The organism is Blastococcus sp. TF02-8 (genome assembly GCF_003319175.1).
GTDB lineage: Bacteria > Actinomycetota > Actinomycetes > Mycobacteriales > Geodermatophilaceae > Blastococcus.
In genome coordinates this window covers 1-380,876 of the sequence record NZ_QOHK01000004.1, presented here as the reverse complement: position 1 = coordinate 380,876, position 380,876 = coordinate 1, and the positions used below count along the sequence as shown (strand labels likewise).

367 protein-coding genes, 8 tRNA genes, 1 rRNA gene, 1 other RNA gene, 2 pseudogenes and 1 riboswitch are annotated in these 380,876 nt (G+C 73.7%); of the genes and pseudogenes, 211 read left to right on the top strand and 168 right to left on the bottom strand.

The genetic code is table 11. The features are described 5' to 3' along the window. Window positions 1-117 (top strand): 5S ribosomal RNA (gene rrf, locus DQ237_RS11040). A gap of 265 nt (window positions 118-382) precedes the next feature. On the opposite strand, the gene DQ237_RS11035 is transcribed toward rrf, so the two are convergent. From DQ237_RS11035 to DQ237_RS11025, 3 genes are read right to left on the bottom strand one after another with little or no spacing between them, the layout of a single operon-like run. After that, window positions 383-1,078 carry a hypothetical protein gene (locus DQ237_RS11035; RefSeq protein ID WP_113800041.1) on the bottom strand — a complete coding sequence of 232 codons (696 nt, stop codon included), beginning with the start codon at window positions 1,076-1,078 and terminating at the stop codon, window positions 383-385. Next, the gene (locus DQ237_RS11030) at window positions 1,078-2,007 is read right to left on the bottom strand and encodes an ABC transporter ATP-binding protein (protein ID WP_240619571.1); all 930 of its coding nucleotides are present in this window, start codon (window positions 2,005-2,007) and stop codon (window positions 1,078-1,080) included. The genes DQ237_RS11035 and DQ237_RS11030 overlap by 1 nt, the downstream gene beginning before the upstream one ends. After that, on the bottom strand, window positions 2,004-2,363 hold the full coding sequence (locus tag DQ237_RS11025; RefSeq protein WP_113800039.1) for a GntR family transcriptional regulator: 360 nt from the start codon (window positions 2,361-2,363) through the stop codon (window positions 2,004-2,006). Before DQ237_RS11025 ends, DQ237_RS11030 begins: the two co-directional genes overlap by 4 nt. Before the next feature lie 195 nt (window positions 2,364-2,558). Here DQ237_RS11025 and DQ237_RS11020 point away from each other — a divergent pair, with 195 nt between their 5' ends. After that, window positions 2,559-2,861 (top strand): DUF4333 domain-containing protein, encoded by a 303-nt coding sequence (locus DQ237_RS11020; RefSeq protein ID WP_205730164.1) that lies wholly within the window; start codon window positions 2,559-2,561, stop codon window positions 2,859-2,861. A gap of 4 nt (window positions 2,862-2,865) precedes the next feature. Here the strand turns inward: DQ237_RS11020 and egtE are convergent, their stop codons facing one another. The 3 genes from egtE to DQ237_RS11005 all read right to left on the bottom strand — a co-directional run bounded on the left by egtE (window position 2,866) and on the right by DQ237_RS11005 (window position 5,436). Next, complete coding sequence (gene egtE / locus DQ237_RS11015; RefSeq protein WP_205730163.1) at window positions 2,866-3,981, bottom strand: ergothioneine biosynthesis PLP-dependent enzyme EgtE; 1,116 nt, start codon at window positions 3,979-3,981, stop codon at window positions 2,866-2,868. A gap of 65 nt (window positions 3,982-4,046) precedes the next feature. Further along, entirely contained in the window at window positions 4,047-4,778 is a 732-nt protein-coding gene (locus DQ237_RS11010; RefSeq protein WP_240619570.1) for an anti-sigma factor, read from the bottom strand. After that, complete coding sequence (locus DQ237_RS11005) at window positions 4,753-5,436, bottom strand: RNA polymerase sigma factor (protein ID WP_113800037.1); 684 nt, start codon at window positions 5,434-5,436, stop codon at window positions 4,753-4,755. Before DQ237_RS11005 ends, DQ237_RS11010 begins: the two co-directional genes overlap by 26 nt. Window positions 5,437-5,619: 183 nt before the next feature. Between DQ237_RS11005 and DQ237_RS11000 the strand changes: the two genes are divergently transcribed. Together DQ237_RS11000 and DQ237_RS10995 are read left to right on the top strand one after the other, a co-directional pair. Continuing rightward, on the top strand, window positions 5,620-7,548 hold the full coding sequence (locus DQ237_RS11000) for a bifunctional diguanylate cyclase/phosphodiesterase (protein WP_113800035.1): 1,929 nt from the start codon (window positions 5,620-5,622) through the stop codon (window positions 7,546-7,548). 33 nt (window positions 7,549-7,581) lie between these two features. Beyond that, window positions 7,582-8,049: a DUF309 domain-containing protein gene (locus DQ237_RS10995; RefSeq protein ID WP_113800033.1), complete on the top strand. Its 468-nt coding sequence runs from the start codon at window positions 7,582-7,584 to the stop codon at window positions 8,047-8,049. Between the two features lie 3 nt (window positions 8,050-8,052). On the opposite strand, the gene DQ237_RS10990 is transcribed toward DQ237_RS10995, so the two are convergent. Further along, the gene (locus DQ237_RS10990) at window positions 8,053-9,417 is read right to left on the bottom strand and encodes a deoxyribodipyrimidine photo-lyase (protein ID WP_205730162.1); all 1,365 of its coding nucleotides are present in this window, start codon (window positions 9,415-9,417) and stop codon (window positions 8,053-8,055) included. 131 nt (window positions 9,418-9,548) lie between these two features. Between DQ237_RS10990 and DQ237_RS10985 the strand changes: the two genes are divergently transcribed. Beyond that, window positions 9,549-10,403, top strand: coding sequence for an Fpg/Nei family DNA glycosylase (locus tag DQ237_RS10985; RefSeq protein ID WP_113800030.1), 855 nt, complete (start codon window positions 9,549-9,551; stop codon window positions 10,401-10,403). A 6-nt stretch (window positions 10,404-10,409) separates the two neighbouring features. On the opposite strand, the gene DQ237_RS20425 is transcribed toward DQ237_RS10985, so the two are convergent. From DQ237_RS20425 to DQ237_RS10970, 4 genes are all read right to left on the bottom strand, one after another. Then, on the bottom strand, window positions 10,410-10,541 hold the full coding sequence (locus tag DQ237_RS20425) for a hypothetical protein (protein WP_255411540.1): 132 nt from the start codon (window positions 10,539-10,541) through the stop codon (window positions 10,410-10,412). 125 nt (window positions 10,542-10,666) lie between these two features. Next, the gene (locus tag DQ237_RS10980; RefSeq protein WP_113800028.1) at window positions 10,667-11,869 is read right to left on the bottom strand and encodes an MBL fold metallo-hydrolase; all 1,203 of its coding nucleotides are present in this window, start codon (window positions 11,867-11,869) and stop codon (window positions 10,667-10,669) included. A 156-nt stretch (window positions 11,870-12,025) separates the two neighbouring features. Next, entirely contained in the window at window positions 12,026-14,479 is a 2,454-nt protein-coding gene (locus DQ237_RS10975; protein WP_113800026.1) for an FtsX-like permease family protein, read from the bottom strand. Between the two features lie 5 nt (window positions 14,480-14,484). Continuing rightward, the gene (locus DQ237_RS10970) at window positions 14,485-15,243 is read right to left on the bottom strand and encodes an ABC transporter ATP-binding protein (protein WP_113800024.1); all 759 of its coding nucleotides are present in this window, start codon (window positions 15,241-15,243) and stop codon (window positions 14,485-14,487) included. A gap of 169 nt (window positions 15,244-15,412) precedes the next feature. Between DQ237_RS10970 and DQ237_RS19430 the strand changes: the two genes are divergently transcribed. Beyond that, on the top strand, window positions 15,413-15,619 hold the full coding sequence (locus DQ237_RS19430; RefSeq protein ID WP_147251782.1) for a hypothetical protein: 207 nt from the start codon (window positions 15,413-15,415) through the stop codon (window positions 15,617-15,619). Between the two features lie 55 nt (window positions 15,620-15,674). On the opposite strand, the gene DQ237_RS10960 is transcribed toward DQ237_RS19430, so the two are convergent. Together DQ237_RS10960 and DQ237_RS10955 are read right to left on the bottom strand one after the other, a co-directional pair. Next, a complete protein-coding gene (locus DQ237_RS10960) occupies window positions 15,675-16,370 on the bottom strand; it encodes a response regulator transcription factor (RefSeq protein WP_113800020.1) in 696 nt (231 codons plus the stop codon). Continuing rightward, window positions 16,367-17,542 carry a sensor histidine kinase gene (locus DQ237_RS10955; protein ID WP_113800018.1) on the bottom strand — a complete coding sequence of 392 codons (1,176 nt, stop codon included), beginning with the start codon at window positions 17,540-17,542 and terminating at the stop codon, window positions 16,367-16,369. The genes DQ237_RS10960 and DQ237_RS10955 overlap by 4 nt, the downstream gene beginning before the upstream one ends. A gap of 90 nt (window positions 17,543-17,632) precedes the next feature. On the opposite strand from DQ237_RS10955, the gene DQ237_RS19725 reads away from it, so the two are divergent. Beyond that, window positions 17,633-17,773 carry a hypothetical protein gene (locus DQ237_RS19725; protein WP_166509574.1) on the top strand — a complete coding sequence of 47 codons (141 nt, stop codon included), beginning with the start codon at window positions 17,633-17,635 and terminating at the stop codon, window positions 17,771-17,773. 6 nt (window positions 17,774-17,779) lie between these two features. Here DQ237_RS19725 and DQ237_RS10950 read toward each other — a convergent pair whose 3' ends face one another. Then, the gene (locus DQ237_RS10950) at window positions 17,780-19,084 is read right to left on the bottom strand and encodes a Rieske 2Fe-2S domain-containing protein (RefSeq protein WP_113800016.1); all 1,305 of its coding nucleotides are present in this window, start codon (window positions 19,082-19,084) and stop codon (window positions 17,780-17,782) included. A 141-nt stretch (window positions 19,085-19,225) separates the two neighbouring features. On the opposite strand from DQ237_RS10950, the gene DQ237_RS10945 reads away from it, so the two are divergent. Together DQ237_RS10945 and DQ237_RS10940 are read left to right on the top strand one after the other, a co-directional pair. Then, the gene (locus DQ237_RS10945; protein WP_113800135.1) at window positions 19,226-19,621 is read left to right on the top strand and encodes a DUF485 domain-containing protein; all 396 of its coding nucleotides are present in this window, start codon (window positions 19,226-19,228) and stop codon (window positions 19,619-19,621) included. Continuing rightward, window positions 19,614-21,254 (top strand): cation acetate symporter, encoded by a 1,641-nt coding sequence (locus tag DQ237_RS10940; RefSeq protein WP_113800014.1) that lies wholly within the window; start codon window positions 19,614-19,616, stop codon window positions 21,252-21,254. The genes DQ237_RS10945 and DQ237_RS10940 overlap by 8 nt, the downstream gene beginning before the upstream one ends. Window positions 21,255-21,402: 148 nt before the next feature. Here DQ237_RS10940 and DQ237_RS10935 read toward each other — a convergent pair whose 3' ends face one another. From DQ237_RS10935 to DQ237_RS10925, 3 genes are all read right to left on the bottom strand, one after another. Beyond that, entirely contained in the window at window positions 21,403-21,639 is a 237-nt protein-coding gene (locus DQ237_RS10935; RefSeq protein WP_240619568.1) for a hypothetical protein, read from the bottom strand. A gap of 103 nt (window positions 21,640-21,742) precedes the next feature. Further along, on the bottom strand, window positions 21,743-22,603 hold the full coding sequence (locus DQ237_RS10930; RefSeq protein WP_113800012.1) for a manganese catalase family protein: 861 nt from the start codon (window positions 22,601-22,603) through the stop codon (window positions 21,743-21,745). Window positions 22,604-22,722: 119 nt separating this feature from the next. Further along, on the bottom strand, window positions 22,723-23,454 hold the full coding sequence (locus DQ237_RS10925) for a sensor histidine kinase KdpD (RefSeq protein WP_113800010.1): 732 nt from the start codon (window positions 23,452-23,454) through the stop codon (window positions 22,723-22,725). 61 nt (window positions 23,455-23,515) lie between these two features. On the opposite strand from DQ237_RS10925, the gene DQ237_RS10920 reads away from it, so the two are divergent. Together DQ237_RS10920 and DQ237_RS10915 are read left to right on the top strand one after the other, a co-directional pair. Next, window positions 23,516-24,229 carry a response regulator transcription factor gene (locus DQ237_RS10920; RefSeq protein ID WP_240619567.1) on the top strand — a complete coding sequence of 238 codons (714 nt, stop codon included), beginning with the start codon at window positions 23,516-23,518 and terminating at the stop codon, window positions 24,227-24,229. Between the two features lie 106 nt (window positions 24,230-24,335). Continuing rightward, window positions 24,336-25,436 (top strand): trans-acting enoyl reductase family protein, encoded by a 1,101-nt coding sequence (locus DQ237_RS10915; protein WP_113800008.1) that lies wholly within the window; start codon window positions 24,336-24,338, stop codon window positions 25,434-25,436. A gap of 18 nt (window positions 25,437-25,454) precedes the next feature. On the opposite strand, the gene DQ237_RS10910 is transcribed toward DQ237_RS10915, so the two are convergent. Genes DQ237_RS10910 through DQ237_RS10895 form a run of 5 tightly spaced genes read right to left on the bottom strand, consistent with a single transcriptional unit; the run spans window position 25,455 to window position 28,861 of the window. Beyond that, window positions 25,455-26,081 (bottom strand): RES family NAD+ phosphorylase, encoded by a 627-nt coding sequence (locus tag DQ237_RS10910; protein WP_113800006.1) that lies wholly within the window; start codon window positions 26,079-26,081, stop codon window positions 25,455-25,457. Beyond that, window positions 26,078-26,854: a hypothetical protein gene (locus DQ237_RS19920; RefSeq protein WP_205730161.1), complete on the bottom strand. Its 777-nt coding sequence runs from the start codon at window positions 26,852-26,854 to the stop codon at window positions 26,078-26,080. The genes DQ237_RS10910 and DQ237_RS19920 overlap by 4 nt, the downstream gene beginning before the upstream one ends. Before the next feature lie 41 nt (window positions 26,855-26,895). Then, a complete protein-coding gene (locus DQ237_RS20200) occupies window positions 26,896-27,123 on the bottom strand; it encodes a PH domain-containing protein (RefSeq protein WP_240619566.1) in 228 nt (75 codons plus the stop codon). A gap of 20 nt (window positions 27,124-27,143) precedes the next feature. Next, window positions 27,144-28,355: a PH domain-containing protein gene (locus DQ237_RS10900; protein ID WP_240619565.1), complete on the bottom strand. Its 1,212-nt coding sequence runs from the start codon at window positions 28,353-28,355 to the stop codon at window positions 27,144-27,146. Next, window positions 28,352-28,861, bottom strand: a complete 510-nt coding sequence (locus tag DQ237_RS10895) for a PH domain-containing protein (protein ID WP_113800004.1) — start codon at window positions 28,859-28,861, stop codon at window positions 28,352-28,354. Before DQ237_RS10895 ends, DQ237_RS10900 begins: the two co-directional genes overlap by 4 nt. Window positions 28,862-28,918: 57 nt before the next feature. Between DQ237_RS10895 and DQ237_RS10890 the strand changes: the two genes are divergently transcribed. Beyond that, the gene (locus DQ237_RS10890) at window positions 28,919-29,248 is read left to right on the top strand and encodes a rhodanese-like domain-containing protein (RefSeq protein ID WP_240619564.1); all 330 of its coding nucleotides are present in this window, start codon (window positions 28,919-28,921) and stop codon (window positions 29,246-29,248) included. Between the two features lie 85 nt (window positions 29,249-29,333). Here the strand turns inward: DQ237_RS10890 and DQ237_RS10885 are convergent, their stop codons facing one another. Continuing rightward, window positions 29,334-30,950 (bottom strand): long-chain fatty acid--CoA ligase, encoded by a 1,617-nt coding sequence (locus DQ237_RS10885; RefSeq protein WP_113800002.1) that lies wholly within the window; start codon window positions 30,948-30,950, stop codon window positions 29,334-29,336. Window positions 30,951-31,009: 59 nt separating this feature from the next. On the opposite strand from DQ237_RS10885, the gene DQ237_RS10880 reads away from it, so the two are divergent. Continuing rightward, window positions 31,010-31,759: a toll/interleukin-1 receptor domain-containing protein gene (locus DQ237_RS10880; RefSeq protein ID WP_113800000.1), complete on the top strand. Its 750-nt coding sequence runs from the start codon at window positions 31,010-31,012 to the stop codon at window positions 31,757-31,759. A 13-nt stretch (window positions 31,760-31,772) separates the two neighbouring features. On the opposite strand, the gene DQ237_RS10875 is transcribed toward DQ237_RS10880, so the two are convergent. After that, entirely contained in the window at window positions 31,773-32,981 is a 1,209-nt protein-coding gene (locus DQ237_RS10875) for a cytochrome P450 (RefSeq protein WP_113799998.1), read from the bottom strand. Between the two features lie 57 nt (window positions 32,982-33,038). Between DQ237_RS10875 and DQ237_RS10870 the strand changes: the two genes are divergently transcribed. Next, on the top strand, window positions 33,039-33,971 hold the full coding sequence (locus tag DQ237_RS10870; RefSeq protein WP_113799997.1) for a DUF5926 family protein: 933 nt from the start codon (window positions 33,039-33,041) through the stop codon (window positions 33,969-33,971). A gap of 69 nt (window positions 33,972-34,040) precedes the next feature. Here the strand turns inward: DQ237_RS10870 and DQ237_RS10865 are convergent, their stop codons facing one another. Then, the gene (locus DQ237_RS10865) at window positions 34,041-35,015 is read right to left on the bottom strand and encodes an excalibur calcium-binding domain-containing protein (protein WP_240619563.1); all 975 of its coding nucleotides are present in this window, start codon (window positions 35,013-35,015) and stop codon (window positions 34,041-34,043) included. A gap of 149 nt (window positions 35,016-35,164) precedes the next feature. Further along, window positions 35,165-36,388: an arginine deiminase gene (locus DQ237_RS10860; protein ID WP_113799996.1), complete on the bottom strand. Its 1,224-nt coding sequence runs from the start codon at window positions 36,386-36,388 to the stop codon at window positions 35,165-35,167. A 127-nt stretch (window positions 36,389-36,515) separates the two neighbouring features. Between DQ237_RS10860 and DQ237_RS10855 the strand changes: the two genes are divergently transcribed. After that, window positions 36,516-37,283: an SDR family oxidoreductase gene (locus DQ237_RS10855; RefSeq protein WP_113799994.1), complete on the top strand. Its 768-nt coding sequence runs from the start codon at window positions 36,516-36,518 to the stop codon at window positions 37,281-37,283. 93 nt (window positions 37,284-37,376) lie between these two features. Here DQ237_RS10855 and DQ237_RS10850 read toward each other — a convergent pair whose 3' ends face one another. Next, complete coding sequence (locus DQ237_RS10850; RefSeq protein ID WP_113799992.1) at window positions 37,377-39,038, bottom strand: FAD-binding oxidoreductase; 1,662 nt, start codon at window positions 39,036-39,038, stop codon at window positions 37,377-37,379. Between the two features lie 38 nt (window positions 39,039-39,076). Here DQ237_RS10850 and DQ237_RS10845 point away from each other — a divergent pair, with 38 nt between their 5' ends. Further along, window positions 39,077-40,591: a glycerol-3-phosphate dehydrogenase/oxidase gene (locus DQ237_RS10845; protein ID WP_113799990.1), complete on the top strand. Its 1,515-nt coding sequence runs from the start codon at window positions 39,077-39,079 to the stop codon at window positions 40,589-40,591. Between the two features lie 44 nt (window positions 40,592-40,635). After that, a complete protein-coding gene (locus tag DQ237_RS10840; protein WP_113799988.1) occupies window positions 40,636-41,430 on the top strand; it encodes a class I SAM-dependent methyltransferase in 795 nt (264 codons plus the stop codon). 9 nt (window positions 41,431-41,439) lie between these two features. Here DQ237_RS10840 and DQ237_RS10835 read toward each other — a convergent pair whose 3' ends face one another. Next, complete coding sequence (locus DQ237_RS10835) at window positions 41,440-42,189, bottom strand: MerR family transcriptional regulator (RefSeq protein ID WP_113799986.1); 750 nt, start codon at window positions 42,187-42,189, stop codon at window positions 41,440-41,442. An 85-nt stretch (window positions 42,190-42,274) separates the two neighbouring features. On the opposite strand from DQ237_RS10835, the gene DQ237_RS10830 reads away from it, so the two are divergent. After that, window positions 42,275-42,994 carry a class I SAM-dependent methyltransferase gene (locus DQ237_RS10830; RefSeq protein ID WP_166509573.1) on the top strand — a complete coding sequence of 240 codons (720 nt, stop codon included), beginning with the start codon at window positions 42,275-42,277 and terminating at the stop codon, window positions 42,992-42,994. Here DQ237_RS10830 and DQ237_RS10825 read toward each other — a convergent pair. Next, a complete protein-coding gene (locus tag DQ237_RS10825; RefSeq protein WP_113799982.1) occupies window positions 42,981-43,448 on the bottom strand; it encodes a helix-turn-helix domain-containing protein in 468 nt (155 codons plus the stop codon). The genes DQ237_RS10830 and DQ237_RS10825 overlap by 14 nt on opposite strands. Before the next feature lie 65 nt (window positions 43,449-43,513). Between DQ237_RS10825 and DQ237_RS10820 the strand changes: the two genes are divergently transcribed. After that, the gene (locus DQ237_RS10820; RefSeq protein ID WP_113799980.1) at window positions 43,514-44,044 is read left to right on the top strand and encodes a GNAT family N-acetyltransferase; all 531 of its coding nucleotides are present in this window, start codon (window positions 43,514-43,516) and stop codon (window positions 44,042-44,044) included. Here the strand turns inward: DQ237_RS10820 and DQ237_RS10815 are convergent. Next, window positions 44,037-44,630, bottom strand: coding sequence for a TMEM165/GDT1 family protein (locus tag DQ237_RS10815; protein ID WP_113799978.1), 594 nt, complete (start codon window positions 44,628-44,630; stop codon window positions 44,037-44,039). The genes DQ237_RS10820 and DQ237_RS10815 overlap by 8 nt on opposite strands. Before the next feature lie 110 nt (window positions 44,631-44,740). After that, window positions 44,741-46,189, bottom strand: a complete 1,449-nt coding sequence (locus tag DQ237_RS10810; RefSeq protein WP_113799976.1) for a sensor domain-containing diguanylate cyclase — start codon at window positions 46,187-46,189, stop codon at window positions 44,741-44,743. A 244-nt stretch (window positions 46,190-46,433) separates the two neighbouring features. On the opposite strand from DQ237_RS10810, the gene DQ237_RS10805 reads away from it, so the two are divergent. Further along, complete coding sequence (locus DQ237_RS10805; RefSeq protein WP_113799974.1) at window positions 46,434-47,525, top strand: MFS transporter; 1,092 nt, start codon at window positions 46,434-46,436, stop codon at window positions 47,523-47,525. A 7-nt stretch (window positions 47,526-47,532) separates the two neighbouring features. Here DQ237_RS10805 and DQ237_RS10800 read toward each other — a convergent pair whose 3' ends face one another. From DQ237_RS10800 to DQ237_RS10790, 3 genes are all read right to left on the bottom strand, one after another. Further along, entirely contained in the window at window positions 47,533-48,729 is a 1,197-nt protein-coding gene (locus DQ237_RS10800; protein ID WP_113799972.1) for a LarC family nickel insertion protein, read from the bottom strand. A gap of 22 nt (window positions 48,730-48,751) precedes the next feature. Next, window positions 48,752-51,481, bottom strand: a complete 2,730-nt coding sequence (locus DQ237_RS10795; RefSeq protein WP_240619561.1) for a diguanylate cyclase domain-containing protein — start codon at window positions 51,479-51,481, stop codon at window positions 48,752-48,754. A 128-nt stretch (window positions 51,482-51,609) separates the two neighbouring features. Next, entirely contained in the window at window positions 51,610-53,292 is a 1,683-nt protein-coding gene (locus DQ237_RS10790) for a GGDEF domain-containing protein (protein ID WP_113800123.1), read from the bottom strand. A 110-nt stretch (window positions 53,293-53,402) separates the two neighbouring features. Between DQ237_RS10790 and pheA the strand changes: the two genes are divergently transcribed. After that, window positions 53,403-54,350, top strand: coding sequence for a prephenate dehydratase (gene pheA / locus DQ237_RS10785; RefSeq protein WP_113799969.1), 948 nt, complete (start codon window positions 53,403-53,405; stop codon window positions 54,348-54,350). 54 nt (window positions 54,351-54,404) lie between these two features. Then, window positions 54,405-54,755, top strand: coding sequence for a hypothetical protein (locus DQ237_RS10780; protein ID WP_113799967.1), 351 nt, complete (start codon window positions 54,405-54,407; stop codon window positions 54,753-54,755). Here the strand turns inward: DQ237_RS10780 and DQ237_RS10775 are convergent, their stop codons facing one another. After that, window positions 54,756-55,634, bottom strand: a complete 879-nt coding sequence (locus tag DQ237_RS10775; RefSeq protein WP_113799965.1) for a ketopantoate reductase family protein — start codon at window positions 55,632-55,634, stop codon at window positions 54,756-54,758. A gap of 71 nt (window positions 55,635-55,705) precedes the next feature. Between DQ237_RS10775 and DQ237_RS10770 the strand changes: the two genes are divergently transcribed. Further along, window positions 55,706-56,131 (top strand): hypothetical protein, encoded by a 426-nt coding sequence (locus DQ237_RS10770; protein WP_113799963.1) that lies wholly within the window; start codon window positions 55,706-55,708, stop codon window positions 56,129-56,131. Here the strand turns inward: DQ237_RS10770 and DQ237_RS10765 are convergent, their stop codons facing one another. Next, a complete protein-coding gene (locus DQ237_RS10765; RefSeq protein WP_113799961.1) occupies window positions 56,132-58,261 on the bottom strand; it encodes an MMPL family transporter in 2,130 nt (709 codons plus the stop codon). A gap of 78 nt (window positions 58,262-58,339) precedes the next feature. On the opposite strand from DQ237_RS10765, the gene DQ237_RS10760 reads away from it, so the two are divergent. Then, window positions 58,340-58,795, top strand: a complete 456-nt coding sequence (locus tag DQ237_RS10760) for a MarR family winged helix-turn-helix transcriptional regulator (protein ID WP_240619560.1) — start codon at window positions 58,340-58,342, stop codon at window positions 58,793-58,795. 29 nt (window positions 58,796-58,824) lie between these two features. On the opposite strand, the gene DQ237_RS10755 is transcribed toward DQ237_RS10760, so the two are convergent. The 3 genes from DQ237_RS10755 to DQ237_RS10745 all read right to left on the bottom strand — a co-directional run bounded on the left by DQ237_RS10755 (window position 58,825) and on the right by DQ237_RS10745 (window position 61,016). Further along, on the bottom strand, window positions 58,825-59,160 hold the full coding sequence (locus tag DQ237_RS10755) for a co-chaperone GroES (RefSeq protein ID WP_240619559.1): 336 nt from the start codon (window positions 59,158-59,160) through the stop codon (window positions 58,825-58,827). An 81-nt stretch (window positions 59,161-59,241) separates the two neighbouring features. Then, window positions 59,242-59,589, bottom strand: a complete 348-nt coding sequence (locus tag DQ237_RS10750; protein ID WP_113799957.1) for a metallopeptidase family protein — start codon at window positions 59,587-59,589, stop codon at window positions 59,242-59,244. Continuing rightward, window positions 59,586-61,016 (bottom strand): GuaB1 family IMP dehydrogenase-related protein, encoded by a 1,431-nt coding sequence (locus DQ237_RS10745; RefSeq protein ID WP_113799955.1) that lies wholly within the window; start codon window positions 61,014-61,016, stop codon window positions 59,586-59,588. Before DQ237_RS10745 ends, DQ237_RS10750 begins: the two co-directional genes overlap by 4 nt. A 92-nt stretch (window positions 61,017-61,108) precedes the next feature. Between DQ237_RS10745 and serS the strand changes: the two genes are divergently transcribed. From serS to DQ237_RS10725, 4 genes are all read left to right on the top strand, one after another. After that, window positions 61,109-62,413, top strand: a complete 1,305-nt coding sequence (gene serS / locus DQ237_RS10740) for a serine--tRNA ligase (RefSeq protein ID WP_113799953.1) — start codon at window positions 61,109-61,111, stop codon at window positions 62,411-62,413. Continuing rightward, entirely contained in the window at window positions 62,410-63,318 is a 909-nt protein-coding gene (locus DQ237_RS10735) for an HAD family hydrolase (protein WP_113799951.1), read from the top strand. Before serS ends, DQ237_RS10735 begins: the two co-directional genes overlap by 4 nt. Further along, complete coding sequence (locus DQ237_RS10730; protein WP_113799949.1) at window positions 63,311-64,120, top strand: HAD family hydrolase; 810 nt, start codon at window positions 63,311-63,313, stop codon at window positions 64,118-64,120. The genes DQ237_RS10735 and DQ237_RS10730 overlap by 8 nt, the downstream gene beginning before the upstream one ends. Window positions 64,121-64,197: 77 nt before the next feature. Beyond that, on the top strand, window positions 64,198-65,850 hold the full coding sequence (locus DQ237_RS10725; RefSeq protein WP_113799947.1) for a methyl-accepting chemotaxis protein: 1,653 nt from the start codon (window positions 64,198-64,200) through the stop codon (window positions 65,848-65,850). 71 nt (window positions 65,851-65,921) lie between these two features. Here DQ237_RS10725 and DQ237_RS10720 read toward each other — a convergent pair whose 3' ends face one another. Both DQ237_RS10720 and DQ237_RS10715 read right to left on the bottom strand, forming a co-directional pair. Continuing rightward, the gene (locus DQ237_RS10720; RefSeq protein ID WP_113799945.1) at window positions 65,922-66,194 is read right to left on the bottom strand and encodes a DUF4190 domain-containing protein; all 273 of its coding nucleotides are present in this window, start codon (window positions 66,192-66,194) and stop codon (window positions 65,922-65,924) included. 121 nt (window positions 66,195-66,315) lie between these two features. Continuing rightward, window positions 66,316-66,861 carry a bacterial proteasome activator family protein gene (locus DQ237_RS10715; protein ID WP_113799943.1) on the bottom strand — a complete coding sequence of 182 codons (546 nt, stop codon included), beginning with the start codon at window positions 66,859-66,861 and terminating at the stop codon, window positions 66,316-66,318. 99 nt (window positions 66,862-66,960) lie between these two features. Here DQ237_RS10715 and DQ237_RS10710 point away from each other — a divergent pair, with 99 nt between their 5' ends. Next, entirely contained in the window at window positions 66,961-68,184 is a 1,224-nt protein-coding gene (locus DQ237_RS10710; RefSeq protein WP_113799941.1) for a cysteine desulfurase-like protein, read from the top strand. On the opposite strand, the gene DQ237_RS10705 is transcribed toward DQ237_RS10710, so the two are convergent. The 4 genes from DQ237_RS10705 to folP (DQ237_RS10690) form a co-directional block, all read right to left on the bottom strand. Beyond that, on the bottom strand, window positions 68,181-69,164 hold the full coding sequence (locus tag DQ237_RS10705) for an NAD(P)H-quinone oxidoreductase (RefSeq protein ID WP_113800119.1): 984 nt from the start codon (window positions 69,162-69,164) through the stop codon (window positions 68,181-68,183). The genes DQ237_RS10710 and DQ237_RS10705 overlap by 4 nt on opposite strands. Window positions 69,165-69,263: 99 nt before the next feature. Further along, window positions 69,264-70,856, bottom strand: a complete 1,593-nt coding sequence (locus tag DQ237_RS10700; protein WP_113799939.1) for a 4-coumarate--CoA ligase family protein — start codon at window positions 70,854-70,856, stop codon at window positions 69,264-69,266. 80 nt (window positions 70,857-70,936) lie between these two features. Next, the gene (locus DQ237_RS10695) at window positions 70,937-71,362 is read right to left on the bottom strand and encodes a PaaI family thioesterase (RefSeq protein WP_113799937.1); all 426 of its coding nucleotides are present in this window, start codon (window positions 71,360-71,362) and stop codon (window positions 70,937-70,939) included. Window positions 71,363-71,487: 125 nt separating this feature from the next. Beyond that, window positions 71,488-72,348: a dihydropteroate synthase gene (folP, locus tag DQ237_RS10690; RefSeq protein WP_113799935.1), complete on the bottom strand. Its 861-nt coding sequence runs from the start codon at window positions 72,346-72,348 to the stop codon at window positions 71,488-71,490. A 28-nt stretch (window positions 72,349-72,376) separates the two neighbouring features. Between folP (DQ237_RS10690) and DQ237_RS10685 the strand changes: the two genes are divergently transcribed. Beyond that, window positions 72,377-72,880, top strand: coding sequence for a MaoC family dehydratase (locus tag DQ237_RS10685; RefSeq protein ID WP_369832212.1), 504 nt, complete (start codon window positions 72,377-72,379; stop codon window positions 72,878-72,880). A 103-nt stretch (window positions 72,881-72,983) separates the two neighbouring features. On the opposite strand, the gene DQ237_RS10680 is transcribed toward DQ237_RS10685, so the two are convergent. The 4 genes from DQ237_RS10680 to DQ237_RS10665 all read right to left on the bottom strand — a co-directional run bounded on the left by DQ237_RS10680 (window position 72,984) and on the right by DQ237_RS10665 (window position 76,363). Next, window positions 72,984-74,300, bottom strand: coding sequence for a serine hydrolase (locus tag DQ237_RS10680; RefSeq protein ID WP_240619558.1), 1,317 nt, complete (start codon window positions 74,298-74,300; stop codon window positions 72,984-72,986). A gap of 100 nt (window positions 74,301-74,400) precedes the next feature. Next, window positions 74,401-74,796 carry an HU family DNA-binding protein gene (locus tag DQ237_RS10675; protein WP_255411539.1) on the bottom strand — a complete coding sequence of 132 codons (396 nt, stop codon included), beginning with the start codon at window positions 74,794-74,796 and terminating at the stop codon, window positions 74,401-74,403. Window positions 74,797-75,021: 225 nt separating this feature from the next. After that, entirely contained in the window at window positions 75,022-75,201 is a 180-nt protein-coding gene (locus DQ237_RS10670; RefSeq protein ID WP_113799933.1) for a DUF1059 domain-containing protein, read from the bottom strand. Window positions 75,202-75,265: 64 nt separating this feature from the next. Continuing rightward, on the bottom strand, window positions 75,266-76,363 hold the full coding sequence (locus DQ237_RS10665; RefSeq protein WP_113799931.1) for an EAL domain-containing protein: 1,098 nt from the start codon (window positions 76,361-76,363) through the stop codon (window positions 75,266-75,268). 165 nt (window positions 76,364-76,528) lie between these two features. On the opposite strand from DQ237_RS10665, the gene DQ237_RS10660 reads away from it, so the two are divergent. Further along, window positions 76,529-79,261, top strand: coding sequence for a SpoIIE family protein phosphatase (locus DQ237_RS10660; RefSeq protein WP_113799929.1), 2,733 nt, complete (start codon window positions 76,529-76,531; stop codon window positions 79,259-79,261). A gap of 2 nt (window positions 79,262-79,263) precedes the next feature. On the opposite strand, the gene DQ237_RS10655 is transcribed toward DQ237_RS10660, so the two are convergent. The 3 genes from DQ237_RS10655 to DQ237_RS10645 form a co-directional block, all read right to left on the bottom strand. Then, window positions 79,264-79,947, bottom strand: a complete 684-nt coding sequence (locus DQ237_RS10655; RefSeq protein ID WP_113799927.1) for a trimeric intracellular cation channel family protein — start codon at window positions 79,945-79,947, stop codon at window positions 79,264-79,266. 95 nt (window positions 79,948-80,042) lie between these two features. Next, complete coding sequence (locus DQ237_RS10650) at window positions 80,043-82,094, bottom strand: acyl-CoA dehydrogenase (protein ID WP_113799925.1); 2,052 nt, start codon at window positions 82,092-82,094, stop codon at window positions 80,043-80,045. Beyond that, on the bottom strand, window positions 82,091-82,834 hold the full coding sequence (locus tag DQ237_RS10645) for a TetR family transcriptional regulator (protein ID WP_113799923.1): 744 nt from the start codon (window positions 82,832-82,834) through the stop codon (window positions 82,091-82,093). Before DQ237_RS10645 ends, DQ237_RS10650 begins: the two co-directional genes overlap by 4 nt. Window positions 82,835-82,893: 59 nt before the next feature. Here DQ237_RS10645 and DQ237_RS10640 point away from each other — a divergent pair, with 59 nt between their 5' ends. The 13 genes from DQ237_RS10640 (at window position 82,894) to DQ237_RS19715 (ending at window position 96,060) form a co-directional block, all read left to right on the top strand. Further along, window positions 82,894-84,201 carry an acetyl-CoA C-acetyltransferase gene (locus DQ237_RS10640; protein ID WP_113799921.1) on the top strand — a complete coding sequence of 436 codons (1,308 nt, stop codon included), beginning with the start codon at window positions 82,894-82,896 and terminating at the stop codon, window positions 84,199-84,201. A 99-nt stretch (window positions 84,202-84,300) separates the two neighbouring features. After that, a complete protein-coding gene (locus DQ237_RS10635) occupies window positions 84,301-85,656 on the top strand; it encodes a 3-oxoacyl-ACP reductase (protein ID WP_113799919.1) in 1,356 nt (451 codons plus the stop codon). A 1-nt stretch (window position 85,657) separates the two neighbouring features. Continuing rightward, window positions 85,658-86,515, top strand: a complete 858-nt coding sequence (locus tag DQ237_RS10630) for a MaoC/PaaZ C-terminal domain-containing protein (RefSeq protein ID WP_113799917.1) — start codon at window positions 85,658-85,660, stop codon at window positions 86,513-86,515. Between the two features lie 14 nt (window positions 86,516-86,529). Then, window positions 86,530-87,375 carry a hypothetical protein gene (locus tag DQ237_RS10625; RefSeq protein ID WP_113799915.1) on the top strand — a complete coding sequence of 282 codons (846 nt, stop codon included), beginning with the start codon at window positions 86,530-86,532 and terminating at the stop codon, window positions 87,373-87,375. 87 nt (window positions 87,376-87,462) lie between these two features. Next, complete coding sequence (locus tag DQ237_RS10620) at window positions 87,463-88,677, top strand: acyl-CoA dehydrogenase family protein (RefSeq protein WP_113799913.1); 1,215 nt, start codon at window positions 87,463-87,465, stop codon at window positions 88,675-88,677. 127 nt (window positions 88,678-88,804) lie between these two features. Then, window positions 88,805-89,596: a class E sortase gene (locus tag DQ237_RS10615; RefSeq protein ID WP_113799911.1), complete on the top strand. Its 792-nt coding sequence runs from the start codon at window positions 88,805-88,807 to the stop codon at window positions 89,594-89,596. 9 nt (window positions 89,597-89,605) lie between these two features. After that, window positions 89,606-89,761, top strand: coding sequence for a hypothetical protein (locus DQ237_RS19720; protein ID WP_166509572.1), 156 nt, complete (start codon window positions 89,606-89,608; stop codon window positions 89,759-89,761). Between the two features lie 139 nt (window positions 89,762-89,900). Continuing rightward, entirely contained in the window at window positions 89,901-91,421 is a 1,521-nt protein-coding gene (locus DQ237_RS10610; protein ID WP_113799909.1) for an ABC transporter substrate-binding protein, read from the top strand. Next, entirely contained in the window at window positions 91,418-92,359 is a 942-nt protein-coding gene (locus DQ237_RS10605; RefSeq protein WP_113800113.1) for an ABC transporter permease, read from the top strand. Before DQ237_RS10610 ends, DQ237_RS10605 begins: the two co-directional genes overlap by 4 nt. Next, window positions 92,356-93,252 carry an ABC transporter permease gene (locus DQ237_RS10600; RefSeq protein WP_113799907.1) on the top strand — a complete coding sequence of 299 codons (897 nt, stop codon included), beginning with the start codon at window positions 92,356-92,358 and terminating at the stop codon, window positions 93,250-93,252. Before DQ237_RS10605 ends, DQ237_RS10600 begins: the two co-directional genes overlap by 4 nt. Next, a complete protein-coding gene (locus tag DQ237_RS10595; protein WP_113799905.1) occupies window positions 93,249-94,256 on the top strand; it encodes an ABC transporter ATP-binding protein in 1,008 nt (335 codons plus the stop codon). The genes DQ237_RS10600 and DQ237_RS10595 overlap by 4 nt, the downstream gene beginning before the upstream one ends. Then, window positions 94,253-95,272, top strand: coding sequence for an ABC transporter ATP-binding protein (locus DQ237_RS10590; RefSeq protein ID WP_113799903.1), 1,020 nt, complete (start codon window positions 94,253-94,255; stop codon window positions 95,270-95,272). The genes DQ237_RS10595 and DQ237_RS10590 overlap by 4 nt, the downstream gene beginning before the upstream one ends. Before the next feature lie 20 nt (window positions 95,273-95,292). Continuing rightward, window positions 95,293-96,060: a hypothetical protein gene (locus DQ237_RS19715; RefSeq protein WP_166509571.1), complete on the top strand. Its 768-nt coding sequence runs from the start codon at window positions 95,293-95,295 to the stop codon at window positions 96,058-96,060. A gap of 9 nt (window positions 96,061-96,069) precedes the next feature. On the opposite strand, the gene DQ237_RS10580 is transcribed toward DQ237_RS19715, so the two are convergent. Continuing rightward, on the bottom strand, window positions 96,070-97,293 hold the full coding sequence (locus tag DQ237_RS10580) for an MFS transporter (RefSeq protein ID WP_113800111.1): 1,224 nt from the start codon (window positions 97,291-97,293) through the stop codon (window positions 96,070-96,072). Window positions 97,294-97,460: 167 nt separating this feature from the next. Between DQ237_RS10580 and DQ237_RS10575 the strand changes: the two genes are divergently transcribed. Next, window positions 97,461-97,548 (top strand) — tRNA-Ser (locus tag DQ237_RS10575). Between the two features lie 251 nt (window positions 97,549-97,799). Beyond that, window positions 97,800-100,064, top strand: coding sequence for an immune inhibitor A domain-containing protein (locus DQ237_RS10570; RefSeq protein WP_113799901.1), 2,265 nt, complete (start codon window positions 97,800-97,802; stop codon window positions 100,062-100,064). A 66-nt stretch (window positions 100,065-100,130) separates the two neighbouring features. Here the strand turns inward: DQ237_RS10570 and DQ237_RS10565 are convergent, their stop codons facing one another. Further along, a complete protein-coding gene (locus DQ237_RS10565; RefSeq protein ID WP_166509570.1) occupies window positions 100,131-101,018 on the bottom strand; it encodes a PH domain-containing protein in 888 nt (295 codons plus the stop codon). A 386-nt stretch (window positions 101,019-101,404) separates the two neighbouring features. Between DQ237_RS10565 and DQ237_RS10560 the strand changes: the two genes are divergently transcribed. Both DQ237_RS10560 and DQ237_RS10555 read left to right on the top strand, forming a co-directional pair. Continuing rightward, entirely contained in the window at window positions 101,405-102,229 is an 825-nt protein-coding gene (locus DQ237_RS10560) for a hypothetical protein (protein WP_369832214.1), read from the top strand. Window positions 102,230-102,313: 84 nt separating this feature from the next. Further along, a complete protein-coding gene (locus DQ237_RS10555; protein WP_113799895.1) occupies window positions 102,314-103,354 on the top strand; it encodes a GGDEF domain-containing protein in 1,041 nt (346 codons plus the stop codon). Window positions 103,355-103,360: 6 nt separating this feature from the next. On the opposite strand, the gene DQ237_RS10550 is transcribed toward DQ237_RS10555, so the two are convergent. From DQ237_RS10550 to DQ237_RS10535, 4 genes are read right to left on the bottom strand one after another with little or no spacing between them, the layout of a single operon-like run. Continuing rightward, complete coding sequence (locus tag DQ237_RS10550; protein WP_113799893.1) at window positions 103,361-104,491, bottom strand: NAD(P)/FAD-dependent oxidoreductase; 1,131 nt, start codon at window positions 104,489-104,491, stop codon at window positions 103,361-103,363. A gap of 27 nt (window positions 104,492-104,518) precedes the next feature. After that, a complete protein-coding gene (locus DQ237_RS10545) occupies window positions 104,519-105,454 on the bottom strand; it encodes an alpha/beta fold hydrolase (protein ID WP_113799891.1) in 936 nt (311 codons plus the stop codon). 41 nt (window positions 105,455-105,495) lie between these two features. Then, window positions 105,496-106,059: a TIGR00730 family Rossman fold protein gene (locus DQ237_RS10540; protein ID WP_113799889.1), complete on the bottom strand. Its 564-nt coding sequence runs from the start codon at window positions 106,057-106,059 to the stop codon at window positions 105,496-105,498. 3 nt (window positions 106,060-106,062) lie between these two features. Beyond that, the gene (locus DQ237_RS10535) at window positions 106,063-106,521 is read right to left on the bottom strand and encodes a MaoC family dehydratase (protein WP_113799887.1); all 459 of its coding nucleotides are present in this window, start codon (window positions 106,519-106,521) and stop codon (window positions 106,063-106,065) included. A 164-nt stretch (window positions 106,522-106,685) separates the two neighbouring features. Between DQ237_RS10535 and DQ237_RS10530 the strand changes: the two genes are divergently transcribed. From DQ237_RS10530 to DQ237_RS10510, 5 genes are all read left to right on the top strand, one after another. Continuing rightward, a complete protein-coding gene (locus DQ237_RS10530) occupies window positions 106,686-107,162 on the top strand; it encodes an NUDIX domain-containing protein (RefSeq protein ID WP_113800109.1) in 477 nt (158 codons plus the stop codon). 77 nt (window positions 107,163-107,239) lie between these two features. Next, window positions 107,240-108,010, top strand: coding sequence for a hypothetical protein (locus DQ237_RS10525; RefSeq protein WP_113799885.1), 771 nt, complete (start codon window positions 107,240-107,242; stop codon window positions 108,008-108,010). 46 nt (window positions 108,011-108,056) lie between these two features. After that, the gene (locus DQ237_RS10520) at window positions 108,057-108,947 is read left to right on the top strand and encodes a 1,4-dihydroxy-2-naphthoyl-CoA synthase (RefSeq protein ID WP_113799883.1); all 891 of its coding nucleotides are present in this window, start codon (window positions 108,057-108,059) and stop codon (window positions 108,945-108,947) included. A 58-nt stretch (window positions 108,948-109,005) separates the two neighbouring features. Continuing rightward, complete coding sequence (locus tag DQ237_RS10515) at window positions 109,006-109,338, top strand: hypothetical protein (RefSeq protein ID WP_113799881.1); 333 nt, start codon at window positions 109,006-109,008, stop codon at window positions 109,336-109,338. Between the two features lie 124 nt (window positions 109,339-109,462). Continuing rightward, window positions 109,463-110,053 carry a TetR-like C-terminal domain-containing protein gene (locus tag DQ237_RS10510; protein ID WP_113799879.1) on the top strand — a complete coding sequence of 197 codons (591 nt, stop codon included), beginning with the start codon at window positions 109,463-109,465 and terminating at the stop codon, window positions 110,051-110,053. A gap of 19 nt (window positions 110,054-110,072) precedes the next feature. Here DQ237_RS10510 and DQ237_RS10505 read toward each other — a convergent pair whose 3' ends face one another. Next, window positions 110,073-110,777, bottom strand: a complete 705-nt coding sequence (locus tag DQ237_RS10505; RefSeq protein ID WP_113799877.1) for a TetR/AcrR family transcriptional regulator — start codon at window positions 110,775-110,777, stop codon at window positions 110,073-110,075. Between the two features lie 153 nt (window positions 110,778-110,930). On the opposite strand from DQ237_RS10505, the gene DQ237_RS10500 reads away from it, so the two are divergent. Together DQ237_RS10500 and DQ237_RS10495 are read left to right on the top strand one after the other, a co-directional pair. After that, window positions 110,931-112,046, top strand: a complete 1,116-nt coding sequence (locus tag DQ237_RS10500; RefSeq protein ID WP_113799875.1) for an NDMA-dependent alcohol dehydrogenase — start codon at window positions 110,931-110,933, stop codon at window positions 112,044-112,046. 76 nt (window positions 112,047-112,122) lie between these two features. Beyond that, a complete protein-coding gene (locus DQ237_RS10495) occupies window positions 112,123-112,791 on the top strand; it encodes an HAD family hydrolase (protein ID WP_113799873.1) in 669 nt (222 codons plus the stop codon). A 4-nt stretch (window positions 112,792-112,795) separates the two neighbouring features. Here DQ237_RS10495 and DQ237_RS10490 read toward each other — a convergent pair whose 3' ends face one another. The 4 genes from DQ237_RS10490 to DQ237_RS10475 form a co-directional block, all read right to left on the bottom strand. Then, window positions 112,796-113,614, bottom strand: coding sequence for a glycerophosphodiester phosphodiesterase family protein (locus DQ237_RS10490; protein ID WP_113799871.1), 819 nt, complete (start codon window positions 113,612-113,614; stop codon window positions 112,796-112,798). Between the two features lie 131 nt (window positions 113,615-113,745). Next, a complete protein-coding gene (locus DQ237_RS10485) occupies window positions 113,746-114,711 on the bottom strand; it encodes a glucosyl-3-phosphoglycerate synthase (protein WP_113799869.1) in 966 nt (321 codons plus the stop codon). Window positions 114,712-114,793: 82 nt separating this feature from the next. Further along, window positions 114,794-117,376: a diguanylate cyclase domain-containing protein gene (locus tag DQ237_RS10480; protein ID WP_113799867.1), complete on the bottom strand. Its 2,583-nt coding sequence runs from the start codon at window positions 117,374-117,376 to the stop codon at window positions 114,794-114,796. Beyond that, on the bottom strand, window positions 117,373-119,271 hold the full coding sequence (locus DQ237_RS10475) for a bifunctional diguanylate cyclase/phosphodiesterase (RefSeq protein WP_113799865.1): 1,899 nt from the start codon (window positions 119,269-119,271) through the stop codon (window positions 117,373-117,375). The genes DQ237_RS10480 and DQ237_RS10475 overlap by 4 nt, the downstream gene beginning before the upstream one ends. Before the next feature lie 127 nt (window positions 119,272-119,398). Here DQ237_RS10475 and DQ237_RS10470 point away from each other — a divergent pair, with 127 nt between their 5' ends. Further along, complete coding sequence (locus DQ237_RS10470) at window positions 119,399-120,184, top strand: SGNH/GDSL hydrolase family protein (protein WP_166509569.1); 786 nt, start codon at window positions 119,399-119,401, stop codon at window positions 120,182-120,184. 101 nt (window positions 120,185-120,285) lie between these two features. Here DQ237_RS10470 and DQ237_RS20195 read toward each other — a convergent pair whose 3' ends face one another. Next, window positions 120,286-120,840 (bottom strand): DUF559 domain-containing protein, encoded by a 555-nt coding sequence (locus DQ237_RS20195; protein WP_240619556.1) that lies wholly within the window; start codon window positions 120,838-120,840, stop codon window positions 120,286-120,288. Between the two features lie 515 nt (window positions 120,841-121,355). Here DQ237_RS20195 and fdh point away from each other — a divergent pair. The 3 genes and pseudogenes from fdh to nrfD all read left to right on the top strand — a co-directional run bounded on the left by fdh (window position 121,356) and on the right by nrfD (window position 126,799). Continuing rightward, window positions 121,356-124,649, top strand: a pseudogene (fdh, locus tag DQ237_RS10455) (formate dehydrogenase). A gap of 46 nt (window positions 124,650-124,695) precedes the next feature. Next, window positions 124,696-125,757, top strand: a complete 1,062-nt coding sequence (locus tag DQ237_RS10450; protein WP_113799859.1) for a 4Fe-4S dicluster domain-containing protein — start codon at window positions 124,696-124,698, stop codon at window positions 125,755-125,757. Window position 125,758: 1 nt separating this feature from the next. Next, entirely contained in the window at window positions 125,759-126,799 is a 1,041-nt protein-coding gene (gene nrfD, locus DQ237_RS10445) for an NrfD/PsrC family molybdoenzyme membrane anchor subunit (protein ID WP_113799857.1), read from the top strand. Window positions 126,800-126,861: 62 nt separating this feature from the next. On the opposite strand, the gene DQ237_RS10440 is transcribed toward nrfD, so the two are convergent. Together DQ237_RS10440 and DQ237_RS10435 are read right to left on the bottom strand one after the other, a co-directional pair. Next, window positions 126,862-127,782, bottom strand: a complete 921-nt coding sequence (locus tag DQ237_RS10440) for a DUF559 domain-containing protein (protein ID WP_113799855.1) — start codon at window positions 127,780-127,782, stop codon at window positions 126,862-126,864. A 143-nt stretch (window positions 127,783-127,925) separates the two neighbouring features. After that, the gene (locus tag DQ237_RS10435; RefSeq protein WP_113799853.1) at window positions 127,926-128,726 is read right to left on the bottom strand and encodes a hypothetical protein; all 801 of its coding nucleotides are present in this window, start codon (window positions 128,724-128,726) and stop codon (window positions 127,926-127,928) included. Window positions 128,727-128,892: 166 nt separating this feature from the next. Between DQ237_RS10435 and DQ237_RS20190 the strand changes: the two genes are divergently transcribed. The 4 genes from DQ237_RS20190 (at window position 128,893) to DQ237_RS10420 (ending at window position 132,539) form a co-directional block, all read left to right on the top strand. After that, window positions 128,893-129,018, top strand: a complete 126-nt coding sequence (locus DQ237_RS20190; RefSeq protein WP_240619555.1) for a glutamine synthetase — start codon at window positions 128,893-128,895, stop codon at window positions 129,016-129,018. A gap of 8 nt (window positions 129,019-129,026) precedes the next feature. Further along, entirely contained in the window at window positions 129,027-130,034 is a 1,008-nt protein-coding gene (locus tag DQ237_RS10430) for an alpha/beta fold hydrolase (RefSeq protein WP_113799851.1), read from the top strand. A 211-nt stretch (window positions 130,035-130,245) separates the two neighbouring features. Continuing rightward, a complete protein-coding gene (locus DQ237_RS10425) occupies window positions 130,246-131,448 on the top strand; it encodes a glycosyltransferase family 4 protein (protein ID WP_113799849.1) in 1,203 nt (400 codons plus the stop codon). Continuing rightward, window positions 131,445-132,539, top strand: a complete 1,095-nt coding sequence (locus DQ237_RS10420; protein WP_147251779.1) for a glycosyltransferase — start codon at window positions 131,445-131,447, stop codon at window positions 132,537-132,539. The genes DQ237_RS10425 and DQ237_RS10420 overlap by 4 nt, the downstream gene beginning before the upstream one ends. Here DQ237_RS10420 and DQ237_RS10415 read toward each other — a convergent pair. Continuing rightward, entirely contained in the window at window positions 132,526-133,806 is a 1,281-nt protein-coding gene (locus DQ237_RS10415; protein ID WP_113799845.1) for a glycosyltransferase family 4 protein, read from the bottom strand. The genes DQ237_RS10420 and DQ237_RS10415 overlap by 14 nt on opposite strands. Before the next feature lie 116 nt (window positions 133,807-133,922). Here DQ237_RS10415 and DQ237_RS19425 point away from each other — a divergent pair, with 116 nt between their 5' ends. The 3 genes from DQ237_RS19425 to DQ237_RS10400 all read left to right on the top strand — a co-directional run bounded on the left by DQ237_RS19425 (window position 133,923) and on the right by DQ237_RS10400 (window position 137,373). Next, window positions 133,923-134,978 carry a glycosyltransferase gene (locus tag DQ237_RS19425; RefSeq protein WP_166509568.1) on the top strand — a complete coding sequence of 352 codons (1,056 nt, stop codon included), beginning with the start codon at window positions 133,923-133,925 and terminating at the stop codon, window positions 134,976-134,978. A 281-nt stretch (window positions 134,979-135,259) separates the two neighbouring features. Next, window positions 135,260-136,318, top strand: coding sequence for a glycoside hydrolase family 99-like domain-containing protein (locus tag DQ237_RS10405; RefSeq protein ID WP_205730159.1), 1,059 nt, complete (start codon window positions 135,260-135,262; stop codon window positions 136,316-136,318). Next, window positions 136,315-137,373 (top strand): glycosyltransferase family 4 protein, encoded by a 1,059-nt coding sequence (locus DQ237_RS10400; RefSeq protein WP_113799842.1) that lies wholly within the window; start codon window positions 136,315-136,317, stop codon window positions 137,371-137,373. The genes DQ237_RS10405 and DQ237_RS10400 overlap by 4 nt, the downstream gene beginning before the upstream one ends. 105 nt (window positions 137,374-137,478) lie before the next feature. On the opposite strand, the gene DQ237_RS10395 is transcribed toward DQ237_RS10400, so the two are convergent. Beyond that, the gene (locus DQ237_RS10395) at window positions 137,479-138,501 is read right to left on the bottom strand and encodes a glycosyltransferase family 2 protein (protein WP_113799841.1); all 1,023 of its coding nucleotides are present in this window, start codon (window positions 138,499-138,501) and stop codon (window positions 137,479-137,481) included. A 94-nt stretch (window positions 138,502-138,595) separates the two neighbouring features. Next, window positions 138,596-139,618, bottom strand: a complete 1,023-nt coding sequence (locus DQ237_RS10390) for a glycosyltransferase (RefSeq protein ID WP_113799839.1) — start codon at window positions 139,616-139,618, stop codon at window positions 138,596-138,598. 216 nt (window positions 139,619-139,834) lie between these two features. On the opposite strand from DQ237_RS10390, the gene DQ237_RS10385 reads away from it, so the two are divergent. Next, window positions 139,835-141,394 (top strand): lipopolysaccharide biosynthesis protein, encoded by a 1,560-nt coding sequence (locus DQ237_RS10385; RefSeq protein ID WP_113799837.1) that lies wholly within the window; start codon window positions 139,835-139,837, stop codon window positions 141,392-141,394. Between the two features lie 19 nt (window positions 141,395-141,413). Here DQ237_RS10385 and DQ237_RS10380 read toward each other — a convergent pair whose 3' ends face one another. The 3 genes from DQ237_RS10380 to DQ237_RS10370 are packed head-to-tail and all read right to left on the bottom strand — an operon-like array spanning window position 141,414 to window position 146,016. Then, entirely contained in the window at window positions 141,414-143,291 is a 1,878-nt protein-coding gene (locus DQ237_RS10380) for a glycosyltransferase (protein WP_166509566.1), read from the bottom strand. Next, the gene (locus tag DQ237_RS10375; protein WP_113799833.1) at window positions 143,284-144,600 is read right to left on the bottom strand and encodes an O-antigen ligase; all 1,317 of its coding nucleotides are present in this window, start codon (window positions 144,598-144,600) and stop codon (window positions 143,284-143,286) included. The genes DQ237_RS10380 and DQ237_RS10375 overlap by 8 nt, the downstream gene beginning before the upstream one ends. A 3-nt stretch (window positions 144,601-144,603) precedes the next feature. Further along, window positions 144,604-146,016, bottom strand: coding sequence for a polysaccharide biosynthesis tyrosine autokinase (locus tag DQ237_RS10370; RefSeq protein ID WP_113799831.1), 1,413 nt, complete (start codon window positions 146,014-146,016; stop codon window positions 144,604-144,606). A 500-nt stretch (window positions 146,017-146,516) separates the two neighbouring features. Between DQ237_RS10370 and DQ237_RS10365 the strand changes: the two genes are divergently transcribed. The 5 genes from DQ237_RS10365 to DQ237_RS10345 all read left to right on the top strand — a co-directional run bounded on the left by DQ237_RS10365 (window position 146,517) and on the right by DQ237_RS10345 (window position 152,091). Further along, complete coding sequence (locus DQ237_RS10365; protein WP_113800105.1) at window positions 146,517-148,022, top strand: sugar transferase; 1,506 nt, start codon at window positions 146,517-146,519, stop codon at window positions 148,020-148,022. Window positions 148,023-148,191: 169 nt separating this feature from the next. Continuing rightward, a complete protein-coding gene (locus DQ237_RS10360; protein WP_113799829.1) occupies window positions 148,192-149,511 on the top strand; it encodes a UDP-glucose/GDP-mannose dehydrogenase family protein in 1,320 nt (439 codons plus the stop codon). A 164-nt stretch (window positions 149,512-149,675) separates the two neighbouring features. Next, window positions 149,676-150,665: a dTDP-glucose 4,6-dehydratase gene (gene rfbB / locus DQ237_RS10355; RefSeq protein WP_240619554.1), complete on the top strand. Its 990-nt coding sequence runs from the start codon at window positions 149,676-149,678 to the stop codon at window positions 150,663-150,665. Next, the gene (locus DQ237_RS10350; protein ID WP_205730158.1) at window positions 150,662-151,510 is read left to right on the top strand and encodes a sugar nucleotide-binding protein; all 849 of its coding nucleotides are present in this window, start codon (window positions 150,662-150,664) and stop codon (window positions 151,508-151,510) included. Before rfbB ends, DQ237_RS10350 begins: the two co-directional genes overlap by 4 nt. A gap of 167 nt (window positions 151,511-151,677) precedes the next feature. After that, a complete protein-coding gene (locus DQ237_RS10345) occupies window positions 151,678-152,091 on the top strand; it encodes a hypothetical protein (RefSeq protein WP_113799823.1) in 414 nt (137 codons plus the stop codon). 316 nt (window positions 152,092-152,407) lie between these two features. Here the strand turns inward: DQ237_RS10345 and DQ237_RS10340 are convergent, their stop codons facing one another. Further along, window positions 152,408-153,496, bottom strand: a complete 1,089-nt coding sequence (locus DQ237_RS10340) for an LCP family protein (protein WP_113799821.1) — start codon at window positions 153,494-153,496, stop codon at window positions 152,408-152,410. Window positions 153,497-153,593: 97 nt separating this feature from the next. After that, the gene (locus DQ237_RS19420) at window positions 153,594-153,785 is read right to left on the bottom strand and encodes a hypothetical protein (protein ID WP_147251777.1); all 192 of its coding nucleotides are present in this window, start codon (window positions 153,783-153,785) and stop codon (window positions 153,594-153,596) included. Window positions 153,786-153,998: 213 nt separating this feature from the next. Here DQ237_RS19420 and DQ237_RS10335 point away from each other — a divergent pair, with 213 nt between their 5' ends. Then, window positions 153,999-154,844 carry a hypothetical protein gene (locus DQ237_RS10335; RefSeq protein ID WP_240619553.1) on the top strand — a complete coding sequence of 282 codons (846 nt, stop codon included), beginning with the start codon at window positions 153,999-154,001 and terminating at the stop codon, window positions 154,842-154,844. Between the two features lie 3 nt (window positions 154,845-154,847). Here DQ237_RS10335 and DQ237_RS10330 read toward each other — a convergent pair whose 3' ends face one another. After that, window positions 154,848-156,356, bottom strand: coding sequence for a sugar transferase (locus DQ237_RS10330; protein ID WP_113799817.1), 1,509 nt, complete (start codon window positions 156,354-156,356; stop codon window positions 154,848-154,850). Window positions 156,357-156,501: 145 nt separating this feature from the next. Beyond that, the gene (locus DQ237_RS10325; RefSeq protein WP_113799815.1) at window positions 156,502-157,536 is read right to left on the bottom strand and encodes a hypothetical protein; all 1,035 of its coding nucleotides are present in this window, start codon (window positions 157,534-157,536) and stop codon (window positions 156,502-156,504) included. A 327-nt stretch (window positions 157,537-157,863) separates the two neighbouring features. Here DQ237_RS10325 and DQ237_RS10320 point away from each other — a divergent pair, with 327 nt between their 5' ends. Genes DQ237_RS10320 through DQ237_RS10310 form a run of 3 tightly spaced genes read left to right on the top strand, consistent with a single transcriptional unit; the run spans window position 157,864 to window position 160,777 of the window. Continuing rightward, window positions 157,864-158,958 carry a glycosyltransferase family 4 protein gene (locus DQ237_RS10320; protein WP_166509565.1) on the top strand — a complete coding sequence of 365 codons (1,095 nt, stop codon included), beginning with the start codon at window positions 157,864-157,866 and terminating at the stop codon, window positions 158,956-158,958. Continuing rightward, window positions 158,955-159,701, top strand: coding sequence for a polysaccharide deacetylase family protein (locus DQ237_RS10315; RefSeq protein ID WP_205730157.1), 747 nt, complete (start codon window positions 158,955-158,957; stop codon window positions 159,699-159,701). The genes DQ237_RS10320 and DQ237_RS10315 overlap by 4 nt, the downstream gene beginning before the upstream one ends. After that, window positions 159,698-160,777: a glycosyltransferase gene (locus DQ237_RS10310; protein ID WP_113799811.1), complete on the top strand. Its 1,080-nt coding sequence runs from the start codon at window positions 159,698-159,700 to the stop codon at window positions 160,775-160,777. The genes DQ237_RS10315 and DQ237_RS10310 overlap by 4 nt, the downstream gene beginning before the upstream one ends. A 1-nt stretch (window position 160,778) precedes the next feature. On the opposite strand, the gene DQ237_RS10305 is transcribed toward DQ237_RS10310, so the two are convergent. Both DQ237_RS10305 and DQ237_RS10300 read right to left on the bottom strand, forming a co-directional pair. Continuing rightward, window positions 160,779-161,531 carry a hypothetical protein gene (locus tag DQ237_RS10305; protein WP_166509564.1) on the bottom strand — a complete coding sequence of 251 codons (753 nt, stop codon included), beginning with the start codon at window positions 161,529-161,531 and terminating at the stop codon, window positions 160,779-160,781. A gap of 78 nt (window positions 161,532-161,609) precedes the next feature. Continuing rightward, window positions 161,610-162,683, bottom strand: a complete 1,074-nt coding sequence (locus DQ237_RS10300) for a hypothetical protein (protein ID WP_113799806.1) — start codon at window positions 162,681-162,683, stop codon at window positions 161,610-161,612. Between the two features lie 183 nt (window positions 162,684-162,866). Here DQ237_RS10300 and DQ237_RS10295 point away from each other — a divergent pair, with 183 nt between their 5' ends. The 3 genes from DQ237_RS10295 to DQ237_RS10285 are packed head-to-tail and all read left to right on the top strand — an operon-like array spanning window position 162,867 to window position 165,921. Beyond that, window positions 162,867-164,204 carry an O-antigen ligase gene (locus DQ237_RS10295; protein WP_166509563.1) on the top strand — a complete coding sequence of 446 codons (1,338 nt, stop codon included), beginning with the start codon at window positions 162,867-162,869 and terminating at the stop codon, window positions 164,202-164,204. After that, on the top strand, window positions 164,201-164,797 hold the full coding sequence (locus DQ237_RS10290; protein ID WP_113799803.1) for a hypothetical protein: 597 nt from the start codon (window positions 164,201-164,203) through the stop codon (window positions 164,795-164,797). The genes DQ237_RS10295 and DQ237_RS10290 overlap by 4 nt, the downstream gene beginning before the upstream one ends. Beyond that, window positions 164,794-165,921, top strand: coding sequence for a GNAT family N-acetyltransferase (locus tag DQ237_RS10285; protein ID WP_113799801.1), 1,128 nt, complete (start codon window positions 164,794-164,796; stop codon window positions 165,919-165,921). The genes DQ237_RS10290 and DQ237_RS10285 overlap by 4 nt, the downstream gene beginning before the upstream one ends. Window positions 165,922-165,942: 21 nt before the next feature. Here the strand turns inward: DQ237_RS10285 and DQ237_RS10280 are convergent, their stop codons facing one another. Genes DQ237_RS10280 through DQ237_RS10270 form a run of 3 tightly spaced genes read right to left on the bottom strand, consistent with a single transcriptional unit; the run spans window position 165,943 to window position 170,884 of the window. Beyond that, complete coding sequence (locus tag DQ237_RS10280) at window positions 165,943-167,226, bottom strand: hypothetical protein (protein WP_113799799.1); 1,284 nt, start codon at window positions 167,224-167,226, stop codon at window positions 165,943-165,945. Further along, window positions 167,223-170,150, bottom strand: coding sequence for an acetoacetate--CoA ligase (locus tag DQ237_RS10275; RefSeq protein WP_113799797.1), 2,928 nt, complete (start codon window positions 170,148-170,150; stop codon window positions 167,223-167,225). The genes DQ237_RS10280 and DQ237_RS10275 overlap by 4 nt, the downstream gene beginning before the upstream one ends. Continuing rightward, a complete protein-coding gene (locus DQ237_RS10270; protein WP_113799795.1) occupies window positions 170,147-170,884 on the bottom strand; it encodes a 4'-phosphopantetheinyl transferase superfamily protein in 738 nt (245 codons plus the stop codon). The genes DQ237_RS10275 and DQ237_RS10270 overlap by 4 nt, the downstream gene beginning before the upstream one ends. Before the next feature lie 118 nt (window positions 170,885-171,002). Between DQ237_RS10270 and DQ237_RS10265 the strand changes: the two genes are divergently transcribed. Continuing rightward, complete coding sequence (locus DQ237_RS10265; RefSeq protein WP_113799793.1) at window positions 171,003-172,124, top strand: GNAT family N-acetyltransferase; 1,122 nt, start codon at window positions 171,003-171,005, stop codon at window positions 172,122-172,124. A gap of 23 nt (window positions 172,125-172,147) precedes the next feature. Here the strand turns inward: DQ237_RS10265 and DQ237_RS10260 are convergent, their stop codons facing one another. From DQ237_RS10260 to DQ237_RS10240, 5 genes are all read right to left on the bottom strand, one after another. Beyond that, complete coding sequence (locus tag DQ237_RS10260; RefSeq protein WP_147251776.1) at window positions 172,148-172,348, bottom strand: hypothetical protein; 201 nt, start codon at window positions 172,346-172,348, stop codon at window positions 172,148-172,150. 204 nt (window positions 172,349-172,552) lie between these two features. Next, a complete protein-coding gene (locus tag DQ237_RS10255; protein WP_113799789.1) occupies window positions 172,553-173,293 on the bottom strand; it encodes a hypothetical protein in 741 nt (246 codons plus the stop codon). Between the two features lie 3 nt (window positions 173,294-173,296). Next, window positions 173,297-173,851, bottom strand: a complete 555-nt coding sequence (locus tag DQ237_RS10250; protein ID WP_113799787.1) for a hypothetical protein — start codon at window positions 173,849-173,851, stop codon at window positions 173,297-173,299. 80 nt (window positions 173,852-173,931) lie between these two features. Then, complete coding sequence (locus tag DQ237_RS10245) at window positions 173,932-174,981, bottom strand: PHP domain-containing protein (protein WP_113800101.1); 1,050 nt, start codon at window positions 174,979-174,981, stop codon at window positions 173,932-173,934. Beyond that, complete coding sequence (locus DQ237_RS10240) at window positions 174,978-175,526, bottom strand: DoxX family protein (RefSeq protein ID WP_113799785.1); 549 nt, start codon at window positions 175,524-175,526, stop codon at window positions 174,978-174,980. The genes DQ237_RS10245 and DQ237_RS10240 overlap by 4 nt, the downstream gene beginning before the upstream one ends. A gap of 125 nt (window positions 175,527-175,651) precedes the next feature. Between DQ237_RS10240 and DQ237_RS10235 the strand changes: the two genes are divergently transcribed. Further along, window positions 175,652-175,984, top strand: a complete 333-nt coding sequence (locus DQ237_RS10235; protein WP_113799783.1) for a hypothetical protein — start codon at window positions 175,652-175,654, stop codon at window positions 175,982-175,984. A gap of 18 nt (window positions 175,985-176,002) precedes the next feature. Next, complete coding sequence (locus DQ237_RS10230; RefSeq protein WP_113799781.1) at window positions 176,003-176,416, top strand: VanZ family protein; 414 nt, start codon at window positions 176,003-176,005, stop codon at window positions 176,414-176,416. Here DQ237_RS10230 and DQ237_RS10225 read toward each other — a convergent pair. Together DQ237_RS10225 and DQ237_RS10220 are read right to left on the bottom strand one after the other, a co-directional pair. Then, complete coding sequence (locus tag DQ237_RS10225; RefSeq protein WP_166509562.1) at window positions 176,395-177,828, bottom strand: bifunctional phosphatase PAP2/diacylglycerol kinase family protein; 1,434 nt, start codon at window positions 177,826-177,828, stop codon at window positions 176,395-176,397. The two genes, DQ237_RS10230 and DQ237_RS10225, sit on opposite strands and share 22 nt — an antisense overlap. 136 nt (window positions 177,829-177,964) lie before the next feature. Further along, window positions 177,965-178,180, bottom strand: coding sequence for a hypothetical protein (locus DQ237_RS10220; RefSeq protein WP_113799777.1), 216 nt, complete (start codon window positions 178,178-178,180; stop codon window positions 177,965-177,967). Between the two features lie 64 nt (window positions 178,181-178,244). Between DQ237_RS10220 and DQ237_RS10215 the strand changes: the two genes are divergently transcribed. Together DQ237_RS10215 and DQ237_RS10210 are read left to right on the top strand one after the other, a co-directional pair. Next, window positions 178,245-178,796, top strand: coding sequence for a sugar O-acetyltransferase (locus tag DQ237_RS10215; RefSeq protein WP_240619552.1), 552 nt, complete (start codon window positions 178,245-178,247; stop codon window positions 178,794-178,796). A gap of 71 nt (window positions 178,797-178,867) precedes the next feature. Beyond that, window positions 178,868-179,155, top strand: a complete 288-nt coding sequence (locus DQ237_RS10210) for a hypothetical protein (RefSeq protein ID WP_113799775.1) — start codon at window positions 178,868-178,870, stop codon at window positions 179,153-179,155. A 14-nt stretch (window positions 179,156-179,169) separates the two neighbouring features. Here DQ237_RS10210 and DQ237_RS20420 read toward each other — a convergent pair whose 3' ends face one another. Next, the gene (locus DQ237_RS20420) at window positions 179,170-179,301 is read right to left on the bottom strand and encodes a hypothetical protein (RefSeq protein WP_255411537.1); all 132 of its coding nucleotides are present in this window, start codon (window positions 179,299-179,301) and stop codon (window positions 179,170-179,172) included. A 4-nt stretch (window positions 179,302-179,305) separates the two neighbouring features. After that, window positions 179,306-179,836, bottom strand: coding sequence for a CGNR zinc finger domain-containing protein (locus tag DQ237_RS10205; protein WP_113799773.1), 531 nt, complete (start codon window positions 179,834-179,836; stop codon window positions 179,306-179,308). A 102-nt stretch (window positions 179,837-179,938) separates the two neighbouring features. On the opposite strand from DQ237_RS10205, the gene DQ237_RS10200 reads away from it, so the two are divergent. From DQ237_RS10200 to DQ237_RS10190, 3 genes are all read left to right on the top strand, one after another. Continuing rightward, window positions 179,939-181,138, top strand: a complete 1,200-nt coding sequence (locus tag DQ237_RS10200) for an MFS transporter (RefSeq protein ID WP_113799772.1) — start codon at window positions 179,939-179,941, stop codon at window positions 181,136-181,138. A 98-nt stretch (window positions 181,139-181,236) separates the two neighbouring features. Then, window positions 181,237-181,325, top strand: a tRNA-Ser gene (locus DQ237_RS10195). Window positions 181,326-181,345: 20 nt separating this feature from the next. Then, window positions 181,346-181,418 (top strand) — tRNA-Arg (locus DQ237_RS10190). A gap of 292 nt (window positions 181,419-181,710) precedes the next feature. On the opposite strand, the gene DQ237_RS10185 is transcribed toward DQ237_RS10190, so the two are convergent. Continuing rightward, entirely contained in the window at window positions 181,711-183,135 is a 1,425-nt protein-coding gene (locus DQ237_RS10185) for an amino acid permease (RefSeq protein ID WP_113799770.1), read from the bottom strand. Between the two features lie 246 nt (window positions 183,136-183,381). Here DQ237_RS10185 and DQ237_RS10180 point away from each other — a divergent pair, with 246 nt between their 5' ends. The 5 genes from DQ237_RS10180 (at window position 183,382) to DQ237_RS10160 (ending at window position 187,647) form a co-directional block, all read left to right on the top strand. Beyond that, window positions 183,382-183,627, top strand: coding sequence for a hypothetical protein (locus DQ237_RS10180; protein ID WP_147251775.1), 246 nt, complete (start codon window positions 183,382-183,384; stop codon window positions 183,625-183,627). Next, the gene (locus tag DQ237_RS10175; RefSeq protein WP_113799766.1) at window positions 183,624-184,979 is read left to right on the top strand and encodes a putative T7SS-secreted protein; all 1,356 of its coding nucleotides are present in this window, start codon (window positions 183,624-183,626) and stop codon (window positions 184,977-184,979) included. The genes DQ237_RS10180 and DQ237_RS10175 overlap by 4 nt, the downstream gene beginning before the upstream one ends. A gap of 201 nt (window positions 184,980-185,180) precedes the next feature. Further along, window positions 185,181-186,416, top strand: coding sequence for a hypothetical protein (locus DQ237_RS10170; protein ID WP_147251774.1), 1,236 nt, complete (start codon window positions 185,181-185,183; stop codon window positions 186,414-186,416). Continuing rightward, entirely contained in the window at window positions 186,413-187,012 is a 600-nt protein-coding gene (locus tag DQ237_RS10165; RefSeq protein WP_113799762.1) for a hypothetical protein, read from the top strand. Before DQ237_RS10170 ends, DQ237_RS10165 begins: the two co-directional genes overlap by 4 nt. Next, window positions 187,009-187,647, top strand: a complete 639-nt coding sequence (locus DQ237_RS10160; protein WP_113799760.1) for a hypothetical protein — start codon at window positions 187,009-187,011, stop codon at window positions 187,645-187,647. The genes DQ237_RS10165 and DQ237_RS10160 overlap by 4 nt, the downstream gene beginning before the upstream one ends. A 39-nt stretch (window positions 187,648-187,686) precedes the next feature. On the opposite strand, the gene DQ237_RS10155 is transcribed toward DQ237_RS10160, so the two are convergent. Beyond that, the gene (locus DQ237_RS10155) at window positions 187,687-188,967 is read right to left on the bottom strand and encodes an alpha-hydroxy-acid oxidizing protein (protein WP_113799758.1); all 1,281 of its coding nucleotides are present in this window, start codon (window positions 188,965-188,967) and stop codon (window positions 187,687-187,689) included. A 246-nt stretch (window positions 188,968-189,213) separates the two neighbouring features. On the opposite strand from DQ237_RS10155, the gene DQ237_RS10150 reads away from it, so the two are divergent. The 9 genes from DQ237_RS10150 to DQ237_RS10110 all read left to right on the top strand — a co-directional run bounded on the left by DQ237_RS10150 (window position 189,214) and on the right by DQ237_RS10110 (window position 198,587). Next, window positions 189,214-190,212 carry a hypothetical protein gene (locus DQ237_RS10150; protein WP_113799756.1) on the top strand — a complete coding sequence of 333 codons (999 nt, stop codon included), beginning with the start codon at window positions 189,214-189,216 and terminating at the stop codon, window positions 190,210-190,212. Window positions 190,213-190,341: 129 nt separating this feature from the next. Then, window positions 190,342-190,752: a MarR family winged helix-turn-helix transcriptional regulator gene (locus tag DQ237_RS10145; protein ID WP_240619551.1), complete on the top strand. Its 411-nt coding sequence runs from the start codon at window positions 190,342-190,344 to the stop codon at window positions 190,750-190,752. A 98-nt stretch (window positions 190,753-190,850) separates the two neighbouring features. Beyond that, on the top strand, window positions 190,851-192,341 hold the full coding sequence (locus tag DQ237_RS10140; RefSeq protein WP_113799752.1) for an HAD-IIIA family hydrolase: 1,491 nt from the start codon (window positions 190,851-190,853) through the stop codon (window positions 192,339-192,341). Continuing rightward, window positions 192,338-193,360: a glycosyltransferase family 9 protein gene (locus tag DQ237_RS10135; RefSeq protein ID WP_113800097.1), complete on the top strand. Its 1,023-nt coding sequence runs from the start codon at window positions 192,338-192,340 to the stop codon at window positions 193,358-193,360. The genes DQ237_RS10140 and DQ237_RS10135 overlap by 4 nt, the downstream gene beginning before the upstream one ends. Then, window positions 193,357-194,337 carry a glycosyltransferase gene (locus tag DQ237_RS10130; RefSeq protein ID WP_113799750.1) on the top strand — a complete coding sequence of 327 codons (981 nt, stop codon included), beginning with the start codon at window positions 193,357-193,359 and terminating at the stop codon, window positions 194,335-194,337. The genes DQ237_RS10135 and DQ237_RS10130 overlap by 4 nt, the downstream gene beginning before the upstream one ends. After that, a complete protein-coding gene (locus DQ237_RS10125; protein WP_113799748.1) occupies window positions 194,334-195,548 on the top strand; it encodes a glycosyltransferase in 1,215 nt (404 codons plus the stop codon). Before DQ237_RS10130 ends, DQ237_RS10125 begins: the two co-directional genes overlap by 4 nt. Beyond that, window positions 195,545-196,285, top strand: a complete 741-nt coding sequence (locus tag DQ237_RS10120; protein WP_240619550.1) for an SIS domain-containing protein — start codon at window positions 195,545-195,547, stop codon at window positions 196,283-196,285. The genes DQ237_RS10125 and DQ237_RS10120 overlap by 4 nt, the downstream gene beginning before the upstream one ends. Further along, a complete protein-coding gene (gene rfaE2, locus DQ237_RS10115; RefSeq protein WP_113799746.1) occupies window positions 196,282-197,640 on the top strand; it encodes a D-glycero-beta-D-manno-heptose 1-phosphate adenylyltransferase in 1,359 nt (452 codons plus the stop codon). Before DQ237_RS10120 ends, rfaE2 begins: the two co-directional genes overlap by 4 nt. Beyond that, window positions 197,640-198,587: a glycosyltransferase family 9 protein gene (locus DQ237_RS10110; protein WP_113799744.1), complete on the top strand. Its 948-nt coding sequence runs from the start codon at window positions 197,640-197,642 to the stop codon at window positions 198,585-198,587. Before rfaE2 ends, DQ237_RS10110 begins: the two co-directional genes overlap by 1 nt. Window positions 198,588-198,615: 28 nt before the next feature. Here DQ237_RS10110 and DQ237_RS10105 read toward each other — a convergent pair whose 3' ends face one another. The 7 genes from DQ237_RS10105 to DQ237_RS10075 form a co-directional block, all read right to left on the bottom strand. Beyond that, the gene (locus DQ237_RS10105; protein ID WP_240619549.1) at window positions 198,616-200,202 is read right to left on the bottom strand and encodes a substrate-binding domain-containing protein; all 1,587 of its coding nucleotides are present in this window, start codon (window positions 200,200-200,202) and stop codon (window positions 198,616-198,618) included. 158 nt (window positions 200,203-200,360) lie between these two features. Continuing rightward, window positions 200,361-201,350 carry a UDP-glucuronic acid decarboxylase family protein gene (locus DQ237_RS10100; protein ID WP_113799740.1) on the bottom strand — a complete coding sequence of 330 codons (990 nt, stop codon included), beginning with the start codon at window positions 201,348-201,350 and terminating at the stop codon, window positions 200,361-200,363. A 211-nt stretch (window positions 201,351-201,561) separates the two neighbouring features. After that, complete coding sequence (locus DQ237_RS10095; RefSeq protein ID WP_240619548.1) at window positions 201,562-202,908, bottom strand: ABC transporter substrate-binding protein; 1,347 nt, start codon at window positions 202,906-202,908, stop codon at window positions 201,562-201,564. Between the two features lie 89 nt (window positions 202,909-202,997). Next, window positions 202,998-204,176, bottom strand: coding sequence for a branched-chain amino acid ABC transporter permease (locus DQ237_RS10090; RefSeq protein ID WP_113799736.1), 1,179 nt, complete (start codon window positions 204,174-204,176; stop codon window positions 202,998-203,000). Window positions 204,177-204,178: 2 nt separating this feature from the next. Continuing rightward, window positions 204,179-205,063, bottom strand: coding sequence for a branched-chain amino acid ABC transporter permease (locus DQ237_RS10085; protein WP_113799734.1), 885 nt, complete (start codon window positions 205,061-205,063; stop codon window positions 204,179-204,181). A gap of 35 nt (window positions 205,064-205,098) precedes the next feature. Beyond that, the gene (locus DQ237_RS10080; protein WP_113799732.1) at window positions 205,099-205,863 is read right to left on the bottom strand and encodes an ABC transporter ATP-binding protein; all 765 of its coding nucleotides are present in this window, start codon (window positions 205,861-205,863) and stop codon (window positions 205,099-205,101) included. Further along, window positions 205,856-206,725: an ABC transporter ATP-binding protein gene (locus DQ237_RS10075; RefSeq protein ID WP_113799730.1), complete on the bottom strand. Its 870-nt coding sequence runs from the start codon at window positions 206,723-206,725 to the stop codon at window positions 205,856-205,858. The genes DQ237_RS10080 and DQ237_RS10075 overlap by 8 nt, the downstream gene beginning before the upstream one ends. Window positions 206,726-206,896: 171 nt before the next feature. Between DQ237_RS10075 and DQ237_RS10070 the strand changes: the two genes are divergently transcribed. Beyond that, on the top strand, window positions 206,897-208,114 hold the full coding sequence (locus DQ237_RS10070) for a CdaR family transcriptional regulator (protein ID WP_113799728.1): 1,218 nt from the start codon (window positions 206,897-206,899) through the stop codon (window positions 208,112-208,114). Between the two features lie 6 nt (window positions 208,115-208,120). Here the strand turns inward: DQ237_RS10070 and DQ237_RS10065 are convergent, their stop codons facing one another. Both DQ237_RS10065 and DQ237_RS10060 read right to left on the bottom strand, forming a co-directional pair. After that, window positions 208,121-208,354: a DUF2630 family protein gene (locus tag DQ237_RS10065; RefSeq protein ID WP_113799726.1), complete on the bottom strand. Its 234-nt coding sequence runs from the start codon at window positions 208,352-208,354 to the stop codon at window positions 208,121-208,123. Between the two features lie 44 nt (window positions 208,355-208,398). Next, window positions 208,399-209,325, bottom strand: a complete 927-nt coding sequence (locus tag DQ237_RS10060; protein WP_113799724.1) for a prephenate dehydrogenase/arogenate dehydrogenase family protein — start codon at window positions 209,323-209,325, stop codon at window positions 208,399-208,401. 11 nt (window positions 209,326-209,336) lie between these two features. Between DQ237_RS10060 and DQ237_RS10055 the strand changes: the two genes are divergently transcribed. The 5 genes from DQ237_RS10055 (at window position 209,337) to DQ237_RS10035 (ending at window position 211,703) form a co-directional block, all read left to right on the top strand. Beyond that, window positions 209,337-209,999, top strand: a complete 663-nt coding sequence (locus DQ237_RS10055) for an O-methyltransferase (RefSeq protein WP_113799722.1) — start codon at window positions 209,337-209,339, stop codon at window positions 209,997-209,999. Beyond that, the gene (locus DQ237_RS10050) at window positions 209,996-210,499 is read left to right on the top strand and encodes a tRNA adenosine deaminase-associated protein (RefSeq protein ID WP_113799720.1); all 504 of its coding nucleotides are present in this window, start codon (window positions 209,996-209,998) and stop codon (window positions 210,497-210,499) included. Before DQ237_RS10055 ends, DQ237_RS10050 begins: the two co-directional genes overlap by 4 nt. Next, the gene (locus tag DQ237_RS10045; protein WP_113799718.1) at window positions 210,496-211,143 is read left to right on the top strand and encodes an HAD family hydrolase; all 648 of its coding nucleotides are present in this window, start codon (window positions 210,496-210,498) and stop codon (window positions 211,141-211,143) included. The genes DQ237_RS10050 and DQ237_RS10045 overlap by 4 nt, the downstream gene beginning before the upstream one ends. Next, complete coding sequence (locus DQ237_RS10040; RefSeq protein WP_113799715.1) at window positions 211,140-211,604, top strand: nucleoside deaminase; 465 nt, start codon at window positions 211,140-211,142, stop codon at window positions 211,602-211,604. Before DQ237_RS10045 ends, DQ237_RS10040 begins: the two co-directional genes overlap by 4 nt. 10 nt (window positions 211,605-211,614) lie before the next feature. After that, window positions 211,615-211,703: transfer RNA gene (locus tag DQ237_RS10035), tRNA-Ser, on the top strand. 49 nt (window positions 211,704-211,752) lie between these two features. Here DQ237_RS10035 and DQ237_RS19915 read toward each other — a convergent pair. Beyond that, complete coding sequence (locus DQ237_RS19915) at window positions 211,753-213,363, bottom strand: serine/threonine-protein kinase (RefSeq protein WP_205730156.1); 1,611 nt, start codon at window positions 213,361-213,363, stop codon at window positions 211,753-211,755. A 19-nt stretch (window positions 213,364-213,382) separates the two neighbouring features. Beyond that, window positions 213,383-213,730: a hypothetical protein gene (locus tag DQ237_RS10025; protein WP_113799713.1), complete on the bottom strand. Its 348-nt coding sequence runs from the start codon at window positions 213,728-213,730 to the stop codon at window positions 213,383-213,385. A 161-nt stretch (window positions 213,731-213,891) separates the two neighbouring features. Here DQ237_RS10025 and DQ237_RS10020 point away from each other — a divergent pair. Then, window positions 213,892-213,976 (top strand) — tRNA-Ser (locus tag DQ237_RS10020). Between the two features lie 54 nt (window positions 213,977-214,030). Here DQ237_RS10020 and DQ237_RS10015 read toward each other — a convergent pair. Further along, window positions 214,031-214,951 (bottom strand): DMT family transporter, encoded by a 921-nt coding sequence (locus DQ237_RS10015; RefSeq protein ID WP_113799712.1) that lies wholly within the window; start codon window positions 214,949-214,951, stop codon window positions 214,031-214,033. Window positions 214,952-215,035: 84 nt separating this feature from the next. On the opposite strand from DQ237_RS10015, the gene ffs reads away from it, so the two are divergent. The 8 genes from ffs to DQ237_RS09975 all read left to right on the top strand — a co-directional run bounded on the left by ffs (window position 215,036) and on the right by DQ237_RS09975 (window position 224,430). After that, an RNA gene (gene ffs / locus DQ237_RS10010) (signal recognition particle sRNA small type) lies at window positions 215,036-215,131 on the top strand. A gap of 64 nt (window positions 215,132-215,195) precedes the next feature. After that, window positions 215,196-217,517, top strand: coding sequence for a DNA polymerase III subunit gamma and tau (locus DQ237_RS10005; RefSeq protein WP_113799710.1), 2,322 nt, complete (start codon window positions 215,196-215,198; stop codon window positions 217,515-217,517). A gap of 100 nt (window positions 217,518-217,617) precedes the next feature. After that, window positions 217,618-217,962: a YbaB/EbfC family nucleoid-associated protein gene (locus tag DQ237_RS10000; RefSeq protein WP_113799708.1), complete on the top strand. Its 345-nt coding sequence runs from the start codon at window positions 217,618-217,620 to the stop codon at window positions 217,960-217,962. Between the two features lie 43 nt (window positions 217,963-218,005). After that, complete coding sequence (recR, locus tag DQ237_RS09995; RefSeq protein WP_113799706.1) at window positions 218,006-218,605, top strand: recombination mediator RecR; 600 nt, start codon at window positions 218,006-218,008, stop codon at window positions 218,603-218,605. Between the two features lie 220 nt (window positions 218,606-218,825). Then, the gene (locus DQ237_RS09990; RefSeq protein ID WP_113799704.1) at window positions 218,826-220,463 is read left to right on the top strand and encodes an ABC transporter substrate-binding protein; all 1,638 of its coding nucleotides are present in this window, start codon (window positions 218,826-218,828) and stop codon (window positions 220,461-220,463) included. Window positions 220,464-220,566: 103 nt separating this feature from the next. Further along, window positions 220,567-221,673, top strand: a complete 1,107-nt coding sequence (locus DQ237_RS09985; protein WP_113799702.1) for an ABC transporter permease — start codon at window positions 220,567-220,569, stop codon at window positions 221,671-221,673. 1 nt (window position 221,674) lies between these two features. Beyond that, window positions 221,675-222,733, top strand: coding sequence for an ABC transporter permease (locus DQ237_RS09980; protein ID WP_113799700.1), 1,059 nt, complete (start codon window positions 221,675-221,677; stop codon window positions 222,731-222,733). After that, window positions 222,730-224,430, top strand: a complete 1,701-nt coding sequence (locus DQ237_RS09975) for an ABC transporter ATP-binding protein (protein ID WP_113799698.1) — start codon at window positions 222,730-222,732, stop codon at window positions 224,428-224,430. Before DQ237_RS09980 ends, DQ237_RS09975 begins: the two co-directional genes overlap by 4 nt. A 9-nt stretch (window positions 224,431-224,439) precedes the next feature. On the opposite strand, the gene DQ237_RS09970 is transcribed toward DQ237_RS09975, so the two are convergent. Further along, entirely contained in the window at window positions 224,440-224,814 is a 375-nt protein-coding gene (locus DQ237_RS09970; protein WP_113799697.1) for a Rieske (2Fe-2S) protein, read from the bottom strand. A gap of 118 nt (window positions 224,815-224,932) precedes the next feature. On the opposite strand from DQ237_RS09970, the gene DQ237_RS20515 reads away from it, so the two are divergent. Next, entirely contained in the window at window positions 224,933-226,960 is a 2,028-nt protein-coding gene (locus DQ237_RS20515) for a TPM domain-containing protein (protein ID WP_113799695.1), read from the top strand. Between the two features lie 42 nt (window positions 226,961-227,002). Here DQ237_RS20515 and DQ237_RS09960 read toward each other — a convergent pair whose 3' ends face one another. The 3 genes from DQ237_RS09960 to DQ237_RS09950 are packed head-to-tail and all read right to left on the bottom strand — an operon-like array spanning window position 227,003 to window position 229,412. Continuing rightward, window positions 227,003-227,425, bottom strand: a complete 423-nt coding sequence (locus tag DQ237_RS09960) for a PPOX class F420-dependent oxidoreductase (RefSeq protein ID WP_113799693.1) — start codon at window positions 227,423-227,425, stop codon at window positions 227,003-227,005. After that, window positions 227,422-228,390, bottom strand: coding sequence for a pirin family protein (locus DQ237_RS09955; protein WP_113799691.1), 969 nt, complete (start codon window positions 228,388-228,390; stop codon window positions 227,422-227,424). The genes DQ237_RS09960 and DQ237_RS09955 overlap by 4 nt, the downstream gene beginning before the upstream one ends. Window positions 228,391-228,398: 8 nt before the next feature. Beyond that, window positions 228,399-229,412 carry a pirin family protein gene (locus DQ237_RS09950; RefSeq protein ID WP_113799689.1) on the bottom strand — a complete coding sequence of 338 codons (1,014 nt, stop codon included), beginning with the start codon at window positions 229,410-229,412 and terminating at the stop codon, window positions 228,399-228,401. Window positions 229,413-229,552: 140 nt separating this feature from the next. On the opposite strand from DQ237_RS09950, the gene DQ237_RS09945 reads away from it, so the two are divergent. The 7 genes from DQ237_RS09945 to mnhG all read left to right on the top strand — a co-directional run bounded on the left by DQ237_RS09945 (window position 229,553) and on the right by mnhG (window position 237,854). Further along, a complete protein-coding gene (locus tag DQ237_RS09945) occupies window positions 229,553-231,370 on the top strand; it encodes an ABC-F family ATP-binding cassette domain-containing protein (RefSeq protein ID WP_113799684.1) in 1,818 nt (605 codons plus the stop codon). 141 nt (window positions 231,371-231,511) lie between these two features. Next, a complete protein-coding gene (locus DQ237_RS09940) occupies window positions 231,512-234,403 on the top strand; it encodes a Na+/H+ antiporter subunit A (RefSeq protein ID WP_113799682.1) in 2,892 nt (963 codons plus the stop codon). Further along, entirely contained in the window at window positions 234,400-234,888 is a 489-nt protein-coding gene (locus DQ237_RS09935) for a Na(+)/H(+) antiporter subunit C (protein ID WP_113799680.1), read from the top strand. The genes DQ237_RS09940 and DQ237_RS09935 overlap by 4 nt, the downstream gene beginning before the upstream one ends. After that, complete coding sequence (locus tag DQ237_RS09930; protein ID WP_205730155.1) at window positions 234,885-236,558, top strand: Na+/H+ antiporter subunit D; 1,674 nt, start codon at window positions 234,885-234,887, stop codon at window positions 236,556-236,558. The genes DQ237_RS09935 and DQ237_RS09930 overlap by 4 nt, the downstream gene beginning before the upstream one ends. Further along, complete coding sequence (locus DQ237_RS09925) at window positions 236,555-237,103, top strand: Na+/H+ antiporter subunit E (RefSeq protein ID WP_113799678.1); 549 nt, start codon at window positions 236,555-236,557, stop codon at window positions 237,101-237,103. The genes DQ237_RS09930 and DQ237_RS09925 overlap by 4 nt, the downstream gene beginning before the upstream one ends. Then, window positions 237,100-237,429, top strand: a complete 330-nt coding sequence (locus DQ237_RS09920; RefSeq protein ID WP_113799676.1) for a monovalent cation/H+ antiporter complex subunit F — start codon at window positions 237,100-237,102, stop codon at window positions 237,427-237,429. Before DQ237_RS09925 ends, DQ237_RS09920 begins: the two co-directional genes overlap by 4 nt. Next, on the top strand, window positions 237,426-237,854 hold the full coding sequence (gene mnhG / locus DQ237_RS09915) for a monovalent cation/H(+) antiporter subunit G (protein ID WP_113799674.1): 429 nt from the start codon (window positions 237,426-237,428) through the stop codon (window positions 237,852-237,854). The genes DQ237_RS09920 and mnhG overlap by 4 nt, the downstream gene beginning before the upstream one ends. Window positions 237,855-237,873: 19 nt before the next feature. On the opposite strand, the gene leuA is transcribed toward mnhG, so the two are convergent. After that, window positions 237,874-239,613 carry a 2-isopropylmalate synthase gene (gene leuA / locus DQ237_RS09910; protein ID WP_113799672.1) on the bottom strand — a complete coding sequence of 580 codons (1,740 nt, stop codon included), beginning with the start codon at window positions 239,611-239,613 and terminating at the stop codon, window positions 237,874-237,876. Between the two features lie 347 nt (window positions 239,614-239,960). Between leuA and DQ237_RS09900 the strand changes: the two genes are divergently transcribed. Then, a complete protein-coding gene (locus tag DQ237_RS09900) occupies window positions 239,961-240,536 on the top strand; it encodes a hypothetical protein (protein ID WP_147251773.1) in 576 nt (191 codons plus the stop codon). Between the two features lie 102 nt (window positions 240,537-240,638). On the opposite strand, the gene DQ237_RS09895 is transcribed toward DQ237_RS09900, so the two are convergent. Beyond that, window positions 240,639-242,231 carry a phospholipase D-like domain-containing protein gene (locus DQ237_RS09895; RefSeq protein WP_113799667.1) on the bottom strand — a complete coding sequence of 531 codons (1,593 nt, stop codon included), beginning with the start codon at window positions 242,229-242,231 and terminating at the stop codon, window positions 240,639-240,641. Between the two features lie 75 nt (window positions 242,232-242,306). On the opposite strand from DQ237_RS09895, the gene DQ237_RS09890 reads away from it, so the two are divergent. Both DQ237_RS09890 and DQ237_RS09885 read left to right on the top strand, forming a co-directional pair. Continuing rightward, window positions 242,307-243,572, top strand: a complete 1,266-nt coding sequence (locus DQ237_RS09890; RefSeq protein ID WP_113799665.1) for an aspartate kinase — start codon at window positions 242,307-242,309, stop codon at window positions 243,570-243,572. Beyond that, a complete protein-coding gene (locus DQ237_RS09885; protein WP_113799663.1) occupies window positions 243,569-244,612 on the top strand; it encodes an aspartate-semialdehyde dehydrogenase in 1,044 nt (347 codons plus the stop codon). Before DQ237_RS09890 ends, DQ237_RS09885 begins: the two co-directional genes overlap by 4 nt. A gap of 57 nt (window positions 244,613-244,669) precedes the next feature. On the opposite strand, the gene DQ237_RS09880 is transcribed toward DQ237_RS09885, so the two are convergent. The 5 genes from DQ237_RS09880 to DQ237_RS09865 form a co-directional block, all read right to left on the bottom strand. Next, window positions 244,670-246,463, bottom strand: a complete 1,794-nt coding sequence (locus DQ237_RS09880) for a prolyl oligopeptidase family serine peptidase (protein ID WP_113799661.1) — start codon at window positions 246,461-246,463, stop codon at window positions 244,670-244,672. Between the two features lie 4 nt (window positions 246,464-246,467). After that, entirely contained in the window at window positions 246,468-247,568 is a 1,101-nt protein-coding gene (locus tag DQ237_RS19910) for a hemolysin family protein (protein ID WP_205730154.1), read from the bottom strand. Then, window positions 247,565-248,908 carry a hemolysin family protein gene (locus DQ237_RS19905; RefSeq protein ID WP_205730153.1) on the bottom strand — a complete coding sequence of 448 codons (1,344 nt, stop codon included), beginning with the start codon at window positions 248,906-248,908 and terminating at the stop codon, window positions 247,565-247,567. The genes DQ237_RS19910 and DQ237_RS19905 overlap by 4 nt, the downstream gene beginning before the upstream one ends. Window positions 248,909-248,999: 91 nt before the next feature. After that, window positions 249,000-249,073: transfer RNA gene (locus tag DQ237_RS09870), tRNA-Pro, on the bottom strand. Between the two features lie 50 nt (window positions 249,074-249,123). Beyond that, on the bottom strand, window positions 249,124-250,035 hold the full coding sequence (locus DQ237_RS09865; protein ID WP_113799659.1) for a metallophosphoesterase: 912 nt from the start codon (window positions 250,033-250,035) through the stop codon (window positions 249,124-249,126). Between the two features lie 53 nt (window positions 250,036-250,088). Between DQ237_RS09865 and DQ237_RS09860 the strand changes: the two genes are divergently transcribed. Continuing rightward, window positions 250,089-250,541 (top strand): GatB/YqeY domain-containing protein, encoded by a 453-nt coding sequence (locus DQ237_RS09860; protein WP_113799657.1) that lies wholly within the window; start codon window positions 250,089-250,091, stop codon window positions 250,539-250,541. Here the strand turns inward: DQ237_RS09860 and DQ237_RS09855 are convergent, their stop codons facing one another. Genes DQ237_RS09855 through DQ237_RS09845 form a run of 3 tightly spaced genes read right to left on the bottom strand, consistent with a single transcriptional unit; the run spans window position 250,542 to window position 255,237 of the window. Then, entirely contained in the window at window positions 250,542-252,944 is a 2,403-nt protein-coding gene (locus DQ237_RS09855) for a penicillin-binding protein (protein WP_113799655.1), read from the bottom strand. It abuts the gene before it with no gap. A gap of 41 nt (window positions 252,945-252,985) precedes the next feature. After that, on the bottom strand, window positions 252,986-254,209 hold the full coding sequence (locus DQ237_RS09850) for an ArsA family ATPase (RefSeq protein WP_205730152.1): 1,224 nt from the start codon (window positions 254,207-254,209) through the stop codon (window positions 252,986-252,988). Next, window positions 254,209-255,237: an ArsA-related P-loop ATPase gene (locus tag DQ237_RS09845; RefSeq protein ID WP_113800089.1), complete on the bottom strand. Its 1,029-nt coding sequence runs from the start codon at window positions 255,235-255,237 to the stop codon at window positions 254,209-254,211. The genes DQ237_RS09850 and DQ237_RS09845 overlap by 1 nt, the downstream gene beginning before the upstream one ends. A 116-nt stretch (window positions 255,238-255,353) precedes the next feature. On the opposite strand from DQ237_RS09845, the gene DQ237_RS19710 reads away from it, so the two are divergent. Genes DQ237_RS19710 through DQ237_RS09835 form a run of 3 tightly spaced genes read left to right on the top strand, consistent with a single transcriptional unit; the run spans window position 255,354 to window position 256,809 of the window. Continuing rightward, the gene (locus tag DQ237_RS19710; protein ID WP_166509561.1) at window positions 255,354-255,524 is read left to right on the top strand and encodes a hypothetical protein; all 171 of its coding nucleotides are present in this window, start codon (window positions 255,354-255,356) and stop codon (window positions 255,522-255,524) included. After that, a complete protein-coding gene (locus DQ237_RS09840) occupies window positions 255,521-256,000 on the top strand; it encodes a RidA family protein (RefSeq protein WP_113799654.1) in 480 nt (159 codons plus the stop codon). The genes DQ237_RS19710 and DQ237_RS09840 overlap by 4 nt, the downstream gene beginning before the upstream one ends. Further along, complete coding sequence (locus DQ237_RS09835; protein WP_113799652.1) at window positions 255,997-256,809, top strand: NUDIX domain-containing protein; 813 nt, start codon at window positions 255,997-255,999, stop codon at window positions 256,807-256,809. Before DQ237_RS09840 ends, DQ237_RS09835 begins: the two co-directional genes overlap by 4 nt. Window positions 256,810-256,961: 152 nt before the next feature. Here the strand turns inward: DQ237_RS09835 and DQ237_RS09830 are convergent, their stop codons facing one another. Further along, window positions 256,962-257,636, bottom strand: a complete 675-nt coding sequence (locus DQ237_RS09830) for a Crp/Fnr family transcriptional regulator (protein ID WP_113799650.1) — start codon at window positions 257,634-257,636, stop codon at window positions 256,962-256,964. Between the two features lie 180 nt (window positions 257,637-257,816). Further along, window positions 257,817-258,056: a hypothetical protein gene (locus DQ237_RS09825; RefSeq protein ID WP_113799649.1), complete on the bottom strand. Its 240-nt coding sequence runs from the start codon at window positions 258,054-258,056 to the stop codon at window positions 257,817-257,819. A 102-nt stretch (window positions 258,057-258,158) separates the two neighbouring features. Here DQ237_RS09825 and nth point away from each other — a divergent pair, with 102 nt between their 5' ends. Genes nth through DQ237_RS09800 form a run of 5 tightly spaced genes read left to right on the top strand, consistent with a single transcriptional unit; the run spans window position 258,159 to window position 261,952 of the window. After that, window positions 258,159-258,959, top strand: a complete 801-nt coding sequence (gene nth, locus DQ237_RS09820; RefSeq protein ID WP_113799647.1) for an endonuclease III — start codon at window positions 258,159-258,161, stop codon at window positions 258,957-258,959. Beyond that, window positions 258,959-259,528, top strand: coding sequence for a TlpA disulfide reductase family protein (locus tag DQ237_RS09815; protein WP_113799645.1), 570 nt, complete (start codon window positions 258,959-258,961; stop codon window positions 259,526-259,528). The genes nth and DQ237_RS09815 overlap by 1 nt, the downstream gene beginning before the upstream one ends. Continuing rightward, window positions 259,525-260,301 carry a CoA pyrophosphatase gene (locus tag DQ237_RS09810; RefSeq protein ID WP_240619547.1) on the top strand — a complete coding sequence of 259 codons (777 nt, stop codon included), beginning with the start codon at window positions 259,525-259,527 and terminating at the stop codon, window positions 260,299-260,301. The genes DQ237_RS09815 and DQ237_RS09810 overlap by 4 nt, the downstream gene beginning before the upstream one ends. A 14-nt stretch (window positions 260,302-260,315) precedes the next feature. Then, the gene (locus DQ237_RS09805) at window positions 260,316-260,765 is read left to right on the top strand and encodes a cupredoxin domain-containing protein (protein WP_240619546.1); all 450 of its coding nucleotides are present in this window, start codon (window positions 260,316-260,318) and stop codon (window positions 260,763-260,765) included. A 5-nt stretch (window positions 260,766-260,770) separates the two neighbouring features. Next, window positions 260,771-261,952 (top strand): MarP family serine protease, encoded by a 1,182-nt coding sequence (locus tag DQ237_RS09800; protein WP_113799641.1) that lies wholly within the window; start codon window positions 260,771-260,773, stop codon window positions 261,950-261,952. A 63-nt stretch (window positions 261,953-262,015) separates the two neighbouring features. Here DQ237_RS09800 and DQ237_RS09795 read toward each other — a convergent pair whose 3' ends face one another. From DQ237_RS09795 to acs, 3 genes are all read right to left on the bottom strand, one after another. Further along, window positions 262,016-262,954, bottom strand: coding sequence for an alpha/beta fold hydrolase (locus DQ237_RS09795; protein WP_113799640.1), 939 nt, complete (start codon window positions 262,952-262,954; stop codon window positions 262,016-262,018). A gap of 4 nt (window positions 262,955-262,958) precedes the next feature. Next, window positions 262,959-263,456 (bottom strand): phage holin family protein, encoded by a 498-nt coding sequence (locus tag DQ237_RS09790; RefSeq protein ID WP_113799638.1) that lies wholly within the window; start codon window positions 263,454-263,456, stop codon window positions 262,959-262,961. Between the two features lie 106 nt (window positions 263,457-263,562). Next, complete coding sequence (gene acs / locus DQ237_RS09785) at window positions 263,563-265,527, bottom strand: acetate--CoA ligase (RefSeq protein WP_113800083.1); 1,965 nt, start codon at window positions 265,525-265,527, stop codon at window positions 263,563-263,565. Between the two features lie 119 nt (window positions 265,528-265,646). Between acs and DQ237_RS09780 the strand changes: the two genes are divergently transcribed. Both DQ237_RS09780 and ygiD read left to right on the top strand, forming a co-directional pair. After that, window positions 265,647-266,333 (top strand): (2Fe-2S)-binding protein, encoded by a 687-nt coding sequence (locus DQ237_RS09780; protein ID WP_240619545.1) that lies wholly within the window; start codon window positions 265,647-265,649, stop codon window positions 266,331-266,333. Between the two features lie 59 nt (window positions 266,334-266,392). Further along, a complete protein-coding gene (gene ygiD / locus DQ237_RS09775) occupies window positions 266,393-267,244 on the top strand; it encodes a 4,5-DOPA dioxygenase extradiol (protein WP_205730151.1) in 852 nt (283 codons plus the stop codon). A gap of 13 nt (window positions 267,245-267,257) precedes the next feature. Here ygiD and cobA read toward each other — a convergent pair whose 3' ends face one another. Next, window positions 267,258-268,490, bottom strand: coding sequence for a uroporphyrinogen-III C-methyltransferase (gene cobA / locus DQ237_RS09770; protein ID WP_113799635.1), 1,233 nt, complete (start codon window positions 268,488-268,490; stop codon window positions 267,258-267,260). Further along, complete coding sequence (gene cobC / locus DQ237_RS09765) at window positions 268,487-269,542, bottom strand: Rv2231c family pyridoxal phosphate-dependent protein CobC (protein WP_113799633.1); 1,056 nt, start codon at window positions 269,540-269,542, stop codon at window positions 268,487-268,489. Before cobC ends, cobA begins: the two co-directional genes overlap by 4 nt. Before the next feature lie 117 nt (window positions 269,543-269,659). On the opposite strand from cobC, the gene DQ237_RS09760 reads away from it, so the two are divergent. Continuing rightward, on the top strand, window positions 269,660-270,724 hold the full coding sequence (locus DQ237_RS09760; RefSeq protein ID WP_113799631.1) for an AbrB family transcriptional regulator: 1,065 nt from the start codon (window positions 269,660-269,662) through the stop codon (window positions 270,722-270,724). Between the two features lie 3 nt (window positions 270,725-270,727). Here DQ237_RS09760 and DQ237_RS09755 read toward each other — a convergent pair whose 3' ends face one another. Beyond that, window positions 270,728-271,303 carry an AAA family ATPase gene (locus tag DQ237_RS09755; RefSeq protein WP_166509560.1) on the bottom strand — a complete coding sequence of 192 codons (576 nt, stop codon included), beginning with the start codon at window positions 271,301-271,303 and terminating at the stop codon, window positions 270,728-270,730. A gap of 30 nt (window positions 271,304-271,333) precedes the next feature. On the opposite strand from DQ237_RS09755, the gene DQ237_RS09750 reads away from it, so the two are divergent. Then, window positions 271,334-271,642, top strand: a complete 309-nt coding sequence (locus tag DQ237_RS09750; protein ID WP_240619544.1) for a hypothetical protein — start codon at window positions 271,334-271,336, stop codon at window positions 271,640-271,642. Window positions 271,643-271,652: 10 nt separating this feature from the next. Here the strand turns inward: DQ237_RS09750 and DQ237_RS09745 are convergent, their stop codons facing one another. Beyond that, the gene (locus DQ237_RS09745; protein ID WP_113799627.1) at window positions 271,653-272,132 is read right to left on the bottom strand and encodes a type II toxin-antitoxin system PemK/MazF family toxin; all 480 of its coding nucleotides are present in this window, start codon (window positions 272,130-272,132) and stop codon (window positions 271,653-271,655) included. Window positions 272,133-272,326: 194 nt separating this feature from the next. Here DQ237_RS09745 and DQ237_RS09740 point away from each other — a divergent pair, with 194 nt between their 5' ends. Then, window positions 272,327-272,524, top strand: coding sequence for a hypothetical protein (locus DQ237_RS09740; protein ID WP_113799625.1), 198 nt, complete (start codon window positions 272,327-272,329; stop codon window positions 272,522-272,524). A 10-nt stretch (window positions 272,525-272,534) separates the two neighbouring features. On the opposite strand, the gene DQ237_RS09735 is transcribed toward DQ237_RS09740, so the two are convergent. Beyond that, on the bottom strand, window positions 272,535-272,960 hold the full coding sequence (locus DQ237_RS09735) for a VOC family protein (protein WP_113799623.1): 426 nt from the start codon (window positions 272,958-272,960) through the stop codon (window positions 272,535-272,537). Between the two features lie 31 nt (window positions 272,961-272,991). Continuing rightward, window positions 272,992-273,615, bottom strand: a complete 624-nt coding sequence (locus DQ237_RS09730) for an MSMEG_1061 family FMN-dependent PPOX-type flavoprotein (RefSeq protein ID WP_240619543.1) — start codon at window positions 273,613-273,615, stop codon at window positions 272,992-272,994. A gap of 40 nt (window positions 273,616-273,655) precedes the next feature. Between DQ237_RS09730 and DQ237_RS09725 the strand changes: the two genes are divergently transcribed. Continuing rightward, a complete protein-coding gene (locus tag DQ237_RS09725) occupies window positions 273,656-274,045 on the top strand; it encodes a thioesterase family protein (protein ID WP_113799621.1) in 390 nt (129 codons plus the stop codon). 7 nt (window positions 274,046-274,052) lie between these two features. Here DQ237_RS09725 and DQ237_RS09720 read toward each other — a convergent pair whose 3' ends face one another. Beyond that, the gene (locus DQ237_RS09720) at window positions 274,053-274,715 is read right to left on the bottom strand and encodes a 1-acyl-sn-glycerol-3-phosphate acyltransferase (RefSeq protein ID WP_113799619.1); all 663 of its coding nucleotides are present in this window, start codon (window positions 274,713-274,715) and stop codon (window positions 274,053-274,055) included. A gap of 97 nt (window positions 274,716-274,812) precedes the next feature. Beyond that, a complete protein-coding gene (locus DQ237_RS09715; protein ID WP_113799617.1) occupies window positions 274,813-275,151 on the bottom strand; it encodes an ANTAR domain-containing protein in 339 nt (112 codons plus the stop codon). Between the two features lie 191 nt (window positions 275,152-275,342). Between DQ237_RS09715 and def the strand changes: the two genes are divergently transcribed. Beyond that, window positions 275,343-275,900, top strand: coding sequence for a peptide deformylase (gene def / locus DQ237_RS09710; RefSeq protein WP_113799616.1), 558 nt, complete (start codon window positions 275,343-275,345; stop codon window positions 275,898-275,900). Between the two features lie 12 nt (window positions 275,901-275,912). On the opposite strand, the gene DQ237_RS09705 is transcribed toward def, so the two are convergent. Next, window positions 275,913-276,455, bottom strand: a complete 543-nt coding sequence (locus tag DQ237_RS09705; RefSeq protein ID WP_113799614.1) for a hypothetical protein — start codon at window positions 276,453-276,455, stop codon at window positions 275,913-275,915. A gap of 101 nt (window positions 276,456-276,556) precedes the next feature. Between DQ237_RS09705 and DQ237_RS09700 the strand changes: the two genes are divergently transcribed. From DQ237_RS09700 to DQ237_RS09690, 3 genes are all read left to right on the top strand, one after another. Beyond that, entirely contained in the window at window positions 276,557-277,735 is a 1,179-nt protein-coding gene (locus DQ237_RS09700; RefSeq protein WP_113799613.1) for a glucose-1-phosphate adenylyltransferase family protein, read from the top strand. Window positions 277,736-277,775: 40 nt separating this feature from the next. Continuing rightward, window positions 277,776-278,057: a tetratricopeptide repeat protein gene (locus tag DQ237_RS09695; protein WP_113799611.1), complete on the top strand. Its 282-nt coding sequence runs from the start codon at window positions 277,776-277,778 to the stop codon at window positions 278,055-278,057. A 100-nt stretch (window positions 278,058-278,157) separates the two neighbouring features. After that, entirely contained in the window at window positions 278,158-278,649 is a 492-nt protein-coding gene (locus DQ237_RS09690) for an FKBP-type peptidyl-prolyl cis-trans isomerase (protein WP_113800076.1), read from the top strand. 12 nt (window positions 278,650-278,661) lie between these two features. Here the strand turns inward: DQ237_RS09690 and DQ237_RS09685 are convergent, their stop codons facing one another. Then, complete coding sequence (locus DQ237_RS09685) at window positions 278,662-279,213, bottom strand: histidine phosphatase family protein (protein WP_113799609.1); 552 nt, start codon at window positions 279,211-279,213, stop codon at window positions 278,662-278,664. A gap of 63 nt (window positions 279,214-279,276) precedes the next feature. On the opposite strand from DQ237_RS09685, the gene DQ237_RS09680 reads away from it, so the two are divergent. Continuing rightward, window positions 279,277-280,068 carry an oxidoreductase gene (locus tag DQ237_RS09680; RefSeq protein ID WP_113799607.1) on the top strand — a complete coding sequence of 264 codons (792 nt, stop codon included), beginning with the start codon at window positions 279,277-279,279 and terminating at the stop codon, window positions 280,066-280,068. A gap of 4 nt (window positions 280,069-280,072) precedes the next feature. On the opposite strand, the gene DQ237_RS09675 is transcribed toward DQ237_RS09680, so the two are convergent. Together DQ237_RS09675 and DQ237_RS09670 are read right to left on the bottom strand one after the other, a co-directional pair. Beyond that, complete coding sequence (locus DQ237_RS09675; RefSeq protein ID WP_113799606.1) at window positions 280,073-280,333, bottom strand: hypothetical protein; 261 nt, start codon at window positions 280,331-280,333, stop codon at window positions 280,073-280,075. A gap of 17 nt (window positions 280,334-280,350) precedes the next feature. Beyond that, window positions 280,351-281,199, bottom strand: coding sequence for an HAD family phosphatase (locus DQ237_RS09670; RefSeq protein ID WP_113800074.1), 849 nt, complete (start codon window positions 281,197-281,199; stop codon window positions 280,351-280,353). 126 nt (window positions 281,200-281,325) lie between these two features. On the opposite strand from DQ237_RS09670, the gene ssd reads away from it, so the two are divergent. The 7 genes from ssd to DQ237_RS09635 all read left to right on the top strand — a co-directional run bounded on the left by ssd (window position 281,326) and on the right by DQ237_RS09635 (window position 286,229). After that, window positions 281,326-282,393 (top strand): septum site-determining protein Ssd, encoded by a 1,068-nt coding sequence (ssd, locus tag DQ237_RS09665; RefSeq protein ID WP_240619542.1) that lies wholly within the window; start codon window positions 281,326-281,328, stop codon window positions 282,391-282,393. After that, window positions 282,390-283,529: a TadA family conjugal transfer-associated ATPase gene (locus DQ237_RS09660; RefSeq protein WP_113799604.1), complete on the top strand. Its 1,140-nt coding sequence runs from the start codon at window positions 282,390-282,392 to the stop codon at window positions 283,527-283,529. The genes ssd and DQ237_RS09660 overlap by 4 nt, the downstream gene beginning before the upstream one ends. Then, window positions 283,526-284,320 (top strand): type II secretion system F family protein, encoded by a 795-nt coding sequence (locus DQ237_RS09655; protein WP_113799603.1) that lies wholly within the window; start codon window positions 283,526-283,528, stop codon window positions 284,318-284,320. Before DQ237_RS09660 ends, DQ237_RS09655 begins: the two co-directional genes overlap by 4 nt. Continuing rightward, window positions 284,317-285,045 (top strand): type II secretion system F family protein, encoded by a 729-nt coding sequence (locus DQ237_RS09650; RefSeq protein WP_113799601.1) that lies wholly within the window; start codon window positions 284,317-284,319, stop codon window positions 285,043-285,045. Before DQ237_RS09655 ends, DQ237_RS09650 begins: the two co-directional genes overlap by 4 nt. A gap of 115 nt (window positions 285,046-285,160) precedes the next feature. After that, entirely contained in the window at window positions 285,161-285,493 is a 333-nt protein-coding gene (locus DQ237_RS09645) for a DUF4244 domain-containing protein (protein ID WP_113800068.1), read from the top strand. 2 nt (window positions 285,494-285,495) lie between these two features. Next, window positions 285,496-285,882, top strand: coding sequence for a TadE family type IV pilus minor pilin (locus DQ237_RS09640; RefSeq protein ID WP_240619541.1), 387 nt, complete (start codon window positions 285,496-285,498; stop codon window positions 285,880-285,882). Next, complete coding sequence (locus DQ237_RS09635; protein WP_205730150.1) at window positions 285,879-286,229, top strand: Rv3654c family TadE-like protein; 351 nt, start codon at window positions 285,879-285,881, stop codon at window positions 286,227-286,229. The genes DQ237_RS09640 and DQ237_RS09635 overlap by 4 nt, the downstream gene beginning before the upstream one ends. Before the next feature lie 3 nt (window positions 286,230-286,232). Here DQ237_RS09635 and DQ237_RS09630 read toward each other — a convergent pair whose 3' ends face one another. Further along, window positions 286,233-288,707 carry a DEAD/DEAH box helicase gene (locus DQ237_RS09630; protein ID WP_240619540.1) on the bottom strand — a complete coding sequence of 825 codons (2,475 nt, stop codon included), beginning with the start codon at window positions 288,705-288,707 and terminating at the stop codon, window positions 286,233-286,235. A 198-nt stretch (window positions 288,708-288,905) separates the two neighbouring features. Between DQ237_RS09630 and DQ237_RS09625 the strand changes: the two genes are divergently transcribed. The 3 genes from DQ237_RS09625 (at window position 288,906) to DQ237_RS09615 (ending at window position 295,158) form a co-directional block, all read left to right on the top strand. Then, window positions 288,906-291,167: a sodium-translocating pyrophosphatase gene (locus DQ237_RS09625; RefSeq protein WP_113799598.1), complete on the top strand. Its 2,262-nt coding sequence runs from the start codon at window positions 288,906-288,908 to the stop codon at window positions 291,165-291,167. Between the two features lie 375 nt (window positions 291,168-291,542). Next, window positions 291,543-294,398 carry a type I DNA topoisomerase gene (gene topA, locus DQ237_RS09620; protein ID WP_113799596.1) on the top strand — a complete coding sequence of 952 codons (2,856 nt, stop codon included), beginning with the start codon at window positions 291,543-291,545 and terminating at the stop codon, window positions 294,396-294,398. A 4-nt stretch (window positions 294,399-294,402) separates the two neighbouring features. Continuing rightward, window positions 294,403-295,158: a class I SAM-dependent methyltransferase gene (locus tag DQ237_RS09615; RefSeq protein WP_240619539.1), complete on the top strand. Its 756-nt coding sequence runs from the start codon at window positions 294,403-294,405 to the stop codon at window positions 295,156-295,158. A gap of 13 nt (window positions 295,159-295,171) precedes the next feature. Here the strand turns inward: DQ237_RS09615 and DQ237_RS09610 are convergent, their stop codons facing one another. Then, a complete protein-coding gene (locus DQ237_RS09610) occupies window positions 295,172-295,957 on the bottom strand; it encodes a trans-aconitate 2-methyltransferase (protein WP_240619538.1) in 786 nt (261 codons plus the stop codon). A gap of 206 nt (window positions 295,958-296,163) precedes the next feature. On the opposite strand from DQ237_RS09610, the gene tmk reads away from it, so the two are divergent. The 3 genes from tmk to DQ237_RS09595 all read left to right on the top strand — a co-directional run bounded on the left by tmk (window position 296,164) and on the right by DQ237_RS09595 (window position 299,707). Then, the gene (gene tmk / locus DQ237_RS09605) at window positions 296,164-298,395 is read left to right on the top strand and encodes a dTMP kinase (protein ID WP_113800062.1); all 2,232 of its coding nucleotides are present in this window, start codon (window positions 296,164-296,166) and stop codon (window positions 298,393-298,395) included. After that, window positions 298,392-299,576 (top strand): DNA polymerase III subunit delta', encoded by a 1,185-nt coding sequence (locus tag DQ237_RS09600; RefSeq protein ID WP_113799592.1) that lies wholly within the window; start codon window positions 298,392-298,394, stop codon window positions 299,574-299,576. The genes tmk and DQ237_RS09600 overlap by 4 nt, the downstream gene beginning before the upstream one ends. Before the next feature lie 58 nt (window positions 299,577-299,634). Continuing rightward, window positions 299,635-299,707: transfer RNA gene (locus DQ237_RS09595), tRNA-Thr, on the top strand. A 184-nt stretch (window positions 299,708-299,891) separates the two neighbouring features. On the opposite strand, the gene DQ237_RS09590 is transcribed toward DQ237_RS09595, so the two are convergent. Continuing rightward, entirely contained in the window at window positions 299,892-300,386 is a 495-nt protein-coding gene (locus tag DQ237_RS09590) for an inorganic diphosphatase (protein ID WP_166509559.1), read from the bottom strand. Window positions 300,387-300,451: 65 nt separating this feature from the next. Between DQ237_RS09590 and dacB the strand changes: the two genes are divergently transcribed. The 12 genes from dacB to DQ237_RS09530 all read left to right on the top strand — a co-directional run bounded on the left by dacB (window position 300,452) and on the right by DQ237_RS09530 (window position 311,211). Then, on the top strand, window positions 300,452-301,867 hold the full coding sequence (gene dacB, locus DQ237_RS09585) for a D-alanyl-D-alanine carboxypeptidase/D-alanyl-D-alanine-endopeptidase (protein WP_113799589.1): 1,416 nt from the start codon (window positions 300,452-300,454) through the stop codon (window positions 301,865-301,867). An 87-nt stretch (window positions 301,868-301,954) separates the two neighbouring features. Then, on the top strand, window positions 301,955-303,040 hold the full coding sequence (locus DQ237_RS09580; protein WP_113799587.1) for a zinc-dependent metalloprotease: 1,086 nt from the start codon (window positions 301,955-301,957) through the stop codon (window positions 303,038-303,040). A 7-nt stretch (window positions 303,041-303,047) separates the two neighbouring features. Beyond that, window positions 303,048-304,064, top strand: coding sequence for a tRNA lysidine(34) synthetase TilS (gene tilS / locus DQ237_RS09575; protein WP_113799585.1), 1,017 nt, complete (start codon window positions 303,048-303,050; stop codon window positions 304,062-304,064). Continuing rightward, the gene (gene hpt, locus DQ237_RS09570; RefSeq protein ID WP_113799583.1) at window positions 304,061-304,651 is read left to right on the top strand and encodes a hypoxanthine phosphoribosyltransferase; all 591 of its coding nucleotides are present in this window, start codon (window positions 304,061-304,063) and stop codon (window positions 304,649-304,651) included. Before tilS ends, hpt begins: the two co-directional genes overlap by 4 nt. Before the next feature lie 200 nt (window positions 304,652-304,851). Next, window positions 304,852-306,834 (top strand): ATP-dependent zinc metalloprotease FtsH, encoded by a 1,983-nt coding sequence (ftsH, locus tag DQ237_RS09565; protein WP_113799581.1) that lies wholly within the window; start codon window positions 304,852-304,854, stop codon window positions 306,832-306,834. Further along, entirely contained in the window at window positions 306,831-307,448 is a 618-nt protein-coding gene (gene folE / locus DQ237_RS09560) for a GTP cyclohydrolase I FolE (RefSeq protein ID WP_113799579.1), read from the top strand. Before ftsH ends, folE begins: the two co-directional genes overlap by 4 nt. Before the next feature lie 5 nt (window positions 307,449-307,453). Beyond that, a complete protein-coding gene (gene folP, locus DQ237_RS09555; protein WP_240619537.1) occupies window positions 307,454-308,293 on the top strand; it encodes a dihydropteroate synthase in 840 nt (279 codons plus the stop codon). Continuing rightward, window positions 308,286-308,672, top strand: a complete 387-nt coding sequence (gene folB / locus DQ237_RS09550) for a dihydroneopterin aldolase (RefSeq protein ID WP_113799577.1) — start codon at window positions 308,286-308,288, stop codon at window positions 308,670-308,672. The genes folP (DQ237_RS09555) and folB overlap by 8 nt, the downstream gene beginning before the upstream one ends. Continuing rightward, window positions 308,669-309,175, top strand: a complete 507-nt coding sequence (gene folK / locus DQ237_RS09545; RefSeq protein WP_113799576.1) for a 2-amino-4-hydroxy-6-hydroxymethyldihydropteridine diphosphokinase — start codon at window positions 308,669-308,671, stop codon at window positions 309,173-309,175. Before folB ends, folK begins: the two co-directional genes overlap by 4 nt. 7 nt (window positions 309,176-309,182) lie before the next feature. Next, window positions 309,183-309,689: a DUF3180 domain-containing protein gene (locus tag DQ237_RS09540; protein ID WP_113799574.1), complete on the top strand. Its 507-nt coding sequence runs from the start codon at window positions 309,183-309,185 to the stop codon at window positions 309,687-309,689. Window positions 309,690-309,742: 53 nt separating this feature from the next. Continuing rightward, a complete protein-coding gene (locus DQ237_RS09535; protein ID WP_113799572.1) occupies window positions 309,743-310,666 on the top strand; it encodes a helix-turn-helix domain-containing protein in 924 nt (307 codons plus the stop codon). Continuing rightward, window positions 310,660-311,211 carry a dihydrofolate reductase family protein gene (locus DQ237_RS09530; protein ID WP_113799570.1) on the top strand — a complete coding sequence of 184 codons (552 nt, stop codon included), beginning with the start codon at window positions 310,660-310,662 and terminating at the stop codon, window positions 311,209-311,211. Before DQ237_RS09535 ends, DQ237_RS09530 begins: the two co-directional genes overlap by 7 nt. Here the strand turns inward: DQ237_RS09530 and DQ237_RS09525 are convergent. Beyond that, window positions 311,208-312,395: an ABC transporter ATP-binding protein gene (locus DQ237_RS09525; RefSeq protein WP_113799568.1), complete on the bottom strand. Its 1,188-nt coding sequence runs from the start codon at window positions 312,393-312,395 to the stop codon at window positions 311,208-311,210. The genes DQ237_RS09530 and DQ237_RS09525 overlap by 4 nt on opposite strands. 26 nt (window positions 312,396-312,421) lie before the next feature. Here DQ237_RS09525 and DQ237_RS09520 point away from each other — a divergent pair, with 26 nt between their 5' ends. From DQ237_RS09520 to DQ237_RS09510, 3 genes are all read left to right on the top strand, one after another. Continuing rightward, entirely contained in the window at window positions 312,422-313,120 is a 699-nt protein-coding gene (locus DQ237_RS09520) for an ABC transporter permease (RefSeq protein ID WP_113799566.1), read from the top strand. Beyond that, complete coding sequence (locus tag DQ237_RS09515) at window positions 313,117-313,851, top strand: ABC transporter permease (protein ID WP_113799564.1); 735 nt, start codon at window positions 313,117-313,119, stop codon at window positions 313,849-313,851. The genes DQ237_RS09520 and DQ237_RS09515 overlap by 4 nt, the downstream gene beginning before the upstream one ends. A gap of 117 nt (window positions 313,852-313,968) precedes the next feature. Beyond that, window positions 313,969-314,961 carry a glycine betaine ABC transporter substrate-binding protein gene (locus DQ237_RS09510; RefSeq protein WP_113799562.1) on the top strand — a complete coding sequence of 331 codons (993 nt, stop codon included), beginning with the start codon at window positions 313,969-313,971 and terminating at the stop codon, window positions 314,959-314,961. Between the two features lie 81 nt (window positions 314,962-315,042). On the opposite strand, the gene DQ237_RS09505 is transcribed toward DQ237_RS09510, so the two are convergent. After that, window positions 315,043-315,648 carry a DUF1684 domain-containing protein gene (locus DQ237_RS09505; protein ID WP_113800058.1) on the bottom strand — a complete coding sequence of 202 codons (606 nt, stop codon included), beginning with the start codon at window positions 315,646-315,648 and terminating at the stop codon, window positions 315,043-315,045. Window positions 315,649-315,749: 101 nt separating this feature from the next. Here DQ237_RS09505 and DQ237_RS09500 point away from each other — a divergent pair, with 101 nt between their 5' ends. Further along, window positions 315,750-317,201 (top strand): DUF6779 domain-containing protein, encoded by a 1,452-nt coding sequence (locus DQ237_RS09500; RefSeq protein WP_113799560.1) that lies wholly within the window; start codon window positions 315,750-315,752, stop codon window positions 317,199-317,201. Here the strand turns inward: DQ237_RS09500 and DQ237_RS09495 are convergent. Further along, the gene (locus DQ237_RS09495) at window positions 317,198-317,950 is read right to left on the bottom strand and encodes an SDR family oxidoreductase (RefSeq protein ID WP_113799558.1); all 753 of its coding nucleotides are present in this window, start codon (window positions 317,948-317,950) and stop codon (window positions 317,198-317,200) included. The two genes, DQ237_RS09500 and DQ237_RS09495, sit on opposite strands and share 4 nt — an antisense overlap. A 273-nt stretch (window positions 317,951-318,223) precedes the next feature. Between DQ237_RS09495 and DQ237_RS09490 the strand changes: the two genes are divergently transcribed. The 7 genes from DQ237_RS09490 to DQ237_RS09460 all read left to right on the top strand — a co-directional run bounded on the left by DQ237_RS09490 (window position 318,224) and on the right by DQ237_RS09460 (window position 326,179). Further along, a complete protein-coding gene (locus DQ237_RS09490) occupies window positions 318,224-319,162 on the top strand; it encodes a Rossmann-like and DUF2520 domain-containing protein (RefSeq protein ID WP_113799556.1) in 939 nt (312 codons plus the stop codon). Beyond that, on the top strand, window positions 319,159-320,007 hold the full coding sequence (gene panC, locus DQ237_RS09485) for a pantoate--beta-alanine ligase (RefSeq protein ID WP_113799554.1): 849 nt from the start codon (window positions 319,159-319,161) through the stop codon (window positions 320,005-320,007). The genes DQ237_RS09490 and panC overlap by 4 nt, the downstream gene beginning before the upstream one ends. After that, window positions 320,004-320,429: an aspartate 1-decarboxylase gene (gene panD, locus DQ237_RS09480; RefSeq protein ID WP_113799552.1), complete on the top strand. Its 426-nt coding sequence runs from the start codon at window positions 320,004-320,006 to the stop codon at window positions 320,427-320,429. Before panC ends, panD begins: the two co-directional genes overlap by 4 nt. After that, entirely contained in the window at window positions 320,426-321,223 is a 798-nt protein-coding gene (locus tag DQ237_RS09475) for a type III pantothenate kinase (protein WP_240619536.1), read from the top strand. Before panD ends, DQ237_RS09475 begins: the two co-directional genes overlap by 4 nt. Window positions 321,224-321,308: 85 nt before the next feature. Next, window positions 321,309-322,766 (top strand): lysine--tRNA ligase, encoded by a 1,458-nt coding sequence (gene lysS, locus DQ237_RS09470; RefSeq protein ID WP_113800054.1) that lies wholly within the window; start codon window positions 321,309-321,311, stop codon window positions 322,764-322,766. Between the two features lie 144 nt (window positions 322,767-322,910). Continuing rightward, the gene (locus tag DQ237_RS09465) at window positions 322,911-323,255 is read left to right on the top strand and encodes an Lsr2 family protein (RefSeq protein WP_113799550.1); all 345 of its coding nucleotides are present in this window, start codon (window positions 322,911-322,913) and stop codon (window positions 323,253-323,255) included. A gap of 395 nt (window positions 323,256-323,650) precedes the next feature. Beyond that, the gene (locus DQ237_RS09460) at window positions 323,651-326,179 is read left to right on the top strand and encodes an ATP-dependent Clp protease ATP-binding subunit (protein ID WP_113799548.1); all 2,529 of its coding nucleotides are present in this window, start codon (window positions 323,651-323,653) and stop codon (window positions 326,177-326,179) included. A gap of 169 nt (window positions 326,180-326,348) precedes the next feature. Here the strand turns inward: DQ237_RS09460 and DQ237_RS09455 are convergent, their stop codons facing one another. Beyond that, on the bottom strand, window positions 326,349-327,236 hold the full coding sequence (locus DQ237_RS09455) for an A/G-specific adenine glycosylase (RefSeq protein ID WP_205730149.1): 888 nt from the start codon (window positions 327,234-327,236) through the stop codon (window positions 326,349-326,351). A 77-nt stretch (window positions 327,237-327,313) separates the two neighbouring features. Between DQ237_RS09455 and DQ237_RS09450 the strand changes: the two genes are divergently transcribed. Then, complete coding sequence (locus DQ237_RS09450; RefSeq protein ID WP_113799544.1) at window positions 327,314-327,991, top strand: MucR family transcriptional regulator; 678 nt, start codon at window positions 327,314-327,316, stop codon at window positions 327,989-327,991. Window positions 327,992-328,016: 25 nt separating this feature from the next. Here the strand turns inward: DQ237_RS09450 and disA are convergent, their stop codons facing one another. The 4 genes from disA to DQ237_RS09430 form a co-directional block, all read right to left on the bottom strand. After that, window positions 328,017-329,102, bottom strand: a complete 1,086-nt coding sequence (disA, locus tag DQ237_RS09445; protein ID WP_113799542.1) for a DNA integrity scanning diadenylate cyclase DisA — start codon at window positions 329,100-329,102, stop codon at window positions 328,017-328,019. 111 nt (window positions 329,103-329,213) lie between these two features. Further along, complete coding sequence (gene radA, locus DQ237_RS09440; protein WP_113799540.1) at window positions 329,214-330,581, bottom strand: DNA repair protein RadA; 1,368 nt, start codon at window positions 330,579-330,581, stop codon at window positions 329,214-329,216. Between the two features lie 113 nt (window positions 330,582-330,694). Continuing rightward, window positions 330,695-331,396: a hypothetical protein gene (locus DQ237_RS09435; RefSeq protein ID WP_113799538.1), complete on the bottom strand. Its 702-nt coding sequence runs from the start codon at window positions 331,394-331,396 to the stop codon at window positions 330,695-330,697. Between the two features lie 136 nt (window positions 331,397-331,532). Next, window positions 331,533-332,390 carry a UbiA family prenyltransferase gene (locus DQ237_RS09430; RefSeq protein ID WP_240619533.1) on the bottom strand — a complete coding sequence of 286 codons (858 nt, stop codon included), beginning with the start codon at window positions 332,388-332,390 and terminating at the stop codon, window positions 331,533-331,535. A gap of 121 nt (window positions 332,391-332,511) precedes the next feature. Between DQ237_RS09430 and DQ237_RS09425 the strand changes: the two genes are divergently transcribed. From DQ237_RS09425 to rlmB, 5 genes are read left to right on the top strand one after another with little or no spacing between them, the layout of a single operon-like run. Beyond that, complete coding sequence (locus DQ237_RS09425) at window positions 332,512-332,994, top strand: CarD family transcriptional regulator (protein ID WP_097206868.1); 483 nt, start codon at window positions 332,512-332,514, stop codon at window positions 332,992-332,994. Between the two features lie 46 nt (window positions 332,995-333,040). Further along, window positions 333,041-333,739 carry a 2-C-methyl-D-erythritol 4-phosphate cytidylyltransferase gene (gene ispD / locus DQ237_RS09420; RefSeq protein WP_113799534.1) on the top strand — a complete coding sequence of 233 codons (699 nt, stop codon included), beginning with the start codon at window positions 333,041-333,043 and terminating at the stop codon, window positions 333,737-333,739. After that, window positions 333,736-334,257 carry a 2-C-methyl-D-erythritol 2,4-cyclodiphosphate synthase gene (gene ispF, locus DQ237_RS09415; RefSeq protein WP_113799532.1) on the top strand — a complete coding sequence of 174 codons (522 nt, stop codon included), beginning with the start codon at window positions 333,736-333,738 and terminating at the stop codon, window positions 334,255-334,257. Before ispD ends, ispF begins: the two co-directional genes overlap by 4 nt. Before the next feature lie 10 nt (window positions 334,258-334,267). Beyond that, window positions 334,268-335,668 carry a cysteine--tRNA ligase gene (gene cysS, locus DQ237_RS09410; RefSeq protein ID WP_113799530.1) on the top strand — a complete coding sequence of 467 codons (1,401 nt, stop codon included), beginning with the start codon at window positions 334,268-334,270 and terminating at the stop codon, window positions 335,666-335,668. After that, window positions 335,650-336,633, top strand: coding sequence for a 23S rRNA (guanosine(2251)-2'-O)-methyltransferase RlmB (rlmB, locus tag DQ237_RS09405; protein WP_240619532.1), 984 nt, complete (start codon window positions 335,650-335,652; stop codon window positions 336,631-336,633). The genes cysS and rlmB overlap by 19 nt, the downstream gene beginning before the upstream one ends. A gap of 88 nt (window positions 336,634-336,721) precedes the next feature. On the opposite strand, the gene DQ237_RS09400 is transcribed toward rlmB, so the two are convergent. Both DQ237_RS09400 and DQ237_RS09395 read right to left on the bottom strand, forming a co-directional pair. Beyond that, window positions 336,722-338,002 (bottom strand): DUF445 domain-containing protein, encoded by a 1,281-nt coding sequence (locus DQ237_RS09400; RefSeq protein ID WP_113799527.1) that lies wholly within the window; start codon window positions 338,000-338,002, stop codon window positions 336,722-336,724. 43 nt (window positions 338,003-338,045) lie between these two features. Then, a complete protein-coding gene (locus DQ237_RS09395) occupies window positions 338,046-339,350 on the bottom strand; it encodes a S1C family serine protease (RefSeq protein ID WP_240619531.1) in 1,305 nt (434 codons plus the stop codon). Between the two features lie 199 nt (window positions 339,351-339,549). Here DQ237_RS09395 and DQ237_RS09390 point away from each other — a divergent pair, with 199 nt between their 5' ends. Further along, window positions 339,550-340,191: a hypothetical protein gene (locus DQ237_RS09390; protein ID WP_166509558.1), complete on the top strand. Its 642-nt coding sequence runs from the start codon at window positions 339,550-339,552 to the stop codon at window positions 340,189-340,191. A gap of 109 nt (window positions 340,192-340,300) precedes the next feature. After that, window positions 340,301-340,373, top strand: a tRNA-Thr gene (locus tag DQ237_RS09385). On the opposite strand, the gene DQ237_RS09380 is transcribed toward DQ237_RS09385, so the two are convergent. Further along, on the bottom strand, window positions 340,373-340,771 hold the full coding sequence (locus DQ237_RS09380; RefSeq protein ID WP_113799521.1) for a DUF5313 family protein: 399 nt from the start codon (window positions 340,769-340,771) through the stop codon (window positions 340,373-340,375). The two genes, DQ237_RS09385 and DQ237_RS09380, sit on opposite strands and share 1 nt — an antisense overlap. Before the next feature lie 65 nt (window positions 340,772-340,836). Here DQ237_RS09380 and rarD point away from each other — a divergent pair, with 65 nt between their 5' ends. From rarD to DQ237_RS09355, 5 genes are all read left to right on the top strand, one after another. Beyond that, window positions 340,837-341,754 (top strand): EamA family transporter RarD, encoded by a 918-nt coding sequence (gene rarD, locus DQ237_RS09375; protein ID WP_113799519.1) that lies wholly within the window; start codon window positions 340,837-340,839, stop codon window positions 341,752-341,754. Window positions 341,755-341,871: 117 nt separating this feature from the next. Further along, window positions 341,872-342,210 carry a DUF3263 domain-containing protein gene (locus tag DQ237_RS09370; RefSeq protein WP_113800050.1) on the top strand — a complete coding sequence of 113 codons (339 nt, stop codon included), beginning with the start codon at window positions 341,872-341,874 and terminating at the stop codon, window positions 342,208-342,210. Between the two features lie 173 nt (window positions 342,211-342,383). After that, the gene (locus DQ237_RS09365) at window positions 342,384-343,652 is read left to right on the top strand and encodes a LytR C-terminal domain-containing protein (RefSeq protein WP_113799518.1); all 1,269 of its coding nucleotides are present in this window, start codon (window positions 342,384-342,386) and stop codon (window positions 343,650-343,652) included. A 56-nt stretch (window positions 343,653-343,708) separates the two neighbouring features. After that, window positions 343,709-346,558, top strand: coding sequence for an alpha/beta fold hydrolase (locus DQ237_RS09360; protein ID WP_113799516.1), 2,850 nt, complete (start codon window positions 343,709-343,711; stop codon window positions 346,556-346,558). Beyond that, the gene (locus DQ237_RS09355; RefSeq protein ID WP_113799514.1) at window positions 346,555-347,421 is read left to right on the top strand and encodes an ABC transporter permease; all 867 of its coding nucleotides are present in this window, start codon (window positions 346,555-346,557) and stop codon (window positions 347,419-347,421) included. Before DQ237_RS09360 ends, DQ237_RS09355 begins: the two co-directional genes overlap by 4 nt. On the opposite strand, the gene DQ237_RS09350 is transcribed toward DQ237_RS09355, so the two are convergent. Continuing rightward, window positions 347,411-347,923 carry a MarR family winged helix-turn-helix transcriptional regulator gene (locus DQ237_RS09350; protein ID WP_113799512.1) on the bottom strand — a complete coding sequence of 171 codons (513 nt, stop codon included), beginning with the start codon at window positions 347,921-347,923 and terminating at the stop codon, window positions 347,411-347,413. The genes DQ237_RS09355 and DQ237_RS09350 overlap by 11 nt on opposite strands. Before the next feature lie 53 nt (window positions 347,924-347,976). On the opposite strand from DQ237_RS09350, the gene DQ237_RS09345 reads away from it, so the two are divergent. Beyond that, a complete protein-coding gene (locus DQ237_RS09345) occupies window positions 347,977-348,822 on the top strand; it encodes an SDR family oxidoreductase (protein ID WP_113799510.1) in 846 nt (281 codons plus the stop codon). 27 nt (window positions 348,823-348,849) lie between these two features. Here the strand turns inward: DQ237_RS09345 and DQ237_RS09340 are convergent, their stop codons facing one another. Continuing rightward, the gene (locus DQ237_RS09340) at window positions 348,850-349,671 is read right to left on the bottom strand and encodes an HAD family hydrolase (RefSeq protein WP_113799508.1); all 822 of its coding nucleotides are present in this window, start codon (window positions 349,669-349,671) and stop codon (window positions 348,850-348,852) included. A 57-nt stretch (window positions 349,672-349,728) separates the two neighbouring features. After that, window positions 349,729-349,855, top strand: a riboswitch (SAM riboswitch). Between the two features lie 12 nt (window positions 349,856-349,867). Here DQ237_RS09340 and thrC point away from each other — a divergent pair. The 5 genes from thrC (at window position 349,868) to DQ237_RS09315 (ending at window position 354,901) form a co-directional block, all read left to right on the top strand. Continuing rightward, on the top strand, window positions 349,868-351,169 hold the full coding sequence (thrC, locus tag DQ237_RS09335; RefSeq protein ID WP_205730148.1) for a threonine synthase: 1,302 nt from the start codon (window positions 349,868-349,870) through the stop codon (window positions 351,167-351,169). Between the two features lie 229 nt (window positions 351,170-351,398). Then, window positions 351,399-351,599: a cold-shock protein gene (locus DQ237_RS09330; protein ID WP_089306482.1), complete on the top strand. Its 201-nt coding sequence runs from the start codon at window positions 351,399-351,401 to the stop codon at window positions 351,597-351,599. Window positions 351,600-351,628: 29 nt separating this feature from the next. Continuing rightward, window positions 351,629-352,138, top strand: coding sequence for a hypothetical protein (locus DQ237_RS09325; RefSeq protein ID WP_113799507.1), 510 nt, complete (start codon window positions 351,629-351,631; stop codon window positions 352,136-352,138). Between the two features lie 219 nt (window positions 352,139-352,357). Beyond that, window positions 352,358-353,989, top strand: a complete 1,632-nt coding sequence (gene groL / locus DQ237_RS09320) for a chaperonin GroEL (RefSeq protein WP_113799505.1) — start codon at window positions 352,358-352,360, stop codon at window positions 353,987-353,989. Window positions 353,990-354,223: 234 nt separating this feature from the next. Continuing rightward, window positions 354,224-354,901, top strand: coding sequence for a DUF72 domain-containing protein (locus tag DQ237_RS09315; RefSeq protein ID WP_240619530.1), 678 nt, complete (start codon window positions 354,224-354,226; stop codon window positions 354,899-354,901). Window positions 354,902-355,060: 159 nt separating this feature from the next. Here the strand turns inward: DQ237_RS09315 and DQ237_RS09310 are convergent, their stop codons facing one another. Together DQ237_RS09310 and DQ237_RS09305 are read right to left on the bottom strand one after the other, a co-directional pair. Beyond that, window positions 355,061-355,783: a hypothetical protein gene (locus DQ237_RS09310; protein WP_113799503.1), complete on the bottom strand. Its 723-nt coding sequence runs from the start codon at window positions 355,781-355,783 to the stop codon at window positions 355,061-355,063. Between the two features lie 97 nt (window positions 355,784-355,880). Beyond that, window positions 355,881-356,876: a Gfo/Idh/MocA family protein gene (locus DQ237_RS09305; protein WP_113799501.1), complete on the bottom strand. Its 996-nt coding sequence runs from the start codon at window positions 356,874-356,876 to the stop codon at window positions 355,881-355,883. Window positions 356,877-356,914: 38 nt separating this feature from the next. Here DQ237_RS09305 and DQ237_RS09300 point away from each other — a divergent pair, with 38 nt between their 5' ends. Further along, on the top strand, window positions 356,915-357,196 hold the full coding sequence (locus DQ237_RS09300) for a DUF4031 domain-containing protein (protein ID WP_113799499.1): 282 nt from the start codon (window positions 356,915-356,917) through the stop codon (window positions 357,194-357,196). On the opposite strand, the gene DQ237_RS09295 is transcribed toward DQ237_RS09300, so the two are convergent. Together DQ237_RS09295 and DQ237_RS09290 are read right to left on the bottom strand one after the other, a co-directional pair. Continuing rightward, window positions 357,132-357,803, bottom strand: a complete 672-nt coding sequence (locus DQ237_RS09295) for a metal-dependent phosphohydrolase (protein WP_113799497.1) — start codon at window positions 357,801-357,803, stop codon at window positions 357,132-357,134. The two genes, DQ237_RS09300 and DQ237_RS09295, sit on opposite strands and share 65 nt — an antisense overlap. After that, window positions 357,800-359,071, bottom strand: a complete 1,272-nt coding sequence (locus tag DQ237_RS09290; protein ID WP_113799495.1) for an ArgE/DapE family deacylase — start codon at window positions 359,069-359,071, stop codon at window positions 357,800-357,802. The genes DQ237_RS09295 and DQ237_RS09290 overlap by 4 nt, the downstream gene beginning before the upstream one ends. 40 nt (window positions 359,072-359,111) lie before the next feature. On the opposite strand from DQ237_RS09290, the gene DQ237_RS09285 reads away from it, so the two are divergent. Beyond that, window positions 359,112-359,849: a phospholipid scramblase-related protein gene (locus DQ237_RS09285; protein WP_240619529.1), complete on the top strand. Its 738-nt coding sequence runs from the start codon at window positions 359,112-359,114 to the stop codon at window positions 359,847-359,849. Window positions 359,850-360,104: 255 nt separating this feature from the next. On the opposite strand, the gene DQ237_RS09280 is transcribed toward DQ237_RS09285, so the two are convergent. After that, a complete protein-coding gene (locus DQ237_RS09280) occupies window positions 360,105-360,350 on the bottom strand; it encodes a DUF6458 family protein (protein ID WP_205730147.1) in 246 nt (81 codons plus the stop codon). 254 nt (window positions 360,351-360,604) lie between these two features. Here DQ237_RS09280 and DQ237_RS20415 point away from each other — a divergent pair, with 254 nt between their 5' ends. The 3 genes from DQ237_RS20415 (at window position 360,605) to DQ237_RS09270 (ending at window position 364,051) form a co-directional block, all read left to right on the top strand. Continuing rightward, window positions 360,605-360,736, top strand: a complete 132-nt coding sequence (locus tag DQ237_RS20415) for a hypothetical protein (protein ID WP_255411536.1) — start codon at window positions 360,605-360,607, stop codon at window positions 360,734-360,736. 62 nt (window positions 360,737-360,798) lie between these two features. Further along, window positions 360,799-363,795 carry a LuxR family transcriptional regulator gene (locus DQ237_RS20510; protein WP_113799491.1) on the top strand — a complete coding sequence of 999 codons (2,997 nt, stop codon included), beginning with the start codon at window positions 360,799-360,801 and terminating at the stop codon, window positions 363,793-363,795. A 4-nt stretch (window positions 363,796-363,799) separates the two neighbouring features. Further along, the gene (locus tag DQ237_RS09270; RefSeq protein ID WP_113799489.1) at window positions 363,800-364,051 is read left to right on the top strand and encodes a hypothetical protein; all 252 of its coding nucleotides are present in this window, start codon (window positions 363,800-363,802) and stop codon (window positions 364,049-364,051) included. A gap of 7 nt (window positions 364,052-364,058) precedes the next feature. Here the strand turns inward: DQ237_RS09270 and DQ237_RS09265 are convergent, their stop codons facing one another. From DQ237_RS09265 to DQ237_RS09240, 6 genes are all read right to left on the bottom strand, one after another. Continuing rightward, entirely contained in the window at window positions 364,059-365,810 is a 1,752-nt protein-coding gene (locus tag DQ237_RS09265) for a DEAD/DEAH box helicase (RefSeq protein WP_240619528.1), read from the bottom strand. Between the two features lie 246 nt (window positions 365,811-366,056). Then, window positions 366,057-367,865, bottom strand: a complete 1,809-nt coding sequence (locus tag DQ237_RS09260) for a hypothetical protein (protein ID WP_113799487.1) — start codon at window positions 367,863-367,865, stop codon at window positions 366,057-366,059. 177 nt (window positions 367,866-368,042) lie between these two features. Next, on the bottom strand, window positions 368,043-369,548 hold the full coding sequence (locus DQ237_RS09255; protein WP_147251770.1) for a DUF3592 domain-containing protein: 1,506 nt from the start codon (window positions 369,546-369,548) through the stop codon (window positions 368,043-368,045). Between the two features lie 309 nt (window positions 369,549-369,857). Continuing rightward, the gene (locus DQ237_RS09250) at window positions 369,858-371,543 is read right to left on the bottom strand and encodes a DNA repair helicase XPB (RefSeq protein WP_113799483.1); all 1,686 of its coding nucleotides are present in this window, start codon (window positions 371,541-371,543) and stop codon (window positions 369,858-369,860) included. Between the two features lie 93 nt (window positions 371,544-371,636). Then, window positions 371,637-372,086 (bottom strand): PaaI family thioesterase, encoded by a 450-nt coding sequence (locus DQ237_RS09245; RefSeq protein ID WP_205730145.1) that lies wholly within the window; start codon window positions 372,084-372,086, stop codon window positions 371,637-371,639. Continuing rightward, the gene (locus DQ237_RS09240) at window positions 372,083-374,356 is read right to left on the bottom strand and encodes a helicase C-terminal domain-containing protein (RefSeq protein ID WP_113799481.1); all 2,274 of its coding nucleotides are present in this window, start codon (window positions 374,354-374,356) and stop codon (window positions 372,083-372,085) included. The genes DQ237_RS09245 and DQ237_RS09240 overlap by 4 nt, the downstream gene beginning before the upstream one ends. A gap of 188 nt (window positions 374,357-374,544) precedes the next feature. On the opposite strand from DQ237_RS09240, the gene DQ237_RS09235 reads away from it, so the two are divergent. After that, a complete protein-coding gene (locus DQ237_RS09235) occupies window positions 374,545-374,772 on the top strand; it encodes a hypothetical protein (RefSeq protein ID WP_113799479.1) in 228 nt (75 codons plus the stop codon). 51 nt (window positions 374,773-374,823) lie between these two features. On the opposite strand, the gene DQ237_RS09230 is transcribed toward DQ237_RS09235, so the two are convergent. Together DQ237_RS09230 and DQ237_RS09225 are read right to left on the bottom strand one after the other, a co-directional pair. Continuing rightward, window positions 374,824-375,156 carry a hypothetical protein gene (locus DQ237_RS09230; RefSeq protein ID WP_113799477.1) on the bottom strand — a complete coding sequence of 111 codons (333 nt, stop codon included), beginning with the start codon at window positions 375,154-375,156 and terminating at the stop codon, window positions 374,824-374,826. A 48-nt stretch (window positions 375,157-375,204) separates the two neighbouring features. Continuing rightward, window positions 375,205-375,972 carry an endonuclease/exonuclease/phosphatase family protein gene (locus tag DQ237_RS09225; protein WP_113800042.1) on the bottom strand — a complete coding sequence of 256 codons (768 nt, stop codon included), beginning with the start codon at window positions 375,970-375,972 and terminating at the stop codon, window positions 375,205-375,207. Window positions 375,973-376,052: 80 nt separating this feature from the next. Here DQ237_RS09225 and DQ237_RS09220 point away from each other — a divergent pair, with 80 nt between their 5' ends. Beyond that, entirely contained in the window at window positions 376,053-376,619 is a 567-nt protein-coding gene (locus tag DQ237_RS09220) for a hypothetical protein (RefSeq protein ID WP_113799475.1), read from the top strand. Here DQ237_RS09220 and DQ237_RS09215 read toward each other — a convergent pair. Both DQ237_RS09215 and DQ237_RS09210 read right to left on the bottom strand, forming a co-directional pair. Beyond that, on the bottom strand, window positions 376,612-376,926 hold the full coding sequence (locus DQ237_RS09215) for a DUF202 domain-containing protein (protein WP_113799473.1): 315 nt from the start codon (window positions 376,924-376,926) through the stop codon (window positions 376,612-376,614). The genes DQ237_RS09220 and DQ237_RS09215 overlap by 8 nt on opposite strands. Beyond that, a complete protein-coding gene (locus DQ237_RS09210) occupies window positions 376,923-377,282 on the bottom strand; it encodes a YidH family protein (RefSeq protein ID WP_113799471.1) in 360 nt (119 codons plus the stop codon). The genes DQ237_RS09215 and DQ237_RS09210 overlap by 4 nt, the downstream gene beginning before the upstream one ends. Window positions 377,283-377,424: 142 nt before the next feature. Between DQ237_RS09210 and DQ237_RS20170 the strand changes: the two are divergent. After that, a pseudogene (locus DQ237_RS20170) lies at window positions 377,425-377,607 on the top strand (cold-shock protein); the annotation flags it as partial. Window positions 377,608-377,819: 212 nt separating this feature from the next. Here the strand turns inward: DQ237_RS20170 and DQ237_RS09200 are convergent. Next, window positions 377,820-378,269: a DUF2771 family protein gene (locus DQ237_RS09200; protein ID WP_240619527.1), complete on the bottom strand. Its 450-nt coding sequence runs from the start codon at window positions 378,267-378,269 to the stop codon at window positions 377,820-377,822. Then, a complete protein-coding gene (locus tag DQ237_RS09195; protein WP_113799465.1) occupies window positions 378,266-379,837 on the bottom strand; it encodes an MFS transporter in 1,572 nt (523 codons plus the stop codon). Before DQ237_RS09195 ends, DQ237_RS09200 begins: the two co-directional genes overlap by 4 nt. 104 nt (window positions 379,838-379,941) lie before the next feature. On the opposite strand from DQ237_RS09195, the gene DQ237_RS09190 reads away from it, so the two are divergent. After that, window positions 379,942-380,742, top strand: a complete 801-nt coding sequence (locus DQ237_RS09190) for a DUF3027 domain-containing protein (RefSeq protein WP_113799463.1) — start codon at window positions 379,942-379,944, stop codon at window positions 380,740-380,742. Window positions 380,743-380,876 lie beyond the last annotated feature (134 nt).

Sequence of the window (380,876 nt, the reverse complement as noted above, 5' to 3'; positions counted from 1 at the left end):
TACGGCGGCCATGGCGAGAGGGAAACGCCCGGCAACATTCCGAACCCGGAAGCTAAGCCTCTCAGCGCCGATGGTACTGCCCTGGAGACGGGGTGGGAGAGTAGGACGCCGCCGGACAACCATTGAGACGATGGGCCCCAGCCACCAGGCTGGGGCCCATCGTCGTATCCACCCCCGCCCGGGCGAAAAGTGCACGAACCGCCCGGGCAGAGAGTGCACGAACCGCCCGGGCAGAGAGTGCACGAACCGCCCGGGCAGAAAGTGCACGAACCGCCCGGGCGAAAAGTGCACAAAGCGCCCGGATGCTGTGCCGCGGGGGGCGGGGCGACGACCGCCCCCGCTTCGTCACGATGACGGAACGGGGACGGCGCAGCAGGACCGGTCAGGGGACGACGCGGCGGATCCCCGGGAACGTCGCCACCGCGAGCGCGAGGGCCAGCCCAGCCGGCAGGCCGATGGTCAGCGTGGCGACCGACTGGTCGGCGAACCAGACGATCACGCTCCCCCAGGCGTCGAGCCAGCTGATGAGGATGGCCAGCCCGCCGAAGAGCACCATGGTCGACACGACGAGGCCCCAGATGCCGGCCGGGCCGAAGCGCTGCCGCACCACCCCCATGCCGACCCCGATGGCGATGAAGGCCAGCATCGGCGCGCCCGAGGCCAGGACCTGCAGGAAGAAGCTGTCGACGTCGAACGGCCCCGGCGCCCAGTAGTTCAGCCCTGCGCCCCACCCGCCGGTGGCCCCCTCGACCGCGTCGAGCACGGCGAGGGCGAGGCCGTAGTACAGCGACTGCGCCACCGCGAACAGCGCCGTCCCGAGGTAGAACGTCCGCCGGCTGACGCTCAACCCCATCGCGAACGGCAGCAGCTGGGTCACCGACTGGACGAAGACGACGAGAACCGTGACGTAGAGCGCGAGGACGCCGCCGGTGAAGCCGCCCTCCTGCTGACCGGCGGGCGTCAGGTGCCACACGGCCACGTTGATCGCGAAGCTGATGGAGACCACCAGCCACGGGATGCCGAGACTCACCAGGGGGTTGACCAGATGCAGGCGGGCGGCCTGCAGGACGCGGGTCATCAGGAGACCTCCTCGAGGTCGGCAGGGGGCGCGGGCTGCAGGGGCGCGCGCTCGCCGGGGGTCTGCAGGCTCATCGCGACGATCAGCTGCTGCAGGTTGGTCGGTTCCACGGTGAGGCCGGTGTCGGCCGCAGCCTGGCGCGCGTCGCCGTCGGTCACGCGGACCACGGCGCGGGTGTGGCCGCCGAGCGACTCGGCGTGCAGGAGGTCGTGCCGTCGGGCGAAGGCCTGCACATGCTCGGCGGGGCCGCTGACCGTCACCGCGGAGTGCCGCAGCGACTCCGCGTCGTCGTCCAGGAGCACCCGGCCCCGGTCGATCAGGAGGACGCGCTCCAGCAGCGGCGCGATCTCCTCGATGAGGTGGGTTGAGAGGACGACGGTCCGGGGCTGCTCCGCGTAGTCGGCGATCAGCCTGTCGTAGAACAGCTGTCGGGCGACGGCGTCGAGCCCCAGGTAGGGCTCGTCGAACAGCGTGAGCGGAGCCCGGGAGGCGAGACCGATGATGATGCCGACCGCCGAGGTCATCCCGCGGGACAGCTTCTTGATGGTGCGCTTCGCAGGGAGGTCGAAGTCGCGCAGCAGCGAGCGGGCGAGGTCGGCGTCCCAGTTCGGGAACAGCATGGCGGCCGCGCTCAGTGCGTCCTGCACCCGGAAGTGATCGGGGTAGCGCTGACCCTCGCGGACGAAGCAGACGTCCTGCAGGACGCTGTCGTTCTCGTACGGCGAGGCGCCGAAGACGTGCACGCTGCCGGTCGTCGGCACGCGGTGGCCGGTGACCAGCTGCATGAGAGTGGTCTTGCCGGCGCCGTTGCGACCGAGCAGGCCGGTGATGCTGTCCCGCGCGAAGGTGGTCGAGACGCCGTCGAGGGCGGTGTGCTCGCGGAAGCGCATCGTGACGTCGTCGACGGTGACGGCTGCGGTGGCGGTCACTGGTCCTCCCAGTCGGCGATCAGGGCGGTGAGCTCGCGGGGGGAGATGCCGAGCTTCTGCGCCTCGGTCATCAGCGGACGGACGTACTGGTCGGCGAACTCGCTGCGGCGGCGCTTCAGCAGCTGCTCGCGGGCACCCGGGGCGACGAACATCCCGACTCCTCGTCTCTTGTAGAGGACCCCGTCGGCCACCAGCTGGTTGAGGCCCTTGGCGGCGGTCGCGGGGTTGATCCGGTGGAAGGCGGCCAGCTCGTTGGACGAGGGGGCCTGGCTCTCCTCGGCGAGGGAGCCGTCGACGATCGCGTTCTCGATCTGGTCCGCGACCTGCCGGAAGATGGGGCCGGCGTCCTCGTTCACGACGAGGCCCGCGGTGAGCCGGGGAGGCAGTGGTCCCCGGGTTCATTACTCATGTAATGCACCATAGGACCTGAGCCGAGCGAAGCGCAACCGGCTTCGTCCGTGAGCGACTGGCGGCACGCGGCTGGTTCGATGCCGAGACGCCTGCGTCCCCTGTCGCAACCCGTCTGGCACGCACCGCGTTACGGTGGGCCCGTGCCCGCCCGCGTCGCCGTCGTCCTCGGCGGAGCGGGGCTGCTGCTCACCGCCTGCGGCACGGACCCGGCGACTGCGGCGCAGGTGGCCGCGGAGGCGGAGCGGGTGCTCGAGCAGCGCACCGGCGTCGCCGCCGACGTGACCTGCCCGGAGGAGCTGCCCCCCGAGGCCGGCGCCGAGCTGCGCTGCGTGCTCGTACCCGACGGCGAGGCCGTGGAGTACGGCGTCACGGTCACGGTGACCGCCGTGGACGACGACGTGCTGGACCTCGACGTCCAGGTGGACGACGAGCCCTCGGGCTGACCGCTCAGAGCGCGGCGGCCAGCGCCTCGAGGTCCTCCGGCGCCGTGTCCACGTGCGGGGAGACACGCAGCACCGGCCCGGTCATCTCCCCCGGCGCGCGCTCCGGGCCGATCGCGCTCAGCACGATCCCGTGCTCGGTGAGCAGCCTGGTGCGGGTCTCGACGACGTCGACGCCGTCCGGTGGGCGCAGGGTCGTGGTCGCCGTCGGCTCGTCCACCGGCTCCACCACCCGCCAGCCGCGGACCCCGTCGAGCAGCTCCCTGGTCCGGCGCCCCAGCGCCGCCAGCCGCTCGCGCACGGCCTCGGGGCCGACGGCCAGGTGCTCGCCCGTGGCCACGACGAGACCCACGCGGCCGGCGACGTGCGCCTCTCCGGACTCGAACGCCCGCAGCGGTGGTACGTCGGCGGGCGCCGGCAGGAGGGGCACCAGCTCCGCGGCCACCCGGGGCCGCACGAACAGCATGCCGACGCCGCGAGGGCCGGCCAGCCACTTCCGGGAGGTGCCGTAGACGACGTCGGCGCCGAGGTCGACGTCCGCGTGGCCGAGGGACTGGGCTGCATCCAGGACCAGCGGCACCCCTGCGTCGCGGCACAGCTCGGCGATCTCCCGGGCCGGCTGGAGGACGCCGCGATGGCTGGCGATGTGCGTCAGGTGCACGAAGCGCGGCGGAGAGCCCGCCAGCAGCCGGCCGACCGCGTCGACGTCGGCGCGGCCGATCCCGTCGACCGGCAGCGGCTCCGGGCGCAGCCCCGCCGCCCCCAGGAGCGCGATGTTCGGTGCGTACTCCCCCGGGAGGCAGGCCACCCGCGAGCCGGCCGGCAGCTGCCACCCGGACAGGAGCGTGCGCAGCGCGGCCTGGGCGGACTCCACGAACACGACGTCCGCGGCGGCCATGCCCACCAGGCCGCCGAGCACCGAGCGCCCCTGCTGCAGGAGGTTCTCCGCGGTCGCCTCGGCGACGTAGCCGCCCAGCTCGGCCTCGTGGCGGGCGTGGTGCGCCGCCGCCTCGAGCGCCCGGTGCGTCTGGCGGCTGGCGGCGGCGCTGTCCAGGTGCCGGCCGGCCGGCCGGGGCCGGACCGAGCGCCAGTGGGCCCCCAGCTCCTCGTAGGGCAGTGTCACTCGTGCGGCCTCGTGCTGGGGCCCGCCGCGAGCGCGCGAGTGGTGGGGAGCATGGGGTCCTTCATCTAGCTGTCGAGCTGCCCACGCGCGATCGAGACCCCCGAGTGCGTGGGGTCGCCGTCCAGGGGCTCGACGGAGACGTCGACCAGCGGGTACTCGGCGAGCTCCAGCCCGGCGGGGAGCTCGAAGGTCTGCGAGCCGGGACGGAGCACGCCGAGCGGGACCATGTCGACGACGTCCGGCTCGATCAGCCAGAGCTCGTAGTACTCGTCGTCCAGGGCCGGGGCGTCCAGCTGCACCTCCAGTGCCCGGGAACCGTCGCCGCGCACCACGACCTCGGCCCGGCCCGATGCGCGCTCGTCGGTCAGCGGGTCCAGGGCGACGGTGGTCAGCTGCCGGGTGTCGTCGTCCCCGCCCCGCACGAGGGCGGTGACGCCGGCGCCGGCGACCGCGCCGGTGACCACCGCAGCGGCGACCAGCAGCACCCCGCGCCGGCGGCTGCGGCTGCGGAGCGGCAGCACCTGTGCCGTCGCCGGCTGCGCGGCCGGTACTCCTTCGGGCACGGCCGTGACTCCGGTCGCGGCAGCGATCCCGGCCCACACGGAGGCCGGTGGGGTCGCCGTGGGTCCGGGCTCGGCCAGCTCCGGGACGGCGACGGCGTCCACCGCGCGGCGCAGCGAGTCGACCTCCGTCCGGCACACGGCGCAGTCGGCCAGGTGGCGGGCGTCGTCGTCGGGCAGCGGTTCGTGCAGCGCGGCGAGGGCGAGCTGCTCAGGCGGGCAGTGCGGCACCGTCACCCTCCAATCGGCTCCTCAGGCGCTCCAGCGTGCGGCGGATGTGGGACTTCACGGTGCCCAGGGGCAATCCCGTGCGCTCGGCGATCTGGCTGTGGGTGAGATCGGCGAAGAACGCGAGCTCGATGATGCCGCGCTGGGGCTGGCCCAGGCGGTCCAGCTCGTCGAGCACGAGCATGCGGTCGGCGACCACGCTGTCGACCGACGGACCCGGCGTGCCGGTCGGCGTGGCCTGGGCCTGGGACAGGGCGGCCTCGGCCTCGCGCCGCTGCCGGTCGCGGCGGGCCCACGTGTCGGCGATCTTGTGCCGGCAGATCCCGACGAGCCAGGCCGGCAGCGGGGACTCGCCGGGCCGGAAGCGGGCGCGGCCCGTCCAGGCCGCGATGAAGGTCTGCTGCGTGACGTCCTCGGCGTCCGGGCCGGGCCCGAATGCACGCACCGCCATGCCGTGGACCTGGCCGGCCCAGCGCTGGTAGGCCCACGCCAGCGCCTGCTCGTCGCCGGCGGCGAACCGGCGACCCACCTCGGCGTCGTCGGGCGCCAGGTCCCCGAACGCGGTGTCAGCGGGCTCCCGGGCGCCGCTCCCGGCGGCCACGGAGTCCTCGAACACGACGCGAACGCTACTGGGCGGGGACGGGGGCGCGACGAGCAGCTCGCTCATGGCGTGCCGTCCTTCCTCCGGGGAACCGTCAGTCCTCCTTCGTCCGGCGGGTGGCATCCGGATGCAGCTCCGGCGAACAACGGTCCCCCGATAGGTTGAGCACGATCAAGTTTCCACGCTCGCGCGCCGATCCCTTCCTCGGACGCGAGGGTCGCGGCCCGGAAGGGGAGCCCGGTGGGTCGCATGGTGAGGTCCTGGCGCCTGCTCGCGCTGGTGCTCGTCCTCGCCGGGGTGACCGTCGGCGCGGGTGCGCTGAACCTCCAGCAGCGGGAGCGCGAACGGGCGCTCGAGCACGCGATCACCGATGCCGGCGTCGTCAGCGAGCTGCTGGTCGAGGTGGAGCTCCCGGCGGACGTCGCCGTCGTCACCGCTCTCCCCGGTGACGTGCTGGCCCGCATCGGCCGAGGGGTCGGGCATCTGCGCGAGGGCAACCGGCTGGTCGGCCTGCAGCTGTGGACCCGCGACGGCCGCCTCCTCTACAGCGACAGCTCGGACCCCGACCCGCTCTCCCCCGAGGAGCAGGCGCACCTGGCCGACGTGCTGGCCGGGAGGCCGCAGGTCGAGTTCGAGCACGACGAGGACCGCGCCGGCCCGACGGCGACCGTGCTCATCGCGCCGGTCGGCCCCGACGGCGTGCCCGTGGGACTCGTCGCCGAGATCCTGCTGCCGGAGGACGTGGTCGCCGGCCAGCTGCGCGAGGCCACCATCCGCCTCGCCCTCACCGTCGGCGCACTGCTGATCGGCGTGGTGATCCTCGGGACCACCAGTCGCCGGCGCATGCTGCGGCGGGAGCACCGGGCGCTGCACGACCCGCTCACCGGGCTGGGCAACCGGGCGCTCCTCGTCCAGCAGGACCTGCGCAAGCACACCTCGGCGCTGCTGCTCCTGGACCTCGAGGGCTTCAAGGAGGTCAACGACGCTCTCGGGCACGCCATCGGCGACGAGCTGCTGGTCGCCATCGGCGACGAGCTGCGCTCCGCCGTGCGCCCCGACGACCTCGTGGCCCGGCTCGGCGACGACGAGTTCGCCCTCCTGCTGCGCGACGTCCCCGACGGCGAAGCCGCGCTGGTGCGGGCGCGGGCGCTCCTCGCCCGGCTGGAGCGTCCCTTCGCGGTGGGCGGCGTCTCCCTCGAGGTGGGCGCGAGCATGGGCGTCGCGCTGCACCCCGAGCACGGCGACGACATGCCCTCGCTGCTCCGCCGAGCCGACATGGCCCTGCACCGGGCCCGGCACGAGGGCGGTGGCGTCCGCCTGTTCGACCCCGCCGACGACACCAACGACGCCGGCCAGCTGGAGCTCCTCGCCCAGCTGCGCGGCGCCATCGACGGCGGCGAGCTGCGACTGCACTTCCAGCCCAAGGTCGCCCTGCGAACCGGGCGCACCATGGGCTTCGAGGCGCTGGTGCGCTGGCAGCACCCCGACCGCGGCCTGCTCGGCCCGGGCGCCTTCGTCCCCGCCGCCGAACGCGCCGCCCTCATGCGGCCGCTCACCGAATGGGTGCTGCGCGAGGCGATCCGTCGCTGCGCCGGCTGGCGGGCGGAGGGGTGGGACGTCGACGTCGCCGTCAACGTGGCACCGGCGACGCTGCTCGACCCCGAGTTCCCCGCGCACGTGAACCACGTCCTCGCCGCCGAGCAGCTCCCCGGGCACGCCCTCGAGCTGGAGATGACCGAGACGGCGGCGATGGTCGATCCCCGGCGGACCGCGGAGACCCTGCGGCGGCTGCGGGCCATGGGCGTGCGCGTCTCGGTGGACGACTTCGGCGCCGGCTACACCTCGCTCTCCTACCTCAAGACACTGCCGGTGACCGCGCTGAAGATCGACCGCGGCTTCGTCACGCACCTGCTCGAGGACGGCGCCGACGAGGCGGTCACCCGCACCGTCGTGCAGCTCGCCCACGACCTCGGGCTCACCATCGTCGCCGAGGGGGTCGAGACGGCGGAGGTGCGCCAGCGACTGCTGGAGCTCGGGTGCGACGAGGCCCAGGGCTACCTCTTCGCCCGGCCGATGGACCCCGACGACGTCCCCGCGTGGCTGCGCGAGTGCGCCGCGGCCGCCCGGGCGGCGCTGCCCACCCCTCGCTCGTCGGTGGAGCGGCCGGCCCACCGCTGAGCATGCCGCCGCGCGCAGCGGCACGATGGCCGGGTGACCGACCGGGACCGCGACGCCGCGGGCAGGGCGCGCAACGCGCGTCCCCGCGACGCGCTCGGACGTCCGCTCCCCCGGGACGCCGCCGGCGAGGAGCGCGCCCCCGAGGGGATCGTCCGCGCGCCCGACGTGGCGCTGGCGGAGGCGCAGACGCTGCTGGACGCCGGCCGGCCGTTCCACGCGCACGAGGTCCTCGAGGACGCCTGGAAGACCGCCCCCGACGAGGAGCGGCAGTTGTGGCGGGGGCTGGCCCAGCTCGCGGTCGGGCTGACGCACGCGGCGCGAGGGAACGACCCGGGAGCGGCCACGCTGCTGCAGCGGGGCGCGGAGAACGTGGCGCCGTACGCCGAGCGTCGTCCGCACGGGGTGGACGTAGCGGGACTGACGGCGTGGGCGCGGCGCCTGGCCGCCTCGCCGGCGGAGGGGCGGGATCCGGTGCGTGCCGCGCCGACGCTGCGCGCGTGACGCTCAGCCGGAACGGACCCGGGCGTAGCGCTCCAGGGCGACCCGGCGCTCGTGCGCGTGGTCGACGACCGGTTCGGGATACCCGGACGGCACCCCGCCCGGGGCCGCCCACGGCTCGTGCACGTACCGCGGGTCGACGTCCCGCAGCTCCGGCAACCACCGCTTCACGTAGGCGCCGTCCGGGTCGAACTTCTTCCCCTGGGTCACGGGGTTGAAGACGCGGTAGTAGGGCGCGGCGTCGGTGCCCGTCCCGGCGACCCACTGCCAGCCGTGGTTGTTGCTCGCCAGGTCGCCGTCGACCAGGTGCTGCATGAAGTACCGGGCGCCGACGGTCCACTCCTGGTGCAGGTCCTTGACCAGGAACGACGCGACGATCATCCGCACCCGGTTGTGCACGTACGCCTCGCCCCGCAGCTGCCGCATCCCGGCGTCGACGATCGGGAAACCGGTGCGGCCGGCCTTCCACGCCTCGAGCAGCTCCTCGGCATGCGGGCCCGAGTCGTAGCCCATGGCCTGCAGCTCGGGGCGCAGGTACTCACGTGCTGACTCCGGGCGGTGCCACAGCACGTCGGCGTAGAAGTCCCGCCAGGCCAGCTCCGCGGTGTAGCGGCGCACCGACTCGGTCTGCTCGGCCGCCGCCAGATCGGCCAGCAGCGTGCGGGGATGGATGCAGCCGTACTTCAGGTAGGCCGACATGCGGCTGGTCCCGCTGCCGCCGGGAGCGTTGCGCCCCTCGGCGTACTCGAGCAGCCGCTCGTCCCGGAAGCGCTCCCAGGCAGCGTGCGCGGCGCTCTCGCCGGCCGCGGGCACCGTGGCGTCGACCTCTGCGGCGGCGGGTGGGGGTTCGGAGCGCACACCGGTCCGCCAGCGGACACGGCCCGGCGTCGGTGCCGGGGCGCGCCAGCCGTGCTGCTGCCAGGCCCGCGCGAAGGGGGAGTAGACGCGGAACGGCGTCCCGTCGGCCTTGGTCACCCGACCGGGAGTGACCGCGTAGGGCGAGCCGGTGCGCTCGAACGGCGTCCCGTCCAGCGCCCGCTCCACCGCCTCGTCGCGACGCCGGCCGTAAGGGCCGGCATCCGCGCTGACGTGCACCGACGTCGCCCCCGTCTGGCGGACCAGGTCGGGGATGACACGCGCCGGATCCCCGTGCCGCAGCACCAGAGCGCCGTCCAGGTCGGCGTCGAGAGCGGCGAGGCAGTCGAGCAGGAAGCGCCGGCGGGGTTCGCCCGAGGGGCCCCACAGCCGGTCGTCGAACACGAACACCGGGAGGACGTCGCCGTCCGGTCCGGCGGCCTCACGGGCGGCCAGCAGCGCCGGGTGGTCGCGCAGGCGCAGGTCCCGCCGAAACCAGAGCAGCGCGGTGGGCACCCGGCCGACCCTAGGCATCGGCCCACGCCCGCGCCTCCCGGGCGTTTCGTGCACGAACCTCCCGGGCGTTTCGTGCACAAACCGCCCGATGGGGGACGGCGGATCCGCCCGTCGGCAGGGATCATGGTCGGATGCCCGAGTTGCCCGAGGTGGAGGCGCTGGCGGGGTTCCTCCGCGAGAACGCCGCCGGCCGCGTGCTGGCCCGTGCCGACCTGGCCGCCGTCCAGGCGATCAAGACCTTCGACCCGCCGCTGAGCGCGCTCGCCGGCCTGGAGATCACCGGTGCCGGGCGCCACGGCAAGTTCCTCGACCTGGACGTCTCCGGGATCCACCTGGTCGTCCACCTGGCACGGGCCGGCTGGCTGCACTGGCGGGAGAACCTGCCGACCGCCCCGCCGAAGCCGGGAAAGGGGCCGCTCGCCCTGCGCGTGCACCTCGACGACGGGAACGGGTTCGACCTCACCGAGCAGGGCACCCGCAAGGGCCTGGCGGTCTACGTCGTCCGCTCGCCGGCCGAGGTGCCCGGCATCGCCCGGCTCGGACCCGACGCGCTGCTGGTCGAGCGGGAGGACTTCGCCCGCCTCCTCGCCGGCCGCAGCGGCCAGCTCAAGGGCGCCCTCACCGACCAGACGCTGATCGCGGGCATCGGCAACGCCTATTCCGACGAGATCCTGCACGCCGCGCGGCTCTCGCCGTTCAAGATGGCCGACAAGCTGAGCGAGGACGAACTGGTCCGCCTCTACGACGCGATGCGGGCGACCCTCACCGGGGCCCTGGAGCGCCAGCGCGGCCAGAAGGCGGCGACGATGAAGGGCGAGAAGCGTTCCGGGCTGCAGGTGCACGCCCGCACCGGGCTCCCGTGCCCGGTGTGCGGGGACACCGTTCGCGAGGTCAGCTTCGCCGACACCTCGCTGCAGTACTGCCCCACCTGCCAGACCGGGGGGAAACCGCTGGCCGACCGGCGGATGTCCAAGCTCCTCCGCTGAGCGGGGTCAGCGCCTGGTGGTGCCGTCCATGAGCCGGGCGGTCGAGTAGTCGGTGTCCCGGGTGTCGGCCAGCCAGCGACTCGGGTGCGGGCGGTGGATCCAACGGCGGACCCTGGAGGTGTGGGGCGTGCGGGTCATGGCGTCCTCCCGGAGGAAGTCCGTTCAGCGGCACCGTGCCGCTGCACCAAGCATCGGCGCGTACGGCCCTCTTCTCGAGTGGCAGGAATGCCGGATACCGCGTCGTTCCTGCCAGTCGGCGCAGGTCAGCCCGGGAGCAGCGAGAGCAGCCGGGTGAGCGTCCGCGCGAGGACCGAGGAGCCGACGCCCGCGTCCTGACCGTCCTGCGGTGCGGCCGAGCCGACGGCCGACCACCAGTCCTGCAGCGGCGTCGGCGCCAGCACGTCGATCCGCTCGCCCGGCCGCGGGACCACCACCTCGACGCCCCGGGGCGCGGCGGCGGCCAGCAGCCGCTGCACGGGCTCGGCCCACCGGTGGAACGCGAGGTTGAACGTGGCCCAGTGGATCGGCAGCAGGACCCGACCACCGAGGTCGCCGTGCGCCCGCACCGCCTCCTCCGGGTCCATGTGGATGGCATGCCACGCGTCGTTGTAGGCGCCGATCGGCAGCAGCGTGAGGTCGAACGGGCCCAGCCGGGCGCCGATCTCGGCGAACGCGGGGGTGTAGCCGGTGTCGCCGCCGAAGAAGACCCGGTGCTCCGGACCGGTGATCACCCAGGACGCCCACAGAGTGGTGTCGCGGTAGAAGTAGCGGCCGGAGAAGTGCCGGGCCTCGGTGCAGGTGAGGGTCAGCTCCCCGACCCGGTGCGCGTCGTCCCAGTCCAGCTCGACGATCCGCTCCTCCGGAACGCCCCACTTGCGCAGGTGCTCACCGATGCCGAGCGGAACCACCCACGGCGCGCTCTGCGTGCGCAGCAGCGTCTGCACGGTGGGCAGGTCGAGGTGGTCGTAGTGGTCGTGGGAGATGACGACGGCGTCGACCGGGGGGAGGTCCTCCAGCGCCATCGGCGGCTCGTGCAGCCGCGTCGGGCCGAAGACGGGGGACGGCGAGACGCGGTAGCCCCACACGGGGTCGAGCAGGACCCGCCGGCCGTCGACCTCCAGCAGGGCGCTGGCGTGGCCGAACCAGGTGACCGCGAGGGCCGCGGCGTCCGCCGGGATCTCGGCGCTCGCCAGCGGGATCGGTCCGCCCGGCAGGCCGACGTGCCGCTCCTCGTGCCACTGCCGGAGCAGGCCGTCGCGGGTGTTGGCCGGGGAGAGGGCCGGCGTCGGGAGCCGGTTGTGGAACTTGCCGTCGGAGAAGTGCGGGGAGCCGGCGACCACGCGGCGGAGCCGGCGGCGGTGCGCTCCGAGGGCCTTCGGCAGGCCCCAGGCGGCGGCGGTCACGAAGCCCACCGGGCCGGCGAGGACGGTGGCGACGGCGGCGCGGCGCAGAGATCGGGACGGCACGGTTCCAGTCTCCCAGGTCCGGCGCCGTCCGCCGCTGTGAACCGGACGACGCCGTCCCGCCGGGGCCGGGATGATCAGGTGACCTGGTCACACTGGGTCCTCCCTCACGGTCGACCGTGAGGGAGGACCCGGAACGATCAGGAGACCTGATCACCATTAGGCCGTGATGGCGGCCACGGGGGCGGTGCGGGCGGCGCGCCGGGCGGGCAGGACCGAGGCGAGCAGCCCCGCGGCGGTGGCGACGACGACGATCAGCCCGATCTGCAGCCACGGCACCGCGAGCACGATCGTCCCGGCGCTCCCCAGCACGGAGGCCGCCCCGATCAGCCCGTACGCCCCACCGAGCAGGACGCCGAGCACCGCGGCCACGCCCGCGACCAGCGCCGCCTCCCAGGCGAGCAACCCGCGCAGCTGCCCGCGGGTGAGCCCCAGGGCCCGCAGCAACCCGTTCTCCTGCCGCCGCTCGACCACCGACAGCGCCAGCGTGTTGCCGACACCGATCACCGCGATCACCACCGCGACGGCCAGCAGCCCGGTCACCACCAGCAGCATCAGGTCCAGGATCTCGTCCAGCTGCTGCCGGAGCGTGATCATCCCGGTGACCCGCGCCGAGGGGTCGGCCTCGGCCACCACGTCGGTCACCCGGTCCACCGCGTCGACCTGCGCCTCGGGCTCGGCATCGGCCAGCCGCAGCCACACCTGGGCGATGCCGGCCTCCGGTGCCAGCTGCTCCAGGTCGGACGCGGCCACGAGCAGCGGCATGTCCTGGTCGACGACGCGGACGGCGAGGTCGAGGGTCCGTCCCCCGTCGGCGAGCGGGAGCCGGTCCCCGGCGGTCACCCCGTAGGTCTCGGCCTGCCACTCCGGCACGAGGACCTCGCCGGGCCGCGGGAGGGCCAGCTCGGCGGTCGACCGCAGCAACGAGGTCGCCTGGTCGGCGTCGACACCGAGGACGGTCGCCGGCTGCCCGTCGGGGCCCAGGACGTCGGCGGCGCGGAGGGTGGTGCCGCCGTCCACGCCCTCCAGCCGGGACAGGGACGCCAGCAGCGAACCGGGCATCTCCCACCCCTCGACCACGACGTCGCTGGGGAACTCGGCGTCCAGCTCGCCCTGGGCGGTCGCCCGGGTCGAGGCGGCCCCGACCACGAAGGCGCTGGTCAGCGTGACGCCGATGAGCAGCGCCGTCGCCGTGGCCGCCGTCCGCCGAGGGTTGCGGAGGGCGTTGCCGGCGGCGAGCCGGGCGGGGACGCCGGTCCGTCCGGCCAGCCGCCCGGCGGCCGCGACCACCGGCGGGACGGCGCGCTGCGCGAGCAGGACGACGCCGAGGAAGCTGAGCACCCCGCCGGGCAGCGCGACCAGCAGCGAGGGCATGACCACGCCCGCCGCGAGCAGCACGACGCCCGCTCCCACCATCAGCAGGCCGAGCACGAGGCGCAGGACCCCCGGGCGGGAGCGCAGCGGGGCCGGGTCCAGCGGGCGCAGCGCCGCCAGCGGAGCTACCCGGGTGGCGGCCCGGGCCGGGGCGAGGGCGGCCAGGACGGTCACGCCGGTGCCGAGCACCAGCCCGGCGAGCACCGCGTACGGCGGGACGGACACCCCCGCGAGCGGGATCGCGGAATCCTCGCCCACCAGGGCCGAGACCCCGGCTGCCAGCCCGATGCCGACGGCGACGCCGGCGAGGGAGGAGACCAGCCCGGTCACGGCGGCCTCGCCCAGCACGCTGCGGCGAACCTGCCGCGAGGTGGCGCCGACGCAGCGCAGCAGCGCCAGCTCCCGGGTCCGCTGCGCGAGCAGCACCGCGAACGTGTTGGCGATGACCAGCCCGGCCACGACGACGGCGACCGTCGCGAAGACCAGCAGCACCGCGGCGAGCGCCGTGGCGTTGCCCATCAGCTCGGCGGCGGCGTGCTCCGCCTGTGCGGTGCCGGTCCGCACCGTCACGTCGGTGCCGCGCAACGCGGTGGCGACGTCGGTGCGCACCTGCTCGTCGGGGACGCCCGGCGCTGCGGCGATCCGCAGCTCCGTCGGATCGGTGGCGCCCCAGTCGCGGGCCTGCTGCTCGGTCACGAAGGCGCGTCCGAAGAGGCCGGCCTCCGGGTCGCCGTGCAGGTCGACGATGCCGGTGACGGTGGCCTGCGCCGTCGACTCCCGGCCCTCGGCGTCGACGAGGGTGACGGTCAGGACGTCGTTGAGAGCCGCTCGGGCGCGGTCGCTGACGGCGACCTGCCCGGGGCCGCTGGGCAACCGGCCCGCGGCGAGCTGCTGCCAGCGGAGCGCGGACGCGTCGGCGACGGACTGGACGAGCAGGAACTGCGAGCCGGTCCGGCCGGGCACGTTCGCCTGCACCGAGGTCTCCAGGGCCGGCGCGACCGCGGCCACGGAGGACAGCGCGGCGACGTCGTCGACCCGGTCGGACAGCGAGGACTCGGAGGTGACGACCGCGGCGGTGTCGACGTAGCGGGCGGCGACGGCGTCGAGCACGGTGGCGCGGGAGGTCTGCAGGAGCACGAGCGTGGCCACCACGAACGCGACCGCGATGACCACGGCCAGGGTGGAGGCGATCAGCCGCGCGGCGTGCGTGCGCAGCTGGGCGAGCAGGACGGTGCGCATGGCGGTCAGGCCCCCAGCCCGCGCAGCGCGTCGAGCACGGACTCGGCGGTGGGCTCGGTCAGCTCACCGGCGAGACGGCCGTCGGCCAGCAGCACCACGCGGTCGGCGTAGGCGGCGGCCGACGGGTCGTGGGTGACCATGACGACGGTCTGGCCGGTCTCCCGGACGCTGGAGCGCAGCAGGCCGAGCACCTCGGCGCCGGCGCGGGAGTCGAGGTTGCCGGTGGGCTCGTCGGCGAAGACGACGTCGGGGCGGGGGAGCAGGGCGCGCGCGATGGCCACCCGCTGCTGCTGGCCGCCGGAGAGCTCGTGCGGCCGGTGGCCGAGCCGCTCGCGCAGCCCCAGGCGGGCGACGACGTCGTCGAACCAGGCGGGGTCGGGGCGCTGACCGGCCAACTGCATCGGCAGCACGATGTTCTCCCGCGCGGGCAGCACCGGCAGCAGGTTGAACGCCTGGAAGACGAAACCGATCCGCTGGCGGCGCAGCGCGGTCAGCTCGTCGTCCCGCAGGGCGGTCAGCTCGGTGTCGCCCAGCCAGACGGAGCCGGCGGTCGCCGTGTCGAGGCCGGCGAGGCAGTGCATGAGCGTGGACTTGCCGGAGCCCGACGGCCCCATGATCGCGGTGAAGCCGCCGCGGGCGAACGTGACGTCGACCCCGGCGAGGGCGTGGACCGCGGTCTCACCCCGGCCGTAGGTCTTGCGGAGCCCGGCGGCGCGGACGGCCGCACCGGCGCGTGCGGCCGGCGGTTCGCCGGGGACGGTCATGACGGGGACGGGCACTGCGGACCTCCGGGGACGGGGTGTCGGGGACGACGCCCACGCTCTCGCCACGGGCCCTGCGCTCGCGTCGGAGCAGGGACCGGTCTTCCGGCACGTCGCGGTCCCCCTGCGGGTGGACCGGCTGTCATGCTCGGGACGGAGCGGGGAGGCGCGGGTGGACGGAACGGCCGTGGACGTCGAGCGCACGGCCGAGCGACAGGAGCTCCGGCGGGTCGTGGGCCTCTCCGCGATCTTCTGCGCCTGGCTGGTGGCGATGCCGGCGGCGGTCGGGTCGGCCCTCGCGTCGGACTGGCCGCTGCCCCCGGAGCTGCCGACCGCCGCGCAGGTGGCTGCGGCCCGCTCGGCGGCCTACGGCGCGTAGCTGGTCTGGATGACGGGCTCCCCGGTTCGGCCGGGATGAGCCGGCGGCCCCTGAGCTACGCGTCCCGGAGGAGGTCGGCCGGTGCCACGAGGCCCGTCCGGTAGGCCAGGACGACGGCCTGCACCCGGTCGCGCGACCCGGTCTTGGCCAGCACGCGGCCCACGTGCGTCTTCACCGTCGCCTCGCTCACGAACAAGTGCGCGGCGATCTCGCTGTTGGAGGCCCCGAGCGCCATCTGCTCGAGCACCTCGCGCTCCCGGGGGGTGAGCTCGGTCAGAGCGCGGTCGTCGCCCGGGCCGGTCGCGACCGCCGCTCCGCGGAGCATCGGGGCCACGTGCTGCAGCAGGCGGCGGGTGGAGCTGGCCGCGATGACCGAGTCGCCGGCGTGCACGGTGCGGATCGCGCCGAGCATCTCCTCGGGCGCGGCGTCCTTGAGCAGGAACCCGCTGGCGCCGGCGCCGATGGCGGCCACCACGTACTCGTCCAGGTCGAACGTGGTGAGGACGACGACCTTCGGCGGCTCGGGCAGCGCGGTGACCTGGCGGGTCGCCTCGATCCCGTCGGTGCCCGGCATGCGGACGTCCATGAGGACGACGTCGGCACGGGTGCGTGCCAGCAGCTCGACCGCCGTGCCGCCGTCGCCGGCCTCGCCCACGACGGTCAGGTCGGGCTGGGAGTCGATGACCATGCGGAACCCGGCCCGCACCATCTGCTGGTCGTCGACCAGGACCACCCGGATCGGCTCGCTCATCGGCTCGAACCGTAGGGCAGTGCGGCGTGCACGCCGAACCCGCCGCCGGGCCGCGGCCCCGCCTCCAGCCGCCCGCCGTGCAGCCAGGCCCGCTCGCGCATGCCGCGCACACCCTGACCCTGGCCGTCGGACTCCACCGCAGCGGCGCCGCGCCCGTCGTCCAGCACCGACAGCTCCAGGGCGTCGGGCCGCCACTGCAGGCGCACCCAGGCGCGCGAGGCCGGCCCGGCGTGCTTCAGCACGTTGGTGAGCGACTCCTGCACGATCCGGTAGGCGGCCAGCTGGGGGCCGGCGGGCAACGCCCGGGCATCGCCCTCGACGATCAGGTCGACGTCGAGCCCGCTGGCCCGGACGTCGTCGACCAGCACCGGGATCGCCGCCACGTCCGGTTGCGGTGCGTACTCCTCGCCGCCGCCCTCGCGGAGGACGCCGAGCAGGGCCCGCATGTCGGTGAGCGCCTGCCGGCCGGTCGCGGCGATCGCCTCCAGCGCGTCGGTGGCCGCCTGGGGGTCGGTCTTCCCGGCATAGCGCCCGCCGTCGGCCTGGGCGATGACGACCGACAGGGAGTGCGCGACGACGTCGTGCATCTCGCGGGCGATGCGCGCCCGTTCCGCCGTCGCCGCCAGCCGCATCTCCTGGTCGCGTTCCAGTTCCAGCAGCTGGGCCCGTTCCTCCAAAGCGGCCAGCCGCTGCAGCCGGGCCCGCCGCAGGTTGCCGAGCGACCAGGCCGCCACGACCGAGACCCCGATGGCCAGCGCCGTCGGGACGACCGACGAGGTGACGTCGTAGCCGAAGAAGCGCACGGCGGCCAGGACGGCGCCGAGCAGCCCGATCACGAGACCGGTCTGCGCTGCCCACCGGGGTGCGTAGGCGGCCAGCGCGTAGATCGTCATGAGGACGGCGACGTTCGCGGCGAGGAAGTCGGGGGCCGCCACCAGCTCGAGGAGGCCGGCCGCGACCACCACCGAGGCGGCCGGGACCGGCGCCCGCCGGCGCCAGGCCAGCGGGACGGTCAGCAGCGTGCCGACGACGAAGATGCTGGACTGGTGCTGCGCGTAGGCCTCCAGCGGCAGCAGGACGGCGAGGAACCAGGTCGCGCCCGCGAACGCCGCGTCGACGGCGAACGGGTGCTGCCGCGTCCACTCGGGCAGGCGGTCGAGGGGGCGGTCCACACTGCCGACCCTAGGCAGAACCGCGCCGGATCTCGTCGTCCCGCAGGGGGAGATGTGCGTCCTCCTGCGGGTGGAGGGTAGGACGGGGTCGTGACCCTTCCCGCGCCCGACGACGAGGGCGGCGACCCCGCCTGCATGCTCCGCCGCGTGTGCCCGGCCTGCGGGCGCGTCGCCGACGAGGATCCGCCGACCACGTGCCCGGCCTGTGGAGAGCAGCTGCCGGGGGAGTGATCCCGCTCAGGCGGCCGTCCGCCGGGTGCGACCTGCCACGAGGAAGTCGCAGAGCGCCTCGCGCAGCGCGACGCCCAGCCGATCGGCCGGCACGTGCACCTCGTCCCGCGGGTCCAGGGGGAGACCGGGCACGGCGAGGGTCTCCTGGGAGCGCACGTCCTCCGCGAGGATCCGGCGCTGCAGGGCGACCTGCTCGGCCATCCGGGCGGGGGTGGGGAGCGGCCGGCCCGGCCCGTCGGAGACCAGCAGGCAGGTGTAGACCCGTGTGGAGTCGAGGTCCTCGGGCTGCAGCAGGTAGAGCAGCGTCGTCGCCGCGCCGGAGTCGAGGAACTCCTGCCGCAGGCGCAGGCGGAACGGGACCCGGTAGGTGTAGGTGGTGCGGCGCCGCTGGCGCAGCGGCCGGCCTCCGGTCGCGACCTCCGGATCGAGCGGGTTCTCCACCCACTGCTCCTGCACGCTGCGGAACCCGCCCGGCTCACGCTGCAGCTCGCCGGGGTCCACCCGCGCGCGGTCGGCCGCGCCGATGGTGGCGGCGTGCACGAAGGGCCCGTGCGTCGCGTCGAGGAAGGTGTCGGCGAGCGGGCCGGCGGGCCCGGGGGAGCGCACCGGCGGCAGCCACCCCGCCACGAACCGGCGGTCGGCCAGCTCGGGTACCTCCAGCGGGGCATCGGCCGGCTCGGCGGGGGCGAGCCAGATCAGGCCGAGCCGCTCCCGCAGCCCGAACGCCGCGGGCTCCACGGCGAGCGAACCGTCGGCCGCCCGGCTGAGGTTCCACGTGCAACCGAGCAGCCGCACCTGCGACCAGCCGCCACGGCGGAGCTCCCGGCTCAGCAGGACCGGGTGCCAGGCGTGCGCGAGCGCCGGTGCGAGGTTGTCGAAGACGGGCCCGGTCGGAACCGGCGGCTCCGGGGTCGGCTCGGGGCGCGGCGTGGAGACCGGGCGGGGCGGGAGCGTCGTCGTCGGCTCCGGTGCCAGCCAGACCCAGCCGTGCCGCTCCTCCACCGCCCAGGGCCTCCGGAGGTCGGCCCGCGGCGGCGGGCAGCCGTCGTCGCCCATCGAGGGCACCTGCGTGCACCGGCCCTCGCCGTCGAACCGCCAGCCGTGGGCCGGGCACACCAGCCGACCGCCCTCGACCCGGCCCGCGGCCAGCGGCACCAGCCGGTGCGGGCACCGGGCCGGGAACGCCGTCACCTCGCCGCGGGGGGGCAGCCGGACGACGACGTAGGCCCGACCGCCGGCCCCGACGGCGACCGGCGTCGTCGTCACGTCGGCCGTGCGGGCCACCGGGAACCAGGTGAGGGAGGCGTCCATGAGGCACTGCACCAGGGCGCGGTTCCGCTCGTGTTACGGGCTGCGACCGGTCGTGGCAAACCTTGTTCCGCTCGTGACCTCGTACCCACTGGTAACCCATACAGTGACGCGGACCACACCCTGACCCCTGTGGAGGCCCGCGTGACCCCACCCCCCGACCGGCGTGCGCTGACGCCCGAGGAGTACCTCGAGGCGCAGAACTCCCCGGAGTTCGCCGAGCTGAAGAACCGGTTCCGCCGGTTCGCCTTCCCGATGACCTTCGCGTTCCTGGCCTGGTACCTGCTCTACGTCCTGCTCTCCACCTACGCGCCGGACTTCATGTCCACCGAGGTGTTCGGCAACGTCAACCTCGGGCTCCTGCTCGGCCTGGGGCAGTTCCTCTCCACCTTCGTGATCACGCACCTCTACGTCGCCCACGCCGGCCGGCGCACCGACCCCATCGCCGACGAGATGCGGGAGCGGCTCGAGCGGCACGACTTCGCGCCCGGCGCCGGGACCACGGCCCACGAGTCCACCGGAGGGGCCACCCGTGCCTGACCTGATCGCCGCCGACAGCACGATCGGCAACCCGACCATCAACATCTCGATCTTCGGGGTGTTCGTGCTGATCACCCTGGCCATCACGTTCCGGGCCAGCCGCAGCAACAAGAGCGCCGCGGACTACTACGCGGCCGGCCGCAACATCAGCGGCACGCAGAACGGCCTGGCGATCGCCGGCGACTACCTCTCGGCCGCCTCGTTCCTGGGCATCGCCGGGGCCATCGCCGTCTACGGCTACGACGGTTTCCTCTACTCGATCGGCTTCCTGGTCGCCTGGCTCGTCGCGCTCCTGCTCGTCGCCGAGCTCATGCGGAACACGGCGCGGTTCACGATGGCCGACGTCCTGGCCTTCCGGATGCGCCAGCGGCCGGTGCGCATGGCGGCCGCGCTCTCGACGCTCGTCGTCTCGCTCTTCTACCTGCTGGCCCAGATGGCCGGGGCCGGCGGACTGGTCACCCTGCTGCTCGGGGTCACCGGCGAGGCGGCGCAGGCGATCGTCGTGACGATCGTGGGCGCGCTGATGATCTTCTACGTGCTGGTCGGCGGCATGCGCGGCACCACCTACGTGCAGATCATCAAGGCCTCGCTGCTCATCGTCGGCGCGCTGGTCATGACCGTGTGGGTGCTCGGCAAGTACGGCTTCAACCTGTCCTCGCTGATCGGCGGCGCGCAGGACCTCGCCGTCGAGGGCCGGGACGTCGCCGCGCCCGGTGCCCAGTACGGCCTGACGGAGACCTCGAAGCTCGACTTCGTGTCCCTCGGCCTGGCGCTGGTGCTCGGCACGGCCGGTCTGCCGCACGTGCTGATGCGCTTCTACACCGTGCCCACGGCGAAGGACGCGCGCCGCTCGGTGGTCTGGGCCATCTGGCTGATCGGCATCTTCTACCTTTTCAGCCTGGTGATCGGCTACGGGGCCGGTGCGCTGGTCGGCCCCGAGCGGATCCTCGGGGCCCCGGGCGCGGTCAACGCGGCGGCGCCGCTCCTGGCCTTCGAGCTGGGTGGCACCGTGCTGCTGGGCATCATCGCGGGCGTCGCGTTCGCCACGATCCTCGCCGTCGTAGCAGGCCTGACCATCACCGCGTCGGCGTCGTTCGCGCACGACGTCTACGCCTCGGTGATCAAGAAGGGCCAGGTCAGCGGCAACGGCGAGGTGAAGGTCGCCCGGGTGACCGCGGTGGTCATCGGCGCGGTCGCGATCGGCCTGGGCATCCTGGCCCTGCAGGCGGGCCTGAACATCGCGTTCCTGGTGGCCCTGGCCTTCGCCATCGCGGCGTCGGCCAACCTGCCCACGATCATCTACACCCTGTTCTGGAAGAGGTTCACCACCCAGGGTGCGCTGTGGTCGATCTACGGCGGCCTGATCACCTGCCTCGTCCTGATCGCGTTCTCGCCGGTGGTCTCCGGCGGACCGCTCAACGCGACGACCGGGAAGAGCACGTCGCTGTTCCAGGACGTGGACTTCCACTGGTTCCCGCTGAACAACCCGGGCCTGGTGTCCATCCCGCTGTCGTTCCTCCTCGGCTGGTTGGGCAGCAAGCTGTCGAAGGAGAAGCCCGACCAGCTCAAGAACGCCGAGCTCGAGGTGCGGTCCCTGACCGGCATCGGCGCGGAGAAGGCCGTCGAGCACTAGGAGGACCCGAACGCCTGGGGCCCACTCCTCGTACCTCGGGGGGTGGGCCCCTGCGCGTCCGGCGGCCGCCACGGTGCAGCGGTCACCGCCGCGGTGCAGCGCGGCGGTCGTCGCGGTGACGCGGTGGTGTCGCGGTGGTGGGCCGGTCTCAGGCAGCGGCTGCGGGAGCGGCTTCAGGGGTGAGGACGACGACGTCCGCGGCCGCGACCGATCGGCGGTGCCGCAGCAGCCACCGGGCGGTGAGACCGGCGAGGACGACGATGCCGGCGATCGTGGGGCGGCCCGGGTTCGCCACGGCGACCGCGATCGCGGCGGCGTGGACCAGGGAGAGCAACGCCGCGGCGGGCGTCGGATGGGGCAGGCGCAGGGCCCGGTTCGGGTGCACGGCGGTTCGGCCTTTCGAGAGGCGTGGCCCGCCGGGCCGGTGGCTCACCCGCGGAGGGCGGCCACCGGCACGGCGACGGCACGACGAGGGAGTGGGCGAGGGCCTAGGTGAGCATGTCCTTGGCCTTCTGCAGGAGGGACTGCCCCTCCATCTGCGGCGTCGGGAACAGGCGCGGGTCGCCCGGCGGCAGGATCGGCGCGTCGGCGGTCGCCTCGATGGGCCGGGCCGAGAAGGTGCCGCGGCCATCGATCGACGGACCGGACGCCCAGCGGCCGGCGGCGGCGTCGGGACCGTCGGAGGCGTCGATGAAGACGTAGCCGAGGTCGCCGACCTCCTCCTCCAGCGGGAACGCCTCCGGGACGGGGACGCCCTCGAGGCCGTCGGCCTTGAGCTCCTCGAGCGCGGCCAGCCACTGCTGCTGGTGGTAGTGGTCGCGGGTGATGAGGAACCGGAGCATGTCCTTCACGCCCGGGTCGTCGGTCATGTTGTAGAGCCGGGCGACCTGCAGCCGGCCCTGCATCTCGGCGGTGGCGTTGTACATGAAGTCGGCGTACAGGTTGCCGCTGGCGGTCACGTAGGCACCGGTCCACGGGTTGCCCATCGAGTCCATGTACGAGGCGCCGGCGCCGTTGACGATCGGGTGCTGCGGGTTGTGCTGCCCGTAGCCGGCGGCCGCCTCCTTGGACCGGTCCGCGGCGTCCGGCTTGAGCGGGATGTGGTCCAGCAGCCGGTCGATCATCGTCACGATCATCTCGACGTGGGCGAGCTCCTCGGTGCCGATCGCGAGGAGCAGGTCCTTGTACTTGCCGGGCAGGCGGCAGTTCCAGCCCTGCAGCAGGTACTGGGTGGCGACGGTCATCTCGCCCCACTGACCACCGAGGACCTCCTGCATCTTGCGGGCGAAGTCCGGGTCGGGACCGTCGGGCTTCGCCTCGTACTGCAGGGCGTGGGTGTGCGTGAACATGCGGGCTCCCTGAGGGCGGTCGGTCGTGCTGTCGTGCCGCCGCTGCTGCGGTGACACCAGGGAGATGCCCCTGCCCGGTGGCCCGCCGGTGCCGAGCGGTGGCCCGCGGGTGCCAACGTTCAGCGGTCGGGGAGCTGCACGGTCAGCGTGAAGGAGTGGCTGTCGCCGGCCCAGAGGATGCGGCCGCCCAGTTCGCGGGCCTGCCGGCGCACCGACCACAGGCCCAGACCGTTGAGGTCCAGTGGCGGCTCGGTGCGGCTGAGGTGGCCCACCACCCGGTCGGCCGGGACGCCGGCCTGGGTCAGTGCCAGTGCCACGGAGCCGGGTGCTCGGGTCGCCCGCAGCACCACCGGCCGGCCGCCGCCGTGGCGGTGCGCGTTCTCCAGCAGGTTGGTGACGATCCGGCCGACCCGGGCGTCGGCCACCCGCACCTCCCCGGCGTCGTCGGCGATCTCGAGCGCCAGTCGGCTCCGCGGCAGCCCGGAGCAGGCGATCGCCGCCAGGAGGACGTCGCGCAGCAGCCGCGTCCCGGCCCGGGGGGCGGCCCCGGCCGTCGCGTCGGCGGTGCGCAGCATCGAGGAGAGGTGCGCGGTCTGCGCCCGGGCGAGCTCGAGGAGCTCGCCACCTCCGTCCGGCGCGCGGTCCAGGGTGCCCAGCACCGCCTCCAGGGAGGCCAGGGGGCTGCGCATGTCGTGGCAGAGGGCGCGCAGGACGGCGTCCTCCGGAGTGGGCGGTTCAGGATCGGTTCCGCCCCGCCGCGGACGCGGGAGATGCGCGCGGAGCACTCGGGCGAGATCGTTGAGCAGTCCGCGGCTGGGCTTCGACGTCGGAACGTCCGGAGCGACGGTCACGGGCACCTCCTCACGGAGACCTGGTCAGCAGCGCCGGGGCACGACGGCCGACAGGGGAGAAGTGGCGGAGATCGACGGCACGCTCGCTGCTGAACGTGGGGCGCCGGTGGACGTGGTGGTCGTGGACGACCACCCCTTGTTCACGCGGGGCCTGACCCTGCTGCTGCCGGGGCTGAGCGGCGGTCGGGTACGGGTGGTGGGGACGACGGACGACGCATCGGCGGCGGCCGCGCTGGTGCGGCGCCACCATGCCGACGTCGCGATCGTGGACCTGCACATGCCGCCGCCCGGCGGCACCAGGGCCGTCGCGGCGATCCGGCGGGCCGATCCCATGGTGCGGGTGGTGGCACTGTCCGGGCTGGCCGAGGCGGATGCCGCCATCGAGGCGCTGCGGGCCGGGGCGGCCGCGTTCCTGCCGAAGACAGCTGACCCCGAGCACCTGGTGCAGCCGCTGCTGGCGGTCCTCGACGGGTGGTCGGTCGTCCCGGAGGCCCTGCTGCGGCAGCTGCTCGCCGACGCCGCGCCGGCCGGTGACGGCATCGCCGAGCGCCTGACCGCCGACGAGCGGCGGCTGTGGCGGCTGGTCGCCGACGGCACGAGCACCGTGGACATCGCCACGACGCTGCACGTCTCGGAGCGGACGACGAAGCGGCTGGTCGCGCACCTGCTCCGGCGGCTGGACGTGACGACGCGGGTGGAGGCCGCGGCACTGGCCGGGCGCGTGGGCCTGGGCAGGGACAGCGCCGGACGGCAGGCCGGTGGCCCGGCGGGCTGAACGGCGCAGGGTCGCATCGCCGTCCCGCTACCCGGAGGGCGGACCGGCAACCTCGTGAAGGAAAGGTTCGCCTCCCCTTTTCCGGGCGGTCACTAGGGTCGGGTGCATGACCGCGCGGATCGTCCTGTTCGGAGCAACCGGCTACACCGGCGCGCGCACGGCGGAGGCGCTCGTCGCCGCCGGCGCCCGGCCCCTCCTCGCCGGGCGGAACACCGCCAAGCTGGACGCGCTCGCCGAGCGGCTGGGTGGGGTGGAGACCGCGCGCGCCGACGTCACCGACCCCGGCTCCGTCCGCGAGCTCCTCGGCCCGGGTGACGTCCTCGTCACCACGGTCGGCCCGTTCCTGCAGCTCGGCCAGGCGGCCGTGGACGCCGCCGTGGAGGCCGGCGCCGTCTACCTCGACTCCACCGGCGAGCCGCCCTTCGTGCGGCGGGTGTTCGAGGACGCCGGCCGGCGGGCTGCCGACACCGGCGCGGCGCTGGTCCCCGCCTTCGGTCTCGACTACGTGCCGGGCAACCTGGCTGCCGCCCTGGCCCTGCAGGAGGCCGGTGAACGGGCGCACCGCGTCGACGTCGCCTACAGCATGGCCGGGACGTCGGGGCAGGCGTTCTCCCGCGGCACGCTGGTCTCGCTCATGGGGGTGCTCACCGAGCCGGGCTTCGCGTTCACCGGCGGGCGGCTCACCACGGAGGGCGCCGGCCGCCGGGTGTGGGAGTTCCAGGTGGACGGCCGCACCCGCCGCGGGCTCTCCGTCGGCGGCTCCGAGCACCTGACGCTGCCCGGCCTGGCGCCGACGCTGCAGGAGGTCGGCGTGCACCTGGACTGGTTCGGGCCGCTGACCCGTCCGGCGCACGTGCTGGCCCCCGTGACCGGCCTGCTGGGCAGGCTTCCCGGCGCGCCCCGGGTCACCCAGCGGCTGGCCGACGTCGTCGGCCGCCGGGTGGGTGAGGCGCCGTCGGCGGAGACCCTGGCGAATGCGCGCACGCACACGGTCGCCGAGGTCCGCGACCGCAGCGGCTCGCTGGTCAGCCGGGTCCAGGTCGACGGGCCCGAGGCCTACGGGCTGACCGCGTCGCTGCTCGCCTGGGGTGCGACGACGGCGGCCGAGCGCGGCGTGCAGGGCTCCGGCGCTCTGGGCCCGGTCCAGGCGTTCGGGCTGCCCGAGCTCACGGCGGGCGCGGCCGGCGCGGGCCTGGTCCGGGTCTGAGCCGGCGGAGCACGGGCCCTACGGCGGACCCAGGACGGCGATGCCGGTCTCGGCGGTCAGGCGATCGAGGAGGTCGCGCCGACGGGGGAGGTGCACCGTGGACGTCACGTCGTAGCGAGCGCGGCCGACGGCGCCCTGGTCCCCTGAGCGGTCGAACAACGCCACGCAGGCGTGCTCGTGCACCAGGTCGTGTCGGGCCCAGTAGCGCACCCCCTCGTACCCGGCGGCCCGGAGCGCCGCCGCCCAACGCTGGGTGAGGGGGTAGTCCGTCGTGGTCGCGATCTCCGAGGTCACCCGGAAGCCGGCGGCCAGGTTGGACGTCAGGTCCGCGACTCGCACATCCTCGGTCAGGCGGAGCTCGGAGGCGTCCCGCTTCGCCGTCTCGTAGGCCGGCACGACCGACAGCCCGCCGTAGGTCTCCAGCAGGGTGATCACTTCGTCCTCGGCGACGTAGCACGTGCCGTCGGGAGCGGTGAAGTCGAAACGGCCCTGGCCGCTGTCCGCGAACCACCACGGTCCACGGCGGTGCCCGTGCGAGCGGAAGAGTGGGGCACCAGCGGGGTACACGGTGGCAGGAAATGCATCGCGCAGCTCGTCCGCGGGCGGTGGCTCGGGGAGGTGGACGACGGCCCGGGGTGCGGTCACGCGGCGAGTCGGTCGATCGCCTGCCCGGCCAGCGCGAGCAGCTCCTCCGGTGCGGTGCCGGCGGCGAGCAGGACCTCGCGAGGCGTGCGGTGCTCGAGCTCCACCTGGGGGGTTGTCAGCCACGAGGCCGTCGTCCAGCCCTGCGGATCGGCCTCCGCCCAGAGGCCGAGCAGCCGCTTGGCCCCCGGCAGGGGCCGTGCGGGTGTCGCGTCGTCGAACCCGGCCGCGGGGTAGAAGCGCTGCTGGCCGCTCCCGGTGAGGCGCAGCACCCGGTGCTCGCGCACGGCCTGGCTCAGGGCCTGCTTGGACCAGCCGGTGAGCTTCAGGACCTGGCTGTGGCTCAGCAACGGGCCGAGGTGCTGCTCCCAGGAGGTGCGGGCCTCCCTCCTCGCCAGGCGGGCGGTCACGAACTCCTCCACCGCATCCACGTCCTCGGGGGTGAGGAGTTCGGTGCCGTGGGCGAGGGAGCCGGTCAGGAACAGTTCCAGCTGTGGCCGGACGGGCGCCGCGCCCGCAGGGAAGGCTCGGACGAGCTGGTCGCGGATCGCCCGGTAACCGGCGCGAGTCAGGCGCTCCTCGCCGACATCTGCCAGGCGCGGGTCCGCGCGGAGCTTCGACGCGATGACCTCGGAGGGAACCTTTCGGCCCTCGAGCTGGTCGACCAGCGATTGGATGGCGAGCAGCGCGAAGGCGTACTCCGCGGAGTCCAGGTCGGAGGCCCGCAGCCCGCGCGTGGACAACTCCTCGTCCAGCGCGCGCGCCAGCTCGGTCATGGTGCGGACGGTAACAGGTCAACCGGGTCAGGTCAAGCAGGTCAACCCGCAGTGGTCGCAGGAGGTGTCAGGGCGCTCGCCCAGGGGCCGGACGCGGCCGCGGCGAAGGCGGCCACCTCGGCGGCGGCCATGTCGACGGCCGCGTAGCCCCCCGTCCCCGCGCCGACGCAGGCGGTCAGGGTGGCGAGGCCGTCCCGGCGCTGGAACCACGACTGCCGCACCTGCCAGCCGATGACGGCGCGGCGCTCGAGCACGGTCTGCTCGCGCACCAGCCAGCCGCGGCGGACGCTCAGCGACCGGGACCGGCCGTGTGCCCCAAGGCGCCGTAGAGGCTGCGGCCGAGCAGGACACCGAGTCCGGCGACCACCAGCCCGGCGACCAGCAGCTCCCAGTGGCCCAGCCGCAGGCCGAGCGCGACGCCCCCGACGACGAGGAGCGCACCCGGGACCACGGCCCGCACCACGCGCCGCCGTCGTGCCGCGGGCGGGTGGCCCGTGAGCGGGCCCGGGTCCTCGACCAGGCGGTGCGCCAGCTCCCAGGCCTGCCCTCGCGGACCCAGCGGCAGAAGCTGACCGCGACGCTCGGCGTCGGCCAGCCCCGTGACCAGAGCGGTGGCCCGGCCGGCGCCCACCAGACGCATGCCGACGCCCTCCGAGACGCTCACCCCGCGGATCCGGTCGATCTCCAGCTCGGTGTGCCGCCGGGTGAGCAGCCCGCGGACGGCGACCAGCGAGCCGCCCCGCCGCACGAGGTGGAAACCCCAGTTGACCAGCGCCGCCCCGATGACCGATCCGGCGACCAGGAGCAGCAGCGTCCCGGCGACCGCACCGGCGACCAGCACCCAGCCCGGTGGGAGGTCCAGGTCGAGCAGGTCCTCGAGCGGATGGCCGGGGAGGTCCTCGACGAGCCGGGACAGCGCCCCGACACCGGCCGCGGGCAGCGCCAGGTAGCTGCCGACCAGCGGTGCGTAGAGCAGCCAGCGGTTGTCCCAGCGGAAGAGCTCCTCCTCGGCCGGCGGTACGTCATCCTCCGCTGCCGGGACGGGTGCTCCGCGGTGGGTGAGGACGGCGCTGCGCAGCCGGTCGCCCTCGGCGCGCGGAACGCCGTCGACGACCACCTCCTCGTCCTCGCCCGCGGCGCCGGCGGCGGCGTCGATGCGCACCCGCACGAGGCCCAGTGCGCGGTGCAGCACCGGCGTCTCGATCTCGACGCCGCGGATGCGGTCGTTGGGCACCGTGCGCACGGCCCGCGCGAGCAGCCCGCGGGTGACCACGACCGCCCCCGGCCCGTCGGCGTAGGAGAACCGCCACCAGGACAGGCCCGCCCCGGCCAGCGAGAGCAGCGTGATGCCGACGGCCAGCGCGACGATCGTCGTCGTCCCGCCGCCGAAGCCGAACCCCGCCAGCGCGGGGATGAGGACCGGCACCAGCTGCCGCGCCTGGCGGAAGGTGACGGTGTGGACCAGCACGATCCGCGGGGAGGTCCGGCGGGCGGGCGTCACGTGGCCTGGTCGCGGACCAGCTCCGCGCGGCGGGCGAGGTCGTCGGCGACGCGTTGCGCCGTGCCGTGCTCGAGGTGCCAGATCCGCACGGTGCCCTGGCTGGAGGCGGTCAGGACGGCGACGGTGGCGAGCCCGAACATCTGCTGCAGCACGCCGCGGGTGACGTCGACGGTCTGGATGCGGCTGATCGGCACCAGGGTCCACGTCTGGGTCAACCAGCCGGTACGGGTGTAGGCGGTCTCGGCGGTGATCTCCCAGCGGTACACCCGGTGCTTCAACCGCGGTCGGACGCCGACGACGACCGCGGCGTGCAGGAGGCCGGCCACCGGCAGCGCCCAGCGCAGCACCGGGAATGGCCCGCCGGCCGACGCGGGCACGAGCAGCAGGAAGGTCCCGATGCCCACCCACAGCAGGGTGGTGCTGATCGCGCCCTCGGCGGTCCACAGCCGGATCGCGGCACGCGGCAGGTCCCAGGCCGGCTCGCGGACCGGGGCGGTCGTGGTCATCGCGCCCATCCTGGCAGTGGGGGCCGGGTGGGCGCGCGTGCCACGATGGACGACGTGATGCCGCAGCAGGTTCCGACCGTGTCCGCCGCCGAGCTCCCCGAGGGCGCCGTCGTCCTCGACGTCCGCGAGGACGACGAGTGGGTGCACGGCCACATCGACGGCGCGACCCACATCCCGATGGGCGAGGTCCCCGCCAAGCTCGACGAGCTGCCCGAGGCCGACCCGCTCTACGTCGTCTGCCGCGGCGGCGGACGCTCGGCGCGCGTGGCCGCGTGGCTGAACCAGAACGGCTACGACGCGGTGAACGTCGGCGGCGGCATGGGCGAGTGGGAGGCGGCCGGCCGCCCCCTGGTGAGCGAGACCGGCCAGCCCCCCTTCGTGCGCTGACAGCCGCGGGAGCATCGCAGGGAGCTGACCTCAGGGCGTTTTGTGCACTTTCCGCCCGGGCGGAAAGTGCACAAAACGCCCCTCGTCAGGACTTGAGCTGGTACTCCGCGAACTTCGAGCGCAGGTCCTTCTTCGAGAACTTGCCGACGCTGGTCTTGGGCACCTCGTCGATGAACTCGACGGCGTCGGGCATCCACCACTTGGCCACCAGCGGCTTGAGGTGGTCGAGGATCTCCTCCTCCGTCGCCTGCTCGCCCTCCTTGAGGACGACGCAGGCCAGCGGCCGCTCGTCCCACTTGGGGTGCGGGATGCCGACGACCGCGGCCTCCTTCACCTTCGGGTGGCTCAGGATCGCGTTCTCCAGGTCGACCGAGCTGATCCACTCGCCGCCGGACTTGATCAGGTCCTTGGTGCGGTCGGCGATGCGGATCGAGCCGTAGGCGTCCATCGCCGCGACGTCGCCGGTCTTCATCCAGCCGTCGGCCGTCGAGAGCTCCACGCCGGCGTCGGGGTTGTAGTAGTCCTTCGCGCACCACGGGCCGCGCACCTGCAGTTCGCCGGTGGCCTGGTCGTCCCAGGCCTGCGGCTCCAGGGTGTCGGCGTCGACGATGCGGGCCTCGACGCCCAGGAACGGGATGCCGGCGCGGGCGCGCTGGGCGGCCTTGGTCTCGTCGTCGGCGTCCTGGAAGCGCTTCGGCAGCACGCCGGAGGAGGCGACCGGGTGGGTCTCGGTCATGCCCCAGGCCTGCAGGATCGGGATGCCGACCTGCTCGCGGTAGGCCTCGCTGAGCGCCTTGGGCACGGCCGAGCCGCCGCAGCCGATGTCGCGGAGCTTGTGCGGCTTGCCGGCCAGGTGGGGGAGGACGCCCTGCCAGATGGTGGGGACGCCGGCGGTGAAGGTGACGCCCTCGTCGACGATGAGCTTGGCGATCGCCTCCGGCTGCATCATCGCGCCGGGCATGACCAGCGAGGCGCCCGCGGCGGGGGCGGCCTGCGCGATGCCCCAGGCGTTGGCGTGGAACATCGGCACGACCGGCATGGCGACGTCCTGGATCCCGAGCCCGAAGGCGTTGCGCTGCATCACGCCCATCGTGTGCAGGAACGTGGAGCGGTGGGAGTAGACGACGCCCTTCGGGTTGCCCGTCGTCCCGCTCGTGTAGCACATCGAGGCCGCCGAGTTCTCGTCCGTGACGTGGAAGTCGACCGGCTGCGCCTCGGCCAGCAGGGTCTCGTAGTCGAGCACGCGCGGGTCGTCGGGGATCTCGTTGTCACCCCCGTCGTCCATGATCACGACGTGCTTCACGGTCGTCATCGTGTCGATGAGCGGCCACAGCAGCGGCAGGACCGAGCGGTCGGCGAAGACGACCTCGTCCTCGGCGTGGTTGGCGATGTAGGTGAGCTGCTCGGGGAAGAGCCGGATGTTGAGCGTGTGCAGCACGCGACCGGTGCAGGGAGCGGCGAAGTACAGCTCCAGGTGCCGCTGACTGTTCCAGCCGAAGGTGCCGACCCGGCCGTCGGCGCTGATGCCGAGGGTGTCCAGGACACCGCCCAGCTTGCGGGTCCGCTCCGCCCACTCGGCGTACGTGGCGCGGGTGACGCCACCGGGGTTGTTGGTGACGATCGTGCCGTCGCCGTAGTGCTGTTCGACGTGCCGGAAGATCGCGTCGACGGTGAGGGGGTAGTCCTGCATCAAGCCGCGCATGGCGGCATCGTGCCAGTGACCGCCCTCACCTTCTAGCCGGGATCCCACAGGAGGCGCGAATGGTGCCCGTGATCGACGTCTTCATCAGCCATGCCTCTCCGGACAAGGAGCACTACGCCCGCCCGCTGCACGAAGCCCTGCGTCGGCGCATGGTGAGTGCGTGGATCGACGAGGCCCAGATCCAGCCCGGGGACAGCCTGGTGGAGAGCATCGGACGTGGGCTGGCGCAGGCGCGCTACGTCGTCCTCCTGCTCAGTGACGCCTTCCTCCAGAGGCAGTGGACGAGCAAGGAGCTCGGCGTGGCCCTGAACCGGCACATCGGGTCGTCCGACACGGTGGTGATCCCCGTGGCGATCGCCGACCGTGAGCGCGTCTTCGCGCGTTACCCTCTGCTCCAGGACCTGCTGTGCCCGTCCTGGGACGAGTCGGGGGCGGACGGCATAGCCGCCTCGATCTCGCGGCGACTGCGCCGCGAGCCCGATCGCTGGTGGACCCACACCTACAACGAGACCCACACCGGCGACGTCTGGGTGCGCATGCAGGGGTCTGAGACCCCCCGGGAGCCCGTCGAGGTGACCCTCATGTGGGGTCCGATCCGCTACACCGCGCTGTTCGACCTCGGCCCCGAGCCGTTGAGCCTCCGCACCCAGAAGCTGCACGCGGACGCCGAGCCCCTGTACGTGGTGGCCGACTCGCCGGTGGTCGTGACGTTCGGGGAGGGGCCGGCGCCCGACCCGGACGAACGGGTGCGTGCGATCGACGAAGGCTGGGTGCGCGTGTCGGGCGCCCCGGTGACACGGCTCCACTGAACCGGGGACACGGTCAGCGGGTGAGGACGACGGGCAGCGTCCGCAGGCCGCGGATCACGAACTCGGGCCGCCGTTCGGGCTCGCCCCCCAGCTCGATGGACGACGTCCGGTCGAGCAGCGCGCCGAAGGTCGCCTGCAGCTCGACCCGGGCCAGCGGCGCCCCGATGCAGAAGTGGATGCCGGCGCCGAAGGAGATGTGCGGGTTCTCGCTGCGCGTCACGTCGAGGGCGTCCGGGGCGGCGAAGACCGCGGGGTCGTGGTTGGCGGCCCCGAGCAGCGCGGCGATCTTCTGTCCCTCGGGGACGGTCACACCGCCGATCTCCACGTCGGCGGTGGCGGTGCGCTCGAACAGCTGCAGCGGCGGGTCGAACCGCATCAGCTCCTCGATCGCGCCCGGCAGCAGCGACCGGTCCTCGCGCAGGAGCTGCAGCTGCTCGGGATGGCGCAGCAGGGCGAGCGTGCCGTTGCCGCTCACGTTCACCGTCGCCTCGTGACCGGCGTTGAGCAGCAGGATGCAGGTGGTGACCAGCTCGTCCTCGGTGAGCCGGTCGCCGTCGGAGTCGCGCACCGACACCAGGTGGCTGAGCAGGTCCTCACCGGGGGTGGCCCGCCGCTGGGCGGCCAGCTCCCGGAGGAAGGCGACGAACTCCGCCGCAGCGCGCTCGGCGGCGTCCTCCCGCTCGCGCGGCCGGTCGTACTCGTACATCTTCACGATCGCGTTGGACCACGGGCGCAGCAGCGGACGGTCGGACTCCGGCACGCCCAGGAGCTCCGCGATCACCGCGACCGGCAGCTGCTCGGCCATGTCGGTGAGCAGGTCGACCGGCTCGCTGCCCGCGGAGCGCTCGACGAGCTGGTCGGCCAGGCGGCCCGCCAGCTCCTCGACCCAGGGGCGGAGCCGCTCCACGTGGCCGCGGGCGAAGGCGCTGGTGATCAGCCGGCGCAGCCGGGTGTGGTCCGGCGGCTCCATCTCCAGGATGGCGTTGCGGTGGATGAGGTTGAAGCTGTCGAAGCGCTCGGCCGGCTCCCTGTCCCGCCAGATGCGCCCCAGCCGGCGATCGCGCAGCACGGCGTTGGACTCCGCGTGCGTGAAGGCCAGCCACATCCCCAGCCCCTCGTGCCACCGGACCGGCGCCTCGGCACGCGCCCGCGCGAAGGCGGGATAGGGGTTCGCGACGAACTCCGGGGCGTGCAGGTCGAGCGGGTCGGGAGAGGTGGGCACGCTCCGACACTAGGACTGTGCTCCGGCCCACGGCAGGGCCCACATACGCTGGGACCCATGGCTTCCCGCAAGCGTTCGACCGCCCCCGCCGCCCCCGCTGCGGAGGGCATCAACCCCAAGGCGCCGTGCCCGTGCGGTTCGGGTCGCCGCTACAAGCACTGCCACGGCTCGGGCTACGCCCCGCCGGTCACCCGTCCGTTCGAGGGTCTGCCGGGCGAGGCCGACTGGGTGGCGCTGCGGGAGCTGGTCCCCGCCGCGACGGCGACCCTGACCACGACCGAGGGTCGTGAGGTCACCCTCGCCAGCGTGCTGCCCGGCGGTGCGCCCGGTCTCGTGCGGGCCAACGGGGAGATCCTCGTCGGCGCGCAGCTGGCGACGTCGTCGGACGACGTGAGCCGCGACCTCGGGACCGCCCTCGCCGCGGCGCTGGAGGCACCCAAGGGCGCGCCGGTCGACCCGGGCCCCATCGGTGGCGCCGGCTCCGCGGGCCCGCGCCTGCAGGAGATCCTGGATCTCTCCAAGCCGCTCGACGTCGTGGTCCACGACAGCTTCGACTTCTGGCTGGAGGGCACCGAGCCCGGCGCCGCGGCCCGGGCCGGGCTGAGCCAGGCCAACGAGGCGATCCTGCCCACCGTCCGGCTCGAGGGGCTGGAGGCCGCCTACTGGGTGCGGCCCGGCAACGAGCGTGCGCACCTGCGCTGGGTGCGGCCGGAGAAGGAGGAGCAGCTGCTCGACGCCCTCGCCCGGCTCTCCGCGGCCGAGGAGATCCTGCTCGGCGAGGGCACCCGCTACGCCGGCGCCTTCCGGGCCCACGGCCTCGTCGTCCCCGTGTGGGACCTGCCGGCCGACACCCCGGCCGCCGAGTGGATCGGGCCGGCGACGGAGTTCCAGGCCCGCCTGGAGAAGGCGCTGACGGTGACCACCCCGCTGGACGCCGACGAGCGGCGGGCGCGGGCCGGGCTGCTGTCCCGCCAGATCACCCTGCGCTGACCTCCGCACGCACGAAGGCCGCCCCCCACGTCGGTGGGGAGCGGCCTTCGTGCTGAGCGGACCGGCCCGTCAGCTCCGGCGGCGGCTGCCGGCCAGCACCGTGAGGGTGCCGAGCGCGACCAGGGCCGCGCCCCCCGCGACGAACGGGGCGGCGTCGAAACCGGTGTATGCCAGCTGCGGCGACGTTGTCGTCGTGTACGCCACCGGGGTCACGGTCTCCTGCTCGCAGCCGATGCCGTCACTGTCGCTGTCCAGGTGTGGGCCGTATCCGGGCTGGCCGGCGTACACCGGTGCTGCACCGCGGGCCCGTGCGTCGTCGCAATTGGCGTACGTGACGACGGTGGGCTGGGTGATCGGCTTGGTGGGCGGCGTCGTGGTCGGCGGCGGCTCCTCACCTCCGGGGATCTCGGAGCAGAGCAGCAGCTTCAGGAAGGCCGCGAGTGCGTCCGCAGGGTCCTCGAACTCGGGGAAGTCGGGGAAGGCGTCGGTGAACAGCGCGAGCAGCTCCTCCTGGGCGGCCTCCGGCAGCGCCAGGAAGTCCGACGGGCTGTCCATCGCGGTCAGGGTGGTCACCGGGATGTCGGGGAGGTCGGGGGGCGTGGTGAGCAGGTCCACGAGCCAGTCGACGAACTCCTCGCAGGTCGGGACGCACGGCGGTTCCGGGTCCTCGGGCACCGGGGTCAGCCCGCCCTGGGCGAGGATCGGACCGCCGTCACCCTCGGGCATGCAGCCCTCGCCGCCGCCCGGCGTCGTGGTCGGGCTCGCGGAGGTGGTGGTCGCGGTCGACGTCGACGGCGACGTCGATTCGCCCGGGAGCGTCCACGTCTCGAGCGTCTGGGAGCGGAGCTCCTCCGAGGACGTGGTCGTCGGAGCTGCAGGCGTGGTCGTCGGGGCGGGCGTCGTGCTCTCCGCCGGCTCCGTCGGGGTCAGCTCCGAGACGACGTCGTCCGTCCCCTCCCCGTCGGCGGAGGCGGTGCCCGCCCAGAGCAACAGCATGGACAGGACCACGAGCAGGGCGAGCGGTAGTCGCAGGAGCTTGGACACGGACGTCCCCCATGGGATGGGCTGCAGGGCGCGTGCAGTGCATCACTGCACGTCGGGGCCGCGAAGCCTTCTTTCGCTGCGGAACCGATCGGTCCCGTGCGCCGTGACCGACTGTGACGGATCGGTCCGCCCGGGGTAGCTCGATCCGGTCAGAGCGCTGCTCGGGAGACCGGGCAGGACATGCAGCGGGGGCCGCCGCGACCGCTGCCCAGCTCCGAGCCGGCGATGCGCACGACCTCGATCCCGGCGGCCTCGAGCGCGGCGTTGGTGACCGTGTTGCGCTCGTAGGCCACGGTCAGTCGCGGGGCGAGCGCCAGGGTGTTGTTGCCGTCGTCCCACTGCTCCCGCTCGGCGGTCACCGGGTCCAGCCCGGTGTCGATCACCCGGAGCTTGTCGATGCCCATCGCGATGGCGGCGGCCTGCAGGAAGGGTTCCGGCCCCGTGACGGCGAGGTCGGCGTCGTCCGCGATCGGGGAGCCATGGGTGGCGCGGACGGTCCAGGCGACCAGCGAGTCGGCCACCGCCGGGTACATGACCATCGCGTCGGCGTCGACCATCGTGGCGATCGTGTCCAGGTGCATGGTGGCCCGCTCCTGCGCGATGGGGACGACGAGCACCGTGTGCGCCAGGCCGCGGGCGAAGAGCCGCCGCGCCAGCCGCTCCGCACCACCGGGCGTCGTCCGCTCACCGACGCCGACGGCGACCACCCCCTCGGCCAGCAGGAGTACGTCGCCGCCCTCCAGGTGCTCCAGCTCCGCGCCGTAGAGCTGCTGGGCGTCGGCGAACCGCGGGTGGTGCGTGTAGATCGCCGCGGTGATCGTGCTCTCCCGGTGGCGAGCGGGCATGGCCAGCGAGGTCACCGCCACCTCGTCCCCGATCCACACCGACGAGTCCCGGGTGAACAGGAGGTTCGGCAGCGGGGGGACGACGAAGTCCGACCGGTCCATGAGCTGGTAGGCCAGGCCGTGGCCGCGGAGCTCGTCGTGCGCCAGCCCGGCGATGAGCGCCGAGGCGAGGTCGTCGGGGGCCAGCGAGGCGAGGTGGTCGGTGGCGTCGCGTTGCAGCGTGGCGCCCAGGCGGGGGTCGTCGACGGCGGCGCCGATCAGCTCCGTGCGCGCCGCGGGCAGGGCGAGGACCTCGGCCAGCAGCGTCGCCACGTGCAGCACCTCGACCCCCCGGTCGGTCAGGGCCTGGGCGAACGCGTCGTGCTCCTCCTGCGCGCGAGCCACCCACGGGACGCCGTCGAAGAGCAGCTGGTCGTTGTTCCGCGGGGTCAGCCGGCGCAGCTCCGGGCCGGGTCGGTGCAGGAGCACGGTGCGCAGCCGACCGACCTCGCTGGTGGCTCCGGGAGCGGGCGGCGCGGGCTGGATCATGCTCGAAGGCTGGCACAGGTTCCTGGGGCGGCGCCCGGCACGGAGTGGCGGAGGCGCCTCGTTAGGGTGCCCGAGGCGCCGATGGGGCGACCGCGCGCATCCCGCAGCAGACACCCGGAGGTACCTCGTGGACCTGTTCGACCTCACCGGCAAGGTGGCCGTCGTCACCGGGGGCACCCGGGGCATCGGCCTGATGATGGCCCGCGGTCTGCTGCAGGCGGGGGCGAAGGTCTACATCAGCTCGCGCAAGGCCGAGGCCGGGGAGGCCGCCGTCGCCGAGCTGCAGCAGTTCGGCACCGTCGTGTCGATCCCCGCCGACCTCTCCACCGAGGCCGAGTGCCTGCGGCTCGCCGAGGAGGTCGGCGGTCGCGAGGAGCAGGTGCACATCCTGGTCAACAACGCCGGCGCCACCTGGGGCGAGCCGCTGGAGACCTTCCCCGAGTCGGCCTGGGACAAGCTGCTCGACCTCAACCTGAAGTCGCCGTTCTTCCTGACCCGCGCACTGCTGCCCAGGCTGCAGGCCGCGGCGACCGCCGAGGACCCGGCGCGCGTGGTGAACGTGGGCAGCATCGACGGCCTGCACGTCAACCCGATGCCCACGTACTCGTACGCGGCGAGCAAGGCGGGGCTGCACCAGCTCACCCGCGTGCTGGCCAAGGAACTGGGGCCGCGACACATCACGGTCAACGCCGTCGCGCCCGGCCCGTTCGAGTCCAAGATGATGGCGGCCACCCTCGACGCGTTCGGGGACGAGATCGCGGCGAAGTCCCCGCTGGGCCGGATCGGCCGCCCGGACGACATGGCCGGCGTCGTCGTCTACCTGTCCTCGCGGGCGGGCTCCTACGTGACCGGCGCCGTCATCCCCGTCGACGGCGGGATCGCCACCACCTCCTGACCGCCTCCTCCCTCACGGTTCCGGGTCCTCCCTCGCGGTCGACCGTGAGGGAGGACCCGGAACGATCAGGTCACCTGATCATCACGGCAGCCGTCAGTCGGGGAGGAGGACGCCCGGGTTGCAGATGCCCTTCGGGTCCACCCGCTCCTTCACCGCCCGCAGCACCTCGACCCCCAGCGGCCCGATCTCGCGCTCCAGCCACGGCCGGTGGTCGGCGCCGACGGCGTGGTGGTGGGTGAGCGTGCCGCCGGCGGCCAGCAGCGCATCGGTCGCGGCCCGCTTCGCCGTCAGCCACTGCTGGATCGGCAGCGCGTCGTCCCGGTCGGCGAGCACGGTCAGGTAGAGCGAGGCGCCGGTCGCGTACCCGTGCGACACGTGGCTCATCACCAGTGGCTCGCGCCCGCCGCGGGTGAGCGACTCGCGCAGCGCCGTGCGGGCCGCGTCGTAGACGGTGGGCAGTGCCGACCAGGTGGCCGCCGTCTCCAGCGTCTCGACCAGCAGGCCGCCGTCCATCAGCCGGTCCCGCGTGTAGGGGGCGCCGAAGCGGTGGGCACGCCACGACTCGGCGACCCGGCGGCCCAGCCGCACCGCACCGCCGTCGCGGAGCAGGGAGGCGGCGGCGCGCTTCCGGGCGTGCACGAGGTCGGGCAGCCCCTCCCAGCCGAGCACCAGGAGGCACCCCTCGCCGTGTCCCCGCGCGCGCAGCATGCCGCGCAGCGCCTTCGCGCCCGTGCCGCCGGCCATCAGCAGGTTGGCGCGCGTCTCGTCGGAGTCGGAGAGCCGGACGACATCGGGCAGCAGGTCGTGCCGGGCCAGGTTCTGCAGCGCCGCCAGACCGGCCGGCCAGGTGCGGAACGACCACCCCTCGTAGGCGGCGACGGCGGGCTTCGGCCGCACCCGGAGCCTCAGCTCGGTGATCACGCCGAGCGTGCCCTCCGAGCCCAGCGCCAGCCCGAGCAGGTCGGGTCCGGCGGCCGTGGCCGGCGGGTGGCCCAGCTCCAGCACGCCGGACGGCGTGGCGAGGGTGAGCCCGGCGACCAGCTCGTCGAAGCGGCCGACGCCGGTGGACGCCTGGCCGGCGGACCGGGTCGCCGCGTAGCCGCCGAGGGTGGCGAACTCCCAGCTCTGCGGCAGGTGCCCGAACGTCAGCCCCTCGCGGCCGAGTGCCTCCTCGAGAGCCGGTCCGCGCATGCCGGGGCCGACCGTCACCAGGGAGGACGGGACGTCGAGCGCCTGCACCGAGGCCATCCGCCCCAGGTCCACGACGATCGTCGGCCGGTCGTCGGGGTCGACGCCGGCGAGCCCGCCCACGACGCTTGTCCCGCCCCCGAAGGGGACGACGACGATGCCCCGCTCGCTGCACAGCGTCAGCAGCGCTGCGGTCTCCTCGGTGGTCCCGGGGAGGACGACGGCGCAGGGCGCGTCGGAGGCGTCGCCCCCACGACGGCGGAGCAGGTCGAGGTAGCTCTTGCCCCCGGCGCGCCGCAGCCGGGACTCCCGGTCGGTCCGCACGTTCTCCGGCCCCAGCAGGTCGACCAGGGCATCGCGGTCCTCCTCCGGCAACCGCGAGGGCGCCAGCCGGATCTCCTCCACCGGGACCGGGGGTGTGGCGCGCGGTGTCCAGCCCACCTCACGCTCGAGGTGCCGGCGGGCGGCCTTGGTCAGCACGCCGTCGAGGCCGTCGCCGGCCTGCTCGGCGGTTCCGGTGGAGGGCGGGCCCCACCCCTGGATCGTCAGTTCCGGCTGCTCGGACACGGCTACAGTCTGCCGGTGCCGTCCGGGGAGGGAGCCAGGTGATCACGTCCCTGTCGCCCGCCCGGCGCGCCCGGGATGTCGCGGGGCTCGCCGGCGCGACGGTCGACGTCGTCGTGGTCGGCGGCGGGGTGACCGGTGCCGGGGTCGCGCTCGACGCCGCCTCGCGCGGCCTGTCGGTCGCGCTGCTGGAACGGGACGACCTGGCGGCCGGCACGAGCCGGTGGTCGTCGAAGCTGGTGCACGGCGGGCTGCGCTACCTCGCGCACGGGGAGATCGGGCTGGCCCGCGAGAGCGCTCGCGAACGGGCCGTCCTGATGGGGGCCACCGCGCCGCACCTGGTGCGCCCACTGCCCTTCCTCGTCCCGGACGCCGCCGGCCGGGACGTGTCGGCGCTGGCCGGCCTCGGTGGCCGGCTGGGCGACGCGGTGCGGTTCTCCGTCGCCGGCGGCCGCGGTTCGCTGCCCTCGACCCGCCGGGTCCGGGCCGACGACGTCGCCCGGCTGACGCCGGGCGTGCGCCCGGGAGCCGGTGGCGTCGTGTTCTGGGACGGGCAGCTGACCGACGACGCCCGGCTCGTCGTCGCGCTGGCGCGCACGGCCGCGGCGTACGGGGCGCGGGTGGTCACCGGTGCCGACGTCGTCGCGGTGGACGGCGCCGAGGTGCACGCGCGGGTCGACGGCGTGGACCTGCGGATCCGGGCCGGTGTGGTGGTCAACGCGGCTGGCGTCTGGTCGCAGCGGCTGGCGCCGCAGGTCCGGCTGGTGCCCTCGCGCGGCTCGCACCTCGTCGTCCGTGCCGACCGGCTGGGGTCACCGTCGGCGGCGCTGACGGTGCCGTTGCCGGGGTCGCGCTCGCGCTACGTCTTCGCCCTGCCCCAGCCCGGTGGCCTGGTCTACCTGGGCATCACCGACGAGCCGGTCGACGGGCCGGTGCCCGACGGCGACCCACAGCCCTCCGATGCCGAGGTGCAGCAGCTGCTGGACACCGTGAACCAGGTGCTCGCCGAGCCGCTCACCCGCGGCGACCTCGTCGGGTCCTACGCCGGGTACCGGCCGCTCGTGCTCCCGGAGGCGGCCGGCACCGGCCCCGGGGACGCCACCGCCGACCTCTCCCGCAAGCACCTGCTCCGCTGGGACGGACCGGTTCTCACCGTGGTCGGCGGGAAGCTCACCACCTACCGCGCGATGGCGGAGGAGACCGTGGACGCCGTCGTCGCGCGGCTGGGCAGGGGGGTGGCGCGGACGACGACCGCCCGGCTGCCGCTGGTCGGGGCCGCTCCACGGGTCGCGCTGGCACGCGTCGCCGCACCGGAGCGGCTGGTGAGCCGCTACGGCACCGAGGCGCCGCTGGTCGAGGCGCTCGGGCCGGCTCGGGTGGTCGCCGGGCGCCCGGAGACGGTGGGGGAGCTGCGCTTCGCCGTCCGGTACGAGGGGGCGCGGACGGTGGCCGACCTGCTGGACCGGCGGACCCGGATCGGCCTGGTGCCCGCCGACCGCGAGCGGGCGGTGGAGGTCGCCGCGCGGGTGCTGGCCGAGGACGTTCTCATTCCCTGAGAAAGTCGTTCCACACTGCGGGACGCACGCCGCAGGATCTCCCCGTGGACACCTACACGCACGGCCATGCCGAGCCGGTCCTGCAGTCCCACCGCTGGCGGACGGCGGAGAACTCCGCCGGCTACCTGCTCCCCTCGCTACGCCCGGGGCTCGACCTCCTCGATGTCGGCTGCGGCCCGGGCACCATCACCGTCGACCTGGCTTCGCGGGTGGCCCCGGGCCGGGTGCTCGGCGTGGACCTCTCGGCCGATCCGCTGAGGGAGGCGCGCGCCGGGGCCGCCCGGGCCGGGGTCGGCGTGGAGTTCCGTGTGGGCGACGTCTACGCCCTCGACCTGCCCGACGACTCGTTCGACGTCGTGCACGCCCACCAGGTGCTCCAGCACCTGACCGACCCGGTCGCGGCGCTGCGCGAGATGACCCGGGTGTGCCGGCCGGGCGGGGTGCTCGCCGTGCGCGACGTCGACTACGCCGCCACCACCTGGTTCCCCACCGACGACGGGCTGGACCGCTGGCTCGCGCTCTACGGGCGGGTGGCCCGTGCCAACGACGCCGAGCCCGACGCCGGGCGGCGGCTGCTGTCGTGGGCGCACGCCGCGGGGTTGCGAGAGGTGACCGCGTCGACGTCCGCCTGGTGCTTCGCCACCGGCGACGAGCGGGCGTGGTGGGGGAACTCCTGGGCCGGCCGTGCGACGGCGTCGTCCTTCGCGGAGCAGGCGGTCGCCTACGGCCTGGCGACGGCGGCGGACCTGGAGCAGATCGCCGACGCGTGGCGGCGCTGGCGGGACGCCGACGACGGCTGGCTCGGCATGCTGCACGGCGAACTGCTGATCCGCGTCTGAGCCACCGGTTCAGGCCTGGCGCACCGCGTTGGCCTGGACCGCCGTGCTCACGTACTGCGCCAGCCCCGGGGTGATTTCCTCGTAGTGCGCGGTGAACCGCTCGTCCTCGACGTACATCCGGCCCAGCCCGTCGTGCATCTCCGGCGAGCACTCGTAGAACCAGCGGGTGATGTGCTGCCGGTGCGCCTCGGCGACGTCCATCGCCTGTTCGGAGTCGGCGGGGACCCCGGAGCGCAGCGCCTCGGCGAACCGGCGCTCCACCTCGGCACCCTCGTCCCTGATCCGCAGCCAGTCCTCCTTGGCGTACATCCTCGTGCGGCGGCGGGACTCCGCGTACGCATCGGTCTCGCCCCAGCGCTCCTGCGTCTCCGCCTCGTACTGCGCGGGGTCGTGCTCCCCGAACACCTCGAACCGCTCCTCCGGGGTCAGTGAGATCCCCATGGCGTGCGCCTCCATCTCCTTCTCGACGGCCGCGACCATCGCCTGCGTGCGTTCCAGCCGGTCCCGCAGCAGCCGGTGCTGGCGGCGCAGGTGCTCGGCGGGATCGGCGCCCTCGGACAGCAGCGCCGCGACCTCCTCGAGGGGGAACCCGAGCTCCCGGTAGAGCAGCACCGCGTGCAACCGGTCCAGGTCGGCCGGCGAGTACTGCCGGTAGCCGGCCGCCGTGCGCCCGGACGGCGACAGCAGGCCGATCCGGTCGTAGTGGTGCAGCGTGCGCACCGTGACACCGGCCAGTGCGGCGACCTCACCCACGTTCATCGGGTTCCTCCTCCCATGACGACGACGAGCGTGCGGCCTGACGTCGCGTCAGGGTCAAGCGGCTTCTCCGCCTAGGGTCGTCCTGGTGAGCGAGGGACCGAGCGGCTGGGGTGCGCCGTTGTACGAGGCGGTGCTGGACGCGACGGCCGTCGGCGCCGGCACGCGCCTGCTCGACCTCGGCTGCGGCGTCGGTCTGCTCGCCCGTGCCGCGGCCGAGCGGGGAGCCAGGGTGACCGGGGTCGACCTCGACGCCGACGCCGTGGCGCAGGCCGCCCAGCGGGTACCCGAGGGGATCTTCCTCGCCCGCCACGCCCAGGATCCGCCGGCCGGCCCGTTCGACGTCGTCGCCGCGGTCCAGCTGCTCATGCACGTCGCCGACCCGGTGGCGGTGCTCCGGCGGGCCGGTCGGGTGGGCGAGATCGTGGCCGCCACGGTCTGGGGCCGGGACTCCGAGTGCGACCTGCGCGTGCTGCAGCAGGCGCTGGCGCCCTCGCGTCCGGTCCGGCCGGCGGCGGTGAGCGAACCGGCGCGGCTGGTGGCGATGGCCGAGCGGGCCGGGCTGCACGTCGAGTCCCTCGCCGAGGTGGTCGTCCCCGTCGACTACGCGGACGCCGACGCCCTGCTGGAGCCGCTGCTGGCGACGCCGGTGGCGCGCACGGCCGCCCGCCGGACCGATCGCGGGGAGCTGCGGGAGGGCGTCCTGGAGGCGGTCGAGCCCTTCCGTGCCGCCGACGGCGGCTACCGGCTCGAGAACGTCTTCCGGGTGCTGGTCGCCCGATCGTCGGCGGGTGTCAGCCCGCGCTGAGCGCGGCGCCCTGCGGGATCGCGCGCACCTGGCGTGCCGAGCCCACCTCGTGCCCCTCGTCGCAGCGCAGCCCCAGGTGCACCGCTGAGCCGCAGTCCCGGTGCTCCAGGGCGACCGGGGGGACGTCGCCGGTCGCGAGGTACTTGTCGCCCCACTCCATGAGCGCGATGAGCACCGGGAAGAGGTCGAGGCCCTTGGTGGTCAGCCGGTACTCGTGCCGCTGGCGCGCGCCCTCGGCCTGGTACGGCTCGCGGCGCAGGATGCCGTGCTCGACCAGGGTGGCGAGCCGGTCGGTGAGCACCGCCTTCGGCGCGCCGGTGAACCGCTGGATGTCGGCGAACCGGCGCACGCCGTGGAACGCCTCGCGGAGCACGAGCAGGCTCCACTTCTCCCCGACCACACCGAGCGTGCCCGCCACCGAGCACTGTGACCGGTCCCAGGACGCCTCGCTCATGGAGGCAGTCTAGACCGGTCTGGGTTCACTTGACGAACCTCGAGGGAGAGCTCTAGGTTCGGTTGATGAACTCAGGGGTGGTGATCCCGGTGTCGGTGCGGGCGGTGCGGCCGGAGGACGAGGTGCGCTTCCGACGGATGTGGCCCCGGTTGTCGGCCGAGACGGTGTACCGGCGGTTCCACGCCGCGGTGCGCCGGCTCCCCGACGACCTGCTCCGGTTCCTCGTCGTCGTCGACCACGATCTCCGCGAGGCCGTCGTCGCCGTCGTCGGGGACGAGGTGGTGGGAGTCGCCCGGTACGACCGCCCGCCGCTGGACCCGTCCGTGGCGGAGGTCGCCGTCGTGGTGGAGGACGGCTGGCAGGGTGCCGGGATCGGGCGCCAGCTGCTCGACGCGCTCACGGCCCTCGCAGCCGAGCGGGGCGTCACCACGCTCACCGCGAGGGTCCAGCCGGACAACGACGCGGCACTCTGGCTGGCACGGCGCCTGCTGCCCGGCGCGATCGTCACCTCCGACGGCGACGTCCTGCTGCTGGAGGCGACCCTGGTGCCGGCCGTCACCGCGGGGACCGGCCCGCTCGAGGGCGCGGTCAGGTGAGTGCGCGGACGGTCTCCACGACGGCGACGACGGCGAACACGAGGAACAGCCCGGCGGCCACCCGGCGGATCAGCGGGATGGGCAACCGGTCGGCGAGCTTCTTGCCCAGGAAGACCGCGAGGCCGGAGACCACCAGCAGCGCCGCCCAGGCCCCGATGAAGACCGACAGCGGCGCGTCGTAGCGCGCGGCCAGCCCGGCGGTGGCCAGCTGGGAGAGATCGCCCCACTCCGCGGCGAACAGCACGCCGAAGGAGATGGCCGCGACCCGCAGGAACGACGTGCCCTCGCGGTCGGGCGCGTCCTCGGCGTCCTCGGGGCCGTCCTCGGCGCTGCGCCAGAGCAGGACCGCGCCGACGACGAACAGCAGCGCCACCACCCCGCTGACCAGCGCCTCGGGCAGCAGGGAGAGCAGCGATCCGGCGGTGACGGCGATGACGACCTGCAGGCCGAACGCGGCGCCGACACCCACGAACACCGGCCAGTGCGGGTAGCGGGTGGCCAGCACGAGGCTGGCGAACAGCGTCTTGTCGGGCAGCTCCACCGGGAGCACCAGGACGAACGCGGCCAGGACGACCGACCAGATCACGACGAACTCTCCTCCGCACGGCACTGCCGGGCGGGGCTCGGGCAGGCGACTCTCTCCGCCGACCACGGTAGCGGGTGCCCCGGGGACGACCGGGGACAGGAGGCGCGCGGTCAGCCGCGCCGGGAGGCCTTCACCCGGTACATGGCGGCATCGGAGGTGGCCAGCGCCGTGTCGGCGGTGTCCCCTGCCTGGCACAGGGCCACGCCGATGCTGATGCCGACCGCGTGCTCGTCGCCGCCGGCCCGCCGCAGCGGCTGGTCGAAGGCGGCGGTGATGCGGTCGGCGATGATCTGCGCGGCCTGCTCGCTGCCCACCTCCGGGCACAGGACGACGAACTCGTCGCCGCCGATGCGGGCCACGGTGTCGCCGGGGCGGACGGCGGTGGCGAGCCGGCGCGCGGCCTCCACGAGCACCTCGTCGCCGGCGGCGTGACCCGCGGTGTCGTTGACCGGCTTGAAGCCGTCCAGGTCGCAGTAGAGAACGGCCATGGGTCGCTGGGCGCGCTCGGCGGCGGCCAGGCTCTGCCCCAGCCGGTCCAGCAGCAGGTTGCGGTTGGGCAGGCCGGTGAGCGGGTCGTGCAGGGCCGCCTCGCGCAGCGCCGCCTCCAACGCCCGCTGCTCGGTGACGTCGGTCAGGGTCACCACGGTGCCCAGCATGCCGCCCTCGGCGTCGAGCACCTGCACGCCCGAGCCGCAGACGCGGCGCAGCGGCCGGCCGGGGACGGCGATGCCCATCTCCGCCTCGTCCACGCGCCCCTCGGTGTAGACCCGGCTGAACGGGACGTCCTCGTAGGCGAGCGGGGTGCCGTGGATGTCGGTGAGACCGAACGTGCCCGGGATGTCCTCGACCGCCACCGAGGGGTCGGCATCCAGTCCGTGCCAGTCCCGCGCGGTGGCGTTGAACAGGGTGACCCGTCCCTCGGCGTCCCCGCCGATGACCCCGACCGGCAGCACCTCGAGCAGGGAGCGGGTGAACGCCGTCGACCGGGCCAGCTCGCTGTGGGCGCGGGAGATCTCCGCCCGGGCGAGCTGGCTCGCGGCGGCGAGGTCGGCCAGCTGGCGGGCCTGCTGCTCGGCGCGGACGAGGGAGGTGACAGCCACGGCCACGTCGGCCAGCCGCGCCCGGTCGTCGTCGGTGAAGGCGTGGGGCGCGTGGTCGAAGACGCACAACGCGGCGACGGTGACGTCGTCGACCACGATCGGCACGCAGCCGAACGCCCGGATGCCGCCACGTCGGCCGTCGACCCAGGGGCTCCCGGCGAACCGCGGCTCGGTCCCCAGGTCGTCGCAGGTCTGCACACCCGGACCGCGCTCCAGCAGCACGCCGACGATCGAGCCCCGGCGCGGCCAGGAGGCACCGCGGAAGCCGTGCGCGGCAAGCACCCGCATGACGGCGGTGTCCATCGTGATCACGGAGGACCGGGTCATGCCGGTGACCGCTGCCGCGACGCGGACCAGGCCCTGCAGAGCGGGGTCGGAGTCCAGCGTCGACAGGTCACCCCCGGGACGGGGCACGTCCGGACGGCCGAGCACCGCAGCGGGCTCCGCCGTGCTGGTCATCCTGGTGTCCTTCCGTCACGGCCGGGGGGGGGTCCGATCCGTTCAGTTCCGCAACGGCGCGAACGAGCACCCTATTGAGTCCTCGCGGCGCACTTCCCCCGCATGGGTAACTCCGCAGGCCGCCCCGGCGGTTCCCCCGGCCTGCAGGGGCTTTCGATGCGGCCGACGGCGCTACCGTTACCCCGTGCGCCGACATTGATCCCGTCCCGACCCGCTTCCTCGTGCGGCCCGGCCCCTCGCGCGCCTGGCCGTAGGCTGGGCTGCCCTCTCGGAGCTGGTTCCGCTCTACCCCCTCTACGCCCTGCTGTTCCTCGAGGCGGGGGTGTCCGCGGACCAGCTCTCCCTGTTGTTCGCGCTCTGGTCGCTCAGCGGTTCGGTCACCGAGATCCCGGCGGGCGTGCTGGCCGACCGCTGGTCCCGCCGCCGGGTGCTGGCCCTCTCGGGCGTGCTGCAGGCGGCGGCGTTCGCACTGTGGACCGCCGTGCCATCGGTCGCCGCGTTCGCCGTCGGCTTCCTCGTGTGGGGCGTGGCGGGTGCCTGCGCCTCCGGTACGGCGGAGGCGCTCGTGCACGACGCCCTGGACGAGCACGGCGCGGCGGAGTGCTTCGGGCGGGTCCACGGCTGGATGACGGCCGCGGAGCTGCTGGTCCAGGTGCCGACCGCGCTCCTCGCCACGGGCCTGCACGCCGCGGGCGGCTTCCCGCTGGTCGGCTGGGCGAGCGTGGGCGTCTGCCTCGGCGCCGCGGGCCTCGCGCTGCGGCTGCCCGAGGCGGAGCGCCCCACGGACGAGGAGAGCGTTCCGGCGCGCGAACTGCTGCCCGTGCTGTGCCGGCCCGCGCTCCTGGCCCCCCTCGTCGGCGTCGCCGTGATCGGCGGGCTGGACGCCATGGAGGAGTACTTCCCGGTGCTCGTCGCCGGCCAGGGTGTGCCCACCGGCGCCGTTCCACCCGCCGTGCTGGCCATCTCGCTGGCGGGTGCCGCCGGTGCGGCCCTGGGCGGCCGTCTCGCGCGCCCCGGGGCGGCGCTGCTCGCGGCGCTGCTGACGGCGGCCGGCCTGGGGCTGCTGGCCGCCCTGGCGCTCCCGGCGCCGGTCGCGGTGCCCGCACTGGCGCTCGCGTACGGCGCCTACCTGGCGGTGCTGGTCAGCGCCGAGGCCGAGCTGCAGCGCCGGGTCGCCGGCCGCTACCGCGCGACGGTGACCTCGGTGGCCGGGCTGGGCGTGGAGGCCGTCTCGTTGCTGGTCTTCGCGGCCTGGGCGGGGGGTGGTCCGAGCGGTCTGGGAGTGCTGGTCCTCGCCGCGGTCCCGGTGGTCGCCCGCTGCCTGCGGCGCTCCTGAACCCGGATCATCCCCAGAGCGGGGGCGCGTCCTCCAGGCGGGACGCCGGATCGGCCGGGTAGGCCGCCTCGGCGGCGGCCGTGGCGGCGCGGAGGACCTCCTTGACCGGCAGGTCCCGCTCGCGGGCCAGGGTGGTGACGTCGTCGAACTCGACGGCCACGTTGACGATCCGCTCGGCGGCCAGGGCCACCTTGACGCCCACCTGCCCGCCGAGCACCTCGACGGCGGCCTGCGTGCGCTCCAGCGCCACCTTGCGTGCCTCGACCACCCGCATGCCGGTGGTGGAGGTGGTCGCGAAGACCGCGGACTGCACGGCGTTGAGGACGTCGGGGCGGCAGAGCGCGGAGAGCATGTGCGCCGGCCGGCCCGGCGGCACCAGGATCGGCGTGAGCCAGGCGTCGGACGCACCGGCCGCCAGCAGCGCATCGAGGACACCGGGCCACAGCCGTGGGTCCAGGTCGTCGACGTTGGCCTCCACGACGACCGGGAGGAGTGGCGCCGGCCGGGACGGCTCCCCCAGCACCAGCCGCACCACGCCGGTCACCTCCTCGGGGTCCTCGGCCCCGGCGCCGGTGCCGACCCGCCGCGGGCGCAGCGCCGGGAGCGGGGTCCAGGCCTCGACCCGGGCGGCCAGCAGCGCCGCCGCCGTCGGGGTGCACATCTCGCCGGGCAGGGGGCCGGCGAGCACCGGCACGTCGGTGAGCAGCTCCAGCACCACCGGCTCGGGAACCGGTCGCGGGCCCGCCGACCCGCTGCCCAGGGCCACCGGCGAGGCGGTCAGCCGGTCGAGCTCGAGGTACTCCAGGCAGGCCAGCACGGCGACCGCGTCGGCCAGCGGGGCGAGCCCGCCGTCGGTGAACCGGACCTCGTCGGGCTCCACCCGCTGCACGGCCGCCTCGGCGTGGACCAGCCGCTCGACGACGGCGAGGGCGCCGGCGCGGACCGCCGACGGCAGCGCCGAGCCCTCGAGCAGTGCCCGCAGGTCGGCCCAGGACGCCGGGTCGCCGGTGGCCGGGGTGTGCACGTGCACCCGGGTGGCGCCCACGCCGTGCCGGGTCACCTGCTCCGCGACCAGCCGCACGTGTTCCACGTGCAACGCCGCGATCGCTTCCGAGGCCACGTCCAGCGGCACACCCACGTCCACCAGCGCGCCCAGCAGGGTGTCGCCGGACGCCCCGGCGGCGAGATCCAGCCAGCCGATCACGGGACCACCGCTCCTCGGCAGGTCACCGGTTCCTGCCGCTCCTCCTGGCGACCCGGGCGGCGAACACACCGGCCGAGTACCCGTTGTCGATGTTGCTCACCGTCATGCCCGGCGTGGCCGCGGTCAGCATCGTCATCAACGCGCCCAGCCCACCGAACGCGCTCGGCTGGCCGGTCGAGGTCGGGACGGCGACGACCGGCACGTCGGTCAGCGCGCCGACCACGGTGGCCAGCGAGGCCTCCATGCCGGCCACCACGACCAGGCAGTCGGTGTCGTCGAACAGCGTCCGGTCGGCCAGCAGCGAGCGGCTGCGCGCGCCCGCGACGTCGTCCAGGCGCGCGACCTCGCTGCCGGCGATCCGCGCGACGAACGCGGCCTCGGCTGCCACGGGGGCGTCGGCACCGCCACCGGAGAGCACGGTCACCCGGCCCACCGGCTCGGGCAGCGGGCCCACTGCCGCGGCGGAGGCGGCGGCGTCCATCGTCGTGCACGCGTCGTGCTCGGTCGCCAGCGCGACCAGCGTCTCGGGGGTGGCGCGCAGGACCAGCGCCGGCCGGTCGGGGTGCTCGCGCCGTGCCTCGCGGACCAGGGCGAGCACCTGCTCGGTGCTGCGGCCGGTGGCCCAGACGACGTCGGGTTCCGCGACGGCCGGCGGGGCGGTGACGACCTGCGGCGCGGCCTCGTCCACGGGCAGGGCTTCGGCCACGGGCAGGGCTTCGTCCCCCGGCCCGACGGGTTCCGGCGCCGGCACCAGCAGCGGCTCGCCCGGGCGGGCGGTGCCCAGAGGGGTGAGCAGCGGGGCGAAGCCCGGCTCCTCCTCGCGCACGGCGGTGACCGCGCGGAAGGCGTCGTCCAGGGCGGAGGGCTGCACAGCGGCGACGGTAGCCGCCGCGGGCGTCTCCTCCGGCGACCCGGTGCCCGCCTCGTCGACGTCCTCGGCGCCGCTCTCCGGCGGCGGACCGAATATCGCGTCGAGCGGGCTGCTCGCGGCGCGGGTCTGCGTGACGGCGGACAGCCGGACCACGCGGTCCCGGCCGCTGCGCTTGGCGTCGTAGAGGACGCCGTCGGCCGCCGCGAAGAGGGTCTTACGGTCGTCGCCACGCGTGGCCGAGGCGATGCCGGCGCTGATGGTGACCGGCACGTCGAGGCCGAGCTCGACCCACGGGTACCGGGCGACCGACACCCGGATGCGCTCCAGCGCCCGCTCGGCCTGCTCGGCGGTGGTCTCGGGCAGCAGGACGACGAACTCGTCGCCGGCCCAGCGGCACACCTCGTCGGTGTCCCGGACGCCGGCCACCAGCAGCTCGCCGACCGCGCGCAGCACGGCGTCACCACCGGGGTGGCCGATCGTGTCGTTGATGGCCTTGAACCGGTCGACGTCGACCACGGCCAGCGCCGGGACGTCGCCCGCGGCCAGCAGGCCGTCGAGGCGGGCCTCGGCGTAGCGACGGTTGGGCAGGTGCGTGAGCGGGTCCTCGTAGGCCTGCCGGCGCAGCTGACCGGCGGCGCGCTCGGTCTCGAGCAGGCTCTTGCGGCGGCCGAAGAGCTCCACCCAGCGGGTGCGCCGCTCGTCGACCCGGTCCAGCTCGTCGGCCAGGTAGGCCTGCAGGTAGGGCAGCGCGCGGCCCGCGTCGTTCAGGTCGGCGTGCAGGGTGCACAGCTCGCGCAGCGCGGCGCGGCGGATCCGCGGCAGCCCGTGCTCGGTGGCCAGGTCCAGCGCGACGACGAGGTGGTCATCGGCCGCGCGGCCACCACCCTGGCGCCGCAGTGCCCGGCCCAGCGCCAGCTGCGCGGAGGCCAGCCGGGCGCGGTCGCCGGCGACACCGGAGATCCGGACGGCGGCGCGCAGCGGCCCGATCGCGGCGGACTGCTCGCCCATGCCGACCAGCGCCCAGCCGTGCACGATCTGCGCGGCCACGACGCCGGTCGCGTCGGGCGGCAACTGGGCCAGCGCCCGCTCGGCCAGCTCTCGGGCCTCGGTGAAGTAGGGGCCGGCGGACTCGGGGGCGCCGTCGTCGAGCAGGCCCTCGCCGAGCTCGGCGCACAGCTCGCCGAGCCGGGTGGCGGCGACGGCGACCAGGACGTCGGGGTCGGCGCCGTCGGGCCCGAGCAGTGCCGCGTCCGCCGCGGCGGCCTGGGCCGTCTCGTGCGCCCGGCGCTGGTAGTCCAGGGCCAGCGGCATGAGCTCGAGGTCGGCGAGGACGCCGGCCAGGGTGGTCAGCGTGTCGACCAGCAGGACGCTCGGCGGCAGGGCGGGGTCCAGCAGGCTGGCGGCCTCCACGGCCTCGTCCATCGCGGCGTCGATGCGCCGGGAGAGCAGCTCGATGCGGGCGTGCCTGGCCAGCCCCGCCGCCCGCTGCAGGTCGTCGTCGGCGGCGTCGAAGGCGGCCTTCGCCGAGCGCACCAGGGCGATGGCCAGGGCCGCGCGCGAGGCCTGCTCCGAGCGGGCGTCGGCGTCGGCGGCCGTTCCGTCGAGCAGCTCGGCGACCCCCGCGTGCAGGTCGAGCGCGGGCTCGGCGGAGGAGTCGGTGGACACCGGCTCGCCGACGAGCGTGAAGCCGGCGAGGCGCAGCCGGCGCACCAGCAGCTCGGCGCGCAGCGTGTCGGCCCAGGCCCGGCCCAGGGACATCGGGGCACCGTCGGCCGCGTCGTCGTCCGGAACGGCCGCGACGTAGGGGGAGGGATCCCGGTCCACACCCGCGAGCAGCTGCTCGGCGTCGTCGAGCTGCCAGTTGCTGAGGGCGGCGGTCACCCGGTGATGCAGGGCTCCCGGTGGCACCAGCGCACTGTGCATGTCGGTACCGACGGTGTCGAGAACCGGGGAGGAAACGCGCCGTCCCCCGTCCGTCGCGCCCCTCCCGTCCCATGCGTGCGGGAAGCTCACGCGCTGGCCCCCTGGTCCGTGCCGGTCGCGGGGAGGTCGGTGGGCGGCTGCGCGCGGACCCGGTTGCGGCCGCCGCGCTTCGCGGAGAACAGGTGCAGGTCCGCGGTGTCGAACAGCGCCCGCCAGCCGACGACGGGGCTGGGCTGGCCGTCGGGCACCGCCGGGGCCGTCGCGACACCGATGCTCACGGTCACCGGATCCGACAGGGACAGGTCGCTCCAGTCGGCCTCCGCGACCGCCGAGCGCAGGCGCTCCATGACCACCAGCGCGAGCGCCTCGGTGGCCGTCGGCAGCACGACGAGGAACTCGTCGCCGGCCCAGCGGTACACCTCGTCGCCGGTGCGGCTGTGCTCGCGCAGCAGGTCCGCGACGCGGCGCAGGACGGCGTCGCCCTGGGTGTGCGACGCCTCGTCGTTGACCTCCTTGAACCGGTCGACGTCCACGACCGCCAGCGACAGCGGCTCCTCGCCGAGCCGCAGCGCCCCCAGCCGGCGCTCGGCGCTGCGCCGGTTGCCCAGCCCGGTGAGGGGGTTCTCCAGCGCGTGCCGGCGCAGCACCGCCGCCTGGCGCTCGGCCTCGCGCAGCCGGCTCCGGCGGACGAACATCTCCGCCCACAGCTCCCGGCCGCGCGCGTGGGCCCGGCCGGTGTCGGCCCGGTAGGCCTCCAACCAGTGCAGCGCCTCCGCAGGGCGGCCGAGATCGGCGTTGTCCTGCCCGAGCTCGAGCAGCGTCTGCCGGTAGCGCCTCCTGTCGCCCGTCGCGGCGAAGGCCCCGGAGGCGTCGACGAGCAGGTCGATCGCCTCCTCGGCGAGGACGACGTCGCCGTCCCGCTTGGCGACCGTGGTCAGCAGCCGGGCGAGCACCAGGTCGGTGTAGCCGCGCAGCCAGATCCCCGCGTCGCGCTGCACCGAGCGGCGGACCCGGCGCAGCGGCCCGAGCGCGTCGTCCAGGTCGCCGGTGCACATCAGGGCCCACGCCTGGACGACGTCGAGCAGGTCGGCCTCCGCCTGCGCGGGCTCCCAGTCCAGCTCCCGGGCCGTCGTGGCCTGCTCGATGGCTGCGCCGGCGAGCTCGGCGGCGCGCGCGGAGTCCCCGCGGCGGCGCAGCGTCTGGGCCAGCTCCACGTGCTGCCGGGCCGAGAGCAGCAGCAGCCGCCCGTGGTCGCCGACGTCGGGCAGGGCGGCGGCGACCTGGTGCCCGCGGGCGGCGTGCGCCACCGCGAGTTCCTCCAGGTCCAGGCCGGAGAGCGTGTGGGAGAGCCAGCGGTGGGCCTGGAGCAGCGCGCGGGAGGGCTGGCCGGTCTGCCCGTCGGTGAGCAGGCTGGCGTCGACGGCGAGCAGCATGGCGTGGTCGAGGTGGTCGGCGGTGACCTCGACGTGGGCCAGGTAGGCCATCAGCAGCGCCGTCTCCGACGAGACCGGGCAGTGGTCCAGCAGGTCGCGGGCGGCGGCGACGTCGGCGGCGGCGTCGTCCGGCTCACCGGCGAGCTGGGCGCGCCGGGCGGAGAGCGCGTGCCGCCACGCCGTCCAGGCCGGGTCCTCGCTGTCGGCCAGGACGGCGCCGTACTCCTCCAGGAGGTCCAGGAAGCGGCCGGGATCCTCGGAGTCGCTCGCGTCGAGGAGCCGCCAGAGCGCGGCCTGGAGGACGCCGGGGGCGACGCGGGCCGGGCCGGGGGTCACCTGCTCCTCCACTCGCGGGTCGGCGGCCGTTGCCGGCCGGGGCTGCCGAGGACGAGCTCCGTGCGCCGGGTGCGCACTACGGCTCGTCGTCAGCGCACTACCCTCGTCGGATGCCCGGGAAGCCACCCCGCACCTCTCCGACGCGATACGTCTACCTGGGGCCCGAGGGTACCTTCGCCGAAGCGGCCCTGAGCAGGGCGATTGCCACGACGGAGGGACCCCGCGACCCCCGCCCGAGTGTCGCCGCCGCCCTGGCCGCCGTCCGGTCGGGTGAGGCCGATGCCGCCCTGGTCCCGCTGGAGAACTCGGTCGAGGGCTCGGTGCCCGCGACGATGGACGGGCTGGCCGACGGCGACCCCCTCGTCATCACCCGCGAGGTGTTCCTCGAGGTCGCGTTCGTGCTGGCGGTGCGGCCGGGCGCCGCGATGGCCGACGTCCGCTCGGTGGCGAGCCACCCGCACGCGCTGGCCCAGACCGGCCGCCGGCTGGCGGAGCTGCTGCCCGGTGTCGCTCCTCTGCCCACGACGTCGACGGCGGCGGCCGCGGCGGCGGTGTCCGCGGGGGAGGTGGACGCCGCCGTGTGTGCGGCCATCGCCGCGCAGCGCTACGGACTGGAGTGCCTGGTCGACGACGTGGCCGACAACGCCGGCGCCGTCACCCGCTTCGTCGTCGTGGAGCGGCCCGGACCGCTGCCCGCACCCACCGGCAACGACAAGACCTCGCTGGTCGTCGTCGTCGAGGACCGCACCGGAGCGCTCCTCGACGTGCTGCGGGAGTTCGCCGTTCGCGAGATCTCGCTGACCCGCATCGAGTCGCGGCCCCTCCGGGAGCGCAAGTGGGTCTACTCCTTCTCCCTCGACTGCGAGGGCCACGTGACCGAGGGCCGGGTGGGGGAGGCGGTGGCCGCGCTGCACCGTGTGGCCGAGGACGTGCGCTTCCTCGGTTCGTACCCGCGGGCCGACGGCCGGCAGAACCGCCCGGCGCCCCCCGGAGCGGCGGACGCCGCCTTCATCGAGGCCGAGGAGTGGCTGGCCCGCCTGCGCGCGGGTGATCTGTAGGTCCGGGGTCCAGGTGCCCCCGCGGCACCGTCGTCGCCGCTACGCTCCGCCGCCGTGACCGCTCTCCCTGCCGCAGCGTCCGGCCTGCCGTACGACCGTGCCGCCCGGCGCCGGGCGGCCATCGAGCTGGGTGTGCTGCAGGGGATCTACCTGCTGTTCCTGGTGCCGTGGTTCATGGTCGTCATCGGCGGGGCGATGGCCGCCGGGAGCTCCGGTTCCCTGCTCGCCGTCCTGCTGTTCTACGTCTGGGCCGCCTATCCGGTCGTCGCCCTGGTCACGACCGGGGTCGCCTGGATGCTCTACGCGAACCGGCGCCCGGGACCGGCCCGGTGGGTGAACCGGGTGCCGCTGCTGTGGGTCGTCGTCGGCACCGCCCTCGTGGTGTGGGCGTTCCTGGCGAGCTGATCAGCCCGGTCGGACTCGCAGCTCGTCCACGATCGACCGGGTGAGCGGGACCTCGACCCCGTGCCGGTCGGCCGCGCGCAGCACCGCTCCGCCGATCGCCTCGAGCTCCGTCGGGTTGCCCTCGGCGGCGTCGCGCTGCATCGAGGAGTGCATACCGTCCGGCAGCGACCAGGCGAACTCGCGCGTGGCGGCGGGGTCGGACGCGGCCCCTTCCGCCCGGGCCACCGCGGCCACCTCGGCGATGACGGCCGCCAGCTCGTCGCCGTGCTGCTCGCGGACCGTGCCGAGCGGCGCCCGCGCGCGGGTGGTCAGCAGCGCCATCGGGGCCAGGAAGCAGAGCTTGTCCCAGAGCAGGCCGGCCTCGTCGGGGCGGACGGTGACATCGACCCCGGCGTCGGTGAGGGCGGCGGCGAGTGGTTCGGCGCCGGGCGCCAGCTGGACGGCGAGCAACTGCCCCTCGTGCCGGATCTCGCCGGGCGCGGGGCGGGACGCGAACACCCGGATGGTCCCGGCGACGACGTGCGCGGCGGCGTAGCGCTCCCGCAGGGCCGCCATGTGCTCGACGCCGTTGAGCAGCGGGACGACGACGGCGTCGCCGAGCACCTCGGCCGGAACCCGCTCCAGCGCCTCGTCGAGGGAGGTGGCCTTGGTGGTCACGAGGAGCACGTCGACCGGCCCGGCCAGCCGGTCGGCGCCGTCGACCTCGGCGGTCAGCTCGCCGAACCGGTCGCTGGTCAGCCGCAGGCCGTGCTCCTCGATGTGCCGCGCCGTCCCCGGTCGGGCCAGGCAGGTGACCGCGTGCCCTTGCCGGGCGAGGAGGACGGCGAGCAGCCCGCCGACGCCGCCGGGTCCGAGCACGGCCACGCGCAGGGAGGTCATGGCCGCATCCTCCCTCCTGGGAGGGGTGGCGGTGCTTGCCCGGGTCATGCGCGGACCCCACGCTGTGCCGCATGACGCGCTCGCGGCCGCTGCTGCTGCTGATCGGTGCCCTGGTCGGCGCCGGGATCGTGCTGGCGGCGAACGCGGTGCTCTCCTACGACGGCCGCAAGCAGATCGACCTCGCTGGCTGGGCGGAGAGCCGCGACGCCTGGGACCGGGAAATGATGCCCGGCGCCCGTTGGGCCACCGACGAGCTGTGCACCGACGACCTGCCCTGCAGCCAGGCCGTCACGTCCGACACCCTCACCATGTACCGCTTCGCCGATCACGCGGACGCCGTCGCCGCCGCCCGCCGGTTCGCGGGCGAGGCCTACAAGTCCGGCTGGATCGTGGTCAGGTTCGAGCCCGGCGCCCTGGACCGCGAGGACCGGCAGGCGTTCGTCGGCGTCCTCGACTGCATCAACGTCGGCATCACCGAGGACGGCGTGGAGTGCTGATCACCGGGCCGTTGCGTCGCTGAGCTCCTGCTCCCGGGGCTTCTCGACCGGCCCCTGCGCCAGCTTTCCCGGCCACCAGACCCGGTCGCCGATCAGGTGCACCAGCGCCGGCACCAGCAGCGACCGGACGACGAAGGTGTCGAGCAGGACGCCGAAGCCGACGAGGAAGCCCAGCTGGGTGAGGATCACCAACGGCAGCACGGTGAGCGCGCCGAAGGTGGCGGCCAGCACCAGCCCGGCGCTGGTGATGACGCCGCCGGTCACAGCCAGCGCGCGCAGCACGCCGTCCTTCGTGCCGTGTCGCTGCGACTCCTCGCGGGCGCGGGTCATCAGGAAGATGTTGTAGTCGATCCCGAGCGCCACCAGGAAGACGAAACCGATCAGCAGCACCTGCGGGTCACTGCTCGGGAAGTCGAACAGGTGGTCGAACACCAGCGCCCCGACACCGAGGGTCGAGAGCACGCTCACCGCCACGGTCGCGACCAGCAGCACCGGCGCGACCAGCGCCCGCAGCAGCAGCGCGAGCACGACGGTGATGACCAGCAGCACCAGCGGCACGATCACCGCCAGGTCGCGGGCCGCGGTCTCCTGCGTGTCCAGGTCGCTGGCGGTCGATCCGCCGACCAGTGCGTCGGGGTCGACGTCCTCGACCGCCGTCCGCAGCGCGGCGACCGTGTCCTTCGCCGCCGCGCTGTCCGGGGCGTCGGTGAGGGTGGCGTCGAGCCGGACCAGTCCGTCCACCTCGACCGGCTCACCCGGCTGCCCCGGGCGGCCCTGCCCGGTGAACGGTGCGATGTCGCTGATGCCGTCGACCCGGCCCGCGGCCTCGGCCACGGCCTCCCAGTCGCCGGCCGGGGTGATGATCACGGCCGGGGTGGCGCTGCCGGCGTCGTAGTGCCGTTCCAGCGCCGCCTGACCGGTGGCCGAGGGGGACCCGCCGCGGACGGCGTCGGTGAGACCGATGCCGCGGGCGTCGATGGTGGGGGCGAACGCGGCGAGGACCGCGAGCAGGCCGAGGCTGCCCAGCAGCACGCGGCCGGGCCGGCGGCCGACCGACGTCGCCACCCGCTCCCAGCCACGGCCGTGCGCGTGCTCGGAACCGTGCTTCGGCCGGAACGGCCAGAACGCGGCGCGGCCGAGGAGCACCAGCAGCGCGGGCAGGAAGGTGAGGGCGGCCAGCATGGCGAAGGCGATGCTGACCGCGGAGATCGGGCCCAGGCCCCGGTTGCTGCCCAGATCGGAGAAGAGCAGGCAGAGGACGCCGAGGATCACCGTGGCGCCGCTGGCGACGATCGGCTCCCACGACTGCTTCAGCGCCACGCGCATCGCGGTGAAGCGGGACTCCTCCTCGCGGAGCTCCTCGCGGTAGCGGGCGACCAGCAGCAGGCCGTAGTCGGTGGCCGCGCCGACGACGAGGATCGAGGCGATGCCCTGGCTCTGCCCGTTGACCGCGATCCAGCCCTCCTCGGCGAGGAAGTAGGCGATGGCCGTGGAGACGACCAGCGCCATGCCGGCGGTGCCGATGACCAGGAAGGGCAGGATCGGGCTGCGGTAGACGACCAGCAGGATCACCAGGACGACGCCGAACGCGGCGAGCAGCAGGACGCCGTCGATGCCGGCGAAGCCCTCGCGGAAGTCGTTGAACGCCGCGCCGGGGCCGGTGACGTGCTCGGTGGTGCCGTCGACCTGCGGGAGGGCCCTCAGCTCGTCGATGACCGCCGTCAGGTCCTCGCCCAGGTCCGGGCTGAAGGGCAGGACCACCTGCGCGGCCTCGCCGTCCTGCGAGGGGATCGGCGGCGAGGGCTCCCCGGTGAGGGCGTCGGCGGCGCGGGCGGCGCGGACTGCCTCGTCGGTGCGCTCGGCGATGTCGGCCAGCTGGCCGGCGTCCAGCGGGCCGTTCTCGCTCTCCCAGAGCAGGATCACCGGGAGGCTGCGCTCGGTGGCGAACTCCCGCTGCAGCTCGGTGACCCGCGTGGACTCCGCGCTGTCGGGGAGGAACGCCGTCGAGTCGTTCTCCTGGACCGAGCTCAGCTTGCCGCTGAACCCGCCCAGCGGGCCGGCGAGGCCCAGCCAGAGGAGGGCGACGACCGCCGGGAGGATCCAGCGGAGCGGAGAGGTGCGGCGAGGCATGATGTCCCTTGAGGGTCGAGTATCTCGATCATCGAGAGATTACTGTGGATGCGGGCTGCGGGCGAACGGAGGGGTTGCGTGTCCGACGAGACTGCGCGGGAGCTGGCACTGCTCCTTCGCCGGCTGAACGTCGAACTGGATGCAGTGACCGCCCGATTCGCTGAGCTCCACGGGCTGAACCGGACCGACGTGCGGGCCCTCGTGGCGATCATGGACGCCGCCCGACGGGGCGAGGCGCTCACCGCCGGCCGGCTGGGCGAGGCCGTGGACCTGCGCTCGGCCTCGGTCACGGCGCTGGTCGACCGGCTCGAGAAGGTCGGCCACCTGCGCCGGGTGCGCGACCCCGAGGACCGGCGCCGGGTCGGGCTGGAGATGTCGGAGTCGGCGATGGCGGCCGGCGGCGAGCACTTCGGGGGGCTCGCGCGCGATCTCGTCGCCGCGATGGAGGGCTACACCGACGACGAGCTGGCCGTCGTCCGCCGCTGGCTCGAGGACATGACCGCGGTGATCACCCGGCACAACCGCGGGAGCTGACCGTGCGGCCCCGCCGCAGGGGCCCTTCGTCAGAGGTAGAGGCCGGTCGATTTCTCGATGCGCTCGGCGGCGACGGCGTGCACGTCGCGCTCGCGGAGGATGATCAGGTCCTCGCCGTGCACCTCGACCTCGTGCTGGTCCTCGGGGGAGAAGAGCACCTGGTCGCCCACCTTCACCTGGCGCACCGACGGGCCGACGCCCTTCGCCTCGCCCCACACCAGCCGCTTGGCCACCTGCGCGGTGGCCGGGATGAGGATGCCGCCGGTCGACCGGCGTTCGCCGTCCTCCTTGCGCAGCGACACCAGGATGCGGTCGTGCAGCATCTTGATCGGCAGCTTGCCGGTGGCGGCGATGTGGTCGGGCACGTCGATCCACGCTACCGGCCGCCACCCCCTGGGCGTTTTGTGCACTATCCGCCCGGGCGGATAGTGCACAAAACGCCCCGGTCAGCCCCAGCCGAGCTCGTGGAGGCGGTCCTCCTCGATGCCGAAGTGGTGCGCGATCTCGTGGACGACGGTGATCGTGACCTCCTCGACGACCTCCTCCGCCGTCTCGCAGATGTCGCAGATCGCCTCGCGGTAGATCATGATCCGGTCGGGCAGCGCCCCGCCGTACTGCCAGCCGCGCTCGGTCAGCGCGTACCCCTCGTAGAGCCCCAGCAGGTCGGGCTCGTCGGGGTTCCGGTCCTCGACCAGGACGACGACGTTGTCCAGCAGGGCCATCAGCTCCGCCGGCACCTCGTCGAGCGCGTCGGCGACCAGCGCCTCGAAGACCGGCAGCGGGAGCGGCTTCACCAGGAGGTCGGCAGCGGGCGGCCCTCTTCGTAACCGGCGGAGCTCTGCACCCCGAGCACCGCCCGCTCGTGCAGCTCGTCGACGGTGCGCGCCCCCGCGTAGGTGCACGAGGACCGGACGCCGGCCACGATCTGGTCGATCAGGTCCTCCACGCCCGGCCGCTGCGGGTCCAGGTACATCCGGGACGACGAGATGCCCTCCTCGAACAGCCCTGCGCGGGCCCGCTCGAAGCCGCTCTGCGTCGCCGTGCGGGCCTTGACCGCCCGGGCCGAGGCCATGCCGAAGGACTCCTTGTACAGCCGGCCGGCGTCGTCGTGCACGTCACCGGCGCTCTCGTACGTGCCGGCGAACCAGGAGCCGACCATCACGTTCGCCGCGCCCGCGGCCAGGGCGAGCGCGATGTCGCGGGGGTGCCGCACGCCGCCGTCGGCCCACACGTGCTTGCCCAGCGAGCGGGCCTCGGCGGCACACTCCTCGACGGCGGAGAACTGGGGCCGGCCGACGCCGGTCATCATCCGGGTGGTGCACATCGCGCCGGGGCCCACGCCCACCTTGACGACGTCGGCGCCGGCCTCGATGAGGTCGCGGGTGCCCTGCGCGGTCACCACGTTGCCGGCGACGACGGGCGTGGAGCCGGCCACCGACCGGACCGCGCGCAACGCCTCGATCGCCTTCTCCTGGTGACCGTGCGCGGTGTCGACCACCAGCACGTCCACCCCGGAGGCGAGCAAGGCCGACGCCTTGCCCGCGACGTCGCCGTTGATGCCGACGGCGGCCGAGGTGAGCAGCTCGCCCGAGGCGTTCACCGCGGGGGTGTAGAGCGAGGAGCGCAGCGCGCCCTTCCGGGTGACGACGCCGACCAGCCGGTCGCCCTCGACCACCGGCGCTGCGCTCACCCGCTCGTCGGAGAGCACGTCGAAGATCTTGGTGAGGTCCGTGCCCGCAGGGATGGTCAGCGGCTCGCGGGTCATGACCTCCGACAGCTGGGTGAACCGGTCCACGCCCTGGCACTGCCCGTCGGTGACGACGCCGACGGGTGCGCCGTCCTCGACCACCACGACGATCCCGTGCGCGCGCTTGGTCAGCAGCGACAGCGCCTCGCCCACGGTGGAGGTGGGGGCGAGGGTGATCGGGGTGTCGTAGACCGGGTGCCGGCCCTTGATCCAGGAGACGACCTCGGAGACGACGTCGACCGGGATGTCCTGGGGCAGCACGGCCAGGCCGCCGCGGCGGGCCACGGTCTCGGCCATGCGCCGGCCGGAGATCGCGGTCATGTTGGCCACGACGATCGGGATCGTGGTGCCGACGCGGTCCGGCGTCGTCAGGTCGACCTCGAGACGGGACCCGACCGACGACCGGGCCGGGACCATGAAGACGTCGGAGTACGTCAGGTCGTGCGCCGGACGGGAACCTTCGAGGAAACGCATGCCTCCAGTGTCCCGCAGATCCGGAGGCGCCGGGAGCGCCCGGCCCGGAAGGGGGAGTCCCGCGCCTGTGCCCGGCACCTACGATCGACCGTGTGATCGACCTGCGACTCGTGCGCGAGAACCCCGACCTCGTCCGTGCCAGCCAGCGCGCCCGGGGAGCGGAGGAGTCCCTCGTCGACGAGCTGCTGGCGGCCGACGCGTCCCGCCGCGAGGTGGTCCGGCGCGCCGACGACCTGCGCGCGGAGCAGAAGACGGCGTCGCAGGCGGTCAAGAAGGCCACGCCCGAGGAGCGCCCGGCCGTCCTGGAGCGGGCCAAGGCGCTCGCCGCCGAGGTCAAGGAGGCCGAGGAGGCCCAGCGGGCCGCCGACGCCGCCCTGCGCGAGGTGCACGCGAGGATCCCGAACGTCGTCGCCGCCGAGGTGCCCCCGGGTGGTGAGGACGACGCGGTCACCATCCGCACCGTGGGCGAGGTGCCCAGCTACGACTTCGAGCCGCGCGACCACATCGAGATCGGCGAGCTGCTCGGCGCGATCGACATGGAGCGCGGCGCCAAGGTGTCGGGCTCCCGCTTCTACTTCCTGACCGGCCCGGGCGCGCTGCTGGAGTTCGCACTCGCCCAGCTGGCCATCAGCCGGGCGGTCGCCGCCGGGTTCACCCCCGTCATCGCCCCGGCGCTGGTCCGCCCGGAGGCCATGGAGGGCACCGGCTTCCTCGGCGAGCACGACGAGGAGGTCTACCGCGTCGAGCGCGACGACCTGTACCTGGTCGGGACGTCGGAGGTCGCGCTGGCCGGGATGCACGCCGGTGAGGTGCTGGACCTCTCGGCCGGCCCGAAGCGCTACGCCGGGTGGTCGTCCTGCTTCCGCCGCGAGGCCGGTTCCTACGGCAAGGACACCCGCGGCATCATCCGCGTGCACTGGTTCGACAAGGTCGAGATGTTCAGCTTCGCCCGGCCCGAGGACACCCAGGCCGAGCACCTGCGCCTGCTCGCGTGGGAGGAGGAGTTCCTCTCCGCCCTCGAGCTGCCCTACCGCGTGGTGGACATCGCCGCCGGCGACCTGGGCACCAGCGCCACCCGCAAGTACGACATCGAGGCCTGGTTCCCCACGCAGGGCACCTACCGCGAGCTGACCTCGACCTCGGACTGCACCACCTTCCAGGCCCGCCGCCTGGGCATCCGCTACCGCGACGAGGACGGGAAGACGCAGATCGCGGCCACCCTCAACGGCACCCTCTGCGCCATCGCCCGCACCATCGCCTGCCTGCTCGAGGTGCACCAGCGGGCCGACGGCTCGGTGCACGTGCCGGTGGCGCTGCGGCCCTGGCTGGGTGGCATCGAGGCGATCACCCCGGGCATGACGCTGGCGGCGCCGGTCCCGCCGCCGGTCCCCGCATGACCCGACGCCGGCCGAAGGCGCTCCAGGCCTACGGCGTCCTGCCCGGGGCCGACACCGTGGTCGAGCTCGGTGACCTCGGGCCGTGGCGGCCCAAGCTGGTGGCCACCGACCTCGACGGCACCCTGCTGGACGAGTCCGGCGAGGTGAGCCCCCGCACCCGGGCGGCCGTGACGGCCTGCTGGGACGCCGGCATCCCGCTGGTCGGGGTCACCGGTCGTGGCCCTCGGCTGCTGGAGAGCGTGCGCGACGCCCTGGGCGGTCGCGGGATCGCGGTGCTCTCGCAGGGCGGGTTCGTCGTCGACCTCGAGCGCGACGAGGTCCTCCGCGCGGTGGCGCTCCCGCGCGAGCAGGCCCTCGCGGCCGTCGAGCGGATCGAGGCGGTCGCCGGTGAGCTGCTGATGGCGGTCGAGGACGCCGCCGAGCAGGGGGAGCCGACCGGCCGGCTGCGGGTGCAGCACGGTTTCGAGTGGCCCTATCCCGAGGCCGCCCAGCTGCTCCCCCGGCACGAGGTGCTGCCGCCCGACGCCGTCCTCAAGGTCTTCCTCCGGTCCACGGAGCTCGGTCAGGACGAGCTGCTGGCCCGCGCGCGCTCGGTCCTCGACCCGGCCGAGGCCGAGGTCACCCACGCCGGCCTCGGTTTCATCGAGGTGCTGCCACCGGGGATCACCAAGGCCTCCGGACTGGCGGTCGCCCTGGAGCGCTACGGCGTCGACCTCGGCGACGTCCTCGTCTTCGGCGACATGCCCAACGACCTCCCCATGCTGACCGCCGTCGCCGGTGCGGGCGGCCGGGCGGTCGCGATGGCCAACGCGCATCCCGACGTCCGTGCGGTCGTCCACCACGTGACCAGCGGGCACCGCGCCGACGGCGTCGCCCGCTACCTGGAGGCGGTGCTCGATGTCTGACTGGGTGCCCCGCCTGATCGCCACCGACATGGACGGCACGCTGCTGCGGCGCGACGAGTCGATCAGCGCCGCCACGGTGGCCGAGCTCGAGCGCTGGCGCGAGAAGGGCGTTCCGCTGGTGCTGGCCACCGGTCGCCCGCCGCGCTGGATGCACGGGGTGCGCGACGTGCTGCGGTACGGCACCGCGGTCTGCTGCAACGGCGCGGTGCTGCTCGACCTGGAGCCGATGGAGATCATCGACGAGACGCCGCTGGAGCCCGACGCGCTGCGGTCCATCACCGCCGAGCTGCGCGCCCACCGGCCGACCATCTGGTTCGCCGTGGAGTACGGCTTCGAGTTCCGGCACGAGCCGGTGTACCGGCCGCGGTGGGACGTCGACGCCCCCGGCGTGGCCGCGGCCGGGCTCGACGAGATGACCGCCGTGCCCGTGGCCAAGCTGCTGGCCCGGCACGAGTCGATGACGCGGGACGCGTTCGTGCGGTTGGTCGAGGACGTCGTCGGTGAGCGCGGCACGGTCACCAACTCCTCGACCGACGCGCTCGCGGAGATCTCCGCACCGGGCGTCACCAAGGCCCACGGTCTGGCGAAGGTCGCCGCCCGCCACGGTGTCGGACCCGAGGACGTCGTCGTCTTCGGGGACATGCCCAACGACATCGCCGCGTTCGAGTGGGTGCGGGCCGGCGGCGGTCGCGCCGTCGCCATGGAGCACGCCCACCCTGACCTGCTCGCCGTCGCCACCGACGTCACCGGAGGGAACGACGAGGACGGCGTCGCGGCCTTTCTCACCTCGCTCGGGAGTTGACATAGGTCAACATCTGACCGGGCCTGCCGAGAAGTACCGGTAGTAGCTGGAACCGGTCCGAGGAGAGCAGGCAGTCGATGGAGCAGGCGTACGAGGCAGGTGCGCGGTCGGACGACCGCGCGGACGGGGCCGGGTCGAGCCGGTTGTCGGGCGTCGGCCTGCGCAGCCGGTTGCTCGGCGCGATCCTGGTGGTGGCGCTGAGCACGGTCGCGGTGGGTGTCTTCGGCATCAACCGGATGTCGACCCTGAGCGACCAGGCGGAGAACGTCTACGAGGAGGGCACCGTCCCGGTGGACGGGCTGCGCGAGCTGCAGGCCAACTGGTGGGCGTTCTCGGCGTTCTACGCCCGCTCGTTCATCCAGACGCTCCCCGCCGAGACCCGGCAGAGCAACCAGAAGCGGTCCACCGAGATGGTGGCCACGATGAACGACAACATCGCCGCGGTCAGCAAGATGAAGCTCTCGCCCGACGCGAAGGCCGCGTTCGGCGAGTTCGCCACCAGCATCGAGGCCTACCAGGGCCTGCTGGCGCAGCTGGTCCAGATGACGAGCACGGTGCCGCCGGCCCCGCCGGCCCAGCTGATGCCGGTCCTCCAGCAGATGACCCAGCTGGAGACCACCATCGGTGACTCGCTGCAGTCGGCCACCGACGCCGCGACCAAGGCCGCGCAGGCGACCGCCGCAGAGGCGAACGACGCCTACGAGTCCGCGCGCACCCTCACCATCGTGATCATGGCCGTCGGCCTGGCCGTCGCCGTCGTGCTCGCCGTCCTCGTCTCCCGCGGCGTGACGCGCCCGGTGCAGCGGATCCGCGAGATCCTGGGGCAGGTCGCCGACGGCGACCTGAGCGTGCGTGCCGGCAGGACCGGTGGCGCCGAGCTCGGGGAGATGGCCGCGTCGCTGGACCACACCCTCGACGCGATCGGCAACGTGCTGAACCTGGTCAACGACTCGTCCACCCGTCTGGCTGCCGCCTCGCAGCAGCTCAGCGGCGCGGCCGAGGGCATGCGGCAGAACGCCCAGGTGGCTGCCGGGCAGGCCGACGAGGTCGTGGCCTCTGCCGGTGCGGTGGCCTCCAGCGTGGACACGGTCGCGACCGGTTCGTCGCAGATGGAGTCCGCGATCCGGGAGATCTCGCAGAACGCCAGCGAGGCCAGCCGGGTGGCCAGCCAGGCCGTCGACGTCGCCGAGGACACGACGCGCACCGTCGGCAAGCTCGGTGACTCCTCGGCGGAGATCGCCACCGTCATCAAGCTGATCAACGGCATCGCCGAGCAGACCAACCTGCTGGCGCTGAACGCGACGATCGAGGCGGCGCGTGCCGGCGAGGCCGGCAAGGGCTTCGCCGTCGTCGCCTCCGAGGTCAAGGAGCTGGCGCAGGAGACCGCCCGGGCGACCGAGGACATCTCCAAGCGGGTGGAGGCCATCCAGGCCGACACGGCCGGCGCGGTGGAGGCCATCAGCCGGATCTCCACCGTCATCGGCGAGATCAACGACTTCCAGGCGACCATCGCCGCGGCGGTCGAGGAGCAGACGGCGACGACGAACGAGATGAACCGCAACGTGGCCGAGGCCGCCAGCGGCTCGCAGGACATCGCCGCCGCGATCACCGGCCTCGCCGCCGGGACCGCGGAGACCAACCAGCGGGTCGAGGAGGCGCAGCGCGCCGCTTCTGAGCTGGCCCGCATGAGCGGTGAGCTGCAGGACGCGGTGGCCCGCTTCCGCATGTAGGCGGTAGCTCCGTGCCGCGACGGCGCCGTCCCCCGATGCCGGGGGGCGGCGCCGTCGTCGTCTGCGGGGGGTCAGGTGAGCATGTTGTAGGCGACCACCATGTTGACGATCGCCCCGACGATGGCCACCGCTCCCAGGGCGATCCCGGCGGTGGTCCGGCCGCTGCGGTCGCCGTTGCGCCGTGCGACCCCGCCCAGCGCGACGCTCACGATGCCGAGGGCGAGGCCGATGATCGCGAACAGGAATGCGAAGACGACGCCGACGATGCCGGTGACGAGCGAGGCGATGGCCAGGCCGTTCTGGCCGCCCTGCACGGACGGGGTGCTCGACTGCTGAGTGGTCACGGGTCCTCCTGGGCTCGGGCCGGTCGTCCCGGCCGCAGGGCCGCTCCGTGCCCCGGCGGGACCGCGGATGATCATCGATCACCCGGTCAGGGGAACCGGTTGGTTCCGGCGAGATCGCGCGCTACAGGTACTGCCCGCCGCCGGGCCGGAAGTCCTGCTGCGGGACCGCCTGCTGGCCGCCGGGGAGCGCCTTGCGGCGCATCTCCTCCAGCTGCGCCCGCGCGGCCACCTGCTGGGCGAACAGAGCGGTCTGGATGCCGTGGAAGACACCCTCCAGCCAGCCCACCAGCTGCGCCTGGGCGATCCGCAGCTCGGCGTCCGACGGCGTCTGGTCCTCGCTGAAGGGCAGCGTGATCCGGGCCAGCTCCTCGCGCAGCTCGGGCGCCAGGCCCTGCTCCAGCTCGCGGATCGACGAGGCGTGGATGTCACGCAGCCTGTTGCGGCTGGCGTCGTCCAGCGGTGCGGCGCGGACCTCCTCCAGCAGCTGCTTGATCATCGTGCCGATCCGCATCACCTTGGCCGGCTGCTCGACCAGGTCGCCCACGCCGCCGGCGCCGTCGTCGTCGTGCTCGTCCACGGACAGGGGAACAGCGCCCAGGGGACGCCCGTCGGGCCCGACCACGACGACCTGGGACGGGCGCTCGGTGCCGTTCTCCGGTGCAGTCATGCCTCCCATCCTGCCTCGTGGCGGGGACAGCGACGTGCGGGCCGCGGCACGTGCGGTCTTCGCGCGTGACCGGCCGGCGCAGGAACTAGGGTGCGGCCCATGTCGAACGGGGCGGGGCGACTGGACGTCGCGCGCGTGCGCGGCCTCTTCCCCGCCCTCGCCGACGGGTACGTGCACGCCGACGGTCCGGCGGGCTCGCTGGTCCCGGAGGCGGTCGCGCACGCGGTCGGGACGGCGATGCGGATGCCCGTCGCCAACCGCGGTGGGGTCTTCCCCGCCTCGGGCCGCTCCGAGGCGCTGGTGACCGGCGCCCGCACCGCCGTCGCGGACCTGGTGGGCGGCCGGCCGGGTGGGGTGGTCCTCGGCGCGAACATGACCACGCTGACCTACGGCCTGGCCCGCGCGCTGGCCCGCACCTGGCGGCCCGGCGACCAGATCGTGGTGAGCCGGCTCGACCACGACGCCAACATCCGGCCGTGGGTCCAGCTGGCGGCCGCCGTCGGCGCGGAGGTGCGCTGGGCGGAGGTGGACATCGAGACCGGTGAGCTGCCGGCCTGGCAGTACGCCGACCTGATCACCTCCCGCACCCGCCTGGTCGCCGTCACCGCGGCCAGCAACGCCCTCGGCACCCGGCCCGACGTCGCCGGCATCGCGGCCCAGGCGCACGCCGTGGGGGCGCTGGTCTACGTCGACGCGGTGCACGCCGCCCCGCACGTGTTCCTCGACAAGCGATCCCTGGGCGCGGACTTCATCGCCGTCTCCGCCTACAAGTGGTGCGGCCCGCACGTCGGTGCGGTCGTGGCCGACCCGGACCTGCTGGAGTACCTGCACCCCGACAAGCTGGTCCCCTCGTCGGACAAGGTGCCGGAGCGGTTCGAGACCGGTACGCCGCCGTTCGAGCTGTTCGCGGGCGTGACCGCCGCGGTGGACCACCTGGCCTCGCTGTGCGGGGAGGCGACCGGGTCACGTCGCGACCGGCTCCGCGGCTCGATGGCGGCGGTCGTGCGCCACGAGAGCGACCTGTTCGAGTGGTTGGACCAGGCGATGCGGGTGATGCGGCACGTGCAGGTGCTCGGCAGCCCGGAGCGGTGCACCCCGACGCTGTCGTTCACCGTCGACGGCATGCGACCCCGGCAGGTGGCCGCCGAGCTGGCCCGGGCCGGCATCTGCGCGTGGGACGGCGACTACTACGCCCGCGAGCTCTTCGACGCGCTGGGGGTCAACGAGGCCGGGGGAGCGGTGCGGCTGGGCCTCATGCACTACAACACCGCCGACGAGGTCGGCCGGATCATCGACGCCGTCGCGAGCCTGCGCCCCCGCTAGCCCTCGTTGACCAGCAGCACCTTGCCGATGTGCTCGCTGGCCTCCACGACCCGGTGCGCCTCCGCGGCGCGGGCCATCGGCAGCCGACGGTCCACGATCGGCCGGATCACGCCGCGCTCGACGTCGGGCCACACGTCGTGCGTCACCGCAGCGACGATGTCAGCCTTGCCGCCGCGGCCGGTGGCGGGGCGGGACCGGAGCGCGGTCGCGTGCACCGCCGCGCGCTTGGCCAGCAGCCTGCCCAGGTCCAGCTCGGCCTTGGTGCCGCCCTGCATGCCGATGACGACCAGGCGCCCGCCGACGGTGAGGGCGTCGACGTTGCGGCCCAGGTACTTGGCGCCCATGTTGTCCAGGACGACGTCGGCCCCGCCGATCTCCTTCACCCGCGCGACGAAGTCCTCGTCGCGGTAGTTGACCAGCACGTCGGCACCCAGCTCGCGGCAGAAGTCGAGCTTGGCCTGGCTACCGGCGGTGGTGGCGACGCGGGCGCCGGCACGCTTCGCGAGCTGGATCGCCATCGTGCCGATGCCGCTGGAGCCGCCGTGGACGAGGAACGTCTCGTCGCGCTGCAGGTTCGCCAGCAGGAACACGTTGGACCAGACCGTGCAGGTCACCTCGGGCAACGCGGCGGCGGTGGCCAGCTCCACCCCGGCCGGCTTCGGCAGCAGCTGCCCGGCGGGGACGGCGACCCGTTCGGCGTAGCCGCCGCCGGACAGCAGCGCGCACACCTCGTCGCCGACCGACCAGCCGGTGACGCCCTCGCCGACCTCGCTGACGATGCCGCTGCACTCCAGGCCGAGGATCTCGCTGGCGCCCTTCGGGGGCGGGTAGAAGCCCTGGCGCTGGAGCAGGTCGGCGCGGTTCACCGCCGTCGCGACGACGTCGACGATCACCTCACCGGGCCCGCAGACCGGGTCGGGGGCCTCGCCCCAGGTCAGGGCCTCGGGTCCACCGGGCTCGGAGATCGTCACGGCACGCATGCCCACGACCCTAAGGCGACCGTCCGCTCCTCACCGCCCGCCCACGGCGGGCCCCGGGCGCGGGGCCTGCCGTGAGCGGGCGAACGGTGGGGTCCTTGGTCAGCGGGCCTTGAGGTCCTTGCGCAGGATCTTGCCGGCGGCCGACTTCGGGACCTGCTCGATGAACTCGACGAAGCGGATCTTCTTGTGCGGCGCGACCTTCTCGCTCATGTACGCCTTCACGTCGTCCTCGGTGAGCTCCGAGCCCGGCGCGCGGACCACGAACGCCTTGGGCAGCTCCTCGCCGCTCTCCTTGTCCGGGACGCCGATGACCGCGGCGTCGGCGATCTCCGGGTGGTTGATCAGCACGGCCTCGAGCTCCGCGGGGGCCACCTGGTAGCCCTTGTACTTGATCAGCTCCTTGACGCGGTCGACGACGGTGTAGGCGCCGTTCTCGTCCACGATCGCGACGTCGCCGGTGTGCAGCCAACCCTCGGCGTCCACCGTGCCCCGGGTGGCCTCCTCGTTGTTCAGGTAGCCCTTCATGACCTGCGGCCCGCGGACCCAGAGCTCACCGGACTCACCGGTGGCGGCGTCCTCCCCGGTGGAGGGGTCGATCAGGCGGCACTCGGTGTTGGGCACCGCGTAGCCGACCGATCCCTTCGGCGGCTGACCGGCCCCCTCGGGCTCGCAGCCGACGTCCGGCGTCGTGTGCGAGACCGGCGAGAGCTCGGTCATGCCGTAGCCCTGCGCGACGCTGACGCCGTCCGGGTTGCCCTTGCGGAGCCGGTCCTGGGCAGCCAGGGCCAGCTGTTCGTCGAGCGGGGCGGCGCCCGACAGGATCGAGGTCAGCGACGACAGGTCGAACTGGTCGACCAGCGGGTGCTTGGCCAGGGCCAGCAGGATGGGCGGCGCGACGAACGCGCGGGTGATCTTGTGGTCCTGGATCGCGCGGAGGAAGTCCTCGAGCTCGAAGCGCGGCAGGGTGACGACGGCGCCGCCCCAGGCCAGGCCCTGGTTCATCAGCACGGTCAGGCCGTAGATGTGGAAGAACGGCAGGACGGCGATGATCCGCTCGTCCTCGCCGAGCTGGATCAGCGGGCGGCACTGTGCCACGTTGGCCACCAGGTTGCGGTGGGTGAGCATGACGCCCTTGGGCAGCCCGGTCGTGCCGCTGGAGTAGGGCAGCGTGACCAGGTCGTTGGCCGGGTCGATGTCGACCTGCACGCTGGGGGCGTCGGCGCCCAGCAGGTCGAACAGGTTCGCCTTGCCCTCGAAGCCGTCGAGCACGATGACCTCGTCGACCGGCGTCTTCTCCACGGCGGCCTGCGCACGGTCCATGAACAGCGAGATGGTGATGAGCATCTTCGCGCCCGAGTCCTTGAGCTGGAACGCGATCTCGTCGGGCGTGTAGAGCGAGTTGATCGGGCTCATCACGCAGCCGGCGGCGGCGATGCCGTGGAAGACGACCGGGAACCACGGGGTGTTCGGGCAGAACACGGCGACGACGTCGCCCTTGCGCAGGCCGCGGGCGTGCAGGTTGGCCGCCACCCGGTCGACGTACTGGGCGAGCTGGCCGTGGGTGATCACATCGCCCTTGATGCCGTCGATCAGCGCGGGCGCGTCGGGGCGGTCCTTGCCGGCGGCGAGGACGAACTCCGGGACCGAGAGGTTCGGGATCTCGACGTCGGGATAACGGCTGGCCAGCGCCACGGGTGGGACCTCCTCGGAACGGGTGTGTGGCCGTAGTCTCACATCCACCGTGGCCCCGCTCACAAGGGGGTTCGCCCGGTTCAGCGGGGCCAGAGCACCGACTGGGTGCAGCGGAACAGTGCGATGGTCTTCCCGCTCTCGGCGTTGCTGACCACGGCGTCCCACACCTGGGTCGTGCGCCCGGCGTGCACGTTGGTCGCGGTGCAGGCGATCCGGCCCTCGCGCGCGGTGCCCAGGTGGTTGCTCTTCAGCTCGATCGTGGTGAAGCCGCTGGAGCCCTCCGGCAGCAGCGCTCGGGTGGGCAGGCCGCAGCTCGTGTCGGCCAGGGTGACCACCGTGCCGGCGTGCAGGTAGCCGTTGGGGGCCAGCAGCTCCGGGCGGATGTCGAGGTGGCTGGTGAGCAGTCCCGGCTCGTGGGTGTCGACGACGATGCCGAGCACGCCGGGGAACGTGCCCGGGAGGAGGTCGTTGAGCTCGTCGGCGGTGTGGAACCCGGTGGCGGCCATGCTCGGACGTTAGCGGGGCGCCGGGCCGGCGTCGGCGACGTCCTCCCTCACCGTTCCGGGTCCTCCCTCACGGTCGACCACGAGGTAGGACCCGTGTTGATCAGGTCACCTGATCATCACGGGCGCTACGCGAGGCCGCGGACCGTGCGCGCAGGCGGGCGGGTGCCCTGGATCGAGGCGACCATGTCCAGCGTCTGCCGGGTCGCGGCGACGTCGTGCACCCGGAACACCCGCGCGCCGAGCCAGGCGCTCACCGCCGTCGCCGCCAGGGTGCCGGTGAGCCGCCCCTCCAGCGGGACGTCGAGGGTCTCGCCGACGAAGTCCTTGTTCGACAGCGCCATGAGCACCGGCCAGCCCGTACCGACCAGCTCGCCGATGCGCCGGGTGGCCTCCAGCGAGTGCCGGGTGTTCTTGCCGAAGTCGTGGCCCGGGTCGACCATCACCCGCTCGCGGTCCACGCCCGCCGCCACAGCCGCCTCGGCCAGCGCCGTCGTCCGGGCCACGATGTCGGCGACGACGTCGTCGTAGGTCACCCGGTGCGGCCGCGTGCGGGGCGGCAGCCCGCCGGCGTGCGTGCAGACGATGCCCGCGCCGGCCTCGGCGGCGACCGCGGCGAGCTCCGGGTCCACCCCGCCCCAGGCGTCGTTGACGATGTCCGCGCCGGCAGCGAGCACCTCGCGCGCGACGGACGCCCGCCAGGTGTCGATCGAGATCGGCAGCGTCGGGTGCGCGGCACGGATCGCGGCCACCAGGTCGGCGGTGCGACGGATCTCCTCGGCGGGGGAGACCTCCTCGCCGGGCGCGGCCTTCACGCCGCCGACGTCGACCATGTCGGCGCCCTCGGCGACCACCTGGTCCACCCGCTCGACTGCCGCGGCCAGCTCGTAGGTGGCGCCGCGGTCGTAGAACGAGTCCGGCGTCCGGTTCACGATCGCCATCACCACGAACCGGCCGTCGGGCACGTCGAGAGCCCCCAGTCGCAGCAACCCGCTCCCCGTCCCATCGTGTTGTGTGGTGGAGTCAGCCAACCAGACCGTGCACGAGGAGGCAGAGCTGATGGCGCAGACGACGGCCGCGGGCGTCGAGGGGGTCCAGGGCCTGGTGGGCAAGCACCTGGGCTACAGCGACTGGGTGGAGGTCACCCAGGAGCAGGTGAACCAGTTCGCCGAGGCGACCGGTGACCACCAGTGGATCCACGTCGACCCCGAGCGCGCGAAGAAGGAGAGCCCGTTCGGCGGCCCCATCGCCCACGGCTACCTGACGCTGTCGCTGCTTCCCTCGCTGGTGCCGCAGATCGTGGAGATCAGCGGTTTCCGCATGGGCGTCAACTACGGCACGGAGAAGGTGCGTTTCCCCTCGCCGGTGCCCGTGGGCGCGCGGGTGCGCGCCGGCGCCACGATGGAGGCCGCGACCCCGTTCGAGGGGGGCGTCCAGATGAGCCTCACCGTGACCGTGGAGATCGAGGGCGGCAGCAAGCCGGCGATGGTCGCCACCGTCGTCTACCGCCGCTACCTGTAGGGCCACGGATGATCAGGTGACCTGATCGTTCTGGGTCCTCCCTCACGGTCGACCGCGAGGGAGGACCCGTGATGACCAGGTCACCTGATCATCAACGCGGCCATCAGTCGGCGATCGCCTGGTTCACCAGCTGGCGCAGGTAGTTGCGCACCGGCAGCGTGCTCGAGGGCAGCAGCTGCGTGTAGAAGGTGACCGTCAGGTCCTCGACCGGGTCCACGTAGAACGCCGTCGACGCCGCGCCGCCCCAGCCGTAGTCGCCGACGCTGGCGACGACGCCGTAGTGGGCCGGGTCCAGCACCATGGAGAACCCGAGGCCGAAGCCCACCCCGCGCAGGGGCGTCTCGGCGAACAGCGGCCGGCCGAAGGTCTCCAGGTCCTGGTTTCCGGGGATGTGGTTGCGCACCATGTGGGCGAGCGTGCGGGGGCCGAGCAGCCGGCCGCCGTCGAAGGACCCGCCGCGGCGCAGCATCTCCGCGAAGCGCAGGTAGTCGGCGGCGGTGGAGACGAGTCCTCCTCCGCTGGAGAGGAACGCCGGCTTGGTGTGCGCCGCCTGCCCCATCGCGTCCAGGAGCGCGAAGCCGGTCGGGGCGCCGCCGGGCTTCCCCGGCACGGCGGCGTAGAGCCGGGCCAGCGAGTCGACGTCGTCCTCCGGGCGCAGGCCGAAGGACGTGTCGGTCATGCCGAGCGGCGCGAAGATGCGCTCGGCGAAGAACTCGTCCAGCGGCTGCCCCGAGATCACCTCGACCAACCGGCCCAGGACATCGGTGGAGACCCCGTAGTTCCACTCGCTGCCCGGCTGGAAGACCAGCGGCACCGACGCCCACTGCCGGCAGACCTCCGCAGAGTCGGCGCCCGGCGGCGTGCCCCACTCGTGGCCCATCGCCCGGTACATCGCGTCCACCGGGTGGGCGTGGTGGAAGCCGTACGTGAGCCCGGAGGTGTGGGTGAGCAGGTGCCACACGCGGATCGGCTCGGTCTGCGGCGCGGTCACCGGCTTCATCGCCGACCCGGCCACGTACACGCGGGTCTCGGCGAACTCCGGCAGCCAGGTGGAGATCGGGTCGGTGAGCTGGAAGGCGCCCTCCTCGTACAGCATCATCGCCGCGACCGAGGTGACCGGCTTGGTCATCGAGTAGATCCGCCAGCGGGTGTCGAGCTCGACCGGCCGGCCGTTCTCGACGTCGCGGGAGCCGCCGGAGCCGACGTGCACGAGCTTCCCGTGCCGCGCCACGGTGACGAGGAACCCGGGGAGCTGCCCCTCGTCGACGTACCGGGCCAGGCGCCGGTCGATCCGGGCCAGCCGGCCGGCATCCATGCCCACCTCGGCCGGATCGGTGTCCACTCGAAGCTCCACGCGCACCTCCAGGTCCCGGAACGCCGTCCGCCGCCGGACGACGCCTCGACCGGCATCCTGGCTCACCTCGTTGTGAGCCGGGGCACAGGGGTCTCGGCGTCCGCCGGCGGCGGAGGCGGTTCGGTGCGAGGTGCCGGTCGACGACTGCCTACCGGCGCGGCGCCGATCAGACCGGGACGGAGCTCGCGGCCTTCTTCAGGTTGGAGCCCGCGGTCACCTTGACGGTGTTGGCGGCCGGGATGTCGATCGACTCGCCGGTCTGCGGGTTGCGGCCGGTGCGCGCGGAGCGCTGGGTGCGCTCGACGGTCAGGAGGCCGGAGACGGCGACCTTCTCGCCGCGGGTGATGGCGTCGACGAGCTCGTCCTGCAGCCCGGCGAGGACGGAGTCCACGGTCGAGGCGGGGACATCGGCGCGCTTGGCGATGGCGGAGACCAGTTCGGCCTTGTTCATGTGCTTCCTCTCGTAGGCGGTGGCGGTGCCATGGGTTCGGCACTCAGCCGGCTCGTTCCCTCCGGCGCGCGGGGCGTCGGAGAGGGCCCGGGTCGGCGCGCGGTAGCGCACCGCGATCGGGCGCCCGACCCCCGGAAGGGAGCCGGATCGGGAGGAACGCTGCCATGTCGCCCGGACAAAAGACCAGCGGGGGGTGCCGGGAACCGGCCCAGGAGGCCCGGGAGGTCACACCCGTCCCACCCCGCGCGGCCCCGCGGCACCCCGCACCCGACCAGCGGAAACAGGTCGGGGGGTGGTGGCCAGCAGGCCACCACCCCCCGACGGGCCGTCGAGACGTCAGATGGTGGTCATGGCCGCGCGGAAGCGGTCCAGGAGCTCCGGGGTGATCTGGTCGGCCGTGATGCCGTGCTCTGCGGCCGCGTGCGGCGCGGCCTGCGCGAAGATGCCGTCCTCGTCGGCGGCGGTGAACGTGGCGTCGCAGCCGGGGATGATGTCGCCGCAGGCGAAGCGCTTCATGGGATGGACTCCTTGTCGGTGGTGCGTCGGCGCCGGACCGCCAGGCGGCGGCCGGGGGTCTGGGTCAGCGGGGGCGACGTGCCGCCGCGGCGAGGTCCTCGAGGCGCAGCAGCCCGAGCACGTGGCCGGTGGGGTCGGTGCACACCACGGGGTCGAATCGCTGCGCCGGAGGGCGGGTGAGGGCCCGCTGCAGCGCGTCGCAGATGTCGGTGGAGGGGTGGACCCGCAGCGACACGGGGGCCTGGTAGACCTCCAGCGTCCGGGGGTCGCTCAGCAGCAGGGCCGCGGGCTCGCCGTGCGGGCCGACGAGCACCACCGGGGGAACGTCGGGGGCCTCCTCGCCGAGCACGCACTGGCGCACCGGGCGCAGCAGGCTGGCCACGCTGTCGGTGAGCCGGGCGCGCGCGACCTGGGTGCGCACCAGCTGCTCCACCTCGGGGGCCAGGGGCAGGAACTCGGGGGCGGGCCGGCCGAGCAGCCACCCCTGTGCCAGCGGGACGCCGAGTCGGCTGAAGGCGGCCAGCTCGGCGGGGGTCTCGATGCCCTCGGCCAGCAGCCAGGCGTCGATCTTGCCGGCGAACTCGCCGACCATCTCGGCCAGCGCCATCCGCACCGGGTCGGTGTCGACGTCGGCGACCAGCGAGCGGTCCAGCTTCACCATCTGGGGGCGCACGGAGGCCATCTGCTGCAGCCCGGAGTAGCCGCTGCCGGTGTCGTCGAGCGCGATGAGCGCGCCGCGCTCGCGCAGTGCCTCCGTCTGCCGGCGCAGGTAGGTCTGGTCGTCGACCGGCGTGTGCTCGGTGAGCTCGACGACGACGCGGTGCAGATCGTCGCGGGAGGCGAGAGCGCGCTGCACGGGGACGGTGCCGAGCAGGTGCGGGCTGACGTTGACGGTCAGGAAGGTGTTGGGGGGCAGCCCGTCGACGGCGGCCAGCGCCTTGTGGATGGCCAGCGCCTCGAGCTCGGGCGCGATGCCTGCCTCGGCGGCCGCGGCGAACCAGACGTCGGGGCCCGCGGCGCCGGGGAACCGCGCCAGCGCCTCGTACCCGGCCACGGCGGCGGCGGCCAGGTCGACGATCGGCTGGAAGACCAGTGACAGGTCGTCGGGACCGGCCAGCAGTGGTCGGCAGTCGGGGAGGCGGGTCTCCCGCGTGCCGATCATGGTGAGTGCATCGGTCCGCGGCGCTGGTTCCTTGACCCATTTCCCGGCTCTCACCCTCCCGGGGCACGCTGCTGCGGCCCCGCCGATCCCCGGCCGCGAGGGCGCGCGTGGAAGCATGTGCCTGCGACGGCACCCGGCCGGTCGCGAATCGGCGGAGGGAGCGCGATGTCCACGTCCGACCACGCGCCCGCCGATCCGCTGACCGATCCGCTCCGCATCGCGGCCGCCCGCCGGCTGCTCCTGGAGGTCCCCGGCCCGGCCGCGTTCGACCGGCTCTCCGCGCTGACCGCCCGCGTGCTGGGGGTCGGGCACGCGAAGGTCACGCTGTTCACCGACCACGACGTCGTCGTCGGCGGGTACGGGCTGCCGGCCGGTGTCGTGGGCGGCCCGGCGCTGCTCACCGGCGCGTTGTCGGCGATCACGGTGCGCCAGCGAGCGCCGCTGGTGATCCCCTCGGCACGGGACGACGCGCGTGTCGGGGAGCTGCCCGCCGTCACCTCGGGCGAGGTGCTCTCCTACCTCGGTGCGCCGCTCGTCGCGGCGTCCGGCCAGGTCGTGGGCGCGCTCGCGGTGTACGACCCGGCGCCGCGGGACTGGACCAGCGACGCGACCCAGTTGCTCGAGCAGCTGGCGGCCTCCGTCGTCGCCGAGCTGGAGCTCTCCGCCGCCCAGTCGGCCGTCGGCACCTCCCGCGCCTGGCTCGAGGTGGCCCTGGAGGCCAGCTCGGTCGGCATCTGGGAGCGCGACCTGCGCACCGAGACCATCCACTGGGACGACCGCTGCGCGGCGATCTTCGGGCTGGACTCCGCCGTCGACCTCAACTCCCTCGACGACGTCCTCGGCTCCCACGTCCACCCCGACGACCACGCGGCCATCGCGGAGGCGATGCGGCTCGCGGTCGAGGAGCGCGCCGACTACAGCGTGGAGTTCCGCGCGCTGCGCGAGGACGGCGTCGTCCGCTGGGTGCTGGCCCGCGGCCGCGTGGTGGCCGACGCCAGCGGGGCGCCGGCGCGGGTGCTCGGCACGGCGCTGGACATCACCGAGGCCCGCGGCCAGGCCGAGCAGCGGCTCACCGCCGTCCAGCGGGCGGCCGCGATCGCCGAGGTGGCCGCGGAGCTGGCCAACGCCGCGCGCATGCAGGACCTCGCCGAGGTCGTGCTGCGCGGCGCCCAGGTGATCGGCGCCCAGTCCAGCGGGCTGGCCATCTTCGACTCGCCGGGCGGCCCGCTGCGCCTGCACATGACCGAGAACCTGCTCGCCCGCGTGCGCGGCGGGCTGCCCGGCCTGGGCGACGGCGTGGTCCTGCCGCTGGACGACGCCCTCCCCGCGCAGCACGTCGCCCTGCACGGACGCCGCCTGCTGCTGAGCGACATGCCGGCAGCGGTGGCGCGTTTCCCCGCCCTGCAGCCCGTGGTCGAGCTGCTGGGGCTGCGCGCGGTCGCCGCGGTGCCGCTGCGCGTCGAGGGCCGGGTGCTCGGCACGTTCCTCGCCGTCTGGACCGTGGAGCACGAGTTCGTCGGCGACGACGTCGAGGTGCTCGAGGCGCTGGCCGCGCAGATCGCCCTGACCGTCTCCCGCCTCCGGGCCGACAGCCAGCGCGACGCCGCCGTCGCCGCCATGTCGGAGGCCAACCAGCGGCTGCGCCTGCTCGCCGAGGCGGGGCGGGTGCTCTCCGGGACGCTGGAGATCGACCAGCAGATCGAGCAGCTGGCCTCCCTGGTGGTGCCCGACCTGGGTGACTGGTGCTGGATCGTCGTCACCGACGAGCAGGGGCGGCTGCACGACGTCGCCACCGGCCACCGCGACCCGGAGCGCCGCGCGGAGGTCGAGGAGTACGCGCGGTTGATGCTCTCCGTGATGACCGACGAGGCCGCGGCCCGCACCGTCACCGAGACCGGTCGCCCGGTGCTCATGCCGCAGATCGACTGGGACCACGTGACGCAGGCGCTGCCCGACCCGGCGGCGCGGGAGCGGTTCGCCCGCCTGGGCGCCGGCTCCTGCGTCGTGGTCCCGCTGATGTCGCGCGGTCAGGCGCTGGGGGCGATGGGCCTGTTCACCCGCGAGGGCCGGCAGGCGCTGGGGCAGGCTGAGGTGGACACCGCCGTCGAGATCGGCCGTCGTGCCGGGCTGGCCCTGCACCAGGCGCGGTTGTACAGCCAGCAGCGCGATCTCGCGGACGCACTGCAGCGCAGCATGCTGACCGATCCGCCGCAGCCGGAGCACTGCGAGATCGTCGTCCGGTACGTGCCGGCCGCCGAGGGTGCCGAGATCGGTGGCGACTGGTACGACGCGTTCCTGCAGCGGGACGGCGCGACGGCGCTGGCCATCGGCGACGTCGTCGGGCACGACACCCGTGCCGCCGCGGCGATGGGCCAGGTGCGCGGCCTGCTGCGCGGCATCAGCTACTCCAGCGGGGGCTCCCCGGCCGAGGTCCTGTCCGAGCTCGACCGGGCGGTGCAGGGGCTGGCGCTGGACACGATGGCCACCGCGCTGGTGGCCCACCTGGAGCCCGACCCGGAGGACGACGCCGGGCGGATGCGGCTGCGCTGGGCGAACGCCGGGCACCCGCCGCCGGTGCTGCTCGCCTCCGACGGCAGCGTGGTGCTGCTGGACGGCAAGCAGGCAGACCTGCTGCTGGGCGTGGCGCCGGAGACGGTGCGCGAGGACCACGTCGCGGTGCTGGCGCCGGGCTCGACCGTGCTGCTCTACACCGACGGGCTGGTGGAGCGCCGGGACCGCGACATCGACGCCGGGACCGAGCAGCTGCTCCAGGTGCTCGGCGAGTGCGCCGGGCTGCCGCTGGACGAGCTCTGCGACCGGGTGCTGGACCAGATGTTCCTGCCCGGCGCGGAGGACGACGTCGCCGTCCTCGCCGTCCGCCTGCGCCCCGAGGCCTGAGGTCAGCCGCGCCGACGTCGGTCGAGGCGCCCGCGGGCGCGCTGGGGCAGGTCGACCGCGACCGGCGCCTCCCAGCCGCGCCACACCGACAGCACCCGCAGCACCGCCACGAGCGTGATGACCAGGCCGGCCACCGGGAGCGGGCCGAGGTCGAGCGGGCCGGCGAGCAGGGTGAGCGCGGTGGCCCCGATCAGCGCGGCGACGGCGTTGTACGGGCCGGGCTGCACGATCTCCGCGCGCTGGGCGAGCAGGACGTCGCGGAAGATCGCGCCGCCGATGGCAGTCGCGGTTCCGACGAAGACGACCGAGGCGCTGGGCAGCTCGGCCAGCTGGGCCTTCTGGGCACCGATGACGGTGAAGAACCCGAGCGTGACGGCGTCCAGGACGACGAGCAGCCCGGTGAGGCGGGAGAGCCAGCCGGAGAAGTAGAAGGTGATCATCGCGGTGATCGCGACCGTCGGCAGGTAGGCCTGGTTGGTCAGCGCCACCGGCGGACCCTCGGCGAGCAGGACGTCGCGGATCAGCCCGCCACCGAGCCCGCCGCAGACCGCCAGGAGCAGCACCCCGGAGACGGCGAAGCCCTCGCGGGCGGCCAGCAGACCGCCCGTGAGGGCGCCGATCACGATCGCCGCGAGGTCGACGGCAGCCGGCACGTGCAGCGCTTCGGCCGCCGCGAGGATCTCCACGGCTGCTCATTCTCCAGGTGGTGACGTTCTGGAACCGGCCCCGTCGCAGGGTCCCGCCGTGAGCGGAGCGAAAGGTGGGGGGCGACGGGGTCCTTTCACTGGCCCGGGGGCACGTCCACGTCGGTGGCGGTCCCGTCGGGCGTGTCCTGGCCGTTGATCACCCGGAGCTCGGCGTCGCGGGCGGCCATGGCCTCCTGGCGATCACCTTCCTCCTCGAGGATCGCCGCGGCCTTCCAGTCCGCCGGGATGGCGAACGCGTCGACCAGCGTGATCATGTGCGGGCGCAGCTCGCGCAGCAGCTGGTTCACCGTCGAGGTGAGCGTCTTCGCGCGCGCCGGCGTCAGCTGGCCGTGCTCGAGGAACCACGCCTTGTCCGCCTCGATGGTCGAGAGGGCGTACAGGTCGCACAGCTTGTCGAGCAGTTCCTTGCCGGACGGGTCGTCGACCCGGTCCACGCCGGCCACGAACGCCTCGAGCACGATCCGCTCGATGTGCGTCTGGGCCGACTTGAGCACGTGGTCCTGCACCGAGTTGAACATGTCGAACGGGGCCATGCCCTCGGTCGTCGAGTTCTTCCGCAGCCGGCGGATCGCGCCCTCGAGCGAGTGCTTCTCGCGGAACTCGAACATCTTCAGCTGCCAGCCGCGGTCGAGCATCGGGACCTCGTCGTCCCGGCCGGGGACGGCGTCGACGAGCCGCTGGATCAGCGCCCGCGCGGCGGTGCGCTCCAGCACCGTCTCGCGGACCATGTCGGCGACGAAGCCGACCCGGCCCCAGCCGTCGAGCGAGCCGAAGTTGTCGCGGTAGCCGGTCAGCAGGCCCTTGGCGACGAGCTGCAGCAGGACGGTGTTGTCGCCCTCGAACGTGGTGAAGACGTCGGTGTCGGCCTTGAGGTGGGGGAGCCGGTTCTCCTGCAGGTAGCCGGCGCCGCCGCAGGCCTCGCGGCACATCTGGATGGTCGCGGTGGCGTGCGCGGTCTGGGCCACCTTGAGCCCGGCGGCGCGTGACTCCAGCTCCCGCTGGGCCTGCTCGTCGATCTCCTGCCCGTGCACGTGCACGGCGGTCTGCACGTCGTGCATGGTGGACACGAGCTCGCCCTGCGCGAAGTGCAGCGCGTAGCTCTTGGCCAGCGCCGGCAGCAGCTTCCGCTGGTGCACGAGGTAGTCGTTGATGACGATCTCGCGGTCGTCGCCGGGGGCGGCGAACTGCCGCCGCACGTCGCCGTACCGGACGGCGATGTCGAGGGCCAGCTTGGTGGCCGACCCGGCGGAGCCGCCGACGCTCACCCGGCCGCGCACCAGGGTGCCCAGCATCGTGAAGAAGCGGCGGGTCTCGTTCTCGATGCTGGAGGTGTAGGTGCCGTCCTCGGCGACCTGGCCGTAGCGGTCGAGCAGCATCTCGCGCGGTACGGAGACGTGGTCGAAGGAGAGCCGGCCGTTGTCGACGCCGATCAGGCCGGCCTTGGGGCCGTCGTCGCCGATGGTGACGCCGGGCAGCGCGTTGCCCTGCTCGTCGCGGATCGGCACGAGCCAGGCGTGCACGCCGTGGTTCTTGCCCTGGGTGACCAGCTGGGCGAAGACGACGGCCATCCGCCCGTCCTTGGCCGCGTTGCCGATGTAGTCCTTGCGCGCGGCCTGGTGCGGGGTGTTCAGGTCGAACGTCTGCGTCTCCGGGTCGTAGGTGCACGTCGTCCGCAGCTGCTGGACGTCGGAGCCGTGACCGGTCTCGGTCATGGCGAAGCAGCCGGGCAGGTCGAAGGTCATGACGTCGCGCAGGTACTGGTCGTGGTGCTTGCGCGTGCCGAGGAGCTCCAGCGCGCCCCCGAACAGGCCCCACTGCACGCCGGCCTTGACCATGAGCGAGAGGTCGGCGAAGGCGAGCATCTCGATGGAGGTCACCGAGGCGCCGGAGTCGGCCTCGCCGCCGTACTCCTTGGGGAAGCCGAAGCCGACGCGGCCGGAGTCGGCCAGTGCCTTGGCCGCCCGGGTGACGCGCTCACGGGCCTCGGCCATGGACTCGCCGTAGACCGGCAGGAAGTCCTGGTCGCCGAGGTTTTCGCGGGCGTCCCGGCGGACGTGTGCCCACCGGCCGTCGAGCGCCTCCTGGAGGACCTTCGGGTCGACCGACGCTGGCAGGGTGCTGGTCACTGTTCCTCCTCGTTGCGGGGGGCCCCGCTGTGGGGTGGCTGGGTCACGACGCCGGACACTCCGGCCCAGGCGAGATCGGTCAGGTGTGCGGCGAGCTCGGTGCGGAGCATGAGGCGCCCGGAGCGAAGCCACCAGTCGGCGGCGGAGCGGACCAGGCCGACGAGGCCGTGACCCCAGGCGCCGGCGGCCGCGGGATCGCGGCCGGCACGTGCGAGGGCGACCGCCATGAGCGAGGCGGCCTGGTCGCCGACGAGGTCGGCCAGGGTCGCCACGGGGTCGACGGTGTCGCCGCCGGGCTGCGGGGTGACGACGAAGCGGTAGACCTCGGGATCGGCCTCCAGGAAGGCCAGGTAGGTGTCGATCGCCGCGGCGGTCATCTGCCGGGGGTCGTCGTTGCCGGCCATGGCGTCCTGCAGGCGGGGCAGGAGCCCTGCTGCGACCCGGCTGCAGACGGCGTCGTGCAGGGCCGACCGGTCGGCGAAGTGCCGGTAGACGACGGTCTTGCTGGTGCCCGCCTCGGCGGCGATCTCCTCCATGCCGACGCCGGAGCCGTGCCGGCCGACGGCGGACAGCGCGGCGTTGACCAGCTGCTCGCGCCGCGCACGGCGGTGCTCGTCCCAGCGTGAGTTCCGCCGATCGCGGGTACCGGGCGCCTTCGAGTCGCGCCGGTGCCGTTCCTGCGCGATCTTGTCGTGCGGGGCTCCGACCTGCGACGGACGTCTCACCGCCTCGGCTTTCATGTGACACAAGGTACCGCGTACCCTCGGTACCGACAACTCCACCTACCCCGGAGGTCCCCATGGCGAGCAACTCGAAGCCGGCGACCCGCAAGGCCGCCATCGTCGGCGGGAACCGCATCCCGTTCGCGCGGTCCAACTCGACCTACGCCCAGGCGTCCAACCAGGACATGCTGACCGCGACCATCGACGGGCTCGTCGCGCGGTTCGGCCTCCAGGGCAAGCAGGTCGGCGAGGTCGTGGCGGGCGCCGTGCTCAAGCACGCCCGCGACTTCAACCTGACCCGCGAGTCGGTGCTGGGCTCCAAGCTCGACCCGGCCACGCCGGCCTACGACGTCCAGCAGGCGTGCGGCACCGGCCTCGAGGCGGCGATCCTGGTCGCCAACAAGATCGCCCTCGGGCAGATCGAGTCCGGCATCGCCGGCGGCGTCGACACCACCTCCGACGCCCCGCTGGCCGTGGGCGACGACCTGCGCCGCATCCTCATCTCGCTCAACAGCGCCAAGACGCTGCAGGACCGGCTCAAGGCGATCGCGAAGATCCGTCCCGGCATGATCGCGCCGGAGATCCCGCGCAACGCCGAGCCGCGCACCGGCCTGGCCATGGGCGAGCACGCGCAGCTCACGGCGCACGAGTGGGAGATCGGCCGCGAGGAGCAGGACGAGCTCACCGTCCGCTCGCACCAGTTCATGGCCGCCGCCTACGACCAGGGCTTCTTCGACGACCTGGTGACGCCGTTCCTCGGCCTGACCCGCGACCAGAACCTCCGGCCGGACTCCTCGGCGGAGAAGCTGGCCAAGCTCAAGCCGGTCTTCGGGCGCGCCCTGCCCGAGGGCGCCGAGGCCACGATGACGGCCGGCAACTCGACCCCGCTGACCGACGGGGCGTCGGCGGTGCTGCTGGCCAGCGACGAGTGGGCCGAAGAGCAGGGCCTGCCGGTGCTCGCCCACCTGGTCGACGCGCAGACCGCGGCGGTGGACTACGTGCACGGCGGCGAGGGCCTGCTCATGGCCCCGGTCTACGCGGTGCCGAAGATGCTCGCCCGCAACGGCCTCACCCTGCAGGACTTCGACTTCTACGAGATCCACGAGGCGTTCGCCTCCACGGTCCTCGCGACGATGAAGGCCTGGGAGGACCCGGCGTACTGCAAGGAGAAGCTGGGCCTCGACGCGCCGCTGGGCTCGATCGACCGGTCCAAGCTCAACGTGCACGGCTCCTCGCTGGCCGCCGGTCACCCGTTCGCCGCGACCGGTGGGCGGATCGTCGCCTCGCTGGCCAAGACGCTGCACGCGGCCGGCCCCGGCAAGCGCGGTCTGATCTCGATCTGCGCCGCCGGCGGCCAGGGCGTCGTCGCCATCCTCGAGTCCTGACCCACCCCGGGCGTTTCGTGCACTTTTTGCCCGTCCCACCCGGACTGGCGAGGGGCACTCAGTGCACGAAACGCCCACCTCGGAAGGAAGAGACCTCCAGTGGCTGACTGGTACACGAACTTCGCGAACTCCGGCTTCGGCACCACGCTCACCAAGCAGCTGGGCCTCCCGCGCCCGGCGGTGCTGCGCCGCTACGAGCCCGGGGAGCCCCTCCTCCCGGGCCCGGTGATCATCGGCTCGGCCGGGCAGGGGCGGCTGCGCGACACCGTGGCCGCGGTCCTCCGCGACGCCGACGTGACCGTGCTGTCGCCGGTGGCCGCCGACGGCTCGAACGACGGCGAGAAGCTCGGCGCCGTCGTCCTCGACGCCACCGGCCTGACCACGCCGGCCGACCTGGCCAGCGCGCACGACTTCCTCGCCCCGGCGATCAAGCGGCTGCGCCCGAGCGGCCGGGTGCTGATCCTGGCCGACCCGCCGCAGGACGCCGACTCCCCGGCCCAGGCCGCCGCGCGCCAGGCCATCGACGGCCTGGTCCGCTCGATCGGCAAGGAGCTCCTCAACGGCTCGACGGCCAACGCGGTCTACGTGCCCGAGGGGGCCGAGGCCTCGGTCGCCAGCCCCCTGAAGTTCTTCCTCTCCGGCCGCTCGGCCTACGTCGACGGCCAGCTGCTCGCGGTCTCCCCGGCCGACGTGCCCACCGGCGAGGACGCCGCGAAGCCGCTGGCCGGCAAGGTCGCGGTCGTCACCGGCGCCGCGCGCGGCATCGGCGCGGCCATCGCCAAGGTCATGGCGCGGGACGGCGCCCACGTCGTCGCCGTGGACATCCCGGCCGCGGGGGAGAGCCTGGCGACGGTGGCGAACGAGATCGGCGGGACGGCGTTCCAGCTCGACATCACCGCCTCCGACGCGCCGCAGCGGCTCATCGAGCACCTCCGCGAGCGGCACGGCGGCGTCGACGTCATCGTGCACAACGCCGGGATCACCCGCGACAAGCTGCTGGTGAACATGGACGCCGCCCGCTGGAACTCGGTCATGGCCGTGAACCTCCAGGCGCAGCTGGACATCACGCAGGCCCTGCTCGACGACGGCGAGGTGCTGAAGCCGGGCGCCCGCGTCGTCTGCGTCTCCTCGCAGTCGGGCATCGCCGGCAACCGCGGGCAGACCAACTACGCGGCGTCCAAGGCCGGTGTCATCGGCATGGTCCGTGCGTGGGCCCCGCAGTTCGCCGAGCGGAACGCGACCATCAACGCCGTCGCGCCGGGCTTCATCGTCACCGAGATGACGGCGAAGATGCCCATCGGCACCCGCGAGGTCGGCTCCCGGATCAACTCGCTGCAGCAGGGCGGTCTGCCGGTCGACGTCGCCGAGACGATCGCCTGGCTCTCGCAGCCGGGCAGCGCGGGCGTGAACGGCCAGACCGTGCGGGTCTGCGGCCAGTCCATGCTGGGCGCCTGACATGACCCGGACCGTGCTCGACGCTCCGCCGAACATGGCGGCGCTTTTCGCCAAGGCCGCGCTCACCGCGCGCGGCCGCGGCGGGGACCTGCCCGACACCCACCTGGCCCGCACCGGCGTCACCGTGGACCCGGCGAACCTGGCCGAGTACGCCCGGGTCTGCCGGTTCCCGCTGGCGGACGCGGTGCCGGCGACCTACCCGCACATGCTCACCTTCCCGCTGCAGATGGCGCTGATGAGCGACCGCGCGTTCCCGCTGGCCCTGCCCGGGCTGGTGCACGTGCGCAACCGCATCGACGTCGTCCGGCCGGTCGCGGCGAGCGAGACCCTCGACCTGGAGGTCTGGGCGGAGCGGTTCGCCGCCCACCCCAGCGGCGCCACGGTCGACCTGTGCGCCTCGGTGCGCGCCGGCGGTGACGAGGTCTGGCGGGGGCGCTCGACGTACCTGGCCCGCGGCGCGAAGGCGCCGGACGGCGCGCCGGAGTCCGACGTCACCGTGTCCGTCGGCGACCTGGAGCGGTCGGTCGCCACCTGGCGGATCCCGGACGACGCCGGCCGCCGGTACGCCGCGGTCTCCGGCGACGTGAACCCGATCCACCTGTCGGGGCTGACGGCGAAGGCGTTCGGCTTCAAGCGGGCGATCGCGCACGGCATGTGGGTCAAGGCGCGGGTGCTGGCGGCGCTGGCGAACCGGCTGCCGGACGCGTTCACGGTGGACGTCGGCTTCCGCAAGCCGCTGTTCCTCCCCTCGACGGTCACTCTCGCCACGGCGCAGGCCGAGGGCGGGTGGGACGTCGCCGTCCGCAACCAGAAGAGCGGCACCGAGCACCTGGTCGGAACCATCCGCCCGCTGTCCTGACCGGCGCCCGGCTCGTGGGCGACCTGGGTGTGCTGGTGGCGGTGGCGGCATTCGTCGTCACCGTCCTGCAGTGGCGGGCGGCGCGCGTGGAGTCGCGCAACGGGGAGGTGCAGCTCCTCCGGGGGCTGTCGGACTCGTGGCGTGCGCTCGGGGTGGACTGGCGCCGCGCCATCGGCATCGCACGGGGTGCCGGCAGCTACTACAACCAGATGGCCTGGGCGGAGCAGTCCTCTTACCTGGCCCTGAAGCGACGGGTCGGGGTCTCGTTCTTCCTGCCCGACGAGACCCCGTGGCCCGAGGCGTCGTTCGCCGTTCGCCCCGAGGACGAGCGGCGGGTGGCGGGGATGACCGACGACGAGGCGCGCCACGAGCTCAACGTGCTCGCCGACGCGGTTCCTCGTGTCGTGCACTTCCTGGCGGAGCTGTCGGCCACGGTTCTCAGCGGCCGGGTCGGTCCCGACGTCGTGTACTACGCCTTCGGGTCGCAGCTCCTGAACGCGGCCAGCTCCATCCGCGTGATCAGCCGGGTCAGTCACTACGACTACATGCTCGTGGGCTACCACGACAAGATCGTCGCCCTGCTGGACATCCTGTGGGCACAGGCCGTCGTCGTCGACGACGTCGACCCCACCGAGATGATCGCCCACAAGCGGAGCACCCGCTCCGGTGTGCGCAACAGGCGCCGGGTCCGCCGCCTGGCGCGTCGGCACGGGAACCGGCTGACAGCGACCAGGCTGGAGGTGCTGCTCTCGCGGGCAGAAGGCGCTGGCCGGTTCCGACGCGTCCTCCTGGCGGCCACGTCCCTGCTGGCGACCGCCGAGTCCCGGCACCGACGTCGGTCACCGTCCTGGGCGGTGTAGCCCGACCTCGCGATAGCCTCGCGCGCCGGCCGGCCGCGGTCCATCGTCTCTGCACAGTGCTCCATCCGTTCTGAACAGGGAGATCCCATGCCCGTCTCGTTCGACCTCACCGAGGACCAGCTCGAGCTGCAGAAGTGGATCCACGAGTTCGCCGCGAACGTCGTGCGTCCCGCGGCGAACGAGTGGGACGAGCGGGAGGAGTTCCCGTGGCCGGTGCTCCAGGAGGCCGCCAAGATCGGCCTCTACTCCCTGGACTTCTTCGCCACCCAGTGGTTCGACGAGTCCGGGCTCGGCATCCCGATCACCATGGAGGAGCTCTTCTGGGGTGACGCCGGGATCGGGCTGGCGATCGTCGGCACCACGCTGGCCGCGGCGAGCGTGCGCGCCAACGGCACCGACGAGCAGGTCGGGCAGTGGATCCCGGCGATGTTCGGCACGGAAGCCGAGCCGAAGGTCGCGGCGTTCTGCTCCAGCGAGCCCGACGCCGGGTCCGACGTCGGCGCCATGCGCACCCGCGCGGTCTACGACGAGAAGACCGACGAGTGGGTGCTCAACGGCACCAAGACCTGGGCGACCAACGGCGGCATCGCCGACATCCACGTGGTGAACGCCGTCGTCGACCCGGAGCTCAAGGCCCGCGGGCACGCCAGCTTCGTGGTCCCGCCGGGCACGAAGGGCATCAGCCAGGGCCAGAAGTTCCTCAAGCACGGCATCCGCGCCTCGCACACCGCCGAGGTCGTGCTCGAGGACTGCCGCATCCCCGGCGACTGCCTGCTCGGCGGCAAGGAGAAGCTGGAGCAGCGCCTGGCCCGGGCGCGCGAGGGGCAGAAGAGCGGCCGCACCCAGCCCTCGATGGCGACCTTCGAGCGCACCCGGCCGGCGGTCGGCGCCCAGGCGGTGGGCGTCGCCCGCGCCGCCTACGACTACGCGCTGGAGTACGCGAAGACCCGCGAGCAGTTCGGTCGCCCGATCATCGAGAACCAGGCCATCGCCTTCATGCTCGCCGACATGAAGACCTCCATCGACGCCGCCCGCCTCCTGGTGTGGCGCGCCGCGTGGATGGCGCGCAACGGCCAGCAGTTCACCGCCGCCGAGGGGTCGATGTCCAAGCTGGTCGCCGGCGAGGCCGCCGTGCGCGTCACCGAGAAGGCGATGCAGATCCTCGGCGGCAACGGCTTCACCCGCGAGTACCCGGTCGAGCGGATGGCCCGCGACGCCAAGATCTACACGATCTTCGAGGGGACGTCGGAGATCCAGCGGCTGGTCATCGCGCGCACGATCTCCGGCGTGCACGTGCGCTGAGGGGCGGGCCGCCTCCGGGTCCCGACATCGGGGGCCGGGATGCACGTTCCGGGGCTCGGCCCCACCTAGCATGCGGACGTCGGCCGGCGGGGCTCCGGATCGGCGCCGAGACGACCGGGGGAGCGGCATGACGGGCCCGGGTGGCGATGACGACTCGTACGGCCGGCTGGGCCCCCCGGCACCGCGGACCGCTGGTGACCGGGTGCGCACGGTGGTGCGCGGGCTCGGCGAGGTGCTCATCACCGGCGGGCTGGTCCTGCTGCTGTTCGTCGTCTACGAGCTCTACGTCACCGACTACCTCACCGGTCGGAAGCAGGAGGAGCTCACCCAGGAGCTGCGGGAGGAGTGGTCGCGCCCGGCGACCGCCGATCCGCAGCTGCGCCAGGTGGAGCTCGGCGACGCCTTCGGGGTGCTGCGCATCCCGCGGCTGGGGGAGGACTACGCCCGCGTGATCCTCGAGGGCACCAGCGAGACCCAGCTCTCCCAGGGCCCCGGGCACTACGTGGGGACGGCGATGCCCGGCGAGCAGGGCAACGTGGCGCTCGCCGGTCACCGGGTGGGCAAGGGCTCGCCGTTCCTCGACCTGGACGCGATGCGCCCGGGTGATCCCGTCGTCGTCGAGACCGCCGACCAGTGGTTCGTCTACCGGGTGCTCGGCGATCCGGCGACCGGCGACCTGGACGCCGATCCCAGCGGCATCGCCGGCATGGAGATCGTGCGTCCGACCGACACCGACGTCATCTCGCCGACCCCGGACCAGGCGGCCTCGGCCGCGCCCACCGGGGCGTACCTGACCCTGACCACCTGCCACCCGCGGTTCTCCGCGCGGCAGCGGTTGATCATCCATGCCCGGCTCGACGGCGGCCCGCTCTCCAAGGCCGACCTGCCCGACGGGCCGCCGGCGCTGTACGAGGGCTGAGGAGCGGACGTGTACGCGTGGATCTGGCGGCACCTGCCGGGTGGGACGGCGCTCAAGGCGCTGCAGGCGTTCCTGCTGGTCGCGGCGGTGTGCGCGCTGCTCCTGTTCGTGGTGTTCCCGTGGGTGGAGCCGCGGCTGCCGTTCAACGACGTCACCGTCGACTGACGCGCGGGGCGGCCGGTGTGACGGAACGGTCACGGCCGCGCAACGATTCGCCGGAGTTCCGGTCTCGGGTCGCGGACCTGCGCGGACGGGGCCAGGGTCGGGGGACGGACGACGTCTCCCCAGACCCAGGAGGTCCTCGGTGCGCTCGACACGACTCCTCGCCCTCGTCGCGGCCGGCACGCTCGCACTCAGCGCCTGCTCGGGTGGTGACTCCGTCGACACCGGGGGCGGGGGTGGGGGCGACGACGTCCTGGTCGCCGCGGTCAGCGCCCAGCCCGACCAGTTCGACCCGCACGTCACGAACGCCTACGCCAGCTTCCAGGTGCTGGAGAACGTCTACGACACCCTGGTGGTCCCCAACGGCGAGGACCTCACGATGGAGCCGAGCCTGGCGACGGAGTGGACGACCAGCGACGACGACCTGGAGTGGCGGTTCACCCTCCGCGACGGCGTGACGTTCCACGACGGCAGCGAGTTCGACTCCGCCGACGTCGTCTACTCCTACAGCCGGATCATCGACGAGGACCTGAGCAACTCCTACCGGTTCGCCACCGTCGACTCGGTCGAGGCCGACGGGCCGGACACCGTCGTCATCCGGGTCACCCAGCCCACCCCGAACCTGCCGGCGCTGATCGGCTCGTTCAAGGGGATGGCGATCCTCCCGGAGGGCGCCGCCGACACGTACGACCTCACCACCGAGGCGGTGGGCACCGGCCCGTTCAAGCTGGAGAAGTCCGACGCCAGCAGCACCGTGCTGACGAAGAACGACGACTACTGGGGCGACGAGCCCAGCATCGACGGCGTCGAGTTCCGCTACATCACCGAGCCGGCGGCGGCGCTGACCGCGCTGCAGAACGGCGAGGTGCAGTGGACCGACAACATCCCGCCCCAGCAGGTCGACTCCCTCGCGGACGACGACTCCGTCGAGCTGGCCACCACGCCCAGCGTCGACTACTGGTACATGAGCATGAACTTCGCCCGGCCGCCGTTCGACAACCCGCAGGTGCGCAAGGCGATCGCCACCGCCGTCGACCGGGACGCCGTCACCCAGGCCGCGAAGTTCGACGCGGCGCAGCCGAACCAGACGGCGATCCCCGAGGACAGCTTCTTCCACAGCGACTACGCACCCTTCAAGGCCGACGAGGCGGCCGCCAAGCAGCTCATCGCCGAGTCGGGGGTGCAGACGCCGATCCGGATGGGCCTGATGGTCACCGACGAGTACCCGGAGACGGTGACCGCCGCCCAGGTGATCGCCAGCGAGCTCGAGCCGATCGGCATCCAGGTGGACGTGCAGACGACGGACTTCGCCACCTGGCTGGACCGCCAGTCCCAGGGCGACTTCGACGCCTTCATGCTGGGCTGGCTGGGCAACATCGACCCGTTCGACTTCTACCACGCCCAGCACATCACCGGCGGGGCCAGCAACTACCAGAAGTACAGCAACCCGCAGGTCGACGACCTGCTCACCCGCGCCTCGACCGAGACCGACCAGGACGCCCGCAAGGACCTCTACGACCAGGCCACCAAGCTGATCGTCGACGACGTCTCCTACCTGTACCTCTACAACCCCGACGTCGTGCAGGCCTGGGCGCCCGGGCTGACCGGCTACGAGATCCGCGCGGACAAGGCGATCAACTTCGAGGGCGTGACGCTGCCCTGACCGGATACCTGCTGCGGCGGGTCGGCCAGTCGCTGGTCGTCCTCGCCGGCGTGAGCGTCATCGTGTTCGCCCTGGTGCACCTCGTGCCGGGCGATCCGGTGCGGCTCGCCCTGGGCACCCGGTTCTCGCAGGACACCTACGACGCCCTGCGCGAGCGGTCGGGGCTGGACCGGCCGCTGGTGGAGCAGTTCGTCACCTGGTTCGGCCGGGCGCTCACCGGTGACCTGGGGGTGAGCTTCCGCAGCGGCGACACCGTCTCCTCGCTGATCGGCGAGCGGCTGCCCGCCACCCTGACGCTGGCGTTCGCCTCGATCCTGGTGGCGCTGGTCATCGCCGTCCCGCTGGGCACGCTCTCGGCGCTGCGTCCCCGCTCGGTCGTCGACCGGGTGGCCACGGTGCTCAGCCAGATCGGCATCTCGGTGCCGGACTTCTGGATGGCGATCGTGCTGATCCTGGTGTTCGCGGGCACGCTGGGCTGGCTGCCCACCGGCGGGTACGTCCCGTTGACCGAGGACCCCGGCGCCTGGCTCGCCCGCCTGGTCATGCCGGCCGTCGTCACCGGCGTCGTCTCCGGCTCGGTGATCACCCGCTTCGTCCGATCCAGCGTGCTGGAGGCGCTCGGCGCCGACCACGTGCGGACGGCGCAGGCCAAGGGCCTCCCGGCCCGGCAGGTGTTCACGTGGCACGTGCTGCGCAACGCCCTGCTGCCGCTGGTCACGGTGACCGGGGTGCAGCTGGCCTACCTGCTCTCGGGGGTGGTCGTGGTGGAGATCGTGTTCTCCTGGCCGGGGCTCGGCCAGCTCGCGCTGCAGTCGGTCGAGGCCCGCGACTACCCGGTGCTGCAGGGCGCCATCCTGCTGTTCGCCGTCGTCTTCCTCGTCATCAACCTGGTCGTCGACCTGCTCTACTCCGCCATCGACCCGCGGATCCGGCGATGACGGCCCAGCCCCTGCGCCCGGCGAAGCCACGCTGGCGGGAGACGGTCGGGCTGCTGCTGCGCAACCCGACCGCGGCCGTCGCCGCCGCGCTGCTGCTGCTGATCGTGCTCGTGGCCGTCTTCGACGAGACGCTGGCGCCGACCGGCCCCAACGAAATCGACGTCGAGGCGCGGTTGCAGCCGCCCAGCGGGCAGCACCTGTTCGGCACCGACGACCTCGGCCGCGACATCCTCAGCCGGGTGGTCCTGGGCGCCGCGGTGTCCCTGCGGGTGGGGCTCCTGGCCGTCGGGATCGCGCTGGTCGTCGGCAGCGCCATCGGCCTGCTGGCCGGCTACTACGGCCGCTGGGTCGACGACGTCCTCATGCGGTTCATGGACATGCTCTTCGCCTTCCCTGCGGTGCTCCTCGCGATCGCCGTGCTGGCGGTGCGCGGCCCGGGCTCGGGCAACACGGCGCTGGCCATCGGCATCGTCTACATCCCGATCTTCGCCCGGGTCACCCGCGCGAGCGTGCTCGGCGTGCGCGAGGAGGTGTACGTGCGGGCCTCCCGGTCGGTGGGCGCCTCGGACCTCCGGATCCTCACCCGGCACGTGCTGCCCAACGCCGCGCCACCGATCATCGTGCAGGCCTCGATCAGCCTCGCCTTCGCCGTCCTGGCCGAGGCCGCGCTCTCCTTCCTCGGGCTGGGCACGCAGCCGCCGAACCCGTCGTGGGGGCTGATGCTGGCCGAGGGGCGCGGCTACCTGCAGATCGCCTGGTGGCTGGCCTTCTTCCCGGGGATGGCGATCTTCCTGACCGTGCTCTGCTTCAACCTGCTCGGCGACGGGCTGCGCGACGTGCTGGACCCGAAGCAGCGCACGCTGATGGGCGCCGCGGGCGGGGAGGACCGGTGACCGCGCCCGTGCTGGAGGTCGAGGAGCTGCGGGTGCGGCTGCGCACGCCCCGCGGTCCGGCGCACGTCGTCAACGGGCTCTCCTACACCGTGGGGCCGGGGGAGACGGTCGCCGTCGTGGGGGAGTCGGGCAGCGGGAAGTCGGTCTCCGTGCTGGCGCTGCTGGGGCTGCTCCCGCCGCGGGTCGCGACGGTGACCGGGCGGGCGCTGCTGCAGGGCGAGGACCTGCTCACCATGAGGCCCGAGCGGCTGCGCCAGGTGCGCGGCCCCGGCGCCGGCATGGTGTTCCAGGACCCGATGACCTCCCTCAACCCGGTGCTCACCATCGGCCGCCAGCTCGTCGAGGGGATCCGCGCGCACGGCGACGTCGACAAGGCCGCGGCCCGCCGTCGCGCCGCCGACCTGCTGGGCGAGGTCGGGCTGCCGGATCCGGAACGCGCCCTGGACCGGTACCCGCACGAGCTGTCCGGCGGCATGCGGCAGCGGGTGGTCATCGCGATCGCGCTGAGCAACGAGCCGGCCCTGCTCATCGCCGACGAGGCGACGACGGCGCTCGACGTGACCGTGCAGGCGCAGATCATCGACCTGGTCGAGAAGCTGCAGGCAGACCGCGGCACCGGCGTCATCTGGATCACCCACGACCTCGGCGTCGTCGCGGGCATCGCCGACCGGGTGCTGGTCATGTACGGCGGGCGCTGCGTGGAGGACGGCACCGTCGACGACGTGCTCGAGCACCCGGCCCACCCCTACACGCGCGGCCTGCTGGGGGCGCTGCCCGACCTGGCCCGGCCGGGGCCGGACGGCGTCGTCCCCGACCTGGCCACCGTGCCCGGCACCCCGCCTCCGCCGACGGACCTGCCGGCGGGGTGCGTGTTCTGGCCGCGCTGCCCGGTGCGCGGGGACGCGCGCTGCGAGCACGAGCAGCCGCCGCTGGCCGTTCTCGGCACCGCGTCGGCGACGCTTCCGCACCGGGCGGCCACCTGGTGCACGGAGGGGAGCTCGTGAGCGACGTCCTGGTGAGCGCCCGCGGGCTCGAGGTGCACTTCCCCGGACGGCGGGGCGGCCCGGTGCTGCGCGCCGTCGACGGCGTGGACCTGGACATCCTGCGCGGCGAGACGCTCGGCCTGGTGGGGGAGTCCGGCTGCGGGAAGTCCACGCTGGGCAACGCGCTGCTCCGCCTGATCCCCTCGACCGGCGGCTCGATCTCCTTCGCCGGCACCGACGTCACGTCGCTCCGCGGGCGGGGACTGCGCGAGCTGCGCCGCCGGGCCGGGATGGTGTTCCAGGACCCGTTCGCCTCCCTCGACCCGCGGCGGACCGTCGCCCAGACGGTGAGCGAGCCGCTGGAGGTGCACGGGCTGCGGTCGGGGCGCCGGGAGCGGGCCGACCGTGTCGCCGAGCTGCTGGAGCTGGTGGGCCTGGACCCCGCCGTCGCCGGCCGCTACCCGCACGAGTTCTCCGGTGGGCAGCGCCAGCGGGTGGGCATCGCCCGCGCCCTGGCCGGCGAGCCGGACTTCCTGGTCTGCGACGAGGCGATCGCCTCGCTCGACGTCAGCGTGCAGGCGCAGGTGCTCAACCTGCTGCGCCGGCTGCAGCGGCAGCTCGGGCTCACGCTGCTGTTCATCTCGCACGATCTCTCCGCCGTCCGGCACATCTCCGACCGGATCGCGGTGATGTACCTGGGTCGGGTCGTGGAGATCGGCCCGGCCGCCGCGGTGGGCACCGACCCGCAGATGCCCTACACGCAGGCACTGCTCTCGGCCGTGCCAGTGCCGCACCCCGCGCTGGAGCGGCAGCGGAAACGGATCGTGCTGCGCGGCGACGTCCCCTCGCCGTCCGCCGTGCCGTCCGGCTGCCGGTTCCGCACCCGCTGCCCCTACGTGTTCGAGCCCTGTGACGACGTCGACCCGGCGCTGCAGCCGGTGGGGGCGCCCGGTCAGCTCGCGGCGTGCCATCTGCACGGTGTCGTGGGCACCCCGGCGACCGCTCCGGAGGGCGTCACGCCGGTGCGGAACGGGTGACCGCCACCTAGAGTCGGCGCATGGCGGCGGGCGTGGGCGGCGAGCTCACCCCCGAGCAGCGCCGCGCGATCGAGCGCCTGCAGCGGGATCCGGCCCTCCGCGCCGCGCTGCAGCGGGCCGCGGAGGTCGCGGCCACCGTCCCCCCGGGAGCGCTGGAGAACCTGGCGTCGGGCCTGGAGGTCTTCCGCCGCCGGCAGAGGGACATCGCGGCACTGGCTGCGCCCGCCCTCCGGACCATCCTCCAGCAGGTCCAGCTCGCCCAGCCCGCGCTGGAGCAGATCGCGCGGGCGCAGCAGGAAGCGGCGGAACGGCTCCGGGTCGCCGTGCTCGCCTACGCCGACATCCACGCCGCCATGGCCCGTGCGGTGGGCACCGTCGACTTCGCGACCGCGCTGGGCAGGATCGCCGAAGCCGTGTCGGTGCCGATGCCGGTCCCCACCGAGGACGGGTTGACCCAGGTCGCGGACCTCATCGAGCGTGGCGACGTCGACGAGGAGACGCTGGTCGAGGCGGAGCGGGGGCTCGCCGGTCAGGAGGAGCTGACCGAGGCCATCGACGCGGCGGCCGGCGCCCTGGCGGAGAGCCGCCCGTTCCTCTCCCGGGACCGGGCCCGGCAGATCGTCGTCTTCTGGGTCTGGCTGATGTACGGCACCGCTCTCTGGGCCGTGGCCGCGCTCACCGACCCGGTCGTGGCGGCCGTTCCCGGCGCGATCGGGCTGCCGTCCGCACCGGCGGCGGCGAAGAGGGCCGGTGAGATCCTCGTGCCGAGGAGGGACGACCCGCAGTAGCGGGCCGGGTCAGACGCGCGGGCCGACGAGTCGCGGTCGAGCGGCGGCGAGCCCGGCGACCAGCTGCACCGCCACCACGACCAGCAGGAGCACGAGCCCGGGCTCCCAGCCATCGGTCGCCTCGTGCAGCAGACCGACGCCGAGCGGGCCGGCCGCCGCCAGGAGGTAGCCGACGCTCTGCGCCGAGGCCGACAGCCGGCCGGTCTGGGCGACGTCGCGGGTGCGCTGCAGGATCAGCGTCATCGCCAGCGGGAACGAGACGCCGGTGCCGAACCCGTAGAGCAGCGCCCAGAGCAGCGGTGCGGCGCCGGGGGCGACCAGCAGGCCGGTGACCCCGGCGAGGACGGGCACGGTGCCGACGAGGATCCAGCCGGTCTGACCCGGACGGCGGGCGGCCAGTGGTGGGACGACGAGCGACGCGGGCAGTCCCAGCGCGGCGGCGAGCGCCAGGATCCCGCCGGCCGCGACGGGGGAGGTGCCGGCCCGGGCTTCGAGGATGTCGGCCAGCCAGGTGAGCATCGCGTAGAAGGCGAGCGACTGGAGGCCGAAGAAGAGGGTGACGGCGAGCGCCACGCGGTCCCGGAGCACGGCGCTGCGTGCGCCCACGGGCGCGGCCGCCGGGCGCGGCACGCCCCGCCGGGCCCGGGCCAGGGCGGCCACGGCCACCAGCGCGACCGCGACGAGCACGCCCCACAGCAGCAGCCCGGTGACCGCGCTCCCCGCGGCGTCGGCCAGCGGCTGGGCGAGCCCCGCGCCGATGCTCGCCGAGGCGGCCATCGAGGCGGTGACCAGCCCGAGGACGGCGGCGCTGCGGGCGCCGTACTCCGCGCGGGCGGCGGCGGGCAGCAGCACGTTCGCGATCGCGATGCCGCCGGTGAGCAGCACCGTGCCGATGTAGAGCCCCGGCACGCCGGCCAGCCGCACGAGGACGCCGACGCCGAGGACGGCGACGCCGAGCAGAACGGCCCGGTGCACGCCCAACCGCGTGGCCAGCGCCGGCGCGAAGGGCGAGACCAGGCCGAAGCAGACCAGCGGGAGCGCGGTGACGACGGCGAGCGCGCCGGTGGAGAGGGAGAGCTCCTCGCCCAGCTCGCCGAGCAGCGGCCCGACGGCGGCGAACGGCGCGCGCAGGCAGAGCGCCACCAGCACCAGGACGACGGCGGGCAGCACCAGGACCCAGCCGGTGCGGCGAGGGGTCGTGGCGTCCTCGTGCTGCGTCCCGGCCCCCGTCATGGCTCCATGCTGACCGGTGCCGCGGGGGGAGCCGACGGCGGGGCCGGTGATCACCACGGGCTGGGCGGGGTCTCGACGGCACCCGAGGCCCCGGTGCGCCCGGGGTGATCACGCTCGCACCGGCCCGCGTGGCGCCGCCCGGAGCAGCCACTAGCCTGGTGCCGCCAGGAGGGCTCGCCTAGTGGCCGATGGCGGCGGTCTTGAAAACCGCTAAGAGGTAACCCCTCTTCGTGGGTTCGAATCCCACGCCCTCCGCATCCGGTCCCACTGTCTGGGATGCCGCTGAAGATTTTCTGTGCGCTTCCCACCTGTTTCGCGGGGGTAAAGACCCAGGTCATCGGCCGGGTTGTCGCCCGAGAGTCGGTTTCCCTCTGTGACCGATCGGTATCGATATGTAGACACGGGTTGTGGCGCTCACCTAACGTCCGCGGCGGCCGATCGCGAGGGCCTCCGATGACCCCCCATCGGACGGCTGGTCGGCCATCCTCTGACCCAGGAGAACGTCCTTGAAGAGAGCTCTGGCCGTCGTCGCCGGCGCCGCCGTGGTCATGGCGGTCCCCGTGACGGCTTCCGCCGCGCCCCCTGCCGAGAACAACCCCGCTCCGCAGCGCGCCCACGACCTGCCCAACCCGCTCGGCGACAAGCAGCGCGAGCTGCGCCAGGCCGCCCTCGAGCAGGTGCTCAACGGCCAGGCGACGCCGACCGGCGAGAACAAGGTCGTGCAGGTCGCCAAGGGCCAGTACGTCGAGCTGGCCCAGGAGGACAGCGACGCGATCTGGACCGTGCTGGGCGAGTTCAGCGACGTCAAGCACAACAAGATCCCCGAGCCGAACCGCGCGGTGGACAACAGCACCATCTGGGCCAAGGACTTCTCCCAGGTCCACTACGCCAAGATGCTGACCGACACCACCGAGGGCATCATCTCGGTCCCGAACTTCTACGAGGAGCTCTCCTCGGGTCGGTACACCGTCACCGGGCAGGTCGAGGACTGGGTGAGCGTTCCCGGCACCGGCGCCTCCTACGGCGACAACAACACCATCGGCGACCGCGGTGCGTGGAACTTCGTCAACGACACCCTGTCCGCCTGGTACGACAAGCAGGTCAAGGCCGGCAAGACCACCGCCGAGATCGACGCCTACCTCTCCCAGTTCGACAAGTGGGACCGGTACGACTTCGACGGCGACGCCAACTTCGACGAGGCCGACGGCTACATCGACCACTTCCAGGCCGTGCACGCCGGCGAGGGCGAGGAGACCGGCGGCGGCACGCTCGGCCAGGCCGCCATCTGGTCGCACCGCTGGTACAACCAGACCAACCGCGTCGGCACCGCCGGCCCGACGGTCGACGGCAAGGCCAACAAGTACGGCGGCCAGCGCATCGGCCAGTCGAAGTACTGGGTCGGCGACTACACCGTCGAGCCCGAGAACGGCGGCGTCGGCGTCTTCGCCCACGAGTTCGGTCACGACCTGGGCCTGCCGGACCTCTACGACACCTCCGGCAACAGCGGCGGTGCCGAGAACAGCACCGGCTTCTGGAGCCTCATGAGCTCCGGCTCCTACGGCAACACCGGCCGTCCCGAGGACGGCATCGGCACCAAGCCGATGCACATGGGCGCCTGGGAGAAGCTGCAGCTGGGCTGGCTGAACTACGAGGTCGTCGCCCCGGGTGCCAAGAAGAGCACCAAGGTCGGCCCCTCCACCGCCAACACCAAGCAGGCGCAGGCCGTCATCTCCCTCCTGCCCCCCAAGGTCGTGCAGATCGACCTGGGCAAGCCGGCCGAGGGCACGGACTTCTGGTACTCGGGCAAGGGTGACAACCTGGACAACTCGATGCTCACCGCCAAGCCGGCCAACGCTCGGACGCTGACCGCGCAGGTGCGCTACGACATCGAGAAGGACTGGGACTACGCGGCCGCGGTCTACAGCACCGACGGTGGCAAGACCTTCGTCTCGATCCCGACGAACCTCTCCACGACGACCGACCCGAACGGTCAGAACATCGGGCAGGGCATCACCGGTGCCAAGGCCACCTGGACGGCGCTGACGGCGGACCTCAGCAAGGTCCCGGCCGGCGCTCTGGTCGGCTTCCGGTACTGGACCGACGGCGCGGAGGTGCACACCGGCTTCCAGGTCGACGACGTGCGGATCGACGGCACCCCGGTGACCAGCTGGACGCTGAAGGGCTTCACCACCAACACCGGTTCCACCACCGAGTCGTACTTCAACGCCTACATCGCCGAGTACCGCCAGTACCGCGGCTACGACGCGACGCTGCAGACCGGGCCGTACAACTTCGGTGACCCGTCGCGTCCCGACTGGGCCGAGCGCCTGCCCTACCAGGACGGCCTGCTCGTCACCTACTGGAACGAGCAGTACGGCGACAACAACGTCGGCACGCACCCCGGCGGCGGTCTGATCCTGCCGGTCGACGCCCACCCGGGCCTGCTCTTCGAGCCCACCAACGACACGACGGGCGACGACCAGAAGAAGGGCTACGCCTGGCGGGCGCGGGTCCAGTCCTACGACTCCACCTTCGGGCTGGAGCCGACGGACACGATCACGCTGCACGACCCGGAGAGCGGCAAGGCCGGCACCTACGGCGGCCTGCCTGCCGTGCCGACCTTCGACGACACCAAGCCGTGGTACGTGCCGGCGGGGACGAACCCGCTGGTCACCGGCTGGTCGGGGGTCGACGTGCCGAAGACCGGCACGAAGATCCGCGTCGTGAGCACCAGCGCTCAGGGCGGCTTCATGCAGATCCAGGTCAACTGACCCGGTAGCGCACCGGCGGAGGCCCGGTCCCCCTCGGGGGACCGGGCCTCCGTCGTCCGGCGGGCATCAGCCCAGGACTTTCGCCTTCTGGGCGGCGAACTCCTCCTCGGTGAGGATCCCCGCGTCGCGCAGCTCACCCAGCTTGCGCAGCTGCTCGACCAGGTCGGGCTGCGGGGCCGGGGTCGGCGGGGGAGCGGCGGGTGCGCCGAACGCCGCCCCGGCCATGCCCGGGTTGACGTGCAGGTACTGGGACTGCCGTTCGACGGTCTTCTTCTGCCGCGCCTCGCTGATCAGCGGCGACAGCAGGTCCACCACCGCGTAGGGCGACTCGATGTTGTCCAGCACGACCTGGCCGGTCGTCGTCCCCTCGACGTTGCCGCTCAGGTTGAACATGTCGGTGGTCGCCGCGTAGGAGGCGTCCTCGAGGGTGAGGACGACGTCGCCGACGTCGTTGCCCCGCTGCCAGACGGCCTGGCGGACGTCGATGTCCTTCACCGCCCACAGCGGCACGCTCTCGGTGCGCGTGCCGAGCAGCCCGCTCTCGATCCAGACCCGGTCCTTCGTGATGCGGTACCGCGCCTTGGAGATCCCCGCGGCGCTGGTCGCGGCGTTCCTGCTCTCCCCGAACCAGAGGGTGCTCGGGTCGTTGGCCCACTGCTCGGTGCGCTTGGCGTTCTGCTCGGCCAGCTTCGCCTTGCCCTGGTCGGCGAGCGCCTTGCCCTGGTCGGCCACCTGCTTGAGGCGGTCCCGCCAGCCGCCCTTGCCCGACGCCGCGGGGGCGGCTGCCGGGGGCGGTGGCGGAGGCAGGGGAGCGCCGGGCGGCGGGAGGTCCGGTGGCGGCGGGTCCTGGCCCGGCCGGCCCTGGTCGGACACGTGCTCGGTCCACGCCGAGCCGTTCCAGTAGCGCAGTTCGTGGGTCCTGCCCGGATCCGGCAGCCAGCTCGCGTCGCTCATCGGTGCGTCTCCTCCGTCGGAACCCCCCGAGCGGCGACAGGATGCCAGCGCGCGAGCCGCCGTGGGGCGGTTCGGTACGCGCCGTCGAGGGGACTGCCGATGACTGTGGAGGACACGCCGCGACATGCCGCGCGCGCCTGTCACCGACGGCGTCACCGCGGCTCCGCGGGCGCGTTTCCGCAGGTCAGCTCTCGGATTGTCGACATGACGCCGGGGTCGGGAGCGGGTCACGCACGTCACAGGTGGGCCTGCGCAACGATCCGGTGACGGGGCGGTCCGGGGTGCTCCGAAACCGGGTGGTCGGCGGCGTCGGCGGCCGTAACTTCTTCCCCACACCGCGGTACTTCCCGCCGCGGCGAGGGCACCGAGGAGTCTCCCCCGTGACCATGGGCACGTTGCTGTTGTGGCCGGCCACCGCGCTGCTGGGCTTTCTGCTGTCGACCGCGGTGGTGGTGATCCTCGGCGCCAGTTCGACCGCCCGCTACGAGTTCGAGCGGAACGGCGCACGCACGTCCGAGGCCGCGATCGCCCGCAGCATGAGCAACCACCCGGCCGGCCGTCGCGCCGCCGCGGGGGGCCCTCGGCCCAGCGCGGAGGGGCAGGGTCAGGTCGCCGTCGCCGTCCGTCCGGTGGAGGCGCCGCCGGCGCCCGCCGCGACCGCGCCGACGTGGTGGCTGGTCGGCGAGGACGCCCAGGTGCTGAGCGGGCCCTTCGACGACAAGCTCGACGCGGACTGGGCTGCGCTGGCCGCCGAGCTGCCCGCCGTCACCGTCTACGGTGCCCGGCGCGCGGACGGCACGATCGCCCCGCGCCCCTCCCCGGAGGACCGGGCCTGGCTGGCCGAGCTGGGCGACCAGCTGGACCGGCTGCCCGAGGACTGGGACGCCCTGCTGACCGACACCGACCCGCTGACCACGCTGGTCGTGGAGATCACCGCGGCCCTGGTCGAGGCGGGGCTGCCGCTGTACGACGCGAACCAGGAGACCCCGACCGGCGGCGTCTGGCTGGCGCCCGACACGGTGACCTGCGGCGTCGTGGTCAGCTGGCGCACCCACCACCGGCTCAGCGTCCAGGGGTCGCGTGGTCCGGAGGCCGACGGCGCGGTGCAGGAGCTGATGAACGGCACGATCGCCGACGTCCTGGCCCAGCTCGGCTTCGTCGTGGAGATGTTCGGCCCGGCCGGCTCCACCATGGTGACCGCCCTGCGCTGACCGGCTCCCCCGGACGGGTCAGGACAACATTCCGGAACCAGGTATTCCGCTCATGTCACGGGGGTTGCGTGCCGATGGGAGGAGGTGAGCATCCCGGCGTCGCTGCGCGCGCGTGACCCGCGCACCGCCGCACGCACGGCGGTGATCGTGCTCCTGGTCTGCACCGGGATGATGGCCCTGGTCGGGGTGATCGGGCCCTCGACCGACAGCGACGCCAGCAGTGCCGTCGTGTGGGCCTGCTGTGCCGGGCTGTCCGCGACGGCCGGCATCTTCCACTGGGTCCCCGCGCAGCGGCTGGACCGGGTCGGCGGGTTCATCGGGCTGGCCGTGATCGGCGTGACGGTCCTCTGCGCGCTCGCCGTCGAGGCCGGCGGCACGTCCACGCGGGGCCAGGCCTTCCTCGTCTTCGTCGTCCTGTACGCCGGGTTCCACCTGCGGACGGCAGGGGCGGTGCTCGTCACCGCCCAGACGATCGTGGCCGGCGGGATCATGCTGTTCACCACGCACGCCGTGGAGTCCGCCTTCACCGACTTCGTCTTCTTCGGCTGCATGCTCGGGGTGACCGGTGGGCTGCTGACCCGCTCGGTGAACGCGCAGGAACGGCTCGTCGGGGCGCTCACCCGCCAGGCCGACGTCGATGCGCTGACCGGCCTGGTCACCCGCCGCGTTCTGGACCGCGCGCTCACCACGGCGCTGGCCCGCACCGGCCCCGAGGCCGGGACGGCGCTGCTGCTCATGGACGTCGACGAGTTCAAGTCCATCAACGACGCGCACGGGCATCTCGCCGGCGACGACGCCCTGGTGCACCTCTCGAAGATCATCAAGCAGCAGACGCGCTCCAGCGATGCGGTCGTGAGCCGGATGGGCGGCGACGAGGTCGCCGTGCTGCTGAGGGACTGCACGCGCGACACCGCCGTCCGCCGCGCCGAGCAGCTCCTCGACGCCGTCCGGGGCGAGCCGCTGGTGCTGCCCGACGGCACCCTCTACGGCCTCTCCATCAGCCTCGGCGTCGCGCACGCCGACCGGTCGGGGGACGACCTGCGCACGCTGTACGCAGCGGCCGACGACGCGCTCTACGCCGCCAAGCGCGGCGGTCGCGGCCGCGTCGAGGTCGCGTTCGCCTGAGCCGGCTCAGCGCAGCCGGCGGACCGCCGCGGCCAGCGTGCGCGCCCGGAGCCGGCCGTCGGCCAGCCCGAGGTCCACGACGTCGTCGAACACCCGCTGGTCGTGGGCGGCGGCGCGGAGGACGGCGTCCATCAGGGCCGGACGGCTGCTGAGCCGGGAGGCCACCGACGAGTGCAGCAGGTGCCGTCCGAGGCGACGGCTCAGAGCGCGGCGCATCGATGCCCCCGGATCGCCGCCGGAGACGGCCGCCTCGCCCGCGAGCGCTCCCGACAGCACCGCGTAGAAGATCCCCTCGCCGGTGAGGGGGTTGATCAGCGACGCCGCGTCGCCGGCCAGCAGCACCCGCCCGTCGGGCTGCCGCGGCCGCCCGGTGCTCAGCGGCAACCGGTGCGCCCGCAGCGCCTCGACCTCGACGCCGGGGAGCAAGCGGTGCAGCCCCTCGACCAGGCCGGCACGGGTGGCCCCGCCGGAGACCAGCTCGCCGTAACCGACGTTGGCCCGCCCGTCGCCGAGCGGGAAGGACCAGGCGTAGGCCGGCCAGCGCTGCTCGGTCGTGATCAGCACCTGGACGCCGGACTGGCCGGGCGGCTCGGGCGCGTAGCCGCGGATCGCCACGGCGAGCTGGTGCGGCAGGTTGCGCTGCACCCGCAACGCCCGGCGGACCACGGACTCCGCGCCGTCGGCCGCCACGACGACGTCGGCGGTGAGTGCGCGGTCCAGCTCCACGTGGCGGCCGCGCATGCGGACGTGCCGGACCTGCCACCGGCGCAGCTCGGCGCCGGCGTCCTGTGCCGCTGCGACCAGCCGAGCGTCGAGGACGGCGCGGGGGATCACGTGGGAAGGGCGCCGGGTGGCCCGCTCCACCGTGGTGTCGCGGGGCGAGCGCAGCCGGAGCCGGGGGACGGCCGGATAGCCGGAGGTGACGAAAGCCGGGTCCAGCCCCAGCCCGGCCAGGACGTCGAGGGCCTCGGGGGCGATGCCGTCACCGCAGACCTTGTCGCGCGGGAAGTCGGCGCGGTCGAGGACGAGGACGCGCGCGTCGGGGGCGGCCCGCCGCGCGGCCAGGGCGGCCGCCGAACCGGCCGGCCCGCCCCCCACGACGACGACGTCCCAGTGCTCGGGGCGGGTGGGGTGCATGCCCGGGACGCTAGGCAGCGGCGCGGATCAGCGCCCGACGGGCCTCGGCACGCCGTCCCAGTTCTGCGCGAGCAGCCGCCGCCAGCTGTCCAGGTCGTGGTTCGCCGGCTCGGTGGTGGCGATGAAGTCGAGCAGCACGTCGCAGAACCGGCCCGGCTCGTCCAGGTGCGGCCAGTGCCCGGCGCCCTCGAAGACCTCGACCCGGGCCGAGGGCACGAGCGTGCGCACCGCCTCGGCGTGCTGGGCCGGGACGATCGGGTCGCGGCTGCCCCAGATGACCAGCATCGGCACCGAATCGGCGAGGTAGATCCGGTCCAGCGCCGTGACCGACTGCCCGCGCGCGTCCACGACGCCGCGCAGTGTGCGCAGGAAGGCCCGCCGTGCCTCGATGTCCTTGAGCCCCAGCAGGGCGTCGAGTGCCTGGGCGAGGTCGCCGAGCCGCCGCCACCCGGCCACCCGGCCCACGTTCTCCACCGCCTGCAGGCCCGCGCGCAGCGGCGGGGAGACCTCGGCGAGGGCGGTGATGACGAGCTCCGCACCCGGAAGGGTGGCGGCGCGGAGCCCGGCGGAGAGCTCCGGGCCGAGGCCACCGCTGCCCACCAGGGCGAGCCGCTCGCAGCGCTCGGGGAACTGGTAGGCGAACTGCAGCGCGATGCCGCCGCCCAGGGAGTGGCCGACGACGGTCGCGCGCTCGACGTCGAGCACGGTGAGCAGGTCGCGCATCCCGTTGGCGTAGGCGGCCAGCGAGTAGTCGCCGCGCGGCTTGTCGGAGTTGCCGTGCCCCAGGAGGTCGGGCGCGATCACGGTGTGCGTCTGCGCCAGCCGGTCGATGACCTTGGCCCAGGTCTGGCAGTTGTTCCCGATGCCGTGCAGCAGGAGGAGGACCGGTCCGCTCCCCGCGCGGATGAAGGCGCGCTTGTGCCCGTGGACGATCCGGCTGTCGGAGACCTGGCGAGAAGGCATCGCCCCAGTGCACCACGATTCGTGTTGCTGGGGGGTTACATCTACCGCGCCGTCCATTTCCGCGGCGGGTGCTCGTAGCCCTCGACGAAGGTCAGCAGCCCCGCGGCGTCCTCGACCACGCCCAGCGCCTCGAGCCGCCGGGCGTCGAGGTAGCCGTCGTCGACCATCCGGCGGAGCTGGCCGAGCAGCGGCTGCCAGAAACCGTCGACGTCGAGCAGCAGGGTGGGCTTCGCGTGCAGGCCGAGCATCCCCCACGTCCAGGCCTCGAACAGCTCCTCGAGCGTGCCGGCCGCGCCGGGCAGCGCGACGAAGGCGTCGGAGAGCTCCGCCATGCGCGCCTTGCGCTCGTGCATCGTCTGCACGACGTCGAGCCGCGGCAGGCCCGCGTGCGCGACCTCGTCGTCGACCAGGTGCTGGGGCATGACGCCGATGACCTCGCCGCCGGCGGCCAGGGCGGCGTCGGCGACCGTGCCCATCATCCCCACGTGCCCGCCGCCGTAGACGATCCCGACCCCGGCCCGGGCCAGGTCGGTCGCGAAGGCGGCGGCTGCCGCGGTGTGCGTGGGCGGACCGGCGTGCGACCCGGTGAAGACGGCGATGCGCAAGCGTCAGCCGCCGTAGTAGCGGTAGACCGGCTCGGCGATGCAGACCGGCTTGTCGCCGCCCTCGCGCTCGATGACGCAGGAGAAGGTCAGCTGCTTGCCGCCGGCGATCTCCTCGACCCCGGCCAGCGTCGCGGTCAGCCGCACCCGGGAGCCCACCGGCACCGGGGAGGGGAAGCGCACCTTGTTCAGCCCGTAGTTCACGCCCATCACCGTGTCGGTGACGAGCAGGACCTGGCCGAACAGCGGCACGAGCAGCGACAGCGTGAGGTACCCGTGCGCGATGGGGCCACCGAAGGGGCTCTCCTTGGTCGCGCGCTCGACGTCGATGTGGATCCACTGGTGGTCGCCGGTGGCGTCGGCGAAGAGGTTCACGTGCTCCTGCGTGACCTCGTACCAGTCGCTCGTGCCGAGCTCGGTGCCGATCAGCCCGTCCAGCTCGGCCATCGTCGTCGTCGTGGTCATGCGGGTCCGTCCTCCGTCGCCGTGCACCCGCCGCCGGGGTGCCCCCACGGAACTTAGTCCTGCGACAGTCCGACCCTGCTCACAGGAGTGAGCAGGGTCGGAGCTTCGGAGGGGGAGTGGTCCCGCTCCCGGCGGCGGCCGCCGGCGCAGGGTTCACTGGATGCGTGCTGAGCTCGACCGACGGCTGGACCCTGTGCGCGCAGGGGCACCGGCACTGGGGCCGCGCCGGGGCCGCCGGCCTGCTGATCCACCGGGACGGCGAGGACGGTCCCGAGCTGCTGCTGCAGCACCGGGCGACCTGGTCCCACCACGGCGGCACCTGGGGCACGCCCGGCGGCGCGCTCCACGCCGGCGAGGCACCGGAGGCCGGTGCGCTGCGCGAGGCGGGGGAGGAGCTCGGCCTCACCCCGGAGGACCTGGTGCTCGGCGAGCACTCGGTCGACGACCACGGCGGCTGGGCCTACACGACCGTGCTCGCCCGCCCGGCGCGCCCGTTCGAGGCCTCCGACCTGCGGCTGGACGGCGAGAGCGACGGCGTGGCGTGGGTGCCCCGGGCGCGCCTCGCCGACGTCGAGCTGCACCCCGGGCTCGCCGCCTCGCTGGGACGCCTGTGGCTCCTGATGCGTCCACCGATCGGATGAATACCTGACGGAGGGCTGGGCACTCTCCCTCCGATGTCCTCTCCCCGGCTCGGGGCGGGGCAGCGTCACCGCACGCCATGAAGGAGCTCGTCCTGTCCCGCCACGCCGCAGCCCCCACCGGACGTCACGGCTCCACCGGCTCCGGGGCCGGCCGCCACGGGCGCCGCACGCGCCGCAACGGCTTCCTCCTCGCGTTCGCCCTGCTCTGCGCGGGAATGGTCATCGCCGTCCCGCTGACCCTCGTGCTCCTGGGCGGCGGGTCCGGTGACGGCGGCAGTGGCGGTGGATCGTCGCGCGACTCCGAGGGGGTCTTCGGCGGCGGTTCCCCGACCAGCGGGCCGGCCGGGATCACCACGGAGGCCAACCGCACGCCGGCGCCCGGTGACACGCCCCTTGCCCCGGCCGGCGACGCCCAGTCCGGCGGCGCCGGGAGCGGCGGCGGCCAGGCCGGGGGTGGCGGCGCCTCCGGTGGTGGCGGGAGCGCCGGCGGGGGCGGAGCCACGGGCGGTGGCGGAACCACGGGCGGTGGCGGCTCCGGCTCGGGTGGCTCCGGCTCGGGCGGCTCCGGCTGGACGGCCGGCGGCGCTCCGGCGCCCGCACCGGCGCCGAGCGGCGGCGGTTCCACCGGTGGCGGCGGCACGACCAGCGGCGGCACGACGAACACCGGCGGCGGGACCCAGCAGCAGCCGCCCCCGCCGCCTCCGGAGGAGCCGAAGACGGACTCGAAGGGCCGGCCCTGCCCCTGCGAGGTCATCAACGGCGTGCTGACCAGCGTCGTCGGGGGCGTCGTCGGCGGCGTGGGTGACACGCTCGGCGGTGTCGGCGGGGTGCTCGGTGGCGGCAAGTGACCCGGCGGCGTCCGGTCGGCTGATCGGCCCCGGCTAGGTTCGGCGCATGACCGCGCGCGACGACGTCTCCGAGATCTTCGACAGCTCCGCCTGGGCGCCCGTCGAGGGCTTCGACTTCGAGGACGTCACCTACCACCGCGCCGTGGACGCCGGCGTCGTGCGGATCGCCTTCGACCGCCCTGAGGTGCGCAACGCCTTCCGCCCGCAGACGGTGGACGAGCTGATCGAGGCCCTGGAGCACGCGCGCCTGTCCACCGACGTCGGCTGCGTGATCCTCACCGGCAACGGCCCCAGCCCCCGCGACGGCGGCTGGGCGTTCTGCTCCGGCGGGGACCAGCGGGTGCGCGGGAAGTACGGCTACGAGCACGACAAGGGCCGGTCGAGCGGCCGGCTGCACATCCTCGAGGCCCAGCGGCTCATCCGCTTCATGCCCAAGGTCGTGATCTGCGTGGTGCCCGGCTGGGCCGCCGGTGGCGGGCACAGCCTGCACGTCGTCGCCGACCTGACGCTGGCCAGCGCCGAGCACGCGCGGTTCAAGCAGACCGACGCCGACGTCGGCAGCTTCGACGGGGGCTTCGGCTCGGCCTACCTCGCCCGCCAGGTCGGCCAGAAGTTCGCCCGCGAGATCTTCTTCCTGGGTGACGAGTACACCGCCGAGGACGCGCACCGCATGGGCATGGTCAACCGGGTCGTCCCGCACGCCGAGCTGGAGGCGACCGCCCTGGACTGGGGCCGGAAGATCGTGGCGAAGAGCCCGACGGCGCAGCGGATGCTGAAGTACTCGTTCAACCTCATCGACGACGGCCTGGTCGGCCAGCAGCTGTTCGCGGGGGAGACCACGCGGCTGGCCTACATGGCCGAGGAGGCCGTGGAGGGCCGGGACGCCTTCCTCGAGAAGCGCGACCCCGACTTCGGCCGGTTCCCGTGGCACGTGTGAGCCGCTGACGACTGGGGACTCCCCGGACGCCGAAGTCCACCGCTACGAGGAGAGCACCATGATCGTCGAGGTCATCACCGGCGCGGACGAGCGCCCCGAGGCGCGGGTCGTGGACGTCGACGACCTGGGCCGGCTGCACCTGGCGCTCGGCCAGGTCACCGACGAGGAGGCCGGGCAGGCGCTCGAGCGCTCGGGACTGGGCCGGCTGAAGGACGCCGAGACCGCCTTCCTCGACGCTGCGGCGCTGCGGGCCGCCGCGGAGCCGCGCGCGACCGCTGCCGACTGGGCGACCCAGTGGGACGCGATGGTCGCCGCGGCGCGGAGCAAGGGCTGGTTGTCCGACGACGGAGGCAGCATCCAGGTGCACGTGGAGAGCGCTGCGGGCGCGTGATCGGAGGGCGCGGGGCTGACCAGCGGGAACTCGTCGGCAGATATGCGGCGAAGATCGTTGTGGTCACTCCATCGAGCGGCCACTATGTCCCGGTGCAGATGACCAGCTGTGCCGGGATCGTGTCGTGACCGGCTCTCCCGGCCGCCCGCTGAGCGCCGAGTTGTCCGAGCAGCTGCTCGCCGTCGCCGTCGACATCCTGGCCGACGAGGGATGGGGTCGGCTCAACAGCGACCGGGTCGCGGCCCGCGCCCGCGCCGGCAAGGCGGGGATCTACCGCCGCTGGCCCACCATGGCCGCGATGGCCCGCGCCGCCGTCCGGCGCTTCCGCCTCGTCGTCGTCCCGGAGGACTCCGGCTCCCTGCGGGAGGACCTCCTCGGGCTCCTCCACCGCTGGACCGCGCCGCTGGACCGCGAGGAGCGTGCGATCGCCAGCCTGGTGGGCGCGGCCTGCCACGACGAGGAACTGCGGGCGGCGCTCGACGACGCCGTGGTGCGCCCCCTCCGTGAGGCCGTGCACACCCTCGCCGAGCGCGCCGGCAGCAGGGGCGAGGCGATCCGCCCGACCCGCGAGCGGCTCCTGGCGGCGATGCTGGAGGCGTTCTGGTGGCAGCGCTACCGGACGGCCGAGCCGGTGACGGCGGAGAACCTCGTCTTCGTCGTCGACGAGGTGCTCATGCCGGTGCTGCGTGGGGCCGCGGAGCCGGTTCCCGCCTGATCGGGGCTCGCGCAGGGGATCAGCCGGCGCGGCGACCCAGGGTGGGGGTCGAGGGGAGCGCCACCCCGCCGACGCGCTGCTGCATCTCGGGCAGCGTCGCCATGACGGCGTCGAAGAGCTCCTCGGCCAGTGTGCCCAGCGTGTCGGCGATCTCCTGAGGGCAGACGCCCTCGCGCACCCGGCTCCGGTTGTTCACGATCAGCGCTCGCACCGTGGCCAGCCAGGTGGCCGCGGTCAGCGTCGCTGCGGTCGCCGGGTCGCCGGGAGCCCAGGTGGTGTCGGCGGTCCACTCCTCCCGGAGCGCCCCGGCCAGCCGCAGCTCGCTGTCGTGGACCAGGTCCCGCTCCCGCGCCAGGAGCGTGGACGATGCCTCGATCGCCGCGTGGTACTCGCGATTCTCCCGGGCCGACATGGCGCCGAACCGTCGGCGCACGAGGTCGACCAGGTAGTCGCGCAGAGCGACGAGCGGATCCGTGCCGGGAGTGCGGCCGCGCACGGCGTCGGCGGGGCCGGTGACCCACGGCGTGCGCCCGTCGAAGAAGAGCTCTTCCTTGGTGGCGAAGTGGTTGAACACCGTCTGCACGGCCACGTCGGCCTCGCGGGCCACGTCGGCGATGGTGACCGCGTCGAAGCCGCGCTCGGCGAACATCCGGTGCGCGATGGCCCGGACGTGAGCCCGGGTCTGTGCCTTCTTCTGCGCGCGTCGGTCGCTGAGCTCACCCACAGTGCGAGCATAGGCACCGAGCGTTCCCGTTGGCGACAAGACTGGCCGGTCGGTATGTGACTCCGGCGTCGCCGGCAGGGGTGTGCGGACCGGTCCGGCCCACCAGGCACCATGATCCCCGCCGCCGCCCGCCACCTTCGAGGAGGACCCCCGGTGCTCACCCGAGCAGCCGTCCTGCGCCAGCCGGACACCGAGTACGAGATCGTCGAGCTGGAGGTCCGTGACCCGGGGCCGGGCGAGGTGCTCGTGGAGATGGCCTACGCCGGCCTGTGCCATTCCGACGAGCACCTGCGGCACGCCAACCCGGGCGGCCGCTACCCGATCGTGGGCGGGCACGAGGGCTCCGGCGTCGTCCAGGCCGTGGGTCCGGGCGTGACGGGCGTGGCGCCGGGCGACCACATCGTCACGAGCTTCCTGCCGGCGTGCGGGCACTGCCGGTACTGCGCGAGCGGCCGCTCGAACATCTGCGACAAGGGCGCGACCATCGCCACCGGCCTGCTGCCGGGCGGCCAGTACCCCTACCGGCTCGAGGGCGAGGAGCTCGGCGGCTTCTGCATGGTCGGCGCCTTCGCCCGGCACACGCTGCTGAGCGAGTTCTCCTGCGTGAGGATCGACCCCTGGCTGCCCCTGGACACCGCGGCGCTCACCGCCTGCAGCGTGCCCACTGGCTGGGGGTCGGCGGTCTACGCCGGCGGCACGCGGCCGGGCGACGTCGTCGTCGTGGTCGGGCTGGGCGGTGTGGGCGTGAACGCGGTGCAGGGCGCCGTGCACGCCGGTGCCATGCACGTGATCGGCGTGGACCCGGTGGCCATGAAGCGGGAGTTCGCCGAGTCGCTGGGCGCCACCCGCACCGTGGCGAGCACCGACGAGGCGGTCGACCTGGCCCGGGAGCTGTCGCGGGGCACGGGCGCGGACGTCGTCGTCGTGACCGTCGGGAAGATGTCGGCCGAGGTCTACAAGGGCGCCGCGGCGTGCCTGGGCAAGGGCGGCACGCTGGTGCTCACCGCGCTGGGCGACCGGCCCTCCGACGGTCAGGTCGCGCTCAACGGGCAGATCGCCACCGTGTTCGAGCACCGGGTGCAGGGCTCGATGTTCGGCTCGTGCAACCCGTTCACCGACATCCCGCGCCTCTTGCGCATGCACGAGGAGGGCCGGCTCGAGCTCGACCGGCTGATCACGAAGCGCTACTCGCTGGACGAGGTCAACCAGGGCTATCGCGACCAGGCCGCCGGCGAGACCGTCCGCGGCCTCCTCGTCCACGCCGACTGACCCCTCCCGGGCGGTTTGTGCACTTTCCGCCCCGGCAGAAAGTGCACAAACCGCCGGGAAGGGGCAGTGAGCGCGCATGAGCTCCCCGCGCATCGCCGTCCTCGACGTCGACGGCACCCTCGTCGACACCAACTACCAGCACGCCCTGGCTTGGTACCGGGCCTTCCGTTCGCTGGGGGAGACCTTCCCGATCTGGCGCATCCACCGGCTGATCGGCATGGGCGGTGACCAGCTGGTGTCCGCGCTCGGCGGCGACGAGGTCGAGGAGCGGATCGGCGAGGCGGCGCGCGAGCGCTGGGTCACCGAGGCCGACCCGCTGATGGAGGAGGTCGCGGTGCTCCCGGGCGCCCGCGAGCTGCTGCTGGCGCTCAAGGAGCGCGGGCACCGGGTCGTGCTGGCCAGCTCGGGCAAGCCGCACCACGTCGACCACTCGCTCGACCTGCTCGACGCGCGTGATCTCGCCGAGGCGTGGACCACCAGCGAGGACGTCGAGGCCACCAAGCCCGCGCCCGACCTCCTGCAGGTGGCGCTGAAGAAGCTCGGCGAGCCGGTGGACGCCCCGAGCTTCCTGGTCGGCGACTCGGTCTACGACGTCGAGGCCGGCAAGAACGCGGGGATGCCGTCGATCGTCGTCCGCTCCGGCGGGTTCGGCGACGACGAGCTGCGCGACGCCGGCGCCCTGGAGATCTTCGACACCCCCGGTGACATCGCCGCGGCGCTGGACCGGCTCGACCTCAGCAGCTGAGCGGTCAGCGGCCGAGCCTGCGGAGCACCTCGTCGGGCCGGTCGGTGATCATCGCGTCGACGCCGAGGTCGCGCAGGAAGTCGATGTCGTCGGGCTCGTTCGCCGTCCAGACGTGCACCTCCTTGCCGGCCGCGTGCGCCTCGGCCACGTACTCCGGAGCGTCGCGGAGCAGCGCCAGCCCGGGGCCGACCGCCGACATCGAGCCGGAGAGCAGCTCCGAGCGCACCGGCCGCAGCCGCTTGCCGATCAGCTGGACCGTCTGCACGCCGGGCGCCATCGAGCGCACCCGGCGGACGGCGAGCTGCGAGAAGCTCATCACCCGGAACGCGGGCCGGCCGCCCCACGACGCGGGCTCGTCGCCGTCGAGGAGGCCGAAGCGGCGCAGGCAGCGGACCAGCTCCTGCTCCACCCGGCGCGCGTGCCTGGTCGGGTGCTTGGTCTCGATGGCCAGGCGCACGGTGCCCGGCGTCGCGGTCACGTACTCGAGCAGCCGCTCCAGCGTGAGCACCAGCCCGTTCTCCACGTCCGGCTCGTCGGAGACGGCGAGGATCTCGTCGTCCTTCCACGCGAGCCGGCCGCGGCGGGGGCCGAACTGGAACTGCTCCAGCTCGGCCAGGCGCAGGGTGGAGACGACACCGCGCCCGTTCGACGTCCGGTGCACCCGGCGGTCGTGGACGCAGACGAGCACACCGTCGCGGGTCATGCGGACGTCGCACTCCACGGCGTCGGCACCGATGTCGACGGCGTGCCGGTAGGCGGCGAGCGTGTGCTCGGGCGCTCCTGCGGTGGCTCCGCGGTGGGCGACGACCTCGGGGGAGCTCACCGGGGGGAGCGGGAAGGGAGGAGCGGCACGGGGAGATCCTCCCCGCCGGGCGGATCGTGCACAAAACGCCCGGGCGGATAGTGCACGAAACGCCCGGGCGGAAAGTGCACAAAACGCCCCGGGGGGCGAGATCAGCCGGCGAGGCGGGCCCGGTACTCGGGGACGGTGACCATCGGCGGCCGCTCGTCGACGGCGACGCCGGTGGTCCGCGGCACGAAGCCCTCGCCGTCGTGCGAGAACCGGGTGAGCAGGCCGCTGGGGGCGCGGGTGGATGCGGCCCGCGACAGCACGGTGGCCACTACCTGGCCGGCCATCTCGCCCAGCGCCTCCACCCCCTGCGAGGTGTGCCGGCGGGTGCCGAGGTCCACCTGGGCCAGCGAGGAGAGGCCCCCGGCGCGCAGCAGGTCGACCAGCAGCCCGACCTCCACCCCGTAGGAGGAGACGAACGGCACCCGCTCGAGAGCAGTGCGACGGCCGGCGTACTCACCGCCCAGCGGCTGCACGACGCCGGCGAGCTCGGGCCACAGCGCGTTCAGCAGCGGGCGCGCGGTCAGCTCGGTGACCCGCCCCCCACCGGCCGGGACGACGGTGCCGCCGACCTCCAGCGGGCGGGTGTAGCAGCCCTTCACGTAGCGCACCTGAGGGTCGGTGAGCAGGGGGCGCAGCAGCCCGGGCACGTAGTGGGTGACCTCGCCGAGCAGGTCGGCGTCGAGGAAGACGACGAGGTCGCCGGTGGTGGCGGCGAGGGACTTCCACAGCGCCTCGCCCTTGCCGGGCCGGGAGCCGTGCCCGGGCAGCACGTCGGCGGTGGCGACCACGGTTGCACCGGCGGCCCGCGCGACGGCGGCGGTGTCGTCGGTGGAGTCGGAGTCCATCACGACCAGCTCGTCGACCAGCGGAACTCGCAGCACCCAGTGCTCGCGCAGATCTGTGACGATCCGGCCGACGGTGGCCTCCTCGTCACGCGCGGGGAGGACGACGCTGACGCGGTGACCGCCACGGCGCTTGGCGCGCAGCAGGGCGTCGATGTCCAGGTCGGCGAGCGAGGTCGCGGTGCTGGTGCGCTCCTCGAACCAGGCGCGGGCGTCGGGTCTCACGACCCCCACTGTCGTCCACCGGCCCGGTGGGTCACCAGGGCGCCCCTGCGGTGTTCACCCGTTCGTCACGGGGTGGACGCCGTCAGCGCGCGGCGGCGCGGCCCGCGGCGAGCTGGGCGGCCAGGTCCTCGACGGTGAGGTCGAAGGGCAGGGCGCGGCCGTGCACCAGGTGCATGCCGGCGGCGACGGCGGCGTCGCGCTGCTCGTCGGTGCTGAGGGCGCCGGCGATCGAGGTGAGCCCCAGGGCCTGCGTGGTGCGGGCGATGGAGCCCAGCACGGTGAGCGCACGGTCGGTGTCGTCGCGGGCGGCCAGGGCGGTCAGCTCGACGCGGACGAGGTCCAGCGGCACCCGCGCCAGCAGCGCCCAGATGCTATGGCCCATGCCGTAGCCGTCGAGGCACAGCCGCACGCCGGTGCGCCGGACCGCCTCCAGCTCGGGCACGAGGGCGGCCGAGGAGGTCATGAGCGTCTCCTCGGTGAAGGAGAGCACGAGCCGGGCCGGGTCGAGGCGGGCGTCACCGACGGCGCCGGCGACCTCGCGGGCCAGCCCCTCGGCGTTGGCGGCGCCCGGGGGCAGGCTCACCGCCACGGCGAGCGAGGGGTCCAGGTCGGTGACGGCGGCGCAGGCCTCGCGCAGCAGCCAGCGCTGCAGGTCCGGGATGCGGCCGAACCGGTCGGCGACCGACCACAGCTCCAGGCCGCGGACGACGCCGCGCTCCGGGTGCTCGTACAGCGGGGTCGCGTGCACCAGCTGGATGTTCCCGGCGGCGTCGCACGCGGCGTCCAGGCGCAGCGAGAGGGTGCCCTCGGCGAGGGCCGCCGCGAAGCTGAGGTCCTCCATGCCGTCGACGACCAGGGCGTCGTACTCGGCCAGGCGCACGCAGCCCTTGCCGGCGCGCTTGGCCTCGCGCAGGGCGGCGTCGGCGGCGCGGAAGGCGGCCTGCCCGCCGACGGTGGCCAACCCCGCGACGCCGACGCTGGCGCCCACGGCGAAGGTCTCCCCGCCGGCGCGGAACGGCAGCGCCATCACGTCGACGACGCGCTGGGCGACGTCCTCGCCGTCGGCCACGGAACCGCTGACGAGAACGGCGAACTCGTCGCCGCCGAGGCGGGCGACCAGGTCGTCGTCCCGGACGACGGTGTGCAGCCGGCGGGCGACCTCGACCAGCAGCTGGTCGCCGGACTCGTGGCCGGACACGTCGTTGACCGCCTTGAACCCGTCGAGGTCCAGGACCAGGAGGGTGCGCTCCTCGTCGGAGACGACGGCGAGCTCGCGGAAGAGCAGCACGCGGTTGGGCAGGCCGGTGAGGTGGTCGGTGTAGGCCATGCGCTCCAGCTCGCGCTCGCGCACCCGGCGGGTGGTCACGTCGCGCAGGTAGAGCACGCGCCGGGTGCCGCCGGGGCGCTCGGAGGAGGTGACCTCGAGCTCCCGCGGCTGGGCGCCGTCGACCGGGACGCGGAAGTGCAGCGCGGTGCCGTCGCCGGCGGCCTGGGCGCGGGTGCCGGTGTGCACCGCCGCGCGGTCCTCGGGGACGACGAGGTCGAGCAGCGAGACGTCGCGGTCGGTCTCGCCGTCGATGCCGAGCAGGCTCCGGGCGGCGGGGGAGGTGAAGAGCAGGACGAACCGGTCGTCGATGATCGCGATGCCGTCGGAGCTGGACTCGATGAGCTCCCGGAAGTCCTCCTCGCTGCGGACGAGGTCCTCGGTGACCCGGCTGTCCTCGCGGATGCGGAGCACGACCCGGATGCCCATGAGGGCGAGGACGGCGACGATGCCGAGCTCGGCGCCGACGGTCACCTCGGCGCCCTGCAGCACGCCGCCGAGCAGCGCGAGGGGCACGCCGAGCACCGCGGCGGCGACGAGGACGAGCCCGGCGGAGCTGATCTGCGGGGCGGCGGCACGGGCGGTGCGCTCGACCGGGCGCAGCGGGGCCCGGTGGGCGGCGATGGTGACGGCGACGAGCGCGCCGGCGACGGCGCTGTCCGAGACCGCCGTCCAGAGCCAGGACGGCGAGACGATCGCCATGGCCTCGGCGCCGGCCGCGGAGGCCTGCAGCGCGACGCCGATGAGCAGCGTGGTGGCCGCGCGGCGCATGGCCGCCGTCGACACGGTGCACATGACCCCGGCACCGCCGAGCATCACGGCGGCGTAGGCGCCGTAGGTCAGCACCAGCGAGCGCAGGTCCTCGGGGGCGTTCTCCGGGTTGACCAGCGGGGTGCGCAGGACCTCGGTGATGACCAGGATCGCGGCGACGACGACGGCGCCGTCGACGGTCAGGGCGCTCCACCGCGTGCGGATGACGCCACGGGCGAGGATCGCGCAGGTGACCAGCGGCGAGGTGGCGCCGAGCAGCAGGATGACGTCGTCGACCCCGAAGCCGTCGAACTCGGGGCCGGGGAAGGAACCGGCGAGGAACTGGGCGACGGCGAAGCCGACCGCCCCGAACGCCGGCGGCCACCACGGGCGGGCGGCGGCGCGGTCCATGCGGGCCAGGCGGCGGAAGACCATGACCGCGCAGCTGGTGGCCACGCAGCCGAGGACGAGCTCGTCCCACTGCATGCCGGTGCCGTCGGGCGCGCTGAACGGCACGGCCAGGTGCAGGCCGAGGGCGCCGAGGACGACGGTCCACCGCAGCTGGATCGGGAGGTCGCGGAGCCAGGTCACGCCGTCACCTCGGGGGCGACGGCGACCGGGAGGTCGGGAACGGTCCGCCACGCGCCGGCGGCGAGCTGCTCGACCTCCAGCGGGCGGGAGAAGGCGTAGCCCTGCACGAAGCGGTGGCCCATGTCGCTCATCAGCGCGAGCACGGCCGGGGTGGCCACGCCCTCGACGATGACCGGCAGGCCGAGGCTGGTGCCCAGCTGCAGGACGGCGCGGCACAGCGCCCGGCGCTGCGGGTCGGTCTCGACGTCGGCCAGGAAGTGCTGGTCCATCTTGAGCACGTCGACGGGCATGCCGACGAGGTAGGCCAGCGACGACCAGCCGGTGCCGAAGTCGTCGACGGCGACCCGCACGCCCAGCTCGCGCAGGGTCTCCAGGTCCCCGACGACGTGCGCGTCGAGCAGCATCGACTCGGTGATCTCGACGATCAGCCGGGAGGCGGGCAGCCCGCTGGCCTCCAGCGCGGCGACGACGTCGGTGACGAGCTCGCCGCTGCGGATCTGGCGGGCGGAGACGTTGACCGCGACCGACAGCTCGTCGTCGGTCAGGCGGGCGACGGTGTCGCAGGCCTCGAACAGCACCCAGCGCCCGAGCTCGGTGATGAGCGGGGACTCCTCGGCCAGCGGCACGAACTCCTGGGGCGAGACGTCGCCGAGCTCGGGGTGCCGCCAGCGCAGCAGCGCCTCGACGGAGGTGGTGCGGCGCATGACGACGTCGACGACGGGCTGGAACGCCAGCCGCAGCTCGCCGCGGGTCAGCGCGCCGGCCAGGTCGAGGGCCAGCGTGCTGCGGCGGTCCTGGGCGATGCGCAGGGCGTCGTCGTAGCGGTGCACGGAGCCGACGCCGGCGCTGCGAGCGCTGTAGAGGGCCAGGTCGGCGCGGCGCAGCGCCTCGCCCGGGTCGACGTCGGAGGCCAGGCCGGTGACGCCGGCGGTCGCGGTGAGCGGTCCGGCGGGGGTGGCGACGTAGCCGAGCGTGCTGATCAGGCGGGTGGCGACGACCTCGGCGTCGGAGACCGTGCCGTCGACGAGGACGACGAAGTCGCCGTCCTTGCCCCGGGCCAGCCAGTCCTCGCCGCGCAGCTCGCGGGTGAGCCGCGAGGTGAGCACGCGCAGCACCGTCTCCTCGGTGCCGGGGCGGGCGGTGGCGGCGGCGAGGCCGTCGATGGAGATGAGGGCGAGCGCGACGGGGTGGGTGTCGACCTGCCGCTGCACGGCGGCCAGCCGGCGGCTGAGCGCCGTCCGGTTGGGCAGGCCGGTGACGGGGTCGGTGAGCGAGAGCTCGAGGAGCTCGGGGTCGACACCGCGGCCGCGAGAGGTGACGTCGCGGCAGTACAGGACGAGCGCACCGACCTCGGGGTCGGTGCGCAGGTCGCGGACGGTGGCCTGGATCAGCCGCCACTGGCCGTCGCCGGTGCGGACGCGGGCGGTGCGGACGGCGAACTCGCCGCCCTCGGCGGCGGCGAGGGTGCTGAACAGCGTGCCGCGGTCGTCGGGGTGGATGGCCCGCTCGAGCGGGAGGCCGGTGAGGGTCGCGGGGTCGCAGGCCAGGAGGGTCGCGACGGCGGGGGAGGCGAAGGTGACGCGCAGCCGGTCGTCGAGGATGACGACGGGGTCGACGCTGCTGCGCACGAGGGTGCGGAAACCGGCCTGGCTGGTGCGCAGCGCCGAGACGAGCCGGTGCTGGCGGCGGCAGACGGCGCTGAGCACGGCGGTCACGGGCGCCAGACCGAGCAGCGCGACGAGCACCCGGAGCAGGGGGTGGCCGGGCAGGAGCGCGGGGACGACGGCGGCCAGCGCGATGCCGAACGCGAGCACGGCGAGGAGCCCGGTGCGCCCGCTCCGGGGCGCGACCGGGCCCGCAGCCGGGGGCTGCCCCGGATCGGGGGCGGTCGTCACACGATCGTTGTCGGGTCGCCGCCGCGCTTGCTGCAGCCGCCGTTACCGTTCTGTCACCCGTACGGGTGGCCGCCCGGAGCGTGCCGCGGACCTCGCGGAACGGGGTCGTCCGCGTAACGTGACCGCCATGCTGCAGGGCTTCGAGCGGCCGCCGTGGTGGGCGGTGGCTCTCATGGCCGTCTGCACCGCGTTCCTGGCCGTGGCGCTGCCGATCGCGATCGAGCGCGGGCGGGTCCCGCCGGAGGAGGTCGCGGCCTCCCGGACGGCGGCCGGGTCGACCGGGTCGTCCGAGTCGGCCGACCCCTCCGCGCCGGCGACGCCGTCGGGGGCCGAGGAGCAGGACGCCCGGCTGCGCGTGGCGGCCCTCGGTGACGCCTACACCGGCGGCTCGGCGATGGACTCCGGCGCCGGCCACCGCTGGTACGAGCTGCTCGCCGCCCAGCACCCGTGGGAGGTCACGCCCTACGCCGTGGGCGGCACCGGGTTCGTGACCGGCGCCGCGCAGGGGCAGGCGTTCCCCGACCGGGTGCCGGAGATCGTGGCCGCCCGCCCCGACGTCGTGGTGGTCGCCGGTGGTCACGACGACGTCGCCGCTCCCGTCGACCAGGTGGAGGCGGCGGTCCGGCGCACCCTGGGTGACCTGCGGGCGGGGCTGCCCGACGCGCGCATCGTCGTCGGGGTGTTCTGGCCGGGGCGCGCGCCGGGCCCGGCGTTCGCCGTGGACCGGGCGCTGCGCGCGGCCTCGGGGGAGGTGGGTGCGGCGTTCGTCGACCCGCTCAACGACGGGTGGTTCGACGGCGCCAACCAGTCGCTGATCGGGCGCGACGGCACCTATCCCACCGACGAGGGCCACGCGGCCCTGGCCCAGCGGATCGGCGACGCGCTGGTGGCCGCCGGGGTGCCCGCGGGCTGATCTCGGGCGCTGCCGGTGTGATCTCGGGGCGCTGCCGGTGTGATCAGCACGGGTGCAGCGGGGCCTCGGTGCCCCGCGACACCCCGCTGAGCCCGGGGTGATCACCGGCCGAGCATCGCGCGAAGGCGGGCGAGCAGCTCCTCGGGCGCGTGCAGGTCGGCAGCGGTCACGAAGACCACCCGCCACCCTGCCGCGGCCAGCCGGCTCAGCCGACGGCGGTCCCGCCGGAACTGGCCCCGCTCGGCGTGCCAGGCGCCGTCGTACTCGACGGCGATGCGGAGCTCGGGGTAGGCGAAGTCGACGCGGGCGACGAACCCGGCCTCGTCGAAGACCCGGAACTGGGCCTCGGGCGCGGGTAGGCCGGCCGCTCGCAGCAGCAGCCGCAGGCGGGTCTCCTGGGGCGAGCCGGCCAGGCCGTCGGCGAGCGCGGCCACCTCCCGGGCGAGCCTGCTGCCCCGGCACCGGGGGAGCGCCGCGACCGCGTCGCGCACCTCGACCAGGGACGTGACACCGGCGCCGACCAGGCGGTCCAGGAGCACGACGCCGTCCTCCAGCGGTCCGCGCCGCGCGAGGTCGACGGCGGTGCGCACCCGGGCGGTGCGCGGGAGGCCGCGCGGGGGACGGACGACGTCGCCGTCGAGGGTCGCCGTGCGCACGACCACCCCGGCGCGGGCTCCCACCGGGTGCCGGGCGGGAGCACCACCTCGACCGCATCGGCGTCGGTGGCGAACTGCTCGCCGGCCCACAGCACGGCGGCGGTCAGCCCGCCGAGGACGGCGCCGGGCGGGGCGACGGCGCAGACCCCGGTGGCTCGCAGGGCGTGGGTGAGAGGCAGGGCGGCATCGGCGTAGACGTCGCGCCGCAGGCGCCGCCACGCGGAGCTGCGCAGCTGGTCGGGCGTCAGCAGCCCGGCCCGGACCACCTCTGTGCCGCGGAAGGCCCGGCCCTGCAGGGGTGGCGGACGCAGCGGCGGGACGGGCACCGGGGGAGGGTGCCGCAGTCGCCGCCGACCGCGCTGTCGTCGTCCACAGGTGGTGATCAGCACGGGTGCAGCGGGGCCTCGACCGGCCGCGAGACTCCGCCCGACCCGGGGTGGTCACCGAGTTGCGGGCGATCAGGACACGCACCGCGCGTCGCCGCCGCGCCCCGGTGGCGAACGGATGGCAGAGTGCTGGATGTGAAGACCTGGCTCGACAGCTGGCCGGTGTACCGCCAGCTCACCGGTTCCGACCCGATGGGCCGTGGCAAGGCCGCCCGCAGCAAGGGGACGGAGTCCACCGTCTCGCGCACCGCCACGGCCGACCGCGTGGTCAAGAGCGTGTGCCCCTACTGCGCCGTGGGCTGCGGGCAGAAGGTGTACGTCCAGGACGAGAAGATCACGCAGATCGAGGGCGACCCCGACTCGCCGATCAGCCGCGGCCGGCTGTGCCCCAAGGGCAGCGCGAGCAAGCAGCTGGTCACCAGCCCGACCCGGGTCACCACGGTCAAGTACCGCCGTCCGTACGGGACGGAGTGGGAGGACCTGGACCTCGACACGGCGATGGAGATGATCGCCGACCGCGTCCTCGACGCCCGCCACAAGGGCTGGCAGGAGACCGACGGCGGCAAGCGCGTCAACCGCACCATGGGGATCGCCAGCCTCGGAGGGGCCACCCTCGACAACGAGGAGAACTACCTCATGAAGAAGCTGTACAGCGCGATGGGCGCTGTGCAGATCGAGAACCAGGCCCGCATATAGCACTCCGCGACGGTGCCCGGTCTGGGTGCCTCGTTCGGTCGTGGCGGTGCCACGAACTTCCTGGAAGACCTCGCGAACTCCGATGCCATCGTCATCGAGGGCTCGAACATGGCCGAGTGCCACCCGGTGGGCTTCCAGTGGGTCGGTGAGGCCAAGGCGCGCGGCGCCAAGATCATCCACATCGACCCCCGCTTCACGCGGACCAGCGCGATCGCCGACCTGCACGTGCCGCTGCGCATCGGCACGGACATCGCGTTCCTCGGTGGGCTGATCAACTACGTGCTGAGCCACGACCTGTACTTCAAGGAGTACGTCGTCGCCTACACGAACGCCGCCGCCCTGGTGGGCGAGGAGTACGTCGACTCCGAGGACCTCGACGGCCTGTTCTCCGGCTTCGACGCCGAGAACCGGCACTACGACGAGTCCAGCTGGCAGTACGAGCCGGACGACTCGCCGCACGAGGGCTCCGACCAGCCGGGCGAGGCCGCCGAGCAGAAGCGCAGCGACCAGCACCCCGACGTGAAGAAGGCCGACCGCGCCCAGGCCGCCGGCAGCGGCGGGCCGCCGATAGCGAGCAAGCCCAAGCGGGACGAGACGCTGCAGCACCCGCGGTCGGTGTTCCAGATCCTCAAGCGGCACTTCGCCCGCTACACCCCGGAGATGGTGTCCGAGGTGTGCGGCGTCGAGCCCGAGGTGTTCGAGCAGGTGGCGAAGTGGGTCACCGAGAACAGCAACCGCGACCGGACGACGGCGTGGGTGTACTCGGTGGGCTGGACGCAGCACAGCGTGGGTGCGCAGTACATCCGCACCTGCGCGATCCTGCAGACGCTGCTGGGCAACATCGGGCGCCCCGGCGGCGGGATCATGGCGCTGCGCGGGCACGCGAGCATCCAGGGCTCCACCGACGTCCCGACGCTGTTCAACCTGCTGCCCGGCTACCTGCCGATGCCGCACGCCCTCCAGCACTCGACGCTGGACGAGTACGTGGCCGACGCCGAGGGCAAGGCCGGCTTCTGGGGCAACAAGCGCGCCTACATGGTGAGCCTGCTCAAGGCCTGGTGGGGCGAGAACGCGACGGCGGAGAACGACTTCTGCTTCGACCACCTGCCCAAGATCAACGGCGACCACAGCTCCTACCGCACGATCGCCGACATGATCCAGGGCAAGGTGAAGGGCTACTTCCTGGTCGGGGAGAACCCCACGGTCGGGCACCCGAACAGCCGGATGAACCGGTTCGGCCTGGCCAACCTGGACTGGCTGGTCGTCCGCGACCTGCAGATGATCGAGTCGGCGACCTTCTGGAAGGAGGGCCCGGAGATCGAGACGGGGGAGATGTCCCCCGAGACGATCGGCACCGAGGTCTTCTTCATGCCGGCCGCGACGCACGTGGAGAAGGAAGGCACCTTCACGCAGACCCAGCGGGTGCTGCAGTGGCGGCACAAGGCGGTCGAGCCGCCGAACGACGCCCGCAGCGACCTGTGGTTCTACTTCCACCTGGGCCGCATCCTGCGCGAGCGGCTGGCCGGCTCCACCGACCCGCGGGACCGCCCGCTGCTCGACCTCACCTGGGACTACCCGGTGGAGGGCGAGACCGCCGACCCCAGCGCCCAGGCCGTGCTGCGCGAGATCAACGGCTACGGCCCCGACGGCCTGCTGTCCACCTACATGGACATGAAGGACGACGGTTCGACGACGGGTGGCTGCTGGATCTACTGCGGCGTCTACGCCGACGGCGTGAACCAGGCCGACCGGCGCAAGCCGGGCAAGGAGCAGGGCCCGGTCGCCTCGGAGTGGGGCTGGGCGTGGCCGCTCAACCGCCGGATGCTCTACAACCGCGCCTCGGCCGACCCTGACGGCAAGCCGTGGAGCGAGCGCAAGAAGTACGTGTACTGGGACGAGGCCGCCGGTGAGTGGACCGGCCTGGACGTGCCCGACTTCGAGAAGAAGAAGCGGCCGGACTACGTGCCGCCGGAGGGCGCCAGGGCGCAGGACGCGATCGCCGGCGTCGACCCGTTCGTCATGCAGGGCGACGGCAAGGCGTGGCTGTTCGCGCCCGCCGGCGTCGTCGACGGTCCGCTGCCGACGCACTACGAGCCGGCCGAGTCGGTGGTCGAGAACGGCCTGTACAAGCAGCAGGCCAACCCGACCCTGGAGATGATCGAGGGCCCGTGGAACCGGGCGAACCCCGCGCGCAGCGAGGTCTACCCGTTCCAGGTGACCACCTACCGGCTCACCGAGCACCACACCGCCGGCGGCATGAGCCGCACGCTGCCCTACCTCGCCGAGCTCCAGCCGGAGTTCTTCGTGGAGGTCAGCCCGGAGCTGGCGCAGCTGCGCGGACTGGCCAACGGCGAGTACGCGACGCTGGTCAGCGCGCGCACCGCCGTCGAGGCGAAGGTGCTGGTCACCGAGCGGGTGCGGCCGATCAAGCTGGGCGACGGCACGGTCGTCCACCAGATCGGCATGCCCTACCACTGGGCCTACAGCGGCATCTCCACCGGAGACTCCGCCAACGACCTGCTGGGCATCGTGATGGACCCGAACACCCACATCCAGGAGTCGAAGGTCAGCTCCTGCGACATCGTGCCGGGCCGCCGTCCGCGCGGGCCGGAGCTGCTCGAGTTCGTCGAGGGCTTCCGCCGTCGGGCGGGGGTGCCCTCGGGGAAGGTCGGCGTGAACGGCCGCGACCCGGTCGAGGCGGACGCCGGCGAGGGAGCGACCTACTGATGACCTGCGACCGCACGACCCACGACCGCGAGAGGAGGGCAGCGCGATGACGATCAGCTCGGCCAGTCCGGCCTTCACCGGCCGTGATCCGGAGCACCGGCTGTTCGGCCCGCTGCCCGACGTGCAGGCGGAGGCCGGCTACCAGGAGGAGCACCCCAAGCGGGTCGGCTTCTTCACCGACACGAGCGTGTGCATCGGCTGCAAGGCCTGCGAGGTGGCCTGCAAGGAGTGGAACACGCTCCCCATGGACGACTCGCACGGCACGCGCGACGCTCTGGGCCTGTCCGGCATGTCCTACGACAACACCGGCCAGCTGGGCGCGAACTCGTGGCGGCACGTGGCCTTCATCGAGCAGTCGCGCACGGTCGACCTGCCGATGCCGACCTTCGGCCGGCCCGGTGACGACCGGCAGGGCTCCGGTCCGTCGCCGGCGACCGCGGGTGACGACGTCAGCCTGGCCAACGCCCAGCAGAGCGTGCTGAACGCCGAGGCGCTGAGCGAGTTCGACCCGCAGACCGGGCAGACCGGCGCGGACAAGCAGATCCGCTGGCTGATGAGCTCCGACGTGTGCAAGCACTGCACGCACGCCGGCTGCCTCGACGTCTGCCCGACCGGGGCGCTGTTCCGCTCGGAGTTCGGCACCGTCGTCGTCCAGGGCGACATCTGCAACGGCTGTGGCTACTGCGTGGCGGCCTGCCCCTACGGCGTCATCGACCAGCGCAAGGACGACGGCCGGGTCTTCAAGTGCACGATGTGCTACGACCGGCTGACCGACGGGCTGATGCCGGCGTGCGCCACCGCGTGCCCCACGCAGTCGATCCAGTTCGGCGACCTCGACGAGCTGCAGGAGCGGGCCGACGCCCGCCTGGCGACGCTCAAGGCGCAGGGCGTGGAGACCGCGCGGCTGTACGGCCGGGACGAGAACGACGGCGTCGGGGGCGACGGCGCGTTCTTCCTGCTGCTCGACGAGCCGGAGGTCTACGGCCTGCCGCCGGACCCGGTCGTGACCACGCGGGACCTGCCGGCGATGTGGAAGGCGGCCGGCAAGGCCGCGGCGATGATGGTCGGGGTCGCGCTCACCGCGGTCCTCGGCTCGCGGAGGCGCTGACATGACCGGCGGGATCACCAGCCCCGAGGCGGGGTGGCGCCAGGCCGACCGCGGCCCGGCGACGCAGCGCACCGGGAAGAAGCGCCGGCGCGGCGGCGGTCGCGGACGCGGCGAGATCGCGATGGTCGACGACGTCGAGTTCACGTCGTACTACGGCCGGCAGATCGTGAAGACGCCGGTGTGGAAGTCGCCGGACGTGCCGCTGTACCTGTTCCTGGGTGGCGCGGCGGGTTCGTCGTCGATCCTCGCGGCGCTGGCCGACGCCACCGACCGGCCCACGCTGACCAAGGTCGGCCGGTACACCGCGGGCGGCGGCGCCATCCTGTCCGTGGTCGCGCTGGTGCACGACCTGGGCCGGCCCGAGCGCTTCCTGCACATGCTGCGGGTGTTCAAGGTGACCTCGCCGCTGTCGGTCGGCACGTACATCCTGTCGCCGTTCAGCGCGGCGGCCGGGGCGACGGCGGCGGTGGAGCTGCTGGGCTGGTTCCCCCGGCTGAAGCGCTTCGGCGGCGTGGTCTCGGCGCTGTTCGGTGGCCCGCTGGCCACCTACACCGGTGTTCTGCTGGCCAACACCGCGGTGCCGTCGTGGCACGCGGCGCACACCCAGCTGCCGTTCGTCTTCGGTGGCTCGGGCATGGCGGCCGGTGGCGGGATCTCGATGATCTTCGTACCGGTCGAGGAGGCCGGCCCGGCGCGGAAGATGGCGATCGCCGGCGCCGCGATCGAGCTGGCCGCGATGCACAAGGTCGAGAGCGACCACGGCATCCTCAGCGAGCCGTTCCACCAGGGGCGGCCGGGCAAGCTGATCCAGGCGGCGAAGACGGCGACGGCCGCGGGCGCCGGCCTGGCCGCGATCGCCGGGCGCACCCGGGTGGGCTCGGTCGCCGCGGGGGCACTGCTGGCCGCGGGCTCGCTCCTGACCCGCTTCGGCGTCTTCGAGGCCGGGATCGCGAGCACCAAGGACCCGAAGTACGTCGTCATCCCGCAGCGGGAGCGCCTCGCTTCCGGGCAGCACGACCACTCGTCGACGATCACCCGCTGACCGGGGCCTGCTGCGCCCGGCGCTGTGCAGGGATGTGCCGCTCCGGGTGCCGGTGTGGCACATCAGCGCACGCTGTCACGGGAGAAGAGTCGCTGTCGCGCGGCGTGGACGGCCAGGATCTCGCGGCGGCAGCCATCGGGTGAGCCGGTCAGGCGGGTGAAGCCGAACCGGAGCGTCTGCCAGCCGACCGTCGCGAGGAGGGCGTCGCGGCGGATGTCGCGCTCCCGCTGAGAGCGTGACCCGTGCCAGGCGGCGCCGTCCATCTCGACGGCGAGCAGGACATCGTCGTAGGCAGCGTCGAGGAGGAACGTCCGGCCCGCGACGGCAACCCGCCGCTGCTGCACGAACGGTGGCATGCCGGGTGCGCGTAGCACCTGGAGGCAGCCCCAGATCTCCAGCTCGCTCTGGCACCCCTCGGCCAGCAGGGAGACGAGTCCGGAGAGCTCGGCGCGACCGGGAAGCCGTGGTCGTGCGGCCAGCTCCCGGGCCAGGTCACCGGGGCGGCACAGCCGCATCCGGACGGCGGTGATGGCGGCCGCTCGGACGTCGGAGCGGGCGAGGCTGCCGGGCCGCCCCCACGTGTCGACGAGGGCCCTGGCGACCGAGGTGACCGCGAGACCGTCCACCCGGCGGCGGTCGGCGAAGGCGCCGGCAGCCCGGTGCAGCACGACGCCGGCCTCGCCGCGTCCGCTGCTGCCCGGCTCGACGCTGAGGTGCACCGGTCCGGCCGGGTGGTGGGCGAGCTCCCAGAGCGCCAGGGCCGTGGCGTGGCTGGCGACCGCCTCTCGGTCCTCGAGGGCCGAGGCCACGCGCGTGCGCCAGCGCGCGGCGGCGGACGGCAGCGCCAGGACTCCCGGCCGGAGGCGGATCAGGCGGCCGTCGGCGACCCAGCGGGCGACCGTGCGCCGGCTCACCCGTTCCAGCAGTGCCGGGACCGTGATCCAGCCCTCGGGTCCCAGCACCGCCGACACGTCGTGCGTCACCGGATCAGCCTGATGTCCGCCACATGCGTGCGGGCCGAGATGGCTCGATCTGTGGACGGCGAGCGGAGGCTGTGCACGGACGAGCCACGAACCGCGTTGGAGCGGCACAAGTGTGCACTCGCAACTCTGCGCGCGGCGGGGTCTCAGATGAGGCCGCTGTCGACCTTCTGCTGCCAGGCGAGCTCGTCGATGACGGCGCGCTTCTCGACGTCGTCGAAGCGCACCTTCTTCCAGCGGTCGGCCTCGGAGGCCCCGTAGGCGCCGCTGCGGTGCCACTCGCCCTTGCGGGTCAGGAACCAGGAGCGGCCGTGGTAGTCCGCACCCTCGAAGGCCCAGCCGGAGATTCGGGTGACGCCGGCGCGCCGCTTCTCGGGGTCGCGGGCGTAGGGGAGCAGGTAGAGGCAGGCGTCGGTGAACTCGGCGGCGGTGAGGCCGCGGAGCACGTGGACGGCGGAGCGGATCTCCTGCTCGGTGCGCTTTTCGTCACGGGCGTAGAGGATCCAGACGGCGTCCTCGTCGGCCAGCTCGAGCAGCTCGGTGCGCTGCCGGTGGCGCTCGGCCTCCGCCGCGGCGGCCTCGGCCTCGCGGCGCCGCTCCTCGGCGATCGCCTGGGCGCGGGAGCGCATGCGGGCGTTGGCCAGGTCGCGGTCGCAGACCCGCCAGCCCTGCCAGAGGGCGGAGTGGTCGCCGCAGACGGCGCGGGTGCACTCGGTGCACTCGCCGATCGCCGGGTCGCCGCAGCGGCAGACGGCGGCTTCGTCGTCGGCACGGGTCTGGATGTAGATGGTGCCGCAGCGCTTGGACTCCGCCGGGCCGGGAGCCGGAACGGCCGTTCCGGCCGGGCCGCCGACGAGTTCGCCGACACGGACGACGGCGTCGCAGCGCCAGTAACCCGGGAGGATCTGCGTGCGTGCGTCCGTCGCCCCACAGGTGGGACAAGGCATGGCGCGAGCGTAGGAGCGGGCCGCTGCGGGGTGGCCGTGGAACCGGAACGTGTCGCTAACGCTGCAGCACGTCCGTCACAGCCGCCCCAGTGGCGTGCGCCCGGGTCGCGGACCGCCGCGAGACGGATCAGGGCGCCTCTCCCGGAGAAGAGGCGCCCTGACGACGGTGCGGCGATCAGCGGGGCCGGTCTTCGGCGAGGCGCGGTACAACTCCTTCATCGACTACAAGCGCGCGGAGTGGCAGAGCTACCAGTCGCACGTCTCCGTCTGGGAGACGGAGCGCTACCTGTAGTTCTTCTGATGCCGCAGACGTTCGACCTCGGCAGGTTCGCGCTGGAGTCCGGCGCGAGCCTGCCGGCCCGGCTCGCCTACGAGACCCATGGGCAGCTGGCCGACGACGCCGGCAACGTGGTGCTGGTGCCGAGCTACTACACGGGGACGCACGAGAGCTACCGGCCGTGGATGGGGCCCGGGGGAGTGCTCGACACCGACAAGTTCTTCGTGGTCGTGGTGAACATGCTCGGCAACGGGGTGTCGACGTCGCCCTCGAACGCGCCGGCCGAGGTGGCCGGGCCGCGCTTTCCGCTCGTGACGGTGTGGGACCAGGTGCGGGCGCAGCGGCTGCTGCTGGACGCGTTGGGCATCCGGCGGCTGCGGCTGGTCATGGGCTGGTCGATGGGGGCCATGCAGGCCTACGAGTGGGCGGTCACCTACCCCGACGACGTCGACGCGCTGCTGCCCATCTGCGGGGCCGCGCGCTGCTCGCCGCGCAACCGAGTGTTCCTGGAGGGAGTGCGGGCCGCGCTGACCGCCGGCCCGGCCTTCCGGGCAGGGGAGTACACCTCACCGCCGGTGGCGGGGCTGGAAGCGTTCGGCCGGGTGTACGCGGGGTGGGCGTACTCCCGCGACTTCTTCCATCACGGCACTTATCGAGAGCTCGGCTACCCGACCGTGGAGGCGTTGCTGGACGGCTGGGCGGCCGACCACGCGCGGATGGACGCCAACGACCTGCTGGCGATGATGGACACCTGGCTCAGCGGGGACGTGTGCCGGGGGAGGCCCGGCGGGTACGAGGGGGCGCTGCGGAGCATCCGCGCACGCACGATCGTCGTGCCGTCGACGACCGACGCTTACTTCACCCTCGCCGACTCGGAGATCGAGGCGGCCCTGGTCCTCGGCGCGGAGCTGCGACCGCTGGAGTCCGATCTCGGCCACATCGCCGGCCGCCCTGGCATTCGAGCCACGGAGAGCCTTGGGGTGGCGACTGCTGCCGATGACGTGTTGATCAAGCACCTGTTCCCTGACTGAAACACCGAATGATTGGCAAGGCTTCGGAAGAGATTTGAGGCCTTGCGAACGTGATCGAAGGAGCAGATCCCCTCGGACTGGGAGTGACCGCTTCCTCCTTGCGGTCCATCTGGAGGGATCCCCGGACCGCGCGCACGGCGGACCACACATAGAGTTTGGCACTGTTGGCGCGCAGCGTTGCAACGACGGGGATGACGGGGGTGCGTGCCGTATGAGGGTCATGTACGTCGACCACACGGCGAAGCTCTCGGGTGGTGAGATCGCGCTGGCTCGACTTCTCCCTGCTGTCGCGCGGGACGTCACCGCACTGGTCGTCCTCGGCGAGGATGGGCCGCTCGTCACGCGTCTACGCAACCTGGGCGTCGAGGTCATCATCCTGCCTCTGTCTGCCTTCAGCCGCGATGTGCGGAAAGATTCCCTGAGCAGCCCCCTCGCCGCCCTGTCGCGGGTCTATTCGGTGCTGTCGTACAGCCTGAAGCTACGGAAGCTGATTCGCCAAAGGCGGATCGATGTCGTGCACACGAACAGCTTGAAATCCGGGTTCTACGGTTGCATCGCAGCTCGAATGGCGTGTGTACCGAGCGTGTGGCACCTCCGTGACCGATTGGCTGCCGACTACTTGCCCTGGTTTGGTCTCGTTGTGGCGAGACTGGCCATCGCGGTCCTGCCCACTCGGATCGTTTGCAACAGCTCAGCCACGATGGCGACGCTTCCCAGGGGTGCTCGAACGGGCCAGCGGCGGCGTCCGCTCGTCGTCCCGAGTCCCCTCTACGACGTTCTGGAGCCCGTACCGCCCACAGGTACATCGATTCATGGAAGCCGCGGTCCGACCAGCGGAGACGAGCCGTTCATCGTGGGCCTCGTAGGGAGATTCGCGCCGTGGAAGGGCCAGCTCGAGGCTGTTCGCGCCTTCGCAGTGGCCGACATGCCTGAAACCGCCCGATTGGTCCTTGTCGGGTCCCCGATGTTCGGGGAGGAGGAGTACGAGTCCCGTGTGCGACAGGAGGTGGCCCGCCTGGGGCTCACCGACCGCGTCGACTTCCGAGGATTCGTGGAGGACGTGTCAAGGGAGCTCATGAACGTCGACGTCCTCCTCCACGCCTCCACCGTCCCGGAGCCGCTCGGCCAGGTGATCCTGGAGGGCATGGCCGCGGGAGTGCCGGTCCTCGCCACTCGTGGGGGCGGCCCCAGCGAGATCATCTCCGAGGGGGTCAACGGAATCCTGTACACGCCGGGCGACAGTGCAGAGATCGCGCGCCAGGTGAATCGGCTCTGGCAAGACGAGGAGCTGCGGCAGCGCCTCCGCCAGGAAGGGCTGCGACGTGCCGGTGACTTCTCTCCGGAGGTGATCGCGCCGAAGGTCCTCGCGCTGTACCGAGACATGGTGGCCGAGCACGGGAGGAGTGCGGCGTGAGAGTGGTCGTGGCCCACGACTACCTGTCTCAGCGCGGCGGTGCGGAGCGGGTCGTGCTGGAGATGGCGCGGGCGTATCCGGGTGCCACGGTCCTGACTTCCATGTACGTCCCGGAACGGACGTACCCGGAGTTCCGCGACTTGACCGTTCGCAGTCTTGGCCTAGAGCGAATCCCCGCCATCCGGCGGGACCTTCGTCGGGCGCTCCCGGTGATCGGGGCTCTCTTCAGGCGCGAGGTTGTCGATGCCGATCTTCTGCTCTGCTCCAGTTCCGGATTCGCCCATCAGCTCCGCGGTCGAGGCCGCAAAGTCGTTTATTGCCACAACCCACCCCGGTGGCTGTACCAGTGGGAGGACTACGCCGTAGGTCTGGGTGCCTCCGAGCGCCTGGCCTTCCGGCTTATGCGCTCGCGTCTGCTCCGGGGTGATCAGGAGGGAGCCAGGAGCGCGTGCGGTTACATCGCCAACTCGGCGAATGTGGCCCGTCGCATCGCCAGTGCGTACGGGATCGTCGCGCCCGTGGTTCATCCACCTCGAGGACTCGGACCCGACGGCGCGTATGAGGTCGTGCCAGATGTTGCGCCGGGCTTTCTCCTGACGGTTGGCCGACCACGGGGATACAAGCGGACCGACCTGTTGAAGGAAGCCGTCGCCGGTATGCCGGAACAGACGCTCGTGACCGTAGGGGGGGGTCCGAGCGACGGCTGGCCGCCCAATGTGGTCCAGCTGACCGACGTGTCCGATGCCCAACTCCGCTGGCTCTACCGATCTGCGCGTGCGCTGCTCGCGTGTTCGCGTGAGGATTTTGGTCTGACGCCCGTCGAAGCGTTTGCATTCGGGGTTCCAGTCGGGGCGACGCGCGAGGGCGGATATCTGGAGACGTGCGTTGAGGGGCGTACGGGGCTGTGGCTGGATGCGGACTCGATGAGTGCGCTCCGTGCCTCCATCAGGAAGCTCGTCGAGCACGACTGGGACTCCGCAGCCATCACAAGACATGGCCAGCGCTGGCAGTCATCGTCCTTCGCACGGGAGTTCCGTCGAGTGGTCGACGACCTGTCGAGCGATCCCCTTGGGAGGCCTAACGCCCAGTGACGCGCATGGCCGTGTCGATGACGTGACCGGCCGCCCTTGTCCACGCTGCGTCCTTGCGCAGCACCGGTAGCGCGAACGGCCTGTCGCCACCGGCTAGCGGTGCCGTCGGCCCGAACTGCCGGACGGCCGCGCGGCGGCGGTCGGTGTCGCGGCGGGGCAGAGGCATGCGCCTGGGCCGCGAGAGCACCTCTTCGTAGAGCTGGAGTTGGCGCCTTGCGACCTCCGGCCACGTGGCCCGGCTCGCCTGGGCGAGGCCCGTGTCGCGCCGGGAGGCGTAAGCCTCCTGATCCTGCAGGATCCTGCGAATGGCGTGGGTCAGCTCGACGACGTCCCCCTCGGAGACCAGCACGGCCGCCTCGCCGCCGACGCCCGGAATGGCGCCGGAGGCATATCCGGCGACCACCGCGCCCGAGGCCTGAGCTTCGATGATGATGCGCCCGAACTGCTCGACCCAGGTCTCCGTCGTCCTGCTCGGCACCAGGACGACGTGCAGACCGCGATAGAGGCGTGCCAATGAGTCCAGGGGCTGCCAGGGATGGAACTCCACTGCCTCGGCGACGCCGAGCTCTTCGGCCAGGGCCCGGGCGGCACCGACCTCTGGCCCGTCCCCGACGATGATCAGGCGGCTCGGACGCCACGTCACGAGGTCGGCCAGGACACGAATCGCGTCACGGACGCCCTTCTCGGGAACGAGACGGCCGATGAGACCCAACCGGATCTCCGGGTCCTCGCTCGTCTGCTCGCCGGCCGTGTAGACCTCGTCCACGCCCAGTGGCAGGACCGCGATACGACCACCGAACCCCTTACCGCGGGCAACGGACGCCGCCTGGTGCGAACAGGGGTACAGCCCGCCCGCCCGCCGGTACGCCGCAGTCTCGTACTGCGCGAAGGGTGGCGGAAAGCGCTTGTCGACGTTCTGCGCGGTGTACATCGCCACCGGTAGGTCCGGGGGAGCGGCTCGGAGCCATTGCCGCGCCGCGAGGCTCACCGGCTCCTCGTGGATGTCGAGCAGATCTGGCTGGAGTCGAGCGATCAGGTCCGAGAGCCCGGCTGCGCTCGCGTAGGTGTGCCGATTGACGTCACCCGCGCGGCGCACCTCGAGCTCCACGATCGGAAAAGGCTCATCGGACAGCTCGGCTTCCGCGCCGCCGTCCGGCCAGCTCGACGGAACCACGAGCGTGACGTCGACGCCGAGAGCGGAGAGTGCCCGCTCTCGTGCGCGATGGGCCCGGTCGCGACCGGCGTGGTAGACGCGCAGGACCCGCACACCGCCTCCTCAGCAACAGGCGTCACTATAGTTCCGCGGTCCGGGTCGCCCGGTCGTCGCACGAGCAGGACGGGGGAGCCGGGGTGCCGGAGGGCCAGGTTCCGCAGCTGTCACGGGTGGCCTTGCTCAGCCTCGAGGAGTGGGACGACGTCTGGCGGCGGAACCAGCACCTGACCGCAGAGCTGGTGAGGTCCGGCGCCGTGACCCAGGTGGACTTCTTCGAGCCGCCGCTGCTCCGTGGCACGTCGAGGTCCGATCGGTCCCCCCTTCCCGGGGTACGCGCCGTCCCCCTTGCCCTCCGGCTGCCGAAGCGTGTCGGGGGGCTCGCCGAGCTGGGCCGGCGCCTGAGGCACGGCGCACTCGCGACGGCTGACGTGCTGTGGGTCAACGATCCGGCGTTGGGCGTGCACTGCCTGCGGAGAGGGCAGCCGGTGGTGTACGACGTGACCGACGACTGGCGGAGCTACGACTTCCCCGACCGGATCATCCGGCGGATCGTCCGGGCGGAGGACGTCCTGGCTCTCCGGGCCACGACGGTCGTCTGCAGCGCGGAGCTCCGGCGACGCTGGATGGAGCGGTACGGGGTCGACGCGCAGGTGATCCACAACGGGGTCGATGGGCGGGCATGGCAGGCAGCGGCACCGCACGGCTTCGAGGGGCCGGGGCCACACGTGGGTTACGTGGGCACCCAGCAACCGGAACGGCTCGACGTCGATCTGCTGCTGCGCGTGGCCCACGACGAGTCGGTGGGCAGGCTGCACCTCATCGGACCGGACGCCCTGGACGGGGAGAGCCGCGCACGCCTGAGCGCGCATCCGAAGGTGCGATCGCACGGGCCGATTCCGTCAGGAGAGGTGCCTTCCTGGACCTTGGGCCTGGACGTGCTGCTGAGCCCGCACCGGGTGTCGCCCTTCACCCTGAGCCTCGACGCCATCAAGTCCTACGAGTACCTGGCCGCCGGCCGGCCGATCGTGGCGACCCCGACCAGCGGCTTCCAGCTGCTGGCCGGGCGTCCAGGGGTGCACGTGGCGGAACCGGAGCACTTCGTCCCTGCCGTTCGCGCAGCCCTGGCCGGCGAGCGGCCACTTCCTGTCCTCGGCGAACTGGACTGGGAATCGCGCGCGAGGGACTTCGCGTGTCTGTTGTCGTCGATTCCTGCTGATATCAACTGACGCGTGGCGCGGATGGACGCTCGACGCCATTCGGCCAGCGACAGGTGAATCCGGAGGGTCCGAGGCCAGACCACGGTCGATACGCGCTCGGGCGGCTGAGCCCTGGCTGCTGGGCGGGTGCCTCGCTATCCCGAGAGCGCCCGCCGCGACATGGCTAGAGTGCCTTCCGCCGCTGCCTGAGCGGGTAACGACCTGCGTAAGGCCTACTGGAGCACGGGGTGTGTATGTCACGGGAGTCGACGCCGGGGGACATCGTCCACCCCGAGCCGAGCGTTCGGACGTTGGCGTTCTACCTTCCGCAGTTCCATCCGATCCCGGAGAACGACGCCTGGTGGGGTCCCGGATTCAGCGAGTGGACCAACACGGCAAAGGCGCGTCCACTCTTTCCGGGGCATGTCCAGCCGCACATTCCCGGAGACCTCGGGTTCTACGACCTGCGAGTCCCCGAGACCCGTCAAGCTCAGGCCGACCTGGCATCGCGGTACGGCGTCGAGGCATTCGTCTACTGGCACTACTGGTTCGGAGCGGGCAAGCGCATCCTAGAGCGGCCGTTCGAAGAGGTTCTGTCCAGCGGTGAGCCGAACCACTCGTTCTGTCTCGGGTGGGCCAACCAGACGTGGACCGGCATCTGGCACGGGGCCGACCATCGCGTCCTCGTCGAGCAGACGTACCCCGGCCCGGAGGACGACAGAGCGCATTTCGAGCACATCCTTCCCGCCCTGACCGACAAGCGGTACTTCACGGTCTACGGGCGTCCGCTCTTCTACGTCTTCCGCCCCGAGCAGCTGCCCGATCCCCGCGCGTGGGTCGATCGATGGCAGTCGATGGCGCAGAAGGCAGGCCTGCCGGGTCTGTACCTCGTCGCCGAGGTCAGCGATCTGCTCGGGCGCGGTCCGAAGTTCACCGACGTCCGGGCTGCGGGCTTCGATGCAGGTGTCTACATCCGCCTGCCCGCCGAGGTGACGCCCGCAACGGTGCTCCGCATGCGGCTGGGCCGGAAGTTGCTCCGCATGCCCGAGCGCTACCCGTATGCCCGTCAGCCGCACTCGCTGCCTGCTTCACTCCGGCGGGAAAACCTGTTCCCCTGCGTGTACCCCAATTGGGACAACACCCCGCGATCCGGGCGGCGAGGGCTGGTGGTGTCCGGTTCGAAGCCCGCGCTGTTCGAGCAACACGTCCGTGCAGCCGTCGAGCAGTTGCAAGACCGGCCGCACGAGGAGCGGCTGCTCTTCGTGAAGTCCTGGAACGAGTGGGCCGAGGGCAACTACCTGGAACCCGACCGCACGGATGGCCACGCCTACCTGGAAGCCCTGGCTCGGGCGACGAGGGGCCTCCCGTGAGCGAGACCCGGCCCCTCAAGATCGCCATGATCTCGTACTACCTACCCAGCGGGAGCAAGATCGGCGTTGGCCACCAGGTGCACGCACTCGCCAATGGGCTGGTCGAGCGAGGGCATGACGTCACTGTCTTCAGCGGCTGTGGACCCAGCGACGGCGCCCGATACACGACGGTGCAGATTCCGCTGGCGGGGGCGCTGCGCACGTTCCGCTTCGCGACAGCTCTGCGGCGGGTGGATCTCTCCGGATTCGACGTGCTGCACGCCCACGGCGACGACTACTGGCTGTGGAGGCGGAGGGTGCCCGCACACGTGCGCACCATGCACGGCAGCTGCTTCGAGGAGGCGCGGCGGATCAAAGGGGCCAAGGAGAAGCTGCGAATGGTTGCGCTCGGACTCGGCGAGGAGCTCGCCACGATCGTCGCGGACCGCACGGTCGTTGTCAGTCCCGACACCCGGCGCTGGATGCCGTGGGTGAAAACGGTCATCCCGAACGGCGTGGACGGACGACGATTCTCGCCCGGCGCCGGTCCGCTGGCGGAGCGCCCCACCATCTTGTTCGTCGGCACCTACCTGCAACGGAAGCGCGGTCGGCTCCTCATGGAGGCGTTCTCCGACGTCGTCCGGCCGGCGATCCCCGACGCTGAACTCTGGATGGTCTCAACGGACGCTCCGCCTGCTTCCGGCGTCGTGCAGTGGGGGCGGGTCGACGACGAGACCCTGGTCGACCTGTACCGGAAGGCCTGGGTCTTCTGCCTTCCCAGCCTGTACGAAGGCTTCGGCATCCCCTACGCGGAAGCGCTCGCAGCCGGCACGCCTGTCGTCGCGACGCCGAACCCGGGCTCGCGCTACGTGCTCCAAGACGGAACGTGCGGCGTCTTGGCGGAGGACTCTCAGCTCGGCAGCGCGCTATTGGGCCTCCTCAACGACCCCGGGGAGCGCGAGCGCCTTTCGCATCAGGGCGTGGAACGAAGCAGGCAGTTCGAACTACAGTCCGTCCTTGACTCTTACGAGCGTCTCTATCGGACGACTGCGGCGCGGCGCAGGCCCGCAGGTTGATCAGCCGTCTCTCGTACGGGCGGTAGAGCTTGCCGGGGCGAGACAGCTCAACGCCTGACCCATCCGGCATGTCGCGCGCAGAGTCACCGCCAACAAGTCGAGTGGTCACCTGTCGCGGTGTGCGCTCCATGCGCGGCTCAGGCGAGGGAGCCTCCTGCGGAGGCTCGCCTTCAACATGTCACGGCCAATCCGCCGCTCCGGCCACAGGACGCTCGCCATGTGTCGGGCGTAGTGGGCTGCGGGCGAGTCGCCGGCCAGTTCGCCCGATCGCAGCATCTGGTCAAAGAGATGTTCGGCGACATCGTTGTTCAGAGGTGTTCTCAACGCTGCGGGTCGGCTGACGTAATTGTCTCCGAACCTCATTGCGACGAGGGAGGACGAGTAGGCGTACCAGAACTTCGTGCTCCTCGAGGTCGCCCCTGCGTGTATGCGGTAGAGATGGGTAGGCTGGTCGATGCCAAGTATTGGCTCCACATAGGCCGCGCTTGCCATCAGCCACCAGTCGTCGATGGATCTGGCGTGCGGACTCCAGCCCCCCACCAGTCGCATATGGTCGGATCGCACGAGAAAAGAAGTCGTGGTGACCAAGGTCCCGGACATGACGTCCTCAAGACGATAGAGTTTCTCGGCCAGAGGCTTGGTCACAGATGGGACGGGCCCCCTGCAAAGGGCGGTCAGCTCCTCGCCCCGGTTCACCCATATGTCGATCATCTTCTCGACATACGGTCCGGCCCGCATGATCGTCTCGCGGTCTTCAGTGGCGGCGAAGCTGGTTGTATTCGTAAAGACGAATCCTTGACTTGACGCGCGAAGCGTGGCAACGAGGCCCTCGACGCGGGATCGGTGCCACAAGTCATCCTGGTCTAAGAATGCCAACCAGGTCCCCGAGGCATGGTAGGAGCCGCGATTCCGAGCTATTGCTACACCAGTCCGGTCCTGTCGAATTAGCTTCGCGCCGACGGGGTGTTCAACGACGAGTTCAGGACCCGCATCCGTGGACCCGTCGTCGACAACGATCACTTCGAGATCGTCGACAGTCTGCTCGGCCAGGCTGGTCAACGTGTCCTCGATGAAAGCCGCGCCCTCGTGGAGCGGAATGATTACACTCACAAGTGGCCTGATAGTCATTTAGGGTAACAACCTAAGCTCTCTCGAACAACTATGATCGGGTGTGCGGCTCTCGCCCGCGGGAAAATCTAAAGTAGTGCCGTAGCGGCGCTTGTCAATCGTTCCTCGCCAGGGACCTGAGTCGTGGGGGCAGGGCATCCCATAACGCCGTGCGCAGACCCCGCCCATACCGGTGGTAGTTGCCTCGGGAGAGCTCAGCTAGCACTTTCCCGACTGCTCTCTCGCCGGCGGCAATCGACGAGCGGGTCTCCAGGAAGCCTTCGAGCGCGAATAATTCCTGCAACTTTCGTGCATCCCATGCGCGCTCAGGGTGTGCTCGGACGCGTCGGGTCACAAGCCTGACCCGACGCATCTCGCGTGCAAGTTCAGCCTGGCGCTCCCGGCTAGTAGCCCTGCCCGGGGGGGCGGTTTCAACCATAGACATGCCAGTCACCTGTGTGGGGTGCTGTCGGTATTTCACGAGTTTCGAGGGATTCACGGCTATCGCGCCATCCAGGTGGGCGAGGACTGCGATCCAGCCATCGTGCAGGTACAAAGGTTCTGCGCCATCAAGCGAGTCGGGCAGGGGTAGGGCTACATCTAGCAGGTGTGAGCGAAAAGCCATGGTCGCGCCGGTCACGGTCCAGCCGTACAACAAGCGCCGCAGGCCTCCACCCTTGGCAAGCGCTTCTTGATCGGACGAATTGAATGCTGTGGCCTCCCACGCTCGCCGTCCCAACGGCCTGCCCTCACCGTCAATGAGCTCCGCGTCAGAGAACCAGGCGTCCACTCGCGGGTCCTCGAAGGAAGCGGCGATGGCTTCTAGCTTGGTGGGTGCCCAGATGTCGTCTTGATCCGCCAAGACGATGATGTCGCCGGTGCTCGCCGACAAAGCCTGCTCGACGTTGAGGCGCAGTCCCATGTTGCGCTTGTTGCGCAATAAACGCATCGCCACCGGAGACTCCAGGGCTAGGCGTTCTAGTGCTCGCCATGTCCCGTCCGTAGAGCCGTCGTCACTGATGACGATCTCGTAAGGCGGGCGCGTCTGGTCGAAAATGGACATGATCTGTTCGTCCAAGTAGCGACCAGCCTGATAAGTCGTCATGACCACGCTTAGCGCACCCGGTTCGCCCAGCACGCCAGCAGGCTAATGCATTCGGTCGGGCGTGTCGCCGGGTGCGTGAGGAAAGCGTCTTGCTGGCCCCGCGGTGAGGCATCAAGGCCGGCGTGGCGTACGTGCGTCCAGGAAGCAGTCGCGATCGGGCTAGGCCTGACGACCGAGCGCTCGTGTGAGCAGCGAGCGTGGTCCTGAGGCAGGTCAGGCGTCGCGTGCTCGGTCGCGTAGGTTGGCGGGGTGGACCCCGGTACCGCGAAGGCCGAAAATGCCGAGACGATCGGCGCAGGGGAGCTGCAGCATCGTGCGCTAAGGGGTTCGGTATGGACCCTGCTGCACACGGTCCTGGCTGCGCCTCTGGCCTTTGCAGTAAATGCAGTGGTCGCTCGCGTCCTGGGTCCGGTGGACTACGGCGGCCTTGCATTCCTCACACTTGCCCTAACTATCGCGACGCACGTGTCCAATGCCGGGGTTAGCGACGCGGCCCTTCAATGGGGGGCGGAGGCGGCGGTCAAGGGGGAGAGGGACGCTTCTTTCCGAATCCTTCGGAAAGCCGCCGGGTTTAGGATGTTGGTGCAGCTTCCAATCATGGTCGCTACGGTCATCGTGCTCGCGGACGGGGACTGGGTTATAGCGGCGATCCTCGTTGCGGGAGTGACACTCCCAGCGGCCTTTGGGTCGGCAGGGCTCTTGATCTTCATCGAGAACAGAACCGCGAGCGGGGCGAAACTCGCTATTCTATCGAATCTTCTTGTGCAAACCGCCGTCCTGGGCGCCGCGTTGACGAGCGAGGGACCCACGTGGGTATGGGCAGTCCGCCTGCTTGCCGGGTCAATCTTGTTGCCGCTCAACCTTCTGGCAGTCACCGCCCTCGGGCGACGCGCCTCTCTTCGGCTCGCCTTGCCGCGGGGGTTCCCGCCGGGATTCTGGCGCTTCGGATTGCTTACGATGATCGGCGGACTAGTTCACCTGCTGGTGTTCAGTCGTAGCGAGATCGTGGTTCTAGGGTGGTTCGGCGATGCCGCGGCCGTCGGTCTCTTCGCCCTCGCCTTCGGGGTGGCAGCTCAAATCACGGCGCCGGTGGACGCTTTGATGGGACCTTTAGCTCCCGCCGCAGCCGGGTTGATTTCTGCGCACCCGCACAGGGCGATTGCGGGCAGAGATCGAGCGGTAAGAGCCGCCGCATTTCTAGGGGGAGCACTACTGGCGGTCGCAACCCCACTGCTCGTAGTCGCGCTTCCGTTGCTCTACGGCTACGCATATGAAGGAGCGAGGTGGTCCTTCTTCGTCCTAGCGGCCAGCTCGTGCTTGCAGTCTGTGTGCAATCCGATCCTGATCTTTGTGTCCGCGCGCCGACAGGCGGCGCGTGGGTTGTGGCTGACAGTGGCGGCGCTGATCGTGGACGTCGTGTTGGCACTCAGCCTTATACCGCCGCTCGGGCTTGAGGGGGCGTTGGTCGCAAATGTGGGGGGGCAGGTTACTTTCCTGTGCTTGCTAGTTGTCGGCGAGGCTCGGCTGGGAGGGCAGGCGGTGAGGGAGGTGATGACGCCTATGGGGAGCTGGCTCGTTGGGCTACTGGCCGCCTTGGTCGCCACGACAGTCCCGTTGCTTCTAAGTATTGAGGTCTGGATCGCGGCTCCGATCGCAGCGGCGCTCGGAGCCGTAGTCTTCGTGATGGGAGTCAGGTATTCGCGTTTCGGGCCAGACGCTAACGACTGGGAAGCCGTCAAGCGCGTATTCCCGGCGTGCCTCGCGAGGCCTATCGATACGGCGGCGCGAATCCTCAATGCTCGGATCTGAACTGCTATTAGTTGCGCCCTCAGTGTTGCGGCGACGTATAGATCTCGTTCAGAGCAGCGACGTGCAGCTCGAGGTCGAATAGCCGCCGCTGCCGGTCTCGGAGCATGTTGCCGACCGTTCGCCGCTCGCTTTCGCCCATGGCCGCGATTTGGCGGAGCAGGCCAGCGGCAGCTTTGCTGTCTCCTGGTGTGAAGGTCCAAGCTTCGTCGCCGACCAGCTCGGGGTGAGCTCCGCCGCGGCTCAGTAGCACGGGAGTGCCGTAGGACATCGCCTCTGCGACGCTCAGTCCGAAAGGCTCTGCCGTCGCCGGGGCGAAGAGCAGGCTTGCGCGGCTCAGGAGTGCCGCCGTGTCGCTCACTTGCCCCAGGAAGCGGACGCTGTCTCGGACGCCGAGGTCCTCGCCGAGCTTCTGCAGGCCGCCTCGCTGACTGCCGGACCCTGCGATGTCCAGCCGCCATCCATCCCCGGCAATCCCACTCGCTGCCCAAGCCCTCAGAGCGACGTCCGTGGCTTTCTCCGGTTCCAAGCGGTTCAGGCACAAGACGACCCGGTCGCGAGGGGCTCTTTGCTCATCCGGCTGTGACCTGACCCCGTTGGGGATCACGACCGCTGGTTCCTGAATGGACTCCGCGACAAAAGAGCTGATGGCGATCTGCTGGTCGATCCGGAGGCGGGCTAGGCGACCCAGCGCGCGAGCGAGGAACGTGGACCCGCGAGGCCCGGCGAAATGCCGGGTCGACACGATGACGCCGTGATGCCACATAGCCGACGAGACAGCCGCGAAGTCGGCTGCAGTCATGTGGGCGTGGACGACATCCAGGCGACCGAGAGCCATGAGTTCACGCGCAGCGGCAAACACGGAGGCAGCTGGCCGGTGCTCGGCGCTTCCGAGTTCATCGGGCATGCGCTGAGGGTCACCGCCGATGACCGTGACCACCGAGCCCCGGGCTGCTTGCTCGCGTGCCACCTCGCAGACGTAGCGCTCGACGCCGGCGAAGGCGTCGGTGACCACGACGTGGGCGATCCGTCGCCCTGCCGCGCTGACGCGGACCGGCAGGTCAGCGACCGAGCGGGGGCCGCGCAGGTACAGGGCGGCGCGCGCTCGCGCGGCGGCTCCCCGGCGCCCGCGGAGCGTGAGCCCGCGGAGCAGGGCTCCGAGTACGGCTGCGGCGCGATAGGAAGCCCAGCCGGACCAGCCGAACCACTTGCGGATGTATGTCTCGGTTCCGGCGTGGAAATGGACTTCGCGGCGGCTCGGGTCGGTGCTGGTCCCAGCTCCCTCGTGAGCAGCGATCACGCTGGGAAGCTCCTCGATCCGCCATCCCGCCGCGATCGCCCGTTGTTGCCAGTCCGTCTCCTCGGCGTAGAGGAAGAACCGCTCGTCGAAACCGCCGACCTGGGCCAGTGCCTCGGCCCGCAGGAGCAGGACCGCACCGACGCAGAACTCCAGCGGTGGGACCCTCAGGCGGGTCATCCCGAGGGCCTCCCGCCACATGCGCCCTGGCGTCGGGAGCGGCCAGCGGACCTGCTGGTGCTGTCCGCTCACCGGGTCCACCAGGCCGGGGGAGAGCGCTGCGATCCGCTCGGCGCCGGGTGCGTGTAGCGCTTCATGCAAGGAGCGGAGGCCCGGAGCTGTGAGCACGGCATCCGGGTTGAGGAGAAGGATGTCCCTACCGGAAGGCGCTCGGCTGATGCCGAGGTTCACGCCCGCTGCGAAGCCCAGGTTCCCTCCGGCATCGACGTATGCGGCCGCGTGACGGCGGGCGACCGTCTCGACGGCCGGGTCGCTGGAGTTGTCCACGACGACGACCGGAGCAGCCTGCTCCAGCGCCTCCAGGCAGGTGTCGAGCTTCTCCGCTCCGTGGAACGCGACGACGACGACGGTCAGCTCAGCCATGCGGGCGGTCCAATCGGCGGTTGACGGCCATCCCCAGGAGCAGCCAAGGAAGGATCGGCGTTCCCCGGACCCAGTACACGTCGACGAACCCATGTGTGATCACGGCGGCCTGGACTGCGAGTGCGACAGCGGCATACGGGTTGACGTGTCGCCGCCGATACGCGATGAAGGCCGTTCCGACCACCAGGAGACCGAACGCGATGAGGCCTGGATAGCCGACGTCGCCGGCGGTACGGATCAGCAGGTTGTGGGGGTCCACGGTGAACGATTCCTGGCCGGGGATCCCGGTTCGGTAATTGCCTGGGCCCACGCCGAACACAGGGTGCGCATCGACCAGGTCCCAGCCCTGGTCGGCGAAGACGTCGCGGAGCTGCACGGTGTACTGGGAGGCGGTTAGGTCCCCCAGTGCCGTCCCGGTAGCGCCAGAGCTGAAATCCGTGCTCCGGGCGACGACGTCTGCGGGCAGCATGCGGTATCCGAGGAGCACGAGCGCGCCCAGCGCGAGCGCTCCAGCCAGCGTGCGGCGCCAGGTCCCCAGGCCTCGGAACACGAGCACGACGACGATGCCGACCGCTGCGCCCAGCAAGGCGCCGCGGCTCTGCGTGAAGACGAGCCCGGCGCCGAGTGGAAGCAGTGCCGCCAGCCGCCATGCCCACGAAGGTGCCAGTGCCAGGGCGACCACCAGAGCGTTGGCCAGGAACTGCCCGTCAGGGTTCTTGTTCCCGGTGAGCAACGTCCCTTGCCCGCCGGAAACGATCCACATCAGCGAGAGCACCACGGAACCGATGACCAGGACCAGGAGAGCGCTCCGTCCGGTGCGGGGCTCGAGAACCACCGCGCCGGTGACCAGAGGCACCAGGAACAGCTGGTAGGTCTGCAGGCTGTTGACCACTACAGGCAGGGAACCGTGCACGAGCATGACGGCCCCGAGCCAGACGCAGAACGCAGCGGCGCAGAGCAGGATCAGCCGGAGGTCCCGCCCGCGTTCCCGCCATGACGGAGCCAGCAAGAGACAGGCGAGCGACCCGACGAAGGAGATTGCGAGCAGGGCGTCGGAGGCCGAGAGTCGCGCAGCACCGACCGTCGTCCCGAGGGCTGTGAGCGACAGCAGCCCCGTACCGAGGATGAGCGGGACGTGCGGTCGCAGAGCGAGCACGAAAAGCAGTGGGGCGCAGGCGAGCACGTACGCGTACCGCGCGTGCTCGTGGTTCCAGAAGCCGACGAGAAATGCGAGCCCCAGCGCCGCGGCTGCGGCCGCTGCCAAGCGCAGGTCCGGCCGAGGGCCGGCCGCGGGCAGGAGCGTGGGCACGGATCAGTCGGTCCGCGAGGTGGACTCTGCATCGGGCGTCTCGCCCATCGCCGCGTTCGTGTCATCAGGGGGCGTGGTCCGCTCCCGGTGCCGACGGGGAAGGCGGCGGGGGCCCATCCGCTCCGGATCGTCCTCGCCGCCGTTCACGACGAATCCGACCATGGGCGCGTTGACCGTCCGCATCGCGTCCAGCGTCCTACGCAGTCGGTCTCCCGTGGCGGTCCCCACGCGCGCGACCAGCAGCACACCTGCCGCGTGCACGGCCAGGAACAGCGCGTCAGCCACGGGCAGCAGGGGGGGCGTGTCCAGGAGTAGGACGTCGCATTCCTTCTGAAGGTCCCGGAGAAGTTCCGGCATCCGGGCGCTGGTCAGCATCTCCACGTGGCTGTCGCTGGAAGTGCCTGCCGACAGGACGCGCAGAGTGGTCCCCTCGATGGTCTGGAGCGCCTCGGCGAGGGTCGACCGTTCGGTCAGGGCGTCGGCCAGTCCGGGGCCCAGTGTGAGCCCGAACAATTCGTGCAGGGAAGGGCGTCGGAGGTTCGCGTCCACGAGGATGACGCGCCGGCCACTGCCGGACAGCGACAGGCCCACATTGGCGACGACGGTGGAAACGCCTTCGCCGGAGGAGGCGCTGGTGACCACCAGTGAGCGTGGTGGCCCGTCCTCTCGCAGGAAGGACAGACTGGCCTGCACTGCCCGATATGCCTCAGCCCGGGGACTGGTGGGACTGGCGCGCAGGGGAAGCGTTTCCTTCGGCTCGGCCAGCGGAATGATGCCCAGCATCGGCAGGTTCAGTACGCGCGCCATGTCGTCGGGATCGTGCGAGTCCTTCTGGACCGCCTCCCGGAAGATCACGAGGCCGGTGCCGAGAGCCAGACCCAGCAGGAGCCCCATCGACAGGTACAGCGACCAGTCGGGGTTGGACGGCGTTGTGGGCAGAGCGGCCGGCGTCAGGCTCGTCAGCTGTTCGGCGCTTGCGGCCACTCCGGGGTCGATGTCGTCGAGAGCATCCGGGAGCGCGGCGAGGTAGGCGTTCGCTACCGCCTGTGCCCACTGAGGATCTCTGTCCGTGACCGTCAGCGTGAGGAAGGGGGATACGCCGTCCGCCTCGGCCGAGATTCCGTCCGGGGTGCGCTCCGGCAGGCCCGAGGCGCGAGCTGCTTCGGCGACCGCTTCGATGACGACGGGCCGCGTCACGGCGAAGCGCGACAGATCCAGGGCTCGCTGCGCTGCCGCTTGCGTGGGCACCGCGCCGTCGGAGATGGCACCTGTTGTCGCGACGAGGACGCTCGTCGTCTCGTACGCGGGTCGCTGCACGGCGGCCGCCGCCGCGGCTCCCAGGGTGGAGGCGAGGACGACCAGTGCCAACAAGCGCCATCGCCGCCGCACGATCCGGACGAAGTGCTGAAGATCCAACGAGCGCCCCTGTCCGTCGCTTCCGCTCCAACAAGTTTCCGCCGCAGGATCGGTGAAATTTCTGCCTCACCGCGCCGGACGTGTTCCAAGATCACACGCCTCCAGATTGGCGGCAGGCCAGCAGATCCGTCTAGCTGAACCAAGCCGGTGTACTGAATGCGAGGTTTGCACATCGAACACCAGCGGCTCTGCGGAACCGACATCGAGACCCCGAACTGGTGAACCCAAAGCGCGCCGGGGCCGCGCCTGCGCACCGCGGGGCCTGGTGATCTCGCTCCGGCGTTGGGGAAACGGCCGAGGTCTTCGCCGCCGGCGGCGCGCCACGCTGGAGCGACTGGCTCAACACGGAGTGTGACGTCGCATGGGTCGCCACAGCCCTTCCGTAGGCGCCGCTCGCGGACTACCGTCTTGGCCGGTTGAACGAAAAAGTTCCTGCTGATGCCGGGACTTGGCGGCACGTTCTTGGTGGTTCAGGGTGCACGGGGGTGCCCAGCTTGTCGATGATCGACGTCCGTGAAAGCGCACGGAGTCATGACCGGCCAGGGGCTCGCGGCTGGCAGGTCCATTCGTCACCGCTCCGTGGCGCTGGCACCGAGGCCCGCCGCGCCTGGCGGGGCCACTACGTCCGTCGGATCGTCCTGGGCGACGGCCTTTGCGCTGCTTTGGCCGGCCTGGCCGGGTACCTCGTCCGTTTCGGCCCAGGAGGGGAAGGGGTTGCTCGCGCCTCGCTGGCGGCTGCCTTGACCCTGCCGGTCATCTGGATCGGGTCGATGCTCGTCGCGCGCAGCTATGAAGAGCGCTTCCTCTGGGTCGGCGCAGAAGAGTTCAGACGCGTCTTCTTCGCTGCCATGATGCTGCTCGCTGCGCTCGGCACGTTCTCGTGGGCCTTCAAGCTCGACGTCGCACGAGGCTTTGTCATCCTCGCCGTTCCCCTGGCGGCGTTGCTCACGCTCGTGCACCGGTATGCACAGCGCCAAGGGCTGCATCGGGCCCGCGGCCGTGGCGAGTACTTGCAGACCACGATCCTGGTGGGGCACAGAAGTGCTGTGGCTGCGCTGGACGAGCAGCTGGATCGAGAGGCCTTCCACGGCTACCGAGTCATCGGTTGCTGCCTGCCGGTCGAGCAGTTCAGCCCGCAGGCTGATGCGTTCAACGGCCTTCCGGTGCTGGGAAACCTGTCCGACGTCGCTGAAGTCGTGTCGCGCTACGAGGTCGACACCGTCGCCGTTCTGCCCTGCCCCGAGCTGGACGGTCCTGCTCTTCGCCGACTCGGCTGGGAGCTGGAGAAGACTCGGGCGGAGCTCCTGTTGGCGCCGGCCATTACGGAGATCGTCGGCACGCGGGTGCGTATCCGACCGGTATGCGGGCTGCCGCTGATGCACATGGAGCGCCCGGAACTCACCGGCATCCGCCGAATCACGAAGGATCTGTTCGACAAGACGGCCGCGGGCATGGGCGCCATCCTCTTGCTGCCGATCCTCGTGAGCATCGGGATGGCCGTGAAGCTCACCAGTCCTGGGCCGGTGTTCTTCCGGCAGGAGCGGGTGGGCCGTGACGGCCAGACGTTCTCCATGTTGAAGTTCCGCACGATGGTTCCGGGTGCCGACCGCATGGTGGCCGCCCTGTCCGAGCAGAGCGACGGCAACGGAGTTCTCTTCAAGAAGAGGCGCGATCCTCGCGTCACACGGGTCGGCAAGGTCCTTCGGCGGTACTCCCTCGACGAGCTGCCTCAGCTGTTCAATGTGCTGAAGGGGAACATGTCACTGGTGGGCCCTCGTCCCCCGTTGCCCAGCGAGGTCGAGCGCTACGGCTTCGACATGCACCGGCGCTTCCTGGTAAAGCCTGGGCTGACTGGCCTCTGGCAGGTCAGTGGGAGATCGGACCTGTCCTGGGACGATTCGGTGCGCATCGACGTGCGCTACGTCGAGAACTGGTCACTGACCTTTGACTTCATGATCCTCTGGAAAACCATCGGCGCAGTTGTGCGCGGGTCCGGGGCCTATTGATCCCTGCTGCGAGGATCGGTGCGGCGCGGACCTCCCCCGCGCTCACGGTGCTCAAGATCCGGAAGTCGGGGTGCCCGCGAATGGCAACCCGCTAGGAAGCCGCTACGTTCTGACCTGATCAACAGCACAGGGGGCCCTGTCGTTGGTCCGATCTGGACGGGAGCGCGGCATGAAGATCTCGGTCGTCGGCTGCGGCTACCTCGGCGCGGTGCACGCCGCATCGATGGCCGAGCTGGGCCACGACGTCGTCGGCATCGATGTCGACCGGCAGAAGATCGAGGCGCTGTCGAACGCGCGCACGCCCTTCTACGAGCCCGGGTTCGAAGAGCTGCTGGCCCGCTCGCTCGCCTCGGGCCGTCTGCGCTTCTCGTCCGACTTCTCGGATGCGCGCGGCGCACAGGTCCACTTCCTCTGTGTGGGAACGCCGCAGAAGCGCGGCGAGTACGCAGCTGACCTCCGCTACGTCGAGGCCGCGACCGAGTCGCTGATCGACGTCCTGGGCCCGGGTGAGCTCGTCGCCGGCAAGTCGACCGTTCCCGTGGGCACCGCGGCGCGCCTGGCGGAGCTCGTTGCAGGAAAGGTCCCCGGCGCACTCCTGGCGTGGAACCCGGAGTTCCTCCGCGAAGGATTCGCCGTTCAGGACACCCTGCACCCCGACCGCCTCGTCTACGGCTTGGCCGCGGGCCCGGACGGCGACACCGCGCGGGCCCTGCTGGACGAGGTCTACGCGACGATCGTCGAGCGCGGCACGCCGCAGGTCGTCACCGACTACGCCACCGCCGAGATGGTCAAGACCGCGGCGAACTCCTTCCTGGCCACCAAGATCTCCTTCATCAACGCGATGGCGGAGCTGTGCGAGGCGACCGGCGCGGACGTCAAGCAACTGGCGGACGCAATCGGCTACGACGAGCGCATCGGTCGGCGATTCCTGAATGCGGGGCTGGGCTTCGGCGGCGGCTGCCTGCCCAAGGACATCCGGGCGTTCATGGCCCGAGCCGGCGAGCTCGGGGCCGACCAGGCGCTGACGTTCCTGCGCGAGGTCGACAACATCAACATGCGCCGGCGGATCCGGATGGTGGAGCTCGCACGAGAGGTGCTGGACGGCTCCCTGCTCGGCAAGCGCGTGGCGGTGCTCGGGGCGGCGTTCAAGCCCGACAGCGACGACATCCGCGATTCGCCGGCCCTCAACGTCGCGCAGCAGCTCCAGCTCCAGGGCGCCGTCGTCCGGGTGACGGACCCGGCAGCCATCGAGAACAGTCGCCGTGAGTGGCCGCACCTGGACTACGCCGCGACTCCGGAGGAGGCGGCGGAGCGCGCGGACGCCGTCCTCGTGCTGACCGAGTGGAAGCAGTACCGCGAGCTCGACCCGGTCGCCTTCGGCAAGGTGGTCGCGCAGAAGCGGGTTCTCGACGGGCGCAACGCGTTGAGCCGCACGGCCTGGACCGACGCGGGTTGGTCCTACCGTGCGCTGGGGCGCCGCGCGGGCTGACCGCACCTGCACGACGCCGCGGCTCACCCAACGAGGGGAGGAAGCGCGCAGGTCGGAGCTCTGCCAACTAGCGTCTACGGCAGGTAGACGATTCACCCCGTGACAGTGGACGCCAAGGGTCCGCTCGCCGAGGGGTCCGCCCTGGGAGTCAGTACACGATGCGCATGCTCGTCACCGGGGGTGCCGGGTTCATCGGCGCCAACTTCGTGCACCAGACGCTGCGCGACCATCCCGAGTTCGACGTGACGGTCCTCGACGCGCTCACCTACGCCGGCAACGAGGCCTCGCTCGCCCCCGTGCGGGACGACATCGAGTTCGTCCACGGCTCGGTCGCCGACGCCGACGTGGTCGACCGGCTGGTCAGCCGCAGCGATGTCGTCGTCCACTTCGCCGCCGAGTCGCACAACGACAACTCACTGCGCGACCCCTCGCCGTTCCTGCAGACGAACATCGTCGGCACCTTCACGCTGCTGGAAGCGGTGCGCAAGCACGGCGTCCGGTACCACCACATCTCCACCGACGAGGTCTACGGCGACCTGGAGCTCGACGATCCGGCCAAGTTCACGCCGGAGACGCCGTACAACCCGAGCAGCCCGTACTCCTCGACCAAGGCGGGTTCCGACCTGCTGGTGCGAGCCTGGGTGCGCTCCTTCGGCATCCACGCCACCATCTCGAACTGCTCGAACAACTACGGGCCCTACCAGCACGTCGAGAAGTTCATCCCGCGGCAGATCACCAACGTGCTCACCGGCCTGCGCCCCAAGCTCTACGGCGCGGGGGAGAACGTGCGCGACTGGATCCACGTCGAGGACCACAACTCCGCCGTGCACGCGATCCTCGACCGCGGCCGCTCCGGGGAGACCTACCTGATCGGCGCCGACGGGGAGAAGAACAACCGCGAGGTGCTCGGCCTGATCCTCGAGCTCACCGGCCAGCCCGCCGACGCCTTCGACTCCGTCACCGACCGCGCGGGGCACGACCTGCGCTACGCGATCGACGCGACCAAGCTCCGCACCGAGCTGGGCTGGACGCCGAAGTTCACCGAGTTCCGCGACGGCCTGGCGGCCACGATCGACTGGTACCGGGAGAACGAGAGCTGGTGGCGCCCGCTCAAGGACGGCGTCGAGGCGCAGTACGCGGCCCAGGGGCAGTGAACGCAGTCATCGTCGGCGCAGGCGGTCAGCTCGGCCGCGCGTTGCGGCGCGAGTTCCCGCAGGCCGTCGCGCTGGACCGGGCAGCGCTCGACGTCACCGACGCCGCGGCCGTGCGCGGCCGCGACTGGAACGGCGTCGACGTCATCCTCAACGCCGCCGCCTGGACCGCCGTCGACGCCGCCGAGGACCCGGCCAACCACGCCGCCGTCCGTGCTGCGAACGTCGAGGCGGTCGGCCACCTGGCCGCGGCCGCCGAGCAGCACGGCGCGGCGCTCGTGCACATCTCCAGCGAGTACGTCTTCGACGGCACCCACGACGGCCCGATCCCGGAGGACCTCCCGCCCTCGCCGCTGTCGGTCTACGGCCGCAGCAAGGCCGATGGCGATGCCCGCGCCACAGCGATCGAGCGCCACTGGCTCGTGCGCACCACCTGGGTCGTGGGGGAGGGCGGGAACTTCGTCCGCACCATGGCGGGTCTGGCCGACCGAGGGATCTCGCCCTCGGTCGTCGATGACCAGATCGGCCGGCTCACCTTCGCCGGCGAGCTCGCCGCCGGCATCCGGCACCTCGTCGAGACACACGCGCCCTACGGGACCTACAACCTCACCGGTGGGGGGGAGCCGGCCAGCTGGGCCGACGTCGCCGCTGCCGTGTTCGCCGCGCGCGGCCGCTCTGCCGACGACGTGACCCGCGTGAGCACCTCCGAGTACTTCGCCGGGAAGGCCGGCATCGCCCCTCGGCCGCTCAACAGCGTGCTCGACCTCGCGAAATTGCAGGCCACCGGCTTCGTGACGCCCGAATGGCGGCTCTCGCTCACCGAGTACCTGGCGCACCGCGCCATCTGACGAGTAACCGCGCTCCGCCCGGGTGCCGCCGGGAACCCCTTCGTGAAGTCGAGGCATCGCTGCTGAAGGGCTTTCTCGCGATGTGCGCCGGGCTAGCGTCCGTCATCCGCAGGCCATCCCGGCGGGTGCAGATCCGTCGCCCTGCGCGGAACCCACGGGGGTCCGGAATGTCGAGCCATCGCTTGCTCGTCGTCTGCTCATCGGCCATCGCCGTTCTCCTCGGCGCTGCGGTCCCGGCGGTGGCCGGTTCGCCGTCGCCGGCGGGGTGCACGTTCGCCAAAGGGCAGACCACCTGCGTCACGACCACCTACGCCTCGCGACTGTCCGAGCCGGTCACTGCGACGGGCCCCGCGGACGGCTCGCTGCCCGCGCAGTGGTGCCTGCTGAACTTCGGTCCCGAGTACGTCTACTACGGAACCTCACAGGCCGTCTTCTCCGTCATCGTCACGACGACGACCACGACCGTTCGCCGCGGAGGGACAGGCGGGAACGGGCCGGTCCTGTCGCGCACGTCGACGGAAGCGGTGGGGGAGCCGAGTCATGTCAGCGGGCTGCTCGACTGCTCGACCGGGCCGTTCTAGCGGATCGGCGTGGACCAGCTCCGAGTACGCGAGTTCCGGAAACGGGGTGGCTAGTTCTGTCACAATTCAGCGGTGCAGCGGCAGCGGCGCCGACGACCCCTGGGACCCGGCGACCATCGCTGTGAGCTCTGCGGCGGTGCCACCACGCTCTTCGAGTCCCGTGCGGTGCGCCAAGGAAGGGACCGTCTGAATCCTCGGTGGCGGCCGGACGTCCGCCGCTGCGCGAGGTGCGACGAGTGCGGCAGCCGGATGGAGCCTGGGTCCGAAGGAAGCTGACGGACGCGTCTCGACGCCGGCCCCTCAGCTCTCGGACGCGTCAGCGGGGGACGTCGGGAAGCGCGTCGGCCTCGAACTCCGCGGCGTTCTTGCCCAGGGTGTCGTTGCGCAGGTAGCTCCACATCCGCTCGCAGGCGGTGTTGTCGAGGTAGACCACGCTGGCCGGCCCCTCCATGCCCGTGCCCAGCACCGGCGCGGTGAAGAAGTCGATGTTCTCCGGCGTCACGTCGCGCAGCGACAGCGCCAGGGACAGCATCTCGTTGTTGCCCAGGCCGTCGTCCACGGCAACCGCGCTGGTGACGGCGCGCAGTGCGCCGTCCAGCCGGGTGGGGCTGCTGAACGTGTCGGCGCTGAAGAGCTTGCTGAACATCGACTGCAGGTACTGCTGCTGCCGCTTCACGCGGTCGAAGTCGCCGCCGGGCAGCGTCTTGCGCTCGGCCAGGTACCAGCGGGCCTGGTCGCCGTCGAGGTGGATGTTCCCCGCCTCGAAGGTGTATGGACCGTTCTTGGTCGTCGAGGCGACGTCCACATCCACCCCGCCCAGGTCGTCGGTCACCTGGATCAGGCCCTCGAAGTCGATGGCCACGTAGTGGTCGATGCGCAGCTGGGTGAGCTGCTCGACGGTCTGGATGAGCAGGGTCGGCCCGCCGAACGCGTACGAGGCGTTGATCTTGTTCAGTCCGCGGCCGGGGATGTCGACCCAGCTGTCGCGCGGGATGGAGATCAGCTGCGCGTGCTTCCGGTCGGCGGTGAACCGCACGACCATGATCGCGTCGGAGCGACCGCCGGGCAGCTCGCCGTCCTGCGGCGCGGCGCGGGTGTCGGAGCCCACGAGCAGGAAGGTGAGCGGGTCACCGCCGCCCTCGGCGGGCGTGGCCGGCGCGGGGCGCGTGTCCTCGTCCAGCCCGGCGAACACGTCGCCCACCTTGTCCACGTTGCCGGCGTAGCGGTCCACCAGGAACAGCGCGACGCCGCCGAGGACCAGCACCAGGATCAGCACGAACGCGGTGACGGCGGCCAGCGCCCGACGGCCGCCGTGCGACCGCTGCGCCGGGTCGTCGTCCCGGTCCAGGTCGTCCAGGCCGAGCGGGGTGCGGTCGTCCGCGCCGGTCTCGTCGTCGCTGTTCATGGGTCCCCCGTCTGCTGGTGCTCGCGCAGAAGGGTAGGCGCAGAACCGCAGCGTCCGGGGGCGGTGTGCCCCCTACGGGGCAGAACGCCGACCGGGGTCAGCGGGGGCCGGGCACACCCGGTCCGGCCGAGCCGGCGAACGCCTCGAGCGGGTTGGAGTCGACGACGAAGTTCATCTCGGTGACCAGCTCGGCGTCGTCGTCGGCGATGCGGACGGCGCGGCCGATGACCGTCGCCAGGAGCAGCGCGAGACCCATCCACGCCGCCGCTACGAACCACACTGCGCTCATGGCTTCTTCCTACGGGAGGACCAGACCCGGGAAGAGCCGTCAGGTCGGGCGTGCCTTGCCAAACCGGGCGGCCACTTCAGTGAGCCCCGCTTCTACCCGCGACGGACGGGGTTCAGACATGCTCCTGTGACGGATGTGACCTCACGCCGAGACGGACCGGTCAGGTTTTCCGATCCGCCTGCCGATGGAGCAGATGTGTGGTGGGTCTGGATCGTGAGTGGGCTGGCTGGCTGGCTGGTCCTCGCGACCCTGCTCGCCGTGGTGCTGGGCCGCGGTATCCGCCTCGCCGACCAGCGCACGCCCGGCGCCACCGCGTCGTTCGCGCTGCAGGCCGAGGCCGCCCCCGCCGCGCGCGTCCGCCGCCGCGCCGTGCCGCTCCCGCCCGTCGGCATCGGCCTTGCCGCCACCGCCGTCGGGCTCATGTCGATCGGCTACGTCCTCCGCCTCACCGGCGCCACCGGCGAGAGCGCCCGCCTGCTCTCCATGGACGCCCCGTTCTCCCTGCCCCGGCTCTTCGTCGCGGGGCTCTTCGCGGTCGCCGCCCTCGCCGCCGTCGCGGGCGCCGCTCGCAACGAGGGCCGCCGCACCTGGTGGCTCGCCGTCGGCCTCATCGCCGCCGGCATCGCCTCGGTCAAGGCCGGTGGCAACGTGCACGCCGACGCGATGGATGCCCTCGCCGACGCTGTCGGCCGCCCGGCCGCCCTCGCGCTCAGCGCCGTCCTCGCCCTCTCCGTCGTCGCCGTCCTCTGGGTCTTCAGCCGCGGCGAGCGCCGCGACCGGCGCCGCGTGCTCGGCAGCCTGACCGGCTACGCCGTCGCCTCCGTCGGGCTCTCCGCGCTCTCCGTGCTCGCGCCCGCGTCGCTCACCGTCACCGCCACCTTCGTGGAGGAGTCCGGCGAGGCGCTGGCCGGCGTCGCGTTCCTCGTCGCCGTCCTCGTCGGTGTCGCGCCGCGCCTGGTGCTGCCCGCCGAGTGGGCGCTGCGCCGCTCCGCCGACGCGCTCTCCCTCGAGCTCCCCGAGGCGCTGCCCGGCCGCCGCGCGGAGAACTCCGCGCCCTGACCCTCAGCGACCGGCGCCGCGCAGGACCGAGCTGAACGTACGCAGGATGATCTTCACGTCGAGCCAGAGCGACCAGTTCTCGATGTAGTAGTTGTCGAACCGGGCGCGGTCGGCGATGGAGGTGTCGCCGCGCAGGCCGTGGATCTGCGCCCATCCGGTGAGCCCCGACGGCACCCGGTGGCGTGCCTCGTAGCTCGGGTAGAGGCTGCGGAACTGGTCCACGAAGTGCGGCCGCTCCGGTCGTGGACCCACCAGGCTCATGTCGCCGCGCAGGATGTTGATCAGCTGTGGCAGCTCGTCCAGCGACGTCGCACGCAGGAAGCGGCCGACCCGGGTGACCCGCGGGTCGTCACCGATGTTCCACGTCGTGGCGGACTCCACCTCCGTGGCCGGTCGCAGCGAGCGGAACTTCAGCACCGAGAACCGGTGCCCGTCGACGCCGACCCGCTCCTGCCCGAAGAGGATGCCGGGGCCGCCGTCGAGGCGGACGGCGAGGGCGATCAGCAGCAGCGCGGGCAGGATCGCCACCAGCGCCAGGCCGGAGACCGCCACGTCCACGACCCGCTTCACCCGCCAGGCGCGCGAGCGGTAGGTGGCCCGGCGCAGGCGGACCAGGGGAAAACCCCACGCGTTGTCCATCGAGGCCTCGACCTGGTGCAGCTCGAACAGCCGCGGTACGACGAAGAGCTCGCAGCTGAAACGGTCGCAGGTACGGATGAGGCTGACCATCTCCGAGGACTTCATCGACGAGAAGGCCACCACCACGGTCCGCACCCCGCCGCGCTGCAGCATCCGCGGCAGCTCGATGGGGCCGCCCAGCACCGGAAGGCGCTGCGCGGCGCCGTGGTCCGGCGGGTCGTCGTCGAGGAAGCCGATCGGGCGCAGGCCGTACTCCGGGTGCGACTGCAGCACGTCAGCCACCTGCACGCCCACCTGACCAGCCCCGATGATCAGCGTCCGGTACGCCACCAGCCCGCGGGCCCGCAGCCGTCGGACGACGGTGTAACCGGCGCCCCGCAGCACGACGAGAGCGCCCCACGTGGCGAGGGCACCCCAGAGGAACCGCCACTCCACCGGAGCGGGGAGGCCGGACGCCGACGACCAGGAGATGTGCACGACGACGGCCAGGGCGGCGGCGACCAGCGCGCGGCCGGTCAGGGCAGGGAAGTCGTCGAGCACCGAGAGGGAGAGCCGAGACCGGTAGAGGCCGCCCAGGGCGAGCAACAACAGGAGAGTGCCGGCGAACACCAGGGTCGACCGCACCGGAACCGGCTGATCGAGCTGCCAGCTGACCGCCACCGTCGCGGCGAGGCCGAGGGCGAGAGCGCCGAGGTCGAGGGCCAGGACGAAGGGTCGCAGACCGACCCGGGTCAGCCGGCGCCATCCCGGCCGCGCCGAGGTGACGTCGATCGAGGACACCGCGGCCAGCGTCCGTGGCCGGGCCTCCGAGCTGAATGGGGGCGCGAGGCTCCCGCCGAGGGGCAGCCGTTCGACGTCGAGGTCCTGCCGCATGATGACCAGTCCTTGAGCAGTGCGCGCTCAGCGGCGCGTGGGAGATCCGGGCCGGGCAGAGAGCCGGCGGTGGGACGGCGGAGCCGTGCCCGTGCGTGCTGGGGCCAGGTGGCGGGGGGGAGCGCCACGGTGTGCCGCAGCCGGATCAGTCGGGGCGGCTACCCGGGTCGTGGGCCGCGTCGAGGACCAGTGCCCCGCACTGCAGGACGAAGCTGTCCGGCGCCTGGGCCACCGCCGTGCTCAGGGCGTCGCTGAGGACGGCGAGCTGGAGATCATGCCCCTCGTCGTGGCCGCCCGAGCCGACCTGGGGGTGGCCCGCCGGAGCGGGGCCTCCGGACCCACCGGAGGGCACCGGGGGCGCAGGGTTCGGCGGCGGGGGCGGCAGGGGCACCGGCTCGAGCGGCTGCGGCGTCTGCACCTCGGGGGCCAGGGCGGCACCGGACACGGGGCCGGCCGGCCGCAGGGGACCTGTGGTGAGCTGAGCGGACGCCCACCGGGGCGGGACGGAGGGGTCTTCAGCGGGCGGCCGAGCCGGTTCGGTGGCCGCGCCGGCGTCGCCGTCGAGGGCCGGTGCCGGCGCGACGGAGGCCGGGGCGACGGGCGCGGATGAGGAGAGGGACGTGGCGCGCTCGTCGACCGTCGTCACGGGTGCCGCGGGGAGGTCGACGGTGGGGATCGGCACCTCGACGGGAGGGTCCAGCGGCCCGGGTGTTCCGTCCGCTCCCGGTCGGCCGTCGCTGCCGGGCGCGTCAGGCACCGTGGGCGGGAGGTCGGGGAGCGCGGGCAGCCCGCCGTCCGGACCCGGGCCCGGGCACGGCGCCCCGGTGGCCAGAAGGGGTGGCGTGTCCGGGAAGGAGGCGCAGTCCGAAGACGACTGTCCCGGAGGAGAGGCCGCGGGAGGGGGCTCGGCGCTGTTGGCCGGCGCGTCCGTGCCCTGACCGTCCTGCCGCGAGGACGCGAGCCAGGACGGCAGGGCGCCCGACGTCGTCGGCTGGGCGGTCTCGGCCACCGCGGCGGTGGCGGCCCGTGCCGATCCGGCCAGCGCCGTCAGCAGGCAGAAGCCGGCGGCCAGCAGGACGAGGGTGAGCAGGAGGCGCAGCCGCCAGGTCGCGTCGGTGAGGGCGCGCGCCCCCGGGCGCGGGCAGTCGACGGGAACCCGCGCGACGGGGTCATCGTTCACTGCACGCCCCCTCTGCTCCGTTGCCCTTCCCGCGACTCCGGCCTCCGTGGACCGCAGCTGCTCGTCCCAGGGTTCGCACTGTGCCGCCCCATGGGATGTGTCATGCACGCCCGGTGAGGGGCGCACGACCGAACTCGGTACGCCGTTACGCTCCGTAGCTGCGACGACGGAAGCGGTACGGCGACGTCCCGAGCGGAGATCGTGCTGGCAACACGGTACGAGACAGAAGCGCAGGTCGGCGCGGAGCGGTGATTCGCCACCCGGTAGGGGGACCGTTCCGGGACGGGCCTTGGGCCCGGCCATGCGGGCCGTTGGATGATGCACCGCGTGACGACCACCCGGACCACCGCTCACGAGGGTGACGGTGCCCCGAGGCGCGTGCTGCACGTGGTCGAGAAGTTCAGCAGCGGCGTCGGCTCGGCGATCGCCCAGTACAGCCGCTCCCTGCCCTCGGCCGAGCACTTCCTGCTCTCCACGACGGCCGTGGACGCCGAGGGAGACCTCGCCGACCAGGCTGCGTTCGCGGGCACCTACCGCATGGCGGGCCCGGTGCCGGCCAAGATCCGGCGGATCCGCGCGGTCGCCGCGGAGCTGCGGCCGGACGTGGTCCACGCGCACTCCAGCCACGGCGGGGCCTACACCCGCCTCGCGCTGCGGCGGCGTCGTCAGCCCATCGTCTACACGCCGCACTGCTATGCCTTCGAGCGCCGTGACGTCGCCCGGCCGACGCGAGCCGCCTTCTGGGGCATCGAGGCGCTGCTCGCCCGCAACACCACGGTGTTCGCCGCCTGCGCACCGCGGGAGGAGCGGCTCTCCCGCTGGCCTGGCTCGGGTGCGCGGCGGGTGCTCGTGCCCAACGTGGCACCGGTACCGGCCCACCTCGCGCAGCGGACGCCGGGGGAGCCGCCGGTCGTCGTCGGGGGTGGCCGGATCTCACCGCAGAAGGACCCCGGCTACTTCGCGGCCGTCGTCGCCGAGCTGCGCCGGGCCCGACCCGAGCTGCGCGCCGTCTGGCTCGGCGACGGCGAGCCCGACGCGCGACGGGCCCTGGAGCGGGCCGAGGTCGAGGTCACCGGCTGGCTGCCGCGCGCCGCCGTCCTGGACCGCCTCGCCGCCGCCGACCTCTACCTGCACTCCGCGCGCTGGGAGGGGTTCCCGCTGATGGTCGCCGAGGCCGTCGCCCTGGGCGTGCCGACGCTCGTGCGACCGGTGCCCTCCTTCGACGACGTGCCCGGGGAGCTGCGACCCGCCGATCCGGTCGCCGCGGCGCTCACCTGCCTCGCGGACCCGGCGGCCAACGTCGAGCGATGGCGGGCGCTGCTCTCGGGGAACACCGTGGAGTCTCAGTCGCGGGCGCTGGCCGAGGCATACGCGGCGGCCGTCGTCCCGGACTCCCACCCGATCGGAGGCGGCAGCCGATGACCACGTCACGGCGTCCGGTGCTGCGCACCGGACCGGTCCTGATGTACCACTCGGTCAGCCCCTCGACCGGACCGGACCCCCACCTCCTGCGGGTCTCCCCGGACCGGCTGGACCAGCAGCTGCGCACGCTGCGGCGGCTCGGGCTGCGCGGGGTCTCGCTGGCCGAGCTCGTCGACGCGCACGACCGTGGGCGCTCGGGCCGGCTGGTGGGGCTGACCTTCGACGACGGGTACACGGACTTCCTCGAGCACGCCGTCCCGGTGCTGGCCCGCCACGGGATGACGGCGACCGTCTACATGGTGGCCGGTGAGCTCTCGGGCGCCAACGAGTGGGACGAGGGGCCGCGCTGGCCGCTCATGAGCGCCGACCAGCTGCGCGCGGTCGCCGCCGCAGGGCACGAGGTGGGCAGCCACACCATGACCCACCCGCGGCTCGCGGGCCTGGACCCGGCGACGCTGGAGTTCGAGCTGCGCCGCAGCCGCGAGGTGCTGGAGGAGGTGCTCGACGCCCCGGTCCGCGGCTTCTGCTACCCCTACGGCAGCTTCGACCGAGCGGCCGCAGACGCGGCACAGGGAGTGGGCTACGACCACGCCTGCGTGGTGAAGGACTACTCGGTCAGCGACCGCTTCACCCTGCCGCGGTTCTACGTCGGCCAGGCCGACGACGCCCTGCGGTTGACCGCCAAGCTCGCCTACCACCACCTGCGCCGCCGACCGCGACGGCGGGACGGCGTGACGGCGTGAAGGTCCTGCACGTCATCACCGGGCTCGCCGCCGGGGGAGCGGAGACCCAGCTGCGGCTTCTCCTGCAGCACAGCCGGCACGAGGCCTCGGTCGTCGCGCTCTACAACGCCGGCATCGTCGCCGAGCAGCTGCGCGCCGACGGCGTTCCGGTGACCGATCTGGGCATGCGCAGCAACAAGCAGGTGGGAGCGGTCCTCCGGCTCGCCCGCCTGATCCGCCGCGAACGCGTCGACGTCGTCCACGTGCACCTCTACCGGGCATCGATCTACGGCCGGCTCGCCGCGCGGCTGGCCGGCGTCCGCCGGGTCGTCGCCACCGAGCACTCGCTGCTCGACGACCAGCTCGAGGGCCGGCCGGCCACGCGCGGCGTCCGGGGGCTCTACCTGGCGGCCGAGCGACTGGGACGGGTCACCATCGCCGTCTCCGAGGCGGTCCGCGCCAATCTGCTGGCCTGGGGAGTCGCACCGGACCGGGTGCGCACGGTGCCGAACGGGCTCGACGTCGCCGCCCTCGCGTTCGACGCCTCCGCCCGTGCCGCGGTGCGGGAGGCGGTCGGCATCCCGCCGGATGCGCAGGTGGTCGGAGCGGTCGGTCGGTTGTACCCCGGCAAGCGCTTCGACGCGCTGGTCGCCGTCCTCGCTGCCGGCCTGGGCCCCGACCGGCGGCTGCTGGTCGTGGGCGAGGGGCCCGAGCGCGACCGGCTCGCCGCCCGCGCCGCCGAGCTGGGGGTCGCGCCGTGGGTGCACCTGGTGGGGGAGCGGCCGGTCGCCCCCTACCTGTCGGCGATGGACGTGCTGGTCTCGCTCTCCCGTTACGAGACCTTCGGACTCGTGGTGCCGGAGGCGCTGGCCGCGGGGCTGCCGGTCATCTACCGCCGCTGCCCCGCCCTGGAGGAGCTGGGGGAGCCAGTGCCTCGGGCGATCGCGGTCGACGACGATGCCGCCGTGCAACCTGCGCTGCAGGAGGCGCTCGCCCGGCCGGCGACGGACCGGTCCTGCCCGACGGAGCTGCATGAGCTCGACGTCCGCAGCGTGGCCGCGGTGGTCGACGAGCTCTACGAGTCCCTGCCGCGCTGACTCAGGCGCGGGCACCCCGACGACGGGCCCGGGCGGCGAGCAGCTGCGCGGCGCTCGCGCCGACCAGTGCACCGAGGACGGCGCCGGCCGCCACCAGCAGCAGTGTGGGGGGTTGGTCGGCCCTCTGCGCGGGCTGCGCGGAGGTCACCTGCTCCAGGGACCAGCCGGGCACCCGATCGGCGTCGTCCTCGTCCAGCAGGGCCTCGGCGGTCGCGTTGGCCCACGCCGCCGATCGCTCGGCGTCCCCGGTACTGGCGCGGATGGAGATGAGCGGGGCGCTGGAGGAGACCGACACCGTCAGGCCCTCGTCCAGCGCCGATCGGCTGACGCCCAGCTCGTCGGTGACCCGGTCCAGCACGGCGTCGGAGTTGCCGATCTCCACCCAGATCGACGTGAGCGGCTCCGAGACGGCTCCGTCGGTGTCCTCCGACAGCACCGCCACGAGCGCCTCGGCGGAGTACCGGGCGGGGCTGGTCAGGACGTAGGCGAGAGCCGCCCCCGCGAGCAGCAGCGCGCCCAGCAGGGGCAGCACGACCGCGGGCCAGCGGCGGCCGCGGCGGGGCGCTGCGGTGCCGGCGGCCGCGGACGACCCGGCCGGCCGCACGGCCTCGCTGCCGGGACCCGCGGTCTCCGCCGGCACGACGTCCGCGGGCACGGCGGTGGCCGGGGCTGCCTTCGTCCCCGGATCGCCGGTGCTCCGGGTCTTGCGCGCACGCTGCTGCGGCCGCGCTCCCGACCCTCCCCGCTTCGTCACCCGCACGACCTTAGGGTTCGCCCTCCGCCGAGGCTGCCCAGCGCCCCCCGAACGAAGGAACCCGCCCCCTCGATCCGGTCACCAGGACTCCGCGGCCACGTCGCGCAGTGCCGCGTCGGTGGGGGTTCCATCGATCCCGAACCCCTCACCCACCGCCGGGTTGTACGTGTACGGCGTGAAGGAGCGGACCCAGGTCCACGAGGAGGCCCGGCGCAGCGCCTCGGCCATGTAACCGGCCCGCTGCGGCTCCGGCACGGAGTACCAGGCGCCCGGAGTCGTGTCGTAGCCGAATTCGCCGATGACGACGTCGCGCCACAGGCCCTCGTCCTCGGCCACCTGCTCCCGGAGCCGCTCGACGCCGAGGAAGGTCATGTCCTTCACGCCGGTCGGCACGCGCACATCGGCCGACCCGGCGGGGAGGTTCGGGGCGAAGCCCCTGCTCTCGTCGCCGGTGTACGGGTGCACGCCGAGGTCGTCGTAGAAGAAGCGGTTGTCCGCGTTCCCGCCGCGCTCCGCGAGAGCCGCACTGAGGGCGCTCATGTAGCCGAGGTCGTTGTTGCTCAGCACCCCGCCCACGAGCCGCGCATCCGGATCGCGGTCGCGGGCGGACAGCCAGCTCGCCTTGAGCAGGTCGGCGTAGCTGCCGGGATCCGGGCCCTGCCGCCAGAACTCCTCGTTGTTCGGCTCGTTCCACACCTCGTAGCCCGCCACCCGGGTGCCGAACGCGTCGACGAACTGCGCGAACAGGCCGGCCCATCGCTCGGCGTCCTCCCCCTCGGGGGCGTACCAGCGGCCGCGGTCGTCCATCCACTCCGGCGTTCCGACGACGTGCAGGTACACGGACAGCCCGAGCTCGCCGGCGCGGGTGACGACGGGCTCGAGCGGCGCCGTGTCGCAGGGGTCCTCCGCGCACAGCCAGTGCACGTCGGCGGTCATCTGGACTCCCGTGGCCCCGGCCGCGGCCGCTCCCTCCACGGTCGCGAGCGCCGAGTCGAGCGTCTGACGCCCGCCCGTCAGCTGCCCGCCCACCGGGATGACGGGCAGGACGAGGGCGCTCGTCCCCCACGCCGCCGTGGTGCGCTCGTCGGGTCCGCCCGACGCACGCACGCCCACGACCCCGACGACGCCCAGGACCGCGACGAGGAGGGCCATGCGCCGACGGCGCCTCCGGAGCCCGGGGCGGGACGCTCCCGGCGCGGCCGTCACGGGGTGCCCGCCAGGTCGGGCATCACCCGTACCGGGGAGGACCCCGCGGCGGCCCGCGTACCAGCAGGTTCGGCTGCCATCATGCGTGTACGTCCGGCCGACCCGCGGCCGGCGGCCGAGGGGGATGACGTGAGCAGCGTGCGCGCCGTCGTCCTGCGTCCCAGCACGTGGGTGGCGGCCGCGGTCATCTCGATCGCCCTCTCGTCGTCCTCGACCGGAGCGGGACCCCTGGTCACCGTCAGCGATCTCGTCCTGGGAGTCCTGGTCTGCGTCGCGGCCCTCCAGCTCCTCAGGGGAGGCAACGCCGCCGTCGTGCGTTCGGTTCCGGCGCTGCTCTTCGGCGCGCTGGGGCTGATCAGCGTCGGACTGGCGCTGGTGGCGCCGAACTTCCCGGGCAACGTCGTCGGCGGCGTCCGATTCCTCCAGCTGTTCTGCCTCACCCCGATCGCGGTCATGGTGGCGCTCCGGTCCCGGACCGACACCCGGGTGGTGCTGGGCAGCGTCGTCGGCCTGGCCGTGGTCCAGGGGGCCGTGGGCATCGTCCAGGCCCTCACGCGGACCGGCGCCGGCATCGGCGGCCAACCGATCCGGGCCGTGGGCACCTTCGGGGCCTACAACATCGGGGCGCTGGCCGGCCTGTGCGCCCTGGGCCTGCTCATCTGCCTGGCGTGGGCCGTCGTCCTGCCGGGAGTCCGGCGGTGGTGGGCCGCGGCCGGCGCGGCATTCCTCGTGCTGCCCCTCGCTTTCTCGCTGAGCCGCAGCGCGTGGCTGGCCACCGCCGTCGCCGCGATCGTGGTGGTCAGCAGGGGACGGCCGGCCCGGATGCTCGGCATCGTCGTCGCCGGCGTCGTGCTGGGTGCCGCTGCCGTTCCCGTCGTCCTCGCCTCGCAGGGCGAGCTGGCCGATCGGCTCGACAGCCTGATCACCGCGGAGAGCGACCCCGACCAGTCCTTCGTGGACCGGCTCTCGTTGTGGCACGCCGCCGCCGGCATGGCGCTCGACCATCCCTGGACCGGAGTCGGCCCGCACGCGTTCGTCGACCACCGGGACGCCTACGCCGACCTCGCCCTGCTCGGGTCCAGCGACATCGCCCTCGGCTCGGACTTCGAGCAGGTGGCGCTGGAGTCGCCGCACAACTTCTACCTGCTGGTGGCCAGCGAGCTCGGACTCGTGGCCGCCGCCGTCTTCGTGGCGTCCTTCCTCGTCGTGCTCGGCCGCGGGCTGGTGCGATCGGCCCGGCCGCGGCAGGACGAGGCGACGGCGACCTCCCTCGCCGGCGTCGGCATGCTGGCCTTCGCGCTGGTCGGGATGCTGACCAGCGACCTGGGCGGACCGTGGTCGATCCTGCTGGCGGTGCTGCTCGGCGTAGCCGGCTGGGCGGCTGCCGACCAGGAGCTGGACGACGGGCTGCCGGCCGCCGCCACCGCCGGAGCCCGGGTGCCGGTGGCAGCGGGCAGCGCGCCGTGAGCGACGCCGTCGGGTCCGACGCCCGGCTGCCGGGCGTCCGGGTGCTGCTCCGGCGTACGTGGTGGGCGCTGCTGGCCGCAGCGATCGGCGTGGGCGCCGGTCTGGGCCTGGACGTGCTGCGTGCCCCGGTGTACGAGTCGACCGCCTACCTGGTGGTCGCCGCCGACGACGTCGGGCAGGCCGGCGACGCGGCGCGCAGCGCGCAGGCGCTGGCACGGCTGGCGACGTCGCCCGGCATCGTGAGCGGGCCGCTCCGCGTGGCCGGCCAGGTGGAGGCGGCGGAGGACCCCCGGTCGTTCGTCCTCGTGCAGGCCGCTCCGGATGCACCCGTCGTGAGCGTCACCGGCCGGGCAGCCGACGCGGCCGGGGCCCAGCGCACGGCGGCGACGGTGGTCCGGACGCTCGTCGGGCTCGACGCCGTCGAGCCCTTCGACACCGCCCTCGTGGCGGCGCCTCCGCTGCCCGAGCAGGCGACCGTGCCGGTGTGGCTCGTCCCCGCCGGGGGTGGGACCCTCGGCGCCGCCCTCGGCCTGCTGCTCGCGGCCACCGTCCCCCCGCGGCCGCGCCGTCGCAGGACCGGAGCGGCGACGTGAGCCGTGAGCCGGTCGCCTGGAGCACCACGGTGCTCCAGGACGCCGCTGCTCTCGATGCGATCGCGGTCGAGTGGGCGGCCCTGCACGCCGGGTCGCCGAACTCGACGCCGTTCCAGTCCCATGCCTGGCTGACCTCGTGGTGGCGCGAGTACGGCCGGGCCGGCCGACTGCGCATCGTCCTGGTCCGCCGCGACGGCGTGCTCCGCGGCGCCGCTCCGCTGCACGTGGTCCGGCGTGGCGGCGTGCCGGTGCTGGCCCCGCTCGGAGACGAGATCAGCGACGTCTCCGACGTCCTGGCCGCCGACGACGAGGCCCTGGACCGGCTCGTCGGCGCCCTGCTGGGGCTGCGCGGCTGGCAGGCCCTCGACCTGCCCGAGGTCCGGCCCGGGACGGCCGCATCCCGGCTGCCCTCCGCGTGGCCCGCACGGGTCCACCGGCTCGCCGCCTCGGTGATGCTGCAGGTGCCGGGCCGGCCGGTGGCGGAGCTGCTGACGACGCTGCGGTCCTCGTCGGCCAAGGCGGTGCGCAAGAAGCTCCGCCGGGCCGACGAGCTCGGCCTGGCCTGCCGGCCGGTGGACGCAGACGGGGCCGAGGAGGCCGTGCGCCGGCTGCTCGACCTGCACGCGCGGCAGTGGGCCGGCCGCGGGATGACCGCCGAGCACGGGCGGGAGCGGTTCGCGCGGCACCTCACCGCAGCCGTGCCCGCGATGGTCGCCGCCGGGCACGCCGCCGTCCTGGAGTACTCGCTCGAGGGGGAGCACGTGGCCAGCCAGATCCATCTGGTGGGTACGGAGTTCGTCGGCTCCTACCTGGCCGGGATCGCCCCCGAGGCGCGCGCCCGCTTCGACGTCGCGGTGGCGATGATGCGCGAGGACCTGGAGCTCACCGCCACCCTCGAGCGCCCGGTGTTCACCATGTTCCGCGGCGAGGAGGAGTACAAGCTGCGCTGGCACCCCGAGCCGGTGGCCAACCAACGGTTGCTGCTCGTGCGACCGCGCAGCGTTCCGGGCGGCCTGGTCGCCCGCGCGGTACTCGCGCGGGGTGGGGCCGTCCGGTGGGCCAAGCAGCGCGCGCCCTGGGTGCGGAACGTGCGCGACCGACTGCGGCAGGCGGCCGGTCGCTGATCGACGGGGGAGCGCGCCTGATCAGCGCGCCACCGGCTGCCACCGCGTCATCGGGAGCAGCACGAGCGCCGATCCGGTCAGCACCACGCCCATCAGGATCAGCCGGGTGGTGCCGTCGGTGAGGAGGAAGACCGCCGTGAGCACCGCGGCGCGGCCGGTGTCCCACCACAGCCGGGACAGGTCCCGGCCCAGGAAGTTCGGCAGCCGGTTCACCAGTGTTCCGGCCAGGAGCGATCCCCAGAACAGCACGGTGGCGACGAGCACCGGCAGCAGCCACGCGTCCAGCGCCGCCCCAGCGGTGGCGTAGGCGGCCAGCAGCACGCCGACCCCCACGCCGAGGACCGCGCTGGCCCCACCGAGGAGCAACGCCCGCCGCCGGCCGGCGGCGAAGGCCACGTGGTCCCGGGTCCGGATCGCCCGGCTCAGCTCCGCCTCCAGCGGCGGCGCCGCGACCGCGATCAGCACCGTCGCGAACCCCCCGCAGATCCGCGTGACGACGGCCCAGGGAGCGGCGGCGGAACCCAGCCCGGGAAGGACCAGCCCCGGCAGCATGCTCGTCCAGCCGTTGGCCAGGCTGGCCAGGGTCGGGTGGACCGACCGGGCGAGATAGGCGCGCAGCAATCGGCGTCGCGCCCGCCCGCGGAACCCCGGCAGGGGCGGCCCCCAGTGGGACCGCCGGGGGATCAGCAGCCCGGCGGCCACCAGGTAGGCCCCGGCGGTTCCGTACGAGAGGGCGAGGGCGCCCAGGTCGGTGACGCTGGTGACGACGGCGACGACGAGGACCGCGGCACCGTAGTACAGGCGGGAGAGGCCGATGCCGATCCGGTCCCCCGCCCGCACCAGCCGGGTGGCCACCACGGCGTGCAGCCCCCAGGATGCCGTCAGGGCGGCCGCCGCCGCGGCGGTGCCCCGCGGCAGGTCGAGGGCACCCTCCACGGGGGTCAGCGCGAGCAGCAGCAGGGAGACGACGACGAGCGCCCCCAGCGAGGCCTCGGTCGCCACCCGCGCCGCTCGCGGGCCCCGGACCACGGGGTAGACGAACGGGAACGCCAGCATCCCGGCGTTGACCACCAGCCCCGCGATCGCCGACACGAGGACGAGGAGGAGCACCTGCTCGGTCTGCCGGCAGACGATCGGCACGATCATGGCCGCGAAGCTCAGCCCCTGGCCGGCGAGCCCGAAGCCGAGGAACCTGACGCGCCGGACCTTCTCGAGTGCCCCGGCGACCGCGCCGCGCGGCGCCTGCCGCTGGAGCTCCGGCGCCGCTTCCTCGCTCGGTGCCACGGGTACGAACTGATCGGTCACGCGAGGGTCGCCGAGATGCGGTCCGCGAGCACGTCGATCCTGCTGTCCCCGAGGATGTCGTCGTGGTCGCCCGGGACCTCGGTGACGAAGAGGTGGGGAGCCACGCGCCGCCACGCGGCGAGCACGTTCCCGACCAGCGGCGGGCGCCGCTCGGCCAGGTAGTACGTGACCGCACCGTCGTAGCGGGAGAGCCGGTGGGCGTCGAACACCTCCGAGGAGCGGACGAAGGCCTGGCGCTCCGGGTCCTCGGCGGCGTCCGACCGGCGGTCGCGCAGGAACTGCACGGCGGCACGGGGGCCGGCCGGGGACAGCGCCGTCCGCAGCCGCTTGAGGACCCGGCCCACGCGGTGCGCCGCCCGGTCGCCGGACGTGAACGAGCCCGTCGGCGGCCGGACGTCGATCAGCCCCAGGTAGCTCACCGTCTCTCCCTCGCCCCGCAGCCGGGCCGCCATCTCGTAGGCCACCAGGCCACCGAAGGAGTAGCCCAGCAGGCTGTACGGGCCGGCGGGCTGCGTGCGGCGGAGCAGGAGCAGGGCCTCGTCGGTCACCTCGGCGATCGAGTGACGGCGACCGTCGGCCCCGGCCAGTGCGGGCTGCAGGCCGCGGACCGGGCGCTCGGTGGTCAGCCCCTGGACCAGCGAGTGGTAGGAGTTGAGCTGCCCCCACAGATCGCTGACCACGAACAGCGGCCGACCCTGCCCCGGGCGCAGCACGGGGGCGACCTCGGGCGTCGCCGAGCGCCGGGCGGCCACGGCTGCCACGACACCGCGCAGGGTCGGCCGGTCCTCGAGGTCGGTGATCGGCACGTCGACGCCGAGCTCGAGCCAGACCTTGCGCAGCAGCTGCATCGCCTGCCGGGACGTGCCGCCCAGGTCGCCGAAGTCGTCGTCCGGATGCGCGTCCCGGACGTCGAGCACCTCGCGCCACATGCGGGCCACGTCCGGCCACAGGTCGTCGACGTCCGCCGCCGACGCCGACCGCGGGCGGGGAAGCTGCTCCGGTCCGAGCTCCGTCGTGCCCTGGGTCGCAGCCACGGCGGTGCGGATCGCCGACAGGCAGTCCGGGTTCTTCAGAGCGTCGACGTTGCGCACGTCCTCGCCGTTCACGGCGCTGCGGGCGGCCGCCTCCGACCGCTTGCCGTTGTGCGTCAGCGGCAGGGCCGGCACCGCCAGCACCAGAGAGGGGACGTGGGCGGCCGAGGCCTCGCGGCGCAGCGTTCGGCGGATCGTGCGGTCCAGTTCGTGGTCCAGCTCCGCACCCGGTCGGAGCACCACGAGCAGGACCATCCGCGTCGCGCCGGGGATCGTCGGATCCCGCTGTTCCACGGCCATGCTGTCGGCCACGTCCTCGACCGACCGCAGGGCGGTGTAGATCTCGCTGGGGCCGATCCGGATCCCGTTGACGTTCAGCACGCCGTCCGAGCGACCGTGCAGGCGCGCCGAGCCGTCGGGATCGATGTCGACCAGGTCGCCGTGCGTCCACATGCCCGGGTGCTGGGCGAAGTAGGCGGCGTGGAACCGGGCGCCGTCGGGGTCGTGCAGGAACCCGACCGGCCGCGAGGGGAAGGGTCGGCGGCACACCAGCTCGCCGACCCGCCCGACGAGCTCGACGCCGTCGTCGTCCACCGCGGCGACGTCCAGCCCCAGGCTGCGGCTCTGGGCGCGGCCGGGGCGGACCGGGAGCTCGGGATGGCCGAGGACGAAGCAGCCGATGATGTCGGTGCCGCCGGAGATGGACTGCACCGGCTGCGGTCCGACGTTCTCCGCGACCCAGGCGAACTGCCAGTCGTGCAGCACCGCGCCGGTGGAGAGCACCGATCGCAGCCGGGACAGGTCGAGCACGGCCGAGGGCCGGTAGCCCTGCTCCTGGCAGAGCTGCAGGTAGGCCGGGCTGGTGCCGAACACGGTGACGCCGTGCTCGGCCACGAGCTCCCAGAGGGTCTCGGGACCGCGCAGCGGCCCGTCGTAGACGACGATCTCCGCGCCGACGGCCAGCGCCGACAGCTGCCAGTTCCACATCATCCAAGCGGTGGTGGTGTGGAAGTAGAGCGTGTCGTCGGGTCGGAGGTCGCCGTGCAGCCGGTGCTCCTTGACGTGCTCGAGCAGCGTGCCGCCGGCGCCGTGCACCATCGCCTTGGGCGGCCCGGTGGTCCCCGAGGAGAACATCACGAACAGCGGGTGGTCGAAGGGCAGCCGTGGCCACTCCGCCACTGCCGGATCCGTGGACTCCGCCACCCGGTCGGCCAGCCGTCCGACGTCGACGCCCGCCGGCGCCACCGGCAGCGGGAGCCGGTCCAGCAGGAGGACCTGGCGGAGCGAGGGCAGTCCCGCCAGCAGGGCCTGCGCCGTCTCCTCGGCCATACCGGTGCGGTCCAGCAGCAACAGGACCGGCTCGACCTGTGCGAACCGGCCGACCAGCGCGCCGGCTCCCATGTCGGGGGTCGCGGTGGCGGCGGTGGCGCCCAGGGCCGCCACTCCGAGCACGGCGACCACCACTTCGGCCGTGTTCGGCGCGATGACCACCACCCGATCGCCCACGCCGAGCCCGCACCCCGACAGCGCGGCCGCCGTTCGGGTGACGGCCGCACGCAGCTCTCCGCGCGAGTACCGGTCCGGGGCCCGGTCCTGGTGGAGGGCCGTCAGCGCGGGCGCGGCGTCGTCCACCTCCGGGAGGGGGCGCAGGAGGGCCTCGGCGTAGTTCAGCGAGACCTCGGGGAAGAAGCGGGCGGTCTCGACGTCCGACCCGGTCAGCACGGACTCGGCTGAACCCGACCAGGGGAGGCCCGACCAGTCCAGGAGCGTGCGCCAGAAGATCTCCGGCCGCTGCACCGAGAAGGCGTGCAGGTCATCGACGGGCATCGCCGGATCGGCGGCCGCGCAGCGGGCCCGGAAGTCGGCGAGCTGGGCCGTGCGCGTGGTCGTCATCGGAATGCCTCGCAGAGCGCCAGCGGACGGGGGCCCGGTACGGGCGTGGCCGGCGCGGGGACGGATCGGGCCAGGTCGGCGCAGGTGGCGATGCTGGCCACCCATCCCCCAGGCGCCTCGAGCGCGCTGACATCCCACCTGCCGAGGCGACCCCCGCGGGGTTCCCCGACGGGAGTGCCGACCGACGCCGGGTCGCCGGCGAGGCCGACGCCGCGTCCCTTGAGCACCGCCTCCTTCTGCGTCCAGCTCCGGGCGAGCGCGGCGGGGCGTGCCGCCGGGGGCAGGTCGAGGACGGCCCGGCGCTCGGCCGGCGTCAGCCACGGCTCGTGCAGCACGTCGGGTGACCAGGCGTCGAGCGCCTCCACGTCCACCCCCACGCGGAGAGCCGTCGCGACGGCCACGAGCCCCAGCGCCCCCGACGCCGAGCAGCTGACGTCGACGTCGTCCCGGTCCAGCGCCTCCGGTCGCCCTCTCCCGGACGTCCCGAGGCGCACGGCGGAGGGTTCGCGATCGAGGACTTCGGCCAGCGCGCGCCGCAGCGCCGCCCGGAGCAGGACCCGACGCCGGTGCACCACGGGCACGCCCCGGTGGGCCCGGGCCCGCTCGTCGGCGGTCAGGCACCGCTCCGCCTCCGCCACCGCGGCCGCGTCGCGGTCCAGGCGGACCCACCACAGCCGGAGCTGCGCACCCTCGACGGGCGAGGCCTCGCCGAGAACCGCGCCGCTGGTAGCCACGCCTTCATCGTTCCAGCCGCCATCCGGCCGAGCCAGACGGTTCCCCTGCTCGGGTCAGGGGTGGGGTCGCCGGCAGTAGCATGCTCGGCATGATCACCCGGCCGCCGGCTGCCGACGCGTGAGCCGGGAGCCGTCGCGCCCTCGACGCGGGCGGGCCGAGTTCGTCCCCGGCAGAGCGATCTCCGATGACCTGGTCGCCGCGTGGCGGAGCCTCGCCCAGCGCTCCGCGGAACCCAACCTCTTCGCCGAGCCCGAGATCGTGCTGCCGTCGGTCACCCATCTCGCCCGAGGGGGACGAGCAGGGATCCTGACCGTGCGGAACGACGAGCGGCTGCTCGGCGTCCTCCCCGTCGAGTGGCCCGTGCACGTCGGGCGATCGGCGCTCCCCGTGGTGCAGGGCTGGGTGGAGCCGTACCGGCCCCTGGGCGGGCCACTGCTCGACGCGGAGCACGCCGTCGACGCCGTGGCCGCACTACTGCGGCCGCCCGTCGCCCTGGCCGCGCCCCTGATGCTGCTCCGCTACTTCCCCGAGGACGGCCCCGTGGCGGCAGCGCTGGACGAGGCACTGGCCCGGGAGGGCAGGACGTCGCTGACGCTGAAGACCTACGAGCGCGCCCTCCTCCTCCGGGACGGGGGTCCGGCGCCGAGCAAGAACCGGAAGAACCGGTACAGCCGCCTCCGCCGTCAGCGCGAGGCCCTGGCTGCGGCGCTGGGACCGGTGCGCGTCGTGGACCGGTCCGACGACCCCGGCGCGATCGAGGAGTTCCTCGCCCTGGAGATGTCGGGCTGGAAGGGGCGCGCGGGCACCGCGCTCGCCTGCACCGACGGTCATGCCGCCTGGTTCCGGGAGGTGTGCGACCTCCTTCGGGCCGCCGGCCGGCTGGAGGTGCTCTCCGCCGAGGCCGGCGGTCGGACGACCGCGATGTGGGTCGACTTCGACGACGGAGAGGGGTCGATCCACTTCAAGTCCGCCTACGACGAGGACCTCGGCGAGCACCGTCCCGGCGAACTGCTGCTGCTGCACTGCGTCGAGAACGCGAACGAGAGCCGGTACGCCTGGCGTGACTCGGCCACGGTGCCGGACAACACGCTGTTCAACCAGCTCTGGCCGAGCCGCCGGAGACTGTCCACCAGGCTCGTTCCGCTGCACGGCCGGATCGGCGACACCGCACTCGCGGCGGCGGGTGCGCTCCTGCGACTGCGGGACCGGAGACAGGGCGAGCGAGCCACCGGCGCGTAGTTCGCACCGGGCGCCGGCTGGGCTCAGAGGGAGGAGCGGGCCTGTCCGCAGCGGCAGGTGTACAGCGAGGAACCGCTGAACGCGTCCTCACCGCTCCACCGGAACCAGTGCAGGTGCAGCGCGGAGGGGCGCTTCAGCTCCCGGGCCGGAGCCGGCACCGAGCGCAGCGCGGGGCGGTCGTTCCGGGTCTCCCCGGCGTCTCCGGTGAACAGCGGCTGCGCCACGTCGACCACTCCGCTCCCCGTCCGTCGCCCGGTGCCCAGGCGCGTCCGATCCCGTTCCACATCAGGTGTACCCCCGCCCCGCGACCGGCGCGGGGACTCGCCGTGAACAGCCAGTGGCCGGTTCGGGCTCGGTCGGTGTCTATCACCCTTCGTGGTTACTTGTGAACCCTCTGTGCCAGATGTGACGGGTGGGACCGCGCTGGATCAGACGGCGAGGCCCTGCTTCAGGCGGTGGTCGTCGACGACGTCGAGCATCGTGTAGTAGAGGTCGTCGGCGCGGAACGCCGGCGCCCGGCAGTCCCAGGCGACGCCCTCCAGGACCGGCTGCGCGCCCAGCCCCGTCTGGCCCGGGTGGAAGGCGAAGCCGCGCAGCGCCGTCGCCAGCTCCTGGGTGAGCCCGGTCGTGCAGGCCGCCAGGAACACCCCCTGCGGCCCACCGCTGGCCCGCGCGGTGCTGATCAGCGCCCACACCAGGTCGACCGCGGCCTTGGCCACCGGATCGGTCACCGTGACGTACTTCTTGCGCGCCGCGTCGAGCAGGGCCAGCACCTTGGAGTCGAGCTGGAACGTCTGCACGAAGCGCTCCATCGACTGCAGCGTGCTCCAGGCGAAGTCGAACTTGCGGCGGAACAGCGACATCCCCAGCGGGCTGCCGGCGTACCCGGTGACCACGACCAGCCGCAGCGCCTGCTTCTCCACCCCGAGGTAGAGGCCCTGCAGGAAGGCGCCGTCGATGTCGAGCCCGTCGCGCAGCACCGCCATCTGCTCCGCGAGCCCCGACCACGACGTGGTGGTGGGCGCGCTGCGCAGCGCCTGGGCCAGGTCCGCGGGTACCCGGCGCAGATCGATGTCGGCCGGCGCGGCGAGCGCCTGGACGGCGACCCGCCGGTAGCCCTGCGCCTTGAGCGCCAGGTCGATCCGCTGGTTCGCGGCCCGGATGTCCACCGGTCAGCGGACCTTGCGGACGCCGAAGTGCACGTGGTTCTCGTGATCGGGCACGACCGTGGAGTTGTAGATCAGCTGCGCCCGGTAGCCCCGCGACGTCGTCGCCGTCTGCAGGTACCCGTTGTCGGGGAACCGGTAGCCCATCGCCGCGGCGATCCGGTTGGCCACCCGCTGCATCTCCACCGTGGGCGCGGTGCCGTTGGAGAGGTCCACCGCGAAGGAGGAGCGCTGCGAGGTGTGGTGGTCGGAGCCGGTGTTGCCCCAGTTCCGCTTCGTCGAGGTGACGGTCAGGCCGTTGCGCGTGCCGACCAGCGCGCCGCGGCGGGCCGGCGTCTCCGAGCCGTTCCACCCGCCGCCGGGCGCGAGGAACGTCTCCAGCGTGAAGCCGGTGGCGCTCACCAGCGCGCGGAGCCGCTCCTCGCCGGGATCGTCGGGCAGCTCGTCCAGCAGCGCCAGCAGGTGCTCGTCGTCGATCGGGGAGCCGGAGAGCTCGGCCATCGCGGCCAGCTCGGCGCAGGCGGCGTCCGCCTCGGCGCTGTCGGCGGGAACGGGCTCCATGGCGGCCTCCGGCGGGGCGGGACGGGAGGCGAAAGCTGGCAGGGGACCGGCGCCCCGTCAAGGCGTCCTGCGGCGGCTCGTTACCCCGCGGTCCAGGCGAGGAGCTCCTCGGCGCTGCGGGTGTTGATGACGCGCTCCACCGGGACGCCGCACTCGATCGCCCGCTCGCAGCCGTTGTACTGCCAGTCCAGCTGGCCGGGGGCGTGCGCGTCGGTGTCGATCGAGAACTCGCAGCCGAGCTCCACGGCCAGGCTCAGCAGCCGCCGCGGCGGGTCCAGCCGCTCGGGCCGGGAGTTGATCTCGACGGCGGTGCCGTGCTCGACGCACGCGGAGAACACCGCCTCGGCGTCGAACTCGCTCTCCGGGCGTGGCTTCTGCTCGCCGTTGCGCTGCTTGCGGCCGATCACCAGCCGCCCGGTGCAGTGGCCCAGGACGTCGGTGTGCGGGTTGGCGACGGCGGCCAGCATCCGCTCGGTCATCTGCGCCCTCGGTGCGCGCAGCTCGGAGTGCACGCTGGCCACGACCACGTCGAGCCGGCCGAGCAGCTCGTCGGTCTGGTCGAGACTGCCGTCGGGATTGATGTCGCACTCGATGCCGGTGAGGATCCTGAACGGCGCGAGCTCGGCGTTCAGCGCGGCGACGACGTCCAGCTGCTTCTCCAGCCGCTCCGGGCTCAGCCCGTTGGCGACGGTCAGCCGGGGGGAGTGGTCGGTGAGCGCCAGGTACTGGTGGCCCAGCGCGATCGCCGCCTCGGCCATCTCGCGGATCGGGCTGCCGCCGTCGGACCAGTCCGAGTGCGCGTGCAGGTCGCCCTTCAGCGCGGCGCGGAACGCGGCGACGTCGTCGGCGGCGGGCTGCTGCTCGGCGTAGGCCTGCTCCAGCGTCGCCAGGTACTCGGGGACCTCGCCCTTGTGCGCCTGCACGATCGCCGTCGCCGTCTTCGGGCCGATGCCCTTGAGGTCCTTGAGCGTGTTCGTGCGGATCTTCAGGTCGAGCTGCGCCTCGTCCAGGCCGTCGACCACCGCCGCGGCCGTGCGGTAGGCACTCACGCGGTAGCTGGCCTCGCGGGCGCGCTCCAGGAGGAAGGCGATCCTCCGGAGCGCGGCCGCGGGCGGGAGCGGAGCGCTCAGCGGGAGGCCTTCTTCAGCCGCTTCTGGGCCTGCTTCTGGGCCTTCGCGGCGCGCTTCTGCGCCTTCTCGACGTTCTTCTCGGTCGCGGCCGCGGCCTTCTTCGCCGCACGACGCGTCCGGTAGCCCACCGACGGCTTGCCCTCGGTGTCGACGGCGGCCAGCAGCAGACCGCCGAGCAGGCCGCTGTTCTTCAGGAAGTTCGAGATCTGCCCGAAGCGCTCCGTCGGGTCGTCGTGCTCCCAGAAGCGGTGGCCGGCCAGCGTCGTCGGCACGATCGAGGCCGAGAGCACCAGCGCGGTCAGCCGCGGGAACTTGTTGAGCGCGAAGAGCGAGCCGGCGGCCACCTTCACGGCGGCGTCGACCTTCACCCACTGCTCGACGTCCTTGGGCACCTCGACCGGGAGCTGCTTGTCGGCGGTCTCGGCGATCTTCTCCACCACGGGACGGGCGCCCGGCACGCGGTCCTGCGGCTTGCGCAGCGTGCTGATGCCCCCGTAGACGAACGGAGCGGCGAGCAGGGGCCGGGCGATCCGGCGAACGAGCATGGTGACCTCTTTCCTCGATGTCACTGGGGAGTCCGGGGTGCACTGCCCGGAAGATCCATATCGCAATCCCCGACGTGGCGCGCGCCGTCGTTCCGGAACCATCGGCTCCTCCGTAGGTTGGCGCGGTGCACGTTCTCCAGGGGCTGCGGCAGGCCGCGGTCATGGTCGCGGTGTGGGGTGCGATCGCCGCCGGTGCTGCCGGCCTGTGGGCGGCGGCGAGCGGCGAGGGCTACGTCTCCCGCCTCGGGCTCAGCCTGGCCATCGCCGGCGGCGTGCTCTCGCTGACCGGGGGCACGATGCTCTCCCGCGCCTCGACGATGGAGGCTCGCGCGTTCCTCGGCTCCGGCCCCAGCACGGAGGAGCCCGACGCCGACCAGCCGCTCACCGCCGTCGGCGTCTTCCTGTTCGTCGCGCTGCCGCTGTTCGCCGTCGGGCTCGCGCTCTACGGAGCGGGCTGACCGCTACCGTCTGGGGCCATGAGCCGCCGGGTGGCCGTCCTCGGGCTGGCGGCCTACCTCGGGCTGCTCGCGTCGGTGACCCTGGGCGCCTCGCCGGGTGCGCTGTTCGTGCGCGGCGCACGCCTGTCCCGCGACGTCGGCGGCTTCGAGTGGGTGACGACGTCCGACGTGGAGCGGGTGGCCAACGTGCTGCTGTTCGCGCCCGCGGGCCTGCTGCTCTGCTTCGCCCTGCCCGGCGTCGCCCGGCTCGTGGTGTGGCTGCTGTGCGTCGCGGCGTCGATGACGGTCGAGGTGGCGCAGATCTTCCTGCCCGACCGCCGGCCCTCGCTGGTCGACGTCGCCACCAATGCCACCGGTGCCGCGGTCGGGGTGCTGGCCGCCGTCGTGCTGGGCTGGTTCGCGCGGCGCCGTCAGCGGGTGCGGCAGCAGTAGACGGTGAGCGGCTCCCGCTTGCGGAACAGGAACTCGGTCGCCGGCTCGCCCATCTCGCCGTCGTAGGCCACCCGCTCCGGCCCGCTGCGCGCGACCACGCGCACCTCCTCCGCGGAGAAGTGCCCGTAGCTGCGGGCGTGCTCGCTCACCCCCAGCAGGGTGGCCAGCACCGCGCGGGTGCGCCCGAAGCGCAGGTCCGCGCGCAGGTACTGGACGTCGAGCAGCCCGTCCTCCAGCCGCGGGCGGTACGCCGGGGCGAGGCCGCGCGGGGTGTAGGTGCAGTTGCCGACGAACAGGATCCAGGTGCGCAGCGGGCGGCCGTCGACCTCGAGCGTCAGCGGCGTCCCGGTGCGCAGCACCTGGGCGGCGGCGAGGCTGAGCGCCAGCCACTTGCCGAGCTTGGCCGCCATGCGGTCGCGGCGGCGGACCATCTCCGGGTAGGCGCCGATGCTCGAGGTGTTGAGGAACGGCGTCCCGTTCACCTCGGCGACGTCGACCTTCACCGCCTGCCCGGCCAGCACCGCGTCGACGGCGTCCTGCGGGGTCTCCAGCCCGACGTCGCGGGCGAAGTGGTTGAGCGTGCCCGCGGGGATGACGGCCAGCGGCAGGCCGTGCTCCAGAGCCACCGCGGCGGCCGCGGCGACGCTGCCGTCACCGCCGGCGACGCCGAGCGCCGTGGCCCCGCCGCGGGCCGCCGTCCCCAGGATCTCGTCGACGCCGGCCTCCTCGCCGGTCTCCACCACCTCGGCGCGGGGGAGGAGCCGGCGGATGTCCTCGGCGGGGTCGTAGTCGTCGGGGCCCGACCGCGGGTTGACCGCGACCACGAGGCCCTCGCCCTCGGCCAGCGCCGGGGCGGTGTGGGCGGTGCGCACCCGGGCGGGGTCCGTGGGGCGGCGGCGCCACCAGTGCTGGCTGGCCGCCGCGACCGCGCTGCCGACGGCGAGACCGGCGAGGACGTCGCCCGGGTAGTGGACGCCGACGTGCACCCGGGAGTACCCGACACCCAGCGCCAGCGGCGCCAGCGCGGTACCGGCGGCGGGGCTCTCCATCGCCATGCCGGTGACGAACGCGGCCGCCGAGCTCGAATGCCCGCTCGGGAAGGACAGGCTGCCGGGCTCGCGGCGCAGGCGGCGGTGGGTCTGCAGGTTCTCCAGGTCCGGCCGGACCCGCCCGAACAGCCGCTTGAGGACGACGTTGACCACGGCGCTGGAGAAGAGCATGGAGCCGATGCCCCGGATCGCGCCGCGGCGGAGCGGCCCGCGGCGGCTGCCGAGCACCAGCGCGATCAGGAACCAGAGCTTGCCGCGGTCGGCGAAGGCGGAGAGGCGGCGCAGCCAGCGGTCGGCCGGCGTCCTCGGCAGCGAGCCGACGAGGGAGTGCAGCCGAGCGTCGAGGTCCCGGGGTGAGCGCACCCGCGCGACGCTAGTGGAGTTCGGCGGGCGGGCCGATCCCCTGGGACCCGTTCGGGGCATCCCGGCGCATCGGTGTGATCACCACGGGTCCACCGGTGCCTCCGGCGTTCCCGACACCCCGCTGCGCCCGTGCTGATCACCGGCACTCGGCGTCGCAGCCCACCCGGCGGACCTTCGCGACGAGCCGACGGCCGCTGAGGACCGCGTTCACGACGAGCAGCCCGCCGACCGACAGGGGCCAGGTGGAGCTCTCGCGCGCCGCCCCGACGGTGGCGAGCGCCAGCACGCTCGTCGACACGAGCAACCAGAGGTACTCGCCGGCGGCATCCCAGCGTGCGCGCGCGTCCGACACGGCGCGCGATCCTGCCCGGCTCGGCGGGCGCTCCGTCGTCGGCTCGCCGTGCCAGCATCGGCGTGTGCGCGGGGAGCAGCGGATACCGACAAGGACGCCGGAGTCGCGCGCCTTCGCCGAGCGCGTGCAGGTGGTGATGGGCCTGACCGCGCGGCTGAACCAGCTGCCGTTCGACGACGTCGACGCCCGCCGGGCCCTCCTCGCCGAGATCTTCGGCGGGCCGGTGCCCGAGTCGCTCACGATCCTTCCGCCGTTCTACTGCGACCACGGGCTCGGTGCCTCGTTCGGGGAGCGGGTCTTCATCAACCAGAGCTGCTTCTTCCTCGACCTCGGCGGGATCACGATCGGCGACCGCGTCCTGATCGGCCCGCGGGTCACCCTGAGCACGGCTGGTCACCCGGTCGAACCGGACGAGCGCTTCGACGCCCTCACGCACGCGCCGATCGTGATCGAGGACGACGTCTGGATCGGTGCGGCGGCCACGGTCACCCCGGGGGTGACGATCGGGCGCGGCTCGGTGGTCGGTGCCGGCGCCGTCGTCGCCCGCGACGTGCCACCGATGAGCGTGGTGACGGCGACCGGCGCCGTCGAGCGCAGGCGGCTGGGGAGGTCCTGAGCTCCCTCGTCGGAGCAGGAGCCGGAGGCGGGGTCCGGTCGCTGGGCGCCCGTCGTCGACTTACTCGCGCCATGGACCAGTCCCCGGACCACGTGCTCGCCGAGATCCGGCCGTCCGGGCTCCACCGGTGGCGGGCGGTCTGCTCCTGCGGCTTCCAGACCGAGCCGGTCGACGGTCCGGAGACCGGTGCCGTGGAGCGCGCCCGGCAGTCGTTGCTCACCGGGCACGGCGCTCGGGAGGCGGGCTACGTCGGTGGCGTGCTGGAGGGCAGGTCCGGTGATGCCGGGCCGGGCCCGAGCCGCCCCTGGGCGCCGGGCTCCGGAGCACCCCGACGTCGGCCGGAGGGCCGACTGCCCTAGCGGTCGCTGCGGCGTCACCCGTCCCGGCGTCGGCGCGCCTCCCGGCGCCGCCTCGCCACCTCGCCGACGCGGGGGAGCAGCCACAGCTGGGTGAGGCCGAGGGCGACGACGGCGGCGCCGATGCCCACGATCAGCAGCGTCTCCACGGGGTCAGGACTTCTGGCGGGCCCGGTAGGCGGCCACCGTCGAGCGGCTGGCGCAGGTGTTGGAGCAGTAGCGCCGGCTGGCGTTGCGCGAGGTGTCGACGTAGACGTCGTCGCAGCCCTCGGCCGAGCACACGCCCAGCCGCTGCCAGCCGTGCTGCACGACGACCTGCGAGAGGCCCATGGCCACCGTCGTCGTCAGCTGCTCCAGCGCCGGTGCGTCGGGGCGCGCGTAGTGCAGGTGCAGGTCGCCGTCGTGGTCGGTCGCGTAGGGGCGCGGCCGGGCCAGCGCCAGGAGCTGGTTGAGCCGGGTGAGCACCTCGGGCTGCGACTCCGCGAGCGCCACCGCGCGCACCAGCAGGGCCGTGGCCAGGGCCTTCTCCGCCTCCGACGGCGTCAGCTCCAGCGACGTCCCGGGCGTGAACCACTCGTCGTGCGACGCCAGAAAGCGTGACACGCCGTCGACGGGCTCAAGGTCGGCGTTGGCCAGGTCGATGGCCAGTTCGACAGCACTTGACCCGTAGGTGTCGTAGTTCAATTGACTCCCTACCGTTCGGTCCCTACTGTGGGACGACGTAGGCGGTCAACGGTGCTTGACCCCCTACCTGTTCCTTCCCTGCAGTGCGAAACGAGTTCCAGCGTGCGTGCCTATCTCACCGTCTGGCGGCTTCCCTCCGCCCCGGTGCTCCTGCTCGCCGGCTTCGCCGGCCGTCTTCCGTCGTCCATGGTGCCGCTCGCGCTGCTGCTGATGGTGCAGCAGCAGACCGGCTCCTACGCCGTGGCGGGCCTCGCGTCGGCGACCCTGGGCATCGCCTCGGCCGTGATGGCGCCGGTCCTCGGCCGGGTCGCCGACCGCAAGGGCCCCCGCCGGGTGCTGCTCACCCAGGCCGCGCTGTACCCGCTGCTGCTCGCCCTGCTCCTCGTCGTCGTCCTCGGTGGCGCCCCGGACGCGGCGGTCGTCGCGGCCTCCGGGCTGGCCGGCGCGACCACGCCGCTGGTGTCCGGCGCGGTCCGTGCGCTCTGGTCGCGCACCGACGCGCGGGTGCGCGGCACCGCCTACGCGCTCGACGCCACCGCCACCGAGCTCGTCTTCGTCGTCGGCCCGGCGCTGGTCGCCGCGCTCGCCGTCCTCGCCGCCCCGGCCTGGGCGGTGGGGGTCGCCGGCACGCTGGGCGCGATCGGTGCGCTCGGCATCGCCGGGGCCGCCCGCTCCTGGGTTCCGCAGACGGGGCCGCAGACCGGGCTCTTCTCCACCGTCCTCTCGCCGGGCATGCCCCGCATCCTGGTCAGCGGCTCGGCCCTGATGCTCGGCTTCGGCGCGCTCGAGGTGGCCATCCCGGCGTTCGCCGACTCCACCGGCCGCCCCGGCATCTCCGGCCTCCTGCTCGCCGTGTGGGCCCTCGGGTCCGTGGCCGGCGGGCTCTGGTTCGGCGCCCGCGTGCTCAGCGCCTCGCTGCCCCGCCAGTACCGCTGGCTGCTCTTCGGCGTCACCATCGGGCTCGCCCCGCTGGCCTGGATCTCCAGCCCCTGGGCGCTCGGTGTGCTGCTCTTCCTCGGCGGGACGGCGATCGCCCCCACGCTCACCGTGCAGAGCTCGCTGGTCGGCTCCATCGCCCCGGTGCACGCCACGACCGAGGCCTTCACGTGGCTCTCGACCATCACCGTCGGTGCCTCGGCGGTCGGTGCCGCGCTGGGCGGCGCGCTGATCGAGAGCTCGGCCGGCGTGCCCGGTTCGCTCGTGCTCGCCTGCCTGGGCGCCGCCGTCGCCGTGGTGATCACCCTGGTCCCCGGCCGCGGCGTCCGCCCTGCCGTCGTCCACCGGGAGTCGGTCCACGCCTGAGCGCGGCTCCCGGTCCGGGCCCTCGGGGACCCGGGCTGGGAGGCCGTCCGAGGCGCTGGTAGTCTCTTCTCGGCGGTTACGAGGTGACTCGGACCCCGGGAGGCTTCGCCTAGTCCGGTCTATGGCGCCGCACTGCTAATGCGGTTTGGGTTAATCCCCATCCCGGGTTCAAATCCCGGAGCCTCCGCGCAACACAACTGAACACACGCACCCGTAGCTCAACGGATAGAGCATCTGACTACGGATCAGAAGGTTAGGGGTTCGAATCCCTTCGGGTGCACGTCTGGTTGAGACACCGAGCGGCCCCGCACTTCGACGGAAGTGCGGGGCCGCTTCGTCGTCCGGGGCCCGGAGCGCTGTGCGCCCGGGGCGTGGTCGGAGTCCCGGAACCCGCCCCGGCCGCACGCTGCCCGGTCCGGCGGCGCCCGACGGGCGCGGCGAGGAGTTCGAGTGGGGCGGGGGGCCGGCTCTGACGGTCTGGCCGCGTTGGTCGGTCTACCCAGCAGTGGGTAGCCACTCGTTCCCGGCTGCCCCCGCCCGGCTCCCACTGTGAGCAAGGCCACAGTCCGCCGTCAAGAGCTTGCCGGTGTGTCGTCCCGCAGCGTCGAGTGCTTGCGCGCGTAGGTCACGTAGAGCACCGCGGCCAGCGCCAACCAACCGGCGAAGAGCACGAACGTCGTCGCGGACAACCCGGTGATCAGGTAGACGCAGAAGGCGATCGAGAGCACGGGCACGACCGGGTAGCCGGGCACCCGGAAGCCGCGGGGCAGGTCCGGCGCGATGCGGCGCAGCACGATCACGCCGATCGAGACCACGGTGAACGCCACGAGGGTGCCCATGCTGGTCAGGTCGATGAGGAAGTCCAGGGGGACGAACCCGGCCAGGGCGCCGACGAAGACCGCGACGAAGACCGTTCCGCGCACGGGGGTGCGGCGCCGGGGGTCGACCCGGCTGAAGAACGCCGGCACCATGCCGTCGCGGCTCATCGAGAACAGGATCCGCGTCTGGCCGTACATCGTCACCAGCGTCACCGAGAAGATCGAGACGACCGCTCCTGCAGCCAGGACGATGGCCGGCCAGGTCGACCCGGTCACGTTCTCCAGGATCACCGCGAGCCCGGCCTGCTGGCCCTCGAACGCGCCCGCCTCCTGCGCTCCCACCGCGGCGAACGCCACGAGCAGGTAGACGACGGTGACCACCACCAGGGCGCCGATGATCGCCAGCGGCAGGTTCCGGCGGGCGTCGCGGACCTCCTCACCGGCGGTGGAGACGGCGTCCAGCCCGATGAAGGAGAAGAAGATCGACGAGGCCGCCATGCTGATCCCGGCCACGCCCATGGGCGCGAACGGCGTGAAGTTGCCCGACTCGAACGCCGTGTAGGCGACGACGGCGAAGAACAGCAGGACCGCGATCTTCACCGCCACCATGACCACGTTGGCCGTCGAGGACTCCCGCACGCCGCGCACCAGCAGCAGCGCGCACATCAGCACGAGCACCAGCGCGGGCAGGTTGACCCACCCGCCGGCGCCGGGCGCGGCCGACAGCGCGTCGGGGATGCGCACGCCGATCGTGTCGCCCAGGAGCTGGTTGACGTACTCGCTCCAGCCGACCGCCACCGCCGACGAGCTCACGCCGTACTCGAGGACCAGGCACCAGCCCACGCCGTAGGCCACGACCTCGCCCAGCGTCGCGTACGCGTAGGAGTACGAGGAGCCCGCCACCGGGATGGACGACGCCAGCTCGGCGTAGCAGAGCGCGGTGAGCGCCGCGGTGATCGCGGCCAGCACGAAGGAGAGGACGACGGCCGGCCCCGCCTCGGGCACGGCGGTGCTCAGCACGAAGAAGATCCCGGTGCCGATCGTCGAGCCGATGCCGAGGCACATCAAGGGGATCAGGCCCATGCGGCGGGCCAGGCCGGTGCTCGCGTCTCCCTCGTCGACGAGCGCCGCCACGGGCTTGCGGCGGAACAGCTGGGCACGGAGGGACGGCGCGGTCACCGGGACATCATCCGCGCTGCCGACCCCCACCCCTCCCCTCGGGGCGTTTAGTGCACTTTCCGCCCGGGCGGAAAGTGCACAAAACGCCCGTCACGGGGGCGAGCGGAGTTGTCCCCAGGTGTCCGTCATCCCCTGCTGGCCGCGCAGGGATCGGGATACGGTCCGTTCCAGTCGAGCGAACCCAGGGGGCGACCGGTGGCAGATCTGACCTACAGCTCGAGCTTGTTGAACAGCTTGGGACGTGAGTTGACCGGCCTCGCGGATGCCATGGACGGGACGGCGTCGCGCACCTCGTGGAACCGCGAGGACGTGGGGCATCGCGCCGTCGCGGAGGCGCTCGAGGACTTCGCCGGAAGCTGGGACGACAAGCGCGAGCTGCTGAGCGGCTCGCTGCGCGACGTCGGGAAGATGGCGACCGACAGCGCGTCGACGTTCGAGGGCGTGGACGACGAGCTCGCCGCCGCGGTGACCGACATCCTGGAGACGCAGTGAGCGCCCGCTCGGGGGACTGGTCGCTGCTGGGCCACGACCGCGACCCGGTGCCCGGCAGCCCCGAGGAGGTCGAGCGGCTGGCCAACGGCTACGCGTCCACGGCGCGGGACATCGAGCGGCTGGCCGGTCAGCTGCGCCGGCTGTCGAACCTGGAGGGCTGGACGGGCGAGGCGGCCGAGGTGTTCGCGGAGGCGGCCGAGGACCTCTCCGACGACCTGCGCGGTGCCGAACGGCGGTACGAGGAGCTGGCCGATGCCGTGCGCGCGTGGGTCGGACCGCTGACCACCGCCCGGGACGAGTCCGCAGGCGCGCTCTCGCAGGCAGAGCAGGCCGACGAGAAGCGGCGGCAGAACGCCACGGACGGCCTCGCCGGCGTCGCCGACCCCACGCCCGAGCAGCTGGCCGCCGACGACCTGCGCCAGCAGAACCTCGCGGACGCCGGCGACGAGAGCGACGCGGCCCGGCAGCGCCTGGCGAACGCGCTGGAGGAGCTGGAGAGCGCGGCAAACCGGACGGCGGACAAGATCCGGAGGGCCGGTGAGCACGGCGCCGACCGCTGGTGGAACGACTTCGGTGGTTTCGTGAGAGAGATCAGCGACGTACTCAAGGTCATCGCCATCGTGCTCGAGGTGATCGCGATCGTCTTGATCGTGGTGGCGATGGTCTTCACCGGACCCTTCGCGCTCGTCGCCGGTGCGGTCGTCTCCACGCTCCTGCTGGGTATCCACACGGCGATGGTGCTGTCAGACGTCGAGGGGGCCACCTGGACCGACGTGATCATGGATGTGATCAGCCTGGTCACCCTTGGTATCGGCGGTCGGCTGGGTGCCGTCGTCAAGAACGGTCTGGCTCGTCTCCGACCCCAGGTGGCGCAGCATGCTGACGACGCCGCACGTACGACGCAGGAGGCTCTGGAGCATGCGCAGCCGAATTTCTCGCGCGCCAGCAACGCGCAGAACATCGCGAACCCCTCCAATCCCTTGCGCGCATGGGGTGACCAGTACCTGGACGATGCCGCCGAGCGGGCCAGCAGCGCTGGCGCCGCTGAGGCACAGCGGGTCATGACCGATGTCGTGACTGATGCGCCATGGCCGCTGCGTGCCCGCACGCTCGATCGCGAACTGGCCGAGAACCTGCTGGAGGCGCAACGTCTCGGCGCTGAGCCGATCCCCGCCGCTCTCACGAGCCGGCTCGACCGCCTCACGGGGCTGATGCAGGTCACTCAAGGAATCAACCGAGGGTCCGCCGTCACCGACGTGGCCGATTTCGGACTCGAACGCGCGGGAGTCGACTGGAAGGAATCGGTCGACGACACGGCATCGAGGATGATGTGGCGGTTGACGAGCCAGTGAGTGCCGTTGTCAGCCGGGCCGCCGAGCTGCGTACGGCCTTTCACGGTGGACGGGCGCTACCCGCCGTCCGGCGTGCCACCCGGAAGATCGCGCCTCCCGCTGCGGTGCTCGCGTGAGGGGCTCCCCGCCCTCGCGAACACGGGGGAGCGGGCGGGGGCGCACGACGCCAGGCACGTTCCGATGAACCCCCAGGCGAAACGGATGCCCGAGCTCCGCCCCGAGATGCTGTCCGGTCGCGGACTGGCGGCGGCACGACGCATGCGCGTCCGAGTCACCCCCGACGGTGCTGTCGAGCGTACGGACGCTGCCGGCTGTGTCCTACCGGTTGCGGGCCCTGGCGAGGTCTCGCGGATCCTGCTCGTCGGCGAAGCGGATTCCCGTCGCCTGCTCGCAGTCCGGCGCTTCACCGGCCCGCTCCTGGTTCTGCTCGGCCAGGACGGCACTCCGCTCCTGGCACTGACGTTGCTCGACTGGTCGCCGCCCGTGTGGTCGACAGGGGCCGAGTGGATGGAGGTCGTCGGCGTCCACGCCCTAGCCCGAGCCCTCGACCGACCGCTCGAACCTGCGGAGTCGCCCGACCTGCCCCGCCTTGCGGACGTGAAGCAGGTACTCCTCTCCCCGAGGCCGCCGCGTCCGTGGCCGGGTCGAGCAGCGGTGTGGCTCTGCGGCCTGGCTCTGATCTTCGGGTTCGCGTGCCTCCCCACGCTGGGAGACCCCGACGGTGTCCCGTTCGTCCTGGTCGCGGAGCTCCTCGTCGGGCCGATCATCTTCTCCGGTGCCCGAGCTCGCGCCGAGGCGCTGGGCACCGGCACACCACCGGACGCCGATGGGCGTGTGGTGATCCGCCCGCGCGTGGAGCGGGCCGTCCATCGGGGGCTGGCCGTGGCGGAGCTCCACATCGGACCGTCGGACGTCGTCCTTGCCGTTCGGGGACAGGAGGTCTGGTTGCCGGGGCCAGCGACCGGGGGTGTCACGGCCGTGGTGATCGAACCCGTGGTGGTGCGGCTCGTCGACAATGCGGGGCGGGAGTACGCCTCTCTGGCGACCGAGCTCTGGGCCCCTACGCACAGCGACAGGGAGGAGATGGCCCGAGACCTGCGCCACGCCGGCCTCGCCGTTCTGGAGGCGCCCGTGTCCGCGCGTGAGCTGGTGCTCGTCGGAGCACTCCACGAGGGGGCTATCAGGCCCTGGACGCTCGCCAGCCCCGAGGAACGGGGCGAGATCTCCTACTCCGTCAGCTGGCTCAGCGGCGTGGCAGCATGCCTCGCCGTCATCGGAGCGCTCGGCGCTCTCACGTGGAGTGTTCCCATCGGACTGCTGCTGCTCGGCGTTTCGGGAACGGTTCTGGGGTTGCGCGTCCACGACATGGTTCGCATCGCCCTGGACGACCGGCGTGCCACCCGGAAGATCGTGCCTACCGCAGCGGTGCGCCGGTGAGCGGGTTGCAGATCTCGACGGGCGGGCACGGGCGGTGGCTGCCGCTGCCGCTCGAGGGCGACGTCGACGAGCGGGCGACGGCCGCTGCACGTGAGCTGACCGCACAGCAGTCCGGAGACCGGGTGGAGCAGGTCGCGGCGGTCATCGCCGGCACGTCACGGTTGGTCCGCCGGCAGGCTGAGCAGGCGGACCGGGAGGGCATCCCTACCTTCCTCGCGTGGAGCCTGCTGCCCGGACCCGGCATCCTGCAGCCCGGCCCGGTCGCCCTGCTCCGCGGCTTCCCGCTGGCCGCGGACGCCACCGACGACGACGTCGTGACGACGATCGTCGACCCCGCTGCCGAGCGGTTCGGTGACATCGACGTCGACCGCCTGGAGACCGCGAGCGGGACGGCGCTCACCGTGCGCTGGCGACCGGTGGTCCGGGACGACGACGGCACCCGGCTGGTGCACGAGCAGCGCGCCGTCCTGTGGCCGGACCGCGAGCACCGGGCCCTCCTGGCCCTGTCGTTGTACGTCGTGGACCTCGTCGAGGGTGGAGCGGCGGCCGAGCCCCTGGCCGAGCTGGCCGCGACCGTGCGCTGGTCGCTCTCGTGAACGCTGCGGAGGCGCAGTCACGGAGTGGCCAGGCCGGTGCGTGGCGCTGGACGCTGCTGCTGCCTCGGGGCTGGGTCAGCCTGCCGACGGACGCGAAGGCCGGGGCCGCGGCGGTGCGGAGGTTGATCGACCGGCGGACCGCTCACCTGCCCCGCGACGAGGTGGCGCCGGCTCGGCGGCGGCTCACCGTCGAGCTGCGCGGCATGCTGGGCGAGGCCCGCGACGCCGGCGTCGAGGCGGTGCACGCGCACCTGGACCTGATGCGGGGCCTCCCGGTCACGGCCACCTGCTCGGTACTCCTGCACAAGGGCGCTGCGGCCGACCCGCGCACGCTGGCCCAGCTGGCGGGCGCTCTGGGCAGCGCGGACACGGTCACCGAGCTCGACGTCGACAGCCTGGCCGGGTTGGCGGCGATCCGACGTCGTCGGCGGGGCGTCGTCACCGTCGACGGCGCCGAGGCGTCGGTCCCGAGCACCGGGCTGGACTGGATCGTCCCGTTGCCCGACGGTGAGGGCGTGCTGGCGATGTCGTTCAGCACGGTCACCGAGCCCGTCGTCGAGGAGCTCGTCGTCCTCTTCGACGCGATCGCCGGCACGCTCCAGTTGGAAACGGAAGCGCCGCCTCGGGGCGTTTAGTGCACTTTCCGCCCGGGCGGAAAGTGCACGAAACGCCCGTCAGGGGATGCGGCGGAGGATGTCGGGGGAGAGCTGGTCGACGGCGGTGTGCCCGGTGAGGCCCAGCGTCAGGTCGAACTCGCCGACGACGTCCTCGATCACCTGCCGCACCCCCTGCTCACCCGCGAGGGCCAGCCCCCAGGCGAACGGCCGGCCCAGCAGCACCGCCGTCGCCCCCAGTGCCACCGCGGTGAAGACGTCGGCGCCGCTGCGGATCCCGCTGTCCAGCAGCACCGGCGCCCGCCCGGCGACGGCCCCCAGCACCTCCGGCAGCGCGTCCAGCGCCGAGATCGAGCGGTCCACCTGCCGGCCGCCGTGGGTGCTGACGACGAGCCCGTCCATGCCCTCGTCCAGCGCCCGCCGGGCGTCGTCGGGGTGCAGCACGCCCTTGAGCAGGATCGGCAGCTTCGTCCGCGAGCGCAGCCAGGCGAGGTCCGCCCAGCTGATGGAGGGCCGCGAGTAGATGGCCAGGAAGGTCTCGACGGCGGCGCGCGGCAGCGGCGAGCGCATGTTGTCGCGGAAGTTCCCCGGCCAGGCCTTCGCCATCGTGACCAGCGCCTTGACCGCGGCCGGGGTGGGCCGGGGCTGCGGCTCCCGCGGACCGCCGGCTGCGGCGCGCTCCTCCACCAGCCGGCGGAAGACCGGGTCGGAGGTGTACTGCGCGATCCCCTTGCCCAGCGCGAAGGGCAGGTGGCCGAGGTCCAGGTCGCGGGGGCGCCAGCCCAGCATTGTGGTGTCGAGGGTGACCACCAGCGCTTCGCAGCCCGCGGCCTCCGCGCGCCCGATCAGGCTCTCGACCAGCTCGTCGGAGGTCGACCAGTACAGCTGGAACCAGCGGGGGGAGTCGCCCATGGCGGCTGCGCACTCCTCCATGGACCGCGAGCCCTGGTTGGAGAAGACCATGGGGACGCCGGTCGCCGCCGCCGCCCGCGCCACGGCGAGGTCGGCCTCGGCGTGCACCAGCTCCAGGGCGCCGACCGGGCCCAGCAGCAGGGGAGCGGGCAGCCGGCGACCGAACAGCTCGACGGAGGTGTCGCGCACGCCGGCGTCACGCAGGACCCGGGGCACGACGGCCCACTTGTCGAAGGCCGCCCGGTTGGCCCGCTGGGTCGCCTCGTCCCCGGCGCCGCCGGCCACGTACGCGTAGGCGCGGGCGTCGAGCACCCGCTTCGCCTTCTCCTGCAGCCGCCGGATGCCCACCGGCACCGCCGGGGAGTGGCCGAACACCCCGGCTCGGTAGACCTCGTTCTGCCGCCGCCGTCCCGCACCCGCTTCGTCCACGCCGCCACCGTAGTGATCGCGCTCTCATCGGCGGAGCCGGGTAGCCGCTCGGTGGTTGACCGGTGACCGTCCGGGGAACGAATTCCCGACACGCCGTACGACACGCACGACACGCGCGTAACGGGCTAGCAACGAAGCGTCACTTCCTGCATCATCTGGAACTTCAGTGCACCGAAACGGGGGGTTGGGCTGAGCACCGAGTTCGAGCGCAACGCCGAACCGACGTCGTCGGCTCGGCCGGGTCGCGTGGCCCTCTCCGCCGGTGTCGTGACCGGCTTCTTCCTGGTGCTCATGGCCGCCGCCGGTCCGGCCGCGGCCATCGACGACCCCTCGCGGCCGCACGCCCGGGTGACGCAGGGACCCAGCTGCCAGCCCGGCGGCATCGTCGTCGAGCTGACGGGTGGCACGGCGGCCTGGACCGTCCGGCTCGCCACCACCCGCACGCCGGCCGGCGAGGACGAGGCGGTCCTCGCTGCCGGGGGCAGCGCCGTGCTGGAGACCGGCGACGTCGCTCCGGGCGAGACGATCGACCCGCGGCTGGAGTTCACCGCGCGCGACGGCTCGGGGACCGCCTACGTCGACGAGCTGGCCGACTACACCCTCACCCGACCCACCACCGAGGACTGCCAGGCGGCGACGAACCCGCCGGCGAACCAGCCCACGACCCCGCCGGCCACGCCGTCGGCCACGGTCGAGCCGACCACCCCCAGCTCCTCTCCGGGCACGAGCACGGGCCCCCGGTCGACGACCCCGTCGAGCTCGGCCCGTCCGACGACCGGCGCGACGACGAACGCCCCCTCGCGCACGTCGGGCCCGGCCGGCGGGGCGACCGCCGGGCGGCCCGGCACCAGCCAGGTCGCGCCGGGCCAGAGCGTGACCCTGCGCGGCGCGGGCTTCCTGCCCGGCGAGCGGGTGGACGTCCTGCTGCGCGGCACGGAGACCGTGATCGCCACGGCCACCGCCGACCCCGAGGGGCAGATCGCCGTGGACGTCGAGATCCCGGCGGCCGCCGAGGCCGGACCGGCCACGCTCGACCTGGTCGGCGCGGACTCCGCCGTCTCCACGGGCGTGCAGCTCCAGGTGGCCGCCGCCGGGGAGGCCGCTCCGGGTGCCGGGAGCGCGGTCTCGCTGGCCTCGCTCGTCGCCGCCGCGGTGGCCCTCGTCGGGGCCACGGGCGGTCTGGTCTCGGTCGCCGGGCGGCAGCGGACCGGCCGCCGCGGACGCCACGCCGTACCGACCGGCTGAGCGGTTTCGGCGTCCCCCGATCAGGGGAACCCGGCCGGCGTGCCACGGTCCGAGGACGCGCTCGCGCGTGGTGTCCCCAGGGACGCCGCCACTCTTCCCGGAGTCGCCCCCCGCCCCGCCGAGACGTGGTTGCGCATCGTCCAGGTGCACGACCGCATCACGCGGCGGGTCGACTCCGCTCTCCACCGCCACCACGACCTCTCGCTCACCGGCTTCGAGACGCTGCGCCGCCTCGCCGAGTCGCCGGGCGAGCGTGCGTCGATGGGCGACGTCGCCGAGGCGGTCGGGCTCTCCCGACCGGGGGTGACCAGCACGATCAGCCGGCTGGTCGCCCAGGGGCTCGTCGTGCGCGAGCGGGGCGACGGCGACCGGCGGTTGCTGCACGCCCGGCTCACCGCCGCGGGGAGGCAGCGGGTCGCGGCGGCCGCCGCCACGCACGACGCGATGGTGACCCACCTGCTCGGCCTGCTCGGTGACGACGCGGGGGTGGTCACCGACGCGCTGGCGCGGGTCTCCGCCGCCACGCGCGACCGCCACTGACGGCCCGACCTGCGACGTCGTCCCCGCGTCGGATCGGCGGCGCGGAAGCTTCAAGCCCGTAGTGTTTCGGCGGAACGGATACGGGCACGGACGCGATCATGCTCGCGCAGGTGACGGTGGTCGTGCCCACGATCGGGCGCCCGTCGCTGGACGTGCTCCTCGACGCACTGGCCGCCGCACCCGGGCCGCGCCCCGCCGAGCTGATCCTCGTCGACGACCGCCCGCACGGTGCTCGGCTGGAGCCCGAGCGGCCGGGGCTCCCGCCGGTCCGCGTCGTCCGCACCGGAGGCGGTGGGCCCGCCCGCGCGCGCAACCTCGGCTGGCGCACGGCCCGCACCGAGTGGATCGCCTTCCTCGACGACGACGTGGTGCCCGACCCGGACTGGTACGAGAAGCTCGACGCCGACCTCGCTGCGCTGCCGGCCGACGTCGCGGGCAGCCAGGGCCGGGTCCGCGTGCCACTGCCGGCCGACCGCCGCCCCACCGACTGGGAGCGCGGCACCGCCGGCCTGGCCACCTCCAGCTGGATCACCGCCGACCTCGCCTACCGCCGCGCGGCGCTGGCCGCGGTCGGCGGCTTCGACGAGCGCTTCCCCCGCGCGTTCCGCGAGGACTCCGACCTCGCCCTGCGGGTCATGGACACCGGATCGCGCCTCGTGCGCGGGGAGCGGTGGATCACCCACCCGGTGCGGCCCACCGACCGCTGGGTCAGCGTGCGGGTGCAGGCCGGGAACGCCGACGACGTCCTCATGCGGCGGCTGCACGGCCCCGACTGGCGCGACCGCGCCGACGCCGCGCTCGGCCGCCGGCCGCAGCACACCGCCGTCACCGCGGCGGCGCTGGCTGCTCTCGGGCTCGCCGTCGCCCGCCGCCCCCGCGCGGCGCTGGCCGCGGCCGCCGCCTGGGCCGCCGGTACCGCGGAGTTCGCCTGGCGGCGGATCGCGCCCGGTCCGCGCGACCGGGCAGAGGTCACCACGATGGTCGCCACCAGCGCGGTGATCCCCCCGCTGGCCACCTGGCACTGGCTCCGTGGCGTCGTCCAGCACGTGGGGGTGCCCCGGTGGCGCGGGCTGCCGGACCTGGTGCTGTTCGACCGCGACGGCACGCTGGTGCACGACTTCCCCTACAACGGTGACCCCGACTGGGTCCGGCCGGTCGACGGCGCGAGGGAGGCGCTGGACCGGCTGCGGGCGCGGGGCGTGCGGGTCGGCGTGGTCAGCAACCAGTCCGGCGTGGCCCGCGGGCTGATCACCCGCGAGCAGGTCGAGGCCTGCATGGCCCGCCTGGAGGAGCTGCTCGGCCCGTTCGACACCGTGCAGTACTGCCCGCACGGGCCCGAGGACGGCTGCGCCTGCCGCAAGCCCGCCCCCGGCATGGTGAAGGCCGCCTGCGCCGAGCTCGACGTCGACCCGGCGCGCGTCGTCGTCATCGGCGACATCGGGGCCGACGTGGAGGCCGCGGCCGCCGCCGGCGCGCGAGGGATCCTCGTGCCCACACCGGTCACCCGCCGCGAGGAGGTCGACGCCGCCCCGCAGGTCGCGGCGAGCCTCCCCGGCGCCGTCGACGAGGTGCTGGGCGGCCGGTGGTGACCCGCACGGTGCTCGTCGCGCGGCTGGACAACGCCGGAGACGTGCTCCTGCAGGGCCCGATGGTGCGGGCCATCGCGAACGGCGCCGACCGGGTGGTGCTCCTCGCCGGCCCGGCCGGTGCGGCGGCGGCCGGGCTGCTCCCCGGCGTGGACGAGGTCTGGACGTGGGCCTGCCCCTGGATCCTCGGCGACCCCCCGCCGGTCGATGTCGAGGACCTCGCGGTCCTCGGTCGGCGCCTGCGTGCCCTGGCGCCGGACGAGGCGGTGATCTCCACGTCCTTCCACCAGTCGCCCCTGCCGCTGGCGCTGGTGCTGCGCGCCGCCGGGGTCCCGCGGATCTCCGCGATCAGCGTCGACTACCCCGGCGCGCTGCTCGACGTGCGGCACCAGCTGGACGACGACCTCCCGGAGCCGGAGCGGGCGCTCTCGCTGGCCCGCGCGGCGGGGTACGAGCTGCCCGCCGGCGACGACGGGCGGCTCGCCGTGCGCCGCCCCCTGCCGCCGGTCGACCACGAGCCCGGGGGCCCTGATCTGTCGCCCGGATACATCGTGCTGCACCCCGGCGCCTCCGTGCCCGCCCGCGCCTGGCCCGCTCAGCGCTGCGCCGAAGCGGTCGAGGCCCTGGTCGACGCCGGCCACCGGGTGCTGGTCACCGGTGGCCCGGCCGAACGGGAGCTCACCGCGTTCGTCGCCGGCACCCGCGGCGTGGATCTGGGTGGCTCCACCTCGCTGCCGGAGATGGCCGCGCTGCTCGACGGGGCCGCGGCCGTCGTCGTCGGCAACACCGGGCCGGCGCACCTGGCCGCCGCCGTCGGGACGCCGGTGGTCTCGCTGTTCTCGCCGGTCGTCCCGGCGCAGCGGTGGGCGCCCTACGGCGTGCCCACCGTGCTGCTCGGCGACCAGGACGCCCCCTGTGCCGGCACCCGTGCCCGCGAGTGCCCCGTGCCCGGCCACCCCTGCCTGTCGTCGGTGAGCGCAGCCGACGTCGTCGCCGCCGTCGAGAAGCTGGTGAGTGCGTGAAGGTCCTGCTCTGGCACGTGCACGGCTCGTGGACGACGGCGTTCGTCGAGGGCCGGCACGAGTACCTGCTGCCGGTGGTCCCGGATCGAGGCCCCGACGGGCTGGGCCGCGCCCGCACCTGGAACTGGCCGGCCTCGGCCCGCGAGCTGACCCCGGAGCAGCTGCGGGAGGAGCAGCCCGATGTCGTGGTGCTGCAGCGGCCCCGCGACCTGGAGCTGGTCCGCGAGTGGCTGGGCCGCGAGCCCGGGCGCGACCTGCCCGCCGTCTTCCTGGAGCACAACGCGCCGGGGCTGGAGCCCGGTGACGGGCCGGTCCCGCACACCCGGCACCCGATGGCCGACCAGGGCGACATCCCGATCGCCCACGTCACGTACTTCAACCAGCTCTTCTACGACAACGGTCGCGCGCCGACGACGGTCATCGAGCACGGGATCGTCGACCCCGGGGAGCGGTACACCGGCGAGCTGCCGCACGCCGCCGTCGTCACCAACGAGCCGGTCCGGCGGGGCCGCACGGTCGGCGCCGACCTGTTGCCCGGGCTGGCCGCGGCCGCGCCGGTCGACGTCTTCGGCATGGGGCTGTCGGGCCTGCACGAGCAGTACGGCCTGGACCCGGCCCGGGTCACGCTGTTCGACGACCCGCCCCAGCACGCCATGCACGCCGAGCTCGCCCGCCGCCGGGTCTACGTGCACCCCGTCCGCTGGACCTCGCTCGGGCTCTCGTTGCTGGAGGCCATGCACCTGGGCCTGCCCGTGGTCGGTCTGGCCACCACCGAGGTCGTGGAGGCGGTGCCGGCCGAGGCCGGGTTCCTCTCCACCCGGCCCGACCGGCTGTGGACCGCCGTCCGCGAGTTCGTGCACGACGAGGACGCCGCCCGGCTGGCCGGCAAGGCTGCGCGCGCTGCCGCCCTGGAGCGCTACGGACTGGACCGCTTCCTGCGCGACTGGGACGCGCTCCTGGAGGAGGTGACCCGATGAAGATCGACCTGGTCAGCGAGCACGCCAGCCCGCTCGCCGCCATCGGAGGGGTGGACGCCGGCGGGCAGAACGTGCACGTCGCGGCGCTGGCCGCCGGCCTCGCCCAGCGCGGGCACGAGGTCACGGTGCACACCCGCCGCGACGACGCCGCGCTGCCCGAGCGGGTCGTGGTGCAGGACGGCTACAACGTCGTCCACGTGACCGCGGGCCCCGCCGAGGCGCTGCCCAAGGACGAGCTGCTCCAGCACATGCCCGGGTTCGCCCGCGTGCTCCGGCACCACTGGGCCGCCGCGCCGCCCGACGTCGTGCACGCGCACTTCTGGATGAGCGGCCTGGCCTCGGTCGAGGCCGCGGCCGGGCTGCTGCGACCGGTCCCCGTGCTGCAGACCTTCCACGCCCTCGGCTCGGTCAAGCGGCGGCACCAGGGCGACGCCGACCCCTCGCCAGCAGAGCGGATCGACCTCGAGCGAGGGCTGTGCCGCGACGTGGACCACGTCGTGGCCACCTGCTCCGACGAGGTGTTCGAGCTGCGCCGGCTGGGCCTGCCCAGCGACCGCGTGTCGATCGTGCCGTGCGGCGTCGACACCTCGGTGTTCACGCCCCGCGGGCCGGTCGCGCCGCGCTCCGAGCGCCGGCGGCTGCTGGTGCTGGGGCGGATCGTCGAGCGCAAGGGGCACGACGACGCCGTGCGCGCGCTGCGCGCCCTGCCCGGCGCCGAGCTGGTGGTCGTCGGCGGCCCGCCCCTGGACGCGATCGACGCCGACCCCGAGGTGCGGCGGCTGCGCGCCGTGGCCGCCGACGCCGGGGTCGCCGATCGCCTGGTGTTCACCGGTGCGGTGGCCCGCGCCGACGTCCCGGCCTGGATCCGCTCGGCCGACGTCGTCCTCGCGGTGCCGTGGTACGAGCCGTTCGGCATCACGCCGCTGGAGGCCATGGCCTGCGGGCGGCCCGTCGTCGCCACCGCCGTCGGCGGGCTGCAGGACTCCGTCGCCGACGGGGTCACCGGGGACCTCGTACCCCCGCGTGACCCGGCGCGCCTCGGCGAGGTGCTCGCCGCTCTGCTGGCCGACGAGGAGCGCCGCGCCGCCTACGGCGCGGCCGGCGTGCAGCGGGCTCGTGCCCGCTACCGCTGGAGCCGGGTCGTCGCCGACACCGAGAACGTCTACCGGCAGGTCCTCGCCCGCCGCCGCCCCGTGGAGGTCGCCCGATGAGCATCCCCCCGCACACCTTCCGCGAGAACGTGGTCGCGCAGGACCCGGCGCTCGGGGGCGTCGCGCAGGACCCGGCGCTCGGGGGCGTCGCGCAGGACGTCCCTGCGCCGGACACCTGCACGCACCTGACCGGCGCCGACCACGTCGCCTCGCTGACCGCCGCCCTGGCGTCGCTCAACGGCCAGCTCGGCGCGCTCGACCGGTGGGGGAAGCTGCTGGCCGACGTGCTGTGCGCGGAGTCCCGCGGCCGGCTGCTCGCCGCCGGCAACGGGGGCAGCGCCGCGCAGGCCCAGCACCTCACCGCCGAGCTGGTGGGCCGCTACCGGGCCGACCGGCCGCCGTTCTCCGCGATCTGCCTGACGGCGGAGACCTCCTCGCTCACCGCGATCGCCAACGACTACCCCGCCGACGAGCTCTTCGCCCGGCAGGTCGAGGCGCACGGCCGCCCGGGGGACGTCCTGGTGCTGCTCTCGACCTCCGGCCGCTCGCCGAACGCCGTCGCCGCTGCCCGGCGCGCTCGTGACTGCGGCATCACCGTGCTGGCGATGACCGGCCCGGCGCCCAACCCGCTGGCCGCCGTCGCCGACGACGCCGTGTGCATCGACTCCCCGTGGACGGCGACCGTCCAGGAGTGCCACCTGGTCGCCCTGCACCTCGTCTGCGCCGCGTTCGACGAGGCGGTCCTCGCCGAGCCGTCGCGCGTGCCGACAGGGCCGGCTCTCGGGGCGGCCCGGTGAAGCCGCTGGTGGTCGTCGGCGACGCGCTGCTCGACGTCGACCTGGTCGGGTCGGCCTCCCGGCTCACGCCCGACGCGCCGGTGCCGGTGGTCGAGGACATCGAGCGGCGGGAGCGCCCGGGGGGCGCGGCCCTGGCGGCGGTCATCGCGGCGGCCGCGGGGGCGCGCGAGGTCGTGCTGGTCGCGCCGATGGACTCCGACGAGGGCGCCGACCGGCTGCGCGCGCTGCTCGCCGGCCGGGTGCGGCTGGTCGAGATCCCGGCGACCGGGGGCACCGCGGTCAAGCAGCGGGTTCGGGTGGGCGACCACTCCGTCGCCCGGCTGGACAGCGGCTCACCCGTGGCCGGCCTGGGCGCGCTGCCCGACGAGGCCGCGGCCGCCATCCGCGACGCCGCCGCCGTGCTGGTGGCCGACTACGGCCGGGGGACGACGGCAGCACCCGACGTGCGGGCGGCACTGGCCGCCGCGCGCGGACCGGTCGTCTGGGACCCGCACCCGCGCGGCGCCGACCCGGTGCGCGGCGTGCGCCTGGTGACCCCGAACGCCGCCGAGGCCGCGCGCGTGGTGCCCGGCATCCCCGGCGAGGGGCTGGCCGCGGTGGGTGCGCGGGCCGAGGCCCTCATCGCGCACTGGGGCGTGGGCGCGGTCGCGGTCACCATGGGTGCCCGCGGGGCGCTGCTCTCCTACGGCTCGGGCGCACCGATGGTGGTGCCCGCCGTCCCGGTCACCAGCGGCGATCCGTGCGGCGCCGGCGACTCCTTCGCCGCGGCCGCCGCGCTCGCGCTGGCCGGCGGCGCGGTGACCGGGGAGGCGGTCGCGGCCGCCGTCGCCTTCGCCGGAGCCTTCGTCGCCCGTGGCGGCGCCACGGCCTGGGACGCCGACGCCGACGAACCGGACGCGGTGGCCGCGGCCGGCGCCGAGGAGGTCATCGCCCGGGTGCGGAGGGCCGGCGGCACCGTCGTCGCCACCGGGGGGTGCTTCGACCTGCTGCACCCCGGGCACGTGGCCACGCTGCGGGCGGCCCGCGGGCTGGGCGACTGCCTGGTGGTCTGCATCAACTCCGACGACTCGGTGCGCCGGCTCAAGGGCCCCTCGCGCCCGCTGGTCAGCGCGCCGGACCGGGCCCGCGTGCTGGAGGCGCTGGAGTTCGTCGACGCGGTGGTGGTCTTCGACGAGGACACGCCGTCCGCGGTGCTCGAGCGCCTCCGCCCCGACGTGTGGGCCAAGGGCGGCGACTACGCCGGCGCCGACCTGCCCGAGGCCGAGGTGCTGCGTACGTGGGGCGGGCAGGCCGTCGTCCTCCCGTACCTGGACGGCCACTCGACCACCGCCCTGGTCGAGCGCTCGCAGCTCTGATGGGCGATCCGGGTGCAGCACGCCCCACGGCGGTGGTCCTCCGGCCGCTGGGGCTGGGAGACCTGCTGACCGGCGTGCCCGCCATCCGGGCGGTCCGCGCCGCGGTGCCGGGTCACCGGCTGGTGCTCGCCACGACCGAGGCCCTGCGCCCGCTCGCCGAGCTGATCGACGCCGTCGACGAGGTGCTGCCGGCCCGCGAGCTGGAACCGCTGGACTGGGCCGGGCCGCCACCGGAGCTCGCCGTCGACCTGCACGGCAAGGGGCCGGCCTCGCACGCGATCGTCGCCGCTGTGCACCCGGGGCGGCTGCTCACCTTCGCCAGCCCCGGCTACCCCGGCCCGACCTGGTACCCGGGAGAGCACGAGGTCCGGCGCTGGTGCCGGCTGGTCTCCGAGGGGCTGGGTGTCGAGGCCGACCCCGACGCGCTCGACCTCGCCGTCCCGCCCGTGCCGGCACCGGTGACCGGGGCGTCGGTCGTGCACCCCGGAGCGGCCTACCCCGGACGGCGCTGGCCGCCCGACCGGTTCGCCGCCGTCGCCCGCCACCTCGCCGACGCCGGTCACGACGTGCGGATCACCGGCGGGCCGGCGGAGGTGGAGCTGGCCCGTGCGGTCGCGTCCGCCGCGGGGCTCCCGGACGACGCCGTGCTGGCCGGGCGGACGACGTCGACGGAGCTCGCGGCCGTCGTGGCAGCGGCCCGCCTCGTCGTCTGCGGGGACACCGGGGTCGCGCACCTGGCCACCGCCTACCGCCGTCCCTCGGTGGTGCTCTTCGGGCCGGTCTCCCCGGAGCTGTGGGGCCCGCCGCCGCGCCCCCAGCACGTGGTGCTCTGGCACGGGGACGGCACCGGCGACCCGTGGGGCACCGAGCTGGACCCCGCGCTCGCCGCGATCACCGTCGACGAGGTGACCGCAGCCGTCGACGCCCTCCCGACCCCGGGCGATTAGTGCACTTTCTGCCCCCGGGAGGGAGGGGTCAGCCGCGCTTGCGGAGGGCGTCGAAGAGGACGGTCTGCAGGTCGTTCTCGTCGACCGCCGAGTAGGCACCGCCACCGGTGGCCGCGGTGATCCGCTCGAGCGCACCGAGGTCGGCGTCGGGGCCCAGCGCGATGCCGATGACCTTCACCGGGCGGTCGGGGTCCTTCTCGGCCTCGAGCGTGCGCACCAGCTCCTCTATGCCGATGCTGCCCTCGTCCTCGTCCTTGCCGTCGGTGATCAGCACGACGCTGCTCACCGCCCGCGGGTCGAAGTCGGCGCGGGCGGCGCGCACGGCGGCCAGCGCGGTGTCGTACAGCCCGGTGCCGCCGGGGGAGAGCCGGCCGGGGATCGTGTCCAGCTCGGCCTGCAGCTTCTCGCGCTGCGGCTCGCCGTTCGCGTCCGCGTCGAGAGCGCGGATCGGCTCGAGCTCCACCCAGTCGGCGTCACCGTCGAGCCGGCGGGCGAACACCCACAGCCCGATGGCGGAGTTGTCCGGGAACAGCGACAGCGCGCTCTTGGCGGCGTCGCGGGCCAGCGTGGCCCGGTTCCCCTCGCCGACGGGGGCCTCCATCGACTTCGAGACGTCGAACACGGCGAGCAGCCGGGACGGCGCGGCGAGGCTCGACAGCCGGCCGAGCAGCTCCGTGACCGAGGCCGGCTCGAGCGGCATCGCCTGCGGCACGCCCTCGGTGATGCCGGAGTCCCCGCCGGCGCGCGGCGGGGCATCGCCCTGCGGGCCGCGGAAGCCGGCATCGCGGACGGCGACCTGGGCGTCCTCGGAGAGCAGCCGGCGCACCACGGCGTCGACGGCCTTCTTCGCCTCACCCGACGGCGAGCCCACCCGCAGCACCGGGTAGTCCAGCGACGGGGTGCCCTCCGACGGGTAGACGGCCACCAGGTTGTGGTCGGTGGACTGCCCGTTCGCCGCGTAGACCTCCTGCTCGCTCACCGGGACCAGCGGGGCGTCGGCGTCGTCGGTACCGCCGGCGGCCAGCGCCTCGGCGGGGGAGGGCACCGCGCTGCGGGCCGCTGCGAGCACCGCCTGGACGACGGCGTTGTCCGCGTCCTCGTCCCCGCCCAGCGCGGCGCGCACGGCGGCCAGCGCCGACAGGCCCTCGGCGCTGGCGGCCAGGTCCGGCACCGCGAGCGGGCGGCCGGTGCTCAGCGCCTCGCTCCACGACGGTGCCCCGGACGACCAGCCGAGCTCCTCGACCGCCGACCGGCTGGTGGCCAGGACGACGGGGGAGAGCGCCATCGAGCCGGCCGACTCCAGGCCCGCCGCGTCGGTGCGGGCGGTCCACAGCGAGGAGTCCGGCACCCACACGTCGGGCAGCGCGTCGGCGTCGAGGGCGCCCAGGTCACCGGCGGTCTGCAGCGGCTCCTGCGCGGTGACCACCGGGTCGACGCAGAGGTCCTCGTCCTTCGCGACGTCGGACAGCAGCTCCTCGGCGAGGCCGCCGAGCTCCGGGGCGACGGTCACGTCGACGGTCGTGCGGTCGCCGCAGCCGCCGGACGTGGCCCACCAGATGCCGCCACCGAGGAGCAGCAGCACTGCGAGGCCTGCGGCGAGGAGGACGGGGGGCACCGGACGGCGCGTGGCTGTGGGATCGGCGTGGCGGCCCATGCTCGCTCTCTGGATCGACTCGGGGTGGGTGCGGCTCCCCCCGAGCCCGCGCCGTCCAGATTAGAGCGGAGGACGTCCCCCTCGGTGTGACACCGGTCACCCGAGGTGACCGGCGCGCGTCACACAGCCTGGGCGCGCGCCGCCGACCGCTGGGCGGCGAACCACTCCACGGTCCGGCGGAGCCCGTCCTCCGAGCGCACCCGGGGGCGCCAGCCGAGCAGCTCCTCCGCCCGCGTGGTGTCCGGCCGGCGGACCTTCGGGTCGTCGACCGGGAGGTCGATGTAGTCGATCCGCGAGGAGGAGCCGGTCAGCTCCACGATCCACTCGGCCAGCCGGAGCATCGACAGCTCGTCGGGGTTGCCGATGTTGATCGGCCCCGCCTGGTCGGAGAAGGCCATGGCGAGGATGCCGGCGACGGTGTCGTCGACGTAGCAGATGGAGCGGGTCTGGGAGCCGTCGCCGGCCACGGTGAGCGGGCGCCCGTCGAGGGCCTGGCCGACGAACGCGGGGATGGCGCGGCCGTCGTCGGCGCGCATCCGGGGGCCGTAGGTGTTGAAGATCCGCACGATGCCGGTGTCGGTGCCCTTCGACGTCCGGTAGGCGGTCGTCATCGCCTCGCTGAAGCGCTTGGCCTCGTCGTAGACGCCGCGGGGACCGACCGGGTTGACGTTGCCCCAGTACTCCTCGGTCTGCGGGTGCTGCAACGGGTCGCCGTAGACCTCGGAGGTGGAGGCCAGCACGTAGCGGGCGCCCTTCTCGTGGGCCAGCCCCAGGGTGTGCAGGGTGCCGAGGCTGCCGACCTTGAGCGTCTCGATCGGCATCTTCAGGTAGTCGATCGGGCTGGCCGGGGAGGCGAAGTGCAGCACCAGGTCCACCGGGCCGGGCACGTGGACGAAGTCGGTGACGTCGCAGCGCACCAACCGGAAGCCGGGGTGCTCCATGAGGTGCAGGACGTTCTCCGGGGAACCGGTGAGGAAGTTGTCGAGGCAGACGACCTCGACGCCGCGGTCGAGGAGCTGCTCGCAGAGATGCGATCCGAGGAAGCCGGCACCGCCGGTGACGACCGCCCGCCGGATCGTGCGTGCCTCGCGCAGCGGGCCGGTGGCCATGGCAGTTCCTCCTCGCCCGCGCGCCCGTGCGGACGCGCTCGGCGGCCCTCCTACCCGCCCCGGGTCGGCACACACACTTCGGCCGCGAAGTGTCGGCGGCCCGGACGGACGACAGCGGGCCGCCGGCTCCCGGAGGAGACCGACGGCCCGCCGTCACGACCCTGTCCAGCGGCTCACCCGAGCGTGCGAGGGGCGAGGAGGACGGGGTCCTCTACTTGTAGGGCTCCTCGTCCGGGATCCCGTTCTCCGTGGGAGTCGTCGGCTTGCCGTCGAACTCCTTGATCTTGGCGTCACCGATGTCGGTGGTCATGACGCCCTGGATCTCCTTGGCGCTGCCCTCGGGCGTCAGCTGGCTGATCGACATGCCGCTGGTGCCCATGTGGCTCTTCTCGGAGTAGCGGAACGGAGCGAGCACCGGGCCCTTCCAGTCGCCGCCCACCTGCTCGATGGCCTCGACGAGGTCGTCGCGGGTCGGGTTCTGGCCGGCCGCCTGGAGGGCCTGGACGGTGGTGTAGGCCATGCTCATGCCGTACAGGCGGTAGTTGGTGAGCTCACCCTCCTCGCCGTACTTGTCCCAGATCTCCTGGAACTTCTGCACCCACGGGTTGTCCGGCTCGTCCACCGTCGGCAGGTAGTCGGTGGTGTACGCGCCGGCCAGCAGCGCGCTGCCGGTCACCTTGCCCTGCGAGAAGCGGTTGAGCAGCGAGCCGACCAGCTGCGGGTCCGAGCCCACGTTGGAGTAGAACCACTGCGGCTTGTAGCCGAGCTGCAGCGCGGTCAGCTGGGAGAGCGCCGTGTAGCTGGGCACGTTGAAGCCGACGACGAAGTCGGCCCCGGCGGCCTGCAGCGCCGCGATCTGCGGGCCGACGTTCGTGTTGCCCGGGGTGTAGCGCTCGGCGCCGACGATCTGGTCGTCGACGTACTCCCGGATGCCCTTCTCGCCGTTCTCGCCGAAGTCGTCGTCCTGGAGGAAGAGGCCGACCTTGGCGTCCGGGAAGTTCTCGGCGATGTACTGGCCGATGATCTTCCCCTCGCTCTCGTAGTCGGTCTGCCAGCCGAAGGTGTAGGGGTTGGTCTCCGGGTCCTCGCCCCAGGTCAGCGAGCCGGAGGCCACGAAGAGGTCCGGGACGCCCTCGGCGTTGAGGAAGTCGACGACGGCGCTGTGGGTCGGCGTGCCGAGGCCGCCGACGATCGCGAAGACCTCGTCCTCCAGCACCAGCTGGTTGACCACCGTGCTGGTGTTGCTCGGGTTGTAGGCGTCGTCGCGGTAGATGTAGTCGACCTTGCGGTCGTAGACGCCGCCGTTGTCGTTGACGTAGTCGAAGTACGCCTTCAGACCGGTCGGGATCTCGCTGTAGCCGGGAGCGGCCACACCGGTGAGCGGGAAGTGCGCACCGAGCTTGATCGTGTCCTCGGTGATGCCGGGAGCGGAGGCCTCGTTGGCGCCGCCGGAGCTGCTGCCGCCGCCGCCGTCGTCACTGCCGCCACAGGCGGCGAGGGCGGAGACGACGGTGGCCGCGGCCAGGACGGACACGAGCCGTCGGGAGGATCTGGACAACAGTTCTCCTCTGATGCTGCCCGGGCGTCGGTGCCCGGGGGTCTGGGTGGTGGGGGAGGACGGCAGGAGCCGGTCGGATCGGGTCGTCCTCACCCCCTGCTCGAGTCGGCGGGAGCGGCACGGCCGGCGGAGCGCTTGGCCTTCTGGGTGAGCCAGCGCATCCGGATCGTCCCGACGAAGCCCGCCGGGGCGAAGATCATGGCCACGATCAGGACGACGCCGTAGACGAACGGGGCGAGCTGGGCGGCCTCGGTGCTGCTGAGCCCGGAGCCCGTTCCCAGGTCGGTGACGAACGGCGGCAGGAAGACCAGTAGCGCCGAGCCGAGCAGGGCGCCGAGCAGGCTGCCCAGACCGCCGATGACGATGGCGGTGAGCAGCGAGAGCGAGAGCACCAGGGTGAAGCCACTGGGCGCGGCCAGCCGCACCACCAGGGCCAGGACGCCGCCGGCCAGCCCGGCGGCCGCGGCGCTCACGACGAAGGCCAGCACCCGCCAGGCACCGAGGTTGATGCCGGCGAGCTCGGCGGCGACGTCCTGGTCGCGCACCGCGCGCCAGGTCCGGCCGATCCGGCTGCGGACGAGGTTGGCCAGCAGGAAGTAGGTGATCAGCAGGCAGATCGCGCCCACGTAGGCCAGCCACTTGGTGCTGGACGCGCTGGCCCCGGAGACCAGGTCGATGAAGCTCTCGAAGGACTCGGGGGCGCGCGGCGCGCGGACCCGCAGACCCTGCTCGCCGCCGAGCTGGTCGTGGAAGTAGACGGCCAGACCCGGCAGGCCCACGGCCAGCGCCAGTGTCGCGCCGGCGAGGTAGGGGCCGTGCAGCCGGGCGGCGGCGACGCCCACGAGCGCGCCGACGGCGGTCGTGGTGACGACGGAGATCAGCAGGATCAGCGGCAGGGGCAGCGCGTCGGCGGGCTCCTGGAGCAGCAGGGCCGTCGTGTACGCGCCGACGGCCATCAGGGCGCCGTGGCCGAGCGAGATCTGGCCGTTCATGCCGGTGAGCACGGTGAGGCCGCCGGCGGCGATCGCGTAGTAGCTCAGCGTCGCCAGCTGCGAGTTGGTGAACGGGTCGGTGATCTCCAGGAGCACCACGGCCGCCACCGCACCGAGCAGCAGCAGGACCAGGTGGCGCAGCAGCGTGGACTGCGGCAGGAGGGACCGGCCGGTCGACGCCGCGGCCGAGGGGGCGTTCGCGGCCGCCGTGGCGACGGTCGGCGCGTCCTCGGTCACCTGGCCGGCGCTGGGGGCGGGGCTCTGCAGGTCGCTCATCGTCATGCCCTCCGAGCCGTCGTGCTGCTGAACAGACCGCCGGGCCGCACCAGCAGCACGACCATGAGGATCACCAGGGCGGAGATGGTGACCAGGGAGCTGCCGCGGGGGGCGTAGCCGCTGATGTAGCTGAGCGCGAGGCCGAGGATCAGCCCGCCGACGATGGCGCCGACCGGCGAGTCGAGCCCGCCGATGATCGCGGCGACGAAGCCGAACACGATCAGGCTGTCCATGTAGGCCGGGTACACGAACCCGCCACCGGCGATGAGCAGGCCGGCCAGGGAGCCGACGACGGCGGCCAGGCCCCATCCGAGGGTCAGCATGCCGCCGACCTTGACGCCGAGCAGCCGGGAGACCTCCTGGCTGAAGGCCGAGGCGCGCATGGCCAGGCCGACGCGGGTGAACCGGAACAGGGCGACCAGCAGCAGCATCGTGACGATGACGGCGCCGATGATGTAGATGCCGTTGGGCGTCAGCGCGATCCGCCGGTCGCCCACCGAGAAGCCCTCGAGGCCGAAGGGTGCCGGGAACGACTGGAACGACGAGCCGAACACGATGGCGATCCCGGCCTGCAGGGCGACGAACAGACCCAGGGCCACGATGACGGCGTTCAGCTCGTTGCCGCCCTCGACGGGGCGGATGATGACCCGCTCGATGATCGCGCCCAGGACGAAGCCGGACGCCAGCGCGACCACCAGCGCCAGCCAGTAGGACCAGCCGGCCTGGACGAGCGCCAGGGCGATGAACGTGGTGGCCGCTGCCATCGAGCCCTGGGCGAAGTTGACGATCCGGGTGGATCGCCAGATGAGCACCAGGGCCAGCGCGAACGCCGCGTAGATCATGCCCTGGGTCAACCCGGTGAGGGTGACGTTGACGAAGTAGCTCACGACGGGGGGATGCCTTCCTGGCAGTGCGGAGCGGGTCAGAAACCGAGGTAGGCGTGCCGGAGGTCCTCGTCGCCCATCAGCGCCGAGGCGGAGTCGGTGACCACCACCCGGCCGAGGTTGAGGACGACCCCGACGTCGGCGACCGACAGGGCGCTGCGGGCGTTCTGCTCGACCAGCAGGACCGAGAGGCCCTCGCTGTCGACCAGCTGGCGCAGCAGCCCGAAGATCTGCGCGACGATCCGCGGGGCCAGGCCGAGCGAGGGCTCGTCCAGCAGCAGGATGCGCGGCTGGGCGAGCAGTGCCCGGCCGATCACCAGCATCTGGCGCTCGCCGCCGGACAGGGTGTGCGCGTGGTTGTTGCGGCGCTCGGCGATCCGCGGGAAGAGGTCGTAGATCCGGTCGAACTCGGACTTGGCCACCTTGCCGCGGAAGAGCGAGCCGACGCGGAGGTTCTCGTCCACGGTCAGCTCGGCGATGACGCCGCGCCCCTCGGGGACGTGCGCCATGCCCTTGCTCACCATCGCCTCGACGGGGGCCTTGGTGATGTCCTTGCCGTCGAGCAGCACCCGGCCGGCGACCGGCCGGACCAGGCCGCTGATCGTGCGCAGCAGCGTGGTCTTGCCCGCGCCGTTCGCACCGAGCACCGCGGTGATCCGGCCGGCCTCGGCCGACAGCGTCACGCCGTCCAGGGCGCGGACCGGGCCGTAGGCGGAGGTGAGGCCCTCGACCTCGAGGAGCCGGGTGCCGGTCGCGGTGCCGCCGGTGGCGGAGACCGCCGTGGCGCCGTGTGCCTCAGCCATGGGTGCGTCCTCCGTCCGCGTGGGTGAGCTCGGCCGCGTCGGCCTCGACGTCGACCGCGTCGCCGAGGTAGGCCTCGGTGACGGCGGGGTTCGCCTGCACCTCGGCGGGCGTGCCGGCGGCGATCTGCTTGCCGGAGTCCAGGACGGTGATCCGGTCGCACACCCGCATGACCAGGTCCATGTGGTGCTCGACCAGCAGCACGCTCATCCGGCCGGTGACCGAGAGGATCAGCTCGCCCAGCTCGGTCATCTCGTCCTCGGACAGACCGCTGGCGGGCTCGTCGAGCAGCAGCAGCTCGGGCTCGGAGACCAGCGCCCGGGCGAGCGCGACCCGCTTCTGCACCGGGTAGGGGAGGCTGCCGGGATAGCGGCCGGCGTAGGCCTCGGCGCCGAGCTCGGTGAGCGCGCGCATCGCCCGCTCGCGGAGCAGGCGCTCGTCCTTGTCCGAGGTGGGCAGCGCCAGCAGGGCGGACAGGAAGCCGGCCTTCGCGTGCCGATGGGCCCCGACCATGACGTTCTCCAGCACGGTCATGCCGGGGAACAGGCCCACCCCCTGCAGGGTGCGGGCGATGCCCATCGAGGTGAGCTTGTCCGGCCGGAGCCGGGCGAGCTCGCGGTCGCGCCACACGATGCGGCCGGAGGTGGGCCGCACCAGCCCGCAGGCGACGTTGAACAGCGTCGTCTTGCCGGCGCCGTTCGGGCCGATGAGGCCGTGCACCTGACCAGGCTCGACCGTGAGCGAGACGTCGGTCAGGGCGAGCACGCCGCCGAACGCGACGTTGATCCCGGTCATCTCGAGCCGGGCGGTGGGCGCTGTGTCGTGCGTCTTCTGGCTGCCGGTCGGCTGCGCCAAGGGGCCCACTGCTCCTCTGCGTCGGGGAGATCGCCGTTTCCGGAACTACCGGGACGGCGACGATTGGGTCACGAGTACGTCCTGCTGAGCCTGCCCGCCCGTGTCGACCGTCACAATGGGCGCACTGCACAGCGATCGGATGGCTGTGTTGTGCTGTGCGTCACTACGGGAGGTGAGCGGGTGCATCCGTTCCGACCGGAGGTCTCGGCTCGCCTGGCCGATCTCGCGCCCCTGCTCATGGCCGAGCTCGAGGACATGACCGACCGCATGCTGGACGTGCTGCTGCGCAGCGAGCCGGCCTACCGTGACCTGCTGGTCCCGGAGGAGGAGCTGCGGGCCTCGACCCGCCGCAACCTCGAGCAGGGCCTGCGCACGCTGATCTCCGGCTGGGCCGACCACGACGACAGCGTCCGGGCGGGTGCGCGCGCGGTGGGCCGCCGCCGGGCCGCGCAGGGCGTGCCGCTGGAGGCCGTGCTGCGCGCCTACCGGCTGGGCGGGCAGATCACCTGGGAGGCGCTGCTCGCGGTCTCCCAGCGCAGCCGGCACGGCCACGACGTCCTGCTGCTGGAGGTCGCCGGTTCGGTGTGGCGGACCAACGACGCCGACTGCGCCGCGGTGGCCGAGGGCTACCGCGAGGAGCAACGGCGGCTCGCCGGTGTGGACGAGGTCGCCCGCCAGCAGGTGCTCGACGGGCTCATCGACGGCCGGGGCAGCGACCCGGCCTTCGTGCGCAGCGCCTCGGAGCTGCTGGCCATGTCGCTGGACTGCCGGCTCATGGCCGCCGTCGCACTGCCCGGTCCCGACGGGCGCCCGGCGCTGGACGCGCCGGTCGAGGCGCTGCTCAAGCGCGGCGTGCGCTCGGTGTGGGGGATCCGCGCCGGCGCCCAGGTGGGCTTCATGGTCCTGGGCGCCGTGCGGCCGGCGGACCTGGTCGCCCTGCTGACCGGCGTCGCCCGCGGACCGGTGGGGGTCTCCGACGTCGTCGACGGTGCCGGCCGGGCGGGCGCGGCCTACCGGCTGGCGGAGACCGCCGCCCGCACGCTGCCGGCGGGCGTGGGTCGGGTGGTCAGCATCGACGAGCGGCTGCCCGAGGCGCTGCTGAGCAACTCCCCGGAGATCAGCTCGCGGCTGGTGGGCCATTCGCTGGGCGGCCTGCTGGACCTGCCCGACGACGAGCAGGCGGTGCTCCTGGACACGCTCGAGGCGTTCCTCGCCGCCGACGGGTCACCGACGCGCGCAGCCGATGCCCTCTACTGCCACCGGAACACGGTGATGCACCGGTTGCGGCGGATCGAGTCGGTCACCGGGCGCAAGCTCACCGACCCGCGCTCGCGGCTGCTGTGGCAGCTCGCGCTGCTGGGCACCGGCCGCCGGCAGCCCACCACCCGCTCGGCCTAGGTCCCCCTACTGGAGGTAGCTCTCCACCTGCGGCTCGGGGCGCGCCTCGGCCTCCTCCGGGTCCTCGCCGTACTGGCGCTTGGCGCGGCGCTGCCGGAGCAGGTCCCAGCACTGGTCGAGGTCGGCCTCGAGCTTGCTCATCCGGGCGCGGGTGTCGTCGGTGTGCTCGCTGCTGTCGCGGAGCTTGTGCTCCTCGTCGACGAGCGCGTGGATGCGGGTGAGGATGTCGTTCTCGTCCATGCCCCGTCCCTGCCCGCCGTCGCGGGGCCGAAACGATCCCTCGCTCACCCGGGGTCGGGCACCCAGCCCTCCACGAACGCCGCGAGCCGCCGGTGCACCGCGCCGCCGGCCCGGCCCAGGGCCAGCAGCGCGGCCCGGTCCAGCGGGACGCGCACGGTGCGCCGTCCGGTGGAGCGGCGGGCCACCGCGTTCCCGGCGGCCACGAGCTCCGGCCAGGGCCGGTCGAGCTGCGCCCGGACGCGGTCCAGGGCCGCGGACGCCGGCCCGGCGTTGCCCTCGACCATCGCCGTCACGAAGGCGGGGTCGCTGCCGATCACGCGGGTGCCGTCGCGGAAGCTCCCGGCGGTCAGCGCCAGTGCCAGCGGGCCAGCCTCGGCGGCCGCGGCGGCGAGCGCGGCGGCCAGCAGGTGCGGGACGTGGCTGACCGCGGCCACGGCGTCGTCGTGCTCCGCCGCCGTCACGGGCACCACCTCGGCGCCCACCGCCAGCGCGACCTCGGCCACCCGCAGCCAGCGCGGCAGCTCGGTGCCCGGCTCCAGGCACAGCGCCCACCGGGCGCCGGCGAACAGCCCGGGGTCGGTGGCCCCGTGGCCGGAGCGCTCGGTGCCGCACATCGGGTGCCCGCCGACGAACCGGCCGCCGAACGCGCCTCCGAGCGCCTCGACCACCGGGACCTTGACCGAGCCCAGGTCGGTCACCGTGGCGTCCGGGTCGACGGCGAGGTCGTCCAGTGCCGTCGTCATGGCCGGCAGCGGGACGGCGAGGACGACGACGCCGGACAGCTCCTGCGTGATGCGCACGCCGCGGGCAGCCGCGGCGTTCCGGGCGGCGGGGTCGACGTCCCAGCCGCTGACCTCGCGCCCGGCGGCGACCAGGGCCGCGGCCAGCGAGCCGCCCAGCTGGCCGAGCCCGACGACCCCGACGGGGGGTGCGGGCATGGTCGGCACCGGGAACGCGGGGACATCGGCCATGATCAGAGGCTATGACGCCCCGCTCGTTCCTCCTCACCGCCGAGCTGGCGGACTACGTGCGCGCGTCGTCGGAACCGCTCGACGACGTCATGGCCGACCTCGTCCGCGAGACCGCCGAGATGGCCGAGCGCGGCGAGGTCTCGCCCACCATGCAGATCGCGCCGGAGCAGGGGGTGCTCATGCGGCTGCTCACCCGCGCCGTCGGCGCCCGGCGGGCGATCGAGATCGGCACCTTCACCGGCTTCTCCGCCCTCTGCATCGCCGAGGGGCTGCCCGACGACGGCTCGCTGCTCTGCCTGGACATCAGCGAGGAGTGGACGGCGGTGGCGCGCCGGTACTGGGCGCGCGCCGGGGTGGCCGACCGGATCGAGCTGCGCCTGGGCGACGCGCTGGCGAGCCTGCGGGCGCTCCCCCAGGAGGAGACCTTCGACCTGGCGTTCGTCGACGCCGACAAGACCGGTTACCCGGGGTACGTGGAGGAGCTGCACCCGCGGATGACCCGCAACGGCGTCGTCCTCCTGGACAACACGCTGCGCGGCGGCCAGGTGCTGGAGCCCGGCGACGAGTCCGACCACGCCCTGGCGTCGCTCAACGCGTCTCTGGCCGCCGATCCCCGCTGGGAGACGGCGCTGCTGCCGCTGGCCGACGGCCTGACCCTGCTCCGCAAGCGATGAACGACAGCGGGATCTACGGGCTCTCCGGGTTCGCCGTGCGCGCGGCGCGCGAGGGTGGCCGGTGGCGGGTGGACCTGCTCGCCCAGGACGCCGGGGACGAGCTGCCGGTGCTGGAGCGGGCGCTGGGCGATCCCGGTGCCGGGGGCTGGCCGCCGCCGGTCGTCCTCGTCGTGGACTCGCGGCTGTACTTCGTGGCGCTGCGGCACGGCCCCGGCGGCATGGTGCGGGCGCTCATCTCCGACGCCACGATGCTGGAGTGGGTGCTGGCCGCCGAGGTGGTGGAGCGGTACGGCATCGGCGTCGACACCGACGGCGCCTTCGACGACGACGAGACCGGCTGGCCCGGCGGTGACCTGGACCTGTTCGCCGACGACGGCCTGCCTGCCGAGGAGCTCCGACCGATCGTGACCGCCGACGACCTGTGGGCCGACGAGATGGTGCAGCGCATCGCGACCCGGCTGGGGTTCGCCGACGAGCTGGCCGCGGCGGTGCGGTCGTGACCGTCTCCGCGGTGGTGTTCGACCTGGGCGGGGTCATCACCGAGAGCCCGATGACCGCCTTCGCCGCCTACGAGCGGGAGGCGGGGCTCCCCGAGGGGCTGATCCGTCGGCTGAACTCGACCAACCCCGACACGAACGCCTGGGCGCGGTACGAGCGCAACGAGCTCGACGTCGCCGGCTTCTCCGCGGCCTTCGAGGCGGAGGCGGCCGAGCTCGGGCACCGGATCGAGGCCGCGCGGGTGCTCGCGGCGCTGCAGGGCGAGGTGCGCCCGGCGATGGTGGCCGCGGTCCGGCGGCTGCGCGAGCACGGGCTGCCGCTCGGTCTGCTCTCGAACAACGTGGCGCCGATGGAGCGCACCGGGCGGCTCGGCGAGCTGCTGGGGCTGTTCGACGCCGTCGTGGAGTCCTCGACGGAGGGCATCCGGAAGCCGGAGCCGGAGATCTACCGCCGCGCGCTGGACCGCCTGTCGGAGGCGGTCGGCCGGCGGATCGGCGCGACCGACTGCGCCTACCTGGACGACCTCGGCATCAACCTGAAGCCGGCGCGGGCGCTGGGCTTCTCGACCATCAAGGTGGTCGACCCCGCCGTCGCCCTGGCCGAGCTGTCGGAGCTGGTCGGCTTCCCGCTGGACGGGGCGGCGTGAGCGTCGACGTCGACGCTGCGATGGGGCGGGCGCTCGAGCTCGCGGCCGCCGCGGAGGAGTGGGGTGACACGCCGATCGGTGCCGTCGTCCTCGGCCCGGACGGCGCGGTGCTGGCCGAGGCCGCCAACGAGCGCGAGAAGCTGGGTGACCCCACCGCCCACGCCGAGGTGCTGGCACTGCGGGCCGCGGCGCGGGTGCACGGCGACGGCTGGCGGCTCGACGGCTGCACGCTGGTCGTGACGCTGGAGCCGTGCACGATGTGCGCCGGTGCGAGCGTGCTCTCGCGCGTGGACCGGATCGTCTACGGCGCCGACGACCCGAAGGCCGGCGCCGCCGGATCGCTGTGGGACGTGGTCCGCGACCGCCGGCTCAACCACCGGCCGCAGGTGACCGCCGGGGTCCGGGCGGAGGAGAGCGGCGCGCTGCTACGTGCCTTCTTCCGTCGTCGACGCGGCCTGTAGTCTCTTCGGCGGTGGCGTGTCCGAGCGGCCGAAGGAGCACGCCTCGAAAGCGTGTGAGGGCAACCCCCTCCGTGGGTTCAAATCCCACCGCCACCGCCAGCAGCACCGGAGCCCCGCTCTCCCTCCCGGGAGGCGGGGCTCCGTCGTGTCAGGGGTCGGTCTCGCTGTCCAGGACCAGCTGCCCGTCCCGCTCGATCAGCGTGAAGAGCCGGACCGCCGACTCCTGGCCGCCGTTCGCGCGGACCCAGGTGAGCCGGCCGGTCGCGGTGGTCTGTCCGTCGGTCGCCTGGATGTCGCTGATGGTGACGTCGGAGAACCGGTTCCAGTAGGCGATGTAGTTCTCGCGGCTGATCGCGTTGCGCAGCGTCGGCCCGGTGCGCTCCCAGGCCGCGGCCGGATCGGTGATGACCTGGCGGTGGTAGTCCTCGAGGAACGCGGTGATGTTGCCCGCGCTCAGGGGGTCGGCTGCCGGCTCGTCGGTGCGCTCGGACTCGGTCGTGGGGGCCGGCTGCGTCGACTCCGCGGCCTCCTCGCCGGAGGACGGCGCGGCCTCGGTCGTCGTGGCCGGTGCGTCGGCAGAGCTCCCGTCCGTGTCGTCGTCACCGGGCAGGTTCAGCAGCAGCACCAGCAGGCCGGCGAGGGCCGCGAGACCGAGCACGGCGGCCACCCAGGGCCACCGTCGCCGACGGGGCGCAGGGACCGGGTCCTCGCCCTGCGGTCGGGACGGCGCGCTCACCGCGGGACGGACGGCCGGTGCTGGCGTCGTGCTCGGCACCGGGGTGCGGGCCGCCGGCGGAACGGGCGTCGCCGGGTCCGGCGTGCTCGCCGCGGCGGGGAGGACGGCGGTGCCCCCGTGGCCCTGTGCCGGCGTGAGGTCGGTCCGGGCGAGCAGCACCGTCGTGGTGTCGCCGTCCCGGCCGGCGGCGAGCTTCGCCAGCTCGTCGCGGACCTCGGTCATGGCCGGCCGCGTGGCGGGATCGGCGGCGAGCATCCGCATGAGCGGCGCGGTCATGGAGCCGGCCCGCCGCGGCGGGGTGATCCGGCCACCGGCGACCTTGTGCAGCATGCCGAGCGGGTTGTCCTCCATGCCGAAGGGAGGGGTGCCCTCCAGGCAGGTGTAGAGGGTCGCGCCGAGTGAGAAGACGTCGCTCGCCTCGGTCATCTCGTACCCCTGGGCGACCTCCGGGGCGAGGAAGGCCGGGGTGCCGGTGATCTGGCCGGTCTGGGTGAGGGTGACGTCCCCGCGCGCGTGCGAGATGCCGAAGTCGGTGATCTCGACCAGGCCCGCCACGCGGCCGCCCCGGCCGATGAGGATGTTGGCGGGCTTGACGTCGCGGTGGACGATGCCCGCGGCGTGGGTCGCGGCCAGCGCGTCGGCGACCTGGGCGCCCACCTGCGCCACCTGGTCCACCCGCAGCACGCCGTCCTCGGTGAGCACGGCCGCCAGGCTGCGCGAGGGCAGGTACTCCATGACCAGCCACGGCGCGCCGTTCTCCAGCGCGACGTCGTAGACCGAGATCGCGTGCGGGTGGCTCAGCCGGGCGGCGATCCGACCCTCGCGCAGCGCACGCTGCCGCTGCTCGTCGATCTGCTTCTCGTCGGCCCCCAGCGGCGAGAGGACCTGCTTGACCGCCACCTGGCGCCCGAGCAGCTCGTCGCGGGCGAGCCAGACGGCTCCCATCCCACCGCCACCGATCTGCGACTCGAGCCGGTAGCGCCCGGCGATGAGTCGACCGGGCGCGGTGACAGGACGGGTCATCGACGGGGGAGGGTCGCGCTCAGACGGTGGAGGGCACGCCGTACCGGCGCGCGTACTCCTCCTGCGCGCCGGCGGGAAGGGCGTCGTAGAGCTCGCCCAGCTCGGTGTGCACGCTCGGGTCGAGGTCGTCGAAGATCCGCTGCCACGTGGGCGGCTCGTCGTAGCTGCGGGTCAGCAGCAGCTCCCAGGCCTGGGCCTGGCGGTCTCGCTTGCTGCGCTCGGCGACGAACTCCGACAGGTACCGGTCCTTGGCGGCCGTCTTCTCCTCCGCGGTGGCACCGGACGGCAGCTCTCCGGCGTCCCCGCCCTTGAGCACACCGACGATCGCCTCGACGACGTCCGGCCGTACCTCGCTGTGCTCGCTCATGTCTGCCTCCTCGTCCGTGCCCCGCAGTTCAGGGGCCTTCCCCACCGGCTGCCCGGCGAACCGCTCTGCGGTGCAGGATGCCGCACCGGGCTCCTCGCGGCCTCCCCGGCGGTGTCCCGGCCGATCGCCGGACAGCGCCCGGTAGGATCCTCTGCGTACCTGGAGGATTCGCCTAGTGGCCTATGGCGCTCGCTTGGAAAGCGGGTTGGGGGCAACCCCTCGGGAGTTCGAATCTCCCATCCTCCGCAGGACCGACGAACGGGCCCCCGGCAGCACGCCGGGGGCCCGTCCGCGTTCCGCTCAGGCGCCGACGGGCACGGGTTGCCGTGACCGGTGCAGATACAGACCCGCGACGGCGGCCAGGACCAGCAGCCCGCCGACCGTGGCCAGCGGCTCGAGGTGCTCGTCGAGGAACAGGGTGGCCAGCGCCGTCGCGGTCAGCGGCTCCAGCAGCGTGACGATCGAGGCGATCGCGCCGGGGACGCTGCGCAGCCCGGCGAAGAACATCGAGTAGGCCAGGGCGCTGGGCACCACGCCCAGGTAGAGGAGCACGCCTATGGCGACCGGGTCAGTGGGGAACTGCAGCCCGGTGGCCAGCGCGACGGGGGTGAGCAGCAGCGCGCCGCCCGCGAAGCCGACGAGGGTCACCGGCACGCCCGCGGGCACATCCGCTCCGGCCAGTGTCACGACGCTGTAGCCCAGCGCCGAGCCGACCGCCAGCAGCGCACCGAGCAGCACCGTCGTCCCGGTGTCGGCGCCGGCCGACACGCCGACCAGCAGCACGAGCCCGACCAGGGCGGCCACCAGTGCGACCACGGTCGCGAGGTCGGGCCGGCCGTGACCGAGCAGGATCGCGCCGAGCGCGATGAGCAGCGGCGCCAGGCCCAGGGCGACCAGGGTGGCGATGCTGACGCCGGCCCTGGCCACCGCGGCGAAGTAGGCGAGCTGGTAGGCCCCGAGCCCGGTGCCGACCAGCACCAGCCGCACGACGGTGCCGCGGTCGAGGGACGGCACGGGCGCCGCGCGACGACGGGTGACGGCCCGCAGGACGAGGAGGGCGGCCGCTCCGACGGCCATGCGGTACCAGGCGATGTCGAGCGGCCCGAGGTCGCTGTGCCGGGAGACGAGGGTTCCGCTGACGCCGGTGGTGCCCCAGCACAGGGCCGCGAGGACGAGGAGCAGGAAGCCGCGGCCGGGCGCGGTGCTGTGCGGGGTGGACATGACGCTCCTGGTGCCCCTGGCGGAGCGCGAGGGCAGCGTAACGGGGCGCACGTCGGTGGTCGCCGGGGTTTCCACTACAGTGGGCGCGACCCCTCGCGTGGCGTCACCCTGTGAACCTCCCCAGGGCCGGAAGGCAGCAAGGATAAGCGGGCTCTGGCGGGTGCGCGGGGGGTCCTCTGCTCTCCTGGTGGGCCCGAGTGGACGACGCGCCCGGAGCGTCACCCCGGCCACGTAATCTCGCCTCGTGGCTCTCGCGCTCTACCGGAAGTACCGCCCGGCGACCTTCGCCGAGGTGGTCGGGCAGGAGCACGTCACCGCCCCGCTGGTGAACGCGGTCGACGCCGGCCGGATCAACCACGCCTATCTCTTCAGCGGCCCGCGCGGCTGCGGCAAGACCTCCTCGGCGCGGATCCTGGCCCGCTCCCTCAACTGCGAGCAGGGCCCGACCTCCACGCCCTGCGGCGTCTGCGGCTCCTGCGTCGCGCTCGCGCCCGACGGCCCGGGCTCCCTCGACGTCATCGAGATCGACGCCGCGAGCCACGGTGGTGTCGACGACGCCCGTGACCTGCGCGAGCGGGCGTTCTTCGCCCCGGTGAACAGCCGCTACAAGGTCTACATCGTCGACGAGGCGCACATGGTGACCACGCAGGGCTTCAACGCCCTGCTCAAGGTCGTCGAGGAGCCGCCGGAGTTCCTGGTCTTCGTCTTCGCGACGACAGAGCCGGAGAAGGTCCTGCCGACCATCCGGTCGCGCACCCACCACTACCCCTTCCGCCTCGTCCCGCCGACGACGCTGCGCGCCCTGCTGGAGAAGACCTGCGTCGCCGAGGGGGTGCAGGTCGAGCCCACGGTGTTCCCCCTGGTGGTGCGCGCCGGCGGTGGGTCGGTCCGCGACTCGCTGTCGATCCTCGACCAGCTCCTCGCGGGCGCCGGGCCGGACGGCGTCACCTACAAGAGCGCCGTCGGGCTGCTCGGCGTCACCGACGACGCGCTGCTCGACGAGACCATCGACGCCCTCGCGGCGCACGACGCCCCCGGCGTCTTCCGCGCGGTCGACCGGGTGGTCGAGGCCGGGCACGACCCGCGCCGCTTCGCCACCGACCTGCTCGACCGGCTGCGCGACCTGATCGTGCTGGACGCGGTGCCGGACGCCGGCGGCAACGGGCTGCTCGACTGCCCGCCCGACCGCCTCGACCTCATGAACTCCCAGGCACAGGCGCTGGGCTCGGCGACGCTGTCCCGGATGGCCGACACCGTGCACGAGGGCCTGACCGAGATGCGGGGGACGACGGCGCCACGGCTGCTCCTGGAGCTGGTCTGCGCCCGGATGCTGCTGCCCGCCACCGACGGCTCGGCCGCGGCGACCCTGCAGCGTCTGGAGCGCATCGAACGGCGCATGTCGATCGCCGGTGAGCACGCCGGCCGGCCGGTCGAGGGCGTCGAGGCCCCGGCGCGTCCATCGCCCGTGCGCGAGGCGCCGCAGCCGCAGCAGCCCGAGGCGCCCAGGCCCGAGGCGCCGCGGCCGCCGGTGGCGGAGTCGTCCGGTCCGCGCCGGGAGTTCGTCCGCAAGTCGCAGTCCGCGGCCGAGACCCCCGCCCGCCCTGCGGCCCCCGCCGCAGCAGCCCAGACCCCTCCGGCCGCGCCGACCGCTCCGGCCGCGCCGACCGCTCCGGCCGCGCCGACCGCTCCGGCCGCGCCGACCGCTCCGGCGGCGGAGGCCCCGACGCCGACCCCGGCCGCGGCGTCCACCGACTGGCCGGAGACCGCTCGGCCCGGCAGCCGTCCCCGGCCACCGGCAGCAGCCCCCGCTGCGGAACCCGCCCCCGCCCCGGAGCCCGCCCCCGCCGCGCGTGCCCCGCGCGTGGCCGAGGGCGAGCCCGACATCCCGCTGCCGCCCGAGCCGACCGACGACGAGGACTGGCCACACCCCGCCCGGCCCGCTGCCGTCCAGGCCGCTGCGGCGCGGGTCGAGCAGCCCCGGCCGCCGGCCTCGCCGCCCCGGGCCGCTGCCGAGTCCGCGCCCGCGCCCCGCGGTGGCGAGCCGACCCCGGTGGTCTCGGCCAACCCGCCCGACGCCCCGGCCGGTGGCGACGGTGAGCTAAGCACGACCGACGTCCGCCGGGTGTGGCCGGAGCTGCTCGCCGTCGTCAAGAAGCACAAGCGCACCACCGAGGCGCTGCTCAAGAACGCGCAGGTGCACCAGCTGGCCAACGGCGTCCTCACCCTGTCCACCTCCTCTCCGGCACTGGCCCGCCGGATCGGCGACGACCTGAACAAGGACGTCCTCCGCGAGGCGCTCAACGAGCTGCTGGGCGTGCGCTGGCGCATCGACGCCGTGGTGGAGGGCGCCGGTGGAGGGGGCGCGGGCGCTGCGAAGGTCGCGCCCGAGGAGGCACGCGAGGCCGCCCGCCAGGCCGAGGCCGCCGAGGCGCGCGAGCTCATGGCGGAACGGGCCGCCGAGGTCTCCTCGGGTGGCGACCGCGAACCCGAGCCCGCCGTCGACCAGGAGCAGGCGGCGCTCCAGCTGCTGCGCGCGCAGCTCGGCGCCCGCCCCGTCGACAGCTGACGGCGGCGCTGCCGGCGGTTTCCCGGCGTTGCGGCCGCGATCTCGGCGGCATCGCCGGGAAACGACCGGCACGGTCGTACCGGCGGCCTACTCTCGGGGCATGTTCCCCGGAGGCGCTCCCGACCTGTCCCAGCTGATGAAGCAGGCCCAGGAGATGCAGCAGCAGCTCGTCGCCGCCCAGGAGGAGCTGGCCGCGACCGAGGTCACCGGCACCGCCGGGGGCGGCCTGGTCTCGGCGACGATGACCGGCGACGGCGACCTCACCGCGCTCACCATCGCCCCCGCGGCCGTCGACCCCGACGACCTCGAGACGCTGCAGGACCTCGTCGTCGCCGCCGTGCGCGACGCGAAGCGCACGGCCGACGAGCTCGCCGCCAGCCGCATGGGCCCGCTCGCCGGTGGGCTGGGCGGTCCTGGCGGGGGGCTGGGCCTGCCGGGCTTCTGACCGCGCCGCCCACCCGACCTACTTCGCAACCCCGAGGAGCACCGTGTACGAGGGTGCCGTCCAGGACCTGATCGACGAGCTCGGTCGCCTGCCCGGCGTGGGGCCCAAGAGCGCCCAGCGCATCGCCTTCCACCTGCTGTCGTCCGAGTCCGCGGACGTGAGCCGGCTGGTGGCCGCGCTGACGCGGGTCCAGGAGTCGGTGCGCTTCTGCGTGACCTGCTTCAACGTCGCCGAGGCCGAGCAGTGCCGCATCTGCCGTGACCCGCGCCGGTCCGACGACGTCCTGTGCGTCGTCGAGGAGCCCAAGGACGTCGTGGCCATCGAGCGCACGCGCGAGTTCCGCGGCCGCTACCACGTGCTGGGCGGGGCGATCAGCCCGATCGACGGCGTCGGCCCCGACGACCTCAGGGTCAAGGAGCTCATGACTCGTCTCATGGACGGCACCGTCAAGGAGCTGATCATCGCCACCGACCCGAACCTGGAGGGCGAGGCGACGGCTGCGTACCTGGCGCGGCTGGTCGGCCCGATGGGGCTGGCCGTCTCCCGGCTGGCCAGCGGGCTGCCGGTCGGCGGAGATCTCGAGTACGCCGACGAGGTGACGCTGGGGCGGGCGTTCGAGGGGCGCCGTCGCATCGACGCGTAGCGGTGTCGACCGGGCCGACCGGCCACCGGAGCCGGGATTCCGGGCCCATCCGGTCCGGGGTCGGCCGCCTGTGGGCCAGCTCTCCGCGCCAGTCACATCGCGGTAACGGTGATCGGAGGACCTCACTGGGCCGCGAAATCGTGTGTTAGGACTTGATCTCCCTGACCACCAGCGGCTCCACGCTCCACCGGCGGCCGCTGTGATGAGAACGAGGTAGCGGATGACTTCCGGTTCGATCAGCCGTCGGCGCAGCGTCGCCACGGCCGGCCTCGCTGCGACGGCCCTGGTGCTCAGCGCCTGCGGTGGCAGCGACGGTGACAGCGGCTCCGGCGGTGGGAACGGCGGGTCCCTGACGATCGGCACCACGGACAAGATCACCTTCCTCGACCCGGCCGGTTCGTACGACAACGGCTCGTTCGCGGTGATGAACCAGGTGTTCCCCTTCCTGATGAACACCCCCTTCGGCAGCCCCGACGTCGAGCCCGACATCGCCGAGTCGGCCGAGTTCACCGCGCCGACCCAGTACACGGTCACGCTCAAGCCCGACCTCAAGTGGGCCAACGGGCACGACCTCACCAGCTCCGACGTGAAGTTCACCTTCGACCGTCAGCTGGCGATCGCCGACGAGAACGGCCCGTCGTCGCTGCTCTACAACCTCGACAGCGTCGAGACGCCGGACGACACCACGGTCGTGTTCAACCTGAAGAGCCCGAACGACCAGGTCTTCCCGCAGATCCTGTCGAGCCCGGCCGGTCCGATCGTCGACGAGGAGGTCTTCTCGGCCGACTCGGTGACCCCGGACAAGGAGATCGTCGACGGCAAGGCGTTCCACGGCCCGTACACGATCACCAGCTACAAGCAGAACGACCTCATCTCCTACGAGGCCTACCCGGACTACCAGGGTCTGCTGGGCGCGCCGAAGACCGACAAGGTCAACGTCAAGTACTACGCCGAGGCCTCCAACCTGAAGCTGGAGATCCAGGAGGGCAACATCGACGTCGCCTTCCGCAGCCTCACCGCGACCGACATCGAGGACCTGCGCGGCAACGACAAGGTCAAGGTCGTCGACGGTCCCGGCGGCGAGATCCGCTACATCGTCTTCAACTTCGACACCCAGCCCTACGGTGCGAAGACCCCCGAGGCCGACCCGGCCAAGGCCCAGGCCGTGCGCCAGGCCGTGGCCGACCTGATCGACCGCGAGGAGATCGCCGACCAGGTCTACAAGGGCACCTACACCCCGCTGTACTCCTTCGTCCCCGAGGGTCTGACCGGCGCGACCGAGCCGCTCAAGGAGAAGTACGGCGACGGCTCCGGTGGTGCCGACGCGGACAAGGCCAAGCAGCGCCTCGCCGCCGCCGGCGTCCAGACCCCGGTGAACCTGAGCCTGCAGTACTCCAACGACCACTACGGTCCGTCCTCGGCCGACGAGTACGCGCTGATCAAGGACCAGCTGGAGGCCTCCGGCCTGTTCTCGGTCGACCTGCAGACGACGGAGTGGACGCAGTACTCCAAGCAGCGCACCGCCGACGCGTACCCGGCCTACCAGCTCGGCTGGTTCCCGGACTACTCCGACGCCGACAACTACCTGACGCCGTTCTTCCTCCTGGAGAACTTCCTCAGCAACCACTACGCCGACCAGGAGGTCAACGACCTGATCCTCCAGCAGGCGACGACCGCTGACGAGGGCGAGCGCACCGCGCTGCTGGGCGAGATCCAGGACAAGGTCGGCGACGACCTCTCCACGGTTCCCTACCTGCAGGGTGCCCAGGTGGCCGTCACCGGCGCCGACGTCGAGGGCGCGGAGGACACGCTCGACGCGTCCTTCAAGTTCCGCTACGGCGCCCTCAGCAAGGGCTGATCCCAGCCTCTGAGAAACTGAAGGCACCACGGCCCCGGGTGACCCGCTGCGCGCGGATCACCCGGGGCCGACCTTCGTACGGGCCAGACCACGAGTGGGAGACATGACCACGACCACGACCGAGCTCACCGGGGGCGGTGCAGCTCCGGGTGCCGCGCCCGTCGCCGCGGCGAGGACCCGCGGTGGCGGCGGTGGGCTGGGCAGCTACCTGCTCGTCCGGTTCCTGCTGATCTTCCCGACCATCTTCATCCTGGTGACGACGGTCTTCGTGCTGATGCGGCTCACCGGTGACCCGATCACCGCCGCGCAGGGCGGCCGGCTGCCGGCCGCCGAGCTGGCCGCCAGGATCAAGGCCGCGGGGTACGACCGGCCGATCCTGGTGCAGTACTGGGAGTACCTGACCCAGCTCGTGCGCGGGGACTTCGGCACGGCGCTCAGCGACGGCCGCAAGGTCACCGAGATGCTGACGACGTTCGGTGCGGCCACCCTCGAGCTGGCCTTCTACGCCCTGATCGTCGCCTTCGTCGTCGGCATCCCGCTGGGCCGGCTGGCCGCCTACCTGCGCGACCGCTGGCCCGACGCGGTGCTGCGGGTGTTCGCGATCCTCTGCTACGCCACCCCCGTCTTCTTCGCCGGCCTCCTGCTCAAGCTGGTCTTCGCCGTCAACCTCGGGTGGCTGCCCGTCGCCGGCCGCGCCTCGACCGGTGCGGAGATCGAGCTGCAGACCCTGGACGGCAGCACCGGCATCTACCTGATCGACGCGCTGCGGCTCGGCGACGGCGAGGTGCTCTCCGACGTCCTCGAGCACGCCGTGCTGCCCGCGATCGCGCTCGGGCTGCTCACCGCCGGCGTCTTCCTCCGGCTGGTGCGCACCAACGTCATCGGCACGCTGGGCAGCGGCTACGTCGAGGCGGCGCGCTCCCGCGGGGTCAGCGAGCGGCGGCTGCTGCGCAAGCACGCCTACCGCCCGGCGCTGATCCCGATCGTCACCGTCATCGGCCTGCAGATCGCGCTGCTCCTCGGCGGCGCGGTGCTGACCGAGACGACCTTCGAGTGGAAGGGGCTGGGCTTCCAGCTCGTCGAGTACCTCCAGGCGCGCGACTTCGTCGCCGTCCAGGGCATCGTCGTGCTGGCCGCCGTGATCGTGGCCGTCGTCAACTTCGTCGTCGACGTCATCGCCGCGCTCATCGACCCCCGGGTGAGGTACTGAGATGGCCACCGTCGCCACCCCCCAGGCTCCAGCCGTCGAGGCCGGCGGCCGCCGGCCGCGCGGCTGGCGCGGGCTGCCCGTCGTCCGCCAGCTGCGGCAGAGCGTGGGCCTGCAGCGCGGCATGCTGGTCGCCGGCCTCCTGCTCACCGGCCTGTTCCTGCTGACGGCGCTGTTCGCGCCGCTGCTGGCGCCCTACGAGTACAACCAGCTCCGCGACCCGGCCGGCCCGTTCGGCGCCCAGCAGGCGCCGTCGTCGGAGCACTGGCTCGGGACGACGGTCGGTGGCTACGACGTGCTCTCCCGGGTCATCTGGGGCTCGCGCACCGCCCTGCTGGTGATCGTCGCCGCCGTCCTCATGTCGATCGTGATCGGCGTCCTGCTCGGACTGGTCTCGGGCTACTTCGGCGGCTGGCTGGACCGGGTGCTGGTCGTCATCGCCGACGCGATCTACGCCTTCCCCTCGCTGCTGCTGGCGATCGTCGTGGGCATCGTGCTCAACGGCGGTGAGTCGAGCCTCGCCGGCGGCATCATGGCCGCGGCCATCTCGATCACCGTCATCTTCGTGCCGCAGTACCTGCGGGTGGTGCGGGCCGAGACGGTGCGGATCAAGGCCGAGGCCTACGTCGAGTCCGCCCGCGTCATCGGCGCCGGGCAGTGGCGGATCATGTCGCGCCACGTGTTCCGCAACGCCACCCGCACGCTGCCGCTGATCCTCACGCTCAACGCCTCCGAGGCGATCCTGACGCTGGCGGGGCTGGGCTTCCTCGGGTTCGGCATCGAGCCCACGGCCGCGGCCGAGTGGGGCTACGACCTGCAGAAGGCACTGTCGGACGTGACCAGCGGCATCTGGTGGACCTCGGTGTTCCCCGGCCTGGCGATCGTGCTCGTCGTCCTCGGTCTGACGCTGGTGGGGGAGAGCCTCAACGACCTGGCCGACCCCCGGCTGCGCACCCGCCGCCGGGGCGGCACGTCGCCCGCCGACGTCGCCGAGACCTCGGTGGTGCCGGCCGCGGCCGCCGTCCCGACCGAACTCGACCCCGCGAAGGAGGTCGGGCTGTGACCACCACACCCGCCCGTGACGTCGTCGACATCGACGACCTGACCGTCTCCTTCGCCACCGACTCCGGGGACGTCGCCGCCGTCAAGGGCGTGACCCTGGCGGTGGCGGCCGGTGAGGTGCTGGCCATCGTCGGAGAGAGCGGCAGCGGCAAGTCCGTGACCGCGCGCAGCATCCTCGGGCTGCTGCCCGAGACCGCGACCACCCGCGGCGCGGTGGTGCTGCGCAGCAAGGACGGCGCCAGCGCCCACGACGTCGTGACCCTGTCGCCGCGGCAGCTCGGCGACATCCGCGGCGTCGACGCCGCGATGGTGTTCCAGGAGCCGTCGACCGCGCTCAACCCGGTGTACCCGGTGGGCTGGCAGATCGCCGAGGGGCTGCGCGCGCACGGGAAGTACACCCGCGCCGAGGCCCGCGCGAAGGTCGTCGACGTCATGCGCCGGGTCGGCATCCCCGACCCGGAGAAGCGCGTGGACCACTACCCGCACCAGTTCTCGGGCGGGCAGAAGCAGCGCATCGTCATCGCGCAGGCGCTCGTGCTCGATCCGGGTGTGATCATCGCCGACGAGCCGACGACGGCCCTCGACGTCACCGTGCAGGCCGAGATCCTCGACCTGCTGCGCCGCTGCCGCGACGAGTTCGGCACCGCCATCGTGCTGATCACCCACAACATGGGCGTCGTCGCCGACCTCGCCGACCGGGTGGCGGTCATGTACTCCGGGAAGATCGTCGAGCAGGCCGACGTCGCCACCCTCTTCTCCAGCCCGCAGGACCCCTACACCCAGAAGCTGCTGGCCTCGGTGCCGCGGCTGGGCGAGGGGTCGGCACGCGCGGTGGAGCGGTCGTCCCGGCGCGAGGCCGGGTGGGCTGACAGCGCGCCGGTGGTCGAGGCCCGCGACCTGCGGATCGTCTACCCGGGCCGCCTGCGCCAGCCCGACTTCGTCGCCGTCGACGGCGTCAGCCTGGCCATCCGCCCCGGCGAGGTGCTGGGCCTGGTCGGCGAGAGCGGCAGCGGCAAGACCACGATCGGCCGGGCCATCGCCGGGCTGACCAAGGTCACCGGCGGCTCGCTCCAAGTGCTGGGGACCGAGATGAACGGCGTGAAGGAGAAGACCTTCCGGCCGGTGCGCGAGCGGATCGGGTTCGTCTTCCAGGACCCGGCGTCGAGCTTCAACCCGCTGCTCACCATCGCCGAGGCCGTGGCCGAACCGCTGGTCGTGCACAAGCGGGCCGGCGACGCCCGCGAGGCGCGCGGCCGGGTCGACGAGCTGCTCGAGGCGGTGCAGCTGCCCAAGGCGTTCGGCGACCGGTTCCCGCACGAGCTCTCCGGTGGTCAGCGGCAACGGGCCAGCCTCGCCCGGTCACTGGCGCTGCAGCCCGAGCTGCTGATCGCCGACGAGCCGACCTCGGCGCTGGACGTGTCGGTGCAGGCCCGTGTGCTGGAGCTGTTCGACGAGCTGCAGCGCGAGTTCGGCTTCGCCGCGCTGTTCATCAGCCACGACCTCGCCGTCGTCGACCTGCTGGCCGACCGGATCGCGGTGCTCTACCGGGGCTCGCTGGTGGAGGAGGGCACGGGGGCGGAGGTGCTGGGCAACCCGCAGCACCCCTACACCCAGCGGCTGCTGGCCTCGCTGCCCGTGCCGGACCCGGCCGAGCAGGCGCGCCGGCGGGCCACCTGGGAGCAGCTCAGCCAGTCCTAGCCCCGTGCCTCACTCGAGGACGACGTCGTCGCCCTGGCGGGTGGCCCGGCGGACACGCAGCCGGGCGATCGAGCCGAGCAGCCGCACCAGCTGGGTGTAGCCGGGCGTCGGGCCGTGGTAGCCGAGGAAGCCCCTCGGTCCCTCGACCATCTCGCCGGTGCGGACGTCGTAGCGGCTCTGGTGCCAGGGGCAGACGAGGCAGCCGTCGGCGTCCACGGTGCCCTCGGACAGGTCGGCGAGCTGGTGGCGGCACAGCCGGGACACGGCGAAGTAGCGGTCCTCCCCGTCGGGCCCGGGCCCGCGGTTGCCCACGGCCCAGTCGCCGGCCCGGCGCACGGTGCGGGCCGGCAGGTCGGCGGCGGGGACGGAGTCGCGGTCGGGCACGGGGCCTCCTGGTTCGGTGGGATGCGGTCGACCGGCCCTACCCACGGCGACCGGGCCGGACCCCTCGCGCGTCGGTAGGGTCGAGCCGTTCCGCCCCGCCCGTCCAGGAGGTCCCCCCGTGCGCCGGTTGTGCGTCGTCCTGGGCGTCCTCGCCCTCCTCGTGCTCACGGGCGGCCCCGCCCAGGCAGTGCCCCCGTTCCGGCTGACCGACCAGGTCACCGACCAGGTGGGCGCCCTGCAGGGGGACGAGGACGAGGTCCAGCGAGCCGTCGACCAGCTGCGGAAGGCCAACGGCATCCAGCTGTTCGTCGCCTTCGTGGCCAGCTTCGACGGGGCAGAGGGCAAGGACTGGGCCAGCGCGACCGCCGAGCTCAGCCAGCTGGGTCGCAACGACGCGCTGCTCGTCGTGGCCGTGCAGGACCGTGCCTACGGGTTCTCCCGTCCGCCGGCCTCGCCGCTGTCGGAGGCCGAGCTGGCCGACCGCACCGCCGAGGAGGTGGAGCCCTACCTCGCCGAGGACGACTGGGCCGGTGGGGTGAGCGCGTTCGCGGCGCTGCTGAGGGGCGCCGACCCCGGGGACGCGGCCTCCGACGGCGGATCCGGCGGCGGAGGCGGGGCGACCCTCGCGGTGCTGGGTGGGATCGCCGTTGTCGGCGGTGGCGCCTACCTGGTCAGCCGGTCGCGCCGGAACCGCGGAGGGCGGGCGCTGCCCGCCGGCCGCCCGCGGGAGCGCGACCCCTACGAGGGCATGCCGACCGACCAGCTGCAGGGCCGCGCCAGCGAGTCGCTGCTGGAGCTGGACGAGGCGGTCAAGACCTCGCAGCTCGACCTGGACTTCGCCCGCGTGCAGTACGGCGAGGAGGCGGTCGCCGGGTTCGGGACGGCGCTGAAGCAGTCGAAGGCCGAGCTCTCCCGCGCGTTCTCGCTGCGGCAGCAGCTGGACGACGAGACCCCGGAGGACGAGCCGACGACGCGGCGCATGCTCGCGGAGATCCTCTCGCTCACGAAGGGTGCCGGCGCCCGGCTGGACGAGCAGAGCGCGGCGTTCCAGCAGCTGCGCGACCTGGAGAAGAACGCCCCGCAGGTGCTCGACGCGCTCGAACCGCGGATCGCGGCGCTGCGCGGCCGGCTGCCCCAGGAGGAGCAGCGTCTTGCCGGCCTGCGGCAGCGGTTCGCCGGCTCCGCCGTGGTGTCGGTCGTCGACAACGTGACGCAGGCAGCTGCCCGCCTCGACGCCGCCGACCAGGAGATCCGGGAGGCCCGCGAGGCGCTGGCCGCCGGGCGGGGCGGGGACGCCGTCGGCGACGTGCGGGCGGCCGAGGACGCCGTGGCCCAGACCGAGACGCTGCTGGACGCCGTCGGGCGGCTCGCCGCCGATCTCGACGCCGCGGGCGGACGGGTGGCTGCGGCGCGCGCGGAGACCGAGAAGGACCTCGCCGAGGCGCGAGCCCTGGTCCGGGGCGGTGACCGCAGCGGGCTGGAGCCCCAGATCGCCCGGGCAGAGGCGGCGCTCGCCGCGGCCGACACCGCGCTGCGTCCGGCCGACGGCTCACCCGGTGACCCGCTGGCCGCGCTTCGCCAGCTGGAGGACGCCGACGCCGCCCTCGAGCAGACGCTGTCCACCGCCCGTGACGCGCAGACGCAGGCCCGCCGCGCGGCGGCGTCGCTGGACCAGGCGCTGGTGACCGCGCGGTCCACGGTCGCCGCGGCCACCGACTTCGTCGACACCCGGCGGGGCGCCGTCGGCCCGGAGGCGCGGACCCGCCTGGCCGAGGCCCGGCGCTACCTGGAGGCCGCGGTCGACCAGGCCGGCACGGACCCGGTGTCGGCGCTGCGCTCGGCGCAGCAGGCGAGGCTGCTCGCCGAGCACGCGCTCGACGTCGCCCAGGACGATGTCGACCGCTGGAACTCCGGCTACGGCGGTGGCTTCGGCGGGGGCATGCCGGGCGGCTTCGGTGGCGGCTACCGGCGGGGTGGCGTGGACCTGGGCAGCCTGGTGCTGGGCGGCATCCTGCTCGGCGGGGGGCGTTCCTCCGGCGGGTTCGGTGGCGGCTTCGGCGGCGGCGGAGGCTTCGGTGGCAGCTTCGGACGGGGAAGCTTCGGCGGAGGCGGCGGAGGCCGCAGCTCGGGCGGTGGCCGTTTCTGACCTCCGCCACGGCTCCCCGGACGGCGCGGGGCCGGCCGGGTGTCAGCCGGGGAGCTGCCCGTAGACGTGCTCCGGGCGGAACCGGACCACCAGCCGGCAATCGGCGACCATGGCGGCCCGGTACTGGTCCCAGTCCTCGTGCTCGCCCGAGATGCCGCGGTAGTAGGCGACCAGCTCCTCCACCGTGGCGTCGTGTGGTTCCGCGGCGACGGGGGTGAGCTCGGCGGTGCCCTCCACGGCGACCCAGGTCCAGAAGTCCTTCGACGCGACGTGCAGCGTGACCCGCGGATCGCGCTGCAGGTTGCGGGTCTTGGCCCGGTCGGCGGTCACCGAGACGCGGATCAGGCCGTCGTCCCAGGCGTAGCCGACGTTGGACAGCTGGGGCCGGCCGTCGCGCTTGACCGTGGCCAGCACGCCCCAGCGCTGCTCGGCGACGAACGCGAGCATCCTCGGGTCGACGGTCATCGGACCCGCCCGCGCGCGACGAGGGGGACCGGCGGGAGGGGCGGCGCGGTGAGCCGGTCGCCGTCGTAGCCGACGACGGCGCCGAACCGCTCGTCCTCGGCGTTCCACTGCTCGGCGTACGCGGCGATCTCCTCGCTGGAGCGGCCGACGAAGTTCCACCACATGACCAGGCGCTCCTCGAACGGCTCGCCGCCCAGGAGCAGCAGCCGCGCCGCTTCGGGGGCGCGCAGCCGCAGCGACCGTCGTCCGGTGCCCAGGTAGAGCATCGCGCCGCGTTCGAGCGTGACCTCCTCGATCGACGCCGAGCCGGAGGAGGCCAGCAGCGCGTACTCGAAGTCCGGCTCCAGCGGGATCTCCACGTCGGCGCCGGCGGTGAGGTCCAGGTCGGCGCCCATCAGCGGGGTGTAGGCGCGGCCCGGGGAGGTGGTGCCGGCGAAGGAGCCCATGAGCACCGTGCTGCGCAGCCCGTCGGAGCTGAAGCCCGGCAGTGCGTCGTGGTGCTCGAAGTGCGGTGCCACCTCGCGGTCGGCGTCGGGCAGGGCGACCCAGAGCTGGGCGCCGTGCAGGAACCGCGGATGCGAGGCGGGGGACTGCTCGGAGTGGGAGATGCCGTGGCCCGCCGTCATCAGCGCCAGCTCACCGGGCCGGATCGTCGCGTCGCTGCCGAGCGAGTCGCGGTGGTGCACCTCGCCGTCGAGCAGCCACGAGACGGTCTGCAGGCCGGTGTGCGGGTGCGGCGCGACCTGCATGCCGGGCGCGGTCGCGATGTCGTCGGGGCCGTAGTGGTCGACGAACGCCCACGCGCCGACCATCCGCCGGCCCAGGGTGGGCAGGAGCCGGCGCACCCGGGTGGACTCGCCGAGCAGCACCTCCTTGGCCGGCAGCAGGTCCAGGACCGGGCCGGTCGAGGTCTGCTGCGTCCCGCCCAGCTCACGGGCGGCCGGGCGTCGGTCCAGGTTGCTCATGGGAACTCCTACCGCTCGTCTGCCGGACCAGTCTGACCCCGGACGCCGGCGTGCGGAACCGCCGCGCCGACCCGGAGGGCCGGCACGCTCCCGAGCCTTCCGGCCGAGAAGTCGGCGAAGGCGTCCCGCACCTCCTCGGGGGTGTTCATGACGAACGGCCCGTACATGGCGATCGGCTCGCCGATCGGCCGGCCGCCGAGGATGACGACGTCCAGCGCCGGGGTGCGCGACTCCTGGTGGACGGCGCCGTGCACGGTCACCGTGTCACCGGGGCCGAGGACGGCGAGCTGGCCGGTCCGCACCGGCGCACCGTCGATGCCCACCGAGCCGGCGCCGGAGAGCACGTAGACCAGGGCGTTGAAGTCCGGCCGCCACGGCAGGTCCAGCGTGGCGCCCGGGGAGACGGTGGCGTGCACCATCGCCATCGGGGTGTACGTGGAGCCCGGGCCGGTGTGGCCGGCGACGTCCCCGGCGATGACCCGCAGGAGGGCGCCGGCGTCGGGGCTGGCCAGCAGCACCGAGGCGTTGGCGCGCAGGTCCTGGTAGCGGGGTTCCACCCACTTCCGGGCGCGCGGCAGGTTCACCCAGAGCTGCAGCCCGTGGAAGAGGCCGCCGCTGACGACCAGCTGCTCCGGCGGCCGCTCGATGTGCAGGACGCCGCCGCCGGCGGTCATCCACTGGGTGTCGCCGTTGCTGATCGTCCCGCCGCCGCCGTGGGAGTCGGCGTGCTCGAAGGTGCCGTCGATGATGTAGGTGACGGTCTCGAAGCCGCGGTGCGGGTGCCAGCTGGTGCCCTTGGGCTCGCCCGGCGCGTACTCGACCTCGCCCATCTGATCCATGTGGATGAACGGGTCGAGGGCACGGAGGTCGACGCCGGCGAAGGCCCGGCGCACGGGGAAGCCCTCGCCCTCGAAGCCCGAGGGAGCCGTGGTGACCGACCGGGTGCGCCGGCGCACGGTGCGGGGAGCCGGCAGCGGCACGCGCGGCAGGGCAGTGGTGTCCTCGACGGTGACAGCGGGCATGCCGGCTCCTCGTTGAGCGCTCAACAACTACCCGCACCAACGTCCCGTGCCGCCCGGTGTTCCCGCCGCCGGTGTCCCCCTCGGACACCGCCGTCCGCACCGACGGATACTGAGGGCCTCATGACTTCTGCGAGCAGCCGGTGAGCGCGCCCCTCAACCTGGTCAACTTCGAGCGGGTGCACAAGGCATTCGGCACCACCGTCGTCCTCGACGACGTCTCCCTCGGCGTCGCGGCCGGCGAGCGGATCGGCATCGTCGGCCGCAACGGCGGCGGCAAGAGCACGCTGCTCTCCCTGCTCACCGGCGTCGAGGAGCCCGACTCGGGGCGCGTCACCCGCCGCGGCGACCTGGCGATGGGCGTGCTCGACCAGTCCGGCACCCTCCCGCCGGGGACGACGGTGCGCGACGTCGTCCTCCCCTCGTCGATGTTCGCCGCCGAGCACGAGTGGGCCGGCGACGCCGCCGTCCGCTCGGTGCTGACCGGGCTGGAGCTCGATCGGCTGGGCCTCGACGCCCCCGTCGCCCCGATGTCCGGTGGCGAGCGCCGCCGGGTCGCGCTGGCCGCCCAGCTCATCCGCCCGCTGGACCTGCTGGTGCTCGACGAGCCGACCAACCACCTCGACGTCGAGGGCGTGGCCTGGCTGGCCGAGTACGTGAAGCGCCGCACCGGCGGGCTGGTCGTCGTCACCCACGACCGGTGGTTCCTCGACGAGGTCTGCTCGACCACGTGGGAGGTCGCCGACGGCGCCGTGCACGCCTACGAGGGGGGCTACTCGGCCTACACGCTGGCCCGGGCCGAGCGGGCGCGGATCGCCTCGGTCACCGAGGAGCGGCGGCTCAACCTGGTGCGCAAGGAGCTGGCCTGGCTGCGCCGTGGCCCGCCGGCCCGCACCAGCAAGCCGAAGTTCCGCATCGAGGCCGCGCAGGCGCTGATCGCCGACGAACCGCCGGCGCGGGACTCGATGGCGTTGAAGGGCTTCGCCGCGAAGCGTCTGGGCCGGACCGTCTACGACGTCGAGGACGTCGACTACGCCGTCCCGACCGAGGACGGGCCCCGCACGCTGTTCCGGGACCTCACCTGGCACGTCGGGCCGGGGGACCGGATCGGCGTCGTCGGCGTGAACGGTGCGGGCAAGACCTCGCTGCTCAAGCTGCTGGTCGGGGAGACGACGCCGGACGCGGGTCGTGTCGTGGTCGGCCAGACGGTGTCGCCGGCGTACCTCTCGCAGCACGTGACCGAGCTGCCGCGCACGCTGCGGGTGGTCGAGGCGGTGCAGGACGTCGCCCGCATCGCCCGCATCGGCAACCAGGAGATCTCGGCGTCGTCCCTGGCCGAGCGGTTCGGCTTCGCCGCCAACCGGCAGTGGACGCCCGTCGGCGACCTCTCCGGCGGCGAGCGGCGGCGGCTGCAGCTGCTGCGGCTGCTCATGGCCGAGCCGAACGTGCTGATCCTCGACGAGCCGACCAACGACCTCGACATCGACACCCTCACCGCGCTGGAGGACCTGCTCGACTCGTTCCCCGGCACCGTGCTCGTGGTCAGCCACGACCGGTACTTCGTCGACCGGGTGTGCGACAAGGTCGTCGCGCTGCTCGGGGACGGGACGCTGGCCGAGCTGCCCGGCGGCGTCGAGGAGTACCTGCAGCGCCGGGCGGCCGGGGGAGCGCCGCTGACCACGGCATCCGGCGACGGCGGTGGGCGGTCGGTGGGCGCGCAGCAGTCGACGCCGTCGGTGTCGGCCGCGGAGGCGCGGGCGGCCAAGAAGGAGGCGGCCAAGCTGGAGCGGCGGATGCTCAAGCTGGACGCCGACGAGAAGAAGCTGCACGAGCAGCTGGCCGCCGCGGCGACCGACTACGCGAAGGCCGCGGAGCTCGACGCGCAGCTGCGGGCGGTGCAGGCGGAGAAGGAGCAGGTCGAGGAGGAGTGGCTCGCCGCCGCCGAGGTGGCCGAGGGCTGACCCGGCCGCCGTCCTCCCTCACCGTTCCGGGTCCTCCCTCACCGTCGACCGCGAGGGAGGACCCGGAACGATCAGCTCTCCTGATCGTCATCCCCGGCGCCGGTAGGCTGGGGGGACCGCCGGCCGACCTCCCGGAGACCCGTGCTCGCACTCCTGCTGCTCCACCTGGCCGCCGCGGCCCTCGCGCCGCTGCTCGTGCGCTGGTGGGGTCGGCAGGCGTTCCTCGCCCTCGCGCTCGTCCCCGCGGCGAGCTTCGGCTGGATCGTCAGCCGGCTCGGCTCGGTCACCGACGGTGGCGACCTCCGCGAGACGGTGCCCTGGATCCCGACGCTCGACCTCGAGATCGTCCTGCGGCTCGACGCCCTCGCGCTCACCCTCGCCGCGCTGGTCACCGGCGTCGGAGCCCTGGTCCTCGTCTACTGCGCCCGCTACGTCGAGCCGGACGCCGACGGCACCGGACGCTTCGCCGGGACGCTCACGGCGTTCGCCGGCGCGATGCTGGGCCTCGTCCTCGCCGACGACCTGCTGCTCCTGTACGTGTTCTGGGAGCTGACGACCGTCTTCTCCTTCCTGCTCATCGGTGGCGACGGCCGTCGGCTCGCCGCCCGGCGCGCGGCCAGCCAGGCGCTGGTGCTCACGACCGCGGGCGGGCTGGCGATGCTGGTCGGGTTGCTGCTGATCGGCCGGGCCAGCGGCACCCACCTGCTCTCCGAGGTCGTGTCGAAGCCCGGCTCCGGCACCGCCATGGTCGCCGGCACGCTGCTGGTCCTGGCCGGGGCGGTCACCAAGTCGGCGATGGTGCCGTTCCACTTCTGGTTGCCTGCGGCCATGGAGGCGCCGACCCCGGTCAGCGCGTACCTGCACGCTGCGGCCATGGTCAAGGCGGGGATCTACCTGGTGGCCCGGCTCGCCCCCGGCCTGGCCGACCAGCCCGGCTGGCGGCCCGTGGTGCTCGGCCTCGGCGCGGCCACGATGCTCGTGGGCGGGTACCGGGCGCTGCGGCAGACCGATCTCAAGCTGCTCCTGGCCTTCGGCACGGTGAGCCAGCTCGGCTTCCTCGTGGTGCTGATGGGCGCCGGCAGCCGGGAGCTCGCCGCGGCGGGGCTGGCGATGACGCTGGCGCACGCGCTGTTCAAGTCCACGCTCTTCCTCACCGTCGGCGTCATCGACCACGCCACGGGCACCCGCGACCTGCGCCGGCTCTCCGGGCTGGGGCGTGAGCTGCCCGTCGTGGCCGTGATCGGCTGCCTGGGCGCGGCCTCGATGGCCGGTGTGCCGCCGCTGCTCGGGTTCGTCGGCAAGGAGGCCGCGTTCGCCGGGCTGTGGGACGCCGGGCTGCCCGACCGCACCGCGGCGGCCGTCGTCCTCGCGGTGCTGGTGCTCGGTTCCGCGCTCACCGCCGGCTACTCCGCCCGCTTCGTCTGGGGGGCGTTCGCGCGCAAGCGCGAGGTGGTCGAGCCCGTCGGCGCCGACTCGCGGCCCGGAGCCCTCTTCCTCGCGGCGCCGGCGGTGCTCGCCCTGGCCGGGCTCCTGGCCGGGCCGGCCAGCCCCCTGCTCGAGCACCTGGTCGCCGGGTACGCCGACACCCTCCCGCTGTTCGCCCCGGAGCCCGAGCACCTGGGTCTGTGGCACGGCTGGCAGCCGGCCCTCGCCCTCTCCGCCGTCAGCCTGCTCGGCGGCGCCGCCCTGTTCGCCGGTCGTGCCGCGGTCACGCGCACCCAGCGCCGGCTGGCGGTGGGCGCCTCGGCCGACGAGGGCTACTGGAACGTGGTCCAGGGCCTCGACCGGCTGTCGATCCTGGTCACCGGCACCACGCAGCGCGGCTCGCTGCCGGCCTACCTGGGCACGATCCTCGTCGTCGTCCTGGCCCTGCCCGGCACCCTGCTGCTCACCCGAGCGCCCTGGCCGGGGGAGTGGCGCGCCTGGGACAGCCCCGTGCAGGCGCTCGTCGGCGTCGTCGTGCTCGCCGCGGCGGCGATGTCGCTGCGCATCCGCCAGCGGCTGTCCGCGGTGCTCGTCGTGGGCGTCACCGGCTACGGGCTGGCGGTGCTGTTCGCGCTGCAGGGCGCCCCCGACCTCGCGCTCACGCAGTTCCTGGTCGAGACGCTGACCCTGGTGACCTTCGTGCTGGTGCTGCGCCAGCTGCCCAAGGACATCTCCGAGCGGCACCGTCCGCGCGAGCGGCTGGTGCGTGGGGTCATCGCGGTGGGGGTGGGCGCCCTGATGGCCGCGGCCAGCGCGGTGGCGATCGGCGCCCGCGACGCGCCCCCGGTCTCGGCCGACTACCCCGAGGAAGCCTACGGCTTCGGCGGCGGCAAGAACATCGTCAACGTGACCCTGGTCGACATCCGTGCCTGGGACACCCTCGGCGAGATCTCGCTGCTCGTCGTCGCCGCGACCGGGGTGGCCAGCCTGGTCTTCCTGCGCCGGCGCACCGGAGCGGTGGACCGGCTCGACCCCGCGGCCGGCGCCACCCACGGCGGCGACACCCCGGCCGGCGGTGGCCGTGCCCCCCGCGGCCGGTGGCTCGCCGCCAGCGTCACCCTGCCGCCGGAGCGGCGCTCGGTGGTCCTCGAGGTGATCACCCGGGTGCTCTTCCACACGATCCTGGTGTTCTCGCTGTACCTGCTGTTCTCCGGCCACAACGAGCCGGGCGGCGGCTTCGCCGGCGGTCTGGTCGCCGGTCTGGCCCTGGTGCTCCGCTACCTGGCCGGCGGCCGCTACGAGCTCGGCGAGGCGGCTCCGGTCGACCCGGGCGTGCTGCTGGGCGCCGGCCTGCTCTTCGCCGGCGCGACCGGCGCGGGTGGGCTGTTCCTCGGCGCGGAGGTGCTGCAGACGGCGATCCTCGAGACGACGCTGCCGGTGCTCGGCGACGTCAAGCTCGTGACGTCGCTGTTCTTCGACATGGGCGTCTACCTCATCGTCGTGGGACTGGTCCTCGACGTGCTGCGCAGCCTGGGCGCGGAGGTCGACCGCCAGGAGGACGACGACGACCCGATCGAGCTGGGCGAGGACGAGGTGGTGATCCGATGACCCCGACGATCGTGTTCCCCGTCCTCATCGGCGGGCTCTACGCGGCAGGCATCTACCTGCTGCTCGACCGCAGCCTCACCCGCGTGCTGCTCGGTTTCCTGCTGCTGGGCAACGCGACCAACCTGCTGCTGCTCTCCACCGGCGGGCCCGGCGGGATGGCGCCGATCCTGGGCTACAGCGAACCGGAGGACATGAGCGATCCGCTGCCGCAGGCGCTGATCCTCACCGCCATCGTCATCACGTTCGGCGTCGCCGCGTTCGTGCTGGCGATGATCCACCGCTCGTGGCGGCTGGCCCGGAACGAGGCCGTCTCCACCGACGAGGAGGACCGCCGCGTCGCCGCGCGCTCGGCCACCGACGCCGACGAGCTGGACCCCGACGAGCTGGCGCCGGAGGACCGCCCGGCCGGGCACGCCGACAGCCTGCCGGTGCGCCGGATCCCCGCCGACGACGTCGACCTCCCCGTCACGGGGGTGGAGCGGTGATCTCCGTCCTCGCCCCGCTGCCGGTGCTGCTGCCGCTGCTCGGTGCCGCCGGAACCCTGCTGGTCGGCCGGCACCCCCGCACCCAGCGGACCGTGAGCCTCGGCGTGCTCACCGCGGTGCTCGGCGTCGCGGGAGCGCTGCTGTTCATGGCCGACGCGAACGGGCCGATGTCGGTGGCGGTCGGCGGGTGGCCGGTGCCGCTGGGCATCGTGCTCGTGGTGGACCGGCTCTCCGCGCTCATGCTGGTCGTCGCGGCCACCGTGGCGCTCGGCGTGCTGGTCTTCGCCGTCGGGCAGGGCTCGGCCGACGGGTCGGAGGAGAGCCCGCTGTCGATCTTCCACCCGACCTTCCTGGTCCTGGTGGCCGGAGTCGGCAACGCCTTCCTCGCCGGCGACCTGTTCAACCTCTACGTCGGCTTCGAGATCCTGCTCATGGCCAGCTACGTGCTGCTCACGCTGGGCGGCTCGGCGCAGCGGGTGCGCGCGGGCATCACCTACGTCATCGTCAGCCTGCTGAGCTCGCTGCTGTTCCTCGCCGCGATCGGGCTGATCTACGCCGCGACCGGCACGGTGAACATGGCCCAGCTGGCGGTCCGGCTGGGCGCGCTCCCGGAGGGCACGCAGGTGCTGCTCCAGGCGATGCTGCTCATCGCGTTCTGCATCAAGGCCGCCGTCTTCCCGCTCTCCGCCTGGCTGCCCGACAGCTACCCGACCGCTCCGGCGCCGGTGACCGCCGTGTTCGCCGGCCTGCTCACCAAGGTCGGCGTCTACGCGATCATCCGCACCCAGACGCTGCTGTTCCCCTCCGGCGCGCTCGACGACGTCCTCATGTGGGCCGGGCTGGCGACCATGGTCATGGGCATCCTCGGCGCGGTGGCGCAGACCGACATCCGGCGGATGCTGTCGTTCACCCTGGTCAGCCACATCGGTTACATGGTGTTCGGCATCGCCCTCGGGACGGCGGCCGGACTGGCCGGTGCGATCTTCTACGTGGCCCACCACATCGCCATCCAGACGACGCTGTTCCTCGTCGCGGGGCTGATCGAGCGGCAGGGGCGGTCGACGGCGGTGGACCGGCTGGGCGGGCTGGCCAGGCGCTCGCCGCTGCTGGCCGTGCTGTTCTTCGTGCCGGCCATGAACCTCGCCGGGATCCCGCCGCTGTCGGGCTTCATCGGCAAGCTGGGGTTGCTGCGGGCCGGTATCGCCGACGGCAGCCCGCTGGCGCTCACCCTGGTGGGCGGCGCCGTCGTCACCAGCCTGCTCACCCTGCTGGCGGTCGCGCGGGTGTGGACCCGCGCCTTCTGGCGCCCGCCGACGCAGGAGCCGGCCGACGACACCGCCGCCGCGGCAGCGAGCGCCGCCGGACCGGACCGGGACGGCGACGCCGTTCCCGGCGGCGAGCGCCAGGCCGGGTGGCAGGCAGCGTGGCGGAGGCACGCGGCGGTGGCGACGGCGTCGGAGCCGGGGTGGGCGCCTGCGGCGTCCTCGGTGCGGGCCCTGCGTCCGCTGCCGCGGGTGATGCTCGGCGCCACCGCGGCGATGGCCGCGGTCACCGTCGCGCTGACCGTGGTGGCCGGACCGCTGTACGGCTACACCGACCGCGCCTCGGGGGACCTGCTCGAGCGGACGCCGTACCTGCAGGCCGTGCTCGGGGCGGAGGGGCAGCGATGACCGTCGAGCCGGCGGCGAAGCGGCTGCGCCACCAGCTGCCGCTGGTCGTGTGGTTGGTGCTGGTGTGGATCCTGCTCTGGGGCACCTGGTCCTGGGCCAACCTGGTCTCCGGCCTGGCCGTGGCACTCGGCGTGCTGGTCCTGCTCCCCCTCCCGCCGGTGATCGGCGGCGTGCGGCTGCGACCGGCCGCGCTCCTCGCCTTCGTCGGGCACTTCGTCGTCGACCTGTTCGTCTCCGGGGCGCAGGTGGCCTGGCAGGCGATCGGGCCGGGCGGCGTCCGGAGGGGGGCGATCGTCTCGGTGCAGCTCCGGGTGGACTCCGACCTGCTGCTCACGATGGTCGCCGAGGCCATCTCGCTGGTGCCCGGCTCGCTGGTGCTCGACCTGGACCGGGAGCGGCGCCGGATCGCCGTGCACCTGCTGCACGCCCGCGACGAGGACGACGTGGCACGGCAGAAGGCGGCGGTACTGGAGACCGAGGCCCGGATCGTGCGGGCGTTCGGCTCGGCCGAGGAGATCGCCGCGCTCGCGGAGGTGGCGGCGTGACCGCGGCCGGGGTGGTCGCCTACGCGCTGCTCGGTGGCGGCGCGCTGCTGGCGCTGGTGCGGGTGGCGCTGGGCCCGTCGCTGCTGGACCGGGTGGTCGCCACCGACACGCTGCTGGTGATCATCTCCGCCGGACTGGCGGTGCACGCCGCACTCACCCGCGACCCGACCGTCGTCCCGGTGCTGGTCGTGGTCTCGCTGCTGGCGTTCGTCGGCTCGGTCTCCATCGCCCGCTACATCGGCGGCATGCTGCTGAAGTCCTCGGCCGGCGACGGCAGCGACGTCGGGCTGCCGGTCGCCGCCGAGGTGCGGGAGGGAGATCGGTGACGGCGCTCGTCGACGTCGTCGCCGTCGCCTGCCTGCTGGCCGGTGCGCTGCTCTGCCTGACCGCAGGGATGGGTCTGCTGCGGTTCCCCGACGTGCTGTCGCGGATGCACGCCGGCACGAAGCCCCAGGTGCTGGGGGTCCTGCTGATCATGGTGGGGGCGGCGATCCGGCTGCACGGCTGGTCGGCCAGCTGGATGCTGCTGCTGGTCGCCGCGTTCCAGCTGCTGACCGCCCCGGTGAGCGCGCACATGGTCAGCCGGGTGGCCTACCGACGGCGGCACGTGCGCCGCGACCTGCTGCTCGTGGACGAGCTGCGCAGCTCCGGTCAGGACCGGCTCTACCGCGGCGACGAGCCGGCCGACGCCCCGCCGGAGGAGCCCGGCGCGGCCCTGGCGGAGAGCCGCGAACGGGACGAGGCGCCCTGAGGCGCCCCGTCCCCGGCGGTCAGCGCTGGGCGCGGTTGACCGCCGACACGACCGCGCGCAGCGAGGCGGTGACGATGTTCGGGTCGATGCCCACGCCCCACAGCACGCGGTCGCCGACGGCGCACTCGACGTAGGCGGCCGCCCGCGCGTCGCCGCCGGCGCTCATCGCGTGCTCGGCGTAGTCCAGGACCCGAAGGTCGACGTCGACGCTCCTCAGCGCGTCGACGAACGCCGCGATCGGCCCGTTGCCACGCCCCTCGACGGTCACCGGCACGCCGTCGTCCACCAGTTCGACGACCATCTCGTCGGTGGTGTCGCCGTGTGCGGTGTGCCGGTGGCCGGCCAGGCTGAACCGGCCCCAGGGAGCGGCCGGGTCGGGCAGGTACTCGTTGCTGAAGGCGGTCCACATCTGCTCGGCGGTGACCTCACCGCCCTCGTCGTCGGTGTGCCGCTGGATCACCGCGGAGAACTCGATCTGCAGCCGGCGCGGCAGGTCGAGGTGGTTCTCGGTCTTCATGATGTAGGCGACGCCGCCCTTGCCGGACTGGCTGTTCACCCGGATCACGGCCTCGTAGCTGCGGCCGACGTCCTTGGGGTCGATCGGCAGGTACGGCACGGCCCATGCCTGCTGCTCCACCGGGACCCCGGCGGCCTCGGCATCGGCGGCGAGGGCCTTGAAGCCCTTGTTGATCGCGTCCTGGTGGGAGCCGGAGAAGGCCGTGTACACCAGGTCACCGCCGTAGGGGTGCCGCTCGTGCACGCCCAGCTGGTTGCAGTACTCGACGGTGCGGCGGATCTCGTCGATGTCGGAGAAGTCGATCTGCGGGTCGATCCCCTGGCTGAACAGGTTCAGGCCGAGGGTGACCAGGTCGACGTTGCCGGTGCGCTCGCCGTTGCCGAACAGGCAGCCCTCGATGCGGTCGGCCCCGGCGCGGTAGCCCAGCTCGGCGGCGGCGACGGCGGTCCCCCGGTCGTTGTGCGGGTGCAGGGACAGGACGACGGCGTCGCGGCGGGCCAGGTTGCGGTGCATCCACTCGATCTGATCGGCGTAGACGGTCGGCTCGGCCATCTCCACCGTCGCCGGCAGGTTGAGGATGGTCGGCCGGTCGGCGGTCGGCTCCCAGACGTCGGTGACGGCGTTGCAGACCTCGACGGCGAAGTCGAGCTCGGTTCCGGTGAAGGACTCGGGGGAGTACTCGAACCGGATCTCGGTGCCGCCCATCTGCTCGGCCAGCTTGCGCACGACCTGGGCGCCGTGGACGGCGATGTCGACGATGCCGGCGCGGTCGGAGTCGAAGACGACCCGGCGCTGCAGGGTGCTGGTGGAGTTGTAGAGGTGCACGATCGCCTGCTCGGCGCCGCGCAGCGACTCGAAGGTGCGCTCGATCAGCTCGTCCCGGGCCTGGGTGAGCACCTGGATCGTGACGTCGTCGGGGACCAGCTCCTCCTCGATCAGCTGGCGGACGAAGTCGTAGTCCGTCTGGCTGGCCGCGGGGAAGCCGACCTCGATCTCCTTGTAGCCCATGCGGACCAGCAGCTCGAACATGCGGCGCTTGCGGTCGGGGGTCATGGGGTCGATCAGCGCCTGGTTGCCGTCGCGCAGGTCGACGGCGCACCACCGTGGCGCGACGGTGGTGACCTTCTCCGGCCAGGTGCGGTCGGGCAGGTCGACGGGGGTGAACGGCGCATAGCGGTGGATCGGCATGCGCGACGGCTGCTGGGGGTGGCGTACGTGCGGGTGCTGCGAGCTGGTGCTCATGGCTGTATCGGCTCCTCTGGCGCGGGCAGGACTGTCGCTCCGATGGGGCGGTCAGCAGGCGCCGGGAACGCTCTCGGTCACGGCAGTCACCGCGGCGAGGGAGCCGACCTAGGAGAGGGCCTCGCCGCGGCGGGTAAGCAGGAGGCTGCCGCGCACGGACCCACGGTAGCAGCGCCGACGCCTCACCCGCAGGGATGAGGTCGTGTTGCACCTCCGACATGGGGGCCGGTCGTCGGCCCCGTGCAGGTCACGGAGAAAACAAGGGACGTGCTCCGCGCCTCGCCTCGGGCGATGACGCACCGTCGTGCCTCCACTACGGAGACGCGACGGTGCCCTAACGTGCCGCCATGATCTCTCGTCGCCTCTCCGTCGCGCTGCCGCTGCTGGCCGCGGCCGTTCTCAGCGGATGCGGCGAGGACGCGCCGGCCGAGGCGGCGCCGCGCACGGCGGCCACGTCCACCACCGCCCCGAGCCCCAGCGCGTCTCCCGAGCCCTCGACCGCCGCACCGACGACGCCGGCCCCGGTTATGACTCCCACCCCCGTGGCGGCCACCCCCACGCCGGCCGCCGGGCCGGCCACCGTGGCCCCGGCCGCCGGCCCTGCCCGCGCGTCCACCGCCGCGCGCCCGAAGGAGGCGCTGGTGGCGCAGGGCGGTCAGTACTGGGGCGTGTACCTCGCCAGCAGCGCCGCCGCGGACGACGCCGCGGTGGGCTCGGCGTACCGGCGTCTGCAGGGCATGGGCTACCTCGGCAGCACCGGTGGTCTCTGCGACGACGGCGACCTCGCGTCGATCGGCATCAACCAGGGCGACGGGGTCACCTCCGTGTACTTCGGCTCCCGCGCGGAGGCGCTGCAGTTCATCGACCTGTGGAAGGCCCCGTACCGGGGGTACGCGCAGGTCCGCACCTACTGCGCCGACTAGCGGGAACCGCGCGGCTCGGTCGACGTCGCACCGCAGGGGTGTGCAGAGTCGGCGCGTCGCCGAGCACGCGTGCGCGCTGCCGGCGGACCACGGTGACCGGCGTCAGAAGGTCTTCTTCAGACGCAGTCGCAGCGGCCGGCCGTCGGGGTCGTCGAGCAGCCGGTACACCGGCGTCGCCCACAGGCGGGTGAACCACGGCAGCTTCTCGGCCCGGTGTCGGCGGACCCGGCCCGGTGGTCGGGGGCCGCGTCGGCCGTCGTCGTGCCAGGCGTCGAGCGCCTCCGCCCGGGCCTCCATGGTGTCGACGAACCGGGCCGGGTCGAGCGCCAGCTCGTCCTCCGCGCCGCCGGGGTCCAGGTCCAGGTGCTCCCGTGCCAGCGCCATCCGCAGGTTCCGCGCGAAGGTCCGGGCGCCGTCCCCGGTCCCCGCCGGGTCGCGGGGCTCGCGCTCGTCCCGGGTGGTGTCGAGCACCGCGCTGGACAGTTCGCTGTCGTGCGTCCAGGAGCGCCGGTTGAAGTTGTCGCTGCCGACGCTGGCCCAGAGATCGTCGACGACGCACACCTTGGCGTGCACGTACACCGGCGTCCCGACGTGGTTCTCCACGTCGAAGACGTGCACCCGCCCCTCGCCGGCCTTCCGGCACATCTCGATGGCCTGCCAGCGGCCGACGTACTGGGGGCGCTCGGCGAACACGCTGTCCTGGTCCGGCACCCGTGGGACCACGACCACCAGGTGTAGGTCGGGGTTGTCCGACAGCGCCTCGGCGAACAGCCGGGCCACCTCGGCGGACCACATGTACTGGTCCTCCAGGTAGATCAGGCGCCGGGCCCGCTTCACCGCCTTCGTGTAGCCGCGGGCGACCGAGCGCTCCCCGTCGGGAGCGAACCGGTACGGCGGTCGGATCGCCGGATAGGTGCGGAGGTTCTGCACGACGTGCGGCCCGCACTCCGGGGGTGGTGGCAGCTGGGGCGGCAGGGCGTCGGCGTGCAGCCGGGCCCGGTGCAGCTTGTCGTGCACCCACGCCAGGGGGTGGTCGGCGTCGGGGCTGTTCGGGTCGTCCCACCGTTCGCGGAACACCGTGTCCAGCACGTGGACGGCCGGCCCGCGGATCTGCAGCTGCACGTCGTGCCACGGCGGGTTGTCCCCGTACGCGGCCGCCATCGCCAGCGCCTGGGGGTCGCCGCGGTGCTCGGCGTCGTCGCGACGGGAGTAGCAGAGATCGATCCCGCCGACGAACGCGACGTCCTTCGACGGGTCCTCGTCGTGCCGCAGGACGACCAGCTTCTGGTGGTGGCTCCCCATCCGGCGGATCCGCTGGTCCAGGATCACCTCACCGCCCCCGTGCTCGATCTCCACGTCGAGAGCGCGGTTGGACTCCTTGTTCATCGTCAACTGCTCCGCGTGCGACCTCCACACGAGCCCGCGCACGCAGACGCCCCGCTGCACCGCCTCGGTGAACAGCTCGGCCACCGTCGGCCCGCCGTCGAGCAGCAGTTCGTCGGGATCACCACGCCAGTCGGTGAAGTACAGCTGGTCCCCGGCGTCCAGCGACCGCACCTCCTCGACCAGCCGGGCGAAGTACGTCGCGCCGTGCAGCAGCGGCTCCGCGAGGTTCCCGGTGGTCCATCCCGGGATGGTGGTGGCGGTGTTCCCGCGCTCCTCCGTGCTGAGCAGCCACTCCTCGGGTGAGTCCACCCGGAGATCTCATCCTGCGGGAACGGGTGGACGCAACCGCCGGTAGCGGCCGCGCCGTCGGTAACCTGTGGACCCGTGGCCCTCGTCGTCCAGAAGTACGGCGGTTCCTCCGTCGCCTCTCCCACGCACATGCTGCGCGTCGCGGAGCGGATCGTCGCCGCCAAGAAGAACGGCGACGACGTCGTCGTCGTCGTCTCCGCCATGGGCGACACGACCGACGAGCTGCTCGACCAGGCGAGCCAGATCACCGACGACCCGCCCGGTCGCGAGCTGGACATGCTGCTCACCGCCGGCGAGCGGATCTCGATGGCGCTGCTGGCGATCGCGATCTCCACGCACGGTTACGAGGCGCGCTCCTTCACCGGCTCGCAGGCCGGTGTCATCACCACGGGCAGCCACGGCAAGGCCCGGATCATCGACGTCACCCCCGGCCGGCTGCGCGACGCGCTCAACGAGGGCTCGATCGTCATCGTGGCCGGGTTCCAGGGCGTCAGCCAGGACACCAAGGACATCACCACCCTCGGCCGCGGCGGCTCCGACACCACCGCCGTCGCGGTGGCCGCGGCGCTCTCCGCCGACGTCTGCGAGATCTACACCGACGTCGACGGCGTCTTCACCGCCGACCCGCGGATCGTCCCGAACGCCAAGCGGCTGGACACCATCACCTACGAGGAGATGCTCGAGCTCGCCGCGTCGGGCGCCAAGGTGCTCATGCTCCGCTGCGTCGAGTACGCCCGCCGCTACGGCATCCCCGTGCACGTCCGCAGCTCCTACTCACAGCTCCCCGGCACGACCGTGTCCGGCTCGATGGAGGACCTCCCGGTGGAACAGGCGATCATCACGGGCGTCGCGCACGACCGCTCCGAAGGCAAGATCACCGTCTACGGCGTCCCGGACCGGCCGGGCGAGGCCGCGCAGCTCTTCCGCGTGCTCGCCGACGCCGAGGTCAACATCGACATGATCGTGCAGAACGTGTCGGCCGGGGCCAGCAAGCTCGCCGACATCTCCTTCACGCTGCCCAAGAGCGACGGCCCGACCGCGCTGGCCGCGCTGGAGAAGGTCAAGAACACCGTCGGCTACAGCGACGTGCAGTTCGACCAGCACATCGGCAAGGTCTCGCTGGTCGGCGCGGGCATGCGCTCGCACCCGGGCGTCTCGGCCAAGTTCTTCGGCGCGCTGGCCGACGCGGGCGTGAACCTCGAGCTGATCAGCACCTCGGAGATCCGCATCTCCGTGGTCTGCCGCGACACCGACGTCGACATCGCCGTCCGCGCGGTGCACGACGCGTTCGACCTCGGCTCCGACGTCGAGGCCGTCGTCTACGGAGGGACCGGACGATGAGCACGCGCCCGCTGAACGTCGGCATCGTCGGCGCCACCGGCCAGGTCGGTCGCGTCGTGCGGGAGATCCTGGAGGAGCGGAACTTCCCGGTCGGCGAGATCCGGTTCTTCGCCTCCGCCCGGTCCGCCGGCAGCACCCTGCCGTGGGCCGGCGGCGAGGTGACCGTGGAGGACGCGGCCACGGCCGATCCCACGGGTCTCGACATCGCGATCTTCTCCGCGGGCGCGACGACGTCGCGGGAGCAGGCTCCGCGTTTCGCCGCGGCGGGCGTGACGGTGATCGACAACAGCTCGGCCTACCGGCGCGACCCCGACGTCCCGCTGATCGTCAGCGAGGTCAACCCGCACGCCCTCGCCGACGTGCGCAAGGGCATCATCGCCAACCCGAACTGCACCACCATGGCCGCGATGCCGATCATGGGCGCGCTGCACGAGGAGGCCGGTCTGGTCCGCCTCGTGGTGAGCACCTACCAGGCCGTCTCGGGCAGCGGGGTCGCCGGCGTCGAGGAGCTGGACAGCCAGGTCAAGGCGGTCGTGGACAAGGCCGCCGAGCTCGCCCACGACGGCGAGGCGGTCACCTTCCCGGCGCCGAAGAAGTACGTCGCGCCGATCGCGTTCAACGTACTGCCGATGGCGGGTTCCATCGTGGACGACGGCTCGCTCGAGACCGACGAGGAGCAGAAGCTCCGCAACGAGAGCCGCAAGATCCTCGGCATCCCGGACCTGCGGGTCGCCGGCACCTGCGTGCGCGTGCCGGTCTTCAGCGGGCACTCGCTCTCGATCAATGCCGAGTTCGAGCGGCCGATCTCGGTCGAGCGGGCCACCGAGATCCTGGCGTCGACCCCGGGTGTCGAGCTCTCCGACGTCCCCACCCCGCTGCAGGCCGCGGGCAAGGACCCGAGCTACGTCGGGCGCATCCGGCAGGACCAGAGCGTCGACGGCGGCCGCGGGCTGGTGCTGTTCATCAGCAACGACAACCTCCGCAAGGGTGCCGCGCTCAACACCGTCCAGATCGCGGAGCTCATCGCCGCTTCCCGCTGACCCCCGGGCGTTTCGTGCACTGACCGCCCGGACGGTCGGTGCACGAGACGCCGGCTGCTACGGCTGGACGTGCCGCAGGGCGAAGGCGAGCGCGATCTCGACCTGGCGGATGGTCTCCTCGATGACCAGCGAGCCGTGCCCGGCGTCGAAGCGGTAGACCTCGTGCTGCTTGCCCAGCCGCTCCAGCTCGCCCAGGTAGTTGTCGATCTGCCGGATCGGGCAGCGCGGGTCGTTCGCGCCCGCCACCACGAGCACGGGCGCTGCGACGGCGTCGACGTAGGTGATGGGGGAGGAGCGCACGTAGACGTCGCGCTTCTCCTCCGGTGACCCGCCGAACAGCGCCCGGTCGTAGGCCCGCAGACCCTCCATCTCGTCCTCGTAGGCGGCCAGGTAGTCGGCCACCGGGACCTCGGCGATGCCCGCGGCCCAGCGCTCCGGCTGGGTGCCGAGGCCGAGCAGCGCGAGGAACCCACCCCACGAGCCGCCGGTGAGGATCGCCCGCTGCGGGTCGACCACGCCCTCGGCGACCAGCGCGTCGTAGACCGCGCCGATGTCCTCGAGCTCGGTCAGACCCGGCCGACCGGTGAGCGCGTCGCGCCAGGCGGAGCCGTAGCCGGTGGAGCCGCGGTAGTTCACGTGCACCACCGCGTAACCGGCGTCCACGTACGCCGCCCGGCGGGCGCGGTAGGAGTCGTCGTCGGCCGCCTCCGGGCCGCCGTGGACGAGGAACGCGGTCGCGTACGGCCCCTCGCCGGCCGGGCGCACCAGCAGCGCGTGGATGTCGCCCCCCGGGCCGGGCACCCAGCGGTCCTCGACCGGATAGGCCGCGGGCGGCTCCTCGGCGGCCACCGAGAGGACGACGGGGCCGTCCGCGCGGCGGATCACCGGCGGCAGCTCGGCGTTCGACCAGGCCAGCTCCACCGTGCCGTCGGGTCGGGCGGTGGCGCCGCGGACGACGCCGGGCGGGGTGTCCAGCTTCTCCAGGGCCTCGGTGGCCAGGTCGTAGCGGTAGAGCTCGCTGCGGGCGGCGTGGTCGTGGCCGACGAGCAGCGCCGAGCCGTCGGGGTACCAGCCGGCGGTGACGTCGCCGGGCAGGTCGAGCAGGAGCTCGGTCTCGGTGCCGGCCTCGACGTCCCAGACCAGCAGCTCGTCGCGGCCGCGGCGCTCGTGGCCGACCAGCAACCGCCGGTCGCCGGGCAGCGGGGCGAACACCAGCGCGTGCAGCCCCAGACCCTCGCCGTCCCACTTCTCGGCCACCACCGAGTCGTCGGACGTGCGCAGCACCCGCAGCGCGGGGTAGCGCGGGTCGCCGTGCTCGGAGTGCGAGATGACCAGCAGCTCGTCGTCGTGGGTCAGTGCGTCGACCGACGCCGGGTCGGCGTGCCGGTAGACGACCCGGGGCGTCCCACCGTGCGGAGCGAGCCACAGCTCGCTGCCGTCGTCGGTGCTGCGACCGATCGCGACCAGCGAGCGCCCCACCTCCAGCCCCGCCGGGTAGGCCGGCCCGACCTCGGCGACGGCGACGGTGTCCTCGCCCCCGGCGAAGGGCTGGTTCATCCAGACGCCGAACTCGTCGCCGTCGGTGTCGGCGAACCACCAGATCGTCTCGCCGTCGGGGCTCAGCGTGCTGATCAGCGTGCCGTTGGGCCGGTCGGTGACCTGGCGGTGGGTGTCGGTGGACCGGTCCCACGCGTACTGCTCCACGACGCCGCTGAGGTCGGAGGAGTACAGGTTGCGGTGCGGCGCCTCCTCCGCCCACTCGGGCAGCGAGACCCGGGGCGCGCGGAACCGGGCCTGCCAGCGGGCGGTGACCTCGGGGGGGAGGGCGGGGACGGTGCTCGGGTCGGTCACCCGGTCATCTTCCCCCGGCGCCCGCTCTCGCCTCCGCCGCGTCCCCGGCGCGCACGCGCCGGTCGACCCGGCGGCGCTCGGCGGCGGCGTCCCGGACGTCCCCGATCAGCTGCTCCAGCACGTCCTCCAGGGCCACGACGCCGCGGACCCCTCCGCCGTCGGTGACCCGGCCGAGGTGGGCGCCCGCCTTGCGCATGGTGGCGAGCACCTCCGGCAGCGGATCGCCGGCGCCCAGCTCCACGAACTGCAGCACGTCGCGGTCCGGGATCGGCTGGTCGCGGCGCTCGGCCGGCACGTCGAGCACGTCCTTGACGTGCACGTAGCCGACCAGGCCCGCGCCGTCCTCGGACACCGGGTACCGGCTGAAGCCGTACTCGGCGACGGTCGCCTCCAACTCGCGAGGCGTGGTGCTGCGGGGCACGGTGACGAGCCGGTCCAGCGGCAGCAGCACCGAGGACAGGTCGTTCTGCTCGAAGGTGAGCGCGCCGGCGGCCAGCTCGCCCATCTCGGTGCCCAGCACCCCCTCGCGCTGCGACTGGGTGACCATGGACCGGATCTCGGTCTCGTCGAAGCTCGCGGCCACCTCGTCGGTCGGCTGCACGCCGAACAGCCGCACGAAACCGTTGGCGAGGGTGTTGAAGAGCCAGATGAACGGCTTCAGGACCCGCACCATCACCGCCAGGGGAGGGCCGAGCACCAGCGCCGCACGGTCCGGGCCGGCCATCGTGATGTTCTTCGGCACCATCTCGCCCAGCACCATGTGCAGCACGGTGACCAGCGAGAGCGCGATGGTCAGCGCGATCGGGTGCAGCAGCCCTTCGGGGAGCCCCGCCGCCTCCAGCGGCACCTCGATCAGGTGCGCCACGGCGGGCTCGCCGACGGCGCCGAGCCCCAGCGAGCACAGCGTGATGCCCAGCTGGGCGCCGGCCATCATCTGCGAGACGTTCCGCATCGCGGCCAGCGTCTTCACGGCCCGCCTGGAGCCGGTCTCCGCGCGGGCCTCGATCTGCGCGGCACGGGCCGAGACCAGGGCGAACTCGGCGGCGACGAAGAAGGCGTTGCCCAGCAGCAGGGCGACCAGGACCAGCAGGCTGACGACGCTCACGCCGCCACCTCCTCGCGGGTGGCAGGGGCGTCGGCATCGGCCGGCGGACCGGGCACCCGGCGGGCCACGACGCGTGCGACCCGGCGTCCCTGCACGGTCTCGACGGTGAGCTCCACCCCGTCGACCCGGACGACGTCGCCTTCCTGGGGCAGCCGCTGGAGCCGGTCGGTCAGGAAGCCGGCCAGCGTCTCGTAGCGGCCCTCGGGGACGGCGATGCCGGTCCGGTCCTGCACCTCGTCGGGGCGCAGCAGCCCGGAGAGAACCCACGTGTCGGCGTCCACCCGGCGCAGTGCGCGCAGCGGCCGGTCGGTCTCGTCCGCGATCTCCCCGACCAGCTCCTCCACGATGTCCTCGAGGGTGACCACGCCGTGCGTGGCGCCCCACTCGTCGACGACCAGGGCCAGCTGCAGGCCCTGGTCGCGCAGCAGGTCCAGCAGCCGTTCCAGCTGCATCGACGACGGGACGGCGAGGACGGGCGAGGCCAGCTCGCCGGCGGTGCGCACCGTCCGCTCGGCCTCCGGCACGGCGACCGCGTGCTTCACGTGCACGATGCCGGTCACCTCGTCCAGGTCGGAGCCGTAGACGGGGAAGCGGGAGTTGCCCGACTCCACCGCGGCGGCGATGACGTCGGCGGCGGTGGCGCTGGCCCGCAAGGTCCACAGCTGGGTCCGCGGGGTCATGACGTCGGTGGCGTACTTCGCGCCGAGCTTCAGCGAGCGCTGCAGCAGCCGGGCCGCGACGGGGGAGAGGTCGCCCTCCTCCGCGGAGCGGCGGGCGACGGCGGCGAGCTCGTCGGCGTCCCGCGCTGTCTCCAGCTCCTCCCGTGGCTCGAAGCCCAGCCGCCGCACGATGGCGTTGGCCAGCCGCTGCAGCGCGCCGACCACCGGCCGCGTGACCCGGGTGAACGCCTGCATCCCCGGGGCGACGAACCCGGCCACGGAGAGCGGGTTGGCGATCGCGAGGTTCTTCGGTCCCAGCTCGCCGAGCAGCATCTGCAGCGTCGTGGCCAGCGCGATGGCCAGCCCGTAGGAGACGGCGGTCGCCGAACCCCCGGTGAGGCCCAGACCCTCCAGCGGGCCACGCAGCAGCTGACCGATCGCCGGCTCGGCCAGGTAGCCGACCAGCAGCGTGGTGATCGTGATGCCCAGCTGGGCGGCCGAGAGCTGGGTGGACAGGCTGCTCAGCGCCCGGACGACGCTGCGGCCGCGCGCGCTCCCGCCGGTTGCGGCCTCCTCGGCGCGACCCCGGTCGACCGTGGTGAGGGAGAACTCCGCCGCGACGAAGAACCCGGTGAGCGCCGTCAGCAGCACGGCGGCGAGCAGGAGCAGCCATTCGGTCATCGCCGTCCTCGATGCCCGCGGGGCGCGGTCGTCAACCGGCGGACCCGGGAACGACTCAGGGGCCGCCTTCCGGCGGCCCCTGAGTGGAGGGTCGGGGTGACAGGATTTGAACCTGCGGCCTCGTCGTCCCGAACGACGCGCGCTACCAAGCTGCGCCACACCCCGAGGTGCGCTGATCGAGTCTAGCGCTCGTCCGCGCGCGCCCCCGCGGGGGGTCAGGAGGGGCGCGGGGTGAGGGTCAGCAGCGTGGCCTCGGGCGGGCAGGCGAAGCGCACCGGCGCGTACGGGCTGGTGCCCAGACCGGCGGAGATGTGCAGCCAGGTGCCGGCGGGGGAGGCCGCGCTCGGCTCGCTCCAGCGGTGCAGCCACCGGACCCGGTCGCGGTCGATCCCGCAGTTGGTGACCAGCGCGCCGTAGAACGGCACCCGCAGCTGGCCGCCGTGGGTGTGCCCGCAGAGCAGCAGGTCGTAGCCGTCGGCGGCGAAGCGGTCCAGCACCCGGGGCTCGGGGGAGTGCGCCAGCCCCAGCCGCAGGTCGGCCGACGGGTCGGCCGGGCCGGCCACCAGGTCGTACCGGTCCCGCTTCAGGTGCGAGTCGTCCACCCCGGCGAACACGATCCGCCGCCCCCCGACGGTGAGCTCGCCGGCGGCGTTGGTCAGATCCAGCCAGCCGCGGGCGGTCATGCCGTCGCGCAGGTCGCGCCAGGGCAGCTCCGTGCCGTGCACCCGCTTGTGGTCGGTGCGGAAGTACTTGAACGGGTTCTTCGGCCGCGGCGCGTAGTAGTCGTTGCTGGCCAGCACGAAGGCGCCGGGCAGGTCCATCAGCGGGTCGAGGGCCCGCAGGGTGCCGGGCACCGCGTCGAACCCGGCCAGGTTGTCGCCGGTGTTGATGACGAGGTCCGGCTCCAGCTCGGCCAGCCCGGCCACCCACTCCTGCTTGCTCCGCTGGCCGGCGGTCATGTGCAGGTCCGAGATCTGCAGCACCCGCAGCGGCGCGGACCCCGGCGCGAGCACCGGGACGTCGAACCGGCGCAGCGTCCACCGGGTGCGCTCGTAGAGGCTCGCGTAGGCGGTCACCGCGGCGCCGGAGGCGACGGCGGCGGTGGGGACGGCGGTGTACCAGCGCACACGGGAGAGCCTACGGGCGCGGGTCCGGACGGCGACGTGTCAGGCTGGAGCACGTGCCCGACTTGAAGGTTCAGCTGCGCGCCGACCTGACCACCGCCATGAAGGCCCGCGACGAGCTGCGCACCGCGACGCTGCGCATGGTGCTCGCCGCCGTCAGCGCCGAGGAGGTGGCGGGGAAGGAGGCCCGCGAGCTCAGCGACGACGAGGTCCAGGCCGTGCTGCGCCGCGAGGCGAAGAAGCGGCGGGAGGCGGCGGAGGCGTTCGGCTCGGCCGGCCGCACCGAGCAGGCCGCCCGTGAGCAGGCGGAGGGCGAGGTGCTGGCCGGTTACCTGCCGGCGCAGCTGGAGGACGCCGACCTGGCCGCGATCGTCGCCGACGTGATCACCCGCACCGGCGCCTCCGGCATGGAGGACATGGGCAAGGTCATGGGTGCGGCGAACGGCGCCGTCGCCGGGCGGGCCGAGGGCTCGCGGGTGGCTGCGGAGGTGCGGCGGCAGCTGGGCTGATCAGGCCCCGGTGCGCCCACCACCGGGGCGGCCCCCGGCGGTGCCGTCGGGCCCGCGGCCGCGATCGGCCTCCGGCTGCCCGAGCGCACCCGGCGGGTTCCCGGTGCCGGTCCCCTCGGGTGCCGGCGGCGCGTTCGGGTCGACCGGTGCGGGGGCGGGGGCGGGCTCCGGCTGAACCGCCGAGCCGTTGCTGACCCGGATGGTCACGCTCGAGCCCGCGGCGGCCCGGGTGCCCGCGGCCGGCTGGGTGCCCAGCAGGGTGCCCGCGGCCTCGCCGCTGTCGACCTCGCGGACGGTGGCGGTGAAGCCGGCCCCCTCGAGGGCGGTCTGGCAGGCCGACACCGACGAGCAGCTCGGCACCAGTTCGGTGTCGCCCTCGGCGACCTCGGGGTCCTCCGGCGGGAAGGGCACGTCCGGCTGCCCGCTGAGGATCGGCGTCATGGCGTCGTGCCAGATGGTCGCGCCCTTGCCGCCACCGAAGCCGCCGACGCTCTTCCCGGCCCTCGTCTGCCAGACCAGGACGCTGGCCGTGTACTGCGGGGTGTACCCCACGAAGGCCACCGAGTTGTTGTCGTTCGTCGTGCCGGTCTTGCCGGCGATCTGGTGGCCCGGGATGTAGGCCCGCGACGCGGTCTGGCCGCTGTGGCCGGGCTCGACGTCCTTGCGCAGCATCTGGTTCAGCGTGTTGGCGACGCCGCTGGGGATGGCCTCCGGCGTGCAGTTGTCGGTCGTGACGACCGGCTTGCCGTCGCGGGTCAGCGGCTGGCCGGCGCGGTCGAGGATCGCCACCACCGGCGTCGGGTCGCACTGCGTGCCGCTGGCGGCGAGCGTGGAGTAGGCGCTGGCCAGGTCCAGCGGGCTCACGCCGTCGGTGCCGAAGGTGAACGAGCCCCGGTTCTCGGCGATGATCTGGTCGGCCGGGTACTGGGTGGCCGCGTAGTCGAAGTGCATGCCCATGCGCTCGGCCATGCGGACCGGCCCCTCGACCGAGCCCAGCTTGTCCTCCAGGGCCAGGAAGTAGGTGTTGGAGGACATGTAGAGCGCCTTCTCCATGTCCAGCGTCGCCGGGTAGCCCTTGCCCGCGTTGGGAACGCGGTAGGCCTTCCCGCCGTCCTTGTAGACCTTGGACACGTACGGGTCGCTGGTGGTGAGGGTGAAGTACTTCGAGTAGCCCTGCTCCAGTGCGGCGGCCGCGGTGAAGACCTTGAAGGTCGAGCCGGAGCCCTTGGTGGGGACGACGTTCAGGTTGACCGACTCGCAGTCGGCGCCGGTGCAGCCGAACCGACGGTTGTTCGACATCGCCAGCACCTTGCCGGTGCCCGGCTCGACCGCGGTGTAGGTGCCGACGAGCTCGTCGCCCATGCGCAGCGTGTTCAGCACCGCCTGGTCCCCGGCCACCTGCATGTCCGGCCGCAGGGTCGTCTGGATGGTCAGCCCGCCGTTGTCGATCTCGGAGTCGGTGAGCCCCAGCTCCCGGGTGAGGTAGCCGTACAGGTAGTCGCAGAAGAACCCGCCGATCGCGGCGTCGATGCAGCCGTTGGCCGGGGCCAGCCCCGGCGCGACCTGCACCGGCTGCCCGGAGACGTCGGTCAGCTCCTGCTGGGTGATGTGGCCCAGGTCGAACATCCGCTGCAGCACCTGGTTGCGCCGGATCTGCGCGTTCTCCGGGTTGGTGATCGGGTCGTCGTTGGTCGGGCTCTGCACGAGGCCGGCGAGCATGGCCGCCTGCGGCAGCGTGAGGTCGGCGGCGTTGGTGCTGAAGTAGCGCTGGGCCGCGGACTGGATGCCGTAGGCGCCCTCCCCGAAGTACACGATGTTCAGGTACCGGGTGAGGATCTCGTCCTTGGAGTAGGTCTCCTCCAGGGCGAGGGCCAGCCGGGCCTCGCGCAGCTTGCGGGACAGGCCCTCGACGCCGTCCTGCTCGATCGCCGCGTCGCGCTCGGCCTGGGTGGTCGCCGTCTGCAGCAGGGTCTGCTTCACCAGCTGCTGGGTGATCGTCGAGCCGCCCTCCCGGACCTGCCCGGCCGCGAGGTTGGTGGCCAGCGCCCGGAAGGTGCCCTGGACGTCGAGACCGTTGTGCTCGTAGAAGCGCGAGTCCTCGATGTCGACCAGCGCCTGCTTCATGACCTCGGCGATCTGGTCCGGCGCGACGGGAGTGCGGTTGTTCTCGTAGAAGTTCGTGATCAGCGACCCGTCGGCGGCCAGCACCTTGGTGTTGCCCGCCGGCGTCTTGTCGGTCAGCTCGACCGGCAGCGCGTCGAGCAGCGAGGCCGAGTTGCGGGCGATGAGGCCGGCACCCCCGACCCAGGGCAGCAGGAGACCCGCCACGAGCATGCCTGCGACGACGATCGTCGCGGCGAGCCTGGCGAGCAGACGGGTCCGGATGCGCGCGTTCTCCGACATCGCGGGCCAGGGTATTACGCGCGCGGCGCACGAAGCCCTGGTCAGCCGCGGCGCGCGGGGAGGATCCGTGTCCGGGGGGTTCCCGTCGGCGTGTCGCCGTCCGGACCGGTCAGCGCCTCGGCCATCACCCGGAGCCCGTCCAGGTCGTGCACGTCGCCGGCGGCCGCCGGGACGGTGCGGACGGCGACCTCGGGATGGGCGCTGGTGAACCGGTCGGCCAGGTGCTGCTCGCGTGCGGCCACCTGCATCCGGCCGGCGTGCACGCGCAGTGCGGCGGCGGCCAGCTCGGAGCCCTCGCCCCCGGACTCCGCGACCTCCTCGGCGGCTCCCTCGGCGCGGGTGGCCGACAGGGTGGTGGTCGCCGGGGGATGGGTGCGGTTGACCACGAGCCCGGCCAGCGGCATGCCCTCGGCCGACAGCCGGTCGACGAAGTACGAGGCCTCGCGGAGGGCGTCGGGCTCGGGCGCGGCCACGACCACGAACCAGGTGCCGGGGCGCCGCAGCAGCTCGTAGGTCGCCGTCGCCCGCTCGCGGAAGCCGCCGAACATCGTGTCGAGGGCCGCGACGAAGGCAGAGATGTCGCGCAGCAGCTGGCCGCCGAGGATCTTGCTGACGATCCGGCTGAACAGCAGGAAACCGGCGCTGGCGAACTTGAAGCCTGCCCGGCTCGGCGCCATGAGTAGCCGGATCATCGTGCCGTCGAGGAAGCGGCCCATCCGGTTGGGGGCGTCGAGGAAGTCCAGCGCCGACCGGGACGGCGGGGTGTCCACGATGATCAGGTCCCACTGGTCGCTGGCCCGGAGCTGGCCCAGCTTCTCCATCGCCATGTACTCCTGCGTGCCGGAGAAGGACGACGACAGCGCCTGGTAGAAGGGGTTCTCCAGGATCTGCTGGGCCCGCTCGGGCGTGGAGTGCGCGGACACGACGTCGTCGAACGTCCGCTTCATGTCCAGCATCATCGCGTGCAGCTCGCCCGGTGCACCGGGGACGTCGACCCGCCGCGGCTCGTTGTCCAGCTCCACCAGCCCCAGCGACTGGGCCAGGCGCCGGGCCGGGTCGATGGTCAGGACGACGACCGTGCGGCCGGCCTCCGCCGCGGCCAGCGCGAGCGCCGCGGAGCTGGTGGTCTTGCCGACGCCGCCCGCGCCGCAGCAGACGACGATGCGGGTGTCCCGGTCGGTGATGAGCTGCTGCAGGTCCATGGCCGGGGCCTGCCGGGGCGGGCGTGCCGTGGTGGGGGTCTCGGTGGTCGTGTCGGCGGCCATCAGCGGGCCACGTCCCCGGTCGCTCCCGCGGGGCGCTGCGCTCCCACCGCCGGGGCGAGGTGCTCCTCGAGCCGGCCGGCGAGCTCGAACAGGCAGCCCAGGTCCATGGGCCCGGGCAGCAGCGGCAGCTCGAGGGTGGGGCGGCCCAGTGCCTCGACCTGCTCGCGCAGCGCGTCCTGCGCGGCCCAGCGGCGGGCGTGCTCGACCACCTCCGCGGCCAGCGCGTCGGCCACCTCGTCCGCAGCGGGCAGGTGCGCGGCGGCCAGGGCGGGAGCGAGGTCGGCGCCGGTCAGCTCGCCGGCGGCGGCGCGGGCCAGAGCGGCGTCGGGCAGCACCGGTTCGGCGGCCATGTTCACGAACACCGAACCGACCGGGAGCCCCGCCGCGGTGAGCTCGGCGATCGCGTCCGCGGTCTCCTGGACCGGCATGTCCTCGAGGAGCGTCACCAGGTGCACGGCGGTCTGGGGGGAACGGAGCACGGCCATCACGCCGTCGCTCTGCGTCTTGATCGGGCCGGACCGGGCCAGCTGCGACATCTCACCGGTCACCCCGAGGAACCGGGTGATCCGTCCGGTGGGCGGCGCGTCGACGACCACGGCGTCGTACACCGGGCTGCCGTCGTGACGACGGGTGACGGCCTCCTTGATCTTGCCGGTGATCAGCACGTCGCGGAGTCCCGGCGCGATCGCCGTCGCGAAGTCGATCGCGCCCATCTTGCGCAGCGCCCGACCGGCCCGGCGCAGGTTGTAGAACATGTCCAGGTAGTCCAGCAGCGCTTCCTCGACGTCGATCGCCAGCGCCTTGACCTCGCCGCCGCCGCGGGTGACCGCGATCCGCCGCTCCTCGTAGGGCAGCGGCGCGGTGTCGAACAGCTGCGCGACGCCCTGCCGACCCTCGGTCTCCACCAGCAGCACCGAGCGCCCGTCGGCGGCCAGGGCCAGGGCGAGCGCGCCGGCGACCGTCGTCTTCCCGGTCCCGCCCTTGCCGGTGACCACGTGCAGGCGCGGGGAGGACCGATCGGGGCTCACCCGCACCAGCCTAGATCAAGGACGACCTCCCCCTCGGGCCTCGCGAGGTCGGTCCGGGCGCCTGGAGGGTGGCCGTTCCAGCACCTCGCCGGAGGGGCTGCGCTAGCGTCGCGCCCATGAGCGACACCGCACGGCAGAAGTGGGAGTACGCGACCATCCCCCTGCTGGTCCACAACACCAAGGCGATCCTCGACTCCTGGGGCGTCGACGGGTGGGAGCTGGTCACCGTGCTCCCGGGCCCCGGCGGCATGGAGCAGCTGGTCGCCTACCTCAAGCGCCCGGCGTGACCAGCCCGACCGCCCCGGCGCAGGGCTGGCACGCCCGCCTCGCCGAGCTCGGCATCCGGCTGCCCCCCGTCGCGCCGCCGGTCGCCTCCTACGTGCCCGCCGTCCGCTCCGGCTCGCTGGTGTTCACCTCCGGCCAGCTGCCCTTCGTCGACGGCGGCCTGCGCCGCACCGGCAAGGTCGGCGGCTCGGTCGACGTCGAGGCCGCAGCGGCCGACGCCAAGCTGTGCGCGCTGAACGCCCTGGCCGCCATCGACGAGCTCGTGGGGCTGGACTCGGTGGCCCGCATCGTCCGGGTGGTCGGCTACGTGGCGAGCGCGGAGGGCTTCACCGGCCAGCCGCGGGTCGTCAACGGCGCCAGCGAGCTGCTGGGCCGGATCTTCGGCGACGCCGGTCAGCACGCCCGCAGCGCCGTCGGTGTGGCCGAGCTGCCACTGGGCGCACCGGTCGAGGTCGAGCTCACCGTCGAGCTCCGGTGAGCCCCGCGGCGGGCGGGGCGCCGGCCGAGGCCAAGCAGGCGGCCACCGTCCTCCTGCTGCGCGACGGCGCACACGGCCTGGAGGTCTACCTGCTCCGCCGCACCAAGGGCATGCCGTTCGCCGGTGGCATGACCGCCTATCCCGGCGGTGGCGTGGACCCGCGCGACGGCGACACCGAGATCGGCTGGGCCGGTCCCTCGCCGGCCGACTGGTCGAGCGCGTTCGGCTGCGACGAGCGCACGGCGCGGGAGCTCGTCTGCGCCGCGGTCCGGGAGACCTTCGAGGAGGCCGGCGTCCTGCTCGCCGGGCTGCCCGACGGCGCGGTCGTGCCGGACGTCTCGGGCGACGACTGGGAGGAGCAGCGGCAGGCGCTGCTGTCCCGGGAGCTGTCGCTGGCGGAGCTGCTGGCCGGGCGCGGGCTCGTGCTGCGCTCGGACCTGCTGCGCCCGTTCGCGCACTGGATCACCCCACCGGTCGAGCCGCGGCGCTACGACACGAAGTTCTTCGCCGCAGCCCTGCCGGTGGGCCAGGAGGCGCGCGACGTCTCCGGAGAGGCCGACGAGGCCTCCTGGCTGACGCCGGCGGCCGCCCTGGCCGAGCTGGCCTCGGGGAACCGCCCCATGCTCCCGCCGACCTCGCACACCCTCGGTCAGCTGCAGCCGTTCCCCGACGTCGCCGCGGCGCTGACCGGTTCACCTCCGCAGCCGCTGCACCCGATCAGCCCGCGCTTCGAGGAGACCCCCGACGGCAAGTGGGCGGTGCTGCCCGACGGCACCCGCATCCGGCTCGTGGTGCCGCTTCCGTCGTGAAGCTCTGAACGCGAGAGACCCGGAACCAGGACGGTTCCGGGCCTCTCGCGTTGAACGGTCGTGCCGAGCGGGCCCCGGAGGGGTCCGCGCAGGCGCGGAGCAGCGGCTGCGCGCGCGACCGGGGACGGCTCGCGTCCCGGAGGGTCGCAGTGCTATCGCGCGCGGCGGCGCAGGCGCTCCTCGTCGAGGACGACGACGGACTTGCCCTGCAGCTGGATCCAGCCACGGTGCACGAAGTCGGCCAGCGCCTTGTTCACCGTCTCGCGCGAGGCGCCGACCAGCTGGGCCAGCTCCTCCTGCGTCAGGTCGTGCTTCACCCGCAGGCCGTCGCTGTCGCGGCTGCCGAAGCGGTCGGCCATCTGCAGCAGCGCCTTGGCCACGCGGCCGGGCACGTCGGTGAAGATGAGGTCGGCGACCGAGTCGTTGGTCCGGCGCAGGCGGCGGGCCAGCACGCGGAGCAGCTGCTCGCCGATCTCCGGGTGCGCCTCGATCCACGGCAGCAGCACGCTCTGCGGCATCCGGGCGAGCTTCACGTCGGTGACCGCGGTGGCCGTCGCGGTGCGCGGGCCCGGGTCGAAGACCGACAGCTCACCGAACTGGTCGGAGGGGCCCATGACGGCGAGCACGTTCTCCCGGCCGTCCGGGGACCGGCGGGAGAGCTTGATCTTCCCGCTCATGACGATGTAGAGGCTGTCGCCGGGCTCGCTTTCGTTGAAGACCACCCGCCCACGGGGCAGGGTGATCGTCTCGAGGCGGCTGATGACGGGGTCCACCGCATCCTCGGAGAGCCCCTGGAAGAGCCCCGACTGAGCCAGCACCTCGTCCACTGCACGTCCTCTCACACTGTTCGCGGACACAGGGGTGCCCGTGTCCGCGACGAGTCTAGGCGGCTGTGGACTCGGTCACCCGTCAGGACGCCCTCCGGCTACCCCGATGGAGCGAGAAACCGCCGCCGCCCGGTTTCGCTGCGTGAGCGAGCGAGCGGTGGGGAGCAGGGAGGTCCTTCTTCAGACCAGGGGCGGGTTGTCGCTGCCCGGGGTGCGACGGCGGCGGCGCCGCCAGCGGAACAGCGCCCGGCGGATGCCGGACCGGGCGAGCGTGTCCACCTCGCCGGGGGTCGCGGTGCTGAGGAACTCGTTGACCTCGCGCGGGCCGGCCGGGCGGCGGAGGGGCTCCTCGACGCGCTCCATCACCAGCAGGAAGGCGATCAGCAGCGGGGGGAAGAGGATGACGCTGAGGGCGACCACAGCCAGTCCTTCCTCTGCGTCGGGCGTCGGTCCGGGGGAGCGGTCCGTCCTCGATCATGACACGGGAGGAGACGGTCGGCAGCTCCGCCTACGCTCGACCGCGTGTCCGCACCCGCGTCCTCCCCGGCCTACGCGCGCCCGGCCCGTGCCCGTCGTCCGACCCGCGCCGCCCTGACGGGCGCCTCGCCCTTCGACCCGGAGGAGACGCCGCTGGCCCGCACCCGGCGTGCCCGGCGGATGGCCCGAGAGCTCGCCCTGATCCACCCCGACGCGCACTGCGAGCTCGACTTCACCAACGCCTTCGAGCTGCTCGTGGCCACCGTGCTCTCCGCGCAGACCACCGACAAGACGGTCAACAAGGTCACGCCGGTGCTCTTCGCCCGCTACCCCGACGCGGTGGCGCTGGCCGGTGCCGACCGGACCGAGCTCGAGGAGATCCTCAAGCCGACCGGCTTCTTCCGCGCCAAGGCCAACTCCGCGCTGGGGCTGGCGCAGGCACTCGTCGAGCGCTTCGACGGCGAGGTCCCGCCGCGCATGGCAGACCTGGTGACCCTGCCGGGGGTGGGGCGTAAGACGGCGAACGTCGTCCTCGGCAACGCCTTCGGCGTCCCCGGGCTCACCGTGGACACCCACTTCGGCCGGCTGGTCCGCCGGTTCGGCTGGACCGAGGAGGAGGACCCGGTCAAGGTCGAGGCCGAGATCGCGCAACTGGTCCCGAAGAAGGAGTGGACCGAGTTCAGCCACCGGGTGATCTTCCACGGGCGCCGGGTGTGCCACGCCAAGAAGGCGGCCTGCGGCGCCTGCGGGCTGGCGCAGTGGTGCCCGTCGTTCGGCATCGGGCCGGTCGACCCGGAGACCGCCGGGAAGCTGGTCAAGACCCCCGCAGCATCGGACACCGAGTGATGCGCCGCGGCCTCCTCGCCGTGCTGGTCGCCGGGCTGCTGGCCGCCGGCTGCACCGCGGACGACGGCGACCCGGGGGGCGGGCGCTCGGCACCGGAGACGTCGGGCCTGGTGGCGTGCCCCGAGCAGCCCGACGTCGACGTCGCCGCCGCCGACCGGCTGCCGGCCCTGACCCTGGACTGCCCCGGTGGCGGGGCGCTGGACCTCTCCCGCGCGCCCGGGGTCCCGACGGTCGTGAACCTCTGGGGGAGCTGGTGCCCACCGTGCCGGGAGGAGATGCCGCTGCTCCAGCAGTTCTCCCGGACCGCCGGTGACCGGGTGCAGGTCGTCGGCGTCATCAGCAAGGACGGCCTGCCGCAGGCGACGGCGTTCGCCGAGGACGCCGGCGTCACCTTCCCGAGCGCCTTCGACGGCGAGGGCCGGCTGATGGCCCAGCTCGGCGTCAACGTCCTGCCCTACACCTACTTCCTCGACGCCGACGGCGCGCTGGTCCACGTGCAGGCCGGGCCCGTGGGCTCCGTCGACGAGCTGCGCACGCTCGTGGCCGAGCACCTCGGGGTGCAGCTGTGAGCGCCACGCCCCCCGATGCGAGGACCACCGACGAGGACCTGCCGGAGTACCTGCGGCAGCTGGTCGACCGGGCGACAGAGCTCCCCCTGCGCCACCGCATGCCGCAGGCGACCGCCACCGCGCGCCGCTCCGCCGTCCTCATCCTGTTCGGCGAGGGCCCCGGCGGCCCCGACGTGCTGCTGATCGAGAAGTCCCCGCACCTGCGCAGCCACGCCGGGCAGCCGGCGTTCCCCGGCGGCGGGGTCGACCCGGGTGACGACTTCCCCGTCGGCACGGCGCTGCGCGAGGCCCAGGAGGAGGCCGGGATCGATCCGGCCAGCGTCCGGGTGCTCACGACCCTCCAGGAGCTCTTCCTGCCCCCGTCCAACCGTCTCGTCGTCCCCGTCGTCGGCTGGTGGGACGACCCGCGGGAGGTCAGCGTGGGGGATCCCACCGAGGTGGCCCGCGTGGCCCGGGTCCCGCTGGCCGAGCTCGCCGACCCCGCCAACCGGTACCGGCTGCGGCATCCGCTGGGCTTCGTCGGACCGGCCTTCTGCGTGGCGGAGATGGAGGTCTGGGGCTTCACCGCCGGTCTGCTCGACGCCATCCTCGAGGCCGCCGGCCTGGCCCGGCCGTGGGACCACGACGACGTGCGGCCGCTGCCGGACTCCGCGATCAGGCCCTACGCCCTTCCCGGCTCGGGGGACGACGACCCCGCCGGTGACGGCGCCGCGCCGACGGTCGCCGATCCCGCGCCGGACGGGCCGCCGACGCGTACGGTTCGGCCCCGATGACGGAAAGGACCTCCTTGCCCCGCACCGTTCGCACGCTCACGGCGGGACCGCGCAAGAAGGCCGCGGTGATCGCCGCTGCGGTGGTCCTGCTGGTGAGTTGCGGGAGCGACCAGCAGGAGAAGGAGCCGGTCCCCGAGGGGCTCGGAGAGGTCACCGTCGCGGCCGACGGCGTCCAGGAGGTCACCCTGCAGACGCAGGACGACTACGTCTTCACCCCGGACCGGTTCACCGTCGCGCCGGGCCCGGTCCGCCTCACCGTGGTCAACGTCGCCGACCAGATGACTCACAACCTCGAGTACACCGACGACGAGCTGCCGCAGCCGATCGACGCCGGCATCCCGGTGCTCGCCCCGGGCGAGCAGAAGACCATCGAGTTCGAGGTCACGACGCCGGGCGACTACCCGTTCAGCTGCACCTTCCACGCCCAGCTGGGACAGGTGGGCACGATGACGGTCGAGAAGTAGCCGCCGTGTCCCTCGTCGACCTGGTGCTGATCGCGCTCGCCCTGCTCTTCGCGCTGTCCGGGTTCCGGCAGGGGCTGCTGGTCTCGGCGACGTCGATCCTCGGCTTCCTCGGCGGTGCCGTGCTCGGTGCCCAGCTGTCCGGGCCGGTCGCCGACCGGATCGACGGCTCCAGCGTCACGCGGGTGTTCGCCGCGCTCGTCGTCGTGCTCGCCGGGGCCCTGCTGGGCCAGATCCTGGCGGGGGCGGCCGGCCGGGCGCTGCGGTCCCGGGTGACGTGGGAGCCGGCCAAGATGGTCGACTCGGTGGCCGGGGCGGTGGTCTCCGCGGCCTCCGTGCTCCTGGTGGCCTGGATGGTCGCCTCGCCGCTGGCGAGCTCCCCGTTCCCGCAGGTGGCCAGCCAGGTCCGCCAGTCCGCGCTGGTGCAGGCCGTGGACGACGCGGTGCCCGACGGCGTCCGCCGGGTGTACGAGAGCCTGCGCGAGGCGATCGACCGTCGCGGGCTGCCCGACGTCCTCGACCCGCTCACGCCCACCGAGGCCCGCGACGTCCCCGCCCCGGACCCCGCGCTGGAGTCCAGCCAGGTGGTCGCCTCGGTCAAGGGCTCGGTCGTCAAGATCCGCGGCATCGCCCCGTCGTGCTCGCGGCAGATCGACGGGTCCGGCTTCGTGTACGCACCGCAGCGGGTGATGACCAACGCGCACGTGCTCGCCGGGGTGACCGACCCGGTCGTGCTCGCCGAGGGCGAGGAGTACGACGCCGTCCCGGTCTACATCGACGAGGAGGTCGACATCGCCGTCCTCGCCGTGCCCGGGCTCCCGCAGGTCCCGCTGCAGTTCACGCCGGAGGCAGCCGACACCGGCGACGACGCCATCATCATGGGCTACCCCGGCGGCGGGCCCCTGTACGTCGGCCCCGCCCGGGTGCGCGACCGCGGCGAGATCAGCGGGCCGGACTTCCGCAACACCCAGACCGTGGTGCGCGACGTCTACGCCCTGTTCGGGCAGGTGCGGGCAGGCAACTCGGGAGGCCCGCTGTTCGCCCCCGACGGCACCGTGCTCGGCGTCGTGTTCGCCTCGGCCATCGACGACCCGCAGACGGGCTACGCGCTCACCGGTCCCCAGGTCGCCGACGCCGCCACCCAGGGCAGCGCTGCCCGCGCCGAGGTCGACACCGGCCCCTGCGAATGACGGCCCCGTCCGGAGGCTCGGCACGAGCCTGCGAGTGGGGAGAGGGACGGGGTCCTTCGTCCGTCACGTCGGGCTGCGCCCAGCCCAGTCGGCGATGGCGTGGGTGACGAGGGCGGGGGCCTCTTCGTGGGGGAAGTGGCCGATGTCGTCGAGCTCGCGCCACTCGTAGGCGCCGGCGACGTAGCGGCCCGAACCGTGGGCGGTCGCGGGTAGCACGCAGGTGTCGAGCGCGCCGTGCAGCTGGAGGGTGGGCGCGGTGATCGGCGCGGCCATCCGTCGGGCGTAGCGCAGCCCGTCGGGACGCAGCTGCGAGCGACCGGCCCAGCGGTAGTACTCCATGGCGCCGTAGGCGGCCTGCGGGATCCGGGCCGCGGCGCGGTACCGGTCGACGGCCGCAGCGAAGTCCGCCGTCCGTGCCCACTCCGGGCCGGCCCAGCGCTGCATGAGGTCGGCGACGGGGTCGTCGTCGGCACGCGTGAGCCGCCGCTCGGGCAGCCGCGGCACCTGGAAGCTCAGGGCGTGGCGGAACGCGCGACGCTGCGCGCGGTCGGTCATCCCCGCGCGCAGCAGCCGGGGGTGGGCCATCGAGAGCACGACGAGCCGGCGCACCGCGCGGGGGTGCAGCGCGGCCATCGTCCAGCCCAGCAGGCCGCCCCAGTCGTGGCCGACGACGACGGCGTCCCGCTCGCCGAGCGCCCGGACCAGTGCCGCGATGTCGGCCGAGAGGGTGGGCAGGTCGTAGCCGCGGGGCGGCTTGTCGCTGGCGCCGTAGCCCCGCAGGTCGGGGGCGACCGCGCGGAAGCCGGCGTCGGCCAGCGCCGTGAGCTGCGTGCGCCAGGTCCACCAGAACTGCGGGAAGCCGTGCAGCAGCAGGACCAGCGGGCCCTCGCCCGCCTCGGCGGCGTGCAGCCGCACGCCGTTGGCCGAGATGTCGCGGTGCGTCCACGGCCCGGGCAGCAGGACGCTGGTGGCGTCGGGCCGGCCGTCCGGGGGGACGGTCACGGGGTCAGACCGAGTACGGCTGCTTGTCGTGCAGCTCGACCTTGCCGCCGCTGACGACCGGGACGTCGCGGTGCCGGGCACCCGAGGCCTCGCGGTGCATGACCTCGGGCAGCTCGCGCAGCGACTCGATCGTCCGCTCCGGCTTCTCGATCTTCTTCAGCATCTTCTTGCCGACCAGGGCCGCGATCCCGGCGACGACCAGCAGGAACACCGTGACGATCAGGAAGGCGACCCAGCGGGGGAGCCACACGTCGAGCAGCTCGGCGATCGTGATGAAGAGGTAGATCCCGGCGAAGGCCACGAGCACCCCGGCCGCGGCGAACAGGCCGACGCTGATGCCGGCCCGCTTGGCCGACGTGCTGATCTCGGCCTTGGCCAGCTCGACCTCGCCGCGGATCAGCGTCGAGACGTCGGCCATCGCGCTCTGCACGAGCGTGCCGACGGAGGGTTCCTCGGCACCGGTGGCCCCGGGGGTCCGACCGGGCGTCACGCTGTGGGCCACGTGGGCAACTCCTTCGACTCTGCACTGCTGGTCAGGGGAATCGTGCCCCACCGCGGCCGACCGCGCCCGCCCGGCTCCCCCGAACGGCCGACCGGCGCCCCGGGGACTAGTCCTCCGAGGGTGCGGCGGGCAGCTTGTCCTTGATCATGTTCATGACCGAGGAGTCGGTGAGCGTGGTGACGTCGCCGAGCTCGCGGTTCTCGGCGATGTCGCGCAGCAGCCGGCGCATGATCTTGCCCGAGCGGGTCTTGGGGAGCTCCTGCACGACCATGATCTGGCGCGGCTTGGCGATGGGGCCGATGTCCTTGGCGACGTGCGTCTTCAGCGTCTGGACCAGCTCGTCGCCCGAGGCCCCTTCCCCCTGTGCTTCGGCGTTCCCGCGCAGGATCACGAACGCGACGATGCCCTGCCCCGTGGTCGGGTCGCTGGCCCCCACGACCGCGGCCTCCGCGACCGTCGGGTGCCCGACCAGCGAGGACTCGACCTCGGTGGTGGAGATGCGGTGCCCGGACACGTTCATCACGTCGTCGACCCGGCCGAGCAGCCAGATGTTGCCGTCGGCGTCCTTCTTCGCGCCGTCACCGGCGAAGTAGACGTCCGTGCCGAAGCGGGACCAGTAGGTGTCGACGTAGCGGTCGTCGTCGCCCCAGATGGTGCGCAGCATCGACGGCCACGGCTCGGTGAGCACCAGCAGCCCGGTGGAGTCGTCGCCCAGCTCGTTGCCCTCGTCGTCGACGACCTTGGCGGAGATGCCGGGGAAGGGGTGCTGGGCGGAACCGGGCTGCAGGGTGGTGACGCCGGGCAGCGGGGTGAGCATGTGCGCGCCGGTCTCGGTCTGCCACCAGGTGTCCATGATCGGGCAGCGACCGCCGCCGATGTGCTCGTGGTACCAGAGCCAGGCCTCGGGGTTGATCGGTTCGCCGACGGACCCCAGGAGCCGCAGCGAGGAGAGGTCGAAGCCGGCCGGCACGTCCTCGCCCCACTTCATGAACGTCCGGATGACCGTGGGCGCGGTGTAGAGGATGGTCACGCGGTACTTCTCGATCAGCTCGAACCAGCGGCCGCGGTGCGGCGTCTCCGGCGTCCCCTCGTACATGACGCTCGTGGCCCGGTTGGCCAGCGGCCCGTAGGCGATGTAGCTGTGGCCGGTCACCCAGCCGACGTCGGCCGCGGTCCAGTAGACGTCGGGGTCGGGCTTGAGGTCGAAGGTCGCCCAGTGCGTGTAGGCGACCTGGGTCAGGTAGCCGCCGCTGGTGTGCAGGATGCCCTTCGGCTTCGCCGTCGTCCCCGACGTGTACATGATGTAGAGCGGGTGCTCGGCGTCGAAGAACTCGCAGGTGTGCTCGGCGGACTGCCGGCCGACCACGTCGTGCCACCAGAGGTCGCGGCTGTCGTCCCACTCGACGTCCTGCTCGGTGCGCTTGACGACGAGGACGTGCCGCACGCCCTCGACCCGCGAGACGGCGTCGTCGACGGCGGGCTTGAGCGCGCTCGGGGCGCCGCGGCGGTAGCCGCCGTCGGCGGTGATGACCACCTGCGCGCCGGCGTCGGTGATCCGGCTGGCCAGGGCGTCGGCGGAGAAGCCGCCGAAGACGACCATGTGGACGGCGCCGATGCGGGCGCAGGCCAGCATCGAGACGACCGCCTCCGGGATCATCGGCAGGTAGATCGCCACCCGGTCGCCGGCCGTGACCCCGAGCTCGGTGAGCGCGTTGGCCGCGCGGCAGACCTCGTCCTTGAGCTGGGCGTAGGTGAGCGTGCGGGTGTCGCCCGGCTCGCCCTCCCAGTGGTAGGCGACCTGCTCCCCGTGCCCGGCCTCGACGTGCCGGTCCACGCAGTTGTAGGCGACGTTGAGCCGGCCGCCCACGAACCACTTCGCGAAGGGCGGGTTGCTCCAGTCGAGGACCGTGTCCCACTCCCGGTCCCAGGTGAGTCGGTGGGCGGCGTCCGCCCAGAACGACAGCCGGTCGCGGGCGGCCTCGTCGTAGATCTCCGGACCGACGTTCGCCTGCGCGGCCAGCTCCGCCGGAGGCGTGAAGGTCCGGCCGGTCGCCTGGGTCGTCTCGCTCATGGGGTCCTCCCGATCCGGCGTCACCTGGTGCGGCGACGGTGCCCACGTGGTCCAGGACACACCGTATGACCCCGGGTCCTCCGGCGTCTTCCCGTGTCGGGCTGTCGCAGACTGACCCGGTGGTCGGACCGCAGGCGGAGGTGGTGGCGCGCATCCCCGGCGCGGCCGCCCACGGTCTGGTCGCGCCACCCGGCTGCCCCGCGCTTCCGGCGGCGCGACTGGCCGACCCGGCGTGGCTGGCCCGGCTGATACCGCAGGGGACGACGAGTCCGCGGGTGCGGGCGACCGTCTGGTGGTACTCGGCCTCGGCGGTCCTGACGGCGCCGGTCCTGGCCGGGCTGGCGGTGGGCCGGCCGCTGTCGGCCCGGCTCGAGGACACCACCGTCTCCCTCGCCCCCGACGGGCGGCCGGTCGCGGCGGTCTCCGCCGCCGGTCACGCCGACCCGGTGGCCGGGCTCCGCGAGACGCTCGGCGCCGTCGTCGGTGCGCTGGCCCAGGTCGCCGGCATGCGGGCCCGGCCGCTGTGGGCGGTGGCCACCGACTCCCTCGCCAACGGGTTGCTCGGCCTCGGTCGCGCGCTGGGGGACGTGGCGGCCGTGACCGCGCTGGCCGCGCCCCTCGCGGCGGCCGTCGGCCCGCCGCTGCCGGCCCCGCGCTACGTCGACGTCGCGGGGACGCGGTTCACCCGGCGGGTCTCGTGCTGCCTGGTCGACCGGCTGCCGTCGGGTGCCACCTGCCTGTCCTGCCCACGGCGGGCGCCGGGAGAGCGCCAGGCGCTGCTGGAGTCCGTGGCCCGGGGGCACTGAGACCTCGCCGCCCTCGGGCGAGCGGGAGATGATCGGTGCCGACGAGGGGGAGGTCAGCCATGCCGGTGATGCCCGCGGCGTTCTTCGGTCACGGCAACCCGATGAACGCGCTCGAGAGCAACCGCTACACCGAGGCCTGGCGCGCGTTCGGCCGGGCGGTGCCCCGCCCGCGGGCGATCCTGGTGGTCTCCGCGCACTGGTACGTGCAGGCCACCGCGGTGACCGCCATGCCGCGACCGCGCACGATCCACGACTTCTACGGCTTCCCCCGGGCGCTCTTCGACGTGCGCTACGAGCCGCCGGGGCTGCCGGAGCTGTGCGACGAGGTCGCCGACATCGTGCATCCCACCTGGGTGGGACGGGACCTCGACAGCTGGGGCATCGACCACGGCGCCTGGTCGGTGCTGCGGCACGCCTTCCCCGACGCCGACATCCCCGTGGTGCAGCTGTCGATCAACGCGCTCAAGTCCTTCGACTACCACCTGCAGCTCGGGGCGTCGCTGGCTCCGCTGCGGGAGGACGGCGTGCTGGTGATCGGCAGCGGCAACGTGGTGCACAACCTCGGCGGGGTGTCCCGGGCGCTGCCGGACGCCGGGTTCGACTGGGCGCAGCGGTTCGACGAGGCCGCCAAGGAGTGCATGCTCACCGACCCCGGCGACGCCGGCCGGCTCGACGGGCACCGCGACTTCGACCTCGCCGTGCCGACGCCCGACCACTTCCTGCCGCTGCTCTACGTCGCCGGGATGGCGGGCGCGACCGACGCGCCGGTGGACGTCCTCGTCGACGGCTACGCGTACGGCTCGCTGTCGATGACGGCGTACACGGTCGGCATGGACGCCCCGCCGCCGTCGGGCAGCGGCTTCGCCGCACCGCTGCCGGAGGGCCCACCGCCCGACGGGGCCAACATCTGAGCGGCGGAGCCGCTCATCCCGAGAGCCCGACGACCTCGCCGACGACCCAGACGGCGGGCGGACGGATCCCGCTCTCATCCAGGGCACGCGGCAGCTCGGCGAGGGTGGTGCGCACGCTGCGCTGCGTGGCCGTCGAGCCGTCGCTGACGATCGCGACCGGCGTCCCGGGGGCCCGGCCGTTCGCCACGAGCGCGGACGCGATCGCGGGTGCGGTGTCGACCCCCATCAGCACGACGATCGTGCCGCGCAGCCGGCCCAGCGCCGGCCAGTCGACCAGCGACTGCGGGTGGCCCGGCGGCAGGTGCCCGGAGACGACGACGAACTCGTGGGTGAGCCCGCGGTGGGTGACCGGGATCCCGGCCAGGGCGGGCACGGCGATCGCGCTGGTGATGCCCGGGACGACCTCGACCGGGATGCCGGCGGCGGCGCAGGCCTCGACCTCCTCCATGCCGCGCCCGAACACGAACGGGTCGCCGCCCTTCAGCCGCACGACCCGCCGTCCGGCCCGGGCGTGGGTGACCAGCAGGTCGTTGATCTGCTCCTGGGCCATGGAGCGGCCGCGGGGGAGCTTCGAGGCGTCGATGACCTCCACCTCGGGCGGTAGGGAGGCCAGCAGCGCCTGGGGGGCGAGGTGGTCGGCGACGACGACCTGGGCGTGGGCGAGGGCCTGCCGTCCGCGGACGGTGATCAGGCCGGGGTCACCCGGCCCGCCGCCCACCAGGACGACGCCGCCGCCGGCCGTGGGCCGGGCGGCGCGGTCGCGGATGCTGCCGTCGGTCAGCCCGGCGACGACGGCGTCGCGCACGCCGATCGCCCGCTGCGGGTCCCCACCGCCGTGGACGCCGATGACCAGGTCGCCCTGCCTTCCGATCGCCGGGGTCCAGACGCTCGAGGCGGCACGGTCGTCGGCGCGCGCGCAGAAGATGCGGTTGCGCTCGGCCTCCTCGGCGACGGCGGTGTTCACGGCCGGGTCGTCGGTGGCGGCGACGGCGTACCAGGCGCCGTCGAGGTCGCCCGGCGCGTAGCCGCGCGGCAGCCAGGTCAGGCTGCCGGGACCGACCAGCGCCTCCAGCGCGGGGGTCACCTCGGGGCTGACGACGGTGACCCGCGCCCGCGCCTCCAGCAGGCCGGCGACGCGCCGGTGGGCCACCTTCCCGCCGCCGACCACCACGACGAGCCGGTCGCGCAGGCGGAGGCCGACCGGGTAGACGGCGCCGGACTCCGGCGACACCGGGGTGGGGGTCATCGGCCCTCCTCGCTGGTCGAGGCCGGGCTCGCCGGCAGGGCCAGGATCTCAGCCAGGTCCGCGGCGAACGCGCGCGAGGTGCCGGGGTCCCGGACGACGAGACGCAGGTGGTCGGGGGAGAGGCCGGGGAACGAGTCGCCGCGGCGGACCGCCCAGCCGCGCTCGCGCAGCGCGAGCCGCGCCCGTTCGCCCCCGGGCACGCGGACGAGGACGAAGGACGAGCGCGGCTCACCCACGACCTCCACGCCGGCGGGGAGCGCGTCGAGCAGCGCCTCGCGGTGACCGACCAGGTCACGGGCCGCGGCCTCGGCCTCGGCGCGGGCGGCGGAGGTCGTGCAGGCGCTCAGAGCGGCGAGTGCGGGGGTGGAGACCGGCCAGTGCGGTTGCTGGGCGGCCAGGGCCGCGACCAGGTCGGGAGGGCCCAGCGCGTAGCCGACGCGGAGCCCCGCCAGCCCCCACGTCTTGGTCAGGCTGCGCACCACCAGCAGCCCGGGCAGGTCGCTGCGCCCGCTGAGCGACTCGGGCTCGTCGGGCACGGTGTCGGCGAAGGCCTCGTCGACGAGCACCACGCGACCGGGTCGGGTCAGCGCGGCGAGCGCGTCGGCGGGATGCAGCACCGAGGTGGGGTTGGTCGGGTTGCCGATCACGACGAGGTCGGCCTCGTCGGGGACGGCGGACGGGTCGAAGCGGTAGCCGTCCGCGGCGTCGAGCAGCAGCCGGGAGACGGGGTGCCCGGCGGCCCGCAGCGCCGCCTCCGGTTCGGTGAAGGAGGGGTGCACGACGACGGCGTGCCGGGGGTGCAGGGCCCGTGCCACCAGCACGAACGCCTCGGCCGCACCTGCGGTGAGCAGCACCTCGTCCGGGGCCCGGCCGTGCGCGGCCGCCACCGCGGCGCGGGCGGTCCGCTGGTCGGGATAGCCGGCGACCGCGTCCACCGCCTCGTGCAGGACGGCACGCAGCCAGGCCGGCGGCGTCCCGGACCGCACGTTGACCGCGAGGTCAACGAGGCCCGGCGCCAGCTCGGCGTCGCCGTGGTGGTGCAGGTCGGTCACCGCGCCACTCTCGCAGCCGGGCGTGACGAGGGTGTTTCGCGGCTGCCCTCCCGCACGTGGCCCTGGGCACACCGGCAGAGTGTTCGCCGGCGACCGGAGCGGCGATCGGGGGACGGGGTGGGCGGCACGCCGGGTGCGCGGTTGCTCGACGTCGCGCTCGTCGTCGCCGGGGGGATCGCGGTGAGCGTCGCCGTCGCCCTGGCCGGACTGCCCTCGCCGGCGCTGTTCGGCGGGCTGATCGCCGGGCTGGTCCGGGCCCTGGCGGGCCGCACGGTCGCGCGGGTCCCGGAGGCCGCGGGGACCGCGGGTCAGGCGGTCATCGGGGTCTCCATGGGTGTGCTGGTCGATCCCGAGACGCTGCGCGCGGTGGCGTCGAACTGGCTGCCCGTCCTGCTGACGACGGTGGGCACGCTGGCGCTCAGCCTCCTCGCGGGGGCGGCGTTCCGGCTGCAGCGCGGCATCAGCCCGGTCACGGGGGCGTTCGCCATGATCGCCGGCGGAGCCAGCGGCATCGTGGTGATGGCCCGCGACCTCGGCGCCGACGAGCGCATGGTCGCGGTCCTCCAGTACCTGCGCGTCCTGCTCATCGTGCTGCTCATGCCGGTGGCGGCGACCGCGGTGTACGGCGCCGAGGCCGGATCCGGGGTGCTCGCCGACGCCGACGGGCCGGGCTGGCCGGCGGGCCTGGCCTTCACGGTCGGCTGCTCGGCGGTGGGCCTGGTCGTCGGGCGGCTGTTGCACGTGCCGGTCGCGGCCCTCCTGGGCCCCCTGGTCGCCGGCGCCGTCGCCGACCTCACCGGGCTCTCGCACGGCGCCGAGGTGCCCGGGCTCGTGGAGAGCGCGGCCTTCCTCGTGATCGGTCTGCAGGTCGGCGTGAGCTTCACGCGCGCCAGCCTCGCCACGATCGGCCGGGCGCTCCCGCTGGCGCTCGCCGTCATGGGTGCGCTCGTCCTCGCCTGCGCCGGGCTCGGTGCCGTGCTGGCCGGGATCACCGGCGCCAGCGCTCTCGACGGCTACCTGGCGACGACGCCCGGCGGGCTCTACGCGGTGCTCGCCACCGCTCGCGACGCCGGAGCCGACACGACGTTCGTGCTGGCGGTCCAGGTGCTGCGGCTGTTCGTGATGCTGTTCAGCGCGCCGCTCGTGGCCCGGTGGCTGCGGAGGCCGCGACCGGACGCGTGACGGTCACGGAAGGCCGAGCAGCCGGAGCAGCTCCGTTCCGATCTCGGTCACCGGCCGTGCGGCGTCCACGCGCAGGTAGTCGCCCTCGGGCCACGGTTCATAGGCCGCTGCCCGTGCGGTCACCTGGTCCCAGGTGGGTTCGGCAACGTGCGCCAGCCCCCGCTGCCGCGCCGCCAGCCGCCGGCGGTGCTCGGCCTCGTCGCCCAGCTCGAGGAGGACGAAGACGGGCGTGATGCCCCGCCGGGCCACCATCCGCCACGTGGCGCGGGCAGGCTCGCTGTCGTTCACCGCGTCGACGACGACGGAGCGCCCGAGCGCCAGGTTCTGCTCGGCCACCGCTCGCGCTGCCTCGTACGCCGCGATCCCCGTCGTGCGGGAACGCGGGAGCCCGGCCCCGAGCAGCGCGTCCTCGATCTGGTCGATGGACACCTGCACCCAGCCGCACCGGACGGCGAGCTCGTGGGCCACCGCCGTCTTCCCGGTGCCGGGCAGCCCCGAGACGACGACGAACACCGGCTCACCGTGCCCTGCGGCGCCCCCGAGCACCAGCGCAGCCCCCTCGCCCGGGTGCCGAGCCACCTGACGACCGGCCGCTCCCGGCCTACTCTCGTGGGTCGGCGCACGAGCGGGAGGAGACCGGAGCTGTCCGAGGAGAACGCGGCCGCCGCAGAGCACGACACGGAGGGCGACACCGAGGACTCGGTGCTGCTCTTCATCGGCGGGCCCCTCGACGGGAGGGTGCAGATCCGGGAGGCGCGGCACGGTGATCCGCTCCCGACGGTGACGCACGTGCACCTGCACGGTGGCCCCAAGGTGGTCCACCGCTACGACCTGGAGCCGCTCAGCGACGGTGTCGGTGTCTACAACCTGCGGCCGCCGGTGCGGCGGCCCGCGCGGGACGAGTCGGTCGCCGACTGACCGCGCGCCGTCACCAGCCCTGGATGCGCCGGGCCTCGGCGACGACGCGATCGAAACGGGCGCGGTCCAGCGCCGCTCCTTCCCGGCGCACGGTCGCGGGATCGAGCACGAGCAACCGGTCCAGCCGTACCTCGCTCGGACGCCCGCGGGAGTCCCAGACCCCGCTGCCGATGTCGGTCCACGTGCGGCCGTGTCGCGCCTCGTCGGCGGCGTCCCGGTCGTGGTCCTTGCTGGTCAGGATCAGCCCCAGCAGCTGGTTCCCGCGCCGGCCGATGACCAGGACCGGGCGGTCCTTCCCCCTGCCGTCACCCTCGTCGTAGGGGACCCAGGCCCAGACGACCTCACCGGGATCGGGGCGACCGTCGTCGCGGGGTCGGTAGTCGAGGTCGGGTCCTGTCGACCCGGGTGCCGGGGCGGCTGCTCGGCGCAGCCCGAGCAGCCGGCCGAGCGCGCGCGCCGCGGTCCGACCGAGCCGCGTCTGGTTCGCCATGCGCAGGACGGTACGGAGTGCGGTCGGAGCCGGCGCGGGTCGCGGACTGCTGCCTCAGGTCACGCAACAGTCACTGCTCGTCACACGTGACCCATCGACACCAATTGGTCACACTCAGGGTTGGCGTTGCCGAAAGGGGGGCACCATGTCCGCACGGGGGCGCGTGGCGGCTCTCCCCGGAGAAGGGGGTCTCCATGACGTCGGCCGAGCCGGTACGCCCCGCTGTCCCGCGGGCGCGTGAGATCAAGGCGAGCGTGCTCGCCGCGTTCCAGCTCGTCGAGGACGCGCGCTATCTCGGCACCGACCGCAGACCCCGGCGGGAACGCGTCCGCCAGATGGCCGCGCGCACCGTGGCCGACCGCAAGCTCGCCCGGGACCTCCGCGCCAGCTGAGGGGCCCGCCTCAGGCCACGCAGAACTCGTTGCCCTCCGGGTCCGCGAGCGTCACCCACGTGGAGGGGCCCTGCGCACCTCGCCACAGCTCACGCGCGCCGAGACCGACCAGCCGTGCGACCTCGGCCTCCTGCCGGTCGGCCCCGACCCGCACGTCGAGGTGCAGCCGGTTCTTGACGGTCTTGGCCTCCGGCACCAGCTGGAACAGCACCCGCGGCCGGCCGGGCTCGGGTGAGGTCAGCGCTGCGCCGGTCCTCCAGACCAGAGCGCCGCGATGCGTCGTGGTGGCCGCCTCGGGCACGGCGCCCGACTCCACCATGCGGCGGATGAAGGCCTCGTCCTGCGGCTCGACCTGCCAGCCGAGCGCCTCGGCCCACCAGTCGGCGAGCGCATGAGGGGAGGAGCTGTCGACCACGATCTGCACGTCGAAGGGCATGGTCGCAGGCTAGGGGCGCCCACCGACAGAACTAGAGCTCCTCGCTCAGCGCCGCCCGCATCACCGCGTCGTCGGTGGTGATCGTGGTGTCCTCGCAGTGCGCGCGCAGCACCGTGCCGAACGACGGGTAGGTCGAGCGGTCCGCCCGGCGCTCGGGATCCCACAGCCCGGACCGCATGACCGACTTGGGGCACTGGAAGTACGCCTTGGTCACCCGCAGCACCAGCACCGAGAGCGGCTTCTTCCCGAACTCGGTGAAGTCCGCTCCCAGGTCGTCGGGGCCCACGACCGACGCCGTCCCGTACACGCGCAGCGTCTCGTCGAACCCGGGGACGAGGAACATCAGGGCCGCCCGTGGGTTCTCCGCCAGGTTGCGGAGGCTGTCGATCCGGTTGTTGCCCACCCGGTCGGGCAGCGCCAGCCGGTGCTCGTCGAGCACGTGCACGAACCCCGGCGCCCCACCGCGCGGGGAGACCTCCGGCCAGCCGTCGGCCGACGCGGTCGAGAGCGTGGCGAACGGGGAGAGCGCGATGAAGTCGCGGCAGTAGGTGTCGAGGAAGCCGATCTCCTTGTCCAGCACGCGCTGCGACGGCGACCGGTAGGCGTCCAGCGCATCCGGGGCGACCTGCTCGATCGGCTGGAGATCGGGATCCACGCCCAGACCGTAGACGGCGCTCCGGCTACCGTTCTGCCCCGTGCCCGAGGTCTGGAGCTCCCCCGTCCGCTACGTCGAGTGCGACCAGCAGGGGGTCGTCTTCAACGCCCACTACCTGACCTGGGCCGACGAGGCGTCCAACGGGTGGTGGGCCTCGCAGGGGTTCGAGTGGGACGAGCTGGTCGCCCGCGGGGTGGACCCGGTGGTCAAGGCCAGCGCACTGGAGTGGTCGTCGTCCGCCCGCTGGGGCGACACCGTCGCCGTCGACGCCGAGACCGAGAAGGTCGGCCGCACCAGCGTCACGGTCCGCTTCACCGTGCGCGTGGACGAGCGGGTGTGCTGCGTCGTGCGCACCACCTACGTGTCGGTCGCCGACGGTCGCCCGCAGCCCTGGCCCGACGACGTGCGGGCGCGGCTCACCGACGGCTGACGCCCGCTCACGCCACCTCGGGGGCGTCCCAGCCGGCCTTCTCCTGGCCGGAGAGCTCGGCGATCGCCAGCATGATCCGGTCGGTCGCCGCACGCCGCGCCCGGCCGTTGCCCGCCTTCCCGCGGAGATCGGGGAAGGTCAGCGGGGTGCCGAAGGTGACCGACACGGGCACCGGACGCGGCCAGCGCGCACCGATGGGCTGCACCCGGTCGGTCCCGGCGACCGCCACCGGGACGACGGGGCAGTCCGCGGTGAGCGCCAGCCAGGCGACACCGGTCTTCCCGCGGGCCAGCCGGCCGTCACGCGACCGCGTTCCCTCCGGGTAGATGCCGAACCCGCCGTCCTGCTGGAGCACGGTGAGCGCCGTGTCCAACGCGGCCTGCGCGGCACGATGGGTCTCCCGCTCGACCGGCAGGGCCCCGAGCGCGGTGAACAGGGTGCGGGTGAACCAGCCGGCGATCCCGGACCCGGTGAAGTACTCGGCCTTCGCCAGGTAGGCGACCCGGCGCGGTGCCACCGTCGGGATGACGATGCTGTCGATGAACGACAGGTGGTTGCTGGCGAAGATGACCGGACCCTGCAGCGGCACGTTCTCCCGACCGGTCACGTGCGGGCGGAACAGCAGCCAGAACAGCGGCCGGACGACGAACCTGGCGAGGACGTAGAACATCCGGGCTCCCTCCTCGGCGGCCCGTGCGCGGCCCGCCGCACGGCTCGCTCGCGATCCTGCCGGAGGACTCCCACCCGCTGCCCGGCGGGCCGGACGGTCAGCCCGGCCGCTGCGCGGGCGGGCAGGCGTCGCGCAGGATCGCGGCCAGGTCCGCGGGCAGTCGGGTGCGGCCGGTCGCCGACGCGACGAGCGCCTGGGCGACGTCGCGGACCTTCCGGTGGGTGTGGCTGGAGATGTGCGCCAGCAGGTCGAACGAGCCGTCCTCGCCGCAGTTGGTCAGCAGCATGAGCACGCCCTTGGCCTGCTCGATCACCGCGCGGCTGGCCATCGCCGTGCGCAGCTGGGCGACCTCCGCCTCCAGCGCGCGGCAGCGCTCGGCAGCGGCATCGGTGGGGTCCTGGTGGACCTGGGGGGTGGAGAGGACGGTGGAGGACATGGCCGGGCTCCCGGTGGGAGGCGTACCGCAGGGCGGCAGATCGAGACCGCCGGTTGTTGGACGGCCTCGGTCACCGGCCCTCCGGGGCCGGTCGCTGGCGATGACCGGACAGTACGACGTGTGGTGCCGGACCGCAGCCCCACCCGCTCGGACTGTCGAGGGGACGTCGGCGGTCCCTAGGATCGGCTCCCATGCGCCTGTTCGGCCGTTACGACGGCGTCGCCCGGCCGATCGTCACCTACGGCAGCAACCCGGTCCTGCACCGCCGCTGCACCGAGGTCACGGCCTTCGACGAGGGACTCCGGCGGCTGGTCCTCGACATGTTCGCCAGCATGGAGGCCGCCGACGGCGTCGGGCTCGCGGCCAACCAGATCGGCGTCGACGCCCGGGTGTTCGTCATCGACTGCCCGGACGCGGACGGCCGCGACGTCATGGGCTACGTCGTCAACCCCGTCCTCACGGTGCTGGAGCCTCGGGACGGGGAGCCCGCCGAGGAGCTGGACGAGGAGGGATGCCTCTCGGTGCCCGGCCCCTACGCCGAGCTGAGCCGGGCGTTCCGGGCCCGCGTCGACGGCGTGGACACGGCGGGGAAGCCGGTGTCGATCGAGGCCACCGGGATGGCCGCCCGCTGCCTGCAGCACGAGGTCGACCACCTCGACGGCACCGTCTACGTCGACCGGCTCCCCGCCGAGCTGCGCGAGCGGTTGCTGGCCGAGGCGGCCGGCCCCGGGGGAGATCTCCCCGCCTGAGCTCCGCGCGGGTCAGCGGCGGGGCGGCGCGGACGCGGCCAGCTCGAGACGGACCAGCTCGGTGAAGGACGCGGTCGTCAGGTAGACCTGGCCGTCGAGGTCGGCCACCTTGTCCTCCGTGCCGGCGCGCACCGCCGAGTGCACCCGGTCCGCCGCGAGGACGATCTGCCCGACCGCGGCCGTGGCCGCATCGGAGGCCACCAGGGGCATGCGGGTGCGCAGCGCCATCAGGCGCAGCGAGCCGCGGCGGACGTCCGCGGCTGCGTCCGACACGCTCTCGGTGGAGCCCAGCACTCCGGCGTGCGTGCCGCGACGGGCCTGGAGGTAGGCGTCCACCGCGTGGTCGAACTCGGTCACGACGTCGAACACCTGGTGGTAGAGCTCGAGGCGACGGTCCAGCAGCCACTGCTCGTGCGCCGAGCGGCGTCGCCAGCGCTCGAGGACGAGCACGACCGTGGCCGCCACCAGGGCGGAGACCAGGGTGGCAGAGCCGGTCACGATCGCCGTGGTCCAGTTCGGCGGGGCGGCGAGGGCGGGCAAGGCGTCGTCGAGCACGCCGGGATGGTGCCTGCTCGAGCGTGCGCGCCGTGCGCACACACGCCGGACGGTTCCGCGGACGACGGGTGTGCGCCGTCGGGGACGGGTAGCGGGAGGCCATGGCGCTCCCCAAGGTCCTCGTGCTGGTGCTCGCCGGTGGCAAGGGCAACCGGCTGGAACTGCTCACCGAACAACGGGCCAAGCCGGCCGTCCCGTTCGCCGGGGTCTACCGGCTGATCGACTTCCCCCTGTCGAACTGCCAGCACTCCGCGATCGCCGACGTCTGGGTGTCGGTGCAGTACCAGCCGCAGTCGGTCAACGAGCACCTGGCCAACGGCCGGCCGTGGGACCTGGACCGCACCACCGGCGGGATGATGATGCTGCTGCCGTTCCAGGGCAGCGAGCGCGGCGGGTTCACCGAGGGCACCGCCGACGGCCTGTGGCGGCAGAGCGAGCTCGTCCGGCAGTTCGACCCCGACGCGCTCGTGGTGGTCAGCGCGGACGCGGTCTACAAGCTGGACTACAGGGAGGTCGTCGACGCCCACCTGGGCTCCGGCGCCGAGGTCACCATGGTGACCACCGAGGTGGCGGCCGACGACGCCTCGCGCTACGGGATCGTCGAGGTCGGGGAGGGCGGCCGGGTGACCTCCTACGCCTACAAGCCCGACGACCCGGCGACGACGACCGCCACCAACGAGGTGTTCGTCTTCTCGCCGGAGTCCACCCTCGACCGGCTGGAGGCGTTGAGCCGCGAGGCGGGCGAGGACGGGCTGGAGGACCTCGGGGACTCCCTGCTCCCGGCCCAGACGAAGGACGGTCTGGCCCGTGCCTACCCGCTGAACGGCTACTGGCGCGACGTCGGCACCATCGACTCCTACTGGCGCACGCACCGCGAGTTCCTGGACGAGGACCCGCCGCTGGACCTCGACGACCCGAACTGGCCGGTGCACACCCGGGGTGGTCGGCACAGCGCTGCCCGCGTGCTCGACGACGGGCAGATCGAGAACAGCCTGCTCTCCGGGGGGACCAGGGTGTCCGGGAACGTGCGGGGATCGGTGCTCTCGCCGGGCGTCGTGGTGGAGCGTGGCGCGACCGTCGTCGACTCGGTGCTGCTGCGCGGGGTGCGGGTCCGGTCCGGGGCAACGGTCACCCGGGCGGTGCTCGACGACAACGTCGAGGTGGGGTCCGGGGCCTCGGTCGGCGGCGACGGCGAGATCACCCTCGTCGGGCGCGAGGCGCGGATCGCCGACGGGACCGGGCTGGCGGCGGGCGCCCGGTACCCCGACCCGGAGGACTGAGCACGGGAAGCGGTCGGAGGCGGGCCGCGTTGCAGCCGCCATGACCCGGGAGTTCGAGCTCGACCTGCACTCGGAGTTCCTCCGCGCCGACCTCTTCCTGAACATGGGCCAGCCGGCCGAGGCCGCCCGCATCATGCAGGCCGTCGTCGACGCCGAGCCGCGCAACGAGGCGGCGCTGGAGCTGCTGTCCCGCGCCTACTTCGGTTCCGCGCAGCTGGCGCGCGCCGAGGAGTCGCTGAGCCGGCTGGTCGAGCTGGCACCGGCGAACGGCTGGGCGCGGCGGGCGCTGGCCCGCACCCTCGAGCGGCTCAGCCGCGCGTAGGAGGCGGCGGCGCACCACCGCATGGCCGACGCGCTCGGCGCCGAATGAGCACCGACCGTGGCGTCCGGGGGGCGCCGGTCCCTCTGGGAGCATGGCGGGCATGACCCGCCGCACCGTGCCCGGGGCGCTCCTCGCGCTCTCCCTGCTCCTCCCGCTCTCCGCCTGTGGTGATGACGACCCGGCGGCCTCGAGCGGTTCGTCGGAGATCAGCACCGACCTCGGCACCGCGCCGAAGGTCCCGGCGTCGGACGGGAAGGTGCCCACGGAGCTGGTCATCGACGACGTGGTGGTCGGTGACGGCGAGGAGGCCGTCGGGGGCAGCACCGTCGAGGTGAAGTACGTGGGTGCCTTCTACGAGACGGGCAAGGAGTTCGACTCCTCCTGGAGCCGCGGGGAGGACGAGACCCTGCCCGTGCAGCTCGGCTCCGGCATGGTCATCGACGGCTTCGACCAGGGGATCACCGGCATGAAGGAGGGCGGCCGGCGCTCGGTCACCATTCCCAGCGAGCTCGGCTACGGGCCGCAGGGGCAGGGCCCGATCCCTGGCGACGCCACCCTCGTCTTCGTCATCGACCTGGTCGACGTCAGCTGACGGCGCGCTCGGTCACTCGCAGATCTCCAAGCGGGTGACCGAGCCGTTGTGCGGCGTGACCGCCGGCATCGCGTCGGGCCCGAGCCCGGCCACGACGGCCTGGACGGCGCGGATCGTGTCGCCGTGGGTGACCAGGGCGACGACGTCCGCCGGGGGGTCCGCGCAGAGCTGACCCAGGAATGCCGCCACCCGGGCGTGCAGCTCGGCGAGGCTCTCGCCGCCCTCGGCCGACCAGTGGGCGTCGGTCCAGTCGACGACGTCCCAGAGCTCGTGCGACGGCCTGCCCTCGAGCACGCCGTACCCCTGCTCGCGCAGCGCCGGCGTCGTCGAGACGGTCAGCCCGGTCGCGCGGGCGCAGTGCTCGGCGGTCTGCAGCGCGCGCACGAGGTCGCTGGAGATCAGCGCGCCGGGCCTCAGCTCGGCCAGCTGGGCGGCGGCCATCTCCGCCTGGGTGTGGCCCAGCGGGGTGAGCGGCACGTGGGCCGTCTGGCCCTGCATGCGGCCCTCGGCGTTCCACTGGCTCTGCCCGTGACGGACCAGCAGCAACGTGATCATGTGGGCCATGGCAGGAGGCACTGTAGGGCAGGGGCCTGCGGAGCGGGGGTGCGCGCCTCGTACCGTCGTGGTGTGAGCATCCCCGTCCGTCCCGGCGCCGCGCGCCCCGCCGTCCGCCCGGGTACGCCCGATCCGCTGGCCCCGCTGCTCGACCTGCCGGGGGTCCGGGACGCCGCGCACGACGCCCGGCACGGCATCGACCGGCTGCTGGGCCACAAGGTCCTGCGCCGGGAGTCGGCGGGCGTGAGCATCGAGTCGGCGCTGCGCGGGGCCCGCGCCTCCGCCGCGCTGGCCGGCGTCGAGGTTCCCCTGGCCGAGCTGCGGGCCGGTTCGGTGGACGACCCGGTCGTGCAGGGCGCGCTCCGGACCTCGGCCGGGCTGGGCTCGATGATGGAGACCTGGCCCAGGGCGCCGGGGCAGGTGCTCGCCCGGCTGCACGTGCTGGCTGCGGCGGACCTCGCCGACCAGGCGGCGCTGGGCCGCCCCGGCGCGCACGCCGGTCCGCGGCTGTCGGGGCTGTTCTCGCTGGTCACCGGCACGTCGACCGCCGTCCCGGCGGTGATCGTCGCCGCGCTCGTGCATGGCGAGATCGCCGCGCTGGCGCCGTTCGGGGTGGCCGACGGCGTCGTCGCGCGGGCCGCTGCGCGCTTGACGATCATCACGCGGGGCCTGGACCCCAAGGCGGTCTCGGTGCCCGAGGTCGGCTTCCTCCACCTGGGCCGGGACGCCTACGGCGAGGCGCTGGCCGGCTACGCGGCGGGCACGCCCGAGGGCCTGGCCGCGTGGCTCGTGCACTGCTGCCGGGCCACCGAGCACGGCGCCCTCGAGGGGCTGGCGATCTGCGAGAGCCTGCTCCGCGGCTGACCCGTCAGTGGGGCGCGAGCCCCAGTCCGACCATCGCGACCACGGTGACGGCGCCGGCTCCGAGGGCGGCGGCCGGCAGCCAGGCGCCGGTCGCGGCGGCGGTGCCCACGGCCGTGATCCCGGCGACCCAGGGCCCCGCGCGCGACACGAACAGGCCGGTGCGCTGCCTCGGGGTGGGGGAGCTCATCCGGGCCGCGTGACCGAACACGGCCGCGGTGCCGCAGACGGCCAGCACCGCCAGCCAGGCCAGGACGACGATCAGCACGTCGGCCGGGAGACCGGTCAGGCGCCGCGGCGACGACGGCGGCCGGGAACCGGCGCCGGACCGTCGGCACCCAGCAGACCGGCGCGCGCTGCGCGGTGCCGGGCGTACCAGGCCAGGCCGACGACGGCGGCGCCGACACCGACCGCTGCACCGGTGACCACCGGGGTCGACGGCGTGGCGAAGCGGGACCGGATGGTCACCGGCCGCTCGAAGCGCAGCACCGGCCAGCCCCGCTCCAGAGCGGCCTTGCGCAGCCCGCGGTCGGGGTTCACCGCGGTGGGGTGCCCGACGACCGACAGCAGCGGCAGGTCGGTGATGGAGTCGCTGTAGGCGTAGCAGTCGGCCAGGTCGTAGCCGCCCTCGGCGGCCAGCCTGCGCACGGCCTCGGCCTTGTTCTCGCCGTAGGCGTAGAACTCGATGTCGCCGGTGTAGCGGCCGTCCTGGACGACCAGCCGGGTGGCGACGACGCGGTCGACGCCGAGCATCTCACCGATCGGCTCGACCATCTCCGCGCCGCTGCTGGAGACGATGACGATCTCTCGGCCGGCGGCGCGGTGCTCCTCGATCAGGTCTGCGGCCTCGGCGTAGACCAGCGGGTCGACGATCTCGTGCAGCGTCTCGCGGACGATGTCGTGCACCACGGCGGCGTCCCAGCCGGTGACCATGGCGGTGAGCTGCGCGCGCAGCCGGTCCATCTGCTGCTCGTCGGCGCCGGCCAGGGAGAAGACGAACTGGGCGTAGGCGGACTTGAGGACGGCGCGCCGGTTGATCAGCCCGCCCTGGAAGAAGGGCCGGCCGAAGGCGAGCGCGCTGGACTTGGCGATGACCGTCTTGTCCAGGTCGAAGAACGCAGCGGAGCGCGTCACGTCGGTCACGGTAGCTGGATCGGCAGGTCGGCGATCTTTCTGGACCGGTTTCCACACCCCTCGGGGTGATCCACAGTTGCGCTGTCACCGTGGCGCTGATCCGGCCTCCCGGGGTGGGGTCGGTGCGTGCTGCCGACCTCGCCCGACTCTCCTGCCCGCCCGCTCGTCGTCAGCGCCGACGAGGACCTGCTCGACGAGGTCCTCCGGCTGCTCGCGGCGGCCGGCACGGTGGCCGAGCGTGCCGCCGGTGGGCCGGCGTTGCGGCGGGCCTACCGGGATGCCCCGTTGGTCCTGGTCGGTGCCGACGCCCTGGGCTCGGGCGCGCTCCGCTCGCTGCCGCGGCGTCCCGGGGTCGTCGTCGTGACCGCCGGGGAGCTCCCGGCAGCGGAGTGGGCGGCCGCGGTCGAGCTGGGCGCGGAGCGGGTGGCGGTGCTTCCGGCCGAGGAGTCGTGGCTGCTGGCCCGGTGCGCCGCGGCGGTGCGTGCGCCCGTGGAGCGCGGGCCGCTGGTGGCCGTCGGCGGCGCGTGCGGCGGCGCGGGGGCGAGCACGCTCGCGGCGGGGGTGGCGCTGGCGGCCGGGGGAGCCGTCCTGGTCGACGCCGACGTCTGGGGCGGCGGGCTGGACCTCCTGATGGGTGCGGAGCTGGCCGAGGGGCTGCGCTGGCCGGACCTGGTGGGTCTGCGGGGCAGGGTGGCCGGCGAGGCGCTGGTCGCGGCCCTGCCGGAGGCGGCGGGCGTGCCGCTGCTCGCCGCCGACCGCGAGCAGGCGGTGCCGGTGCCTGCCGAGGCGCTGACCGCGGTGGTGGACGCGGCACGGGCGACCGGCCGGCCGGTGGTCGTGGATCTCCCACGCCCCGGTGCCGCCGGACCCGATCCCGGCGCGCGTGCCGTCCTGGCCGACGCGGACGCGGCGTTGCTCGTGGTCCCCGCCCGGCTGCGCTCGGCGTCGGCCGCTCGCCTCCTCGTCAGCGCCGAGGGGTCGCCGTGGTCGACGGCGTCCCTCGTCGTCCGGACGTGCCCCGGTGGCCTCGGCGTCGACGACGTCGCAGCGGTGGTGGGTCGCCCGGTGCTGGGGGAGCTGCCGCCCGACCGGGCCCTGGTGGCACGGGGCGAGCGGGGGCGGCCGCCGGCCGTGGGGGCACGGACGCCCCTCGGGGGTCTCGCGCGGCGGGTGCTCGCCGTCGCCCGCGGATGAGCGCCCCGTCGCTGCTGGACCGGGTGCGCGCCCGACTGGCCGCCGAGGACGCGGTGCCCTCGCGGGCGGGCGTCGCGGCCCTGGTGCGCGAGGAGGCCGGCGGGCTCCTCGGTGACGCCGACGTGCTGCTGGCAGTTCGTGACGCCGTCGACGAGCTGGCCGGTGCCGGGCCGCTGGAGGCGCTGGTGCGGCTGCCCGGGGTCACCGACGTCCTGGTCAACGGGCCGGACGAGGTCTGGCTGGACCGCGGCGCGGGCCTCGAGCCGGTCCCCGACGTCCGCTTCCCCGACGACGACGCGGTCCGTCGGCTCGCGGTCCGGCTCGCCGGCTCCGCCGGCCGGCGGCTGGACGACGCCTCGCCGTGGGTCGACGTCGGACTGCCCGACGGCACCCGGATGCACGCGGTGCTGCCGCCGGTGAGCGGGGGAGGCACCTGCCTCTCGCTGCGGGTGCTGCGGCGGTGCTCCCGGTCGCTGGACGAGCTGGCCGCGCGGGGCACGCTGCCGGGGGAGAGCGGGTTCCTGCTCCGGGCGGTCGTCGCACGGCGGCTGGCGTTCCTCGTCACCGGCGGCACCGGCTCCGGCAAGACCACGCTGCTCTCGGCACTGCTGGGGGCGGTTCCGGCCGGGGAGCGGCTGCTGCTCTGCGAGGACGCCCCCGAGCTGACCCCCTCCCACCCCCACGTCGTGCGGCTGCTGACCCGGCCGGCCAACGTCGAGGGCGCTGGTGCGGTCTCCTTGCGCGACCTGGTCCGGCAGGCGCTGCGCATGCGGCCGGACCGGCTGGTCGTCGGCGAGGTGCGCGGGGCCGAGGTGGTCGACCTCCTGGCTGCGCTCAACACCGGGCACGACGGCGGCTGCGGCACCCTGCACGCCAACCGGCCCACCGAGGTGCCCGCACGGTTGGAGGCCCTGGGCGTGGCCGCGGGGCTGGGCCGTGCCGCGGTGCACAGCCAGGCTGCCGCGGCGCTGCACGTCGTGGTCCACCTGCGCCGTGGCCCGGCGGGTCGCCGGGTGGACGAGATCGGCCTGCTGCGCCGGACGGGCGAGCTCGTGGTCGTCGAGCCGGCCTGGCGGGCCGACGGCGGCCCGTGCCCCGCCGGCGACGCGCTGCGCCGGCTGCTGGATCCGTCGTGATCGGGGCGCTGCTGGCGGCGGCCGGCTCCCTGGTGGTGTGGCCGGGCGGCCGGGTCGTCGTCCGCGACCGGCTGGCCCGGGTCGCGGGTGCCGATGGCCGGCACCCCGCTCGACGCCGGCCGCCGCTCCCGCTGGTCGCGGCGATGGCGGCCGGCGGTGCCACGGCTCTGCTGAGCACGGCGCTGGTCGCGGGTCTCGCCGCGGGGTGCGCGGCGGTGGCCGCCCGTGGCTGGCAGGAGCGGGCCCGGCGGGCAGCGGCCGCCGCGCGACTGGCCGCGCTCACCGAGGCGCTCGCTGCCCTCGCCGCGGAACTGCGCGCCGGTCGGGCGCTGGAGGAGGCGGTGCGGAGCGCCGCCGTCGACTGCCCGGATCGCGACTGCGCGGCGGCGCTCGTCCGCGCCGTCCTCGCCCCGCAGCCGGAGGGGAGCCCGGCGGCGGCGGACGCCGACGGGACGGCGTCGGCGCTCGACCGGCTGTCGGCAGCGGTGTCGCTCAGCTCGCGCACCGGGTGTTCGCTGGCGGCCGTCGTCTCCGCGGTGGAGGACGACCTCCGCGATCGGCAGCGACGCGCCCGCGAGCTGCTGGTGGCCACGGCCGGTCCCCGGGCGAGCGCCCGGCTCCTCGCCGGCCTGCCGCTGCTCGGGCTCGCCATGGGCAGCGGGGTCGGCGCCGACCCCTGGCACGTGCTGACCCGTACCGGGACGGGTCAGGTCCTCCTGGTGGTCGGCGTCGTGCTGGAGGCGGCCGGCATCGCCTGGACCGGCCGGCTCGTCCGCGGGATCGGGCGATGACGTCCGCGCTGCCGCTGCTGCTGATCGCCGCGGCGGTCGCGCTGTGGGCGCCGGGCTCGGCCGTCGTCGGCGCGCGGGCGCGTCGTGTGCTGCTGCCGGACGCCCGGGGGGAACCGGGCAACAGTGCCTCCAGGAGTCTGCTGCGACGCCGCCTGCTCGCGGCAGGGGCGGGACTGGCCGCGGGCCTGCTGCTGGGCGGGATGACCGGTCTCTGTGCCGCGGTCGTCGTCGCCGGGGTCGTCGAGCGGATGCTCCGGTCGGCGGATCCCGACGAGGACGCCATCGAACGGTCGGCACTGGTCCGCGAACTACCGGCCGCCTGCGAGCTGCTCGCCGCCTGCCTGTCCGCGGGGCTGCCCCTGACCGGGGCGCTGTCCGCGGTGGGTGCGGCTGTTCCCGGCCCGCTCGGCCGGCGGCTTCGGGGCGTCGCGGCGCTGTCCCGCATGGGTGCAGAACCACGCCGGGCGTGGGCCGACCAGCCCGCCGAGCTGGCCGGGCTGGCGCGTGCGCTGGTCCGGGCGGGAGAGTCGGGGGCGGCCGCCGTGCCGGCTCTGCGCACCCTCGCCACGGACATCCGCGCCACCGCCCGCGCGGAAGCGCAGGCAGCGGTGCAACGGGCCGGGATCCGGGTGCTGGCGCCGCTCGGGCTGTGCTTCCTGCCGGCCTTCGTCTGCCTGGGCGTGATTCCGCTCGTGCTCGGGATCGCCGGCGACGTCTTCGGCTGAGCCGTCCACAGCCGCCGGGGTCCTCCACAGATCCCGCTGCGTCCTGGGAACCGGTCGCCGCCGGCTCGACGCTGGAGTGCACCGCCCCGTCGGGGCCTCGATGCAGGAGGACGCCATGCCCACCACGGTCATTCCCGAGCCGGCCACCACGCAGCCGGCCACCACGCAGCCGGCCACCACGCAGCCGGCCACCACGCAGCCGGCCACCACGCAGCCGGCCACCACGCAGCCGGCCACCACGCAGCCGGCTTCCGAGCCGTCTCTCCCCGGGCGCTGGGCCCGGTTGCGCGCGGTGGCCGGGGAGGCGGGCATGAGCACCGCCGAGTACGCCGTCGGCACGGTCGCCGCCTGCGCCTTCGCGGCCGTCCTCTACCGCGTGGTGTCCGGCGACTCGATCGTCAGCGGCCTCACCGAGCTGGTCGACCGCGCCCTCGCCACCCTGTCCTGAGCGTGCGCCCTGTCCGGAGCGTGCGTCGGCCGGGGCTGCGCGGGCAGGCGGGGATGGTCACCGCGGAGACCGCGGTCGTCCTTCCCGTGCTGCTGCTGGTGCTCGCCGGGGCCGTCGCCGCGATCACGGTCGTCGGCGCCCAGCTCCGCTGCGTGGACGCCGCGCGGGAGGCTGCGCGGGCGGCTGCCCGCGGCGAGGAACCCGCCGCGGTCACCGCGTGGGCGGGCCGAGCCGGACCGCCCGGGGTTCGCACGGAGGTCGCCACCACCGGCGACGAGGTGCTCGTGACCGTCTCGGCGGAGATCGCGCCCCTGGGTCCGCTGCCCTGGCGGGTGACCGTGTCCGCTCGTGCCGTCGCCGGGCAGGAGCCGGGAGGGCCGTCCGGGTGAGGGACGAGCGGGGTTCGGCCACCGTGTGGGTGCTGGCCCTGTCAGCGGTGCTGGTCCTCGTCGCTGCCGCGGCGGTGGTGGTCGGTCTCGGGATGGCGACCCGCCACCGCGCCGGTTCGGCCGCCGACCTGGCCGCGCTCGCCGCCGCGAGCGCAGCCGTCACGGGGGATCCGGACCCGTGCGCGCGGGCGGGCGAGGTCGCCGAAGCCAACGGTGGGCACCTGTCGGCCTGCCACGTCGAGCCGGGGTCGGTCGTCGCCGTGCAGGTCCAGGTCGCCCTCTCCCTCGGGCGGCTCGGGACCCACTCCGCCGTCGCCCGTGCCCGCGCCGGCCCCGTGCCCCCGTGACCGTCAGAAGACGAGCTCGTCCTCGTCCTCGTCGGCGGTCGGGTGGTCCGCGCTCGTTGCGGGCTGCTCGGCCGGCTCGACGTCAGCGACCACGTTCCGGGTGCTCGCCTCGGCGGCGGCCAGCTCGTCGAGGACGGCGTCCAGCACCCGGACCGCACCCGCCTTGTCCAGCGGGTCGTTGCCGTTGCCGCACTTGGGCGACTGCACGCAGGAGGGGCAGCCGCTCTCGCACTCGCAGCTGGCCACGGTCGCCCGGGTCGCCTGCAGCCATCGGCGGAGAGCGGCATACCCGCGCTCGGAGAAGCCCGCGCCGCCGGGGTGGCCGTCGTAGACGAAGATCGCCGCCGTCCCGGTGTCGGGGTGCAGCGCGGTCGAGAGCCCGCCGAGGTCCCAGCGGTCGCAGGTGGCCAGCAGCGGCAGGATGCCGATCGCCGCGTGCTCGGCGGCGTGCAGCGAGCCCGGCAGCGCGGCGTCGTCGACGTCGGCCCGCTCCACCGCGCGGTGGTCCAGCGTCAGCCAGACCGCCTTGGTGCGCAGCTGGCGGGCGGGCAGGTCCAGCGGGAACTCGGCCAGCACCTCGCCGGTGCCGAGCCGTCGCCGCTGGTAGGCCACCACCTGGTTGGTCACGTCGACCACGCCGGTGTGGGCGGTGACCGCGCCCAGAGGCCTGGTCTGCTCGATCGAGACGATCGACAGGTCGGTCACGTCACGGGCGACCGTCGTCCAGTCCGGGCTCTCCGGGTGCACCACCGCGCACGCGTCCTCGACGTCGAACTCGTCGACGACGAACGTCTCGCCGCGGTGCACGTAGAGGGCGCCGTCGTGCACCGTGGCGTGCGCCGCCCCGCCGTCGACAGTGCCGAGCAGCCGTCCGGTGTCGGCCTCGATGATCGCGACCGGCTCGTCGCCGCTGCCCCGGATGTCGACGTCGGGTCGGCCCCGCCCGGTCCAGTACCAGCCGGTCGGACGCCGGCGCAGCTGCCCGGCCTCGACCAGCTCCTCGATCTGCGCCTCGGCGACCGCACCGCCGAAGTCGGCCAGGTCCTCCGGTCGCAGCGGGAGCTCCGAGGCCGCGCAGCAGAGCTGGGGCCCGAGCACGTAGGGGTTGGCGGGGTCGGTGACGGTGGCCTCGATCGGCCGGCCGAACACCGCGCGCGGGTGGTGGGCGAGGTAGTGGTCCAGCGGGTCGTCACGGGCCACGAACACCACCAGCGACTCCCGCTGCGCCCGCCCCGCGCGACCGGCCTGCTGCCACAGCGAGGCCAGCGTGCCGGGGTAGCCGGCGAGCACCACCGCGTCCAGGCCGGCGATGTCGATGCCGAGCTCCAGGGCGTTGGTGGTGGCCACGCCGAGCAGGTCACCGGTCGAGAGCGCCCGCTCCAGCTCACGCCGCTCCTCGGGCAGGTAGCCGCCGCGGTAGGAGTCCACCCGGCGGGCGAGGTCGCCCCGCCCCCGGTCCTGCAGCAGACGTCGGGCCTGGTCGGCCACCGACTCCGCGCTGCGGCGGGAGCGCACGAAGGCCAGGGTGCGCGCGCCCCGCTCGACCAGGTCGGCCAGCAGCCCGGCGGCGTCGGCGGCGGCCGACCGGCGCAGCGGCGCCCCGTGCTCGCCGGTCCGCTCAGTCAGCGGCGGCTCCCAGAGCGCGAAGGTGGCACCGGGGCGGGGCGACCCGTCGTCGGTCACGGCGACGACGTCCTCGCCGACCAGCCGGGTGGCGGCCGCAGCGGGATCGGCGACGGTCGCGGAGGCGAGGACGAAGACCGGGTCGGCGCCGTAGCGGCGGCAGATCCGCCGCAGCCGGCGCAGCACGTGGCCCACGTGCGACCCGAACACCCCGCGGTAGGCGTGGCACTCGTCGATCACCACGTAGGCCACCCGGCGCAGCGTGCTCGACCAGCGCTGGTGGGCCGGCAGGATCCCGCGGTGCAGCATGTCGGGGTTCGTCACGATCCAGCGCGAGTGCCGCCGGACCCAGTCGCGCTCCTCGGCGGGGGTGTCGCCGTCGTAGGGCGCGGGCCGCACCGAAGGGTCGGCGAGCTCCGCGACCGAGGCCAGCTGGTCGCGGGCCAGCGCCTTGGTCGGCGCCAGGTAGAGGACGCAGGCCCGCGGGTCCTCGGCCAGCTTCGTGAGCGCCGGGAGCTGGTAGGCCAGCGACTTGCCCGACGCGGTGCCCGTGGCCACGACGACGTGCCGCCCGTCGCGCGCGGTCTGCGCGGCGGCGACCTGGTGGGAGTACGGCGCCCGCACACCCCGGGCCACGAGCCGCTCGCGCAGCCCCGGCTCGACCCACTCCGGCCAGTCGGCGGTACGGCTCTCGCGCACCGGCAGGTGGTGCACGTGCGTGACCGGCTGCTCGTCCTCCGCCGTACCCGCGAGCAGAGCCTCGAGGAGCTCCCCGCCGGGCGGGACCGCGCCGCCCTCGGACCGGTCGTCCGTGCCGGGAGGGGGAGCCGACCGGACCGGGTGGAGCGTGGTCACGGGGTCCACTGTCACACCCCGGCGCAAGGTGCCGGTGGCCGGTCGGGGAAGGAGCGCGCGAAGCGGCCACCCAGAGTGTGATCTGGCTTACACTTCGCGCCGTCCCGCGGCCGGGAGCGACCGGCATCGGGACGCCGACCTCCGCCGTACCGGGGAGCAACGGCGCCACCCGGGCGGCCGCCGACGCCTGGAGGACCCATGCCCGACAGCTCCCTGTCCGGCGGGGAGACGGCGCTGGTCGCCGTCATCCTCGCCATCTCCCTGGCGGCCCTGGGCTTCGCCGCGTACCTGGTCCGGGCCGTCACGGCCGCGGGGCAGGGTACGGAGAAGATGCAGGACATCGCCCGAGCGGTGCAGGAGGGCGCGGCGGCCTATCTGCGACGGCAGTTCCGGACCCTGGGGCTGTTCGCCGTCATCGTGTTCGTGCTGCTGCTCGTGCTGCCGGTGGCCGACGGCGGGTGGGGCACGCGGGTCGGGCGCGCGGTCTTCTTCCTCGTCGGGGCCACCTTCTCGGCGCTGGTCGGCTTCATCGGGATGACGCTGGCCACCCGCGGCAACGTCCGGGTGGCCGCCGCGGCCCGCGACGGTGGCTACCAGCCGGCCTTCCGCATCGCGTACCGCACGGGCGGGGTGTGCGGGATGATCACGGTCGGGCTGGGGCTCTTCGGCGCGGCGCTGGCCCTCCTGCTCTTCGACGAGACCGCGCCGGTCGTGCTCGAGGGCTTCGGCTTCGGCGGGGCGTTGCTGGCGATGTTCATGCGCGTCGGCGGTGGCATCTTCACCAAGGCCGCCGACGTCGGGGCGGACCTCGTGGGCAAGGTCGAGGCGGGCATCCCGGAGGACGACCCCCGCAACGCCGCGACCATCGCCGACAACGTGGGCGACAACGTCGGGGACTGCGCCGGGATGGCCGCCGACCTCTTCGAGTCCTACGCCGTCACCCTGGTCGCCGCGCTGATCCTCGGGCAGGTCTTCTTCGGCTCGGTGGGCATGGTCTTCCCGCTGGTGGTCGCCGCGATCGGCGTCATCGCCTCCGTGGCCGGGATCCTGGCGACCCGCCCCGGCGCCGGCGACGGCAGCGGCCTGGCTCCGATCAACCGTGGGTTCTTCGTCTCCGCCGTCGTCTCCCTGCTGCTGGTCGCGGCCGCGGCCTTCACCGTGCTGCCGGGCGTGGGCGACGCCACCGACGACCTGCCGGTCAGCCCGCAGGTGCTCGGCTTCGTCGCGGTCCTCGTCGGCGTCGTGCTCGCCGCGGCGATCCAGCAGCTCACCGGCTACTTCACCGAGACCAGCCGCAAGCCCGTCCGGGATGTGGGTCGCAGCTCGCTGACCGGCCCCGCGACGGTCATCCTCTCCGGCATCTCGCTCGGGTTGGAGTCGGCGGTGTACGCCGCGGCGCTGATCGGGGCCGGGGTCTACGGCGCCTTCCTCATCGGTGGCGGAGCGGCCCTCTACGCCGTCGCGCTCGCCGGCTGCGGGCTGCTCACCACCGCCGGGGTCATCGTCTCCATGGACACCTTCGGGCCGGTCAGCGACAACGCGCAGGGGATCGCCGAGATGTCCGGCGACATCGACGGCGACGGCGCGCGGGTGCTGACCGACCTCGACGCCGTCGGCAACACCACCAAGGCGATCACCAAGGGCATCGCCATCGCGACCGCCGTCCTGGCCGCCACCGCCCTCTTCGGCTCCTACAACGCGCAGGTCGGGGTCGCCCTCGACGAGGCGGGCGCCTCGCTGGGCGACGCGTTCAGCCTGGTGAACCCGAACAACGTCGTCGGCGCGGTGCTCGGCGCGGCCGTGGTGTTCCTCTTCTCCGGCCTCGCCATCAGCGCGGTGTCGCGCGCGGCGGGGCGGGTCGTGTTCGAGGTGCGGGAGCAGTTCCGCACCCATCCCGGGATCATGACCTTCGCCGAGCGACCCGACTACGGCGCGGTCGTGGACATCTGCACCAAGGACTCGCTGCGGGAGCTGGCCACGCCGGGCCTGCTGGCGGTCCTCGCGCCGGTGGCCGTGGGCTTCGGGCTCGGCATCGGCCCGCTGGCCGCCTACCTGGTGGGCGCGATCGCGGCAGGGACCCTCATGGCGGTCTTCCTGGCCAACTCCGGCGGCGCCTGGGACAACGCCAAGAAGATGGTGGAGGACGGCGAGCACGGCGGGAAGGGCAGCGAGGCCCACGCGGCGACCGTCATCGGCGACACGGTGGGCGACCCGTTCAAGGACACCGCCGGCCCGGCGATCAACCCGCTGATCAAGGTGATGAACCTGGTGGCGCTCCTCATCGCGCCGGCGGTCGTCGGGCTGTCGGTGGGGGAGGACGCGAACACCGGCGTCCGGGTCGCCGTGGCGCTGGCGGCGCTGGCGGTCATCGTCGCCGCGGTCGTGGTGTCCAAGCGCCGCTCCGTCGTGGTGGGGGACACGACCGCGGACGAGGGTGCCCTGGCACGCAGCGCTCGCTGACCGGTCCACGCGGCGATCCTCGCGGCGGACGGCGGTCCGGAGGACCGCCGCCGGCATGCTGTGGACGGCGGCCGGCACTGTGGAAGGGCAACCGCCCAGGTGGCGCCCGAGGTGCATGCCGACCCACCCCTTGGCGGGACGTGCACTACCGACTGCGGGAACACCGGCGCAGCATCCTCGTTGGTCGGGGTGACGGCGCGCCCACGGAGGGTCGCGGTCGGCGCCCCGGTGCAGGGGTGGCTTACCGTGGCCCGCCGAGGGGCGTTCCGCGGTGGCGCCCGACCGGTCCCGGACCCCGGGGCCGACGCGCCGGGCTCCCGTGCCCGGGCAGGAGCGCCGCGCCCGCACCATCTCAGCACCACCGACAGGAGTCCCGTGCCCACGAAGACCACGCAGACCGAGACCGACCCGACGACGGACGGCGCCACCACGACGCCCGCCCGCCGGGGCTCGGCAGCGTCCGGCGGCAGGCCGCTGGTCATCGTCGAGTCGCCCACCAAGGCGAACAAGATCGCCGGCTACCTGGGCAGCGGCTACGTCGTCGAGGCCAGCGTCGGGCACATCCGCGACCTCCCCCGCAATGCCGCGGACGTCCCGGCCGAGCACAAGGGCGCGGCGTGGGCGCGCCTCGGGGTCGACGTCGACAACTCCTTCGAGCCGCTCTACGTGGTCAGCCCCGACCGCAAGCAGCAGGTCACCCGCCTCAAGCAGCTGGTCAAGAACGCCAGCGAGATCTACCTCGCGACAGACGAGGACCGCGAGGGCGAGGCCATCGCGTGGCACCTCATCGACACCCTCAAGCCGCGCGTCCCGGTGCGCCGGATGGTCTTCCACGAGATCACCCCCGAGGCGATCGCCCGCGCCGTCGCCAACCCCCGCGAGCTCGACACGCACCTGGTCGACGCCCAGGAGACCCGCCGCATCCTCGACCGCCTCTACGGCTACGAGGTCAGCCCGGTCCTCTGGAAGAAGGTCCTGCCCAAGCTCTCGGCCGGCCGCGTCCAGTCCGTCGCCACCCGCATCGTCGTGGAGCGCGAGCGGGAGCGGATGAACTTCCACTCCGCCGACTACTGGTCGCTGGAGGGCACCTTCGCCGTCCCCGGCAAGGCCGCCGGCGCCGACGAGGGCGAGCCGACGACGGTCCGCGCCAAGCTGGTCAGCGTCGACGACAGCCGGGTGGCCACCGGCAAGGACTTCGACGCCGCGACCGGTCGCGTCACCGGTGACGTCGTCCACCTCGACGAGGCCGGCGCCCGCGGCCTGGCGGCGCGGCTCGAGGGCCGCCAGGTCACCGTCAGCCGGGTCGACGAGAAGCCCTACCGGCGTCGTCCGTACGCCCCCTTCACCACCTCCACGCTGCAGATGGAGGCCGGCCGCAAGCTCGGCTGGTCCTCGGCGCAGACCATGCGGGTGGCCCAGCGGCTGTACGAGAACGGCCACATCACCTACATGCGTACAGACTCGACGAACCTGTCGCAGGAGGCCATCAACGCCGCCCGGCAGCAGGCCCGCGAGCTGTACGGCGACGCCTACGTCCCGGCCGAGGCCCGCCGCTACGCCAAGAAGGCCAAGGGCGCCCAGGAGGCGCACGAGGCGATCCGTCCCGCCGGTGACAGCTTCCGCACCCCGGGGCAGCTCGCCTCGGGCCTCGCCCGCGACGAGTTCCGGCTCTACGAGCTGATCTGGCAGCGCACGGTGGCCTCGCAGATGGCCGACGCCGTGGGCCAGACGGTCAGCGTCCGGCTCGCCGGGCGCAGCAGCACCGACGAGGCCGTGGAGTTCACCGCCAGCGGCCGCACCATCACGTTCCCCGGCTTCCTCCGCGCCTACGTCGAGTCCCGCGACGAGGGCGCGCAGAAGGACGGCGACGACGACCACGGCAGCGACGACGCCGAGCGCCGGCTGCCCCGCCTGGAGCGCGGGCAGCAGCTGGACACGCAGGCGCTCGACGCCAAGGGGCACACCACCCAGCCGCCGTCGCGCTACACCGAGCCGAGCCTGGTCGCGCGGCTGGAGGAGCTGGGCATCGGCCGGCCGTCGACCTTCGCCTCGATCATGCAGACCATCCAGGACCGCGGGTACGTCTGGAAGAAGGGCAACGCGCTGGTGCCCTCCTTCATCGCGTTCGCCGTCACCAACCTGCTGGAGCAGCACTTCGCGCAGCTCGTCGACTACGACTTCACCGCCTCGCTGGAGGAGGAGCTCGACGAGATCGCCGGCGGCACCCTGGGCCGGGTCGACTGGCTGACCGAGTTCTACTTCGGCGGCGAGGGCCGGCACGCCGGTGCCATCGCGCAGTCCGGTGGCCTCAAGCAGGTCATCGGCCAGCGGCTGGAGGAGATCGACGCCCGCGGCATCAACTCGATCCCGCTGCAGGCCACCTCACCCGACGGCAAGCCGGTCGTGGTCCGGGTCGGCCGCTACGGCCCGTACCTGCAGGCCGGCGGCGAGGAGGGTGCGCGGGTCAGCATCCCCGAGGACCTCGCGCCCGACGAGCTGACCACCGAGAGGGTGCGCGAGCTGCTCGAGGCGCCCTCGGGCGACCGGGAGCTCGGGACCGACCCGGAGTCCGGGCACCCGATCGTGGTCAAGGCCGGCCGTTACGGCCCGTACGTGACCACCGTCGTCCCCGAGGACAGCAAGGAGTCGCCGCGCACCGCGAGCCTGTTCTCCTCGATGTCGCCGGAGACGGTCACCCTCGAGGACGCGCTCAAGCTGCTGACCCTGCCCCGGACCGTCGGTACCGCACCGGACGGCGAGGAGATCCAGGCGCTGAACGGCCGCTACGGGCCCTATCTGAAGAAGGGCACCGACTCGCGGTCGCTCGACAGCGAGGACAAGCTCTTCACGACCACGCTGGACGAGGCGCTGGCGATCTTCGCCCAGCCCAAGCAGCGCGGCCGTGCCGCGGCGAAGGCGCCGCTCAAGGAGCTCGGTCCCGACCCGGTCACCCAGGGCGTGGTCACCGTGCGCGAGGGCCGGTTCGGCCCGTACGTGACCGACGGCGAGACCAACGCCAGCCTGCGCAAGGGCGACGACGTCGAGTCGATCACCATCGAGCGCGCCGCCGAGCTGCTGGCCGACCGCCGGGCCGCAGGCCCGGCCAAGAAGAAGAAGGCCGCGAAGAAGACGACGGCGAAGAAGACCGCGGCCAAGAAGACCACCGCCAAGACGACGGCGGCCAAGAAGACCACTGCGAAGAAGGCCGCCGACCCCGTGTCGGCCGGCTGACCCGGTGACCGTCCCGGACGACGCGATGTGGGCTCGCGCGCGCTCGTTCGGGTCGGTCGCCGCCGGCTACGCGCGGCTGCGTCCCGGCTATCCGGCCGACGCGGTGGCCTTCCTGCTCGGGGACCGCCCCCTCGACGTGCTCGACGTCGGCGCCGGGACGGGGTTGCTCAGCCAGGTCGTCCTGGACCAGGGGCACCGCGTGCGGGCGGTCGACCCCTCCCCGGAGATGCTGGCCGAGCTGGAGGCGCGCCTCCCGGCGGTCCCGACGGCGGTGGGGACGGCCGAGTCGCTCCCGGTCGGGGACGCCTCGGTCGACGCGGTGGTGGCCGGCCAGGCCGCCCACTGGTTCGACCCCGTCCCTGCCGCCCGGGAGCTCCGCCGCGTGCTGCGGCCCACCGGGGTCGTCGGTCTGGTCTGGAACACCCGGGACGACCGAGTGCCGTGGCTCGCCGCCCTCGAGGAGCTCCTCGACGACGAGGCCCGCGGGCACGAGGCCGACCAGGGGGTCGTGGACCGTCTCGCCACGGAACTCCGCGCCGAGGTGCGGCTCCAGGAGTCCGGCATCGTCCAGCGCGCGGCCCCCGAGGAGGTCGTCGGCGGCATCGCCACCCGCAGCTACGTGGCGCTCATGGACGACGCCCGCCGCGCGGAGTTCCTGGGCGGGATCCGGCAGCTGCTCGCCGAGCACCCCGACACCCGCGGGCGGCAGGAGCTCGAGCTGCCCTACCGCACCCACGCCTACCGGCTCACCCCTCGCTGACCGGGATCCCGCGTCAGGCCGGGCGGGCGCCGACGGCGAAGACCCGCCGGAAGGGCAGCAGCGTCGTCCCGTCGGGCCGCGGCGGATAGGCCTCCCGCAGCACGGCTGCGTACCGGGAGGTGAACCGCGCGGCGTCCTCGTCCGCCAGTCGGGCCAGGACCGGGCGCAGCACGGTCGAGCGGACCCAGGCGAGCACCGGGTCCTCGCCGGTGAGCACGTGCAGGTAGGTCGTCTCCCAGACGTCGGGCACGAGCCCCGCGCCGGCGAGCACCTCCGCGTACCCGGTCGGCTCGAGGACGGTGTCCGGGGCCGGCGCGACCTCGGCCAGCCGATCGGCCCACTCGGGGGAGCGGCACAGCGCGGCGAGCAGCGCATGCGTGGGCGCGCGGAAGTTGCCCGGCACCTGGACGGCGAGCCACCCGCCGGGCGGCAACGCCCCGGCCCAGCGCGCCATGAGCTCCGCGTGCCCGGGCACCCAGTGCAGGACGGCGTTGCTCACGACGACGTCGACCGGCTCGTCGGGCATCCACCGGGCGACGTCGCCCAGCTCGAAGCGGACGCCGGGGACGGTCGACGCGGCGGCCAGCATCTCGGGGGAGGAGTCGATCCCGGTGACGCGTGCCTCCGGCCAGCGCGCGGCCAGGGACGCCGTCAGCGATCCCTCGCCGCACCCGAGATCGACCACGGTGCGCGGCGCCTCGGCGTCGACCCGGGCCATCAGCTCGACGAACGGTCGGGCCCGCTCCCCGGCGAACCGCAGGTAGTTGCCGGGCTGCCAGGCATCGCTCGTCGGCGTCACGTCACCAACGCTAGGCGGAGGGTGACCCATGGGTGACCGTTTGCCCCTCGCGGGCGACGAACGCCCTGAATCGTCACGACCGCCCGGTACCGTTGCCCCGCCGGGGCCTGCTCCGTCCCGGTGACCATCGACCCGAGGAGCTCGCGATTCCGGCCGACCCGACGCCACCGGTGCCCCCGAACGAGGGGTCCGAGGGTGGTGCCCCCGTGGCCGGGCCCGCAGCGGGTGACGGGCTGCCGCCGGCCGGGACGCCGGTCCCGCCGGATGCCGCCGCGCCGCTGGGCGAGCTGACCGAGGATTCCGCCGAGCACCCCGACGGCGCCGGTGCGGTCGGGCTCGTGGCCAAGATCCGCGCCGTGCTGCGCGTCCGCGACTTCCGCAAGCTCTGGATGTCGATGGCCCTGTCGAGCTTCGGCGACTGGCTCGGCCTGCTCGCCATCACCGCGACCGCGACGACGCTGGTCGACGGCTACGCGGCCAACTTCGCCCTCGGCGGCGTGCTCGCGTTCCGGCTGCTCCCGGCCATCGTGCTGGGCCCGCTGGCCGGGGCCTTCGCGGACCGGTTCGACCGGCGCAAGACGATGGTCGTCTCTGACGTCCTCCGGTTCGGCCTGTTCGCCTCGATCCCGATCGTCGGCGATCTCGTCTGGCTGTTCGTCGCCCAGTTCCTCATCGAGGCGATCAGCCTGTTCTGGATCCCGGCGAAGGACGCCGCGGTCCCGAACATGCTGCGCAAGGACCAGATGGAGCCGGCCAACCAGCTGTCCCTGGTCACCACGTACGGGTTCACCCCGGTGCTCGCCGCCATCGTCTTCGCGGTGCTGAACACCGTCGGTGGCCGCAGCGGGGAGGTGCTCCCGAACGTGGGCCAGGAGGACCTGGCGCTCTACGTGAACGCGCTGACCTTCCTGGTCGCTGCCGTCGTCATCTGGAACCTGCCCTCGATCAGCGGCCGCCGCGCCGCCGGGGCCGTGGCCGGCCAGGAGAGCTTCCTCAAGTCCCTGACCAGCGGTTTCTCCTTCGCCGGGCACACCCCGCTGGTGCGCGGGCTGGTCGTCGGCATCACCGGCGCGTTCGTCGCCGCCGGCGTGGTGATCGCCACGGCGCAGGCATTCGCCAGGTCGGTCGGCGGCGGCGCGGCGGCGTACGGCCTGCTGTTCGGCGCCGTCTTCATCGGCCTGGGCATCGGCATCGCCCTCGGCCCGAGCGTGGCTCGCGACCTCTCCCGCGAACGGCTCTTCGGCGTGGCCATCGTCGGTGCCGGCGGGGCGTTGCTGCTGCTGGCCTGGACGTTCACGCTGTGGCTGGCGCTGCTGCTCGTCGTCGCCATGGGCTTCTTCGCCGGCATCGCCTACCTCGCCGGCTTCACCCTGCTCGGCACCGAGATCGACGACGCGATCCGCGGCCGGACGTTCGCCCTCGTCCAGTCGCTGGTCAGGGCCGCGCTGATCGTCTCGCTGGCCGTCGTGCCCTTCGGGGTCGGCCTGCTGCGGCGGCACACGATCCACCTGGGCGAGGTGGCCTTCACCGTCACCGGCGAGCGCCTGATGCTCTTCGGCGCAGGACTGCTCGCGCTCGGCGTCGGGGTGCTCGCCTACCGGCAGATGGACGACGGCCGGCCGGTCCCGCTGATCGCCGACGTCGTCACCGCGCTGCGCCGCGACACCACCGCCCGTCGGCGGCTGGCCGGCGGCGGGGTGCTGATCGCGTTCGAGGGCGGGGAGGGTGCCGGGAAGTCCACCCAGGTGCGCCGGCTGCAGGAGTGGCTCACCGACGAGGGACTGGTGGCCCGCAAGACCTTCGAGCCGGGAGCCACCGCGCCGGGCGCCGTCATCCGGTCGGTCGTCCTGGACAAGGCGCAGACCAGCATCGCCCCGCGGGCGGAGGCGATGCTGTACGCCGCCGACCGGGCCCAGCACGTGCACGAGGTGCTCCGCCCCGCGCTCGACGCCGGCGAGGTCGTCATCACCGACCGGTTCGTGGACAGCTCGCTGGCCTACCAGGGGGCGGGGCGGACCATCCCGCTCGACGACGTCCGGATGCTCTCCCGGTGGGCGACCCAGGGTCTGCAGCCCGACCTGACGATCCTGCTCGACCTGCCGCCCGAGGTGGGCCTGGCCCGGGCCCGCGGCCGGGCGGCGGCGGACCGGCTGGAGTCCGAGTCCCTCGACTTCCACCAGCGGGTGCGGCAGACCTTCCGGACCCTGGCCGAGGCAGCGCCGGACCGCTACCTGGTGATCGACGCGCGCCGCAGCCCTGACGAGATCGCGGCGGAGATCCGGGTGCGGGTGGCCGACCTCCTGTCCGGGCTGCCCCTGCAGACGCTCCCGGTGCCGGCCGGCGCTCCGGCGTCCCCGCGACGGCGCGAGCAGGAGCTGGCCACGGCCACGCACCACCCGCACGCGCAGACCGGCACGACCCCGCAGCTGCACCCGTGACGTCGGCGGTGACGGCGCCCGCCGAGGGCGTGTGGGCGCAGGTGATCGGCCAGCCGGCGGTCGTCGAGGAGCTGCGCGCCGCCGTGGCCGACCCCGCGGCCATGACCCACTCCTGGCTCTTCACCGGCCCGCCCGGTTCCGGCCGCTCCGTGGCCGCCCGCGCCTTCGCCGCCGCGCTGCAGTGCCCGGACGGCGGTGACGGCACCTGCCACGAGTGCCGCACCGTGCTGGCCGGCACGCACGCCGACGTGCACGTCATCGTCCCCGACGGCCTCTCGATCGGCGCCGCGGAGGCGCGGGGCCTGATCCGGGTCGCGGGACGCGCGCCCTCCGGTGGGCGCTGGCAGGTCGTGCTCGTCGAGGACGCCGACCGGATGACCGAGTCGGCCTCCAACGCCGTCCTCAAGATGATCGAGGAGCCGCCGCCGCGCACGGTGTTCCTGCTCTGCGCCCCGAGCCTGCATCCCGACGACGTCCCGGTCACCATCCGCTCCCGGTGCCGGGTCGTGGGCCTGCGCACGCCACGGGTCGACGACATCGCCGAGGTGCTCGTCCGCCGTGACGGCGTGGACCCGGCGCTGGCCGCCTGGTCGGCCGCGGCCTCCGGCGGGCACGTGGGCCGGGCCCGCCGGCTCGCCCGCGACGAGGACGCCCGCATGGCCCGCAAGGCGGTCCTGGACGTGCCGCTGCGGCTGGTCTCGCTGGCCGCCTGCCTCGACGCCGCCGACGACCTGGTCGGTGCCGCGCAGGAGGAGACCGACGCCGCCACCGAGGCTCTGGACAGCGCAGAGACCGAGGCGTTGAAGAACAGCCTCGGCGTCGGCGCGCGCGGGCCCGGTGTGGCCGCGTCGCGCGGCGGGGCCGGCCAGCTCAAGGAGCTGGAGAAGCGGCAGAAGTCGCGGGCCACCCGCATCGGCCGCGACAGCCTGGACCGGGCGCTGGTCGACCTGGCCGGGCTCTACCGGGACGCCCTGGTGCTGCACGCGACCGGTGCCGCGGCGCCGCAGCTGAACCATCCCGACCGGCGGTCCGACGCCGAGGAGCTGGCCCGGCGCGTCGGCGCCGAGGGGGCGCTGCGCCGGATCGACGCGATCCTGGACTGCCGTCGCGCGCTGGAGCAGAACGTGAAGCCGCAGGTGGCGCTGGAGGCGCTCACCGTGGCGCTCCGCCTGCCGTCCTGACACCGCCTGCCCCTGCGCGAGCCCCGCGACCCGGTGTCGTAGGCTGTGCGGGCAGTTCGCCGCCTTAGCTCAGTCGGTAGAGCATCTCACTCGTAATGAGAAGGTCGTCGGTTCGATTCCGACAGGCGGCTCTCCACACGCCGGGCCCGTCCACCAGGACGGGCCCGCTGTCGTTCCCGGGAGGCCGCGCTCGTGCGCACGCGGGCGCCATCGGGCCGCGAGCAGCCCTCCCCTGGGAACGGCTGACGGCGGCACGTCGTCGAGACGTGCCGCCGTCGGTGCGGTCGGCGCCCGGCCCGGAGGACCGGGTGTCGATCAGTGGTGCGTGGAGTTGTCCTTCGCCCGCTGGATGGAGGCCTCGATCTCGGCCTCGGCCTCCGCGCGGCCGACCCACTCGGCACCCTCGACCGACTTGCCCGGCTCGAGGTCCTTGTAGGTCTCGAAGAAGTGCTGGATCTCGAGACGGTCGAACTCCGACACGTCGTCGATCTCCTTGAGGTGGGCCACCCGCGGGTCCGTCGCCGGGACGCAGAGGACCTTGTCGTCCCCGCCGGCCTCGTCGGTCATGCGGAACATGCCGATGGCCCGGCAGGTCACCAGGCATCCCGGGAACGTGGGCTCCTCGAGGATCACCAGGGCGTCGAGCGGGTCGCCGTCCTGCCCCAGGGTGTTCTCGATGTAGCCGTAGTCCGCCGGATAGCGGGTGGAGGTGAACAGCATCCGGTCCAAGCGGATGCGTCCGGTCTCATGGTCCAGCTCGTACTTGTTCCGCTGGCCCTTCGGGATTTCTACCGTCACGTCGAACTGCACGAACGTAGTGTGGCCCACGGGGGCCGATCCGGTCGGCAGAGGCCCCCCTCTGGGGGGTTGAGAGCATGACGTCGGGTGGATCGACGGTCATCACCGCGAACTACGGGCGGTTCCGTCGGCGCATGACGATCGCCGTCGTCGCGCTCGTCCTGCTGCTCGTCGGCGGCGGCATCGGACTGGGCGTCTCGATGGGCGGCGACGACGCCCCCGGCACGGAGGCCGCGCCCGTCCCCGACGCGAAGCTGCCCGAGCTCGGTCCCGTGAAGCCGGTGCTCGCCGGTCTGGCGAGCGATGCGCCCACCCCGGAGGCCGACGTCCTCCGCTCCCGCCTGACGCCGCTGGTCACCGGCTCCGCGCTCGGCAGCGGCGCCAGCGCGCAGGTCGTCGACGTGGCCACCGGCGACGTGCTCTTCCAGCAGCAGCCCGACGCCCCGGTGACCCCGGCGTCCACGGCGAAGCTGCTCACCGCGGTCGCGGCGCTCACCACGCTCGACCCGTCCGACACGTTCGCGACGACGGTCGTCAGCGGCGCGACCCCCGGTGAGGTCGTGCTGGTCGGCGGTGGTGACGTCACGCTCTCCCGCACCACGCCCTCGCGCACCTACCCCGGAGCGCCCACGGTCGCGGACCTCGCCACCCAGGTCGTGGGCGCGCTGCCCGCCGGCACCGCGGTCACCCGCGTCGTCGTCGACAGCTCCCTCTACACCGGGCCCCTGACCGCGAGCGGCTGGGGACCGGCGGACGCCCCCTCCAGCTACGCCGCCCCGGTCACGGCCACCGCCGTGGACGGCGCCCGGGTCAGCCCCGGCTCCACGGCACGCAGCGGTCAGCCCGGGCTGGACGCCGGTGCCGCGCTGGCCGACGCACTCGGCGCCCCGAACGCGACCGTCGTCCTCGGGCAGGCCCCCGCGGGCGCGAAGACGCTCGGCACCGTGCAGTCGGCGCCGGTCGCCCGCCTGGTGGAGCAGGCGCTGTCCATGTCCGACAACATGCTCGCCGAGGCCCTGGCCCGGCAGGTCGCGATCGCCCGCAAGCAGCCCGCGACCTTCGAGGGCGCCGGCAAGGCGGTGGTCGCCGCACTGAAGGAGGCGGGCCTGGACGTCTCCGGCGTGACGCTCGCCGACGGCAGCGGCCTGTCCCGGGAGGACGTCGTCACCGCCGACGTGCTGGCCGACGTCGTCACCGGGGCGGCGGACGGCAGCCTGGGCGAGGCGTCGTCGCTGCTCTCCGGGCTGCCCGTCGCGGGGTACGACGGCACCCTCGCCGATCGCGGCGACGCCGACCCGGCCACCGCGCCGGGCACCGTGCGGGCCAAGACCGGCACCCTGCTGGGCGTGCACGCCCTCGCCGGCACGGTGGTGACCGCCGACGGACGGTTGCTGGCCTTCGCCGTGGTGGCCGACAAGAGCACCGGCAGCGAGGCGGCGGCCGAGGGCGTCCTGGACGACTTCGCCTCCGAGCTGGCCGCCTGCGGCTGCTAGCAGGTCAAAGGACCCCGTTCTCCTCGCCGGCTCGGCCGGGTCCCTGAAGGGCGGCCGTCCCGGTCCGTCACCACGTACGGTGAAGCGATGAGCAGCGCCTCCTCGATGGTCGACTGGGCCCTGGCCGGACGCACCGCCCGCCGGCTGGTCAGCCCGGGGCCGTCCACCACGCGGGAGGACGCCGCCGCCGTGGTCCGCGAGCTGCACGAGGCCGCGGCCACCGCGGTCGCCCACGTGGAGGCGCTGACCGGCCTGAGCCCGGCACCCGGCGGCCCGGTGCCCGAGGTCGCCGTCGTCGACCGGCCCGCGTGGGCCGACGCGAACGCCCGGGGCATGGCGGCCCTGCTGGACCCGCTGGTCGAGAAGCTGGCCGAGCAGCAGGACAGCCGGCCCGGCGTCCTCGCCACCGCCATCGGCTCCCGCGCCACCGGGCTGCAGGCGGGCGGGCTGCTCGCCTTCCTCTCCAGCCGCGTGCTCGGCCAGTACGAGATCTTCGGCACCGGGGGCCGGCTGCTCCTCGTCGCGCCGAACATCGTGGCCACCGAGCGCAAGCTCGGCGTCGACCCGTCGGACTTCCGGCTGTGGGTCTGCCTGCACGAGGTCACCCACCAGTTGCAGTTCACCGCCGTCCCCTGGCTGCACGGCTACCTGGAGGAGCAGATCGCGGAGTTCGTCGCCGCCACCGATCTCGCGCCCGAGGCGTTGCGGGAACGGCTGCAGGACCTGCTGCGCGGGGTCGTCGACGCGGTCCGCGGCGGGCAGTCGGGCGAGTCCGAGGGGCTCATGGCGCTGGTCCGGGACCCGCGGCAGCGCGCGGTGCTCGACCGGGTGACCGCCGTGATGAGCCTGGTCGAGGGTCACGCCGAGTACGTGATGGACGGCGTGGGCCCCGAGGTCGTGCCGTCGGTGCGCACGCTGCGCAAGCGGTTCGCCCAGCGCCGCAAGGGCGCCGGCCCGCTGGACCGGGTGCTGCGCCGGCTCCTCGGCCTCGAGCAGAAGATGAAGCAGTACGCCGAGGGGCGGGTCTTCGTGGGCGGCGTCGTCGACCTGGTCGGCATGGAGGGGTTCAACCGGGTCTGGGAAGGTCCGCAGAACCTGCCGCGCATCGAGGAGCTCACGGCGCCGGAGCGGTGGGTCGAGCGGGTGCTCGGCCGCCCCGCCGTCCTCGCCTGACCGCCGGGTGAGCGGGCCGCCTCGCGCCGTCGCCGTCCTGCGGCACGCCGTCCGCGGCGGTCTGCGCCGCTCGCCGCACCCCGTGCTGGCCGCCTGCAGCGGGGGAGCGGACTCGGTGGCGCTGGCCGCCGCGCTCGCCTTCGAGGCCCGGGACGCCGGCGTGCGGGTCGGCGGCGTGACGGTCGACCACGGCCTCCAGCCGGGATCGGCCCAGCGGGCGCGCGAGACCGCGGAGCTGCTGGCCCGGCTCGGCCTGGACCCCGTCCTCGTCCTGCCGGTGCAGGTGACGGAAGCGGGAGGTCCGGAGGGTGCCGCCCGTGAGGCCCGGTACGCCGCGCTCGCGTCCGCGGCCGTCGAGCACGACGCCCGCATCGCGCTCGGCCACACCCTCGACGACCAGGCCGAGACGGTGCTGCTCGGCCTGGGCCGGGGCTCGGGCCCGCGCTCGGTGGCCGGCATGGTCGAGGACCGGCCACCGTTCTGGCGCCCGCTGCTCGGCGTCCGGCGGGCCACGACACGGGAGGCCTGCGCCGACCAGGGGCTCCCGGTGTGGGACGACCCGTGGAACGTCGATCCCGCCTACACGCGGGTCCGCCTGCGCACCGAGGCCCTGCCGCTGCTGGAGGAGGTGCTGGGCGGCGGCGTCGCACCGGCTCTCGCGCGGACCGCGGCGCTGGTGCGGGAGGACCTCGACGCCCTCGACGGGATCGCCGCCGCGGAGCTCGCCAGGCTCGCCGGCGAGGTCGGGGACGGCAGCCTGCCCGCCCGCCCGCTCGAGCCGTTGCCCGCAGCGGTCCGACGTCGGGTGCTCCGGGGGTGGTTGCTCGCTGCCGGGATCCCCGACCTGCAGGCAGTGCACCTGCGCGCCGTCGAGGCGCTCGTCACACGATGGCGCGGGCAGGGCCGGGTCGACCTACCCGGTGGCGCAGGCGTCGTCCGGGCGTCTGGCAGTCTGGTGGTCCTGCCGCCGGAGGTCCGGCGCGCGGATCCCGGACCCGCACCCCTCGAGGAGCCCCTTCCGTGACGACGGAGCCCGCCAGCACCCCCGGGGCCCTCGGTCCCGACCACGGCTACGGCCCGGACATCGACCACGTGCTCCTCAGCGAGGAGCAGATCCAGGCCAAGATCGCCGAGCTCGCGGCCCGGATCGCCGCCGACTACGCGGGCAAGGAGGTCCTGCTCGTCGGCGTGCTCAAGGGCGCCGTGCTGTTCATGAGCGACTTCGCCCGCGCACTGCAGCTGCCGACGCAGATGGAGTTCATGGCCGTCTCGTCCTACGGCTCCTCGACCAGCTCCTCCGGCGTCGTCCGGATCCTCAAGGACCTCGACCGCGACATCACCGGCAAGCACGTGCTGGTGCTCGAGGACATCATCGACTCCGGCCTGACGCTGTCCTGGCTGCTGAAGAACCTCGGCGGCCGCGCACCCGAGTCCCTCGAGGTCTGCGCCCTGCTGCGCAAGCCCGACGCGATCAAGGTCGAGGTGCCGGTCAAGTACGTGGGCTTCGACATCCCGAACGAGTTCGTCGTCGGGTACGGCCTGGACTACGCCGAGCGGTACCGGGACCTCCCCTACATCGGGACGCTCAAGCCCGAGGTGTACTCCAGCTGAGGCGCGGGGTGTCCTCCGCCCGAGGGATGCAGGACGCCTCCCAGCTCGCGGGCAGGGGATCCCCAGGGTCCCCGGTGTACCGTCGATCGTGACGACGCTGCTCCGAGCGCCGGGGTCCCCACCCGGGCCGCCGGCGGCGTCCTGGGGACGATCAGGAGGGTCGACGGGCAGGCCGGTACGCCGGCTCCCGGCATCGGTGTATGGAACGTAAGAAGATCTTCCGCTCCGTCTGGTTCTGGATCGTCCTGGTCATCCTCCTGGCCCTGACGGTCTCCTCCGTCATCGGCAACCAGGGTGGCTACAAGGAGATCTCGACCTCCACGGCCCTCGAGCAGATCGAGCGCGGCAACGTCGAGTCCGCCACCCTGAACACCAAGGAGCAGACGCTCGACCTCGACCTCAAGAAGGAGGTCCAGGGCAGCGACCAGGTCACGGCCTCCTACCCGGCGGCCATCGAGGAGCAGATCGTCGACCTGCTCCGCAAGGGCGACTCCGACGTCGCCGACGGGTTCGACACCAACGTCACCCAGGACAACCTGCTGGTCAGCCTCCTGGTGAGCTTCCTGCCCTTCCTGATCCTGCTGCTCCTGCTCTTCTGGCTGTTCAACTCCATGCAGGGTGGCGGCCGCGGGGTCATGCAGTTCGGCAAGTCCAAGGCCAAGCAGGTCACCAAGGACACCCCAAAGACGACGTTCGCCGACGTCGCCGGCGCCGACGAGGCCGTCGAGGAACTGCACGAGATCAAGGACTTCCTGCAGAACCCGGTGAAGTTCCAGGCCGTCGGCGCGAAGATCCCCAAGGGCGTGCTGCTGTTCGGCCCGCCCGGGACCGGCAAGACGCTGCTGGCCCGCGCCGTCGCCGGCGAGGCCGGCGTGCCGTTCTTCTCCATCTCCGGCTCGGACTTCGTCGAGATGTTCGTCGGCGTCGGCGCCAGCCGCGTCCGTGACCTGTTCGAGCAGGCCAAGGCCAACGCCCCGGCGATCATCTTCGTCGACGAGATCGACGCCGTCGGACGGCACCGCGGCGCCGGCATGGGCGGCGGGCACGACGAGCGCGAGCAGACCCTCAACCAGATGCTGGTCGAGATGGACGGCTTCGACGTCAAGGGCGGGGTCATCCTCATCGCGGCCACCAACCGGCCCGACATCCTCGACCCGGCCCTGCTGCGCCCCGGCCGGTTCGACCGGCAGATCGCCGTCGACCGCCCCGACCTGGAGGGCCGCAAGGCGATCCTGTCGGTGCACGCGAAGGGCAAGCCGCTCGCGCCGGACGTCGACATCGAGACCGTCGCCCGCCGCACCCCCGGCTTCACCGGTGCCGACCTGGCCAACGTCCTCAACGAGGCCGCGCTGCTGACCGCGCGCGCCAACGGCTCGCTCATCACCGACGCCACGCTCGAGGAGGCGATCGACCGCGTCATCGCCGGCCCCGAGCGCAAGACGCGGGCGATGAGCGAGAAGGAGAAGAAGGTCACCGCCTACCACGAGGGCGGCCACGCCCTGGTGGCGCACGCACTGCCCAACCTGGACCCGGTGCACAAGGTGACGATCCTGCCGCGTGGCCGTTCGCTCGGGCACACGCTCGTGCTGCCGACCGAGGACAAGTACACGCAGACCCGCTCGGAGATGATCGACACCCTGGCCTACGCCCTGGGCGGCCGGGCGGCCGAGGAGCTCGTCTTCCACGAGCCCACGACGGGCGCGGGCAACGACATCGAGAAGGCCACCGGGATGGCCCGCGCGATGGTCACCCAGTACGGCATGAGCGCCAAGCTGGGGGCGGTCAAGTACGGCAGCAGCGACTCCGAGCCGTTCCTCGGCCGGGACATGGGCAGCCGTCCGGACTACTCCGAGGCGGTCGCCGCCGACATCGACGCCGAGATCCGGGCGCTGATCGAGGCCGCGCACGACGAGGCGTGGGAGATCCTGGTGGAGTACCGGGAGGTCCTCGACCAGCTGGTGCTGGAGCTGATCGAGAAGGAGACGCTTTCCAAGGACGACATGGCCCGCATCTGCGCGCCGGTCGTCAAGCGTCCCTCGCTCGCCCCGTACAACGGTTTCGGCAAGCGCACGCCGTCGGACCAGCCGCCGGTGCTCACCCCGTCCGAGCGGGCCGCGCAGAACGGGAGCGCACCGCAGGACACGACCCCCGTCGGCGACGTCGGGGCCCCCGCCCAGCGATGAGCGAGATCCCGGCCGAGCCGGAGGACGTGCTGCTGACGCCGGCCCCTGGCGTCGACCACGAGCGGGCCGCCGCGGCGGTCCGCGAGCTGCTCATCGCGGTGGGGGAGGACCCCGACCGCGCCGGGCTGCGCGACACCCCGGCGCGGGTGGCCCGTGCCTACGCGGAGACCTTCGCCGGGCTCTGGCAGGACCCGTACGAGATCCTCGCGACGACGTTCGACGAGGACCACGACGAGCTCGTGCTGGTCAAGGACATCCCGATGTACTCGACCTGCGAGCACCACCTGGTGCCGTTCCACGGTGTGGCCCACGTGGCCTACATCCCGGGTCACGACGGGCGGGTGACGGGCCTGTCCAAGCTGGCCCGGCTGGTCGAGGTGTACGCCCGCCGTCCCCAGGTCCAGGAACGGATGACGCGGCAGATCGCCGACGCCCTCAACGACGCCCTGAAGCCGCGGGGCGTGCTCGTGGTCATCCAGGCCGAGCACCTGTGCATGGCCATGCGGGGCATCCGCAAGCCCGGTTCCTCCACCGTCACCTCGGCGGTCCGGGGGATCTTCCGGGACAACGCGGCGACCCGCAGCGAGGCCATGAGCCTGGTGCTGGGCAGGTGATCACCGTGCCGCGCCCCGACCGGTGCGTGGTCATGGGCGTCCTGAACGTCACCCCCGACTCGTTCTCCGACGGCGGCTGCTTCGCCGACCCCGAGGTCGCCGTCGCGCACGGGCTGGCGATGCACGCCGCAGGCGCGGACTACGTCGACGTCGGCGGCGAGTCCACCCGCCCCGGCGCCGACCGGGTCGACGCCCAGGAGGAGTGCCGCCGGGTCGTCCCGGTGATCCGGCGACTGGCAGCCGCCGGGGTGCGCACCAGCGTCGACACCACCCGCGCCGAGGTGGCGGAGGCGGCGCTGGCCGCGGGCGCGGTGCTCGTCAACGACGTCAGCGGTGGTCTGGCCGACGAGAACATGGCCGACCTCGTCGCCGGGACCGGCGTGCCGTGGGTGCTGATGCACTGGCGCGGGCACAGCCGGGAGATGTACGCGGCGGCCCGCTACGGCGACGTCGTCACCGAGGTCTGCGCCGAGCTGATGGCCCGCGTCGAGGACGTCGTCGCCGCCGGCGTGCGGCCCGAGCAGCTGGTGCTCGACCCCGGGCTCGGGTTCGCCAAGCGCGCCGAGCACAACTGGGCGCTCCTGGCCGGCCTCGACCGGTTGATCGCGCTGGGACTGCCGGTCCTCGTGGGCGCCTCGCGGAAGACCTTCCTGGGCCGGCTGCTCGCCGGCCCGGACGACGAGCCCCGGCCGGCCGAGCAGCGCGACGCCGCCACGCTGGCCACGACGGTGCTGGCCGCCGAGGCCGGCGCCTGGGGCGTGCGGGTGCACGACGCCGCAGCCTCGGTCGACGCCGTCCGCACGGTGGCCGCGGTGCGCGCGGCGAGAGGAGCAAGCCGTGGGTGAGTGGTCCGCGCCCGGAACCCCCGACCGGATCGCCGTCCGTGGCATCCGCGCGCACGCCCACCACGGCGTCTACGACTTCGAGCGCGAACGCGGGCAGATGTTCCGGGTCGACGCCGTCCTGGAGCTGGACACATCGGCGGCCGCCGCGGGCGACGACCTCGACCGGACGGTGAACTACGCCGATCTGGCGCAGCAGTTGCACCGCGTCCTGACCGGCGACCCGGTGAACCTGCTGGAGACCCTCGCCCAGCAGCTGGCCGACGTGTGCCTGGCGAACGAGCTGGTCGACGCCGTGGAGATCACCGTGCACAAGCCCGAGGCCGAGCTCGGCGTCCCCTTCGACGACGTCACCGTGAGCATCCGGCGGCAGCGCCGATGACGAGAGCCGTTCTCTCGCTGGGCGCCAACCTCGGTGACCGCGCCGCCGCGCTGCGGTCCGCGCTCACCGCGCTCAAGGACGAGGGGGTGCTGGTCGCGCGGTCGACGCTGTACGAGACGCCGCCGTGGGGGCCGGTCGAGCAGCCGCCGTACCTGAACGCGATCGCGGTCGTGCGCGGCGACCGCGACGCCCGGGGGTGGCTGGCCCGGGCCGGCGAGCTGGAGCAGGCGGCCGGCCGGACCCGCGAGGTGCGGTGGGGGGCGCGCACGCTGGACGTGGACGTCGTGACCGTCACCGACGACGACGGGCAGCCGGTGCTCTCCGCCGACCCGCAGCTGACGCTGCCGCACCCGCGGGCGCACGAGCGCGCCTTCGTGCTCGTCCCGTGGGACGTCGTCGAGCCCACCGCCGTCCTGCCCGGGCACGGCCGGGTCTCGGAGCTGATCGCCGCGCTCGACCCGGCCGAGGTGGCCGCCGTCGTGCGCTGGGACCACCTCCACTGAGCCGGCCGTGAGCCCCGTCCGCCGTCGCGACCTGCTCGCCCTCGCCGCCGGCCTCGCCGTGGCGGGCTGGCTGCTCGTGCGCACCTCGTACGGCCTGCTGCCGGAGCTGCGCTGGTGGCTGCCGCTCCCGCTCGCCGTCCTGGCGCTCGCCGAGGCGCTGGGCGCCCGCACGCTGCGGTCCCGTCTGGAGGCGGAGCGGGAGGCCCGCGCCGGTCGTGGCCCGGCGGTCGCGGACGCCAGCGCGGCGACGGTCCGCCCGGTGGAGCCGATGCTGGTGGCGCGGCTGGCGGTCCTGGCCCAGGCCAGTGCCTACGCGGGAGCGGTCGTCGCGGGCCTGTGGGGCGGCGTCCTGCTGCACGTGGCACCGGCGGTCGGGCGGCTGACGGCGGCGGGGAACGACACGGTCACCGCGGGCCTCGGTCTGGTCTGCTCCGCGGCGCTGGTCGCTGCCGCGCTGTGGCTGGAGGCCGCCTGCCGGGTGCCGCCGTCCTCCGGTCAGGAACCGTCCCGCTGAGCTGAGCAAGAACGGTCGGGTGCCGCACGGTCGTGGCGCGCGAGACTGCCTGCATGACGGGACGGGACCGCCTGCGCGAGCTGCTGGACGCGGTGCTCGACGAGGACAACCGCACCCTCGCGGACATGGCCGGCGACGCCTACGTCTCACCGTTCCACTTCAGCCGGGTGCTGAGCAGGAACGCCGGCGAGGCCCCGGTCACCATGCGCCGGCGGGTGATGCTCGAGCGCGCCGCCTGGCAGCTGGGGCAGGGTGCCGCCGTCACCGAGGTCGCCTGGGCGGCGGGCTACGAGTCGGTCGAGGGCTTCAGCCGTGCCTTCACCCGCGCCTACGGCCGCGCCCCGAGCGCGGTCGATCCCGCCGCCGGCCACTGGCTGCCGGCGCCCAACGGCATCCACTTCCACCCGCCCACCTCGCTGTGGGTGCACAGCACGGAGCAGGTCATGAACCCGCTGACCGAGCAGCTGGTCGCGCACGACATCGACGACGTCCGCCTGCTGATCGAGCAGGCGAAGGGACTGACCGCCGAGGAGTTCCGGGCCGTGCGGCTGCCCGGCCTCGTGGTGCTGCCGTGGGACGGCCTCGAGGAGTCGGTCCAGGCGGTGCTGGAGCACCTGGTCTTCTCGGTGGAGGTCTGGCTCGCCTCGATCGAGGGCCGCGACACCCCGGCCCGCGACGCCGACCCCGATCCGGTCCGGCTGCTGGAGCGGCACGACGCCGCCGCCCCGCGCTGGCTGGCGGTGGTCCGGGACGTCGACCGGCGTGGCGGCTGGGACGACCGGCTGGTCGACGCCCTCTGCGAGCCGCCGGAGAGCTTCGTCCTCAGCAGCGTCGTCGCGCACGTGCTGACCTTCTCCGCGCACCGCCGTCAGCTGGTGCGGCACCTGCTGCGGGCGGCGGGCCAGGAGGTCGACACCGGCGATCCCATCGAATGGCTCCGCAGATCCGTCGTCCCACCGGGAGGAACACCATGCTGACCTACTGCACAGCGACCACGCTGGACGGCTTCATCGCCGACCCCGACGACTCCCTGGACTGGCTGCTGCGCCAGAAGGGCGGTGACTCCGGGTCCTTCGACTTCGACACGTTCCTCGCCGGCGTCGGTGCCACGGTGATGGGGTCGACGACCTACGAGTGGGTCACCGGCCACCTGCACGGGACCGTCGAGGCCTGGCCGTACGCCGTGCCGTCGTGGGTGATGACCCGCCGGTCACTGCCCGCCGTCCACGGCGCGGACATCCGGTTCGCCTCGGGTGACGTCCGCCCGGTGTTCGAGGCGATGACGGCCGCGGCGGGCGGGAAGGCGCTCTGGGTGGTCGGTGGGGGCGACCTGGCCGGGCAGTTCGCGGAGGCCGGGCTGCTCGACGAGGTCGTGGTCTCGATCGCGCCGGTGACCCTGGGCGCGGGCCGGCCGCTGCTGCCCCGGCGACTGGACCTGGAGCTCGCGGGAACGGCGGCGAACGGCGCCTTCGTGTGTGCCCGGTACCGGGTGGCCGGCCCCCTGCTGGAGGACCGCTCCTAGGACCGGGTGGCCCCCGCGGTCTCCGGTACCGCACCCTCCACCGAGCGACGGAGGGCCGCGTGCAGCGACTCCGGCGTGAGCACGCCGAGGAAGCGGTCCCCGTCCAGGACGGCGACCCAGCCGGCCTCGAGCTGGAGCATCTGGGCGAACGCCGCCTTCAGCGATGCCCCGACGGGCACCCACGCCTCCATCCGCCGGCAGACGTCGCGCACCCTGCCGGTGCCGCTCGCGCGGTCGATGGACAGCCAGCCGTGCAGCGTCCGGTTCTCGTCCAGGACGACGGCCCACCGGGCGCGGGCCCGGGTGAGGACGGCCCGCGCGTCGCCGAGGCCGTCGTCCACCTGCACGACCGGAGGGTGCTCGAGGTCCTCCGGCGTGATGCCGGTGACCGCGAGCCGCTTGAGCCCCCGGTCGGCACCGACGAAGTCGGCCACGAACTCGTTCGCCGGCCGCCCCAGCAGCTCCGCCGGTGTCGCGTACTGCTCCACGTGACCGCCGCTGCTCATCACCGCGATGCGGTCCCCGATCCGCACCGCCTCCTCGATGTCGTGGGTGACGAAGACGATGGTCTTGCGCACCGTGGCCTGCAGCCGCAGGAACTCCGACTGCAGCCGCTCACGGACGACCGGGTCGACGGCCGAGAAGGGCTCGTCCATCAGCAGCACCGGCGGGTCGGCGGCCAGCGCCCGCGCCACCCCGGCGCGCTGGCGCTGACCCCCGGAGAGCTGGGCGGGGTACCGGTCGCCGTGCACGGCCGGGTCCAGCCCCACCAGCTCCAAGAGCTCGTCGACCCGCGCGCGGATCCGTGTGCGGTCCCAGCCGAGGAGGCGGGGCACCGTGCCGACGTTGACCCGCACCGTCTGGTGCGGGAACAGGCCGACGTTCTGGATCACGTAGCCGATGCGGCGGCGCAGCCCGTCGGCGTCGACGCGGGTGACGTCCTCCCCGCCGAGGAGGATCCGTCCCGTCGAGGGCTCCACCAGCCGGTTGACCATCTTCATGGTGGTGGTCTTGCCGCAGCCCGACGGTCCCACCAGGACGCTGAGCTCTCCGGCGGCGAAGGTCAGGTCCAGCTCGGCGACGCCGACGGTCCCGTCCGGGTAGACCTTGCTCACACCCTCCAGCCGGATCTCCTCCGCGCCCGTGGGGGCTGCGAGGGCGGTGGGCTCGGCAGTAGCGTCCACGACGTGGCCTCCCTGGAGCGCGCTCGGTGCTGAACGCGGACGGTGGTGCGGTGCTGGCGGTCGATGCGGCGCCGAACCCGTGGTTCGACCCGTCGTACGTGACGGAGAACTGGGACACCATCTTGGGGCATCTGGGCGAGCACGTGCGCCTCACGATCGCCGCGGTGCTGCTGGGGGCGGTCATCGCCCTGCCCCTGGCGCTGGTCGCCCGTCGCAGCCGGTGGCTGTCCGGCACGGTGCTGGGGCTCTCGACGTTCGTCTACGCGATCCCGTCGTTGGCGATGTTCGCGTTCCTGTTCCCGGTGACCGGCCTGACCTCCACCACGGTCCTCGTGGGCCTGGTCCTGTACTCGCTGGTCATCCTGGTGCGGAACTTCCTGGCCGGGCTGCAGGCGGTGCCGGCCGACGTCCGCGAGGCCGCCCGGGGCATGGGGTACGGCCCGCTGCAGCTGCTCGTCCGCGTGGACCTGCCACTCGCCCTGCCGACGTTCATGGCCGGGCTGCGCATCGCCACGGTCTCCACCGTCGCGCTCACCACCGTCGGCGTCCTCGTCGGTCACGGAGGGCTCGGCCAGCTGATCGTGGGCGGCTTCAACGCGAACTTCTACCGTGCCGAGATCGTCACCGGCACGGTGGGCTGCGTGCTCCTGGCCCTCGCCGCCGACGTGCTCCTGGCCGGGATCGAACGGTTGCTGACCCCCTGGCGGCGGGTGGGTGCGGCGTGAACGGCTTCTCCGACGCCCTCATCTACCTCAACGACCCGTTCAACTGGACCCGCCGGGACGGCATCCTGGACCTGCTCGGGGAGCACCTGGGCATCTCCGCCGTGGCGGTGCTCGCCGCGGTGGTGCTCGCGGTGCCCGTCGGCGTGCTGCTGGGGACGACGGGCCGGGGCGCGGGGCCCGTGGTCGTGCTCTCCAACGTGAGCCGCGCGGTGCCCACGCTGGCGCTGCTGACCCTCTTCGCGGTCAGTCCGATCGGCTTCGGCAACCGGGCCACCACGATCGCGCTCGCCGTGTTCGCGATCCCGCCGGTGCTCACCAACACCTTCGTGGGCATGCGAGGAGTCGATCCGGACGTGCGCGAGGCGGCGCGGGCCATGGGGATGGGCCGGCGGCAGGTGGTGCTGCGGGCCGAGCTGCCCCTGGCGATGCCGCTGGTCATGACCGGCATCCGCACCGCGGCCGTCCAGGTCGTGGCCACGGCGGGGTTGGCGGCGCTCGTGGGAGGCGGCGGCCTGGGCCGGATCGTGAACCTCGGGTTCGGGCAGCAGAACTACGGGCTGGTGGTGGCCGGCGCGATCCTCGTCGCGGGCCTCGCCCTGCTCACCGAGCTGCTGCTCGTCGTCCTCTCCTGGCTCGTCACCCCCGGCCCGCGCCGGCTGCCCGCCCTCGTCGCGCGGAATCGGCCGCCGTCGGCGGTGCCGGAGCCGACGGCGGCCGGCGTTCCGCTCTAGGCGTGCATCCAGCTGTTGTCCTCGCGACGAATGCCTAGTTGCATAGCCGTGCGGGAGTTCCTCCCGCCAGACACGCGTGGTCCAACCCGGGGCCACGGGACACAGAAGGCGGGATCCATGCGCGCGCGCATCCGTTACGTCCTCCCGCTCGCCCTCGCCGCGGCCCTCACCGCGGCGTGCGGGGAGTCGGGTTCCTCCGGTACCGGTGGGGGAGGCGACGGCACCCAGGCATCCGGGGACGCGTGCGCCCCGGTCGCCGGCGACCAGCTGGTCGTCCTGGAGGACGACCAGGAGCTGCAGAACGCCGACAACATCGTCCCTGCGGTCAACGCCCAGCTGGCGCAGTCGCAGCCGGCCGTGATCCCCGCGCTGGACGCGGTGTCGAAGGCGCTGACCACCGACGAGCTGGTCGAGATGAACGCCGCGGTGGACGTGCAGCGGAAGAGCGCCGAGGACGTCGCGGCCGCCTGGGTCGAGGAGAACGGCGTCACCGAGGGGCTGCAGAAGGGCAGCGGCCCGGTCGTCGTCGGCGCGGCCAACTTCTCCGAGTCCACGATCCTGGCCACGATCTACGCCGACGTCCTCCGCTCGGCCGGCTTCGACGCCTCGGTCCGGGACGCCGGTAGCCGCGACCTGTACCTCGACGCGCTGAAGAGCGGTGAGATCCAGGCGTTCCCGGAGTACCTCTCCACGCTCACCGAGTTCCTGGACGGCGACGAGAACCGCCAGGTCGCCAGCGGTGACGTGCAGAAGACCCTCTCGGCGCTCCAGGGCCTGGCCCAGCAGAACGGCCTGGTGGTGGGGGCTCCGTCGGAGGCGGCCGACCAGAACGCGTTCGCCGTCACCAAGGAGCTGGCCGACGAGCTGGGCGTGAGCACGCTGTCCGAGCTGGCCGACGCCTGCGGCGACGGCTCCCTGGTGCTCGGTGGGCCCACGGAGTGCCCGACCAGGCCGTTCTGCCAGCCCGGCCTGGAGAAGACCTACGACCTGACGTTCGACAGCTTCCGCGAGCTGGACGCCGGCGGCCCGCTGACCAAGGCGGCCCTGCAGAAGGGTGAGGTCTCCATCGGACTGGTGTTCAGCTCCGACGGCGCCCTCGCCAACGGCTGACGACGTCCCCCCTCACCGTTCCGGGTCCTGGCTCACCACCGGTGCTGAGGTAGGACCCGGAACGATCAGGTCTCCTGATCGTCAGTACCAGCCGCCGGGGGGCAGCTGCTCCCCGGCGGCGACCGGCACCCTCACGCGGTTGCCCTCGGGAGCGAGCGGGCAGGACCAGCGCGGGTCGTAGGTGCACGACGGGTGGTAGGCGAAGTTGAGGTCGACCACCAGCCGGTCGCCTTCCCCGCCCAGGTCGGCGCCCTTCACGGTGTCGAGCAGGTAGCGGCCGCCGCCGTACGTAGTGCTCCCGGCGGTGCCGTCGCGCAGCGGCAGGAAGATCCCGCCGCCGTAGAGCGCGACCCACCACACGTCCAGCCGTCCCACGCCGGGCAGCGCCACGACCCCGATCCGCTCCAGCGGGACGACACCGTCGCCTGCCGTGGGTACCTCGAGCCTGAGCGGGTCCGCCGGCTCCACCGCCGTCTCGAAGCGGAGCGACGGGTCGTAGGGCGCGACGGGAAGTCCGGTGAAGCCGGCGCGCGCCGCCTCGTCGAGCGGCGACTGGGGATGACCGGCGAACAGCTCGTCGCGGCCCTCGCGCCACAGCCGCCAGCCCCGCTCGGGATCGGCGGACGCGCGGACGGCGGCGTGCAGCGCGGCGACGCGTCGTCGCCAGTCCAGCAGGGAGAGGCTCACGCGGGCACTCTCGCACCGAGCACCGGTCCCCGCCCGGGTCGCCACGGAGGGCACGGGCCCGGATGCTGCCCGTGAACGTCGCTCGTCGCTACGCTGGACCCATGCCCCGCCGCGAGGACGACGACGTCGCCCGTGGCCCTGCCCTCCCCGACCGCCGCACCCTCGTGCAGGCCGGGGGGTTCGCGCTCGCCGGCGTCGCCACCCTGATGGTGTTCGTGACCGACAACCCGCAGCTGCTGCGGGTCGCCGTCGTGGCCGTGGCCTGGGCGTTCGTCCTCGCGACGGTCACCGCCGGACGCCGCGGCACCGACCGCGTGCGGGCCGCGGCACGCGAGGCGGACCTCCGGCGCGCCTACGAGCTGGAGCTGGAGCGGGAGGTCGCCGCCCGGCGGGAGTACGAGCTGGAGCTGGAGCACGAGCTCCGCCGCGAGGCCGAGGACTCGATGCGCGACGAGCTCGACGCGCTCCGCCACGAGATCGCCTCGCTCTCGGGGCTGCGCGACGAGGTGGCCCGCGTCTCGGCCCTCCGCGGCGACATCGCCGCGCTGTCCGGCCTGCGCGAGGAGGTCGCCCGGGTCGCCGCGCTCCGGGACGACGTCGCGGCGCTCACCTCGCTGCGCGGCGAACTCGGCCAGATCGGCGCCCTCCGGGACGACATGGGCCGGCTGCGCGCGGAGCTCGCCGAGCAGCTGTCCAGCGAGATGCTGGTCGAGCGCATCGTGATGCGCACCCAGGCCAGCCGGCTGCCGGGGGAGGCGCCGCGGATCGACGGACCCGCGCGCACGCTCGACGGAGCGGGCGAGTGGAGCGACGACACCCCGCCGCGCGAGCTGACCGGCGGGTGGCCCGCCGTGCGGTTGGACGAACCGGCCCGGACGCAGCAGTTCGACCAGGTCCGGAGCACTCCCTCCTGGGCGGCCGCGGCCCCGCCGCCGGCCCCTCCGGCGCCGCCCACGACGTCGTTCCCCGCCGTGACGCCGCCGTGGCAGCCCACGCCGGCCCCGGCGTACGAGCCGCTGCCGAGCTATCTCTCCGAGGTGCGGTACTCCGCCCCCGCCGAGCCGGCCCGCCCCGCCGTCGCGCCGCCCGCCTTCGACCGGCACGACCGGGCCGCCGCGCACGAGTCCGACCCCTTCCTGGGCTCCGGTCCCGCGCCGCGCTGGACCGACGAGCCGCGGCCCGCCATGTCGCCGTCGGTGGCGCCACCGACGGTCATGTCGCCGATCGTGACCCCGTCCTCGGCGATGCCGCCCGCTCCGGTCCAGCCGCCCGCCTACCTCCCGCCCGACCCCCCGGCCGCTGAGGCCCCGCGCCGCCGCCGCACGGACGAGCCGCCCGCGTGGTCGCCGGCCCCGGAGTACGCGCCCACCACCGAGCGGCCCGCGGCTGCGCCGTCCTGGTCGCCGCCGGCCGCGCCGGACACCTCCGAGAGCCTGGCGCGGATCCTGGCCGAGAACGCCGCCGCACCGCCGTCGGGCGGACGGCGTCGCCGGCGCTACCGCGAGGACGGCGAGTCCGACGACGTCCTCGCCCGGGTCCTGGGCCGCGACTAGCGCGGTCCGCGGGAGAGACCACCGCCGTCGATCACCAGGGTCTGCCCGGTCACCCAGCCCGCGCCGTCGCCGAGCAGGTAGGCCGCGGCCTCGCCGATGTCCTCCGGGGTCCCCAGCCGGGCCATCGGGTAGGCCTTCGCCACCTCGGCCTCGCGGCCCTCGAACAGCGCGCCGGCGAAGCGGGTCTTCACCACGGCCGGCGCGACCGCGTTGACGCGGACCGTCGGGGCCAGCTCCACGGCCAGCTGCGTGGTGAGGTTGATCAGCGCCGCCTTGCTCACGCCGTAGGCGCCGATCTCCTGGGAGGAGCGCAGCCCGGCGACCGAGGCGACGAACAGCACCGAACCGCCGTGCTCGGCCATCCACGCCCGCCACGCCTCCTGCACCAGGCCGAGCGCGGAGACCACGTTGGTGTCCAGGATCTTGCGGAAGGCGTCGGCATCGAGATCCATGAGCGGCCCGTACGCCGGGTTGATGCCCACGTTGCCGACCAGCACGTCGAGGCTGCCGAAGGTGTCGACGCACGTGCGCACGGCCTCGGCCCGGTGCGCCGGGTCCCCGGCGTTCCCCGGGACGGCGACGGCGACCTCGGCCCCGCCCAGCGACTCCACCGCCTCGGCGAGCGCCTCGGGCTTGCGGGCGGTGAGCACGACCCGTGCCCCGCGGTCGACCAGGCTCTTCGCGATACCGAGCCCGATGCCCCGGCTGCCGCCGGTGACCAGGGCGGTACGTCCCTCGAACGTGCGCACGCTGCCTCCTCCATCGGTGTGCCGGGGGTCACGGTAGGGCGGCTGCCCGGCGCGGCTCAGCGCGGGGGAGGCGACCCGGGTGAGCTAGCACACAGGGCGGTGCCGTTGCGGGGCGGCCGGCGGGGTCACACACTCGCCATCGGCATGTCGCCCGCGTGACACATCCGGTTGCAGCGGGCGCCGTCCGAGAGCTCGACCCGCACGACCACCTCGCGGCCACCGGCCGCGACCGACGTCCGGTACCCGCACGGGACTGGAACGAGAGGTGCACCGATGCCTGCTTCCCGCAGGACACGCGCCGCCGGGCTGACCCCGGCCTCCGACGCGCCCGCGCGACTCCGCGTGGGCGTCATCGGCGCCGGCCGCGTCGGCGCCGTCCTCGGTGCCGCTCTCGCCGCCGCCGGCCACGACGTCGTCGCCACATCCGGTCTCTCCGCCGCCTCCGCCGAGCGTGCCGCCCGGCTCCTGCCCGGGGTTCCGCTCGTGCCCGCCGACGAGGTCGTCGCCGCGTCCGACCTGGTCGTCCTCGCCGTCCCCGACGACACGCTCCCCGGCCTGGTCGCGGGCCTGGCCGAGACCGGCGCCTGGCGTCCGGGCCAGCTCGCCTTCCACACCTCCGGCGCGCACGGTCTGGCCGTGCTCGCGCCCGCCACCGAGACCGGGGTCCTGGCCCTCGCGCTGCACCCGGCCATGACCTTCTCCGGCGCCCCCGAGGACGCCGACCGGCTCGAGGGCACCCCCTTCGGCGTCACCAGCCGGCCCGAGCACCGGCCGGTCGCCGAGACCCTCGTCCTGGAGATGGGCGGGGAGCCGTTCTTCGTGGCCGAGGCCGACCGCGGGCTCTACCACGCGGCCCTGGTCACCGGCGCGAACCACCTGGTGACGCTGGTGGCCGAGGCCGCCGACCTGCTGCGCACCGCGGGCGTCACCGATCCCGCACGGGTGCTTGCCCCCCTGCTCACCGCCGCCCTGGACAACGGGCTGCGCCGGGGCGACCGCGGCCTCACCGGCCCGGTCAGCCGGGGCGACGTCGGAACCGTGGGCCGCCACCTGGAGACGCTGGCCGAGCGGGCGCCCGACGCCGTCGCCGCGTACGTCGCGATGGCGCGGCGCACCACGGAGCGGGCGCTGGCCGCCGGACGGCTCAAGCGGCACGAGGGGGCCCCGCTGCTCGACCTGCTCAGCGGGACCGCCGAGGAGGCCGCGCGATGACCGGCTCGCCCGCCGTCGCGGAGTCGGTCGCGGAGCTGCGCCGCCTCGTCGACCAGCTGCCGGGGCCGGTCGCGCTGGTGCCCACGATGGGGGCGCTGCACGAGGGGCACCGGACGCTGGTCCGCGCCGCCCGCGAGCGCGCCGGCAGCGTCGTCGTCTCGGTGTTCGTGAACCCCACCCAGTTCGGTCCCGGCGAGGACTTCGACCGCTACCCCCGCACCTGGGACGCCGACCTGCTCGCGCTGGCCGAGGAGGGCGCCGACGTCGTCTTCCACCCGTCGGTCGAGGAGGTCTACCCCTCCGGCGCCCTGGGCGTCACGGTCGAGCCCGGCCCCCTGGGTGCGGTGCTCGAGGGCGCGATCCGGCCGGGCCACTTCGCCGGCGTGCTCACCGTCGTCGCCAAGCTGTTCGGCCTGGTGCGGCCCGACCTCGCCTTCTTCGGCGAGAAGGACTACCAGCAGCTGACCCTCGTCCGCGCCATGGCGCGCGAGCTGGCACTGGGCGTGGAGGTCGTCGGCATCCCGACCGTGCGCGAGGACGACGGGATGGCGCTGTCCAGCCGCAACCGGTACCTCGCGCCCGAGCAGCGTGCCGCGGCCGCCGCGGTGTCCGCCGCGCTCCGGGCGGGCGCCGCCTGCGGGCCGGAGGGTCCCGACGCGGTGCTCGCCGCGGCACGGGCCGTGCTCGCCGCGCAGCCGTCGCTGGTCCCGGACTACCTGGAACTCACCGACGTGGACCTGGGCCCGGTGCCCGCCACGGGCCCCGCCCGGCTGCTGGTCGCCGTCCGCGCCGGCAGCACCCGACTCCTCGACAACACCGCAGTGACCCTGGGAGAGCCCCGATGATGCGCACCATGCTCAAGTCCAAGATCCACCGGGCGACCGTCACCCAGGCCGACCTGCACTACGTGGGCTCGGTGACCGTCGACGAGGACCTCCTCGACGCCGCCGACCTCATCCCCGGCGAGCAGGTCGCGATCGTCGACATCACCAACGGGGCACGGCTGGAGACCTACGTGATCCCCGGCGAGCGGGGCAGCGGCGTCATCGGCATCAACGGTGCCGCCGCGCACCTGGTGCACCCCGGTGACATGGTGATCCTCATCAGCTACGGCCTGATGGACGAGACCGAGGCCAAGAGCTACATCCCGCGGGTCGTGCACGTCGACGCCGACAACCGCGTGGTCGAGCTGGGCGGGGACCCGTCGGCCCCCGTCCCCGGCGCGACCGACCAGCGGCGCAGCGACCTCGGCGTGCCCGTCCGGTGACGCTGCTGACGGTCGACGTCGGCAACAGCCAGACCGTCCTCGCCACCTTCGACGGCGAGCGCCGGGTCGGCTCCTGGCGGGTCACCACCGCCCCGCGGGCCACCGCCGACGAGCTGCGCATGGTGTGGCGCGGTCTGCTACGCGACACCGAGGTCACCGGGGTCGCGGCCTGCTCCACCGTGCCCGCGCTGCTGCCGTCGCTGCGCCAGCTGCTGGACTCCCTCGACGTCCCCGTCACCCTCATCGGTCCGGGCGTGCGCACCGGCGTCCCGCTGCACGTCGACAACCCCCGCGAGGTGGGCGCCGACCGCGTCGTGACCGCGCTGGCGGCGCACGAGCTGTTCGGCCGGGACGACGACGGCCGGGCGCGACCGGTGGTCGTCGTCGACTTCGGCACCTCCACGAACGTCGACGCCGTCGGCCCGGGCGGGCAGTTCCTCGGGGGCGCGCTCGCGCCGGGCCTGGAGGTCAGCCTCGACGCCCTGGCCAGCCGCGCCGCGCAGCTCCGCTCGGTGGAGCTGACCTGCCCTCCGCAGGCCATCGGCAAGAACACGGTGGCCGCGCTGCAGTCGGGGCTCGTCCTCGGGTTCGCCGGGCTGGTCGACGGGCTGGTCACCCGCATCTCCGCCGAGCTGGTCGCCCAGTTCGGTTCCACCCCGGTCGTCGTGGCCACCGGAGGTCTCGCCCCGGTGGTGGCCGACAGCTGCGCCTCGATCGGCCCCCGGGAGCCCGACCTGACCGTCCACGGCCTCCGGCTGGCCTTCCAGCGGCATCAGGCGCAAGCCTCCCGGTGAGCCGCCCGTACGCTTTCCTCCCGTGAGCGAAGGACCGAACGGCCCCGGCAGCGACGACAACGGCGGCGAGGAGCTGCCCGAGCAGATGCGGGTCCGTCGCGCCAAGCTCGACCGGCTGCGCGAGTCGGGTACCGATCCCTACCCGGTCTCGGTGCCGCGGACGACGTCGCTCACCGACGTCCGGACGGCGCACCCCGACCTCGAGCCGGACACCATGACCGGCGAGCGGGTCGGCGTGACCGGGCGCGTCATCTTCTCCCGGAACACCGGCAAGCTGGCCTTCGCGACGCTGCGCGAGGGCGACGCCGAGCTGCAGGTCATGCTCTCCCGCGACCGCGTCGGCGAGGACGCGCTGGCGGCGTGGAAGGCCGACGTCGACCTCGGCGACCACGTGTTCGTCGAGGGCGAGGTCGGGACGTCGCGGCGCGGTGAGCTGTCGGTGTTCGCCGACTCCTGGCAGCTGACCGCCAAGTCGTTGCGCCCGCTGCCGGTGGCGCACAAGCCCATGAGCGAGGAGCTGCGGGTCCGCCGCCGCTACGTGGACCTCATCGTCCGCGACGAGGCCCGGCGGACGGTCCGCCAGCGCGCCACGGTCATGTCCACGCTGCGGGCGGGACTGGGACGGCGGGACTTCATCGAGGTCGAGACGCCGATGCTGCAGACCGTGCACGGCGGCGCGGCGGCCCGGCCCTTCCGCACGCACATGAATGCGTTCGACCTCGATCTCTACCTGCGCATCGCGCCCGAGCTCTTCCTCAAGCGCTGCATCGTCGGCGGCCTGGACCGGGTGTTCGAGATCAACCGCAACTTCCGCAACGAAGGCGCCGACAGCTCGCACTCCCCGGAGTTCGCGATGCTGGAGTTCTACGCCGCCTACGCCGATTACCAGGACGTCGCGACCATCACGCGGGAACTGGTGCAGGAGAGCTGTGCCGCGCTGTTCGGCGACCACGTCGCGCGCCACCACGACGGCACCGAGGTGGACCTTTCCGGGGAATGGCGCCAGGTGAAGCTGTTCGACCTGGTGAGCGAGGCGGTCGGGGAGACGGTGACGCCGCAGACGCCGATCGAGCACCTGCGGGCACTGGCCGAGCAGCACGAGGTCGGCGTCGACCCGGCCTGGATCCACGGCAAGCTGGTCGAGGAGATCTTCGAGGCGCTGGTGCAGCCCTCGCTGCAGGAGCCCACGTTCGTCATGGACTACCCGGTCGACACCTCGCCGCTCACGCGGGCGCACCGCTCGGAGCCCGGCGTGGCGGAGAAGTGGGACCTCTACATCGGCGGCATCGAGCGCGGCACGGGCTACTCCGAGCTCGTCGACCCGGTCGTGCAGCGGGAGCGGTTCACCCAGCAGGCGCTGCTCGCGGCTGCCGGTGACCCGGAGGCCATGGCGCTCGACGAGGACTTCCTCGAGGCGCTGGAGTACGGGATGCCACCGACCGGCGGCGTCGGCATGGGCATGGACCGCCTGATGATGACCCTGACCGGGCTCGGGATCCGCGAGACGATCCTGTTCCCGCTGGTGAGACCTATTAGTTCCTGATCCGTTCCTCTTCGCGTCACCACAAAAGGGCAGAGTTCCTGCACCGCAATCGCGGTAATTGCATGCACTCGTGCTTTAATCGAATCGCACCCGCCGGGTGTGAATACCGATCGGCTCCGAGCCGTTGTGAAAAGCGAGGAACGAATGGCACGCAAGGTCCAGGTCATCCTGAGCGACGACCTCGACGAGAATCTCCCGGCCGACGAGACCGTCAGCTTCTCGCTGGACGGGACCTCGTACGAGATCGACCTGGCGGAGAAGAACGCCAAGGAGATGCGTGACGCTCTCGCCCGCTACGTCTCGGCGGCGCGCAAGGTCGGCCGCGGCACCCGTGCCTCCGGTGGTGGGCGGTCCCGCGCCACCGGCGGTCGCATGGACCGCGAGCAGGCCGGCGCCATCCGCGACTGGGCCCGCAAGAACGGCCACGCCGTCAGCGACCGCGGTCGCATCCCGGCCAGCGTCGTCGAGGCCTACGAGGCCGCGCACTGACGGCCTCGTCCGGAGGCGCGGCCCGAGCCTGCGAGGGCTGAGAGGGACGAGGTCCTTCTGCTGCCCCCCACAGCTCGCATGCTCGCGGTGGGCCCCTGCAGGCAGGCCGCTGACGTCAGCTCACCGAGCCCGGTTCCCGAGAGGGAGCCGGGCTCGCGGCGTTCCCGGGGCGGCGCGCCGTCGTCCGCTCTCGGCGTAACGGGGGAGGAACACCACCCCGGGGGCGGGAGTTGGAACGGACAGCCATCCACCGGCCCGCCGCGTGACGACGGGACGGCGTGGTCCGCGACTACAGTGGAAAGACCGGTGCCCCCGCGCGCCGACGGACGTCGGGTGCTCCTCCCCATCTCCGGGGAGGGCAGTGCCGGACCAGCCGGTCAGAGGAGAAGCAGCAGATGTTCGAACGGTTCACCGACCGAGCCCGCCGAGTCGTCGTCCTGGCCCAGGAAGAGGCCCGGATGCTCAACCACAACTACATCGGCACCGAGCACATCCTCCTGGGCTTGATCCACGAGGGTGAGGGCGTCGCTGCCAAGGCCCTGGAGTCCCTCGGCATCTCGCTCGAGGGCGTCCGCCAGCAGGTCGAGGAGATCATCGGGCAGGGCCAGCAGGCGCCGTCCGGCCACATCCCCTTCACCCCGCGGGCGAAGAAGGTCCTCGAGCTGTCGCTGCGCGAGGCGCTCCAGCTCGGCCACAACTACATCGGCACCGAGCACATCCTGCTCGGCCTGATCCGCGAGGGCGAGGGCGTCGCCGCCCAGGTCCTCGTCAAGCTCGGCGCCGACCTCAACCGCGTCCGCCAGCAGGTCATCCAGCTGCTGAGCGGCTACCAGGGCAAGGAGCCCGCCGCCGCCGGCGGCCCGGCCGAGGGCACCCCCTCGACCTCCCTGGTGCTCGACCAGTTCGGCCGCAACCTCACGCAGGCCGCCCGCGACCAGAAGCTCGACCCGGTCATCGGGCGGGCCAAGGAGATCGAGCGGGTCATGCAGGTGCTGTCGCGGCGCACCAAGAACAACCCGGTCCTCATCGGCGAGCCCGGCGTCGGCAAGACCGCCGTCGTCGAGGGGCTGGCGCAGGCCATCGTCAAGGGCGAGGTGCCCGAGACGCTGAAGGACAAGCAGCTCTACACGCTCGACCTCGGAGCACTGGTCGCCGGTTCCCGCTACCGCGGTGACTTCGAGGAGCGCCTCAAGAAGGTCCTCAAGGAGATCCGCACCCGCGGCGACATCATCCTGTTCATCGACGAGATCCACACCCTCGTCGGTGCCGGTGCTGCCGAGGGCGCGATCGACGCCGCCAGCATCCTCAAGCCGATGCTGGCCCGCGGTGAGCTGCAGACCATCGGCGCCACCACGCTCGACGAGTACCGCAAGCACCTGGAGAAGGACGCCGCCCTCGAGCGCCGCTTCCAGCCGATCCAGGTGGGTGAGCCGACGCTGGCCCACACCATCGAGATCCTCAAGGGGCTGCGCGACCGGTACGAGGCGCACCACCGGATCAGCATCACCGACGGCGCGCTCGTCGCCGCCGCGACGCTGGCCGACCGGTACATCTCCGACCGCTTCCTGCCGGACAAGGCGATCGACCTGATCGACGAGGCCGGCGCCCGGATGCGGATCAAGCGGATGACCGCGCCGCCGGACCTGCGCGAGTTCGACGACAAGATCGCCGGCGTCCGCCGCGAGAAGGAGTCGGCGATCGACGCGCAGGACTTCGAGAAGGCCGCGGCGCTGCGCGACACCGAGAAGCAGCTGCTGGGCGAGAAGGCCGAGCGCGAGAAGCAGTGGAAGGCCGGCGACATGGACGTCGTCGCCGAGGTCGACGACGAGCAGATCGCCGAGGTCCTCGCCAACTGGACGGGCATCCCGGTCTTCAAGCTGACCGAGGAGGAGACCTCGCGCCTGCTCCGCATGGAGGACGAGCTCCACAAGCGGATCATCGGCCAGGAAGAGGCCATCAAGAGCGTCAGCCAGGCGATCCGGCGCACGCGTGCGGGCCTCAAGGACCCGCGCCGTCCGGGTGGTTCCTTCATCTTCGCCGGCCCCTCGGGTGTCGGTAAGACGGAGCTGGCGAAGGCCCTGGCGCAGTTCCTGTTCGGTGAGGACGACGCCCTCATCCAGATCGACATGGGTGAGTTCCACGACCGCTTCACCGTGTCCCGCCTCGTCGGTGCCCCTCCCGGCTACGTCGGCTACGACGAGGGCGGCCAGCTGACCGAGAAGGTGCGGCGCAAGCCGTTCTCGGTGGTCCTCTTCGACGAGATCGAGAAGGCCCACGCGGACGTGTTCAACACGCTGCTGCAGGTGCTCGAGGACGGTCGGCTCACCGACGGTCAGGGCCGGATCGTGGACTTCAAGAACACGATCCTGATCCTCACGACCAACCTCGGTACGCGGGACATCTCGAAGGCCGTCGGCCTCGGCTTCCAGGCCGGGAACGACGACCAGAGCAACTACGAGCGGATGAAGCTGAAGGTCCACGAGGAGCTGAAGCAGCACTTCCGCCCGGAGTTCCTCAACCGCATCGACGACATCGTCGTGTTCCACCAGCTGACCGAGAACGAGATCATCCGGATCGTCGACCTCATGCTGGCCCGGGTCGAGACCCAGCTCGGGAACAAGGACATGGCGCTCGAGGTCACGCCGGCGGCGAAGAAGCTGCTGGCCGCCCGCGGCTTCGACCCCGTCCTGGGTGCCCGGCCGCTGCGCCGGACCATCCAGCGGGAGATCGAGGACGCCCTCTCGGAGAAGATCCTCTTCGGCGAGCTGGCCAGCGGCCAGATCATCGTGGTGGACGTCGACGACGCCGAGGGTGCTGCGCAGAAGTTCACCTTCCGCGGCGAGGCCAAGCCGGTCGACCTGCCCGACACCCCGCCGGTGGCGCTGTCCGGCGGCGAGGACGAGGGCCAGGCCGCCGCGGAGTGATCCGCAGCTAGGACGAGACGACGGGGCCGTTCCCACCGCCAGGTGGGGGCGGCCCCGTCGCCGTTCCCGGGGCCCGCTGTTGATCAGGTCTCCTGATCAACAGGGGTCCTCCCTCACGACCGGTGCTGAGGGAGGACCCAGAACGATCAGGTGACCTGATCACCAGGGGTCAGGCGGGGAGGCGGAAGAGGCCGTCGTCGGTCTGCTCCACGAGGCCGTCGGTCAGCAGCGAGTCCAGGCAGCGGGAGCGCTGGACGGCGTCGTCCCACGCGATGTCGAGCGCGGCGGCGTCCACCGGCTCGCGCGCGGCGCGCAGGACGTCGAGCAGCCGGCCGCGTACCTGCCGGTCGGTGCCGGCGAACTTCTGCACCCGACGCGGCGGACCGTCGTGCGCAGGAGATCCGGCCAGCCGCCACGCGCAGCGGTCGCGCACCGGGCAGACCCCGCACCGGGGCGTTCCCGCGACGCACACCAGCGCCCCGAGCTCCATGACCGCCACCGAGAAGCGCACGGCGCGGTCGTGGTCCTCGGGGGCGAGCGCAGCGATGTCCTGGAGGTCGGCGGCGCGCGCGGTGGCCGCCTCCGCGCGTCCGTGCACCAGCCGGGCCACCACGCGGCGGACGTTGGTGTCGACCACCGGCTGTCGCTGCCCGTAGCCGAAGCAGGCGACCGCGCGGGCGGTGTACGTGCCGACGCCCGGGAGCGCCTCCAGGGCTGTCACGTCAGCCGGTACGACGCCCTGGTGCCGCTCGGTGATGGCGACGGCGGCCTCGCGCAGCCGCAACGCCCGCCTGGGGTACCCCAGCTTGCCCCAGGCGCGGATCACCTCGCCGGCGGGCTCGGCGGCCAGGTCGGCGGGCCGCGGCCAGCGGGCCATCCACTCGCGCCAGACGGGTTCGACCCGCGCGACCGGCGTCTGCTGGAGCATCACCTCGCTGACCAGCACCGCCCAGGCGTCCACTCCGGGAACTCGCCACGGGAGGTCTCGGGCCGCTGAGGCGTACCAGTCGACGATGGCCTCTCCGACGGGCGCCTCTGGTGCGGTGGGGGAGGTCACGGGCACCCAGTGTGCCGTTCGGCGGGAGCGGCGCGCCGAGCGGGACGGCGAGGAGCTCGCCGATTACCGTTCCCGGCGTGTTGCACCCGGTCGGCCCGCTGCCTGCAGCCGTGTACTGGCGGCGCCGACTGGTCGTCCTGGTGGTCCTGGTGGCGCTGGTGGGCGGTCTCACGTGGCTGACCCTGGTGCTGCTCGACCGCCGGACCGCAGGGCAGGGTGCGGCGTCGGAGAGTGCCCGGGCCACCGAGGTACCTGCCCTGGACCGCATCGTTCCCTCGGTGGGCGCGGTACGGACGCCGGACGAGCCCAGCCCGGCGCCCGCTAGGAGTGACGCGAACGCGCCGGCACCGGCCGCCCCCGAGCCGGGTGGCCCCTGCGCCGACGCCGCCCTCGGGCTCGAGGTGCGCACCCCGGGGGTCGTCGCGGTGGGGAGCAAGCCGACCTTCGAGCTGGTGGTGACCAACACCGGCGCCGTCCCGTGCGTGCGCGCCCTGGACAAGGAGCTCCAGGAGCTCGTGCTCGTCGACAGCGCCGGCGGGCGGGTGTGGGGCAGCAACGACTGCTTCCCGGAGAGCAGCGACGAGCAGCGCACGCTCGCGCCGGGGGAGAGCGTGGTCGTCCCGGTGGTGTGGGGTGGCCGCACCAGCGAGCCCTCGTGCAGCACCCCGCGGACGACGCCGGCGCCGGGCTCCTACCTGGTCCGCGCGCGGCTGGACACCAAGGTCTCTCCCGACGCCCCGCTCGTCCTCCAGTGACGCCCGGGCGGAACGGGGTCCCCGCTCAGCTGTAGCGGTCGAGGATGGAGGTCTCGGCGAGGCGGGACAGCCCCTCGCGGATGCCGCGGGCGCGGGCCTCGCCGACGCCCTCGACGGCCAGCAGGTCCTCGATCGTGGCGGCCAACAGCTTCTGGAGCCCGCCGAAGTGGTCGACCAGGCGGTCGATGATCCCGGCCGGCAGCCGGGGGACGCGGGCCAGCAGGCGGTAGCCGCGCGGACTGACGGGGGAGTCCAGCGCGTCGGGCGAGGTCGGCAGGCCGTAGCACCGGGCGACGGCGGAGAGGTCGAGCAGCTCGGTCGCGGTGAGCGCCCGCAGGTCGGTGAGGACCTGGTCGATGGTCCGCTGGCGCCGCCCGCTGGAGGGCAGGTAGTCGCGTACCAGCAGGCCGCGGTCGTCCTCGACGCCGGCGAGCATCTCGTCCAGCTGCAGGGCCAGCAGCCGGCCATCGGTACCGAGCTCGACGACGAAGCCTTCGATCTCGTCGGCGATCCGGCGCACCATCTCCAGCCGCTGGCTGACGCTCATCGCATCGCGGACGGTGACCAGGTCCTCGATCTCCAGAGCCGACAGCGTGCTCGCGACCTCGTCCAGCCGGAGCTTGTACCGCTCCAGGGCGGCGAGGGCCTGGTTGGCGCGGGCGAGGATCGTGGTCGGGTGCTCGAGGGTGTACCGGCGGCCGGCGACGTAGACGCTGATGATGTGCATCGACTGGCTGACCGAGATCACCGGGAAGCCGCTCTGGATCGCCACGCGCTCGGCGGTGCGGTGGCGGGTGCCGGACTCCTCCGTGGGAACGGTCGGGTCGGGCATCAGGTGCACGCCCGCCCGGACGATCCGGGTGCCGTCGTAGGAGACGATCACCGCGCCGTCCATCTTGGCCAGTTCGCGCAGCCGGGTGGCCGACAGCGCGACGTCGAGGGCGAACCCGCCGGTGCAGATCGACTCGACCACCCGGTCGTAGCCGAGCACGATCAGCGCGCCGGTGCGGCCGGCGAGGATGCGCTCCAGTCCGTCGCGCAGCGCCGTGCCGGGGGCGATGCGGCCGAGGAGTTCGCGCAGGGCGATCTCGGGGTCCACGGCGGCGGGCACGAGCGCTCCTGACGGTCGAGTGGTGCGGCGGTTGAGTCTACGTGCCGGCGTCGTGGTCGGGATGCCCTCGGGTCCGGCTCTGGTTGCGGTGAGCTACGAAACTCTACGGGCTCAGAACAGGCGGTGGAAGGCGGCACCGAGGTCGGGCACCTCGATGAGCCGCATGCCCGCCGGAGCGGACCCGGCGTCGGGCGGGACGAGCGCCGTCCGGTACCCCTGGCGCGCCGCTTCGGCGAGCCGGCGGCCCGTGCCGCCGACGCGGCGGATCTCGCCGGACAGCCCGACCTCGCCGAGCGCCACCATCCCGGCGGGCAGCGGGCGGTCCTTGGATGCCGACGCGATGGCCAGCGCGAGCGCCAGGTCCGCAGCCGGCTCCGCGATGCGCACGCCCCCGACGGAAGCCGCGAACACGTCGGCGTCGGCCAGCCTCACGCCGCCGCGGCGCTCGACGACCGCGTTCACCATGGCCACGCGCTGACCGTCCAGACCGCTCACCGCGCGGCGAGGCGAACCGCCGCCTCCGGTGCTCGCGACCAGGGCCTGCACCTCGGCGAGCAGGGGGCGGCTGCCCTCCAGGGTGACCGTGACGCAGCTGCCCGGGACCGGGTCGGCCCGACGGGACACGAACAGAGCCGAGGGGTCGGGGACGCCGACGACCCCGGTGTCGCCGATCTCGAAGCAGCCGATCTCGTCGGCGGGGCCGAAGCGGTTCTTCGTGGCCCGGACCATCCGGAGTGTCGAGTGCCGCTCGCCGTCGAAGGAGATGACGACATCGACGAGGTGTTCGAGGGTGCGGGGGCCCGCGATGGCGCCGTCCTTGGTCACGTGGCCGACCAGGATCGTGGTCATCCCGCGGCTCTTGGCCACACCGGTCAGCGCGGAGGCCACGGCTCGTACCTGCGTGGAGCCGCCGTCGGTGCCCTCGACGGCCGGGGACCGGACGGTCTGGACGCTGTCGAGGACGAGGAGCGAGGGCTTGACCTCCTCGACGTGTGCCAGAACGGCCGAGAGCTCGGTCTCCGCCGCGAGGTAGAGGCGGTCGTGGAGGGCGCCGATGCGCTCGGCGCGCAGTCGCACCTGCCCGGCCGACTCCTCCCCGGAGACCACCAGCGCGGGCCCGTTCGCGGCGGCGACCCGGTGGGCCACCTCGAGCAGCAGCGTGGACTTGCCGACGCCCGGCTCACCGGCGACCAGCAGCACCGCACCTGGCACCAGCCCGCCACCGAGGACGCGGTCGAACTCGTCGATGCCGGTGGGCACCGCGCGGGCGCCGGCCAGCTCGACCTGCGCGATGGGACGGGCGGGGGTGGTGACCTGACCCGCGGAGACGGCGCGCAGCCCGGTGGTGGGTGCGCCGGTCTCCTGCAGGGTGCCCCAGGCCTGGCACTCCGGGCAGCGACCGACCCACTTGGCGGACACGTACCCGCACTCGGAACAGCGGTGGGACGGGCGGACGGACTTCGCTCCGGCAGGTGGCACGTGACGACGCTAACCGGGGGGAACGACAGAACCGGCGGAACGCGCGAACGGCGGCCCCGGATCGGGGCCGCCGTTCGCGGTGGTGCTCAGGTGCTGCAGGTCCGGCGGGGGCGTCACTCGCCGCCTTCGCGGCCGACCTCGCCACCCTCTTCCGCTTCGTGGTGGAAGTCGAAGGGCTCGCCGCGCTCGAGCTCGCGGCCCGGGGTGCCGACGCTGACCAGCAGCGTGACCTCGCCGGCGTTCTCGAAGGTGAGCGTGAGCTCGATGGAGCCGCCGGTGGTGAGCGCCTCGTCCAGGCCGTTCAGCGTGATCGCCGGCGCGTCCTCGGAGCCGATGAAGACCGACGAGCCGGCGGGGATCTCCAGCTCCGAGGGGGCCGCGGTCGTCGGTGCTGCGGTCGTGGGCCGCGCCGGGGTCGAGCTGGGAGTGCCGCTGCCGGCCGAGGGCGTGGCGGCGGCCGAGGGGGTGGCGCTGGTGCTGGCCGCGCTGCTGGTCGACGGCGACGCGGCACCGGAGTCGCTGATCGTCGCGTCGCTGAAGCCCTCGCCGGAGATGTCGGTGAGGGTGTCGGCCTGGTCGGAGGCGTTCACGATCGCCATCACGAGCGGGGCGTCGTCACCGGCCTCGTAGGTGCCGCCGTCGGGGTACTCGAGGGAGGCCTGGCGGATCGTGATGTCGCCGACCTTCGCCATGGAGCCGACCTTGTCGCGCTCCTGGGTGGCGGTCTGCGTGACCTGACCGGCGCTGCACGCCGACAGGGCGAGCGGGGAGAGGAGCAGAACGCCCATGGTGGCGGCGCGCAGAGCGCGGTTCACAGCTGTCGACCTCCAGCAGGACCGTGCCGGCCACCGCGGGATCGGTGGCACGGAGACGGGCTGAGCGTATCGGTCGCCCGCCCGGGTCGCCCGCAGGGAGCGGCGGCCGGTCGCGCGCCCGGTCGCCCCGGGCGTGTCAGACGAGGCCCGAGCCTCCGGCGAGCAGCAGGACGACGTCGAGGACGGTCAGCAGCATCACCGCGGGGAAGGCCCACCGCCGGAAGGCCGGACGGCCCGCGAGGCCGGCCACGACGGCGGCCGGTACGGCGAGCCCCAGGGCGGCCCAGCCGGTGCTGGTGGGGCGGCCCGCCGGGCCGAGGACCAGGACGAGGGTGGCGGCAGCGAGCAGCGTCGCGCCGACGACGGCCGACAGGCGGGCTCCCAGCCGGTGGGGGAGCCCGCGCACGCCGGTCGCCAGATCGTCCTCGAGGTCGGGTGCGACGTTGGCCAGGTGCGCGGCACCACCCAGCGCGGCACCGGCGGTGACCAGCCACCACGGGGCCCCGGCGCCGCCGGGTGCGGCGGACACCACGCCGGCGGGGAGGGCCCCGAAGCCCACGACGTAGCCGGCGCCGGACCAGATCGTGCGCTTCAGGCCCGCGTTGTAGGCCCATCCGCTGGCCACGAGCAGCAGCAGGAGCAGCCCGGGGACGAGCCCGACCAGCAGCGACAGGACGACGGCCGCCGCGGCCGCGACGAGGGCGAGCAGGCGGAGCAGGTCGGGGGAGACCGCCCCCTGGACGACCGGTTTGTCCGCCCGCGCGACGGCGCGGTCCCGGTCGGCGTCGAGCCAGTCGTTGCTCCACCCGATGGACGCCTGACCTGCGAGGACGGCGAGACCGACGAGGACGGCGCGGCCACCGGAGGTGCCCGCCGCGAGGGCGAGGAGGGTGGCGACGGTGGTGACGGCGACGGCCGGGCCGGGGTGCGTCGCCAGGGCCAGGGCCCGCAGCGACGACGACGGCCGCGCCGCGCCCGGAGGCACATCAATCACGCTCTGTCAACCCCCTGAGGCCAATGCATCAAGGCTCTGACCTGCAGATTTACTGCCCGGACGCGATCCGTTGGTCAGTGTGCCGTGCTAACCTAGAGACAGCGAAAGGGGTCACATTCACATGGGCTTCACTGTCGGCGAGACCGTCGTCTACCCGCACCACGGCGCTGCTCTGATCGAGGCGATCGAGAAGCGGGTCATCAAGGGCGAAGAGAAGGCCTACCTCGTGCTGAAGGTCGCCCAGGGCGACCTCACGGTGCGCGTGCCGGCCGACAACGCAGAGATCGTCGGCGTCCGTGACGTCGTCGGTCAGGAGGGCCTCAACCGGGTCTTCGAGGTGCTGCGTGCCCCCCACACCGAGGAGCCGACCAACTGGTCGCGGCGCTACAAGGCCAACCTCGAGAAGCTCGCCTCTGGTGACGTGAACAAGGTCGCCGAGGTCGTGCGCGACCTGTGGCGTCGCGACAAGGACCGCGGCCTGTCGGCCGGGGAGAAGCGCATGCTCTCCAAGGCCCGCCAGATCCTGGTCAGCGAGCTCGCGCTCGCCGAGGGCACCAACGAGGACAAGGCCGAGGTCCTCCTCGACGAGGTCCTCGCCAGCTGAGTCCGCCGCCGGCGAACTCACCCCGCGTACTCACCGAACCGCTCCCGTGCACGCTGTCGCGATCGTCGCAGCGGCCGGGAGCGGTTCGCGTCTGGGTGCCGCGCTCCCGAAGGCCCTCGTCCCGCTCGCCGGCCGCCCGCTGGTGGTGTGGGCGGTCGAGGGGCTGCTCGCCGGAGGCGTCGACGAGGTCGTCGTGACCGTCCCGGCCACCGAGCGCGCCGCGTTCGCCGACGCGCTGCCCGCCGGCGTCCGGCTGGTGGACGGCGGGGCGACCCGCACCGCCTCGGTCCGTGCCGGGCTCGCCGCCGTGACCGATCCCGGCCGCCCCGCCGCCGATGTCGTCCTGGTGCACGACGCCGCCCGACCGCTCACCCCGCCCGACGTCGCCGCGCGGGTGCTCGCCGCACTGGCCGCGGGTGCGCCGGCGGTCGTCCCGGTGCTGCCCGTCGTCGACACCACCGTGCTGGTGGACGACGACGGCGCCGTCACCGATGCCGTCCCGCGCGCACCGCTGCGCCGGGTGCAGACCCCTCAGGGGTTCGACCGGGCGACCCTCGTGGCGGCCTACTCGGCGCTGGCCGATGACGCCGAGCTCACCGACGACGCCGCCGTCGTCCGGGCCGCCGGTGTGCGGGTGACCACCGTGCCCGGCGACGAGCGGTCGGCCAAGGTGACCGTTCCGCACGACCTGACCGTCGCCGAGCTCGCGGTCACCCTCGGACCGTCTGGCACGGTGACGGCATGACCGAGCTGCCCAGGGTCGGCGTCGGCACCGACGTGCACCCCATCGAGGCCGGGCGCCCCTGCTGGCTGGCGGGGCTCGAGTGGCCGGGCGTCGACGGCTGCGCCGGACACTCCGACGGCGACATCGTGGCCCACGCGATCACCGACGCGGTCCTCTCTGCGGCGGGGCTGGGCGACATCGGCGGCCTGCTGGGCACCGACGACCCCCGGTGGGCCGGCGCCCGCGGCGCCGACGTCCTCCTGCACGTCCGCGAGGTCCTGGACGCCGCGGGCTGGCGGGTGGGCAACGTGTCGGTGCAGCTGGTCGCGGCGACGCCGAAGCTCGCCGCCCGCCGCGACGAGGCGGAGACGGTGCTCTCGGCCGCGCTCGGTGCGCCGGTCGCCGTCGCGGCCACCACCACCGACGGCCTCGGGCTCACCGGCCGGGGCGAGGGACGGGCGGCCGTCGCGACCGCGCTGGTGGTCCGGACGGGGGAGCCGGCCGCTCCGCCGGTAGGAGAGGGCCGGAAAGCTCCGTAGACTCCGCGTAGTGAGCCTCCGCCTGTACGACACGGCCGCCCGCGCGGTCCGCGACTTCACGCCCCTGCGTGCCGGTCAGGCATCCGTCTACGTCTGCGGGCTCACCGTGCAGGGCCCGCCGCACGTCGGCCACATCCGGGCGGCGGTCTCCTTCGACGTGCTGCGTCGCTGGCTGGCCGCGAGCGGGCTCGAGGTCACCTACGTCCGCAACGTGACCGACATCGACGACAAGATCCTCGCGAAGTCCGCCGAGCACGGCGTGCCGTGGTGGGCCTGGGCGTACGAGAACGAGCGCGCGTGCACCCGCGCCTACGACGTCCTCGGGGTCCTCCCACCCACCTACGAGCCGCGGGCCACCGGTCACGTGCCCGAGATGGTCACGCTGATGGAGCGGCTGATCGAGCGGGGGCACGCCTACGCCGTGGACGGCGACGTCTACTTCGACGTCCGCTCCTTCCCCGAGTACGGGGCCCTGACCGGGCAGCGGCTGGAGAACCTCGAGCCGGCCGGCGACACCGAGACCGACGACCGCAAGCGCGACCCCCGCGACTTCGCCCTCTGGAAGGGCGCCAAGCCGGGGGAGCCCGAGACGGCGTCCTGGTCGACGCCGTGGGGTCGCGGGCGACCCGGCTGGCACCTGGAGTGCTCGGCGATGGCCGGCAAGTACCTGGGCGAGGCGTTCGACATCCACGGCGGAGGCCTGGACCTGCGCTTCCCGCACCACGAGAACGAGCAGGCGCAGTCGCGCGCGGCCGGTGAGGACTTCGCCCAGTACTGGATGCACAACGGCTGGGTCACCCTCGGTGGCGAGAAGATGAGCAAGTCGCTGGGCAACACGGCGCTGGTCGACGAGGTCGTCCAGCGGGTGCGCCCGGTCGAGCTGCGCTACTACCTGGTGGCCCCGCACTACCGCTCGACGATCGAGTTCACCGACTCCGCGCTCGAGGAGGCCGGGCAGGCCTACCGCCGGATCGAGTCGTTCGTGAAGCGCGCGGCAGAGCGGGTGGGGGCCGATGCCGGTGCCCCGGTGCTCTGCGCCGACTTCAGCACCGCCCTCGACGACGACCTGGGCACCCCGGCGGCCGTCGCGGCCATCCACGAGACCGTGCGCGAGGGCAACACCGCACTCGCCGACGGGAACGACCAGGCCGTCGCCGGAACCCTCGGCTCGGTCCGCGCCATGCTCGGGGTCCTGGGCCTGGATCCGCTGGACCCGCAGTGGGCGACCGACTCCGACGACCGGCTGGCGCAGGCCACCGACGGGCTGGTGGCGCTCGCGCTCGAGCAGCGCCAGGCCGCCCGCGCACGCAAGGACTTCGCGGCGGCGGACGCGATCCGCGACCAGCTCGCCGCCCTCGGCCTCTCGGTCGAGGACACCCCGCAAGGAACCCGATGGGAGCTGAGCCGCTGATGGCCGGCAACAGCCAGCGCCGAGGCCGGAGCGACGGCGCCGGCAAGAAGACCGCCACCGCAGGGACGGGGGGCAAGAACCGGCGCTCGCTCGCCGGGCGCGGCGCGACCCCGCCGGCGGCTGCGCGGACCGGCCACCCGGCCCAGCGGCGTGCCGCGGCCGAGGCGCGTCAGCGTGCGGACCGGGCGCGCGCCCGTCAGCGTGCCGAGGAACAGCCCGAGCTGCTGCTGGGCCGCAACCCCGTGGTCGAGGCGCTGCGCGCCCGCATCCCGGCGACGGCGCTGTACGTCGTCACCGGCGACACCACCCGGCCGGGCGCGGACGAGCGCATCACCGAGGCCCTCGGCCTGGCCGCGGACCGCGGGCTGCCGCTGCTCGAGGTGGGCAAGGCCGAGTTCGACCGGATGTCGCAGGGCGCGCTGCACCAGGGCATCGGGCTGCAGGTGCCGCCGTACGAGTACGCGCACCCCGACGACCTCGTCGACATCGCCCGCGACTCGGGCCGCGCGCCGCTGATCGTGGCGATGGACGGCGTCACCGACCCGCGCAACCTCGGCGCCGTCGTGCGGTCCGCCGCGGCCTTCGACGCGCACGGCGTGGTCGTGCCGCAGCGTCGGGCGGTCGGCATGACGGCTTCGGCCTGGCGCACCAGCGCCGGTGCGGCGGCCCGCCTGCGCGTGGCCCGTGCGGTGAACCTGCCCCGGGCGCTGGCCGCCTACCAGGATGCCGGGCTGCAGACCGTGGGTCTGGCCGGCGACGGGGACGTCGACCTGCACGAGTACGACGGCTTCGCCGACCCGGTGGCGCTGGTGGTGGGCGCCGAGGGCACGGGCCTCTCGCGGCTGGTGCGGGAGAAGTGCGACGTCGTCGTCCGCATCCCGATCGGGCGCGACACGGAGTCGCTCAACGTCAGCGTCGCGGCGGGCATCGCCCTCTACCAGGCGGCAGCAGCGCGCCGCGGATGATCAGGTGACCTGGTCACGACGGGTCCTCCCTCACGACCGGTGCTGAGGGAGGACCCGGAACGATCAGGTGACCTGATCATCACGGAGGTCAGCCGATGAGCTGGGCCAGCGTGTAGATCACCAGGCCGGCCAGCCCGCCGACCACCGTGCCGTTCACCCGGATCCACTGCAGGTCCCGGCCCACCTGGAGCTCGATGCGCCGGCTGGTCTCCTCGGTGTCCCACCGGGCGACCGTGCTGCTCACCAGGTCGGCGAGGTCACCGGAGAACCGCTCCACCGCGTAGCCCGCGGCCCGGCCGCTGTGCCGCTGCACCAGCTCGCGCACCGTCTGGTCGTGTTGCAGGAGCTTCGCGCCGTCGAGGATCAGGGCGGTGACCCGCCCCCGCAGCGCGGACGTCGGGTCGGCGGCCGCGGCGAGGACGGCGTTCTTCGCGGTCGTCCACAGCGAGCCGGACCAGACGCGGATCGCCGGGTGCTCCAGCACCTCGCGCTTGAACTCCTCCACCCGGGCCGCGGTGTCCGGATCGGTGCGCAGCGCGTGCACGTAGGCGCGCAACCGAGCGTCGTAGGAGCGTCGCAGCTCATGGCGGGGGTCGGCGCCCACCTCGGCGAGGAAGCGGTGGATGCCCGCGAAGGCGCGGTCGAAGACCCGGTCGTCCACCCAGTCGGGGACCCACGCGGGGGAGGCGTCGCCGAGCTGGGCCCGGAACACCAGGCGGTTCTCGTCGAGGAAGCGGGCCATCAGCCGGAGTGCTGCCGACAGGACCTCCTGGTGCCGGTCGCCGTCCACGACGAGCTCCAGCACGCGGGCGACGGCCGGGGCGGCCGGCGTCTCGTGCAGCTTGCGGTCGACGAGTGCGGCCACGGCCGGCTGAACGTCCTCGTCCTGGATCAGGTCGGTGACCGCGGTGAGCACCTTCGCGGCGTCGCCGCCCAGCCGCTCCGCTCGACCCGGAGCGGCCAGGAACCCGCCGAGCCGACCGGGTACGTCGACGGTGGCCAGCTTCTCCTCGATGACGCCGCGGGTCAGGAAGTTCTCCTGGACGAAGGTGCCCAGGCTCTCGCCGATCTGGTCCTTCTTGCGCGGGATGATCGCGGTGTGCGGGATCGGCAGCCCGAGCGGGTGCCGGAAGAGAGCGGTGACGGCGAACCAGTCGGCCAGGGCGCCGACCATCGAGGCCTCCGCGGTCGCCCGCACGTAGCCGACCCAGGCGCCGGTTTCCTCGCCGAGCAGCACGCAGGTGAGGAAGACGGCGGCGGCGAGCAGGAACAGCCCGGTCGCGAGCCGCTTCATGCGGGCGAGGTCGCGCGCGCGGGCCGGGTCGTCGAGGGACCCGGCCAGCGGTGCGGTCAGTCGGGAGGCGGCCACCCGGCCCAGCGTAGGGACCGGGCCGGGGTGGTCACCGCCGCCCTCAGCTGGTCTCGCCCAGGGTGACCTCGACGCTGCGGGTGTCCGACCCGCGGCGGACGGTCAGCTCCACCGTGTCGCCGGGGGCCAGGCTCCGCACCGCGGCGGTCAGCTCCGTCGAGGTGGTCACCGGGCGGCTGCCCACGGCGGTGACGACGTCCCCGCGCTGCAGTCCGGCCTTCTCCGCGGCGCTGCCGGACTCCACGGTCTGCAGCTGCGCCCCGGTGCCGACCTCCGGGTTCGGGCCGTCGGTGGCGGTACCGGCGCTGACCCCCAGGTAGGCCCGGGTGGCCTTGCCGTTCTCGATGATCTCCTGGGCGACCCGCTTGGCGGTGTTGCCGGGGATGGCGAAGCCGACGCCGATGTTGCCGCTCTGCGACTGCCCGCCCGGCACGCCGGAGGCCACCGTGGCGATGGCGGAGTTGATGCCGATGACCTCGCCGGCCGCGTCGACCAGCGCACCGCCGGAGTTGCCGGGGTTGATCGCCGCATCGGTCTGGATCGCGTCGATGACCGTGGCGTCGTCCTGCGTGGAACCGGTGGCGACGGCGCGGTTCGTGGCGCTGATGATGCCGTCGGTGACGGTGTTCGACAGGCCCAGCGGAGCACCGATCGCGACGGCGAGGTCGCCGACCTGGACGTCGTCGGAGTCGGCGAAGGTGGCCGGCGTCAGGTCCTCGGCCCCGTCCAGCCGCAGCACGGCCAGGTCGAACGCCGGGTCGGTGCCGACGACGTCGGCGTCGTACAGCGTGCCGTCGGCGGTCCGCACCTGGACGCTGCCGCCCTGCCCGCTCTCGGCGACGACGTGGTTGTTGGTCAGCACGTAGCCGTCGGCGGTGAGGACGACGCCGGAACCGCTGCCGGCGCCGCTGCCGCTGGCCACGTAGACGGTGACGACGCTCGGCGCCGCCTTGGCCGCGGCCGCGGTGGACGTCGTCGCACGGTCGGGGTCCTTGATGACGACGCTCTGGGCCGGTGCGGACGACGACGAGGTGGGGGAGGAGTCGTCGGCGAGTGTCGCCACCCCCGCGCCGGCGCCGCCGCCGATCAGTGCTCCGGCGACCAGGCCGGCGAGGCCGATGCGCCACCGGCCACCGCGCGAGGAGGTCCGCTCCGGCTGGGCCGCCGGGGGAGTGGGGAAACCGCCGTAACCGGGATAGGTCGGCGGCATCGGCGGCTGCTGGCCCGCGTGCCCCGGCTCCGCCGCCGGTTGGGGCGTCGTGTGCTGGACGGTGGCCTGCTGGCCGGTCGGATGCGGGGGCTGCCAGCCGAACTGCTGGCCCGTTCCGGGGTGCTGGTGCTCGGTCACGGGTTCGATCCTCTCCCGGCGCCGCCACCCGGCCGCGCCGTCGGGACCACTGTGCGTCGCGGCGCTGGTCCGCAACTGGACGCCGCCTGTGAGTCTGCTGGGCGCCGCGACCCGCGGTCGGCGACGGTTGGGGACCGGGGTGCCGGGGGTATGGCGGCCACGGCGGATCGGTCCGCCCCGTCCGCCGTGGAGGCTCCCCGTGCCCGTCCGTGGTCCTGTGCTCCGGTTCCTCGCCGGGGTCGGGCTGGTCCTCGTCGCAGCGCTCTCGGTCGTGGGTGGCATCGCCCTGCGCGGGCCGGGAGTGGTGGCCGTCCTGGTGTCGGGGGCGATGGCGGCGTGCGTGGCCGCCGGCGTGGTCCGCGAGTCCCGCGAGCCGCGGCGCAGGTCGGTCGCCGAGGCGGCGCTGCTGGTGGGCGGTGTCACCGTCGTGGCTCTGCTGGTGCTCAGTGGCACCGCCGTGCTCGCGGGTGGTGGTGTCGCGGTGCTGCTGGTCTCGGTCACGGGTGCCGGCTGGGGTGCGGCCCGCTGGAGCCGCGAGCGCCGCGCGAGGCAGGCGCTGTCCGGGCCGGCCGCGTCGAGCGGTCTCGACGGCCTCGACACGGGTGCGCTGACCGCGGAGTGGGTGCGGACCGGCGCCCTGCTGCGGGGTACGCCCTCCGCCTCGGCGCTGCAGGGCCTGGTGGTGCGCCGGGCCCACGTCCTCGACGAACTGGAGCGGCGCGACCCCGTCGGATTCGCGCGCTGGATGGCTGCCGGCCCGCTCGCGAGCGCCGACCCGGCCGGCTTCGTCCGGGTCGAGCCGCCGCGCGCCGACCCGAGCACGGAGACCGAGGCGGCCTGAGGCTGCGGCTGCGACCCAGGACCGTCGTCGCGCGAGCGGGCGGTGGCGCGGTCCGGGAGCGCAGCGGGGGTGTCCCTATCCTTGGAGCCGCGGGACCCGTGCCCGTGCCGCCGGCGTGGCGCAACTGGTAGCGCACCCGACTTGTAATCGGGCGGTTAGGGGTTCAAGTCCCCTCGTCGGCTCAGTCGAAGCTGCCCGCGCCGTCGCGCCGGTAGGGGGAGAGCCGTTCGAGGCGCTGCCGCTCCACGCGTTCGGCGCGCACCCGGGCCGCCGTCCCCGGCGCGTAGCCGGCCTTCGCCACCCGGTGCTCCACCGTCTCGACCATGAAGGCCATCGAGAACAGCAGGCCCAGCAGCAGCCCGCCGACCGCCGCCGAGGCCCGGTAGGCGAACGGGACCGGGACGGCGACGAGGCAGATCAGCACCAGCGGCGACAGCTGGACGACGGCGCGCGCGAGGTGCCGCCACACCCAGGTGCGACGGGTCGTGTCCTCGAGCACCCATGGCGACAGGTTCCGGGGGAGCCCCCCGCCGAGGGCGTACCAGATCCACCGGAGGGGACCGGGCCGCTGCGCGCTCACATCCCCGACGGTAGGCCGATCCGGTTGCGCGCGACCGGTCGGGCGGCCCGGCGTACGGTGCGGCGGTGGACGAGCGTCGCCTGGGGGTGGTCTCCGGGCTCGGCGCCTACGCGCTCTGGGGGATGTTCCCCCTCTACTTCCCGCTGCTCGAACCGGCGGGCGGGCTGGAGATCGTCGCCCATCGCGTGCTCTGGTCGCTGCTCTTCGTCGGGCTGCTGCTGACCGTCGCCCGCCGTTGGGGCCTGGTGCGGGCGGCGACCCGGGACCGCAGGACGCTCCTGGTGCTCGCCGGCGCGGCGGTGCTGATCGCGGCGAACTGGCTGATCTTCGTCTACGGCGTGAACTCCGGGCAGGTGGTGGAGACCTCGCTCGGCTACTTCATCAACCCCCTGGTCAGCGTGCTGCTGGGCGTCGTCGTCTTCACCGAGCGGCTGCGGCCGCTGCAGTGGGTGGCCGTCGCGATCGCCGCCGTTGCGGTGCTCGTCCTGACCGTCGACCACGGACGTCCGCCGTGGATCGCGCTGAGCCTCGCGGCCTCGTTCGGGCTCTACGGGGTCATGAAGAAGCTGGTCTCCGTCGAGGCGGCGCCCGGGCTGTTCCTGGAGACGGCGCTCGTCGCCGTGCCGGCCGCCGGCGTGCTCGCGGTCCTGCACGCCGGCGGGGAGGGCACGTTCGCCGCCGAGGGAGCCGGGCACGCCCTGCTCCTCATGAGTGCGGGGGTGGCGACGGCGGTGCCCCTGCTGCTGTTCGCCGCCGCCGCGCGACGCATACCGCTGTCGACGGTCGGCCTGCTGCAGTACCTGACCCCGCTCATGCAGCTGGCCATCGGCGTCTTCGTCTACGACGAGCCGATGCCGCCGGCACGACTGGCCGGGTTCGTGATCGTCTGGCTGGCGCTGGCGGTGTTCACCGCGGACGGTCTGCGACACGCCCGGGCGGGTTCGCGACACGCGTCACCGGAGCCCCTTCCTGTCACTCCCTGAGAGCGGCCGGGGACCCGCCGCAGCGGTGCCCCGGAAGTGTCGGAGGGCGGCGCTACGGTCGACCCCGAGCCGCCCGGGACGCCCCGGAGGCGAGTCCGGCAGGAAGTGGGAGCGACGATGATCAGCGACCCGACCCCCGTGGTCTCCCCGCCCCGGGTCGATGGGTCAGGGGAGCCGTCCGCGCAGGTCGGCGCGGCAGCGCTGACCCGGCGCGAGCACGAGATGCTCGGCTTCGAGCGCCAGTGGTGGCGGCGCGCGGGCGCCAAGGAGACGGCGATCCGAGACGTCTTCGGAACCACGCCGACCCGGTACTACCAGGCGCTCAACGCCCTGGTCGACCGGCCCGAGGCGCTGGCGGCGGATCCGCTGCTCGTGCGCCGGCTCCGTCGGGTCCGTACGGCGCGGCAACGTACTCGTTCGTCTCAGGTCCTGGGCAAGGCGAATTACATGGATTAGATTTGCTCACCGTGGGCAGGCACGCCGCGTCAGGCAGTGACGGACTGGACCAGGGGAACGCCCCTGCAGCCGCTGGGCGGCGCAGGACCGACTCCCTCGATCACGCGCGCCCCGCGCCGGGGCTGAGCGATCACCCGACGACCCGGGACCGCGACCGCTCGGGTCGTCGCGACGTGCTGCTCGGGGTTCCGCCGGCCGACCGCGCGCCGCAGGGCTCCCGCTCCCGCCTGCCGCTCCCGCCGGTCCCCGCGGGCGGCCGCCCGGCCGCCGCGGCGCCCGTGTCCCGGCCCGCCGCCGCGCCCTCGCGTCCCGTCCCGACGCCCGAGCCCCGCGTCGGCCGGGGAGGTGGCCGTCCGGCCGACGTCCTCGCGCCGGTCTCCGCCGGTGACGCGCTCTTCCCGAAGCCCGTGCACGCCATGGCCAAGGCGGCCGCGCCGACCCTGACCCCCGCCCGTACCTGGGTGGAGGACGAGGCGCTGGTCAGCACCGGCCCCAGCCGAGGCGCCCGCCCGGCTCCCCGCGTGCCCCGCGTGCCGCGGCAGACCACCCCCTCCGGTGCTCCCGCGAAGTCCTACGGCGACTGGACCAAGCCCTCCCACGCCGACCAGCCCTCCCGCGCGGCGTTCGACCTCGGTACCGACCTGGACCTTCCGAACTCGTTGGTCCCCCCGATGACGACCGCCATCCCCGAGCGCGGCGCCGGCCTGCGCCGCGCGGCCGACGTCGACGAGTTCGACGACTACGACGAGGCCTACGCGGACGAGCACGACGACGAGCACGAGCTCGACGACACCCCGGCCGCCGGCGGCGCCCGCCCGGCCAAGGCCGGCCGCGCCACCTACCGCGCCCAGCGCCAGGCGGCCGACGCCGCCCGTCGCAAGGCCGCGAAGAAGAACGGCACCCCCGAGGTCATCTTCGAGGACGAGGACGAGCGCAAGCCGCGGCTGATCCTCAAGAGCCTGGTCGCCATGGCCGTCGTCGCGCTCGCCGTGCTCGGCGTCTACACCGTGACCCAGCCGGAGAAGGCCGAGACCAGCGCCCAGACCCCCGCCCCCACGACCGTCGCCGCGCCCGCTGTCCCGACCGCGGAGCTGCCGCCGCTGGCCAACGAGCCGATCTCGCTCGAGCCCGAGGCCGCCACCGGGGTCAAGGTCCCGGTGACCGTGCTGAACGCGACCGACGTCAACGGGCTGGCCGGCAAGATCTCCTCCGCCGTCGTCGCGGGCGGCTGGGAGTCCCCGGGGGTGGGCGCCTACAAGGGCACCCCGGTCGCCACCACCACCGTCTTCTACACCGAGGGTGACGAGCAGCAGCGTCAGGCCGCCACCGAGCTGGTCGCCCAGTTCCCCGACCTCGCCGGCCCCGCCGCCCGGTTCTTCGACGTCACCGACGTGCCTGCCCCGGGCCTCGTCATCGTCGCGACGGGGAACTGGAAGCCCTGATCCCGTCGGCGGGCACCTCGCGGAACCCGCGGGGTGCCCCGGCCGTTGGCCGCTTCGTGCGCTCCCTCCGCAGGCCGGCGCGGGCGGGCGCACGCGCCCCGCTCGCGGCCCTGCTCGCCGTCGTCCTGTCCTCCGCCGCCGTCGCCCTCGCGCCGCCCGCGGCTGCTGCGGAGGTGCGTACGGAGGACGCCCGCGTTCCCTCCGGCTCCGGTGCCGACGCGGTCGAGCTCGACACCACGCTGTACCTGCCGGACACCGACGGCCGGGCGCCGGCCGTGGTCCTCGCCCACGGGTTCGGCGGCAGCAAGCGCTCGGTGGCCGACGACGCCCGGGCACTCGCCGACCGCGGCTTCGTCGTCCTCACCTACTCGGCGCGGGGATTCGGGAAGAGCACGGGGCAGATCGGTCTCGACGACCCCCGGTACGAGGTGGCCGACCTGTCGACCCTGATCGACCTGCTCGCCGAGCGGGACGAGGTCCAGCTCGACGCCGACGGCGATCCCCGGGTCGGTGTCGCCGGGGCGTCCTACGGCGGGGCGCTGTCCCTGCTCGGCGCCGCCTACGACGACCGGGTCGATGCCATCGCGCCGCAGATCACCTGGAACTCGCTGACCACCGCGTTGTTCCCGTCGCAGACCGGTGACCCCGCGGCCGCGACCGTCGCGGGTACGCCGCAGACCGAGGGGGCCGGGGTCTACAAGCGGCTGTGGGCCGGCATCTTCTTCGGCATCGGCGCCGCGCCCGGCGGTGACCTGCTCGCCGGCCTCGGCGGAGGGAACGGTCCGGCCGGCGGCCGAGCGGCTGCCGACATCCCGACGGAGGTGCTGGAGCGCGCCGCGAGGAACCCGGAGGCGGTGCAGCAGCTGCTCACCTGCGGACGGTTCCGCGCCGACATCTGCGCCGCCTACCAGGCGGCCGCGGAAGCCGCCACGCTCACGCCGGAGATCGCCGCCGTGCTCGACCGCAGCAGCCCGGCCGCCGTGCTGGACCGGATCGCGGCGCCGACGTTGCTGATCCAGGGCACCCAGGACTCGCTGTTCGGGCTCGGTCAGGCCGACGCCAACGCGCGGGGCATCGCCGCGAACGGGACCCCGGTCAAGGTGGTCTGGTACGCGGGCGGCCACGACTCCACCGCCTCGGAGAACCAGACCGAGGCGCTGCGCGAGCAGGTCGGCGACTGGTTCGACTGGTACCTGCGGGAGGAGGGCGAGGACCCTGGAACCGGGTTCGAGTACCCCGCCCCCACGGGCATCGGCGCCACGCTCGGCCGGGTGCAGGGCGGCAACCGCACCGTCGTCGCCGACGCCTACCCCGGGCTCGACGGCGAGCGGCCGGCTCCGCGGCGGGAGGTCCGCATCGACGGGCCGCTGCAGCCGGTGGTCACCCCGGCCGGCGGTACGCCGGCCGCGGTCACCACGGTGCCCGGCCTCGGCGCGCTGACCGCGGCCCTCGGCGGGACGACCCTGGAGATCCCCGGTCAGTTCGCCGCCTTCGAGAGCGCCCCGCTCGACGACGCCGTCGAGGTGGTCGGCGCCTCCACGGTCGACCTGCTCGTCGCCGCGCCCGGCGGCACCGCGACCCTCTTCGCCAAGCTCTACGACGTCGGCCCCGACGGCGGGACCACGCTGCCCAGCGGCCTGGTCGCACCCCTCGCGCTGACCGGCGTGTCCGCCGATCCCACCGCCCCGACGCGGGTGAGCGTCACGCTCCCGGGCATCGTGCACCGCTTCGAGGCCGGGCACACGATGCGCGTCGTGGTCTCCTCGACCGACCAGGGCTACGCCCTGCCGACGACGGCCGGCGCCTACTCCGTCGGTCTCGCCTCGACCGAGCTCGCGGTTCCCGAGGCACCTGGGACGGCGGTGGACTCGGGCGGCACGTCCCGCTGGTGGGTGCTGCTCGGCGTCCTCGTGGGGCTGGGGCTGCTGGGCTGGATCGCGGCCAAGGCGTGGGGCGCGCGACGGCGGCGCCGGATCTCGACCGCCGACCCCGACGGTGAGGCCGTGCCGCTGCGCTTCGAGGGCGTGACCAAGGCGTACAAGGACGGGTTCGTCGCCGTCCGGGACCTCTCCTTCGAGGTGCGCCGCGGCCAGGTGCTCGGCCTGCTCGGCCCCAACGGCGCCGGTAAGACCACGTCGCTGCGCATGCTCATGGGCCTGATCAGGCCCACGGAGGGGCGGATCAGCATCTTCGGGCACGCCGCCGGCCCGGGCGCCCCGGTCCTGTCGCGACTGGGTTCCTTCGTCGAGGGCACCGGCCTCCAGCCGCACCTCTCCGGTCGCGACAACCTGACGCTCTACTGGGCGGCGACCGGCCGGCCGATCGAGGACGCGCACATGGAGGAGGCGATCGCCGTCGCCGGGCTCGGTGCGGCCCTCGACCGCCCGGTGCGCCGCTACAGCCAGGGCATGCGCCAGCGCGTGGCCATCGCCCAGGCGATGCTCGGCCTGCCCGACCTGCTGGTGCTCGACGAGCCGACCAACGGGCTCGACCCGCCGCAGATCCATGCCATGCGCGAGGTGCTGCGCGACTACGCCGCCACCGGGCGCACGGTCATCGTCTCCAGCCACCTCCTCAGCGAGATCGAGCAGACCTGCAGCCACGTCGTCGTCATGGCGAAGGGTCAGAAGATCGCGCAGGGCACCGTGGAGGAGATCGTCGGCAGCGGGGGATCGGTGCTGGTCGGTCTGGCCGACGAGGCCGACGCCGACCGTGCCCTCGCCGTCCTCGGCGCCGTGCCGGGTGTGAGCGCCGCCCGCACCGACGAGGGGCTCGTCGCCGAGCTCGACGGTGCCCGCCGGTCCGATGCGCTGAACGCACTGGTGGGCGCGGGCATCGCCGTCGACCAGTTCACGCCGCGGCGGCGGCTCGAGGACGCGTTCCTCGCGTTGGTGGGGGAGTCGTGAGCGACCACGTGCAGGCGACCGGGGCGGTCGCGGGCTACCGGCGGGATCGGACGCTGCGGCTGTCGGTGGAGCTGCGCCGCCAGTTCAAGCGCCGCCGGACCCTCGGCGTCTACGCGCTCATGGTGGCGCTGCCGCTGGTGCTCATCGCCGCGCTGAAGCTGGGGGCGAGCGAGAACGCCCAGGAGAACAGCCGGATCAACCTGGTCGACGTCGCGACCTCCAGCGGGCTGAACTTCACTTTGTTCGTGCTCTTCGCGACCACCGGGTTCTTCCTGGTCGTCGTCTACTCGCTGTTCTTCGGCGACACGGTGGCCGTCGAGGCCCAGTGGGGGTCGCTGCGCTACGCGCTGGCCACGCCGGTGCCACGGATGCGGCTGCTGCGGCAGAAGTGGGTCGCCGCGCTGGTCCAGTCGGTGGCCGCGCTGCTGACGCTGGCGGCCGTCGCGGTCGTGGCCGGGGGGATCGCCTTCGGGTTCGGTGACATCCAGACGCCGGTCGGCGTCACCCTCGACCAGGGCGACGGCATGCTGCGGCTGGCCGGGATGCTCGGCTACCTCGCCGTCCACCTGCTGGTCGTGGGGGCGCTGGCGTTCTGGTTCTCCACCATCACCGACGCGCCGCTGGCCGCGGTCGGCGGCGCCGTCTTCACCATGGTCGTGTTCGCGATCCTGGACCAGGTCGAGCAGCTGGGGTCGATCCGCGACTGGTTCCCCACGGCGCAGGAGTTCGCCTGGACCGACCTGCTGCAGACACCGGTGGACTCCGGTGACCTGTTCCGCGGCGTGATCCAGGCACTGGTCTACGTCGCGATCTTCACCGCGCTGGGCTTCCGGCACTTCGCCCGCCGCGACGTCACCAGCTGACCGCAGCCGCCTCCGTCGGGGCGTCGTCGTCGCCCGCCCCCTTCCCGACCCCCAGCTGGACGGCGAGGGTGTCCATGACCAGGCCCCACTGCTCCATGGCCGTCGTCCCGAGCTGGGCCGCGACGGCCGCGAACGACGCGCGCTGCGGCTCGCTGAGCCGGGCCTCCAGCGTTCGTCCGGCCTCGGTCAGCGCCACCAGGCGCAGGCGCCGGTTCGCGGGATCCGCGGCGGTGGTCACCAACTCCCGCTCCCGGAGCTGCCGCATGGTCTTGTGCAGCGCTTGGAGGCTGACGCCGAGGAACCCGGACACCGTGCCGATGGGCAGGTTCGGCTGCCGGGCGACCACCCAGAGGACGCGCTGGTGCGCCCTGCCCAGCCCGTGCTCCGCGAGCAGGCGGTCGGCCTGGTCCACCACGCCCCGGAAGACGAGATGGGTTCGCTCGAGGCAGTGGTCGAGTTCGTCCTCGTTGAGCGCGCAGGGTTCCTTCGACTCCGTTGACATGCCGACCGCTCCATCCTTACAGTTCAACGTGGTTGAACCATAGGGGAGACCACATGGTCGACGATGTCGTGCTGCTCACCGGCGCGTCCGGTGCGATCGGCGCCGAAGCCGCGCGCGGGCTGGCCGCCCGAGGTGCCCGCCTGGCCCTCGTCGCTCGCCGGGAAGAGATGCTCGACCGGGTCGCGGCCGACATCCGGCGAGCCGGGGGAGCGGTGCCGTTCGTGGTGCCCGCGGACCTGGGGACGCCGGGCGAGGCCGACCGTGCTGCCGATGCCGTGCTGGACCATTTCGGCCGGGTCGACGTCCTGGTCAACGGCGCCGGCGCCACGGTGCACGGACTGAGCTGGGTCGTCGGTGACGACGAGCGCGCCCGGCGCATGTTCCAGGTCAACTTCTGGTCGCCGAAGGCGCTGCTGGCCGCGGTGGTGCCGGGGATGGTGGACCGCGGTCGCGGCCTCGTGGTCGACGTCGGATCCATGGCACGGGTGTCCCCGTTCCCGCATCTGGGCCACTACGCGGCCTCGCGGGCGGCTGTCTCGGCCGCCACGCAGGTCCTCCAGCTCGAGGTGCGGCCCCGAGGCGTGCGCGTCGTCGAGCTGGCGCTGGGACCGGTCGACAGCCCCGCGTCCCGGGAGACGCGCCGGCTGCATGGCAGCGACACCTGGCTGGACGGTCCGCCTGGTCTCAGCACCCCGGAGCGAGCGGCCGCTGCGCTGGTCGACGTGGTCGTCGGGACGGCGGAAGGGGTGGTCCACCATCCCGGCTCGCTGCGGTGGATCGAGCGGTTCCCGTTCCTGGGGCGCCGCTACTCCCGCCGGGTGGCAAGGGGTGCCGATCTCGACGACCGGTCCGTGCATCCCGAGCGCACCGACGGACAGGGGGGCGCAGGCCCGATGTGACCCGCAGGAGCGTCGGTGCGGAAGCCCCTAGAGCGCGGCACGGACGGCCTGGGCCCAGCCCTCGCCCATCGCGCCCTCGGTGACGGTCGCGTTGGGGACGGCGGCCAGCGCGTCGGACATCCCGTCGACCGCGGCGCCGTTCGCGGTGATGAACAGCCGCCCGACCGCGGGCGCCATGTCCAGGTCGCTCACGCTGTCGCCGATCGCGACGGCGTCCGCGGGGGAGAGCCCGCGCCGCTCCAGGTCCCAGGCGATCGCGGCGCCCTTGGAGATCCCGCGCGGCATCAGGTGGTAGACCCGCGGCGGCGCGGCGTCCGCGTCGAGACCCATCCAGGAGGCTGCCGGGATCGCCCCGTTGTCCTTGAGCGTCAGCCAGCCGGCACCCTGCTCGGCCAGCCAGGCGTCGACGGCGAGCGGGTCGACCCGCCCGCGCAGCAGCGCGTCGGTGTCGTGGGTGGTGTGCCAGGGTGCGTGCCACTCGAGCCGGCCGGCATGGGCCGCGATCAGCTCCTCCACGACGCCGAGCTCGGCCATCACGTCCATCGGCGTCCGGTCGCCGTACCGCTCGGGCAGCTCGCCGCGCAGCCGGTGCGGGGTGCGCCCCGCACCCCAGCCGATCGTGGCGCCCAGCTCGGCGATCGCGCCGTCGGCGGCGAAGATGCGCGCCGCCTCCACCACCTGCTCGTACGTCCGGCCGCTGACCAGCACCAACGCGACAGCGGCCCGGTGCAGGTCCAGCAGTGCCGCGGCCGGCCTGTCGGTCAGCTCCCGCCCCGCCGTGTGCCAGAAGGAGCCCCGCGGGCCGACCATGGTCCCGTCGAGGTCGGTGTAGACGACGCGCGCGCTCACCAGGCCATCCTGTCCGCCCGCCGGTCAGGGCCCACGACTGGGTAGAGTGCAGCCGTTCACTCATCCAGAGGGGCAGAGGGACACGGCCCGATGAAGCCCCGGCAACCGCCGACTGCGCTCGCGCAGCGGGAGGTGCCAATTCCGTCCTGCGCGGCTCGACGGCCCGACGCGGGGAAGATGAGGAGGTAGTCGTCGCATGACTCTGACCGCTCCGGGATCCGTCCAGGCCGACTCCAGCGCCGGCGGACCGGTCCCCCCGTGTCCGGCCCGAGGGCTGATCTGTCGCAACTGCGGGGCCACCTTCGGGCTGATCGCCGAGCACGCCTGTGCCGAGTGCTTCGGGCCGCTGGAGGTCGACTACGACCCGGAGGTCATGAAGGCCGTCACCCGCGAGCAGATCGAGGCCGGCCCGCAGAACATCTGGCGCTACGTCGCCCTGCTCCCGGTCGGTCAGGACCCGGCGTCGCGCGTCTCGCTGGACCCGGGCATGACGCCGCTGGTCCGCGCCGACCGGCTCGCCGAGGAGCTCGGTCTCACCGGCGGCCTCTGGGTCAAGGACGACTCCGCCAACCCCACCCACTCCTTCAAGGACCGCGTGGTGAGCCTCGCCGCCACCGCCGCGAAGGGCCTGGGATACAAGAAGATCGCCGCCGCCTCCACGGGTAACCTGGCCAACTCGGTGGCCGCGCACGCCGCCCGCGTCGGCCTGCCGTCGGTCGTCTTCATCCCGAGCGACCTGGAGCCGGGCAAGGTCGTGCAGTCCGCGGTCTACGGCCAGACGCTGGTCGCCGTCGACGGCTCCTACGACGACGTCAACCGGCTGACCAGCGAACTCGCCGAGACCGACGAGTTCGAGGACACCGCCTTCGTCAACCAGAACGTCCGGCCCTACTACGCCGAGGGCTCGAAGACGATGGGCTACGAGATCGCCGAGCAGCTCGGCTGGCGCATCCCGGCCCAGGTCGTCATCCCCATGGCCTCGGGCTCGCTGCTGACCAAGGTGGACAAGGCATTCCGCGAGCTGACCGCCGCCGGGATCGTCGAGGCCACCGAGTGGACGATCTTCGGAGCCCAGTCGGCCGGCTGCGACCCGATCGCGACCGCCTTCGACAACGGCTGGGACGTCGTCAAGCCGGTGAAGCCCACGGGCATCGCCAAGTCGCTCAACATCGGCAACCCCGCCGACGGCCCGTACGCGCTGGACGCCATCCGGCGCACCGGCGGTGCCGTGGCCCGCGTCGGTGACGAGGAGATCGTGCAGGGGATCCGCGACCTGGCCCGCACCACGGGCGTCTTCGCCGAGACCGCCGGCGGCGTCACGGTCGCGGTGCTGCGGAAGCTCGTCGAGGGTGGGCAGCTGGACCCGGCGAAGGAGACCGTCGTCCTCAACACCGGCGAGGGACTCAAGACCCTGGACCCGCTGGAGCCCGTCGTCGGGCCGACGCACCGGGTCGAGCCGTCGCTGAAGTCCGCGCGCTCGGCGGGCCTGATCGGCTGAACGCCGCGCCGGGGGACGGCGTAGGGTCAGCGTCGTTCCCCGGTTCGGGCGACCACGGTGTCGCTGCATCCGGGTACGAGCCGTGCGCGTGGTGGGTTCCACCAGCGCTTTTCTGCTGTACCTTCTGCGGCGGTTCGAGTTCCACGTTCGTGTTCGACGGGCGGAAGAGCAACGACCCCGCCCCATCACGAGCGATGCGGCGGCCGCACGCACGAACGTGGGAGCACACGTGGCACAGGGCACCGTGAAGTGGTTCAACGCCGAGAAGGGCTTCGGCTTCATCGCCGTCGACGGCGGCCAGGACGTCTTCGTCCACTACTCGGCCATCCAGATGGACGGGTACAAGTCCCTCGACGAGGGCCAGCGGGTGGAGTTCGAGGTCGTCCAGGGCTCGAAGGGCCCGCAGGCCGACGCCGTCCGCAGCGCCTGATCTCCACGACCGGAGACGGCGGCACGGACGTGTCGCACGGATCCGCAGGACGGCCCGGTCCCCCCGGTGGGGGCCGGGCCGTCGTCGTCCCCGAGGGTGGCGAGCACGGCCCACCCGGCGCCTGGGCGCCGGCCGTCCTCGTCGTGCACGCCGCGTTGCTGGCCGTCGCGGTCGCGGTCGGCAAGGGATTGGAGGCCGTGGGGGTCCGCGACAGCGGCTCGGGCGCCTGGGGGTCCCCCGGCGCCTCGGCGACGGTGCTGGTCGGCGTCCTCGCCGTGGCGGTCGTCGGTGTGGTCGCGGCGATCCGCCGGATGGGCGTGCGGCGTCCGCGCGCCGTCGTCTACTGGATGACGGCGACCGCGTGCTGGGGGCTGGCGCCCCTGGCCTGGACGGTCCTGGCCGTCGCGGTCTCGGCCCCCGAGATCACGGTGTGGGTCCTCGTCCTCCTCGCGCTGACCCCCTACGGCTGGATCCTGCTGGGGCCGTTGCTGGTGTTCGGGGGCGTGCAGCACCTCGTCTCCGCGCCCATGAAGAGCTGAGGGATGCGGTCCGGGTTCCCCCGTCTGCGGACCCCGTTCTTGCACTCGCCCTGGTCGAGTGCCAGACTCGTTTCTGGCACTCGGGACTCCCGAGTGCCAATCAGGTCGGAACGGTGAGGCACCGGCGCACGGACGCAAGGGAGTCCGTGTCCCCCGATGTCGTCCGTCGCGGGCACCAACCCGGCCGTGCAGCGATCAATGCATGGAGGACATCACCACATGGCCAAGATGATCGCCTTCGAGGAAGAGGCGCGCCGCGGCCTCGAGCGGGGCATGAACACCCTCGCCGACGCCGTCAAGGTGACCCTCGGCCCCAAGGGCCGGAACGTCGTTCTGGAGAAGAAGTGGGGCGCCCCCACGATCACCAACGACGGTGTGAGCATCGCCAAGGAGATCGAGCTCGAGGACCCGTGGGAGAAGATCGGGGCCGAGCTGGTCAAGGAGGTCGCGAAGAAGACCGACGACGTCGCGGGTGACGGCACCACCACCGCCACCGTGCTGGCCCAGGCGCTCGTGCGCGAGGGTCTGCGCAACGTCGCCGCCGGCGCGAACCCGATGGCCCTGAAGAAGGGCATCGAGAAGGCCGTCGCCTCGGTCAGCGAGTACCTGCTCTCCACCGCCAAGGACGTGGAGACCAAGGAGCAGATCGCTGCCACCGCCTCCATCTCCGCCGCTGACCCCGCCATCGGTGAGCTCATCGCCGAGGCCATGGACAAGGTCGGCAAGGAAGGTGTCATCACCGTCGAGGAGAGCAACACCTTCGGTCTCGAGCTCGAGCTCACCGAGGGCATGCGCTTCGACAAGGGCTACATCTCGCCCTACTTCGTGACCGACGCCGAGCGCATGGAGGCCGTCCTCGACGACCCGTACGTGCTCGTCGTCAACTCGAAGATCAGCTCGGTCAAGGACCTGCTCCCGCTGCTGGAGAAGGTCATGCAGGGCGGCAAGTCGCTGGCCATCATCGCCGAGGACGTCGAGGGCGAAGCTCTCGCGACCCTGGTCGTGAACAAGATCCGCGGCACCTTCAAGTCCGTCGCCGTCAAGGCCCCGGGCTTCGGTGACCGCCGCAAGGCCATGCTCGGCGACATCGCCATCCTCACCGGTGGCCAGGTCATCAGCGAGGAGGTCGGCCTCAAGCTCGAGAGCGCCGGCGTCGAGCTGCTGGGCCGCGCCCGCAAGGTCGTCGTCACCAAGGACGAGACGACGATCGTCGAGGGTGCCGGGGACGCCGACCAGATCCAGGGTCGGGTCAACCAGATCCGCGCCGAGATCGAGAAGTCGGACTCCGACTACGACCGCGAGAAGCTGCAGGAGCGCCTGGCCAAGCTGGCCGGTGGCGTCGCCGTCATCAAGGCCGGCGCCGCGACCGAGGTCGAGCTCAAGGAGCGCAAGCACCGCATCGAGGACGCGGTGCGCAACGCCAAGGCCGCCGTCGAGGAGGGCATCGTCGCCGGTGGTGGCGTCGCTCTCGCGCAGGCCACCGCCGTCGCGTTCGAGAAGCTCGAGCTCGAGGGTGACGAGGCGACCGGCGCCAACATCGTGCGCGTCGCGCTCGAGGCCCCGCTGAAGCAGATCGCCGTCAACGCCGGCCTCGAGGGCGGCGTCGTGGCGGAGAAGGTCCGCAACTCCGAGACCGGGCACGGCCTCAACGCCGCCACCGGCGAGTACGTGGACCTGGTCGCGGCCGGCATCATCGACCCGGCCAAGGTCACCCGCTCGGCGCTGCAGAACGCCGCCTCCATCGCGGCGCTCTTCCTCACCACCGAGGCCGTCATCGCGGACAAGCCGGAGAAGGCCGCTGCGGCTGCCCCCGGTGGCGACATGGGCGGCATGGGCGGCATGGACTTCTGAAAGGACCCCGTCCTCCCCACCCCTCGCTAGCGCGGGGCGGGGCTCGGGACGGGGCCGTTCCAGGCCCTCACCACAGGGGCGGTTCCGCTTCGGCGGGGCCGCCCCTGTCGGCGTTCTCAGGGGCCCACTCCCCGCGCGATCATGAAGTTCGGGAGGCAACACCCCGCGTCCGCCCGGCGTTTCCCTTCCCGAACTTCATGATCGGCGCGCGGTGCGAGCGGGTAGGCGGCCCCCATGGCCGTGATCATCGGGACGTCGGGCTGGCAGTACCGCGACTGGCGCGGCGCCTTCTACCCGCAGAAGCTCCCGCAGCGGCTGTGGCTGGAGCACTACGTCCAGCACTTCGCGACGGTCGAGAGCAACAACGCCTTCTACCGGCTGCCGGAACTGCAGACCTTCGAGAAGTGGAAGGACCGCACGCCGGAGGACTTCCGGTGGGCGGTCAAGGCCAGCCGCTTCCTCACCCACATCAAGCGGCTGCGCGAGCCCGAGGAGCCGGTCGGGCGGCTGATGGAACGCGCGGCCGGTCTGGGCACCAAGCTCGACACGATCCTGCTGCAGCTGCCGCCCACCCTCAAGGCCGACGCGGACCTGCTGCGGGACTGCCTGGCCCAGTTCCCGGGTGGCACACGGGTCGCGGTGGAGCCCCGGCACGAGTCCTGGTGGACCGACGAGATCCGGGCGCTGCTGGAGCGCTACGGGGCGGCGCTGTGTTGGGCCGACCGCGACGAGCAGCCGGTGGCCCCGCTGTGGCGCACCGCCGACTGGGGCTACCTGCGCTTCCACCACGGCTACGAGCAGTGGCGCTACCGCCCGGAGACCCTGCAGCTGTGGGCCGACCGGTTGGTCGCGACCTACGGCGACGGCGACGTGCTCGTGTACTTCAACAACGACCCGGCTGCGCGGCGGTGATCGACGCGGTGCTCTTCGCCGAGGCGGTCCGGAGGGCGGGCGGGACTCCGACGCGCGTGCCCACGGCGGATCAGGCGAGCGGACTGGCCTGGGCGCCGGCCTGACCTGGACGCACGACGGCCGGGACCCGCTGGGGATCCCGGCCGTCGGTCGGTGCGATCAGTTGCTGCCGGAGCGCTTGGCGGCGTCCTCGGCTGCCTTCTGAGCTTCCTCCGCGGCGTCCTCGGCGGCCTTCTGCGCCCGCTCGGCCGCGTCCTCCGCGGCCTTGCGGGCGTCCTCGGCGGCCTTGCGGGCCTGTTCCGCAGCCTTCTCGGCCGCCTCGCGCGCGGCCTTCTCGGCGTCGGCCGATGCCTTCGCCTGGGCCTTGGCGGCGTCGGCGGCGGCCTTCTCCTGGGCCTTGGCGGCGTCCGCCGCGGCCCGGGCGGCGTCGCGCTCGGCGTGCCGGGTCTGGTTCGCCTGCAGGACGCCCTGGGCGTGCTCGTCCGCGTGCTCGATGGCGTTGTCGAGGCCGTGGTGCTCGCCGTCCTCGGTGCCGTCGTCCGCGGTGCCGTCGTCGTCGGTGCCGTCGTCCGCGGTGCCGTCGTCGTCGGTGGCCTCGTCCTCGGTGGCCTCGTCGACGGCGGAGTCCTCGTCGGTGGTCGAGTCGTCGGTCTCCACCGCCTCGTCGGTCGCGGCGTCGTCGTCGGAATGGGGCATGTCGAACGGCGTCACGGTCTCGACGGCGCCGGCGACGGCGTCCTGGACCGGGTCGGGCAGCGCGCCCGCTGCGCCGGCACCGGTCACGCCTGCGGCGGCGATGCCGAGGCCGGTGGCCACCTGCGCGACGGTGCTGGCACCGGCGATCTTGGCGGCGACGGCGGCGAGGCCTTCGAGAAGTGCCATGGACGAGTGCTCCTCGGGACGTGAGTCGCGGATGCGACTGCTCCCTCCGTCATCGGCACCGAGGGGCACCTCCTACAGCGGATCACCCGTGCGGGGGTCAGAGCACCGCACGGTCCTCGGCGTGCCGCACGCCCAGCTGCTCGGCCGCCTGGCCGAGCACCTCCTGCACGGCGAGCGTGTCGGCCAGCGGCATGACCGCGCTCTCGGTGCGCCCCGCGCGCAGGCACTCGGTGACCTCGATCAGCTCGTGGGCGTACCCGGCGCCGGTCTGCGGGCGGGTGATCTCCTCGGGCTCGGCCCCGGTGCGGTGCAGCACGAACGTCTGGGGATGGTGGAAGCGGGGGAGGACGTCGATCCAGCCGGTGGTCCCGACGACGCGGGCGGTCCCGGGGAGCGCGTACCGCAGCGACGTCGTCAGCGCGGCGTTGCGGCCGTCGTCGTAGCCGAGCAGGATCGCCGCCTCGGCGTCCGCGCCGGAGGGGAAGGCCGAACCGGTCGCCACCACGCGGTCGGGGGCGCCGAGCAGCATCTGGGCGAAGGAGACGACGTAGACGCCGAGGTCCAGTAGCGCTCCGCCGCCGAGCTCGAGGGCGAAGAGGCGGTCCACCGGGTCGTACTCCCGTGCCACCCCGAGGTCGGCCTGCACCGAGCGGACCTCGCCGATCGCGCCGTCGGCCACCAGCTCGCGCACGGCGACGACGGCGGGCTGGAAACGGGTCCACATCGCCTCCATCACGAAGGTCCCCGTCTCCCGTGCCAGGTCCACGACCTCGTGCGCCCCGGCCGTGGTGGCGGTGAACGCCTTCTCCACCAGCAGCGCCTTGCCCGCCCGGAGCGCTGCCATCGCGATCGCGTGGTGCTGCGGGTGCGGAGTGGCGAGGTAGAGGACGTCGACGTCGGGGTCGTCGATGATCGACGCGTAGGAGCCGTGCGCCCGCTCGAGCCCGTGCCGGGCGGCGAACGCGTCGGCCCGCTCCTGGGACCGCGAGGCGACGGCGACCGCCCGCGACCCCGGCACGTGCGCGAAATCGGGCAGCACGCTCTCGGCGATGCGGCCCGGCCCGACGATGCCCCAGCGGATCTCCTCGCTCATCCGGCAGACGCTAGTCGGAGCGCGGGAGACTGCTCGCCGTGGCCGTGCTGATCGACAGTCCCGTGTGGCCCTGGCGGGGGCGCCGGTGGTCGCACCTGGTCAGCGACGTCTCCTACGAGGAGCTGCACGCGTTCGTCGACGCCGAGCTCGGCATCCCACGGCGCGCGTTCCAGGGCGACCACTACGACGTCCCGGAGGACCTCTACGACATCGCGGTCGCCGCGGGCGCGGAGCCGATCGGGTCGCGCGAGCTGCTCAGCCGGCTGATGGCGGCCGGGCTGCGGTGTCGAAAGCCCCGCCCGCCCCAGCGCGCGACCTGAGCAGGGACAGCTCAGCGGCCAGGTTGGCTCGTGCGCGGGCCTCCCAGTCGGCGACGGCGGGCAGGCGGTAGAGCCGGGGGAGTGCCAGCAGCTGTTCCAGGACGGCGATCCGCCCGGCCGTGAACGCCTCGTCCGGCAGGTGGCCGTACTCGGCGCGGACCGCCGACGCGTAGGCCGCGTAGGCCTCCGGCGGGCCGGCCAGCACGGCCAGGTCGGCGTCGCAGAGGACGGCGCCGTGGACGTCGCCCGGTGCGGGGTCGTGGGTGGCGGTGAGCAGGACCAGCCGCACGACCTCCTCCACGCGGGTCCCCGGCACCAGCCCGCGCAGTCCGGCGGCGGCACGCTCGGCGCTCACCTGCTCGTTGTCCGCGCGCCGCGGGTCGTAGACGACGTCGTGGTACCAGGCGGCGAGCAGGACGGCGTCGGGGTCCGGTGCGTCCGCCGCCAGCTCCCCCGCGATGCCGAGGACGGCGGCGAGGTGGGCGAGGTCGTGGTACCGGCGGTGCGGCTCGCTCCAGGCCGCGACCACGGCTGCCCACTCCGTGCGCGAGGTCGGGGAGTCGCCGACCAGCGCGGCCCAGGCGTCGAACCCGACGTGGCTGCTCACCGGACGCCGCAGGTGCGCAGGGCCAGCAGGGCGTAGGCGCGGGCGGCGGTGACGACGTCGGGGACGGGGACGCGCTCGGCCGGTCCGTGCGCCAGCTCCAGGTCACCGGGGCCGTAGTGCAGCGTCGGGACGCCGGCCGCCGCGTAGAGGCGCAGGTCGGTGCCGGCGGTGAGCGCCCGCTCGGCCGGAGCCGGCCCCCCGGCGTCGACCACCGCGGTGCGCATCGCCGGCAGGAGCGGGTGCCCCGCCGGCAGCTCGCCGCTGGCGAACGCCCCACCGACCCAGCTCAGCCGGGCCGGGTGCTCGGACAGCCAGGAGTGCCCGGTGCAGAGGGCGGTCAGCTGGGATTCCAGCGCGCCTCGTGCCACCTCGACGGGTTCGCCGAGCCGGACGCCGTAGCGCCCCTCGGCGACGAGCCGGTCGGGGACCGAGCTGGCCCAGTCCCCGCCCTCCACCCGGCCGATCGAGAGGCCGTATGGGAAGGGGGCGTCGCCGAACCGCGGATCGGCGTCGCGCTGGCGCTCCGCCTCGAACTCCCGCAGCCCGTCGAGCAGGTGCGCGAACAGCTCGATCGCGCTCACCCCGCGGTGCCGCAGGGCGGCGTGCGCGGCCCGCCCGGTCACCTCCAGCCGGAAGGTGAGCGCGCCGGCGTGCGCGGTCATCACCGATCCCGCCGTCGGCTCGGGGATGACGCAGACGTCGCCGGTGTGGCCGCGGCGCAGCGTGGCCCAGGCGCCGAGGCCGCCGTCCTCCTCGCCGACCACCGCGTGCAGCGCGAGGGGCCGGGCCAGGCGCACCCCCGCCGTCCGCAGCGCGTGGACGGCGGCGAGGGAGGCGGCGACGCCGGCCTTCATGTCGCAGGCGCCGCGGCCGTGCACCGCGCCGTCGGCGAGGCGGGGAAGGAACGGGTCGCCGGTCCAGAGGGCGCGGTCGCCGGGCGGGACGACGTCGGTGTGCCCGGAGAGCACGAGCGCAGGGGTGCCCTCCCCGCCGCCGGGGACCGTGCCGACCACGCCCCACGCCTCGGTGCGCCCGACCTCCTGGCCGGGGGCGTCCGTGGCAGTGGCCGCCTCGGCCAGATCGATCTGCCAGCGGTCGACGTCGCAGCCGAGCTCCTCGAGCAGGTCGGCCACGAGGTGCTGGACCTCGCTCTCGGCCGGGGTCCCGCCGACCGAGGGGACGGCGACGAGCTCGCAGAGCCGGTCGACCGCCCAGCGCTCGTCGACGGCGGAGAGCACCCGGGCCTCGACGTCGGTGAGCTCGCCCATGCGCGGGAGTCTGGCACGCGGGGGCGCTAGCTTGACCGGCGTGACCCGACCCCCACCGGCAGGCTGGTACCCCGACCCCGCCGGTGGCCCGGCCGCCCGTTGGTGGGACGGCCAGGGCTGGACCGAGCACCTGCAGGAGACCGCCGCGCCCCCGGTGCAGCCCGCTCCGGTCGCCGCCGGACCGTCGCTCTACGACCAGCCGGTGCTGCTCGTCTCGCAGAAGACGAAGCTGATCGAGCTCACCAACGAGTACGCCGTGCGCGACGGGGACGGTCGCCAGATCGGCGCGGTCGTCCAGGTGGGTCAGTCGGCGGTGCGCAAGGCGGTGCGGCTGCTCACCAGCTTCGACCAGTTCCTCACCCACCACCTCGAGGTCCGGGACGCGTCGGGACCGGTGCTGGTGCTGACCCGGCCCGCGAAGCTGATGAGGTCGCGGGTCATCGTGCAGCGCCCGGACGGGACGGCGCTCGGCGAGATCGTGCAGGCCAACGTCTTCGGCCGGATCCGCTTCGACCTCGTGGCGGGGGGTCAGGTGGTCGGCAGCATCCAGGCGGAGAACTGGATCGCCTGGGACTTCGCCGTCCTGGACGCCGCCGGCACCGAGGTCGCCCGGATCACGAAGAAGTGGGAGGGGCTGGCGCGGACCGTGTTCACGACGGCCGACCGCTACGTCGTCCTGGTGCACTACCGGCTGCCCGAGCCGCTGGCCAGCATGGTGATCGCCTCCGCGCTGACCGTGGACACCGCCCTGAAGCAGGACGAGCGCGGCTTCAACTGAGGTCGTCGTGACCGCCGGCACGGCGACACGGCGGCGCTCCGGCGCGTACTGTGGCTGCTGTCCGGGCCGGGTGCATCGTGCCCCCGGGTGCCATTTGGTTATCGCCTTCACGGACTACCGCCCCGACCTCGGTCGGGGGCCTGGAGCCGTGTTGTGCTCTCCGCCGCGAGGCGGCCGTCATCCGGTCCGGACCCTGCACGAGGAGAGCCCCCACCCGAGCGGGTGGGGGCTCTCCTCGTGGTGGAGCAGCAGGGCTCAGTAGGTCTCTTCGGTGGTGCTGCGCCGCACCGGCGCGCCGGCGGGGTCGGCGTAGGCGTCGGTGCGGGTGACCCGCCGCTGACGCGGGCCCCAGATGGCCAGCTCCAGGACGATGCCGAGTGCGCCGACGATCATCAGGATCCAGCCGACCACCTGCAGGTCCACGCCGCTCACGTCGACGCGCAGGGCGAAGGTCAGGATGGCGCCCAGCGCCAGCAGGACGATGGCAGTTCCGAGCCGCATCACGATCTCCCTTCCTCGCGGTCCGGTTGCCCTCGGGCACGCCGGACCGGCGGCGGTCGCCGCGCGGCGAGCGGTGCCCCGGTGGCGGTGGTCGAACCCCCTCAGGGCCCTCGTGTCCCTCGAACGGGTGCGACTGAGGCCCCTTAGGACCGCAGCCGGGGCCGGGAGTGCCCGGTCGCCCGATGCCGGGCCGGCCCCCTCAGGCCGAACGTCTCTCCCGTACCTGACGAGCACCAGGAGAGGACGCGGTCCCGATGACCTTCCACTACAGCAGCCCGGCACTCGACGCGGAGCTCGCCTACCGGCGCGAGCAGCTGCAGCAGCTCAACCGGGGCGGGCGCAGCCGCCGGGGCCCCTGGGTCCGGCTGCGCCGGCGTTCGCGCTGAGCGCACCCCGACGGGTGGGCGGCGGACCGGAGTTGTCGCAGGTCCGTGCCACGATTCCACCCGTGTCGCGATGGGACGAGGGGCCGCTGGTCGGCCGGGCCGAGGAGCTGGGCCGCCTGCTCGCGCACGTCGAGCGCGCGGCCGGCGGCCGGTCGACCGCGGCCCTGCTCGCCGGCGACGCCGGGGTGGGGAAGACGCGGCTGCTCGACGAGCTGAGCCGGCGGGCCGCCGAGCGCGGCATGCGGGTGCTCACCGGCCACTGCGTCGACCTCGGCGATGTCGGCCTGCCGTACCTGCCCTTCGTCGACCTCCTGCGCCCGGTGGCCTCCGACCCCGAGCTGGCCCCGCGCGCTCGGGAGAACCCCGTGCTGGCCGGGTTCGTAGCCGGGCGGCCTGGCCCCGTCGTGCCGGTGCGCCTGCCCGACGAGGCGCAGGACATCAGCCGTCCGCTGCCGAACCGCGCCGCGCCCCAGCCGCTGGACGACGGCCGGCTCCAGCTGTTCGAGTCCGTCGCCGGTCTGCTGTGCGAGATCGCCTCCTCCGTCCCGCTGCTCGTGGTGCTGGAGGACCTCCACTGGGCCGACCGCTCCAGCCGTGACCTCCTGCGGTACCTGCTGGCCCGGTTCAGCGACGAGCCGATCGCCGTCGTCGCCTCGTACCGGGCCGACGAGATGCATCGGCGCCACCCACTGCGGCCCCTGCTGGCCGAGCTCGTGCGGTTGCCGCACGTCGAGCGCATCGACGTCGCCCCGCTGCCCGACGCGGCGGTCGGCGAGCTGGTCCGCGGGCTGGCCGCGGAGACCGGCGGCATCGCGGAGAACGTGGTGGACGACGTGGTGTCCCGCGCCGAGGGCAACGCCTTCTACGCCGAGGAGCTGCTGGCGGCCGGCCTGCACGGCGAGGCGCTGCCCCTCGCGCTCGCCGACGTGCTGATGGCCCGGGTCGAGCAGCGGTCACCGGCTGCCCAGCAGGTGCTGCGGATCGCGGCCGTGGCCGGCCGGCGGGTCCGCCACGAGTGGGTCGCGGCTCTGGGCGAGCTGTCCCCGGCCGAGCTGGAGCAGGCGCTGGCCGAGGCCGTCCACCACCACCTGCTCGTCGTCTCCGACGACGGCCGCTACCGCTTCCGCCACGCCCTGCTGCGGGAGGCGGTGCTCGCCGACCTGCTGCCCGGTGAGCGGGTCCGGTTGCACGCGGCCATCGCCGCCTACCTGGCCGCCGAGCCGGGCGTGGGCACGGCGGCCGAGCGGGCCCACCACGCCCGCGAGAGCAACGACCTGCCCGGGGCGTTCAGCGCGTCGCTCGAGGCTGCGCAGGCAGCCTGCGCGGTCGGGGCGCCCGCGGAGCAGCTCCAGCACCTGGAGGCGGCGCTCTCCCTGTGGCAGGCGGTCCCGGACGCCGCGGAGCGGTCGGGGCGCGACCACGCCGCGCTGCTCCTCGAGACGGCGGGAGCGGCCCGCGCGGTCGGTGAGCTGCACCGTGCAGTGGCGCTGCTGCGTTCCGCGCTGGAGGTGCTGGGGCCGGAGGCCGACCCGGTCCTGTCGGCGCGCGTGCACTACACGCTGGCGCAGGCGATGGTCCGCGTCGAGGACGTGGCGGGGGCGGCGTACCGGGAGAGCTCGGCGGCCATGGCGCTGGTGCCGGCGGAGCCCCCGTCGGAGGTGCGCACCTGGGCGGCTGCCACGCACGCCCGCATGGGCTACATGGTCGGGGCGTTCGAGGAGGCAGAGGCAGCGGCCGCCGAGGCGCTCGCCGCGGCGGACGCCCTCGGCCTGGACGCCGCCTGGTCCGACATCGCGGTCACCCAGATGCGTTCCCTCCCCGGCGCCGACCCCGCCAGGGTGAAGGCGCGCCTGGACGAGGCGTGGGCGCGGGCCCGGCGGTCGGGCGACGTCGACGTGGAGATCCGGGTGCTGTTCAACCTGGCGACCGTCGCCTTCGAGGCGGGACGGATCGCCGAGGCGCTCGACTGGACGACGACCGGTACGCGGCGCGCCCGTGACCTGGGCATCGAGTGGTCCTACTACGCCGCCGAGCTGCGGCATCTGCACGTGACCGCGCTGTACGTCGCGGGGGAGTGGGACACCAGTCTGGCCGAGGCCGACATGCTGGCCCGAGTGCCCGAGATGGCGGCCCACGTCCGCACCGACGGGCTGCTGGTCCTCGTGGGGCGGGGGGACCCCTCCGCGCGGGCCCGGCTGGAGTGGGCGCGGTCGCTCGTGCCGAAACTGGGAGCGCACGTCCTGCTGGACCTGCTCACCTCCGCCTCGCACGTCGACCTCGCGGCCTGGGAGGGCGACGCGCGGGATGCCGTCGACGTCGCGCGGCAGGCGAGCGAGCGGCTGAGGCGGCGCTGGCCCGAGGACCACCTCGGCGTCCTCAGGATCATCGGGACGGCCCTGGCCGCTGTGGGTGACGCCGCTGCCACGGGTCGGCGGGACGACGACGCCCACGCCGTCGAGCGCTGGACGTCGGCAGGAGCCGAGCTGGTCGGAATGGCGCGGTCGGCCGTGGAGGTCTACCGCGAGCACTACGGCGACACGATCGGCGTGGAGGGCCTGGCGTGGCTCGCCCGCGTCGAGGCCGAGGCGAGCCGGCTGGAGGGGGCGTCGTCGGTCGAGCTGTGGAGCGCGTCGGCCGAGGCGTTCGCCTTCGGCCACGTGTACGAGGAGGCCAGGTCGCGGTGGCGGCTGGCCGAGGCGCTGCTCGCGGCCGGCGACCGGGCGGGTGCGGCGGAGCAGGCGGCCGCCGCGCACGAGGTCGCCGTCCGGCTGGGTGCGCGACCGCTGCGCGAGGCCGTGGAGGCGCTGGTCCGGCGGGGGCGGCTCGACGTCGGGGGAGTGCGGGTGGTCGATCCGGCCGCGGTGCTCACCCCGCGGGAGCAGTCGGTGCTGGCGCTGCTGGCGCAGGGCCGCACGAACCGGCAGATCGGGTCGGAGCTCTACATCAGCGAGAAGACCGCGAGCGTGCACGTCAGCAACATCCTGGCCAAGCTCGGCGCGAACGGCCGCACCGAGGCAGTCGCCATCGCCGCCGCCCGCGGTCTGCTGGCCGCGAGCTGACCCGATGAGCATCTACGGCTGGTACGACCTGACGTGGAAGGAGCAGCGCAGGGTGCTGCGCCTGGCTCGGCGGGGTGAGCGGCATCCCGACCCGTGCACCGCCCGCGTCGCGGAGGAATGGGTTCGCGAGAAGCTCGAACCGGGCGCCTTCTGGACGGTCATCGCCACCCTGTTCGGGGGCGACGATCTGTGGGAGCGCCGGCGCGCGAGGCGGATCATCCGGGTCGCGGCCGGACGGCGATCGGGGAAGCGGTAGTCGCCGCTCAGAGCATCGTGCGGAGACGCTCCCGGCGGGCACGGAGGACGTCCACCGACGCGGACGCCGACGGCGGCCCGGGCACGGACTGGCGCAGCTGCGTGTGCACCACGGCCTGCGGCGTCGACGTCCGGGCCGCGACCCGGTTCACCAGCCGGTTGATCTCCCGGCGCAGCTCCGCGGCGTCGCGCCACGAGCGGCCGGCGTCGTCCTCGTCCGGGTGGTCCTCGACGATCATGAAGTCGCCGTCGTCGGCCCGGTGGCTCTGGGCGACCCGCAGGCGCAGCTCGTCGTCCCGCTTGGCCAGCAGCTCCGCCGTCTGCGCAGGAGTCAGCAGACCCGGGATGCCCAGGAACTCCTCGTCCTCCTCGCCGACGACGACCGTCGCCGCCGAGCCCTCGCCGGTGTGCGCCGTCCCGCTGTGCAGCACGTGCGCGAAGCGGGCGTCGGCCTCCAGGGCCTCCCACTGCTTCATCTCGCCCTCGCGCGGCTCCCGCGGCGGCAGGTCGAGCGCCTCCAGCTCCTCGTCGGGCTGGCTCTTCGGCGGCGGCATGACGTGGTTGCGCTGCTCCTCCATGGAGGCGGCCAGCGACAGCAGCGGCCGGACGGCGGGGAGGAACACCGTCGCCGACTCGTGCGATGCCCGGGAGCGCACCACGCGGCCGACGGCCTGGGCGAAGAACAGCGGCGTCCGGTAGGAGGTCATCCAGGCCAGGACGGCGGCGCGCGGGACGTCGACGCCCTCGGAGATCATGCGCACGCAGACGGCGATCCGTGCGGACCCGGTGGCGAACCGCTCGATCTTCTTCGAGGCCTTCGGGTCGTCGGAGAGGATCAGCTCCGGGGCCTTGCCGGTGACCCGGCGGACGATCTTGGCGTAGGCGCGGGCGTCGTCCTGGTCGCTGGCGAGGATCAGCCCGGCGGCGTCGGGCATGCCGCCGTGCTCGCGCAGGTGCGTGATCCGGTCATCCATCGCGGCGATGACGTGCGCGACCCACTGGCCCTTGGGGTCCAGCGCCGTCCGCCAGGCCTGCATCTCGACCGACTTGGTGCCGGCCTCGCTCAGCGACGCGGCGACGACCTCGCCGGCGGAGTTCCGCCAGCGCGAGGTGCCGGTGTAGGCGGCGAAGACGACGGGACGGACGACGTTGTCGGCCAGCGCCTCCTTGTAGCCGTAGGTGTAGTCGGCGCGGCTGACCAGGCCACCGGCCTCGCCCTCGAAGGTGTCCTCCTCGTAGCGGACGAAGGGGATGCGCTCGTCGGGCTTGGTGCGGAACGGCGTCCCGGTCAGGCAGAGCCGGCGGGCGGCCATGCCGTAGGCCTCCTCGACCGCCTCGCCCCAGGAGAGGCCGTCACCGGCGTGGTGGACCTCGTCGAGGATGACCAGCGACTTCACCGCGGTGGCGCGGGCGGCGTGCAGCATCGGCTTGCCGGCGACCTGCGCGTAGGTGGTCACGTAGCCCTGGGTGCCGGCACGGACCGGCCCGACGGCGTTGGTCAGGTTGGGGTCGAGCACGATGCCCATCGCGTCGGCGGCCTCGGCCCACTGCAGGCGCAGGTGGTCGGTCGGGGCGACGACGATGACGCGGGCGACCTCGCGGCGGGAGAGCAGCCGGGCGGCCAGCGTCAGCGCGAAGGTCGTCTTGCCGGCGCCGGGCGTAGCGGTGACCAGGAAGTCCTTGGGGGACTGCTCCTCGTACTGGCTCAGCGCGGCCTGCTGCCACGCGCGGAGCGGACGACTGGTGGTCTGCGGGCTCAAGGCTTCCGCTCGCAATGCACTCCCCATGACGGGGTCCATCTTCTCTGGCCGAGGGACAACACGCCCAACCGGTCTCCTGCCGCGTGCCCCGACGGCGACGACGTATAGGGATGGCTGACGGGTCGCTGACCTGGTCTTTCACGGAGTCAAGGGGTGCGGCTTGTGGGGATCCTCATGACGTGAGGGACCGCCACGTCACCCCGCCGGTCACGCGCATCCCATCGGCCCCGCGCGCCCGCCGTCCCCTCAGCGGACCGGCTCGCCCGCCTCGCCGTCGTCGCCGTCGGGGCCCGCCGCGAACCGGGCGAAGCTGCCGGCGCTGTCCAGGAGGAGCAGCAGGGACGACGCGTCGGGAACGGAGGCCGGTCCGACGGGCAGCAGCGCTCCCCGTCCCGCCACCTCGAGGACCACGAGCTCCCCGTCGGCGAGCCGTCCATGGGCGGTGAGCGCCACCTCCGGCTCGCCTGCGAGGGCCGCCGCCGTGCCCTGCGGGAGCGGCGTCATCAGCGGCACGGCGACGAAGCGGGCAGGGCTGACCACCGGGTCGCAGACGAGCGCGATCGGGTCGCCCTGCGCATCGGCGGTCAGCAGGCCGACGGCGGGGCGGGGGGGCTGCGAGTGGATGCGGCGCACGGCGCGGACCCTGGTCACCATCTGCCGGCAGCGCAGGCCGGCCCAGGCCGCCGCCAGCAGCACGCCGGCGACGCCGGCCACCGCACCCCAGCCCAGCCGGTCGTCGCGACCCACCAGGCGAGCCCACCCGGGGTCGTCCACGGCGTACTGGACCGTCACCGTCTCGCCCGGCTCGGGCAGCCGGCCCGTCGCCACGTCCGCCAGGTGGACCGATCCGCCTGGCGTCAGGTAGCGCACGAGCACGTCGTCGGGCAACGGGCCCGGACCCTCGACGGGGGCGTCGTCGGTGACCGTGCCGGTGGCGGTCCCCGTCGTGCCGCTGGCCAGCACGTACCACCGGTACGGCCAGGGAGTGGTGATCGCGAGCACCAGGAGGAGCGCGACGACGGGCCCGAGCAGGCGGAGGCCGACGTGGTGGGCGGCCACCGGGCTGCCTGCCCCCAGGGGTCGGCGGGGCTCCTCCCACCCGTTCTCCGGCACCTGGCGCAGCGCGTAGGGCGTGAGACGGGCGACGAGGGAGCTCGGCTGCTCCTCCCGGGCAGGCACCAGCTCGTCCTCGGACAGCGCCGGCAGCTCCCGGTCGACCGGGAGGTGGACCACCGGCCCAGGTGCCTCGTCGGGCCGCAGCCGCCGGCGACGGTCCCGGACCAGGCGCCAGGCGCCCGGCGCGGCGAACAGCCCACCCAGCAGCGGCACCATGATCACGGTCATCTCGGGGTCCACGGCGGCGTCGGTGAACGGCGGCGCCATGGCCCAGACCGCGAGGGCAGCCCCGGCCGGTTCGCCGTCGCAGTCGACCTCGGATTCGTGCGTCTCACCCTCGCGGGTCCAGCTGACGTCGCAGGAGTCGTACTCGGGGTCCGCACCGGTCACGGTCGCGGTGACCGTCTCCCCGCCGAGCACGAGGTAGGTCCAGGCGAGCACCCACGCCGCAGCGAGGGCGGTGGTCGCCATCGCCCACCTGCTCCGCTGCCACCGGTGTCCCACGGGGGCCACGGGGGTCTCGGGGGCCTCAGGTGCCGGGGGGCCGTCCGCCGCTGCCAGCAGGGTGACGAGCGTGGCCGCGTCGTCCTGCTGCAGCGCCACCCGGAGGGGCGTCCGCCCGGGGTGCGAGAGGCGCAGCTCGACGTCGTCCCCGAAGCCGCCCCGTGGGTCGGTGAGCACCGAGACGAACCGGGCACCCGTCAGGTCGATCTCGGTGCGGTCGCGCCGCTCGCGCCACGTCGCCCGCGCGCCGGAGAAGTGCAGCCGCCCGGACCGGAGCGGCGCGGAGCCGACCGCCAGCCGTGCGCGGCAGGCCACCGCCGCGCCGTCGTGGAGCCTGCCCCGACGTCGCCTCGCCCGGACCATGCGTACCCCGCCGATCACGAGGCCGAGCACGGCGGCCGCCAGGACGGTGAGCAGCGGGGACAGCAGATCCACGGCGCCGTTATCGGCACCAGGTGTAGCCCGATCAAGCTCGACCGGGAGCACCGTGCGCCGCGACGCTCGGTCGGCGGCTCGTCCACGCAGTCCGGACCGTTGACCGCACCTGGACCGGCCCGTTCCCCGGCGCCGCACCGTCGGCGGCCAGCTCGACAGCGGCGCAGCGGCCGTCGGTCAGCTCAGGCGGGCACGTACCAGGGGTGCTCCCTTGTCAGGGGAGAACACGGCGTGCTCGCCGTCGCGGACCCACCACGCGTCCTGGACCGGCTCGGTTCCGTCCTCGCGGGTGGGCCAGCCGGCCCGGCGGGACGAACGCCAGGTGGTGCCGTCCGGTGCGGTGAACAGATACCGGCTCTTCTCGTAGCGCGCCCGGACCATCACCGGCGACCACACCCCACGGGCGAGCATCGACCTCGCACGCCGATGCGAGAGCAGGACCGGGAGCCCGTAGGCGATCCCGGAGAGGGATCCCAGGCCACCGACGGTCAGGAGCAGGGCTGTTCCCCTCGGCTCGAAGGTGACGTCGTCGATGGTGAACCGATCGGGGTCCGCCGGATCGAAGAACACCTCGACGTGTTGCCCGAGGTCGTAGTCGTTGCTGTCACCCGGGACGTGCCCCCTGTGCTGCGTGCCGTCGACGGTGAAGCGCACGTCGAGGCCGCCCCGCCGCCGTCGGCCCTCCGGATGCAGTTCGACCACGGTCCCGACCGTCGTCGCGCCCTCCGCACGCAGCTGCCGGTCAGCGTGGTCCTGAACGAGCCACATGCCGACCGAGAGAAGCAGCGAGGCGGCGACGCCGATGAGTCCCACCCGCGACCACCGCCGCCTGCGGGCGACTGCCGATGCGGTGCGCGGCTCCGCGAGAGCGGCCTCGCTCGATTCCCCGGCGCGCGGCGGCTCGGCGCCGACGAGCCGGAGGAACGTCGCGTCCCTGCGCCGGTGCCGGGCGACCCGCCATGCCAGCAGGGCACCGACGGCCAGCAGCGGGGCAGCGACGACGCCCCCGCTGAGGGCCAGCGCGGGCCGGGTGGACACGGGGTCCTCGATCTCGCCCCAGGGCACCAGGACCTCCAGCCTGCTCCCGGCCCGCTCGCCGAAGCAGTCCGACCGACCCTCGATCGCTGTCCCCGTCGGGTCGGTCCAGGCGACCTCGCAGGTCCAGCCGTCGTCGCTGCTCAGCACGGTGGCGTCCGCGGTGTAGCCGTCGGTGCCGACGAGGAACATCAGCCCGGCGAAACCGACCGCCAGCGTGAGGAAGGCGGCTGCCCACGCCGTTCCCCGAGCGCGGGTGGCGCGCCATGGCTCCAGACCGACCGGATCCTGCCCCGACAGCAGCCGCACGGTGGCCGCTGCCTCCGGGGCGGGCAGGTCCAGGGCCATCTGTCGTCCCTCGGCCGTCCAGAGCTGCAGGCGGACGGTGGCCTGCCGACCCCAGGAGGCGTGGCCGGTGGGACCGAGTCGCACCGGCCCCCGCAAGCCCACTGGTTCGTGCCCGCGCTCGCGCCAGGTCACGTCCGCCGCGGTGAGTCGCACACGCCCCCGGGACCCCCGCCCGTCGGCCCGGAGGAGGCGACCCCGGACGACCACGGCGGTGTGCGGGGAGGCCTGCCGGAGCAGGAGGACGGTCACCAGGAACACGCCCACGCCCACCGCGACGAGCATGGCGACGAGCGAGATCACGCCTGCCACTTCGGCGACCACCGCCGCATGTTCAGCCGAGTCCCCGCCGCACGCGCTCCACGCCGCACGCCCAGGTCCGAGCATCAGCTCGCCCGACCGAGCCGCCCACGCTCGACGCGAGGATCGCCGACGCCGTCAGGGGCCGCCTCGCTCGATGTGGGACCACGGGCGCGCCGTACGTCACCGGCATCACCGGTTTCTCGTGGACCAGCACCGCCGCGCCGAGCGGGAGGACGCCGACCCTTGGAACGGCGCCACGGCAGGACGCTACGGCGGCAGCGTCGACCGTCGCTGACAGCCGAACGCGGATCAGTCGGCGGGCTCGTCCACCCAGTCGGGGCCGTTGACCTCGCCCGGACCGGCCAGGTCGTCGGCGTCGACGATCGTGTACGCGTAGCCCTGCTCGGCCAGGAAGCGCTGCCGGTGGGCTGCGTACTCGCTGTCCAGGGTGTCGCGGCTGACCACCGTGTAGAAGTGCGCCTGCCGGCCGTCGGCCTTGGGGCGGAGCACCCGGCCGAGCCGCTGCGCCTCCTCCTGCCGGGAGCCGAACGTCCCCGACACCTGCACGGCGACGGCCGCCTCGGGCAGGTCGATGGAGAAGTTCGCGACCTTGGAGACGACCAGCGTCTTGATCTCGCCGGCGCGGAAGGCGTCGAAGAGCTTCTCCCGCTCGCGGTTGGTCGTCGACCCCTGGATCACGGGCGCGTCGAGCGCCGTCCCGAGCTCCTCGAGCTGGTCGAGGTAGGCGCCGATGACCAGCTTCTGCTCCTCGGGGTGGCGCTCCAGCACGCGGCGGATCACCGGCAGCTTCGAGTGCGCCGTCGCCGCGATGCGGTACCGCTCCTCGGGCTCGGCGACCGCGTAGGTCATCCGCTCCTCGTCGTCGAGCGCGACCCGCACCTCGATGCACTCGGCCGGCGCGATGTAGCCCTGCGCCTCGATGTCCTTCCACGGGGCGTCGTAGCGCTTGGGCCCGATGAGGGAGAAGACGTCGTCCTCGCGGCCGTCCTCGCGCACCAGCGTGGCGGTGAGGCCCAGCCGGCGGCGGGACTGCAGGTCGGCGGTGAGCCGGAAGATCGGCGCGGGCAGCAGGTGCACCTCGTCGTACACGATCAGGCCCCAGTCCTGGGCGTCGAACAGGTCCAGGTGCCGGTACTCGCCCTTCCGGCGGGTGGTGATCACCTGGTAGGTCGCGATGGTGACCGGCCGGATCTCCTTGCGCTCGCCGGAGTACTCGCCGATCTCGTCCTCGGTCAGCGTGGTGCGCGCGATCAGCTCGCGCTTCCACTGCCGGCCGGAGACGGTGTTGGTCACCAGGATCAGCGTCGTCGCCTTGGCCTCGGCCATGGCCGCGGCGCCGACCAGCGTCTTGCCCGCGCCACAGGGGAGGACGACGACGCCCGAGCCGCCCGCCCAGAAGCCCTCGACGGCCTCCTGCTGGTAGTCGCGCAGCTGCCAGCCGGCCTGGTCCAGGAAGATCGGGTGGGCCTGCCCGTCGACGTAGCCGGCGAGGTCCTCCGCGGGCCAGCCGACCTTGAGCAGCGCCTGCTTGAGCCGGCCGCGCTCGGAGGGGTGGACGACGACGGTGTCGGCGTCGATGCGGGCGCCCAGCATCGGGGCGACCTTCTTCGACCGCACGACCTCCTCCAGCACCGCGCGGTCGGTGCTGGTGAGCACCAGCCCATGGACCGGGTTGTTGGCGAGGGTGAGCCGGCCGAAGCGGTCCATCGTGTCGGCGACGTCGACCAGCAGCGCGTGCGGCACCGGGTAGCGCGAGTAGCGGACCAGCGCGTCGACGACCTGCTCGGCGTCGTGACCGGCGGCGCGGGCGTTCCACAGCGCGAGCGGCGTGACCCGGTAGGTGTGCACGTGCTCCGGGGAGCGCTCCAGCTCGGCGAACGGCGCGATCGCCGCCCGGCACTCACGGGCCAGCGGGTGGTCGACCTCGAGCAGCAGGGTCTTGTCCGACTGGACGATGAGCGGACCGTCGTTCAACGCGGAGATCCTTCGTTCGGGGAGGCGGCGCGACAGCGTGCGCCGGACTGACCACGGTAACGCCGGAGGACGACGACCCCTTCCCCGTGACGGTCAGGTGCGCGGGCGCCAGCGCTTCCAGAGCGCGGTCGCGGCCGCCCGCGGCTTGCCGTCCCACCGCAGCTCCACCTCGGCGGTCATCTGGTCGTCGCTCGCCTCGACCACCCGCGCGAGGAGCTCCACCGGCTCGGTCAGCGGAGCGGGCCGCAGGAAGCGGACGTCGAGCCCCGCGGTCACGTATGCCAGCCCGCCGCCGGGGGCGAGCAGCCCGCGCTGCTCCGCCTCGTGCATGACCGCCGCTGCGCTGTGGCAGTCCAGCAGCGTCGAGATGATGCCGCCGTTGAGGTACCCGAGCCCGTTGTCGTGCTCCGGCCACGGGGTGAAGCTCGCCGTGACGCCGTCCTCACCCGGATAGCTCCGGATCCGGAGACCGCGCTCGTTCGCCGGCCCGCAGCCGAAGCAGGTCATGTCCGGGATGAGACGTTCCTGGATGCTGGGGATCACCCGGGCAGCATGCCCGAGCCCGGTGCGCCGTCCTCCTCGACCAGGGCGACCGAGGTGATCCGGTGGACGGCGAAGGTGCGGTTCTCGCCGCGCCGCTCGTCGTAGCCCTGCAGGAACCCGCCGACCAGCGAGACCGGCTGCACCACGCGCTGGCTGCCGCTGCCCTGCGCGTCCACGTAGCCCAGCCACACCGGGATGCCCTCGCGGACCGCCTTCGACAGCAGCTCCAGGGTCGACGCCGTCGTCACCCCGGGCACCTGGCGCACCGCCTCGCCGCGGCGGGCGGCCAGCGCGGCGTCACCGGCGCGGACCTCCCGCACGACCGCGGCGCGCTCGTCCCCGGTCAGCGGCCGGGCGGTCGGCGCGTGCTCGGTGCCGGTCCGCCGGCCGGCGGCACGCGGCCGGGCCGGGGGTCGGGTGAGGACGGCGCCCCCCGGGTTCTCCCCGGCCGGGGCGTAGCCCGCCTCCCGCAGGACGGTGAGCACCTCGTCGGCACCCAGCCCGCTGACCAGCACGCCGGGCGCGAGACGGCGCAGCTCGGCGGGGGCGGTGCGGCGGTCGCCGAGCACCTGGGAGAGCAGCCCGTGGTCGTCGGAGCGCACGTAGGACTCGATCGACCCGACCCGCAGCCGCCCGTGCTGCCGCGCGACGTCGTCGACCAGGTAGTCCAGCGCCTGGGGGACCGGGGTGCGCGAGGCCTTGGCGAGGAAGTCGTGCAGGTCCGAGGCCGACCAGCCGACGTCCAGCGCCCGCCGCACGCTGGCCTCCGACACCCGGAACACCGTCGCGCCGCCGGAGGACTCGACGTCGGCGACGACGGACAACGTGTCGGCCAGCTCGGCGACCAACGGACCGGGCGCGATCAGCGACAGGTCGGGCTGGGCGAGCACGTGGTCGACCGGCTCGGGCAGCAGCCCACGCATGCCGTCGGCGGCGCCGTCCTCGCCGGTGGCGAGCAGGCCGCGGCCGCCGGTGGACAGCGCACCGGAGACCAGGACGCCGAGCCGCGCGGCCTCGGCCAGCATGGCGGGGACGGGCGCCAGCCGGTCCGCCCGCCGCGGGGTGCGCCAGCGCAGCAGCGCGGTCAGCTCCTCGGCCGGCAGGCCGGCACCCGCGGGCAGCTCGGCGAGCACACCCAGCGCCGAGCGCCGGATCGACGGGGCGGTGTGCCGCACGAGATCGGGGGAGAGCGGGTTGGCCGACTTCCCGGCGACATCGCGCACGCCCACCAGCGACGGCAGCCGCACGCCGTCCAGCCAGCCGGCCGCGAGCACGGCCCACCGGTCGGCGAGGTCCTGCTCGCGCCAGATGTCGTAGGCGCGGGTGGGCAGCCACTCGTCGCGGTGCGGCCCGCCGACGTCGAGCAGTCCCGCCGCGAACGCCAGCTCCAGCAGCCATGCGGCGTCGGGCTCGCTCACCTTGAGTGCCTTCGCCAGCCGCTTCTGGTCGCGCACGCCGACGCCGCCGCTGCGCAGCAGCCCGGCCGGCTCCTCCTCGAGCAGCGCCAGCAGCTCGCCGATCCGGCCGACGGACTCCAGCGCCGCACCGGCGGCCTGCCGGTCGACCACCTGCGGGTCGCGGACGCCCACCGCCGGCTCGGGACGGCGGCGCGGCGGGCCGTAGGGCAGGTCGCCGCGCAGCAGCAGCCCGATCTCGCGGGGGAGCTCCACGTTGAGCGCGTCGATCCGGGCCAGCAGGCCGCGCTGCAGGAGCCGCCGGGCGGGGGACCCGGTGCCGTTGCCCGGGGCGTCGGGGAGGTGGCCGACGGGTCGCTCGCCGGCCAGCCGCTCGAGCACCTGCCGCTCCTCGGGCGTGAGCTCGGCGAGCGCCGCGGGAAGGTCCGCGGGCAGCTGCAGCCGGAGGTCGACGGCGCGGCGGCCGAGCCCGGCCGGATGGCGGACGGCGCGGCGCACCGGGTCGGGGGCGTGCAGCACGTCGTCGCCCCACAGCAGCGCCCGGGTGGTCAGGGCGTCGAGGGCCTCGGTCAGCACCTCGTCGGGGACCTGGGGGAGGGCGGTGATCAGCTCGTCGGGCGCCATGCCGTCGGTCGGCGCGAGCAGCACGACGTCGAGCACCTGGAGGGTGGCGGCGTCCAGTTCGTCGAGCGCCCGGTCGACCGAGACCGGCACCGCCAGCCGGCTGGCGAGGGCGACGACGTCGGACGGCGCGGGGCGCGCGACGTCGGGGCGGGCCGCCAGCAGCGCGCTCAGCTGCTCGTCGCTGCGGGTGCGCAGCCAGGCGGCGAGCGTGGCAGGGGCTTCCGTGGACATCCGGTCCACGCTACGTCGCCGGCCGTGCCGACGCCGCTGCCGGCCGGGCGGGTGCACCTCGAGGGTGGGGGCCGCTCCGCCGGAGGGAACTCGCCCGGGGCGGCGCCGTGCGCCGCCCGGGGCGGATCGGCGAAGATGGACGACGACAGTGCACCGCGCGGTGCACGCGTACCGCACACGGAGGCGTCATGGCCAAGCGCAACGAGAAGCACGCGCACCTGGTGGAGCCCACCTGGGGCGAGTCCGAGAACGGTGGCCCGCCGCTGACCGAGCTCTCCGCCTCGGTGGCCGGGCCGCTGTCGCCGTTCGGGCAGGACCACAGCTTCCCGCTGCCGGCGTCGGTCCTGCGCTACGCCCACCCGACGGACAAGCCGAACCGGGCCGGCGTGCAGCTGCCGGAGAACCGCAAGCGCTGACCGGCCGGCGGTCGGCGGTCCCTGAGCGGGCCGCCGACCCGCCGAGGCCGATCAGGCGTCGGCCTTCTTCGCCCCCGAGTCCGCCGGGGTCAGCCGGACGATGAGCTTGGAGATCAGGCTCCCCACCACGACCCAGACCACCGCGGCCAGCCCCGCGTTGATGGCCTCGGCGATCTTGGGGTCCGACGGCGTGAACAGGTCCTTGGTGAACCAGCCGAAGGAGTCGCGCCAGTTCGCCGCGAAGGTCACCAGCCCGTTGCTCGGGTTGGCCTCGAACAGCACGAACAGCGCGTGCACCACGATCACCGCCGCGATCACGGCGCACACCACCCGCACGATGGTGGCGACGAGGGACAGGATGCGGGCGGTTCCGCTGCTGGCCATGCCGGAATGATGGCGTGACCGGGCCGGACGCGCGACCCGTCGGTCGCCTCAGGCCGGCTCGACCGGGACGACCAGCGCCCGGTGGTCCGACAGCGGGAGCCGCACCGCCTCCGCCGGGCCCGCGGCCCGGATCCCGCCGCGCACCAGGACGTGGTCCAGCTGCCGCATCGGCCGGGGAGCGGGGAACGTGGCGGCCGCGGCGATCGGCTGCAGACCGCTGTGCCGGGCGGCCGGGCGGCGCTGCATGTTGAGGTCGCCCATCAGCACCAGCGGCTCCCGGGTGCCCTCCAGCGACCGGACCAGTGTGCGCAGCTGGTGCCCGTTCCACCGGGGGATGAACGACAGGTGCGTGTTGCAGACGGTCACCTGCCCGAACGGCCCGTCCACCACCGCCGCGACGGCGACACGGGGCTCGTCCCGCGCGAGGAAGGGGCGGCGCGTCTGCTCCGACCACAGGGGCACGCTGGCCCGCAGCGGGGCCAGCCGCACGACACGCCAGGAGACCACGGGGTAGCGCGACAGCAGCGCGATGCCGTAGCTGGCCGATCCGGGCTGTTCGTCGCCGGTGGCCGCCATCCACGTGCCACCGGGCGTGCCGGAGAGGGCAGCCACGAACTGCGAGTCCACCGCGCCCATCGCCTCCGCGGCGACGGCGGTCAGGTCCGCTCCCAGGGACCGCGGCTGGTCCCGGTCGACCTCCTGCAGGCCCACGATGTCGGCGTCCAGGCTCTTCACCGCGGCGGCGAGCCGGTCGACGTCGACCCGGCCGTCCTCCAGCGAACGCCCGTGCAGGATGTTGAAGGTCGCGATGCGCACGAGCACCCTGTGCCCCGCATGCCGCGCGATCTACCCCAGCACCGTGCGTGCGTCCGGTGTCACCGGGTAGCGAGGCCTCCGTGCAGCCCTCACCCCGCGACCAGGTGCGCGATCTGCTGAAACGGACCGCTGTCGCGCTGAAGCAGGGCGAGGTGCCGTTCGCCCTCTGCGGTGGGTACGCCGCCTGGGTCCGCGGGGCGCCGGAACCCGATCACGACGCCGACTTCCTGGTGCCCGCCGCCGAGGCCGAGCGGGCGGCCAAGGCGCTGGCCGACGCCGGGCTGGAGGTCGTCGACCCGGCCGAGGACTGGCTGCTCAAGGTGGTGCGCGACGACGTCTTCGTCGACGTCATCTGGCGCACGTGCGGCCGGCCCACCGAGATGGACCTCGTGGACCGGGCCGAGGTGCTGCCGGTGCTCTCGGTGCAGATGCCGGTGCTCGACCCCACCGACATCCTCACGACCAAGCTGATGGCCCTCGACGAGCACTACTGCGACTTCTCCAGGCTGCTCCCGGTCGCCCGGGCCCTCCGGGAGCAGGTGGAGTGGGCGGAGGTCGCGCGCGACGTCGCGACCAACGACTTCGCCGTCGTCTTCCTGCAGCTGCTCACCCGCCTGGGCATCGTGGCGGGGGAGCAGGTCAGCTGAGGACGACGGCGACCGCGGCCACACCGGCGGTGAGCAGCACGGTGGCGGTGACGGAGCGGGGCGCCCACCGATCGTCGACGGCGGTCCGCCGCTCCACGTGCCGCCGCACCTGGCGGTAGCGCAGCGGCGCCATCGCTCCGAGCACGGCGAGCCCGAGCAGCGCGACGCAGCCGGCGGCGACCAGCAGCGCCGCGCGTCCGGTCTCCAGGGCGCGGTGCCCGAGCAGGCCGCCGACGCCCAGCACGCCGAGGCCGGTGCGCTGCCAGGCCAGTGCCGTCCGCTCCGGCTGGGTCTCGACCGCGGTCACCGCTGCAGGACCTCCACCCCCACGAGCACGCCGACCACGACCACCACCGAGGCGACGGCGGCCGCGACCGCGGTGACCGCCGTTCCGGCGGGCAGCGGCCGGCCCGCCCCGATCGCGGCCTCGTTGGCGCGCCACCGGCGGTAGCCGGCGAGCGCCGTGAGCAGGCCGACGAGCACCAGGGCCAGCGCGACCGCGGCGCTGCCCCAGCGCACGCCGAGGTCCGGGGCGTACGTGGCGACGGCCACGCCGCCGGCGACCAGTGCCAGCCCGGTGCGCAGCCAGGCCAGCAGGGTGCGCTCGTTGGCCAGGGTGAACCGGTAGTCGGGGTGCTCCCGGGCCTGCTGCGTGTCGGGCACCCGGTCAGGCTAGGGACGCGCTCGGGAAAAGGCAGGTCCGGCCGGGAGCCCGGGCGGTTAACCTGTGCACCGAGCGGTTCCGTGCCGCCGATGTCGTCACCGGCCGCGCGCCGCGCCACACCGAGGAACTGAGGGATCCACCGTGCCCACCGGCAGAGTGAAGTGGTTCAACGCGGAGAAGGGCTTCGGCTTCCTCTCCCGCGAGGACGGCCCCGACGTCTTCGTGCACAAGGACGCCCTGCCGGCCGGTACCGACCTCAAGCCCGGTCAGCGGGTGGAGTTCGGCATCGTCGCCGGCCGTCGCGGCGACCAGGCGCTGCAGGTCCGCCTGCTCGACCCGCTGCCCTCGGTGACGGCGTCGGTCGCGGCGGCGAGCCGGAAGAAGCCCGACGAGCTGGTCCCGATCATCGAGGACGTCATCAAGCTGCTGGACGACGTCTCCGAAGGGCTGCGGCACGGCCGGCACCCCGACCGGCAGCACGCCCGGAAGGTCGCGACCGTCCTCCGGGCGATCGCCGGCGACCTCGAGGCCTGACCTCAGCCGCCCGCGCGCAGGAAGCCGATCGGCCAGGCGCCGGACCACTCGCCGCAGTCGCCGCCCTTGTCCTCGATGACCACGAGGTAGAAGGCGGGGGTGGCGACGTCGGAGGAGTTGATCTCCTCGAAGGTCTCGCTGCCGTCGGGCACGTCGACCTCGCCGATCACGTTCTCGAGCTTGTCGTCGAAGACCTGCACCTGCCAGCCGCTCTCCGCGACCGCCTCGGGCACGGTGAGCCGGATCGTGGTGTCGGGGGAGACCTCGACGATCGGCGGCGTGACCTCGTAGCGCTGCCGGTCGCCGTCGAGGCAGTACTGCGTGGCGCGGGCGCTGATGTCCTGGCTGCCGGACTGCACGCGGACCTCGCCGGGGCCGGTGGGCTCGGACCCGCAGCCGGTCAGGGCGGCGACGAGACCGACGGCGATCAGGGCGGGCGCGGTGCTTCTCACGACCACGACGGTCCCACCGGCGTCGTCGGTGGTTCCGCGGGCCCCGGCGCCGGCGTGCTCGACCGGCCGCGGTAGAGGGTCCACAGCACGAGCCCGACCGCGACGGCGAGCAGCACCGCGGCAACGGTGAAGCCGAGCCAGCCGGTCGGGGGCAGCGCGATGCCGAGTGCGCCGCCGACCACCCACGCGAGCTGGAGCATCGTCTCCGAGCGGGCGAACGCCGAGGCGCGCAGGCTCTCGGGCACCTCCCGCTGGATGATCGCGTCGAGGGAGACCTTGCCGATCGCGTTGGCCACCGCGGAGACCCCGGCGACGAGCACGGCCATCCCGAACCCGTAGAACACCGCGGCGAGCACGGTCACGACGGCGGCCGTCCCGGCCGCGTAGAGAACCAGCCGGTCGGGGGCGGCACCGTGCAGCCGGGAGCCGGCCGCCGTGCCGGCGAAGCTGCCCACGCCCGCTGCGGCGGCGAGCGCGCCGAGCGCGAGCGTGGCCTCCCAGCCGTCGGGGAAGGTGGCCTGCACCAGGAAGGCGCAGAAGATCGTCAGGAACCCGCCGAGGCCGCGCAGCGCCGCGTTGGCCCGCAGCGCGAGGACGACGTGCGGATCGACCTGCCGCCGCCGGCCGGGGACGCGGATCTCCGCGGTGCTCAGCACGTCGGCAGGTTCCTCGCCGGTCGGCACGTCCACGTGCTGCGGCAGCCGGACGGCCAGCACGCCGCCGGCGACGAACACCGCGGCGGTGGCCCACAGTTCCCACCGGGTGCCGAGCAGCGAGGCGACGCCGGCGGCCAGCGCCCCGGCCGCACCTGCGGTGGCCAGGCCGAACACCGACAGCCGTGCGTTGGCCGAGGTCAGGGACATGGCACCGGGCAGCACCCGGGGGACCACCGCGGCGCGCAGCACGTTGTGGGCCTTGGAGAGGACCAGGACGCCGAGCGCCGCGGGGTAGAGCCACAGGTCGTCGACGTGCGCCGCCATCACCAGCGCCAGCGCGGCGCGACCGACGAGGGATGCGGCCAGTGCCCAGCGGCGGCCGCGCTGCAGCCGGTCCAGGGCGGGACCGATCACCGGCGCGACGACGGCGAACGGGGCCATCGTCACCAGGAGGTAGAGGGCGACGTTGCCGCGCTGGGCGTCGGCGGCCGCGGCGAAGAAGAGGGTGCCGGCCAGCGAGACGGCGATCATCGCGTCGCCGGCCATGTGCAGGGCGTTGACCCACAGGAGCTGGGTCAGTCCGCTCTCGGCCGCGCCGTCCGCGCGACTGGCGGCCCGCACCCGACGGGCCGCTGCGACGGTCAGCTCGCGGCTGCGGGCCGCCGCTACCCGGGTGACCGTCTGCTTCCCGCCGCCGGGAGGGGGCGGGGGCGCCGTCGGCCCCGGGACGGGGATGGACGCCGTGGGTCGGTCGTCGCCCGGCGGTTGCGGCGAGGCCGTGGGCATCGGCCGGGTCTGCGGGCGGGGGACGCCGAGCGGGGTGGTGTCCGGCGGACCGGCCGCGGGGGAGGCGCGCCGTCCGGACAGCCGGGACCGCCGGGGGGCACCGGGCGGACGGCGGGAGGCGGGCACCCGCCCATGGTGCCGCACCGACCTGGGAGTCCGGTCCGGCCGCGAGCACGACGCCGGGGGACGCGCTGTGCCTCCGGTACCCCCTCGTCCGCCACAATGGGGTCGTGTCCGAAGCCTCCGCCGCCGTCCGGCCCGCCTCTCCCGCGGGCGACCCGCTGACCGCCGCGGTCGAGCCGGCCCGTGCGGCCGCCGTCGAATCGGCCGGTGACGCCGCTCTGGTCGGGAAGCACCTCGGTGCCGCCCCGGAACCGGCGGCCGGACCCGAGCTGGGCGAGGTGGTCACCCACACCTTCGCCAGCACGCTGCCCGGCTACGTCGGGTGGCACTGGGCGGTCACCCTGGCCCGCGTCCCGGGGGAGGACCGGGTCACCGTCGACGAGGTCGTGCTGCTCCCGGGCGACCAGGCGCTCCTCGCGCCGGCCTGGGTGCCGTGGCACGAGCGGCTGCGCCCCGGCGACCTGTCGGTCGGCGACGTGCTGCCCTCCACCGAGGACGACGTCCGACTGTCCCCTGCGTACACGGTGGACGACGACTCGGCCAAGGACCCGGAGGGCCGGGTCGTGGCCGCCGAGATCGGCCTGGGCCGCGAGAGGGTCATGTCGCGGGAGGGCCGCTCGGAAGCGGTCGGACGCTGGACGGCGGGCGAGTTCGGGCCCACGGCGCCCATGGCGCGCCAGGCCCCCGGGCCGTGTGCCACCTGCGGCTTCTACCTGCCGCTGGCCGGTTCGCTGCGTCAGATGGTGGGTGCCTGCGGCAACGCCTACGCCCCGGCCGACGGCCGCGTGGTCACGGCCGACTACGGCTGCGGTGCGCACAGCCAGGCGACCCTCGTGGTCGTCCAGGACACCGAAGTGGTCACCTCCGCGCGCTACGACACCTCGGAGTACGACGTCCTCACCGACTGACCTGCGCGGCTCGTTCAGCCGGCGCGGGTGGTGACCGGTTCGGTGGTGATCCGTGGGAGGACGTGGATCTCGGTGCCGTCGGGCCGGTAGGTGTGCCATCGGCCGCGGGTGTCGCGCTCGATGGAGAACCCGTG

What these genes read in the sequence shown, in the direction of transcription:
- DQ237_RS09290 (WP_113799495.1), bottom strand. Translation starts at nt 359,071, where the DNA reads ATGGGCGAGCTCACCGACGTCGAGGCCCGGGTGCTCTCCGCCGTCGAC.
- DQ237_RS19420 (WP_147251777.1), bottom strand. Translation starts at nt 153,785, where the DNA reads ATGAGCGCAGTGTGGTTCGTAGCGGCGGCGTGGATGGGTCTCGCGCTG.
- DQ237_RS09955 (WP_113799691.1), bottom strand. Translation starts at nt 228,390, where the DNA reads ATGAGCAACCTGGACCGACGCCCGGCCGCCCGTGAGCTGGGCGGGACG.
- DQ237_RS10630 (WP_113799917.1), top strand. Translation starts at nt 85,658, where the DNA reads ATGACCCGGACCGTGCTCGACGCTCCGCCGAACATGGCGGCGCTTTTC.
- DQ237_RS10170 (WP_147251774.1), top strand. Translation starts at nt 185,181, where the DNA reads ATGCCCGAGCTCCGCCCCGAGATGCTGTCCGGTCGCGGACTGGCGGCG.
- DQ237_RS09535 (WP_113799572.1), top strand. Translation starts at nt 309,743, where the DNA reads ATGACGGGACGGGACCGCCTGCGCGAGCTGCTGGACGCGGTGCTCGAC.
- pheA (WP_113799969.1), top strand. Translation starts at nt 53,403, where the DNA reads ATGCCCGGGAAGCCACCCCGCACCTCTCCGACGCGATACGTCTACCTG.
- DQ237_RS09650 (WP_113799601.1), top strand. Translation starts at nt 284,317, where the DNA reads ATGACGTCCGCGCTGCCGCTGCTGCTGATCGCCGCGGCGGTCGCGCTG.
- DQ237_RS09235 (WP_113799479.1), top strand. Translation starts at nt 374,545, where the DNA reads ATGGCCAAGCGCAACGAGAAGCACGCGCACCTGGTGGAGCCCACCTGG.
- DQ237_RS10560 (WP_369832214.1), top strand. Translation starts at nt 101,405, where the DNA reads ATGGGCACGTTGCTGTTGTGGCCGGCCACCGCGCTGCTGGGCTTTCTG.
- DQ237_RS10300 (WP_113799806.1), bottom strand. Translation starts at nt 162,683, where the DNA reads ATGGCCCTCCTCGTCGCGGTCCTGGGCGTCGTCGGGGTCGTGGGCGTG.
- DQ237_RS09980 (WP_113799700.1), top strand. Translation starts at nt 221,675, where the DNA reads ATGGCCACCGTCGCCACCCCCCAGGCTCCAGCCGTCGAGGCCGGCGGC.
- DQ237_RS10340 (WP_113799821.1), bottom strand. Translation starts at nt 153,496, where the DNA reads ATGAACAGCGACGACGAGACCGGCGCGGACGACCGCACCCCGCTCGGC.
- DQ237_RS09625 (WP_113799598.1), top strand. Translation starts at nt 288,906, where the DNA reads ATGCCCGACAGCTCCCTGTCCGGCGGGGAGACGGCGCTGGTCGCCGTC.
- DQ237_RS10520 (WP_113799883.1), top strand. Translation starts at nt 108,057, where the DNA reads ATGACCGCGCGCGACGACGTCTCCGAGATCTTCGACAGCTCCGCCTGG.
- lysS (WP_113800054.1), top strand. Translation starts at nt 321,309, where the DNA reads ATGCGGGTCCGTCGCGCCAAGCTCGACCGGCTGCGCGAGTCGGGTACC.
- DQ237_RS09645 (WP_113800068.1), top strand. Translation starts at nt 285,161, where the DNA reads ATGCCCACCACGGTCATTCCCGAGCCGGCCACCACGCAGCCGGCCACC.
- DQ237_RS09950 (WP_113799689.1), bottom strand. Translation starts at nt 229,412, where the DNA reads ATGCCCGCTGTCACCGTCGAGGACACCACTGCCCTGCCGCGCGTGCCG.
- DQ237_RS10695 (WP_113799937.1), bottom strand. Translation starts at nt 71,362, where the DNA reads ATGGCCGCCACCGGGTTCCACACCGCCGACGAGCTCAACGACCTCCTC.
- DQ237_RS10140 (WP_113799752.1), top strand. Translation starts at nt 190,851, where the DNA reads ATGCTCGCGCAGGTGACGGTGGTCGTGCCCACGATCGGGCGCCCGTCG.
- cobA (WP_113799635.1), bottom strand. Translation starts at nt 268,490, where the DNA reads ATGACCCCCACCCCGGTGTCGCCGGAGTCCGGCGCCGTCTACCCGGTC.
- DQ237_RS10090 (WP_113799736.1), bottom strand. Translation starts at nt 204,176, where the DNA reads ATGAGCGACCTGCAGAGCCCCGCCCCCAGCGCCGGCCAGGTGACCGAG.
- DQ237_RS09510 (WP_113799562.1), top strand. Translation starts at nt 313,969, where the DNA reads ATGCGCGCGCGCATCCGTTACGTCCTCCCGCTCGCCCTCGCCGCGGCC.
- DQ237_RS10665 (WP_113799931.1), bottom strand. Translation starts at nt 76,363, where the DNA reads ATGATCGGCACGCGGGAGACCCGCCTCCCCGACTGCCGACCACTGCTG.
- DQ237_RS10735 (WP_113799951.1), top strand. Translation starts at nt 62,410, where the DNA reads ATGACCCGACGCCGGCCGAAGGCGCTCCAGGCCTACGGCGTCCTGCCC.
- DQ237_RS10000 (WP_113799708.1), top strand. Translation starts at nt 217,618, where the DNA reads ATGTTCCCCGGAGGCGCTCCCGACCTGTCCCAGCTGATGAAGCAGGCC.
- DQ237_RS09425 (WP_097206868.1), top strand. Translation starts at nt 332,512, where the DNA reads ATGGGCTTCACTGTCGGCGAGACCGTCGTCTACCCGCACCACGGCGCT.
- DQ237_RS10620 (WP_113799913.1), top strand. Translation starts at nt 87,463, where the DNA reads ATGCCCGTCTCGTTCGACCTCACCGAGGACCAGCTCGAGCTGCAGAAG.
- DQ237_RS20415 (WP_255411536.1), top strand. Translation starts at nt 360,605, where the DNA reads ATGACCTTCCACTACAGCAGCCCGGCACTCGACGCGGAGCTCGCCTAC.
- DQ237_RS09305 (WP_113799501.1), bottom strand. Translation starts at nt 356,876, where the DNA reads ATGAGCGAGGAGATCCGCTGGGGCATCGTCGGGCCGGGCCGCATCGCC.
- DQ237_RS10710 (WP_113799941.1), top strand. Translation starts at nt 66,961, where the DNA reads ATGTCGAACGGGGCGGGGCGACTGGACGTCGCGCGCGTGCGCGGCCTC.
- DQ237_RS10775 (WP_113799965.1), bottom strand. Translation starts at nt 55,634, where the DNA reads ATGACCTCCCTGCGCGTGGCCGTGCTCGGACCCGGCGGCGTCGGCGGG.
- DQ237_RS10550 (WP_113799893.1), bottom strand. Translation starts at nt 104,491, where the DNA reads ATGCACCCCACCCGCCCCGAGCACTGGGACGTCGTCGTCGTGGGGGGC.
- DQ237_RS10425 (WP_113799849.1), top strand. Translation starts at nt 130,246, where the DNA reads ATGAGGGTCATGTACGTCGACCACACGGCGAAGCTCTCGGGTGGTGAG.
- DQ237_RS10975 (WP_113800026.1), bottom strand. Translation starts at nt 14,479, where the DNA reads ATGCGCACCGTCCTGCTCGCCCAGCTGCGCACGCACGCCGCGCGGCTG.
- DQ237_RS09350 (WP_113799512.1), bottom strand. Translation starts at nt 347,923, where the DNA reads ATGTCAACGGAGTCGAAGGAACCCTGCGCGCTCAACGAGGACGAACTC.
- DQ237_RS10765 (WP_113799961.1), bottom strand. Translation starts at nt 58,261, where the DNA reads ATGCCTCGCCGCACCTCTCCGCTCCGCTGGATCCTCCCGGCGGTCGTC.
- DQ237_RS10600 (WP_113799907.1), top strand. Translation starts at nt 92,356, where the DNA reads ATGACGGCCCAGCCCCTGCGCCCGGCGAAGCCACGCTGGCGGGAGACG.
- DQ237_RS10970 (WP_113800024.1), bottom strand. Translation starts at nt 15,243, where the DNA reads ATGACCGTCCCCGGCGAACCGCCGGCCGCACGCGCCGGTGCGGCCGTC.
- acs (WP_113800083.1), bottom strand. Translation starts at nt 265,527, where the DNA reads ATGAGCGAGACGACCCAGGCGACCGGCCGGACCTTCACGCCTCCGGCG.
- DQ237_RS09850 (WP_205730152.1), bottom strand. Translation starts at nt 254,209, where the DNA reads ATGGCCGCCGACACGACCACCGAGACCCCCACCACGGCACGCCCGCCC.
- DQ237_RS10065 (WP_113799726.1), bottom strand. Translation starts at nt 208,354, where the DNA reads ATGGACGAGAACGACATCCTCACCCGCATCCACGCGCTCGTCGACGAG.
- ispF (WP_113799532.1), top strand. Translation starts at nt 333,736, where the DNA reads ATGACCGAGCTGCCCAGGGTCGGCGTCGGCACCGACGTGCACCCCATC.
- DQ237_RS10240 (WP_113799785.1), bottom strand. Translation starts at nt 175,526, where the DNA reads ATGCTCGTTCGCCGGATCGCCCGGCCCCTGCTCGCCGCTCCGTTCGTC.
- DQ237_RS09580 (WP_113799587.1), top strand. Translation starts at nt 301,955, where the DNA reads ATGAGCAGCGCCTCCTCGATGGTCGACTGGGCCCTGGCCGGACGCACC.
- DQ237_RS09740 (WP_113799625.1), top strand. Translation starts at nt 272,327, where the DNA reads ATGACGTCGGCCGAGCCGGTACGCCCCGCTGTCCCGCGGGCGCGTGAG.
- DQ237_RS10745 (WP_113799955.1), bottom strand. Translation starts at nt 61,016, where the DNA reads ATGCGTTTCCTCGAAGGTTCCCGTCCGGCGCACGACCTGACGTACTCC.
- DQ237_RS20425 (WP_255411540.1), bottom strand. Translation starts at nt 10,541, where the DNA reads ATGACCCGCACGCCCCACACCTCCAGGGTCCGCCGTTGGATCCACCGC.
- panC (WP_113799554.1), top strand. Translation starts at nt 319,159, where the DNA reads ATGACCGGCTCGCCCGCCGTCGCGGAGTCGGTCGCGGAGCTGCGCCGC.
- DQ237_RS10470 (WP_166509569.1), top strand. Translation starts at nt 119,399, where the DNA reads ATGCTGCAGGGCTTCGAGCGGCCGCCGTGGTGGGCGGTGGCTCTCATG.
- DQ237_RS09370 (WP_113800050.1), top strand. Translation starts at nt 341,872, where the DNA reads ATGATCAGCGACCCGACCCCCGTGGTCTCCCCGCCCCGGGTCGATGGG.
- DQ237_RS10565 (WP_166509570.1), bottom strand. Translation starts at nt 101,018, where the DNA reads ATGAGCGACGCGAGCTGGCTGCCGGATCCGGGCAGGACCCACGAACTG.
- DQ237_RS11005 (WP_113800037.1), bottom strand. Translation starts at nt 5,436, where the DNA reads ATGAGCGAGCTGCTCGTCGCGCCCCCGTCCCCGCCCAGTAGCGTTCGC.
- DQ237_RS10730 (WP_113799949.1), top strand. Translation starts at nt 63,311, where the DNA reads ATGTCTGACTGGGTGCCCCGCCTGATCGCCACCGACATGGACGGCACG.
- DQ237_RS09735 (WP_113799623.1), bottom strand. Translation starts at nt 272,960, where the DNA reads ATGCCCTTCGACGTGCAGATCGTGGTCGACAGCTCCTCCCCTCATGCG.
- DQ237_RS10110 (WP_113799744.1), top strand. Translation starts at nt 197,640, where the DNA reads ATGGGCGATCCGGGTGCAGCACGCCCCACGGCGGTGGTCCTCCGGCCG.
- DQ237_RS10025 (WP_113799713.1), bottom strand. Translation starts at nt 213,730, where the DNA reads ATGAGCGAGCACAGCGAGGTACGGCCGGACGTCGTCGAGGCGATCGTC.
- DQ237_RS09345 (WP_113799510.1), top strand. Translation starts at nt 347,977, where the DNA reads ATGGTCGACGATGTCGTGCTGCTCACCGGCGCGTCCGGTGCGATCGGC.
- panD (WP_113799552.1), top strand. Translation starts at nt 320,004, where the DNA reads ATGATGCGCACCATGCTCAAGTCCAAGATCCACCGGGCGACCGTCACC.
- DQ237_RS10515 (WP_113799881.1), top strand. Translation starts at nt 109,006, where the DNA reads ATGATCGTCGAGGTCATCACCGGCGCGGACGAGCGCCCCGAGGCGCGG.
- DQ237_RS10345 (WP_113799823.1), top strand. Translation starts at nt 151,678, where the DNA reads ATGTCGAGCCATCGCTTGCTCGTCGTCTGCTCATCGGCCATCGCCGTT.
- DQ237_RS09695 (WP_113799611.1), top strand. Translation starts at nt 277,776, where the DNA reads ATGACCCGGGAGTTCGAGCTCGACCTGCACTCGGAGTTCCTCCGCGCC.
- DQ237_RS09270 (WP_113799489.1), top strand. Translation starts at nt 363,800, where the DNA reads ATGAGCATCTACGGCTGGTACGACCTGACGTGGAAGGAGCAGCGCAGG.
- DQ237_RS10080 (WP_113799732.1), bottom strand. Translation starts at nt 205,863, where the DNA reads ATGGCTGAGGCACACGGCGCCACGGCGGTCTCCGCCACCGGCGGCACC.
- DQ237_RS10015 (WP_113799712.1), bottom strand. Translation starts at nt 214,951, where the DNA reads ATGTCCACCCCGCACAGCACCGCGCCCGGCCGCGGCTTCCTGCTCCTC.
- DQ237_RS09530 (WP_113799570.1), top strand. Translation starts at nt 310,660, where the DNA reads ATGCTGACCTACTGCACAGCGACCACGCTGGACGGCTTCATCGCCGAC.
- DQ237_RS09465 (WP_113799550.1), top strand. Translation starts at nt 322,911, where the DNA reads ATGGCACGCAAGGTCCAGGTCATCCTGAGCGACGACCTCGACGAGAAT.
- DQ237_RS10960 (WP_113800020.1), bottom strand. Translation starts at nt 16,370, where the DNA reads ATGAGCGAGCCGATCCGGGTGGTCCTGGTCGACGACCAGCAGATGGTG.
- DQ237_RS10525 (WP_113799885.1), top strand. Translation starts at nt 107,240, where the DNA reads ATGAAGGAGCTCGTCCTGTCCCGCCACGCCGCAGCCCCCACCGGACGT.
- DQ237_RS10670 (WP_113799933.1), bottom strand. Translation starts at nt 75,201, where the DNA reads ATGAAGCGCTTCGCCTGCGGCGACATCATCCCCGGCTGCGACGCCACG.
- DQ237_RS09240 (WP_113799481.1), bottom strand. Translation starts at nt 374,356, where the DNA reads ATGTCCACGGAAGCCCCTGCCACGCTCGCCGCCTGGCTGCGCACCCGC.
- DQ237_RS10880 (WP_113800000.1), top strand. Translation starts at nt 31,010, where the DNA reads ATGGTGCCCGTGATCGACGTCTTCATCAGCCATGCCTCTCCGGACAAG.
- DQ237_RS10985 (WP_113800030.1), top strand. Translation starts at nt 9,549, where the DNA reads ATGCCCGAGTTGCCCGAGGTGGAGGCGCTGGCGGGGTTCCTCCGCGAG.
- DQ237_RS09230 (WP_113799477.1), bottom strand. Translation starts at nt 375,156, where the DNA reads ATGGCCAGCAGCGGAACCGCCCGCATCCTGTCCCTCGTCGCCACCATC.
- DQ237_RS10060 (WP_113799724.1), bottom strand. Translation starts at nt 209,325, where the DNA reads ATGGCCGATGTCCCCGCGTTCCCGGTGCCGACCATGCCCGCACCCCCC.
- DQ237_RS10640 (WP_113799921.1), top strand. Translation starts at nt 82,894, where the DNA reads ATGGCGAGCAACTCGAAGCCGGCGACCCGCAAGGCCGCCATCGTCGGC.
- DQ237_RS10930 (WP_113800012.1), bottom strand. Translation starts at nt 22,603, where the DNA reads ATGTTCACGCACACCCACGCCCTGCAGTACGAGGCGAAGCCCGACGGT.
- groL (WP_113799505.1), top strand. Translation starts at nt 352,358, where the DNA reads ATGGCCAAGATGATCGCCTTCGAGGAAGAGGCGCGCCGCGGCCTCGAG.
- DQ237_RS10330 (WP_113799817.1), bottom strand. Translation starts at nt 156,356, where the DNA reads ATGCGGCAGGACCTCGACGTCGAACGGCTGCCCCTCGGCGGGAGCCTC.
- DQ237_RS09460 (WP_113799548.1), top strand. Translation starts at nt 323,651, where the DNA reads ATGTTCGAACGGTTCACCGACCGAGCCCGCCGAGTCGTCGTCCTGGCC.
- leuA (WP_113799672.1), bottom strand. Translation starts at nt 239,613, where the DNA reads ATGAGCACCAGCTCGCAGCACCCGCACGTACGCCACCCCCAGCAGCCG.
- DQ237_RS10835 (WP_113799986.1), bottom strand. Translation starts at nt 42,189, where the DNA reads ATGAACGTGGGTGAGGTCGCCGCACTGGCCGGTGTCACGGTGCGCACG.
- DQ237_RS10895 (WP_113800004.1), bottom strand. Translation starts at nt 28,861, where the DNA reads ATGACCACGACCGCCCCGGTCCGCGAGCCGGCCTGGGACCTGCCGCGT.
- DQ237_RS10870 (WP_113799997.1), top strand. Translation starts at nt 33,039, where the DNA reads ATGGCTTCCCGCAAGCGTTCGACCGCCCCCGCCGCCCCCGCTGCGGAG.
- DQ237_RS09900 (WP_147251773.1), top strand. Translation starts at nt 239,961, where the DNA reads ATGATCTCTCGTCGCCTCTCCGTCGCGCTGCCGCTGCTGGCCGCGGCC.
- DQ237_RS10725 (WP_113799947.1), top strand. Translation starts at nt 64,198, where the DNA reads ATGGAGCAGGCGTACGAGGCAGGTGCGCGGTCGGACGACCGCGCGGAC.
- def (WP_113799616.1), top strand. Translation starts at nt 275,343, where the DNA reads ATGCGCCTGTTCGGCCGTTACGACGGCGTCGCCCGGCCGATCGTCACC.
- DQ237_RS19915 (WP_205730156.1), bottom strand. Translation starts at nt 213,363, where the DNA reads ATGACCCGTCCTGTCACCGCGCCCGGTCGACTCATCGCCGGGCGCTAC.
- rfbB (WP_240619554.1), top strand. Translation starts at nt 149,676, where the DNA reads ATGCTCGTCACCGGGGGTGCCGGGTTCATCGGCGCCAACTTCGTGCAC.
- DQ237_RS10230 (WP_113799781.1), top strand. Translation starts at nt 176,003, where the DNA reads ATGAGCCGCCGGGTGGCCGTCCTCGGGCTGGCGGCCTACCTCGGGCTG.
- DQ237_RS10275 (WP_113799797.1), bottom strand. Translation starts at nt 170,150, where the DNA reads ATGACGACCACGCGCACGGCCCAGCTCGCCGACTTCCGGGCCCGCTGC.
- thrC (WP_205730148.1), top strand. Translation starts at nt 349,868, where the DNA reads ATGACTCTGACCGCTCCGGGATCCGTCCAGGCCGACTCCAGCGCCGGC.
- DQ237_RS09310 (WP_113799503.1), bottom strand. Translation starts at nt 355,783, where the DNA reads ATGGCACTTCTCGAAGGCCTCGCCGCCGTCGCCGCCAAGATCGCCGGT.
- DQ237_RS19715 (WP_166509571.1), top strand. Translation starts at nt 95,293, where the DNA reads ATGGCGGCGGGCGTGGGCGGCGAGCTCACCCCCGAGCAGCGCCGCGCG.
- DQ237_RS10250 (WP_113799787.1), bottom strand. Translation starts at nt 173,851, where the DNA reads ATGGAGCCCGTTCCCGCCGACAGCGCCGAGGCGGACGCCGCCTGCGCC.
- DQ237_RS09745 (WP_113799627.1), bottom strand. Translation starts at nt 272,132, where the DNA reads ATGGCGAACCAGACGCGGCTCGGTCGGACCGCGGCGCGCGCGCTCGGC.
- DQ237_RS10715 (WP_113799943.1), bottom strand. Translation starts at nt 66,861, where the DNA reads ATGACTGCACCGGAGAACGGCACCGAGCGCCCGTCCCAGGTCGTCGTG.
- DQ237_RS10380 (WP_166509566.1), bottom strand. Translation starts at nt 143,291, where the DNA reads ATGGCTGAGCTGACCGTCGTCGTCGTCGCGTTCCACGGAGCGGAGAAG.
- DQ237_RS10645 (WP_113799923.1), bottom strand. Translation starts at nt 82,834, where the DNA reads ATGAAAGCCGAGGCGGTGAGACGTCCGTCGCAGGTCGGAGCCCCGCAC.
- DQ237_RS09985 (WP_113799702.1), top strand. Translation starts at nt 220,567, where the DNA reads ATGACCACGACCACGACCGAGCTCACCGGGGGCGGTGCAGCTCCGGGT.
- DQ237_RS10705 (WP_113800119.1), bottom strand. Translation starts at nt 69,164, where the DNA reads ATGCGTGCCGTGACGATCTCCGAGCCCGGTGGACCCGAGGCCCTGACC.
- DQ237_RS09700 (WP_113799613.1), top strand. Translation starts at nt 276,557, where the DNA reads ATGGCGCTCCCCAAGGTCCTCGTGCTGGTGCTCGCCGGTGGCAAGGGC.
- rlmB (WP_240619532.1), top strand. Translation starts at nt 335,650, where the DNA reads ATGGGAGCTGAGCCGCTGATGGCCGGCAACAGCCAGCGCCGAGGCCGG.
- DQ237_RS10825 (WP_113799982.1), bottom strand. Translation starts at nt 43,448, where the DNA reads ATGAGCGAGGCGTCCTGGGACCGGTCACAGTGCTCGGTGGCGGGCACG.
- DQ237_RS09690 (WP_113800076.1), top strand. Translation starts at nt 278,158, where the DNA reads ATGACCCGCCGCACCGTGCCCGGGGCGCTCCTCGCGCTCTCCCTGCTC.
- DQ237_RS10125 (WP_113799748.1), top strand. Translation starts at nt 194,334, where the DNA reads ATGAAGATCGACCTGGTCAGCGAGCACGCCAGCCCGCTCGCCGCCATC.
- DQ237_RS10430 (WP_113799851.1), top strand. Translation starts at nt 129,027, where the DNA reads ATGCCGCAGACGTTCGACCTCGGCAGGTTCGCGCTGGAGTCCGGCGCG.
- DQ237_RS10580 (WP_113800111.1), bottom strand. Translation starts at nt 97,293, where the DNA reads ATGACGGGGGCCGGGACGCAGCACGAGGACGCCACGACCCCTCGCCGC.
- DQ237_RS10435 (WP_113799853.1), bottom strand. Translation starts at nt 128,726, where the DNA reads ATGCCTTGTCCCACCTGTGGGGCGACGGACGCACGCACGCAGATCCTC.
- folE (WP_113799579.1), top strand. Translation starts at nt 306,831, where the DNA reads ATGAGCGAGATCCCGGCCGAGCCGGAGGACGTGCTGCTGACGCCGGCC.
- DQ237_RS10120 (WP_240619550.1), top strand. Translation starts at nt 195,545, where the DNA reads ATGAGCATCCCCCCGCACACCTTCCGCGAGAACGTGGTCGCGCAGGAC.
- DQ237_RS09490 (WP_113799556.1), top strand. Translation starts at nt 318,224, where the DNA reads ATGCCTGCTTCCCGCAGGACACGCGCCGCCGGGCTGACCCCGGCCTCC.
- DQ237_RS09280 (WP_205730147.1), bottom strand. Translation starts at nt 360,350, where the DNA reads ATGCGGCTCGGAACTGCCATCGTCCTGCTGGCGCTGGGCGCCATCCTG.
- DQ237_RS19710 (WP_166509561.1), top strand. Translation starts at nt 255,354, where the DNA reads ATGAGCGACACCGCACGGCAGAAGTGGGAGTACGCGACCATCCCCCTG.
- ygiD (WP_205730151.1), top strand. Translation starts at nt 266,393, where the DNA reads ATGCCGGTGATGCCCGCGGCGTTCTTCGGTCACGGCAACCCGATGAAC.
- DQ237_RS10820 (WP_113799980.1), top strand. Translation starts at nt 43,514, where the DNA reads ATGAACTCAGGGGTGGTGATCCCGGTGTCGGTGCGGGCGGTGCGGCCG.
- DQ237_RS09685 (WP_113799609.1), bottom strand. Translation starts at nt 279,213, where the DNA reads ATGGCCCACATGATCACGTTGCTGCTGGTCCGTCACGGGCAGAGCCAG.
- DQ237_RS09990 (WP_113799704.1), top strand. Translation starts at nt 218,826, where the DNA reads ATGACTTCCGGTTCGATCAGCCGTCGGCGCAGCGTCGCCACGGCCGGC.
- DQ237_RS10950 (WP_113800016.1), bottom strand. Translation starts at nt 19,084, where the DNA reads ATGGACGCCTCCCTCACCTGGTTCCCGGTGGCCCGCACGGCCGACGTG.
- DQ237_RS10915 (WP_113800008.1), top strand. Translation starts at nt 24,336, where the DNA reads ATGACCGCGCGGATCGTCCTGTTCGGAGCAACCGGCTACACCGGCGCG.
- ftsH (WP_113799581.1), top strand. Translation starts at nt 304,852, where the DNA reads ATGGAACGTAAGAAGATCTTCCGCTCCGTCTGGTTCTGGATCGTCCTG.
- DQ237_RS09660 (WP_113799604.1), top strand. Translation starts at nt 282,390, where the DNA reads ATGAGCGCCCCGTCGCTGCTGGACCGGGTGCGCGCCCGACTGGCCGCC.
- DQ237_RS10395 (WP_113799841.1), bottom strand. Translation starts at nt 138,501, where the DNA reads ATGACTATCAGGCCACTTGTGAGTGTAATCATTCCGCTCCACGAGGGC.
- DQ237_RS10360 (WP_113799829.1), top strand. Translation starts at nt 148,192, where the DNA reads ATGAAGATCTCGGTCGTCGGCTGCGGCTACCTCGGCGCGGTGCACGCC.
- DQ237_RS09720 (WP_113799619.1), bottom strand. Translation starts at nt 274,715, where the DNA reads ATGTTCTACGTCCTCGCCAGGTTCGTCGTCCGGCCGCTGTTCTGGCTG.
- DQ237_RS19905 (WP_205730153.1), bottom strand. Translation starts at nt 248,908, where the DNA reads ATGACCGAATGGCTGCTCCTGCTCGCCGCCGTGCTGCTGACGGCGCTC.
- DQ237_RS09960 (WP_113799693.1), bottom strand. Translation starts at nt 227,425, where the DNA reads ATGACCGTCGACCCGAGGATGCTCGCGTTCGTCGCCGAGCAGCGCTGG.
- nrfD (WP_113799857.1), top strand. Translation starts at nt 125,759, where the DNA reads ATGACCGGCGGGATCACCAGCCCCGAGGCGGGGTGGCGCCAGGCCGAC.
- dacB (WP_113799589.1), top strand. Translation starts at nt 300,452, where the DNA reads ATGACGTCGGGTGGATCGACGGTCATCACCGCGAACTACGGGCGGTTC.
- DQ237_RS09885 (WP_113799663.1), top strand. Translation starts at nt 243,569, where the DNA reads ATGAGCACGCGCCCGCTGAACGTCGGCATCGTCGGCGCCACCGGCCAG.
- DQ237_RS10100 (WP_113799740.1), bottom strand. Translation starts at nt 201,350, where the DNA reads ATGGCCACCGGCCCGCTGCGCGAGGCACGCACGATCCGGCGGGCGGTC.
- DQ237_RS09815 (WP_113799645.1), top strand. Translation starts at nt 258,959, where the DNA reads ATGCGCCGCGGCCTCCTCGCCGTGCTGGTCGCCGGGCTGCTGGCCGCC.
- DQ237_RS10055 (WP_113799722.1), top strand. Translation starts at nt 209,337, where the DNA reads ATGACGCCCCGCTCGTTCCTCCTCACCGCCGAGCTGGCGGACTACGTG.
- DQ237_RS09935 (WP_113799680.1), top strand. Translation starts at nt 234,400, where the DNA reads ATGACCCCGACGATCGTGTTCCCCGTCCTCATCGGCGGGCTCTACGCG.
- DQ237_RS10660 (WP_113799929.1), top strand. Translation starts at nt 76,529, where the DNA reads ATGTCCACGTCCGACCACGCGCCCGCCGATCCGCTGACCGATCCGCTC.
- DQ237_RS10770 (WP_113799963.1), top strand. Translation starts at nt 55,706, where the DNA reads ATGACGCGCTCGCGGCCGCTGCTGCTGCTGATCGGTGCCCTGGTCGGC.
- DQ237_RS09500 (WP_113799560.1), top strand. Translation starts at nt 315,750, where the DNA reads ATGCCCCGCCGCGAGGACGACGACGTCGCCCGTGGCCCTGCCCTCCCC.
- DQ237_RS10450 (WP_113799859.1), top strand. Translation starts at nt 124,696, where the DNA reads ATGACGATCAGCTCGGCCAGTCCGGCCTTCACCGGCCGTGATCCGGAG.
- DQ237_RS09715 (WP_113799617.1), bottom strand. Translation starts at nt 275,151, where the DNA reads ATGTCCTCCACCGTCCTCTCCACCCCCCAGGTCCACCAGGACCCCACC.
- DQ237_RS10810 (WP_113799976.1), bottom strand. Translation starts at nt 46,189, where the DNA reads ATGACCAGCACGGCGGAGCCCGCTGCGGTGCTCGGCCGTCCGGACGTG.
- DQ237_RS10535 (WP_113799887.1), bottom strand. Translation starts at nt 106,521, where the DNA reads ATGACCACGACGACGACGATGGCCGAGCTGGACGGGCTGATCGGCACC.
- DQ237_RS11035 (WP_113800041.1), bottom strand. Translation starts at nt 1,078, where the DNA reads ATGACCCGCGTCCTGCAGGCCGCCCGCCTGCATCTGGTCAACCCCCTG.
- DQ237_RS10860 (WP_113799996.1), bottom strand. Translation starts at nt 36,388, where the DNA reads ATGATCCAGCCCGCGCCGCCCGCTCCCGGAGCCACCAGCGAGGTCGGT.
- DQ237_RS11000 (WP_113800035.1), top strand. Translation starts at nt 5,620, where the DNA reads ATGGTGAGGTCCTGGCGCCTGCTCGCGCTGGTGCTCGTCCTCGCCGGG.
- DQ237_RS09925 (WP_113799678.1), top strand. Translation starts at nt 236,555, where the DNA reads ATGACCGTCGAGCCGGCGGCGAAGCGGCTGCGCCACCAGCTGCCGCTG.
- DQ237_RS10885 (WP_113800002.1), bottom strand. Translation starts at nt 30,950, where the DNA reads ATGCGCGGCTTGATGCAGGACTACCCCCTCACCGTCGACGCGATCTTC.
- DQ237_RS19920 (WP_205730161.1), bottom strand. Translation starts at nt 26,854, where the DNA reads ATGACCGAGCTGGCGCGCGCGCTGGACGAGGAGTTGTCCACGCGCGGG.
- DQ237_RS09315 (WP_240619530.1), top strand. Translation starts at nt 354,224, where the DNA reads ATGGCCGTGATCATCGGGACGTCGGGCTGGCAGTACCGCGACTGGCGC.
- DQ237_RS10365 (WP_113800105.1), top strand. Translation starts at nt 146,517, where the DNA reads ATGATCGACGTCCGTGAAAGCGCACGGAGTCATGACCGGCCAGGGGCT.
- DQ237_RS10210 (WP_113799775.1), top strand. Translation starts at nt 178,868, where the DNA reads ATGGACCAGTCCCCGGACCACGTGCTCGCCGAGATCCGGCCGTCCGGG.
- DQ237_RS10615 (WP_113799911.1), top strand. Translation starts at nt 88,805, where the DNA reads ATGACGGGCCCGGGTGGCGATGACGACTCGTACGGCCGGCTGGGCCCC.
- DQ237_RS09855 (WP_113799655.1), bottom strand. Translation starts at nt 252,944, where the DNA reads ATGTCGGAGAACGCGCGCATCCGGACCCGTCTGCTCGCCAGGCTCGCC.
- folK (WP_113799576.1), top strand. Translation starts at nt 308,669, where the DNA reads ATGACGAGAGCCGTTCTCTCGCTGGGCGCCAACCTCGGTGACCGCGCC.
- DQ237_RS10890 (WP_240619564.1), top strand. Translation starts at nt 28,919, where the DNA reads ATGCCGCAGCAGGTTCCGACCGTGTCCGCCGCCGAGCTCCCCGAGGGC.
- DQ237_RS10315 (WP_205730157.1), top strand. Translation starts at nt 158,955, where the DNA reads ATGACCACGTCACGGCGTCCGGTGCTGCGCACCGGACCGGTCCTGATG.
- DQ237_RS10050 (WP_113799720.1), top strand. Translation starts at nt 209,996, where the DNA reads ATGAACGACAGCGGGATCTACGGGCTCTCCGGGTTCGCCGTGCGCGCG.
- DQ237_RS10545 (WP_113799891.1), bottom strand. Translation starts at nt 105,454, where the DNA reads ATGCCTTCTCGCCAGGTCTCCGACAGCCGGATCGTCCACGGGCACAAG.
- DQ237_RS10495 (WP_113799873.1), top strand. Translation starts at nt 112,123, where the DNA reads ATGAGCTCCCCGCGCATCGCCGTCCTCGACGTCGACGGCACCCTCGTC.